The organism is Pseudogemmobacter faecipullorum (assembly GCF_020539525.1).
GTDB lineage: Bacteria > Pseudomonadota > Alphaproteobacteria > Rhodobacterales > Rhodobacteraceae > Pseudogemmobacter > Pseudogemmobacter faecipullorum.
In genome coordinates, this window is sequence record NZ_JACDXX010000002.1 from 1 (window position 1) to 359540 (window position 359540).

At 63.6% G+C, this 359540-nt stretch carries 350 protein-coding genes, 4 tRNA genes, 3 pseudogenes and 1 riboswitch; of the genes and pseudogenes, 173 read left to right on the forward strand and 184 right to left on the reverse strand.

Going from position 1 to position 359540, the window contains the following annotated elements:
* Positions 1-212 precede the first annotated feature (212 nt).
* Positions 213-512 (reverse strand): hypothetical protein, encoded by a 300-nt coding sequence (locus tag H0485_RS01800; RefSeq protein WP_226933654.1) that lies wholly within the window; start codon positions 510-512, stop codon positions 213-215.
* A 409-nt stretch (positions 513-921) separates the two neighbouring features.
* Here H0485_RS01800 and H0485_RS01805 point away from each other — a divergent pair, with 409 nt between their 5' ends.
* The gene (locus H0485_RS01805) at positions 922-1557 is read left to right on the forward strand and encodes a sugar transferase (protein ID WP_226933655.1); all 636 of its coding nucleotides are present in this window, start codon (positions 922-924) and stop codon (positions 1555-1557) included.
* 499 nt (positions 1558-2056) lie between these two features.
* On the opposite strand, the gene H0485_RS01810 is transcribed toward H0485_RS01805, so the two are convergent.
* The 9 genes from H0485_RS01810 to leuC form a co-directional block, all read right to left on the reverse strand.
* Positions 2057-2401 (reverse strand): hypothetical protein, encoded by a 345-nt coding sequence (locus H0485_RS01810; protein WP_226933656.1) that lies wholly within the window; start codon positions 2399-2401, stop codon positions 2057-2059.
* A gap of 40 nt (positions 2402-2441) precedes the next feature.
* Positions 2442-2759, reverse strand: a complete 318-nt coding sequence (locus H0485_RS01815) for a hypothetical protein (protein ID WP_226933657.1) — start codon at positions 2757-2759, stop codon at positions 2442-2444.
* Between the two features lie 68 nt (positions 2760-2827).
* Entirely contained in the window at positions 2828-3586 is a 759-nt protein-coding gene (locus H0485_RS01820) for an acyl-homoserine-lactone synthase (protein WP_226933658.1), read from the reverse strand.
* A gap of 228 nt (positions 3587-3814) precedes the next feature.
* Positions 3815-4516, reverse strand: coding sequence for a LuxR family transcriptional regulator (locus H0485_RS01825; RefSeq protein ID WP_226933659.1), 702 nt, complete (start codon positions 4514-4516; stop codon positions 3815-3817).
* Positions 4517-4960: 444 nt separating this feature from the next.
* Positions 4961-6001, reverse strand: a complete 1041-nt coding sequence (locus H0485_RS01830) for an endonuclease/exonuclease/phosphatase family protein (protein WP_354002432.1) — start codon at positions 5999-6001, stop codon at positions 4961-4963.
* 47 nt (positions 6002-6048) lie between these two features.
* Positions 6049-6843, reverse strand: coding sequence for a hypothetical protein (locus H0485_RS01835; protein ID WP_226933984.1), 795 nt, complete (start codon positions 6841-6843; stop codon positions 6049-6051).
* Between the two features lie 428 nt (positions 6844-7271).
* Entirely contained in the window at positions 7272-7877 is a 606-nt protein-coding gene (gene leuD, locus H0485_RS01840; protein WP_226933660.1) for a 3-isopropylmalate dehydratase small subunit, read from the reverse strand.
* A 9-nt stretch (positions 7878-7886) separates the two neighbouring features.
* Positions 7887-8408 carry an HdeD family acid-resistance protein gene (locus H0485_RS01845; RefSeq protein ID WP_226933661.1) on the reverse strand — a complete coding sequence of 174 codons (522 nt, stop codon included), beginning with the start codon at positions 8406-8408 and terminating at the stop codon, positions 7887-7889.
* A 38-nt stretch (positions 8409-8446) separates the two neighbouring features.
* Positions 8447-9865, reverse strand: a complete 1419-nt coding sequence (gene leuC / locus H0485_RS01850) for a 3-isopropylmalate dehydratase large subunit (protein WP_226933662.1) — start codon at positions 9863-9865, stop codon at positions 8447-8449.
* A gap of 188 nt (positions 9866-10053) precedes the next feature.
* Here leuC and rsfS point away from each other — a divergent pair, with 188 nt between their 5' ends.
* Both rsfS and rlmH read left to right on the forward strand, forming a co-directional pair.
* Positions 10054-10683: a ribosome silencing factor gene (gene rsfS, locus H0485_RS22110; RefSeq protein ID WP_494338137.1), complete on the forward strand. Its 630-nt coding sequence runs from the start codon at positions 10054-10056 to the stop codon at positions 10681-10683.
* Between the two features lies 1 nt (position 10684).
* The gene (rlmH, locus tag H0485_RS01860) at positions 10685-11155 is read left to right on the forward strand and encodes a 23S rRNA (pseudouridine(1915)-N(3))-methyltransferase RlmH (protein ID WP_226933664.1); all 471 of its coding nucleotides are present in this window, start codon (positions 10685-10687) and stop codon (positions 11153-11155) included.
* A 69-nt stretch (positions 11156-11224) separates the two neighbouring features.
* Here rlmH and secB read toward each other — a convergent pair whose 3' ends face one another.
* Together secB and H0485_RS01870 are read right to left on the reverse strand one after the other, a co-directional pair.
* Complete coding sequence (secB, locus tag H0485_RS01865) at positions 11225-11749, reverse strand: protein-export chaperone SecB (protein WP_226933665.1); 525 nt, start codon at positions 11747-11749, stop codon at positions 11225-11227.
* Between the two features lie 185 nt (positions 11750-11934).
* Entirely contained in the window at positions 11935-12450 is a 516-nt protein-coding gene (locus H0485_RS01870) for an FxsA family protein (protein ID WP_226933666.1), read from the reverse strand.
* A 152-nt stretch (positions 12451-12602) separates the two neighbouring features.
* On the opposite strand from H0485_RS01870, the gene H0485_RS01875 reads away from it, so the two are divergent.
* From H0485_RS01875 to H0485_RS01885, 3 genes are read left to right on the forward strand one after another with little or no spacing between them, the layout of a single operon-like run.
* Positions 12603-13262 carry a Tim44/TimA family putative adaptor protein gene (locus H0485_RS01875; protein WP_226933667.1) on the forward strand — a complete coding sequence of 220 codons (660 nt, stop codon included), beginning with the start codon at positions 12603-12605 and terminating at the stop codon, positions 13260-13262.
* 6 nt (positions 13263-13268) lie between these two features.
* Complete coding sequence (mltA, locus tag H0485_RS01880) at positions 13269-14300, forward strand: murein transglycosylase A (RefSeq protein ID WP_226933668.1); 1032 nt, start codon at positions 13269-13271, stop codon at positions 14298-14300.
* Between the two features lie 3 nt (positions 14301-14303).
* Positions 14304-15002 carry a Smr/MutS family protein gene (locus tag H0485_RS01885; RefSeq protein ID WP_354002429.1) on the forward strand — a complete coding sequence of 233 codons (699 nt, stop codon included), beginning with the start codon at positions 14304-14306 and terminating at the stop codon, positions 15000-15002.
* Positions 15003-15281: 279 nt separating this feature from the next.
* Here H0485_RS01885 and H0485_RS21790 read toward each other — a convergent pair.
* Both H0485_RS21790 and regB read right to left on the reverse strand, forming a co-directional pair.
* A pseudogene (locus H0485_RS21790) lies at positions 15282-16706 on the reverse strand (PAS domain-containing protein); the annotation flags it as partial.
* A gap of 106 nt (positions 16707-16812) precedes the next feature.
* Positions 16813-18204, reverse strand: coding sequence for a sensor histidine kinase RegB (gene regB, locus H0485_RS01895; RefSeq protein WP_226933669.1), 1392 nt, complete (start codon positions 18202-18204; stop codon positions 16813-16815).
* Between the two features lie 122 nt (positions 18205-18326).
* On the opposite strand from regB, the gene H0485_RS01900 reads away from it, so the two are divergent.
* The 3 genes from H0485_RS01900 (at position 18327) to H0485_RS01910 (ending at position 20021) form a co-directional block, all read left to right on the forward strand.
* Positions 18327-18956 (forward strand): SCO family protein, encoded by a 630-nt coding sequence (locus H0485_RS01900; protein WP_226933670.1) that lies wholly within the window; start codon positions 18327-18329, stop codon positions 18954-18956.
* Between the two features lie 81 nt (positions 18957-19037).
* Positions 19038-19592, forward strand: a complete 555-nt coding sequence (locus H0485_RS01905) for an ActR/PrrA/RegA family redox response regulator transcription factor (protein WP_226933671.1) — start codon at positions 19038-19040, stop codon at positions 19590-19592.
* A 111-nt stretch (positions 19593-19703) separates the two neighbouring features.
* Positions 19704-20021 carry an H-NS histone family protein gene (locus tag H0485_RS01910; protein WP_226933672.1) on the forward strand — a complete coding sequence of 106 codons (318 nt, stop codon included), beginning with the start codon at positions 19704-19706 and terminating at the stop codon, positions 20019-20021.
* An 86-nt stretch (positions 20022-20107) separates the two neighbouring features.
* Here H0485_RS01910 and H0485_RS01915 read toward each other — a convergent pair whose 3' ends face one another.
* Positions 20108-20995, reverse strand: coding sequence for an N-formylglutamate amidohydrolase (locus tag H0485_RS01915; protein ID WP_226933986.1), 888 nt, complete (start codon positions 20993-20995; stop codon positions 20108-20110).
* Positions 20996-21270: 275 nt separating this feature from the next.
* Between H0485_RS01915 and H0485_RS01920 the strand changes: the two genes are divergently transcribed.
* From H0485_RS01920 to H0485_RS01945, 6 genes are all read left to right on the forward strand, one after another.
* A tRNA-Val gene (locus H0485_RS01920) sits at positions 21271-21345 on the forward strand.
* A gap of 77 nt (positions 21346-21422) precedes the next feature.
* Positions 21423-21548 carry a type B 50S ribosomal protein L36 gene (gene ykgO, locus H0485_RS01925; protein WP_226933673.1) on the forward strand — a complete coding sequence of 42 codons (126 nt, stop codon included), beginning with the start codon at positions 21423-21425 and terminating at the stop codon, positions 21546-21548.
* A 214-nt stretch (positions 21549-21762) separates the two neighbouring features.
* Positions 21763-22077 (forward strand): hypothetical protein, encoded by a 315-nt coding sequence (locus H0485_RS01930; protein ID WP_226933674.1) that lies wholly within the window; start codon positions 21763-21765, stop codon positions 22075-22077.
* Between the two features lie 771 nt (positions 22078-22848).
* The gene (gene petA / locus H0485_RS01935) at positions 22849-23415 is read left to right on the forward strand and encodes a ubiquinol-cytochrome c reductase iron-sulfur subunit (protein ID WP_226933675.1); all 567 of its coding nucleotides are present in this window, start codon (positions 22849-22851) and stop codon (positions 23413-23415) included.
* A gap of 11 nt (positions 23416-23426) precedes the next feature.
* Positions 23427-24740: a cytochrome b gene (petB, locus tag H0485_RS01940; protein WP_226933676.1), complete on the forward strand. Its 1314-nt coding sequence runs from the start codon at positions 23427-23429 to the stop codon at positions 24738-24740.
* 19 nt (positions 24741-24759) lie between these two features.
* The gene (locus tag H0485_RS01945) at positions 24760-25551 is read left to right on the forward strand and encodes a cytochrome c1 (RefSeq protein ID WP_226933677.1); all 792 of its coding nucleotides are present in this window, start codon (positions 24760-24762) and stop codon (positions 25549-25551) included.
* A gap of 51 nt (positions 25552-25602) precedes the next feature.
* On the opposite strand, the gene H0485_RS01950 is transcribed toward H0485_RS01945, so the two are convergent.
* The 4 genes from H0485_RS01950 to H0485_RS01965 form a co-directional block, all read right to left on the reverse strand.
* The gene (locus H0485_RS01950) at positions 25603-26307 is read right to left on the reverse strand and encodes a thiamine ABC transporter ATP-binding protein (RefSeq protein WP_226933678.1); all 705 of its coding nucleotides are present in this window, start codon (positions 26305-26307) and stop codon (positions 25603-25605) included.
* On the reverse strand, positions 26291-27817 hold the full coding sequence (locus H0485_RS01955; protein WP_226933679.1) for an ABC transporter permease family protein: 1527 nt from the start codon (positions 27815-27817) through the stop codon (positions 26291-26293). Before H0485_RS01955 ends, H0485_RS01950 begins: the two co-directional genes overlap by 17 nt.
* Entirely contained in the window at positions 27793-28767 is a 975-nt protein-coding gene (gene thiB, locus H0485_RS01960; protein WP_226933680.1) for a thiamine ABC transporter substrate binding subunit, read from the reverse strand. Before thiB ends, H0485_RS01955 begins: the two co-directional genes overlap by 25 nt.
* 41 nt (positions 28768-28808) lie before the next feature.
* Positions 28809-28913: riboswitch (TPP riboswitch) on the reverse strand.
* 70 nt (positions 28914-28983) lie between these two features.
* A complete protein-coding gene (locus H0485_RS01965) occupies positions 28984-30006 on the reverse strand; it encodes a TerC family protein (RefSeq protein WP_226933681.1) in 1023 nt (340 codons plus the stop codon).
* A 346-nt stretch (positions 30007-30352) separates the two neighbouring features.
* On the opposite strand from H0485_RS01965, the gene aroC reads away from it, so the two are divergent.
* The 7 genes from aroC (at position 30353) to trxA (ending at position 40263) form a co-directional block, all read left to right on the forward strand.
* The gene (gene aroC / locus H0485_RS01970; RefSeq protein ID WP_226933682.1) at positions 30353-31453 is read left to right on the forward strand and encodes a chorismate synthase; all 1101 of its coding nucleotides are present in this window, start codon (positions 30353-30355) and stop codon (positions 31451-31453) included.
* A 39-nt stretch (positions 31454-31492) separates the two neighbouring features.
* Positions 31493-31951, forward strand: coding sequence for a tRNA (adenosine(37)-N6)-threonylcarbamoyltransferase complex ATPase subunit type 1 TsaE (gene tsaE, locus H0485_RS01975; RefSeq protein WP_226933683.1), 459 nt, complete (start codon positions 31493-31495; stop codon positions 31949-31951).
* Positions 31948-32952 (forward strand): aminoglycoside phosphotransferase family protein, encoded by a 1005-nt coding sequence (locus tag H0485_RS01980; RefSeq protein ID WP_226933684.1) that lies wholly within the window; start codon positions 31948-31950, stop codon positions 32950-32952. The genes tsaE and H0485_RS01980 overlap by 4 nt, the downstream gene beginning before the upstream one ends.
* On the forward strand, positions 32931-33617 hold the full coding sequence (locus H0485_RS01985) for a nucleotidyltransferase family protein (protein WP_226933685.1): 687 nt from the start codon (positions 32931-32933) through the stop codon (positions 33615-33617). Before H0485_RS01980 ends, H0485_RS01985 begins: the two co-directional genes overlap by 22 nt.
* Entirely contained in the window at positions 33614-36547 is a 2934-nt protein-coding gene (gene addB / locus H0485_RS01990; RefSeq protein ID WP_354002430.1) for a double-strand break repair protein AddB, read from the forward strand. The genes H0485_RS01985 and addB overlap by 4 nt, the downstream gene beginning before the upstream one ends.
* Positions 36544-39864: a double-strand break repair helicase AddA gene (gene addA / locus H0485_RS01995; RefSeq protein ID WP_226933686.1), complete on the forward strand. Its 3321-nt coding sequence runs from the start codon at positions 36544-36546 to the stop codon at positions 39862-39864. Before addB ends, addA begins: the two co-directional genes overlap by 4 nt.
* A 72-nt stretch (positions 39865-39936) precedes the next feature.
* Positions 39937-40263, forward strand: a complete 327-nt coding sequence (trxA, locus tag H0485_RS02000; RefSeq protein WP_226933687.1) for a thioredoxin — start codon at positions 39937-39939, stop codon at positions 40261-40263.
* Positions 40264-40312: 49 nt separating this feature from the next.
* Here trxA and H0485_RS02005 read toward each other — a convergent pair whose 3' ends face one another.
* Positions 40313-41020, reverse strand: a complete 708-nt coding sequence (locus H0485_RS02005) for a spermidine synthase family protein (protein WP_226933688.1) — start codon at positions 41018-41020, stop codon at positions 40313-40315.
* A 348-nt stretch (positions 41021-41368) separates the two neighbouring features.
* Between H0485_RS02005 and hslV the strand changes: the two genes are divergently transcribed.
* The 9 genes from hslV (at position 41369) to holA (ending at position 51416) form a co-directional block, all read left to right on the forward strand.
* On the forward strand, positions 41369-41926 hold the full coding sequence (hslV, locus tag H0485_RS02010) for an ATP-dependent protease subunit HslV (protein WP_226933689.1): 558 nt from the start codon (positions 41369-41371) through the stop codon (positions 41924-41926).
* The gene (locus tag H0485_RS02015) at positions 41923-43002 is read left to right on the forward strand and encodes a hypothetical protein (RefSeq protein WP_226933690.1); all 1080 of its coding nucleotides are present in this window, start codon (positions 41923-41925) and stop codon (positions 43000-43002) included. The genes hslV and H0485_RS02015 overlap by 4 nt, the downstream gene beginning before the upstream one ends.
* A gap of 3 nt (positions 43003-43005) precedes the next feature.
* A complete protein-coding gene (gene hslU, locus H0485_RS02020) occupies positions 43006-44307 on the forward strand; it encodes an ATP-dependent protease ATPase subunit HslU (protein ID WP_226933691.1) in 1302 nt (433 codons plus the stop codon).
* 153 nt (positions 44308-44460) lie between these two features.
* Entirely contained in the window at positions 44461-45654 is a 1194-nt protein-coding gene (locus tag H0485_RS02025) for an alpha/beta hydrolase (protein WP_226933692.1), read from the forward strand.
* A gap of 32 nt (positions 45655-45686) precedes the next feature.
* The gene (gene dapE, locus H0485_RS02030) at positions 45687-46841 is read left to right on the forward strand and encodes a succinyl-diaminopimelate desuccinylase (RefSeq protein ID WP_226933693.1); all 1155 of its coding nucleotides are present in this window, start codon (positions 45687-45689) and stop codon (positions 46839-46841) included.
* Positions 46841-47257, forward strand: coding sequence for a GNAT family N-acetyltransferase (locus tag H0485_RS02035; RefSeq protein ID WP_226933988.1), 417 nt, complete (start codon positions 46841-46843; stop codon positions 47255-47257). Before dapE ends, H0485_RS02035 begins: the two co-directional genes overlap by 1 nt.
* A 63-nt stretch (positions 47258-47320) precedes the next feature.
* Positions 47321-49879: a leucine--tRNA ligase gene (leuS, locus tag H0485_RS02040; RefSeq protein ID WP_226933694.1), complete on the forward strand. Its 2559-nt coding sequence runs from the start codon at positions 47321-47323 to the stop codon at positions 49877-49879.
* Entirely contained in the window at positions 49866-50399 is a 534-nt protein-coding gene (lptE, locus tag H0485_RS02045) for an LPS assembly lipoprotein LptE (RefSeq protein WP_226933695.1), read from the forward strand. Before leuS ends, lptE begins: the two co-directional genes overlap by 14 nt.
* 3 nt (positions 50400-50402) lie before the next feature.
* Positions 50403-51416, forward strand: a complete 1014-nt coding sequence (gene holA, locus H0485_RS02050) for a DNA polymerase III subunit delta (RefSeq protein WP_226933696.1) — start codon at positions 50403-50405, stop codon at positions 51414-51416.
* A 91-nt stretch (positions 51417-51507) separates the two neighbouring features.
* On the opposite strand, the gene H0485_RS02055 is transcribed toward holA, so the two are convergent.
* Entirely contained in the window at positions 51508-52038 is a 531-nt protein-coding gene (locus H0485_RS02055; RefSeq protein ID WP_226933697.1) for a DUF3576 domain-containing protein, read from the reverse strand.
* Positions 52039-52321: 283 nt separating this feature from the next.
* Here H0485_RS02055 and H0485_RS02060 point away from each other — a divergent pair, with 283 nt between their 5' ends.
* Together H0485_RS02060 and H0485_RS02065 are read left to right on the forward strand one after the other, a co-directional pair.
* Entirely contained in the window at positions 52322-53242 is a 921-nt protein-coding gene (locus tag H0485_RS02060) for a porin (RefSeq protein ID WP_226933698.1), read from the forward strand.
* Positions 53243-53396: 154 nt separating this feature from the next.
* The gene (locus H0485_RS02065; protein WP_226933699.1) at positions 53397-54053 is read left to right on the forward strand and encodes a YggS family pyridoxal phosphate-dependent enzyme; all 657 of its coding nucleotides are present in this window, start codon (positions 53397-53399) and stop codon (positions 54051-54053) included.
* On the opposite strand, the gene H0485_RS02070 is transcribed toward H0485_RS02065, so the two are convergent.
* Together H0485_RS02070 and ribA are read right to left on the reverse strand one after the other, a co-directional pair.
* Positions 54044-54568: a L,D-transpeptidase family protein gene (locus tag H0485_RS02070; RefSeq protein ID WP_226933700.1), complete on the reverse strand. Its 525-nt coding sequence runs from the start codon at positions 54566-54568 to the stop codon at positions 54044-54046. The two genes, H0485_RS02065 and H0485_RS02070, sit on opposite strands and share 10 nt — an antisense overlap.
* Positions 54565-55689 (reverse strand): GTP cyclohydrolase II, encoded by a 1125-nt coding sequence (gene ribA, locus H0485_RS02075; protein ID WP_226933701.1) that lies wholly within the window; start codon positions 55687-55689, stop codon positions 54565-54567. The genes H0485_RS02070 and ribA overlap by 4 nt, the downstream gene beginning before the upstream one ends.
* 186 nt (positions 55690-55875) lie before the next feature.
* On the opposite strand from ribA, the gene H0485_RS02080 reads away from it, so the two are divergent.
* Both H0485_RS02080 and H0485_RS02085 read left to right on the forward strand, forming a co-directional pair.
* Positions 55876-56562 carry a response regulator transcription factor gene (locus tag H0485_RS02080; protein WP_226933702.1) on the forward strand — a complete coding sequence of 229 codons (687 nt, stop codon included), beginning with the start codon at positions 55876-55878 and terminating at the stop codon, positions 56560-56562.
* 451 nt (positions 56563-57013) lie between these two features.
* The gene (locus tag H0485_RS02085) at positions 57014-57802 is read left to right on the forward strand and encodes an exodeoxyribonuclease III (RefSeq protein WP_226933703.1); all 789 of its coding nucleotides are present in this window, start codon (positions 57014-57016) and stop codon (positions 57800-57802) included.
* 30 nt (positions 57803-57832) lie between these two features.
* On the opposite strand, the gene H0485_RS02090 is transcribed toward H0485_RS02085, so the two are convergent.
* Positions 57833-58372, reverse strand: coding sequence for a TlpA family protein disulfide reductase (locus tag H0485_RS02090; protein WP_226933704.1), 540 nt, complete (start codon positions 58370-58372; stop codon positions 57833-57835).
* Between the two features lie 29 nt (positions 58373-58401).
* On the opposite strand from H0485_RS02090, the gene argH reads away from it, so the two are divergent.
* The 5 genes from argH to H0485_RS02115 all read left to right on the forward strand — a co-directional run bounded on the left by argH (position 58402) and on the right by H0485_RS02115 (position 64113).
* Positions 58402-59805 (forward strand): argininosuccinate lyase, encoded by a 1404-nt coding sequence (argH, locus tag H0485_RS02095; RefSeq protein ID WP_226933705.1) that lies wholly within the window; start codon positions 58402-58404, stop codon positions 59803-59805.
* 44 nt (positions 59806-59849) lie between these two features.
* Complete coding sequence (locus tag H0485_RS02100) at positions 59850-59981, forward strand: argininosuccinate lyase (protein ID WP_226933706.1); 132 nt, start codon at positions 59850-59852, stop codon at positions 59979-59981.
* A gap of 1 nt (position 59982) precedes the next feature.
* A complete protein-coding gene (locus tag H0485_RS02105) occupies positions 59983-60204 on the forward strand; it encodes a hypothetical protein (RefSeq protein ID WP_226933707.1) in 222 nt (73 codons plus the stop codon).
* A gap of 72 nt (positions 60205-60276) precedes the next feature.
* Positions 60277-61542, forward strand: coding sequence for a diaminopimelate decarboxylase (gene lysA, locus H0485_RS02110; protein WP_226933708.1), 1266 nt, complete (start codon positions 60277-60279; stop codon positions 61540-61542).
* Positions 61543-61587: 45 nt separating this feature from the next.
* The gene (locus H0485_RS02115) at positions 61588-64113 is read left to right on the forward strand and encodes a TIGR02302 family protein (RefSeq protein WP_226933709.1); all 2526 of its coding nucleotides are present in this window, start codon (positions 61588-61590) and stop codon (positions 64111-64113) included.
* A gap of 78 nt (positions 64114-64191) precedes the next feature.
* Here the strand turns inward: H0485_RS02115 and H0485_RS02120 are convergent, their stop codons facing one another.
* The gene (locus H0485_RS02120; RefSeq protein WP_226934002.1) at positions 64192-65172 is read right to left on the reverse strand and encodes a hypothetical protein; all 981 of its coding nucleotides are present in this window, start codon (positions 65170-65172) and stop codon (positions 64192-64194) included.
* A 51-nt stretch (positions 65173-65223) separates the two neighbouring features.
* Positions 65224-65319 (reverse strand): annotated as a pseudogene (locus tag H0485_RS21795) (zinc-ribbon domain-containing protein); the annotation flags it as partial.
* 187 nt (positions 65320-65506) lie between these two features.
* Between H0485_RS21795 and H0485_RS02130 the strand changes: the two are divergent.
* From H0485_RS02130 to H0485_RS02140, 3 genes are read left to right on the forward strand one after another with little or no spacing between them, the layout of a single operon-like run.
* Positions 65507-66178 carry a cell division ATP-binding protein FtsE gene (locus H0485_RS02130; protein ID WP_226933710.1) on the forward strand — a complete coding sequence of 224 codons (672 nt, stop codon included), beginning with the start codon at positions 65507-65509 and terminating at the stop codon, positions 66176-66178.
* Entirely contained in the window at positions 66175-67086 is a 912-nt protein-coding gene (locus H0485_RS02135; protein WP_226933711.1) for a cell division protein FtsX, read from the forward strand. The genes H0485_RS02130 and H0485_RS02135 overlap by 4 nt, the downstream gene beginning before the upstream one ends.
* Positions 67083-67823, forward strand: a complete 741-nt coding sequence (locus H0485_RS02140) for a lysophospholipid acyltransferase family protein (protein WP_226933712.1) — start codon at positions 67083-67085, stop codon at positions 67821-67823. Before H0485_RS02135 ends, H0485_RS02140 begins: the two co-directional genes overlap by 4 nt.
* A 74-nt stretch (positions 67824-67897) precedes the next feature.
* On the opposite strand, the gene H0485_RS02145 is transcribed toward H0485_RS02140, so the two are convergent.
* Positions 67898-68857 carry an acetyl-CoA carboxylase carboxyltransferase subunit alpha gene (locus H0485_RS02145; protein ID WP_226933713.1) on the reverse strand — a complete coding sequence of 320 codons (960 nt, stop codon included), beginning with the start codon at positions 68855-68857 and terminating at the stop codon, positions 67898-67900.
* Positions 68858-69221: 364 nt separating this feature from the next.
* Positions 69222-70181 carry an L-malyl-CoA/beta-methylmalyl-CoA lyase gene (locus tag H0485_RS02150; RefSeq protein ID WP_226933714.1) on the reverse strand — a complete coding sequence of 320 codons (960 nt, stop codon included), beginning with the start codon at positions 70179-70181 and terminating at the stop codon, positions 69222-69224.
* 223 nt (positions 70182-70404) lie between these two features.
* Between H0485_RS02150 and dgcA the strand changes: the two genes are divergently transcribed.
* Together dgcA and H0485_RS02160 are read left to right on the forward strand one after the other, a co-directional pair.
* On the forward strand, positions 70405-71367 hold the full coding sequence (gene dgcA / locus H0485_RS02155) for an N-acetyl-D-Glu racemase DgcA (protein WP_226933715.1): 963 nt from the start codon (positions 70405-70407) through the stop codon (positions 71365-71367).
* A gap of 1 nt (position 71368) precedes the next feature.
* Positions 71369-72226: a D-amino-acid transaminase gene (locus H0485_RS02160; protein WP_226933716.1), complete on the forward strand. Its 858-nt coding sequence runs from the start codon at positions 71369-71371 to the stop codon at positions 72224-72226.
* A 77-nt stretch (positions 72227-72303) separates the two neighbouring features.
* Here the strand turns inward: H0485_RS02160 and H0485_RS02165 are convergent, their stop codons facing one another.
* The 3 genes from H0485_RS02165 to H0485_RS02175 form a co-directional block, all read right to left on the reverse strand.
* The gene (locus H0485_RS02165) at positions 72304-73302 is read right to left on the reverse strand and encodes a calcium-binding protein (protein WP_226933717.1); all 999 of its coding nucleotides are present in this window, start codon (positions 73300-73302) and stop codon (positions 72304-72306) included.
* Between the two features lie 294 nt (positions 73303-73596).
* A complete protein-coding gene (locus H0485_RS02170; protein WP_226933718.1) occupies positions 73597-73917 on the reverse strand; it encodes a DUF1244 domain-containing protein in 321 nt (106 codons plus the stop codon).
* Positions 73910-74656, reverse strand: a complete 747-nt coding sequence (locus tag H0485_RS02175; protein WP_226933719.1) for an N-formylglutamate amidohydrolase — start codon at positions 74654-74656, stop codon at positions 73910-73912. The genes H0485_RS02170 and H0485_RS02175 overlap by 8 nt, the downstream gene beginning before the upstream one ends.
* A gap of 203 nt (positions 74657-74859) precedes the next feature.
* Here H0485_RS02175 and H0485_RS02180 point away from each other — a divergent pair, with 203 nt between their 5' ends.
* The gene (locus tag H0485_RS02180) at positions 74860-76410 is read left to right on the forward strand and encodes a phospholipase D family protein (protein WP_226933720.1); all 1551 of its coding nucleotides are present in this window, start codon (positions 74860-74862) and stop codon (positions 76408-76410) included.
* A gap of 33 nt (positions 76411-76443) precedes the next feature.
* Here H0485_RS02180 and H0485_RS02185 read toward each other — a convergent pair whose 3' ends face one another.
* Both H0485_RS02185 and H0485_RS02190 read right to left on the reverse strand, forming a co-directional pair.
* Positions 76444-78951 carry an ABC transporter permease gene (locus H0485_RS02185; RefSeq protein WP_226933721.1) on the reverse strand — a complete coding sequence of 836 codons (2508 nt, stop codon included), beginning with the start codon at positions 78949-78951 and terminating at the stop codon, positions 76444-76446.
* The gene (locus H0485_RS02190) at positions 78948-79616 is read right to left on the reverse strand and encodes an ABC transporter ATP-binding protein (protein WP_435531466.1); all 669 of its coding nucleotides are present in this window, start codon (positions 79614-79616) and stop codon (positions 78948-78950) included. The genes H0485_RS02185 and H0485_RS02190 overlap by 4 nt, the downstream gene beginning before the upstream one ends.
* A gap of 55 nt (positions 79617-79671) precedes the next feature.
* Here H0485_RS02190 and H0485_RS02195 point away from each other — a divergent pair, with 55 nt between their 5' ends.
* Positions 79672-80400 carry an arylesterase gene (locus H0485_RS02195; RefSeq protein WP_226933723.1) on the forward strand — a complete coding sequence of 243 codons (729 nt, stop codon included), beginning with the start codon at positions 79672-79674 and terminating at the stop codon, positions 80398-80400.
* Between the two features lie 17 nt (positions 80401-80417).
* On the opposite strand, the gene H0485_RS02200 is transcribed toward H0485_RS02195, so the two are convergent.
* Complete coding sequence (locus tag H0485_RS02200) at positions 80418-81038, reverse strand: enoyl-CoA hydratase/isomerase family protein (protein WP_226933724.1); 621 nt, start codon at positions 81036-81038, stop codon at positions 80418-80420.
* Between the two features lie 141 nt (positions 81039-81179).
* Here H0485_RS02200 and H0485_RS02205 point away from each other — a divergent pair, with 141 nt between their 5' ends.
* The 4 genes from H0485_RS02205 (at position 81180) to H0485_RS02220 (ending at position 86651) form a co-directional block, all read left to right on the forward strand.
* Positions 81180-82694, forward strand: a complete 1515-nt coding sequence (locus H0485_RS02205) for a DUF2125 domain-containing protein (RefSeq protein ID WP_226933725.1) — start codon at positions 81180-81182, stop codon at positions 82692-82694.
* Positions 82695-82785: 91 nt separating this feature from the next.
* Positions 82786-84363 carry a DUF2125 domain-containing protein gene (locus H0485_RS02210; protein WP_226933726.1) on the forward strand — a complete coding sequence of 526 codons (1578 nt, stop codon included), beginning with the start codon at positions 82786-82788 and terminating at the stop codon, positions 84361-84363.
* A gap of 118 nt (positions 84364-84481) precedes the next feature.
* A complete protein-coding gene (locus H0485_RS02215; protein WP_435531464.1) occupies positions 84482-85843 on the forward strand; it encodes a TldD/PmbA family protein in 1362 nt (453 codons plus the stop codon).
* Between the two features lie 16 nt (positions 85844-85859).
* Positions 85860-86651 (forward strand): 3'(2'),5'-bisphosphate nucleotidase CysQ, encoded by a 792-nt coding sequence (locus tag H0485_RS02220; protein WP_226933990.1) that lies wholly within the window; start codon positions 85860-85862, stop codon positions 86649-86651.
* Here H0485_RS02220 and H0485_RS02225 read toward each other — a convergent pair.
* The 3 genes from H0485_RS02225 to H0485_RS02235 are packed head-to-tail and all read right to left on the reverse strand — an operon-like array spanning position 86615 to position 88228.
* Complete coding sequence (locus H0485_RS02225) at positions 86615-87070, reverse strand: NUDIX hydrolase (protein ID WP_226933727.1); 456 nt, start codon at positions 87068-87070, stop codon at positions 86615-86617. The two genes, H0485_RS02220 and H0485_RS02225, sit on opposite strands and share 37 nt — an antisense overlap.
* Positions 87067-87345, reverse strand: coding sequence for an NfeD family protein (locus H0485_RS02230; RefSeq protein ID WP_226933728.1), 279 nt, complete (start codon positions 87343-87345; stop codon positions 87067-87069). The genes H0485_RS02225 and H0485_RS02230 overlap by 4 nt, the downstream gene beginning before the upstream one ends.
* A 1-nt stretch (position 87346) precedes the next feature.
* Positions 87347-88228 carry an SPFH domain-containing protein gene (locus tag H0485_RS02235; protein WP_226933729.1) on the reverse strand — a complete coding sequence of 294 codons (882 nt, stop codon included), beginning with the start codon at positions 88226-88228 and terminating at the stop codon, positions 87347-87349.
* A gap of 234 nt (positions 88229-88462) precedes the next feature.
* Between H0485_RS02235 and H0485_RS02240 the strand changes: the two genes are divergently transcribed.
* Together H0485_RS02240 and lpxK are read left to right on the forward strand one after the other, a co-directional pair.
* Positions 88463-89677, forward strand: coding sequence for a 3-deoxy-D-manno-octulosonic acid transferase (locus H0485_RS02240; RefSeq protein WP_226933991.1), 1215 nt, complete (start codon positions 88463-88465; stop codon positions 89675-89677).
* A complete protein-coding gene (gene lpxK / locus H0485_RS02245) occupies positions 89677-90669 on the forward strand; it encodes a tetraacyldisaccharide 4'-kinase (RefSeq protein ID WP_226933730.1) in 993 nt (330 codons plus the stop codon). The genes H0485_RS02240 and lpxK overlap by 1 nt, the downstream gene beginning before the upstream one ends.
* A gap of 20 nt (positions 90670-90689) precedes the next feature.
* On the opposite strand, the gene dxs is transcribed toward lpxK, so the two are convergent.
* The 6 genes from dxs to H0485_RS02275 form a co-directional block, all read right to left on the reverse strand.
* On the reverse strand, positions 90690-92606 hold the full coding sequence (gene dxs, locus H0485_RS02250; RefSeq protein ID WP_226933731.1) for a 1-deoxy-D-xylulose-5-phosphate synthase: 1917 nt from the start codon (positions 92604-92606) through the stop codon (positions 90690-90692).
* A gap of 12 nt (positions 92607-92618) precedes the next feature.
* On the reverse strand, positions 92619-93488 hold the full coding sequence (locus tag H0485_RS02255) for a polyprenyl synthetase family protein (RefSeq protein WP_226933732.1): 870 nt from the start codon (positions 93486-93488) through the stop codon (positions 92619-92621).
* Positions 93485-93724 carry an exodeoxyribonuclease VII small subunit gene (locus H0485_RS02260; RefSeq protein ID WP_226933733.1) on the reverse strand — a complete coding sequence of 80 codons (240 nt, stop codon included), beginning with the start codon at positions 93722-93724 and terminating at the stop codon, positions 93485-93487. Before H0485_RS02260 ends, H0485_RS02255 begins: the two co-directional genes overlap by 4 nt.
* 9 nt (positions 93725-93733) lie before the next feature.
* On the reverse strand, positions 93734-94642 hold the full coding sequence (locus H0485_RS02265) for a histone deacetylase family protein (protein ID WP_226933734.1): 909 nt from the start codon (positions 94640-94642) through the stop codon (positions 93734-93736).
* A gap of 73 nt (positions 94643-94715) precedes the next feature.
* Positions 94716-95411, reverse strand: a complete 696-nt coding sequence (locus tag H0485_RS02270; RefSeq protein WP_226933735.1) for a response regulator — start codon at positions 95409-95411, stop codon at positions 94716-94718.
* Positions 95411-95905 carry a MarR family winged helix-turn-helix transcriptional regulator gene (locus H0485_RS02275; RefSeq protein WP_226933736.1) on the reverse strand — a complete coding sequence of 165 codons (495 nt, stop codon included), beginning with the start codon at positions 95903-95905 and terminating at the stop codon, positions 95411-95413. Before H0485_RS02275 ends, H0485_RS02270 begins: the two co-directional genes overlap by 1 nt.
* Positions 95906-96046: 141 nt before the next feature.
* Here H0485_RS02275 and H0485_RS02280 point away from each other — a divergent pair, with 141 nt between their 5' ends.
* On the forward strand, positions 96047-96913 hold the full coding sequence (locus tag H0485_RS02280) for a branched-chain amino acid aminotransferase (RefSeq protein ID WP_226933737.1): 867 nt from the start codon (positions 96047-96049) through the stop codon (positions 96911-96913).
* 44 nt (positions 96914-96957) lie between these two features.
* Here H0485_RS02280 and H0485_RS02285 read toward each other — a convergent pair whose 3' ends face one another.
* From H0485_RS02285 to H0485_RS02310, 6 genes are all read right to left on the reverse strand, one after another.
* Positions 96958-97386 carry an organic hydroperoxide resistance protein gene (locus H0485_RS02285; RefSeq protein ID WP_226933738.1) on the reverse strand — a complete coding sequence of 143 codons (429 nt, stop codon included), beginning with the start codon at positions 97384-97386 and terminating at the stop codon, positions 96958-96960.
* A gap of 111 nt (positions 97387-97497) precedes the next feature.
* Positions 97498-97665: a hypothetical protein gene (locus H0485_RS02290; RefSeq protein ID WP_226933739.1), complete on the reverse strand. Its 168-nt coding sequence runs from the start codon at positions 97663-97665 to the stop codon at positions 97498-97500.
* Between the two features lie 51 nt (positions 97666-97716).
* On the reverse strand, positions 97717-98757 hold the full coding sequence (queG, locus tag H0485_RS02295; protein ID WP_226933740.1) for a tRNA epoxyqueuosine(34) reductase QueG: 1041 nt from the start codon (positions 98755-98757) through the stop codon (positions 97717-97719).
* Positions 98758-98827: 70 nt separating this feature from the next.
* Positions 98828-99493 carry an FtsZ-binding protein FzlA gene (fzlA, locus tag H0485_RS02300; protein WP_226933741.1) on the reverse strand — a complete coding sequence of 222 codons (666 nt, stop codon included), beginning with the start codon at positions 99491-99493 and terminating at the stop codon, positions 98828-98830.
* Positions 99494-99583: 90 nt separating this feature from the next.
* Complete coding sequence (mtgA, locus tag H0485_RS02305; RefSeq protein ID WP_435531467.1) at positions 99584-100342, reverse strand: monofunctional biosynthetic peptidoglycan transglycosylase; 759 nt, start codon at positions 100340-100342, stop codon at positions 99584-99586.
* Positions 100343-100466: 124 nt separating this feature from the next.
* Positions 100467-101009 carry a DUF1269 domain-containing protein gene (locus H0485_RS02310; RefSeq protein ID WP_226933743.1) on the reverse strand — a complete coding sequence of 181 codons (543 nt, stop codon included), beginning with the start codon at positions 101007-101009 and terminating at the stop codon, positions 100467-100469.
* 192 nt (positions 101010-101201) lie between these two features.
* Between H0485_RS02310 and H0485_RS02315 the strand changes: the two genes are divergently transcribed.
* Positions 101202-101612 (forward strand): hypothetical protein, encoded by a 411-nt coding sequence (locus tag H0485_RS02315; RefSeq protein WP_226933744.1) that lies wholly within the window; start codon positions 101202-101204, stop codon positions 101610-101612.
* 773 nt (positions 101613-102385) lie between these two features.
* Here the strand turns inward: H0485_RS02315 and mnhG (H0485_RS02320) are convergent.
* From mnhG (H0485_RS02320) to cysQ, 19 genes are all read right to left on the reverse strand, one after another.
* Positions 102386-102838 (reverse strand): monovalent cation/H(+) antiporter subunit G, encoded by a 453-nt coding sequence (mnhG, locus tag H0485_RS02320; RefSeq protein ID WP_226933745.1) that lies wholly within the window; start codon positions 102836-102838, stop codon positions 102386-102388.
* Positions 102835-103116 carry a K+/H+ antiporter subunit F gene (locus H0485_RS02325; protein WP_226933746.1) on the reverse strand — a complete coding sequence of 94 codons (282 nt, stop codon included), beginning with the start codon at positions 103114-103116 and terminating at the stop codon, positions 102835-102837. The genes mnhG (H0485_RS02320) and H0485_RS02325 overlap by 4 nt, the downstream gene beginning before the upstream one ends.
* Entirely contained in the window at positions 103113-103604 is a 492-nt protein-coding gene (locus H0485_RS02330) for a Na+/H+ antiporter subunit E (RefSeq protein ID WP_226933747.1), read from the reverse strand. Before H0485_RS02330 ends, H0485_RS02325 begins: the two co-directional genes overlap by 4 nt.
* Positions 103601-105244 (reverse strand): monovalent cation/H+ antiporter subunit D, encoded by a 1644-nt coding sequence (locus H0485_RS02335; protein WP_226933748.1) that lies wholly within the window; start codon positions 105242-105244, stop codon positions 103601-103603. Before H0485_RS02335 ends, H0485_RS02330 begins: the two co-directional genes overlap by 4 nt.
* Positions 105241-105585, reverse strand: coding sequence for a Na+/H+ antiporter subunit C (locus H0485_RS02340; RefSeq protein WP_226933749.1), 345 nt, complete (start codon positions 105583-105585; stop codon positions 105241-105243). The genes H0485_RS02335 and H0485_RS02340 overlap by 4 nt, the downstream gene beginning before the upstream one ends.
* A complete protein-coding gene (locus H0485_RS02345) occupies positions 105585-108488 on the reverse strand; it encodes a monovalent cation/H+ antiporter subunit A (protein WP_226933750.1) in 2904 nt (967 codons plus the stop codon). Before H0485_RS02345 ends, H0485_RS02340 begins: the two co-directional genes overlap by 1 nt.
* 341 nt (positions 108489-108829) lie before the next feature.
* Positions 108830-109294, reverse strand: a complete 465-nt coding sequence (locus H0485_RS02350; protein ID WP_226933751.1) for a PTS sugar transporter subunit IIA — start codon at positions 109292-109294, stop codon at positions 108830-108832.
* 44 nt (positions 109295-109338) lie between these two features.
* Complete coding sequence (gene hpf, locus H0485_RS02355; RefSeq protein ID WP_226933752.1) at positions 109339-109914, reverse strand: ribosome hibernation-promoting factor, HPF/YfiA family; 576 nt, start codon at positions 109912-109914, stop codon at positions 109339-109341.
* Positions 109915-110138: 224 nt separating this feature from the next.
* Positions 110139-110921 (reverse strand): LPS export ABC transporter ATP-binding protein, encoded by a 783-nt coding sequence (lptB, locus tag H0485_RS02360; protein WP_226933753.1) that lies wholly within the window; start codon positions 110919-110921, stop codon positions 110139-110141.
* Positions 110921-111418: an LptA/OstA family protein gene (locus tag H0485_RS02365; protein WP_226933754.1), complete on the reverse strand. Its 498-nt coding sequence runs from the start codon at positions 111416-111418 to the stop codon at positions 110921-110923. Before H0485_RS02365 ends, lptB begins: the two co-directional genes overlap by 1 nt.
* Before the next feature lie 20 nt (positions 111419-111438).
* On the reverse strand, positions 111439-112140 hold the full coding sequence (lptC, locus tag H0485_RS02370; protein WP_226933755.1) for an LPS export ABC transporter periplasmic protein LptC: 702 nt from the start codon (positions 112138-112140) through the stop codon (positions 111439-111441).
* A 20-nt stretch (positions 112141-112160) separates the two neighbouring features.
* Complete coding sequence (locus H0485_RS02375; protein WP_226933756.1) at positions 112161-113135, reverse strand: KpsF/GutQ family sugar-phosphate isomerase; 975 nt, start codon at positions 113133-113135, stop codon at positions 112161-112163.
* The gene (locus tag H0485_RS02380; RefSeq protein WP_226933757.1) at positions 113116-113730 is read right to left on the reverse strand and encodes a ribonuclease D; all 615 of its coding nucleotides are present in this window, start codon (positions 113728-113730) and stop codon (positions 113116-113118) included. Before H0485_RS02380 ends, H0485_RS02375 begins: the two co-directional genes overlap by 20 nt.
* Before the next feature lie 109 nt (positions 113731-113839).
* Positions 113840-115249 (reverse strand): nodulation protein NodH, encoded by a 1410-nt coding sequence (locus tag H0485_RS02385; RefSeq protein WP_226933758.1) that lies wholly within the window; start codon positions 115247-115249, stop codon positions 113840-113842.
* 11 nt (positions 115250-115260) lie between these two features.
* Positions 115261-116958 (reverse strand): DUF5927 domain-containing protein, encoded by a 1698-nt coding sequence (locus H0485_RS02390; protein WP_226933759.1) that lies wholly within the window; start codon positions 116956-116958, stop codon positions 115261-115263.
* A complete protein-coding gene (locus H0485_RS02395) occupies positions 116955-117965 on the reverse strand; it encodes a glycosyltransferase family 2 protein (protein WP_226933760.1) in 1011 nt (336 codons plus the stop codon). The genes H0485_RS02390 and H0485_RS02395 overlap by 4 nt, the downstream gene beginning before the upstream one ends.
* Positions 117966-118231: 266 nt before the next feature.
* Positions 118232-119314 carry a glycosyltransferase family 2 protein gene (locus H0485_RS02400; protein WP_226933761.1) on the reverse strand — a complete coding sequence of 361 codons (1083 nt, stop codon included), beginning with the start codon at positions 119312-119314 and terminating at the stop codon, positions 118232-118234.
* A gap of 5 nt (positions 119315-119319) precedes the next feature.
* On the reverse strand, positions 119320-120216 hold the full coding sequence (gene galU / locus H0485_RS02405) for a UTP--glucose-1-phosphate uridylyltransferase GalU (RefSeq protein ID WP_226933762.1): 897 nt from the start codon (positions 120214-120216) through the stop codon (positions 119320-119322).
* A 285-nt stretch (positions 120217-120501) separates the two neighbouring features.
* On the reverse strand, positions 120502-121308 hold the full coding sequence (gene cysQ, locus H0485_RS02410; protein ID WP_226933763.1) for a 3'(2'),5'-bisphosphate nucleotidase CysQ: 807 nt from the start codon (positions 121306-121308) through the stop codon (positions 120502-120504).
* Positions 121309-121486: 178 nt separating this feature from the next.
* Between cysQ and H0485_RS02415 the strand changes: the two genes are divergently transcribed.
* The 5 genes from H0485_RS02415 (at position 121487) to radC (ending at position 127266) form a co-directional block, all read left to right on the forward strand.
* On the forward strand, positions 121487-122317 hold the full coding sequence (locus H0485_RS02415) for an ABC transporter permease (protein WP_226933764.1): 831 nt from the start codon (positions 121487-121489) through the stop codon (positions 122315-122317).
* On the forward strand, positions 122314-122928 hold the full coding sequence (locus H0485_RS02420; RefSeq protein ID WP_226933765.1) for a COG3650 family protein: 615 nt from the start codon (positions 122314-122316) through the stop codon (positions 122926-122928). Before H0485_RS02415 ends, H0485_RS02420 begins: the two co-directional genes overlap by 4 nt.
* Positions 122929-123178: 250 nt before the next feature.
* Entirely contained in the window at positions 123179-125092 is a 1914-nt protein-coding gene (gene dnaK / locus H0485_RS02425; RefSeq protein WP_226933766.1) for a molecular chaperone DnaK, read from the forward strand.
* Positions 125093-125164: 72 nt separating this feature from the next.
* Positions 125165-126325 carry a molecular chaperone DnaJ gene (dnaJ, locus tag H0485_RS02430; RefSeq protein WP_226933767.1) on the forward strand — a complete coding sequence of 387 codons (1161 nt, stop codon included), beginning with the start codon at positions 125165-125167 and terminating at the stop codon, positions 126323-126325.
* A gap of 161 nt (positions 126326-126486) precedes the next feature.
* A complete protein-coding gene (gene radC / locus H0485_RS02435; protein WP_226933768.1) occupies positions 126487-127266 on the forward strand; it encodes a RadC family protein in 780 nt (259 codons plus the stop codon).
* A gap of 5 nt (positions 127267-127271) precedes the next feature.
* On the opposite strand, the gene H0485_RS02440 is transcribed toward radC, so the two are convergent.
* The 3 genes from H0485_RS02440 to secA form a co-directional block, all read right to left on the reverse strand.
* The gene (locus tag H0485_RS02440) at positions 127272-128846 is read right to left on the reverse strand and encodes a phosphate ABC transporter substrate-binding/OmpA family protein (protein ID WP_226933769.1); all 1575 of its coding nucleotides are present in this window, start codon (positions 128844-128846) and stop codon (positions 127272-127274) included.
* Between the two features lie 16 nt (positions 128847-128862).
* Positions 128863-129711 carry a hypothetical protein gene (locus H0485_RS02445; RefSeq protein ID WP_226933770.1) on the reverse strand — a complete coding sequence of 283 codons (849 nt, stop codon included), beginning with the start codon at positions 129709-129711 and terminating at the stop codon, positions 128863-128865.
* 156 nt (positions 129712-129867) lie between these two features.
* Positions 129868-132603: a preprotein translocase subunit SecA gene (gene secA / locus H0485_RS02450; protein ID WP_226933771.1), complete on the reverse strand. Its 2736-nt coding sequence runs from the start codon at positions 132601-132603 to the stop codon at positions 129868-129870.
* 187 nt (positions 132604-132790) lie between these two features.
* Between secA and H0485_RS02455 the strand changes: the two genes are divergently transcribed.
* The 4 genes from H0485_RS02455 (at position 132791) to H0485_RS02470 (ending at position 135815) form a co-directional block, all read left to right on the forward strand.
* Positions 132791-133636 carry a peptidylprolyl isomerase gene (locus tag H0485_RS02455; protein ID WP_226933772.1) on the forward strand — a complete coding sequence of 282 codons (846 nt, stop codon included), beginning with the start codon at positions 132791-132793 and terminating at the stop codon, positions 133634-133636.
* 14 nt (positions 133637-133650) lie between these two features.
* Positions 133651-135048: a bifunctional glutamate N-acetyltransferase/amino-acid acetyltransferase ArgJ gene (gene argJ, locus H0485_RS02460; protein ID WP_226933773.1), complete on the forward strand. Its 1398-nt coding sequence runs from the start codon at positions 133651-133653 to the stop codon at positions 135046-135048.
* A gap of 98 nt (positions 135049-135146) precedes the next feature.
* Entirely contained in the window at positions 135147-135545 is a 399-nt protein-coding gene (gene mutT / locus H0485_RS02465; protein WP_226933774.1) for an 8-oxo-dGTP diphosphatase MutT, read from the forward strand.
* A 120-nt stretch (positions 135546-135665) separates the two neighbouring features.
* Complete coding sequence (locus H0485_RS02470; RefSeq protein WP_226933775.1) at positions 135666-135815, forward strand: hypothetical protein; 150 nt, start codon at positions 135666-135668, stop codon at positions 135813-135815.
* A gap of 171 nt (positions 135816-135986) precedes the next feature.
* Here the strand turns inward: H0485_RS02470 and infB are convergent, their stop codons facing one another.
* From infB to rimP, 4 genes are read right to left on the reverse strand one after another with little or no spacing between them, the layout of a single operon-like run.
* Positions 135987-138581, reverse strand: coding sequence for a translation initiation factor IF-2 (infB, locus tag H0485_RS02475; RefSeq protein ID WP_226933776.1), 2595 nt, complete (start codon positions 138579-138581; stop codon positions 135987-135989).
* 5 nt (positions 138582-138586) lie between these two features.
* Positions 138587-139237, reverse strand: coding sequence for an RNA-binding protein (locus H0485_RS02480; RefSeq protein ID WP_226933777.1), 651 nt, complete (start codon positions 139235-139237; stop codon positions 138587-138589).
* Positions 139238-139261: 24 nt separating this feature from the next.
* Positions 139262-140896 (reverse strand): transcription termination factor NusA, encoded by a 1635-nt coding sequence (gene nusA, locus H0485_RS02485; RefSeq protein ID WP_226933778.1) that lies wholly within the window; start codon positions 140894-140896, stop codon positions 139262-139264.
* A 20-nt stretch (positions 140897-140916) separates the two neighbouring features.
* Positions 140917-141546 carry a ribosome maturation factor RimP gene (gene rimP, locus H0485_RS02490; protein ID WP_226933779.1) on the reverse strand — a complete coding sequence of 210 codons (630 nt, stop codon included), beginning with the start codon at positions 141544-141546 and terminating at the stop codon, positions 140917-140919.
* Positions 141547-141883: 337 nt separating this feature from the next.
* Between rimP and H0485_RS02495 the strand changes: the two genes are divergently transcribed.
* Together H0485_RS02495 and H0485_RS02500 are read left to right on the forward strand one after the other, a co-directional pair.
* Positions 141884-143761: an autotransporter assembly complex protein TamA gene (locus tag H0485_RS02495; protein WP_226933780.1), complete on the forward strand. Its 1878-nt coding sequence runs from the start codon at positions 141884-141886 to the stop codon at positions 143759-143761.
* Positions 143761-147297, forward strand: coding sequence for a translocation/assembly module TamB domain-containing protein (locus H0485_RS02500; RefSeq protein ID WP_226933781.1), 3537 nt, complete (start codon positions 143761-143763; stop codon positions 147295-147297). The genes H0485_RS02495 and H0485_RS02500 overlap by 1 nt, the downstream gene beginning before the upstream one ends.
* Before the next feature lie 234 nt (positions 147298-147531).
* Here the strand turns inward: H0485_RS02500 and H0485_RS02505 are convergent, their stop codons facing one another.
* From H0485_RS02505 to H0485_RS02535, 7 genes are all read right to left on the reverse strand, one after another.
* Positions 147532-147732 (reverse strand): hypothetical protein, encoded by a 201-nt coding sequence (locus H0485_RS02505; RefSeq protein WP_226933782.1) that lies wholly within the window; start codon positions 147730-147732, stop codon positions 147532-147534.
* A gap of 276 nt (positions 147733-148008) precedes the next feature.
* On the reverse strand, positions 148009-148626 hold the full coding sequence (locus H0485_RS02510) for a YjbF family lipoprotein (protein WP_226933783.1): 618 nt from the start codon (positions 148624-148626) through the stop codon (positions 148009-148011).
* Complete coding sequence (locus H0485_RS02515) at positions 148617-150719, reverse strand: YjbH domain-containing protein (RefSeq protein WP_226933784.1); 2103 nt, start codon at positions 150717-150719, stop codon at positions 148617-148619. The genes H0485_RS02510 and H0485_RS02515 overlap by 10 nt, the downstream gene beginning before the upstream one ends.
* 241 nt (positions 150720-150960) lie before the next feature.
* A complete protein-coding gene (locus H0485_RS02520) occupies positions 150961-151404 on the reverse strand; it encodes a MarR family winged helix-turn-helix transcriptional regulator (protein ID WP_226933785.1) in 444 nt (147 codons plus the stop codon).
* The gene (locus H0485_RS02525; RefSeq protein ID WP_226933786.1) at positions 151401-152261 is read right to left on the reverse strand and encodes a carbon-nitrogen hydrolase family protein; all 861 of its coding nucleotides are present in this window, start codon (positions 152259-152261) and stop codon (positions 151401-151403) included. Before H0485_RS02525 ends, H0485_RS02520 begins: the two co-directional genes overlap by 4 nt.
* Positions 152261-152518, reverse strand: a complete 258-nt coding sequence (gene grxC / locus H0485_RS02530; RefSeq protein ID WP_226933787.1) for a glutaredoxin 3 — start codon at positions 152516-152518, stop codon at positions 152261-152263. The genes H0485_RS02525 and grxC overlap by 1 nt, the downstream gene beginning before the upstream one ends.
* A 32-nt stretch (positions 152519-152550) precedes the next feature.
* On the reverse strand, positions 152551-153330 hold the full coding sequence (locus H0485_RS02535; protein ID WP_226933992.1) for a ComF family protein: 780 nt from the start codon (positions 153328-153330) through the stop codon (positions 152551-152553).
* A gap of 42 nt (positions 153331-153372) precedes the next feature.
* Between H0485_RS02535 and H0485_RS02540 the strand changes: the two genes are divergently transcribed.
* Both H0485_RS02540 and hemH read left to right on the forward strand, forming a co-directional pair.
* Positions 153373-154203 (forward strand): methyltransferase domain-containing protein, encoded by an 831-nt coding sequence (locus H0485_RS02540; RefSeq protein WP_226933788.1) that lies wholly within the window; start codon positions 153373-153375, stop codon positions 154201-154203.
* 68 nt (positions 154204-154271) lie between these two features.
* On the forward strand, positions 154272-155342 hold the full coding sequence (hemH, locus tag H0485_RS02545; protein WP_226933789.1) for a ferrochelatase: 1071 nt from the start codon (positions 154272-154274) through the stop codon (positions 155340-155342).
* 164 nt (positions 155343-155506) lie between these two features.
* Here hemH and H0485_RS02550 read toward each other — a convergent pair whose 3' ends face one another.
* Positions 155507-155683 (reverse strand): hypothetical protein, encoded by a 177-nt coding sequence (locus H0485_RS02550; protein ID WP_226933790.1) that lies wholly within the window; start codon positions 155681-155683, stop codon positions 155507-155509.
* A 146-nt stretch (positions 155684-155829) separates the two neighbouring features.
* Positions 155830-156393: a L,D-transpeptidase gene (locus tag H0485_RS02555; RefSeq protein WP_226933791.1), complete on the reverse strand. Its 564-nt coding sequence runs from the start codon at positions 156391-156393 to the stop codon at positions 155830-155832.
* Between the two features lie 276 nt (positions 156394-156669).
* Between H0485_RS02555 and dalA the strand changes: the two genes are divergently transcribed.
* The gene (dalA, locus tag H0485_RS02560; RefSeq protein WP_226933792.1) at positions 156670-157185 is read left to right on the forward strand and encodes a divisome-associated lipoprotein DalA; all 516 of its coding nucleotides are present in this window, start codon (positions 156670-156672) and stop codon (positions 157183-157185) included.
* 79 nt (positions 157186-157264) lie between these two features.
* Here the strand turns inward: dalA and H0485_RS02565 are convergent, their stop codons facing one another.
* The 7 genes from H0485_RS02565 to hslO all read right to left on the reverse strand — a co-directional run bounded on the left by H0485_RS02565 (position 157265) and on the right by hslO (position 165763).
* Positions 157265-157762: a L,D-transpeptidase family protein gene (locus H0485_RS02565; protein WP_226933793.1), complete on the reverse strand. Its 498-nt coding sequence runs from the start codon at positions 157760-157762 to the stop codon at positions 157265-157267.
* A gap of 122 nt (positions 157763-157884) precedes the next feature.
* On the reverse strand, positions 157885-159114 hold the full coding sequence (locus H0485_RS02570; protein ID WP_226933993.1) for a class I SAM-dependent RNA methyltransferase: 1230 nt from the start codon (positions 159112-159114) through the stop codon (positions 157885-157887).
* Positions 159115-159153: 39 nt separating this feature from the next.
* The gene (locus H0485_RS02575; RefSeq protein WP_226933794.1) at positions 159154-161031 is read right to left on the reverse strand and encodes an ABC transporter ATP-binding protein; all 1878 of its coding nucleotides are present in this window, start codon (positions 161029-161031) and stop codon (positions 159154-159156) included.
* Positions 161028-162878: an ABC transporter ATP-binding protein gene (locus H0485_RS02580; protein ID WP_226933795.1), complete on the reverse strand. Its 1851-nt coding sequence runs from the start codon at positions 162876-162878 to the stop codon at positions 161028-161030. The genes H0485_RS02575 and H0485_RS02580 overlap by 4 nt, the downstream gene beginning before the upstream one ends.
* Before the next feature lie 86 nt (positions 162879-162964).
* Positions 162965-164149 carry a CCA tRNA nucleotidyltransferase gene (locus H0485_RS02585; RefSeq protein ID WP_226933796.1) on the reverse strand — a complete coding sequence of 395 codons (1185 nt, stop codon included), beginning with the start codon at positions 164147-164149 and terminating at the stop codon, positions 162965-162967.
* Positions 164146-164754 carry a CoA pyrophosphatase gene (locus H0485_RS02590; protein ID WP_226933797.1) on the reverse strand — a complete coding sequence of 203 codons (609 nt, stop codon included), beginning with the start codon at positions 164752-164754 and terminating at the stop codon, positions 164146-164148. The genes H0485_RS02585 and H0485_RS02590 overlap by 4 nt, the downstream gene beginning before the upstream one ends.
* Positions 164744-165763, reverse strand: a complete 1020-nt coding sequence (gene hslO, locus H0485_RS02595; RefSeq protein ID WP_226933798.1) for an Hsp33 family molecular chaperone HslO — start codon at positions 165761-165763, stop codon at positions 164744-164746. Before hslO ends, H0485_RS02590 begins: the two co-directional genes overlap by 11 nt.
* Positions 165764-165900: 137 nt before the next feature.
* Here hslO and H0485_RS02600 point away from each other — a divergent pair, with 137 nt between their 5' ends.
* Positions 165901-166344: an NUDIX domain-containing protein gene (locus H0485_RS02600; RefSeq protein ID WP_226933799.1), complete on the forward strand. Its 444-nt coding sequence runs from the start codon at positions 165901-165903 to the stop codon at positions 166342-166344.
* A gap of 209 nt (positions 166345-166553) precedes the next feature.
* Here the strand turns inward: H0485_RS02600 and H0485_RS02605 are convergent, their stop codons facing one another.
* The 3 genes from H0485_RS02605 to fghA form a co-directional block, all read right to left on the reverse strand.
* Positions 166554-167519 (reverse strand): DMT family transporter, encoded by a 966-nt coding sequence (locus H0485_RS02605; RefSeq protein WP_226933800.1) that lies wholly within the window; start codon positions 167517-167519, stop codon positions 166554-166556.
* Positions 167520-167531: 12 nt separating this feature from the next.
* Positions 167532-168011, reverse strand: a complete 480-nt coding sequence (locus H0485_RS02610) for a YaiI/YqxD family protein (RefSeq protein WP_226933801.1) — start codon at positions 168009-168011, stop codon at positions 167532-167534.
* A gap of 115 nt (positions 168012-168126) precedes the next feature.
* Complete coding sequence (fghA, locus tag H0485_RS02615) at positions 168127-168957, reverse strand: S-formylglutathione hydrolase (protein ID WP_226933802.1); 831 nt, start codon at positions 168955-168957, stop codon at positions 168127-168129.
* A 222-nt stretch (positions 168958-169179) separates the two neighbouring features.
* Here fghA and H0485_RS02620 point away from each other — a divergent pair, with 222 nt between their 5' ends.
* On the forward strand, positions 169180-169809 hold the full coding sequence (locus tag H0485_RS02620; RefSeq protein ID WP_226933803.1) for a TetR/AcrR family transcriptional regulator: 630 nt from the start codon (positions 169180-169182) through the stop codon (positions 169807-169809).
* A gap of 39 nt (positions 169810-169848) precedes the next feature.
* Here the strand turns inward: H0485_RS02620 and H0485_RS02625 are convergent, their stop codons facing one another.
* The 3 genes from H0485_RS02625 to H0485_RS02635 form a co-directional block, all read right to left on the reverse strand.
* Positions 169849-171087 carry a bifunctional folylpolyglutamate synthase/dihydrofolate synthase gene (locus H0485_RS02625; protein WP_226933994.1) on the reverse strand — a complete coding sequence of 413 codons (1239 nt, stop codon included), beginning with the start codon at positions 171085-171087 and terminating at the stop codon, positions 169849-169851.
* A gap of 51 nt (positions 171088-171138) precedes the next feature.
* A complete protein-coding gene (gene accD, locus H0485_RS02630) occupies positions 171139-172047 on the reverse strand; it encodes an acetyl-CoA carboxylase, carboxyltransferase subunit beta (protein ID WP_226933804.1) in 909 nt (302 codons plus the stop codon).
* 216 nt (positions 172048-172263) lie between these two features.
* Entirely contained in the window at positions 172264-173961 is a 1698-nt protein-coding gene (locus H0485_RS02635; protein ID WP_226933805.1) for an acyl-CoA dehydrogenase family protein, read from the reverse strand.
* A 153-nt stretch (positions 173962-174114) separates the two neighbouring features.
* Here H0485_RS02635 and H0485_RS02640 point away from each other — a divergent pair, with 153 nt between their 5' ends.
* The 10 genes from H0485_RS02640 (at position 174115) to H0485_RS02685 (ending at position 181921) form a co-directional block, all read left to right on the forward strand.
* The gene (locus H0485_RS02640; protein WP_226933806.1) at positions 174115-175080 is read left to right on the forward strand and encodes an L-threonylcarbamoyladenylate synthase; all 966 of its coding nucleotides are present in this window, start codon (positions 174115-174117) and stop codon (positions 175078-175080) included.
* Between the two features lie 64 nt (positions 175081-175144).
* The gene (locus tag H0485_RS02645) at positions 175145-176917 is read left to right on the forward strand and encodes a DNA polymerase III subunit gamma/tau (RefSeq protein WP_226933807.1); all 1773 of its coding nucleotides are present in this window, start codon (positions 175145-175147) and stop codon (positions 176915-176917) included.
* A gap of 86 nt (positions 176918-177003) precedes the next feature.
* Positions 177004-177357, forward strand: a complete 354-nt coding sequence (locus H0485_RS02650) for a YbaB/EbfC family nucleoid-associated protein (RefSeq protein ID WP_226933808.1) — start codon at positions 177004-177006, stop codon at positions 177355-177357.
* Between the two features lie 7 nt (positions 177358-177364).
* Complete coding sequence (gene recR / locus H0485_RS02655) at positions 177365-177976, forward strand: recombination mediator RecR (protein ID WP_226933809.1); 612 nt, start codon at positions 177365-177367, stop codon at positions 177974-177976.
* A 166-nt stretch (positions 177977-178142) separates the two neighbouring features.
* On the forward strand, positions 178143-179195 hold the full coding sequence (locus H0485_RS02660) for an MBL fold metallo-hydrolase (protein ID WP_226933995.1): 1053 nt from the start codon (positions 178143-178145) through the stop codon (positions 179193-179195).
* A 116-nt stretch (positions 179196-179311) separates the two neighbouring features.
* Positions 179312-179461, forward strand: coding sequence for an aa3-type cytochrome c oxidase subunit IV (locus tag H0485_RS02665; protein WP_226933810.1), 150 nt, complete (start codon positions 179312-179314; stop codon positions 179459-179461).
* Between the two features lie 46 nt (positions 179462-179507).
* The gene (locus H0485_RS02670) at positions 179508-180131 is read left to right on the forward strand and encodes a hypothetical protein (RefSeq protein ID WP_226933811.1); all 624 of its coding nucleotides are present in this window, start codon (positions 179508-179510) and stop codon (positions 180129-180131) included.
* A gap of 98 nt (positions 180132-180229) precedes the next feature.
* The gene (gene mobA, locus H0485_RS02675; RefSeq protein WP_226933812.1) at positions 180230-180811 is read left to right on the forward strand and encodes a molybdenum cofactor guanylyltransferase MobA; all 582 of its coding nucleotides are present in this window, start codon (positions 180230-180232) and stop codon (positions 180809-180811) included.
* The gene (gene mobB / locus H0485_RS02680) at positions 180808-181323 is read left to right on the forward strand and encodes a molybdopterin-guanine dinucleotide biosynthesis protein B (RefSeq protein WP_226933813.1); all 516 of its coding nucleotides are present in this window, start codon (positions 180808-180810) and stop codon (positions 181321-181323) included. Before mobA ends, mobB begins: the two co-directional genes overlap by 4 nt.
* Positions 181313-181921: a GNAT family N-acetyltransferase gene (locus H0485_RS02685; RefSeq protein WP_226933814.1), complete on the forward strand. Its 609-nt coding sequence runs from the start codon at positions 181313-181315 to the stop codon at positions 181919-181921. The genes mobB and H0485_RS02685 overlap by 11 nt, the downstream gene beginning before the upstream one ends.
* Positions 181922-181944: 23 nt before the next feature.
* On the opposite strand, the gene H0485_RS02690 is transcribed toward H0485_RS02685, so the two are convergent.
* Together H0485_RS02690 and greA are read right to left on the reverse strand one after the other, a co-directional pair.
* Positions 181945-182901, reverse strand: coding sequence for a hypothetical protein (locus tag H0485_RS02690; RefSeq protein ID WP_226933815.1), 957 nt, complete (start codon positions 182899-182901; stop codon positions 181945-181947).
* Positions 182902-182975: 74 nt separating this feature from the next.
* Positions 182976-183446, reverse strand: coding sequence for a transcription elongation factor GreA (greA, locus tag H0485_RS02695; protein ID WP_226933816.1), 471 nt, complete (start codon positions 183444-183446; stop codon positions 182976-182978).
* 304 nt (positions 183447-183750) lie between these two features.
* Between greA and H0485_RS02700 the strand changes: the two genes are divergently transcribed.
* The 3 genes from H0485_RS02700 (at position 183751) to H0485_RS02710 (ending at position 188178) form a co-directional block, all read left to right on the forward strand.
* Entirely contained in the window at positions 183751-185397 is a 1647-nt protein-coding gene (locus tag H0485_RS02700) for an electron transfer flavoprotein-ubiquinone oxidoreductase (protein WP_226933817.1), read from the forward strand.
* A gap of 155 nt (positions 185398-185552) precedes the next feature.
* Positions 185553-187319, forward strand: a complete 1767-nt coding sequence (locus tag H0485_RS02705) for a tetratricopeptide repeat protein (RefSeq protein ID WP_226933818.1) — start codon at positions 185553-185555, stop codon at positions 187317-187319.
* Positions 187320-187335: 16 nt separating this feature from the next.
* On the forward strand, positions 187336-188178 hold the full coding sequence (locus tag H0485_RS02710) for a 4-(cytidine 5'-diphospho)-2-C-methyl-D-erythritol kinase (protein WP_435531468.1): 843 nt from the start codon (positions 187336-187338) through the stop codon (positions 188176-188178).
* A gap of 65 nt (positions 188179-188243) precedes the next feature.
* Here H0485_RS02710 and H0485_RS02715 read toward each other — a convergent pair whose 3' ends face one another.
* Positions 188244-189272: a polyprenyl synthetase family protein gene (locus tag H0485_RS02715; RefSeq protein ID WP_226933820.1), complete on the reverse strand. Its 1029-nt coding sequence runs from the start codon at positions 189270-189272 to the stop codon at positions 188244-188246.
* A gap of 62 nt (positions 189273-189334) precedes the next feature.
* On the opposite strand from H0485_RS02715, the gene H0485_RS02720 reads away from it, so the two are divergent.
* The 3 genes from H0485_RS02720 (at position 189335) to H0485_RS02730 (ending at position 190617) form a co-directional block, all read left to right on the forward strand.
* A complete protein-coding gene (locus tag H0485_RS02720) occupies positions 189335-189550 on the forward strand; it encodes a putative signal transducing protein (protein ID WP_226933821.1) in 216 nt (71 codons plus the stop codon).
* An 8-nt stretch (positions 189551-189558) separates the two neighbouring features.
* On the forward strand, positions 189559-190329 hold the full coding sequence (locus H0485_RS02725) for a tRNA1(Val) (adenine(37)-N6)-methyltransferase (RefSeq protein ID WP_226933996.1): 771 nt from the start codon (positions 189559-189561) through the stop codon (positions 190327-190329).
* Between the two features lie 120 nt (positions 190330-190449).
* Positions 190450-190617 carry a YdcH family protein gene (locus H0485_RS02730; protein ID WP_226933822.1) on the forward strand — a complete coding sequence of 56 codons (168 nt, stop codon included), beginning with the start codon at positions 190450-190452 and terminating at the stop codon, positions 190615-190617.
* A 21-nt stretch (positions 190618-190638) separates the two neighbouring features.
* Here the strand turns inward: H0485_RS02730 and yddG are convergent, their stop codons facing one another.
* From yddG to H0485_RS02745, 3 genes are all read right to left on the reverse strand, one after another.
* Entirely contained in the window at positions 190639-191496 is an 858-nt protein-coding gene (yddG, locus tag H0485_RS02735) for an aromatic amino acid exporter YddG (RefSeq protein ID WP_226933823.1), read from the reverse strand.
* Between the two features lie 145 nt (positions 191497-191641).
* The gene (locus H0485_RS02740; protein ID WP_226933824.1) at positions 191642-192367 is read right to left on the reverse strand and encodes a beta-ketoacyl-ACP reductase; all 726 of its coding nucleotides are present in this window, start codon (positions 192365-192367) and stop codon (positions 191642-191644) included.
* Positions 192368-192639: 272 nt separating this feature from the next.
* Positions 192640-193815 carry an acetyl-CoA C-acetyltransferase gene (locus H0485_RS02745; RefSeq protein WP_226933825.1) on the reverse strand — a complete coding sequence of 392 codons (1176 nt, stop codon included), beginning with the start codon at positions 193813-193815 and terminating at the stop codon, positions 192640-192642.
* Positions 193816-194121: 306 nt separating this feature from the next.
* Between H0485_RS02745 and H0485_RS02750 the strand changes: the two genes are divergently transcribed.
* Genes H0485_RS02750 through H0485_RS02765 form a run of 4 tightly spaced genes read left to right on the forward strand, consistent with a single transcriptional unit; the run spans position 194122 to position 196546 of the window.
* Positions 194122-194772, forward strand: a complete 651-nt coding sequence (locus H0485_RS02750) for a DNA-3-methyladenine glycosylase I (protein ID WP_226933826.1) — start codon at positions 194122-194124, stop codon at positions 194770-194772.
* A 27-nt stretch (positions 194773-194799) separates the two neighbouring features.
* The gene (locus H0485_RS02755) at positions 194800-195702 is read left to right on the forward strand and encodes a thioredoxin family protein (protein ID WP_226933827.1); all 903 of its coding nucleotides are present in this window, start codon (positions 194800-194802) and stop codon (positions 195700-195702) included.
* The gene (locus H0485_RS02760; protein ID WP_226933828.1) at positions 195702-196352 is read left to right on the forward strand and encodes an LON peptidase substrate-binding domain-containing protein; all 651 of its coding nucleotides are present in this window, start codon (positions 195702-195704) and stop codon (positions 196350-196352) included. The genes H0485_RS02755 and H0485_RS02760 overlap by 1 nt, the downstream gene beginning before the upstream one ends.
* 8 nt (positions 196353-196360) lie before the next feature.
* Positions 196361-196546, forward strand: coding sequence for a Trm112 family protein (locus H0485_RS02765; RefSeq protein ID WP_226933829.1), 186 nt, complete (start codon positions 196361-196363; stop codon positions 196544-196546).
* Between the two features lie 50 nt (positions 196547-196596).
* On the opposite strand, the gene H0485_RS02770 is transcribed toward H0485_RS02765, so the two are convergent.
* Positions 196597-197829, reverse strand: coding sequence for an RsmB/NOP family class I SAM-dependent RNA methyltransferase (locus H0485_RS02770; protein ID WP_226933830.1), 1233 nt, complete (start codon positions 197827-197829; stop codon positions 196597-196599).
* Between the two features lie 70 nt (positions 197830-197899).
* Here H0485_RS02770 and H0485_RS02775 point away from each other — a divergent pair, with 70 nt between their 5' ends.
* Entirely contained in the window at positions 197900-198091 is a 192-nt protein-coding gene (locus tag H0485_RS02775) for a DUF1674 domain-containing protein (protein ID WP_226933831.1), read from the forward strand.
* Positions 198092-198235: 144 nt separating this feature from the next.
* On the opposite strand, the gene dapB is transcribed toward H0485_RS02775, so the two are convergent.
* A complete protein-coding gene (dapB, locus tag H0485_RS02780; RefSeq protein ID WP_226933832.1) occupies positions 198236-199057 on the reverse strand; it encodes a 4-hydroxy-tetrahydrodipicolinate reductase in 822 nt (273 codons plus the stop codon).
* Positions 199058-199155: 98 nt separating this feature from the next.
* Between dapB and rbfA the strand changes: the two genes are divergently transcribed.
* The 4 genes from rbfA (at position 199156) to rpsO (ending at position 201678) form a co-directional block, all read left to right on the forward strand.
* Positions 199156-199596, forward strand: coding sequence for a 30S ribosome-binding factor RbfA (rbfA, locus tag H0485_RS02785; protein ID WP_226933833.1), 441 nt, complete (start codon positions 199156-199158; stop codon positions 199594-199596).
* On the forward strand, positions 199596-200345 hold the full coding sequence (locus H0485_RS02790; protein ID WP_226933834.1) for a phosphodiester glycosidase family protein: 750 nt from the start codon (positions 199596-199598) through the stop codon (positions 200343-200345). Before rbfA ends, H0485_RS02790 begins: the two co-directional genes overlap by 1 nt.
* Before the next feature lie 3 nt (positions 200346-200348).
* Positions 200349-201251, forward strand: coding sequence for a tRNA pseudouridine(55) synthase TruB (gene truB / locus H0485_RS02795; protein ID WP_226933835.1), 903 nt, complete (start codon positions 200349-200351; stop codon positions 201249-201251).
* Positions 201252-201408: 157 nt separating this feature from the next.
* Complete coding sequence (gene rpsO, locus H0485_RS02800; protein WP_226933836.1) at positions 201409-201678, forward strand: 30S ribosomal protein S15; 270 nt, start codon at positions 201409-201411, stop codon at positions 201676-201678.
* A 74-nt stretch (positions 201679-201752) separates the two neighbouring features.
* Here rpsO and H0485_RS02805 read toward each other — a convergent pair whose 3' ends face one another.
* Positions 201753-202859: a hypothetical protein gene (locus H0485_RS02805; RefSeq protein WP_226933837.1), complete on the reverse strand. Its 1107-nt coding sequence runs from the start codon at positions 202857-202859 to the stop codon at positions 201753-201755.
* A 340-nt stretch (positions 202860-203199) separates the two neighbouring features.
* Here H0485_RS02805 and pnp point away from each other — a divergent pair, with 340 nt between their 5' ends.
* Together pnp and H0485_RS02815 are read left to right on the forward strand one after the other, a co-directional pair.
* Positions 203200-205344 (forward strand): polyribonucleotide nucleotidyltransferase, encoded by a 2145-nt coding sequence (pnp, locus tag H0485_RS02810; RefSeq protein WP_226933838.1) that lies wholly within the window; start codon positions 203200-203202, stop codon positions 205342-205344.
* Between the two features lie 321 nt (positions 205345-205665).
* The gene (locus tag H0485_RS02815) at positions 205666-206211 is read left to right on the forward strand and encodes a CHAP domain-containing protein (protein WP_226933839.1); all 546 of its coding nucleotides are present in this window, start codon (positions 205666-205668) and stop codon (positions 206209-206211) included.
* 77 nt (positions 206212-206288) lie between these two features.
* Here the strand turns inward: H0485_RS02815 and H0485_RS02820 are convergent, their stop codons facing one another.
* Complete coding sequence (locus tag H0485_RS02820; RefSeq protein ID WP_226933840.1) at positions 206289-206942, reverse strand: peroxiredoxin; 654 nt, start codon at positions 206940-206942, stop codon at positions 206289-206291.
* A gap of 255 nt (positions 206943-207197) precedes the next feature.
* On the opposite strand from H0485_RS02820, the gene H0485_RS02825 reads away from it, so the two are divergent.
* The gene (locus tag H0485_RS02825) at positions 207198-208637 is read left to right on the forward strand and encodes an aldehyde dehydrogenase family protein (RefSeq protein WP_226933841.1); all 1440 of its coding nucleotides are present in this window, start codon (positions 207198-207200) and stop codon (positions 208635-208637) included.
* Between the two features lie 117 nt (positions 208638-208754).
* On the opposite strand, the gene H0485_RS02830 is transcribed toward H0485_RS02825, so the two are convergent.
* Positions 208755-209300: a gamma-glutamylcyclotransferase gene (locus tag H0485_RS02830; RefSeq protein ID WP_226933842.1), complete on the reverse strand. Its 546-nt coding sequence runs from the start codon at positions 209298-209300 to the stop codon at positions 208755-208757.
* A gap of 78 nt (positions 209301-209378) precedes the next feature.
* Here H0485_RS02830 and H0485_RS02835 point away from each other — a divergent pair, with 78 nt between their 5' ends.
* Positions 209379-210425, forward strand: coding sequence for a DUF2125 domain-containing protein (locus H0485_RS02835; RefSeq protein ID WP_226933843.1), 1047 nt, complete (start codon positions 209379-209381; stop codon positions 210423-210425).
* Here H0485_RS02835 and H0485_RS02840 read toward each other — a convergent pair whose 3' ends face one another.
* The 4 genes from H0485_RS02840 to H0485_RS02855 all read right to left on the reverse strand — a co-directional run bounded on the left by H0485_RS02840 (position 210426) and on the right by H0485_RS02855 (position 214115).
* A complete protein-coding gene (locus tag H0485_RS02840) occupies positions 210426-211472 on the reverse strand; it encodes an extensin-like domain-containing protein (RefSeq protein WP_226933844.1) in 1047 nt (348 codons plus the stop codon).
* Between the two features lie 37 nt (positions 211473-211509).
* Positions 211510-212433: a prephenate/arogenate dehydrogenase family protein gene (locus tag H0485_RS02845; protein WP_226933845.1), complete on the reverse strand. Its 924-nt coding sequence runs from the start codon at positions 212431-212433 to the stop codon at positions 211510-211512.
* Entirely contained in the window at positions 212430-213515 is a 1086-nt protein-coding gene (gene hisC, locus H0485_RS02850) for a histidinol-phosphate transaminase (RefSeq protein ID WP_226933846.1), read from the reverse strand. Before hisC ends, H0485_RS02845 begins: the two co-directional genes overlap by 4 nt.
* 69 nt (positions 213516-213584) lie before the next feature.
* Complete coding sequence (locus H0485_RS02855; RefSeq protein WP_226933847.1) at positions 213585-214115, reverse strand: TIGR00645 family protein; 531 nt, start codon at positions 214113-214115, stop codon at positions 213585-213587.
* A gap of 225 nt (positions 214116-214340) precedes the next feature.
* Between H0485_RS02855 and H0485_RS02860 the strand changes: the two genes are divergently transcribed.
* The 3 genes from H0485_RS02860 (at position 214341) to H0485_RS02870 (ending at position 218287) form a co-directional block, all read left to right on the forward strand.
* Positions 214341-215546: a biopolymer transporter ExbB gene (locus H0485_RS02860; RefSeq protein WP_226933848.1), complete on the forward strand. Its 1206-nt coding sequence runs from the start codon at positions 214341-214343 to the stop codon at positions 215544-215546.
* Positions 215547-215549: 3 nt separating this feature from the next.
* Positions 215550-217199: a peptidoglycan -binding protein gene (locus tag H0485_RS02865; RefSeq protein ID WP_226933849.1), complete on the forward strand. Its 1650-nt coding sequence runs from the start codon at positions 215550-215552 to the stop codon at positions 217197-217199.
* Positions 217200-217363: 164 nt separating this feature from the next.
* Positions 217364-218287, forward strand: a complete 924-nt coding sequence (locus tag H0485_RS02870) for a bile acid:sodium symporter family protein (protein WP_226933850.1) — start codon at positions 217364-217366, stop codon at positions 218285-218287.
* A 58-nt stretch (positions 218288-218345) separates the two neighbouring features.
* On the opposite strand, the gene H0485_RS02875 is transcribed toward H0485_RS02870, so the two are convergent.
* The 3 genes from H0485_RS02875 to gloB all read right to left on the reverse strand — a co-directional run bounded on the left by H0485_RS02875 (position 218346) and on the right by gloB (position 222772).
* Positions 218346-219218 (reverse strand): transporter, encoded by an 873-nt coding sequence (locus H0485_RS02875; RefSeq protein ID WP_226933851.1) that lies wholly within the window; start codon positions 219216-219218, stop codon positions 218346-218348.
* A 300-nt stretch (positions 219219-219518) separates the two neighbouring features.
* A complete protein-coding gene (clpA, locus tag H0485_RS02880) occupies positions 219519-221837 on the reverse strand; it encodes an ATP-dependent Clp protease ATP-binding subunit ClpA (protein WP_226933852.1) in 2319 nt (772 codons plus the stop codon).
* 167 nt (positions 221838-222004) lie between these two features.
* Complete coding sequence (gloB, locus tag H0485_RS02885) at positions 222005-222772, reverse strand: hydroxyacylglutathione hydrolase (protein ID WP_226933853.1); 768 nt, start codon at positions 222770-222772, stop codon at positions 222005-222007.
* Between the two features lie 60 nt (positions 222773-222832).
* Between gloB and H0485_RS02890 the strand changes: the two genes are divergently transcribed.
* From H0485_RS02890 to H0485_RS02920, 7 genes are all read left to right on the forward strand, one after another.
* Positions 222833-223642 (forward strand): class I SAM-dependent methyltransferase, encoded by an 810-nt coding sequence (locus tag H0485_RS02890; RefSeq protein ID WP_226933854.1) that lies wholly within the window; start codon positions 222833-222835, stop codon positions 223640-223642.
* Between the two features lie 363 nt (positions 223643-224005).
* Positions 224006-224566 (forward strand): F0F1 ATP synthase subunit delta, encoded by a 561-nt coding sequence (locus H0485_RS02895; RefSeq protein WP_226933855.1) that lies wholly within the window; start codon positions 224006-224008, stop codon positions 224564-224566.
* Complete coding sequence (gene atpA, locus H0485_RS02900; RefSeq protein WP_226933856.1) at positions 224566-226104, forward strand: F0F1 ATP synthase subunit alpha; 1539 nt, start codon at positions 224566-224568, stop codon at positions 226102-226104. Before H0485_RS02895 ends, atpA begins: the two co-directional genes overlap by 1 nt.
* 21 nt (positions 226105-226125) lie before the next feature.
* On the forward strand, positions 226126-226998 hold the full coding sequence (locus H0485_RS02905; RefSeq protein WP_226933857.1) for a F0F1 ATP synthase subunit gamma: 873 nt from the start codon (positions 226126-226128) through the stop codon (positions 226996-226998).
* 20 nt (positions 226999-227018) lie between these two features.
* On the forward strand, positions 227019-228458 hold the full coding sequence (gene atpD / locus H0485_RS02910; protein WP_226933858.1) for a F0F1 ATP synthase subunit beta: 1440 nt from the start codon (positions 227019-227021) through the stop codon (positions 228456-228458).
* Positions 228459-228468: 10 nt separating this feature from the next.
* On the forward strand, positions 228469-228870 hold the full coding sequence (locus tag H0485_RS02915; RefSeq protein WP_226933859.1) for a F0F1 ATP synthase subunit epsilon: 402 nt from the start codon (positions 228469-228471) through the stop codon (positions 228868-228870).
* Between the two features lie 149 nt (positions 228871-229019).
* The gene (locus H0485_RS02920) at positions 229020-229367 is read left to right on the forward strand and encodes an H-type lectin domain-containing protein (protein ID WP_226933860.1); all 348 of its coding nucleotides are present in this window, start codon (positions 229020-229022) and stop codon (positions 229365-229367) included.
* 120 nt (positions 229368-229487) lie between these two features.
* Here H0485_RS02920 and H0485_RS02925 read toward each other — a convergent pair whose 3' ends face one another.
* Positions 229488-230507 carry a ribose-phosphate pyrophosphokinase gene (locus tag H0485_RS02925; RefSeq protein WP_226933861.1) on the reverse strand — a complete coding sequence of 340 codons (1020 nt, stop codon included), beginning with the start codon at positions 230505-230507 and terminating at the stop codon, positions 229488-229490.
* A gap of 274 nt (positions 230508-230781) precedes the next feature.
* On the opposite strand from H0485_RS02925, the gene H0485_RS02930 reads away from it, so the two are divergent.
* On the forward strand, positions 230782-231612 hold the full coding sequence (locus H0485_RS02930; protein ID WP_226933862.1) for an alpha/beta fold hydrolase: 831 nt from the start codon (positions 230782-230784) through the stop codon (positions 231610-231612).
* Here H0485_RS02930 and H0485_RS02935 read toward each other — a convergent pair.
* The 5 genes from H0485_RS02935 to H0485_RS02955 all read right to left on the reverse strand — a co-directional run bounded on the left by H0485_RS02935 (position 231601) and on the right by H0485_RS02955 (position 235651).
* Entirely contained in the window at positions 231601-232632 is a 1032-nt protein-coding gene (locus tag H0485_RS02935) for a threonine aldolase family protein (protein ID WP_226933863.1), read from the reverse strand. The two genes, H0485_RS02930 and H0485_RS02935, sit on opposite strands and share 12 nt — an antisense overlap.
* Positions 232632-233096, reverse strand: coding sequence for a YcgN family cysteine cluster protein (locus H0485_RS02940; protein ID WP_226933864.1), 465 nt, complete (start codon positions 233094-233096; stop codon positions 232632-232634). Before H0485_RS02940 ends, H0485_RS02935 begins: the two co-directional genes overlap by 1 nt.
* 46 nt (positions 233097-233142) lie before the next feature.
* Entirely contained in the window at positions 233143-234066 is a 924-nt protein-coding gene (locus tag H0485_RS02945; RefSeq protein WP_226933865.1) for a bifunctional riboflavin kinase/FAD synthetase, read from the reverse strand.
* A 55-nt stretch (positions 234067-234121) separates the two neighbouring features.
* Positions 234122-234574 (reverse strand): MaoC family dehydratase, encoded by a 453-nt coding sequence (locus H0485_RS02950; protein WP_435531469.1) that lies wholly within the window; start codon positions 234572-234574, stop codon positions 234122-234124.
* A 171-nt stretch (positions 234575-234745) separates the two neighbouring features.
* Positions 234746-235651, reverse strand: coding sequence for a TIGR01459 family HAD-type hydrolase (locus H0485_RS02955; protein ID WP_226933867.1), 906 nt, complete (start codon positions 235649-235651; stop codon positions 234746-234748).
* A gap of 160 nt (positions 235652-235811) precedes the next feature.
* On the opposite strand from H0485_RS02955, the gene purE reads away from it, so the two are divergent.
* On the forward strand, positions 235812-236297 hold the full coding sequence (gene purE, locus H0485_RS02960) for a 5-(carboxyamino)imidazole ribonucleotide mutase (RefSeq protein WP_226933868.1): 486 nt from the start codon (positions 235812-235814) through the stop codon (positions 236295-236297).
* Entirely contained in the window at positions 236290-237360 is a 1071-nt protein-coding gene (locus H0485_RS02965) for a 5-(carboxyamino)imidazole ribonucleotide synthase (protein WP_226933869.1), read from the forward strand. Before purE ends, H0485_RS02965 begins: the two co-directional genes overlap by 8 nt.
* Before the next feature lie 56 nt (positions 237361-237416).
* Here H0485_RS02965 and H0485_RS02970 read toward each other — a convergent pair whose 3' ends face one another.
* A complete protein-coding gene (locus H0485_RS02970; RefSeq protein ID WP_226933870.1) occupies positions 237417-238151 on the reverse strand; it encodes an alpha/beta hydrolase in 735 nt (244 codons plus the stop codon).
* A gap of 10 nt (positions 238152-238161) precedes the next feature.
* Complete coding sequence (locus H0485_RS02975; RefSeq protein ID WP_226933871.1) at positions 238162-238560, reverse strand: low affinity iron permease family protein; 399 nt, start codon at positions 238558-238560, stop codon at positions 238162-238164.
* Between the two features lie 113 nt (positions 238561-238673).
* On the opposite strand from H0485_RS02975, the gene H0485_RS02980 reads away from it, so the two are divergent.
* A complete protein-coding gene (locus H0485_RS02980; RefSeq protein WP_226933872.1) occupies positions 238674-239168 on the forward strand; it encodes a GreA/GreB family elongation factor in 495 nt (164 codons plus the stop codon).
* A gap of 20 nt (positions 239169-239188) precedes the next feature.
* On the opposite strand, the gene H0485_RS02985 is transcribed toward H0485_RS02980, so the two are convergent.
* The 3 genes from H0485_RS02985 to H0485_RS02995 form a co-directional block, all read right to left on the reverse strand.
* Positions 239189-240409 (reverse strand): glycosyltransferase, encoded by a 1221-nt coding sequence (locus tag H0485_RS02985; protein ID WP_226933873.1) that lies wholly within the window; start codon positions 240407-240409, stop codon positions 239189-239191.
* A gap of 273 nt (positions 240410-240682) precedes the next feature.
* The gene (gene groL / locus H0485_RS02990; RefSeq protein ID WP_226933874.1) at positions 240683-242320 is read right to left on the reverse strand and encodes a chaperonin GroEL; all 1638 of its coding nucleotides are present in this window, start codon (positions 242318-242320) and stop codon (positions 240683-240685) included.
* A gap of 79 nt (positions 242321-242399) precedes the next feature.
* On the reverse strand, positions 242400-242687 hold the full coding sequence (locus tag H0485_RS02995) for a co-chaperone GroES (RefSeq protein ID WP_226933875.1): 288 nt from the start codon (positions 242685-242687) through the stop codon (positions 242400-242402).
* A 310-nt stretch (positions 242688-242997) separates the two neighbouring features.
* Here H0485_RS02995 and H0485_RS03000 point away from each other — a divergent pair, with 310 nt between their 5' ends.
* The 3 genes from H0485_RS03000 (at position 242998) to H0485_RS03010 (ending at position 246878) form a co-directional block, all read left to right on the forward strand.
* Positions 242998-244107: a TraB/GumN family protein gene (locus tag H0485_RS03000; protein ID WP_226933876.1), complete on the forward strand. Its 1110-nt coding sequence runs from the start codon at positions 242998-243000 to the stop codon at positions 244105-244107.
* Positions 244108-244280: 173 nt separating this feature from the next.
* On the forward strand, positions 244281-245717 hold the full coding sequence (locus H0485_RS03005; protein WP_226933877.1) for an NAD-dependent succinate-semialdehyde dehydrogenase: 1437 nt from the start codon (positions 244281-244283) through the stop codon (positions 245715-245717).
* A 240-nt stretch (positions 245718-245957) separates the two neighbouring features.
* Positions 245958-246878, forward strand: a complete 921-nt coding sequence (locus H0485_RS03010) for a manganese-dependent inorganic pyrophosphatase (protein WP_226933878.1) — start codon at positions 245958-245960, stop codon at positions 246876-246878.
* Positions 246879-246977: 99 nt separating this feature from the next.
* Here H0485_RS03010 and H0485_RS03015 read toward each other — a convergent pair whose 3' ends face one another.
* Together H0485_RS03015 and H0485_RS03020 are read right to left on the reverse strand one after the other, a co-directional pair.
* On the reverse strand, positions 246978-248222 hold the full coding sequence (locus H0485_RS03015) for an Hsp70 family protein (protein ID WP_226933879.1): 1245 nt from the start codon (positions 248220-248222) through the stop codon (positions 246978-246980).
* A gap of 242 nt (positions 248223-248464) precedes the next feature.
* Positions 248465-248683, reverse strand: coding sequence for a YdcH family protein (locus H0485_RS03020; protein ID WP_226933880.1), 219 nt, complete (start codon positions 248681-248683; stop codon positions 248465-248467).
* Positions 248684-249009: 326 nt separating this feature from the next.
* Between H0485_RS03020 and H0485_RS03025 the strand changes: the two genes are divergently transcribed.
* On the forward strand, positions 249010-249444 hold the full coding sequence (locus H0485_RS03025; protein ID WP_226933881.1) for an Hsp20 family protein: 435 nt from the start codon (positions 249010-249012) through the stop codon (positions 249442-249444).
* Entirely contained in the window at positions 249444-249683 is a 240-nt protein-coding gene (locus H0485_RS03030; protein ID WP_226933882.1) for a DUF1150 family protein, read from the forward strand. The genes H0485_RS03025 and H0485_RS03030 overlap by 1 nt, the downstream gene beginning before the upstream one ends.
* A 126-nt stretch (positions 249684-249809) precedes the next feature.
* Here the strand turns inward: H0485_RS03030 and trxB are convergent, their stop codons facing one another.
* Positions 249810-250748 (reverse strand): thioredoxin-disulfide reductase, encoded by a 939-nt coding sequence (trxB, locus tag H0485_RS03035; RefSeq protein WP_226933883.1) that lies wholly within the window; start codon positions 250746-250748, stop codon positions 249810-249812.
* A 292-nt stretch (positions 250749-251040) separates the two neighbouring features.
* On the opposite strand from trxB, the gene H0485_RS03040 reads away from it, so the two are divergent.
* A complete protein-coding gene (locus H0485_RS03040; protein WP_226933884.1) occupies positions 251041-251541 on the forward strand; it encodes an Lrp/AsnC family transcriptional regulator in 501 nt (166 codons plus the stop codon).
* Between the two features lie 439 nt (positions 251542-251980).
* Here the strand turns inward: H0485_RS03040 and pgeF are convergent, their stop codons facing one another.
* Genes pgeF through lgt form a run of 3 tightly spaced genes read right to left on the reverse strand, consistent with a single transcriptional unit; the run spans position 251981 to position 254713 of the window.
* A complete protein-coding gene (pgeF, locus tag H0485_RS03045) occupies positions 251981-252730 on the reverse strand; it encodes a peptidoglycan editing factor PgeF (RefSeq protein ID WP_226933885.1) in 750 nt (249 codons plus the stop codon).
* On the reverse strand, positions 252723-253811 hold the full coding sequence (locus tag H0485_RS03050) for a class I SAM-dependent methyltransferase (RefSeq protein ID WP_226933886.1): 1089 nt from the start codon (positions 253809-253811) through the stop codon (positions 252723-252725). The genes pgeF and H0485_RS03050 overlap by 8 nt, the downstream gene beginning before the upstream one ends.
* Positions 253808-254713, reverse strand: a complete 906-nt coding sequence (gene lgt, locus H0485_RS03055) for a prolipoprotein diacylglyceryl transferase (protein WP_226933887.1) — start codon at positions 254711-254713, stop codon at positions 253808-253810. The genes H0485_RS03050 and lgt overlap by 4 nt, the downstream gene beginning before the upstream one ends.
* A 153-nt stretch (positions 254714-254866) precedes the next feature.
* Between lgt and H0485_RS03060 the strand changes: the two genes are divergently transcribed.
* Complete coding sequence (locus H0485_RS03060) at positions 254867-255124, forward strand: accessory factor UbiK family protein (RefSeq protein WP_226933888.1); 258 nt, start codon at positions 254867-254869, stop codon at positions 255122-255124.
* A 98-nt stretch (positions 255125-255222) separates the two neighbouring features.
* Here the strand turns inward: H0485_RS03060 and H0485_RS03065 are convergent, their stop codons facing one another.
* Entirely contained in the window at positions 255223-255678 is a 456-nt protein-coding gene (locus H0485_RS03065) for a hypothetical protein (RefSeq protein WP_226933889.1), read from the reverse strand.
* A gap of 202 nt (positions 255679-255880) precedes the next feature.
* On the opposite strand from H0485_RS03065, the gene H0485_RS03070 reads away from it, so the two are divergent.
* A complete protein-coding gene (locus tag H0485_RS03070; RefSeq protein WP_226933890.1) occupies positions 255881-256360 on the forward strand; it encodes a VOC family protein in 480 nt (159 codons plus the stop codon).
* A 26-nt stretch (positions 256361-256386) separates the two neighbouring features.
* Here H0485_RS03070 and H0485_RS03075 read toward each other — a convergent pair whose 3' ends face one another.
* The 11 genes from H0485_RS03075 to H0485_RS03125 all read right to left on the reverse strand — a co-directional run bounded on the left by H0485_RS03075 (position 256387) and on the right by H0485_RS03125 (position 264862).
* On the reverse strand, positions 256387-257238 hold the full coding sequence (locus H0485_RS03075; protein WP_226933891.1) for a TIGR02186 family protein: 852 nt from the start codon (positions 257236-257238) through the stop codon (positions 256387-256389).
* On the reverse strand, positions 257235-258155 hold the full coding sequence (locus H0485_RS03080) for a sulfite exporter TauE/SafE family protein (protein ID WP_226933892.1): 921 nt from the start codon (positions 258153-258155) through the stop codon (positions 257235-257237). The genes H0485_RS03075 and H0485_RS03080 overlap by 4 nt, the downstream gene beginning before the upstream one ends.
* Positions 258156-258288: 133 nt before the next feature.
* A complete protein-coding gene (locus H0485_RS03085) occupies positions 258289-259092 on the reverse strand; it encodes a purine-nucleoside phosphorylase (RefSeq protein ID WP_226933893.1) in 804 nt (267 codons plus the stop codon).
* Positions 259093-259156: 64 nt separating this feature from the next.
* Positions 259157-259636: a GNAT family N-acetyltransferase gene (locus tag H0485_RS03090; RefSeq protein WP_226933894.1), complete on the reverse strand. Its 480-nt coding sequence runs from the start codon at positions 259634-259636 to the stop codon at positions 259157-259159.
* Complete coding sequence (gene tsaB / locus H0485_RS03095; protein WP_226933895.1) at positions 259629-260282, reverse strand: tRNA (adenosine(37)-N6)-threonylcarbamoyltransferase complex dimerization subunit type 1 TsaB; 654 nt, start codon at positions 260280-260282, stop codon at positions 259629-259631. The genes H0485_RS03090 and tsaB overlap by 8 nt, the downstream gene beginning before the upstream one ends.
* On the reverse strand, positions 260272-260838 hold the full coding sequence (locus tag H0485_RS03100; protein WP_226933896.1) for a NifU family protein: 567 nt from the start codon (positions 260836-260838) through the stop codon (positions 260272-260274). Before H0485_RS03100 ends, tsaB begins: the two co-directional genes overlap by 11 nt.
* Positions 260839-260957: 119 nt before the next feature.
* Positions 260958-261116: a hypothetical protein gene (locus H0485_RS03105; protein ID WP_226933897.1), complete on the reverse strand. Its 159-nt coding sequence runs from the start codon at positions 261114-261116 to the stop codon at positions 260958-260960.
* Positions 261117-261317: 201 nt separating this feature from the next.
* Positions 261318-263162 carry a S1C family serine protease gene (locus H0485_RS03110; protein ID WP_226933898.1) on the reverse strand — a complete coding sequence of 615 codons (1845 nt, stop codon included), beginning with the start codon at positions 263160-263162 and terminating at the stop codon, positions 261318-261320.
* 151 nt (positions 263163-263313) lie between these two features.
* Positions 263314-263769 (reverse strand): universal stress protein, encoded by a 456-nt coding sequence (locus H0485_RS03115; protein WP_226933899.1) that lies wholly within the window; start codon positions 263767-263769, stop codon positions 263314-263316.
* Between the two features lie 146 nt (positions 263770-263915).
* Entirely contained in the window at positions 263916-264365 is a 450-nt protein-coding gene (locus tag H0485_RS03120; protein ID WP_226933900.1) for a PaaI family thioesterase, read from the reverse strand.
* On the reverse strand, positions 264362-264862 hold the full coding sequence (locus H0485_RS03125; RefSeq protein ID WP_226933901.1) for a PaaI family thioesterase: 501 nt from the start codon (positions 264860-264862) through the stop codon (positions 264362-264364). Before H0485_RS03125 ends, H0485_RS03120 begins: the two co-directional genes overlap by 4 nt.
* A 171-nt stretch (positions 264863-265033) precedes the next feature.
* On the opposite strand from H0485_RS03125, the gene H0485_RS03130 reads away from it, so the two are divergent.
* Entirely contained in the window at positions 265034-265435 is a 402-nt protein-coding gene (locus H0485_RS03130; RefSeq protein ID WP_226933902.1) for a MerR family transcriptional regulator, read from the forward strand.
* A 38-nt stretch (positions 265436-265473) separates the two neighbouring features.
* Here the strand turns inward: H0485_RS03130 and H0485_RS03135 are convergent, their stop codons facing one another.
* Complete coding sequence (locus tag H0485_RS03135; protein ID WP_226933997.1) at positions 265474-267702, reverse strand: heavy metal translocating P-type ATPase; 2229 nt, start codon at positions 267700-267702, stop codon at positions 265474-265476.
* A gap of 174 nt (positions 267703-267876) precedes the next feature.
* On the opposite strand from H0485_RS03135, the gene H0485_RS03140 reads away from it, so the two are divergent.
* The 8 genes from H0485_RS03140 to H0485_RS03175 all read left to right on the forward strand — a co-directional run bounded on the left by H0485_RS03140 (position 267877) and on the right by H0485_RS03175 (position 275615).
* Positions 267877-268308 carry a MerR family transcriptional regulator gene (locus H0485_RS03140; RefSeq protein WP_226933903.1) on the forward strand — a complete coding sequence of 144 codons (432 nt, stop codon included), beginning with the start codon at positions 267877-267879 and terminating at the stop codon, positions 268306-268308.
* A 216-nt stretch (positions 268309-268524) separates the two neighbouring features.
* Positions 268525-268917, forward strand: a complete 393-nt coding sequence (locus tag H0485_RS03145; protein WP_226933998.1) for a MerR family transcriptional regulator — start codon at positions 268525-268527, stop codon at positions 268915-268917.
* A 44-nt stretch (positions 268918-268961) separates the two neighbouring features.
* Complete coding sequence (locus H0485_RS03150) at positions 268962-270737, forward strand: acyl-CoA dehydrogenase C-terminal domain-containing protein (protein ID WP_226933904.1); 1776 nt, start codon at positions 268962-268964, stop codon at positions 270735-270737.
* A gap of 33 nt (positions 270738-270770) precedes the next feature.
* Complete coding sequence (locus H0485_RS03155) at positions 270771-270983, forward strand: hypothetical protein (protein ID WP_226933905.1); 213 nt, start codon at positions 270771-270773, stop codon at positions 270981-270983.
* A gap of 107 nt (positions 270984-271090) precedes the next feature.
* On the forward strand, positions 271091-271744 hold the full coding sequence (locus H0485_RS03160; RefSeq protein WP_226933906.1) for a glutathione S-transferase family protein: 654 nt from the start codon (positions 271091-271093) through the stop codon (positions 271742-271744).
* Entirely contained in the window at positions 271737-272948 is a 1212-nt protein-coding gene (locus H0485_RS03165; RefSeq protein ID WP_226933907.1) for an acetyl-CoA C-acetyltransferase, read from the forward strand. The genes H0485_RS03160 and H0485_RS03165 overlap by 8 nt, the downstream gene beginning before the upstream one ends.
* Positions 272948-273430: a cupin domain-containing protein gene (locus H0485_RS03170; RefSeq protein ID WP_226933908.1), complete on the forward strand. Its 483-nt coding sequence runs from the start codon at positions 272948-272950 to the stop codon at positions 273428-273430. The genes H0485_RS03165 and H0485_RS03170 overlap by 1 nt, the downstream gene beginning before the upstream one ends.
* Positions 273423-275615: a 3-hydroxyacyl-CoA dehydrogenase NAD-binding domain-containing protein gene (locus tag H0485_RS03175; RefSeq protein WP_226933909.1), complete on the forward strand. Its 2193-nt coding sequence runs from the start codon at positions 273423-273425 to the stop codon at positions 275613-275615. Before H0485_RS03170 ends, H0485_RS03175 begins: the two co-directional genes overlap by 8 nt.
* Positions 275616-275752: 137 nt before the next feature.
* Here H0485_RS03175 and H0485_RS03180 read toward each other — a convergent pair whose 3' ends face one another.
* From H0485_RS03180 to trpS, 5 genes are all read right to left on the reverse strand, one after another.
* The gene (locus H0485_RS03180; RefSeq protein ID WP_226933910.1) at positions 275753-276094 is read right to left on the reverse strand and encodes a tRNA-binding protein; all 342 of its coding nucleotides are present in this window, start codon (positions 276092-276094) and stop codon (positions 275753-275755) included.
* A complete protein-coding gene (gene proC / locus H0485_RS03185) occupies positions 276091-276903 on the reverse strand; it encodes a pyrroline-5-carboxylate reductase (protein ID WP_226933911.1) in 813 nt (270 codons plus the stop codon). The genes H0485_RS03180 and proC overlap by 4 nt, the downstream gene beginning before the upstream one ends.
* 39 nt (positions 276904-276942) lie before the next feature.
* Positions 276943-277446, reverse strand: a complete 504-nt coding sequence (locus H0485_RS03190; RefSeq protein WP_226933912.1) for a type III secretion system chaperone family protein — start codon at positions 277444-277446, stop codon at positions 276943-276945.
* Between the two features lie 306 nt (positions 277447-277752).
* The gene (locus H0485_RS03195; protein WP_226933913.1) at positions 277753-278844 is read right to left on the reverse strand and encodes a hypothetical protein; all 1092 of its coding nucleotides are present in this window, start codon (positions 278842-278844) and stop codon (positions 277753-277755) included.
* The gene (gene trpS / locus H0485_RS03200; RefSeq protein WP_226933914.1) at positions 278841-279896 is read right to left on the reverse strand and encodes a tryptophan--tRNA ligase; all 1056 of its coding nucleotides are present in this window, start codon (positions 279894-279896) and stop codon (positions 278841-278843) included. Before trpS ends, H0485_RS03195 begins: the two co-directional genes overlap by 4 nt.
* Before the next feature lie 90 nt (positions 279897-279986).
* Between trpS and H0485_RS03205 the strand changes: the two genes are divergently transcribed.
* Complete coding sequence (locus H0485_RS03205; protein ID WP_226933915.1) at positions 279987-280676, forward strand: rhomboid family intramembrane serine protease; 690 nt, start codon at positions 279987-279989, stop codon at positions 280674-280676.
* A 27-nt stretch (positions 280677-280703) separates the two neighbouring features.
* Here the strand turns inward: H0485_RS03205 and murJ are convergent, their stop codons facing one another.
* From murJ to H0485_RS03220, 3 genes are read right to left on the reverse strand one after another with little or no spacing between them, the layout of a single operon-like run.
* Positions 280704-282254, reverse strand: a complete 1551-nt coding sequence (murJ, locus tag H0485_RS03210; protein ID WP_226933916.1) for a murein biosynthesis integral membrane protein MurJ — start codon at positions 282252-282254, stop codon at positions 280704-280706.
* Between the two features lie 21 nt (positions 282255-282275).
* Positions 282276-285119, reverse strand: coding sequence for a [protein-PII] uridylyltransferase (locus H0485_RS03215; protein ID WP_226933917.1), 2844 nt, complete (start codon positions 285117-285119; stop codon positions 282276-282278).
* Positions 285079-286251: a penicillin-binding protein activator gene (locus tag H0485_RS03220; RefSeq protein ID WP_226933918.1), complete on the reverse strand. Its 1173-nt coding sequence runs from the start codon at positions 286249-286251 to the stop codon at positions 285079-285081. Before H0485_RS03220 ends, H0485_RS03215 begins: the two co-directional genes overlap by 41 nt.
* A gap of 99 nt (positions 286252-286350) precedes the next feature.
* On the opposite strand from H0485_RS03220, the gene rsmI reads away from it, so the two are divergent.
* Genes rsmI through gshB form a run of 3 tightly spaced genes read left to right on the forward strand, consistent with a single transcriptional unit; the run spans position 286351 to position 288696 of the window.
* Positions 286351-287241, forward strand: a complete 891-nt coding sequence (rsmI, locus tag H0485_RS03225) for a 16S rRNA (cytidine(1402)-2'-O)-methyltransferase (RefSeq protein WP_226933919.1) — start codon at positions 286351-286353, stop codon at positions 287239-287241.
* A gap of 19 nt (positions 287242-287260) precedes the next feature.
* Positions 287261-287692 carry a YraN family protein gene (locus tag H0485_RS03230; RefSeq protein ID WP_226933920.1) on the forward strand — a complete coding sequence of 144 codons (432 nt, stop codon included), beginning with the start codon at positions 287261-287263 and terminating at the stop codon, positions 287690-287692.
* Positions 287693-287751: 59 nt separating this feature from the next.
* On the forward strand, positions 287752-288696 hold the full coding sequence (gshB, locus tag H0485_RS03235) for a glutathione synthase (protein ID WP_226933921.1): 945 nt from the start codon (positions 287752-287754) through the stop codon (positions 288694-288696).
* Between the two features lie 14 nt (positions 288697-288710).
* On the opposite strand, the gene H0485_RS03240 is transcribed toward gshB, so the two are convergent.
* The 4 genes from H0485_RS03240 to cobU form a co-directional block, all read right to left on the reverse strand.
* Positions 288711-290219 carry a YifB family Mg chelatase-like AAA ATPase gene (locus tag H0485_RS03240; RefSeq protein WP_226933999.1) on the reverse strand — a complete coding sequence of 503 codons (1509 nt, stop codon included), beginning with the start codon at positions 290217-290219 and terminating at the stop codon, positions 288711-288713.
* Between the two features lie 103 nt (positions 290220-290322).
* Entirely contained in the window at positions 290323-291207 is an 885-nt protein-coding gene (locus tag H0485_RS03245) for a glutathione S-transferase (RefSeq protein WP_226933922.1), read from the reverse strand.
* A gap of 78 nt (positions 291208-291285) precedes the next feature.
* Complete coding sequence (locus H0485_RS03250) at positions 291286-291867, reverse strand: histidine phosphatase family protein (RefSeq protein ID WP_226933923.1); 582 nt, start codon at positions 291865-291867, stop codon at positions 291286-291288.
* Complete coding sequence (gene cobU / locus H0485_RS03255; RefSeq protein WP_226933924.1) at positions 291864-292448, reverse strand: bifunctional adenosylcobinamide kinase/adenosylcobinamide-phosphate guanylyltransferase; 585 nt, start codon at positions 292446-292448, stop codon at positions 291864-291866. The genes H0485_RS03250 and cobU overlap by 4 nt, the downstream gene beginning before the upstream one ends.
* A gap of 179 nt (positions 292449-292627) precedes the next feature.
* Between cobU and coaBC the strand changes: the two genes are divergently transcribed.
* The 7 genes from coaBC to H0485_RS03290 all read left to right on the forward strand — a co-directional run bounded on the left by coaBC (position 292628) and on the right by H0485_RS03290 (position 299405).
* Positions 292628-293821, forward strand: coding sequence for a bifunctional phosphopantothenoylcysteine decarboxylase/phosphopantothenate--cysteine ligase CoaBC (coaBC, locus tag H0485_RS03260; protein ID WP_226933925.1), 1194 nt, complete (start codon positions 292628-292630; stop codon positions 293819-293821).
* A 73-nt stretch (positions 293822-293894) separates the two neighbouring features.
* On the forward strand, positions 293895-294359 hold the full coding sequence (dut, locus tag H0485_RS03265; RefSeq protein ID WP_226933926.1) for a dUTP diphosphatase: 465 nt from the start codon (positions 293895-293897) through the stop codon (positions 294357-294359).
* Between the two features lie 8 nt (positions 294360-294367).
* On the forward strand, positions 294368-295414 hold the full coding sequence (locus H0485_RS03270; protein WP_226933927.1) for a HesA/MoeB/ThiF family protein: 1047 nt from the start codon (positions 294368-294370) through the stop codon (positions 295412-295414).
* 123 nt (positions 295415-295537) lie between these two features.
* On the forward strand, positions 295538-296335 hold the full coding sequence (locus H0485_RS03275) for a transporter substrate-binding domain-containing protein (RefSeq protein WP_226933928.1): 798 nt from the start codon (positions 295538-295540) through the stop codon (positions 296333-296335).
* Positions 296336-296360: 25 nt separating this feature from the next.
* A complete protein-coding gene (locus H0485_RS03280; protein ID WP_226933929.1) occupies positions 296361-297203 on the forward strand; it encodes an amino acid ABC transporter permease in 843 nt (280 codons plus the stop codon).
* Positions 297204-297235: 32 nt separating this feature from the next.
* Positions 297236-299248 carry a M3 family metallopeptidase gene (locus H0485_RS03285; protein ID WP_435531465.1) on the forward strand — a complete coding sequence of 671 codons (2013 nt, stop codon included), beginning with the start codon at positions 297236-297238 and terminating at the stop codon, positions 299246-299248.
* 80 nt (positions 299249-299328) lie between these two features.
* Positions 299329-299405, forward strand: a tRNA-Arg gene (locus tag H0485_RS03290).
* Positions 299406-299639: 234 nt separating this feature from the next.
* Here H0485_RS03290 and H0485_RS21620 read toward each other — a convergent pair.
* On the reverse strand, positions 299640-299771 hold the full coding sequence (locus H0485_RS21620; protein WP_255613275.1) for a hypothetical protein: 132 nt from the start codon (positions 299769-299771) through the stop codon (positions 299640-299642).
* A gap of 294 nt (positions 299772-300065) precedes the next feature.
* The gene (locus tag H0485_RS03295; RefSeq protein ID WP_226933931.1) at positions 300066-300296 is read right to left on the reverse strand and encodes a hypothetical protein; all 231 of its coding nucleotides are present in this window, start codon (positions 300294-300296) and stop codon (positions 300066-300068) included.
* A 409-nt stretch (positions 300297-300705) separates the two neighbouring features.
* Here H0485_RS03295 and H0485_RS03300 point away from each other — a divergent pair, with 409 nt between their 5' ends.
* Positions 300706-301590 carry a porin family protein gene (locus H0485_RS03300; protein ID WP_226933932.1) on the forward strand — a complete coding sequence of 295 codons (885 nt, stop codon included), beginning with the start codon at positions 300706-300708 and terminating at the stop codon, positions 301588-301590.
* A 524-nt stretch (positions 301591-302114) separates the two neighbouring features.
* Positions 302115-303194, forward strand: coding sequence for a helix-turn-helix transcriptional regulator (locus H0485_RS03305; RefSeq protein WP_226933933.1), 1080 nt, complete (start codon positions 302115-302117; stop codon positions 303192-303194).
* Positions 303195-303568: 374 nt separating this feature from the next.
* Here the strand turns inward: H0485_RS03305 and H0485_RS03310 are convergent, their stop codons facing one another.
* The gene (locus H0485_RS03310; RefSeq protein ID WP_226933934.1) at positions 303569-304579 is read right to left on the reverse strand and encodes a GlxA family transcriptional regulator; all 1011 of its coding nucleotides are present in this window, start codon (positions 304577-304579) and stop codon (positions 303569-303571) included.
* Between the two features lie 71 nt (positions 304580-304650).
* Here H0485_RS03310 and bcoG point away from each other — a divergent pair, with 71 nt between their 5' ends.
* The 6 genes from bcoG to H0485_RS03340 all read left to right on the forward strand — a co-directional run bounded on the left by bcoG (position 304651) and on the right by H0485_RS03340 (position 311884).
* Positions 304651-305565 carry a 3-dehydrocarnitine:acetyl-CoA trimethylamine transferase BcoG gene (gene bcoG, locus H0485_RS03315; protein ID WP_226933935.1) on the forward strand — a complete coding sequence of 305 codons (915 nt, stop codon included), beginning with the start codon at positions 304651-304653 and terminating at the stop codon, positions 305563-305565.
* A gap of 118 nt (positions 305566-305683) precedes the next feature.
* Entirely contained in the window at positions 305684-307150 is a 1467-nt protein-coding gene (locus tag H0485_RS03320; protein ID WP_226933936.1) for a carnitine 3-dehydrogenase, read from the forward strand.
* A 4-nt stretch (positions 307151-307154) separates the two neighbouring features.
* Positions 307155-308318, forward strand: a complete 1164-nt coding sequence (locus H0485_RS03325; RefSeq protein WP_226933937.1) for an acyl-CoA dehydrogenase family protein — start codon at positions 307155-307157, stop codon at positions 308316-308318.
* A 256-nt stretch (positions 308319-308574) separates the two neighbouring features.
* Positions 308575-310566: an acetate--CoA ligase family protein gene (locus H0485_RS03330; RefSeq protein ID WP_226933938.1), complete on the forward strand. Its 1992-nt coding sequence runs from the start codon at positions 308575-308577 to the stop codon at positions 310564-310566.
* A 1-nt stretch (position 310567) separates the two neighbouring features.
* Positions 310568-311371 carry a carnitinyl-CoA dehydratase gene (locus H0485_RS03335; RefSeq protein WP_226933939.1) on the forward strand — a complete coding sequence of 268 codons (804 nt, stop codon included), beginning with the start codon at positions 310568-310570 and terminating at the stop codon, positions 311369-311371.
* Positions 311372-311413: 42 nt separating this feature from the next.
* The gene (locus H0485_RS03340) at positions 311414-311884 is read left to right on the forward strand and encodes an OsmC family protein (protein WP_226933940.1); all 471 of its coding nucleotides are present in this window, start codon (positions 311414-311416) and stop codon (positions 311882-311884) included.
* Here H0485_RS03340 and H0485_RS03345 read toward each other — a convergent pair.
* Positions 311881-312486 carry a nicotinate-nucleotide adenylyltransferase gene (locus tag H0485_RS03345; protein WP_226933941.1) on the reverse strand — a complete coding sequence of 202 codons (606 nt, stop codon included), beginning with the start codon at positions 312484-312486 and terminating at the stop codon, positions 311881-311883. The two genes, H0485_RS03340 and H0485_RS03345, sit on opposite strands and share 4 nt — an antisense overlap.
* A 157-nt stretch (positions 312487-312643) precedes the next feature.
* Between H0485_RS03345 and H0485_RS03350 the strand changes: the two genes are divergently transcribed.
* The 7 genes from H0485_RS03350 to H0485_RS03380 all read left to right on the forward strand — a co-directional run bounded on the left by H0485_RS03350 (position 312644) and on the right by H0485_RS03380 (position 318908).
* On the forward strand, positions 312644-312913 hold the full coding sequence (locus tag H0485_RS03350; RefSeq protein WP_226933942.1) for a hypothetical protein: 270 nt from the start codon (positions 312644-312646) through the stop codon (positions 312911-312913).
* A 310-nt stretch (positions 312914-313223) separates the two neighbouring features.
* Positions 313224-314879 (forward strand): energy-dependent translational throttle protein EttA, encoded by a 1656-nt coding sequence (gene ettA, locus H0485_RS03355; protein WP_226933943.1) that lies wholly within the window; start codon positions 313224-313226, stop codon positions 314877-314879.
* Positions 314880-314976: 97 nt separating this feature from the next.
* On the forward strand, positions 314977-315981 hold the full coding sequence (locus tag H0485_RS03360) for an alpha/beta fold hydrolase (RefSeq protein WP_226933944.1): 1005 nt from the start codon (positions 314977-314979) through the stop codon (positions 315979-315981).
* Between the two features lie 353 nt (positions 315982-316334).
* Positions 316335-316520: a hypothetical protein gene (locus H0485_RS03365; RefSeq protein ID WP_226933945.1), complete on the forward strand. Its 186-nt coding sequence runs from the start codon at positions 316335-316337 to the stop codon at positions 316518-316520.
* Positions 316521-316826: 306 nt separating this feature from the next.
* Positions 316827-317033 carry a cold-shock protein gene (locus tag H0485_RS03370; protein ID WP_226933946.1) on the forward strand — a complete coding sequence of 69 codons (207 nt, stop codon included), beginning with the start codon at positions 316827-316829 and terminating at the stop codon, positions 317031-317033.
* Between the two features lie 191 nt (positions 317034-317224).
* Positions 317225-318190 (forward strand): alpha/beta hydrolase, encoded by a 966-nt coding sequence (locus H0485_RS03375; protein ID WP_226933947.1) that lies wholly within the window; start codon positions 317225-317227, stop codon positions 318188-318190.
* Positions 318162-318908, forward strand: coding sequence for a class II aldolase and adducin N-terminal domain-containing protein (locus tag H0485_RS03380; protein ID WP_226933948.1), 747 nt, complete (start codon positions 318162-318164; stop codon positions 318906-318908). Before H0485_RS03375 ends, H0485_RS03380 begins: the two co-directional genes overlap by 29 nt.
* A gap of 254 nt (positions 318909-319162) precedes the next feature.
* Here H0485_RS03380 and H0485_RS03385 read toward each other — a convergent pair whose 3' ends face one another.
* Genes H0485_RS03385 through H0485_RS03400 form a run of 4 tightly spaced genes read right to left on the reverse strand, consistent with a single transcriptional unit; the run spans position 319163 to position 324167 of the window.
* Entirely contained in the window at positions 319163-320806 is a 1644-nt protein-coding gene (locus tag H0485_RS03385; protein ID WP_226933949.1) for an ABC transporter ATP-binding protein, read from the reverse strand.
* Positions 320799-321617 (reverse strand): ABC transporter permease, encoded by an 819-nt coding sequence (locus H0485_RS03390; RefSeq protein ID WP_226933950.1) that lies wholly within the window; start codon positions 321615-321617, stop codon positions 320799-320801. Before H0485_RS03390 ends, H0485_RS03385 begins: the two co-directional genes overlap by 8 nt.
* Positions 321614-322570 (reverse strand): ABC transporter permease, encoded by a 957-nt coding sequence (locus H0485_RS03395; RefSeq protein ID WP_226933951.1) that lies wholly within the window; start codon positions 322568-322570, stop codon positions 321614-321616. The genes H0485_RS03390 and H0485_RS03395 overlap by 4 nt, the downstream gene beginning before the upstream one ends.
* Before the next feature lie 10 nt (positions 322571-322580).
* The gene (locus H0485_RS03400) at positions 322581-324167 is read right to left on the reverse strand and encodes an ABC transporter substrate-binding protein (RefSeq protein WP_226933952.1); all 1587 of its coding nucleotides are present in this window, start codon (positions 324165-324167) and stop codon (positions 322581-322583) included.
* 654 nt (positions 324168-324821) lie between these two features.
* On the opposite strand from H0485_RS03400, the gene betC reads away from it, so the two are divergent.
* Positions 324822-326354, forward strand: a complete 1533-nt coding sequence (betC, locus tag H0485_RS03405; protein ID WP_226933953.1) for a choline-sulfatase — start codon at positions 324822-324824, stop codon at positions 326352-326354.
* 139 nt (positions 326355-326493) lie between these two features.
* Positions 326494-327924: a D-alanyl-D-alanine carboxypeptidase/D-alanyl-D-alanine endopeptidase gene (gene dacB, locus H0485_RS03410; protein WP_226933954.1), complete on the forward strand. Its 1431-nt coding sequence runs from the start codon at positions 326494-326496 to the stop codon at positions 327922-327924.
* Here the strand turns inward: dacB and H0485_RS03415 are convergent.
* Both H0485_RS03415 and H0485_RS03420 read right to left on the reverse strand, forming a co-directional pair.
* Positions 327896-328306 (reverse strand): hypothetical protein, encoded by a 411-nt coding sequence (locus H0485_RS03415; protein ID WP_226933955.1) that lies wholly within the window; start codon positions 328304-328306, stop codon positions 327896-327898. The two genes, dacB and H0485_RS03415, sit on opposite strands and share 29 nt — an antisense overlap.
* Positions 328307-328478: 172 nt before the next feature.
* On the reverse strand, positions 328479-329351 hold the full coding sequence (locus H0485_RS03420; protein WP_226933956.1) for an MBL fold metallo-hydrolase: 873 nt from the start codon (positions 329349-329351) through the stop codon (positions 328479-328481).
* Positions 329352-329748: 397 nt separating this feature from the next.
* Between H0485_RS03420 and H0485_RS03425 the strand changes: the two genes are divergently transcribed.
* Genes H0485_RS03425 through H0485_RS03435 form a run of 3 tightly spaced genes read left to right on the forward strand, consistent with a single transcriptional unit; the run spans position 329749 to position 332345 of the window.
* Entirely contained in the window at positions 329749-330909 is a 1161-nt protein-coding gene (locus H0485_RS03425) for an isochorismate synthase (protein ID WP_226933957.1), read from the forward strand.
* Between the two features lie 23 nt (positions 330910-330932).
* Positions 330933-331571: an isochorismatase family protein gene (locus H0485_RS03430; protein WP_226933958.1), complete on the forward strand. Its 639-nt coding sequence runs from the start codon at positions 330933-330935 to the stop codon at positions 331569-331571.
* A 12-nt stretch (positions 331572-331583) separates the two neighbouring features.
* Positions 331584-332345 (forward strand): 2,3-dihydro-2,3-dihydroxybenzoate dehydrogenase, encoded by a 762-nt coding sequence (locus H0485_RS03435; protein ID WP_226933959.1) that lies wholly within the window; start codon positions 331584-331586, stop codon positions 332343-332345.
* A gap of 63 nt (positions 332346-332408) precedes the next feature.
* On the opposite strand, the gene H0485_RS03440 is transcribed toward H0485_RS03435, so the two are convergent.
* Positions 332409-333326, reverse strand: a complete 918-nt coding sequence (locus tag H0485_RS03440; RefSeq protein ID WP_226933960.1) for a hydrogen peroxide-inducible genes activator — start codon at positions 333324-333326, stop codon at positions 332409-332411.
* Between the two features lie 135 nt (positions 333327-333461).
* On the opposite strand from H0485_RS03440, the gene mbhE reads away from it, so the two are divergent.
* Genes mbhE through mnhG (H0485_RS03475) form a run of 7 tightly spaced genes read left to right on the forward strand, consistent with a single transcriptional unit; the run spans position 333462 to position 338908 of the window.
* Positions 333462-335738: a hydrogen gas-evolving membrane-bound hydrogenase subunit E gene (gene mbhE / locus H0485_RS03445; RefSeq protein ID WP_226933961.1), complete on the forward strand. Its 2277-nt coding sequence runs from the start codon at positions 333462-333464 to the stop codon at positions 335736-335738.
* Complete coding sequence (locus H0485_RS03450; RefSeq protein WP_226933962.1) at positions 335735-336127, forward strand: MnhB domain-containing protein; 393 nt, start codon at positions 335735-335737, stop codon at positions 336125-336127. The genes mbhE and H0485_RS03450 overlap by 4 nt, the downstream gene beginning before the upstream one ends.
* Positions 336127-336489 (forward strand): NADH-quinone oxidoreductase subunit K, encoded by a 363-nt coding sequence (locus H0485_RS03455; RefSeq protein WP_226933963.1) that lies wholly within the window; start codon positions 336127-336129, stop codon positions 336487-336489. Before H0485_RS03450 ends, H0485_RS03455 begins: the two co-directional genes overlap by 1 nt.
* Entirely contained in the window at positions 336486-337985 is a 1500-nt protein-coding gene (locus H0485_RS03460; protein ID WP_226933964.1) for a Na+/H+ antiporter subunit D, read from the forward strand. Before H0485_RS03455 ends, H0485_RS03460 begins: the two co-directional genes overlap by 4 nt.
* Positions 337982-338317 carry a Na+/H+ antiporter subunit E gene (locus H0485_RS03465; protein WP_226933965.1) on the forward strand — a complete coding sequence of 112 codons (336 nt, stop codon included), beginning with the start codon at positions 337982-337984 and terminating at the stop codon, positions 338315-338317. The genes H0485_RS03460 and H0485_RS03465 overlap by 4 nt, the downstream gene beginning before the upstream one ends.
* Positions 338317-338622, forward strand: coding sequence for an MrpF/PhaF family protein (locus tag H0485_RS03470; protein ID WP_226933966.1), 306 nt, complete (start codon positions 338317-338319; stop codon positions 338620-338622). Before H0485_RS03465 ends, H0485_RS03470 begins: the two co-directional genes overlap by 1 nt.
* Positions 338615-338908: a monovalent cation/H(+) antiporter subunit G gene (gene mnhG, locus H0485_RS03475; protein ID WP_226933967.1), complete on the forward strand. Its 294-nt coding sequence runs from the start codon at positions 338615-338617 to the stop codon at positions 338906-338908. Before H0485_RS03470 ends, mnhG (H0485_RS03475) begins: the two co-directional genes overlap by 8 nt.
* Before the next feature lie 162 nt (positions 338909-339070).
* Here mnhG (H0485_RS03475) and H0485_RS03480 read toward each other — a convergent pair whose 3' ends face one another.
* The 5 genes from H0485_RS03480 to H0485_RS03500 all read right to left on the reverse strand — a co-directional run bounded on the left by H0485_RS03480 (position 339071) and on the right by H0485_RS03500 (position 344333).
* Positions 339071-339934 (reverse strand): ABC transporter permease, encoded by an 864-nt coding sequence (locus H0485_RS03480; RefSeq protein ID WP_226933968.1) that lies wholly within the window; start codon positions 339932-339934, stop codon positions 339071-339073.
* A 4-nt stretch (positions 339935-339938) separates the two neighbouring features.
* On the reverse strand, positions 339939-340808 hold the full coding sequence (locus H0485_RS03485) for an ABC transporter permease (RefSeq protein ID WP_226933969.1): 870 nt from the start codon (positions 340806-340808) through the stop codon (positions 339939-339941).
* A 3-nt stretch (positions 340809-340811) separates the two neighbouring features.
* Positions 340812-341882: an ABC transporter ATP-binding protein gene (locus H0485_RS03490; protein ID WP_226933970.1), complete on the reverse strand. Its 1071-nt coding sequence runs from the start codon at positions 341880-341882 to the stop codon at positions 340812-340814.
* A gap of 88 nt (positions 341883-341970) precedes the next feature.
* Positions 341971-343038: an extracellular solute-binding protein gene (locus tag H0485_RS03495; protein ID WP_226933971.1), complete on the reverse strand. Its 1068-nt coding sequence runs from the start codon at positions 343036-343038 to the stop codon at positions 341971-341973.
* Positions 343039-343193: 155 nt separating this feature from the next.
* Positions 343194-344333 carry a mandelate racemase/muconate lactonizing enzyme family protein gene (locus tag H0485_RS03500; RefSeq protein ID WP_226933972.1) on the reverse strand — a complete coding sequence of 380 codons (1140 nt, stop codon included), beginning with the start codon at positions 344331-344333 and terminating at the stop codon, positions 343194-343196.
* A 157-nt stretch (positions 344334-344490) separates the two neighbouring features.
* Here H0485_RS03500 and pdxR point away from each other — a divergent pair, with 157 nt between their 5' ends.
* On the forward strand, positions 344491-346011 hold the full coding sequence (gene pdxR, locus H0485_RS03505) for a MocR-like pyridoxine biosynthesis transcription factor PdxR (protein ID WP_226933973.1): 1521 nt from the start codon (positions 344491-344493) through the stop codon (positions 346009-346011).
* On the opposite strand, the gene H0485_RS03510 is transcribed toward pdxR, so the two are convergent.
* From H0485_RS03510 to rpmH, 11 genes and pseudogenes are all read right to left on the reverse strand, one after another.
* A complete protein-coding gene (locus H0485_RS03510) occupies positions 346002-347624 on the reverse strand; it encodes a GMC family oxidoreductase (protein ID WP_226933974.1) in 1623 nt (540 codons plus the stop codon). The two genes, pdxR and H0485_RS03510, sit on opposite strands and share 10 nt — an antisense overlap.
* 164 nt (positions 347625-347788) lie before the next feature.
* On the reverse strand, positions 347789-348538 hold the full coding sequence (locus H0485_RS03515) for an amino acid ABC transporter ATP-binding protein (protein ID WP_226934000.1): 750 nt from the start codon (positions 348536-348538) through the stop codon (positions 347789-347791).
* A 50-nt stretch (positions 348539-348588) separates the two neighbouring features.
* Positions 348589-349605 (reverse strand): annotated as a pseudogene (locus H0485_RS03520) (amino acid ABC transporter permease); the annotation flags it as partial.
* Between the two features lie 808 nt (positions 349606-350413).
* The gene (locus tag H0485_RS03525) at positions 350414-352021 is read right to left on the reverse strand and encodes an amino acid ABC transporter permease (RefSeq protein WP_226933975.1); all 1608 of its coding nucleotides are present in this window, start codon (positions 352019-352021) and stop codon (positions 350414-350416) included.
* A 166-nt stretch (positions 352022-352187) separates the two neighbouring features.
* Complete coding sequence (locus tag H0485_RS03530; protein WP_226933976.1) at positions 352188-353204, reverse strand: amino acid ABC transporter substrate-binding protein; 1017 nt, start codon at positions 353202-353204, stop codon at positions 352188-352190.
* A 265-nt stretch (positions 353205-353469) separates the two neighbouring features.
* A complete protein-coding gene (locus H0485_RS03535) occupies positions 353470-354177 on the reverse strand; it encodes an ATP12 family chaperone protein (protein ID WP_226933977.1) in 708 nt (235 codons plus the stop codon).
* A gap of 1 nt (position 354178) precedes the next feature.
* Positions 354179-355231: an RluA family pseudouridine synthase gene (locus H0485_RS03540; RefSeq protein ID WP_226933978.1), complete on the reverse strand. Its 1053-nt coding sequence runs from the start codon at positions 355229-355231 to the stop codon at positions 354179-354181.
* Entirely contained in the window at positions 355228-355584 is a 357-nt protein-coding gene (locus H0485_RS03545) for a fluoride efflux transporter FluC (protein ID WP_354002431.1), read from the reverse strand. The genes H0485_RS03540 and H0485_RS03545 overlap by 4 nt, the downstream gene beginning before the upstream one ends.
* Positions 355581-355877, reverse strand: coding sequence for a membrane protein insertion efficiency factor YidD (gene yidD / locus H0485_RS03550; protein ID WP_226933979.1), 297 nt, complete (start codon positions 355875-355877; stop codon positions 355581-355583). Before yidD ends, H0485_RS03545 begins: the two co-directional genes overlap by 4 nt.
* Positions 355874-356416, reverse strand: coding sequence for a ribonuclease P protein component (gene rnpA / locus H0485_RS03555; RefSeq protein WP_226933980.1), 543 nt, complete (start codon positions 356414-356416; stop codon positions 355874-355876). The genes yidD and rnpA overlap by 4 nt, the downstream gene beginning before the upstream one ends.
* Before the next feature lie 53 nt (positions 356417-356469).
* The gene (gene rpmH / locus H0485_RS03560) at positions 356470-356604 is read right to left on the reverse strand and encodes a 50S ribosomal protein L34 (protein WP_226933981.1); all 135 of its coding nucleotides are present in this window, start codon (positions 356602-356604) and stop codon (positions 356470-356472) included.
* Between the two features lie 464 nt (positions 356605-357068).
* Between rpmH and H0485_RS03565 the strand changes: the two genes are divergently transcribed.
* The 3 genes from H0485_RS03565 to H0485_RS03575 all read left to right on the forward strand — a co-directional run bounded on the left by H0485_RS03565 (position 357069) and on the right by H0485_RS03575 (position 358799).
* Positions 357069-358499 carry a sensor histidine kinase gene (locus H0485_RS03565; protein ID WP_226933982.1) on the forward strand — a complete coding sequence of 477 codons (1431 nt, stop codon included), beginning with the start codon at positions 357069-357071 and terminating at the stop codon, positions 358497-358499.
* 58 nt (positions 358500-358557) lie between these two features.
* A tRNA-Arg gene (locus tag H0485_RS03570) sits at positions 358558-358634 on the forward strand.
* Positions 358635-358722: 88 nt separating this feature from the next.
* A tRNA-Arg gene (locus H0485_RS03575) sits at positions 358723-358799 on the forward strand.
* Positions 358800-359540 lie beyond the last annotated feature (741 nt).

Genomic DNA, 359540 nt, shown 5'->3' on the forward strand with positions numbered 1-359540 from the left:
TAGCCCCGCTCCGTGATCTGAGCGACCGCATCGCGCTTGAAGTCGTCGCAGAAAGTCCCTGTGCCCATCATGGCCTCCTTGCCTCAAAATTAGCAAAGAAGGCGTCCACGAAACATGGGGCTATTCAGAACCTCCCCGGCTTACGCTACGAGAAAATTCTAGCTCTGAGCCCCGCTGATTTCGGGGATGATTATCCGGCACATGGCGGGAGATCAGCTGCGGCTGCGCAGTTCCGGGAAGGCCGAGCGCAGGCGGTCGGGCGAGAGGCGCTGCGAGGATTCGGGGCCGCTTTCGATAATGGCCTGCAGATCTGCGACGATTTCGCGATCGAGGCCGGCCTGACGTGGTTCGGCTTCGGTTTTCCCCAGAAGCAGACAGATCGCGGTGAAGCCAAGATTTCCCGCAATCGCATAGGTCAGCACCGCAACAAACCAGCCGCCGCCCAGCCAGAGTGCGACAGAGGCCGCAGCGAGGCCCGCAATGCCACTGCCGATCAGGTAAATCGCCGCCATAGCAGGACTCCCTTCTTTGGTTGTGCCGTGAAAACGGCGGGTGGGCCTGTGCAATTCCACGCGCGATACTCTCTTTAGTGAAGCGAATTTCAACAGAGTTTTCTGGCAGCGTAATGGTCAGTTTGCGGCGATAATCTGGCTAAGTCGTTAACGCAATCAGTAATTTCGGGTAGTTTTCCCAGAAAACGCGAAAATTCTGCCTGATTGCTGCCGGAATTGTGTAACATACAGTTTCCTCAGAAACCGGCGGGATTATCCCTGACCTGTGCTTGTGCTGAAGGCCCTTTGAACGCTCTGTTTCCATCTCGCGCATTTTTCGGATTTGAAATTACGCAAGTGAACAACTATTAGAGCCATAATTTATAGCTTCCCTGACTTAATCCTTTTTTATTTTTTGCAGGAATTTTGCATGACCGCACCCGGTTTGCACCCGGCACAAAGCAACGATGGCTCTGCCAGAATGTTGCTTGCGCTCAAGCGTGTGTCTGATCTTGTCCTCGTGGCGCTGGCTTTGCCGATTGTCGCGCCTGCTTTTCTTGTGATCGCTTTGCTGGTCCGGCTCTCCGGTCCAGGTCCCGTGCTGCTGCGGCTCAGCTGCGTTGGCCAGAATGGCAGAGTTTTCGGAAAATACCGCTTCCGTATTGTATATATGGATGCAGAGCGGCGCCTGCGTGCGGCAGAACGCGACCCGCAGGGGGACTCGGGACGTGATCCGCGGGTCACGCCGATCGGGGCCTGGCTCGCGCGTAATGGCCTGAACCGGCTGCCGCAGCTGCTGAATGTGCTGCGCGGTGATATGTCGGTGGTGGGGCCGCGCCCGATCACTCTGGCATGTCAGCGCGACAGCTACCCCTTCCAGGAGCATCTGCTGCAGGTCCGGCCGGGGATTTTTACCCCGGAAAGCCTGGTCGATGAGCAGTTCGCCCGCTCTGAAACAGACCGGCGCGCGCTGGATCTGGCCTATGCTGCGAATCCCGCTCTGTCGACCGACACGCGGATCCTGGTGACGGCTTTTGCACGCATGATCGGGCTGCGCTCGGTCTGAAACAGGCAGGGCAAGGTGGCGCCCTGTCTTTCCGGTTTGCGGATGGTGGCCCGAAGCAGGGCTGCCGGAGCTCGTTTGTCTGGCAGGATGTATTTCTGTGGACAGGGCGCAAGGCACAGTTTTGGCAAGGACAGTTTTGCCGCAACCGGCAGACGTCGCCTGATGATCTGTGGCTGCCGCAGTTTCAGATCAAGGCGAGCAGGGTGTCGCAGCGCTCAGAGACCGACTGTCGTTCTTGTGCTTTGCCCGCCAGGGCTGCGGCATTGTCTCAGGTCTGCTGGTGCGCAGGGTTTATCTTTAGCCAGGGCAGACACGGCGATGCCGGGGCGTAAATCTTGCGGGTAAGGATCAGGCCTGAGGCGGCGCCGTCGTAATGCCTGATCGCCAAGGGGCATCAGGGCAGACCTGCGGACGATGAGCCTGACACATGCAAAGCGAAACCCCGACTCACTTGGGTGACTCAGGGTTGCGGGTCAGAGACTATAATGCTGGGAGCGGATCACTGCGCCATGCGACGGGCGGCGCGGGCCGTTGCCCGTGAACGGTCACGGTCGGCGGTCATACGCAGCAGGCGAAAAAGTGAGCTGCCGTCGCTTGCTGCCAGTTCATGGCTGCGTTCTTCCGCTTCGCGCAGTGCCTGAAGATCGGCCCGGATTTCATCTTCGGTCAGGCGCAGGCGCATTTCCGGCTGCTCAGCGGCATCGAAACGCCAGAACAGCCACATGCTCAGAGCATGAGCCGCGGCTCCATAGATCAGGACCGAGGTGAGCAGGCCGTAGCCCAGCAAGAAGCTTGCAACACCGAAGAGCAGACCGAACAGCCCTCCGAACAGCATGATTACCAAAGCCATTGGCCTTCCTTCCGTAATTGTCCGCCCCCGGAGTTCACAGAAGAGAAACGTTTCTCTGGGACTGATTAAAAGCACACAGGTCGCTGTCGATTTCGTCCTGCTGTCGCTGTGATTGTCCGACGGGATATATCCGTAAGAATCGCAGGCAACACAGTCCGAAGATTACCTGACCCGAAATAAAATAGACAACTGCGGCCCAAAAAAGGCCAAATCCGGACAGATAGGCAAAAAACCCGAAAGTCAGGCCTGCAAGGCCGGAGGCGATGAGTGCCACCACAGCGCGCGGGCTGACGCCCGGACCTGAACTGCTCGCCGGGCAGCCGTATGGTGAGGAATCTTCGTAATGGGTCATGGCTGTCTTCTGTTGTCTGGGTTTACGCGGTCACCCGGTGCGAGCTGAACCAGGTGACCGCGCGTCGGTCAACCTGCGCTGAGCTGCAGGCTGGCCGGAGCATGGGCGGCGGCAAGCACGGCGGCCGGCTCAGGGAGCGAAGCCTTCCTGTCGTGATTGCCCTGCCCATTTCGCATGCGCGCTGCCGCGCGTAGCGCAAGGACCTCTTCTTCTGTGGCGAGGACCCGGCCGGAGATACCGGCAAAGGCCCGCACGCGCTCAATCCGTTCGTCGGTGCAGTCGAGCAGCGCGGCCAGGGCCGAAACCTTGCCCATCGGCGTGACCGAGCCGACATAGTCGTAAGGCGCATTATCCGAGCGCTTGAGAACCCGGTTCATCACCGGATCAATCACGGTGATAATATCGGTGATACCGGCATCCCGGCTGGTCTCGAGCGTGGCGATCATCAGCTCGCTGGTAGCACGGGCAATAGCACTGGCCGAGCCGTCGCGCGTCAGCCGGGCCGTATCGACGCAGAACCGGGTCGATTCCCAGATCCTGGAGGAGCGGATCGGCGGCTCGCCATCGAGAATGGAGCTGAACACATCCGAGAGCATATGCGGACCGGTGGTCTGCAGGGTGCGGACGCAGGAGATCACTTCGCCATCCTCGTCGAGGCCGAGCAAATAGAGCGGATCCATCGCGTCGAACTGGTCGATTTCGCGTCCATTCTCAATCGTTACTTCCCAGCCGAGACGCTCGCCGAACACGCGGCCTCTCAGCAAAAACATTTCGTCCAACAGATCACTGAACAGGTGTTTATTAATGGCGTCGATAACGATGATCATGGCAGCCCCCGATTTCTCATCTGTAAGGTGAGAATATTCGCAGGGTCACAATCGTCCTATTGGGTGAATCCCGTAGTTGAGTAAAAAATATATCTTTCGCGCCTGGGGGTGAGTGCTCAGTGGTAATCTGTTGATATTGGATAAAATAATAATCGCTCCTGAAGCCGCTGCACAGAGGGTTTCAGGGGATTTCAGCCCGGGAGACGCTTTGCCGCGGGTAAGAGCCGCCTAAAGCGGATAGATCAGATGCAAAGCGATGGCCCGGGCCACGGCCTGGGGCGTGGTCAGCGAGTAAAGCTTTTCGCGGGCCGAGCGCAGATGCACCTCAACCGTGCGGATCGAGATCCCGAGAATATCTGCCACATCCTGCTGCGACTTTCCGGCAGCAATCCACTGCAAAATCTCGGTCTCGCGCGAGGACAGCTGGGTGCGGCGCAGAATGCCCGAGAGCGCGTCCGAATTCATCACCGCATCATGCATATGCACTGCGACGGACTGCAGCTCACCGATGGAACTGCTGATGCGCTTGCGCCATTCGGTGGCATCGGCATCCAGGGTAACGCTGAGCAGGCCGGTGTCACCAAATGGGCCGCGCACCGGAATTGTCATGCCCTGGCTGGTAATATCGTACTCCCGCGCCTTGCTGAAAACCTTCCGGAAATTCTCGTTATGCTCCAGCCGTTCCCAGGAGACCGGCGCAATAGAGCGCTGCGCCATGGTCAGGGTCGGATCAATCAGGTGAAAATCGCAGGCGATATAGAGCTGCTTCCACTCTTCGGGATAGGTGACATAGCCATGCATGATGCCGGCAACGGGATTAGCCCCCAGATAAGCAACGTGATCGAAGCCAAACCGGTCGCGTACCTGGTGCAAAAAGCCGTCAAAGGTTGCCTTCTGGTCGGTAACACGGCTGAGGTCGATAAGGTCCATTGGTCTTGTCCGACGGGAGTAACTGGTGCGCGACAGCGGCTACAGGTTGAAAGTGACCCTGGGGTCGGGAATGCGGCAAACGGGCCAATGCCTGTGCGAAAGCAGAGCGGCGCGACAAGTAACCTTACGTAAAAGCGGACTTTTGCATAAATATCTGCTTCGGGGCTGGGGATGTCTATAGCTTTTACTTGTTGTGGGGATGTATTTGCAAAGATGTGAGCTAAATGCATGATTTCCCCGGGTCAGGGCGCTATGCGCCGCTTTCGCAGGCATTCATGGGTTTTGATGTGACGCGCGCAGCTGCGCGCTTTTGAGCGAATTCAGGCCTGGCGGTCAGGTTGTACCCGGTCTGTGCGCAATAAACCGCAAAGTGATTCGAGCCCTCAGAAGGCAGTGCAGATCGTGGCTGATCCCAGCCTGTGCTGCGCGGCACCAGCTCAGCGCTCAGTCGGGCAGCTGGAGGTCAACCCAGATAGGAAAATGCCGTGAGGCAAGCGCGCTGGCCCGGGCCAGCGGATCCTCTGGCCGGGGCCGGAAAACACCGGAGCCTGTGACCTTCAGGCTACGGTCCGGCAGGATCATCGCGAGGCGCAGCCCTCCCGGAGCTGCAAGCCGGACGGTGTCGAGGGCGGGATCGCCTTTCTGCCCCGGATCCGCCTCGCTCCAGAGCGCGCGCGGCGCGGGATCCTGCAGCGCCGGATGCGCCAGCAGCGCGCGGATCGCCGCTCTTCGCCCTTCGCCATCCTCAGGGTCGAGATTGGGGGTGCCGATCAGCACAAAGGGCGTAGCGGGCCGGGGCAGGCCGAGCTGACCCGACAGCAGCGCCAGCCAGAACGCGGTTTCATCATGATTGCGCCTCCCGTTCAGATCATCGGCGCCGTCAAAGACCGGCGGGCTGGCATGCCAGGCCAGCAGAGTGAGCGAGCGCTGGCCTGGCAGAAGCAGCGGAATCTGCCAGTGCGCGGTGGTGGAAAGCCGCAGGATTGCCCGCGCCGCGGGGCTGAGGCTGTCGGGCAACAGCGCATCCGGCAGATCGCGCCAGAGGAAGGTGCTGTAATCCTGCACGCCCGCGCTCTGAACCGGGTAGCGTGACAGCAAGAGCATGCCGGACTGGCCTGCGAACCAGCCAAAGCCCTGGGCATCGCCCGGGCCGCCCTTCCGGCCGTCGCCATCGAGATCAAGGCCGGTCTGCATCCCGCGATTGGGGCGCAGGGCATAAAGCCATGGGTAGTCGAGTCCCTGCAGCCTCAGCCCGGCGGCGAAAGCCCGGGCGGCCATCAGATCATGGTCATAATCAAAACCGCTCAGCAGCAGCACATCGGCCTGCAGCGCCGCCAGCAGATGCAGCGCGGCCCCGATCTGCGGGTCTTTGCCCGAGCTGATGTCCCGGAGCAAAAGTCCGGGGCCTTTGCGCTCAAAATCGCTGTTCCAGGTGGCAAGGCGCAGGCTCTCGGCCCGGAGCGGCGCGAATGTAAGCAGCAGCAGACAGGCGGCCGACCATAGCAGGCTCAGGCCCGGGGTCAGGTCGTGGTTCAGGCCGTGGCGAAGCTTGCGCTGGCCGGGGCCATGCCGCCCGCAGCGCGTTTGGAGCGGATCATCGCCGCCACCCGGCCCATGGCGATACCGCGCATCAGCAGACTTGCCGGCAGAAATGCCCATGCTGCCATCACCCAGATCAGGGTCTGTGGCGAGGTCAGCGTATGGGGATCCATGCCGCCGGTCAGAAGATTGACCATCGCCGGCAGAATGAATGGCAGCAAAAAGCCTAAGGACAGGTTAACACGGGCATCACGCTCAAGGCGGTCGACCACGTCTCCGCCGCCGGTCGGCTCAAAGGTTGGCAGATTGACCCAGACATTGAAGGCCTGATGGCGCGAGGGCCAGACCTTCAGCCGGAAAATCACCACATAGAACGACAGGCCGATCAGCGAGATGATATAGGCGGTGCCGGCCGCGCTGCGCAGCATGGCCAGCTCGGCCGCGCTTGCCCCCTCTCCGATCATCAGCGCGGCAAGGCGCACCGGCGAATAGGGGAAATCCATGCCATGGCCGAGCAGATAGCCCACCGCCTCAAACAAACGGGTGAAAGGCGTGGGCTGCAGGGCGGCTGCCTGAATGGCCGAAAGGCTGAAGACCAGGGCAAACAGCATGACAAAGCGGATGCGGTTGAAAGGCGGGGCATCGCGGAACTCCAGCAGGCTGGGATAGACCGCATTATATTCGATAAAGGTCAGCGCGCCGCCGAAGAGCGCAATCAGCGCCACCATCTGCTGGGTATCAGTTCCCGTCCCCGGCAGAATGACCGAGGGCGTGACAATCAGGATCATCACCAGAAAAGCACGCACAAGCGCACCGGTCAGCCGGTTCACCACTGCCCTGACATCCTCAATATGGACGGAGGCGATACGATGCCGCCTCCTTGCTCCGAGGAGACCGCCGATATTATGGCGAATTGCCCCAAATTTGCCCAACTTTTGCCTGCTTTCATGTGAGGTCGCAACAGCTATCACTGTTAAAACAAAGCCCTGTGGCCTCAATGCGGCAAATGTGTTGCAGGATTGAAGCAAAAAATCGCGACATCCTACCGCTTCCAGGAGGAAATCCGGCATCAACTACAGGATGTGGGATTTCCGGGTATTTATCAGACAAAAAGGCGCGCAGGCATCTGACCTGCGCGCCTTTTTTCATCTTTGGGCTGAAGCGACGATTCTGCCGCGCGCTATGCGGCGGCAGAAAGATCACAGATCCAGCCGGTTCAGGCCCAGGGGCGGGCGGCAGCGTTCTGCTTTTCAAAGGCATCAATCGATTCTGCCTTTTCCATGGTCAGACCGATGTCATCGAGCCCATTGATCAGGCAGTGCTTTTTGAAAGCGTCGACCTCAAAGGCAAAGCTGGTGCCATCCGAAGCGGTGACCGTCTGATCTTCGAGATTGACAGTGATGCGGGCATTGGCGCCTTTGCGGGCATCCTCCATCAGCACCGCAACCGCCGCTTCCGGCAGCACGACCGGCAGAATGCCGTTCTTGAAGCAGTTATTATAGAAAATATCGGCAAAGCTGGTCGAGATCACGCAGCGGATGCCGAAATCGAGCAGCGCCCAGGGCGCATGTTCGCGCGACGAGCCGCAGCCGAAATTCTCACCGGCGACGATGATCTGACTCTCACGCCAGGCCGGCTGGTTCAGCACGAAATCCGGGATTTCCTCGCCTTCCGGGGTGTAGCGCATCTCATCAAACAGGTTCACGCCGAGGCCCGAACGCTTGATGGTTTTCAGGAATTGCTTCGGGATGATCATATCGGTGTCGATATTGACCAGCGGCATGGGCGCCGCGATCCCGGTGACAGTGGTGAATTTATCCATGGGTTTTGCCTATTGGGTTTTCTTCAGCGCCAGGCCCAGGGCGATCAGGGCCGCGCCAGCAGAGAGAAGTTCGATCGCGATCAGCGTGCCAAGCAGGACCGGGGCGGTCTGAGCCGGAAACAGCAGCACCCAGAGCCCGAGCCCGGCCGAGACGAGGCCGGAGAGAAGCAGGATCCAGAAGCCGCGGCCGGTGCCCTGACCGAGCCGGAAGGCCCAGATCAGGCGCAAAATGCCGGTGACGAGGAACAAAATCCCCAGCATTACCGTCAGGGAGATCAGGCCCGCCAGCGGATTGGCGAGGATCCAGATCCCCAGCACCAGCTGCAGCAGCGCGAACAGACCCAGCCAGAGACGATCTCTCAGGCCGGAATCTGCAAAGGCTGCATAAAGCCCGATCACGCCCAGAAACAGGAAGGTCGCGCCTACCGTCCCGGTCGCCGCCAGCGAGGCGAAAAACGGGAAGATCAGGGCGATCAGGCCGCCCAGAAGTGCAAGTGCCCCGATGGTGAGGCAGGTGGTCGAGCCTTTCATAATTCCCTCCTGTTAACGGGCCTGTTGGCAGATGCTGATCAGACGTTCTCTTTCACGAATTCGCGGATATCGGTCAGATGTCCGGTGACTGCCGCTGCGGCAGCCATGACCGGCGACATCAGATGCGTGCGCCCGCCACGGCCCATACGGCCCTCAAAGTTGCGGTTCGAGGTTGCAGCGCAGCGCTCACCCGGGGCCAGCTGGTCGGGGTTCATGCCAAGGCACATCGAGCAGCCCGCCAGACGCCATTCGAAACCGGCATCCATGAAGATCTGGGCCAGACCCTCTTCCTCGGCCTGCAGCCGCACGAGGCCCGAACCCGGGACCACCATGCCGCGCACGCCCGGTGCCAGCTTTTTGCCCTTCAGGATCCCGGCTGCAGCCCGCAGATCCTCGATCCGGCCATTGGTGCAGGAGCCGATGAAGACCGCATCGATTTTCACATCGGTCAGCTTCATGCCCGGGGTCAGGCCCATATAGTCGAGCGAACGCTGGGCCGCCTGTACCTTGCCGCCTTCGAAATCATCGGCCGAGGGGACATTGGCCGAGATCGGCAGCACGTCCTCGGGCGAGGTGCCCCAGGTCACGACCGGTGCAATCTCTTCCCCTTTGATGATGATGACCTTGTCGAAATGCGCGCCCTCATCGGTGAAGAGCGTTTTCCAATAGGCGAGCGCCGCTTCCCATTTCGCGCCTTTCGGCGCATGGGGGCGGCCCATCACATAGGCAAAAGTCTTTTCATCCGGTGCGATCAGGCCAGCGCGGGCGCCGCCTTCGATCGCCATATTGCAGACCGTCATCCGGCCTTCCATCGACAGATCGCGGATCGCCTCGCCGCAATATTCGATGACATAGCCATTGCCGCCGGCGGTGCCGGTTTTGCCGATCACCGCGAGGGTGATGTCTTTCGCCGTCACACCGGGCAGCAGTTTGCCGGTGATTTCGACCTTCATGTTTTTCGATTTCTTCTGGATCAGCGTCTGGGTGGCCAGAACGTGTTCCACTTCCGAGGTGCCGATGCCATGCGCCAGCGCGCCGAAAGCGCCATGGGTGGCGGTATGGCTGTCGCCGCAGACCACGGTCATGCCCGGCAGGGTCCAGCCCTGTTCCGGGCCGACAATATGCACGATGCCCTGACGCACATCCGAGACCGGATAATAGACAACACCGAATTCACGGGCGTTCTTATCGAGCGCCTCCACCTGGATACGGCTCTCTTCATTGTCGATCTTCACATCGCGGCCTTCGGTGGTCGGCACGTTGTGATCGGGAACCGCAATGGTCTTTTCCGGCGCGCGCACTTTGCGCCCGCTCATGCGCAGGCCCTCAAAGGCCTGGGGGCTGGTCACTTCATGGACGAGGTGCCGGTCAATATAGAGCAGGCAGGTGCCGTCTTCAGAGGTATGGACGACGTGGTCGTCCCAGATCTTATCGTAAATAGTTCTCGGAGCAGTCATGGCTCTCACCTTTGGGGATAGCTTGGAAGGCAGAAATGCAGGCACGAAGCAGAAGCGGCATCATGGCAGAGTGCCTAAAAGCACCCGGCCGGCCGCATCAAAGCCGTGCGAGAACGTTGCGGGTCGAGCCGAAGAAACGCGCCGGAAGGCGCGCATGATCGGTGATGTTGAAATAGATGAACCCGTCCATGGCCGAGATCATTACGCCCGAATCCCTGGTGAGACAAGATGAAGCGCATCCGGGGTGCAGCCGTTTCGGCCTTGCGCAGAGGCAACAAAACCGAATATCCGCCGCATTCGTTCCGGCTTTATTGAGAATCCCGGGATTGAGCGCTATTTATAGGCGTGAAAGCCCTGCGCCCGGGCCGTGGCGGCGCTTTATCCGGAGGACAATTTCTTTGTCTCATACTGACCCTGCGACCGGCCTGCCGGTCGCCCCGCGCGCCGGCCGTCCCTCGCAATCGGAATTCAGCGCCGAACAGATCCGCGATGCGGTGCTGGATTCGCTGGAAGATGACAAAGCCGAAGAGATCGTCGAGATCGAACTGCGTGGTCGTTCGGATGTTGCTGATTACATGGTGATCTGCTCGGGCCGCTCGTCGCGACAGGTGGCTGCCATTGCGGAAAAGCTGGCAGATCGTCTCAAGCAGAAGTTTGGCATTCATGCCAGGATGGAAGGCAAGGAAACCGGCGACTGGGTGCTGATTGATTCGGGCGATGTCATCGTTCATGTCTTCCGCCCGGAAGTGCGTGAATTCTATCAGCTCGAAAAAATGTGGCTGCCTGCCGGTCAGGTCGGGGCCGCGCGCACGCTCTGAAATGCGGGTGCAGCTTTGCACGGTGGGGCGATTGCGCGCCTCGCCCGAGCGCGATCTGATCCGCGATTATCTGGACCGTTTCGCCAAACAGGGCCGGGCGCTGGCGCTTGGCCCCGCCAGCGAGATCGAAGTCGAGGATAAAAAGAACCTCGGCATGGAGGCAGAGGCGCAGCTTTTGTCGCGGGCCATCCCCCCCGGGGCGCTGATCTGCACCCTGGATGAGCGTGGTCAGGTGATGTCCTCACCGGAATTCGCCGCCCAGCTGGGCAGATGGCGCGACAGCGGCCGCCAGGATCTGGCCTTTGTGATCGGTGGCGCGGATGGCATCCATCCGGATCTGCGCGCCAAGGCCGATTTCTCGATCAGCTTCGGGCGGATGGTCTGGCCGCATATGCTGGTGCGGGTGATGCTGGCAGAACAGCTTTACCGCGCTGCAACCATTCTGGCGGGCGGGCCCTATCACCGGCTGTGATCTGCCTCTGGCGCAAAGAAAAAAGGCGAGGAAAATTCCCTCGCCTTTGCTTTTTCGGGGCCAGGCGGATCAGTTGACCGCAGCGCCTGCGGCCGGAGCCTGAGCGGCTGCCTGACGGCGGGCGATTTCCTGACGGTAGAGTGCGAGGAAATCGACATTGTCGATGTTGAGCGGCGGGAAGCCACCGTCGCGGGTCACATCCGAGACGATGCGGCGCACGAAGGGGAACAGCAGGCGCGGGCATTCGATCAGCAGGAACGGGTGCAGCTGCTCTTCTGCCACGCCTTCGACATGGAAGGTGCCGCCATATTCCAGCTCGAGCAGGAACAGGGTTTCGCTGGTGGTTTTATTGCTCGAGGTGATTTTGAACTTCAGGATCACGTCATACTGGTGCTCAACCGTACGCTTGCGCGCGTCGAGGCTGACCGCGACCTGAACATCGGGCTGGACTTCGCTGCCGGCGAGGCCCTTGCGCACGACTTCATTCTCAAAGCTCATGTCGCGGATATATTGCGCCAGAACCTGCATACGCAGCTGCGGTGCCGCGGCGGCTGCGCCGTTTGCTGCGGCCTCGGCCAGATTTTCTTCGGACATAGAATCCTCCATGGAGGCACGGAGCACCGGCCGATTCCGGCCCGGTTTCCTGCGCCCGCTGAAATAAGAACGTCGGATCGTCCCTAGCAGAGGCCCGGCGCAGGCTCAACTGTCGCCGGGGTGGTTTGAGGGCGGTTCCGGGCTCGGATCAGCCGCAGATCCGCCCCGGCCTGAGCCAGGGCGTGTTACTCAATTTCGGTCCAGCGCGAGGGGCGGTTGCGGTTTGCTTCCGGCGGCACCTCAACCCATTCCCCGTCCAGGATATCATCGCCGCCCTGGGGGCTGCGCGGACCGGGGCCCTGGCCGAAGGCGGTGCCAAAGCCCATTCCGGCCGCCCCGGCCGGAACCACCCGGCGCATCACCGAGGCCTGCAGCTTCTGGCGCAGCGGAGGCACAGCGGTCAGCAGCAAAAGCACCAGGCCGAGCGTATCGGTCAGAAAGCCCGGCAGGATCAGCAACAGGGCGGCAAGACCGCGCAAGAGGCCGGTGACCGGCGCGCCATCGCGCAGGGCGGCCGGATCCATGCCGCCGCGCAGCAGCATCATGCCGCGCGCTGCGGTGAATTTCAGCAGCAGCACTCCCGCCACCGCCGTGAGCAGAACCCAGGCAAGCGTTGGCCAGAGCCCGATTTCCCCGCCAATCACAACAAAAAGGCCAATTTCAATCAGGGGCCAGGCCAGGATAATAAGTGCGCGCCGCATCTGCAGGCTCTCCGGTGGTAAAGGATTCGTGCCGCAAGGTTTACTTGCGGGCGGTGAAAACCTACATAGGAAGGAAGGCGAGCCAGCCCAAGCCCTGCGCCCCGCAAGGGGCTGTGGCCAGGCGGCATAAGCACTCTGTCATGGGATATTCAATGAACTCTGCTCTGATCCAGCTGCTGGTCCTTGCCGGGATCGCTGTTTTCCTGATCCTGAAGCTGCGGTCGCTCCTCGGGACGCGCGACGGATTTGAAAAAAAGCCCCTGCCACCTGAGGCTCCCCGGGCTGAGTCCCGTCGTGAGTTTGAGGTGATCGAAGGCGGTCCCGACCGCGATATCACGGATCATGTTGCCGAAAATTCGGCCTCGGCCAAAGCCCTTGCGGCAATGAAAGCGGCCGAGCCCTCATTCGCGTTGACCCCCTTCCTGTCCGGCGCACGCCAGGCCTATGAGATGATCCTCATGGCCTTTGAGCGCGGCGAGATGGACCAGATCCGCAGTTTCCTCTCGGATGATGTGGAAGCCGGATTTGAAGAGGTGATCCGCGCCCGCAAAGAGCGTGGTCTGGTGGTCGAGGCCAATTTCGTGGGCCTGAAAGAAATGGCGCTGCAGGAAGCGGTATATGACAAGGCCTCGGGCTTTGCCGAGCTGACGGTGCGTTTCATCGGCGAGCTGACCTCGGTCGTGCGCGATCAGAACGGCGAAATCGTCGAGGGCGACAGCAAGACGGTCAAGCGGCAGCGCGATGTCTGGACCTTTGCCCGCAAGATGGGGGATGCCGATCCGAACTGGCAGCTTGTCGCAACCGGCGAGTGAGATGCGATGGGGCGCCGCTTTGGCCGTGTTCTGGCTCTCTTGCTGGCACCGCTGATGGCGGACGGCGCGGCGCGGGCTGAGATCCTGCCCTTTGAGACTTTGGCGGGATGGCGCGAAGGCGGTCAGGCAGAGGCTCTGGCCGCTTTTCTTGTGACCTGCGACCAGCTCGCAGCGCCCTATTGGCAGCCTTTATGCAGGCTGGCACAGGATGTCCCCGCCGACGATGCCTCGGCCCGGGCGTTTTTTGAACTGCTGTTCCGCCCGGTGCTGGTCGGCAGCCCTCCGGCTTTGTTCACCGGATATTATGAGCCGGAGCTGAACGGCTCGGCGGTGCAGACCCCGCGCTTTGCCTGGCCGCTTTACCGAATGCCGCCGGAACTGCAGGAGGGGATGGTCTATCGCAGCCGGGCCGAGATTGAGGCCGGGGCTCTGCGCGGCCGCGGCCTTGAGATTGCCTGGATCGATGATCCGGTCGAGGTGTTCTTTCTGCATATCCAGGGCTCGGGCCGGGTGAAAATGACGGATGGTTCGGTGATCCGGCTGGGCTATGCCGGGCGCAATGGCCATGCCTATCGCTCGGTCGGCCAGGAGCTGGTCCGGCGCGGGCTGTTCCAGCCGCATCAGGTCTCGGCCCAGGTGATCAAGGCCTTCGTGCGGCGCAATCCGGCGCTTGGGGCCGAGCTGCTGAATCACAATCCTTCCTATGTCTTTTTTCGCAAGCTGAAGAAGCTCGCCCCCGAGCTGGGGCCGATCGGGGCGATGGGCCGCTCGATCACCCCGCTGCGCTCGGTGGCGGTCGATCCGGCCTATGTGCCGCTGGGCGCGCCGGTCTGGATCGAAAAGGGCGGCGCGCAACCGCTGAACCGGCTGATGGTGGCGCAGGACACCGGTGGCGCGATCAAGGGCGCACAGCGGGCGGATATTTTCTTTGGCTATGGACCTGCTGCGGGCGAAGCGGCGGGCGTGGTGCGCGATGGTGGCAGGCTGGTGCAGCTGCTGCCGATTGACCGCGCCTATGCGATGGTCGCGGAGCAGTAACCTATGGCACGGCGGCGGTCCCTTACCGAAGAAGAACAGGCGCTCTGGAAGGCTGTGGCGAAAACGCTGCGGCCGATGCATGGCACCGGCAGCTTCCCCGCTGAGGCGGGAGCGGGCGATGCGACCGGGGCTTTGCGTCCGGCGGCGGGTCGCAGCAGGCGGGCTTTACGGGCAAAGGCAGTCGGGGCGGCAGAGGCGCTGACCAGCGCGGTGGCCCTGCCCGAAAATGAGAGCCCGGGCGAGGTGTTCCGTAAAGCGCTGGAACAGGCTGCGGCCCCTGCGAGCCTCCTGCGGCCGTTCCGGCTGGGAGAGCGTGCGGTGGCGCCGCCGAAAACCACTTTGCCGACCCCGGTGGCCGAGCCGGTCAGGATGGATCCGCGCAGCTGGCAAAAGCTGCTGCGCGGCAAAATGGCGCCGGAGGCGCGGATCGACCTGCATGGTATGACGCTGTCTGAGGCGCATCCCGAGCTGATCAGCTTCCTGTTATCGGCGCAGACGCGGGGCCTGCGGCTGGTGCTTGTGATCACCGGCAAAGGTAAGGCGGTGACCGAGCCGGTGCCGCGCCCGGTCGGCGCGCTGCGCCATCAGGTTCCGCACTGGCTGCGGCTGCCACCGCTGGGGATGATCGTGCAGCAGGTCAGCGAGGCGCATCTGAAACATGGCGGTGCCGGGGCGTTTTACGTCTGGCTGCGGCGGCGCTGAGCCGGTTCGGCCGGTTTGCACTGCGCGCGGACCTGAAGGCAGCGCTGCGGCTTCTGCCGGGCCCGGGGTGAAGGTGACGAGCGTCGCGCCATGGGGCATCGGGGCAACCCGGCAGCCATAGGCCCTGCCATCTTTCAGACGCAGCGCCGCCTCCCAGGGGGTGCGGGGGCCGAACTGGCCGATATAGGCCTCAAGCTCGTTCCACAGCGGGCCGGGCGTGCAGAGGCTGCGCCAGCTGCTGACCGGGCGCGGCCTTTCGACACCGGGCAGGGGCTGCTGGCGGATTTCCTCGCCCCAGAGCAGGGCGGCGGCGGCATTGGCCATGGCGAGCGTGCCGTCCTGGGCGAAGACCACCACCGCATCTGCCATGGCGTCGATCACCGCCTGACCCAGCTCGAGATCGGCGCGAAACCGGCGGGTACGGGTCATTTCGGTGGAAATATCCTCGATCATGAAAGCGAGGGCACCATTTGGATGCGGCCGCCCCGTCACCCGCCAGGTCTGGCCCGAGGCCAGCATCCATGTGTCCTGAAACAGCCCCTCGGCGGCGGCCTTCTCCATATCTGCCATCTGCGATCGCCAGGAGCGGTAATCCTTTGGCTCGGGCAGCATCGAGCTTTCGCGCATGGCATCGAGCAGCGCGGGCAGGGTTGGCCGGGCGATCAGGAAATCGACCGCCAGCCCGGTCAGATCGGTCAGGGCCGGGTTGAACATCTGCAGCCGCCGCGCATGGTCAAAGATCGCAAGACCGATCGGCAGCTGGGCGAAGGTTTTTGACAGGGTCTGGGTGAAGTCGCGCAGGCTGTTTTCTGCACTGATCAGCTCATCAGCCGGCAGGGCATAGCGGATCACACCTGCCGGATGGCCGCCGCGGCTCATCGGGCGGCTGACCAGCTGAAACCAGTGTTTCTGCCCCTCATGGGCCAGAAAGACCGGGCGGTCGGCCGGCGCGCCCGGCGGGTGCCTTGCCCGGCCACCGGGCGTGTCCTCTGTGCTGCTTTGCTCCTCAGCCGTGCGGGGGGATGTCTCCCCGCGGGGGCTGGCGGCAGGAAACAGGGCAGGTGGCGGCCAGGATAATTCGAGGCCAGGGTCCAGCCGCTCGGCAACCAGGGCCAGATAGGGGCCATTGGCCCAGATCACCGCCCCTTCCGGGGTTTCGTGCCAGACCGGTAGCGGCGCGCCTGAAAGCGTATCGCGCAGCAGGCTCAGCTCATCACGCAGCGCCAGCTCTGCCAGCCCCTCCTGTCCGGCACTGGCGGCGGCACTGGTCTCGCTGCCGTCGCTGAGCGTCATCCGGGTCAGCCCGCCGAGAAATTCGGCCCGCAGCAGCAGAGGGGGGCGCAGATCCTCACGCGAGCACAGCACGAAGCGGCCTTCGCGCTGCAGCCCCTCCAGCCGGGTGCCAAGCCCGGGAAACATCGGCTCGAGCCGGGCGAGGGTGCGAAACCAGGGGCTGGTCTCCTCGCTCCAGGGCGCGATCAGGGCGCGGGCGGGCGGGGTGGCGTCGAGCAGCCGGTCCTCGTCAAAGATAAACACCGTCTCGGCAGGCGAGACGCCGAAGATCGTGGCCGGTCTGCGGCTGCGGATCTGCAGGGCCGAGATGAGCAGCAGGCAGGCCAGGGTGATCAGCGTGGCTGTCACGACCAGCCCAAGCGCGAAGGTCCAGTCCGCCTGCATATCCCCACCCTGCGAAACCCGTCGCATCCGCCTGAACCGGCCGGCCTTTGCGGCCTGTCAGGGCCGAGAGTGCAGTGGGGAGTGTTAACGGATCGTTAAGCGGATTACGGGGGGCAGGCTTCCGGGGAAAACATCAGGTGTTGATCAGCTGATTGGGCGCGCCGGTGGCACCGGGCGGGGCGAGGATATCGGCATTCTCCCAGACCAGCTCGACCAGAGCGCCGCCCCGATCAGGTCGCAGCCCCTCGGTTTCGAACGGGTCACTGGCATTGGTAAAGGTCAGTTGCGCGCCGGTCCGCTCGAGCAGGGTTTTGGCGATGAAAAGGCCGAGCCCCATCCCCTCATATTCCGGGCGCTGGCTGTCGTGCTGCTCGGGGCGGCGCGCGCGCATGAAGGGCGAGCCGATCCGGCTGAGCACATGCTGGGGATAACCCTCACCGTCATCCACCACGCGGATGGTCAGGCTGTCCTCATCCCATTCGCAATCGACCCAGACCCGGGAACGGGCGAAATCGACGGCATTCTGCACCAGATTGCGCAGGCCATGGATGATCTCGGGGCTGCGCCGGATCACCGGCTCGGGCAGATCACCGCCCTCATCGGGAAACAGGCCGATGAACACCTCCTTGCCCCGCGCCATATGCGGCTCGGCCGCCTCGCGCACCACGGTGGAGACCGGGGCCTGGCGCAGCTGCAGATCGTCTTTCCCGGCCCGCCCCATGCTGCGCAGGATATCGCGGCAGCGGTCCGCCTGTTCGCGGATCAGCTGCGCATCCTCGAGCAGATCCGGATTATCCTTCAGCTCGCGCATCATCTCAGAGGAGACCAGCTTGATCGTGGCCAGCGGCGTGCCCAGCTCATGCGCCGCAGCCGCCACCACGCCACCCAGATCGGTCAGCTTCTGCTCGCGGGCGAGCGCCATCTGCGTTGCCAGAAGCGCATCAGAGGTAGAGCGGGCGTCGCGGGCAATGCGGCCATTATACACCCCGAGAAACAGCAGTCCCACCACAATGGCCATCCAGAACCCGAAGGTGAAGAGCGGCGGCACATCCAGCAGTCTGCCGTCCTCAAGCCGGATCGGCAGGCTGCAGAAGGCGAGGAAGGTTACGATCAGAATCGCCGCTGCGCCCAGAATCAGCGTCGGGCGCAGCCCGAGCGCACTGGCCGAAATCGTCACCGGCGCCAGCACCAGCAAGGCAAAGGGATTGGTCAGCCCGCCGGTGACAAACAGCAGCAGCCCGAGCTGCGCCAGGTCGAAGGTCAGCGAGGCCAGTGCTTCATAGGGGCTGAGGCGATGATTGGGCGGGGCGATCAGCGAGGCCCCGAGATTGACCACCACCGATGCCGAAACCGCTGCGAGACAGGGGGCGAGTGGCAGGTCGATCATGAACCAGACATAGCCGGTTGCGAGGGCGATCAGCTGACCGCCGATGGCGAGCCAGCGCAGCAGGATGAGGCTGCGCAGCCAGATGCGCTGGTCAGCGGCAATCGCCTGGTTTTCTGCCGCTTTCGCGATTTGTCGCATTGTAAATGCGCCTTTCCTGAGGGTTGCTGGTTTGTTAGTCACTGTGCCCGCTCTGATCAATGTGCCAGCCGGGCGCAGTGCGGAGGGGCGCCACTGTTCTGGTGGGTTACGAGGAGAACGGAATGAGCAGATTTTTAGCCTTCGGTGCTGCGGCGGTCGTAGCGGCATTTCTGGGGGGGACTGCCGGGTATCTGTACTGGAAACAAGGCGATCAGGCCGCAGATCCGCTGGCGAAATGCCGTGAGGGCCAGGTGGGCGGGGCCACGATTGGCGGGCCGTTCACTTTGCTCGATAAGGCCGGTCAGGCGATTACCGATAAAGAGGTGATCACCAGGCCGACCCTGGTCTATTTCGGCTATACTTTCTGCCCGGATGTCTGCCCCTTCGATATGTCACGAAATGTTGAAGCGATTTCTTTGCTTGAAGAACAGGGCCATGATGTGGGCCTTGTCTTCGTGACCATCGACCCCGAACGCGATACACCTGAGGTTGTAGGAGACTATGCCTCTAATCTTGATACGCGTGTTATCGGGCTCAGCGGATCGAAAGAGCAGATTAAAGCTGCAGCAGATGCATACCGGGTATACTATAAAGCCCAGGCTGCAGAGGATGGCTATTACCTTGTCGATCACACTGCTTTCACTTATCTGATGTTGCCTGGAATTGGCTTCGCAGATTTCTACAAGCGTGAGGCGAGTCCCGAGCAGATCGCAAATGGTGCCGCCTGTATGATCGATGCGGCGGCGGGCTGAAGCACGTATAATTGTCCCGGATCTGGAGACCGCCAGATCCGGAACTTAAGTCAGTCGCCGGGTATCGGTCGGAGAAATCGAATGTCAGAAGAACTCAGTCCGGAGCTCGGGCGTGATCGCAGCCTCCTGCTGGTGGATGATGATGAGCCTTTCGTGAAGCGTCTTGCACGCGCCATGGAAAAACGGGGCTTTATCCCCGAAACGGCCGAGAGTGTGGCGGCCGGTAAGCAGATTGCTGAGATCCGCCCTCCGGCCTATGCCGTGGTCGATCTCCGTCTGGGGGATGGCAATGGTCTTGATGTGGTGGAATTGCTGCGCGAACGCCGCCCCGATTGCCGGATTGTGGTGCTGACGGGTTATGGTGCGATTGCCACTGCAGTGGCTGCGGTGAAAATCGGCGCTATTGATTATCTGTCCAAACCGGCTGATGCCGATGATGTGACCCGGGCTTTGCTGGCCAATGGGGAAGTCATGCCAGCGCCGCCTGAGAATCCGATGTCGGCCGACCGGGTACGCTGGGAACATATCCAGCGTGTATATGAAATGTGTGAGCGCAATGTCTCGGAAACCGCACGTCGTCTGAATATGCATCGCCGGACGCTGCAGCGGATTCTTGCCAAACGCAGCCCGAAATAAAAATAATCCGGGATCCGCCTCACGATTTAATGTATTTCAGAATCGTACGAATTGAAGAGTATGTTTTTCTCGGCTACTCCACCGCCAGAATTGAATATCCGGAGCGTATTAATGGACATTGACCTCAACAGCCTTGACCTCAAAGAACTGAAGTCGCTGCAGGTGCGCGTGGCGAAAGCCGTGGCAACTTACGAGGACCGCCGAAAGCGCGAAGCTCTGGCTCAGCTTGAGGAAAAGGCCCGTGAACTCGGCTTCACCTCGCTCTCCGAGCTGACTGGCGCCGGCCCGGTGCGCAAGCGCGCTGCTCTGGAGGCAAAATATGCCAATCCGGCGAATGCTGATGACACCTGGTCAGGCCGTGGCCGCAAGCCGCGCTGGTTCATCGAGGCGATTGCTGCCGGTAAAACCGAAGCCGATCTGGCAATCTGAGCCCCGGGTTTTCAGCTGCAGCCAGGGATCTAGCCCCTTGGTTCGCTGCTCTGTACGAAATAGCAGACCTTAAACCCGTCCCTGGCCTATTCTGCGGCAAGGGGCGGGTTTTCGTTTTTCGGGCCGGTGATGGCGGCGGCGCTGGCGCTACTGGTCAGGCTGGCAATGATGCCGGTGATCAGTTTCGCGAAATCGGCAAAGCCCGCATGTGGGGTGACGGTTTTCTCATCCATATAGAGAGAACGGTCGATCTCGACCTGGATTGCGTGAATATTACGCACGGGGCGGCCATAGGCCTGGGTGATATAGGCGCCGGCAAAGGGGCTGTTGCGGCTGACCCGCAGCCCGGCCGTGGTGAAGGCGGTTTCGACCAGAGCCATAGCCTCCGGCCCGGCCGCTGCGCCGTAGCGGTCGCCGAGCACGATCTGCGGCAGCTGGCTGCCAGGGCGCGCGCCACCCTCAATCGCTTCATGCGGCATCGAATGGCAGTCAATCAGCACCGCGGTCCCCGTGCTGGCACGGGTCTCGGCGATCAGCTGCTGCAGCCTTTCGTGCCAGGGCTGCCAGTAGCGGCGGATCCGCTCCGCCGCCGTGCTCTGGCTCAGCTTGCCGCGGTAGATCAGCCTGCCGCCCGCGACCACGCGGGGAATGACCCCCAGCCCCGAGGAGATTCGCGGATTATGCGCTGCGCGCTCCAGCCCCTCGATCACCGCCGGATCGAGCTCCTCGCAGGAGCGGTTCAGGTCGATATAGGCGCGGGGCAGGCGGGCAGACAGCAAAGGGGCGCCCAGAATCGGGGCCTGTTCAAACAGCCGATTCACAAAAGCATCCTCAGAGGAGCGGATGCTGAGCGAATCGAGCGGGCTTTCAGCCAGAAATTCGGCCGGATATTCGCTGCCGGAATGCGGAGAAGAGAACAGAAACGGACTTTTGCTCTGCAGAGGCCGGCACAGGTGATAGCTTTCGGTGATCAGGGTCCGGGTCAGCGCTGGCACGGGCAGAATGCTTTCAGGCTAAGGGAAACAGGATGTATGCGCAGAAGCTAACTGATTTTCCCCATCTCTGCGCCAGTGAAATGCGGGCCGCCCCGCAGGCTGGCAGAGCTTTTTTATCTAACGCCTTAATCTTGTGTTTCAAAACCCCTTGCGGCCCCCGGAAGGGTTAGCTATAGACCCGCCAAGCCGACGCGGTGAGCCCCGCGTCCTGACTGTTTCGGCAGAAAGGGCGCAGGAAATCGTAAGGTCAGAGTGGGCGGTTAGCTCAGCGGTAGAGCACTACGTTGACATCGTAGTGGCCACTGGTTCGATCCCAGTACCGCCCACCATTTCACCGCTTTTAGGGGTATCCCTTGGGCACGGGTTAATCGGCGCGTGATGCGCCGCGACAGGACAGGAGACAGCCATGAAGGTTGCAAACTCGCTCCGCTCGCTGAAGTCGCGTCACCGCGATTGCCAGGTCGTGCGCCGTAAGGGCCGGATCTACGTGATCAACAAGACGCAAAAGCGCTATAAAGCTCGTCAGGGCTGATAGCACTGCTTCTCGGCAAGAGATTTTAAAAAACCGCACAGGGCAACCTGCGCGGTTTTTCTCTGTCCGGACTTGCGGAGCTCTGCCTTATCCGGCGGTTGTGCGGGCAGAGCAGGGGAATTTCGCCACCCGCGGAGCCGGGGCCGGGCCTTGCGCATTTACAGGCTGAGTCGGCGGCAATAGCATCAGGCTGATCCGCGACCAGGAGGTCAGAATGCCCCTTCCGCTTGCCCCGATCCTGGTGCGACTCGGTGTCGCGGCCCTTGCCGGCTATGCGGCGGGGCGGATCAGCCGCCGCGCCGCGGGGCTGCATCCCGGACGAACGGATCAGCGCGCCGAGGATGCGCTGGACGAGCTCGACGAAGGCCTCTCGTTCCACAGCCCGGCTGACCGCTGCCGGAGCGAGCCGGAAACCCGCCAGAGTAATGCGGCCTTCCGGCTGCGCCGGACTTTTGGTTTTCGCGGCAGACAATGGGATGTCGATGCCGGGCTGATCGCCCGGCTGCGCCTGAAACAGCGCCTGCCCTAGGGGGCGGGCGGGCAAAACGGGCCTGGTCTCACCTTGCTCGGTCGTCGTAAAGTCATTGTCCTGCAGGCTGGGCCTGGCGGTGCGCGGGCCGGACGACGATGGACCGATCCGGCTGCGACCTCAGCCGGGCGCTGCCATTTCTCTCAGAAAATTCACTGTTTTTCCGTGACCGGCGGGTGAAGCGCGGAGGAGCAGCGGCTGCGCGGTGCCGCTGCTCCGGGGCCGGATCGGGGGCGACAGGCTTTTGTAGGCCGCCCTCGCAACCGGGCCCTGCGGGACGAGGCGACGAATCGCGGCGGTGCTTCGGGGCAGTGGTGCCAGGCCCTCGCCTGGAGGGTGCCCGGGGAAATCTTCTGCGGCCAGAGCAGGGTCGGAACGCCGCCGGGGAACTGCCGGGACCGGTGCGGCGGGCAGACCGTCCGGTGCAGCTGCAAAAGGGGTCGGATCACCCGGGAGCTTGCGCCGGGAGATCCCTGCCTGCGTCATTCAGGCCGGGCAGCGGCGGCCAGGACACCGGCTTTTGCCGCTCTGGCGTGCCGGATCTGGCAAAGACCACAGCAGGCCGAAACCCCCTTCGCAAGCCCGCGACTGTCGCTTAAATTCAGGCAGAATATGCGTTTTAGCACGATCTGAGGGCTTTGAGGGAGAATGCCTGCTGGACGATCTGTCGCAGCCTGGCTAAAACCGCGCCGATCAGGGCAGCTGGGCGACCCTCTGCCTAAATAAGATTTCCAGGCCGCAGGCCCGCGGCCGTGCCAGGGAGAGGAACTCGTGTCCCAAGCAGACGATCACGCAGGCAGCCGCCGCGATTTCCTGTATTACGCTACCGCCGGGGCAGGCGCTGTTGCCGCCGGCGCAGCGGTCTGGCCTCTGGTCAATCAGATGAATCCCTCGGCTGACACCCGCGCGCTGGCCTCGATTTACGTCGATGTCTCGAATGTGCAGCCCGGCACTCAGCTCACGGTGAAGTGGCGTGGTAAGCCTGTCTTCATCCGTCGCCGCACCCAGGCCGAGATCGACGCAGCCCGCGCCGTCTCGCTGGATGACCCGACGCTGATCGACCGTGGTTCAGAGAATCACAACAAGCCGGGCACCGATGCCTCGGACGCGAACCGCACCCTTGATGAAGCCGGCGAATGGCTGGTCATGATGGGCGTGTGTACCCATCTGGGATGCGTTCCGCTGGGCAATGGCTCGGGCGATTTCGGTGGCTGGTTCTGCCCCTGCCACGGTTCGCATTACGACACCGCTGGCCGCATTCGCAAAGGGCCCGCGCCGCGGAACCTTGAGATTCCGGTGGCTCAATTCACCGACGAAACCACGATTTTGCTGGGCTGAGGTAACGCAACATGGCCGGTATTCCCCACGACCATTACGAACCCAAGACCGCTCCCGAGAAGTGGCTGCATAAGCGGCTGCCGATCGTTGGCCTGGTCTATGACACATTGATGATCCCCACCCCCCGCAACCTGAACTGGATGTGGATCTGGGGCATCGTCCTTGCTTTCTGCCTCGCGCTGCAGATCGTGACCGGTATCATCCTCGCGATGCATTACACGCCGCATGTCAGCCTGGCTTTCTCCAGCGTTGAGCATATCATGCGCAACGTGAACGGCGGGCATATGATCCGCTATCTGCATGCCAATGGCGCATCGCTGTTCTTCTTTGCCGTCTATCTGCACATCTTCCGCGGTCTCTATTACGGCAGCTACAAAGCCCCGCGTGAGATCACCTGGATTGTCGGCATGCTGATCTATCTGCTGATGATGGGCACCGCCTTCATGGGCTATGTGCTGCCCTGGGGTCAGATGTCCTTCTGGGGCGCGACCGTGATCACCGGTCTGTTCGGTGCGATCCCGGGCATCGGCGAGCCGATCCAGACCCTGCTGCTCGGCGGCCCGGCGGTGGATAATGCCACGCTGAACCGCTTCTTCTCGCTGCACTACCTGCTGCCCTTCGTGATTGCGGGCCTGGTGATCGTCCATATCTGGGCCTTCCACCACACCGGCAATAACAACCCGACCGGCGTCGAAGTGCGTCGCGACTCGAAAGAGAATGCCCAGAAAGACACTCTGCCCTTCTGGCCCTATTTCGTGATCAAAGACCTCTTTGCACTGGCTGTTGTGCTGCTGGTCTTCTTCGCGATCGTTGGCTTCATGCCGAACTATCTCGGCCACCCCGATAACTATATCGAGGCGAACCCGCTGGTCACCCCGGCCCATATCGTTCCGGAATGGTACTTCCTGCCGTTCTACGCCATTCTGCGTGCCTTCACGGCTGACGTCTGGGTGGTGATCGCGGCGGAATGGATCACCTTCGGCATCGTCGACGCCAAGTTCTTTGGTGTGCTGGCAATGTTCGGTGCGATCGCTGTGATGGCGCTGGTGCCCTGGCTGGATACCTCCTCGGTGCGTTCGGGCCGCTACCGTCCGAAATTCAAATGGTGGTTCGCTCTGCTTTGCGTCGACTTCATCGTTCTGATGTGGGCGGGTGCAATGCCGGCGGAAGAGCCCTATGCGACGATCTCGCTGATCGGTGCTGCCTATTGGTTCGCCTATTTCCTCGTCATCCTGCCGCTGCTGGGAGTGATGGAAAAGCCGTCGGCTCAGCCCGCGACCATCGAGGACGATTTCAAGGCCCACTACCCTAAAGCGCCTGAGTGAGGACAAGGATCTGATGCAAATGTTCCGCAAGATCATTCTCTCCGTTGCCACCTCTGTCGCGCTTTCGGGCGCGGCCCTGGCAGCCGGTGCAGAAGGCCATATCGAAGATGTGGACTTCAGCTTTGAGGGGCCGTTCGGCAAATATGACCAGCTGCAGCTGCAACGCGGCCTGCAGGTCTACACCGAGGTCTGCTCGGCCTGCCACGGTCTGAAATTCGTCCCGATCCGTACCCTGGCGGATGAGGGCGGCCCGAATCTGCCCGCAGACCAGGCCCGGGCCTATGCCGGCAACCTCGATGAGGTTGAGGTGCCTGGCGCCGATGCCCGTCCGCGGGAATGGACCGATAATTTCCCGGCCCGTTCGGGGGATGGCACTGGTCCGGACCTGTCGCTGATGACCAAGGCCCGCGCTGGCTTCCACGGGCCGGAAGGCACCGGGATCAACCAGTTCGTCAAAGGCATCGGTGGCCCGGAATACCTCTACTCGATCCTGACCGGCTATACCGGTGAGACCAAGGAAGAAGCCGGTTCGACCTTCTATGAGAACAAGGCTTTCCCGGGTGGCTGGATCGCTATGGCTCCGCCCTTGTCGGATGACCAGGTCAGCTTCGCGGATGGCAGCCCGACCACTCTGGATGCGATGGCGAAAGACGTCACCGCTTTCCTGATGTGGACGGCTGAGCCGAAGATGATGGATCGCAAATCGGCGGGCTTCATCGCGGTGGCCTTCCTCGCGCTGCTGTCGGTCCTGCTCTATCTGACCAATAAAAAGCTCTGGGCCCGCGTTAAAGGCAAAGAGTTCAACGCCTGATCCGCAGCCGCTCTGAAACAGAAAAACCCCGCCACTGGCGGGGTTTTTTATTTATGGGGTGCTGCTGCCGAGATAGGCGCGCAGCTCTGGGGGCGGATCAGCGAGCAGCGCCGCGCTTGGCATCGGCGCGGCGGCCTCGCCCCCGGCCACCAGCACCGTCAGCGGCGCGAATTCCAGCGCATCACGCGGCTCATGGGTGACCATCAGCACCGTGGTATTATGTTCGGCCGAAAGCTCCGAGAGCAGCGTCAGCATTTCGGATTTCAGCGCCGGACCGAGGGCGGCGAAAGGCTCATCGAGCAGCAATATCGGCCGGGCGCGCAGCAGCACCCGGGCCAGGGCGGCGCGGCTGGCCTGGCCGCCCGAAATCTCGCCAGGCTTTCTGGTGCCCATGCCACCCAGCCCGACCCGCTCCAGCGCCGCCTCGGCCCGGGCCCAGCCGGCGCGATCGAGCCGCAGATCCGGGCGCAGGCCGAGGCCGGTATTCTGTGCCAGCGTCAGATGCGGAAACAGATTCTGATCCTGAAACAGAATAGACAGCGGGCGCTGGCCGGGGGGCATGGCGGTCAGATCCTGGCCCTGCCAAAGCACCCGGCCTGCGGCGGGGGCATAGAAACCGGCAATGGCCGAGAGCAGCGAGCTTTTCCCGGCGCCCGAGGGGCCGATCAGCGCCAGCCTTTCGCCAGCCCGGGCCTGCCAGCTGGCGCGAAGGCTAAACCCTTCCTGGCGGAGAATGAGATTATCGAGCGTCAGCACGCCGGCCCCCTGCGTCAAAAATACGAAACAGCGCGAAGCTCAGCCCCACCAGAACCAGAGCGGCGCCGCTGGCGGCTTCGGTGCGATAGGCCGAGGTCAGCTGCTGCACCAGCAGCGGCAGCGTCACGGCGCGGTCGGTGGCGAACAGGGCGATGACCCCGAGATCCCCCATGGCAAAGGCCGAGGCGAGCCCGGCAGAAAAACCGAGGGGCCGGGCCAGGCGCGGCAGGGTCAGCAGCCGCAGCCGGGCGAAACCGCGCAGATCCAGCGCGGCGGCAAGGCGGCCGTAATCCGCCTCCAGCGCCCGGGCTTCAGGCAGCAGCAGCCGGTAGATGAAGGGCAGGGCCATCAGCGCATTGACCAGAAGTGTCAGCGGCAGGGCGAGGCTGGTGGGGGCGGTGAGCGGGCGCAGCAGCAGGAAAAGCCCGGTGCCGAGCACAAGGCCCGAGGTGGCTAGGGGCAGCACAGCGGCCAGTTCGATCCAGCGCGGCCCGCCTCTGGCAACGCTGAGCGCGAGGCTCAGGCCGATGCTGACCGCCAGCAGGGCCGAGAGCAGTGCCATGATCAGTGAGCGCAGGCTCGCCTGCCAGACCGAGGCAGGAAGTTCGGTCAGGCCAGGCGCGGCGCGGAGGACAAGGGCACAGAGCGGCAGCAGCAGGAAGGCTGACGCGAGGCCAAGCACAGCCGCATCGGCCGCTTTGCGCCAGCCCTGCGGCGGGCTGAGCGCGATCCGGCGGTCCAGCCCTGCACCAAAGCCGGTGCTGCGGGTCAGCCGCCAGGCGAGAAGCGCGGCAGCCGCGCCGAGGCCGGTCTGCACCAGCGCCAGTCCGGCGGCGCGGCCAAGGTCAAATTCGAACCGCAAAGCCTGATAGATCGCCAGTTCCAGCGTGGTGGCCCGCGGCCCGCCGCCAAGGGTCAGGGCGACCGCGAAAGAGGTCAGACAGATGGCAAAGATGGTCGCCAGCGCGCCGGGCAGGGTCTCGCGCAGCAGCGGTGCCTCGATATGGCGGCGGATGTCGCGGGGTGCGAAGCCCAGGCTTTCGGCCAGGCGGAACCTTTCGGCGGGCACAGCCGCCCAGGCCTGAAGGATCATCCGCACCGCCAGCGGCAGGTTCAGAAACACATGCGCCAGCACCACGCCCTGCAGCCCGTAGATCTGCAGCGGCGGCAGGCCCAGCAGGGCAAGCCCGCTGTTGAGCGTGCCTGAACGGCCGAACAGGGTGATCAGCGCCATCACGGCGACGATCGCAGGCAGTAAAAACGGCGCGCCCATCAGGCTGATCAGCAGATCCCGGCCGGGAAAACGCCGCCGCGCGAGGGCGCGCGCCACCGGAACCGCCAGCAGGACCGAGATCAGGGCCGAAAGCGCGGCCTGGGTAAGGGTGAAGCGCAGTGCCGCAAGATCCGGGCCGGAGAGCGACAGCCCCCCGGCCCGCAGCGCCACTGCCAGAATCGGCAGCAGCGTCAGAAGCGCGACCAGCAGCCCTATCGCGCGAGCGCCGATTGCCATTCGCTCAGCGCCTCTTGCCGCAGGCTGCGGGCCTCATTCTCGTCGAGCAGCAGCGATTTTTCGGGCCGCCTGGTCTCAAAGCCCTCGGGCAAAGCAATCTCTGAGGCCGGATACATCCAGTTGGTCTCGGGGATCACCGACTGGAAGGCGGGCGAGCGGGTGAAGGCAAGAAAGTCCTGCGCCAGCCCGGGCTGTTTTGACGCGGCGAGGATCGCTGCCAGCTCAATCTGCAGGTAATGCCCCTCGCTGAAACTGGCCCATTCCTTGCTGTCATCCTGCTCGGCCAGGCGATGATAGGCGGGCGAGGAAGTATAGGAGAGGACCATATCGGCCTCGCCCTCAAGGAACAGCCCATAGGCCTCGGACCAGCCGGGGGTGACGGTCAGGATATTATCGGCAAGCCCGCTCCAGATTTGCGGCGCTTCGGCGCCAAAAGCCGCCTTGACCCACATCAGCAGGCCAAGGCCCGGGGTCGAGGAGCGCGGATCCTGGATCACGATTTTCAGATCGGAGGCCGCCAGAGCGGCAAAATCGCCCGGCGGTGAGGCGAGACGGTTTTTGTCATAGACGAAGGCGAACCAGCTCCAGTCATAGGGCAGGAAAATCTCATCCCTATAGGCGACCGGCAGGCCGGTTGCGGCGGGCTGATCATGCGGGGCAAACAGGCCGGTGTCCCGGGCATCTGCCGTCAGATTGGTGTCGAGACCAAGCAGGACATCGGCTTCGCTCGCCGCACCCTCAAGGCGCAGACGGGCCAGCATGGCGGCACCGTCACCGCCGGTAATAAAGCGCAGATCGCAGCCGCAGACCTCTTCAAAGGCTTTCTCGACCTGCGGGCCTGGCCCCCATTCCGAGGCAAAGCTGTCATAGGTCATCACGGTAAGGACGGGCGTTTCAGCCGCTGCCAGAGCTGGCAGGCAGGTGAAAAGCGCCGCAAGGAAGGGTCTCATCTTAGCCTCCGTTTGCGACGGATGGCCGGGCGCGGATAAGAATTTACCCGCTGCACCTTCCCTCCGCCGGTATAAGCCGGTTCAGGTTCAACGGGTCCGCAGTATCGCATCTCAGCCCTGATATCAGGGCACCCCGAGGTGGGGCGGAGCATAGTGCAGGAAATCCCTGAGGCAAGGGGCAGAAAGGGGCCCGTGCCGGGGCCCCTTTCCCTTGGATCAGTGACGGGCGGGATGCGCGTCGCCCGGCTCTCCGGGCAGGGTGTCATGGGCAGGCTCGCCCCTGGTTTTCCACAGCGAGACCACCACGCCGGTGCCGAGGATCAGGAAGGTCACGCCCAGCGAGACCGAAGCCGGGAATTTCCCCAGATCCAGCAGATCGGTGATGAAGACTTTCGAGCCGATAAAGATCAGCAGGATCGCCAGCGCATATTTCAGATAGGCGAAGCGGTGCAAAATCGCGGCCAGAGCGAAATAGAGCGCCCGCAGGCCGAGGATTGCGAAAATATTCGAGGTGAAGACGATGTAGGGGTCGGAGGTGATGGCAAACACCGCCGGCACCGAATCGACGGCAAAGATCACATCGGCAATCTCAACCATGATCAGCGCCATCAGCAGCGGCGTGGCAAAACGTTTTATCTTGCCGGTTTTCGGATCGGGCAGTTTCACGGTGAAAGCATGGCCATGCAGCTGATCGGTGACATTCAGCCGCTTGCGCAGGAATTTCAGCAGCGGGTTATTGGCGATATCGGGGTCATGATCATCGCCGGCGAACAGCATTTTAAAGCCGGTGAAGACCAGGAAGGCCGCGAAGATATACAGAACCCAGTGGTAGTTCTGCACCAGAGCCGCGCCAAAGCCGATCATCAGGCCGCGCAGCAGGATCACGCCGAGAATGCCCCAGAACAAAGCCCGGTGCTGATATTTGCGCGGAATGGCAAAGAAGCCGAAGATCATGGCAATGACGAAGACATTGTCCATCGCCAGCGATTTCTCGACCACGAAGGCGGTCAGGTAGAGGCCTGCCGCCTCAGCCGAGATCTGCCACCAGATAAAACCGGCAAAGAGCAGGCCGAGCGTGATGTAAAAGGCCGAAAGCTTCAGGCTTTTCGCCACGCCGATTTCTTCGTCACCGGCGTTGAACAGGCCCAGGTCCAGCACCAGCAGCACAATGACAACCGAAAGGAAGGTCAGCCACAGCCAGAGCGGCTGACCTAAGAATAAAGTAAACAACAGTTCCATCGAACCTGTGCCCTTTGTGTACAGGCGCCAGAAGGAACGGCCGTCCGAAACGGAGGAAACGAGAGCCGGGCGTTCCATCGGGCGCGATTTCCCGATGCGGTCCGACATCACGTCAGGCTGCTCAGAATTCCCGGTTCAGCGCCCAACTCTCGCCGGGGCATCGGGTTCCGTCTGAAACAGCGCCTGACGCCAGAGGGGCCCGGTCCGCCGGTGAAAACTGGGGGGCTGACGGAAAGCTTTCAACCCCCGGCCTCACTTTTTTGTGGATTTCGGTTGAAGCCCGGGGCAGGGCGCGGCTATCTCGGCCCTGACGCGACAGGCGCGGGATCAGCACGGGAGACCTCACATGAGCCTCAACACCTTCGGCCATCTCTTCCGTATGACCACGTGGGGTGAAAGCCATGGCCCGGCGCTTGGCTGCACGGTGGATGGCTGCCCGCCCGGTGTGGCGCTGAGCGAGGCAGATCTGCAGCCCTGGCTCGATCTGCGTAAACCCGGCACCTCGAAATTCACCACTCAGCGGCGCGAGGCCGATGCGGTGAAAATCCTTTCCGGTGTGTTTGAGGGCAAAACCACCGGCACCTCAATCCAGCTGATGATTGAGAATACCGACCAGCGCTCGAAAGATTACGGCGATATCGCGAAAGCCTTCCGCCCCGGTCATGCCGATATTGCCTATCATCTGAAATATGGTCACCGCGACTATCGTGGTGGCGGGCGTTCCTCGGCGCGCGAAACCGCGGCCCGGGTGGCGGCAGGCGGCGTGGCGCGTCAGGTACTGGCGGCACTGGTGCCGGATCTGAAGATCACCGGCTATATGGTGCAGATGGGCGTGAAGCATATCGACCGCAGCCGCTTTGACGCAGGCCAGATCCGCGAGAATCCCTTCTTCTGCCCGGATGCGGTGGCGGCGGGGGAATGGGCGGATTATCTCGACGAACTGCGGCTGGCGCATAATTCCGTCGGCGCGGTGATTGAAGTCGTGGCCGAACAGGTTCCGGCGGGCCTTGGTGCGCCGCTTTATGGCAAGCTCGACAGCGATCTGGCCTCGGCGATGATGTCGATCAATGCGGTCAAAGCGGTGGAGATCGGCGAGGGCATGGCCTCGGCGGCGCTGACCGGGGTTGAAAATGCCGATGAGATGCGGATGGGGCCGGATGGGGTTGAGTTCCTGTCGAACCATGCCGGTGGCATTCTCGGCGGCATCTCGACCGGCCAGCCAGTGGTCTGCCGTTTTGCCGTCAAGCCGACCTCCTCGATCCTGACGCCGCGCCAGGCGGTAAATGCGGCAGGCGAAGAGATCGACCTGATCACCAAAGGCCGTCACGACCCCTGCGTCGGCATCCGCGCCGTGCCGGTGGGCGAGGCGATGATGGCGCTGGTGCTGCTCGATCACCTGCTGCTTGACCGGGCGCAGACCGGCGGTGTCCGGGGCCGTATCGGCTGAGGCTTCCCTTGGCTCCCGGGCCTGACGTAAGACTGCGCTATGGCTGAGATCAGAGAATTCCCCCTGGCGGATGAAGAGACGGCGCGCGCCTTTGGCACGCGGTTCGGTCTTGCTTTGCGCCCGGGGATGACCGTGCTTCTGGAGGGCCCGGTCGGGGCCGGAAAATCGCATCTGGCGCGGGCGGCGATCCGCGCTTTATCGGGGGCTGAAGTCGATGTGCCCTCGCCGACCTTCACGCTGGTCCAGACCTATGAGACCCTTGGGGGCGAGGTCTGGCATGCCGATCTGTACCGGCTGACCGATGTAGGCGAGGTCGAGGAGCTGGGCCTGACCGAAGCGATGGGCCAGGATATCCTGCTGATCGAATGGCCTGACCGCCTGGGGGATTATGCGCCCCGGGATGCGATCCGGGTTGAAATTTCCTATGCGGGTGAGGGGCGGCTGCTGCGCCTGAGCGCGCCTGCGGCCTTTATCGCGGCGCTGGAGGGTGAGGCATGAGGCAAGCTGAAAGCGCGGCCTTCCTGGCCAGGATCGGCTGGGCCGGGGCCGGGCGCCGCTTTCTTGCCGGGGACGCCTCGGCCCGGGAATATGAACGGGTGCAGCTGGGAGCGAAAAAGGCCGTGCTGATGGATGCGCCGCCGGGCTGCGGTGATGATGTCGGCGCCTTCCACCGCATCGCTGCGCATCTCCTTTCGCTCGGCCTGTCCGCGCCCCGGATCTATGCGTTGGATGAAGCGGCAGGCTTCATGCTGATCGAGGATCTGGGCGATAGGATCTTTGCCCGGCTGATCGGGGATGATCCGGTGCTGGAACTGCCGCTCTGCCTTGCGGCGGCAGAGGCGCTTATGGTGCTGCAATCCGCCCCTGCGCCGCGGGGACTGCCCGATCTGACGGCGGAAGACTGGGCGGCGTCAGCGCTTTTCGCCCCGGAATTCTATGCCAGGGGCGCGACGGGCGTGGTGCCGGATGCCCGGGGGTTTGAGGAGGCGCTGAGGGCGGCGCTTCAGACCCATGCCGATGGGCCGCGCGTGCTGATCCTGCGCGATTTCCATGCCGAAAATCTGCTCTGGCTGCCAGCAAGGGAAGGCGTGGCCCGGGTCGGCCTGCTCGATTTCCAGCTCGGCCAGCTCGGCCAGCCCGAATATGATCTGGTCTCGTTGTTGCAGGATGCCCGGCGCGATGTGTCCGGGGCGACCGAGGCGGCGGTGCTGGAGGCTTTCGCGCGCGCGCGGGGCCGCCAGGTCGCGGATATTGCCCCGGCCTATGCCACGCTCGGCGCGCTCAGGGCCCTGCGCATCCTTGGCATTTTTGCCCGGCTGAATATGCTTGCGGGCAAAGACCGTTATCTGGCTTTCCTGCCCCGGGTCTGGGGCCAGCTGATGCGCAACCTCGCCCATCCGGTGCTGGCGGATCTGCGCGCCGAAGTGCAGGCGATCCTGCCCGGGCCGGATGAAGATGTGATCGAAAGGATCAGGGCATGCCGCCTTCCCTCCCCCTGATGCTGTTTGCCGCCGGTTTTGGCACCCGCATGCGGGCGCTGACCGCTGACCGGCCAAAGCCTCTTATCCCTGTTGGCGGACGGACGCTGCTGGACCGTGCGCTTGATCTGGCGCGCGAGGCCGGGGCCGGGCCGATTGTGGTCAATACCCATTACCTCGGCACACAGATCCTGGATCATCTCGCGGGCAGCGAGGTGCGGATCAGCGATGAGGCGGATCAGATCCTGGAAACCGGCGGTGGGCTGCGCAAGGCCCTGCCGCTTCTCGGCACCGCGCCGGTGCTGACGCTGAACCCCGATGTGGTCTGGACCGGCGGCAATCCGCTTCTGGCCCTGGCCCGGGCCTGGGAGCCGGCGCGGATGGATGCGCTTCTCCTTGTAAAGCCCCGCGCCGGTCTGCCCGGCCGACAGGGCAATGCCGATTTCACCCTTGATGCCGAAGGCCGGATCGCCCGTGCTACCGGCATGGAGGGGCATGTCTATCTCGGGGCGCAGATCCTCAGGACCGAAGGCCTGGCCGCGATCCCGGATCAGGTCTTTTCGCTGAACAAACTCTGGGACCGGATGATCGCCTCGGGTCGCGCCTTTGCGCTGGAATGGCCGGGCGGCTGGTGCGATGTCGGCAGCCCCGAGGGCCTGGCCGGGGCCGAGGCCCTGCTTTCATGATGTTCCGGGATCCCGGCCCGCGGCTTTACGGCCTTGCCCCCGGCGTCGATTTTCCGGCGCGGCTGGTCGAAGGCGTGATCCGGCGACTTGAGGGGCAGCCGCCCGAGGCGCTGGCGAGGGTCACGATCTGGCTGAACACCCAGAGAATGCGCCGCCATGTGCGCGAGGCTTTCCTGAAACGCGGCGCCGGGTTTCTGCCCCGGCTACGGGTGGTCACCGATCCGGGCCAGGATCCGCTGCTGACCGGCGAGCTGCCCTCGGTCTCGAAACTGGGGCGGCGGCTCGAACTGGCGGTGCTGATCGACCATCTGCTGCAGGCCGAGCCCGATCTCGCGCCGCGCCAGGCGCTGTATGACCTTTCGGACAGTCTCGCCAATCTGATGGATGAGATGCGGGCCGAGGATGTCGCGCCCGATGCCCTCAACCATCTCGATATTGAGGGCCATGCGGCGCATTGGGCGCGCACCCGCCGCTTCGTCTCGCTGGTCGGCCAGTTCTTCGGTGATGAGGTTCCGCCCGATTCCGAGGCGCGGCTGCGCCTTGCCACGCTGACCCTGCTGCGCGCCTGGGCTGAAAACCCGGTGCCGGATCCGGTGATCGTGGCCGGCTCTACCGGCTCTCGCGGGACCACGGCGCTTCTGATGCGGGCGGTGGCGCGCCTGCCCCAGGGCGCGCTTTTGCTGCCGGGCTTTGATTTCGACCAGCCCGAAGCGGTCTGGCAGGAGCTGGGCGTGGGCGCCGAAGGGATCCAGGAGGATCATCCGCAATATCGCTATGATCATCTGTGCCGCAGCCTTGATCTGCGGCCGGTGGATGTGCGCCGCTGGGATCAGGACGGTGCCCCGGATCCGGCGCGCGGGCGGCTGGTCTCGCTGGCTTTGCGCCCGGCCCCGGTCACCGATCAGTGGATCAGTGAAGGCCCGGAGCTCGGTGATCTTGGCGCAGCGACCCGCAACCTGACCCTGATCGAGGCACCGCATCCCCGGGCCGAGGCCGAGGCGATTGCCCTGCGCCTGCGCCAGGCGGTGGCGGAGGGAAAATCAGCCGCGCTGCTGACCCCCGACCGTGATCTGACCCGCCGCGTCACCGCCGCGCTCGACCGCTGGGCGCTGAAGCCTGATGATTCCGCCGGTCAGCCTTTGCTGCATTCGCCGCCTGGGCGTCTGCTGCGGCTGATCGCGCGTGCCATGGGGCGGCGGCTGTCGGCGGATCAGTGTCTGACGCTGCTGAAACATCCGCTGACTTTCTCGGGCAGCGAGCGCGGCCCGCATCTGCGGCTGTCGCTGGAGTTGGAGCTGGAGCTGCGCCGCAAGGGACCGGCTTTCCCGGATTCCGTCTCGCTGCGCGACTGGGCCAATCGCAGCAAAGATCCCTTTGCCGTGCTCTGGGCCGAACGCCTCGGTGCGGTGCTCGATGCGCTGGCCGCCGTGACGCCCGCCCCCCTGACCGAACTGATCGCCACCCATCGCCGGCTGACCGAGATGCTGGCGCGCGGCACGGGCGATGAGGGCGAAGGACAGCTTTGGGCCAAAGAGGCGGGGCAGGCGGCGATTGCGGCGATGGAAGAGCTGGCGAAAGAGGCGCCCGCGGGCCTGATGCTCACGCCCTCGGATTACAGCGCGCTGAGCGATTCCGTCTTGTCGCGCGGCCAGGTGCGCAGCCTGATCCCGGCGGATGAGCGGATCGTCATCCTTGGCGCCCAGGAGGCCCGGGTGGTCGGCGCCGATCTGGTAATCCTCGCCGGATTGTCCGAGGGGATCTGGCCTGCCAAAGTGCCGCCCGATCCCTGGCTGAACCGCAAAATGCGGATGGAGCTGGGGCTTTTGCTGCCCGAGCGCCGGGTCGGCCTCTCGGCGCATGACTTCCAGATGGCGGTCGGGGCGAAAGAGGTGGTGCTCAGCCGCGCGCGCCGCGATGCCGAGGCGGAAACCGTGCCCTCGCGCTGGCTGAACCGGCTGACCAACCTGCTCGACGGCCTGCCCGAAACCGGCGGGCGGGCGGCGCTGGCGGCGATGCGGGCGCGGGGTGAGCAGCTGATCCGCGAGGGCGAGGCGGTTTCGGCCCCGATCGTGACACCGCGCTCCGGCCGGCCTTCGCCGCGTCCGCCGGTCGCGGTGCGGCCCAATCGCCTGTCGCTGACCGAGATTGAAAAGCTGATCCGTGATCCCTACGCCATCTATGCCCGCCATGTGCTGAAGCTGAACCCCCTGATGCCATTACGCCCCAGTGCCGATGCCCGGCTGCGCGGCGAGATTTTGCATAAAGTCCCCGAGACCCTGCTGAAACGTGGCCTGCCCGAAACCGTCGAGGCGGCCGAGGCGGCCTTGCTGGCGGTGACCGATGAAGTGCTGGAACGCGATGTCGCCTGGCCCGCGATGCGCGCCATCTGGCGGATGCGGATGGAGGATCTGGCGCGCCCCTTCGTCGAGGGGCTGCTGACTGCCGGAGGCCAGACCGTGTCGATGGAAAAAAAATATGCCATCGAGATGAAGGATCTGGGCTTTACCCTGGTCGGTAAACCCGACCGGATGGATATTCTGCCCGACGGGCGGCTGAAGATTATTGACTATAAGACCGGCAGCCCGCCCAGCCCGGCGCAGCAGGAAGCCTTTGCCAAACAGCTGCATCTGGCGGCGCTGATGGCAAATTTAGGCGCCTTCCCTGAACTGGGGCCGCATGATGATATCGAGATTGCCTATATCCGCCTCGCCCGCGATCTGAAGACGGTCGAGACCCGGCTGGGGCCGGAGGAGCTGGAGAAGGTGCTGAACGGTTTCCGCAGGCTGATCCTTGCCTACCGCGAACCAGGGCGGGGCTATAGCTCGCGCCGCGCTATGGTCGAGACCCGCGACCGTGGCGATTACGATGATCTGGCGCGCTACGGCGAATGGGAGATCACCGATCCGGCCAGACCAGAGGACGTGCCATGACCGCGCTTAATTCCGCCTCGGCAGCGCAGATTTCGGCCGCCGATCCCTCCTCCAATGTCTGGCTGGTGGCCAATGCCGGTTCGGGCAAGACCAAGGTGCTGACCGACCGGGTGGCGCGGCTTTTGCTGCGCGGCACCGATCCGCAGAATATCCTTTGCCTGACCTATACCAAAGCCGCCGCCGCCGAGATGCAGAACCGGCTGTTCCGGCGTCTGGGCGAATGGGCGATGGCAAGGAATGACGAGCTGCTCGGCAATCTGCGCGAGCTGGGCGAGGCGGCCGCGCTCTCTGATGCTGGCCTGCGTCGCGCCCGCCAGCTCTTTGCCCGCGCCATTGAGACCCCGGGCGGCATCCGCATTCAGACCATCCATTCGTTCTGTGCCGGGCTCTTGCGCCGCTTTCCGCTGGAGGCGGGGGTCAGCCCCTCTTTCACCGAACTTGATGACCGCTCAGCCGGGCTTTTGCGCGCCGAAATCCTTGAGCATATGGCCGGGGATGAGGCCCAGCCTTTGTTCGAGGCGATCCTCGGCGATGCGGGGGAGCGGATTGACGATCTCTTGCTGCAGATCACCGGGCAGCGCGCTGATCTGGCGGTGATGCCCGATGAGGGCACGTTGCGCGTGGCTTTTGGCCTGCCCGGGGGGCTCGATCACAAAAGCCTGCTGGATCAGACCTTCGGGCCGGCCGATCTGGAGCTGCTGGGCCGGATAGGCCAGGTGCTGATGGCGGCAAAGGGCAAAACCGATCCGGTTGCCGGGGCCGATCTGGCAGCGATCCGCGATCTGAACCTTGCCACCCTGGCGCAGCTGGAGGGGATGTTCCTCTATAAAACCGGCGAGCGCGCCGGTGAGGCGAAATGCGATAAATTCCCCACCAAGGACAGCCGCGCGGCTTTGGGTGCGGATCTGGATCTGTTGCAGGGGCTGATGCTGCGGGTAGCGGATGCAAGGCCGTTGCGGCTTGGCCTCTCGGCGCTGAAAAAAGCCCTCGATCTGCATGCTTTTGCCGCCGAATTCCTGCGCCGCTATGCGGCAGCCAAGGCCCGGCGCGGCTGGCTGGATTTTGATGATTTTATCACCCGTGCCACGGCGCTGCTGACCGATCCGGCGGTCGCGCCCTGGGTGCTGTACCGTCTTGATGGCTCGATCGATCATGTGCTGGTCGATGAGGCCCAGGATACCAGCCCGGCGCAATGGAAGATCATTGCCGCGCTGACCGAAGAATTTATGGCGGGCGAGGGGGCGCGGCAAACCGAGCGCTCGCTCTTTGTCGTCGGCGATAAGAAACAGTCGATCTATTCCTTCCAGGGCGCGGATGTCTCGGGTTTCGATCAGGTGAAAACCCGCTTTGCCGAAGGCTTTGCGGGTGCGGGCGTACCGGTCACCGAGCATAGCCTTGTGCATAGTTTCCGCTCCTCACAAGCGATCCTCGCGCTGGTCGATCTGTGTTTCCAGGGCGAGATGCAGGCGGCGCTGGGCGGGGATTTCCGCCATCAGCCCTTTCATGAGGCTTTGCCGGGCCGGGTCGATCTCTGGCCGGTGGTGCCAAAGCCGGAAAAGCCCGAGCCGCGCGAATGGTTCGATCCGGTGGATCTGACCGGCGAGACCGATGCCCCTGTGGTGCTGGCGGGGCAGGTCGCGGCGGAGATTGCGCTGATGATCCGCGAGGGGCGGCAGATCCCCGATCATAAAGCCCCGGGCGGCTTTCGCCCCCTGCGGGCCGGGGATTTTCTGATCCTGGTGCAAAGGCGCGGCGAGATTTTCAAAGCCATCATCCGTGCCTGCAAGGCCGAGGGGCTGCCGATTGCCGGGCCGGACCGGCTGCTGCTGACGGGTGAGCTGGCGGTGCGCGATCTGCTGGCGCTTCTGTCTTTCCTCAACACTCCCGAGGATGACCTGTCGCTGGCCACGGCGCTGCGCTCGCCTTTGTTCGGCTGGTCCGAGGCGCAGCTCTACCGTCTGGCGCAGGGGCGGAAATACTACCTCTGGGAGGCGCTGCGCCATTCCGGCGAGCAGGAAACCCTCGCCGTGCTGCAGGAGCTGCGCGATGGCGCGGAATTCCTGCGCCCCTATGAGCTGCTCGACCGCATTCTGACCCGACACCAGGGCCGCGCGCGGCTCCTGGGCCGGATGGGCGAGGAGGCGGCGGATGCGATTGATGAGCTCAGCCAGCAGGCCCTGGCCTATGAACGCGCCGAAGTGCCCAGCCTCACCGGCTTTCTGGTCTGGATGCAGGCCGGGGATCTGGAGGTCAAACGCCAGGCCGAGGGCGAGGGCGGGCTGATCCGGGTGATGACGGTGCATGGTTCAAAGGGCCTCGAGGCCCCGGTGGTGATCCTGCCCGATACCGGCGACCGCAAGCTGCAGGACCGTGATCAGATTCTGGCCCTCGACCCCGGGCTGATGACCTGGTCGGGCAGAAAGGCCGATGATCCCGATGCCCTGGCCGCCACCAAAGCGCAGCGCGCTGCGGCGCGTGAGGCCGAGAACCTGCGTCTGCTCTATGTGGCGATCACCCGGGCGAAGCACTGGCTGATCGTCGCCGCAGCGGGCGAGGCGGGCGAGACATCCTGGTATGGGATTATTGCGAAAGGCCTGGCGGAAATGGGCCCGCAGCAGGGGCTGCGCGGGCGGCTGCAATATGAATTCGGCACCTGGGCCCCGGATGCTCCTGCGCCGCTGGAAGCCCTGGCACATGTGCCCGCGCCGGGCTTTGCCTTGCTTCCCGCCGCGCCCGCGACGCCGGCGCCCCGGCTCTGGTCGCCCTCGGGCCTTGGCGGTGGCGAGGCGGTCGTGGTGGCGGGGGAGCGTCTGCCGGTCCCGGATTTTGAGGAGGATGATCCGCTCGAGCGCGGCACCAAACTGCACCTGCTGCTGCAGCATCTGGCGGACCGGCCGCAACCGGCCTGGGCCGGGCTGGCACAGACGCTTGGCGCGGGAGAGGTGCTGCTGGCAGAAGCAGCGACGATCCTGACCGCGCCGGATCTGGCCTGGGCCTTCAGCGGCAATTCTCTGGCCGAGGTCGAGGTGGCCGCGCCCTGGAACCGGGGCAATCTTGCGGGCTCAATCGACCGGCTGGTCATCAGCCCCGACAAGGTGACGATCATCGATTTCAAATCGAACAGCACCCTGCCGCGCCGCCCTGAAGAGGTGCCCGAACCCTATCTGCGCCAGCTCGGAGCCTATGCCCATGCGGTGGGGGCGATCTATCCGGGGCGGGAGGTTGCGACGGCGATCCTCTGGACCCGGGCGCCGCGGCTGATGCTTTTGCCTCTCGCTCTGTGCCAGGCGGCCTTGCACCGGGCGCAGAGCGAATAGGCCCCGCCTCCCTTGACCTTGGCAGGGGGCAAACCTAGCTTCTTTGCAACAAGAGATTTCAGGAGAACAGCCATGGGTGCTGGAACCGTTGCCGTTACCGATGCCACTTTTGACCAGGAAGTCCTTAAATCGGATATTCCGGTTGTGGTGGATTTCTGGGCCGAATGGTGCGGTCCCTGCCGGATGATCGGCCCGGCTCTGGAAGAGCTGGCCGCTGAATATGCCGGCAAGGTGAAGATCGTGAAGGTCAATGTCGACGAAAATCCCGACAGCCCGGCGCAGCTGGGTGTGCGCGGTATTCCGGCATTGTTCCTGTTCAAAAACGGCCATGTCCATTCGAATAAGGTGGGCGCAGCGCCGAAAGCCGCGCTCGACACCTGGATTAAAGCTGCGCTCTGAACCGGCGCGGATGCTGTGAAAACGGGCCCCTCGCGGGGCCCCTATGCATTCAGGCGGCCAGTTTTCGCGGCGCGGCCGTTGCCGCAATCGGCTCGGCACTGGCGAAATAGATATGATGCATGGCATCGACCCGGCCCGGCACCAGGGCAATATCCTCGCGCCGCCAGTGCCACTGCCCGGCGAGGAGCCGGGCCTCAAATCCCTCTGAGACCTCGGCCGACCAGAAGGCCACCAGCCCGCCCGGCGCGAGGGCCCGGCGCGCCCGTTCCAGCCCCGGATCGCCATAGATGCGGCCATTGTCATCACGCACCAGATTATCGGGGCCATTATCCGTATCCAGCAGGATCAGATCATAGCGGCCGGGGTTGTCTTCCAGCAGCTCGCTGACATCGCGGACCTGGGTCTCCACCCGCGGATCGCGCAGGGCATGACCGGTCAGCCCGGCCAGCGGCCCGTGATTCCAGCTGACAATGGCAGGGATCAGCTCGCAGACCGTTACCCGCGCCTCCGGGCGCAGCAGATCCAGCGCCGCGCGCAGGGTAAAGCCCAGTCCCAGCCCACCGATCAGCACCTCGCCGGGGCTGTACTGCATCAGCCTGAGGCTGCGCTCGGCCAGCACCGCTTCGGAATGATGGTTGAGGTTCGACATCAGCTCGATGCCGTTATAGCGGATTTCAAACAGAGTGCCGCGCTGGCGCAGCAGAATTTCGTCTCCGGCCAGGGTTGTGGCGCGGTCAAGTACAGTCCAGACAGACATGGCATTCCCCAATCAGCGTCCGGAGGGTGCCCTGGCACCGCTGGACGGATTTGTGACAGATCAGCGCGAGGAGACCGGGTTGCCGCAGCTGTAAGCGCGATGCTCAGCTCTGCCGCAACCCCGTGCCATGCCGGGCCCTGGTTCCGATCAGGACCGGATAGAGCGCAGAAGTATTCGAATGCTTCCGGTCAGACATTACAGGCCTCTTGCAGGGGCAGGGGAAAGCGCCCCTCAGGAAAAGACCGCCCGAACATGCCCCCCGGGGGGCAGGAAGTCCAGTCGGAGGCCTTACTTGTACGCCCGGCCGCTGCGTTCCATATAGGAACAAAGAGAAAGACGAGGCTTTTTATGGCGGATGATAAATTCCCCGGCTGGCATGGCACGACGATCCTTGCGGTACGCCGGGGCGGCGAGGTTGTGGTCGCGGGTGATGGCCAGGTATCGCTGGGCCAGACCGTGATCAAGGGCTCGGCCCGCAAAGTGCGCCGCCTCTCGCCGGGCGGGCATGATGTGGTGGTGGGCTTTGCCGGCTCGACTGCCGATGCCTTCACCCTGCTGGAACGGCTGGAGAAAAAACTTGAGGCCGCCCCCGGTCAGCTGGCCCGCGCCTGTGTTGATCTGGCCAAAGACTGGCGGATGGATAAATATCTGCGCAATCTTGAGGCGATGCTGATCGTCACCGATGGCGACCAGCTCTATGTGATCACCGGTGCCGGTGACGTGCTCGAGCCGGAATATGACATTGCCGCCATCGGCTCAGGCGGGAATTTTGCCGCTGCCGCCGCGCGTGGCCTGATGGAAACCGATTTTGACGCCGAGACCCTGGCCCGCAAAGCCATGGCCATCGCCGCCTCGATCTGCGTCTACACCAACGGCAATCTCACCGTTGAAAAGGTTCGCAAATGAAGGCTGAGGATCTGCGCGCCGGGGTTCAGGCCGGTATTCTGACCGAAGCCCAGGCCGCAAGCCTGGCGGCTCTGGGCGAGAAACGCGCAGGTCATCGCGCGGCCATGGCGGCCGAGGATGAGCCTTTTGAGTTTTTCAAAGGCTTTGCCGAGATTTTTGTCACCATCGGCCTGTCGATCCTGCTGACCGGGGTCTTTGGCGTGCTGACCCTGTTTGCCGGGGCGACGGCGCTGATCCTGTTGCCGCTGAGCGTCGCCGGGGTGGCCTGGTGGTGGGCGGGCTATTTCACGCTGAAACGGCGCATGACCCTGCCCTCGATGCTGCTGGCCGCCACCTTCGGGGCCGGGGTCTATTTCTCGGTCATGTCGATCATGTGGCAATATGGGCCGGTGATCCCGGGGCGCAGCACTTTCGTTCTGCCCCCGCTGGTCTCGGCGCTTGCCATGGGCTTGTGGTATCACCGTTTCCGGCTGCCCTTCTCGGCCTTCATCCTGGGCCTCTTTGCCCTTGCCACGCTTTATACGCTGACGCTTTCGCTCGAGAATATTGCGAATTTTGCGATTGCGGGGCGCAGTTCGGCCTGGAGTGCTTTCTTTGATCTGAATGAGAGCCCGGTCTTTGCCTTTGCCACCCTGGCCTTTGGCCTCGTGGCTTTCCTGGCCGGGATGTGGTTCGATATGAAAGATCCGCACCGGCTCGGGCGACATTCGGCGACGGCCTTCTGGCTGCATCTGCTGGCGGCACCGGCTCTGGTCAATACCGTGGCGCTGACGCTTTATAATTCCGGCGGGGCAACGGCGATGCCCCTGCTGATCCTGGCGCTGGCGGTGATCACCTTGCTGGCGCTGGTGATTGACCGCCGCTCTTTCCTCTCTGCCGCCATTGCCTATATCGCCATTGTTATCACCTGGATGACCGGCGAGGGCTTTGGCTCCTGGGTTGGCACGATGCTGATCCTTGGCGGGCTGATCACGGCCATCGGCACCTGGTGGGTGCAGTTGCGTGGCTTTGTTATGGCCCGGCTTCCCGACTTTCCCGGCAAAGACCGGCTTCCCCCCTATTCACGACCCGAGTGAGTTATGACTGACCTGACCCCCCGCGAGATCGTATCCGAGCTGGACCGTTTCATTATTGGCCAGCGCGAGGCCAAACGTGCCGTGGCGGTTGCCCTGCGCAACCGCTGGCGGCGCAACCGCCTGCCGGCGGAGCTGATCGAAGAGGTCTATCCGAAGAATATTCTGATGATCGGCCCGACCGGCGTCGGCAAAACCGAAATCTCCCGCCGTCTGGCAAAGCTCGCCAGGGCACCCTTCCTGAAGGTTGAGGCCACCAAATTCACCGAAGTGGGCTATGTCGGGCGCGATGTCGAAAGCATCATCCGCGATCTGGTAGATGTCGCCATTGTCGATACCCGCGCCTATATGCGCGATGAGGTGAAGGAAAAGGCCCGCCGCGCTGCCGAGGAGCGGGTGATTGACGCCATCGCCGGGAAAGACTCACGCGAGCAGACCCGCGAGATGTTTCGCAAGAAATTGCGCGCCGGCGAGCTGGACGAGACCGTGATCGAGATCGAGGTCGCCGAGCCCGGCCCCTCGATGCCGATGATGGGTGGCGGCGGCAATGGGATGGAGATGCAACTGCAGGGCCTGCAGGAAATGTTCGGCAAAGCCTTCCAGCGCACCAGCCGTAAGAAGGTCACAGTGATGGACAGCTATGATCTGCTGATCGGCCAGGAGGCGGATAAGCTTCTGGATGATGAGGCGGTAAAACAGGCAGCGCTGCAGGCGGTGCAGTCCTCGGGCATCGTCTTCCTCGATGAGATCGACAAGATCTGCGCTAAATCGGAGGCGCGCGGGGCTGAGGTCTCGCGCGAGGGGGTGCAGCGTGATCTGCTGCCGCTGATCGAGGGCACGACCGTCTCGACCAAGCACGGCCCGGTGAAAACCGACCATATCCTCTTCATCGCATCGGGCGCTTTCCATGTGGCCAAACCCTCGGATCTGCTGCCCGAGCTGCAGGGCCGTCTGCCGATCCGGGTCGAGCTTGAGGCCCTGTCTGAGGCAGATTTCATCCGCATCCTGACCGAGACCGAAAATGCGCTGACCCGGCAATATGCCGGGCTGATGCTGACCGAAGGGGTGAAGGTCAGCTTCACTGCCGATGGTATCGCGGCCATTGCCCGCCTCGCTGCCGAGGTGAACCGTTCGGTCGAGAATATCGGTGCGCGCCGTCTTTATACGGTGATGGAGCGGGTGTTTGAGGAACTGTCCTTTACCGCCCCCGACCGTGGCGGCGATGAGATCACCATTGATGAGGCTTTCGTCGAGAAAAACGTCGGCGCTCTGGCCCGTTCGGCCGATATCTCGCGCTACGTTCTGTAAGCGAAAACCGGGGCTGCAGGAGGATGCAGCCCCGGTCTTTTCAGGCGCCTTGTGCGGCGTAATACCAATTGTTACAGCCCTGACCGGTTCTCAGCCTGGCGGGAGCACGCGCGGGGGTTGACGCAAATGCATCCGGCGCGCGATGAAGTGCAGATGAAAGCTCTTATCGCCCTTGTGCTGATGTTCACCCTGGCCGCCTGCGGCCAGCGCGGTACCTTCACCCTGGTGGAGGAGTTGCCGCCCGAAAAAGCAGCTATTGCCGAGCAGAGTGCAACGCGGATGGCAATTTACGTCGGCACTTCGCGGCTTGAGGAAAACGGCGAATTTGGCTTTGGCCGCGCGGCTGTGGCGAGCTTCCTGCGCTATGATATTCTGGTGCCGGCCAATCATAAGGCGGGTGAGGTGACCTGGCCGCGCAATCTGCGCCGGGCGGATCCGGCGACGGATTTCCTGACCCTGGCCGACCGCAAATTCCCCGATGCAAAAGCCTTCCAGAGCGATCTGCGCGGTGCGCTGGGGCGGCGCGGGCAGCGCGATGTCGTGATCTATGTGCATGGTTTCAACAATACTATGGCCGAGAGCGTCTACCGTGTCGCGCAGATGCATCATGATCTGAAAGTCCCGGGTGTGGCGGTGCATTACGCCTGGCCCTCGCGCGGCTCGGCGCTGGGCTATGTCTATGACCGTGATTCCTCGCTCTATGGCCGTGACGGGCTGGAAGAGCTGATGAATCAGGTGGTCTCGGCCGGGGCCGAGCGGATCGTGATTGTGGCCCATTCCATGGGCGGGGCGCTGACGATGGAGACCCTGCGTCAGGCCTCGCTGCGTGGCGACAGCAAGGTGATGAGCCGGGTCGGCGGGGTGATCCTGATTTCTCCGGATCTTGATGTCGATCTGTTCCGCGCTCAGGCGCGGGCGATGAAAACCCTGCCGCAGCCCTTCCTGATCTTTGGCAGCAACCGCGATTCCATCCTGAATCTTTCTTCGCGGCTGGCAGGCGCGCCCGACCGTCTGGGCAATCTGAAAGATCTGAGCGTGATAGCGGATCTGAAGGTCACCTATTACGACACCGCTGCCTATAGTTCGGGTTCGGGGCATAATAACCTCGGCACCTCGCCGGCGTTGCTGCAGCTGCTGGGCGGGATCTCAAACCTTGATGCCGCCTTCCGGGCCGAGGCCGATTCACGGGTGGGGCTGCTGCCCGGAGTGGTGCTGACGCTGCGCAATGCGACCGGTATCGTGCTCTCGCCGGTTGAGGCAGTCGCCTCGGGCACAGAGCGGGCGCGACAGCGATATCGCAGCGACAGCACCAGCACAGAGATTGCCCCGCGCTCTGTGGCGAATTAGACCAAGGGCATCACGCCTGAGGATGATTTGCCATGACCGCTCGCCCGCCTGTCGATCCCGTTGCTCTGACCGCTGCCCTGATCCGCTGCAATTCGGTTACCCCGGCTGAGGGGGGGGCGCTGGTCCTGCTCGAAGAGCGGCTGAGTGCTGCGGGGTTCAGCTGCACCAGAGTGGATCGCGGCGGGATCTCCAATCTCTTTGCCCGCTGGGGGCTGAAAGGGGCGAACCGCTCTTTTGGCTTTAACGGCCATACCGATGTGGTGCCGGTGGGCGACCGCAATGCCTGGACGGTGGATCCTTTCGGTGCCGAAGAGAAAGACGGCTGGCTTTATGGCCGGGGGGCAGCCGATATGAAATCGGGGGTGGCGGCCTATGTCGCGGCGGCGATTGATCTCGTGCAGAATAATCCTCCCGATGGCGCGCTGGTTCTGACCATCACCGGCGATGAGGAGGACGTGGCCGAAGACGGCACCGTCGCGCTGCTCGACTGGATGGCGGCCAATGGCGAGCGGATGACGCATTGCCTCGTCGGCGAGCCGACCTGCCCGGACACAATGGGCCAGATGATGAAAATCGGCCGCCGTGGCTCGCTGACCGCCTGGTTCACCGCCGAAGGGGTGCAGGGCCATTCCGCCTATCCGCATCGCGCGAAAAACCCGATGACGGCGCTGGTAAAGCTGATGGCACGGCTGGAGGAAAAGCCGCTGGATGAAGGATCGGATCATTTCGATGCCTCGACGCTGGCGATCACCACCATCGACTGCGGCAATCCGGCCACCAATGTGATCCCGGCACGCGGCCAGGCGACGGTGAATATTCGCTATAATGATCTTCATACCGGCGAGAGTCTTGCCGCCTGGATCGGGGGCCATGTCCGTGCGACTGAGGCTGAAACCGGGGTGAAGATCACCGCGACAGTTAAATCCTCGGGCGAAAGTTTTGTGACCCCGCCCGGAGATTTCTCGGAGCTGATCCGTAAATCGGTGCTGGCCGAGACCGGCGTCAGCCCGGAATATTCCACTTCCGGCGGCACGTCGGATGCGCGTTTCGTCAAGGATCATTGCCCGGTGGTCGAGTTCGGCCTGGTGGGCAAAACCATGCATCAGGTGGATGAACGGGTTGAGATAGCGCAGATCCACCAGCTCAAGGCGATTTATGCCCGGATCCTGAAAGATTACTTCGCGTGATCCGCATTGCGCTGACCGATGACCTCGCCGCCTGTCGCCTGATCCGGCGGCGGGTGTTCATCGAAGAGCAGAATGTCTCCGAAGCCGATGAGCTCGACGATCTGGACGGGGTGGCACTGCATCTGCTGGCCAGGGATCAGACCGGGCCGCTCGGCACGGCGCGGCTGCTGATCGGGGGGGAAACCGGCAAGATCGGCCGGGTGGCGGTGCTGCAGCAGGCTCGGGGCAGGGGCCTGGGCCAGGCGCTGATGCGCGAGGCCATCGCCGTGCTGCGTGCCCGTCCGGGGGTGAAAAAGGCAAAGCTCGGGGCGCAGCTGCATGCGCTGGGATTTTATGAGGCCCTCGGCTTTGTGGCCTTTGGTCCCGAGTACGATGATGCCGGTATTGCGCATCGTGATATGGAACTGACGCTCTGATCCTTTACCTCTGGCCTTTGCGGGGGTAATCCCTCCTCGTCCCGCTCTCGAGAGGCTTTTTCCATGTCGCGCTACGAACCTTCGGTCATCGAACAGAAATGGCAAACCGCCTGGAAAGAGGCCGGGGTCTTTACCGCGAAAGCTGATGCGTCAAAGCCGAAATATTACGTGCTTGAGATGTTCCCCTATCCGTCGGGGCGCATCCATATGGGCCATGTGCGCAATTACACCATGGGCGATGTGGTGGCGCGCTTTAAATCCTCCTGCGGCTTCTCGGTTCTGCATCCGATGGGCTGGGACGCTTTCGGCATGCCTGCCGAGAATGCGGCGATGGAGCGGGGCGGTCATCCCAAAGACTGGACATATGATAATATCGCGGTGATGAAGGGGCAGATGAAGCCGCTTGGCCTGTCGATTGACTGGAGCCGCGAATTCGCCACCTGTGACCCGGAATATTACGGCCAGCAGCAGGCAATGTTCCTCGATATGCTGGAAGCGGGCCTCGTCTATCGCAAGGCCGCCGTGGTGAACTGGGATCCGGTCGATATGACGGTTCTGGCCAATGAGCAGGTCGAGAATGGTCGTGGCTGGCGCTCGGGCGCGCTGGTCGAGCGCAAAGAGCTGACCCAGTGGTTCTTCAAAATCTCGGATATGGCCGATGACCTTCTGGCATCGCTGGAGGGGCTGGAAAACTGGCCCGAGAAAGTCCGGCTGATGCAGGCGAACTGGATCGGCAAGAGCCAGGGGCTGCAATTTGCCTTCGACCTCGTCGATGCGCCTGCCGGCCATGAAAAACTCGAGGTCTATACCACCCGTCCCGACACGCTCTGGGGCGCAAGCTTTGCCGGGATCTCGGTCGATCACCCGCTGGCGAAGCTGCTGGCCGGGAAAAACCCGGCGATTGCTGATTTTGCCGCTGAATGCCGCAAGGGCGGCACCACCGCCGAAGAGATCGAGACCGCCGAGAAAGTCGGCTTTGACACCGGGCTGCGGGTGAAACATCCGCTTGACCCTGCGGTCGAGCTGCCGGTCTGGATCGCCAATTTCATCCTGATGGATTACGGCACCGGCGCTATCTTCGGCTGCCCGGCGCATGACCAGCGCGATTTCGAATTCGCCAGCAAATATGGCCTGTCGATCACCCCGGTCTTCGTGGCTGAGGGCGGTGAAGAGGCCGTCCTGAGCGAGCCCTTCGTGCCCGCCAAATCTGAGCGCGTAGAGTTCATCCGTAATGTCGCGGGCGAGGCGGTGAAAACCGGCGAGCAGGCGATTGTCGATGCCATCGCTCTGGCCGAGGAAAAAGGCTTTGGCAAAGGCGTGACCAAGTTCCGCCTGCGCGACTGGGGCCTGTCGCGTCAGCGCTACTGGGGCTGCCCGATTCCGGTCGTGCATTGCCCGGATTGCGGCGTGGTGCCCGAGAAGAAAGCAAATCTGCCGGTTGAGCTGCCCTATGATGTGACTTTCGATCGTCCGGGCAATCCGCTCGATCGTCACCCGAGCTGGCGCGATACTTCCTGCCCGGCCTGTGGCCAGGCGGCGAAACGTGAAACCGATACGATGGACACGTTTGTGGACAGCTCGTGGTATTATGCCCGCTTCACCAGCCCGCGTGCCACCACGCCGACCGAGGCGGGCGAGGCGGAGTACTGGATGAATGTCGACCAGTATATCGGCGGCATCGAACATGCGATTCTGCACCTGCTCTATTCGCGCTATTTTGCCCGGGCGATGAATGTCACCGGCCATCTGCCTGCGAAATCGCGTGAGCCTTTCAGCGCCCTGTTCACGCAAGGCATGGTGACGCATGAAATTTATAAGACCAAAGATGCCAATGGCCGCCCGGTCTATCACCTGCCCGAAGATGTGATCCGTACGGAAAACGGCGTGACCCTGGCCGATGGCACGGTGGTTGAGGTCATCCCCTCGGCCAAGATGTCGAAATCCAAGAAAAACGTCGTCGATCCGATGTCGATCATCGCCTCTTACGGGGCCGATACGGCACGCTGGTTCGTGATGTCGGACAGCCCGCCCGAGCGTGACATTGAATGGACGGCTTCGGGGGCCGAGGGCAGCAATAAGCACCTCAGCCGGGTCTGGACGCTTTCGGACCGGGTGGCTGGCATGCCGGCGGATCACCAGGGCAGCGCGGATCTCGAGCTGCGCAAGGCGGCGGCCCGCGCGGTGGGTGAGGTGACGAAATCGATTGAGGGCTTTGCCTTCAATAAGGCCATCGCGGCGCTTTACGGCTTTACCAATTTCATCGCCCGCGCCGATGCCTCGGCCCCGGTGATGCGCGAGGCTTTGCGCATACTGGCGCAGCTGATGCAGCCCATGACCCCGCATCTCGCCGAAGAGGTCTGGGCGATGCAGGGCGGCGAGGGGCTTTGCGCCCTGGCCCCCTGGCCGAAGGCCGATCCGGCGCTCCTCGTCGATGATACCGTTACCCTGCCGATCCAGATCAATGGCAAACGCCGGGCGGAAATCAGCGTGCCGAAAGATATGGACAAGGCCGAGGTTGAAAAACTGGCGCTGGCCCATGAGGATGTGGTGAAATTCCTTGCCGGCGAGCCGGTCAGGAAAATCATCGTAGTCCCGGGGCGTATCATCAATGTCGTCGTCTGATCTGACCAGGCTGAAACGTCGTTCACTGCTTGCATTGCCGCTGGCGCTGGCCGCCTGCGGCTTTGCGCCGGCCTATGAAAAGGGCGGGCTGACTGAAGGCCTGTTCGGGACTGTGCGTGCCGCAGATCCCGACAGCAAAGAGGCCTTTGCCTATGTGCAGCGCATTGAAGAGCGGCTCGGGCGGCCTGAGCGGCGGCTCTATGATCTGGATTACACCATCACCACCAACAGCATCGGCGTTGGCATCACCTCGGATAACCGCACCACGCGCTATAATCTTGAGGGGCGGATTTCCTATACGCTTCGCAATGCGGCGGGAGAGCATCTGGTGACCGGCACGGTGCAGAGCTTTACCGCCTTCTCGGCCACCGGCTCGACCGTGGCGATGCTGGCGGCGGAAGAGGATGCCCGGGTGCGGCTGATGCGGATCCTTGCCGATCAGACCGTCTCGCGGCTGATGGCTGAGCTGGCGGTGCTCTATAAACAGGGCCGGATCACCGCCCCCGTTTCCGCGCGCTGAGCCATGCTGCTGCGCGGGGTCGAGGCCCGGAATTATTTCGCAAAGCCGGATCCGAACCGGGCCGGGCTGCTGATCTTTGGCGCTGATGCCATGCGGGTGGCGATGAAGCGCCAGGAGGTGATCCTGGCGCTGATCGGCCGCGAGGGCGAGGGCGAGATGCGGCTCTCACGGCTCTCGGGCGGCGACCTGCGCCGCGACGGGGCGGCGCTTTCCGATGCGATGCGGGCCTCGGGGTTTTTCCCCGGTCAGCGCGTGGCCTTTGTCGAGGATGCCACCGATGGCCTGTCAGATGCGATCGGCGCGGCGCTGAAGGAATGGCGCGCGGGCGATGCGGTGATCGTGGTCACTGCGGGCGAGCTGAAAGGCAAATCGGCGCTGAAAACGCTGTTTGAGAAACATCCCCATGCGGTCTGCATCGGTCTTTATGATGATCCGCCGGGCCGCGATGAGATTGAGGCCGAGCTGAAGAAAGCCGGGCTGACGCAGATCAGCCCCGAGGCGATGAATGATCTGAATACGCTGGCCCGGGCGCTCGATCCCGGCGATTTCCGCCAGACGCTTGAAAAGATTTCGCTTTATAAATGGCGCGATGCCACACCGCTGAGTCCGGCAGAGGTGGCCGCGCTGGCCCCCGCCACGATTGAGACCGAGGTGGATGAGCTGTTGAATGCGGTGGCCGAGGGTCAGGGACGCCAGGTCGGGCTGCTGATGCAGCGCATTTCCGGCCAGGGGGTTTTGCCGGTGACGCTCTGCATTCAGGCGCTCCGGCATTTTCGCAGCCTTTATATCGCCGCCTGTGATCCCGGCGGGGCCTCGTCAGGGCTGATGAAAGCGCGGGTCTTCGGGCCGCGCCGCGACCGGATGCAGAATCAGCTGCGTCAATGGGGGGTGCGGACGCTGGAACCGGCGATTGCCGATCTGGTCGAGGCCGATCTCACTTTGCGCTCCAGCGCCGGGGTGCCGGGTCTGGCGCTGATGGAGCGGGTGCTTTTGCGCATCGCGATGATGCGGCGCTGAGACCGCAGCCGATTCGGATGCTGAAACCAGCGGGCCGGACAGAAAAGGGCGGGGAATTCCCCGCCCTGAATTATTCTTGCCAGAGAAAGGGTCAGAGCCGGCTGTCGCGGATCCGCAGCTGGCGGGCCCGGGTCAGAATCGCATCCTCAACCGCCCGCACCGTATCGGGCGAAACCGCGCCGCCACCCTGGCTTTGCAGCGACAGGCGCAGGCTGCGCGCTTCCAGTGCCGGATCCTGGACATAGATCGTGGCACGATAGGCGCGGCCACCGCCCGGTGGGCGGCCATAGCCGGTGACGATCACGCCGGTGAAGGGATCGACGGTCTCAATCGGCAGGAAGTTCAGCACCTCAAGCGAGGCCTGCCAGAGGTATTTGTTCACCTCGACGGTCACATTGGGCTCGCGTGAGCTGAAAAGACCCCAGATCGTGCCGCTTTTCTGCCGGGCCTCGGCTTCACGCCGTGACATAGTGACCGGCGCTTTCTGCGTCTGGGCGAAGCGGGTCTCTGCGGCGCCGGACTGATCCTGGCGGGTCTCGCCATTTCCGAAGGTGCCGCAGGAGGCGAGACTAAGAAGCATCGCCCCGCTGAGCGCGAGACGCGCGGCCTTTGCCTGGAACATCGGGATCTCCTGCTCAATATAGAAGGCTGTCTAACTGAGCGCCCTTAAGCGAACAAGGCTTTTTGCCTTGCTGTGGCGCCGGGGTGGCGCCCGGCAGCACAGAGAGGCGGGAGTGTGGCCGGAGAAGGGCACTGTGTCTTTGCTGCACCATCGCCTCGCCGTTTCATCCCTTTGACCGGCATGAAGATTGCAATCTGGCCCGCCGGGGCAGAAATACGATGCATACCCAGATCGGATTCCCCTGATCTGGGCGACATCCTTAGAAGATAATCGAGGGAAAACGATGAAAAAGCTTCTTATCGCGACCACCGCTCTGGTTGCTGGCGCTTCGGCAGCCGCTGCAGACGTGACCATCTCGGGCTACGGCCGTTTCGGTCTGGAATATGTTGAAGACCGCGGCGTTGGCCTGGAAGACACCCAGATCGCTTCGCGTCTGCGTCTGAACATCGACGCCACCACCGAAACCGATGTCGGCGTGACCTTCGGCGCTCGCCTGCGTTTCCAGAACAGCGACTCGGCTGGCGAAACCACCGGCAACCAGGCTCGTTTCTCGGTTGGCTATGAAGGCCTGAACGTTCAGGTCGGCAACGTCGACACCCCGTGGGACTCGGTTGGCCTGACCTATGACTCGGAAATGGGCTTCCAGGATTCGTCCTTCGGCGACGCACAGGCTCCGTTCTTTGCATACAATTCGACTGGCGACGCAGCGCTTGACGGTTATACCGGCATTGCAGCAACCTATTCGATCTCGGGTGTGAACCTGTATTTCGCATATGTTGATCCGGACCAGACCATCGACAACCCGCTGGGCTTCGAAGAAGAAATCAGCATCGCGGCTGACTGGACCAATGGCCAGATCTCGGTTGCTGCTGCCATCCTGAAGGACGGTGCTGGTATCGCAGACAACGACCAGTTCTTCCTCGGCGGTGCATATTCGTTCGGCGACGCAAAAGTCGGCCTGAACTACTATGACTACGACCTGGCTGACTCGAACCAGGTTACCCTCTACGGTAACTATGCATTCGGCGCGACCACCCTGCGTGCATACGTTTCGGAAATGGACATCCCGGGCGTTGACACCGACACCGCATACGGCATCGGCGCTGACTACTCGCTCGGCGAAGGCGCTCGTCTGTCGGGCTCGATCCAGTCGGGCTTCGCTGGCGAAAACGTTGCTGACGTTGGCGTCCGCTTCGACTTCTGATCTGCAAAGATCCTGAGGTTAAGGAAAGAGCAGGCTTCGGCCTGCTCTTTTCTTTTGTCGCCCTGGCCTGACGCAAGCCTGGCTTTCGGGCGGGCTTGCTTTCCTTTGCCGGGCCGGCTCATTACTCTCAGCCGCAAGCAGAAGGAGAGGGCCGATGTCACTGGCAGAGATCACCGCAAGGATCCGCGATTCCGAGGCAGAGGCAGGGCGCGCGCCCGGATCGGTCACGCTGATCGCCGTCTCAAAAGTGCAGCCTCCCGAACGGGTTGAGGCGGTTCTGGCCGAGGGGCAGCGGGTGTTCGGTGAGAATTATGTCCAGGAGGCCGGGTTTAAATGGCCAGGCTGGCGTCAGGAGTATCCCGGGGTTCAGCTGCATATGATCGGGCCGTTGCAGACCAATAAGGTCAAGGTCGCGGTCGAGCTGTTTGACGTGATCCATACCCTCGACCGGCCCTCTCTGGCCGAGAAGCTGGCCCGGCTGGCCGAAACCCGTGGCAGCTCGCCCGATCTCTTCATTCAGGTCAATACCGGCGAAGAGGCGCAGAAAGCGGGAATTCTGCCCGGCCAGGCCGATGACTTCATCGCGGCCTGCCGGATGATGGGCCTGCCGGTGGTCGGGCTGATGTGTATCCCGCCCGAGGATGAGCATCCGGCGCCGCATTTCTCGATGCTGGCGGGGATTGCCGAACGCAACGGGCTGACCGGCCTGTCGATGGGGATGAGCAGCGATTTTCAGACCGCGATTGCCCATGGTGCCACCCATGTGCGGGTTGGCAGCGCCCTTTTCGGATCGCGCGCCTATCAGAAATAGGGCACGATCAGCCGGGTCTGGCCGGGGATAATGGCCCTGGCAATCCGCAGCAGATCACGGCGGGCAAAAGCGATGCAGCCCGCCGTCGGCGCAACCCGCCGCCGCCATGTATGCAGAAAGATTGCCGAGCCCTTGCCGGGCCGGGCCTCGGGCCAGTTCCAGTCGGTCACCAGCACCAGATCATAAAGCGGATCGGCCCGGCGCAAAGCCTCATGCGAAAACGCATAGGGGGCGCGGACATGCTGATTATAGGCCGTATCGCGGCTGTCATCGGACCAGAGATCCCCCGGCAAAATCGGCTGGGCCCAGGCCGGTACGGCGGTGCGGGGCAGGCGGTCGGGGCGGAAAAGCGCGCCCATGATCCGGTGCAGCCCGGCCGGAGTTGCGCCATCCCCCTCACGTTTATCACGCGTAATGCCGCTGCGGCCGATGGTGCAGGGGTAGCGGCGGCCCTGGAACCGCAGCCCGGTCGGGCTCAGCACCAGATCGGCGGGGCTCTGGCCGGGAAGGATCACAGCAGATGGCCGGATTTGGCGGCTTTGGTCGCCAGATAGGCCGCATTCTCGCGGGTTTTGCCGACCTGCAGCGGCACGCGCTCGACCACTTTCAGCCCGCAGCTGTCGAGCATCGCCACTTTGCGCGGATTATTGGTCAGGAGCCGCACCTGCGAGAAGCCCAGACCGCGCAGCAGTTCGGCGCCGATGCGGAAATCGCGCTCATCATCCTCAAAGCCGAGGCGGTGATTGGCCTCGACCGTGTCAAAGCCCTGATCCTGCAGCGAATAGGCGCGCATCTTATTGGCGAGGCCGATGCCGCGCCCCTCCTGGTTGAGATAGAGCAGCACCCCGCCGCCGGCCTCGCCCATCTGGGACAGGGCAGCATGAAGCTGCGGGCCGCAATCGCATTTCAGCGAGCCCAGCACATCGCCAGTGAAACAGGCTGAATGCAGCCGCGTCAGCACCGGCAGGTCGCGGGAAGGCTGGCCGATCTCAATTGCGTAATGCTCATCCCCGCCGTCATCGGGGCGGAAAATATGCAGCCGCCCCGCCCCGGCCAGTGCCATCGGCAGGCGGGCGGCAACCACATCATCGAGCGGTACAAGGCGCGACATTGCGGGCAGGGTCTCGTCGAGGCGCAGGAAGGTAAGGCCATATTCCCCGGCCAGGGCCAGCGGATCCGGGATTTTAACCAGCAAAGCGGCGGGCAGCAGCCGCGCTGATTTCGCCAGCAGAACGGCGGCACGGTGCAGGGCGCCCGAGCCACCGTAAAGACCGCGCACCGGGCCTTTCATCGGCACCCTGAGGTCATCCTGGGGATCGGCAATGGCGCGCAGCCAGGCGGTATCGGCGCTGGCAGGCACCGCGATCCGCGCGATGTCACCATCGCAGGCAAAGGCCTTCAGCGTCTCGGCCCGGTGCCCGGTCAGCGCCAGTTCCGGCGTTCCAAGCGCGCGCAGCCCCGCCAGCCGGGCCGGGTCCAGCGCCTCGATTGCCACGGCGAGGGCGGCCTCCCCATCCCCGGCCAGCACCACCGGCACCCCCATACGCAGGTCGCCACGGGCACGCGCCAGGCGCTCGGTCACACCAGGGCCAAGCGCCGCAAGGGCAGGGGAGGGGGCAGAAGGGCTGAGGGTCATCGCGGATACTCCTGACCAAGGTCTACCCAATGCGCAGGGGGGGGGGAAGCCGCGAGGCCCGGAAAGCATGACAGGATTGAAATATTTACCGGCAAAGCGACACGAGGCCGTGAGCGAATTGTTGCAAAGCTTGTGGGAACCAGCACCGCGCCGCATGTGTTGATCACGCAATTGAAAGGACCAGCCATGGCCCAGCTTCGTAAGATTTTACTTGTTGATGATGATGACGATCTGCGCGAAGCGCTGTCGGAACAGCTTGTCATGACCGAAGATTTTGACGTCTTCGAGGCCCGCAGCGGTGCGGAAGGCATGGAGAAGGCGAAAGCCGCGATCTACGATCTGGTCATTCTGGATGTGGGCCTGCCTGATACTGACGGGCGCGAGCTCTGCCGCCGGATGCGCAAATCGGGGGTGAAATGCCCGATCATGATGCTGACCGGCCATGATACCGATTCGGATACCATTCTTGGCCTTGATTCCGGTGCCAATGATTATGTGACCAAGCCGTTCAAATTCCCGGTGCTTCTGGCGCGGATCCGGGCCCAGCTGCGCACCCATGAGCAGTCGGAAGATGCGATCTTCCAGCTTGGCCCCTATTCCTTCCGCCCGGCGCAGAAGCTGCTGGTGGATGAGAAGGACCGCAAAGTCCGGCTTACGGAAAAAGAGACCAATATCCTCAAGTTCCTCTATCGCGCTCAGTCGGGTGTGGTGGCGCGTGATGTGCTTCTGCATGAGGTCTGGGGCTATAATGCCGGGGTCACCACCCATACGCTCGAAACCCATATCTACCGCCTGCGGCAGAAGATTGAGCCTGATCCCTCGAATGCGCGGCTGCTGGTTACCGAGAGCGGCGGCTACCGCCTCGTTGCCTGAAAATCGCCTGATTCATCTGATATCAGGGTCTTTGGCCGAGTCTGTGTCCCGAAGATCAGAGCAGCGGTGCCGAGATCACACCGAGATCCCCTTGTCATGTCGGGGTTATGACATGACGACCTCCCTGTTGGACTGGCCGGGCCACTTGCCCGGCCATTTTTTGTATCCGGACCCGCGGGGATGGCGCCGGTCAGGTTAACCATGTTGCGAAGGCGGCACGGAGGGGTGGCAAAAATGCTGCATTCCGCCCGTCTCGCGCTTTGGTAGAAACTAAACTTATCAGTTCGGATTGGGAATCGTGCTATAAACAGTTTCCTCCCTGTTGGACCTTGCCCGGTGCATTGCGTGTGTAAACGCAGCTCCGGGCTTTCTTTTGACGCCCCCCCGGCCTAGTGTCGCGCCGCTGTCCGGTTTGCCCTGGTCAGCAGATCTGCATGACAGGAGAGACCGGATGCCCTTCACCCTTGCCACCTGGAACATCAATTCCGTGCGGCTGCGCGAAGCTCTGGTCAGTCGTCTGCTGACGGAATCGGCCCCCGATATTCTGTGCCTGCAGGAGATCAAGACGCCCCTGGAGCTGTTCCCCTATGAGGGCTTTGCCGCGCTTGGCTATCGCCATGTCGTGGCGCGGGGCCAGAAGGGCTATAACGGCGTGGCAATCCTGTCAAAACTGCCGCTCGAAGATGCCGGAGACCGCGATTATGCCGCGCTCGGCCATGCCCGGCATGTGGCGGCCAAGCTGGAAAATGGCGTCACCATTCATAATTTCTACGTTCCCGCCGGTGGCGATATTCCGGACCGCGAAAAGAATGTGAAATTCGGCCAGAAGCTCGATTTCCTGACCGAAATGCGCGACGCTTTCCACGCCGATAATCCGGCGAAATCCATCATGGTGGGCGATCTGAACATCGCCCCGCGTGAGGATGATGTCTGGAACCACAAGCAGCTGCTGAAAATCGTCAGCCATACCCCGATTGAGGTCGAGCATCTGGGCGCAGCCCAGGAGGCCGGGAAATGGGTCGACATTACCCGCCAGGACATTCCGACCGGTAAGCTTTATTCTTGGTGGAGCTATCGCTCGCCCGACTGGAATGCCGCCGATAAGGGCCGCCGTCTCGATCATATCTGGGCGACGCCCGATATTTCCAATGCGGCGCATGGCTCGCGCATTCTGCGTGATGTGCGTGGCTGGGAGCAGCCCTCGGATCACGTGCCGGTTCTGGCCACATTCGATCTGTGAGGGCGGGGCTCAGCCGGGCGGAACCTGTGCTTATCCGCCCGCGACCAGCGCTTTCAGGATGGCTTTGGCGTTATCGCTGTCCCAGACCGCATCACCGATCAGCCGGGCGACCTCTTCGCCTTCGGGGTTCACGATCACCGTGACCGGCATCGCCATCACCCCCATCTGCCGCCCCAGCGCCGCGCGCGGGTCGCGCAGGATCGGCAGATTTTTCAGCCCGGCCTGGTCGTAGAAACGACGGATCGCCGCAGGTTCATTGGCCCCGGTGGCGAGCGGCACCACGGCGATTTCAGGCATATCGGCCTGCAGCTGATCGAGCGAGGGCATTTCCTCGCGGCAGGGCACACACCATGTGGCCCAGAAATTCAGCACCATCCATTTGCCGGCATAGGCCCCGAGCGAGGCGGGCTGATCGTCAATGGTCAGCAGTTCGGCCGCCGGAATCGCCACAGGTGCCTCATGAAAGGCCAGTTTGCGCATATCCCCCTCGCGCAAAGCGGCCGGATCTGCCAGGACCGCATTTGCACCAAGCGCGAGGCCGGTATAAAGCACCGCCAGTAGTTTTCGCACGCCCTTCTCCTATTCCGAGGCCCAATCGCATGTCTGACCAGGACCAGTCCAAAGCCGCAAACCAGATGTGGGGCGGTCGTTTCGCCGAAGGGCCGGATGCGATCATGACGGCAATCAATGCCTCGATCGGCTTCGACAAACGGCTCTATGCCCAGGACATTCGTGGCTCGCGCGCCCATGCTGCGATGCTCGCAGCCCAGGGCATCATCACCGATAACGATGCACAGGCGATCGGGGAAGGCCTGCTCACCGTCTTGTCAGAAATCGAGCGCGGCGCGTTTGAATTTAAGACCGAGCTGGAAGACATCCACCTGAACGTTGAATCGCGCCTGACCGATATGATCGGCGAGGCTGGCAAGCGTCTGCATACCGGGCGTTCGCGCAATGACCAGGTGGCGGTCGATTTCCGCCTTTGGGTCCGCGATCAGTGTGATGCTGCGATCTCGGGCCTGACGGCGCTGATGCAGGCCTTTATCTCACAGGCCGAGGCTGGCGCCGATATGGTGATGCCGGGCTTTACCCATCTGCAGACCGCGCAGCCGGTGACCTGGGGTCATCATATGATGGCCTATGTCGAGATGTTCGCCCGCGACCGCTCGCGGTTTGAGGATGCGCGCAGGCGGATGAACGAATGCCCGCTCGGCGCGGCGGCCCTTGCCGGCACCTCCTTCCCGATTGACCGCCATGCCACGGCAGCAGCACTCGGCTTTGACCGCCCGACCGCGAACAGCCTCGATTCGGTGTCGGACCGTGACTTCGCGCTGGAATTCCTTGCCGCGGCCTCGATCTGCGCCATGCATCTGTCGCGCTTTGCCGAAGAGCTGGTGATCTGGTCCTCGGCCCAGTTCCGCTTCGTGCGCCTGTCGGACAAATGGACCACCGGCTCGTCGATCATGCCGCAGAAGAAAAACCCTGATGCGGCTGAACTCCTGCGCGCCAAGCTGGGGCGGATTCTGGGGGCAACGGTGGCGCTCTTTACCATTATGAAGGGTCTGGCGCTGACCTATTCCAAGGATATGCAGGAAGACAAAGAACAAGTCTTTGACGCGGCTGACAATCTGATGCTGGGCCTGGCAGCGATGACCGGCATGGTCTCGGATATGGCGGCGCAGACCGAAAATCTGCGTATTGCTGCCGCAAGCGGCTTCTCGACCGCGACCGATCTGGCCGACTGGCTGGTGCGTCGCCTCGGCATGCCGTTCCGCGAAGCGCATCACGTCACCGGCGCGCTGGTGGCGCTGGCCGAGAAAGCCGGGATCGACCTGCCGGATCTGAGCCTCGCGCAGATGCAGAGCGTGCATGCTGAGATCACCGATGAGGTGTTCACCGTGCTGGGCGTCGAGAATTCGGTCAATTCGCGCCTCTCTTATGGCGGGACCGCGCCGGTCCGGGTGCGTGAACAGATCGCACGCTGGAAAGCCTCTCTGGCCTGAGACAAGCTGCCCCGGTCCCGCACCGGGGCCGAAAGGAAAAGATCATGCGACCTCTCCTGCTGATCGTGACACTTGCCTCGCTCGCCGGTTGTGGCGTGGCGGGGCAGCCCTCGCATCCGGCGCAGAAAAACACCTTTGAGCACCGGCTGAGCATCGGCGCTGCGACCGGGTTCTGAGATGAGACCCCGGCGCGCCGTGCTGCTGCTGCTGCTTTGCCTTGCCGCCTGCGCGCAGCCGCAGCAGGTGGTTGATCCGACCATCGGTATGCATATCGGCTCTGACGGCAGGGTTTACCCTTCGGTTGCCGGATCGGCAGGCGGGGTTACGCTGGGTGCGGGCAGCGGCGGCGGATTTGTCGGCACCCGTTTCGGCCCGCTGCGCCTCTCGGCCGGGTTCTGAGCGCGCCGAATTGCTTATACGCTGCCCTCTGCTATAGCAGGCGGGAAATTCAGACGAAAAGGCGCAGCCGCAATGGATCACTTCCTCTATCGTGACGGGCTTCTTCATGCCGAGGATGTGGCAATCCCCGAGATCGCAGCAGCGGTCGGAACGCCGTTTTACGTCTATTCCGCAGCCACTCTGACCCGGCATTATCAGCTGTTCACCGATGCTTTGTCGCCGCTGCCGCATCTGGTCTGCTTTGCGATCAAATCTTTGTCGAATGTTGCGGTGCTGAAGCTGCTCGGCGATCTTGGCGCCGGAATGGATGTGGTTTCGATCGGGGAATATCTGCGTGCCAGGGCGGCGGGCGTGCCGGGCGAGCGTATCGTTTTCTCGGGCGTGGGCAAAACCCGCGCCGAGATCCGGGCGGCGCTGGAAGGCGGGATCCGTCAGTTCAATGTCGAATCTGAGCCGGAGATGCGGGCGATTTCAGAAGCGGCTGTAAGTCTTGGTAAAATCGCGCCGATCACCGTGCGGGTGAACCCCGATGTCGATGCAAAGACCCATGCGAAAATTGCCACCGGAAAATCCGAGAATAAATTCGGCATCCCGATTGCCAGAGCCCGCGCGGTCTATGCCGAGGCGGCAAAGCTGCCGGGTCTGAAGATCGTGGGCATTGATGTGCATATCGGCAGCCAGCTGACCGATCTTGCGCCCTTTGAGGCGGCTTTTACCAAGGTTGCGGAACTGACCGCACAGCTGCGTGCCGACGGGCATGAGATCTCGCGTCTTGATCTCGGCGGCGGACTCGGCATTCCCTATGAGCGCTCGAATGAGGCACCGCCGCTGCCGGTGGAATATGGTCAGATGATCCAGCGCACGCTGGGCCATCTGGGCTGCGAGATCGAGATTGAGCCGGGCCGGCTGATCTCCGGCAATGCCGGTATCCTCGTCTCTTCGGTGATCTGGGTGAAAGAGGGCGAGGGCCGCGATTTTCTGATCCTTGATGCGGCGATGAATGATCTGGTGCGCCCGGCAATGTATGAGGCGCATCACGACATTATTCCGGTGGTGGAGGCGGCGCCGGGGACGGAAAACCACCCCATCGATGTGGTCGGCCCGGTCTGTGAGACCGGCGATACCTTCGCCAAACAGCGCAATCTGCCGGCACTGGCCCCCGATGATCTGGTCGCTTTCCGCTCGGCCGGGGCCTATGGCGCGGTGATGGCCAGCGAATATAACACCCGTCCGCTGGTGCCTGAGGTGCTGGTGAAGGGGGATCAATTCGCTGTCATTCGGGAACGCCCTACCTTTGACGAAATTCTGGCGCGCGATAAGGTTCCGGCATGGCTTTAAGGGCCGGGCCGGGTTTTTGGCCTGGCAATCCGGATCGGAGAATGGATGGCGGAGCAGCGGCATAGGCCAGAGACAGAGGGCGGTATCGGGAGCAAAGCGCTGAGGCAGCTGGCCTGGCCGCTGCGACTGACGCATCTCGGGCTCTGGGCCGAGCGGCTGAGCCGGGCGTTCTGGCCGCTCTGGACCCTGGTGCTGCTGGCCCTGTCGGCAGCGGCTTTCGGGCTGCAGGATCTGGGCACGCATCTGCAGGTTCAGACCGGCCTGGCGCTGACGGGCCTGCTGGCGCTGCTCGCCCTTGTGCTGGGCTTGCGCCAGTTCCGCCGCCCGACCCGGGCCGAGGCGCTGAACCGGCTTGATGCCAGCCTGCCGGGCCGTCCGATCAGCGCTTTGCAGGATCAGCAGCTGATCGGGGCCAGGGATCCCTTGTCCGAAGGGGTCTGGCGGGTGCACCAGGCGCGGATGGCAGCCCGGCTGGCCGAAGCAAAACCCGTCGCACCGGATCTGCAGCTCTCATCGCGCGACCCCTATAGCCTGCGCTATGTCGCCCTTACGGCGGCGGTGATGGCGGCCTGTTTTGGCTCATTCTGGCGCGCGGCAGAAGTGACCGGGGTGACCCCCGGCCCGGCGCTGGCCGCTGCTGGCGGGCCGGCCTGGGAGGGCTGGGCCCGCCCGCCGGCCTATACCGGTCAGCCGACGCTTTATCTCAATGATATCCAGGCAGGCGAGGTGCAGATCCCGGTCGGCAGCCGTATTCAGATCCGCCTTTATGGCGAGGCGGGCGGGCTGAGGGTTGAGCAGAGTATTGCTCAGGTCGCGCCGCCCGAAGCCGCAACCGGAGCCGGGGATGCTGTGCCGCAAGGCCTTGGCGGGCTGAGTGAACTGCTGGTCAGCCAGTCCGGACGGCTGGAGATTGCAGGGGCTGGCGGGCGGGAATGGCAGGTCATCGCCACCCCGGATCTCGCGCCGGAAATCACCTTATCGGGCGAGATGAAGCGCGAGGCCGCTGGCCGGTTTAAGCAGGAATTTACCGCCTCAGATGATTATGGCGTGACCGCCGGACAGGTGACGATCAGCCTTGATCTGGCGAAGGTTACCCGGCGCTACGGCCTTGAGCCGGAGCCGGAACCCTTTGCCCCGGTGGTACTGGATCTGCCGATGCCGGTAAAAGGCAATCGCAGCGAGATCAGCCAGACCATTATCGATGACCTCTCGGAACATGTTTTCGCCAATCTGCCGGTGGTGATGCAGTTTGAGGTCACCGATGCGGCGGGCAATCACGGCGCGGCCGCGCCCTATGCGGTGACGCTGCCCGGCAAACGCTTCTTCGATCCGACGGCGGCGGCGGTGGCCGAGATGCGGCGCGATCTGCTGTGGAACCGCGAAAACCTGCCGCGCCTGTCGCAGCTGCTGAAGGCGATTGGCTATCGCCCTGAAGAGCTGCGCGCGCAGGAAGCTGCCAAACGCCTGCGGGTCGCGGTGCGCGCTATGGACAGGCTGCCGCAGCCGCTGAGCGATGCTGATCGTGACCAGGTGGCGGCAGAGCTCTGGGCGATCGCCTATCTGTTTGAGGAGGGCGATCTGGGCTCGGCGGCTGAACGGCTGGAGCGCGCCCAGCAGCGGCTGGAAGAGGCGATGAAAAACGGCGCCTCGCCGGAAGAAATTGACGAGCTGATGAAAGAGCTGCAGCAGGCCATGCGCGATTATATGCGTGAGCTGGGCCAGCAGCCCCGGGACCCTTCGCAGCAGGGCGGCGGCGAATCGCGTGAGGTCACCCAGGACCAGATCCAGCAGCTGCTCGATGAGATCGAGCGGCTGATGAAAGAGGGCAAGACCGCCGAAGCCATGGAGAAGATGGAGCAGCTGCGCGCGCTGATGGAGAACCTGCAGATGCAGCAGGGGCAGGGCGAGGGCGAAGGCGAGGGACAGGGTGGCCAGGGCGCGATGCGCGATCTGGGCGAGACGCTGAAAAATCAGCAGGGCCTCTCGGATGAGGCCTATCGCGGCATGCAGCGCGGTCGAAATGGTGGCCAGGGCGGCGAGGGCCAGAGCGGCGAAGGTCAGGATCCGGGCGAGCTGGCCGACCGCCAGCGCGAGCTGCGCGACAAGCTGAACGAATTGCAGAATGGCCAGCTGCCCGGCGATGGTTCTGAGAAAGGCGAGGCCGGGCGTGACCGGCTGGGCGAGGCCGAACGCGCGATGCGTGAGGCCGAGGAGGCTTTGCGCGAAGGCGATCTTTCCGGCGCGCTGGATAAACAGGCCGAGGCCATGCAGGGGCTGCGCGAGGGGATGAAAGACCTTGGCGAGGCGATGAATGACCGCGAGCGCCAGCCGGGAGGCGAAGGCGGTGATCAGCCACCCCGCGATGCCCGGCGCGTCGATCCGAATGCCACCGATCCGCTTGGGCGCGAGCCGGGCGATTCGGCGCGGATCGGCTCGGACCGCAATATGGTCGAGAATAACCCTGATCAGCGCGCCCGGCAGCTGCTCGATGAAATCCGCCGCCGCTCGGGCGAGGCTGAACGCCCGGATGCAGAGCTGAACTATCTGAAGCGCCTGCTGGAGCTGTTCTGAGGCGGGCCCCGGAAGAGTGAACTGAAAAAGCCCGGGCGCGCTGCAGGCGGCCCGGGCTTTCCTGTCAGTTCAGCATAGTCAGCCGCCGGAACCGGGCCTGAGCGCCTCAGAGGCGCGGTCCATCACCCCGTTCAGCCAGAGCCGCAGCCCGTCGATCAGGCTGACATAGCTGTCGAGTGGCGCCTTTGCCGAGGGCAGCGCCGCCCCGATCCGGTCGGACAGCACATAGGCGATGGTGCCGAGGCCGAGCACGACCAGCGCCAGCACAAAGCCGGAGCGGAAACCGCTGCTGCGCGTCAGATCGGGCAGGGCTTCCACCTCGGCATCGGCGTCAAAGCCGTTTTCCTCGGGCTTCAGCGTCGAATTGATCTCTTCGACATCGGGCAGAAGGTCACGGCGCGGCTGCGCGGGGCGGGGGCTTTCCCCGGCCGGAACCGGCGTGGGCGGGTCGTCTTCCAGATCCTCACCGCGCAGCATGGCAAGGCGCTTTTGGGCCGCGCTCAGCACCGGGGCGGGCGCAACCGCCTGATCAAGCCCCAGATCGGGCTGGGTCTGCATTTCGGCTTCGGCGGCAAGGCGGCGATTGGCAAGCCGCTGCGCCTCAAGGCGCCGCGCTTCGGCCTCAAGCTCGGCCTCTTCGCGCAAAATTGCCAGCACGCTGTCTTCCAGATCGCGGCGCGAGGCGGGCGCAGGCGGGGCGGGCGGCACCGGCGGTGGCGCGGGGCGGGCGGCCCTGGTCTCGCGCAGAGCTGGCGCCAGGGGCTCATCCTCATAGCCAGCATCGCCCGCGTCATCCCCGGAGGCTTCATGCGCCGCGAGCAGATCCGCGAGGCGCGTGTCAGCCGGATCAGACCCTGGCGATGGCGCGCTGAGCGGTGCAGCAGGCCTTGCTGTACTCAGTGGCGGCGCGGGAGGGAATGAGGGCAGGGGCGGCTGGGCCGCCTCATGCGGCGGGTTTTCTTCCTCCCAGTCCTGGCTGCCACCGGGGAAGCTGTCATAGCTGCGGCGTTCGGAAGTATAGGCCGCATCCTCAGCTGCCGTCAGGGCAGGGGGCTGCATCCCGGAGAGCGGGTCCGGTCCGGCAGTGGCGGGATGCTGAAACCACGCATGGCCGCAACCGGAACACTGAACGTCACGGCCTGCCTCAGGGATTGCATCATCCGGCACTTCATACTTGGCATCACAATTTGGACATGCCAGCTGCATCCGGCCCTCACCCGATAATAGCGCTTTAATATTTCTAACTATTATACGTGCGACGTCCAGGACAATGTGAGCCCGGGCCTTGTCTAATCCTTTGCGCTTGTGCGATTTATGCGCAATTACGTCCCAGAGGCCCCGAAAAGGCCCGGGCAGCCATGGGTGCGGAGATGTCACGAGGGGGCGGGGCGCGGTGATTGCCTTTGAGAATGCGGCCTATAATTACGGCGGGGGCGAGCTGCTCTCCGAGGTCTCGCTGCGGCTGGCACCGGGGTCATTTCACTTTCTGACCGGCCCCTCAGGTGCCGGCAAGACCACTTTCCTGAAAATGGCCTATGCCGAGCTGTTGCCGACCGCCGGTCATGTCACGATTTTCGATCGTGAGGTGAAAGGCCTGTCGCGCGATAATGTGTCGGTCATCCGTCAGCGCATTGGTGTGGTGCATCAGGATGTGCAGTTCCTCGACCATCTGCCGCTTGCCGCCAATGTGGCGCTGCCGCTGACGGTCTCGGGGCGCAAAAATGACCCGCGAGATCTGCAGGATCTGCTCGACTGGGTGGGGCTTGGTCATCTCTCGGATGCCTTGCCCGCCTCGCTTTCGGGGGGCGAGCGGCAGCGCGCGGCGCTGGCACGCTCTATCATCATGGGGCCGGATGTGATCCTGGCGGATGAGCCGACCGGCAATGTCGACTGGGAAATGTCGCTGCGGCTGCTGCATCTGCTGCTGGAGCTGAACCGGATGGGCAAAACCATTGTGGTCGCCACTCATGATATGAACCTGATCCGTCAGGCCAAGGGACAGATCGCGGCCCGGGTGCTGCGGATCTCCAGGCGGCGCATTCAGCTGGCGGGGGCGGATCTGTGAAACTGCCCAATCCGCTCGCGCCGCTTGCCGCGCTTTTGCTGCCCGATGCCCGTTCAGACCGGGTGGTCCCGCCTTCGGGTCATACCTCCTGGCTGACGCTGTTCACCGCCGGGGCCATGACATTCCTTTGCGTTTTCGCGCTGGCTTTGTCGCTGGCTTCGGGGCGTCTGGCGCATCGCTGGTCGGATGCGCTGGCCCGCACCGCCACGATCCGCCTCTCGGCTCCGCCCGAGCAGATGCAGGTACAGACCGATGCGGTGCTGGCGCTGCTGGCCACCACCCCCGGCATCGAAAGCGCCCGCGCGCTGAGCGATGCGGAAAACCGGGCCCTGCTCGCGCCCTGGTTCGGACCGGATCTGCCCATTGAGGAACTGCCGCTGCCGCGCCTTATCGAGGTGATCGAGGCTGATCCGGGCTATGATGGCGAGGGTTTGCGACAGCGGCTCAGCGCCGAGGCCCCGGGCGCGGTGCTCGATGACCATACCCGCTGGCGCCGCCCGCTGGCCGAGGCTGCGGCGCGGCTGCGGCTGCTGGGCTGGATGTCGATCCTGCTGATCGGCACCGCCATGGCGGCAATGGTTACCCTGGCCGCCAGCGCCTCGCTCGAGGCCAATGCCCAGGTGGTGCGGGTGCTGCGCCTGGTCGGCGCCAATGATACTTTCATCGCCCGGGCCTTTGTCCGCCGCTTTACCCTTCGCGCCCTGACCGGGGCAGGGGTGGGGGCGCTGGCCGGGATGATCGGCATCCTGATGCTGCCACGCGCCGATGCCGCCGGGGGGTTCCTGACCGGGCTCGGCTTTACCGGCGCGGGCTGGATTTTGCCGCTGTTGCTGCCGCCCGCGGCCGGAGCGGTGGCCTTTTTTGCCACAAGACGCGCTGCATTGCGCAAGCTGAGAGAATTCCGATGATTGTGATCCGCTGGCTGATGTCGCTGCTGTTCATCATCCAGATGTATCTGATGATGGCAGTGGTCGGCCTGCTCTTCCTGCCCTGGGCTTTGTTCTCTTCGCGGGGCGCGCGTACCGCCTGCCGCTTTTATGCGCGCTGGGTGATCACCAGCGCCCGCCTTCTGTGCGGGCTGCGCACCGAAATCCGGGGCGAGGTGCCGCAGGGCGAGGTGCTGGTCGCCGCCAAACATCAGAGTTTCTTTGACATTCTGGTGATCTTTGCCGCGCTGCCGAAGGCGAAATTCATAATGAAACGCGAGCTGATCTATGCGCCGGTCCTTGGCCAGTATGCGCTGCGTCTGGGCTGTATCCCGGTTGACCGCGGCAAGCGCGGTGCGGCGGTGGCCAAAATGAAAGCCGATGTGGAAAAGGGCCTGGCCGAGCCTGGACAGCTGGTGATCTATCCCCAGGGCACCCGCGTCGCCCCGGGGGTTGTTATGCCCTATAAAGCCGGGATCGGTTTGCTTTATCAGCAGCTTGAGCAGCCCTGCGTGCCGGTTGCCACCAATATTGGCCTGTTCTGGCCAAAACGCGGCATTCTGCGCAGGCCAGGGCTCGCCGTGGTGGAATTCCTGCCCCCGATCGCGCCCGGGAAAAGCGTCTCTGAGGTGATGAAGAGGCTTGAGACGGAGATCGAGAGCAATTCGAACCGGCTGATGGCCGAGGCTGGGTTTGTCTCAGCACCGCCTCAGGCCTGAGAACCGCTTCAGCCAAATAAAGGAAAGGCCCCGCTGATCGCTCAGAGGGGCCTTTCCATATTGGGGGGAGATATTCAGGCCGCGAGGCCTTTGGATCCCATTTCGAGGAATTTCTGGCGGCGGTCTTTGATCAGCGCAGCCGGTTTTTTATCGGCCAGCTCGGCCAGCATGGCCTCAATCGCCTTGCCGACGGCATCGACAGCCTCGGAAGGGGCACGCTGCGCGCCACCAACCGGTTCTTTGATGATGCGGTCGATCACGCCCAGTTTCTGCAGATCCTGCGAGGTCAGACGCAGGGCCTCGGCGGCCTCGCGCATCTTGTCCGAATCTTTCCACAGGATCGAGGCGCAGCCTTCCGGCGAGATCACCGAATAGACCGAATGCTCCAGCATGGCGACGCGGTTGGCCGTGGCAAAAGCCACCGCCCCGCCCGAGCCACCCTCACCGATCACCACCGAGATCAGCGGCACGCCGAGCGAAAGGCATTTCTCGGTCGAACGGGCAATGGCCTCGGACTGGCCGCGCTCTTCAGCGCCCTTACCGGGATAGGCACCGGGGGTATCGACCAGGGTGATCACCGGCAGGCGGAAGCGGTCGGCCATATCCATCAGGCGGATCGCCTTGCGATAGCCCTCCGGGCGGGCCATGCCGAAATTATGCTCGATCCGCGATTTGGTATCATGGCCCTTTTCATGGCCGATCACCATCACGGGACGATCGTTGAACCGGGCGATCCCGCCGAGAATCGCGTGATCGTCCGCAAAGGCGCGGTCGCCCGCAAGCGGGGTATATTCGGTGAAGAGCGTGTCGATATAGGACTGGCAATGCGGCCGGTCCGGATGACGCGCGACCTGACATTTCTGCCAGGCGCTGAGATTCTTATAAAGATCGCGAAGCGCGGTCTCGGCCTTACGGTCGAGGGCTTCTGCCTCTTTTGAGACATCCATGCCGGAATTCTTGCGGGCAAGTGCCCGCAATTCTTCGGCTTTGCCTTCGATCTCGGCCAATGGCTTTTCGAAATCGAGATAGATCATGCGCAGGACCCTCGTTCTGATCGCCCCTATATGGCGACAGTGACACCAAAGTGCAACTAAGCCGCGCAGGCTCATGTCAGGAAGCGGCGAAAGTGGCGGGCCTTCGCCGCCAGATGTCTCAAAGAAAGGGGAAAAGGCGGCAGATTCTGCGTCGCAGGATGCAGCAGGGATCGCCTGAGACAGCAACACCCCGCAGTTTTCACTGCGGGGTGCGCAACTCCCGTCTGCCGCGTGGGGCCTCCCCTCCCCATGGGTCGCGGTGCGGGTATTTCAGAACTGCTGTCTCAGCAGGCTTGGTTGAGGGCAGCTTGCACAATGAAACAGCAATGTGTCAACGGATTCCCTTGCCGGGCGTAGATGATTTTTACCCGGCGTTAATGATTTCAGCCTGACGGACGATCACCTCGGCCTGGCGCATCGAGGCAATGTCGATCAGCCGCCCCTTATAGGTGGCCGCGCCCTGACCGGCAGCCTTGGCCTGTTCCATCGCGGCGAGTATCTCGCGGGCCTCGGTCACGGCGTTTTGTGAAGGGGTAAAGACCTCATTCGCCAGCGCGATCTGCTTTGGATGGATTGCCCATTTACCGACCATGCCAAGCGTGGCCGAGCGCAGCGCCTGGGCACGGAAGCCCTCTTCATCGGAAAAATCGCCAAAAGGCCCGTCGACCGGCAGCACGCCATGGGTGCGGCAGGCGGCAACGATTGCGGCCTGGGCCCAGTGCCAGGGGTCGGACCAGTATTTCGCGCCCTCGCGGTGCATATAGTAATTTTCCTGGGTGCCGCCGATGCCGGTGGTCTGCATCCCCATCGAGGCGGCAAAATCAGCCGCGCCAAGGCTCATCGCGGCGAGGCGCGGCGATGAGGCGGCAATTTCCTCGACATGGGCAATGCCCGCTGCGGTTTCGATGATCACCTCAAGGGTGATGGCCTTCTGCCGGCCCCTGGCCCGCTCGACCGCCGTCACCAGAGCATCGACCGCATAGACATCGGCCGCGCAGCCGACTTTGGGGATCATGATCTGGTCCAGCCGCTCGCCCGCCTGTTCCAGCAGATCGACCACATCGCGGTACCAGTAAGGCGTGTCGAGGCCGTTGATCCGCACCGAAAGGGTCTTCTTGCCCCAGTCGATCTCATTGATCGCCTGGATGATATTCTGCCTTGCGCTGTCCTTGTCGCCGGGAGCGACCGAATCCTCGAGATCGAGATTGATCACATCCGCCGCAGAAGCCGCCATTTTCTCAAACAAGGCCGGACGCGAACCGGGGCCGAACAGCTGGCAGCGGTTCGGGCGGGCGAGGGGGCTGGGCTGGATGCGAAAACTCATGCTGGCAGTCCTGTTGTAATCATGTTTCTTATCATTCACAAAAATCGGTATAATATTGCGCTGCGGCTTGCAAGGAAATGCTGCAGTTGCAGCGTGAATGTTGCGGTCCTTTGTCGGCAGGCCCTGTGCATCCCCTTGCCGGGGCGCGGCATTCTTGCGACAGCTTTCCCGCCCGCAGGCTCCCGGATGGCGCGGCAGGCTCTCACGGGTGATCGGAGGATCGATGATTTCTGTCAGTGCTGAACGCTTCCGCCTCGCGCAGGTCTTTACCATTTCGCGTGGCTCCAAGACCGAGGCCGAGGTGCTGTGCGTGACCGTGTCGCGCGGCGGGGTGCAGGGGCGCGGCGAATGCGTGCCCTATGGGCGTTACGGCGAAAGCCTCGCCAGCGTCACGGCGCAGATCGCGGCGCTGCCCGCCGGTATCAGCCGTGCGGATCTGCAGCAGGCGCTGCCACCGGGGGCGGCGCGCAATGCGGTTGACTGCGCGCTCTGGGATCTGGAGGCGAAGGCCAGCGGCTGCCCGGTCTGGCAACTGGCCGGACTGGTGGCGCCCGGGCCACTGATCACCGCCTTTACCCTGTCTCTCGACACGCCCGGACGGATGGAGGAGCAGGCCCGGCGCAATGCCAGCCGGCCGGTGCTGAAAATCAAGCTGGGCACGCCCGATGATATGCCGAGGCTGGAGGCGGTACGCAGGGGGGCGCCCCGCGCGCGGCTGATTCTGGATGCGAATGAAGGCTGGACGCCCGAGGTCTACCGCGATCTTGCGCCGCGGCTGGTGGCGATGGGTGTGGCGCTGGTCGAGCAGCCGCTGCCGGTCGGCCAGGATGAGGCTCTGGGCGAGATGGAGCGCCCCTTGCCGGTCTGTGCCGATGAAAGCTGCCACGACCGGGCCAGCCTTGCAGCTTTGCATGGCCGCTATGACGTGGTGAATATCAAGCTCGACAAAACCGGCGGGCTGAGTGAGGCTCTGGCCCTGCGCGAGGAAGCTGTAAAACAAGGCTTTGGCCTGATGGTGGGCTGCATGGTCGGCACCTCTCTGGCCATGGCTCCGGCGGTTTTGCTCGCGGGCGGGGCCTCTTTTGTAGATCTTGACGGACCGCTTCTGCTGGCAGAAGACCGAAAACATCCGCTGCGTTATGACCTTTCAACGCTGCATCCGCCCGAAACCACGCTCTGGGGATAAAATGACTCGTACCGTCTATCTGAATGGCACTTACCTGCCGGAAACCGAGGCCAGGGTTTCCATCTTTGACCGTGGGTTCCTGATGGCGGATGGCGTCTATGAGGTGACCTCGGTGCTCGGCGGCAGGCTGATCGATTTCAGCGGCCATCTGATCCGCCTGCAGCGCTCGCTTGATGAGCTGGGGATCAGCAATCCGCTGACATCTGATGAATGGCTGGCCGCGCATCGCGAGCTGGTCGCGGTCAATAAGATCACCGATGGCATGGTCTATCTGCAGGTGACTCGCGGCAATCCGGGCGACCGTGATTTTGCCTGGGGCGAGGGCGTGGCGCCGACCGTGGTGCTCTTCACCCAGGACAAGCCGGGTCTGGCCGATAACCCCCAGGCCCTGACCGGCCTGCGCGTGATCTCGATCCCCGATATCCGCTGGGGCCGCCGCGATATCAAAACCGTGCAGCTGCTCTACCCGTCGATGGCTAAGATGATGGCGAAAAAGGCCGGGGTTGATGACGCCTGGTTCGTTGAGGACGGCAATGTCACCGAAGGGACGTCGAATAACGTCTATATCGTGAAGGGCAATAAGATCATCACCCGCCCGCTGTCGAATGACATTCTGCATGGCATCACCCGGGCCGCCGTGCTGCGCTTTGCCAAAGAAGCCCAGTTCGAGATTGAGGAGCGGCTGTTCACCGTTGAGGAAGCCAAAGCCGCAGATGAGGCTTTCACCACCTCGGCCTCGGCCTTTGTGATGCCGGTGGTTGAGATCGACGGCGCGGCCATTGGCACTGGTAAACCGGGCAGGGTCGCCCCGCGTCTGCGCGAGATCTATCTCGATGAGATGCGTAAAGCCGCGATCTGAGATTGCAGCGGATCTGACAGACCGGAAAGCCGCCTGCCCGCAAAGGGCAGGCGGCTTTTAAAACGCTCAAAATGCGCTTACAGCCCGGCGCGGTTTGCCTGCAGCATCTCAAGGCCGGGGGCCCCGGTCTGGTTCGAGAACCAGAAGTTATTGCTGTCGACCTGTTCAGGGCGGATGCCCTGCAGCAGGATCCTGTCTACCCCGTTGATTGTTACGATCGAATTGCCGCCATCGGCGCGGATCAGCAGTTCAACATCATCGGGTTCCATATCGATATTCACCGCCAGCTCATCCACGCGCGGGTTGAAATCGGTGATGGTCATCATCCCCTCACCCCGGCCGAGCGTATCAAAGACAAACATATCATGGCCCGTGCCCCCGGTCAGGCTGTCGCCGCCATCGCCGATCAGCTCATCATCGCCAGCGCCCCCGAACAGCTGATCGGGATCCGTGCCGGACTGGGTGTCGACCGCGTAAAGCAGGTCATTGCCGAGGCCGCCATAGAGGCTGTCGCGGCCGGCATGAGACAGCAGCGCATCATCGCCCTCATCGCCGTAAAGCGTGTCATCGCCGCTGCCGCTGATCAGGATATCGTCCCCGGTGCCGCCATGCGCCAGCAGATCACCATCGGCCCCGCCGGCATTCAGCAGATCCTGGCCACCGCCAAGGAAGATCTGATCATTGCCATCTCCGGCCCCGACCTGCGCGCGGTCATCGCCCTCGCCGCCATAGACGATATCATCGCCCCTGCCGCCGCTGAGAAAGTCATTGCCGATGCCGCCCATCAGCGAATCTGTACCGGCCCCGCCATAGAGCTGATCCGGCCCGGCCCCGCCATGCAGAGAATCATCGCCCTCGCCGCCGTAAAGCGTATCCGCCCCGTTATTGCCCAGCAGCGTGTCATTGCCGGCATAGCCATGGAGCTGCTCGGCATCACCATCGCCCTGCAACAGGTCACCTTCGGGGCTGCCCTCGCTCTGCGTAGGGGAGGAGGTGTCTTCTTCTTCGTCATCATCTTTCAGCGCGACGACGGCACCAGCAGCAAGCAAAAATGGCAGAAAAAACAGTAATTCCATCAGGCGGCCTCCCAAAGGCACAAGTCTCGTGAAATATCTCAGTGCAATACGGTGACACTTTGCGGAGGGAGGTTGCCTCTGTCAAATTCCCGGGCCAAAACCGGGGAGATTTCAGTGGTTTCCCTGGAAATTCTGCGTTTATCCCGGGTTTTGTCGCCAAAGTGGAAACCTGGTCGCAGGGGCTGCAGGAGGGCAGCTCCGACAATAGCAGTAAGGCGCAACCCCGGGCGGGGTCGCGCCTCTGATCGGGTAATCAGGGGGTGCCTGACTGATTCGCAAAAGCGCCTCAGCGCCTCAGCCCCTCGGCGCCTCGGTGACATTGCGGCGAAACGCTTCCTGAAAGGCCTCATGTTTGCCGGCATCGGCCTCGGTCTGATGTTTTTCCAGCCAGTCGGCATAGGGCATGCCATAGACGATCTCGCGCGCCTCGTCCTTGGAGAGGGGGATATCGCGCCCGGCCGCCGCCTCCTGATACCAGCGGCTCAGGCAGTTGCGGCAAAAGCCTGCGAGAGTCATCAGATCGATATTCTGCACATCCGGCCGGGCCTCCAGCAGATGCCGCATCAGGGCGCGGAAGGTTGCGGCCTCCAGTTCGATACGGGTCTGGTCATCCATGTTCGGCCTCCTTCAGGGCTGCTTCAATCACCGGCGCAAGACGCGCCGCCCAGGCCGCACAGGCCGCAGGCGTGGTGATCAGGTCATTGCGGACCTCAATCAATGTGTTCTGGCGGCCGGGGACAAGGGCATGGCGCTCAATCGCATCGCCGGGCAGATGGCCGGAATAGGGTTCGTTATCGCCGATAGAGAGCGCTGGATCGGCGCGCAGGTGCCGGATCAGCGGCAAAGACAGCCGGCTGTCGAGATGCGAATGCAGCACGCCGATCTGCCAGGGCCGCTCAGCGCCGCCGCGCAGGCGCGGGGTGAAGCTGTGAATGGCGATGATCACCGTATCGGCCCGCCGGGCCGCCAGCTGCGCCAGCGCCGCGTGATAGGGCCGCCAGAGCCGGGCCAGACGCTCTTCAATCCCGGCTTCGCTGATCCGGCGATTGGCGGGAATGACCGAGCCGTCATACAGGCGCATCACCAGGGTCGGATCCTCCTCGCCGCGATTGGGATCGATCACCAGACGCGAGAAATCTGAGCAGATGACCGGGCTGTCCAGAAGCCGCCCCAGCGCCGAGGCCACCCCCGCCGCGCCCGGATCCCAGGCAATATGGCGCTGCATATCCTCGGAGGGCAGGCCCAGATCCCCGCCATTCACCCAGTCCGGCACCCGGTTGCTGGCATGGTCACAGGTGATCAGCCAGCGCCCCGGGCGGGCCTCGCCCTCAATGTGAAAGGCCTCATCCTGCATGAACCTGATCCCGTCTCTGCCTGTGCCAAAGCCCATTCTCGTGTCGCATGCAGGCAAAGGGGTCAAGAGGCGAGAGCGGGATCAGGGCCGGGCCTGCGGCCGCCGGGCGCTCCGAAGTTCAGGCCCATAGTGGCCGGGCCGGAGCGGGATTGACGGCGACTGCCCTGCGGGTGTCTGTTTGGCGCGACAGGGACAGGCCGTTAATGCCACATTGGGTTATCATGCTGCTGATTGCCGGGGCGGGTTTTAGCCTCGCTTCGCTGCTGGCGATTTCTGCCTGGGGCCGCTTTGCCCGGCTTGCGCGGGGCGAGCCCTCCTATAGCCTGGAGGCGGGCAGCGGCAGCGCATTGGATCAGCGCCTCGCCGCGCTCAGCGCCGCGCATCCCGATCACACTGGACTGGTGCTGCTCGAGGAAAATATGCCCTCCTTTGCCGCTCGGGTGGCCATGGCGCGTGAGGCCGCCCGTTCGCTCGATCTGATGTATTACATCTGGAAAGAGGATCTGACCGGCAGTCTGCTGCTGCGCGAAGTGATTGCAGCTGCCGACCGGGGCGTGCGGGTGCGGCTTTTGCTCGATGATATCGGGGTGGAGGCCGATGACCGCACCTTCCGTGCCCTGAGCAGCCATCCGCAGATTGAGCTGCGGCTGTTCAACCCGACAAGGGCGCGCAAGGGCGGGCTGAGGCGTGGGCTGGAGATGATGCTGCGCGCCTTCAGCGTGACGCGGCGCATGCATAATAAGGCGATGATTGCCGATGGGCGGCTGGTTATCCTCGGCGGCCGCAATATTGCCGATGCCTATTTCGATGCCTCCGAGGTTTCTTACTTCCGCGATATGGACCTGCTGGCGCTGGGCCCGGTGGTGGCACAGACCGCGCAGATGTTTGATGAGTACTGGAACAGCGAGGTGGCGCTGCCGGCGCGCAATCTGCTGCCCCGGGACGAGCGCGAGGACTGGCTTGGCCGGTTGCGGGACCGGCTTGAGGCCCTGGCCGGTTCCGCGATCAGCGCCCGGTTTCGCGAGGCGGTTGCAGGCGAAACCGCTCTGCCCGGCCGGGAGGGGCCGGAGATCTACTGGTGCGACGGGGTTGAGCTGGTGGCCGATCCGCCGGAAAAAACCCTGGGCCGTAAGGGCGAGAACTGGATGATGCAGAGCCTCTATCCGCTGCTGCGCGGGGCAAAGCAGAGCATCACCATCACCTCGCCCTATTTCGTGCCGGGCAAGGCCGGTGCGGCTGAGATGGAGGCTATGGTTGCCGGGGGCATCCGTTTGCGGGTGCTGACCAATTCGCTGGCGGCGACCGATGTGGCGATGGTGCATGGCGGCTATGCCCGCTACCGGCGCCGGCTGGTTCAGGGCGGGGTGCAGCTTTATGAGATGCGCCCGGCTTTGCGGCGCGGGCGCAAGCGCATGTCGTTTCGTGGCAAGGCCCGGGCCAGCCTGCATACCAAGGCTTTCACCATTGATGGCGAGACCGGCTTTATCGGCTCGCTGAATTTCGACCCGCGTTCCAGCTCGCTCAACACCGAAATGGGGCTTTTGTTTCGCCATCAGGCGCTGATCACCCGGATGGAGCAGATCTTCACCGAAGAGATCAGCGGGCTTTATTCCTATGAGCTGGGGCTGAACGCCCGGGGCGGGCTGCGCTGGCAGGCCGCTGGCCGGGATTTCCCGCGCGAGCCGGAGGCCGGGATCTGGCGCCGCGCTGTGGCGCTGGCCTGCCGTTATCTGCCGCTGGAATCGCAGATGTGATCCGGGCGGGGCCAGACCCCGCCCAAGGGGGCATCAGCCCTCAGATCGCAGCACCCGCGCCGGGCGCACCCGCAGCGAGCGCAAAGCAAAGAACAGACCCGCCAGCAGCGTGGCAAGGATGCCGCCGAGGATGATCGCCATGGCCGAGACCGGCTCGAAGCGGAAGCTGGCCTCCATCACGAAACGCATCACCGCCCAGGCCGAAGCCGCCCCGGCAAAGACCGCGACCAGCCCGGCTGCGCCGCCGAGCAGCACCGAGCGCAGGGTGAAACTGGCAAGGATCCTCGCCCGGCTGGCCCCCAGCACTTTCAGCAGCGCCGCCTCATAGACCCGGGCGCGCTCGCCCGCCGCAGCGGTGCCGATCAGCACGGCAAAGCCGGTCAGGATGGTGCCCGCCGCCGCCCAGGCGGTGGCCCGGGCAATCGCGCCGAGCGCATCGCTCACCTGGTCCACCGCCTCGCGGATGCGGATCGCGGTGACATTGGGCCAAGTGCTGGTCACCGCGCGCAGGATCGGCGCCTCAGCCTCGGGCGGGGCGTAGAGCGTGGCAATATGCGAATGCGGTGCGCCTTGCAGCGCTGCCTCATTCATCACGATGACAAAGCCCATGCCCGCCGAAGAGAAATCCACCTCGCGCAGTGAGGTGATGGTGCCGGTGATATCGCGGCCCAGTACATTGACCGTCAGCTGATCGCCTAAGGTCAGGCCCAGCTCGCCTGCCTCTTTCGCGGCCATGCTGATCTGCGGATCGCCGCTGTAATCCGGAGCCCACCAGCTGCCGGCGGTCAGGGTTGTGCCCTCGGGCAAAGCCCCGGCATAGGAAATGCCCCGGTCGCCGCGCACCACCCAGTGCTCGCCCGCCACCTCACGCGCCGGGCGGCCATTGATCTGCGAGACCACGCCGCGCAGCATCGGCGCGGTCTGGTAAGCGCTGACCGCAGGGGCAGATTTCGCCATATCGATAAAGCCGCCGATCTGATCGGGCTGAATATCGACAAAGAAAAAGGCAGGGGCGCGCTCGGGCAGGTCGCGGTCGATTGCCATGCGCAGATTGGCCTCGATCTGACCAATCGCCGCCAGAACCGAGAGGCCAAGGCCAAGCGACAGAACCACCGGCAGCGCCTCGCTGCCCGGCCCGCCGATAGCGGCGAGGGCGGCGCGCAGGGCCGGGCGGCCCCGCACCAGCCTGGCGCGGGCAAGACGACGGGCAAAGCGGCGGATCGCCCAGGCGGTCAGCGCCAGCAGCGCCAGCGCCGCGAGGATGCCGCCTGCGGTGCCAAGTGCCAGTTCGGGGATGCCCGAGCGCAGGACTGCGGTTGCGAGGAGCAGCAGGACCAGCCCCGCCAGCACCGCCAGCCAGCGTTTGCGCGGCCAGCCGCGCGACCCGCCCCGGTACAGTGCAGCAGCGCGGATTTTCTCGGCCTGGGCCAGCGGCAGCAGGGTGAAGATTAGCGCGGTCAGCAATCCGTAGAACGCCGCTTCGGCCAGAGCGGGCGCGGAAAGGGTGATGCGGGCCGGGAAGGGCAGCGAGGCCTCAATCCAAGGGGCGGCGATCAGCGGCAGCCCGGCGCCCAGCACCAGGCCGAGCACTGTGCCGGTCAGGGCAATGGCGGCGATCTGGATCAGATAGCTGCGGAAAATCAGCGAGGAGGGCGCGCCCAGGGTCTTCAGCGTGGCGATGGTTTTTTCCTTGCCCTCAAGCCAGGCGCGCACCGCTGCCGAAATGCCAACCCCGCCGACCGCCAGCCCGGCGAGGCCAACGAGCACGAGGAAAGACCCCATCCGGTCGATAAAGCGCTCAATCCCCGGCGCAGGGCGGCGCTTGTCGCTCCAGCGCAGACCTTTGTCGAGGAAACCGGCTTTCGCCTCCTGCTCCAGCGCCTGCAGATCGGCGGCGGGCGGCAGAGCGAGGCGGTATTTGGTCTCAAACAAACTGCCGGGCGAGAGCAGGCCCGAATCCCGCAGGCTGTCGGTTGCCACCAGGGTGCGCGGGCCGAGCGAGAAACCTTCGGCGCCACTGTCGGGCTCGGCGGTCAGGGCAGCCATCAGGATGAAGCTCTGCGTGCCAAGCCGGAAGCTTGCGCCGGGGGCCAGCCCCAGCCGCTCGATCAGCAAAGGATGCATCACTGCGCCGGGCAGGCCCTCTTTGCCGGCCAGGGCTTCGGCGAGCGGCATGGCAGGCTCCAGCAGCGCCTCGCCATAGAGCGGCCAGTTGCCATCGACGGCTTTCAGCTGGGTCAGCGCCTGATCGCCTTCGGTCAGCACCATCGAACGGAAATCGACGATCTCGGACACCCGGTCAGCATGCGCGGCCATGAAGGCGCGTTCCTCGTCCGAGGCAAAGCGATAGGTGAAGCGCATCTCGGCATCCCCGCCGAGGATCACGCTGCCCTGATCGGTCAGCCCCTGCTGGATCGAGGCGCGCAGCGTGGCTACCCCGGCAATCGCCGCCACGCCAAGCGCGAGACAGATCAGAAAAACGCTGAGGCCACGCAGGCCGCCCCTCAGCTCGCGCCGGGCAATCCGGAAGGCAAGGCTCATGCGCGGACCTCAGAGGCCAGCTGCCCGTCCTGAAGACGTATCACCCGGTCACAGCGCGCCGCCAGTTCCGGCGCATGGGTCACCATGATCAGGGTGGCGCCGTCGCGGTCGCGCAGCGAGAACAGCAAATCCATGATCGCCTGACCATTCACCCCGTCGAGATTGCCGGTCGGCTCATCGGCCAGCAGGATCGGCGGGCGTGGCGCGATGGCGCGGGCCAGCGCCACGCGCTGCTGCTCGCCGCCCGAAAGCTGCGCCGGATAGTGATCGCCGCGATGGCCGAGGCCGACGGCAGCCAGCTCGGCCGCGGCGCGCTCAAAGGCATGTTTCTCGCCGCCAAGCTCCAGCGGCAAAGCCACGTTTTCCAGCGCCGTCATATTCGGGATCAGGTGGAAGGACTGGAACACCACCCCCATATGTCGGCGGCGAAAGGCGGCCAGGGCATCCTCATCCAGCGTGCTCAGATCATGGCCGAGCGCCTCAATCCGGCCGCCCGAGACGGTTTCCAGCCCGCCCATCAGCATAAGCAGCGAAGATTTGCCCGAACCCGAAGGGCCGGTCAGGGCGAGGGTTTCGCCCTGGTTGACCTTCAGCGTGATGCCTTTCAGGATCGCCACCGGTCCCGCATTGCCCTGCAAGGTCAGCGCAACATCGCTCAGCGACATCACGGGTGCTGCGGTGAGAGCCGGAGCAGGCACAGACGAGAGGGTTTGAACGGTCATGCGGTACTTTCTGCGGCAGCTGGGTTTCTTCGGATATGGCCTGGCCCGGGCTTTGCGCAACCTCACGTTTGCGTCAGGCCTGGTGTTTCTGGGCTCTGTGGCCGCGCGCGCCGAGACCGGGGCTGAGAGGGGGGCCGAAACCGGGCCGGTGGTGCTGCTCGCCTTTGGCGACAGCCTTACCGCCGGATATGGGCTGAATGAGGGCGAGGGGCTGGTGCCGCAGCTGCAGGCCTGGCTGACCACGGCGGGGGTCGGGGTCACGCTGCAGAATGCCGGGGTTTCGGGCGATACCACGGCGGGCGGGCTGTCGCGGATCGACTGGGCGCTGGGGCCGGAAGTTGATGCGCTGATGGTGACGCTGGGCGGCAATGACATGCTGCGCGGCCTGCCGGTCGCCGGGGTGCGCAGCAATCTTGCAGGTATCCTGAAAGCGGCAAAGGCACGCGGCCTGCCGGTGCTGCTGGTTGGCATGAAAGCGCCGCTGAACTGGGGGCCGGAGTATAAGGCTGGTTTCGATGCGCTTTATCCCGAGCTGGCGGCGGAATATGGCGCAGCACTTTACCCCGATTTCTTCACCGGCCTGCTGGCCAGCGGGGCCGATCCTGCCGATCCGGCCTCGATGGCGCGTTATATGCAGGGCGATGGCATTCACCCCAATAAAGCGGGGGTAAAGCTGATCGTTGAGGGCCTCGGCCCGGCGGTACAGGATTTTCTGGCCGCGAACTGAGCAGGATCAGAGCAGGATCAGAGCGGTGGCAATATCGCCTTGATCGCCGCCACATGGGCCGGACTGGCCTGTATCACATCGCCTGCGAAGCTGAGGGCGGCATCGGTCAGGCCTTCGCGTGGGGCGATATGATCGATCAGCACCATGGCAAGGGCCTCTCCGGCGCTGAAGCGTTCGCCGCATAGCAGCAGCCGGCGGCAGCGTGCCGGGCCGATCAGCGCCGTCAGCCTTTGTGCATCGGCGGCCTGTGGCAGATAACCGCGCTGCATCACCGGATAGAAAAACTGCGCCTCTGCCACTGTAAGGCGGATATCGCAGGCAAGCGCCATGCCAAAGGCCCCGCCTGCCAGCGTGCCGTTCAGCGCGGTAATGGTCAGCCCCGGAAAGGCCGCGAGGGCCGAGGAGGCCTGTTCCCAGATCCTTTCAGAAGCGAGGCCCTGTGCCACTTCGCCAAGATCGGCCCCTGCTGAGAAAACCTTGCCCGTGCCGGTCAGGATCAGCAGCTTTGCCCCTGCCTCGCGGGCTGCGCCGACCGCAGCGATCACCGCCTCCAGCATCGCCCGGTTCAGCGCATTGGCCTTTTCCGGGCGGTTCAGGGTGATGATATGACAGGCCCCGCGCGTTTCGACAGCAATCATCGGTCAGGTTTTCCTTATGCGACACCAGGGCAGAACGGGCTTGCGTGATCGGTGCTTTGTGATCAGAGCGCTGTCAACCGCACTTGACGCCCGCCGGATGGCGAAGGACGATGCGGCGATTGATTTTATGTGAGGCCGGTTATGAAACACTGGACGCTTTCTGCTTCCACTGCAGTTATTTTACTGTTCCAGGCGGGCGCTGCTTTCTCGATCACCCCTGAGGAGGTCTGGGAAAGCTGGAAAGCGCAGACAGTCGGAACCGGCGTCACTCTCACGGTGGAATCGGAAGACCGCAACGGCAGCTCGGTTGAGATAAAAGGCCTGCGCTCGACCTTTGCCGATGGCTCGGGCGGTCAGCTCATCACCGAGGTTGACAGCCTGGTGCTGTCAGATCGCGGCGATGGTACGGTTGAGGTGAAAACCTCCGAGACCTGGCCGCTCTACTGGGTAGAGCCGGGCGAGCCTGCCGATAAACCGAAAGTCGAGATGAAGATCAGCCAGCCCGGCGCGGTGGTGATTGCCTCGGGTACGGCAGAGGCAACGAAATACGATTTCACCCTGCCAAAGCTGCAGCTCGAGCTGGTCCGTTCGCTTGACGCGCAGGGCCAGCCCGAAACGGTGCAGCTCAGCGCCACGGTGGCCGATCTGGCCGGTGACTACCTGGTCTCGGCCCGGCCCGATGGCGGCTTCGGGCTGGAAAGCACCATCCGCTCGGGGGCGATTGCTCTGCGCGGCAGCGGCACTGAGAATGACGAGCGGTTTAACGTGGTGTTTGATCTGGCCGGGATCAGCGGGAAATCCTCGGGGGTCTTCATCGACCCGGCGCTGATGAGCGATATGGCCCAGGCCATTGCCGCAGGGTTTGAGGTCGCCAGCACCAGCGAAGCCGGGGCGATGAGCTTTGCCGTGGAACTGGAAAAAGCGGGGGAAATCTCGACCCTCAGCGGCAAAATGGAAGCGGGCCGGTTCCATACCAATATCAACAAAGAGCGCCTCGATTACGGCCTGTCGCTGCTGGCCGGTGAATTTGCCGGGACGTTGCCGGAAACCGGCATTGCCTCGGGCGATGTTTCATTCAGCGAGATCGCTTTTGGCTTTGATCTGCCGGTGGGGGTCTCGGAAACGGCCTCGGATTTTGCCGCCCTCGTGCGGCTTGCCGAGCTGAAATTCTCGGATGAGATCTGGCAGAGTTTTGATCCGGCCGGGCAGCTCGGGCGTGATCCGATCACTGCGGTGCTGGATCTGACCGGCAAAGGTGCCTGGCTGACCGATATTTTCGCCGGGCAGTCGCTGGATGATCTGACCGAAACCCCGGAGCTGCCGATGCGGCTCGAAGCGCTGAACCTGGCGCAGCTTTTGCTGAAGCTGACCGGGGCCGAGGTGAAAGCCAATGGCGCGCTGACCTTTGATAACAGTGATACAGTCACCTTTGGCGGCATCCCGGCCCCAAGCGGCACGATCACCGTAAATCTCTCGGGTATTTCGGCATTGCTCGATAAGCTGGTGGCCTTCGGAGTGATCGATGCCAGCGATCTGACCGGCGTGCGCATGGGCCTGGCGATGTTCACCCGTCCGGGTGCCGGCCCCGATCAGCTGATCAGCGAGATCGAATTCCGCAATAAGGGCCTGTTCGTGAATGGCCAGCAGATCATGTGAGATCTGAACGCGCGACGGGGCTGTGCCAGCCCGGGCCCCGTCGCGCTTCCTTGCTGTCCGGGCTGGCCGACAGAACTTTGTAAAGCATATAATGCGTTCTTCCCTCCTTTCCGCAGGCCTGCTCTCGCTGGGCCTTTCGTTCTTTCCCGGCCTCAGCCTGGCCCAGGGGCTGGTGGCAAATGAGCTCTGGCAGGCCTGGCAGGAGGAGGCGCACGATGCCGGTGCCGTGCTGAGTGCCAAGGAGAGCCGCGAGGGCAATAAGCTGGTGCTGCGTGATCTGCGCCTCGATACCGGTGAGGATGGCGGGGTGCTGCAGGTTGAGGTGGTGACCCTGACCAATCAGGCCGATGGTTCGGTTGCGGTGGTGCTGCCCGAGACCTTCCCGCTGATCATCGAGACCCCGGCAGCCGCCGGAGCCGCGCCGGGAACCGGCGAGAAAGTTGTGCTCAGCGTCGCGGCCCCGGATCTGCATCTGATCGTGCGCGGCATTCATGACCGGGCTGATTTTGAGGCCTCTGCCCCCGAGCTGAAAGTCAGTTTTGACCGCTTCATCCCGGCCCGGCCGCCCGAAGAGGGCGAAGGCCATCTCGCGGTCACGCTGCAGAACCCGGCTTTGCGCTATTCGCGTGACTTTGCCCAGCAGCTGCGCAGCATCGATGCGGCGCTGAGTTTTGATGCGCTGGAGGCGGCGGCGGCGGTGTCAGGCCGGGCGCAGGGCGATATCGTTCTGTCGCTGCTGCTGGCAAAAACCGAAGCCACTTTCGCCGGCGCCTTCCCGCCCTCGCTGACGGCTGATGCGCCTGACGGGGCGCAGGCTGCGCCCGGGGTGACAGAGCGCGCCCCGGCCGATCTGCTGAAGATCCTGGCCGATGGGTTCCGGGTGAAATCCTCGCTGCAGCTGGGTGGGCTCGAGCTGAAGACCACCCAGCCGGGCACTGAGGGTGAGGCTCCGGTTGAAATCGACTTTGCCCTGGCTGGCACCAGGCTTGCCTTTGATGCCGATCAGACGGCTGCCGGGTTTGAACTGCTGGCAAACGGCCTCAGCCTGACCGGCAACGGCGGGCTGGCGGATCTGCCGCAGACCGAGACGGCGCTGCAGATCGGGGAATATCGCACAGCTTTCCGTCTGGGCCTGAACGGGCTGCGCGGCCCGCAGGACTGGAGCGCGGCCTTTGCCCTGCGCGGCTTCGATATCTCTGCTGGCATGTGGCAAGAGCTTGACCCCCAGGGTGCTTTCCCGCGCGAGCAGCTGACGGCGGCGGTGACGCTTGAGGGGCGTTATGCGGTGCTCCCGGAACTGCTGGCGCCGGAAGGGTTCAGCTTTGACAAATCCCCGCTGGCCGAGCTCAGCTTTGAGATCCGCGAACTGGCGCTGGAGGGGGTCGGGCTGCAGTTCGGCGGCGAGGGTGGACTGGGCTTTGACATGGCAGATCTGGAGAGCTGGGGCGGTATCCCCGCGCCGCTGGGGAAGCTGCGCTTCATGGCCTCGGGGGTTTATGGTTTCCTGGACAAGCTTTCAGCCCTGGGCCGGATTTCGGCGGAAGAGCTGCAGGGGATCCGCGCCGCTCTGCTGGTGATCGGCAAGGCGGGTGACAAGCCCGATACCCTGCGCTCGGAGCTGGAGTTCCAGGATGGGGGCCTGGTGCTGAACGGGATGAAAATTCGCTGAGTGCTGGCGGTGCCACATACCGCTTCTGCGCCGGATGAAAGGCGCAGAGGCGGCGGGTGCTTGCACCTGGGCAATGCGCAGACTACCTCATCAGGCAGCGACAGAACGGAGAGATATTATGGCCGCTGACACGCCTGCCAATCCGGCGCTTGCAGATCTTGCCGCCGCCCTGATGCAGGCGGGCCTGCAGGCCGGGGCCGATCAGGCCGATGCTCTGGCCGTCAGTGGTACGGCTTTGTCGATTGATATCCGCCAGGGGCGGCTGGAACAGGCCGAGCGGGCCGAAGGCACTGATATTGGCCTGCGGGTGATGATCGGCCAGCGCCAGGCCTGCGTCTCGGCTTCGGATATCTCGCCTGCCACCCTGCGCGCTCTGGCCGAGCGGGCGGTGGCAATGGCGCGCGAGGCGCCGGAAGATCCTTCGACCGGCCTTGCGGACAGCGCCGAGCTGGCATCGCTGCGCAATGCGGATTTCCTCGATCTGGAAGACCGGGCTGAAGATCCGGGGGCCGCGGCGCTTGAGCGCTCGGCCCGGGAGCTGGAGGCGGCAGCTTTGTCGGTTCAGGGCATCACCCAGGCCGAGGTTTCCGCCAGTTTCTCGCGTCGTGCCATCGCGCTGGCGCAGTCGAATGGCTTTTGCGGCGCCTATGGCCGCACCAGCCACAGCCGGGCCGCCGTGGCTTTCTGCGGCTCGGGCACGGCCATGGAGCGCGATTACGCGGGCGAGGGGCGCAGCCATCTGAGTGATATGCCCGATGCCGCAGGCATCGGCCGTCTTGCCTCCGAGCGCGCCCTGGCGCGGCTTGGCGGCGTCAAGCCGCCGACCGGCACTTTCCCTGTGCTCTATGATGAGCGCATCGCCTCTTCGCTGATTGGCCATCTGATGGGGGCGATCAATGGCGAGTCGATTGCCCGCGGCGCCTCCTGGGCCCGCGATCTGATGGGCAAGGCGGTGCTGCCCGAGGGCTTCAGCCTGCATGAAGACCCGCTGCGGCGGCGCGGCGCTGCCTCGCGCCCCTTCGATGCCGAAGGCCTGGCAACGCGGGCCAAGGATTTTGTCAGTGATGGTGTGCTGCAAAGCTGGGTGCTTGATCTGGCAACCGCGCGGCGGCTGGGGCTGAAATCCACCGCCAATGCGATGCGCGGGCCATCGGCCCCGCCTTCGCCCGGCGCGACCAATCTGGAGCTGAGCCCGGGCCAGGCCTCGCGTCAGGATCTGCTGGCGCAGATGGGAACCGGGCTGCTGGTCACCTCGCTGATCGGCTCGACCATCAATCCGACCACCGGCGATTACTCGCGCGGCGCTTCGGGCTGGTGGGTCGAAAACGGCCAGCTGTCGCATCCGGTGCATGAATGCACCATCGCCGGCAATCTGCGCGATATGCTGCGCCGCATTGTCCCGGCCAATGACGCGCGCCAGCATTTGTCAATCCGCGTGCCCTCAATCCTGATCGACGGGATGACCCTTGCCGGGGCCTGATCGCAATCTCGCGGATATGGCGCTGCTTGAGCGGGCAGCCCGGGCCGCCGGGCCGATTGCGCTGCTTTACTGGCGCCGCTCGCCCCAGGCCTGGGATAAGCCCGGCGATGCCGGTCCGGTTTCTGAGGCCGATCTGGCGGTGGACCGGGCTCTGCGCGAGACGCTGACCGCGGCGCGCCCCGGTTACGGCTGGCTGTCCGAGGAAACCCCGGATGATCTGGCGCGCCTCGGTCATGAGGATCTGTTCATCGTCGATCCTATTGACGGCACCCGCGCCTATCTGGCGGGCGAGAAGGAATTTGCCCTGTCGCTCGCCGTGGTGCGGAGCGGCAGGGTGAGCGCAGGTGTGGTGCATCTGCCGGCCCGCGATCTGACCTATCGCGCCGCGCTTGGCGGCCCGGCCTGGTGCAATGACCGGGTGATCCGTGCCAGTGAGCGCACCAGCCTCAGCGGTGCGAAACTGATGACCAACCGCGCCAATCTCGAGCCCGGCGACTGGCCAGGCGGCGTGCCACAGATCGAGCGGGTGTTTCGCTCCTCGCTGGCCTACCGGCTTTGCCTTGCGGCTGAGGGGCAGGCCGATGCCATGCTGACCCTGCGTCCGACCTGGGAATGGGATTCGGCGGCAGGCTCGCTGATTGCCGGGGCGGCGGGCTGTGAGATCTGTGACCGTTTCGGTCAGACCCTGCAGTTCAATCGGGAAGATCCGCGCAGCGCCGGGCTGATTGCTGCCCCGCCCGGGCTGATGCAGGGGCTGCTCCGGGGTCTTGGTCAGAGCCGAGCCTGCATCAGCCCCGGCGGCGGGTAATTGCGCAGCGCCAGCCGCAGCCGGTCCTGCAGGGCCGGGATTGCCCGAGGATGGCTCAGGAAACGGCTGATATCCATCATCTGCCAGCCCTGACCCTCCTCGCCAAAGCGGATCTGCGCGATCTCAGCGGCGGTGATCTCACCGGCGAAAAACCATGAGGGCAGGGCGGCGCCATTCATCGAGGGCCAGCTCTGGCGATAGCGCAGCCGTCCGGGCGGCAGGCGCAGGCCGAATTCCTCTTCCAGCTCGCGCAGAAGACAGGCTTCCGGCGCCTCATCGCCCTCACGCCCGCCGCCGGGAAGATCGTGATAGCCGGGCCAGGGCAGGGCTGGCAGGTCATCGCGCTGCAGCGTCAGCACCCGGCTGCCGTTCAGGAAAGCGGCCTTCGCGCCGTGAAAGGCTGCAGCGGCGGAGATCACGGATTATCGTTGATATCGCGGTCCCAGATTTTCACCTGGCCCTCGCGTTTGCCCGCAAGGCGGCGCACGAGGCCCCAGGCGATCAGCGACAGCAGGGCAAAGACCAGCAGCAGGACCGGCAGGCCGGGTGTCAGGCCGATCAGCAGCAACAGCCCGGTCAGCAGGGCGCCGATGGCAAAGCCGAGGAAGAAAAAGCCCGGGGCGATGACCTCGATAATCCCCAGCACCACCCCGCCCGCCATCCAGATCCAGCCATTGCCCCAGAGCGGATCCATCTCAGACCCGCCCTTTGAACATGGCGAAAGCATTGGAGAAGGCTTCCAGCGCATTGGCCGGAACCAGAATGGTCTGTTTGCCGCCGCCCTTTGCCATGCTTTCCAAGGCCCCGACCTGCGCGAGGGCCACCTGGTATTGCGCCGCCTCAAGGCCGTTCCTTGAAATCGCTTCGGCGATCACCCCGGTGGCATAGGCCTCGGCATCGGCGGTGACGCGCTTCGCCTTGGCCTGCTGTTCGGCCTGGTAGAGCTCGGCATCGGCCTGCAGCTCGACCGCGCGCTTTTTGCCTTCGGCCTCGGTCACCTGGGCGCGGCGGGCGCGCTCAGCATTAAGCTGCTGCAGCATGGCCGAACGGGTGGCATCATCAAGATTGACGTCCAGGATTTCGGCCCGTGTCACCTCGACCCCCCAGTCATCGACCATGGCCGCGACCTGTTCGCGCACCCGCTCGATCAGCTGGCTGCGGTTGGACTGCACCTGGTCAAGCTCCAGTTTGCCAATTTCTGAGCGCACAATGCCGGCGACCGTGGTGGCAATCGCGCCATCAATATCGCGGATCCGGTAGACGGTCTTTTCCGGCTCGGTCACGCGGTAGAAGACCGAGGTCTCAACCTTGACCAGCACGTTATCGGCGGTGATCGCATCCTGCGAGGCGGTGGGCAGCTGACGCTCGAGCACCGAAACCTTATGGGCAATCCGGTCGAGGAAGGGGATGACGAAATTGATCCCCGGCCCGAGCACCGCGCGCAGCCGGCCAAAACGCTCGACCACATGTTTTTCGGATTGCGGCACAATCCTGACGCCGAGGAAGATGCAAAGGATGACAAACAGGGCGAGGGCGATGAGAAGAATATTCCCGCCGCTCAGATCGTTAATATCCATTTCATTCCCCTTGATGCGCAATTCACCTGCCCGGCACTTTGCCCGGCGTGCCGTTGCGTCGCAAGGTCTGACTTCCCTCTCCGGGAGCATCGGCTTTCCTCGGCGGCGCGGGCAGGATAATCTGGGGCACAGGCAGAAGTGGCGGGGTTCAGTCATGGCAGGGCGGCATGTTCAGACCGGGGCGGCAGGTGATGGCCTGACCATGACCCTGGCTCAGGCTGTGTGCGCGTGACCATGCGGGCTCCGGCAGGACGCAGCTGGTGGGCGCTTGGCGGACGGCGCGAGCCGGTCCCGGCCGGGCAGCATCCGGCCCGGCCCGAGGGGTCGCTGGTCTGGCTGCATGTCGCGGGTCCGGCTTCGGCCTCGGGGCTGCGCGAGCTGGCCGCGCGGCTGCGCGAGGAGCAGGGGGTCGCGGTGCTGATGACCGGCGCGCGCGAGCTGCTGCCCGATCAGGGCGTGCTGCGCGATCAGATGCCCGAGGAGAGCCTCGGCGATCTGCGCAGCTTTCTGACCCATTGGTCACCCGATGCGGTGGTGTTGTCCGAGGGCGAGATCCGTCCGACCCTGCTCGGCGAGCTGGCCGAGCGGGAGATCCCGGTTCTGATCGCGGATGCGCGTGAGCCTTGGCTTGCCAAAGGCAGTGAGAGCTGGATCCCGGGGGTGATGCGGCGCTCGCTGGTCAATGTGCACCGGGTCTTTGCCATTGATGCCGCGGCAGGCCGGGCCTTTCAGAAAGCCGGTGCCCAGGCGCGGCGGATCAGCGTGAGCGGGCGGCTGGAGGAAAGCTCGCAGGCGCTCCCCTGTCTTGAGGCCGAGCGGGAATATCTGGCCGATCTGACCGTGGCGCGTCCGGTCTGGTTCGCCGGCGGCGTGCCGCAGGCGGAGGAAGACGCGGTCATGGCGGCGCATCGCCATGCCCTGCAGCTGGCGCACCGGCTTTTGCTGGTGCTGATGCCCGAAGACCCGGCCCGGGCCGGGCCTCTGGCGCGCGAGCTGGAGGAACAGGGTTTTTCGGTCTCGGTCCGCAGCGATGAACAGGAGCCGGATCCCGAGATCGAGGTCTATATCGTTGCCGAACCGGCCGAGCTCGGGCTCTGGTACCGGCTGGCGCCGATCACCTATATCGGCGGCGGTCTGTCGGGCACGGGGCTGACCCTCAACCCCTTTGCCCCGGCGGCCCTTGGCTCGGCGCTGCTGCACGGACCGCGACCGGGCAGCTTCGGGGCGCCACTGGGGCGGCTGGGGGCGGCACGCGCGGCGCGGGCCGTGGCCTCGATCCGTGATCTGAGCGAGGCTCTGGCGGATCTTCTGTCGCCCGAGCGTTCGGCCAGGCTGGCGGGCGCCGCCTGGGGCGTGGTCTCGGAAGGGGCGGAAGTGACGGAAGATATGCTGAAAACCCTGGCGCAGCTGATCGCAGAGCGTCAGGCCGCAACCGGGGGAGGGCGCTGATGCGACCACCGGCTTTCTGGGATAACCCGCCGCAGGCCCCGGGGCTGAAGGCACGGCTGTTGCAGCCCCTGGGTGCGCTCTATGCCCGTGCCACGGCGCGGCGGCTGACACAGCCGGGCTATAAAGCTTCGGTGCCGGTGATCTGTATCGGCAATCTGAATGCGGGCGGCACCGGCAAGACACCGACCGTGATCGCGCTGATCGCCCGGCTCCAGGCCCGTGGCCATCAGGTCCATATCGTCTCGCGCGGCTATGGCGGCTCGGCCGAGGGGCCGGTGCAGGTTGATGTCCTGCGCCACAAAGCGGCTGAGGTCGGGGATGAGCCTTTGCTGATCGCGGCTTTCGCGCCGGTCTGGGTGGCCAAAGACCGCGCTGCCGGGGTGCGGGCGGCCGAGGCGGCGGGGGCCGGGGTGATCTTGCTCGATGACGGCCATCAGAACCCTTCGGTGGTCAAGGATCTGTCGCTGATCGTGGTCGATGCAAACAAGGGCTTTGGCAACGGGCTTTGCCTGCCGGCCGGGCCGCTGCGTGAGCCGGTGGGGCCAGGCCTTGCCCGGGCTGATCTGCTCCTCTCGATCGGCGATCAGGCGGCCCAGGCGCGGTTTCGCCAGAGCTGGGGGGCAAAGCTGGGGCAGCTGCCGCATCTGACCGGGCATCTGCAGCCGCTGCAGATGGGGATGGACTGGCAGGGCGAGCGGGTTCTGGCTTTCGCCGGGATCGGCAATCCCGAAAAATTCTTCGCCACTTTGCGCGGCGAGGGGGCGGTGATCCTGCGGGCTGAGGCTCTGGATGATCACCAGAGGCTCTCGCCCGCGCTGCTGGCCCGGCTCGAGGCCGAGGCCTTTGCGCTGGGTGCGCAGCTGGTCACCACCGAGAAAGACGCGGCGCGTCTGCCCGCGGCCTTCCGCTCAAAAGTGCTGACCCTGGTGGTGCGGCTGGAGATTGCCGACTGGTCGGCCTTTGACGCGAAACTGGAAAGCCTGGGGCTGTAACACGCCCCAGGGGGTAAGCCTCAGGCGCGCTGCGGGATCGAGGCGATCCCCAGCACATTGAGCACTTTCGCCTCAATCTGCGGCGCATCCATTCCGGCGATGCTGTACATCGCCTCCGGGCTGGCCTGATCGATGAAAGTATCGGGCAGAACCATCGAGCGGAATTTAAAGCCGCGGTCGAACACGCCCTCATCGGCCAGCAGCTGGGCGACATGGCTGCCGAAACCGCCGACCGCGCCCTCTTCAACGCAGATCAGCGCCTCATGCTCGCGGCAAAGCCGCAGGATCAGATCGCGGTCGAGCGGCTTGGCAAAGCGCGCATCGGCCACGGTCGGAGCAAGGCCACGCGCGCTCAGCGATTCAGCGGCCTTCAGCACCTCGGCCATCCGCGTGCCGAAGGAAAGGATGGCCACCCGCGCGCCTTCGCGCAGGATCCGGCCCTTGCCGATCTGCAGCGGTGTGCCATCGGCGGGCAGTTCGACCCCCATGCCCTCACCCCGCGGGAAGCGGAAGGCAATCGGCCCCTCATCATGGGCCACGGCGGTTGCCACCATATGGCGCAGCTCGGCCTCATCGGCGGCGGCCATCACCACCATGCCCGGCAGATTGGCGAGAAAGCCGATATCGAAAGATCCGGCATGGGTTGCGCCATCAGCGCCCACCAGCCCGGCCCGGTCGATGGCGAAACGCACCGGCAGGCGCTGAATCGCCACATCATGCACCACCTGGTCATAGCCACGCTGCAGGAAGGTCGAGTAAAGCGCGCAGAAAGGCTTCATCCCGCCCGCCGCCAGACCGGCGGCAAAGGTCACCGCATGTTGTTCGGCAATGCCGACGTCAAAGGTGCGGCGCGGGAAATGCCTGGCAAAGAGATCCAGCCCGGTGCCATCGGGCATGGCGGCGGTGATGCCGACGATCTTATCGTCACGCTCGGCCTCGCGGATCAGGCTTTCGGCGAAGACCTTTGTATAGGAGGGCGCGTTCGAGGGCGTCTTTTTCTGCTCGCCGGTGATCACATCAAATTTTGCCCGGGCATGGCCCCGGTCGGGCGAGTTTTCGGCCGGGCCATAGCCCTTGCCCTTTTTGGTCAGCACATGGATCAGCACCGGCCCGGTGGCCCGGGCTTTAAGCGTGCGCAGGATCGGCAGGAGCTGGTCGAGATCATGGCCGTCAATCGGCCCGATATAGGTAAAGCCAAGCGCCTCAAACAAAGTGCCGCCGATGGCCATGCCCTTGAGCATGTCTTTCGCGCGTTTCGCGCCTTCCTGCAGTGCCGAGGGCAGCAGCGAGACAAAGCCCTTGGCGACCTCTTTCAGATCCTGAACCGGGGTCTCGGCATAGAGGCGGCTGAGATAGCTCGACAAAGCGCCGACCGGCGGCGCGATCGACATTTCATTATCGTTCAGCACCACGAACAGCCGCTTTTTCAGCGCGCCGGCATTGTTCATCGCCTCAAAGGCCATGCCCGCCGACATCGAACCATCGCCGATCACCGCAATGCCGTCACCCGGATCGCCGCCCAGATCAGCGGCCATGGCAAAGCCAAGCGCGGCTGAGATCGAGGTCGAGCTATGCGCCGCGCCGAAAGGGTCAAACGGGCTTTCCGAGCGTTTGGTAAAGCCCGACAGCCCGCCCTCCATCCGCAAAGTGCGGATACGGTCGCGGCGTCCGGTCAGGATTTTATGCGGATAACACTGATGGCTCACATCCCAGATCAGCTTATCGCGCGGCGTGTCAAACACCGCATGCAAAGCCACGGTCAGCTCGACCACGCCAAGGCCGGCGCCGAGATGGCCGCCGGTGACCGAGACGGCCGAGATGGTTTCCGCCCGCAGCTCATCCGCCAGCTGATGCAGCTCACGATCCGAGAGCCCCTTCAGATCTGAGGGGGAATGCACCCGGTCAAGCAGCGGGGTGGCAGGGCGGGTCTCGGCCATCACGGCCTCCTCTCAGGCGTTGCGCGTGATGGTAAAACGCGCGGCTTCAATCAGGTTCCCGGCGCGGGCGCCGTAGGGGGCAAGGGCGGCCTCGGCCTCGTCAATCAGAGCGCGAGCGCGGGCCTGCGCCCCCTCCAGCCCCAAAAGCGAGACAAAGGTCGCCTTACCGGCATCCTTATCCTTGCCGACGCGCTTGCCCGTCAGGGCCGCGTCGCCGGTCACATCCAGCACATCATCATGGATCTGGAAGGCAAGGCCAAGCGCATTGGCATAGGCGCGCAAAGGCGCGGGATCCTCACCGGCGATCAGCGCCCCGGCCTCGGCCGAAAAGCGGATCAGCGCCCCGGTCTTGCCATTCTGCAAGGCGGTAATCTCGGCCAGGGTCAGCGGCGTGGCAGTTGTCTCGGCCGCAATATCCAGCGCCTGGCCCAGCACCATCCCCTCGGCCCCCGCCGCGAGGGCCAGGCCGCGCACCAGAGCAAGGCGGCGCTCTGCCGGGCCAAGGGCGGGATCGGTCAGCAGCTCAAAGGCCAGGGTCTGCAGAGCATCCCCGGCGAGAATCGCGGTCGCCTCATCCCATTTCACATGAACCGTCGGGCGGCCACGGCGCAGATCATCATCATCCATCGCCGGCAGATCATCATGGACGAGGCTATAGGCATGCAAGGCCTCGACCGCTGCCGCCGCGGCCAGGGCCTGGTCAGCGGCAATGCCAAACAAAGCCGCGGATTCCAGCACCAGATAGCCGCGCAGGCGTTTGCCGCCCACCAGCGCATAGCGCATGGCCTCAATCACCGGCAGGGGCTGATGCCCCTCCAGTGCCTGTTGCAGCCGGGCCGCGATCCGCGTGGCGGCTGCGGCCGAGGTTGCCGGAAAACTCACAGCCCTTCTGCCGGAGCGGTGCCGACCGCTTTGCCTTCCTGGGCCCGGATCACTTCCACCCGGGCCTCAGCCTCGGCCAGTTTGGCGGCGCAATGCGCCTTCAGCGCGGCGCCGCGCTCATAGAGGCTGATCGACTGCTCCAGCGCCACTTCGCCCCGTTCCAGCTGACTGACCACGCTTTCCAGCGCTGCCATTGCTTCCTCAAAGCTCATTTCCGCTACGGTTTTCCCGGTCATGGCCATGCCTCATTTCGCAAGAGCGCTGATCGCGCCGATATAAGCTGCGGTCGAAGCCGCCAGCGCGGGAAGATCATAACCGCCCTCTAAAGTCGAGACCATCCGGCCGCCCGAAAGCTCAAACAGCCGCGATCCCAGCCAGGCGAAATCCTCGCTCTGCCATTCGAGCTGCGCCAGCGGATCGCGTGCATGGGCGTCGAACCCGGCCGAGACGATCAGCAGCTCCGGGCGGTAATCGCTGAGGGCGGGCAGAATGCGCTGCTCATAGAGGCGGCGCATATGTGCGCCATCGGTGCTGGGGCGCAAAGCGAGGTTCAGGATCTGGTTATGCGCGCCGCGCTCCTCTGCGCTGCCGGTGCCGGGAAACAGCGGCATCTGCTGCGATCCGGCCAGAAAACAGCGCGCTTCGTCCCAGAGCAGATCCTGGCTGCCATTGCCGTGATGCACGTCGAAATCAATCAGCGCGACGCGGGCAAGACCGTGGTGGTCGAGCGCGCGTTTCACCCCGATGGCGGCAGTGCCATAAAGACAAAAGCCCATGGCCCTCGCGGTTTCGGCGTGATGGCCCGGGGGGCGGGCGGCGACAAAGGCCGTGGCATCCTCACCGGCAAGCACCGCATCCACGGCGGCCGTGATCCCGCCCACCGCCCGCATTGCGGCGCGGTGCGAGCCCGGGGAAAGCCAGGTGTCGCCGTCGAGCGCGATACAATCCTGCGGCGCCACCGGGGTTTTCATCCGGTCGAGATAGCTTTGCGGATGGCAGCGCAGAACCTCGGCCTCCTCGCCAGGGGGCGCCTCGCGTCGCTCGAGGCTGAGGCCCTCAAGCCCCTGTCCGACCGCCTGCATCCGTGCGGCGCATTCTGGATGGCCCCCGGGTGGCTGGTGATCAAGACAGTCAGAATGCGAATAGACGATCAAGGCGCTTCCCCTTCCGGAACTATCCTCGGGGGTCCGGGGGGCATGGAGCCCCCGGCAACGGGCCGGGACAACTTCAGTCCGGGACGAGCATATAGCCCTCACCCCGGACCGTCTGCAGATATCGCGGTGTTTTCGGATCATCCTCAATTTTTCGCCGAAGCCGGGTGATCTGCACATCGACCGCGCGTTCCTGGGCCTCTTCCTCGCGCCCGGTGTCGAGCACAAGCCGCTCGCGGGTGATCGGCTCATGCGGGCTGACGGCGAAAAGACGCATCAGCGCCGCCTCGGTCGCGGTCAGCCGGATCAGCTCGTCGCCGCGCCAGAGCTCGCCGCGGTCCATATCATAGCGCACCTTGCCCATATGCAGAGCGCGCGGCGCTGGCGCGACCTCTGAGACCTGGGGCACCCGGCGCAGGATCGCGCCGACCCGCAACAGCAGCTCTTTGGGTTCAAAGGGCTTGGCGAGGTAATCATCCGCCCCCGCTTCCAGTCCCTCGATGCGGTTCTGGGTCTCGCCTTTCGCGGTCAGCAGCAGGATAGGTGTCTGCAGCTTTTGCCGCAAAGCCCGGGTCAGGCTGACGCCATCCTCGCCCGGCATCATGACGTCGAGGATGATCAGATCAAATTCCAGCCCGGCCAGCAGGCGTCGCCCCTGGGCGGCATCGCGCGCCGTGGTGACCATATAGCCGCTGCGCAGCAGGAATTTCTGCAGCAGATTGCGGATCCGCTCATCATCGTCGATCACCAGAAGATGCAGATCCGCCGCCATCAGGGTCCCTCCTTCAGGCGGTTGTAATGATCGCGCAGCTCGGGGTCCATCATGGCTTCGAGCACGGTGCGAAAGCCCTGCACCGCCTGGGGCCCTGCGGCGCGATAGGCGGCGCGCATCCTGGCGCGTTGAGCCTCGGAAAGCTGCTTTTCCAGCGCCTCGCCCCCGGCGGTCAGGAAAAGATGGCGTTCCCGCCCGTCTTTGCGGCCTTTTTCGCTGCGCACATGCCCCTCATCGATCAGCGTCCGCAAGACCCGGTTCAGGCTTTGCTTGGTGACGCCGAGCACGGTCAGCAGATTTGATACCGTGGTGCCGGGGTTGCGCTGCACGAAATGCAAAGCGCGGTGATGGGCGCGGCCGAAATCCATGGTTTCCAGGATGCGGTCCGGATCCGCAGTAAAGCCGCGATAGGCGAAGAACATCGCCTCAATGCCTTTGCGCAGCTGTTCGTCGGTCAGGAAGAGAAGCGATTCTCCTCCGGGGATATCTGCCATTTTTGCCTCCGCTTCCTGAAGAATTTACGTCAGCCTTGTTGACTTTCCAAGGGCTAAGATTTACCCCGAAAAAGTGCATTGGGTAATTAATGCAAAGATTGAACGCTTGATATGGCAACTAATGATAAGTGAGTCCCGGATATGGCGGCATATGATGATCGCGACGGAAAAATCTGGATGGATGGGGTCCTAGTCGACTGGCGTGCGGCCAATGTCCATATTCTCAGCCATGCGCTTCACTATGCCTCTTCGGTCTTTGAGGGCGAGCGGGCCTATAACGGCCGGATCTTCCGCTCGACCGACCATTCTGAGCGGCTGCTGAATTCGGGCAGGCTGCTGGAGATGGATATCCCCTGGTCCGCGGCCGAGATCGACCGGGCGAAAGAACAGGTGCTGGCGGCCAATGGCCTGAGCGATGCCTATATCCGTGCCATCGCCTTTCGCGGCGTGGGTGAAGAGATGGGTGTGGCTTCGCTGGGCAATCCGGTCCGTCTGGCCATCGCGGCCTGGGAATGGGGCGCTTATTACGGCGCTGCCCGCGAGGAGGGGGCGCGGCTTGATATGGCAAAATGGCGCCGCCCCTCGCCCGAGACCATCCCTTCCGAGGCCAAGGCCGCCGGGCTTTATATGATCTGCACCATGTCGAAGCACGCGGCCCTGGCGCGTGGCTGTTCAGATGCGCTGATGCTGGATTATCGGGGCTATGTAGCCGAGGCGACCGGGGCGAATATCTTCTTCGTCCGCGAGGGCGAGGTGCATACGCCGCTGGCCGACTGCTTCCTGAATGGCATCACCCGCCAGACCGTGCTGCAGCTCCTGCGGGATATGCAGGTCCGGGTGCATGAGCGTCATATCCTGCCCGATGAGCTGGACAGTTTTGAACAATGCTGGCTGACCGGCACCGCTGCCGAAGTGACCCCGGTGCGCCAGATCGGGCGCTGGCATTTTGAGCCGGGCGAGATGAGCAGGCGGGTGGCGGCGGAATATCACCGTCTGGTGCGCGCCTGAGCCGCGCAGCGGTCTTGCCGCCCGGGGCACGGGCGGCAAGGTGATCACAAAAGCTCGGTCTTCACCTCGATATTGCCCCGCGTCGCATTGGAATAGGGGCAGATGAAATGGCCGCGCTCGATAATTTTCTCCGCAACCGGGCGTTCCACCCCCGGCAGGCTGACCTTCAGCGTGACCGCAAGGCCAAAGCCGCCGTCGGAACGCGGGCCAATTCCCACCGTGGCTGTGACCGTGGCGTCATCGGGCACGCTCCCCAGCTTTTCGGCCCCGGCAGCGAAGCGCATCGCCCCGAGATAGCAGGCGGCATAGCCAATTGCGAAAAACTCTTCGGGATTATGGCCGAGACCTGAACCGCCGAGATCTTTCGGGCTGGCCATGGTCGCGCTCAGCTGGCCATTTTCCAGCCCGGCAAAGCCATTGCGGCCGCTGCCGGTGGCTTTGGCGCTGGTCTGGTATTTTACATCAACCGACATCGGATCCTCCGGGCGCCTGTGGGCGCGGGATATAAGGGGAAGCCGGGCCAGGCGATCTCTGGCCGGGGTCAGCTTCGCAGGCGCAGCCTGAGGTCTGGGCCTGAGTCGCGCTCAGAAGGTGCGGCCGCGCGCGATGCGCAGAAACTGCAGCAGACGGCTGGGGCCGGCACTCTCACGCGGTTTGTGGAAGGTCTCGCGCGCCGAGCGGGCGATCTGCATGAAGGCGCGGGTGCGCCCGCCGGTGGTTGGTTTGCGTTTATCCGCCAGGTGTTTGGTCATTGCTCCATCCTCCTCTGGACAGCTCAGTCTGGCACGCGACCCCGGTTTTGCCTAGCCTTGATCCAGCCGCGCCAGGGCCCAGGCGGCGGCTTCGGCCACCACAGGATCGGGATCCGCCAGCAGTGCCGCTGCGGATGGGGCAAGGGCGGGCAGCCCGGAATTGCCGATTGCATAGAGCACATTGCGCACGAAACGGTCGCGTCCGATGCGCTTCACCGGGCTGCCGGCAAAGCGCGCGCGGAAGGCCGCATCATCCAGCGCTGCCAGCTCGCGCAGCTCCGGCGCGCCGATTTTGGGCTGATAGCCCATATCCCGCGCCGCGACGGCGAATTTATTCCAGGGGCAGGCGGCGAGGCAGTCATCGCAGCCGTAGATCCGGTTGCCCATTCTCGCCCGCAGCTCGGGAGCGACCGGGCCTTTATGCTCGATCGTCAGATAGGAAATGCAGCGCCGCGCATCGAGCTGATAGGGGGCCGGGAAGGCATCGGTGGGGCAGGCGGTCAGGCAGGCTCTGCACGAGCCGCAATGCGAAATTTCGGGCGGATCCTTCGGCAGATCCACCGTGGTGAACAGTGCGCCGAGGAAAAACCAGCTGCCCAGATCACGGGCCAGAAGATTGGTATGCTTACCCTGCCAGCCCAGCCCCGCCGCCTGGGCCAGCGGCTTTTCCATCACCGGGGCGGTATCGACAAAGACCTTGATCTCTGCGCCCGGGGCCTGATCCAGCAGCCAGCGCCCCAGCCGCTTCAGACGGCGTTTGACCAGATCATGATAATCCTTGTTCTGGGCATAGGCCGAGACCCCGGCCAGATCGGGCTTTTGCAGCACCGCCAGCGGATCGGCCTCAGGGGTATAGACCTCGGCCAGCATGATCACCGAACGTGCCTCGGGCCAGAGCGCGGCGGCATTGCCGCGCCAGTGCTCGCGCTCGGCCATCCAGCCCATCGAGCCATGCTGCCCCGCCTCAAGGAAAGCGCGCAGGCGTTCAGCGGTCTCTGGCGCCGCATCCGGCGCGCAGATCCCCATTTTGGAGAAACCCTCCTCCAGCGCTTGCGCCCGCAGCCGCTCTTTCAGAAGCTCTGGCCCCTGCATGATCCCTTTGATCCCTCCTCCCCGGCGGCAGGGCATTGCCCTGCCCGGTCCGGTGGTCAGCCTTCAGCGCTCAGAAATCGAGATCGGCGTAATGCGGCGGCGGCGGGAAGCCCGGTACCTGATCGGCCAGCAAGGCGCGGAACGAGGGGCGCGATTTGATCTTGGCATACCAGTCCTTGATCACCGCATGGCGGTTCCAGTCGACATCCGAGATGTAATCGAGGCAGGACAGATGCGCCGCGGCGGTGATATCGGCGAGGGTCATCATATCCCCGGCCAGCCAGCGCCGCTGATCGAGCAGCCAGGCCAGATAATCGAGGTGATATTTGATCCGGCTCGAGCCCGATTTCACATTCCTGGAATCCGGATAGCCCGCTTTGGTGATCTTCTTGTTCACCCGCTCATAGAGCAGTTTTGAGGTCACCTCATGGTGGAACTTATCGTCAAACCAGGCGCAGAGCCGGCGGACCTCATAGCGCTTTTCGATATCGCGCGGGATCAGCTGCGGCTGCGGATGGGTCTCGTCGAGATATTCGCAGATCGCCTGGCTTTCGCTCAGAAGTTTATTGTCGAGGCGCAGCACCGGAACCTTCCCGGCCGGGTTGCGGCGCAGAAATTCCGGGCTTTGTTCCCAGAAGCGTTCCTCGACCAGCTCAACCTCAATGCGCTTTTCAGAAAGCGTGAGGCGGACCTTCCGGCAAAATGGAGAGAGGGGGACGTGGTAAAGACGGTTCATAGCGATCCCGGGAGGTTTTCCCTGTCCTAACCCCTGGGCGGGGTCCGATCAATCCCGCCCGCCCTGGTTGAGCGGGCGGGCACCAGGGGTTCAGTTGAAGCAGGCCGCGCGGCCATCGGCCTTGATTGTGGCGGCGCCAGAAATAATTGCACGGGTCCGTTTGCGCACAAAATCAGAGGGTTTTGAGGCAGATCGCCCTTTCGGATCGGGCAGGACGGCTGCCAGCCGTGCCGCCTGCAACTCGGTCAGCTCCCGTGCGCTGACGCCGAAGTAATGCCGGGCTGCGGCCTCGACGCCAAACACGCCCTCATCAAATTCGGCGACATTGAGATAAACCTCAAGGATGCGCTGTTTTGACCAGAGCAGCTCAATCACCGGGGTCAGGCTGGCCTCCATGGCTTTGCGCAGCCAGCTGCGGCCCTGCCACAGGAAAACATTCTTCGCCACCTGCTGCGAAATGGTCGAGGCGCCGCGGTTTGAGCCGGAGTTAATCGCCCTGCGGATCTCGGTCATGTCAAAGCCCCAGTGGTTGCAGAAATTCGCATCCTCTGCCGCCACGGCGGCGCGGCCCATGACCGGGGCGATTTCCTCCCAGGAGACCCAGTCCCGCTCTATGCCGCCAAGTCGCCAGCTTTCCTGGATCTGGTAGATATTGGTGACAGGGGGCACGCAGCTGAACAGCAAAACCGCGAGAAGGAAAAAGCCTATCACGCCAGTGACCCCACGCAGCAGCCAGCGCCGCAGGCTTTTCAGCGGCGAGCGGCGGGCAGGGGCTGCCTTTTGGGGCGCGGCCTTGCGGCCGGAAGAGGAACTCGCGCGTGATCTGCGCCGCGCGGCAGGGGCCGGCATCGCTTCCTCTTCCGTCAGGCTGATATCGCTTGGATCTGGGCTGGGCTCGGGCATGATCTGTCATAGGCCTGATCAGGCGCTATGCGTCAAGCCTCTGTCCGTCCTCAGCCCGAAGCGCGGTCGGTCAGCCCTGGTGCGGCGGTGGCTGATCGGGTGCTGCTGCGCCTGCCGGGGCAGTGGAGGTTGCAAGCGCGGCGCGCAGCCGCGCCTCGGTCTCATCGGTGAGCGAGGTCTGCAGCACCCGCGCTTTCGCGTGGAATTCCGACATCCGGGCCAGCACCTTATCGCCGGTCATCTTCCGCACCAGCACGGCTAGCGCCGACTGGCCATTTTCCAGGCTGGTGCCCACCTCTTTGAGGAACCTGTCCTCGATCCCGACATCGGTCAATGCGCCGGAAATCGCTCCGGCCCCGGCCCCTGCGGCCGCGCCGATCAGCGGGTTCAGGAACAAAAGCCCGATTAATGCGCCCCAGAATGTGCCGCCGACGGCCCCGGCCGCGGTCATATTGACCGCCTGATGCAGCTTCACATTTCCGTCATGGTCGCGGGTGATCACGACCGCATCCTCCATTTCAATCAGATATTCTTTCTGCAGCCGCACCAGCCCGGCACGGGCCTCGAAAGCGGTCGATTCATCAGGAAAAGCAACGATAATCAGATCTGACATCGGAAACTCCGGTTCTGAAAACATGCAGTTGTGCCGGTGAGGCAATCTCCCGGTCAGGGTTAACGCTGTCAGCGCGACCGCAGTTCCGCCCCTCATGGCCGGGCCTGTCCGGGCACGAGGGGGCTCGCAGGGCGACGGAAAGCCGCAGCGGTGGCGTGCAAGAAGAGCAGTCCCATGAAAGGAGAGTGTCCCATGGCGAAATACAGGATCCTTCCCAAAGCCCTTCCGGCAGCGCTGATGGCCGCGTTGGCCCTGGCCCCGTTCGCGGCCCCGGCCCAGGAGGCTGGCGCTCCGCCCGCTCCGGGCGCGGTTCAGGTCGCAAAAATGCCGCGCGTGAAACCGGCGATGATCCGGCTCGATTTCGGCGCGGGTCGCAAGGTTGAGGTGAATTGCGGCGACAGCAGCCTGGCGGCCTGTGTTGAGACCATCGCGCCGCTGGTTGAGAAAGTGTCCTCGATGCCCGCCGAGCGCGGTGGCAAAGGTGGCTGGCGTGACGGCTGGCGCGGTGCCAAAGGGCCGGGCGGCAAGGGCCATCCGGGCAAGGATCATCCGCCGCGGCAGGAAGATCAGCCGCAGCCTCCGCCCCCGCCGCCGGCAGAGTAACCCCTTTGCATTGCGGGGCGCGCGCGGGCATCAGCCACTGCGCCCCGCAGATTTTTATCATTACCGCTTTGCATCCGGAGCGGCGCCGGGGAAGTGCCCGTGCCCCGTGCCCCGTGCCCCGTGCCCGGCGCTGGCAGGCAAAGCCTCGCGCCAGTCTTCCTGCCAGTGCGACACCGCCTTTCCGGCAGATCCCCCTGATATCGTCCCGCCCCCCTCTGCAGCTCTCCGGAGCCAGACCCGCCCGGGTTTGGCCGGTGATAGAAAAGCTGGAGAGATTCGTTTTTGCCAGAGAGAACGGAATGCCAGGGCAGGCAATAACGCCCTGTTTGCAGAATATTTTTTCGGGAAAATGATGGGCTATCTGACTGATTTAAAAAGGTTCTAAATACCAGGTAATTTAGTCAACTAATTGAAATCACTGAAGATTATTGACATCCTTGGGCGGCAGGCCTATCTCTTGCCTCAGGTAAGCAAGCCAGCCCTGAGGGCAAGCCAGCAACCTGAACTCCAGCCCGCCAGATCTGACACAGCGCCCCCAGCCCGCCGCTTTATGCCGCTCGCCAGGAAGATTTGCCGCTGCTGCTCATCCCGCCAGGCCAGAGAAAGCGAAATCTGCCATCCCGCAAGCCAGCCCCGTTCCGGGGTCAGCCAGGCCAGACAGTTACCAGTGTTTCCCGGATTATTAAAAGCCCTGCTCCGCCTGGCGGCGCAGGGCTTTTCTGTCCCTGTCCGGGGCCAGCCCGGGATCTGGCCTCAGATGATCTGGCCTCACATCAGGTCTCGCCCGGGGCATCTGCGGGATCGGCAAAACCCTCGGGCGCGGGCTTTGCCGGCTCATCTGTGGCCTTACCGGGTTTCGGCGGCGCGGGGATATCGCTGCGCTCGACCGCGCCTGGAATGCCGGGCGTGCCCTCGATCCGGTCGCGGTGCAGCGCGGCCCGGCCCAGGAACATCAGCGTAACCGGGGTGGTGATCATCAGGAAAATGCCGATCACCAGCTCGTGCAGCACGAGGCGGCTGTCTGCCCAGGACACGAGAAGCATCGAGGCCAGCAGAATGCCGGCCGCCCCCCAGGAGGTGCCCAGCGTTGGCGCATGCAGCCGGTCATAAAAGCTGCGGATCTGTACGAGGCCGATTGCCCCCAGCAGGGTGAGCGTTGCCCCGAGAATCAGAAAGGCAGCAACCGGAAGGGCGATCCACAGCGGCAGGCTCTCCATCAGGCTCATTCGATCACCTCGCCGCGGATCAGGAATTTCGCCAGCGAGACCGTGGCCACAAAGCCGAGAATGCCGATCACCATCGCCGCCTCAAAGAAGAAGGGCGAGCCAACCCGGATCCCGGTGACCACAAACTGCAGCATGGCGCAGACATAGAATGTATCGAGACCCAGCACCCGGTCCTGGGCACGCGGGCCTTTCAGCAGCCGCCAGCCCGCCAGACAGGCGGCCAGGGCCAGGGCAATCTGGGCATAGGCGAGGGCAATCGACATGATTGTGGCGCTCATCCCGGGAAGGCCTCCATCAGCAGGGATTCATAGCGGGTGCCGATCAGCGCAATCCAGTCCTGGTTCTCGACCAGATCAAAGACATGCAGCAGCAGCACGCCGGTTTCCTCGTCATATTCCAGCCAGGCGGTGCCGGGGGTGGCGGTGACGATCATCGCCAGCAGCGCCAGCGGCGCGGGATTGCGCATCCGCAGCGGGATTTCCACGAAATCCGAATGCCGCCGGCCATGACGCCCGCCGCTGATGATCAGCCGGGCCACGGCAATATTCGAGCGGATGATGTCATAGCCGACGATGAAGAACAGCCGCACCAGCGCCATCGGCCGGCGCAATACGACCCGGTCCGGCTCGATCAGGGCGAAGGCCCGGGCTGCCAGCGTCGCCACCACCGCGCCAAGGACCAGATGTCCGAATGAGAAGCTGTTGAGCAGCAGCCAGAGCAGCAGCAGCGCGAGGCTCAGCAGCGGATGCGGAAATAACCGGCTCATTCGCTCTCCCCCCCGGCAGTGCCCGCGCCACCGGTAACGCGGCGGGTGGCGAAAACCCCGTCCGAATAGATCAGCGGATCATGCAGGGCCCGCGCCGTGGCATCCATATAGCGCAGCACATCATCGCCGCGCACCGTCATCAGCCCGATCATCGCGACCAGCAGCAGCACCGGGGCAATTTCCATCGCCATGACCTTGGGGGGCGCGGAATCCGAGGCCCAGAAGGTCTGGATCCCGATCCGTACCAGGCCGATCACCGTGGCAAAACCGGCCAGCATCAGCACGGTCAGGAAGGTCCAGTTCTGCAGCGGGCTGAGATCGCCATTGCCAAACATACCGGTCAGCATAGCGACTTTGCCGATAAAGCCCGAGAGCGGCGGCAGCCCGCCCAGCACCAGCAGGCAGGCCCCGAAGCTGAGACCAAGCACGGTCATCGTGCCGGGAATTGCGGTGCCGACCTCAACCTCCTCATCATCGTCCGGATCCAGACCATAGGCATCCGAGGTCAGGGCCAGCATGGCGGCAATGCCGCCTTCCTCGCGGCTCATCGGTTCAAGCAGCAAAAACAGCGTGCCGGTCGCCAGGGTCGAGGAAATCATATAGTAAAGCGCGCCCGAGAGCATGGCCGCACCGCCCCCCTCCAGCGCGAGGCCGGTCACGGCAAGGATGGTGCCCGAGGAAATCAGCACCAGATGCGCCGCCATCCGGCCCAGCCCCTGGGCCGAGAGCACCCCGAGGAAGCCATAGACCATCGTCGCCATGCCGCCCCAGATCAGCACCGTCGAGCCAAAGCCCGCGCTCTCCCCCGCCCCTTGCGCAAATAGCAGCATCGAGAGGCGCAGGATCACATAGACCCCGACCTTGGTCATAATGGCAAACATCGCCGCCACCGGCGCGGCGCTGGCCATATAGGTGGTGGGCAGCCAGAAGCTGAGCGGCCAGAGCCCGGCCTTGGTCAGGAAGGCAATGCCCATAATCGCGGCCCCGGCATGAAACAGCGCGCGCTCGCTCTCGGGGATGTTCATTACCATCTGGGACAGATGCGCCATCGACAGCGTGCCGGTGACGCCATAGATCAGCGAGACCCCGATCAGGAAGAACAGCGAGGCGGCGAGGTTCATCGCGATGTAATGCAGCCCGGCCCGCACCTTCAGCTGGCCCGATCCATGCAGCAGCAGGCCGTAAGACGCCGCGAGCAAAACTTCGAAAAAGACGAAAAGATTGAACAGATCGCCGGTCAGGAAGGCACCGTTCAGCCCCACCAGCAGGAACTGGAACAGCGACTGGAAATGCTGGCCCTGCTTATGCCAGTTCGCCCCGGCATAGATCAGGGTCGGGATGGCCAGCAAAGCCACCAGCACCAGCATCATCGCCGAAAGCCGGTCGAGCACCAGGATGATGCCAAAGGGCACCGCCCAGTTGCCCAGCAGATAGAAGCTGATCTCATTGCCGCCCGAAAGCGCATTGCCCTTGGAGCGGTTCAGCAGCTCGAAGGCCACGAACAGCAGGGCAATCGCTGCGCCGATCGAGATCGTCAGCTTGGCTTTGCGCTGGCGGTCATCATAGAGCAGCATCAGCGCGCCCGCGATCAGCGGGATCAGAATGGGCGCGATGATCAGATGTTCGGTCGCTGGCATCATTTCGTTGGCTCCCGGCCGTCAACATGGTCGGTGCCGGTCAGGCCTTTCGAGGCAATCATCACCACAAGGAAAAGCGCCGTGGTGGCGAAGCTGATCACGATTGCGGTCAGCACCAGGGCCTGGGGCAGGGGATCGGCGTAATTCGCGGCATTGACCCAGCCGCCCTTTGGCATGATCGGCGGCTTGCCCACGGTCAGCCGGCCCATCGAGAAGATGAAGATATTGACCGCATAGGACAGCAGGCACAGGCCGGTGATGACCTGAAAGGTCCGCGGCCGCAGCAGCAGCCAGATCCCCGAGGCGGCAAAAACCCCGATCGCGGCGGAAAGTACCAGCTCCATCAGACGGGCTCCTTCTGCTGCTCGGCCTGCTCAAGGGCCTTTTCTTCTTCCAGCTCGCGCAGACGTGCGGCGCGCAGCGACTGGTGGGCAATGGCGATCAGCAAAAGCACGGTGGCGCCGACCACGGTGAGGAAGACCCCGAGGTCAAACAGCATCGCGGTGGCAAAGGGCGTTTTGCCGATCAGCGGGATCTCGATATAGCGCGCATGGGCGGTCAGGAAGGGATAGCCGAACAGCCAGGCCCCGATACCGGTGGCAGCGGCAATCAGCAGGCCAAAGCCCATCCAGCGGATCGGCAGGATCACGATCCGCGCCTCGATCCAGCGCACATTCGAGGCGATATATTGCAGCAGCAGGCCAATCGCGACCGTGACCCCGGCCGAGAAACCGCCGCCGGGCAGATCATGGCCGCGGAAGAACAGATAGGCTGCGATCACCAGGGTAACCGGGAACATCCAGCGCATGATGACCGCCGGGATCAGCATGTAATTGCCCAGATGGTCGGCGGCATAGCCGAGCTGTTGTTCGGGGGCGCTGATGCTTTCCTGGCCGGGCCGGAACCGGCGCAGCAGCGCATAGACCGTCAGCGCCACAATGGCGAGAACCGTGATCTCACCGAAAGTGTCAAAGGCGCGGAAATCGACAAGGATCACATTCACCGTATTGGTGCCGCCGCCTTCGTAATAGGCATTGCGCAGGAACCAGTCGCCGATCTTGGGGATCAGCGGGCGGGTCATTACCATATAGGCGAGAGTGGCCAGGCCCAGCCCGCCAAACACCGCGATCACCAGGTCACGGCTGCGGCGCAGCCGGTCGCTGGTATTCTCGTCATAGGCAATTTCTTCGCGGCGCTTGGGCAGCCAGCGCAGGCCGAGCAGCAGCAGAACCGTGGTGACGATCTCGACCACCAGCTGGGTCACCGCGAGGTCAGGGGCCGAGAACCAGGCGAAGGTCACGCAGGTGATCAGACCGGCGCCGCCGAGCAGCACCAGAGCAGCAAAGCGGTGATATTTGGCCTGCCAGGCCGCGCCAATGCCGCAGGCCGCACCGACCAGCCACATCACGGCAAAAGCCGGGTTCAGATCATTGCTGTAGCGGGTCTCGGACAGGCCGGCATTGCCCCAGACCGTCAGCAGCGCCGCGCCGATGCCAAGCAGCATCATCATGCGCAGCTGAGGCTGCAGCCGCTCGGTGCCGAAGAATTTATGCAGGGCGCGGGGCCAGACCCAGCTGAGCCGCAACAGCAGCCATTCATAAATTTTCTGCGCGCGGATTTTATAAAGCAGCGGCGGCCCCTCCGGCCCGGCGCTGATTTTATCGGTGCAGAGCAGGTAGAGCAGGATGCCCGCCGCCATTGCGATCAGGCTCATGATCAGCGGCGTGTTGAAACCATGCCAGATGGCGATATGGATCTCATCGAGCCCGGGGCCGAGCACCGAGCGGGCGGCGATATTGAGCACCGGCTCCAGGGTCAGGGCCGGGAAGATGCCGACGGCGAGGCAGAGCAGCACCAGAAACTCAACCGGGCGGCGCATCCAGGCCGGCGGCTCATGCGGTGCTTTCGGCAGATCGCGGGCCTCGGGGCCAAAGAAGACCTGCATGATGAAACGCAGCGAATAGGCAACCGAGAAGACCGAGGCAAAGACCGCGATCCAGGGCAGAGCATTGTCGAGCACATTGCCATTATGCCAGCCGACGGCCTCGGCGAAGAACATTTCTTTCGACAGGAAGCCGTTCAGCAGCGGCACGCCCGCCATCGCGGCCGAGGCAACAATCGCCAGAGCGCCGGTAAAGGGCATGGCTTTCCACAGGCCCGAGAGGCGGCGCATGTCGCGGGTGCCGGTCTCATGGTCGATGATCCCCGCCGCCATGAACAGCGAGGCTTTGAAGATCGCATGGTTACAGATGTGGAAAATCGCGGCGATGATCGCCCCGCTGGAGCCCATCCCGGCCAGAGCGGTGATCAGCCCCAGATGCGAGATGGTGGAATAGGCCAGAAGCCCCTTCAGATCATGGCGGAACAGCGCGAAAACGGCGCCGACGGTCAGGGTGATCATTCCGGTGCCGGTCACCACCCAGAACCACAGATCGGTGCCGCCAATCGCCGGCTCGAACCGGATCAGCAGGAAGACCCCCATTTTCACCATTGTTGCGGAATGGAGATAGGCCGAGACCGGGGTGGGCGCGGCCATCGCGCCGGGCAGCCAGAAATGGAAGGGAAATTGCGCCGATTTGGTGAAGGCGCCGAGCAGGAACAGCCCCAGCACCAGCGGGTAGAGCGGATGGGCGCGGATCAGATCGCCCGAGCGCAGCACAAGATCGAGATCATAGCCGCCGACGATCTGTCCCAGCAGCACCATGGCCACGGTCAGCGCCACGCCGCCGCCGGCGGTAACGATCAGCGCCATCCTTGCACCATCGCGTGCCGCCTGGTTCTGATGCCAGTAGCCGATCAGCAGGAAGGAGATGATCGAGGTCAGCTCCCAGAAGACGATCAGCATCAGGATATTGCCCGACAGCAATGTGCCGAGCATCGCGCCGGTAAAGGCCATCAGGAAGGAATAGAACCGCGGCACCGGGTCGGATTTCGACAGGTAATAGCGCGCATAGATGACAATCATCACCCCGATCGCCAGCACCAGCGCCGAAAACAGCCAGGCAAAGCCATCCATCCTGAAGTTCAGATTCAGCGAGAGAATCGGCAGCCAGCGCACCAGGGAGCGCACCACCTCATCCTCGCCGATCCGCGGGTAAAGGACGAAGAGAATCAGCAGCCCTGCACCAAGGCTCAGCCCCGACAGCCAGGCGGCTGCATTATGGGCATTCACCGGCAGGGTCGCTGCCAGAAGCGCCGCGATAAAAGGCAGCAGCACAAGAATGAGGATCAGGTTCTCTTCGATCATCCGGCTGCTGTCTCTCCTGTCTGTGTTTCATCAGGTTCACCCGCGTGAAACCACAACGGCTGACAGCAGCTGATCGGCCACGCGCGATCAGGGCGGGCAAAGTCGGGAGTGAACCTTTTTCAAAATGCGGGATAACCCTCCGGGAATACAAGCCCTTATCGCCCCCTTGTGGGCCGAAAGCGTGATCCTTTGGAATGACATTCCCGTCAGAGCTGTATCCGCGGGCAATGCAGGCTTTGCCGGACAGAAAAAACCGCCGCCCGGGCGGGAGCGGCGGGTAACAGCCAGGGCCCTGATGGCGCGCGCGGGTCAGGCGCGGCCCGGGGCGCGCGGCAGCGGGCTCAGCCCTCCTGAGTGCTGCGCGCCTCGATCAGAATGGCATGCAGCTTGGCCGGATCGGTATTCGAGCGCAGTTTCGAGACCACCGAGGGGTCACGCATGGTGCGGCTGACCAGGGCCAGTGCTTTCAGGTGATCCACGCCGGAATCTTTTGGCGCCAGCAGGCAGAAGATCAGATCAACCGGCTGACGGTCGACGCTGTCATAATCGAGCGGCTTTTCAAGGCGGATGAAAATCCCGGCGATGCGCTCGAGATCTTCCAGCCGCGCGTGGGGCAAAGCAATGCCATGCCCCACACCGGTCGGACCAAGGGTCTCACGTTCCTGAAGCCCGTCTACCGCCGGGTCAGAAGCGATCCCGTAAGCGGATTGTGCGATTTCGCCCAATTCCTGGAAGAGGCGTTTCTTCGAAGTGAACTGGCCGACGACACGGACAGCCGCGGGCACGAGAAGGCTGGAAAGTTCCATGAGAGTGCAGTGATCCTGTGGTCAGGCAGGTGGGTGGCAGCCCGTTACCTGCTGTTGCGGGGGTCGATCCAGCCGATATTTCCATCGTCGCGGCGGTACACCACGTTCACGCCCCCATGGCCTTCGTTACGGAAAACGAGCATTTTCTGCCCTGCCAGCTCCATCTGCATCACAGCCTCACCGACAGTTACCGAAGGAATTCGGGTCTCCATCTCGGCGACAACGACCGGCGCAAGCGTTTCAGGCTCAGGCTCTTCGCTCTCCTCGAATGGGGCGAGGATATAGGACGGAGCGGCGTCGAATTCAACCGGGCCCTTGCGATCTGAGTGATAGCTGCGCAGACGGCGTTTATACCGGCGCACCTGCTTGTCGAGGCGCTCGCGCGCGCTCTCGAAACAGGCGTAGATTTCAGCGGCATTCCCCCGGGATTGCATGCTCAGCCCGGTAGAGAGGCGGATATCGATCTCGCAGACGAATTCATGGGCATTACGCGAAAAGACCGTAACGCATTCCGTGGCCCGCTGGGCGTATTTCTCGACCAGCTCGCCAATTTCGGATTTCACATGGGTAGACAAAGCTTCGCCGACATCGATTTGTTTTCCGCTGATCTGGTAGCGCATGATATCTCCTCTGCGGTCTGGGCCGGGCGGGGCACCATTGTCACTGAGCCCGGGTCGTAAAACTCAACTGGGAATGGAGGATCAGAAGGCAAGGCCATAAGGGGTCCGGGCCTTGAATGGCCGCCCTGACCTTATCGCGTTGGGCATGGTGTGCGCGCATATGACCATTTGGTGACAGGCAGCGCTGCCTGTCAACTGAATCGGTCAAACTGAGAGGAAGTTATTCAGACCATACGAAAATTTTCGCCGAGATAGACCCGGCGAACGGTTTCGTCCTGGACAATTTCTGCCGTCGTGCCGGACATCAGCACCTTGCCGTCATGCAGAATATAGGCCCGGTCTACGATGCCGAGCGTTTCGCGCACATTGTGATCGGTGATCAGCACGCCAATGCCGCGCGCCTTCAGATCATGGACCAGATGGCGGATTTCGCCCACGGCAATCGGGTCGACCCCGGCAAAGGGCTCATCGAGCAGCAGATAATGCGGATCGGCGGCCAGGCAGCGGGCAATCTCAACCCGGCGCCGCTCGCCGCCCGAAAGGGCGAGCGCAGGCGCCTGGCGCAGATGGGTGATCGAAAATTCCGACAGCAGCTCTTCCAGCCTTTCGCGCCGCTTATGGCGGTCAGGCCGGGCAATCTCGAGCACTGCCAGAATATTATCCTCGACCGAAAGCCCCCGGAAGATCGAGACCTCCTGCGGCAGATAGCCGATGCCCAGTCTGGCGCGGCGGTACATCGGCAAGGGCGTCACATCGCGGCCATCGATCAGGACCTGGCCCCCCTCAGGGGTCACCAGGCCGGCGATCGAGTAAAAGCAGGTGGTCTTGCCCGAGCCATTCGGACCAAGCAGCGCCACCACCTCGCCGCGGCGCAGGTCCATGGTCACATCGCGGATCACCGGCCGCTTTTTATAGCTTTTGCGCAGATTGCGGATTTGCAGCCCTGCGCCTTCCGTTCCGGCAGGCGCGGGGCCGGTGCTTTCGGTTTTCAGATCGCTGTGCTGCATCAGTTGCCGCCCGGCACGAAGGTGGTCGAGACCCCGCCCGACATCACGCCGCTGCCGTTTTTCAGATTGATGGTCAGCTTGTCGCCGCTCAGCACCGAAGGCCCCTGTGACAGCAGGACATCCCCCTTCATCACCACAAGGCCGCTGTCGATCGTGTAATCGGCTTCATGCGATTCGGCGGCATCCTTGCCGCTGGCGAGGGTGACGCCGCCGGTGGCGATCAGCTTGCGGATGGCCCGGCTGTCGGGTGCATATTCCACCCGCAATTCTGAGGTGGCGAGACGCATTGGCCCCTGGCCCACCAGCACATTGCCGCTGAACTGCGCCGAGCCATCGGCATTGTTCACGCTGAAGCTGTCGGCTTTGATATTGACCGGCAGGCTGGTGTCCTGTGACAGCAGCCCGAAACTGATACTGGCCTCCTGCGCGGCCGCCGGGGCAAGCGGGGCAACAGCCAGGGTCAGGGCAAGAATCCAGGCGCGGGGCAAATCGGTCATGTCACATCCGTTCAGCGGTATCATCCGCCGGGTTGATATACCATCTGCACCCCCCCGGAGAAAACCAGAAGATAGGGGGTTGCGGGCTGGGTGGCGGTTTTTCCCGGCGCGGCGGCGCCGGGTTCTGCCGCTGTCCCGGTTTCAGTCTCAGTCTCAGACCCGGTTGTGGCGGGCGGGGCCGGAGGCGGGGCGCCATGGCTTAGGCTGAAGCGCCCGGCGTCGATGCTTACCCCGGGCGCGGTGGCATGGACCTTGCCGGGACTTTCGGCGCCGGTCCGGTCGAGCAGAGCGCTCAACGCATCGGTTTCAACCTGATAGCCCGAGGATGTGTCGATTTTCACATTGCCGGCCAGGCGCAGCTCACCCGCTGCGGTATCGATAACCGCCTCATCCGCCCGCATCCTCGCATTGCCGCCGCCTGGCATGTCGAGGCGCAGGGTCACGTCTTCGGCTGCCGCGGATTGCGAGGCGCTGGCCGGACGGGCTGCGCTTGCGGTCAGGGTCAGGGCGGATCCGTCGGTGGTGGTGCCGGCATAGGTCGGTGCGGTCATGCGCGGATCGCGGGCCAGGGCCTCAACATCGACATCCGCATAGCGGATTGCATCGGTGGGATCGATGCGGTCGGCCAGCAAAAACAGCGTGGATAACAGGGCCAGCGCGGTCAGCGGCAGGGCCACTTTCAGCCAGCCGACGATCCTTGAATGGCGGTCGCTTCGCGACATTGCGGCCTCGCTTCCCGGGATCAGGCCACGCCTGCACGCAGGCAGTCGTGGATGTGGAGGATGCCCTGCACCTGACCGGAGCCGGGTTCCGAGGTGACCAGAAGGCAGGTGATCTTTTTCTCATTCATCAGCGCCAGGGCCTCAACGGCCAGCGCCCCGGGGGTGGTGGTCATCGGCGCGCGGGTCATTACCTCGCCGGCAGTATGCGAGAGCAGCCCCTCCATATGGCGGCGCAGGTCGCCGTCGGTGACGATGCCCTGCAGGGTCAGATCCGCGCCCGCCACGCCCACCACACCGAATCCGGCGCGGGTCATGGTGATCAGCGCCTCAGACATCGGGGTCGCGGCTGCGACCAGCGGGGCCTCGGCATGCATCAGATCGCCGACCCGCAGCAGCCGTGCCCCCAGCTTGCCGCCGGGATGGAAGACGCGGAAATGTTCGGGGGTGAAGCGGCGATGCTCCATCAGCGCAATCGCCAGAGCATCCCCCAGCGCCAGGGTCATGGTGGTAGAGCTGGTCGGCACAATGCCGGTGCCGCAGGCTTCGGGAACCGCGGGCAGCAGGATTGCCACATCAGCCTCGCGCAGCAGGGTCGAGCCCTCGCGCCCGGCCACGCCGATCAGCGGGATGCCAAAGCGACGGCTATGCGCCAGCATATCGGCCAGCTCCGGCGTTTCGCCGGAATTGGACAGCATCACGATCACATCGCCCTCGGCGATCATACCGAGATCACCATGGCTGGCCTCAGCCGGGTGTACGAATTGGGCGGGGGTGCCGGTCGAGGCGAAAGTGGCAGCGATTTTCTTACCGATATGGCCGGATTTACCCATGCCCGAGATCACCACCCTGCCGGTGGCGCCAAGGATCAGCGAGACGGCTTCGGCAAAAGAGGGGCCGAGCGCCTCGGTTAGCCTGTCCAGCGCATCGGCCTCCTGGCGGATCACCCGGCGGCCGGTGGCGAGAAAGGCCTGATGCTCAGTGGTTGAAGATGTCATTCGGTTCCCCCCAGCCCATCAGATCAAGTTCGGCCCGGACGGGCAGGAAGGCAAAGAGTTTCTCGGCAAAGGCCAGGCGGTCCTCACGGATCAGCCGCTCTTCCAGCGCCGCTTTCAGCCGGTGCAGATAGAGCACATCGGAGGCCGCATAGTCTTTCTGGGCCTCGGTCAGCTCGGCCGCGCCCCAGTCAGAGGTCTGCTGCTGTTTCGAGACATCGACGCCGATCATTTCCGCGAGCAGATATTTCAGCCCATGCCGGTCGGTATAGGTCCGGATCAGCCTTGAAGCGATCTTGGTGCACCAGACCGGGGCAGTGGTGACGCCAAAGGCCTGTTTCATCACGGCAATATCGAACCGGCCATAATGGAACAGTTTCATCACAGCCGGATCGGTGAGGAGACGCTCGAGATTGGGGGCCGATTTCTGGCCGCGCGCGATCTGCACCAGCCAGGCATCGCCCTTCCCATCCGAGAGCTGCACCACGCAAAGCCGGTCACGGCGCGGGTCAAGGCCCATGGTCTCGGTGTCGATGGCGACAACGGGGCCGAGGTCCAGCCCGTCGGGCAGATCATTGCGGTAAAGATGGATGGCCAAGGGGGGGACTTTCCGGCTGGGGACATTCCGGAATTAGTCGCCCCCCGGGCCAGGGTCAACCGCGGCGGCTCAGAATGCGGGCTTTCCGGCCTGGGCCCGCAGGCCCCTCTCAGCCCCTGCGCCAGCGCCCATAGCCAAAGCCCATATAATCGCGCGGCCAGGCCTCTTCGGCGGCCTGTTCCAGCTCCGGCGACCAGATCGCATTCAGCGCAGCGGCGGGTTCCGGATCGGGGTTAAGCGCCGGGGCGCTGATCCCGAGCCCGGCGCAAAGCCAGCCGAGGCCCTCGGGCAGCTGCTCTTCGCGCAAGATCAGATCGGGGGGCTGGAAGGTGGCAAAGCCCTGGATTACCGCGCTCTGGCTGGCCCAGTGGCCATCAATCCTGCCGCCGGTCTGGCCCGCCGCCGCATGCCGGGCAAAGCGCAGGAAAGCAAGGAAAGCCGCCTGGTGCTGGCCTTTATCGGCGAAATCGCGGCCGGGCGGCGGCAGGCTGGCACCATAGCTGCGGCTGATCAGCTGCCGGATCTCGCTTTGTTTGCCGCTGACCAGCTGGGAGAGAAAGGCCTGATGGGCGCGCAGCAGCGGGTGGCGGATCACGGTAAAGCTGCGATGCCCGGGGTGATCGCTTTTCCATTGCCGCAGGGTTTTCTGGACAAAATCGCTGTGCAGCCCGCCGCGCCCCAGCGCGCCGAGCCAGGTGCTGACCTGCCCGACCGGGCCGCCGCGTAGCGGCAGATATAAAAGCGGCGCATCCGCCGCGGCAAGGAAAGAGGGGATCATCGGCGCGCGGCGCGGCTCAAAATTCGGGCTGCGGCCGAGGTTGAAGCGATCGAGCCGGGCAAGGGCGGCCGGGATCGCTTCGGGGTTTTCAACCTTATCTTCCAGCCGGCCCGGGTTTTGCTTTTTCAGCGTCTGATCCACCGCCTCGAGCCGGGCGGGCACCCCCAGCCAGGCGGCCAGACCATTCAGCACCGCGAGATCGCTGATATCCTCATAATCAATGTAAAATGCCGTCTGGCCTGAGCTTTGCAGCGCCTGCATCAGCCGCAGCTGAAAGTCCTGGGCCCGCTCGACATGGCGCAGGAATTCATCGCCCTCAAACCGCGCTTTCGCGGTTTTCAGGTTTTTCAGATTGGTCAGCTTCCACTGGCCGGTGGCCTGGGCGATCTTCAGGCTGACATAGCTTTCCAGCGGGTTGCGGGTCAGGATGACCTTGGCGCAGCCCGGATCGCTCAGCAGATCCTCAAGGATCTTCGGCTCGTGATCATGGAAATAGCGAAATCCGGCGAGGCCGGGGGTTTCGGCCCTGAGCTTGCGCAGCAGTTTTTTCGGATTCTGCGCCCGCGCCTCAAGATCGATGCCAAAAGCCTCGCTCCGGTCCTTCTTGCCGATGAAATGCGGATTGAACATCTCGCCGAGGCAGCTGACGCCCTCCAGCGCATTCAGATTGGCCTCGAGGAAATTCGAGCCGGTCCGCATTGCGGCGAACATGACGAATGAGGTGAAACGGGGCGCGGTCATGGATCAGGATCTCACTGGATCGTGTAGGAGCGGGCGCGGGGCCGGGCATGGCTGCCGGGGGTGGGATCGGTGCTGTAATCGCCCATCAGCTCGGGCTTCATGCCCTGATTGCGCAGATTTTGCAGGAAAGCGCCAAAGCCGGTCATATCCACCAGCTGCGGCACTTCGCTCAGCCGCCTGAGCGAGCGCGGGCTGACCTCATCAAGGATGCTCTGCAGCGCATCCTCGGGGTTCTCAACCAGCTCGGCAAGGTTCCAGATCCGGACTTTCGCCTTTACATCCGCTGCGCGCAACCGGGTGAGAAAAGCGGACTCGATGCGCTGCAGCCGGGCGGCTTCGGCGCGGATCTCGCTGAAATCACGGCCTGAGCGGAACAAAGGCACGGCAAAGGCGCCGGTGATCATCCAGATCTGGGCATTGGGATCGCCGGCGAGGAAGGGGGTGATCTCCTGGTTGTCGGCGGGGCTGAACTGGAAGCACTGCCGCTCGCCCCTGGTGTTCCAGATCAGCGAGGTCAGGAAGCTGCGCGGATTGTAATCGCGCAGCGCCGCGCTGTCGGACAGCGAGCCATTATAGACCCTGGCCCCGCCGGCGAATTCGACCCGCTCCGGCGCGAAGAGATGGCCATGTGCCCGGGTGCCCGCGACTTTCGACAGCCAGGTCCCGAAATCCTCAAAGATCTCGGCAAAGCCCTCAAACACCGCAAAAGGCGCGGCGGTCCGGCCCTTCAGCCAGTCGCTGTTGGGAAAACGCGACTGCATATAAAGGCCGGGCCGGCCCGAGATCCGCCGCTCGACTGCCTTGGCAAACAGCCTGTCGATCTTGCCGGGATTGGGCTCGGCCCGGGCCTGGGCGGCCGCTTCGGGGTCGAGGAAGCTGCGGTAAAGCTTATCTGCCCGGGGCCAGATTTTGCGGGCGACGAAACAGTCTGAACGGCGCAGCAGCTGCAGGTGATCGTCGTAAAATACATGTGGTTTGCCCTGATAGTCGAATTTCGACAGGGTCAGAGAACGGCTTTCAATCCTGGGCGAGACCAGCCGGACCAGCGACTGGAAATAGCTTTCATCAGGGATCCAGGCGCGGCGGAACCAGCGGTCATATGCGGCGCGGTCGGGATGGGCGATCAGCGCCGACAGGGTCTCGCGGGTCAGGCACCACCACTGGCTGCCCAGATGCGGCACCAGATTGCGCGGCAGTTTGCGGCGCATTCTCAGCCGGCGCTGCAGCTGCACATAGCTGTCAAACAGCCAGCGGTTTTTGCGCCAGGAGAAGGGGAAGCGCAGGGTGAAACGCTCGGCATTCAGCCCGCCCACGGTCCAGCCGACATCGGAGGTGGTGACGCTTTCGATGAAATCGGTGCCCGGGTGCAGGGCGAGATAGGCCTGCAGCTCTTCCACCGGGCGCAAAGGCAGGCAGGAACCGGACACCAGGTAGATATGACTGGCCTCGGGGAAATCGCGCAACAGGATGGCGCTGGCCTCGATCGTGGCCGCGACAATGCCCCAGGTGCCCCACTCGCAGCTGTGACGCGGCGAGAAGCGGATCGTGTCCAGATCGGCCAGCAGGGCCTGCATGGCGCTCACCTCGCGCTCCGGTGTCGCGCGGTCGATATGGATCACCACCGGGCAGCCCCTCTCGGCCCAGTGACGCGCCACTTCGGCGGCGCGCTCCAGCGCAGTGTGACACAGCATGACAAAGCCAAGGCTCATGCCCAGTTCCCCTTCGACATCAGGCCGAGAATTTCGAGCTGGCGCCAGTTGATGTATTTCTCGCTCCATTTGCACCAGAGATCGGGCTGTTCCCGCAGCCCCTCAAGATAGGCCTTATATTCTCGGCCCGCTGCATAATGCTGCCCGCGAGCGGCCTCTTCCTCGGCCTTAAAGCTGAATGTATCGAGGAACTTGGCGTGAAGAAGGCAACCTGAGGCCTTTTCTCCGCCCCAGTCATCAAAGGTCAGGTTCAGCCCGCGCGGCAGCAGCATATGGGTCGAGCTGACATAGGCATAGCTGCGATGCCATTTCACCAGCGGCACTTTGTTCAGCGCAGGCGCGGCCTGGGGGCGGTCGGCAAAGAACATCCGGGCGCGCGGTCCGCCCTGGATCCACAGATTGCCATAGGCCCAGTTGCGGCTGATCTGATAATTGCCGCTGTCAAACCATTCCGCGATCTCAAACGGGTTCTGTCCCTCGCGGCAGGGCCGGGCCGAGATCGGGCCTTTGGGATACATGTCGAGCAGCATGGCCGGGAAGGTGCGGATGCCGCCGTTATCGAGAAAATCGGTCAGCGCCCGGATCGGCCGGCTTTCGCAGAAAGGGTAGACCAGAAACTCATCCACATCGACGGTAAGGCACCAGCGGCCATGGCCATAGCGGCGCAGCAGAGCACTGATCCAGTCCATGCCAAAGCGACTGTCTTTATAGCTGGCCCGGGTGGTCCAGAGCGAGACATCGGGCTGGGCCGCGAGGTAATCGCGGCTGCCATCCTCACTGCCATTATCGACGATCAGAAAGTGATCAATGCCGAGATTGCGGTAATATTTCAGGAAATAGGGCAGGCGCAGCCGCTCATTGCGCAGGGTGGTGAACAGGAGAACCGGCTGGCCTTTCAGTTGCTCCGCCCGGAGATTGACCGCTGTCAGCTCGCGCTGGCGTAAAACCGCGCGGGTGATCAGGCCCCGGCGGCGCATGCGCAGCCGGTAGGAGCGGGCAAGCCTCATCCAGCCCCCTCGCAGCATGACAGGCCGGGGAAGGAAAGGTCGCAGTCCGGTCGGGCGGTGATGCGCCCGGGGCTGCAGAGAATGGGCCGGTAGCGGAAAATCACCTGCGGGCCTGCAAAATCTAAATCCGGCAGATTATACCGTAGCATGGCTGAAAAACTCAGAAGATTAAGATAAAAACAGTAAAAGTGGCAATTACAGCCCGATGCCACATTGCGAAAGACGCCGGGCCGCTGGCCGGTGAGGGGAGACGACCTGAGTGCAGATCATAGCCATCCGCCACGCGACAGCAAGCCAAGCGCTTCCAGCTGACGCCAGCCCTGATAGCGGCGCGACTGCGGTGATTTCAGCACCGGATCGGCGATCACCGCGTCGTAATAGCCTCCAAACTGCTGCGGCGCACCGAAATGCTGTGCACGCTCTTTTTCTTCGGCGGATTTCTCTATGATTTCGGGCAGGAATTTCGTGTGCAGCAAGACGCCTGACAGGCTTTCGCCCCCGGTCTCATCATAAACCTGGTTCAGCTTCGGCGGCAGCAGCGAATGGGTTGAATTCAGCAAGGCATAGCGCCAGTGCCAGCGGATCAGCGGAATTTTATTCAGCGTCGGCGCGCGGCGCGGCTCTTGCGCAAAGAACTGTCGCGCCCGGACCCCGCCCTGGATCCACAGATTGCGCAGCGCCGGCTGGATCTGCGTGCTGTAATTGCCGCTGTCAAACCAGGCCAGGCTCTGCAGCGGATCATCTCCGGGCTGATAACTCACCGCGCTGATCGGGCCATCGGGATAAAGATCAAGCATCATTGCGGGCATGGCGGGCAGATGGTGCAGGTCGAGCCATTCGGTCAGCGCCGCCAGCGGTCGGGTCTCGCTATGTGGATAGACCAGCAGCTCATCGGCATCGAGCACCAGGCACCAGTGGCCATGGCCATGGCGCAGCAGCACCCAGTTCAGCCAGTCGAGGCCGAAACGGCTTTGCTTATAGCTGGCAGTGGTTGCCCAGAGGGTGACATCGGGCGCGGCTTCGAGCAGGGCACGGCTGCCATCGCTGCTGCCATTGTCGATTATCAGGAAATGCCCGACACCGAGGCGGCGGTGATACTCCAGAAACCACGGCAGGCGCGTCGCCTCATTGCGCAGCACCATGGCGCAAAGCACAGTCTCTGTGCCGATGGCGGCGCTGCGGTCGCAGATCAGGCGCAGCTCGCGTCTTTTGCGAATGGCACGGGCCAGCAGCTTTTGCCGCCGCCAGCGTTGCCGCCAGGCCTGCCAGAGGGCGGCGGGGCCGGAGGCGGGGGGCGGCAGCTCGCCCGGAGCCCAGGCTTTCGCCCGGGCAGAGCGCGCTGCCGCCATCGCGGTTACTGGGCCGCTTTTTGCTGCGCCATCATATCCTGCAGATAAGAGGAGAATTCCTCCTGCAGTTCGGGGCGCGACAGGCCGAAGGCCACGGTGGCCTGCAGGAATCCGGCTTTCGAGCCGCAGTCATAGCGCATGCCGCGGAAGCGGAAGCCGTAAACCCCGGTGCCGCCTTCGCCTGCTTCCTGCGCAATGGCATCGGTCAGCTGGATCTCACCGCCGGCACCTTCCTTGATGGTATCGAGGTTGTGCAGCACTTTGGGGTCAAGAATATAGCGGCCGATCACGGCGAGGTTCGAGGGCGCATCCTCGGCCTTAGGCTTTTCGACCATGCCACGGGCCCGCACGATCGAGCCCATATCCTCGGCAATATCGAGCACACCGTAAGACGAGGCTTTGGCGGGTGCGACTTCCATGGCGGCAACCATATTGCCGCCGGTCTGCTCATAGGCCTCAACCATCTGCGCCAGGCAGGAGCGCTCGGCGGCGATCACGTCATCGGGCAGCAGAACCGCAAAAGGCTCATCGCCGATCAGACGCCGCGCGCACCAGACCGCATGGCCGAGGCCGCGGGGACGGTTCTGGCGGACATAGGCGATGGCGCCCGAATCCATATTGGTATCTTCCAGAACGTCGAGCAGCTCGGTTTTATTCTTCCGCTTCAGCTCGGCTTCCAGCTCGGGCGCGCGGTCGAAATAATCCTCAAGCGCGCCTTTGCCGCGCGAGGTGACGAAGATGAACTCTTTAATGCCGGCGGCGCGCGCCTCATCGATCGCATATTGGATCAGAGGGCGGTCGACCAGGGTCATAATTTCTTTGGGAATAGATTTTGTGGCCGGGAGGAACCGCGTGCCGAGCCCGGCGACGGGGAATACGGCTTTCGTGACTTTCCTTGGCATGGTGCTACTTCTCGTTAAAGATGGCCAAACGCCAGTAATTGGCGTGTTTATTCTATATTCGGATCAATGTGTCCGGATTCGGGCGCGTTGATGTCATATCGGGAATAATCCAGGACCGTGCCGGGCTAAATGGGCGAAATCGCTGCCACCAGGCGATGAGCGGCTTTCCGCAGCCGCCGCCGTCTGATTGTCAGGCCTGGCTGTCCTGCCTCGATTCGGCTTTTTATCCGGGCTGGCCGGAACAGACCCCGGGCGCGGTTTTGCCCGGGGCGCGGGTGTGGGGGATTACTTCAGCTCAACCGCCGGCGCTCTGGCAATGAAGAACGGATTGCCAAAGCCGGGCTTGCCATAAAGCAGCGCGGCATGGCTTTCAAAATCCAGAACCTCGCCACCGGCGCCGCGCAGCAAGGCATCGCCCGCCGCCGTATCCCATTCCATGGTGCGGCCAAGACGCGGGTAGAGATCGGCTTCACCGGTGGCAACAAGGCAGAATTTCAGGCTGGAGCCCGCACTTTTCGCGTCTTTCACCTGATAGCGGCTGATATAATCATCTGTGGCGGCATCGCGGTGCGATTTGGAGGCGACGACCAGCAAAGCCGCATTATCCGGCGCGTTGTTGACAGAGAGCAGCCTTTGCGCGCCCGGAAGGGTGAGGTCAAAGCCGCCATCCTCGCCCGGCTCCTCTTCCACCGCCTGGCCATCGGCAAGGGTGTAGAACAGCCGCCCCTTTGCCGGGGCATAGACCACGCCGCGCAGTGGCACGCCGGCCTCGACATAGGCAATATTCACGGTGAAATCGCCGCGGCGCTGCACGAATTCTTTCGTGCCGTCGAGCGGGTCGACGATCAGGAAGCTCGAAGCCGAAAGGGCGTGGCTGTCGGCCTGTTCTTCGGTGATCAGCGTCACATCGGGGAAAGCCGCGCGCAGACCGGCCGAGATCAGCGCATCAGCGGCCTCGTCGGCTTCGGTTACCGGGCTGGCATCGCTTTTGGCTTTCACCGCGAAATCCGGCCCGTCATAGACCTCCATGATCCGTGCTCCCGCCTCGAGGGAAAGCTGGCGGATGGTCGAAATAAGCCGGTCGAAATCCATCAGAAACTCCCTCGCGGCCCGATGCGGGCGACAGTTGCTATAAAATCTTCGGGGCTTTATCTTCTGCCGGGACGCAAACGGCAAGTTTTGCTGAGGCTGCAGGCTGTCCGCAGGCATATTTCCTGCAAGAGCCCGGGGGCTGACGGATGCCGGGGCCAGCAGGGGTGGCGGGGGAAAGATGTTCCGACCAGAGGTGAAACGCCGGCCGTCGCGGATGCGCTCGGGCATCGAACTGATTGAGATTATTTATCACACCACCGTCTGGCAGCTGCGCGGCACGCATTCGAGCGCGGTGAAAGGCCTGGTGATGAATGTTATTCAGGCCGCGCTGGTGCTGACGATTTTCGTGGTGATGTTCGATATGCTCGGCATGCGCCGGGTGAAGATCAGCGGTGGCGATTTTGTGCTCTATGTGATGTCAGGCGTCTTTATGTTCCTGACGCATGTGAAGGCGCTCGGGGCGGTTTCAGGCGCCAGCTCGCCGACCTCTGCGATGATGATGCATGCGCCGATGAACCCGCTGGTGGCAGTGGTCTCGGCGGCCTTTGCGGCGCTTTACAGCCAGACCTTTGCCGCAGGGGTTATTCTGTTTCTCTATCACGCGGTGCTGGCCCCGGTTTACATCCCCGATCCGGTTGGGATGGTGGGCATGTTCATCCTGTCCTGGGGATCAGGGGCGGCGATTGGCCTGATCTTTTATGCGGCAAAGCCATGGAACCCTGACCTCGTGGGGATCCTGACCACGGTCTATCAGCGTGCCAATATGATCGCCTCGGGCAAGATGCTGGTGGCGAATTCGACCCCGGCCTGGCTGCGGGGCTGGTTTGACTGGAACCCGCTGTTCCATACGATCGACCAGGCGCGGGGCGACATGTTTGTGAATTACCTGCCCAGGCATACTTCGGTAGAATATCCGGTGATCGTCACCCTGGTCTGTCTCATGCTCGGGCTGATGGGTCAGTTTTTTACGCGTAAATATGCATCCGCCTCCTGGGGAAAACGTCGATGAAATACACCCGAGTCCTTCTGCTCTCTCTCTCCCTCGGTCTTGCGGCCTTCCCCGCCCTGGCGCAGCGCCTGCCGGGGCAATATGATGTTGCCCGTGTCGCCTCGACCGATGTGCTGAATATCCGCGCTGAACCCTCTGCCAAAGCACGGGTGATCAGTGAGATTGCCCCCTACACCACACGGATCGAAGTGCTGAAACTGTCTGATGATCAGAAATGGGGCCTGGTTTCGGCCGGAGAGGTCTCGGGCTGGGCCTCGCTGGCCTATCTTCAGGCCTCGGCCCCCGGGGCAAAGGGGGATGTGCCGCGCCCGCTGTCCTGCAGGGGCACTGAACCGTTCTGGAGCCTGAAACTGCCTCTGACCGGCGGGGCGGAATGGTCGACCCCTGATACGCCTGAGGTCGCGCTGAAAATCGTAAAGCAGGAGGTCACCGGCACCGGCTATGCGGGCAGCTATACGGCGGATGCCGGCCGCAGATTTGAGCTGGTGGTGACGCGGGAGCAGTGCAGCGACGGCATGTCTGACCGCATCTACGGCTTCAGTGCCCGCCTTCGTACCTCCGGCCCGGATCAGCAGAGCCTGACGGGATGCTGCACGCTGGACGCGCGCTGAGGCGAGGGGCCTTTGGGAACAAGGAAAGACAGCCGGGGCACACGCTTCGGCTGTCTTTCTGTTCATGGAAGGAGAAAGGGCGAAAAATCGCACCGGACTCGGCTCCGCAAGAGTTGCAGGCGGATTTTGCCCTGCCTATATACGCTCAGTCACAGGATGGTTCTTGCAGCCATCCGCTTTACCAGACCCGTCCGGGTGCCGAAGTTTCCGGGCCAGAACGGGATGATCGCCTGTAGAAAGGGATACAAACATGGCCAAAGTCATTGGTATCGACCTCGGCACTACCAACTCCTGCGTCGCCATCATGGATGGTTCGCAGCCGCGCGTTATCGAAAACGCCGAAGGTGCCCGCACCACGCCCTCGATCGTTGGCTTCACCGAAGGTGAGCGTCTGGTCGGCCAGGCTGCCAAGCGCCAGGCTGTCACCAATGCGACCAACACCGTCTTTGCGGTGAAGCGCCTTGTCGGCCGCCGTGTGGGCGATGCCGAAGTCGAAAAAGACCGCAAACTCGTGCCCTATAACATTGTCGACAGCGGTAATGGCGATGCATGGGTCGAAGTGCGCGGCGAGAAATATTCGCCCTCGCAGATCTCGGCTTTCATCCTGCAGAAGATGAAAGAAACTGCAGAATCCTACCTCGGTGAGACCGTCACCCAGGCCGTGATCACGGTTCCGGCCTATTTCAACGACGCTCAGCGTCAGGCTACCAAAGACGCTGGCAAAATCGCCGGCCTCGAAGTGCTGCGCATCATCAACGAGCCGACCGCAGCCGCTCTGGCTTACGGCCTCGACAAAAAAGAATCGAAAACCATCGCGGTCTATGACCTTGGTGGCGGTACTTTCGATATCACCATCCTCGAAATCGATGATGGTCTGTTCGAAGTGAAATCGACCAATGGCGACACCTTCCTCGGTGGCGAAGATTTCGACATGCGCATCGTCCAGTATCTGGCCGATGAGTTCAAAAAAGAGCATGGCGTCGACCTGACCCTCGACAAAATGGCGCTGCAGCGTCTGAAAGAGGCTGCGGAAAAAGCCAAGATCGAGCTGTCCTCGTCGCAGGCCACCGATATCAACCAGCCGTTCATCTCGATGGACAAAACCACCGGCCAGCCGCTGCACCTCGTGGTGAAGCTGACCCGTGCCAAGCTGGAAAGCCTGGTTGGCGATCTGATCGTCAAATCGATGAAGCCCTGTGCGGCTGCGCTGAAAGATGCGGGTCTCGCCAAAGGCGATATCGATGAAGTGGTTCTGGTCGGCGGTATGACCCGGATGCCGAAAGTCATCGAGGAAGTGACCAAGTTCTTCGGTAAAGAGCCGCATAAGGGTGTGAACCCGGATGAGGTTGTCGCCATGGGCGCCGCCGTTCAGGCCGGGGTTCTGCAGGGCGATGTGAAGGATGTGGTTCTGCTCGACGTGACCCCGCTGTCGCTGGGCATCGAGACCCTCGGCGGTGTGTTCACCCGTCTGATCGACCGCAACACCACCATCCCGACCAAAAAGTCCCAGGTCTTCTCGACCGCTGAGGATAATCAGAACGCTGTGACCATCCGCGTCTTCCAGGGAGAACGGGAAATGGCGGCTGATAACAAGATCCTCGGCCAGTTCAACCTGGAGCAGATCCCGCCGGCCCCGCGTGGCGTGCCGCAGATTGAGGTGACCTTCGACATCGACGCAAACGGCATCGTCTCCGTTTCGGCGAAGGACAAAGGCACCAATAAAGAGCAGCGCATCACCATTCAGGCCTCGGGTGGTCTGTCGGATGACGATATCGAGAAAATGGTCCGTGACGCAGAGGCGAATGCCGATGCCGATAAGGCCCGCCGTGAGCTGGTCGAAGCCCGCAACCAGGGGGAAAGCCTGCTCGACTCGACGAAGAAGTCGCTGAAAGAACATTCGGACAAGGTTGACCCCTCGACCGTTGAGGCGATTGAATTCGCGATGAGCCCGCTGGAAGACGCGCTGAAAGGCGAGGATGCCGGCAAGATCAAATCGGGGATCCAGAATCTGACCGAAGCAGCGATGAAGCTGGGTGAGGCGATCTACAAAGCCCAGGCTGCGGAAGCCGGTGGCGAGGATGAGGACGCACCCCGTCCGGTGGATGGCGATGATGATATCGTCGATGCCGATTTCGAGGATCTTGGCGACAACAAGCGGAAGTAATTCCGTTTTGGCCGAAAAGGGGGGCGGTCCGGATGCGGGCCGCCCTTCTCCGGTCAGGAGAGGGCTTTTGCTATGGCAAAACGCGATTTTTACGACGTGCTGGGAATTTCCCGCGGCGCTAGTCCCGAGGAAATTAAAAAGGCCTATCGCCAGAAGGCGAAAGAGCTGCATCCCGACCGCAATGCCGATAATCCCAATGCGGAAGCGCAGTTCAAAGAGGTGAACGAGGCCAATGACGTTCTGAAGGATGCCGATAAAAAGGCAGCCTATGACCGTTTCGGCCATGCAGCCTTTGAAGGTGGCATGGGTGGCGGCGGCGGTGGTGGCCGCGGCGGCTTTGGTGGCCAGGGCGATTTCGGATCGGCTTTCTCGGATGTGTTCGAGGATCTGTTCGGCGATTTCATGGGCGGGCGTGGCCAGGGCGGCGGTGGCGGGCGTTCGCGCGCGCAGCGCGGCTCGGATCTGCGCTATAACCTGCGGGTGACGCTGGAAGAGGCCTGGAGCGGCGTTCAGAAAACGATCAATGTGCCAACCTCGGTCGGCTGTGACACCTGCCACGGCTCAGGTGCCGAGGGCGGGGCGGAACCCCAGACCTGCGGCACCTGTGCAGGCATGGGTAAGGTCCGGGCGCAGCAGGGCTTTTTCACGGTCGAGCGCACCTGCCCGACCTGTTCGGGCACCGGCCAGATCATCAAGAATCCCTGCAAATCCTGTCACGGGGCAGGCCGGGTTGAGAAGGAGCGTCAGCTCTCGGTCAATATTCCGGCAGGTGTCGAGACCGGCACCCGCATCCGCCTTGCAGGCGAGGGCGAGGCCGGGCTGCGCGGCGGGCCGCAGGGCGATCTCTATATCTTCATCGAAGTGCGCGATCACGCCATCTTCCAGCGCGACGGCGTACATCTGTTCTGCCGGATCCCGATCTCGATGCCTTCGGCTGCACTCGGCGGCGAGGTTGAGGTGCCGACCATCGACGGTGGCCGGGCACGGGTGAAAGTGCCGGTGGGGGCCCAGTCGGGCAAACAGATGCGGCTGCGCGGCAAGGGCATGCCGGCGCTGCGCGGCGGCGGCACCGGCGATATGGTGATCGAGCTGGCGGTGGAAACCCCGGTCAATCTGACCTCGCGGCAGAAAGAACTGCTGCGCGAATTCGAAAAACTGTCCGAGGAAAACAACCCGGAAGGCTCAAACTTCTTTTCGAAGGTTAAAGGCTTCTGGGATGGGATGAAGGGCTGATCGCCCCCGGTCTTTTCGGATGTGGTTTACAGGGGGCCAGTGGCCCCCTGTTGCTTTTCAGCCCGCCCAGGCCCGGCTCCAGGTCTGGCTCTGGCCCGATGACGCGGCGGGACGGCCGCATATTAGCGAAAAATTATCATTTCCCGGCCTAGGCTGCGCGCATGGCAAAGCAGCAGGGTTTTTCTGACATGGCGCTTCCGCTCTTTTGTGCCCCTGGCGCAGAGGATGAGGCCCCGCCTGCGCCGCTGCCCGGGCGGGGGACGAAGCTGCCCTCTTATATTCAGGATCACCGCAAACGCCTGCGCAGCCGCTTCCAGGAGGGCGGGGCTCAGGCCATGCCGGATTATGAGCTGCTGGAAATGCTGCTGTTTCGCACCATCCCGCGCCAGGATGTCAAACCCCTGGTGCGGCAGTTGCTGGAGGCGTTTGGCGATATCAGCGGCGTGATCACCGCCGCTCCGGCCCGGCTTGCCGGGATCCCCGGGGTGGGGGAGGCGGTGGTTCAGGATCTGAAACTGCTGGAGGCAACGGCGCAGCGCCTGATGCGGGCGCGGGTGATGAACCGGCCCGTGCTCTCCTCCTGGGATGCTTTGCTCGATTACTGCCGCAGCCTGATGGCGCATCGCGAGACCGAACAGTTCCGCATTCTGTTTCTTGACCGTAAGAATGTGCTGATCGCCGATGAGGAACAGGCGCGCGGCACGGTGGATCATGTGCCGGTCTATCCACGCGAGGTGGTCCGGCGCGCGCTGGAGCTGAATGCCTCAGCGCTGATCCTGGTCCACAATCACCCTTCCGGCGATCCGACCCCTTCAGAGGCGGATCTGGCGATGACCGATCAGATCCGCGAGGCCTGTCAGGTGCTGAACATCACTTTGCATGATCACCTGGTGATCGGGCGCGGCCGTGAGATCAGCTTTCGCGCCAGTGGCTGGCTCTGAAGGGGTTAAAGCGGTTCGGGCCTGAAATCCGGCACCAGCCACAGCTCAACCCTTCGGTTCAGGCGCCGTCCGATCACCGTCTCATCACAGGCCATGGGCAGAGCCTCGCCAAAGCCCTCAATGCGCGGCAGCTCTTCCGGGCGCAGATCCGGCGCCAGTGCCGCCAGATCCTGCACCACCCGCGCCGCCCGGTCGCGCGACAAAGCGCGGTTGGCCCCGGCATCCCCGGCCCCGTCCGAAAATCCGGCAAGGATCAGCGCCTTGGCGGGGAATTGCTGTGCGGCGATCATCCGCGCCAGATGGCGCAGGTTCTCCTGGCCAGAGGCGGTCAGGATCGAGGTGCCCTCTTCAAAGCGGAAGGTCAGCGACAGCCGGTCCGCCCCCTCCATCACCTCGGCGAGGCGCTTCAGATCCTCGAGCGTGACATCTTCGCCCGCGCCGCGAATGGCATTGAGCAGCCGCAGCCCGTCGGCCGTCATTGGCGCGGCCTCGACCGCCCGGTCGATATAGCCCGCCTGTGCCACGGCCTGATTGGCGGCGGGTGTGGCCAGGAACTCAAGGAATTCACGCGCAAAAAGCGGCAGACGCCGGGGCGGGGTGACGAGGTATAGCGGCAGCGCCAGCGGATAATCCCCGGCCTTGACCGAAACCGGGCTGGGCAGCAGCGGAAAGCCACAGCTGTCGCTGAGCGGGGCAATCATCGCCGGGGCGACGCCGGTCTTGCCGGTGATGGCCAACGCCCAGGGGTCTTTGGCCACCGCCGCGGCAAGGCTGGCCATATCCTCATGCAGGACATCTGCCTTGACCGGCGCGCCCAGCCGTTCGGCCAGGGCGCGGCCCATATCGGTTTCGGGGGCAAGCGCATGCAGCACCACCGGCATATCCGGCCCGCCGAACTCGGACCAGTTGCGCGCGGTTCCGGCGAGAGCCGCGGCGAGAGCCGGGGTTGAAAGCCGGGGGGTGGGATTGCCCGGCGCCATGACCGGCACCATGGCATCGAGCGCAATCGGCCGGGCATCGGCGCCGCGCGAGGGCAAAGCGCTGAGCTCAAATTCAGCCGCCCCGGAATCGAGTGCGGCCCGCGCGGCTTCCGGGCTGGCGGCGGTGAAAGCAATATCGGCCAGAACCTCATCCCCGGCGGGGCTGGTGATCTGTGCCGCCCAGGCCTCGCCCGCGCCAGGCTCCAGGTCGCGGAAGGTCAGACCACGGGCGGTGGCAAAGCTGCGCAGCAGCCCGGGCATCAGGCTCAGCCCCGGATCCTCGGCCCCGATGATACGCAGCATGGCGCGGGGCGCGACCAGATCGGGGCAGGCCGGGCCTTCGCACATCACCCCCGAGCCATCGATGGTCAGCGGCCCCCAGGCGGTCTCGATCCGGTAAAATTCGCCATCATAGCCCTGCAGCCGGCCCGGGAGGACAATATTGCCCTCAAGCGAGCGCAGGGTGATGTCTTCGGCCCGGGCCAGGCCCGGTGTCACCAGGCCGGTCAGCAGCGCGGCCATAAGGATGCGCCGCATGGCCGGGAACAGCGGGGCGAGGCGCGCAGAGAAACCCGTCGCGTGACCGCGTATCAGCGACATATTCCCCCACAGGCCCTTAGTGCACGGCAGCCAGTGTCCTCTCCGGCACAAGATTCTTCAACACAAGAATATCGCCAATGGCATCGCAGCCGGGCATCGGCAGATGCAGATCGGCGCGGGTGATATCACCATGGCTGAGGATCACGACCTCGCCCAGCATCTCACGCCCGCAGGTGGCCAGGGTAACCTCGGCCTCTATCACCACTTCGGCCTGCAGGCCGGGGGTGGTGGGAAAGCTGTAGATCTCGGCCCGCATCGGCAGATCGGCTTTGGGATGGCCGAGCGAGGTCAGCTGGCCGGAAGTCGCGGCAAAGGGCAGGCCATAGGCCGCACCATTTTCAAGCGCGCGCAGCTGAAAGGCGTCATCACCGACGAACTGCACCACAAAGCGGCGCTCCTGCTCCAGCCCGCTCACCCCGGCGCTGGCACTGGCATAGGCTGCATCCGGGAACAGGGCAGAGACCCTGCCCTGGCTTTCCAGCGCCGGCAGGGTCAGGCTGATCCGGCCCTGATCATCGAGGCGCTCGGCAAAGACCAGCGGGCCATGGCGCAGGGTAACGCTCGCTCCGGCATGGCAGGGTGCATAGAGCTTCAGCCCGAGCAGAGCCCCGGGCCGGGGGCTGAGGCTGAGCAGTGGCTGGCAATCGCGGGCAGCTGTTGCGGGTGCCGCCAGGGGCGCTGGCGCCGCCGGGCTTTCTGCCGCTGGTCTCTCCCGCGCCGCGACCAGTTCGATCTGTTTCAGCACCGGCACCGCCGTTTCCGCCCCGGTCAGCCGAGCGGGCGGGCGGCTCTGCGCCCAGTGACCTGTCGCCAGAGCCAGGATCAGCAGGGCACCGGCGCGGCTGGCGCTGCGTTTAATCTGCATTGAAAATCCCCCGAGCGGTTCAATATGCCAGCTTAGGCGGCTGATCCGGGCAGGGGCATGGCAGAGCTGTGACCTCTTTCCCGAAGCGGCTTCGGAAAAATGCGAAAGGGCGGCCAGAGCCGCCCCATTCTGGTCTTATCTGTTAACAAACGCGGCTCAGCTGAGGCGGCCGTGGCAATGTTTGAATTTTTCGCCCGAGCCACAGGGGCAGGGGTCATTGCGGCCCGGCTCGCCCCAGCTGGTGGGATCTTCGGCGTTGAAACCGGGACGTGCAGCCGGGGCCGGTGCGGCAGCGGCAACCGGGGCGGCCTCAGCTCCGGCATCGGCGGCGCTTGCCTCGATCTGCGCCCCGGCCAGGGCCTGCTGCTGTGCCAGATATTGCGCCATCATGGTTTCCTGCTCTTCTTTCGAGAGCGGGCGGACGCGGGACAGCTGTTCCGTCACCTGCAGGCGCAGGCTTTCCAGCATCGATTCGAACAGCTGGAAGGCTTCGGTCTTATATTCGTTCAGCGGGTCGCGCTGCGCATATTGCCGGAAGTGAATCACCGAGCGCAGATGCTCAAGGCGCAGCAGATGCTCGCGCCATTTGCCATCGATCGCCTGCAAGAGAACCTGCTTTTCGATCTGCACCATCGTGGCCTGGCCGAAGGCTTCGGCTTTCTCGGCCATATACTGGTCGGATTTCTCAATCAGACGCTCAGCCATCACGCTCTGATCGACGCCTTCCTCTGCGGCCCAGTCGCTGACCGGCAGATCGAGGTTCAGCCGGTTGCGGCCAGCCTCGCGCAGACCATCGAGATTCCACGAATCGGCATAGGTTTTCGGCGGCATGAATTCATCGACCATATCGTCGATGACGTGATGGCGCATATCTTCGGCCACTTCCGAGACATGCTCGGCCTTCAGAATATCCAGACGCTGGGCAAAGACGGCCTTGCGCTGATCATTCATCACATCGTCAAAGCGCAGGAGCGATTTGCGCACGTCGAAGTTGCGGCCCTCAACCTTGGCCTGGGCCTTTTCGAGCGATTTATTCACCCAGGGGTGAACGATGGCCTCGCCCTCTTTCATGCCAAGCGTCGACAGGATCTTGTCGAGCCGGTCCGAGCCGAAGATCCGCATCAGATCGTCTTCCAGCGACAGGAAGAAGGCCGAGCGGCCGGCATCGCCCTGACGGCCCGAACGACCGCGCAGCTGGTTGTCGATACGGCGGCTTTCATGGCGCTCAGTGCCGAGCACAAAAAGCCCGCCAGCTGCCAGAACGGCGGCTTTCTCATCGGCATGCTGCGCCTCGATCTGCGCGCGGAGCGCGGCAGGATCAGCTTCAGGATTGGCGGCCAGCTCTTCGAGCACCTTCAGCTCGACATTGCCGCCGAGCTGAATATCGGTGCCACGGCCAGCCATATTGGTGGCGATGGTCACTGCGCCGGTGCGGCCCGCCTCGGCGACGATCTTCGCTTCCTGCTCATGCTGGCGCGCGTTCAGAACATTATGGGCAATGCCCTCTTTCTGCAGCAGCTCCGAGAGCATTTCGGATTTTTCAATCGAAGTGGTGCCGACCAGGATCGGCTGACCTTTTTCATGCGCCTCTTTGATGGTGGCGACGATACCGTCGAATTTCTCGCGCGCGGTGCGGTAAACCTGGTCGTGATCGTCCTTACGGGCGACCGGGCGGTTGGTCGGGATCTCGACCACACCCAGGCCATAGATCTGCATGAATTCTTCGGCCTCAGTCGCCGCGGTGCCGGTCATGCCGGCCAGTTTGCTGTAGAGGCGGAAGTAATTCTGGAAGGTTACCGAAGCGAGGGTGACGTTCTCGGGCTGGATCTGCACGCCCTCTTTCGCCTCAATCGCCTGATGCAGGCCATCCGAGAGGCGGCGGCCTTTCATCATCCGGCCGGTGAATTCGTCGATCAGGACGATCTCACCATCGCGCACGATATATTGCTGATCGCGCAGGAACAGCCGGTGCGCCCGCAGGGCCTGGTTGATGTGGTGCACAATTGTGGTGCTTTCGGGGGCGAAGAGGTGCTGCCCTTCCGGCAGGACCCCGGCGGCCAGAAGCAGCGCCTCGATATGATCATTGCCGGTTTCGGTGAAGGTCACATTGCGCGCCTTCTCATCGATGGTGAAATCTTCCTCGACCAGCGAGGGGATCAGCTTATCGATGGCGACATAAAGTTCGCTGCGGTCCTGGCTGGGGCCAGAGATGATCAGCGGCGTGCGGGCCTCGTCGATCAGGATGGAGTCGACCTCGTCAACGATGGCAAAGAAATGCCCGCGCTGCATCATCTCTTCGATTGAGCCCTTCATATTGTCGCGAAGGTAGTCGAAGCCCAGCTCGTTATTGGTCGCATAGGTGACATCAGCGAGATAGGCGGCACGCTTCTCGGCATCGCCCTGATAGGGATAGACCACGCCGGTGCTCAGGCCCAGTTTGGCATGGACCTTGCCGATCGTATCGGCGTCACGTTTTGCCAGATAGTCGTTGACGGTAACGACATGCACGCCCTTGCCGGCGAGCGCATTCAGATAGGAGGGGAAAGCGGCGACGAGGGTTTTGCCCTCACCGGTGCGCATTTCGGCAATATTTCCCTGATGCAGGAAAATACCGCCCATCAGCTGGACATCAAAGGCGCGCAGCCCGAGCGCGCGGCGTGCACCCTCACGGCAATTGGCGAAAGCCTCTGGCAGGATCGCGTCGAGGCTTTCGCCGCCCTCCTGCACACGCTTCTGATATTCGCGGGTTTTGGCCACCAGGCCCTCATCGCTGAGAGCGGCGAATTCAGCCTCAAGCGCATTGATCTTTGCCACCAGCGGGCGCGCCGCTTTGACTTTGCGGTCATTGGGCGAACCAAAGACCTTTTTAGCGAGCGTTCCCAGACCGAGCATGATCATTCCCTATGCGGCGGTTCTTGCAAAATCGTGTGCGGCTGTGACTTGCCCGCCCCTCGCGCCTTCCATAGAAAAGCCGGGAATAATCCGGTAAAGCCCGCCACATGCAACTGTCGCGATGTAAGGGCTTGAGCCGTTATAGTCAACGTTGCGCATCCCGCGCGATTGGTCAGGAGCTGGTGAAATGATCTATGGAATGCGTTCCGCTGCGGCGGTTCTGGCCCTTACCACGGTGCTGGGCTCTCCGGCCCTTGCCGAGGGCGAAACCGCTGATACCGTTATGGCAACGGTGAATGGAGTGGATATCACCCTTGGTCAGATGATTGCAGTGCGCGAGGGTCTGCCGCAGCAATATCTGGCTTTGCCCGATGACGCGCTTTTTACCGGCATTCTGGATCAGCTGGTCCAGCAGGAGGTGCTGGCGCAGTCGGTGACAGAGCAGAGCCGCCGCGATAAGGCCAATATCACCAATAATCTGCGCGGCTATCTGTCGGGCGTGGTGATTGCGGCGGCCTCGGAAGGGGTGGTGACCGACGAGGCTTTGCAGAAAGCCTATGACGAGAAATACGCTCAGGCCGAAGCGACGAAAGAATTCAGCGCGGCGCATATCCTGCTCCCGACCCGTGAGCTGGCGCTTTCGGTGAAAGAGCAGCTCGACGGCGGCGCAGATTTCGCCGAAATTGCAAAGGCCCAGTCGATGGATACCGGCTCGGGCGCTCAGGGCGGTGCGCTTGGCTGGTTCGGTCCGGGCATGATGGTCAAGCCTTTCGAGGATGCGGTGACTGCCGCTGAAATCGGCAAGGTCACCGATCCGGTCGAGACCCAGTTCGGCTGGCACCTGATCCTGGTCCAGGAAGTGCGCGATGCGGCCAAGCCGACGATTGATGATGTCCGCGATGAGCTGGCCTTTGAGATCGAGGATGCGGCGGTGCGGGCAAAACTTGAGGCACTGACCGCAGCGGCTAAGGTTGAGAAACCGGGCGCAGAGCTGGATCCGGCGCTGCTGAAAAACAGTGCGCTGATCGACTGAGCGGAGACAGGAATATGGCAAAGTCAGACTGGAAAGCCGAAGCCAAGGATCTGAAGAAAAAGATCCGCAAGCTGAAGGATCAGGTGACCGAAGCGCTCGGCCCGGTCAGCGAGGCGGTCAGTGATGCCGTGACTCAGGGGGTCAGCGGTGTCCGTGAGGCGGTAAAAAAGGCGGCTTCGGCAAAGCAGGTCTCGCCGCTGGCTCCGGCTCAGTTCCCCGATCTTCCAAAGATTGCCGGTGTCGAATTCGCCGCGGTCGAGGCGGGGATCAAATATCAGAACCGCAAGGATGTGATGCTGGTTCGCCTCGCGCCGGGCACGGCTGTGGCCGGGGCTTTCACCCGCTCTTCGACCCGTTCGGGCTGCGTGCGTGACTGCGAGAGCAAGCTTGCCATGAAGGTTCCGGTCGATGCCGGGGCGGCGATCATTGTGAACTCGGGCAATTCCAACGCCTTCACCGGCGCGGTTGGCGATAAGGCCGTGGCCGCTGTCACCGGCGGTGTGGCGAAAGCGCTGGGTCTGCCGGCAAGCCGGGTCTATTCCTCCTCGACCGGGGTGATCGGCGAGCCACTGCCGCATGAGAAAATCACCGCGGTGATCGATCAGCTGGCAGCTGGCCTCTCGGAAGAGGGCATCTCCTGGGCGGCTGAAGCCATCATGACCACCGATACTTTCCCCAAAGGTGCTGCGGCGGTGATCGAGGGCGAGGGCGGTCAGGTCAGAATCTCGGGCATTGCCAAAGGCTCGGGGATGATCGCGCCGGATATGGCGACGATGCTGGTCTATATCTTCACCGATGCCAGGATCAGCCAGGCCAGCCTGCAGAAACTGGTCTCGCGCAATCTGAACGGCAGCTTCAATTCGATCACCGTCGACAGCGATACCTCGACCTCGGATACGCTGCTGGTGGCGGCCACCGGCCTGTCTGAGGCGGCCGAGCTGAAAGGCGCGGCGCTGAAGGCTTTTGAGACCGCTCTTGCCGAAGTCATGCAGAACCTGGCTCTGCAGGTGGTGCGCGATGGTGAAGGCGCGACCAAGCTGATCGAAGTGCGGGTCTCGGGCGCGGCTTCCGATGAGGATGCAGCAAAGGTTGCCTTTGCCATCGCCAATTCGCCCCTGGTGAAAACCGCCGTGGCGGGCGAGGACCCGAACTGGGGCCGTATCGTTATGGCGGTGGGCAAATCCGGTGCTGCGGCCGAGCGCGATAAGCTCAATATCCGCTTTGGCGATATCCTCGTGGCCGAGAAGGGCTGGAAGAGCCCGGGTTATACCGAAGAGGATGGCGCGGCCTATATGAAGGGCCAGGAGCTGGTGATTGATGTCTCGCTGGGCATGGGCCGTGCAAAGCGCACGGTCTGGACCTGTGACCTGACCAATCGCTATATCGAGATCAACGCCGATTACCGCTCATAAAGTCAGGGCTCCGGCCCTGTCTTTCATCTGTCTGAAAATATCCCGGGGGTCCGGGGGCAGCGCCCCCGGCCTTCGGCTTTTGTGAAAGCCCTTTGCCGATGCGCACCCTGCTTGTCTCCGCTGTCGCCCTGATTGATGCCGATGGCCGTATCCTGCTGGCACAGCGCCCGGAGGGGAAATCTCTGGCGGGGCTCTGGGAATTCCCTGGTGGCAAGGTTGAGCCGGGCGAGACGCCGGAGGCCTGCCTGATCCGCGAGCTGAAGGAAGAGCTGGGCATCGACACCTGGAAAAGCTGCCTCGCGCCCTTGACCTTTGCCAGCCACAGCTATGAGGATTTTCACCTGCTGATGCCTTTGTTCGCCTGCCGCCGCTGGGAGGGGATCCCGAGCGGTCAGGAGGGGCAGAAGCTTGCCTGGGTGGCACCGGAAAAGCTGCGCGATTATCCGATGCCGCCCGCCGATCTGCCGCTGATCCCGATCCTGCGCGACTGGCTCTGAGCGGCAGCAGCGCCACAGGCGGAAATAATCGTATAAAAATGACAATCAATGCGCAGTAACATTTGAAATTGTGTCCAGACCCTGGCATCTTTTGGGAAAGAGAATCCGGGAGGGAACATAATGTTGCGCACAATTTCTATCGGCAGCTGTATCTCGGTGCAGGGATTGCAGATTGCCCAGAACACGGATGGCACGGTGGTGATCCGGGTTGATGACAAAACCTTCACCGGCCGCCCCGTGATGCCGAGCCAGGGCCACAGCGCCGCCTGAGCCCGGGGCCAAAAACCGATGACATGCAATGAATGGGCCGGGGCGCGTATCCCCGGCCTTTCTTTTTATCTGGCCCGATCCCTAGCGTGGGGGAGCAGAGCGGCAGCGATGCAATAGAAAAAGGCCGGAGATTGCTCTCCGGCCTTTATCGGTCTGTTGGGGTCAGGCAGCTCAGTCGAGCGTGCGCTGGATCTCTTCACGCTCGAAGATCTCGATCACGTCGTTCTGACGGATATCTTCGTAACGCTCGAAGGCCATGCCACATTCCTGGCCAGAGATGACCTCTTTGACCTCGTCTTTGTAGCGCTTCAGCGTCTTCAGCGTGCCCTCGTGGATCACCACGTTGTCGCGCAGCAGGCGCACGCCAGCCGAACGACGGGCCACACCCTCGGTGACAAGGCAGCCTGCGATATTGCCGACGCCGGTGATGCGGAAGACCTCGAGGACCTTGGCATAACCGATGAAATGCTCGCGCACTTCTGCTTTCAAGAGGCCCGAAGCGGCCTTCTTAATATCGTCAAGCAGATCGTAGATGATCGAGTAATAGCGGATCTCGACACCCTTCTGCGAGGAATTCGCCCGCGCGGTCGCATTGGCCCGCACGTTGAACGCCAGGATCGGGGCTTTCGAGGCATCGGCCAGACCCACATCGGAATCGGTGATTGCACCAACGCCGTAATGCAGGATCCGCACGCGGACCTCATCATTGCCGATCTTCTCAAGCGCCTGAACGATGGCTTCTGCCGAACCCTGCACGTCAGCTTTGACGATGACCGGCAGTTCCGTGACCGATTTATCGGCCTTGGCCTTGGCCATCAGCTGTTCCAGCGTGGTCGCGGCACCTGCCGCAGCGCGCTTATCCTTGCTCGCTTTTTCGCGATAGGTCGCGATTTCGCGGGCCTGGGCTTCCGAGCTGACCACGTCAAGCACGTCACCGGCCGAAGGCGTTCCGTCAAGGCCGAGCACCTCAACCGGCACCGAAGGTCCGGCCTCGGTTACGGTCTCGCCCTTGTCATTCACCAGCGCACGAACTTTACCCCATTTCTCGCCGACGACGAAGATATCGCCTTTGCGCAGGGTTCCGTTCTGGACTAGCACGGTCGCAACCGGGCCGCGGCCAACGTCAAGCTTGGCCTCGATCACTGCGGCACGGGCCGCACGATTCGGGTTCGCCGTCAGCTCGAGAACCTCAGCCTGGATGCTGATTGCCTCCAGCAGCTCGTCGATGCCCTGGCCGGTATGGGCCGAGACCTCAACATCCTGCACATCGCCCGACATCGCCTCGACGACGATTTCGTGCTGCAGCAGATCGGTGCGGACCTTGGTCGGATTGGCCGAGGGTTTGTCGATCTTGTTGATCGCCACGATGATCGGCACGCCGGCTGCTTTCGCATGGCTGATCGCTTCGACGGTCTGCGGCATCACCGCATCATCGGCAGCCACAACCAGCACGACGATATCCGTCACCTGAGCCCCACGCGAGCGCATCGAGGTGAAGGCAGCGTGGCCGGGGGTGTCGAGGAACGAGATCAGCTGACCATTCGGCGCTTTGACCTGATAGGCCCCGATATGCTGGGTGATGCCACCGGCTTCGCCCGTTGCCACCTGGGCCTTGCGGATGCGGTCAAGCAGCGAGGTTTTGCCGTGGTCAACGTGACCCATGATCGTCACCACCGGCGGCCGGGTGATCAGATCTTCAGCCTTGTCCTCGACGCTGTCGATGACCTGCTCAACATCTGCATCCGAAACGCGGACGGCTTTATGGCCGAATTCGCCGATCACCAGCTCTGCCGTATCGGCATCGATCGTCTGGTTCATGGTGACCATCATGCCCATTTTCATGAGCGATTTCACCACGTCAGCCGCACGTTCTGCCATACGGTTTGCCAGTTCCGAAACCACGATGGTCTCGGGCAGCTGCACATCGCGCACCTGCTTTTCCGACTTCTGGCCGAAGCCCATTGCCTTCTGGCGGGCTTTTTCCTGCTTACGCTTCATAGCGGCCAGCGAGCGCTGACGGCCACCTTCTTCACTGGTGGCAGCCGAAAGGGTCAGCTTGCCCGAGCGGCGACCTTCGTCGCCACGGCGGGCTGCACCCCGGTCGGTCTCACGGTTTTCACGCTCGCGATCAGTTTTGCGCGGGGTCGCAGTGGCCGGACGGGCGGCACCGGCCTCTTCCGTGCCGGGGCGCGGACGGCTCTGGCCTGCACCACGATCAGCGGGGACAGCCGGATCTGCCTCTTTGGCAGCCGGAGCCGCCGAAGCGGGCTGGCGACGCTGCGTGCCAAGAATATCAGCCTTACGGGCCGCGGCCCGGTTTTTGGCTTCTTCCTCGGCTTCACGCTTGAGGCGCTCTTCCTCTTCGGCCTTGGCACGCAGAGCGGCGACGCGCTGGCGGTCCTCACGCTCTTTGGCCTCGATTTCCTCGCGGCGACGCTGGCGCTCTTCCTCGCGCTCTTTCTCTTCTGCGGCGCGCTTCGCTGCATCTTCCTGCTCGCGGGCTTTCGCCGCGCGCAATGCATCGAGGCGGCGCTGCATCTCAGCGTCGGTGATCCCGGCGGGGCGCTTGGAGGGGTCGCCCAGATGGGACGAACCTGATCCGCTGCCGCCTGCACCCGGTTTGGCCGGGTTGGGCACCACAACGCGCTTGCGCTTGGTCTCAACAACCACCGCATGGGTCCGTCCGTGCGAGAAGCTCTGCTTCACCGAACCGGAACGGGGGCCAGCACCAAGCCCGAGGGGTTTTTTGCCGTCAGTATCGCTCATCCGTCCTACATATCCTTCCCGGCGGTTTCCCCGCCGAACTGCCTGTCGGTTTCGCGGGCCCCCTGGCCCTGGCGCATTCCGGCAAGCCTTGCCGCTTCCTCTGCAACGCGGGTCGTGAGTCCACCAGCGGCAAGCGCCGCGTGTATGGCACGTTCACGACCGAATGCCAAACCCAATTCCCCCGCTGTCAGCCAGGAAATCAGGCGGTTTTCGCCCGCAGGAGGTCTGAGCTTGGCTTTGCCGCGCTCGGAACCATCTTCAGCCTGGATCAGCAGCTTGGCGCGTCCTGATACAAGCCATTCCTTCACCTTCTCATAGCCGGTAACGGCATCGCCGGCCTTGCGGGCGAGGGCGATCAGATCGATCACCCGGCGCGCGAGAAGCTCCGCTACCAGATCGGCCAGCCCGTCAGGGGCTTTGACCGCCTGTCTGGCTGCACGGGAAAACAGCCCCTTCTGTGCAGCCTTTTCGATCAGCGCCCGGTCTGCGCTGACCCAGATCCCCCGGCCCGGCAGCCGCTCGAGTATATCGGGCACTACCTCACCAGAGGGACCAATAACAAAACGGACGAGGCCGCCTTTCGGCCCCGTCTCGCCGGAAACGATACATTTCCGTTCCGGCTCGTCCTGCAATTTAACCCGGCCGCCGCGCGTCATCGCGGAATCTCCCGAGGCCTGAGATCAGGCCCCGGCCTCCTCGGTGTCTGCGGCGTCCTCGCCATCCTCATCCCCGGCCTCTTCTTCTGCCGCGGCCATCTCCGTCGGGTCCACCCAGCCCAGCATGACACGTGCGGTCATCACCATGGTCTGGGCTTCTTCGAGGGTCATTTCGAACTTCTCGAGGATGCCTTCGTCTTTCTTGCGCTGGCCATTTTCGGTGGTCCAGCCGCCCGCCAGCTCCCAGTCGGCGCAGGTGGCGAAATCTTCCAGCGTTTTCACGCCATCTTTGCCAAGGGCCTCCAACATCTGGGGGGTGAGGCCCTCAAATTCAATAAGGCTTTCCTCAACACCCATAGCGCGGGCCGCTTCCAGGGCTTTTCTGGCCTGTTCTTCGAGGTAATCGCGGGCCCGGGCCTGCAGCTCGCCTGCGGTGGCCTCATCAAAACCATCGATCGACAGCAGCTCGTCGAGATCGACATAGGCGACTTCTTCGAGATTGGTGAAGCCTTCGGCCACCAGCAGCTGCGCCATCATCTCGTCAACGTCGAGCGTTTCCATGAACAGCGCGGTGCGGGCGGCAAACTCGGCCTGGCGACGGCTCGATTCCTCGGCCTCGGTCAGGATGTCGATGTCGAGCGCCGTCAGCTGCGAGGCCAGACGCACGTTCTGGCCACGGCGGCCAATCGCCAGCGACAGCTGTTCATCGGGGACCACGACCTCGATCTTGCCGGCATCCTCATCGAACACGACTTTGGAGACCTGGGCCGGCTGCAGCGCGTTCACGAGGAAAGTCGCCGGGTCCTGGTTCCACGGAATGATGTCGATCTTCTCGCCCTGCAGCTCGTTGACCACCGCCTGAACGCGCGAGCCGCGCATACCGACGCAGGCGCCGACCGGGTCGATCGAATTGTCATAGGAGATCACAGCGATCTTGGCGCGCGAGCCCGGATCACGGGCCACGGCCTTGATCTCGATGATGCCGTCATAGATTTCCGGCACTTCCATCTTGAACAGCTCGGCCATGAACTGCGGATCGGTGCGCGACAGGAAGACCTGTGGACCACGCACTTCGCGGCGCACGTCTTTGATGTAGCAGCGGATCCGGTCGCCGATGCGGTAGGCTTCACGGCCGATTTTTTCATTGCGGCGCAGGATGCCTTCGCCACGGCCGATGTCGACGATGACATTGCCATATTCTTCGCGCTTGACCGCGCCGTTGATGATCGTGCCCTTGCGATCCTTGAATTCGTCATACTGACGGTCACGCTCGGCTTCGCGCACCTTCTGCAAGATGACCTGCTTGGCGGATTGCGCGGCGATGCGGCCCAGATCAACCGGCGGCACCTCATCAACAATCTCATCGCCGATCTGCGGATCAGAGAGATATTGCTTTGCCTGTTTGACGGTCAGCTGGGCGTGGTAATTCTCAACCGCCTCATCCTCGACCACGGTGCGGACGCGGGTGAAAGAGGCGCGACCGGTTTTGCGGTCGATCAGCACGCGGATGTCCATATCGGCGCCGTAGCGCGATTTGGCAGCACGGGCGAGGCTGTCTTCCATCGCCTGGATCACCAGATCCGGGTCGATCATCTTCTCGCGGGCGACCGCCTCGGCGGTCTGGAGAAGTTCAAGCTGGTTGGCCGAAGTGATCGCCATGGGTTACTTTCTCCCGGTGCTTAATGTCTGGTCGAGGGGGTGTCGTCGCCGTCTGCGGCCTCATCCCCATCGGTTTCGTCAGTCTCTTCGATCTCGTCGAAACCACCCTCTTCGGGCAGCTGCACTTTGCGCTGGCGCAGCATTTCGGCGATCAGCTCGTCGGTCAGGATCAGCTTGGCATCCGAGAGCCAGTCGAACTGCAGGCCGATAATGATGGTCTGGCCCGATTGTTCGATTTCGATCAGGATCTCGCCATCCTCGACGCCTTTCAGCTCGCCCTTAAAGCGGCGCTGGCCTTCGATCAGCTCGGAGGTCTCGATCCGGGCTTCCCAGCCCGCCCAGGTCTCAAAATCCTTCAGCCGGGTCAGCGGGCGGTCGATGCCGGGTGACGAGACCTCAAGGGTGTAGAGCTCTTCAATCGGATCCTCGACATCGAGCAGCGCCGAAAGCGCCACCGAGATTTTCGCGCAATCCTCGACGCCGATCCCGCCTTCGGGGCGGTCGGCCATGATCTGCAGGGTGCGCTGTACCTTGCCATGGCCACCGGCCAGGCGGATACGGACCAGCTCATAGCCCAGGTCTTCGATCACCGGAGCGGTCAGCTCGGCGAGGCGGCGGTCAATGGCAGTCTTTGCGATCAGATCGGTCATCCGGGTTCCAAAACGAAAAAGCGGGCTCAGCGGCCCGCTTGCTTTTCCGGTTAGCCTCGGGAGTGGACCCCGAAGCCGCTGTTGAGGATCATATAGGCTGATCCTCAGGGATTCGCAAGCACTGAAGCCCCTGCTCGCGGTTTCCCACCGCCGGACCTGTGCCAGTGGTGGCTGGTCCGGGCAGGGGCAGCTCCCCCGGAGGGCTGCCGGGTCGATGACGGGAATGATGCGCTGCTGCCTGGAAAATGCGGTTGCGCCCGGGCTCTGCGGTTGCTCCCGCGGAAAGCGATTGCCATAGTGGCCCGAGTTTCGGAGGTCAGGTGATTTGGGTCAGTTTTTGCAGAAAAAACTCCGGAAGTCGGGGTCAGGGACCGCAGGGCAGGAAAAACCGGCGCAGCTGGCCAGGGGGCGTCGCCGCAATCAGCTGCGCCTTGCCGTGGCGGGGCTTGCGACAGCGGCCAGCATCGGCGCCTTTGCTTCCGGCACGCTGGCTTTTGACGGGCCGGAATTTCAGGTGGTTGGTGAGGATAAAACCCTGACCCAGCTGGTGCGCCGCAGCTCGCTGCTGCTGGCGCAGAGCGATGAGAAGGTCACCAATCCGGAAGATCTGTTCACCGCCGCCCGGGCCGATTACGCCAGGCTGCTCGCCGCGCTCTATGCCGAGGGCTATTATGCCCCGGTGATCCGCATCACCCTTGATGGCCGCGAGGCTGCGTCGATCGCGCCGCTGGATGCCCCGGCCCGGGTGGGCGCGGCGCTGATTTTTGTTGATCCGGGGCCGCGTTTTGCCTTTTCGCGCACCTCAGTAGCGCCGCTGGCGCCGCGCACCACGCTGCCTGTCGATTTCCGTGCCGGTGCGCCGGCACGCGCCGGGGTGATCAGCGAGGCGGTTTCGGCGGCAACCCTCGCCTGGCGCGAGGAGGGCCATGCGAAGGTGCGCGTTTCACGTGAAGACATCCTCGCCAATCATCCCGAACGCACACTTTCGGCGGTGGTCGGGCTTGCGCCGGGCCCCAGCCTGCGCTTTGGCCCGGTCAGCGTGAAGGGGGCGGACCGGATGGATCTGCGCCGGGTGCTGAAAATCGCCGGGCTGAATGAGGGGACGAAGTTCAGCCAGACCGAGCTGGACCGGGCGGCAAACCGTCTGCGCCGCTCCGGGGTGTTCTCTTCGGTAAGTCTGACCGAAAGCGAGCAGGTGCTGCCCGGCGGGCTGCTGCCGATCGAAATCACCGTCGCTGAGCATAAGACCCGGCGCTATTCGGTCGGTGCCGAACTGTCCTCGGTCGATGGCGCGGCGCTGAGCGGCTACTGGCTGCACCGCAATCTGCTTGGCGGCGGCGAGCGGCTGCGGGTGGATGCCTCGATCAGCAATATCGGCGCGGGCGACAGCGGCGTGGATTATGAGCTGGGCGTCACGCTTGACCGACCGGCCACGCTTACCCCCGATACCACGGCCGGCATTCTGGCAAAGATCGGCCATCTCGATGAGGTGGATTATGATGCCGATTATGCCGAGCTGGGCCTGACGTTTACCCAGTATTTCTCGGAACAGCTGACCCTGCGCGGCGGCCTGTCCTATGAGCAGGTGCAGGGCAGGGATCCGACCGGGACCTTCCGCTACCGCAACCTCTCGCTGCCCTTTGGCGCGACCTGGGACCGGCGCGACAGCACCACCGATGCGAAAAAAGGCTTCTATATCGATGGCACGGCCAAGCCGTTCCTCGGTTTCAGCGACACCGGCTCGGGCCTGCGCATGACGCTGGACGCGCGCGGCTACCGCAGCTTCTCGGATCAGCGCTTTACCGTGGCGGCCAGGCTGCAGGGCGGGGCCGTGCTCGGCTCGGATCTGCTCGATACGCCGCGCGATGATCTGTTCTTCTCGGGCGGCGGCGGCAGCGTGCGAGGCCAGACCTACCGCTCGCTTGGCATTGAAACGCCCGATGGTCTGGGCGGCACCTATCTGATCGGTGGCACCGAATATGCGGCCGGCTCGCTGGAGCTGCGCGCCCGTTTTGGCGAGAGCTGGGGTGGGGTGGCCTTTATCGATGCCGGTTTTGTCGGGGCGGATGGCGAAAGCGAAAGCCATGCCGGGGCCGGGATCGGTGTGCGCTATGAGACCGGCTTCGGCCCGATCCGCTTCGATGTGGCGGCGCCGATCAGCGGCCCGAATGATGATGGTGTGCAGATCTATATCGGTCTGGGACAGGCGTTCTGATGCGACATTCAAATCTTCTTCTCAGCGTCGCCACCTCGGCCCTGCTGATCACCCAGCCCTTTGCCGCCCGGGCAGATGACCGCAGCTATCTGACCGCTTTTCTTGAGGACAGCCTCTCGGGCGCCGGGCGGAAGGTGACGATCACCGGCTTTGCCGGGGCCCTGTCCTCGCGCGCCACCATGCAGCAACTGACCATTGCCGATGACCAGGGGGTCTGGCTCACGCTTGATGATGTGGCGCTGGACTGGAGCCGCACGGCGCTGCTCTCGGGCCAGGTCATCGTGAATGAGCTTTCCGCCGGGGCGATCCGGCTGGAGCGGATCCCGGAGGGCGATCCGGAGACCACCACACCCGAGGCGGGCAGTTTCGAATTTGCTTTGCCCGATCTGCCGGTCTCGATCGATATCGGCATGCTGAAAGCCGGAAAAATTGCGCTGGGTGAGGCGGTTCTGGGCCAGCCGGTCGAAGGGACGCTGAGCTCGGAAGTGCATCTGAACGGCGGCGAGGGCACGGCAGAGCTGTTGCTGACGCGCACCGATGACGGGCCGGAGGGTGAGATCAGCCTGAATGCCAGCTATTCCAACGAGACCCGGCATCTGGCGCTGGATCTGACCGCGCGCGAGGGTGCGGGCGGGATCGTGGCCGATAAGCTGGATCTGCCGGGCGATCCGGCGGCGGCGCTCTCGCTGAAAGGCGAGGGCACGTTTGATGATTTCGCCGCCGTTTTCCGTCTGGAAAGCGACGGGGCCGAGCGCCTTGCCGGGCCGATCACCCTTAAAACGGATGCGGCTGGCGCGCGGGGCTTTACCGCGCAGCTGGAAGGCAATCCCGCGCCGCTGTTCATGCCCGATTATGCCGAATTCCTCGGCGAGAGACTGGCGCTGGATGTGGCCGGGGCGCTGGCGCCTTCGGGGGCGCTGACCCTTGAGCAGCTGGATCTGCAGGCGCGCTCGGTCAATCTGCAGGGGCAGTTGCGGCTGGCGGCGGATGGTCTGCCTCAACTGATTGACCTGCAGGCAAAAATTGCCGACCCGGCGGGCGGGCTGGTGATCCTGCCGGTCTCGGGGCCCGAGTCGATGCAGGTGAAATCTGCCGATCTGGCGCTGGTCTTTGACGCGGCGCAGAGCGCGGGCTGGACACTGGATCTGACGGCGCTTGGCTTTGAGCAGGGGGCGACGAAAGCGGAGCGCATGGCGCTGACCGGCGCGGGCCGTATTGACCGCCAGGCAGGCGCGCGGGGCCTTGATGGCAAACTGAATTTTGCTCTGAGCGGGCTTTCGGGTCTGGAGCCGGGGCTTCAGGCGGCGCTGGGAGCGCGCTTTGATGGCGAGGCGCAGTTCGTGCTGCGCGAGGGCGATACGGGCGGGCTGAAACTGCCGCAGATCACGCTCAATGGCGCTGATTACGGCCTGACCGGCAGCGCCGGGGTGCAGGGGATCGGCGAGGCGCTGAACACCAGTCTCGATCTGCAGGTCAGGGCCAGCGATCTGGCGCGGTTCTCGGCCCTGGCCGGGCGCCCGCTCGGCGGCCAGGCAGAGGTGGCCCTGAAGGGGGATGTCACACCGCTGACCGGTGCATTTGATCTGGATATGACGGTTGCGGGCCGTGGCCTGACCACCGGTATTGCCGAGGCTGACCGGCTGCTGGCCGGCGGCTCGGTGATCACTGCCGCGATGCTGCGCGATACCAGCGGAACCACTTTGCGCAGTTTCAGTGCAAAGGCCGCGAGCCTCGCTGTGACGGGGCAGGGTAAACTGCAGTCGTCCGGGCTCAGCCTGACTGCCGATATCGACTGGGCCAATCTGGCCGATCTCGGCCCGAATTACGGCGGTGCGCTGAAAATCAGCGGCGGCTTTGAGGGCACGGCTGAGAATGGTCTCGCGAGTTTCAGCGGCGGGGGGGAGGGGCTGCGCATTGGCCAGGCTGAGGTCGACCGGCTGATCGCGGGACGTTCCGATCTGGCGCTGAGCGTGGCGCTGACCGAGGGCGCGCCGGTGCTGCGCAGCCTTGATCTGAAATCGCCCAATCTGACCGCCGAAGTGAAGGGCGAGGGTAACAGCGGGGCAATGGCGGTCAGCGGCCGGCTGAGAGATCTGGCGCTGCTGGCCCCCGAATTCCCGGGGCCGGTGACGCTGAGTGGCCGCCTTGTGCCCGAAGGGGCCGGGGTGCAGACCAATCTGCGGCTCCAGGGACCGGCAGGAATTGATGCAAGGGTAACCGGCTTTGCCGGCGCTGTCCCGGATCTGACGGTGACCGGCACCGGCCAGGCGGCGGTGGCCAACGGGCTGAGCGATCCGGTCACGCTCGATGGCCAGCTGCGCTATGACATCCGGATGGCAGGGGGCTGGGCTCCGGCAAATGCCTCGGGCCGCTTGACGCTGGCCAATGGGCAGATTGCCATTCCGGCGCGTGGCCTGTCGCTCGAGCGGGTGGCGGCTTCGGTTGATCTGAACGGCGGCACTGCCCGGCTGAGTGCAACCGGCGAGGCCACACGCGGCGGGCAGTTACGGCTCGATGGCGGACTGGGGCTTGCCGCACCCTATGCAGCGGATCTCAATCTGATGGTCTCGCGCCTGGTGCTGCGCGACCCCGAGCTGTTTGCCACGGCGATTGATGCCAGTCTGGCGCTGAACGGCCCGCTGCTGGGGGCGGCGCAGCTGAGCGGTCGTGTCACCCTGGGCGAGACCGAGCTGCGCGTCCCCTCGACAGGTTTTGCTTCGGCTGCAGATCTCGAGGCGGTGCGCCATACCGGCGATACCGCCGAGGTGCGCGCCACCCGCGCCCGCGCCGGGGTGGGCGCAGCAGGGGCCAGCGCCGCGCAGGATACAGGCGGGTTGCCGCCCTGGGGGCTGAATGTCACCCTTGGCGCCCCGAACCGGGTCTTTGTGCGGGGCCGTGGTCTGGATGCCGAGCTAGGTGGCCAGCTGCAGGTCAATGGCACGCTGAGCAATATCGTGCCTTCGGGGGCGCTGGAACTGGTGCGCGGCCGGCTCGATATTCTCGGCAAGCGCCTGGTTCTCGATACCGCCAGCCTGGTGATGGAGGGCAGCTTCATCCCCTATATCACCTTTATCGCCACCAATGTGTCAGATGAGGTGACCTCGATTGTGACGATCGAGGGGCCGGCGAATGATCCGGTGGTGAGCTTCAGCTCTGATCCCGCTCTGCCGCAGGAAGAGGTGCTGGCCTGGCTGCTGTTCGGACGGGGCCTCGATACGATCTCGGCCTTCCAGGCGCTGCAGCTTGCCAATGCTGTGGCCACTCTGGCCGGGCGCGGCGGAGAGGGAATTGTCAGCAAATTGCGCAAAGGCACTGGTTTTGACGACCTTGATGTCAGCACCGCGGCGGATGGCACCACTTCGGTCAATGCCGGGAAATATATTGCGAAGAATGTTTATACCGAGCTGGGGGTGGATCAGGACGGCAATACGCGAATCAACCTGAACCTCGATCTGCGCCCCGGCGTCACGGTGAAGGGCAGGGTGGATACCGATGGCAGCAGCGGCCTGGGGCTTTTCCTGGAGCGCGACTACTAAGGTTAACCGAAGATATTAACCATAAACCCCGGGTTGCGCCCAGGGCGACGGAGAGGGGTGCTGCGGCGCTCCTCTTTTGTTTTGCGCCCCCTGGGTGGCGCAACCCCGAACCGGGCGCAGGCGGTGGCTCCTGTGGCGCATGCGCTGTGATCCTGCCGGGCTAAGGCCCTGGAGAAAAAAGAAAAGGGCCAGCATGCGCCAGCCCTTTCTTCTTCCGTCTATGCAGTGTGACGATTACGAATCGTCGCCGCCGCAAGCGATTGCGCAGAGCGCTGCCGCACCGAGAAGCAGCGGAACCCAGACGCCACCGGTGCTCGAGGTGCGCTCGGTCACAACAACCGGCTCCACTTCGTCAACGATGACAACCGGACCGCCAGCGAAAGCGGTCGAGGCAACGAGGGACAGCGCAAGCGCCGAAGTCAGTACTTTTTTCATGATAACCTCCAAAACGACTCCAACTTCCGCATAGCATTATTCGGGGCGTATCCAAAGTGAATCTCCCCAAAACAAGGGGAAATGTGGCTTTCTGGCCATGGTAAAGGCTGTGAACCAGGCGAAATGCTGCGCATGCGAAGGGGGCAGGCCGCCCGGACGTAGAGCCGGGGTGAAGCCTGTCTGCCGATGGTTGTCAGGGGGCAAAAAAAGAAAAAGCGGGCGCAGCCATTTTGGCCCGCCCGCTCTCTGGTGCCAGGGTCGGCTCCGGACAGATTCTCAGTCGATCACGCGCTCAAACTCAACCCGGCCGATGCCGGGGCTGACCCATTCCTGGGATTTGCGGATCCGGCCGCCCTCGACCCAGTAATGATTGGTGATGCGCCCGACATCACGCTCGCAGGTTTCGGCAAGTTTGCTGGCAGTATAGGCGCGGCCATAGATCACCAGCGACTCGCTTCCGGTCCGGCTCATCTGACACTGATAGTCCCGCCGCCCGGTCTGGTCATCGTCATCGACATAGAAATAGGCGCGGCGATGCGCCTGGCCGCTGAGGATCTGCCCGGCGGAGGGCGCGGCCGAGGACATCAGATCGGCGCCAAGGCCGCGGGTCTCGATCAGCACATCATTGCGGAAGCTGAACAAAGTGCCATCGGCCGCCATCCAGTTCACCACATCGCCGCGCCGGTCACGAATGGTCAGGAAGGTTTCGATGCCACGCGAGGGCACTGTGAGCTTCATCACCGGCTGGCCGGATTTCGCAATATCGGCGCGGCTGACCTTGCCGATCGGGGCCAGGGTACCAGGGCCTGCCTCGGGCAGGATTTTGCTGATCGTGCCACAGCCGGTGAGGGCCAGAGCAGCGGCACAGGCCGCGAGGATGTTTTTCACCGCCATACCCGATCCCACTGGTCGTCAACCCGTTCCTGGTGATAGTCGCGCAGGCTCTGATAGAGGCGGCCCTCGACATCGACGCGCGCGCCGCCATCGCGCTGCAGCGGACGGATGGTTTCGCTGAACTGTTGCCGGCTTGGCCGGCTCAGCAGCCAGTTCATCGGAATGGTCAGGCGCAGGCCCTTGTCAAACGACCCCTCGCCGAACTCTTCCTTGCTGGCATCGGTGAAAGTGGCAAAAGCGCCGACTTTCCAGCCATTGGCAAATTCGCGGTCGAGGGTAAGGGTCGCGCCGACATCACCGGCAAGATAGCGGCCGACATCAAGCTGGCCGAGATAGCCATTGCCGAAATCATAATAGGCCGAGACATGGCCGGTGACGGTCTCACGCTCGTAAAACACCTCGCCCAGCGGGCCGCTGTCATCGGGGTCACGCATATAGCCAAAGCCGAACAGGCCGTCGGTGTCGCGCTGGCGGGTGAAATTCACCTCGGCGCCAAGCGCCAGCCGGCCATTGACCGGCTTCCACAGCACCTCGCCTGAAATGCCGCCATGCATCCGCTCGAGGTAGCCGAAAGTCACCCGGCTGTAGATATTCTCGGCGGGATGGGCGTACCAGGCGAGGGTCAGGCGCTCAACCGCGAAGCCGCCATCCTCATAATATTTGCGGCTGTCGCTGCGAACCGGGTCGAGCGTGCCGCCCTTATCGCGAAAGGTAATCTTGTCGAAATTCTCGGCCAGGCGCTGATAGGCGGTGCCCGAAACGATCCAGCCCGGGGCGATATCATAGCTGGCAGTGCCGCGCAGGCCGATATCGCCGCGCGCCGGGGCCGAGATCCGGTAGGCGGGAATGGCGCGCCAGCGGAATTTTGGATAGAGGCCGGCATCCGGTCCCAGACCGCCGGGGATCATCGCACCGGCATCGGCGAAAGTGATCCGCTCGCGCAGCACCTGACCATTGTTGGGGGTGTGTTCAAGCCGCTCCAGATCCGAACGCCGGAGTGTGACCTTTGAGGCCGCCATGCCCCGCACCACCGGAACAATCTCAAAGGTCTCAACCGAAGCCGGCATCACGATCGACAGGGCGCGCGCCGTACGGCCGATCGCCTGGGAGGGCGCGTCGATTTTTGAATTGCGGATCCGGATCTGCACCCGGTCGGCAGTATAGGCGAAATCCTCGATCGAGATGCCATCGGGGCCAAGGTAGCGCGCGAGATTCTTGCGCAGCAGCGGATTGGCATCGCCCTGGGTGACCCAGCCCTTATCCCAGGCCTCGGGGTCTGCCGCAGGAGAGGGCCGCGCCACCACCGGCACCGGGCCCGAGCCAAGAATGCCGATGCTGCCGGGGCGGCGCTTCGGATCCATGACCATATTAAAGCTCAGACCGATTTCGCTGCCATAGAGCGAATAGAGCCCGATGGTGGTGAAATCGCCCCAGCGGTATTCAGCGCCGAAGTTAAAAGGCGTCCTGCGCTCGAAAGTCTGGCGCAGTCCGGCTTCGGTCGCATAGGCGTCGGTCGAATATTCCGCCTTCACGCTCCAGCGGTCGTTGATCTGGTATTCCAGGCCGCCGAAGACGGCCATATCGCCTTTGAACCAGTTGCCCGCATTCAGTTCGCTGCCGCGGTCGCGGATCGAATCAAAGCCCGGGCCGCGCTCGCCAAATGGTGTGGCGACCGGATTATAGCTGGCCAGGCGCCCCCAGCCGAGGCCGCCGGTGACCTTAAGCCGCTCGCCGAAGGTTTTGGTGGCGACCAGATATTCTGCCGCATTCAGTCCGGTGCCCAGCACATCCTGCAGGCCAAGCGTGATGGCCGGGGTCCAGGCACCCTCCTCCAGCAGCCGCAGCCGCAGATCGAAACTGCGGTCATTATACGAGGTATAGCCGCTGGGATCGGGCAGGACATCATCCCATTTGGAGGTGTTCTGCAGCCGGTAGCTGGCAGAGAGCCAGGGCGTGATCTGGAAATGGATCGTGCCGCGCGAGATCGGCCCGAAGCGGCTTGCGCTGATGACAAAATTCCCGTCAGGCAGCGCCTCGCCTGAGGGCATATCTATGAGACCGGGCACACCGCTGAAGCTCAGCGAGGGTTTCATTTCAGCGAGGGCAACAGGCGCACCAGAAACAAGTAAAACCGATGCGCAGACTGCCGTAAGTACAGGGCTGCGTCTGCTTTCGAGCAAGAGAATTCCTCCATAGACCGAAGTTTATGCGGCTCGCTGTGTTAAAGGGCAAGTCTTCTCACCAGAGCCCCGCGATGGCCTGGCGAATTATCGGCATTTTCGACGCAGCAGGGGGGATTTTTGGCGATGCAGGCCGGAAAAGCCGGGGGCGTGGTCAGCCCTGTTCCAGCCGGGCGCGCAATTCGCGCAAAACCGGCAGAACGGCGCGCACCCGGTCGGGGCCGAGCGCCTCGACCACTTCACCGATGAGCGGCGCAACCGATTGCACCGCCGCATCGCGCGCGGCGCGGCCCGAGGGGCTGATGGCCACGAATTTGCGCCGCGCATCATCCCAGTCGGGGCGGATATGCACATGTCCGGCCCATTCCAGCCGGTTCAGTGTATTGGTCATGGCACCACGTGTCACGTGAAACGCCCGGGCCAGCTGGGCGGGCGTACGTTCCTCGCCGAGGCCCGCCAGATGGTTCAGCACCGAGAAATGCGACAGCTCCATCCCGCGCGGCAGCACTTTTGAGATGCGGTTGCGGGCCAGCTGATCGGCCATGAACAATTCGCTGAACAATGCGATGGCCATGTCATCGCTGCGACTTTCGCTCATGCCCCGGTTCCGGCCAGGGAAAGGCCCGCCGGTCCGGCAAACGCCCGGTCATGTGCAATCGAAGGCACGCGGCTCCGGGCACGGCTGACTGCCCCGGGGTCGATTTCAACGAAGGTCACGCCCGGGGCCTCGCCGCCATCGGCCAGCACCTCACCCCAGGGGGCAATGGCCAGAGAATGGCCCCAGGTCCTGCGACCCCTGCCATGCGCTTCCGGATGATAGCCGCATTGCGCCGGTGCGAGCACGAAAGCGCCGTTCTCAATCGCCCGGGCGCGCAGCAGCACTTCCCAATGGGCGCGGCCGGTGGTGTCATTGAAAGCAGCGGGTACGGTGAGGATCGTGGCACCGGCCTGGGTCAGGCGGCGGAACAGCTGCGGGAAGCGCAGGTCATAGCAGACCGCCATCCCGAGCGTGCCAAAGGGGGTCTGCGCCGTTACCGCGCGCTCGCCTGGGCGGTAGCCCGCGCTTTCGCGGTAGACCTCGGTCTCCGAGACATTCACGTCGAACATGTGAATCTTGTCATAGCGCGCCAGCACCGCGCCATCGGGCCCGATCAGGAAAGAGCGGTTGGCAAAGCGGCCATCCGCATCATGGGTCAGCAGGCCCAGCGAGCCGATCAGCAGATATTTCCCAGCCTTTGCTGCCGCATCGCGCAGAGCGGCGAGCGTCGGATCCTCTGCCTCATGATGATAGACCGAGGCCTGATGCGCCCGGCTCGACGAGAGGCAATTCGTCATTTCAGGCGTCAGAATGAAATCCGCGCCGCCGCTGACGGCTTCGTTGAAATACTGAAGCACCGCCGCCAGATTGGCGGGGGGGTCATCGCTGACCGTCAGCTGAATCAGCGCGGCACGCATCAGTCAGCCAGCAGGCTGTCAAGCCGCCCCTCATGTTCCAGCGCATGCAGATCATCGCTGCCACCGACATGGGTCTCGCCGATAAAGATCTGCGGCACGGTCCGGCGGCCTGCGGCGCGATTGGTCATCGCGAGGCGCAGATCGGGGTCACGGCTGACGTCGATCTCGGTGAAAGTCACGCCTTTTTTGCTCAGCAGCCGCTTGGCGGCGAGGCAATAGGGGCAGGTAGGGGTGGTGTAGATTTCGACTTGGCGCATGATAATCCCTCAATCCTGGCGACTATAGGGATTTAGGTCTCTTTCGCAACGCGTGCGAGGGGCAGAACAGAAACCCGTTCTGCGCCTGCGGCATAACAGGCGAGGCTGGCGGCGCTCAGGGTGGCGCCCGAGGTCATCACATCATCCACGATCAGCACCGGCCGCCCCCGGATCAGCTCTGCGCCCCGGCGTGAGGCGAGGATACTGCCGCTGAGCCTGGCGAAACGGGCAGCGCGGGACTGGCCCTCAAGCGGGGCGGTGTAACGCGGGCGGATCAGCGCATCGGGGCAGCAGGGGTGTCCGGTGGCTGCGGCAAGTGCCCTGGCGAGCAGCGCTGCCTGATTATAGGGGCGGCGCAGCAGCCGCCAGCGATGCATGGGCACCGCGAGAATCAGCGTCTCCGGCAGCAAAAGCGGCGTGGCGGCCCGGGCAAGCCAGCGCCCCATCGGCCGCGCCAGATCGAGCCGGTCCCCGTGTTTCAGCGCCAGCACCAGCCTGCGCCCGGTGCCGCTGTAGAGCATCGCCGCGCGCCCGGAATGCCAGGGCGGCGGGGCGCTGTGGCAGTCCTCACAGCTGAGATGCGCCTGCATCTCCGGCCCGGCGGTACGGACCGGCAGACCGCAAAACTGACAGCAGGCCCCGGAGATAAAGGGCATATCGCGCCAGCAGGGGCCACAAAGCGCGAAATCCTGATCGGTCAGCGTGCCGCAGGACAGGCATTGCGGCGGATAGACCAGCCGGGTGCCGGCGCGGATTGCCGCTGCCGCGAATCGCAGCAGTGGCAGGCCCTGATGACCGGCCAGGCGGGTCATCTCTTGCATCCGCGCCCGCCGGGCCTATTTTCCCCCCCTATCATGGCCGCACCTCTTCTGACTGACCCCAAAGCCCTCGCCCTGCATCGTGCCCGCGCGCTGCGCGCCGCCGATCCCGCCTTCTTTTTGCTTGAGGAGGCGGCTGACGAAATTCAGGAAAGGCTGGCTTCGGTTAACAGAAGCTTTACGGCCCCGGTTCTGGTCGGTGGCTCCCAGGATTTCTGGGCGCGGGCTCTGCGCGGGATCAGCGGCCTGACCCAGGTGCCGGATCAGCCGATGCTGGGCCTCGCGCCTGGTGCACATGATGCGGTGATCCATGCCATGGCGCTGCACTGGGCCGATGATCCGGTGGGCCAGATGGTGCAGAGCTTCCGGGCGCTGAAGCCGGACGGGCTGTTTCTGGGGCTGATGTTTGGCGGCCAGACCCTGGCCGAGCTGCGGGCCTGCCTTGCCGAGGCCGAGGCGGAAGTGACCGGGGGCCTGTCGCCACGGATCCTGCCGATGGCCGAAATCCGCGATCTGGGCGCTTTGCTGCAGCGGGCGGGCTTTGCTTTACCGGTTGCCGACAGCTTTGTCCGCCAGGTGGCCTACCGCGATATTTTCCATCTGATGCGCGATCTGCGCGCCATGGGGGAGACCAATGCCCTGGCCGCCAGGCTGCGCCGTCCGACCCGGCGAGCGGTCTTCCTGCGTGCGGCCGAGCTTTATCAGCAGAATTTCCCGGCCGAAAACGGGCGCATTCTCGCGAGTTTTGAAGTGATCTGTCTCACCGGCTGGACCCCGCATGAAAGCCAGCAGAAGCCGCTGCGGCCCGGCTCTGCCGCGGCCAGACTTGCCGATGCGCTGAATGCGACAGAACACCGCCTGAAATAAGGGGGACATCGCTTGACCCCGCAGTTTCAGGCTATATCTCAGCCGGATGTGAACAAAAGGGGCAAGATATGAGCGTCGCAGCGACGGAAAACGCGGCAGGCAAGCACCTGCCCGCGGGGCATCCGAAGGTGCCGCCGGCGAAAGTTGGTGTGCTGATTGCCAATCTCGGTACACCGGATGGCTATGATTACTGGTCGATGCGCCGGTATCTGAGCGAATTTCTCTCGGATAAACGGGTGATCGATTATCCGTCGTGGAAATGGCAGCCGCTGCTTCAGGGCATTATCCTGACGAAGCGGCCTTTCAGCTCGGGCGCGAATTATAAGCTGATCTGGAACAATGAGCTGAATGAATCGCCGCTGATGACCATCACCCGGGCACAGACCGAAGCGCTGCGGGCTTCGCTGGCGGCGCGCTATGGTGATCAGGTCGTGGTTGATTTCTGCATGCGTTACGGCAATCCCTCCACCGAATCGAAGGTGAAGGCGCTGATCGCTCAGGGCTGCACCAAAATCGTCTTCCTGCCGCTTTACCCGCAATATGCCGGAGCGACCTCGGCAACGGCGAATGATCAGTTCTTCCGGGCGCTGATGGCCGAGAAGCGTCAGCCCGCTGCGCGCATCGTGCCGGAATATTTTGAGCATCCGCTATATATCGAGGCGCTGGCGGCTTCGGTTGAGCGTGCCTATGCCGGGCTGGAGCAGCGTCCTGATGTGCTGGTGACCAGCTATCACGGCATGCCGAAGCGCTATCTGGAAGAGGGCGATCCCTACCATTGCCAGTGCAGAAAAAACACACGTCTGCTGCGCGAACGGCTGGGCTGGCCCGAGACCGAGCTGCATGTGACCTTCCAGTCGGTCTTCGGACCCGAGGAATGGCTGCGCCCCTATACGGTTGAGCATGTGGCGGAGCTGGCGAAGCAGGGCAAGAAGCGCATCGCGGTGATTGCGCCGGCCTTCTCGGCTGATTGCATCGAGACGCTTGAAGAGATTCAGGGCGAAATCCAGGAGGCTTTCATACACGCAGGGGGCGAGAGCTTTACCTATATCCCCTGTCTCAATGATGATGCGGCGCATATTGCAGCGCTGACAGAGATCCTGGCTGAAAACCTTGCAGGCTGGGTCAGCGGGCAGAGCTGAGAGGGAAGCATTCCCTCTGCTCCGATACAGAAAACGGCGCCTGATCAGGCGCCGTTTTTCTTTTGAACCTGCTGGTTTAGTTTGGCCCGCTCACTTGGCTCAGCTCATAAAAAAAGGACGGCAGGGATCTGCCGTCCTTTTCTGAAGTGCTGTCTTTCGACGGCTCAGCTTGCAGCAGCAGCAGCCAGAACGACGAGCAGCAGCAGCGGAACCAGAACGCCGCCCGACGACGAGGTGGTTTGCTTCACAACTTCCGGTTCCATTTGCGGCTCAACGAAGCCACCAGCGAAAGCGGACGAAGCGGCGACCGAGAGAGCGGCTGCAAGCGCGATTTTCTTCATTTTAAATCTCCAATTATCGCACACCGTCAAATTGCAGAGGTAACGGTGTGCACCCAAGTTCTGTCCTCGTGACCCCCTGTTAAGCCTGGGGCGGAGGAAATTGCAATTCTCGCAATATGCCTCTTACATCCTGCGGTGATCTGTCGTCAAATTAGCAACACCTGTGTGCCTACTTTGGCGAGCTCGAACAGTTCCTCGACATGCTCATTATACAGGCCGATGCAGCCATTCGACGATTTGCGCCCGATTTTACGCGTATCATGGGTGCCGTGGATCCGGTAATAGGTCCAGCTGAGATAAAGCGCGCGGGTGCCGAGCGGATTGTCAGGGGCGCCGCCCTCGACCACATCCGGCCATTCCGGATTGCGTTCTTTCATCGAGGGAGTCGGGCGCCAGCTCGGGTTCACCACTTTTTGAACGACCTCGGTTTTGCCCTTACGGGTCAGCTCGTCCGAGAGCGGCACCGAAGTCGGGTAGAGCCGGTAGATCGACTGATCCTCTGACCAGTAATGCAGCGCGCGTGAGGTGAGGTCGACAAGGATCGCGCCATTGCGGGTGCTGTCAAAATAGCTGCGCCAGTCCAGCATACGGAAGCTGGAGGCATTGTTGCGGGCGGGAGCCTCCTGGGCGAGCGCCGGCAGGGCGAGAGCCCCCATCGACGCAGCCGTCAGGCCCATTAGCGCGCGGCGGTTAAGCCGGTCGGCGGTCATCTCAGTCACTCCTGAAAGGCACTGGTTCGGGCTCGTTTATACTGGTTTCATCGTGCCGCCGCAAATCAAAGCCCTTCCGCTCCGCCGGCTGTATCCGTCGTGCCCGAATCGCCGGATCCTGCCGGTTTGTCAGCGGGTTCCCTGCCGCACCTGGCCGGGTCTGATCACGAGGACTTGCCCCGATTCCGGCGCCGCTGAATGAGAGATGTATTTGCCAGTTTCCGCTGCTTTGGCTAAGAAGGCGAAACATTTGACAGGCAGTGTACAGTGAGCGAAATGAACAGACGCGGTTTTCTTCTGCTTGGGTCGGGGCTTTTGCTGGCAGGCTGTGTCTCCGGCGGGTCCGCCGTTCAGCTCGGCCCGGATGGCAAGCCCCTGCCGCGGGTCTACCGGATCACCCCGGCGGTTGCCGGACAGATCCAGTACCGGCTGCTTGATTCGGTGAACACTCTGCGTCAGGCCAAAGGCGCGCAGCCGCTGGTGTTCAACGCCTCGCTGAACGCCGCCGCCGAGACTCATTCGCGCGATATGTCGGTGCAGAACCGGCCCTGGCATTTTGGCTCGGACGGCTCGTCGCCGCTCAGCCGGGTGCAGCGTGCAGGCTATACCGGGCGGTTGCTCGGCGAGAATATTTCCGAAACCTATCAGACCGAACTCGAGACCCTCTCCGTCTGGATGGAAAGCCCCGATCAGCGCAATGTCGTGCTGGATCCTGCCGCGCGTGAGCTGGGCTTTGCCTGGTATCAGGAAGAGGGTGGCAAGATCTGGTGGACCATGGTCACCGGGGGCTGAGGCCTTACAGAAACGCGCTTTTGGTTTTTAAAAAAGGCGGCCCCGGGGGCCGCCTTTTTCTTTTCCGGGCAGGCCCGGTTCAGGGCAGGATGTGAACCGGGGTGCCGACATTGACCATCGAATAGATCACTTCGATTTCTTTATCGGTCACGGCAATGCAGCCCTCGGTCCAGTCCCGGACCGATACCGGTCGTACGGGGCCGCCATGGATGAAGATCTCGCCACCGGGCGGGCGGTTGTGCGAGGCGGCGAATTCGCGGTCCACCACATTGGGATAGTTGATGTAGAGCGAGAGGTGGTATCTCGAATTCGGGTTTTTGAAGTTCATGTAATAGGTGCCTTCGGGGGTCTTGCCGTCACCCTCGAACTGCTTGTGCCCGATGGCATTGGGACCGAGCCCGATGTCATAGCTCTTCAGCACTTTCTGATTGTTCAGCAGATACATTTTCCGCTGTGATTTGTGGATCTGCACTGAGGTCACCTCAGGGCCTTTATATTTCAGAAATTTCGTCTTGGGAGCACAGGCGGCAATGCCGAATGCGATCACCAGGAGAAACAGGATTTTGAGAACCCGCATGGAAACTGCCTGTGTTTGGTTTTTTGATTATGATCCGGGATAGCGAAAAACGGCGTCTCCGGCCAGTCAAACCAGGAGGCGCCGCGCACACGGAGTCGTTATTCAACCGCGGGAAGAAGGCGTCAGGCGCTGCGTGAGAATCGCGCGACCAGTTCAATATGGACCGACCAGCGGAACTGATCGACCACCTGCACAGCCTCGAGCCGGTAGCCGCCTGCGGTCAGAATCCGGGCATCGCGGGCAAAAGTTACCGGGTTGCATGAGACCATGGCGATGACCGGCACTTTCGAGGCGGCGAGCCGCTCGCATTGCGCCTCGGCCCCGGCGCGCGGCGGGTCGATCACCACCGCGTCAATGCCTTTGAACTCATCCACTTCCAGCGGGCGGCGGAACAGATCGCGGGTTTCCACGCTCAGCTTTTTCAGACCGGGGGTATTGCGGGCGGCTTTTTCCAGGGTCGAGGTCAGGGCGCGGTGGCCCTCAACCGCGTGAACCTCGGCATCCGAGGCCAGCGGCAGCGCGAATGTGCCCATGCCGCAGAACAGATCGAGCACCCGTTTCGCGCCCGAGACTGCGGTCCTCACCGCCCCGACCAGAGCGGCTTCGCCCTCGGCCGTGGCCTGAAGGAAAGCGCCGGGCGGAATATCCACCCGGGCTGCGCCCAGATCGATGCGCGGCGCATTGCGCTGCGCCACCATCTCGCCCTCCCAGGACAGGCGGGCGAGGCCAAAGCGCTCGGCAAGCCGGGCCAGCTCCATCTGCTGAGCGGCATCGGCGGGCTTGCCGCCGGTCACCACCACATCCGGCCCGGTCAGGCTGGTGGTGACCGCCAGCGACAATTCGGTCGTGCGCGAGCCGCCAAGCGTCACCAGGGCCTCGAGCGCGGGCAGGGTGGCCATCAGATCGGGATGCAGCAGTCTGCAGCCGGGAACGGCGACGATCATAGCCTGGCCTTTGGCATGAAAGCCCAGCAGAACCCCGCTTTTGGTACGCCGCCCCGACAGGGTGGCCCGGCGGCGCGAGGCGGGGGGAGAGGTCAGGGTCCGGGGCGCAATCGCGGCCTCAACCCCCTGGAAGGACAGAGCCTCGCGCACCACCTGCTGTTTCCAGGCAGCGGTGAACGCTTCTGAGGCATGCTGCAGCTGGCAGCCGCCACAGGTTTTTGCATGCGGGCAGGGTGGTTTTACCCGCGCCGCTGAAGGGGTGACGATCCGGGCGTTTGTAAGCTTATCGCCGTTCAGCTCGCCCGTGACCTCTTCGCCCGGCAGCATGCCGGGTACGAAGACCGCGCCTTCGGGGCCGCGGGCAATGCCATCGCCCAGATGGCCCAGACGGTCGATCATCAGGGTCACGGTCTCGGTCATGGCGGCTCTCCGGGCGGTTGGCTGGGGTCAGAGGCTGCTGCTATCCTCATCTGCGGTGATGATAAAGCCACCTGATTGCCGCTGCCAGTAACGGGCATAGCGTCCGCCCATGGCCAGCAGCTCATCATGGCGGCCCATTTCGGCAATCTCGCCCGCCTCCATAACGATGATCCGGTCCATGGCGGCGATGGTCGAGAGGCGGTGCGCAATGGCCAGCACCGTCTTGCCCTGCATCACCCGCTCGAGCGCCTGCTGGATCGCGGCCTCGACCTCGCTGTCGAGCGCTGAGGTCGCCTCATCAAGGATCAGAACCGGCGCGTTCTTCAGGAAGGCGCGGGCCAGAGCGATACGCTGGCGCTGGCCGCCGGAAAGCTTCACCCCGCGTTCACCAAGGAAGGCATCATAGCCGCGCCGTCCCTGATGGTCGGACATAGCGCTGATAAAGTCATGCGCCTCGGCGGCGCGGGCGGCGGCCTCTATCCCGGCCTGGCTGGCCTCGGGGCGGCCATAGGCGATATTGTCGCGCGCGGTGCGGTTGAACATCGCCGTTTCCTGGGTGACCATGCCGATCTGGCGGCGCAGGCTCTCCTGGGTCACCTGGCGCAGATCATGGCCATCAAGGGTGACGCTGCCGGTCTCGGGATCGTAAAGCCGCAGCAAGAGCGAGACGAGGGTGGATTTCCCCGCGCCCGAAGCGCCGACAATGCCGATCTTCTCGCCGGCGGCGATGGTCAGGCGGATATTGCGCACCCCGCCATGGCCTTTTTCATCGCGCCGGCCATAGGCAAAGGTCACATCGTTAAAGCCGATCTCGCCGGCAATCGGTGGCAGCGGCCGGGCATCGGGGGCATCGCCGAGGCTATGCGGCACCGACAGCGTCTTCATCCCGTCCTCCACCTCACCGACCGAGGTATAGATCGCCATCAGGGTGAAGGAGACCCAGCCCGACATCTGCGCGATGCGCAGCGACACCGCCCCGGCGGCGGCTATATCGCCCGCGCTGGCCGCGCCCGCCTGCCATTGCCAGAGCGTGCCACCGATCAGCATCACCGGCAGCACGCCCGCGAGGGTCATCAGCGCGAGCCGGAACCAGGTTGAGATCTCCCCATATTCCAGCGAGGCCTCGCGGAAGCTTTCCATCGCCTTCAGCGCCACCTCATCCTCAAAGCGGTGATGCGCAAACAGCTTCACGGTTTTGATATTGGTGATCGTATCGACCACCTGACCCGAAACCATGGCCCGGGTCGAGGCGCGGGCCGCCGAGTTTTTGCGGATCCTTGGCAGGAAAAAGCGGATCATGAACACATAGCCCACCAGCCAGACCAGCAAAGCCAAAGCGATCAGCGGGTCGATGACCATGAGAAACAGTGCCGAGCCGATCACCGAGGCCAGTGCGAAACAGACGGTGTTGATCACCTCGGTCGCGGTATCGGTAACGGCGCGGGCAGCCTGCATCTGCTTTTGCGCGATACGCCCGGCAAAATCATTGTCAAAGAAGGTGACCGCCTGGCCCAGCGTCCAGCGGTGCAGGCGCGACAGCACAAGCGGCAGCACATTCGGCCCGATCACCACCGCATTCGAGGCCGAGGACAGGCCAAAGGCCAGCGGCCGAAGGACGAGATAGAACAGCACAAAGCCGAAAATCAGGCCGAGATGATCCGAGAAAAACCCTTCCGGCCCGGCCCCGACCGCGGTGTCGATCACCCAGCCCAGGATGATGGCGCTGACCACTTCGGTTACGCCCGCAACTGAGGAGATGATCCCGGCCAGCACCAGCCAGGGCCAGGAGCCGGAGAGGCACCAGCGCATGAAAGCACCGATGCTCTGCGGCGGCGGGCCCTCGGCCGGGCGGAAGGCGTCGATCCGGCTGCCAAGCCAGGCGAAGCTGCGTCCGGTCAGGCTCATACCGCATCCTCAGGATCATCAAGGCCGATGAAACCGCCCGATTGCCGCGCCCAGAACCGGGCGTAAAGCCCCTTCGCCGCCAGCAGCTCAGCATGGCTGCCCGCTTCGGCAATGCGCCCGTCATCAAGGACGACGATGCGGTCCATCGCGGCGATGGTCGAGAGCCGGTGCGCAATGGCGATCACCGTTTTGCCTTGCATCACGCCGTAAAGCGCATCCTGGATCGTGGCCTCAGCCTCGGAATCCAGCGCCGAGGTCGCCTCATCCAGGATCAGGACCGGTGCATCTTTCAGGATCACCCGGGCCAGGGCGACGCGCTGGCGCTGGCCACCCGACAGCTTCACCCCACGCTCACCGACATGGGCATCATAGCCCCTGCGGCCGTCTTTATCCTCCAGCGTCAGAATGAAGTCATGCGCATCGGCGCGCTTTGCTGCGCCGATCATTTCGGCCTCAGTCGCATCCGGGCGGCCGTAGAGGATATTATCGCGCACCGAGCGGTGCATGAGCGAGCTGTCCTGCTGCACCATACCGATCAGCCGGCGCAGGCTGTCCTGGGTGACCCTTGTCACATCCTGGCCGTCGATCAGCACCCGGCCGCCCTCGGGGTCGTAAAAGCGCAGGATCAGCTTGACCAGCGAGCTTTTCCCCGCGCCCGAGCGCCCGACCACCCCCAGCTTTTCGCCGGGTCGGATGGTCAGCGAAATGCCCTGGATGCCGCCTTTTTCACGGCCATAGTGATGGCGCAGATCCTGCAGCTCGATCAGCCCCTCGCGGTACTCCAGCGGCTTTGCGCCTTTGGCATCGGTCAGCTGGATCGGCTGGGTGATGGTCTCCATCCCCTCCTGGACCACGCCAAGCGCCTGAACGAGGCCCGAGAATGCCCACATGATCCAATAGGTCATATTGGTCAGCCGCAGGACCAGCGCCGAGGCGGCGGCGACAGTGCCGGTGCTGGCCTGGCCTTCGCTCCAGAGCCAGACCGACCAGGCGATGATCGCCACAATCATCATCCCGTTCAGCACGGTCAGGGTGAAGTCCATCACCGTGATGATGCGCATCTCACGCTGGAAGGTGGCGCGGGCATGTTCGATCGCTTCTTTTGCGTAAAGGATTTCACTCTCGTGATGGGCGAAAAGCTTGACCGAATGGATATTGGAATAGGCATCGACCACCCGGGCGGTCACCGCCGAGCGCGCGTCTGAACTGGCAACAGCCGCCGGCCCGGCGCGGCGGATCGTCCAGCGCACCAGTAGCATGTAGAGCGCAAACCAGACCACCAGTGGCAGCAGCAGGCGCGGATCCGCCTCGGCCAGCATCAGCCCGGCCCCGACAATGGTCACGCTCGAGAAAGCCACCGCGTCGAAGGTCTGGAACACCGCATCCCCGGCGGCGGGGGGCGTCTGCATGATGCGATTGGCGATGCGCCCGGCGAAATCGCTTTCAAACCAGCCGACCGGCTGGCGAATGACATGGCGATGCGCGCGCCAGCGGATCATCGTGCCGAAATTGGGCAGGATGGTGTTGTGCAAAAGCGCGACCGAGCAGAATTCGATCAGCGGGCGCATAATCATCAGCGCCAGCGCCACGGCTCCGGCCTCCCAGCCATGCGTGCTGAGGAAGCTGGCGGGGCCGGTGGCGACCATCAGATCGATCAGCCGCCCCAGATACCAGATCAGCGCCACCTCGGTGAAAGCGGTGATGACGGAGAGGGTGCCGGTGATTGCAAAGACTTTGCGGAAGGGGCGGATGAACTCTTTCAGCCAGGGCCAGAGGCGGCGGGGAGGGATGTCGGTCTCCTCATAGGCGGCATAGGGATCGACCAGACCTTCGAAGAAACGAAACATCAGTGCCTCCGTAAATACCCGGTGGTTCTAGCGGAAATTCGCTGAAAGGGAAATCCGGTGCGGGAAATTCGCGGCAGAAGCTGCGTCTATCCGCCCGGGCCAGGTACGCTCAGCGCGAGCAGCTCGGCGCGGCTCAGCCGCAGATCCGAGCTGAGCCAGGCCTGCTCCAGGGCTTTCAGCCGCGCCCCGAGTGCCGGGCCGCTCAGCCCGGGCAGGTCGGTTGAGCGCACGGGAAACTGCGCCTGAGCGCCCCGGACCAGCCCGGCCTCAGCCTCCCCGGGCGGCGGGGTCTCAAATAAAGCCGCCCGGGCCAGCAGAACAGAGGCCCCGGCCGAGGCCCCGATTTTAACGGCCAGCGCAGCCGGGCTGAGCTGGCTGCCGATATGGTCGCGGATCAGCGCATATTCGCGCGCCTCCTGGCGCGACAGGCGCAGGCCTGTTGCCGGGTCAGCCCCGCCCAGCACCGCCAGACGGCGCAAAGCATCCGGCCTGCGCCCGGCCTCAAAATGCACCAGCAGCGCCATGGCCTTTGCATCCGCCCCCGGCAGAGCGTGGGCCAGCACGCCCGAGGCCTGCATCGCGGCCAGAGCCGGGGCAGGGTCGGGGGCGGCGAGCAGCTTTTTCATCTCAGAGCCGATCCGCTCGCGGGCCAGCAGCTCAATGCCACCGGCCAGTTCCGCACAGGCGGCAAGGCCTTCCGGGTCGGGGCCTTCTGCGGGGTCGCCGTAATGCGCATAGAAGCGGAAGAAGCGCAGGATACGCAGGTAATCCTCGCGGATCCGTTCCGAGGGCTCACCGACAAAGCGGATATGGCGGGCCCGGGCATCGGCAATGCCGCAGCCAAGCGGGTCGATGATCTGTCCCCGGGCATCGGCATAGAGCGCGTTCATGGTGAAATCGCGCCGCATCGCATCTTCTTCGATCCGCTCCGAAAAGGCGACTACGGCGCGGCGGCCATCGGTTTCGACATCGCGCCGCCAGGTGGTGATCTCATAGCCGGTGCCGCCGATCACCAGGGTCAGCGTGCCATGCTCAATCCCGGTGGGCACGGCTTTCACCCCGGCGGCCCGGGCCAGGGCGAGCACCCTGTCGGGGCGGGCGCTGGTCGAGAGGTCGATGTCCGAAACCGCCGTGCCGAGGATGGCATTGCGCACGCAGCCGCCGACGGCATAGATCTGATGCCCGGCCTGTTCCAGCAAAGCGAAGATCTGCTGTGTCGCGGGGGCCTCGAGCCAGGGGCCGCTGACTGAGAGCGGGAGCGGGTGGTTCATTCGCTATATCTTCCGGCAAGGCCGCGCAGGATCCGCGCAGTGGCACCCCAGATATACCAGGGCCCCCAGGGGACAGTGTAATAGCGCCGCCAGCTGCCGCGCCACATCCGCCGCTCGATCGAATAGCGCGGGATCGACAGCAGATGCGCCAGCGGCACCTCAAAAACCTCATCAACCTCACCGGCTTCGGGGATCGGGGTGAAGGGGCCGCGCACAAAGCCCAGAACCGGGGTGATCTGAAAGCCGGTCACCGTCTCATGCTGCGGCAATGATCCGAGAATTTCCACCTGCGAGGGGGGCAGGCCGACCTCTTCATGGGATTCGCGTAAAGCCGCGCCGGTCGGCCCGTCGTCACCGGGATCAACCTTGCCGCCCGGGAAAGCGATCTGGCCCGGATGGTGACGCAGCTGCGACGAGCGTTTGGTGAGGATGACCTTCGGGCAGGGGCTATCGCTGCCGGTCACCGCGATCAGCACTGCTGCCGGACGCAGGATCCGGTCGGGGCTGAGCACCAGCCCGGGGTTCAGGTCGAAATCCGAAGAGGCACCGCCCGGTCTTGCGGCCAGGCGGTGCAGATCAAAGGGGGGCTTTGGCTCAGTGAACATCCTTTTGCGCAGCACCCGCGGCTTCGGCCGCGAGACTGCCCTCAAAGCCGAGGGTTTCCGGCTCCAGCTCATAATGCGCGCCGCAGAACTGACAATCGGCGGTGACCATGCCCATATCGTCGATCATCTGCGCAATATCTTTCTGCGAATAGATCGACAGGGTATTGCGCACCTTATCGGCCGAGCAGGAGCAGCCAAAGTGCAGAGGCTGCGCCTCGAAGACCCGTGGCTCTTCTTCATGGAACAGGCGCACCAGAAGATCCGAGGGCGAGAGGGTGGGGCCGATCAGCTCCAGCTCCTCAACCGTGTCGAGCAGCATATTGGCGCGGTTCCAGTCCTCGGCCGGCTCGCCCGAGAGGATATCGGCATGGTTCAGCAGCCCGGCATCCCCCGAGCCACTGGCCGCTGCCACGCCGCCGGTCTGCGGCATATGCTGCAGCATCACGCCGCCCGCGCGCCAATGTGCGGCCCGGCCCGGCTCCTGGCTTTTGCCAAAAGACAGCTGGAAACGGGTCGGCAGCTGTTCGGACTGGGCGAAATAGGCTTCGGCGCAGGCAGAAAGGCTGCCACCGGCAATCGGGGTAAAGCCCTGATAGGGCAGCATACCCTCACCCTGGTCCAGCATCACCGCAAAGAATCCCTCGCCGATCAGCGAGAAGGGATCATCGGTTTCGGTAAGCTTATCAGCGTCAAAGCTGGCATAGCAGCGCACGCGGGCGGGCTCGCCCTCTTCAGAGGGGCCGTAGTAATCGGTGGCGATCAGCCGGGCCGCGCCTTTGCCGCGCACCTGCAGCGACAGTTTCCAGCGCAGCTTGATCGACTGGCCGATCAGGGCCGTCAGGGTTGCAGCCTCGGCCACCAGCGCCTCAATGGCGGGCGGGTAATTATGCTGGGCCAGCACCTGATCGAGGGTTCCGTCGAGCCGCGCCACGCGGCCGCGGATCCCGGAACGGTCCAGCTGGAAAGGAAGGACGGTATCGTCCCAGGCGATCTGTGCACTCTTGGCCATCGGAAATCCTTCAGCATGCCAGGGCGGCATGCCTGTCAAAGTCGGTCTCAGCCTTGCCTTGCGCCGGGCGCTCTGGCAAGCCTTCGCTGTTCGGCGCCCTATATAGGGTCGCAAAACGGGCGGACCAAGGGGGGCTGATGATCCGGCGATATGGCGAAGCGGTGAAAACGGGGCAGAGCTATCGCAGACGTCCCGGGGTTTATGCGATTTTGCCACTGAACGGCCAGCTGCTGACCACCTTTCAGGCCGTGCCTTCGCCCGAGTTTCAGCTGCCAGGCGGGGGTGTCGATCTGGGCGAGCATCCGATCGCAGCCCTGCACCGCGAGGTCTTTGAGGAAACCGGCTGGAAGATCGCGCCGCCGCGCCGCATCGGCGCCTATCGCCGGTTTACCTATATGGCGGAATATGAATTCTGGGCGGAAAAGCTCTGCACTCTCTATGTTGCCCGCCCGGTCTATCGGCTCGGCCCGCCCTCTGAACCGGGTCATTCTGCGGTCTGGCTCGGCTATGGCGAGGCGCTGGATCTGCTGGGCAATCAGGGCGACCGTGCAATGCTGGCCGGGGTGCTGCGCGATCTGTGAGCGGTGCAGGCCTCAGCGCTGAAGCCGCTCCGCGACCAGAGGCCGCGCCCGGAGGCGCTGGCAGCGCTTAAACGGATGCCGCGCGGCTGGGGCAAGGGTACCGGCCCGGGGGATTGGCGAGCGCAAAGGCAGGGCGCGGGGTCGTAAAAAACCTTGAGGATGTCAGCGCGGCAGCCCGGTGACGGTCTCAAAACCCACGGCCCCGGGCTTCATGTCTTTGCCCTGCGTGCCAGCACGGCCTCGCGCCAGATCACATAGATGCCGGCGCCGCAGATCAGCGCAATCCCGGCGAATGAGGTCAGATCGGGCAGAGTGTCAAAAATGATCACGCCCCAGAGAATGGCCATGGGCATGCCGACATATTCAAAGGGCGCAACCATACCGGCTTCGGTGGTGCGATAGGCCTGGGTGACCATCAGCCCGCCCAGAGTGACCGAGGTTCCGGTCAGCAAGAACCAGGGCCAGTCCTGCATCGGGGGCCAGACCCAGGGGCGGAACAGAAACTGCCAGACCCCCTCGGCGCTGGCCATATGGCCGCCACCAAAGCTGAAGCCCATCACAAGCGACAGAACCACGAAACCGATGATCGAGTAGAACGAACAGGTCATCGCGCTTTCGGTCTCGCGCATCGAGCGCGCCATCAGATTACTGGAGGCATAGAGCACCGAGGACAGCAGGACGAGCAGCGCCGCGCCCTGCAGCACACCGCTGCCCGGGCGCAGAATCAGCAAGGTGCCGAGCAGGCCAAGCGCCACCGCAAGCCAGCGCCTGGGCCCGGCGCGCTCGCCGAGCGCCAGAACGGATAAAGCCGTGACAAACAGCGGGCTGGTATAGGAAACGGCGGCGGCATCCGCCATCGGCAGCGCGGCGAGGCCAAGATAAAATGCCGAATTTGACAGCAGGATCGTGACCACGCGGATCAGATGGCGCAGCGGGCGGCGGGTACGAAGCTGGGCAAAGCCCGCGCGTGAGCGCGCGATCAGCGGCAGAAGCACTGAAAGGCCGATCAGGGCACGGATCAGGATGACCTGATGCAGCGCATAGCCCCCGGACAGATGTTTGATCGCCATGTCATTGACGGAATAGAGCGCCGTCCCCGCGGCGCAGAACAGCACGCCGATGAGATAGGGGCTGGCAGAGGAGGCGGGGCCCGGGCGGGTCAGGGTGCGGAACATGATAACCGCGACCTAGCCGATTGCGCCGCTCTGGTCTGTCCCTGCTGCGACATGCACACGGCGCAGAATGCGGTCGAGCTGGTCGAGGAAGCGCGAGCGGTCGCTCTTGCTGAAGCTTTTGCCGCTGCCCTGACGAAACGGATCGGCGGCGCGCAGATCTGCCATCAGGTCGCGGGTCGCCAGCACCTGGCCGATATTGCGGCTGTTGAGCTCGGTGCCATCGGGTTTGACCACGGCGCCGCCGCCCTCGATCACCCGCGCCGCCAGCGGAATGTCACTGGTCACCACCACATCGCCGGGACCGGCCTGATCGGCGATCCAGCGGTCGGCCTCATCCAGGCCCGCGCCGACATAGACCGAGGAGACCAGTGGATTGGGTGAGGGGCGGATGCCGCCGTTTGACACCAGCACCATCGCCACCCGCAGCCGGCTTGCCACGCGTTCGGCCTCGGCTTTGACCGGGCAGGCATCGGCATCAATGTAAAGCGTCACCCGGGCGCACTCCTGCAATAAGGGGCAGGGCAAGATGACCCCGCCCTCCCCCCTTCCCAGATATCGGGAGGCGGGGCCAGAGGCAGAGGGACGCGCCCCCCTGCCTCAGCGATTTTCAGCCGCGCAGGGCATCGACATGGAAGGCGATGTGATCCTCGATGAAGGAAGAGACGAAGAAATAGCTGTGGTCATAGCCTTTCTGCATCCGGAAGCTGCCGCCCTGACGCCGCTCGGCCATGGCCCCGGCCAGAGCTTCGGGCTTCAGCAGATCAAGGAACTGGTCCGAGCCCCCCTGGTCGATCAGCACCGGCCCGTCAAAACCGCGCCGCTTCATCAGCAGTGAGCTGTCATGCTGGGCCCAGGTGCTTTCATCCTCGCCAAGATAGGCGGTGAATTGTTTGCGGCCCCAGTCCGAGCTGGTCGGGCTGGCAATCGGCGCAAAGGCCGAGACCGAGGAGAAACGGCCCGGGAAGCTCATGGCAATGGTCAGCGCGCCATGGCCGCCCATGGAATGACCGGTGATTGCCTGCAGCCCCTCTTCGAGCGGGAAGGCCTTGAAGACCAGCTCCGGCAGATCGCGGGTGATGTAATCCCACATCCGGAAATGCGGCGCCCAGGGGTTTTCGGTGGCATTGACATAAAAGCCCGCGCCTTTGCCGAGATCATAAGCCGCATCATCGGCCACCTCTTCGCCGCGAGGGCTGGTATCGGGGAAGATCAGAGCGATTCCCGCCTCGGCCGCCCAGCGCTGGGCCCCGGCTTTGACCATGGCATTTTCATGGGTGCAGGTCAGACCCGAGAGATACCAGAGCAGCGGCACCGGCCCGTCCTCGGCGCCTGCAGGCAGAAAAAGCCCAAAGGTCATATCGGTTCCCGTGGCCTGCGAGGCATGCGAATAGACGCCCTGAACGCCTCCGAAACAGCGGTTTTCCGAAATCGTTTTCATCTTATTTCCATTCCCTGACCGGCCGTGGCAGCCCCGGAGCATTCTGCTGCCCGGAGCGGGAACAGCATGGGCTGGCTGACAGGCAGCGGCAAGGGTGTCAAAGGTGTTTCCTGACCATGCGATAAAAATCAATACAATCGGCAGCTGATATGGCAAAAGATGGTTAACGTCGAATTTATCAACGTGGCTGATCAGCTTCAGCTCAAGTAAGTTAGCTTTAATATGACACAAGAAACGATTTATGAGATCCGCAGGGGGCGCAAATTCGAGCAGGTCGTCGCTGGCGCGCTGCGGGTTTTTCTGCGCGATGGATTCGAAGGCGCATCGGTGGACGAGATTGCACGGGAAGCAGGCGTCTCGAAAGCGACCCTCTACAGCTACTTCCCCGATAAAAGAGTGATGTTTCTCGAGGTCTTCAGCTCAGAATTCAGCCGCCTGGCGGCCCAGGCGGCAAAGGATCACGGCCATGATCAGTCCGCCGAGGATTTTCTGCTGACCGCCGGGCACCGGGTGATTGATCTGACCGTCTCGGAATTCGGACGCAATCTGTTCCGGCTGGTGGTGGCCGAAGTGCCGCGCTTTCCCGAGCTGGCGCAACAATTTTACGAACAGGGATCGGGGCAGCTGCGCCGGCGTCTTGTGGTCCGGCTTGAACAGTTCTGCGCGCGTGGCGAGCTGATGATCGATGATTGCGAACTGGCTGCGGATCAGTTTGTACAGCTGTGCCGCGCCGGGGTGCATGAGCCGCTGCTGCTTGACCTCAACAGCGATATTGCACCCTGCACCACCCGCCGGGCGGTGCAAGGGGCGGTTGAGATGTTTCTGGCGCGCTACCGGCCAGCCGGGGGCTGACCAGAGGTGGCGAAGGGGGAGGGCTATCCCCCCCGGGGATCAGCCATTGTCGCGCAGAATCTGCCCGGCAAGATAGAGCGAGCCGCAGATCAGCACGCGCGCTGCCGGTTCTTTTGCCGCGATCTCAGCCAGGGCTGCCTCAACCGACAGCGCGGCCTCAGCCTCGATTCCGGCGCTGCGGGCCGCGTCACGGGTAGCTTCGGGCGGCAGGGTATTGGCCTCGCCGGGAATGCCGACGGCATAAAGCGCGCGCAGTTGCGGCGCCATCGGGCGCATATAGCCGGTGACATCTTTGGTATTGAGCATGCCGCAGACCGCATAGGTCGGACGCGGTCCCATCCGGGCCAGGGTTGCGGCAACTGCCTCGCCCCCGGCCGGATTATGCCCGCCATCGAGCCAGAGCTCGACCCCGGGCGCGCTCTCCGTCAGCGGGCCGCGGGCCAGGCGCTGCATCCGGGCGGGCCAGAGGGCGCGGCTCACGGCGGCCTCGCAGGCGGCCTCATCCTTGCCAAGCTGGCGCAGAGCGGCAATCGCCGCCCCGGCATTCTGCACCTGATGCGGTCCCGGCAGATTGGGCAGGGGCAGATCCATAAGCCCGGCCTCATCCTGATAGATCAGACGGCCGCGCTCTTCCGAGACCTGCCAGTGCTGGCCGTGAACAAACAAAGGCGCGCCAAGACGGGCGGCTTTCGCCTCAATCACCGCAAGACCGGCTTCGGCCTGGGGGCCGACCACGCAGGGCACGCCGCGTTTGATGATTCCGGCTTTTTCCCCGGCAATCTCGGCCAGGGTCTCGCCCAGATATTGCTGATGATCAACCGAGACCGGGGTGATGATGGTGAGGCGGGGCTGTGCGACGACATTGGTCGCATCGAGCCGGCCGCCCAGGCCAACCTCAAGCAGCGTGTAATCGGCAGGCATGCGCGAGAAGGCCAGCAGCGCGGCAACCGTGGTCGCTTCAAAGAAGGTGATCGCCTCGCCGCCATTCGCCGCCATGCATTCATCAAGCAGCGCGGTCAGGGCCGGTTCCGAGATCAGCTCGCCCGCGAGCCGGATCCGCTCATGGAACCGCGCCAGATGCGGCGAGGTATAGGCATGAACTTTCGCGCCCGAAGCCTCCAGCCCGGCGCGAATCATCGCCTGGGTCGAACCTTTGCCATTGGTCCCGGCCAGATGAATGACCGGAGGCAGGCGGGTTTCGGGGTGGTCCAGCGCCGCCAGCAGGCGGTGCACGCGGTCAAGAGTAAGATCAATAATCTTCGGATGAAGGGTCATCATCCGCTCAAGCAGGGCATCCGAGCCATAGGCGCTGGTCAATTTGGTCCTCGTTTACGACGGATCAGCGACCGGCCCGGCCAGGGGGGCCGAAAGATCGCCGCGAATGGCCGGGGGCTGACTGGTCAGCATCCGCAGAATGGTGATCAGCTCTTCGCGCATGTCCTTTCGATGGGTCACGCGGTCGAGCATACCGTGATCGAGCAGATATTCGGCGCGCTGGAAGCCTTCGGGCAGCTTCTCGCGGATGGTCTGCTCAATCACCCGCGGTCCTGCAAAGCAGATCAGCGCATTGGGTTCGGCAATCTGCACGTCGCCCAGCATCGCATAGGAGGCGGTAACGCCGCCCGTGGTCGGATGGGTCAGTACGACGATATAGGGCAGGCCTGCCTCTTTCAGCATCTGGATCGCCACCGTGGTGCGCGGCATCTGCATCAGGGCCAGAATGCCCTCCTGCATCCGGGCGCCACCGGCGGCGGAGAAGACGACGAAGGGGCGCTTCATCTCGACCGCACGCTGTGCGCCGGCGATGAAGGCATTGCCGACATACATCGACAGAGAGCCGCCGATGAAGGCGAAATCCTGGGCGGCAGCGACGATCGGCGTGCGGCCAATCTCGCCTTCGGCCACCAGCATGGCCTCTTTCTCGCCGGTCGATTTCTGCGCCGCTTTCAGGCGCTCGGGATATTTCTTCTGATCGCGGAAATGCAGCGGATCGGCAATGGGTTCGGGAACCTTGACCTCAACGAAAATACCGCCGTCGAACAAGGCACCAAAGCGGTCGCGCGGGCTGATCGCCATATGGTGATCGCAGTTCGAGCAGACGTTGAGATTGGCCTCAAGTTCGCGGTGGAACAGCATGGTCCCGCATTCGGGGCATTTGGTCCACAGATTTTCAGGCACCTCACGCCGCGAGAAGAGCGAGTTGATCTTCGGGCGAACGTAATTGGTGATCCAGTTCATGCGATGCCTCTCCGGCCGGGTCTATATCGTAACGGTCCCCCGAGATAAGGCGGCAGGGCGCTGAATGCAATGCGCAGTGGCAGTGAGCGGCGATCTGCGGCAGAATGGGGCGCTGCCCCAGGCTGCGCTGCAGCCTTCTCCGGGATAGTTTCAGACAGAGGAAAAGACGGAGGAATTCCCCCGTCTTCACTCTCTGTGGCATGGACCGGCGGCGGTTCAGGCCGGCAGGGCGGCGTAAAGAACTGCAGCCGGCTCGCCTGCGGCGGCAAGCAGCGCCTCATGCTGTGGCAGCAGGCGGCGGATCATCACCCGCGCCAGCGCCAGCCGTGAGGGATCGGCCAGGGCTGCGCGCAGATGGGCATCGCCGCCCAGCACCAGAGCAAAGGCGCGCAGATAGGCGCTGGCTCCGGCGAAGCGGTCGTTCATCTCTGCCGCCAGCATTGCCTCGGTCGCCTCGCGCAAAGCCTCGGCCGCCTGCCAGAGCGGGTCGGCCAGTTCGGGCAGGCTGGTGCGGGCTTCGCGCGCATCGGTCTGGATCTCATGGATCATCCGCAGGGCCGCTTCGCCGCTGTCGACCAGTTTGCGCCCGACCAGATCCATGGCCTGAATGCCGTTGGTGCCTTCGTAAATCGCGGTGATACGGATATCGCGCAGATACTGGGCCGCGCCGGTCTCCTCAATATAGCCCATGCCGCCATGGATCTGCAGAGCCGCATCGGCAATGGCGATGCCGGTATCGGTGCCATAGGATTTGGCAATCGGGGTCAGCAGCGCCGCGCGTGCCTTCCAGTGCGCATCGCCGGTGGCGCGGGCCATATCAATGGCTTTGGCACAGCCGAGCCCGATCACCCGGGCTGAGAACAGTTCGGCCCGGGCCTCGGCCAGAATGCGGCGCACATCGGCATGGCCGATGATGCCGGGGCTGCCATCGGGGGTCTTGCCCTGGATGCGGTCACGCGCATAGGCGGTGGCGGCCTGGAGCGCGGTCTCGGCCAGGCCCACCCCCTGCATACCAACGCCAAGCCGGGCATTGTTCATCATGGTAAACATCGCCGCCATGCCCTTGCCGGGCGCATCGACCAGCCAGCCCGTCGCGTCCGAGAATTCCATCACACAGGTCGGGCTGCCATGGATGCCGAGCTTATGTTCAAGGCTGACCACGCGCAGGCTGTTGGCTGTACCGGGATTGCCATCGGCATCGGGCAGATATTTCGGCACCAGGAAAAGCGAAATGCCTTTGGTGCCTGCAGGGGCATCGGGCAGGCGGGCCAGCACCAGATGGCAGACATTCGAGACCAGGTCCGAATCGCCCCAGGTGATAAAGATCTTCTGGCCGGTGATGGCATAGCTGCCATCCGCATTGGCCAGCGCTTTGGTGCGCAAAGCGCCGACATCGGTTCCGGCCTGAGGCTCGGTCAGATTCATCGTGCCGGACCATTCGCCGGAATTCAGCTTTGGCAGATACAGCGCCTTCAGCTCAGCTGAGGCGTGATGCTCCAGCGCCTCGACCTGGCCCTGGGTCAGCAAAGGGTTGAGCTGCAGCGCGAGGCAGGCCCCGGCCAGCATTTCATTGACGCAGGTCGCCAGGGTATGCGGCAGGCCCATGCCGCCAAATTCAGCACTGGCGGAAAGGCCGATCAGCCCGCCTTCGGCAATTGCGCGAAAGGCGGTGTCAAAGCCGGGTGAGCTGCGCAGCACGCCATTCTCCAGCCGGGCCGGGAACAGATCGCCATTGCGGTTGACCGGGGCCACGACCTCGTCACAGATCCGCGCCGCCGCCCCGAGCATCGCCTCGGTGATCTCTGGCCCGGCCTCGCTGAAAGCGGGGGTCGCGGCGATCTCACTATAGCCGATAATATGATCGAGAATGAATTTCTGATCGTCTGAAGGCGCACGGGGGGTAAATGAGCTCATTAAAGTCTCCGTCGGGCCGCGCTGGCGGTGAAAGTCTGACGTACCCATGGCCTGAGGCCCAGGGTACGGGGGCTTGTCGCCAGGCCCCGTCTTTTATATGCGCAACAGGCTAATTCATCCCGATCCTCCCGCAAGCCGGACGCTGCGTCAGACATGGAACAGACCGAATGCCTCGCCGCAGATGATGCGGGAATTGCCCGTGCCGCCGAAATTCTGGCGGCAGGCGGATTGGTCGCATTTCCGACCGAGACCGTCTACGGCCTTGGTGGCGATGCGCGAAAAGACGCAACCACAGCGCGTATTTTCGACGCCAAAGGGCGGCCCAGGTTTAACCCGCTGATCTCGCATCTGCCCGATCTGGAAGCGGCTGAGCGCTATGCTTTGTTTGATGCCCGCGCCCGTGCCGTGGCTGAGAAATTCTGGCCCGGGCCGCTGACTCTCGTCCTGCCGCAGCGCGAAGGTGCGGGGCTTTCGCCCCTTGCAACGGCGGGGCTGGCGACGGTTGCCCTGCGGGTGCCGGCCCATCCGGTGGCGCGGGCCCTGCTGCAGGCCTTTGGCGGGCCGCTCGCGGCGCCCTCGGCCAATCCTTCGGGGCGGGTTTCGCCGACCCGGGCCGGGCATGTTCTGGCCGGGCTCTCGGGCCGGATCGCGGCGGTGCTGGATGGCGGCGCCTGCGCGGTCGGGGTGGAATCGACCATTCTTGGTCTTGATGGCGATCAGCCCCGGCTGTTGCGCCCGGGCGGTGTGCCGCTCGAGGCTTTGCAGGAGGCTCTGGGCCAGGAGGTGCTGATCGGGCCGGGTGCCGGGGCGGATGACAAACGCCCCAATGCGCCGGGTCAGCTCAGCTCACATTATGCGCCGGGCGCTATGGTGCGGCTCGGCGCGCGCGGCGCAGAGACCGGTGAGATCCTCATCGGCTTTGGTCCGGTCAAAGGCGATCTGACGCTTTCGGCCGCGGGCGATCTGGTCGAGGCGGCGGCGCAGCTGTTCCACATTCTGCGCGAGGCGGATCTGCTGGCCGGACCCGGGGGGCGAATCGCCTTTGCCCCGGTGCCGGAAACCGGTCTTGGCCGGGCGATCAATGACCGGCTCAGCCGTGCTGCCGCGCCGCGCGGCTGAAGCACTGCCGGTTGCCCCTTTCGGGCTTCGCGCCTAGATTGGGGCCCGAATGCCAGGAGGCCCGATGTCCGAGACCGCTGAAAAGGCCTATCAGGTCCTTGCCCGCAAATACCGCCCCGAGACCTTCGCCGATCTGGTGGGGCAGGAAGCGATGGTGCGGACGCTGAAAAACGCCTTTGAGGCGGACCGGATTGCCCATGCTTTCGTGATGACCGGGATCCGGGGCACCGGGAAAACCACCACCGCGCGGATCATTGCCAAAGGGCTGAACTGCATCGGTGCGGATGGCAAGGGCGGCCCGACCACCGAGCCTTGCGTCAAATGTGAACATTGCCGCGCCATTGCCGAAGGCCGCCATGTCGATGTGATGGAAATGGACGCCGCCTCGCGCACCGGGGTGGGCGATATCCGCGAAATCATCGATTCGGTGCATTACCGCGCCGCCTCGGCCCGGTTCAAAGTCTATATCATCGATGAAGTGCATATGCTCTCGACGGCGGCTTTCAACGCGCTGCTGAAAACGCTGGAAGAGCCACCCGAACATGTGAAATTCATTTTCGCCACCACCGAGATCCGCAAAGTGCCGGTGACGGTGCTGTCGCGCTGCCAGCGTTTTGATCTCAAGCGGATCGAACCCGAGGTCATGCTGGCGCTTTTGCGCAAAATCGCCTCGGGCGAGGGCGCAGAGATCACCGATGAGGCTCTCGCGCTGATCACCCGCGCCGCCGAGGGCTCGGCCCGGGATGCGACCTCGATCCTTGATCAGGCGATCAGCCATGGCCAGGGCGAAACCAGTGCCACCCAGGTGCGCGCCATGCTGGGCCTTGCCGACCGGGGCCGCACGCTTGATCTCTTTGATATGGTGATGAAGGGGCAGGCGGCCGAGGCGCTGACCGAGCTTTCCGGCCAATATGCCGATGGTGCCGATCCGATGGCGGTTCTGCGCGATCTGGCTGAGATTACCCATTGGATCTCGGTGATCAAAATCACGCCGGAAGCGGCGGATGATCCGACCGTGCCGCCCGATGAGCGCGCGCGCGGCCTGGAGATGTCGCAAAAGCTGCCGATGCGGGCGCTGACCCGGATGTGGCAGATGCTGCTGAAAGCGCTGGAAGAGGTGGGGGTAGCGCCGAATGCGATGATGGCCGCCGAAATGGCGGTGATCCGGCTGACCCATGTGGCTGAGCTTCCCGATCCGGCGCAGCTGGTGAAGCGGCTGAGCGAAGGCCCGCGTCCGCCTGCCGGTCCCGGTGGTGGCGGTGGCGGCGCGGTGGCGGGCGGTGCCCCGGCTGGCGGCGGTGGCATGGTGCATGGCGCGCGTTTCGCACCGATGAGCCCGATGCGTGGCCCGATGATGTCGGCCGCGCCGCAGCTGGCGGCTGAACAGCACGAGATTGTCTATGCGCAATGGGAACAAGTGATCGGCCTGATCCGCGACAAGCGCGATATGCTCTTGCTGAAAGAGGTCGAGGACGGGATCCGCCTTGCGCGTTATACGCCCGGCCGGGTTGAGTTTGAGCTGGCACCGGGGGCAAAGCCTGATCTGCCCGCCCGCCTCGCCCAGCGTCTGCAGGGCTGGACCGGCAGCCGCTGGGGGGTCTCGGTCGTCGGATCGGGCGGGGCGGCGACCATCACCGAGCTGCGCGAGGCCGAACTGCGCAAGGCCGAGGAAGCCGCGATGCAAAGCCCGCTGGTTCAGGCGGTTCTGACGGCTTTCCCCGGCGCGAAAATCGCCGCGATCCGCACTGCCGAGGAAATGGCGGCTGAGGCGGCGGCCGAGGCTCTGCCGGTGGCCGATCCGGAGATGGATGAGGACTGGGATCCTTTCGAGGAATGACGCCAGCCCTTGCGGGGCGCCAGTGCGGTTCGTATCTCGCGCGGTAACAGGCCCCTGCGGGGGTGGGATGCAGGAAAGGATAGCTGATGTTTAAAGGGCTTGGTGGCCTCGGCGGTCTTGGCGATATGGCCAAAATGATGAAAACCGCACAGGAAATGCAGTCGAAAATGGCTGAGCTGCAGGACAGCCTCGCCAGTTCGGTGGTGCAGGGCGAAAGCGGCGCGGGCCTCGTCAAGGTGCGTGCGACCTGCAAGGGCGAAGTGACCGGGCTCGATATTGATGCCTCGATCCTGGTGCCGAGCGAGAAAGAAGTGCTTGAGGATCTGATTCTCGCCGCGATCCGCGATGCGCAGGAAAAGGGCCAGGCAAAATCGGGTGATGAAATGCGCCGCCTGACCGAAGGCCTCGGTCTGCCCGCTGATTTCAAACTGCCGTTCTGATCCGCCGGTGCAAAGAGCAGGGGCCCAGGATGAAACCGGGATCGATCAGCTGATCGAGCTGCTGTCGCGTCTGCCGGGGCTTGGCCCCCGTTCGGCGCGGCGCGCGGTGCTGATGATGCTGAAGCGGCGCGGCCAGGTGATGGCCCCGCTGGCCCAGGCCATGGCGCGCGTCGCTCTTGATGCGCGCGACTGCCATCATTGCGGCAATATCTCGACCGAAGAGATCTGCCCGATCTGCCAGGACCCTGTGCGGGCCAATGGCGAGATCTGTGTGGTCGAGGATGTGGCCGATCTCTGGGCGCTGGAACGCGCCGGGGTGTTCGCGGGGCGCTATCATGTGCTGGGCGGCACGCTTTCGGCGCTCGATGGCATGGGGCCGGAAGAGCTGGGCATTCCGCGGCTGGAAAAGCGCATCGGCGCCGAGGCGATCAGCGAGGTGATCCTCGCGCTGCCAGCCACGGTCGATGGCCAGACCACGGCGCATTACATTGCCGATGCCCTGGCCGCGACCCCGGCACAGATCACTACCCTGGCCCAGGGGGTGCCGATCGGAGGTGAGCTGGATTATCTTGACGACGGCACTCTGGGGGCGGCGCTGCGGGCCAGGCGCAAACTGTAACCCTGCACCCGGGGCGCGGCTGCGGCTGCGGCCTCTGGCGGGGATGATGGCAGAAGGGAAAGCGCGCCGCCTGCGCCCGGATCTCCCCGTCCTGAGATATCCTCGGTGAGGCTGCTTTGCAGCCGGGGGCCAGCGCCCCCTCTGACCCTCTTGCAATGCCAGGCTGCTGATGACCGAAATCCGCTATCCTTTCCCCGAACCTCCGGCTCCGGGCGCGGCCATTGAGATCAGACCCGGCCTGCTCTGGCTGCGGCTGCCGCTGCCGATGGCGCTCGACCACGTCAATGTCTATGCGCTCGCCGATCCCGAGGGCTGGACCCTGATTGATTGCGGTTTTTACAGCCCGGCGATGGTGGCAGAATGGGACAAGCTGCTGGCCGGGCCGCTGGCCGCACGTCCGGTGCGCCGGGTGCTGATCACCCATCACCATCCTGATCACATCGGCATGGCGGGCTGGTTTGTGGCACGCGGGGCTGAGCTGATGATCAGCCGCACCGCCTGGCTGACGGCGCGGATGCTGGTGCTGGATGAGGAAGCGCGGCCGACGCCCGAGGCCCTGGCCTTCTGGCACCGCGCCGGGCTGAGCGGGGCAGAAATCGCGCGGCGCGCGGGCGAGCGGCCCTTCAACTTTGCCGATTGCGTGCACCCTTTGCCGCCGGGCTTTACCCGGCTGAGCGAGGGCCAGGGGCTGCATCTGGGCGGGCGGGACTGGCAGATCCGGCTGGGACAGGGCCATGCGCCGGATCAGGTGACGCTGTGGAGCGGCGATCTGGTGTTGGGTGCGGATCAGCTTCTGCCCTCGATCTCGCCCAATATCGGCGTCTCTGTGCTTGAGCCTGAGGCCGATCCGCTGGCGGAATGGCTGGCAAGCTGCACCCGGCTCAGCGGCTTTGCCAGCCCCGGGCAGCTGGTTCTGCCGGGCCATAAACTGCCTTTCACCGGCCTCGGACTGCGGCTGGCACAGCTGATCGAAAACCATCATTCCGCGCTCGGGCGGCTGAGCGACTGGCTGACAGAACCGCGCCGCGCCATCGAGTGCTTCCAGCCGCTGTTTCGCCGCAGCATCGGCCCGCGTGAGCAGGGGCTGGCCCTGGCCGAGACTTTGGCACATCTGAATTATCTGTATCTTCGCGGCCAGATCACCCGGGCGGCTGATCCGGAGGGGGTGATGCTGTGGCAAAGATCAGCGCCCTGCGACAGAGCTGCATCAGAGAGGTGAGGCCCTGGCGCATCTGACGCAGGGGCTTTGCGGGGCAAAGGCGGCTGCGGGTGGTGACAGCCGGGAATGAATCGGCTAACACCCGAAAAAGCGATTTTTCGAAGGATGCGAAAGCAATGGCGCAGCACGATCACAGCGAACATCAGCACGGTTCGATGGATATCCGCGAGCACGAAAAAACCTTCGCCGGTTTTATCAAATTTGCCAACTGGACGATTGTGCTCATCGTGCTGGTGCTGATCTTCCTCGCTATCGCGCGGACCTGATTTTTCAGCCCGGGCTGTATACCGGCCAGGGGACAGGAGTGACGTGATGTTGCGTGGAATTACGGCCTTTGCGGTCGTGCTGATGCTGGCGGGCTGTGCTCAGTCAATCCGGGCTCCTGAAGAAGAGGTGGCGCGCGCGGCCTATGTCGGCGGGCCACCTTCGGTGACACTCTTTACCGTCATCAATGACCGCAATGGCAGCGGGGCCCATTCGGGCCTGCTGATCAATGGCTCGCAGCGCGTGCTGTTTGATCCGGCCGGGACCTGGAGCCATCCGCGCGTTCCTGAGCGCGATGATGTGCATTTCGGCATTTCCGAGCCGGTGCTGAACTTCTATCGCGACTATCATGCCCGCGACAGCGATACCGAAACCTTCCATATCGTTGAGACCACGATCAATCTCTCGCCCGACGTGGCAGAGCTGATCCTGCAGCGGGCGCTGGCCAATGGGGCAGTGGCAAAAGCCAATTGCGCACGCTCGATCTCGGCCTTGCTGAAAGATGTGCCGGGCTTTGAGAATCTGCAGGGCAGCTGGTTCCCCAAGCGGCTGGGCAAGAGCTTCGAACAGCTGCCGGGCGCAACCAGCCGCATCGTAACCGAAGAGAACGACAATCCTGGTCAGGGCCATGGTGTGGTTCTGGTCGATAAGAAAGGCAACCGGGTCAATTAAGACCCGGCGTGCCGAACCGCTCTCCGCCTGGTTGTGCGGCTGGCTTATCCTGAAGAGAAATGCTCTTCTGACCGGGGTATAGTCAGAGGGGCGCTCGCTTGATCATCTTTGCAATCGTGCTGGCAGGGGGCGAGGGCTCCCGTATGGGCGGGGCCGATAAGGCGCTGCTGGAGCTGGAGGGGCGCCCGCTGATCAGCCATGTGACCGCCCGGCTCGCGCCCCAGGTGGCGAGGGTGCTGATCTCGGCCAATGGCGATGCCGCCCGTTTTGCTGCGACCGGATTGCAGGTGCTCGCGGATGAGCAGCCGATGGGGCCTTTGTCCGGTATCCTGAGCGGCTTGCGCGCCGCCCGCGCCGCTGGTGCGGCGGCGCTGCTCTCGGTGCCGGTGGATGCGCCCTTCCCGCCGGCCGATCTGGCTGAAAAACTGCAAACTCCCTGGCCGGAACCGGCTTTTGCCCGGGCCGGGGGGCGCGATCATCCGGCCACTGCGCTCTGGCCCGTCTCGCTTGCCGATCCGCTCGCCGCATTTCTTGCCTCCGGGGCCAAAGCGAAAATTGCGGATTTTGCCGCCCTGCACGCGGCCCGGCCGGTGGAGTTTCCGCGCGCAGAGGATTTTCTGAACCTGAACCGCCCCGGCGATCTGGCGGCGGCTGAGGCGTTGCTGCGGGGCGGGCGATGAAGGTTTTCGGGATCATCGGCTGGCAGAACAGCGGCAAGACCACGCTGACCGAGCGCCTTGTGGCCGAGATGCTGGCGCGCGGCTATAGGGTCTCGACCGTCAAACATGTGCATCATGATGTCGATCTCGACCGGCCAGGCAAAGACACCTGGCGCCACCGCGAGGCCGGGGCCTCGGAGGTGGTGATGGCCTCGGCAAAGCGCTTTGCGCTGATGCGCGAATATCGCGGGCCGGAACCGGCGCTGAGCGAAATTCTCGCCCGGCTGGCGCCGGTAGATCTGGTGCTGGTCGAGGGCTATAAGCGCGACAGCCACCGCCGTCTGGAGGTCTGGCGCGAGGGGGTGGCGGACCGGCCGATGATTGCGCTGGAGGATCCGCTGGTCGCCGCTGTGGCCAGTGACAAGCCGCTGCCCGGGCTACATCTGCCGGTGTTTGATCTGAACGATATTGCCGCAATCGCCAGCTTTATCCTGCGCGATCTCGGGCTGGCGGAGCAGCGCCGTGCGGGCTGAGCGGCAGCTGCGGGATGTAACGATCCGGCACGGCTTTCCCCCGGAACAGCGCGCGCTTGCGGCCAGGATCTACTGGCAGGCCTTTGGCAGCAAGCTGATGCGTGTCATGGGGCCGGATGCGCGGGCGCTGGCCTTTCTGGAGCGCGGGCTGAAACCCGATCACTGCTGGTCGGCGCTGGATCAGCAGGGGCGGCTGATCGGGCTGGCAGGGTATAAAACGCCCTATGGCTCCTTCTCGGGCGGCAGCCGGCGCGATCTGACCCGGGTTTACGGCCGCTTTGGTGCAGCCTGGCGCGCCGGGCTTTTGCGGCTGCTGGCCAGCGAGATCGATAATCACCGCTTCCTGATCGACGGCATTGCCGTTGCCTGCCATGCCCGCGGCCAGGGGGTGGGCCAGGCCCTGCTGGCGGCGCTTTATGAAGAGGCACGCGGCCGGGGCTATACGGCGATCCGGCTGGAGGTGGTCGATACCAACAGCCGCGCCCGCGCGCTCTATGAGCGTGAGGGCTTTGCGGCAATTGCCACCGACCGGCTCGGCCTGCTGCGCTATGCCTTCGGATTTTCTGCGGCGACCACGATGGTGCGGGTCCTGGGCTGAGGCCGTGATGGCCTCAGGCCTTGCTACTCAAAAACACCGGCCACCCGGCTGACCACCATGAAGGCGCGCGCGGTGCGGGTATCGGCCAGGGCAGCCAGCTCGGCATCGCTGGCGTTTTTCTCGAAAGCCTGGAAGACCTTGTCGAAAGTGCGCAGGAAATGATGCGCCGCATCGCGGAAGATCGTATCCTCGCGCATTCTGGCCGCTGTCAGCGCCAGCGACGAGCGGTCGCGGATCCCGCCGACCACGGTCACGCCCCGGCCCCGCTCGCCCGCGGCAAAGCGCCGCCAGAAATCAGGATGGCAGAGCTCGGGCCTGAGGTCATCCATATAGATGCCCTCCTGGCTGAGCAGGGTCAGCACATCCTGGGCCGAGCGAATCAGCTTTGCCACTTCGCGGTCTTCGAGCGCCAGACGCAGGGCGCGGAACCCGGCTTTATCCTCGGGGCTTTCCGGGAATTGCAGCGCCTGGATGAAATCCGTAACCGAAAGCGGCGGGCGCAGGCTCTCGGCCGGGGTGCCAAGCGCAAGGCCCGGCTGTTCGGCTTCGGGCTCGGGCTTCGGCGCGGCCAGCGCTGCTTTGCGGTCTGCCGAGGGCTGGCTCAGCGCCGTATCGCGGCGGCTGGCAAAACCGGGCTGTGCCGTTCCGGCCTCGGGCGGTGCGGCGGCGGCATTGTCCCCGGCCGGTCTGCGCTCGCCTGCGGCGGGGAGGGTGGCACTCTGGGCGTGCTGTGCCCGGAGATAGGAATTGCGCATTGCCTCGACCGAGGCCTGCAGACGCTGCGCCTCAGCGCGCAGCTCGCCCAGCGAACGCAGCGTGATGGCCGCCACCCAGATCAGCACCAGCGGCAGGAACAGCACCAGCAGTGTCAGCACAAGGCTGAGCGAGCCGCTGTCCTCTCCGGGTGATGCGGTGAAGAAATAGGAGAGGACAGCAACGATCCAGATGCCCGAGACCAGCCCTGCGGCGATCTCGGTCATACGGTTGCGCGATCTGCCTCCCGCTGCGGGGAAGAGGGCTTTGCCTTCCTCTGGTTCAGAGGGTCCGGCCATGATCAGAGATAGCGGACCGAAAGGATTTCATAGCTCTTGCGGCCGCCCGGAGTGACGACATCAACGCTGTCGCCCTCATCCTTGCCGATCAGCGCCCGGGCAATGGGCGAGCGGATATTGAGCAGACCCTGTTCGATATTGGCCTCAACCTCGCCAACGATCTGCCAGGTCTTTTCTTCGTCAGTGGCCTCATCGACCACGGTAACCGTGGCCCCGAATTTAACTGAACCCTGGAACTGGGTCGGGTCGATCACCTCGGCCAGCGAGAGGATCCCCTCGAGTTCCTTGATCCGGCCTTCGATAAAGCCCTGCTTCTCACGCGCGGCGTGATATTCGGCATTTTCCGACAGATCGCCAAGCGCACGGGCCTCGGCAATTTCGACAATGATCGCAGGCCGCGCCTCGGTTTTGAGTTGCTTAAGCTCTGCGTCGAGCGCGTCAAAGCCGCGCCGGGTAACCGGGATCTTGTCCATATCGTCGTCACTTTAAAAAACAGAAGCCACGATCCGGGGGGGCCGGATCATGACTTCGCGCCTGTGTTGTCCCTATCCTCACCCCATGGGCCTGGAAAAAGCAAGGGGCTAGGAAGGAGGCTGCGCAGCGGGTCGCCGGATTGTCGGTCAGGGTAAGAATATTGCCGCAATGCTGCGGCTGCGAGAATTAATGTGGCGTAACTGTTGACGAGAACAGGGCCTTGGGGCAAGCACAAATCCAAATACAGGGATCCCAGCCTGAAAAGGGCGCAACAAGCCCCGGCAAGGAGTAAAGGAAGCACGAATGACCGAGATCATCCGCGAGTCGATGGACTATGATGTTGTGATCGTCGGGGCCGGTCCATCCGGCCTGTCGGCGGCGATCCGTCTGAAACAGCTCGATCCCGATCTCTCGGTGGTTGTGCTGGAAAAGGGCTCCGAAGTCGGGGCGCATATCCTTTCGGGCGCGGTGCTTGATCCTTCGGGCCTTGATGCGCTTCTGCCCGACTGGCGCAATATGGATGCGCCGGTCAGGACCGAGGTGAAGGAGGATAACTTCTACCTGCTCGGCCCGGCCGGTAAGATCCGCATCCCGAATTTCCCGATGCCGCCGCTGATGAACAATCATGGCAATTACATCGTCTCGATGGCCAATGTCTGCCGCTGGATGGCGGGTGTGGCCGAGGGGCTCGGGGTGGAGATCTTCCCGGGCATGGCCGCCAGCCAGCTGGTCTATGAGGGTGATCGTGTCGCGGGTGTTGTCGCCGGTGAATTCGGCCTTGATCCGATCACCGCTCTGCCGGGCGACAGCTACGAGCCGGGGATGGAACTGCGTGGCAAATATGTCTTCCTCTCGGAAGGGGTGCGCGGCTCGCTCGGCAAGGAAGTGATCGCGAAATACAATCTCTCGAAAGATCACTGCCCGCAGAAATTCGGTCTGGGCATGAAAGAGATCTGGGAGATCGATCCCGAGAAACACCATGAAGGCAGGGTCTCGCATACGATGGGCTGGCCGCTCGGCTCAAATGCCGGGGGCGGTTCCTTCATCTATCACCTTGAGAATAATCAGGTTTATATCGGTTTCGTGGTTCACCTGAACTATAAGAACCCCCATCTCTATCCCTATATGGAATTCCAGCGCTTCAAGCATCACCCGATGGTGGCCGAGCTGCTGAAGGGCGGCAAGCGCGTGGCTTACGGGGCGCGGGCGATCTCGGAAGGCGGCTATCAGTCGATCCCGAAAATGGTCGCGCCGGGTGTGGCGCTGCTGGGCTGCAATGCAGGCCTGGTGAACGTGCCGCGCATCAAGGGCAATCATAATGCCATGCTCTCGGGCAAGGCTGCGGCAGAGGCGGCCTTTGCCGCGATCAAAGCCGGGCGTTCGGGCGATGAGCTGTCAGATTACGAGACCGAAGTGCGCAATGGCGCGATTGGCCGCGATCTGAAAAAGGTGCGCAACGTCAAACCGATGTGGTCGAAATGGGGCCTCAGCGCCTCGCTGGCCTTCGGCGGCTTTGACATGTGGACCAATACGCTCGGCTTCTCGCTGTTCGGCACGCTGAAACATGGCAAAAACGATGCGAAATCGACCGGCAAGGCGAAAGATTATAAGAAGATCGACTATCCGCGTCCGGATGGCGTGCTGTCTTTCGATCGTCTGACCAATGTCGCCTATAGCTTCACCAACCATGACGAGCAGCAGCCGGCGCATCTGCGGCTGAAAGATCCCTCGATCCCGATTTCGGTCAATCTGCCCGAATATGATGAACCGGCGCAGCGCTATTGCCCGGCCGGGGTCTATGAGGTTCTGGGCGAGGGCAAGGAGGCAAGTTTCCGGATCAACTTCCAGAACTGCGTCCATTGCAAGACCTGCGATATCAAGGATCCTTCGGAAAATATCACCTGGACCACCCCGATGGGCGGCGGCGGGCCGAACTATCCGAATATGTAACTTTCTCACGCGAAAGTCAGACAGCCGATGCGGGCCGGATGCGATCAGCGCTCCGGCCCGCATTGCGCCTGAAAGGGCGGGCCTGTAGCTTTGCCGCGTTCAGGCCCCGCAGGTTACGGGGCCGGGCATTCGCGCCGCCGAGGAGACCGCTGCCGATGATCCGTTCGCTTTTGTGCATGACGACTGCGCTTGGCCTGAGCCTTGCCACCGCGCTGCCCCTGCTGGCAGAGGAGGCCGCCCCGGCGCAGGATCAGGCTGCGGTCACAACCGATGCCGTCGCGGTGGATTCGGGCGCTTATCTGGCGGGGCGCAATGCCGAGGCCCGCGGCGATTTCCGCGCTGCACTGGGCTGGTTTACCCAGGCGCTGAGCCTCGACCCGGGCAATGATCAGATCATCGATGGCGCGACTTTCGCCAGCCTCGTTCTGGGCCATATCTCCGAGGCGGCCGGGCTGGCCGCGACGCGCAGCAGCGAGGGCGCGGCCGAGGGCGATCTGCAGATCTCGCAATATGCCCGGCTCGCCGATGCGGCGCTGCGTGAGGATTATCCGGCGCTGACCGCCCAGCTGGAAAGCGGCCCGAATATCGGCCCGCTGGTCGATGGCCTGGCGCTCGCCTGGTCCCGGCTCGGCGAGGGCGATATGAGTGCGGCGGTGAAGCAGTTCGAGACCGTCGGCAAAATGCGCGGCCTCGAACCCTATGGTGTCTATCATAAGGCGCTGGCCCTGGCGCTTGCCGGTGATTTTGAGGGCTCAGAAAAGATCTTTTCCGGCCTTTCCGGGCTGGATCCGCGCGGTGTGCTGATCCGGGCCCAGGTGCTGTCGCAGATCGGCCAGCCGGGCGAGGCAAAGGCGGTGCTGGATGCCACCTGGCCGCCGGGCAGCGAGCCTGTGGCCGATGCGATGCGCGAACAGCTTGCCGCAGGCGAGCCGCTGCCCTTTGATCTGATCACCTCGCCCCGTGAAGGGCTGGCCGAGGTATTCTACTCGCTGGCCACATTGCTGGCGAATGAGGCCGATCCGGCCTATACTTTGCTGAACACCCGCATCGCCGAGGCGCTGAACCCGCGCCATGATCATGCTGTGCTGCTCGGCGCGGCCATGCTTGAGGGGCTGGGGGAATATGATCTGGCCGAGGAGGCCTATGCGAAATTCCCGCCAGACCATCCGGCCTATTACAATGCCCAGCTGGGCCGCGCTGCAGCCCTTTATGCGGCGGGCCGCAAAGAGGCGGCGATTGAGGCTCTGAAAGCGCTGACCCGCAGCCATGGCGATCTGATCGTGGTGCAGGCCGCGCTGGGTGATACCCTGCGCCGCGAGGAACGCTGGGCCGAGGCGGCTGCCGCCTATGATGCTGCGGCCGCGCTTTTGCCGGAAAAGCCGAACAGCGGCGTCTGGGTGCTCTATTTCAGCCGCGCCATCACTAAGGAACGCCGCGGGCTCTATGAGGAGGCCGATCTTGATTTCCGCCGGGCGATGGAGCTGAACCCGCGTCAGCCCGAAGTGCTGAACTATCTGGGCTATAGTCTGATTGAGCGCGGCACAAATCTTGATGAGGCGCTGGAGCTGATCAATAAGGCGGTCGCGATCGAGCCGGAATCGGGCTATATCGTCGACAGTCTGGCCTGGGCCTATTTCACCCTCGGCCGCTACAGCGATGCGCTGGAGCCGATGGAACGCGCCTCGGTGCTGGAGCCGGTCGATCCGGTGGTCACCGATCACCTCGGCGATGTCTATTGGATGAACGGGCGCAAACGCGAGGCCGAGTTCCAGTGGCACCGCGCTTTGTCCTATGGGCCGGAAGAGAAAGAGGCTTTGCGGATCCGTAAGAAGCTGGAGATTGGCCTTGATGCTGTCCTGGCAGCAGAGGGCGCGACTCCGGCTCCGGCTTCGGAAAGCAATGCCGCTCCGGTCAGTGAGTGAGCCTGTCTTGCAGGATCTGACACTGAGCGAGTTTGCCCCGGCCAAGGTTAATCTCTCACTGCATATCACCGGGCAGCGCCAGGATGGCTATCATCTGCTCGACAGCCTGGTCTGCTTTGCCGGTATCGGCGACCGGCTGACCGCCCGGCGGGCAGAGGCGTTTTCGCTGGAGATCAGCGGGCCGTTTGGCCGGGGGCTGACGGCGGGGCCGGATAACCTCATCCTGCGGGCGGCGCGGATCATCGCGCCTGATCTGCCGCTGGCCTTCACGCTGGAAAAAAACCTGCCGCTGGCCTCGGGCATTGGCGGCGGCTCGTCAGATGCGGCGGCGGCGGTGCGGCTGGCATGGGCTTTGCGTGGCAGCGGAGAGCAGGCGGGCGAGGTCGCAGCGCTGGCGGCGCTTGGCGCCGATATTCCGGCCTGCCTTCAGCCCCGCGCCGCGCGGATGCGTGGCATTGGCGAGCAGCTTGAGCCTCTGAGCCCGCTGCCACCGGGCTGGATCCTGCTGGTCAATCCCAGGGTTGAGGTGGCAACGCCTGGGGTGTTTCGCGCCCTGCGCCGGAAACAGAACCCGGCTTTGCCCGAGGTTTTGCCGCTCTGGGCGGATATGGCTGAGCTGGCCGGCTGGCTCAGCCGGCAGCGCAATGATCTGGAGGCCCCGGCCCGGCAGCTGGCGCCGGTGATTGCTGAGGTGATCGCGGCGCTGGAGGATCTGCCCGGCCAGCTGCTGGCCCGCATGTCAGGCTCGGGTGCCAGCTGTTTCGCCCTATTCGCCGAAGCGGCGGCAGCTGATGCGGCGGCGGCTGCGCTGCAGGCGGCCCGCCCCGGCTGGTGGGTTGCTGCCGCGCCGCTCAGCTGAGCCGCGCATGAAAAAAGGGGGCCTCAGGCCCCCTTTCACGATCTTTTCCGCCGCAGGATGCGGGCTCAGTTCAGCCGCGATACGACATATTCGGCCAGGGCCGAGAGCGTCGCTTTCAGCGGATGATCCGGCAGGAGGCTCAGGGCCTCGCGGGCGCGGTCCGACCAGGCCAGGGCATCGCTGCGGGCAGCATCAAGCGCGCCATGTGCCTGCATGATCCGCAGCGCCTCCTCAAGATCGCCCTCCTGCTGCTGGCCCTTTTCAATCACCCGGATCCAGAAGGCGCGTTCGGCCTCATCAGCCTGCGAGATCGCCTTGATCAGCGGCAGGGTCAGCTTGCGTTCGCGGAAATCATCGCCGGTATTCTTGCCGATTGCCGCCGAGGTGCCGCCGTAATCGAGCAGGTCATCGGCGATCTGAAAGGCAATCCCCAGGGCATCGCCATAGGTGTAAAGTGCACGGATCTGCTCCGGGCTGGCCCCGGCGATCAGCGCGCCGGATTCGGTGGCGGCCGAGAACAGAGCCGCGGTCTTGCCGCGCACCACTTTCAGATAGGTCTCTTCGCTGGTGGTGATGTCCTGGGCTGCCGTCAGCTGCAGCACCTCGCCCTCGGCAATGGTGGCCGAGGCATTGGCGAGGATGTTCAGCGCCTGGAGATTTCCAGGCTCAACCATCAGCTGGAAAGCGCGGGCGAAGAGATAATCCCCGACCAGCACCGAGGATTTGTTATCCCAGAGCAGATTGGCGGTCGGGCGGCCGCGGCGCTGCGCGCTTTCATCAACCACATCATCATGGAGCAGCGTGGCGGTATGGATGAATTCGACAGTTGCGGCCAGTTTGATGTGATCCTGGCCCTGGGGCGCGCGGCTCGGGTAGCCGCAGATATGGGCCGCCGCCAGCACCAGCATCGGGCGGATCCGTTTGCCACCGGCTTCGATCAGATGGGCGGTCACTTCGGGAATGCGCGGCGCATGTTCACTGTTCATACGTTCGCGGATCAGCGCATTCACCGCGGCCATATCTGCGCTCAGCCAGGCTGACAACTGATCCTGAGGGCTAAGCCGGGCCTGTTCGTTCACGCCGTCCATCTTCATTCCTGTGTGTGTGGCAGCGGTTGGCCCTTGCTCGTTTGCCTGGTCATCGCTACCCAAAAAACATGAAAGAGCTCCTGCGCACAACCGACCCCACGGTGATCGCCTTCGCGACGGCCCTTCTTGAGGGCGAGGGAATAACAGCCTTCGATCTTGACGTCCACATGAGCATACTGGACGGCAGTCTGGGCATCTTGCCGCGCCGCCTTATGGTGGCCGACCGCGATCTGTTCATGGCCCGGGTCATTTTGCGCGATAATGGCCTGGAGGTCAGCAGGTGAGTGACCGGATGCCTGGGGCGACCTTCCCGGATGAGGCGCTGAGTGACGATAAGTTTCTCTGCGGCAAGCTGCGGCTTTTGCAGCCGGTAAAGGGCTACAGGGCCGCGACAGATGCGGTGCTGCTGGCTGCGGCCTGCCCGGCGGTGCCGGGGCAGACGGTGCTTGATCTGGGCTGCGGCGCGGGGGCGGCGTCTTTCTGCCTTGCCTCACGCGTGCCGGGGCTGATCCAGTCCGGGTTGGAACTGCAGCCCGAATATGCCGATCTTGCGCGGCGCAATGCCGCGCGGAACGGCATCGCTTTTGAGGTGGCCGAGGGCGATCTGACCCGGATGCCGCCCAGCCTGCGCCGCGATTTTGACCATGTGATCGCCAATCCGCCCTGGTATCCGCCGGGCGGCACTGCCTCTCCGGTGCGCCAGCGCGCCACCGCGATGCAGGTGCGTCTGCCGGTCGGGGAATGGGTGGCAGCGGGGGCAAGGCGGCTGGCGCCGGGCGGCTGGCTGACGGTGATTGCCGGGGCGGATTCGGTGCCTGAACTTCTGGCCGCGCTTTCGCCCAAACTGGGTTCGGCCACCATCCTGCCGCTGGCCGCGCGCGAGGGGCGCGAGGCTCTGCGGGTGATCCTGCGCGCACGCAAGGGCGGGCGGGCGGCCTTCCGCCTCCTGCCGCCGCTGGTCATCCATGCCGGAGAGGCCCATACCGGGGACCGCGAGCATTACAGCCCGCTTGCCCGTGAAATTCTGCGTGAGGGCGCGGCGCTGCCGGCAGCTTTCAGCTGAAGCGGCCTGGGCTGAGAGCGTTTCCGCTGCCGCGCCCCGCAGCGGCGGAAGATCAAAGGTGACACGACTCGAAATCCGTGCTGCAATCGTCATACGGCTGTAACAGAACGGAGGAAGATTATGTCAATTGCCTCGCATGTGGCAGAGCTTCGCAGGAAGCACGAAGCCCTTTCTGACATGGTTGAAAAAGAGCAGCGCAGTCCGGGCACCGATGACCTGAAGATTGCCGAGCTCAAGCGCCAGAAAATGAAAATCAAAGAGGAAATAAACCGCCTCGGCCCCCATTAAGGCAGCCGGTCTGCCCGGGGGTTACCCCCGGGCGCTTTTGCGGGCCGCCAGCGCGGCCCCTCCCGTGATCAGCAGTGCTGCCAGAGCAATGGTCCAGCCCGGTTGTGTGATCCCGGCCACCACCAGCGCAAGGGTGGAGAGCAGCGGCGCAGCATAGGAGGCGACACCCAGCAGCTGGATGTCGCCTTTTTTCATGCCGATATCCCAGGTGAAAAAGGCTGCGCCGACCGGGCCAAGCCCGAGCAGCAGCACCGAAAGCCAGCCGGAAGGGCCCACCGGCCAGAGCGTTTCCTCCAGCGCCAGATGCGCCAGGCCCGAGAGCAGCGCGGTCAGCAGGCAGAACACCGTGACACTTTCGGTCGGCACATCGCCCAGACGGCGCGAGAGTACCGAATAGGCCGACCAGGTCAGGGCGCAGCCAAAGGCGAGAGCCATGCCGGTGGCATTGAAGGCGCCGCTTTCGGTGCGGGCGAAGATGATCAGCGCCGCCCCGGCAAAGGCGATGGCCGCGCCGGTCAGATGCTGCGGCAGCAGCTTTTCTCCCGGCAGCAGCCCCGAGAACAGCACGATGAACAGGGGCCAGAGATAGGCGATCAGCCCGGTCTCGGCCGTGGGCGAGACCCGGAAGGCGGTGAAATAGAGCAGGTGATAGCCAAACAGGCCGATGGTGCCGAAAGCATAGACCTTCCAGGAGACGGTTTTCAGCAGGCCAAAGCCTTTGCGGGCGGTCCAGACCAGGCCGATCACGCCACCTATGGCGAAGCAGATCGTATTCAGCAGCAGCGGCGGCACCGGGCTGGATCCGATGGTCAGAAGCGCCAGAAGCGCCCACATCATGACAGCGGTAAAGCCGATGGCCGTAGCCCTGGTTCTGGTCATAGTGCTTCCCTGCAGGCTGCCATGGCCGGCCCCCGCCCCTGTTGGATGGTGTTTTGCCTCAGCTCTAAACAGGGAAGGGGCAAAGGGAAAGGCCCGCCGCAGGATGCGACGGGCCTTCTCTGCAAAGGCCAGGCGCCCCTGCGGCTCAGACCACGAACTGGCCGCCATTGGCCGAGAGGGTCGAGCCGGTGATGAAGCCCGCATCATCCGAGGCGAGGAAGGCAACGCAGCGCGCGATCTCTTCGGGCTCGCCCAGGCGTCCGACCGGGATCAGCGGGATGATGCGCTCATTGAGGACTTTTTCGTCAATCGCGCGCACCATTTCGGTGCCGATATAGCCCGGGCAGATCGCGTTCACGGTGATACCGGCGCGCGCGCCCTCCTGGGCCAGGGCTTTGGTAAAGCCCAGATCGCCGGATTTCGCGGCGGAGTAATTGGCCTGGCCAGCCTGGCCCTTCTGGCCATTGATCGAGGAAATATTGATCACCCGGCCGAATTTGCGGTCCCGCATGCCTGACCACAGCGGATGGGTCATATTGAACAGGCCGGTGAGATTGGTATCGATCACCTCTTTCCACTGACCGGGGGTCATTTTGTGGAACATCGCATCGCGGGTGATGCCGGCGTTGTTCACCAGCACATCGACCGGGCCCAGATCGGCCTCGACCCGGGCAATGCCTTCGACGCAGGCATCGTAATCCGCGACCGACCATTTATAGGCCGGGATGCCGGTCTCGGCGGTAAAGGCCCGGGCGGCCTCGTCATTGCCGGCATAATTGGCGGCAACTTTATAGCCGGCGGCCTTCAGGGCGACCGAGATCGCGGCACCGATGCCGCGTGACCCACCGGTGACGAGTGCAACTCTGGACATGATTCCTCCTCAGATCAGTTCACGGATATTGCTAACCAGACTTTTTCTGCGGCGCAACAAAATTACCGTATATATTTTTCATATGCAGTAAAATTGCGTGACCGATTTCTGGTCGGCGGATGGAACGGAATGCCGCCCCCGGCTGGAGCCCGGGGCGGATGGTGCCTGGTGCAGGGCTGATCGCGATGCAAAAAGGGATGCCGCAAAGCGGCACCCCTGCAAGGTGAGGCGCTGCCTCACCACTGTCAATCCTCGCCCGGGCGAAGCGGGGCTTATGCGCCCTCAAGGCACATAGCGACGCCCATTCCGCCGCCGATGCACAAGGTGGCGAGGCCTTTTTTCGCACCCGAGCGGCCCATTTCAAAGATCAGGGTGTTGAGGATCCGCGCCCCCGAAGCCCCGATCGGATGGCCGATGGCGATGGCGCCGCCGTTCACATTGACCCGGGCCGGATCCCAGCCCATGTCTTTATTGACGGCGCAGGCCTGGGCGGCGAAGGCCTCATTGGCCTCGACGAGATCGAGATCCGCCGCCTTCCAGCCTGCCTTATCCAGCGCCTTGCGCGAGGCATAAACCGGCCCGACGCCCATGATCGCAGGGTCAAGCCCGGCGGTGGCATAAGAGGCGATCCGTGCCAGGATTTTCAGCCCGCGTTTATTGGCATCTGCCTCGCTCATCAGCAGCACGCCCGCGGCGCCATCATTCAGCCCGCTGGCATTGGCCGCAGTGACCGAGCCCTCTTTGGTGAAGGCGGGTTTCAGCTTCTGCATCGCCTCGATGGTGGCGCCGTGGCGGATATATTCATCGCTGTCGACGATAATATCGCCTTTGCGGGTCTTTACCGTGAAGGGGGTGATTTCATCTTTGAACTTACCCGCCTTCTGTGCCGCTTCGGCCTTGTTCTGCGATGCGACGGCGAAAGCATCCTGCTCCTCGCGCGAGATCTGCCATTGCGCGGCGACATTCTCGGCAGTCTGGCCCATATGATAGCCGTTGAACGCGTCCCAGAGCCCGTCTTTGATCATCGAATCGATCATCTTCATATCGCCCATCTTCGTCCCGGCGCGCAGATGCGCGACATGGGGCGAGAGCGACATCGATTCCTGGCCCCCGGCGACGACGATCCGGGCATCGCCCAGCTGTACATTCTGTGCCGCCAGAGCCACGGTGCGCAGCCCCGAGCCGCAGACCTGGTTGATGCTCCAGGCCGAGGCCTCTTTCGCAAGACCGGCGAGAATATGGGCCTGGCGCGCCGGGTTCTGGCCCTGACCGGCGGTCAGCACCTGGCCCAGAATGGTTTCCTCAACCTCGGCTTTTTCGATTCCGGCGCGGCTTACCAGTGCTTCGATCACCGCAGCGCCCAGCTCATGTGCGGGGGTATTGGCGAAAGAGCCGTTGAACGAGCCCACGGCCGTCCGCGCAGCCGCTACGATCACAACATTGGTCATGCGAATCCTCTCCTTGCAGATCCGGCCGGTGGGCAATCAGGGGAATGCCGGGGCCATTTTGGCTGAAGAGGGGCATAATCGTGAGAATTACGCAAGAATATTACGCAGTAATTTTCTGCAGCTGCATCATCTTTGGTCAGAAACCCGTACCGGAGGGGCCGGATCAGCTGTCCCGTCCGGCCCCTCGCGGCAGCGGATAAGCGTGGTTCCGGCGGCTTCCGGGCCGGGAGAGAGCAGGTGACAAGGAGCGGCGGCTTCGGTAACTGTTCTGTATTTGTTTCACTCGCATCAGAAGAGGGGGCGCGGATGACAGTGCTTGCGGCAACCGCAGAGGATCAGGGGCAGGCCGGACGCTGCCCCTGGTGCGGCAGTGATCCGTTCTATGTTGACTATCACGATCGCGAATGGGGCAGGCCGATCCGCGACCCGCGCGCGCTGTGGGAAATGCTGGTGCTCGAAAGCTTTCAGGCCGGCCTCTCCTGGATCACCATCCTGCGCAAGCGCGAGGGGTTTCGCGCCGCCTTCCAGGGTTTTGACCCCACAGTGATTGCCAGCTGGGGCGAGGCAGAAATCGCCCGCCTGCTGCTCGATCCGGGCATCATCCGCCATCGTGGCAAGATTGAGAGTACGATCCGGGCCGCCCGGGCCTGGGCCGAGGTCGAGGCGGCTGAGGGCTTCTCGGCCTGGATCTGGTCTTTCACCGGCGGCCAGCCCCTGCAGAACCGGCCCCTCGCGATCTTGGATGTCCCGGCGCAGACCGAAGTCAGCGTGGCGCTTTCCAAGGCGCTGAAAAAGCGTGGTTTTAACTACTGTGGCCCGACTGTCGCTTATGCTTTCATGCAGGCCGCAGGGCTGGTGAATGATCACCTCGCCAGCTGTCCGGCCGGGGATGCCTGTGCCGCAGCGCAGGAAGCGCCGCCTTTGCCCTTGGCGAAGCCCATTCCTGCGCGCATATAGGGGGAAACCCGCGAAAGTGAGGACATGATGTTTGGTCTTGCAGAGACAGCCCCGCCCGCTACCGATCTGGTGATCGACGGCACTGATGCCAATTTTATGACCGAAGTGGTCGAGGCCTCGCGCCAGATCCCGGTGATCGTTGATTTCTGGGCCACCTGGTGCGGTCCCTGCAAACAGCTGATCCCGGCGCTGGAGGCGGCGGTGATCGCGGCCAAAGGTAAGGTCAAGCTGGTCAAGATCGATGTCGATCAGAACCAGATGGTGGCTGGACAGCTGCGCGTGCAGTCGGTGCCGACGGTCTATGCCTTCTGGCAGGGCCAGCCGGTCGATGGCTTCCAGGGGGCATTGCCGGGCTCCGAGATCAAAAAATTCATCGATAAGCTGACGGCTCTGGCCGGCGATGGCGGTCTGGGCGAGGCGATTGCCGCCGCCGAGGAGATGCTTGCCCAGGGGGCGGTGGAAGATGCCGCCGAGACCTTTGCCGCGATCCTTGAGGAAGAGCCTGAGAATGCCGCCGCCTATGGCGGGCTGGTGCGGGCCCGTCTGGCGGCGGGTGCCCTCGATGAGGCGGCAGCTTTGCTGGATGCAGCCCCGGCTGCGCTGAGTAAGACACAGGAAGTCGAGGCGGCCCGGGCCCAGCTGGAACTGGCAAAACAGGCCGCGACTGCCGGGCCTGAGGCCGAGCTGCGCGCGGCGGTCGAGGCGAATGCCGGGGATCACCAGGCCCGTTTTGATCTGGCGGTGGCGCTGAATGCGGCGGGCAAGGTCGAAGAGGCAGTGGATGAGCTGCTGGAGCTGTTCCGCCGGGATCGCGAATGGAATGACGGCGCGGCCCGTACGCAGCTGTTTACCATTTTCGACGCGCTGAAACCGCAGGATCCGATCGTGCTGAAGGGCCGGCGCCGCCTGTCCTCGATGATCTTCGTCTGATGGTGCCGCTGCGCCCGGCCTTTGCTGATCTGCCTGGCACCCTGCCGGTTTTTCCTCTGCCGGGTGCATTGCTTCTGCCGCGGGCCCGGCTGCCACTGCATATCTTTGAGCCACGCTATCTGGCGATGATCGAGGATTGCCTGAAACATCCGATGCGGATGATCGGCATGGTCTGCCCGATTGGCCCGGAAACTGAGGGGCGGCTGTCGAGCATCGGCTGCGCCGGTCGCCTCGTGCAGTTTTCGGAAACCGAAGACGGGCGCTATATGATCACCCTTGCCGGGATCTCGCGGTTCCGGCTGGGGGCCGAGGTGGAGGGTTTCACCCCCTACCGGCGGTTCAATGTCGACTGGGGGTCGTTCCAGGGCGATATCGGGCCGTCGGAGGCCGATCCCGGGCTGGACCGTAAGGCTTTGCTGGGGCTGGTAACGCGCTATCTCGCCTCGCGCGATCTGGCGAGTGACTGGCAGGGGCTGTCCGAGGCGCCCGATGAGGTGCTGATCAACGCTTTGTCGATGCTTTGCCCGCTTTCGCCCGAGGACCGGCAGGCCCTGCTGGAAAGCCCCGATCTGACCACCCGGCGTGAGACGCTGGTGGTGCTGATCGAATTCGCCCTGCGGGGTGGCTCTGGAGATGAGATTTTACAATGACGGATACAATGCAAGCGAGCGCACAGAGCTTTGACCGGCGGATGCTCGAAGCCCTGGTCTGCCCGCTGACCCATGGCACCCTGACCTGGGATGCCGAGCGCCAGGAGCTGGTCTCGAAAGGCGCGAAACTGGCCTTTCCGGTGCGTGATGGCATTCCGGTGATGCTGGTCTCCGAGGCGCGCAGCCTCGACTGACAGCAAAAGGGGGCCGCCGGCCCCCTTTTTTAATCGCGGTGGCTGGTGGCTCAGCCCCGGCGCAGTCGCATGATGAAAAAGCCGTCCATCCCACCAGCCGCTGCCAGATAATCCGGGCGCAGCCGCAGCCCGCCCTCAGCCGTGATCCATTCGGGCTGCAGGCCGGGCAGATCGGGGCGCTCAACCTGCAGAGCCGGGTGGCGTTCGAGCACCGCCTTCAGCTGATGCTCCCCTTCTTCGGGCAGCAGTGAGCAGGTGGCAAAGACGAGGCGCCCGCCCGGTTTCAGCCAGCCAAGGGCGCGGTCCAGCAGCTGCGCCTGCAAAGCGGCGAGGCCCTCGGTTTCCGAGCCGTCTTTGACGAAGGGAAGGTCAGGATGGCGGCGGATGGTACCGGTGGCCGAGCAGGGCGCGTCGAGCAGAATGGCGTCGAATAGTTCGGCAGGCTGCCAGGCCAGGGCATCCGCGGTGACAAGTCCGGCCTTCAGCCCGGCGCGGGCGAGGTTTTCCTCAATGCGCTGCATCCGCGGCCCGGAAATATCCAGCGCCGTGACATCGGCCCCGGTCGCGGCGAGCTGCAGGGTCTTGCCACCAGGCGCCGCGCAGAGATCGAGCACTTTTTCGCCGGGCTGTGCCGCCAGCAGGCGCGCGGCCAGGGCTGCGGCAGCATCCTGAACCCACCAGCCGCCCTCGGCATAGCCGGGCAGGGCCGAGACCTGACCCGGATCCTGCAGCCGCAGGCTGCCGGTCGCCAGAAACTCGCCCTCGGGCAGGGTGGCACCGTCGCGGTGGCTGAGATCAAGCGGCGGGCTCTGGGTGAAGACCTCTTCCATCGCGGCAACAGCCTCGCGGCCATAGAAATGCACCATCGGCTGGCGCAGCCATCGCGGCAGTTTCTGCACCGGAGCAGTGGTCAGGGCCGAGGCATCGATATTGCGCAGAACCGCATTCACAAGCCCCGCCATATGCTGGGTTTTGCGGTCCCTTCGCGCCAGCGTAACGGCGGCATTGACCACGCCATGCGGCGCGGCGCCAAGCGCCAGTTCGACCAGCGCGAGGCGCAGGATATTGCGTAAAGCCAGTGGCGGATTTTTGCGCAGCGCCTTGTCGAGCAGTTTATCGGCAGGTTCGATCCGGCGCAGCACCTCTTCGGTCAGGCGGCGCGCCCGGGCGCGTTCGCCCGGTGGCAGCTCTGGCTCGGGGATCTGCGCCAGCATCCGGCCTTCGCCCAGCACTTCATTCAGCGCCTGCACCGCCGCGGCCCTCGGCCCGATACCTTCCGCCATTCCACGTCCCTTTGCACATAAGTCAGGCCGGGCCTATATCATGGCGAGTGATTGAGAAGGAACCGCCGATATGGCTGATAAGATGCCGGATGAGGAAAAGCGTGAACTGCCCGCGGCGGCCCTGCGCGCCCTGGCCGAGGCGGAAGAGCGGCGCAAGGCGGCCGGAGAGGCGGCGCTGCCGAAAGAATATGGCGGGCGCGACGGGCTTGAGCCGGTGCGCTATGGCGACTGGGAGAAGAAGGGCCTCGCGGTCGATTTCTGAACCGCGCCATGGCCTGGCGGCGCTGCCTGCCTGTGGCGGGGCTATAGGTTCAGGCTGTTGAGAGGATTTGTCTGAAGTCAGAGCTTCCGGGGGGCTAGCTGCCGGAGGGAGGCGGGCGGTGCCCCGCCCCGCCCTTGATCGCTCTCAGAGGCCGAGCACGTCGATCATATCATATTGCCCGGGCTTTTTGCCCTGGCCCCAGAGCACAGCGCGCAGCGCGCCGCGGGCAAAGACCCGGCGGTCGGTGGCGATATGGCGCAGGATTACGCGCTCGCCATCGGCGGCGAAGATCACATCATGCTCGCCGACGATATCGCCGCCGCGAATGGCCGAGAAGCCGATCGCGCCGCGCTCACGCGCGCCGGTGATGCCTTCGCGCGCCGGGGTGCGAAGATCTTTCAGCGGCAGGCCCCGACCCTCAGCCGCGGCCTCGCCCAGCATCAGCGCGGTGCCGGAAGGGGCATCGACCTTCATGCGGTGATGCGCCTCGACCACCTCAATATCCCAGTCTTCGTCCAGCGCCTCGGCCACTTTGCGGGTCAGCCGGGTCAGCAGGTTGACGCCGAGGCTCATATTGCCGGCCCGCACCAGCACGGCATGACGCGAGGCAGCCTCAAGCTTTGCCAGATCGCTGTCCTCAAAGCCGGTGGTGCCGATCACATGGACGCAGCGCGCCTGAGCGGCGAGGCCGGCAAAGGCGACGGTGGCGGCAGGGGCGGTGAAATCAATCACGCCCTGGGCTCTGGCAAAGGCCTCAACCGGATCATCGGTGACCAGCGCGCCAAGCGCCGGGCCGCCCATGGCGGTGCCGATATCCTGGCCGATCCAGGCATGGCCCTCGCGTTCGACCCCGGCGATCAGCCGGGCGCGGCCGCTTTCCACCACGGTCCTGGCCAGCATCTGGCCCATCCGGCCGGAGATTCCGGTGATGACAATGCCGGGCAGGTCACTTGCTGGCTGGCTCATGGCAGATCTCCTGTTTTTCCGGCTCTGGTTTAGCCTTCGATTGCCGGCAGTGAAACCCCGCCGTTGCAGGCAAAGCGATTCGCGCTTAGATGCAGGTCATGGCCAAACGTTCCTCTTCCGGACAGGGCCCGTCGCAGCGTCAGCTGCGGGTGGGCGAACTGATCCGACGCACCCTTTCCGATGTTCTGAACCGTGGCGAAATCCACGATCCCGAACTCAATGCCATTCCGATGACCGTAGGCGAGGTATCCCTCTCCAACGATCTGAAGGTCGCGACCGTTTATGTCATGCCCCTGATGGGCACGGTGCCGGTCGCAGAGGCGGTGAAACTGCTGGCAAAACACCGGGGCGAGCTGCGCCACCGGGTGGCTGGCGAGCTGACGCTGAAATATGCGCCGGATCTGCGGTTCCGCCCCGATGAGACCTTTGACCGTCTGGATGAGACCCGCCGTCTCTTCGCCGATCCGAAAGTCGCCCGCGACATCGCTGCGTCAGACGAGGGCGAGGCACCGGGCAAAGGCGAAGACGGAGCAGAGTGATGCGCGGCTGGCTGCGGCTTCTGGCCTGGCTCTCTCCGCTCACACTCTCGCTGGCACCGGTCCCGGCTCTGGCCAACAGCTGTCAGCGTCAGGAGTTTGAAGGCGTGCCCTTCACCCTGTGCGAGGTGACGGCTGCAGATGATCTGCGGCTGTTTCTGGCGGGAGAGAAGGGCGTTTACGGCAGCTTCCGCGCCATTGACCAGGCGCTAGCCGCCGAGGGCAAGCAGCTTGGCTTTGCCATGAATGCCGGCATGTATCACCGCGACCGCTCGCCTGTTGGTCTCTATATTGAGGACGGTACTGAGCTGGCCCCCATCGTAACCCGCGAGGGGCCGGGCAATTTCGGCCTGCTGCCCAATGGCGTCTTTTGCTGGAGCGAGGGTGGTTTCACCATCAGCGACAGCCGGAAATTCGCGCCGCAGCAGGGCAGCTGCCGCTATGCGACACAATCGGGGCCGATGCTGCTGATTGATGGCGAGCTGCATCCGCGCTTCCTCGAGAACAGCGATTCGACCTATATCCGCAATGGCGTCGGCATTGATGCTGCCGGGACCAGGGCGGTCTTTGCCATTTCGGACCGGGCGGTAAATTTTCATTTCTTCGCGCGCTTCTTCCGCGACCATCTGGGTCTGCGCGATGCGCTTTACTTTGACGGCAATATCTCGCGCCTCTATGCGCCGGGCCTCGGTCGCCATGATGGCGGCTTTGCCATGGGGCCGGTTGTCGGCACCGTGATCGACAAGGAATAAGACGTGGCGAAAACGCGCAAGGGCCGCCCGGTGCATGGCTGGGTGATTATCGACAAGCCTGCGGGCATTGGCTCGACCGATGTGGTCAATAAGGTGCGCTGGGCGTTTCAGGCCCAGAAGGCCGGCCATGCCGGTACGCTTGATCCCGATGCGACCGGGGTGCTTGCCGTCGCGCTGGGCGAGGCGACCAAATGCGTGCCGGTGATTTCGGATGCACTGAAATGCTACCGGTTCCGCGTCACTTTCGGGGCCGAGACCGCAAGCGATGATGCCTCGGGCAGCGTGCTGCGCCAGAGTGATATCCGCCCCACTGATGCGGCGATCCTGGCGGCGCTGGCGCAGTTTCGCGGCAATATCATGCAGGTGCCGCCAAAGGTTTCGGCGGTGAAGGTCGATGGCGAGCGCGCCTATGATCTGGCCCGCGAAGGTGAAGATTTTGAGCTGGCCGCCCGGCCGCTGTTTGTCGAGCGGCTGGAAATGCTGGAACGCGTCGATGCTGATCATGTCGATCTGGAGATGGTCTGCGGCAAGGGCGGCTATGTCCGCTCGATTGCGCGCGATCTGGGCCGGGCGCTTGGCACGCTGGCCCATGTCGAATGGCTGCGCCGGGAATGGTCGGGGCCTTTCGAGGCCAGCCAGGGCGTCAGCATGGAGGAAATCGAGGCTCTGGCGCGCGATCTGGCGATTGACCGCTATCTGCAGCCGCTGGAGCTGTCGCTGCGCGATCTGCCGGAAGTCAAATGCACGCCCGAGGGCGCGATCCGGCTGCGCAATGGCAATCCGGGCCAGGTCCTGGGCCATCTGCCCTATGGCGAAGAGGCCTGGGCCAGTTTCGAGGGCCGCGCCATCGCGCTTGGCAGCTATATGGGCGGTGAACTGCATCCGAACCGGGTGTTCAACCGCTGAGCGCCAGGAGGCGGGGCCGTTTCGCCGGGAATCCGCTTTCCTTCCACGCCGGTTTCTCTTATATGCGCGCATCCCCTGGGGCTTTGTTCCGGGGGAAGGGCCCTGCTGGACGACATCCCGGCTTGTGCCGTCACCCTCAACCGTAAAGGAGATCCCGATGTCGATCACCGTTGAAGAAAAAGCCCGCCTGATCAAAGAATATGCAACCAAAGCCGGTGATACCGGTTCGCCCGAAGTGCAGGTTGCTATCCTTTCGTCGCGCATTGCGACCCTGACCGAGCACTTCAAATCGCATAAAAAAGACAACCACTCGCGTCGCGGTCTGCTGATGCTGGTGGCTCAGCGTCGTAAGCTGCTCGACTATCTGAAGGCCAAAGACGAGGGCCGTTACACCTCGCTGATCGGCCGTCTGGGCCTGCGTCGCTAAGGCGACCAGGGCGTCAGCCCGGTTCAGGACGCCCGTCTCCCCAGCGGAGGCGGGCGTTTTCCTTTCCGGAGAGCTTAAAGATCGGGCGCGGCATTGTTCATGCCAGCCTGCAGCTCATAACGCTGCTGCAGCGCTTTTTCCTCGGCCTGCGACCAGGACTTCCAGAAGCCCTCATAGGCGATATCGCCTTTATGCAGCGAGATCCTCAGCATGCTGGCCCGGCCGGGGGCGCTGTAATCTTCCAGGGTCATGATATCGACCTTTGCCCCACAGGCAGTCTCAAGCTGAACCTCGGCGCTTTCGCCATAGAAGCTGTAGCCGGAACTGACCGACTGCAGATGTACGCTGTCACTGCAGACATACTGGAAGGCATTGGGTTCGAGGCTGCCGGCATGGTCAGAATACCGGGCCTCGAAACCGCTGGCGGTCTGGCCGTGTTTTTCTTCCAGCGACTTTTTCAAGGCGCTGAGCGCGAGGTTGTCAGCGGCGGGAATATTCCAGTTGCGGGCCAGCAGCTCGACTTTTTCCTCGCTGCTGCCATCGGCGAAGACCGGGCTATAGGCCAGCGAGATCTCATCTGTGGGGCGTGAGGCATCATGCACATATTCGCCCTTGCCCCAGAGCTCGGAGGCCTTGGTATGGCCCGCCTCATAGCTGGTGACATTGGTATAGGCATCGATTTTGCTATAGCCCTTGGCCGTGAGGATCGCTTCGGCTTCGGCCCTGGTATGGCCAATGGTGATGCCGAGAATGTCGAAACCTGCCGGGGTTTTCGGGCGCAGCGCATCACTGATCGGCAGCAGCACCGGGAAGAGATCAAACGTCTCACCGGCCAGATCGCCACCGCTCTCAAAAGTGATTTTTGCCAGCCCCTTGTCGCCGGACCCGAGTTTGAACGTCATGGTCTCGGGGCATTTTGCCGAATTGCCCTGAACCACCGGCGCCATTTCTTTGATCGCGCCGGTTTCGTCGCGGGTGAAATTCAGCGTGCAGCTGCCATAGGCCATTGAGCCAAAGCCATTGGGGCTGACCACCAGCTCGCCATAGCCGCCGATCTGGGTCAGGCTGAAGCTGATGTTGTCATAATTGACATTATAAAAGCCGTCCTCAGCGAGCGCGCTGCTGGCAAGCGCAAGGCTGAAGGCAGCCGAGAGCCGGAACATGCCGGAAACAGAAGCCAAAATATAATCCTCATGATTGAATTATCAGGGCAATTTTAGCCCAGGGCTGAGTAATGAGCGCGCGGCGGGAGGAGGTCAATTCCTGACGCATTGCCTCGCGCGGGCTGCTGCCAGGCAGGGCAGGGGGGTAAAGTGGCGGGGCCGGGCCGGCCTGAGCGGGCCTGCGGTACCGAAATCAACAGATTGCTTTGCAAATCACCACTTTTCCTGTATGTCCCGCCCCCATCTGAGACGTGACGCCCCTGGCCCCGGGCACACACACAGGATTTGGGGCGGCGGCAATGGGGCCGCCAGACACGCGAGACCGGCAGGGGCCGGATCACTCGCAAGAGGAAAACAGATGTTCAAGATTTCCCAGAAGTCGATCCAGTGGGGCAATGAAACCCTTACCCTGGAAACCGGTAAAGTTGCGCGTCAGGCAGATGGTTCGGTGATCGCGACGCTCGGCGAAACCCAGGTCATGGCCAATGTGACCTTCGCCAAAACCGCGAAAGAAGGCCAGGACTTCTTCCCGCTGACTGTGCACTACCAGGAAAAATACTACGCTGCCGGCAAAGTGCCGGGTGGCTTCTTCAAACGTGAGGCGCGGCCTTCGGAAAAAGAGACCCTGGTCTCGCGTCTGATCGACCGTCCCTGCCGCCCGCTGTTCGTTGACGGTTTCCGCAACGAAGTGCTGGTCATGGCGACCGTGCTGTCCTGCGACCTGGTGAACGATCCCGATATCGTGGCAATGATCGCGGCTTCGGCTGCGCTGACCATCTCGGGCGTGCCCTTCATGGGGCCGATCGGTGCAGCACGCGTTGGCTTCTCGAATGGCCAATATGTGCTGAACCCCTCCATGGATGACATGACCCAGCTCAAGAATAATCCTGAGCAGCGTCTGGATCTGGTCATCGCCGGCACCAAAGACGCCGTTATGATGGTTGAATCCGAGGCTTACGAGCTGACCGAAGAGGAAATGCTCGGCGCGGTCAAATTCGGCCATGAGGCCATGCAGCCGGTGATCGACCTGATCATCGACCTTGCAGAAGAAGCCGCAAACGAGCCCTTCGACTTCACCCCGCCGGATTACGCGGCGCTTTATGCCAAAGTTGCAGCCGCTGGTGAAACCCAGATGCGCGCCGCTTTCGCCATCCGCGACAAGCAGGAGCGCACCAATGCCATCAAGGCAGCGGTGGATGCGATCAAGGCTGGTCTCTCGGATGAGGACCGCGCTGACAAGAACCTCGGTTCGGCGATCAAGAAGCTGGAATCGGGCATTCTGCGCGGCGACATCATCAATGGTGGCGCCCGTATTGACGGCCGCGACAATAAAACCGTGCGTCCGATCTTCTGCGAAAACGGCATCCTGCCGCGGGCGCATGGCTCGGCTCTGTTCACCCGCGGTGAAACCCAGGGCCTGGTTGTCACCACGCTGGGCACCGGCGAGGATGAGCAGATCATCGACGCGCTGAACGGCAACTACCGTTCGAACTTCCTGCTGCATTACAACTTCCCCCCTTATTCAGTGGGCGAGGTTGGCCGCGTGGGTTCGCCGGGCCGTCGTGAGATCGGTCACGGCAAGCTGGCATGGCGCGCGCTGCAGGCAGTTCTGCCGGCGGCAACCGACTTCCCCTACACCATCCGTGTGGTGTCGGAGATCACCGAATCGAACGGCTCCTCGTCGATGGCTTCGGTCTGCGGTGGTTCGCTGTCGATGATGGATGCGGGCGTGCCGCTGAAATCGCCGGTGGCTGGCGTTGCTATGGGTCTGATCCTGGAAGAAGACGGCCGCTACGCCGTTCTGACCGATATCCTCGGGGACGAGGATCACCTCGGCGATATGGACTTCAAGGTTGCGGGCACCGCGGCTGGCATCACCACGATGCAGATGGACATCAAAGTCGCAGGCATCACCCCGGCGATCATGGAGCAGGCTCTGGCTCAGGCCAAAGACGGCCGTATCCATATCCTGAACGAGATGAATGCTGCGCTGTCGGCGCCGCAGGGCTTCTCGGCCTATGCTCCGAAGATCGAAACCATGTCGATCCCGACCGACAAGATCCGTGAAGTGATCGGTTCGGGCGGTAAGGTCATCCGCGAAATCGTGGAAGTCTCGGGCGCCAAAGTCGATATCAATGATGATGGCATGATCAAAATCGCGTCGAATGACGCGGCTGCGATCAAAAAGGCCTATGACATGATCTGGTCGATCGTGGCAGAGCCGGAAGAAGGCCAGGTCTATACCGGTAAAGTGGTGAAACTGGTCGATTTCGGTGCCTTCGTGAACTTCTTCGGCAAGCGCGATGGTCTGGTGCATGTGTCGCAGATTGCGAACAAGCGCCTGAACCACCCGAATGAGCTGCTGAAAGAAGGCCAGGAAGTGAAGGTCAAGCTGCTCGGCTTCGACGATCGCGGCAAGGTTCGCCTCGGCATGAAGATGGTCGATCAGGAAACCGGTGCCGAAATCGCTCCGGAGAAGAAAGACGAATCGAACGAGGGCTGAGCCTTACCGTTCTGATCTGAGCAAAGGCCCCGGAGCGATCCGGGGCCTTTCGTTTTGCCGGGGCCACCGGGGCGCCCACCGGGCGCGACAGGCGCGGCCCCCCCTCTGGCGGCTGCAGGAAGCTTCGGGCCTTATTTTGAAGCACATTCCGCAGCAAAATATCTGCAGATCACGGATATCTTTCAGATCATAACAATCGGGTGGCGAAAAATCGCTGATCCGTGATCGTGATGATTGCCCCGAATCCCTTTCCCATGGTTTGTGACGCCAAAGCTCCGGCGCTGATCGGGGCAGAGCAGAAACGACATCGGAACGAGCCTCATGACAGCTACTCCAGCGCGTGCCCTTTTCCGGCGCCTTGGCCTGCTTTGTGCCGCCCTTGCTCTCAGCGCCTGTATGGGCCGTGGTCCGGAACTGGATGCGGTGCCCTATTCCTCTCTTGATCAGAGCCGCCAGCAGATGGCCCTGCTCGAAGCGAAAGAGAAACAATCCTCCGGCCAGCGTGTCTGGTGTGTGCCCTTTGCCCGCACTGCGAGCGGCGTTCAGATCAGTGGCGATGCCAAAACCTGGTGGAAATCGGCCAAGGGCAGCTATGCCCGTGGTAACCAGCCCCGTCCGGGTGCGGTTATGGCGTTTTCTGCCACCCGGGGCATGTCGCGTGGTCACGTCGCAGTGGTGTCGGAAGTGGTCTCCGAGCGCGAGATCCGCGTCAATCACGCCAATTGGGTGCGCAATAAAGTTCAGCTCGATATGAAGGTGATCGATATTTCGCGCCGTGGGGACTGGTCCGAGGTCAAGGTCGAGCGCGTTGCCGGTGAAATGGGCGTCTCCAGCTATCCGGTTTCGGGCTTTATCTACCCGAACTGAGACCGCTCTGCCTGAATGGCCAGAATTAAAAAAGGGGAGGCTTCGCAGCCTCCCCTTTCGCTGTTTCAGCTCTGGCCTCAGGCCGGATCTTTGGCAAAGCGCAGATAGGGCAGCTTTACGTCAAGCTTGCCGAAACGGGCCTCGGCCTCTTCATTGTTCAGCGACAGAGCGACGATGACATCCTGACCGGGCTCCCAGTTGGCCGGGGTGGCCAGCGGCACACCATCGGTCTTCAGGATCGCATCCAGCGCGCGCAGGATCTCGGCAAAGTTGCGGCCGACCGACATCGGATAGGTCAGGGTCAGGCGGACTTTTTTATCAGGGCCGATGATATAGACCGAACGCACGGTGGCGGTATTTGCCGGGGTGCGGCCCTCGGAGGGCAGATAGTAATCGGCCGGCAGCATGTCATAGGCCTTGGCCACGGTCAGCGAAGTGTCGTCGATGATCGGGAAATCTGCAGCCGAACCGCCGAAGGCCTCGATGTCGCGCTTCCATTTTTCATGTTCAGCTTTGCCGTCAACCGAGACGCCGATCACTTTGGTGCCGCGCTTTTTCCATTCTTCGGCCAGCTGGGCCACAGCGGCGAATTCAGTGGTGCAGACCGGGGTAAAGTCGCGCGGATGGCTGAAGATAATGCCATAGCTGTCGCCCAGCCATTCGTGGAAACGGATCTCTCCGGCGGTCGAATCGACGGTGAAATCGGGGGCGGTGTCGTTAATGCGAACCATCTGTCTGCTCCTGAGCAATTCTGAGACTGAACTTAGACCCTGCGGAAGAAAACTGCATCCCCCCCGGGCTGTAATGGCTGAAATTGGAACGCTCTCCCGGCCGGGCTGGTTCCGGGGGGATGAAATCAGCGGGTGAGCCTGTGCTTGCGCAGCAGAATTTCTGCGAAGCGGCAGGCTATGGGGTTGTAGTCCCTTGCACAGCCGGGCGGCGCATGCTCAGCTTTGATCAAAACAGTTCCAAGACCGGAGGCTTCTATGCTGACCAGACGCGAATTTTATATCAATGGTGCCTGGACTGCGCCTGCGGTGGCGCGTGATTATCATGTGATCAACCCCTCGAACGAAGAGCCCTGCGCGGTAATCTCGCTGGGTGATCAGGCCGATACCGATGCTGCGGTGGCGGCGGCAAAAGCCGCATTGCCGGGCTGGCGTGCCACGCCTCCGGCCGAGCGGGCCCGGCTGGTGGCGAAAATCCTCGAGGCCTATGAGGCCCGGGTCGAGGAATTCGCCGAAGTCATCTCGATGGAAATGGGCGCGCCGATTGATTTCGCCCGGGCCGAGCATGCGCCCTGCCTGCCCTGGCATACCAGCAATTTCCTTAAGGCCTTTGAGCATATCGAATGGATCCGCCCGTTGGGGGATCACGCCCCGGGATCCGCCGTGGCGCTGGAGCCGATCGGGGTGGTCGGGCTGATCACGCCCTGGAACTGGCCGGTCAATCAGGTGGCGCTGAAAGCGGTTCCGGCGATGCTGGCGGGTTGCACCTGTGTGCTGAAACCCTCGGAAGAAGCGCCGCTGGATGCGATGATGTTTGCAGAATTCTGCCATGAGGCCGGAATTCCGCCCGGCGTCTTCAACCTCGTCAATGGCGATGGGGCAGGGGTCGGCGCGCAGCTTTCTACCCATCCGGATGTGGAGATGATCTCTTTCACCGGCTCGACCCGCGCCGGTCGCGCGATCTCGAAAGCCGCAGCTGAGACGCTGAAGCGGGTGACGCTGGAACTGGGCGGCAAGGGGGCGAACCTGCTGTTCGCCGATGCCCGCCCGGATGCGGTGCGCTGGTCGGTGGCGCGGATGATGGAGAATACCGGCCAGAGCTGTAACGCGCCCTCGCGTCTGCTGGTCGAGCGCAAGGTCTATGACAAAGTGGTGCAGGAGGCAGCAGGCATCGCGGCCGCGATCAAAGTCGGTCCGGCGGATCAGCCCGGTAATCACATCGGCCCGGTGGTAAACAAGCGCCAGTGGGAGCAGATTCAGGGCTTTATCCAGAAGGGTATTGACGAGGGCGCGCGTCTGGTGGCCGGCGGCCCGGGCCTGCCCGAGGGCTTTAACCGTGGCTTCTATATCCAGCCCACGGTCTTTGCCGATGTAAAGCTTGGCATGACGATCGAGCGCGAAGAGATCTTTGGCCCGGTGCTGTCGATCATCCCGTTTGACAGCGAGGAAGAGGCCCTCGCCATCGCCAATGACACCCCCTATGGCCTGACCAATTATGTGCAGACCGAGGATCAGGCCCGCGCCAATCGTCTTGGCCGCAGCCTCGTCGCCGGTATGGTCGAGATGAACGGCAAGTCGCGTGGCGCCGGTTCCTTCTTTGGCGGCGTCAAGCAATCGGGCCGGGCCCGTGAGGGCGGGGTCTGGGGGCTGGAGGAATTCCTCGAGCCGAAAGCGATCTCGGGTTACGATTTCAGCTGAAATGACGGATCTGCGGCGCTTTCGGGCGCCGCAACCGCTCAGCTAACCGGAAAAATGTCCGGAAATGACAAGCACTCAGCCCGCTGTCAGCTGGCTGGAGGAGAGGTCAGCCCCGTTTCAGCGCGCCAGATCGCGCACCCGGGCGGCCAGCCAGTCCAGTTCGGGATCGGCAATGCCGAGACTGTGCAGATGGGTGCTGGTTGACCAGAGGTAATCGCGGTTCGGCCCGCGCCCGCCGCTTGCCTTCAGGATGATCCTGGCCTGGTCCTCAAGACTGAGCCTGCCGGAATATTGCACATGCCCGGGATCCACCACATAGGCCAGGGCATGGATCACCCCGGCACTGGTCTCGACCTCGGTCGTCACCTCCAGATAGGCCGATGAGACCAGTTCACGCTCGCGCAGCGCGGCAAGGGTTTCCGCCTCTGCCCCGGTGGCAACGCGGAACACCACGCCGTCGCAGCAGGCATCCGCCGCACGGTCCAGCGCCAGCACCAGGCCCGGCTCGGTCTCGCTGCCGCGATGGTGGATCGACCACATGCAGAAACTGCGCCGCCAGCCCCTTGCCCGGGCCAGCCGCTGCTCGGCGACCGGAAAGCCCGGATTCCAGATCAGCGAGCCATAGCCAAAAACCCAGAGCGGCTTGGGCGCAGTTTGCGACAAGGCTGGTTCTCCTTTCGGTGGGACTGTAACCTGGCCCTGATAAACACCGATTGTCGGACGGGTAAAAGGGGGTGCGATATGCGCCGGTTGATGGGCTTCTTTGTCGTGCTGGTTGTGCTGTGGTGCGGCTGGTGGTTCCTGGGCCGCGCGCTCATCCTGCGCGAGGCCAAGGCCCTGATCGCCGATCAGCGCAATGCCGGGGCCGAGATCAGCTATTCCGATCTTGGCCTGAGGGGCTTTGCCAGCCGCTTTGACCTGACGGCCCGCGATCTGCGCTACCGTGATCCGGGCGGGCGTTTTGGCTTTGAGGGGCCGGTGGTCTGGCTCTATGCGATGAGCTGGAAGCCCTGGCATATCATCCTTGGCCTGCCCGAGCGTCAGAAGCTGTTCATTGCGGGTCAGATGCTGGAGCTGGAGGGGCGCGCCCTGCAGGCCAGCCTGCGCGCGGCACCGGCGCTGGATCTGCCGCTGGCAGAATTGCGGCTGAGCGGCGAGGCGATCACGCTGCGCGGCGCCGGCATGGGCGAATTCACGGCAGGCGGCGTCAGCCTCGGGCTGCGCGACGCCAGCGCCTTGCCCGATGCGGGACTGACCGGGGGGGCGCTCTACCAGCTGGGCCTGAATGCCGGTGAGCTGCGGCCCGATGCGGCAATCGCGGCAAAAATTGCCGCTGTCACCCTGGCAGCCGCTCCGGCTGAGCCGCTGCCCGAGGTAATCAGCGCGCTGCATCTTGATCTGATCCTCAGCCTGACCGCGCCTCTTGACCGTCATGCCGGTCAGAGCCAGCCGGGGGTGACGGCGCTGAACCTGCGCGATCTGAGCCTGACCTGGGGCGCGCTGGAGCTTTCGGCCAGTGGCATGCTGCTGCCGGATGCTCAGGGCTATGCCAGCGGTCGCATCACCGTTACGGCGAAGAACTGGCAATATCTGCCAGTGCTGATGGTGGCCAGCGGCAAGGTCGAGCCGCGCATGGCGCCTTTGCTGCAGAATATGCTGGCGGCTCTGGCGCAGGATGCGGGTACGCCGGATCAGATCAGCCTGCCGCTGGTGCTGAAAGACGGCTGGATGAATTTCGGCCCGCTGCCGCTGGCGGCGGCCCCAAATCTGGCACAGCCCGGCCTCTGATCAGCGGCAATAGGGGCCATTGCGCTGGCTGGCGGTGTCGAAATGCAGGTGATCTTCGTGATAGCCGTCCGATCCCGGACCCAAGGTTGTCCCGAAGATCCCGCAGGCGCCGCGATGGGCCTTGCGCATCTTTGCATCAAAGCCTTTCAGCACTGGCAGCACCTTGCCAGAGGACAGTCTGAAGCCTGAAATATCAACGGCTTTGCCCCTGCCATGCTCGCTGACCTTGGCGCCTTTTTTATTGTTGCGCGGGCGGCAGACGTAATGGCCTGCAATCTTCAGCTCGACAATCTGATTGCCATATGCGGGCTGGGCCGCGCTTTCGACCCAGCGGTTCAGTGCTTTGGCGGTGGCGCAGTCAATGGTGACTGCCATCGACAGCCGCACGCCCGAGACCGAGGTGACCCGCACCCCGTCCTGCAGACCGCAGCCCTGAACCTTTGAGGTGATCGGCGCGATCGGCTCGCCTTTAATCGCGGCCACACCGCAGACCGAGCCACGCGAGGAGGCTTTCTCTTTTGGCTTTTTGCCGGCCTTATCTTTGCCGCGCGGCGTATTGGCTGAGGCGGTTTTCAGATCTTCGGACCGGTCTTTCGGGCGCGAAAAAGAGGTGGGGCCATCTGATTTTTTCGCCTCAGGCGCGGCGGCGAGGCTGGCGTTTTCGGCCTCGCGCCTTGGCGCTGCAATTTCGGATGGGCTTTCCATTGCTGCGGCTGCGCGGGCCTCAACCGAAGCGGGCCGGGCGCGCGGGCGCAGCATGGCCTGCCCTGTCGGGAGGGGAGGAGTAACGGCCGGAGCCAGCGCTGCGACCTGTTCCAGTGCGGCAGGGCGGGGCCTTGGACGCAGGCCGCTAGCCGGGGCGGCAGAGGCAGAGGCGGGGGCGGCAATGGCCCCGGCCGCTCCGGGGCTGGCCGGCGCGGCATCGGAATGGGACAGGGTCACGGCGGACAGTCTGGGGTTGCCGCCGGGTCGCGGTGATTTCCCGAGCGGTTCGGCAAAACCCGGGGTGGCGAGACAGAGCAGCAATACCGTCAGCCTGGTGATCATGCGTCTTGTCCTGTGCAGCTGGGCAGGGGGGCCGTAGTCAGGCCTTGGGCTGACCCGCCGCGCGCCCGAAATCCGGAGCCGAAGTATCCTGACCCGCATCAATGATGCCACGCCGGATGGCGCGGGTGCGCGAGAAATAGGCGTGAAGCTGCTCACCCTCGCCCATGCGGATCTGGCGCTGCAGCATGAACAGCTCTTCGGTGAACCGGCCCAGAATATCGAGCACTGCATCTTTATTGGTCAGGAAAACATCGCGCCACATCGTCGGATCTGAAGCGGCAATCCGGGTGAAATCGCGAAAACCCGAGGCGGAATATTTGATCACCTCTTCATGGGTGACGCGGCGGAGATGGTCGGCAACGCCGACCATCGTATAGGCGATCAGATGCGGCGTATGCGAGACCACGGCCAGCACCAGATCATGGCGCTTTGCCTCCATCTCATCGACATTGGCGCCGATGGCTTCGAGCAGGGCACGCAGCCGGGCGAGGGCGGCAGGATCCTGGCCCTCAAGCGGGGTCAGCAGCCACCAGCGGTTCTCAAACAAAGTGGCAAAGCCCGAGCGCGGGCCGGAATATTCCGTGCCGGCCAGCGGATGACCGGGGATGAAATGCACGCCTTGCGGGATATGCGGGCTGACCGCCTCGATCACCGCCCCCTTGACCGAGCCGACATCAGTGACAATGGCGCCGGGTTTCAGATGCGGGGCGATCTCGGCGGTGATCTCGCCCATTACCCCTACCGGCACCGCCAGCACGATCAGATCGGCCTCTTTAACCGCCTCGGCCGCGCTTTCGGTGACGCGGTCGCAGAACAATTCCAGCGCCACCGCACGGGTTTCGGCCGAGCGGGCATAGCCGGTGATGTCCCGGACAAGACCTTTGGCGCGCAGGGCATGGGCCATGGAGGAAGCGATCAGCCCCAGGCCGATCAGCGCGACGCGGGGCAGGGCTTCGCTCATTGCTGGGCCTTAAACTGGGTGATGGCATGGGCCACACGGCGGCAGCCCGCCTCGTCGCCGATGGTGATGCGCAGGCAGTCCGGCAGCTTGTAGCCGGTGACCCGGCGCACGATCAGCCCTTCTTTCTGCAGCCAGAGATCACAGGCCTCGGCCTCGGCCGGGCTGGTGAAGCGGGCCAGGATGAAATTGGCATGCGAGATGTCAGAGGGCACGCCGACCTCGGCGAGAGCCCCGGCCAGCCAGGAGCGCATCCGGGCGTTCTCACTGCGCGAGCGGGTCACCCAGTCCTGATCGCGGACGGCGGCCTCGGCGGCCTCGAGCTGCGCGGTCGAGAGGTTAAAGGGCTGACGGATGCGGTTCAGCACATCGATCACGGCTTTCGGGCCATAGGCCCAGCCCACCCGCAGCCCGCCCAGACCATAGATTTTTGAGAAGGTGCGGGTCATCACGACATTGCTGCGGGCTTCAATCAGGGCAAGGCCGCCGTCGAAATCCTCGACATATTCGGCATAGGCGCCGTCGAGCACCAGCAGCGCCTGGCGCGGCAGATTTGCCGCCAGCCGCTCAATCTCGGAAGCGGGTAGCATAGTGCCGGTCGGATTGTTCGGATTAGCAATGAAGACCAGCCTGGTGCGCGGCCCGCAGGCGCGCAGGATCGCATCCACATCGGTGACGCGCTCGCGCTCGGGCACTTCGACCGGGGTTGCGCCCGCCGCGAGTGCACCAATCTTATACATCAGGAAGCCATGTTCGGTGAACACCACCTCATCGCGCGGCCCGGCATAGGCCATGCACAACAGGTGGATGATCTCATCCGAACCGACGCCGCAGATCACCCGCGCCGGGTCAAGGCCATGTACCTCACCAATCGCCTGCCGCAGCGAGGCATGATCGGTCGAAGGATAGCGGTGCAGCGCATGTACCGCACGCTGAAAGGCATCTTTGGCCCGGTCTGAAGGGCCAAAGGGGTTTTCATTCGAGGAGAGTTTGACAACATTCGAAACGCCGGCAACCGTCGCCTTGCCGCCCTCATAGAGGGCGATCTCCATAATCCCGGGCTGCGGCACAATCGCTTCGGACATCTTCAACTCCTGCTGTCGACCGGCGTTCTAGCTGCAGCCCCGCTGCAAAGCCAGTGGTCAGATCGGCTATTATTTCCGGCTGGTATAGGATTTTGCCTGAAACCAGTCCATCAGCGCCATCAGCACACCCGAGGCAACGAAGGTCAGGTGGATCAGCACCATCCAGTACATCTCGGTCTCATTGATCGGTCTGGCATCGCCGATTGCCATGAAGCGTTTGAGCAGGGAAATGCCTGAGATCGCCACGATCGAGGCGATCAGCTTCATTTTCAGCCCGCCGAAATCAACCTTGCCCATCCAGCCGGGCCGGTCTGCGCTGTCCACCTCCAGCTTCGAAACGAAATTTTCATAGCCCGAGAACATCACGATCAGCACGAGATTTGCGGCAAGGGTCAGATCGATCAGGGTCAGCGCGACGAGGATCACATCCTCGGAATTCATCGTCATCAGCTTGGGGAAGTAATAGGCGATATCGCGGCAGAAAATGACCACCAGCATGATCAGGCTGATGACCAGGCCAAGATACATTGGCGCCATCAGCCAGCGGCTGGCAAAGAGCGTTTTCTCAAAGGCTTTTTCGACTGGATTTGTCCCAGACATAATGGCTGACTCCGGTTGCGGTTGCGCTTTCCATATCGGTTGCCGGGCCGGAGGAAAACGTAAAATACCATTCCCCGGCACGCGGCTGCAGTGCCGTGCCGGCAGGGCTGAAAGGGGGCAGCGGCAGAGGTGCGGCGGCGCCTCGCGGCGGATTTGATTTGGCAGCCCCGGCTAACCCGGTTAGGCTCCGGACAAAATTCGGTTTACGGGGCAGGCATCCTTCTCATGCAGCGATCAGATGCTGTGCACGGCACGACATTCAGTCAGCCGATCCGCGCCATTACCACCATGCTTATTGTCAGTCTGCTGATCGGGGCGGTGGTCTGGTTCCTGCATGGCAGTATCGCCCGGATGCTGGCCGGATCGCATCTGGCGCTGAGCGGGCTGATCCTTTTTGTCTTCGGCCTCGGGGTCATCACCTGTTTCTGGCAGGTCTTCACCCTGGCCAAATCGGTCAGCTGGATTGAAAATTACGTCCGGCGCAGCCCGGGCTCGGAAGAGGCGGTTGCACCGGTGCTGCTGGCGCCGCTGGCGGCGCTGCTGAAATCGCGTGGCAGTCATAATGTCGCAATCTCGGCCTCATCCGGGCGCACCATTCTGGAATCGGTGGCGCAGCGCATTGATGAGGCGCGTGATATCACCCGCTACCTGAGCAATCTTCTGGTCTTTCTTGGTCTGCTCGGCACTTTCTGGGGCCTTGCCACCACGGTGCCCGCAGTGGTCGAGACCATCCGCAGCCTTGCGCCCTCAGATAACGAATCCGGTATGGCGGTATTCGGGCGGCTGATGAACGGGCTGGAGGGTCAGCTCGGCGGTATGGGCACGGCTTTTACCACCTCGCTGCTGGGGCTTGGCGGATCTCTGGTGGTGGGGTTGCTTGAGCTTTTTGCCGGCCATGGCCAGAACCGTTTTTACCGCGAGCTTGAGGAATGGTTGTCCTCGATCACCCGGATCGGGCTGAGTGAGGGCGAGGGTGGCTCTGCCGATCAGAGCGCCATCGTCCAGGTGCTGGATCATGTGGTCAGCCAGATGGAAAGTCTGCAGGGCCTTTATACCCAGGCCGATCAGGCGCGCTCGGTGATGGAAGAGCGCATGGCTGATCTGGCAAAAGCCGTCGACCGTCTGGGCGAGCGGCTGCAGGCCGGGGCGGCAGCCAGTGAGGAAAGCCTTGCCGCCATGACCCGTATGGCGGATGGCCAGGATCAGCTGCTGGCCCATCTGGCCGAGCAGGCCCGCGAAGGCCCGGATGCCGAAAGCCGGATGCGGCTGCGCTCGATTGATGTGCAGATGCTGCGCATTCTCGAAGAGCTTTCCGCCGGTCGCCAGGAGATGGTGGCCGATCTGCGCCATGATCTGGCGCAGCTGACCATGGGTATGCGGCAGATTTCACGCCAGCTGCCGGGTGCCGGCACCAGCCAGGACCGGGGCTGAGCCATGGCGCTCTCGCGCAATCGCCGCGATTCCAGCCTGATCTGGCCAGGCTTTGTCGATGCGGTGACGACATTGCTGATGGTGATGATTTTTGTGCTGACGATCTTTACCGTCATGCAATCGGTGCTGCGCGAGCAGATCACCCATCAGGATAATGAGCTGACGGCGCTGAATGAGCAGCTGACGGCGCTGTCTCAGGCACTGGGGCTGGAGCGGCGCCGGGTCTCGGATCTGCAAAGTGAAGTGGGCGGGCTGCAATCCTCGCTGGCCAGTGCCCTGGCCGAGGGGCAGAGGCGCGACACGCTGATCGCCGGGCTGCAGGCCGATCTGACTGCCCGCGAGGCGGATCTGCAGGGCGCGCGCGCGCGGCTGAGCGATTTTGAAGCCCAGGTGGCAGCGCTGATTGCCGATCGTGACCGGGTGGCAGCTGATCTGGCGCTGATCACCGGCGAGCGCGACACTGCGCGCGATGAGGCGAAAGGCCTTGCCGCTTCGCTGGCGGATCTGGAGGCGGCGAAAGCGCGGCTGATCACCGATGCCGAAGCGGCTTCGCTGGCGCTGGCGGCGGCGCGCAAAGAGATTGATGCCAGTGCTGAAGCCGCGCGGCTGGCCGCAGCACAGCGCGAGGCGCTTGAGGCCCTGCTCGCCGATCTGCGCGCGAAAGGCGAGGCCGATCAGGGGGCGCTGGCGGCGGCAAAATCTGAACTGAGCGCGGCCGAGACTGCCGCGCTGGCCGATGCCGCGGCGCTGCAGGCCTTGCGCGAGCGGCTGGCGGGCTCGGAGACGGAGCTGAGCGCGATGACGCTGCGCCTCGAGGCCGAGCGTAAACGCGCCGAAGAGACGCTGACCCTGCTGGCGGCTGAACGGCTGGCAGCCCGGCAGAGCGAGGGCGGCAAAAGTGCGGCTCTGGCCATGGCTGAGGCCAGCCTGCTGGCTGAGCAGGAAAAAACCCTTGCGGCAGCGCGGGATCTGGAACTGGTCAACCGTCAGCTGGCCGAGCTGCGCAGCCAGCTCAATGCGCTGCAGCAGATCCTTGGCGAGGCCGAAACCTCGCGCGATGCGGCCAATATGCAGCTGGAATCGCTGGGCGAGGATCTCAATGCCGCTCTGGCCCAGGTCGCTGCCGAGCAGCGCGCCCGCGCCGAGCTGGAAGCGGCCGAACGGGCGCGGATCGAGGCCGAGAAGCAGGATCTGGAGCGGTTCAGATCCGAATTCTTCGGCCAGCTCTCGACCCTTCTTGCCGGACGCGAAGGCGTCAGAGTGGTCGGAGACCGCTTTGTATTCTCTTCTGAGGTGCTGTTCAGCGCCGGGGCCGCCGATCTGGCCCCGGAGGGTCGGGCTCAGATCGCCAGTGTGGTGTCGATCCTGAACGAGGTGCGCCAGCAGATCCCCGAGGGGATCGACTGGATCATCCGGGTCGATGGCCATACCGATAACCAGCCGCTCTCGGGCACCGGCGCCTTCCGCGATAACTGGGAGCTGAGCCAGGCCCGGGCCCTGTCGGTGGTGCGCTATATGCAGAGCGAGCTGGGCTTCCCGCCCGAGCGGCTGGCGGCGACCGGCTTTGGCGAATATCGCCCGGTGGCGCCAGGCAACAGCGAGGCGGCGCGCAGCCAGAACAGGCGCATCGAGCTGAAGCTGACCGAGAGATAAGTCACCCGCCGGGGCCGGTCGCCTTACGGGGCTTTCAGTGCCGGGCTGAGGCCTGGCGTGCAGCGGCCTGTGGCATCACCGGGCTTGTATTTCCCGCATCTGGCGCTTAGGCCCGCAGCCAAAACAGGGAAACGCGCAACTTTCTACCGTTTTGTGGGGTCTATGTGAAGCAATTATCAGTGTTTTCCGGTTTCGTTGGCAAGACCTTTGCCCTCTGGGTGGTTGTCTTTGCTGTTCTGGGCTTTGTTCTGCCCGATGTGTTCCGCGCGGTCGCGCCCTGGATTGTGACCCTTCTGGGTATCATCATGTTCGGCATGGGGCTGACGCTCAGCCTTGATGATTTCCGCGAAGTGGCGCGTCGCCCCTTTGAGGTGCTGATCGGGGCGGTGTCGCAGTTTACCATCATGCCGCTGCTGGCGGTGGCGCTGACCATGATCATTCCGATGCCGGCCGAAGTGGCGGCGGGGGTGATCCTTGTCGGCTGCTGCCCGGGGGGCACCTCGTCAAATGTGATGACCTATCTGGCCAAAGGCGATGTGGCTCTCTCGGTGGCCTGTACCAGCGTCACCACGCTGCTGGCGCCGCTGGTCACCCCCTGGCTGGTTCTGGCCTTTGCCTCGCAATATCTGCCGGTTGATGCCACCGCGATGTTCCTGTCGATCGTGAAGGTCGTGCTGGTGCCGCTGGCACTTGGGGTGCTGGCGCAAAAGCTGCTGCCCTCGGCGGTCAAAGCCGCGGTTCCGGTGCTGCCGCTGGTCTCGGTGACCGGGATCGTGCTGATCGTGGCGGCGGTGGTCGCGGTCTCGAAGGCGCAGATTGCCACCTCGGGCCTGCTGATTTTCCTGGTGGTGGTGCTGCATAACGGGCTGGGCTATCTGATCGGCGGCCTGTTCGCCCGGATCTTTGGTCTGAATATCGCCAAACAAAAAGCCATTGCCATTGAGGTGGGGATGCAGAATTCGGGTCTGGGCGCGGCGCTGGCCTCGGCGCATTTCTCGCCGCTCGCCGCCGTGCCGAGCGCGATTTTCTCGGTCTGGCACAATATCTCGGGGGCGCTCTTTGCGAATTTCGCCTCGCGCTTCCGCTGAAGCGTCATCCCTGACTGACAAGCAAAACCCCCGCCGTGAGGCGGGGGTTTTTTTCGTCTCAGAACACTTTCATCAGGCGGATCTGGGCCAGAGGCTCGCTGCGGAAGCCGCCTTTGACGTCGATATCATGGCCATACATGCCCTGGATCTGGAAGTCCGGGGTGACCATTTTGCTGGCGACAAGGCGCAGCTGGTCATTGTTGGTTTCCTGGCCCGTTGCCGCGCCATTCACCCAGAGCTCGCCACCGCTACGGCTGACATAGCCCAGCGAGAAGGCGGTCGCGTCATCCCACTGGTAGCGCAGATAGAGCGAAGCCTGGGTGGTGTCCTCGCGCTCGTAAGAGACGCCGGCCTCCTCGAAATCGCGGGTCACGGTCATTTCAGCCGAGGCATCGATGAAAAAACCATTGCCGAGGCCCTGAACCATGCCGATCTGCGGCGTCAGCGACCAGGTGCCGGCACCGAAGGAGACGTGATCATTCCTGAACACGCCGGTCGGGGCGGTGGCGAAGAGCGACAGGCCAAGCGTGGTGCCGGTCGGCTCGGCCGAAGTGACCGGGAACCAGGTGGTGCCCAGCGTCAGATCGCCAATCCCGTCTTTGGCCGGCTGACCGGCGCCGCCGATGCGGATATTGTCAAACTGACCAATCGGCAGAATGGCGTGGAAAGCCAGCTTCTGGCCTGCAATCTCACGGTAATGCACCATTCGCGCGATCACGATATCGGCGTCGAGACTGGAATTGCCAATGGTGCTGCCATCGGCGCCATAGAAGCTGTCCGAGGTCTGATGCTGAAAATAGGCAATCGCCAGGGTCCGGCCATCACCAGCCCAGGCGTAATCACCGGGCTGAACCTCAAGCGCCATGGCCGGAGCGGCCAGCGGCAGGAGGAGAGCTGCGAGGGCAGCTTTGCTAAAGTTCACAGGTTTCATCTTCTCTGTCCCACGCCCGGTCACCCTCTGCTGGCGGATTGCCGGCAGATCAATCGGTCACCGTGGCGAGGGCGCGGTAGCAACAGCGTTACCTGGTCGCAATAAATCGCAGGCAGGGCTCTGCAGTAGGGGCTTAATTCGCGACAATCTGTCGCATATTTTGCGCTCTGCCGCCCGAAAATGATCAAAATATGGGGTAGAAGTTATGGTTTCACCGGGAATCAATTAGCCCTGTGGTTAACAGTAGAGGGGCCACCTGATGGCGGCCCCTCTGTCATGTCTTGCCGGTTTTCCGGCCCGTTACCCGGCGGTCAGCAGGGGTGGTTTCGAGCCAGCGATCCGCGGCTTTGCCGGTTCCTGGATCTTCAGAACGATTGCATCATCCTTCACCTCGACCCGGACCAGACCGCCTTTCTGCAGCTGGCCGAACAAGAGTTCTTCGGCGAGGGGCTTTTTGATATGCTCCTGGATCACACGCGCCAGCGGCCGTGCCCCCATCTTATCATCATAGCCCTTCTCCCCCAGCCAGGCGGCGGCTTCCGCGCTCAGCTCGATATGCACGCCCCGGTCGATCAGCTGCGCCTCCAGCTGAAGCACAAATTTCTCGACCACCTGCAGGATCACCTCTTTCGGCAGGGCGCCGAAGGAAACCACCGCATCCAGACGGTTGCGGAATTCCGGGGTAAAGGTGCGCTCGACCGCGGCAGTATCCTCTCCGGTGCGCTTTTCGCGCCCGAAGCCGATCGCGGCTTTTTGCATATCCGAAGCCCCGGCATTCGAGGTCATGATCAGGATCACATTGCGGAAATCGACGGCCCGGCCATTATGGTCGGTCAGCTTGCCGTGATCCATCACCTGCAAGAGGATGTTGAACACATCTGGATGGGCCTTCTCGATCTCATCGAGCAGCAGCACGCAATGCGGATGCTGGTCGACGCCATCGGTCAGCATCCCGCCCTGGTCAAAGCCGACATAGCCCGGAGGCGCGCCGATCAGACGCGAGACCGCGTGTTTCTCCATATATTCCGACATGTCGAAGCGCAGCAGTTCCACGCCAAGCGTATTTGCCAGCTGTTTTGCCACTTCGGTTTTGCCGACGCCGGTCGGGCCGGTGAAGAGGTAATTGCCGATCGGCTTCTCCGGCTCGCGCAAGCCTGCCCGGGCCAGTTTGATCGAGGCCGAAAGCGCCTCAATCGCCTTGTCCTGACCAAAGACCAGACGTTTGAGCGTCTTTTCCATATCGCGCAGCACTTCGGCATCGTCTTTCGAGACGTTTTTCGGCGGGATGCGGGCGATTTTCGCCACCACATTCTCGATCTCGCGGGTGCCGATGGTTTTGCGCCGCTTTGACTCGCTGACCAGATGCTGCGCCGCGCCAGCCTCATCGATCACATCAATCGCGCTGTCGGGCAGTTTGCGGTCATTGATATAGCGCGCCGCCAGTTCGACCGCGGTTTTGATCGCCTCATTGGTATAGCGCAGATCGTGATGCTCTTCGAAATGCGGCTTCAGCCCCATCAGGATCTTGATCGCATCCGGCACCGAAGGCTCATTCACGTCAATTTTCTGGAAGCGCCGCGACAAGGCACGGTCTTTCTCGAAATGCTGACGGAATTCCTTATAGGTGGTCGAGCCCATGCAGCGCAGCTTGCCGCCCTGAAGCGCGGGTTTCAGCAGGTTCGAGGCATCCATGGCCCCGCCCGAAGTCGCCCCGGCCCCGATCACGGTATGGATCTCATCGATGAACAGGATCGCATCGGGGTGATCCTCCATCTCTTTGACCACCGCTTTCAGGCGCTCCTCGAAATCACCGCGGTAGCGGGTGCCCGCCAGCAAGGCGCCCATGTCGAGCGAATAGATCGTCGCGCCCGAGAGCACCTCCGGCACTTCCTTGCGGACGATTTTCCAGGCCAGGCCCTCGGCAATCGCGGTCTTGCCCACGCCGGGATCGCCCACCAGCAGCGGGTTGTTCTTGCGGCGGCGGCAGAGCACCTGGATCGCGCGCTCGACCTCCTGGTCGCGGCCGATCAGCGGATCCACCTCGCCCTTGCGGGCTTTGACGTTGAGATCGACGCAATATTTCGACAGCGCCGATTCCTTGGCCTCTCCGGCCTCGGCCTTCGGGGTTTCCTGGGCCTCATCGGCGCCCTGGATCGGGCGGGCCTCGCCGAAGGCGGGGTTTTTGGCCACGCCATGGGCGATGAAATTCACCGCATCATAGCGGGTCATATCCTGCTCCTGCAGGAAATAGGCCGCATTCGATTCGCGTTCGGCAAAGATCGCGACCAGCACATTGGCGCCGGTCACTTCGGTGCGGCCCGAAGACTGCACATGGATTGCCGCGCGCTGAATCACGCGCTGGAAAGCGGCGGTCGGGACCGCCTCCGAGCCTTCTACGCTGGTGACCAGCGTCGACAGGTCTTCGTCGATGAAATCGTTCAGGGTCTTGCGCAGATCGTCGAGATCCACCGAGCAGGCCTTCATAACGCGGGCAGCATCGGGCTCGTCGATCAGAGCCAGCAAGAGATGTTCGAGGGTTGCAAGTTCATGGCGACGGGCATTGGCCAGGGCCAGCGCGCCGTGAATGGCTTGTTCGAGCGTTGACGAGAATGACGGCACTTGCGCCTGCTCCTGTTCCTCGGGGCCGGGGGCGGTGACGCCCGTTCCGACCGTGGCCTCATAGAGTTAAAGATCGGTGTTATTCAGCGCACTTCAAGCGCAATCTGATGTTGGGTGGTAAATCGGCATCCTGATTGCAGGATTGTGATAATCGGGCAGGCCTTGCATCAGAACCGGTCCTTGCGGGCGCGGATTTCGCTGAAAACCTGCACCTCACCGGCACCGGGCAGGCCCGCAGCGGCTTTCATCTGCGGCAGAGCTGCGCGCAGAAACGGATTGGTAGCCAGTTCTTCGGCAAGGGTTGAGGGCATGGGCAGGCGGCCTTCGCGGCGCATCCCGGCCAGAGCTTCAATACGGGAGATAAGGGCAGGATTATCCGGTTCAAGAGCGCGGGCAAAGCGCAGATTGCCATCAAGGTAATCATGGCCCGAGCAGATCAGGGTTTGCGGCGGCAGCCGCATCAGTTTTGACAGGCTGTGCCACATCTGCGCCGGGCTCCCCTCGAACAGCCGCCCGCATCCTGCCGCCATCAGGCTGTCGGCGGTGAAGGCAAGGCCTGAGATGGGAAAGTAAAAGGCGATATGGCCGATTGTATGGCCATCGACGGCGATCACCTCGCCCTGTTCCGCGCCGATCTGAATCCGGTCGCCTTCGTGCAGCGCCCGGGCCAGCGGCGGCAGGCGGTGCTGATCCGCTGCCGCGCCCAGAACCTTTGCCCCGGTGGCCGCAACTAGTTCGGGGACCGCCTGAATATGGTCATCATGATGATGCGTCAGCAGGATCTGAGACAGGCCCCAGCCGCGCGCCTCCAGGGTCGCGAGGACCGGCGCCGCTTCGGGCGCGTCGATAAGCGCGGTTTCACCCGAATCTGCATCATGCAGCAGAAAGGCGAAATTATCGGTGAGGCAGGGAATGGTTACCAGTTCGAGGGCCATGGTCTTTCCTTCCTGCGCCGCTAAGATGACACAGCATCTCCGAAGGAGGCCCGGGCTGCAATGCACCTCGATGTGCAGGATCTGCGAGATTTCTATTATCGCACCCAGCTTGGCCGGGTGGCGCAGCGCGCCATCCGTGAGCAGCTGCTGCGGCTCTGGCAGCCGGGGCCGGCGCAGACCGTCGTCGGCTTTGGTTTTGCGGTGCCGCTGCTGCGTCCCTGGCTTTCCGGGGCGCGGCGGGTGATCGGACTGATGCCCGGGCCCCAGGGGGTGATGCCCTGGCCCGCCGGAGAGCCCAATGTCTCGGTTCTGTGCGAGGAGGCCAGCTGGCCGATGGCCACCGGCCATGCCGACCGGCTGGTGCTGATGCACGGGCTTGAGACCTCGGAACAGCCTGCCGCGGTGCTTGATGAGGCGCACCGGGTTCTGGGGCCAGGGGGGCGGGCGGTTTTTGTGGTGCCGAACCGGGCCGGGCTCTGGGCGCGGCGCGATGCGACGCCTTTCGGGACGGGCCGGTCCTGGTCCGGGGCCCAGCTTGAGGCGCAGCTGCGCCATCACGGCTTTACGCCCGAGCGCTCGGTTACGGTGCTGCATACCCCGCCGTCACAGGCGCCGTTCTGGCTGCGCACCGCTGATCTGTGGGAGCGGGCCGGGCGCAGGCTGCCCTGGCTGGCGGGCGGGGTGCTGATGGTCGAGGCCTCAAAGCAGGTCTATGCCCCGACCAGGGGCGGGCTGAAAGCGGTGGTGGCCCGGCCTTTGCGCGCGCTGGAGGGGGTGCGGAGCGGCGGCGCGCCGGAACCGGCGCTGAAGTCCTTCCCGCCACGCCATGCGCACGGCCAGGACGCCGCTCTGCGGCGCGCCGGAGCCTGAACCCCGCGCGGTCAGGGGCGGGTGTCCTGTCCTGGCAGAATGCCGCTGGCGGCAGCGAATCCTGGTTTCTCGCTCGATTCTGCGCTTTGGCCTTATCTGCCTGATAAACAGGCTTGCAGGCGCGGCAAAACAGCACAGGGCAGGGTGTCGCCGGGCCCGGGCGGGCCAGCGGGCCGCCGCAGGGGGCAGAGGGGGCCGAAACCATCACGAATCCGCGAATGGCCAGGTTGCGGGGTTGCCCGCCCTCTGCTAAGGGGACCGCCAACAGCGGGATACAGAGGGGCCTCCTTTGTCCATGGCGCACGCGAGAGGGCGACGCCGGTGGATGATGAGGGTGAGGCCCGAAATATGGGAAGGACGACCGTGGCGGAATCAGCTTCGATCTCTCAGGGCATTGCGGCGCGTTACGCTTCCGCGCTTTTCGATCTTGCAAAAGAAGGGGGAGCGCTGTCGGCCATCGAAGCCGATGCTGCTCAGCTGAAAGATGCTCTCGCCGCCTCGCCCGAACTGAATGCGATGATTGCCTCGCCGGTGGTTGTCCGTGCAGACCAGGCCAATGCCATCCAGGCACTGGCCTCGGCCATGAAACTCAGTGACCTGACTGCAAATACCCTGGCCCTGATGGCAGCCAAGCGCCGCCTGTTCGTCCTGCCGCAGCTTCTCGCAGCGCTGGCGGATCTGATCGCCGAAGAAAAAGGCGAAATCAGTGTCGAGGTGGTTGCGGCCAGCGCATTGAGCCCGGCTCAGGCCAAAGCCCTTTCCGACAAGCTGAAAGCTTCGGTCGGCAAAGAGGTCAAACTGAACACCACCGTTGATGAAAGCCTCATCGGCGGACTTATCGTCAAGCTGGGCTCGATCCAGATCGATACTTCGGTCAAATCGAAGCTCGCTTCCCTGCAGAATGCTATGAAAGAGGTTGGGTGATGGGAATTCAGGCTGCTGAGATCTCTGCGATCCTGAAAGAGCAGATCAAGAATTTCGGCAAAGATGCCGAAGTCGCTGAAATCGGCCGCGTGCTGTCGGTTGGCGACGGTATCGCCCGCGTGCATGGTCTGGACAATGTCCAGGCCGGCGAGATGGTCGAATTCCCCGGCGGTATCCGCGGGATGGCGCTGAACCTCGAAGTCGATAACGTCGGTATCGTTATCTTCGGTTCGGACAAGGACATCAAAGAAGGCGACACCGTCAAGCGCACCAAGTCGATCGTGGACGTGCCGGCCGGCGACGCTCTGCTCGGTCGCGTGGTTGACGGTCTCGGCAACCCGATCGACGGCAAAGGCCCGATCGAAGCCACCGAGCGTCGCGTTGCTGACGTCAAAGCGCCGGGCATCATTCCGCGTAAATCGGTTCACGAACCGATGGCGACCGGCATCAAGGCCATCGACGCGATGATCCCGGTTGGCCGTGGCCAGCGCGAGCTGATCATCGGCGACCGTCAGACCGGCAAGACCGCTGTCGCGCTCGACACCATTCTGAACCAGAAGTCCTATAACGAAGCTGCCGGCGACGACGAGTCGAAGAAGCTGTACTGCATCTATGTGGCAATCGGTCAGAAGCGTTCGACCGTTGCTCAGCTGGTGAAGAAGCTCGAGGAAACCGGCGCGCTGGCTTATACCATCGTTGTCGCGGCAACCGCTTCGGACCCGGCACCGCTGCAGTACCTCGCCCCCTATTCGGCAACCGCTATCGCAGAATATTTCCGCGACAACGGCCGCCACGCCCTGATCGTCTATGATGATCTGTCGAAACAGGCCGTGTCCTACCGTCAGATGTCGCTGCTGCTGCGTCGTCCGCCGGGCCGCGAAGCTTACCCGGGCGACGTTTTCTATCTGCACTCCCGCCTGCTCGAGCGTTCGGCAAAGCTGGGCGACGATTTCGGCAATGGCTCGCTGACCGCACTTCCGGTTATCGAAACCCAGGGCGGCGACGTTTCGGCTTTCATCCCGACCAACGTGATCTCGATCACCGACGGCCAGATCTTCCTCGAAACCGAACTGTTCTACCAGGGCATCCGCCCGGCAGTGAACACCGGTCTCTCGGTGTCGCGCGTCGGCTCGTCGGCTCAGACCAATTCGATGAAAACCGTGGCTGGCCCGGTGAAACTGTCGCTCGCTCAGTACCGCGAGATGGCTGCTTTCGCTCAGTTCGGCTCGGACCTCGACGCCGCTACCCAGCAGCTGCTGAACCGTGGTGCCCGTCTGACTGAGCTGATGAAACAGCCGCAGTACTCGCCGCTCACCAACGCTGAAATCGTTGCGGTGATCTATGCCGGTACCGCTGGTTTCCTCGACAAGGTCGCGGTGAAGGATGTTGGTCGTTTTGAAGCGGCTCTGCTGGCTTACCTGCGTGGCCCGCGCAAGGATATCCTTGAGTGGCTCACCACGGCTGACCCGAAGATCAAGGGCGCTGACGAGCAGAAGCTGAAAGACGCTATCGCTGAATTCGCCAAAGATTTCGCATAAGAGCCCTGAAGGAGAAGGCAGATGCCCAGCCTTAAGGACCTTAAAAACAGGATCGGAAGCGTAAAAAATACGCGGAAGATCACCAAGGCGATGCAAATGGTCGCTGCTGCGAAACTGCGCCGTGCGCAGGAAGCGGCAGAGGCTGCACGCCCCTATGCCGAGCGTATGAGCGGGGTTATGTCCTCGCTCGCCGCCGGTATCGCCGGTTCGGCAGAGGCCCCGCGCCTGCTCGCCGGTTCCGGGAAGGATCAGACCCATCTTCTGGTGGTGATGACCTCTGAACGCGGACTTTGCGGTGGCTTCAATGCTTCGATCGCCAAGCTTGCCCGGGCGAAAGCCCAGGAGCTGATCGCAGCGGGGAAGACCGTGAAGATCCTCACCGTCGGCAAAAAAGGCCGTGAGCAGCTGAAGCGTGACCTTGGTCATCTGTCAGTTGGTCACGTCGACCTGAGCGATGTCAAACGGATTGGCTATGCCAATGCGGCGGATATTGCGCGTAAGGTCACGGCCATGTTCGATGGTGGTGAAGCTGATGTGGTGACGATCTTCTACTCGCGCTTCCAGTCGGTGATCAGCCAGATCCCGACCGCGCAGCAGATCATTCCGGCTAAGTTCGAGGAATCGGCAGGCGGCGCAAGCTCGCTTTACGATTACGAACCGTCGGAAGAGGCGATCCTCGCCGAGCTGCTGCCGCGCAATGTCGCGACCCAGATCTTCACTGCCTTGCTGGAAAACGGCGCCTCGGAACAGGGCGCGCGGATGTCCGCTATGGACAACGCAACCCGCAACGCCGGTGATATGATCAATAAGCTGACCGTTCAGTACAACCGGAGCCGTCAGGCAGCGATCACCACCGAACTCATCGAAATCATTGCGGGCGCTGAGGCGCTCTGACGAACCCGGAGATTTACACAATGGCAAAAGCACCCAAAGCTGCTGCCGCCGCGGGCAAGGTTACCCAGGTCATCGGCGCAGTTGTGGACGTCCAGTTCGAAGGATCGCTTCCCGCGATTCTGAACGCACTGGAAACCGAAAATAACGGCAAGCGTCTGGTCCTCGAAGTGGCCCAGCACCTTGGCGAAAACACCGTGCGGACCATCGCTATGGACGCAACCGAGGGCCTCGTTCGCGGCGCTCCGGTGTCCGATCTCGGCGCTCCGATCTCGGTTCCGGTCGGTGACGCAACCCTCGGCCGCATCCTGAACGTCATCGGCGAGCCGATTGACGAAAAGGGCCCGGTCGAAGCTGCTGAGCGTCGCGCGATTCACCAGCCGGCGCCTGAGTTCATCGCTCAGTCGACCGAGTCGAAAGTTCTGGTGACCGGTATCAAGGTTATCGACCTTCTCGCCCCCTATGCGAAGGGCGGTAAGATCGGTCTCTTCGGCGGCGCAGGCGTCGGCAAAACCGTTCTGATCATGGAACTGATCAACAACATCGCCAAAGTGCACTCGGGTTACTCGGTGTTCGCAGGTGTTGGTGAGCGGACCCGTGAGGGCAACGACCTTTACCACGAGATGATCGAATCCGGCGTTATCAAGCTTGATAACCTGGCGGAATCGAAAGTGGCTCTGGTCTATGGCCAGATGAACGAACCGCCGGGCGCACGTGCGCGTATCGCTCTGACCGGTCTGACCCTGGCCGAGCAGTTCCGCGATGCCACCGGGACCGACGTTCTGTTCTTCGTCGACAATATCTTCCGCTTCACCCAAGCGGGTTCGGAAGTGTCGGCGCTGCTCGGCCGTATTCCTTCGGCAGTGGGCTATCAGCCGACGCTCGCGACCGACATGGGCGCGATGCAGGAGCGCATCACCTCGACCAAAGCAGGCTCGATCACCTCGATCCAGGCTGTTTACGTTCCGGCCGACGACCTTACCGACCCGGCTCCGGCAACCACCTTCGCCCACCTCGACGCAACCACCGTTCTGTCGCGTGCGATCTCGGAACTGGGCATCTACCCGGCCGTTGACCCGCTCGATTCGAACTCGCGTCTGCTTGACCCGTCGGTGATCGGCGAAGAGCATTACAACGTGGCGCGTTCGGTCCAGGGTATCTTGCAGAAGTACAAGTCGCTGCAGGACATCATCGCCATCCTCGGCATGGACGAGTTGTCGGAAGAAGATAAGCTGACCGTGACGCGCGCCCGTAAGATCCAGCGCTTCCTGTCGCAGCCCTTCGACGTGGCAAAAGTCTTCACCGGTTCGGATGGTGTTCAGGTTCCGCTGGACGTCACCATTGCTTCGTTCAAAGCCGTTGTGGCCGGTGAATATGACCACCTGCCGGAAGCAGCCTTCTACATGGTTGGCGGCATCGAAGACGTGAAAGCCAAAGCTGCCAAACTCGCAGCAGCGGCATAAGGGGGCTTAAATGGCAGGCAATCTGCAATTTGACCTCGTGAGCCCCGAGCGGAAACTGGCATCGGTCGCTGCGACCGAGGTTCAGCTTCCGGCAAGCGCGGGTGACATGACGGCGATGGCGGGGCATACCCCCACCATCACCACTTTGCGTCCGGGTCTGCTGCGTGCGACCACGGCGGAAGGTGTCAAAAGCTTCGTCGTGATCGGTGGCTTTGCTGATATTTCGGCGGCTTCGGTGACGGTGCTGGCCGAGCTTGCCATCCCGGCAGCAGAGGCTGACAGCGCTGTCTTTGACACCCTGATCGCCGAGGCCCGTGCCCGGGCGGAAGCGGCTTCGGGTGCGGATAAGGCCGAGGCTGAGAAAGCGCTTTCGGATGTGATCGCTTTGCGCGACCAGGTCCAGAAGCACTGAGGCCCAGCCCTCATAACGTATAACAAAAGGCCCTGTGCAGATCCTGCATGGGGCCTTTTGACATTCTGCGATCTGTGCAATTTTGTCTCAGGCCGCAGCGGGACAGCCCGGCTGAAGGCAGAAACCCTGTCAGGCGGATTTTCCTTCCTATGCTTCAGCTCAATGCGCCGGTTGGCATTCTTCAGGGCAGTGAGATCCTGTTCGCGGATTTCGCCACGGGAGGCCCGATGTGGGTCGGTGAGGGCCCGCGTGAGGTGCGCAGCCGTGTGAGCTTCCCACAGCCCTTCCAGGCTCCGCCCGCGGTCATGGCGGGGCTGTCGATGTGGGATCTCGACCATCGCACCAATTCCCGCATTGACCTGAGCACCGCGGCGGTGACGGCCGAGGGCTTTGACCTTGTGTTCCGCACCTGGGGCGACAGCCGCATCGCCCGCATCCGCGCCAGCTGGACCGCAATCGGCCAGCTGCGCGATGCCGAGCAGTGGCAGGTGGATTAGGCGGTGCCTGGCCAGCGGGACTGAGCGCAGGCGCCAGGGGGAGGGCAGGGCAGATGAAAAAGGCGGCAGGATCCGGGGATCCTGCCGCCTTTTTATCATGCGCTTTGAGCGGGCCTGTGATCAGGCGCGCGGGTAGAGGCTTTCGTAGATCGGCACCAGGGTCTCGGTTTCGAACAGCGACGAGACCGACATGCCGCCCCAGATATTGAGCACAGCCTGGGCGAACATCGGTGCGGTCGGGACGACGCGGATCTTCGGGCAGCTGGTCACGGCCTCGGTCGGGGCGATGGAATCGGTGATCACCAGCGATTTCATCACCGAATTGGTCACCCGCTCGACCGCCGGACCCGAGAGCACGCCATGGGTGATATAGGCATGGACCTCGGTCGCACCGGCCTCAAGGATGGTTTCAGCGGCTTTGCAGAGCGTGCCTGCCGTGTCGCAGATGTCATCGACGATGATACATTTTTTGCCTTCGACATTGCCGATCACCGTCATGCCGGCAATTTCACCTGCCTTTTCGCGACGCTTGTCGACGATGGCGAGGGGGGCATTGATGCGTTTGGCAATTTCGCGGGCGCGGGCCACACCGCCGACGTCGGGCGAGATGATCATCACATCGTCGAGCTGGCCGCGGAAGTGATGCTCGATGTCGAGCGAGAAGATCGGCGAGGCATAGAGGTTATCGACCGGGATGTCGAAGAAGCCCTGGATCTGGGCCGCATGCAGATCGAGGGTCAGAACCCGGTCAACTCCGGCGGTCTGGATCAGGTTCGCCACCAGCTTGGCCGAGATCGGCGTGCGGGCCTTGGTGCGGCGGTCCTGGCGGGCATAGCCGAAATAGGGGATCACGGCGGTGATGCGGGCGGCCGAGGAGCGGCGCAGCGCGTCAACCATGATGAGCAGTTCCATCAGATTGTCATTCGACGGGTTCGAGGTCGGCTGGATAATATACATATCCTCGCCGCGCACATTCTCGAAGACCTCGACGAAGACCTCCTGATCGTTGAACCGCTCGATGCGCGCATCCACGAGGTTGATCGACATGCCGCGATGCATAGACATGCGGCGGGCGATGGATTTGGCAAGCGGCAGATTAGCGTTGCCGGAAATCAGCTTCGGCTCGGTGATAGCGGCCATGGCAGGGGCTCCGTATGGGCAGCGGAATCAGGGGATGGCGCCCCTTAGCACCGCTGGCCGCCCGGGCAAAGGCCCTGCCGGTCCGTGGCGGTGCAGAGAAGCGGTTAATTTATGGAAAACTGGCAGCCATGCGCCAGGCGGGACACAAAGGTGCAGACTGGATGCGACTTTGTGCAGATCCCCGCCAGGGCCTGCCGGTCTTGCAGCCCGGAGGGTGCAGGGCTACCAGATCACCAGTCCCGGCCTGCCGGGCCCAGGTGAAGGGATGCGGCTGATGGCGCAGGAAGAGATTGCCGGACATAGGGTCGCGGTGCGGCACTATGGAGCGGAGGGCGCGGCTTCAGGCCCCCGGCTGCTGGCTCTTCATTGTGCGCTGGGTCACAGCGGCGCCTGGTCGCCGCTCGCCACCGAGCTGCCCGGCTGGCAGATCACCGCCCCTGATCTGCCAGGCCATGGTGGCAGCGCTGATCCCGGGCCGGGAAATTACCACGAACTCTGCACGGCGATTGCCCGCAGCCTGGCTGAGCGGCTGGCGGGCGAGGGGCCGCTGCATCTGCTCGGGCACAGCCTTGGCGGCACCATCGCCCTGCGTCTCGCGCTGGAGGCGCCGGAACTGTTCCGGAGTGTCACCCTCGCCGAGCCGGTGCTGTTCAAAGCTGCCGAGGGCGGGGCGGGTCACGCCGAGAATGACCGGCAGCAGGCAAGCGTGGCGGCGCTGATCGCGGAGCAGCCTGAGACCGCGGCGGCACTGTTCCATGGGGTCTGGGGCGCGGGCCTGCCCTATGCGGCGCTGCCCGAGCGCAGCCGTAAGACCATGGCCGCGCAGATGTATCTGATCACCGCTCCGGCGGATGTGCTGGTCCATGATGCGCCGGGGCTGCTGGCCCCGGGGCGCCTTGAGGGGCTAAAGATGCCTGTCCTGCTGGCCGAGGGGGACCGTTCCCCGCCGGTTGTCGCCGAAATTCTCGACCGGCTCGCAGCGCGGCTTGCCCGGGCCGGGCGGCTGAGCGTGCCGGGGGCGGGGCATATGGTGCCGATCACCCATCCGGCCCCGCTGGCAGCGGCGATGCGCCAGCTTGTCGCCGCCTCCCGCTCAGAAGGCTGAGAGGAAGGCCTCAATCTCGGCATCGCTGGTCGCCCAGGAGGTGACCAGCCGGGCACCCTCGCTCTCGGGGCTGTCCGCATCGTAATAGACCGCACCCTCCGCCAGCAGCCGCGCATGGGTGCCGCGCGGCCATGTCGGGAACATCAGATTGGCCTCGACCGGATGGCGCTGGCTGACGCCGGGCTTTCTGGCCAGGCCCGCCGCCAGCTTTGCCGCCGCTCGATTGGCATGGGTGGCGAGGTCGAGCCAGAGGCCATCGGTCAGCGCCGCCTCAAACTGCGCCGAGAGATAGCGGTGTTTCGAGAAGAGATGCCCGCCCCGTTTGCGGCGCAGCTCAAATTCCGGACCACGCTGCGGCGCTTTGGCCGGATCAAAAATCACCACTGCCTCGACCCCCATCAGCCCGTTCTTGGTGCCGCCGAAGGACAGCACATCCACCCCGGCGCGCCAGGTCAGATCGGCAGGCGAGGCCCCGCTTGCCACCACCGCATTGGCAAAGCGCGCGCCGTCGAGATGGACCGGCAGGTCAAACTCGCGCGCCACAGCGCAGAGCGCAGCGGTCTCGGCAGCGGTGTAAACCGTGCCGGGCTCGGTCACATTGGTCAGCGAGACCGCGCCGCGCTGGGTGTTATGCAGGCTCTGGCCACGCTCCGCGATCCGGGCCCGCAAAGCCGCGGGCGTCATTTTGCCATGCGTTCCGGCAACCAGCGTCAGCTTGCCGCCCTGCATGTAGAATTCAGGGGCGCTGCATTCGTCTTCCTCGATATGCGCGGTTTCATGGCAGAAGACCGCCGCCCAGGGTGGGCAGAGCGTGGCCAGCGACAAGGCATTGGCCGCGGTGCCTGTGGCCACCAGATGCACCAGCGCCTCGGGCGCCTCAAAGATCGTGCGGATCTGGGTCGTGACCCGGGCCATGGCCTCATCGGCGCCATAGCCCCGGGCATAGCCCTCATTGGCGCGGGCCAGGGCGCTCATGATCTGTGGCGCGACACCGGCGGAATTGTCAGAGGCAAAATACATCACAGTTCCTCATCAAACACATAATCTTCCCAGTCTTCCTCGGGCACTGTCAGCTCTGAGACGGTCTTGCCACGGATCGAGGGGCCCATCGTATGCGTGCTTTCGGGATCTCCGGTGAGCAGCGGATGCCAGTCCGGCAGCGGCTCTTTATAGTAAAGCAGCTTATAGGCGCAGGTGGCGGGCATCCAATAGGCGGATTTCGCAATGGTCTTCGGAGTAAGGAAGACGCATTCCGGCACATGTTTCTTACGGTTCGCATAATCCGAACAGCGGCAGGTCTCGCCATCGAAGAGCCGGCAGGAGACTGCGGTGAACAAAAGCTCACCCGTATCCTCAAACTCCAGCTTGTTCAGACAGCATTTGCCACAGCCATCACAAAGCGCCTCCCATTCAGCGGGGGTCATTTTGTTCAGGGGCACGGTTTCCCAGAAGCGGGGGCGCAGATCAGATTTGGGCTCAGACATGGGCCAGATCTGCGCTTTCCGGGCGCGAAAGAAAAGGGGGCGCAGCTCAGCCGGCGCTGAGTATTTCGCGCGCCTGCAGGCAATCAGCGTTCATCTGCTCAATCAGCGCCGGCAAACCGCTGAACTTCAGCTCGGGGCGCAGATATTCGACCATAGCAACCGAGAGCTGGCGGCCATAGAGATCGCCCTTGAAATCGAGCAGATGGGTCTCAAGGTTCGGCGTCAGGCCATTGAACATCGGCCTGACGCCGAGGCTGGCCGCGCCAAGATAGCTGCCCGCCTGCGGCCCGTTCAGCACATCAACCCGCACCGCATAGACGCCGAAAGCCGGCAGATGCAGCCCGGCCAGATCCATATTGGCGGTGGGGAAGCCCAGTTCACGGCCACGCTTCTCGCCATGGATCACCGCACCTTCGATGCGGTGCAGATGGCCCAGCATGGCAGCGGCATCGCGCGGGCGGCCTTCGCTCAGCGCGGTGCGGATCGCGGTCGAGGAGATCGAGGTTCCGGCGGTCTTCACCAGCGGCGCGACCGTGGTGCTGAAGCCATATTGCGCCCCGAGCCGGACCAGATCGGCGGCGCTGCCGGCGCGGCCCTTGCCGAAGCAGAAATCCTCGCCAATCACCACATGGCGGATGCCGAGGCCCCTGGCCAGAACATCGCGGACGAATTCCTCGGGAGAGAGGGCGGCAAGCCCGGCATTGAACGGCAGCTGGAACAGGTGCTCAACGCCAAGTTTCGCCAGGCGGCTGGCGCGGGCTTCGGCATTCATCAGCCGGAAGGGGGCGGCGTCAGGCTGGAAAAACTCACGCGGATGCGGCTCGAAGGTAATGACCCCGAGCGGCCCCTGGCCCCTTGCGAGATCGATCACCGCCTGATGGCCGAGATGCACGCCGTCAAAATTACCAAGCGCACAGGACGCTCCACGGGCGGCGGCATCAAGCCATTGCCAGTCCTGATGAATCTGCATCGTCGCGCCGGTCCTTGTCCCGGGGCCGGCCAGAGGTAACCGCCGCCGGACCCTGTCAGTCGAATTTGCGGCTTGGCGCCAGAACGACGGCCTCGCCTTTCAGGACCGTTGTTTTACCTACCGAGGCGAGGGTTTCAAGGGTCACCCGGCGTTTTGCGTGGTCAATCGCCAGAACCGTGACTTCAGCTGTCACCCGGTCGCCGGGGCGCACGGGGGCCATGAATTTAAGCGTCTGGCCCAGATAGACCGTGCCATGGCCCGGCAGCTGCTCACCGATCACTGCCGAAATCAGTCCGGCGGTCAGCATACCATGCGCGATCCGCCCCTGAAAAATCGTGTCCTGCGCATAGGATTCGTCAATATGCACCGGGTTCCGGTCGGTCGAGACCTCAGCGAAAAGTTCGATATCGCGGTCGGTGACCACTTTGGTCAGCGAGCGGGTCATGCCGATCTCGAGATCTTCAATGCAGATCGTGCCACGCGGCTGATTGTGACCGGAATCGAACATCATGGCTTTCCCTGTCCTCAGGCGAATCCCTTTCGCCATTCAGGAAATTAACAGATGCCGCATTGCAGCGCAATCGATGCCGCAACAAATATGCATAAAGCGTGCATTAATCGGAATATTGTTACCACCCGATCTCCTGCCCGCAGCCTGGGGCAGGAGATCGGTCCGGCCTCAGGCGAGGAAAGGAATCGACCAGCGCGGTGCGCGGCCCATCTGGCCGAGCCAGCTCTGCAGCCGGGCTTCTTCCGGCTGAGCGGGATCAGTGCCGAATTCCTCGGTATGCAGCCCGCCGGTGATGAACAGCGCATCCAGACCTTCGCCCGCCGCGCCGAGGATATCGGTGTTGATGCCATCGCCAATGCAGAGCACCGACAGATTTTCGCGCCCGTCAGCTGCGGCCAGGCGGCGGCGGGCGAGGTCATAGATCGGCGGATGCGGCTTGCCGAAATACAGCGCTTCGGCCCCGTCCTGCTCATAGGCCTCGGCAAGAGCCCCGGCGCAGAAGATGCGCTTATCGCCCCAGTCGACCATGATATCGGGATTGGCGCAGAGCATCTTCAGCCCCATGGTTTTGCCAAGCAGCAGTTCGGCGCGGTAATCCGCCGGGGTCTCGCTCATATCATCGCGCAGCCCGGTGCAGACGATGCCCTCGGCCTCGGCCAGCGGCACGCGGCTGATCGCGGGCTGGCTGGCGGCAAGGGCGGCAAGATCATCGGCAAAAGTGTCAAAGAAGGCCAGATCTTTCTCGGCGCCGATGTGATAGACCTTGCGGCCAACCGCCCCCGAGAGCAGGCCGAACTGCGCCGCATCGCCCGAGGTCACCACCAGATCCCAGGCGTCCCGTGGCACCTCGAGCTTGTCGAGCTGAGCAATGACCGAGGCCTGGGGCCGCGGCGAATTGGTCAGAAGCACCACGGTGACCCCGCGCCTGCGGGCCGATTGCAGCGCTTTGACCGCAGCCGGGAAAGCAAAGACGCCATTATGCAGACAGCCCCAGAGATCGCAGAACACCGCGTCATACTGGCCGGCGATCTCATCCAGTGCGGAAATCAGCCGGGTGTTCGGAATGGCAGTCATCTCAGGCTCCCTCATATCATCACTGCCTGCGGTCTAGGCTAAGGCGGGCGAAAGCGCAAAGCCGGAAGCGCGGATCAGGCCTATCGCGCTTGCCCGTATGGCCGCTGCGGTATAGAGCCTGGGCCAAACCGGCACAGGGCCGGCAAGCCGGAGGCCGGACATGACCGTATCCGTTGGCATTATCATGGGGTCGCAGTCTGACTGGGCCACGATGAAAGAAGCCGCTCTGATCCTGGATGAACTCGGGATCGCTTATGAGGCGAAGATCGTCTCGGCCCATCGCACGCCCGACCGGCTGTGGGATTATGGCAGGACCGCCGCAGAGCGCGGGCTGAAAGTGATCATTGCAGGCGCGGGCGGTGCGGCGCATCTGCCGGGCATGATGGCCTCGAAAACCCGGGTGCCGGTGATCGGCGTGCCGGTGCTGACCAAAGCGCTTTCGGGTGTCGACAGCCTCTATTCGATCCTGCAGATGCCGAAGGGCTTTCCGGTTGCCACTATGGCGATCGGAGCACCGGGCGCGGCGAATGCCGGTCTGATGGCGGCGGGCATTCTGGGGGCCTTTGACGCCGGGATTGCCGCAAGGCTTGATGCCTGGCGCGAGGCCCTTTCGGCCTCGATCCCTGAGGAGCCGAAGGATGAGTGAGCCCCTCGCCCCCGGATCGGTGATCGGTATTCTCGGCGGTGGTCAGCTGGGGCGGATGCTCTCGGTTGCGGCCAGCCGTCTGGGCTATATCTGCCATATCTATGAGCCCTCAGCCGCTGCCCCTGCAGGCCATGTGGCTGAGAAGCTGTATACCGCGCCCTATGAGGATGAGGCGGCATTGCGCGCCTTTGCCGGGGGCGTCGATGTCATCACCTATGAGTTCGAGAATGTGCCGACCTCGGCGCTGGATCTGCTCGAAAGCCTGAAGCCGATCCGCCCGAACCGCCGCGCGCTGGCGATCAGCCAGGACCGGATCACCGAGAAGACCTTCCTGAACGGGCTGGGTCTGACCACTGCCCCCTGGGCCGAGGTGAATTCCGAGGCTGATCTGCGTGCTGCGGTCGAAAAGATCGGCCTGCCGGCGATTCTGAAGACCACTCGTCTGGGCTATGACGGCAAGGGCCAGGCGCGGCTGAATACACCGGATGATATTGCAGCAGCCTGGGTTGCCATGGCGGGCGCGCCTGCGGTGCTCGAGGGTTTCGTCGCCTTTGAGCGCGAGGTCTCGATCATCGGCGGGCGCGGCGCCGACGGCTCGGTCGCGGCCTATGATCCGGGCGAGAATGTGCATCGCGAGGGCATTCTGCGCACCACCACGGTTCCGGCGAAGCTGAGCCCGGCGCAGCGCTCGGATGCGGTGCTGCTGGCGGCAAAGATCCTCAATGCGCTGGAATATATCGGCGTGATGGGGGTTGAGCTTTTCGTCACCCGTGCCGGTCTGGTGGTCAATGAGATCGCACCGCGTGTGCATAATTCGGGTCACTGGACCCAGGCCGGCTGCACCGTTGATCAGTTCGAGCAGCATATCCGCGCCGTTGCGGGCCTGCCTCTGGGCGATGGCGGCCGCTATGCTGATGTGGTGATGGAAAACCTGATCGGCGAGGATGTCGAACAGGTTCCGGCGATCCTGAAAGAGCGTGCCGCCCAGCTGCATCTTTACGGCAAAGGCGCCTGGCGTCCGGGCCGCAAGATGGGCCATGTGAACCGGATCGTGAAGGGCTGAGGCCTTTTGTCCTGGCAGCGGGTGGTGGTCTCTGCCCTCGCGCGCCGGATTGTCTCTCAGGAGGAAGCCGCAGCCGCGGCTTCCTTTTTTTCATGATCAAAGTGGCCGGTTTCGAGGAAAATCAGGGTCTGACGGATCACCTCGGGTGAGAACATCATCCAGGTATGGCTGACCGGCAGAGTGATGTGATCGCTCATGCCTGCCAGCCTGGTGCTGGCGACGCTGACCTTGCCATCATCCTCGCCCTCGATCAGCGAGGAAAACCAGGGGCTGTACGAGCGGTTCCCGGCGATAATGCCAAGCGGAAAACTGGCCGGAGGCAGGCGGTTCGGCCAGCTTTCCGGCCCGGTACCAAGGCTGAGGCCAGCCGGACCATTGATCCAGCGAAACGGCGCCAGATCGCCCAGCCGGTCGACAATCTCCGAGCCGTGATTGGGCGGTGCCAGCATCACAGCGCGGCCAAAACCCATGAGCTTTGCCGCCTCGGGATTGCGGGCATGCCAGTCGCGCAGCAGGATGCCACCCATGGAATGGGTGACGGCATGCACCGGCTGCCCGGTTTGCAGTGCCTCGGAAAACGCCGCGTCCAGCCAGCCGGACAGGCTGAATACGGCCTGACGGGTAGAGGGATAGCCGGCATTGATCACGCCGTAGCCCGCAGCCTTCAGCGCCAGGGCCATCGGCAGAAGCGAGCGCTGTGAGCGGGCGAGACCATGGATCAGCACCACTGTCTCGCCCTTTGCCGGGGCAGGGGGCTGGCGCAGCAATTCAGCGAGAAAGGGATCGGGCATCGTTATCGGCTCAGGCCTCGGGGGAATCGGTGTCGCTCAGACCCTGCTGCTGACCCTCGCGGGCCGCGCAGGCGAGATGGATATAGCGTGCCCGAAAGGCGCGGATCGCCTCTTCATCCAGCTCCTCCAGGTCAAGCAGCGCATTATGTGCCCCCCTGGTGGCGCGGATCAGCTCGTCCAGCTTCAGCTGGATCGCCGCCGTATCATGGTCCTGGCTGTTCTGGATCAGAAATACCATCAGAAAGGTGATGATGCTGGTCGCGGTATTGGCCACCAGCTGCCAGGTATCGGACCAGCCGAACAAAGGTCCGGTTATGCCCCAGATGAGGATGAAAGCAGCGGCAGCGAACAGGCTGGCGGGATGGCCGCAGATCCTGGCGCAGCGTCGCGCGAGACGGGCATAGGACATTCTGCACTCCTGAGCGAAGCAGACCGGAAGGTCACTCTGCCTTTCTGCGCCGGGCTGGACAAGGCCCGGATTGGCGCTAGCCTGAGGCTTGGACAAACGGGGGGGAGGAAACGATGAGCCGGGCCTTTGTTAACGAAGACGCAGGGATTGACCGGCCGGATCTGCCGGAGCTGCCCCTGTCGCGCCATCCGAATTATGTGACCCTGCGTGGGCTGGAGACGCTGAAAGCGCGGCTGGCGCAGCGGCTGGAAGAGCTGGAGGCCTTGCGGGCCCGCGAAGATCGTCTCGATAAACTGCCCGAGGCGGCGGCAGAGCGCGATATCCGCTGGCTCGAGGCGCGCCTCGCCATGGCGATTCCGGTCGATCCGGCAGAGCAGCCGCTTGACGCTGTGGCTTTTGGCCTCGCGGTGCTGGTCGCCGATGCCGGGGGGCGCGAGATCCGCTATGAAATTACCGGCGAGGATGAGGCCGATGCTGCCCAGGGCCGGATCGCGCCGCAATCGCCGCTGGCCCGGGCGCTGATCGGCGCAGCGCCCGGCGATACGGTGGTGGTGCAGCGCCCGGCCGGAGCGCTGGAGCTGGAGGTGCTGGAGATCAGCCGGCCCTGACCTCAGCCGGGGCTCTGACCTCAGCCAGGGCTCTGGCCGGTGCGGCCAAAGCGCGGCAGATGGGTCAGGATCAGCCCGGCGCGATGCGCGAAAACCGCATCATCCGAGAAGGGCGCGCCATCCCCGGCCGCATGGGCGATCAGCGCGCCGAGCCGGGCGCGGTCCCGGGCCAGCCCCGCCAGCGCCGCCGCAAGGGCGGCAGGCGACTGGCCCGGCACCAGCAGCCCGCCGCCATGCCCGGCGATCAGATCGCGCGGATAGGCGCTGTCATAGCCAATGATCGGGGTGCCGGAGATCAGCGCCTCGATCAGGCAGCGCGGTGATTCCGGGGTTTTATGGCAAAAGGCCATCACATCGGCCTCGCGCAGCAAAGCGAGGATGGTTTCGCGCCCGGTGATAAAGCCAGGCAAAGCGATTTTATCGCTCAGCCCTGCGGCGCTGATCCTGGCCTGCATCTGCGGCAAGGCGCTGCCCTCTCCGGCCCAGGTGGCGCGGAAGTCGACGCCCTGCTCTGCCAGCAGCACCAGCGCCTCGACCCAGTCCATCGCACCTTTCATCGGCTCGGCCCGGCCGGTGTAGATGATGCGCAGCGGCCCGGAGCCAGCCTCTGTGATTTTGCGCTTCAGCGCGGCGGGCGGCAGGTGATCCTCGCGGTTGATGTGAATATCATGGACCAGCTGCGGATTGGGCGAGAGCGGGGCATAATGCGACCAGGTGTCCCGGCCATGGAACAGGCCAAGGCTGGCATGGCGCACCAGATCACGCTCCATCGCGGCCATCGGGCGATGATAGAGCCGCGCCAGCAGGCGGTGGCGCCATTTTCCGGCGCTTTTCGCCCGCTCGCGGGTCACCGCGCTTTCGACCCGGTCGGCCCAGATGTAATGCATGCGCCCCTGACGCCGGGCTTCATAGGCGGCCACCGCGCCCCAGTCACCGAACAGCCCGCCGATGGCAAAACCCAGCCAGTCGGCGCGCGGGATCAGTGCCCGGATCTGCCGGCGGACCCGGGGCAGCCGGCGCAGGAACTGATCCGGGCGCCAGGCCCAGGGCAGTGGCACAATCTCGATGCGCTCCAGCGCCGGGCCAATCCGGCTGAGCCCGACCCAGGCCGGAGGCGGCAGGCCCGGCCTCAGCGGGGCGATGACGATCAGCTTTTCGAAATGACGCGCCCAGAGCCGCAGGCCGTTACAGGCCTGATCCTCCAGCAGCCAGCTGCCATCATCAGCCTGATGAAAGGCCACGGGAAGATACAGCAGGATCGTCCCCGCTGCCGGGGCCGGGGGTAGGCTCGCGTCTGCTGTGGCGCTGTGGGGCAAGGATCACTCTCAAAAATTTACAGATCATGAAGAGCAGAAAAGCGGTGAGACAGCAGCAGGCAAAGCGGGAGGGGAGTGGTCTGAGGATAGGCGAAGCCGCAGGGGGCAGGCTACTGAATTCGTGACCGGGCGGCGGGCCGGCGCAATGAAAAAGGGCGGCCCGAAGGCCGCCCTTTCCGCAGATGCAGGGGGGGTGGATCAGAAGTCCATGCCGCCCATGCCGCCGCCCGGCATTGCCGGAGCCGCGGCTTTATCAGCCGGCTTGTCAGCGATCATCGCTTCGGTGGTGATCAGCAGCGAAGCAACCGATGCCGCATTTTCCAGCGCGGTACGGGTCACTTTGGCCGGGTCGATCACGCCGAAGGAGAACATGTCGCCATATTCTTCGGTCTGAGCGTTGAAGCCGAAGGTGTTCGATGCCGATTCACGGATCTTGCCGGCAACAACTGCACCGTCAACGCCCGAGTTTTCAGCGATCTGACGCAGCGGAGCTTCCAGAGCGCGGCGGATGATGCCGATGCCGACATCCTGGTCGCCATTCGCGCCTTTCAGGCCTTCGAGCGCCTTGGTTGCCTGGACCAGAGCCACGCCACCGCCGACGATCACGCCTTCCTGCACCGCAGCGCGGGTTGCGTTCAGAGCGTCGTCAACGCGGTCTTTGCGCTCTTTGACTTCGACTTCGGTCATGCCGCCAACGCGGATGACTGCAACGCCGCCTGCCAGTTTGGCAACGCGTTCCTGCAGCTTCTCTTTGTCGTAATCCGAGGTGGTTTCCTCGATCTGGGTGCGGATCTGCGAAACGCGGGCCTCGATCTCAGCTTTTTCACCCGAACCATCGACGATGGTGGTGTTGTCTTTGTTGATCGAGACTTTCTTGGCGCGGCCGAGCATGTCGATGCCGACATTCTCCAGCTTCATGCCGAGATCGTCCGAGATCACCTGGCCGCCGGTCAGGATAGCGATATCCTGCAGCATGGCCTTACGGCGATCGCCGAAGCCCGGAGCTTTGACAGCAGCGATTTTCAGACCGCCGCGCAGTTTGTTGACGACGAGGGTTGCGAGCGCTTCGCCTTCCACGTCCTCAGCGATGATGACCAGCGGACGCTGCGACTGGATGACAGCTTCCAGCAGCGGCACCATCGGCTGCAGCGACGAGAGCTTTTTCTCGTGCAGCAGGATGTAGGCGTCTTCGAGATCTGCAACCATCTTGTCAGCATTGGTGACGAAGTAGGGCGACAGGTAGCCACGGTCGAACTGCATGCCTTCGACAACCTCAACCGAGGTTTCCAGGCCTTTGTTTTCCTCGACGGTGATCACACCCTCATTGCCGACTTTCTGCATCGCGTCAGCGATGAAGCGGCCGATGGTGGCTTCGCCATTGGCCGAGATGGTGCCGACCTGAGCAACTTCGTCCGAATCCTTGACCGGGCGCGAAGCAGCGCGCAGCGCTTCGACGACTTTGCCGGTTGCGAGGTCGATGCCGCGCTTCAGATCCATCGGGTTCAGGCCAGCTGCAACCGACTTCAGACCTTCTTTGATGATGGCCTGGGCCAGAACGGTCGCGGTGGTGGTGCCGTCGCCCGCTTCGTCATTGGTGCGCGAGGCAACTTCTTTGACGAGCTGAGCGCCCATGTTTTCGAACTTGTCTGCCAGTTCGATCTCTTTAGCGACCGAAACGCCGTCCTTGGTGATGCGCGGCGCGCCGAACGACTTTTCGATGACCACGTTACGGCCTTTCGGGCCGAGGGTCACTTTGACAGCATTGGCGAGGGTGTTGACACCAGCCAGCATACGGTCGCGTGCATCGGTGGTGAATTTTACGTCCTTGGCAGCCATTGGCTAAACTCCTTGGAAATCAGATTGAAGGGAAAAGCGGGCCCACATCCGGCCAGAGCCGGCAGGGCCACCGCGGTCATCAGGCGAGGATGCCGAGGATGTCGCTTTCTTTCATGATCAGCAGCTCTTCGCCGTCGACGGTCACTTCAGTGCCCGACCATTTGCCGAAGAGAACGCGGTCGCCAGCTTTGACCGAGGGTGCGATGAGCTCGCCCGAATCCTTGCGTGCGCCAGCGCCGACGGAGACCACTTCGCCTTCAGCGGGCTTTTCTTTTGCGGTGTCCGGAATGATCAGACCGCCCTTGGTCTTTTCTTCGGACTGAACACGACGGACCAGAACGCGGTCATGCAGCGGGGTGAAAGCCATCTGGTAAACTCCCGTGGGTAATCCAGGTTGAATTGGATCAGCACTCGCCTTGGGTGAGTGCTAACGGTGAAAGAGGTAGGCAACCGGTTATGCTCTGTCAACACCGGCAGGCGCTTTTCCGCAGTTGAATTTCATCGCCGCTGTCTGGCCCGGTCCTGGCCCGGCCGCGCGGCCCCGTTCCGGCCTGTCGCGGACAGAGAAACTTTGCCTGGGGCTGATGCCGGGGCTTGGTCGGCGAGCGCTGAAATGCGATCCTGCGGCAGCTCCTGCCCCCGGACTGACCGGGCAGGCCATGCTGAAGGATCTCTCCATGTGCGCCTGGCTGTCTTCTCGTCCGATTCGCGGGCTCGCCGCTCTTGCGCTCGGCTGGCTCGGGTTCAGCGGCCTGGCGCTTGCCGAATGTGCAGGGGTCAATCTGACCAGCCAGATGATGCCGGCCGAGCTGGCCCTGGTGCAGGCAAAGGCCGATGCCGTGCCTTTCCCCGAGGGCAATTTCTGGACCGCGACCCGCGACGGCCAGCAGGTGACCCTGGTTGGCACCTATCACCTCGATGATCCGCGCCATGAGGCGATCCTGAAAGCGCTTGGCCCGAAGCTGGCCGGGGCCGGGGTGTTGCTGGTCGAGGCGGGGCCGAAAGAAGAGGCGGCGCTGCTGAAGGCCATGGAAGATGATCCTTCGCTGATGTTCATCACCGAGGGGCCGACCCTGATCGAGCGGCTGCCGCGCGATACCTGGCGGCGGCTGTCGCAGGCGCTGGAGGTGCGGGGCATTCCGGTCTTCATGGCCTCGAAACTGCAGCCCTGGTATGCGACGGTGGTGCTGGCCATTCCGCCTTGCCATATCGAGGCAGGGGAGGGACAGCCCGACGCCCCTCAGGGGCTCGACGGGCAGCTGATCCGCCGCGCCGAGGCGATCGGCCTGCCGGTCGGGGCGCTGGAATCGCATGAGGCCATTTTTCGCATTTTCGACGCGCTGAGTGACGAGCAGTCGCTGGCGATGATCGAATCCACCCTCGCCATGGAGGGCCAGTCTGAAGATTTCGCGGTCACGCTGAGTGATCTCTATTTCGCCGGAGAATCGCGGCTGATCTGGGAGCTGAACCGGTTTTTCGCCTATAAACAGCCGGGCTACAGCCGCGAACAGGTCGATCAGGAAATGGCGGTGATGGAAGAGCTGATGATGGTGCGGCGCAACCGCGCCTGGATCCCGGTGATCGAGCGTTTCGCGGCGGGGGAAAAGCCGGTCATTGCCGCTTTCGGCGCGCTGCATCTTTCGGGCGAGGCGGGCGTGCTCAATCTGCTGCAGCAGGCGGGCTGGGAAATCACCGCATTCACACCTCTGGCTGAAGCGGGCATACCCGCAGAGGTTCCGGACTCACTGCCCGCTCAGAAGGCGCCAGTGGAAGAGCTTATTCCTTGATTTTTAATCATAAAATCACGCATGTGACTTTGTATGCAAGAAAAATGCAAAATAGGATCGACCTGGGGCAGAGCGCAGGTTATCTCTGTCGCAAGGCGCGGCCTGGCCGCGACAGCTGACTGAAACCGCAGCCTCCTGCCTGATCTCCGGGGCTGAAACCGAGGATTTTTGTGATGACCGCCTATCCCGATACCCTGCTCTTCATCGATGGCAGCTGGAAAGAAGCCGTCGGAGGCCGCAGCATTGCGGTGATCAACCCGGCCACCGGGGCGCAGATCGGCAGCGTGGCCCATGCCTCGCGCGAAGATCTCGATGCGGCGCTGGCGGCGGTCGAAAAGGGGTTTGCGGTCTGGAAAAACACCCCGGCCTATGAGCGCGGCAAGCTGATGCGCAAAGCCGCGGATCTCTTGCGCGCGCGCGCCGATGAGATCGCGGTGATGATGACACTGGAGAACGGCAAGCCTCTGGCCCAGTCGAAAATGGAGATCGGCGGCGCGGCCGATGTGATCGACTGGTTCGCGGCTGAGGGCCAGCGCAGCTACGGCCAGATGATCCCCTCGCGCGCGCCGGATGTGCTGCAGATCACCGTCAAACAGCCGGTCGGCCCGGTGGCGGCTTTCACCCCCTGGAACTTCCCGATCAACCAGGTGGTGCGCAAGCTCTCGGCGGCACTGGCGGCCGGCTGCTCGATCATCGTTAAAGCCCCGGAGGAAACACCGGCCAGCCCGGCGGCGCTGATCCGGGCCTTTGCCGATGCCGGGATCCCGGCAGGCGTGGTCAACCTTGTTTACGGCATTCCGGCCGAAATCTCGGAATATCTGATCCCGCATCCGGTGATCCGCAAAATCTCCTTCACCGGCTCGACCCCGGTCGGCAAGCAGCTGGCCGCGCTGGCCGGTCTGCATATGAAGCGTGCGACGATGGAGCTTGGTGGTCATGCGCCGGTGATCGTGGCCGGTGATGCTGATATCGCCGCTGCCGCCTCGCAGATTGCCATGCATAAATTCCGCAATGCCGGTCAGGTCTGCGTCTCGCCGACCCGTTTCCTGGTGCAGGAAGAAAAGCATGAGGAGTTTACCGCCCGCTTCACCGAATATGCCGCCGCGCTGAAAGTTGGTGACGGGATGGATCCGGAAACCGCGATGGGGCCCTTGTCGAATGAGCGTCGCATCCCGGCGCTGGAGGCTCTGGTGCAGGATGCGGTCGATAAAGGCGCGCGTCTGACCACCGGCGGGCGCCGCCTTGGCAATGAGGGCTGGTTCTTCGCGCCGACCGTGCTGGCCGATGTGCCGCTGAATGCGCGGATCATGAATGAAGAGCCCTTTGGCCCGGTGGCGGTGATCAATAAATTCAGCACGCTCGATGAGGCGATCACCGAGGCCAACCGTCTGCCCTTCGGCCTCGCCGCCTATGCCTATACCACCGACACCGCCACTGCGACGCGTCTGGGCTATGAGATTGAGGCCGGCATGCTGACCATCAACCATCTCGGTCTTGCCCTGCCGGAAGTGCCCTTCGGCGGCATGAAGGATTCGGGCTATGGCACCGAAGGCGGCTCGGAGGCGATTGAGGCCTATCTCGAAACCCGTTTCGTGACCCGCAAGGGCTGAGGACGAAAGCCGGGGGGCTTCCCCCCGGATCCCCCCGGGATATTTCCCGGACAGATGAGGGCGGGGCGGGCGGCGCTCGCGCTTTCAGCTGTCTAAAAATATCCCCGCCGGAGGCACCGGGCCGCCGCCGCGGCCCGGGCGCTTTTAACCGCAGGCAGATCGCGTCGTGCTCAGGTGACAAAAGCCGCTGATCTGCCTATAAGCGCCGCGAATTTGCTCTTCCCCGCAAGGATACGCGCTATGACGATTAAGGTTTTTGGCCATAAATCCCCCGATACCGACTCGACCGGCTCACCGATCATCTGGGCCTGGTATCTGACGGAAATCAAAGGCACCCCGGCGGTTCCTGTCCTGCTGGGCGAGCCGAATACCGAAGCCGCTTTCATGCTGAAACACTGGGATCTGGCCAGGCCGGAGATCATCGCCGATGTGACGGCCGGTGATAAAGTGGTGATCGTGGATACCAATAATCCGGCCGAGCTGGTGCCTTCGGTCAATGAGGCCGAGATCATCGGCATCATCGATCACCATATGCTGGTCGGCGGTCTGAAGACCCGGGCCCCGATCGAGATCACCATCCGCCCGCTGGCCTGCACCGCGACGCTGATGCATGATCTGATCGGTGCGGATCTGGCGAAAGCCCCGCGCGGTATCAAAGGCGCAATGCTGTCTTGCATCCTCTCGGACACGCTGGAGTTCCGCTCGCCCACCACCACCGCGCATGACCGCGCCGTGGCCGAGCAGCTGGCAGCGGATCTGGGGGTCTCGATCCCGGAATTTGCCGCCGCGCTGTTTGAGGCCAAATCGGATGTCTCGGCCTATTCCGACGAGGCCCTGCTGCGGATGGACAGCAAAGAATATAATATCGGCGGCAAAGAGCTGCGGGTCTCGGTGCTGGAAACCACCGCGCCGAAACTGCTGCTCGACCGCAAAGCCAGCCTGATGGCGGCGATGCCGGGCGTGGCTGCGGCCGATCAGGCCGATCAGGTGCTTTTGTTCATCATCGACATCCTGCGCGAGGAAGCGACGCTTCTGGTGCCGAATGATCTGGTGAAGACCATTGCCGAAGCCTCGTTCGGGGCGGTTGTGAGCGGCGACAGCGTTGTGCTGCCGGGCATTATGAGCCGCAAAAAGCAGATCCTGCCGATGCTGAAGGTCTGAACGCGCTTCAGCCGCTGAAATCAGAAAAGGCGGCCCTTCGCGGGGCCGCCTTTTTCATGCGTGAAAGCCTGGCCGGCCGGGTTGTGCTCACTGCCGTGCTTACTGCGCCGCAATGGCCAGCGCCAGACCATCGGCCACGGCGGTAAAGGCCTCGGCGCGGTGCAGACCGGCGCCGGGCAGCATTTCCGTGCTCAGATCACTGACCAGCTGCATCAGGCTCGAGCCGCCGACCAGCACCACTGTCCCGATCTGCCCGGGCGCTATGCCAGCCAGGCGCAGGGTTTCGCTGATCGCGGCGCGCAGCGCATGGCGGTAATTCTGCAGCGCCAGATCGAGCGAGCCGTAGGAAATCGGTGCCGAAAGGCCCGGCTCGATGAAACTCATATCAATCCGGCATTTCGCCAGGCCGGTATTGGCCTCGATCTTGCCGCGCTCGACCGAGAAGGCCAGCTCATGTCCCAGCTCTTCCTCAAGCAGGGTGACAAGGCGCGACAGGCGCTTTGCATCCACCGCAACGCGCAGCATCGAGCGGATCTCGCGGATCGTCTCGGGTGTATAGAGGAAGGGGATCCGCGCCCAGGTCGCCAGATCCGAGAAAATGGCATTCGGCACCGGCAGCAGGCCCTCGCCCATTTCACGGCGCAGAACCCCGCCCTGGCCGAGCCGGGGCATGCTATGGGTCAGCGAAATCGCATGGTCGAAATCGGTGCCGCCCAGCCGGATGCCATGACTGGCCAGGATCGTGACCTGGCCCTCGTGGGCGCGGAACACCGAGAAATCGGAAGTGCCGCCGCCGATATCGATCACCAGCCCGGTTTTATCCTCTGGCGCGCTTTGCGCCGCCCAGGCCGCGGCCTCCGGCTCGGCCATGAAGCTGATATCGGTGAAACCCGCCGCCGCGTAGCAGGCCCGCAGATCGGTCTCGGCCTGGGCGTCACGCTCGGGAAAGCCGGAGTGGAAATGCACCGGGCGACCCGAGAGCACCGCATCGGGGCAAAAGCCCTTTGCTTTTGTCACCCTGGCGCGCAGCTCGGTCAGGAAGGCGGTGATGATATCGGCGATGCTCTGGCGTTTGCCGCCGACCAGCCGGGTCTCATGGAGCAGCGGCGTGCCGAGCACCGATTTCAGCGCCCGCATATAGCGGCCCTCTTCGCCGGCAATCAGCGCCTCGCCTGCGGCGCGGCCGATCCGCATGGCGCCGCTGCGCGGCGGGAAGAAGACGGCCGTCGGCAGGGTATCGGCATCCGCCTCTATCCGGATCCGCTCGACACCGCCCCCGGCGCGCGGCAGAGCCACGGCGCTGTTGGACGTGCCAAAATCAATTGCGAGACATGCCCGGGTCATCTTACTGCCAGTCTTTCCAGAGGGAGAGGCCGGGCGGGCTACAGGAAAGAATGCGGAAGAACAAGGCGGCCTGCGACTATCTTTGAGAGTGAGAGCCCGCATCGGCAGAAGCTCTGAAAATGCGGTGTTGAAAAGGGGTTATGAGGCGCCGACAGACGAAACCCCACCTCATCAGCTTTCCGGCAGAAAGGGCGCGCGGCAGCGGGCCCGGGCCGGGCTGCCTGGCCCGCGTCCCGGCTGGCTCAGGCGATAATATCGGGGATCAGCCTGTCCTCGAGCGAAGCGATCTGATCTTTCAGCGACAGCTTCTGCTTTTTCAGCCGCCGCAGGGTCAGCGCATCGAACCGGCCACTTTCGCTGAGGGCGGCAATAGCCTCATCCAGATCACGATGCTCGCGCCGCAGCACTCCGAGCTTCACGCGCAGCATCTCTTCAAAGCTCATCTCGGGGGGGGCATTCATGGCCAGGCGCGCGTCTTCACTGAAGTTTCAGGATAAAACATAGTCGAGAAGAGTGATTCGGAGAAGCGTCCCGCCCGGATCTGCGCCGGCAAATTTGTCGCGGGGCGAGGGCGAAGCCGGGATGGGGCCAGACCAGCGGCCGTAAAGCCGCTTTGACAGTGCTGCGGCGTACCGCCCACCTCGGCTCTGCCGCGCTCGCCTCGCTTGCTGCGCTGCAGCTTGCCCTTGCAGGCGGGTCTGGCTGATCCCATATTCAGCTCAGGTGGCGGTGCCCGAATACGGGGCCGGATACCGGAATTGTCGCTTTACGCAAGGACAGTCCGACGATGACAAAACTCAGCTTCGGGTCGCACCCGTTCCTGCTCGGCTTTGAACAGCTTGAGCGCCTGGTTGAACGCACGGCGAAAACCGGTGGCGAGGGCTATCCGCCCTATAATATCGAGGCCGTGGCCGAAAATGCCTATCGCATCACCCTCGCCGTGGCAGGGTTCCGCGAGGAGGATCTGGCCATCACCATCGAGGACCGCCAGCTGGTGATCCGTGGCAGGGTCTCGGACCAGGGCGAGAATGGTGAAACCCGGGTCTTCCTGCATCGCGGCATTGCTTCGCGCGCCTTCCAGCGCAGCTTCGTGCTGGCCGATGGGGTCGAGGTTGCCGGCGCGCATATGGAACATGGGCTGCTGCATATCGACCTGCACCGCCAGGTGCCTGAGGCGGTGGTACAGACCATCAGAATTGGACAGAAGGAAAGGGGTAAGTAATGAACACGCCATATCGCGGCCTCCCCGAAAACAAGAGCCGGATCGTCTATGTGCGCCCGGTCCTGGTGGCTGATCTGCCCGATGAGCTGCGCGAGCAGATGAGCGGAGAAATGGGTGAGGATGGGGTGATCTATTCGGTCAATGACCCCGATGGCAAACAGCTGGCCCTGGTTGCCGACCGGACCCTCGCCTTCCATCTGGCCAAGGCCAATGATTTCGCCCCGGTCAGCGTCCACTGACAGAAATTACGGCGGGGGCAGTCACAGCTCTGCCCCCGGATCTGCCCCCGAAAGATTTTGCACAAAGGGAGGCAGAATTTCTGCCCCCATAAATAAAAAGCCCCGCATTGCTGCGGGGCTTTTTATTTACTGACCGGCGAGCCAGCGCTCGGCATCAAGCGCCGCCATACAGCCCATACCGGCCGAGGTGACGGCCTGACGGTAGACATGGTCGGTCAGATCGCCCGCCGCAAACACCCCCTCAACCGAGGTGCGGGTGGTGCCGGGCTCAACTTTCACATAGCCGCCATTATGCAGCTCCAGCTGATCCTTCACCAGTTCCGAGGCCGGGGCATGGCCGATCGCCACGAAGAAACCCGCAACCGGCAGGTCATGGCTCGCGCCGGTTTTCAGATTGCGCACCCGTACCGCCTCAACCCCGAGCGGGCTGTCGGCCCCCAGAACCTCGCTCACCTCGCTGTCCCAGATCACCGTGACTTTCGGATGCTTAAACAGGCGATCCTGCAGGATCTTCTCGGCGCGCAAAGAATCGCGGCGGTGAATCAGCGTCACTTTCGAGGCGAAATTGGTCAGGAACAAAGCCTCCTCGACCGCGGTATTGCCACCGCCGATCACCGCCACCTCTTTGCCGCGATAGAAGAAACCATCGCAGGTGGCGCAGGCCGAAACGCCAAAGCCCTTGAACTTTTCCTCCGAATCCAGGCCCAGCCATTTTGCCTGGGCGCCGGTGGCGAGGATGACCGCATCGGCCGTATAGGTGGTGCCGCTGTCTGCCGTGGCGGTGAAGGGGCGTTTCGAGAGATCGAGCGCGGTGATGTAATCTGCGATTATTTCGGCCCCGGTCTCGCGGGCATGCTCTTCCATCTCTGCCATCAGATCCGGGCCCTGCACGGTTTTATGGCCGGGCCAGTTCTCGACCTCGGTGGTGATGGTCAGCTGACCACCCGGCTGCAGCCCCTGAATCAGAATCGGTTCCAGCATGGCGCGCGCCGCGTAAACCGCAGCCGTATAGCCCGCCGGGCCCGAGCCGATGATCAGAACCTTGGTGTGACGCGTCTCGCTCATGGTCTTCAGCCTCTGGACTATGCGCGGCCGGGCGGCTTGTGCCCGCTGGCCGCAGATCAATGACGAATGCCCCTTTTGAAGGGCCTGATGTTGATATAGAGAAGCTGCCTCATAGCTGGAACCCCTGCGAGGGGCTGTTTTCGCTATGGGTAGCGCGCCGGGCGCGCCGCAAATTTCTGAGAGACAGTCGTCGCTGTGACGCAATGTCACACCCGTTTTGCGGGTGCCTTTGAAACTTTGTTGCGTGCTGCGGACCAAAAGCCTATTCAGACGGCAGAGACAGGAGCATGCAATGCCGAGCCATAAGCTTGACGAGACCGACCGGCATATTCTTGCCGAGCTGCAATCTGATGGCAGGATGACCAATGTGGAGCTTGCCAGCCGGGTAGGGATTTCAGCGCCTCCCTGCCTTCGCCGGGTGCGGACCCTGGAGGAACAGGGTTTCATTGCGGGCTATCACGCCGATATCAATGCCCGCTCGCTGGGGTTTGAGGTGTCAGTTTTTGCCATGGTGCGGCTGAACTCTCAGGCTGAAAGCGATCTGGCCGCCTTTGAGGAACGCTGCCGCGGCTGGTCGCTGGTGCGCGAATGTCACATGCTGAACGGCGAGATCGATTTCATCCTGAAATGCGTCTCGCCGGACCTGTCGACCTTCCAGACCTTCCTGACCTCTGAGCTGCTGACCGCCGCCAATGTGGCCAATGTGAAAACCAGCCTGGTGATCCGCAATGCCAAGGATGAGCCGGGGGTGCCTTTTGACATTCTCGAAGACCGGCTGGCGCGCAACGCCTGAGGCGTCAGATCCGGAGCCGGGTTCAGACAGGGGCCTGGCGTAAGCCGGGCCCCTCTGTGCTTTGCAGCTCAGGCGCGCGGCCGGGCTGCAACAAAAAACGGCCCCGTTAACGTGCCAGAGGAGCACCGGGACCGCTTTGCGCGTGTTTTCCGCATCCTCGTGAGCGCGAGGCGGGGACTGCAGCAGGTCAGAACCGGAGCAGACCACTTTACGGGATATGAAGCAGGGACATGCTTCTTCAAAACAGCCTGTGCGAAAGACAGGGATCTGTCAAACATTTGCCTTGTTCCGCCCTGAACCTGGCAACAATCCGGCGCAATCACAGCATTTGTTCGCGCCAGCGGGTATAATCGCAGGGCCAGCCAGGAAGACCGGGGCAGGGGAAGCGGGGGAACGATTCGTCGCCGGCGCGGAAGCGGGCTGCCCGGTACACAGCGGGTCAGAGCCGGATCGTGGCGATCAGCCGGCCGTAATCGGCTTCGCCTGCATGGGTGGTGCGGCGATAGGAGAAGAAGCGCGCCGGATCGGCATAGGTGCAATGCCCGGTCCAGGAGGCCTCGCCCACCCCGGCCTCACGCAGCCGGTACAGGCCGTAAGAGGGCAGGTCGAACTGATAGCGTCCGGCGCGGCCATTGGCGAAGAAACGGGCATTCTGCGGATCTTCGGTCAGGAAGGTCTGCAAAAACTCCTCGCTGACCTCATAGGCGGCCTGGCTGATACAGGGCCCGATCACCGCACAGATCCGGTCCGGCCTCGCACCCAGCCCGGCCATGGCGCTGACGGTGGCTTCAAGCACGCCGTCAAAAGCCCCGCGCCAGCCCGCATGGGCGGCGCCGATCACCCCGGCTTCGGGATCGGCAAACAGCACCGGCTGGCAATCGGCGGTCAGGATTGACAGGGCAATGCCGGGCTGGCGCGTCACCAGGCCATCCGCACGGGGGCGGGCCTCGCCGGGGGCGGTGATGGTGACCACATCGGCCGAATGCACCTGATGCACTGCCGCCAGGGCATCCGGGGCAACGCCCATCGCCTCGGCCACCCTGCCACGATTGATCGCCACGATCTCGGCCTGATCGCTTGACCCGCTGCCGCAGTTCAGCCCGGCGAAAACACCCGATGAGGCGCCGCCTTTGCGGGTGAAAAAGCCGTGACGGAAAGGGATGGCATCAGAGGTGATGATTTCAAGCATGTTGGTGACTGCGCTGGTTCTCAGAGACGGCGAAACCGGGAGGCACTGCGGCCCCGGGCGGAAAGATCGCCAGAGCTTTGAACAGATTCCCCATTTCTGCGGGATCGGTCAAGCGTGCTGTGGCGGCGAGGGGATCGGCGCTGCCCGGCGGGGCATGGGCGGCCAGTTGCCTGGCCCGGGCCTCAATCCCGAGCTCGCGGAGCAGTGCCCCCTGGCTGGTATAGGCGCAGCGCGCGGGCTGGGCGGCCCGGGCCAGGGCCTCAAAATCGACATGGGCGGTCAGATCGGCTTCGCCAGGCGCGAGGAAGGGGTTAGTATAGCTCTGGGCGCGCAGGGCCTGGAAAGTATCGCCAAGGCTGCGCCAGCCGCCGTAATCCATGATCAGCGCCAGGCCGCCATGGCGGATGATGCGGCCCGAAATCTCGGAGATGACCGGGGCGGCGGCCGGGCAGATCTCGACCACATCGCCCTCGGTTACATCCTGGCGATGCGCCAGCGCAGCGATGTCAAAGCCAGGTCCGCGCCCCGGGCAAAGCCCGCCTTCGGCCGAGAGGCCTACCAGGGTTTCCGACCAGAGCCCGTTCTGGCGGGTAAACTGGCGGATCGGCAAAGCGTCGAAAAACTCATTCGCCAGCAGAAACAGCGGCGCCTCTGGCAGGCTTTCGACCCTTTCGCTCCAGTGGATCGCATAGCCCTGCAGCCGGGCGCGCTGCACAGCCTGCAGCCGGGGCGAGGCCTCGATCAGGCTGATCCTTGCTGCGGCATGAAAGCCCGGCACCCGGGCGGTGGCGCGCAGCACATCGGCCATCAGCGTGCCACGGCCCGGGCCGGTCTCGGCGAGGGTAAAGGGCGCGGGGCAGCCCAGATCCAGCCAGTATTGCGCCAGCGCAAGGCCGAGAAGTTCGCCGAACATCTGGCTGATTTCGGGCGCGGTGATGAAATCACCGGCGCCGCCAAAGGGCTCGCGCGTGGTGTAATAGCCAAACTGCGGATGCAGCAGGCAATCCGCCATATAATCCGCGAGGGTGATCGGGCCAGAGGCGGCGATCCGCTCGGCGATCAGGCGGGCCAGCGGCGTCATCTGGCAGCGGCGGGGGCAGGGCTGGCGGGCGCGATTTCACGGGCGCGCAGCATGAACCAGAGCCCGACAAAGATCATCGGCAGCGACAGGGCCTGGCCCATGGTGATGCCATAGCCGTTCACATGGAAAGCGAGGCCCAGCGGATTGCCGGGGCTGACAAACTGCATATCGGGCTGGCGGAAAAACTCGACGAAGAACCGCGCCGCGCCATAGCCGGTGATGAACAGCCCCATGGTGCGGCCCGGGAAGCGCAGCCAGCCGGCGCGCAGCACGAGGAAGAAGATCAGCGCGCCCAGCAGCACACCCTCTAGCGCCGCCTCATAGAGCTGGCTCGGATGGCGGGCGCAGAGCGTCACCAGATCGCCACAGGCCTGGGCGGCCTCGCCCGGGAAGGCCACGCCCCAGGGCAGATCGGTGGGGCGGCCCCAGAGCTCGGCATTGACGAAATTGGCCAGGCGGCCAAACAGCAGGCCTGGCGTTACCGCGAAAGCGAAGAGATCACCCAGCGACAAGGCCGGGATCTGGTAGCGCGCTGCGAAAATCAGCCCGGCGATCACCACCCCGGCAAAGCCGCCATGGAAGGACATGCCCCCCTCCCAGACCTTCACGACCGAGAAGGGATCGGCGAGGAAACCGGCAGGCTGATAGAACAGAACATAGCCCATCCGCCCGCCCAGAATGACGCCGATCACCACCCAGGTCAGCAGGTTCTCGACCTGAGGCGGGCTCATCGGCGCCTGTCCCGGCTGCCAGAGCCGGGGGGTTTTCACCGCTTTCACAATGAGGCCCCAGCCCAGCAGCAACCCGGCGATATAGGCGAGGGCATACCAGCGCAGAGCGAAGCTCATGCCGAACAGCTCGATGCTGAAAATTTCAGGCGAAAGATCCGGGAAAGCGATCATGGGTCTGGCCTCGGTTGGCGGCGGAGTCGGATGCTTGTCATTTGCGCCGGGGGTGAAGTCAACTGCAGCGGCCAGGCCGGGGCAGGGGCTTGCGCACTTGTGAAGGACACGCGCCTCGCCCATATAGAAGAAAAGCGAAAGGGAAGGCGCCCCATGCAAAGCCGTAACAAGTTTTTCGATGATATGTCGCAGCTGATGACCAATGCCATGGGCGTGGCCCAGGGGGCACGGACCGAGGCAGAGACGGCGATGAAAAGCGTGATGGACCGCTGGCTGGCGGGACGTGACTTCGTCACCCGCGAAGAATTCGACGCCGTACGGCTGATGGCGCAGAAAGCCCGCGAAGAGAATGAGGCCCTGTCGGCCCGCCTCGCCGCACTCGAAGCTGCCGCCGCCGCGAAACAGGGCTGATCCCCTGGCGCATAGCCAGATGAATTGAGAAAAGGCACCGGATATCCGGTGCCTTTTGCATTGAGCCCGGGAAAAACCCGCCTCAGGAGCTGACCGTCTCAGGGGGTGATCTGATCCATCAGAGCCCGCCAGTTCTGATAGCCGCGCTCCTGGTCGGGCAGGGCTGTCAGCGAGCCCCCGGCCTGCTGCAGGACAGGCAGTACACCGGCTTTCAGCACGGCCTCATTGTCACAGACCCCGGGCTGATCCATGAGGTCAAAGGCCGGCTTCTCATAGCGGCTGATGATCACATCGGTGCTGAGCTTCAGCTCGCCATAGGCCAGCAGGTCAAAGCTGTCGCTGATCAGCGAATGCGCCTCGCCTGTGAGGCTGGCACCGGGGCAGTTCTGGCTGAGCACCAGCGCGCTGTAGAGATCGCGCAGCAGCCGGTCTGCGGCGACCGGATCGCGGCCAATGGCAGACATATCGGGAAGCGGAACATAGATTTTGCCATCCGCCAGCACCGGTGCGGTAAGGTTCAGGCTGAACAGCAGCGCAAGCAGAGAGTGACGCATCACAGGGGCCTCATGGTTTACCCAGGCTTTTTGCGACATTGCCCTGTGGCGGTCAGGTGGGGAATTCCTTTCCGGGCGTTTGCAGCGTGGTCTTGCGGTGGATCGGCGCGATTTCGCACAGAATCTGCGCATGGATCTGCGTTTTATTGCACAGAACATCCCCTTATTTACCTGTCAGATCCATTCAGCAGGGAGAGTTGAAATGACCCTTCATTCCGCCACCCGTGTCGGCCATGTCCATCTGAAAGTCTCAGATCTCGAGCAGGCGATTGCCTTTTACTCGGGCATTCTCGGCTTTGAGATTACCCAGCGATACGGGCCGCAGGCTGCCTTCCTCTCGGCAGGCGGATATCACCATCATATCGGCCTCAACACCTGGGACTCCAAAGGGGGCAAAGCGCCACCGCCCGGCACCACTGGCCTCTATCACACCGCCTTTCTGTTCCCCGACCGCAAGGCGCTGGCCAATGTGCTCAAACGCATCGTTGAGGCGGGCTGGCCGCTGACCGGCGCAGCCGATCACGGCGTCAGTGAGGCAATCTATCTCGATGATCCCGATGGCAACGGGGTTGAGCTTTACTGGGACCGCGACGCGGCGCTCTGGCCGCGCGATGGGGCGGGCAATCTGATGATGGGCAATGCCGCTCTGGATCTGGGTAAGCTGCTCTCTGAGGCCGGTTGAGGCCCCAGAGCCAGATCAGAGCCAGATCAGGGGCGGATCAGACGGAAGGCGGCCGAGGCACCCCAGCCCGCCGCCGCCGCAATCGCCAGCGACAACAGGCCATAGAACAGCGGCTGTTCCTGCGACAGGTTGAAGATCATTCGCTCCAGCCCCTCTTTGCGAACCCGGATCCAGCGTTCGTGGTTCGCAATCACCTTGCCGTCGCGCAACAGGAACATCCGCACCCGGTAGGTGCCCTCGGTCAGATTGGAGGGCAGGGTGAGATCGGCGCGAAACAGCGTCTGCTCGTTCAGCTGCACGCGGTTTTCCAGCAGCCGGTAGCGCCCCTCACTGGTGCGCACCCGGACCATTGCCCGGATAAACTCGCTTTCATTCAGCATCAGGGCATAATCGGGTGTCGCATCGGGATCGCCGCCCTGTTCGACCCAGGCCGTGGCGGCGGCCTCTGCCGCCTCCAGCCGGACCAGCTGATCGACCGAGATCGCATGCAGGCGGTTTTCCTCGGGGCTGAGAATATCCTCGAGCCGCCCTGTCGTGGCCACGGCGTAAAAAGCCGGGGCCTTTGCGACATTGACCGAATCGCGATTGATCCAGATCCCGGCGGTCCGTTCCTTGCGGCGGATGGTGACCGGGCCCGAGGGGCCTTCGGCGGTCACGATGACATCCAGCCGGCCTTCGGGGGCGGGCCCCTCACGTTTCACCGCGCCGTAAACCAGGATCTCATCGCCGTCGAAATTAGCGGTGATGGAGACCCGGTTCTGGCTTAGGCCGGAAACGATGGTTTCGGCGACCGGATTGGCGGCGGTGTCAGCCTCCTGTGCGCCTGCCCCCTGGGGGGCGAGGCTGAGCAGGACCAGAGAGAGCAGGATCTTTCTCATGGCAGCAGGCCCGGGGTGACCGAATAGAGTTCATCCGGGGTCAGCAGCAGATCAAAGGCGATCCGCAGTGCCACCGCGACCACCAGCAGCGACAGCAGTACCCTGAGCTGCTCGGCCCGGAGCCGGATGCCCACGCGTGAGCCGATCTGTGCCCCGATCACCCCGCCAAAGATCAGCACCAGCGCCAGCATCATATCGACGGTCTGGCTGGTGACGGCATGCATGATGGTGGTGAAGGCTGTCACGAAAATGATCTGGAACAGCGAGGTGCCGATCACCACTTTGGTCGGCATGCCGAGCAGATAGATCATCGCCGGAACCAGGATGAAGCCACCGCCCACTCCCATGATCGCGGCGAGGAAACCGACAAAAGCGCCGATCGCTGCCGGGGGGATCACACTGATATAAAGGCCCGAGGCGCGGAATTTCATCTTGAACGGCAGGCCATGTGCCCAGGAATGGGTATGGGCGCGCCGGATCGGCACATTGGCATTGCGCGAGCGCATCAGGGCGCGCAGGCTCTCTTGCAGCATGGTTGCGCCGACAAAGCCCAGAAACAGCACATAGGACAGCTGCACGAACAGATCGATCTGGCCGAGTGACTGCATCCAGGCAAAGACCACAATGCCGATGGCCGAGCCAAAGACACCCCCGACCAGCAGTACCGTGCCCATGCGGAAATCGACCGCCTTGCGCTTCATCTGCGCCAGAACGCCCGAGATTGATGAGGCCACCACCTGATTGGCGCCCGTTGCCACCGCCACTGCCGGTGAGACGCCGATGAAGAACAGCAAGGGCGTGATCAGAAAACCACCGCCGACGCCGAACATACCGGACAGAAAGCCGACAACCCCGCCAATACCAAGCAGCAGGAACAGATTGACCGAGACCTCGGCGATGGGGAGGTAGAGCTGCATGGGATCCTGAGGGGCGCGAATGCGCAGGCGATCGGTACGGGAGGTAAAGGGCGAAGCGGGAAGCCGGGCGCTGCACAGGCTCCGGTGGCTCTAGCTTGCCCGGCTTTGGGCGGATGTCAAAGGGGGTTTGACATCAATAGTTATTGTTCAGGTAATGACGCAGGATCCGTTCCAGTTTTGCAGCACCCAGGGGTGCCATGGCTTTGGTATGTTCATGGCTGATCGCCTCATCCGACAGGCCCGCGGCCATATTGGTGATGGTTGAGATTGCCGCGACGTTCAGGCCCAGAAAGCGCGCCAGGATCACCTCTGGCACTGTCGACATGCCAACCGCATCTGCGCCGAGGGTTTTCAGCATGCGGATCTCGGCCGGGGTCTCGAATGAGGGGCCGGAATACCAGGCATAGACCCCCTCGCTCAGGGCAAGGCCAGCGGCCCGGGCCGAGGCCTGCAGCGCGGCGCGGATCCGCGGGGAATGCGCCGCGCCCATCGGCACGAAACGGGCATCGGTGGCTTCGCCGATCAGCGGGTTGTGGCCGTTGAAACTGATGTGATCCGAGAGCAGCATCAGATCGCCGGGCGGGATATCGGCGCGCAGACTGCCGGCGGCATTGGTCAGGATCAGATCCTGACAGCCAAGCGCCTTCAGGGTTTCGAGCGCAATGCGCATCGCAGCCGGATTGCCGTTTTCATAGTAATGCTCGCGCGCGCCGAGGATGGCGACCTCAGCCCCCTCGAGCCGGCCGAGATAGAGATGCGGATTATGGCCCGAGACCGAGATCTGCGGAAAGCCCGGCAGATCCTGATAGGGGATCGCGACGCCTTCGACCGCATCGGCCAGATGCCCCAGCCCCGATCCCAGCACCAGGCCGAGACGCGGGCTGAATGCTCCGGCCCGGGCGCGGATCAGGCCGGCAAGGGTTGCACCATCGGGCATCAGAACCTCCGCTGCGACAGCTCTCAGGGGACAGCATAGCCACAAGCCCTGTAATGAAAAGGGCTTAGGCCCCGGGCATAAGCGTGCGGCTCATCACCAGCGCGTCGATTTTCGCGCCGCTGTCGCTTTCGTAATAGCCGCGCCGCAGCCCGGCCCTGGTAAAGCCTGTGGCCAGATAAAGCGCGATTGCGGCGGGGTTCTCGGCCGAGACCTCGAGAAAGGCCTGCTCTGCGCCACGCGCGCGGGCACTGGTCAGGAAATCCGCGACGAGGCGGCGGGCAAGCCCCTGACGCCGCGCCTCGGGGGCGACGGCGAGGGTGAGGATTTCGGCCTCGCCTGCAATGGCCTGGCCGAGCAGAAAGCCCGCGGGCTGGCTGAGCAGGAAGACATGCGGCAGGCGCAGCAGCCCGGCGATCTCAGCCTCGGGCCAGGGGCGCGGCGTGGTGGTGAAACAGGCTGCATGGATATGCGCCAGTGCGGCCGGATCCGACGCTGCGGGGCCGGGTAAAGCAGTTTCCGGGCCGCTCCGGGCTGGCTCAGGCATCAAGGATCACCGGCGGCGGGTCAGAGGGTGGGGCGGCATCAGCGCCGCGCAGGTAAAAGGGCGCGGGGCGCGGATGGGTCGCGCTTTTGCGAGCCAGAGCAAGGCGGGCGATGGCCTCGACCAGAGGGCAGGCGGGTTCGGTGGCGAGCAGGCCATGGCTGCTGGCATAATCTGCGGCCAGATCGCCCAAAACTCTGGTGCCGGGGGCAGGGGTAAAGCCCTCCGGCAAGGCCCCGGCGCTGACGAGCCCGGCCTCGCCCTCAGGCCCGAAGGCCTGCAGATAGGCGCTGCCACGCCGTGCATCCTGTGCCACCAGCAGCGGTCCCTCGCTGCCAAAGGCCAGAGCCTCCAGCGCGGTGATGCCAATGGCGGGAATGCCAAGCGCCAGGGCCAGGCCCCGCGCGGCGGCGACAGAGATCCGCACCCCGGTGAAATTGCCCGGGCCGGTGCCGACCGCGATCAGCGTCAGCGCCTGCCAGCCGAGGCCCGCCTCTGCCAGCAGCTCTTCGAGCAGCGGGATCAGCCGTTCGGCCTGGCCCTTGCTCATCTCTTCGCGGCGGATCAGCACTTTGCCTGAGGGCAAAAGCAAAGCGGCGGCGCAATGCGCCGCCGATGTATCGAATGCGAGGACCGTGTCAGGCAGCAACAGGACGAACCTCGGTCACTTCGGGGATGTAATGGCGCAAGAGGTTCTCGATGCCCATTTTCAGCGTCAGGGTCGAGGAGGGGCAGCCCGCACAGGCGCCCTGCATATGCAGATAGACCACACCGCGCTCAAAGCCGTGGAAGGTGATATCGCCGCCATCCTGGGCCACGGCCGGGCGCACGCGGGTGTCGAGCAGCTCTTTGATCTGCCTGACGATATCAGCATCCTCACCGTCGAAATGCGCGGCATGGCCACCGGTCGCCCCGCCTTCGCCGTCAATCACCGGCTGGCCGGACTGGAAATGCTCCATGATCGCGCCGAGGATCTGCGGCTTGATATGGGGCCAGTCAACGCTTTCAGCCTTGGTGACCGTGACGAAATCCGAGCCGAGGAAAACCCCGGTTACACCGCCTGCGGCAAAGATGCGGCGCGCCAGCGGCGAAGCCTTTGCGGCCTCTGCATTCGGGAAGTCTGCCGTGCCAAGTTCAAGCACCGCCTGGCCGGGCAGAAACTTCAGCGTGGCCGGATTGGGGGTGGATTCGGTCTGAATGAACATGGTGCTGCTCCCGCTGGGTCATCCGGATATGGAGCGCAGGGGGCCTCAAGTCAAGGCTGGGGCCCCGGCGCTGGCGGGCCAGGCTGGCGCAGCCTGGACGGGGCTCACCTGGACGGGGCTCAGGCGCGGTCCGAACCGTAATAGGCGTACATTTCCTCGATGGCCGATTGCTGGCTCAGCGGCTGCGGTGCGGGCGCTTTTGCCGAAGGGGCGTAATAGATCAGATCCGGCGTCGCGAGGACTTTGCTCGACTGGCTCAGATCCACGGGGCGTTGCATCGACATCTTCTTCGTCCTTCGTCTGATCACATAAGATTACGGCGTCGATATAGGGGCGTGCTGCAGTGCAGAAAAGGTCCGTTGCTGCAGGGCAGCGATGCGGTGGTGTCATGTCTGACGCCGGGGAAGCGCCGCGCGGCAAATAAAAAGGCACCCCGGTCAAGGGTGCCTCTGTCAGGGACTGCCGGGCGTAAGCCCCGGTTAACGGTAGCAGTTTACCGGGACCACCGCTTCGCTATAGCCGGCGGGCAGCTCGGCCCCCAGCTCACCGCCAACGCCATTGCCCTGCATTGGCGGGATGCGCTTTTGCCGCAGGAAGGTCAGCAGCGGGCCCGAGGGCACGGCGAAGTTCATATTCTGCGGCAGGGTGCCGGTTTCCTGCAATATGGCGATATCGTCGACCCGGCTGACCACGACGCCGATCACCGCGCCCTTTTTGTTCAGAAGCGGCCCGCCGGAATTTCCGGGCTGGACCGGAGCGGTGATCATCACCCGGTTCGATGAGCCGTCGACCCCGCGCAAGGCGCTGACATTGCCGGAGGTTACGGTCAGCCCCTGATCAAGGCTGGTGGAATAGGGATAGCCCAGCACCGTCACCGCCTCGCCCAGCTTTGGCACTTCCAGTGCCGAAAGCTTCAGCCAGGCATTGCCCGCATCGGCGGCCCCGCCCAGCACCGCCACATCAAGCGAGGGGTCGGCGGCAAGGATTTCCAGCGCCGTGCCATCGGCCATGCCCACTGCCGAACAGCCCTCGATCACATGGGCTGCGGTGACGAGTGTGGTGGGGGCGATGTAGAAGCCGGTGCCACTGCCCATCAGGGTGCCGGTCACTTTCGGGCGCGGCAGCCCGGCGGCCGGGGCCGTTCCGGGCTGTTCCGGCGTGGCGGGGTTGGCGCCATCGGGGCTGCGGATCGGCGCCGGGCCCGAGGCAATCCCAAGCCCGCCGGGCGCAGGTGCCGTCACGGCATTGCCGCCGCCGCCGCCATTTCCGGCATCGGCGACGCTGGGCAAAGCTGGCGCGGCCCCTGCGGCAGGGACGCCGAGGATTGGCCCGGCAGGCTTTTCACCGGCATTCGGGCCGGGGACGACCTCAACCAGCTCGCCTGGCGGCTCGGGCAGGGTTTCGGGCACCGGCTCGTCGGGTGCGAAAGGCGTGCCGGGGTCGGTTCCGGCCGGGGCTTTTGGCGCAAAAGGCGAGGCCGGGGCCTCGGCGGCGGGCAGCGAGGGTTTGCCGGGGCGCGACACCTGGTCCTCGGCCCGGGGCAGGGCCGAGGCCACTGCAACCGGCGCTGCGGATCCGGCGCCGTTGATCACCTGATCAATCACGCCGCCCTCGGTCCAGATCAGCGAGAGCGGGCTGTCCTGGCCGGTCAGGGTCGAGCTGGCCAGCAGATTGAGCCGGAAATAGCCGTCATTCGTGCTGACGAAATTCATCGAGGTCCATTTGCCCTGATTGAAATCCGAGCGGACATAGGCGGTCATCTTATTCTCGAGTTCGACCCAGCTGACCCACATCCCCTCCGAGCGATAGGTGAAGGGGGTCTTGCCCGCCGCGGCTTTGCCAAGGAACCAGTCATGATCCTCCTGCATCGCGCTGGCATCGCCTTCGCGGATGATCAGCGAGAGCGCCTGATCCTTTGAGATATATTCTTCCTGATTCTTACCCTCGACCGGGTCCATATAGGCGAAGGGGTAGAGATAAGAGGTATTGGCGATGGCGGAATAATTGATCTGCCAGTTCTGGGCGACCCTTTCGTCCTCAAGAAAGATCACCAGATCCTTAATATCGCTGAACAGGGGCTGGCTGCTGCCGCGGATGCGCTGGGTATAGCTGGCGAAAGCCTTCTGGCTGTCCTCGCCCCAGACCGCATTGGCAGAGCCGGAGAAATCACCGCTCCAGGAAAGCGCGGCCTGAATGGTTGCGGTATCCTCGCGGCTGAGGGTCCTGGCGTCGAAAGGGCTGTTCAGCCAGGATTGTGCGGCGGCGGCGAAAGGCACGAACACCAGCAAGAGGCTGAGGCGGACCATAAGCAGCACAGAGCGCATCAGATTTTACTCCAGAATAAAAAGTCCCGCAGATCCGCGGCAGCTGCCGCCCGTCGCGGTCATGCTGCCTCGCTTCGGGCAGAAAGCAAAGCCTTTCCAGCCTTGCCGGGGGTTATGAGAACCATAGGCAAAGTGGTCAACAGGCCTCAGTTCAGGTAATTTTCTCAAGCTTTTCTTTTGAAATATCGCCCGGCACGATGGTGATCGGCGTTGGCAGGCTGCCCGAATTGCGGCTCATCGCCGAGACCAGCGGCCCCGGGCCGGCCTTATCGGTTCCGGCTCCCAGCACCAGCACGCCGATCTCAGGATCCTCGTTGATCTGCGCCAGAATTTCGGTCACGGCATCGCCTTCGCGGATCACCAGCTGCGGATCCACGCCCTGTTTGTCGCGCATCCATTTGGCGAAAACCTCGAAATGCGCTTCGATCCGCTCGCGTGCCTCGGCCCGCATCAGATCGGCCACGCCCATCCAGTGCTGGTATTCTTCGGGCGGGATGATCGAGATGATCGTCACCCCCGCGCCGGTATGCGAGGCGCGTAATGCCGCATAGCGCATCGCATTGAGGCATTCTCGGCTGTCATCCAGGACCACCAGGAATTTCCGCATCAAGGCTCTCCGTCGCTGTGCCTCTCCGGTGGTTCTGCGCCGGAGTTCCGCGCAATTCTGAAACGGCAGAGGGGTAAAAGGCAAGAAGATCTGTCGTGATTAACGCGCTTTCCTGCATCCTCCCGGCTTCAGACCGGCGAAAAAGCCTATTCGCTCCGGGTCAGAAAATGCCCGGTTGCCTGGGCAAACAGCCGCGCGGGATCATCCTGCCAGGTCTCGACATGAACCGAGGCATAGCGCCGGCCTGAGCGGTTGATCCGGGCCCGGGCAAAGGCATCGCGCGGCTGGCCGGGGCGTAGATAATCAATCGTAAGATCAATGGTTTTGGGCAAAATCAGCGGGCTGCGCGCCGGAATTCTGCCCTGACGCAAGCCCGACCACAGCAGGCCGGTGATCGCCGTGACCTCGAGAAAAGCCGCCGTCACGCCGCCATGCAGCGCCGGCAGCATCGGATTGCCGATCAGCTCGGGACGGTAGGGCAGAACCCCGGTCAGCTCATCACCCGCAGTTTCAAACCGGATGCCGAGAAAAGCCAGATAGGGGACCGAGGCAGCCATTTCCTGCAGCAAAGCGGCAGGGGACAGGATCTCACTCATGGCGAGCCTCCGCCTGCGGCGGCGGGGCCGGGATCAATGGTGAAAGCGCCGGTTCCCATGGCCACCGGGCGCGCGGTATCCTCATCACTGGCGGTGACGCGCACGAAGGCGACCGAGCGGGTGATATGGTAGCATTCGGCCCGGGCGCGGATGGTCTGTCCCGGAGTGGCCGCACGCATGTAATCGATGCGCAGATCCAGGGTTGCGGTGATGGGCGAGCTGGCCGGATGGCTGAGCACCGCCGCGCCGGAGGCCGTGTCCATCAGGGTTGAGACCGCGCCGCCATGAATGACCCCGGTCGCCGGATCGCCGATCAGCTTCGGGTCATAGGGCATGGCAATCACCGCCACACCGCCGTCAATGGATTCGAGCTGCAGTCCGAGGGCGGCGGCATGGGGAATCGCCGTGATAAAGGCCCGGGCCCCGGTCAGGGCTTCGTGCTGCTCCGCGCCGGAAGGGGCAGCAGGGGGCGGGCTTGGCAGGGCTGGATCAGGCATATCTCTGGCTCGGACTTTTCGCTTCCTGCTATCATCCTTGCTGGCCGGGCGAGGTGCAAGCCCCGGCGAAGGCCGCTCCTTGCGCAGCGCGCGCCCGGCCTGGGGCCGCAAAGCCGCCTTGCCTTGCCACCCGGCGAGGCCCTACCATTGGCGGGTGGAGGAATAGGCTCTATGTCTGAAAACACCCGGCTGAGTTTCAAAGAGATGTGCGCCCGCTTCGAGGTGACGCCACGAACTCTGCGCTATTATGAATATGTCGAGCTGCTGGCGCCCGAAAAAGAGGGGCGCTCGCGCTTTTATGGCCCGCGCGAAGTGGCGCGGATGAAGCTGATTCTGCGCGGCCGGCGCTTTGGCTTCAGCCTTGAGGAGATCCGGCAATGGCTGCTGATCTATGGCCAGACCGGCGAAGGCGAGCAGCTCCAGGCCTGGCTGCAGCTGGCGGACCGGCAGATGATTGAGCTGGAGCGGCAGCGCGCCGAGCTGGAGAATACCATCGGCGATCTGCGCAATCTGCGCGAAACTGCCAGCTCCGAGCTGGAAAGGCTGGCCGGGAAAGGCTCAGACCGGCCCTGAGGCCGGGCCGGCCTGAAACAGTGGATGGAGAGGGCGGCTCAGCGCGGGCTGGCCGAAGGATCATAACGCAAGAGGCGCAAAGCGTTCAGCGTCACCAGAACGGTCGCGCCGGTATCGGCGAGGATCGCGATCCACAGGCCGGTCAGACCCAGCACCGAGGTCACAAGGAAAACCACCTTAAGCCCAAGCGCCAGGGTGACGTTCTGGCGGATATTGGCCATGGTGGCGCGCGACAGCCGGATCAGCGCCGGGACATCGCGCACCCGGTCGCGCAGGATCGCGGCATCGGCGGTCTCGAGCGCCACATCGGTGCCCGAACCCATGGCCACGCCGAGACTGGCCTGTTTCAGCGCCGGGGCATCATTGATCCCGTCGCCGATCATCATCACCGGCCCTTCGGCGGACAGGCTGCGGATTGCCTCCAGCTTATCGGCGGGCAGCATCCCGGCCCGGAACTCCATGCCCAGAGCTCCGGCAATGGCGGCGGCGGTGCGCGGATTGTCTCCGGTCAGCATCACATTGCGGATGCCCATATCGCCCAGCTCGCGCATGGCGGCAGCGGCATCGGCGCGCGGCTCATCGCGCATGGCGATCAGGCCAAGCGCCTGGCTGCCATGGCTGACCAGCACCACGGTCTTGCCCGAGGCCTCCAGCACTGCCGCCGCCTCTTTTGCCCCGGCGCTGAGCAGGCCGGTGCTTTCGGCATATCCTGGCGACAGCACCTGGGCCTGCGCCGCCCCGACCCGGGCGGTGACGCCCTGACCGGGCATGGCGCGGGCTTCGCTGGCGGCGGGGGCGGTTATGCCATCGCTCGCCAGTCTGGCGGTGATGGCGCGGGCCAGCGGGTGGCTCGACCCGGCCTCAACCGCACCGGCAATGGCCAGCAGATCGCCCGGGCTGACACCAGGGGCGGGCAGAAGATCGGTGACCACCGGACGCCCCTCGGTCAGGGTGCCGGTCTTGTCGAAAGCGATGCGGGTGACGCCCGCCGCCGCCTCGATCACCGCGCCGCCCTTGAGCAGCAGCCCGCGTTTCGCCCCCGAGGACAAAGCCGAGGCGACCGAAGCCGGGACCGAGATCACCAGCGCACAGGGGCAGCCGATCAGCAAAAGCGCGAGACCACGGTAGATCCAGGTATCCCAGTCACCGCCAAAGATCAGTGGCGGCAGCAGCACCACCAGCGCCGAGACCAGCACGATGGCGGGCATATACCAGCGCGAGAAGCGGTCGATAAAGCGCTCGACCGGGGCGCGGGCCTCCTCGGCCTCCTCAACAAGGCGGATGATGCGCGAAATGGTATTGTCGGCGGCAGGGCGGGTCACGCGCAGGCGCAGCACGGCTTCGGTATTGATCGAACCGGCAAAGACCTGGTCGCCCTCGCCTTTGCTGACCGGCAGGCTTTCGCCGGTGACCGGGCTTTCATCAATGCCCGAGCGCCCTTCGGTTATTTCGCCATCGGCGGCGATGCGGTCGCCCGGGCGCACCAGCAGGATCTGGCCCGGGGTCAGGCTGGCGGCGGCAACCTCGCGCAGCTGGCCTGCCTCTTCCAGCCAGGCGGTCTTTGGCACCAGATCGGCCAGCGCCCGGATGCCCTGGCGGGCCTTGCCCGCTGCCACACCCTCCAGAACCTCGCCAACGGCAAAGAGAAAGACCACCAGCGCCGCTTCTTCGGCGGCACCGATGACCAGAGCGCCGATGGCGGCAATGGTCATCAGGCTTTCAATGGTAAAGGGCTGGCCGAGGCGCAGCGCGGCAAAGGCCCGGCGCGCCACCGGGGCAACGCCGATCAGACAGGCGGCGAGAAAGGCTGCATAGCCGATCTGTTCTGAAAACAGCAGCTCTGCGCCCCAGGCGACTGCCAGCAGAATGCCGGTCAGAAGTACGAGGCGGCCCTTGCCGGTCTGATACCAGGCCTTGCCGCGATCTGCCGGGTCATCATGGACATGGCCGGGCGCGCCATGCCCGGCATCCGCCCGGGCACTGGCAGCGGGCGTGTCATGATCGTGATCTTTATCGTGAGCGTGATCTTTATGGTCATGGCCGCCGCAGCAGCTGGCAGCGGGCTGTGTCCGGTCCGTCGCAGCTGCCGGGGCGCTGATCTGATAGCCAAGGCTGCGCACCGTGGCCTCGATCTTTTCTGAAGATGAGCCGCCCGGATCCAGTTGCAGTGACAGCTTCTCTGCCATCAGAGCGACCTTAACCTCGCTGACCCCGGGCAGGCGCTCGACCGCGCGGGTCACTTTCAGACTGCATGCGGCACAATCCATGCCGCCAATACGCCATTCCAGCCGCTGAGCCTCAGCGAGGCTCCGGGTCTCGGGGGATTTCGGGTTACTCTCAGTCACATCAGCACTCCCAGGCCTGACAGAATCACCGGGCCTCTTGTTTCAGCGACTTCGGACCCTAATTCCTCCAGTGACTATAGGTTCAAGAGGTATTTCATGCTCCCGATCGGAAAACTCAGTGCGGCAACCGGCGTGAAAGTGCCGACGATCCGGTATTATGAGCAGATTGGTCTGCTGCCCGAACCTGGCCGCAGTGAAGGCAATCAGCGGCTTTACGACCGCGCGGCCCGCGACCGGCTGGCCTTCATCCGCCATGCCCGCGACCTTGGCTTTCCGCTGGAAGCGATCCGCGAGCTGCTGAGCCTGACCGATGTGCCAACCCATAGCTGCGCGGCGGCGGATGCAATCGCGCGGCGTCAGCTGGCCGAGGTTGAGGCGCGGATTGCCCGGCTGGACTCGCTGCGCGGTGAGCTGCAGCGGATGATCAGCCATCACAAAGGCGGCACGATTGCCGAATGCCGTGTCATTGAGGTGCTGGGCAATCATGCGCTTTGTCAGCACGATCACGCCGGGGAAACCGGCTTCTGATCTGCGGCGCCCGCCTGCAATTTCCGGGGTCGCAAGGCCGGTTTCGCCCCCACGTCACAGCTCCGGTCTGTGACGTGACGTTACGCTGACGTTAACGTCAACCCCTCTGCTAGTCTGTCTCAGAAGTTCCCCTCTGCCATGCGGTGCGCCGGGCCATGCCTGGCTGCGAAGCCGCCGCAGCCAGGGGTCAATGGAGAAGAAAGACGAGATATGAGCGTGACTGCCGGGCTGCTGACCATCCGCGAAATGTGTGACGCCTTTGAGGTCACGCCGCGCACCCTGCGCTTTTACGAGGCGAAAGAGCTGCTCAGCCCGCTGCGCCAGGGCGCGAAGCGCCTCTATGACCGCAAGGACCGCGCCCGGCTGAAGCTGATTCTGCGCGGCAAACGCTTTGGCTTTTCGCTCGAGGAGATTCGCCAGGTCCTGAACCTCTATGAGCGGGACGGCTCAAATCTGGCGCAGATGGAGCGGACCTATGATCTGGCTCTGGATCGTCTGCGGGTGATGGAGGCACAGCGCGACGAGCTGGAAATCGCGATCCGTGAGCTGAAGGCCGAGCTTGAGGCCGGGGCGGGGATGATCGCGGGCACCCGCAAAGCCGCCGAATAAAATCCTGCGCCCCGATGCGCGGACCGGAAGTAAGGGAGAGAGAGATGACCAGCTATATCGCACCGCGTAAGGATATGCAGTTCCTGCTGCAGGAGGTGCTGCAGGCGCCGCGATCTGATATTCCGGGCTATGGCGATCTGGATGAGGGCTTTACCGCGGCGGTGCTGGATGAGGCGGGCAAAGTGGCCGAAGAGGTGCTGGCACCGCTGAATGCCCTGGGCGACAGCGAGGGCTGTGTGCTGGAAAACGGCGTGGTCCGCACCCCGAAGGGCTTTGATGCCGCCTTCAGGGCGATGAAAGAGGGCGGCTGGACCGCGCTGGACTGTGATCCCGAATATGGCGGCCAGGGCCTGCCCTATCTGATGCAATCGGCGGTGGGTGAGATTTTCGTTTCGGCCAATATGGCTTTCAATATGTATCAGGGCCTGACCCATGGCGCCTATTCGGCGATCCATACCCATGGCACCGATGCGCTGAAGGCGAAATATCTGCCGAAAATGGTCTCCTGCGACTGGACCGGCACGATGAACCTGACCGAGCCGCATTGCGGCACGGATCTGGGGCTTTTGCGCACAAAAGCCGAACCTCAGGAGGATGGCTCCTATCTGATCACCGGCCAGAAGATTTTCATCTCGGCGGGCGATCACGATCTGGCGGAAAACATCATTCATCTGGTGCTGGCCAAAGCCCCGGGCGGCGGCGAGGGCACGAAGGGGATCTCGCTTTTCCTGGTGCCAAAGATCCTGGTGAATGAGGATGGCACCCTTGGCGCGCCGAATAATGTCTCGGTCGGCAAGATCGAGGAAAAGATGGGCATCCACGGCAATGCCACCTGCGTGATGAATTACGACGGCTCGAAAGGCTGGCTTCTGGGTGAGCTGCATAAGGGTATGCGCGCCATGTTCACCATGATGAACGAGGCCCGGCTCGGCGTCGGCCTTCAGGGCTATGCTGTGGCCGAGGCCGCCTATCAGAATGCGGTGATCTACGCCAGGGACCGGCTTCAGGGCCGGGCGGTGACCGGGGTTGAGAATCCCTCGGGCCCGGCAGATCCGCTGATCGTCCATCCCGATATCCGCCGTATGCTGATGGATCAGAAAAGCTTTATCGAAGGCGCGCGGGCCCTGACCTTCTGGGGCGCCTCGCTGATCGACCGGGTGCATCGCCTCGGCGATCAGGAGGCCGATGGCCTGATCGGCCTCCTGACCCCGGTGATCAAGGGCTTCCAGACCGATAAAGGCTTTGAAAGCGCGGTCCAGGCGCAGCAGATCTTTGGCGGCCATGGCTATATCGAAGAGCAGGGCATGTCCCAGTTCGCCCGCGATGCCAGGATTGCCATGATCTATGAGGGCGCGAATGGCGTCCAGGCACTGGATCTGGTCGGCCGCAAGCTGGCGGCCGATGGCGGTAAGCATGTCATGGCCTTCTTTGAACTGGTGAAGGCTGAATGCAAAGCCCATGATGGCGATGAGCGGATGAAACCCTTTACCGAGGCGCTGAAGGCCGGCTCGAAACAGCTGCAGGCGGCGGCGATGTATTTCATGCAGAATGGTATGAAAAACCCCAATGCGGCGCTGGCCGGTTCCACCGACTTCCTGCATCTGACCGGCCATGTCTGCCTTGGTCTGATGTGGACGAAAATGGCGAAAGCGGCCTATGCGGCGCTCGATGCCGGTGCGGGGGATCAGGCCTTCTATGAGACCAAGATCGCGACCGGGCGCTATTACATGGCGCGGCAGATGCCCGCCTGTGCCATGCATCTGGCCCGGATTGAAAGCGGGGCCGATCCGGTGATGGCGCTGGCGGCGGAGGCGTTCTAACCTCTCGCCCTGAGGCCATCAGAGGAACCCGCTATGCCGAAACGCTTTCGCCTGACCCGCCGTTTTCCGGTCGCCATGACCGAGGAGGGCTATCGTCGTCTGAAGCGTTTTGCCGGTGAGGCGGGGCTGGATGAGGGGGAGGCTTTGTCGTTCCTGTTCGAGCATTTCGACAGCGTCACCCATCACGACAATCTCGCGCATCGGCTGCGGCTGTTTAACGCCGATCTCGAGGCGCGCAAAAAATGAGGCGGAAGGGCTGATCCTGGCTTTTCCCCTCGGCAGCAGAAAGTCCACGGGGCGTGGGCGCGGCGCTGTGAGGCCGCGCCGCACCTGTCAGCCAGGGGAGGGCCGGGATGAGCGCGAGACTGCATTGCTTTGGCGAAAGTGGCCATTCCTATAAGGTGGCGCTGTTTCTGACCCTGACCGGCCAGGACTGGCAGCCGGTCCGGGTTGATTTCTTCGGTGGCGAAACCCGCAGCGAGGCGTTCCGGGCGCTGAACCCGATGGCAGAATGCCCGGTGCTGGAATGGCGGGGCGAGGTGCTGAGCCAGTCCGGCGCCATCCTGACCCGGCTGGCGCGCGATACCGGGCAGATGGGCGGCACGACGCCGGGCGAAAGCGAGGCGATCCTGCGCTGGATCCTCTGGGATAATCACAAATTCTCGTCCCAGATCGGCGCGACCCGGTTTTTGCTGAATTTTCTGCCAGAGGCAAAGCGCCCGGCAGAGGTGATCGCTTTTCAGCAGGCGCGCCTGAAACCGGCATACCGGCTGCTCAATGATCACCTGGACGGCCGCGACTGGGTGGCGGCTGAGGCGGTCTCAATCGCCGATCTCTCGCTCTGCTCCTATCTCTGGTACCCCGAGCCCTTTGGTTTCACGCGGGCCGACTGGCCGCATATCGACGCCTGGTTGAGCCGCATCGCGGCGCTGCCGGGCTGGAAACACCCTTACGAACTGATGCCTGGCAGTCCCGCTGACCGGGCCGGAGGAGGAAAACATGTCTGAAGCCTATATCTATGACGCATTGCGCAGCCCGCGTGGGCGTGGCCGCGCCGATGGCGCGCTGCATGAGGTGACCTCGGTTTCGCTTTCGGCGCAGATGCTGAATGCGGTGAAACAGCGTAACGGGCTTGAGGGTCATGCGGTCGAGGATGTGATCTGGGGCAATGTCACCCAGGTGGGCGAGCAGGGCGGCTGTCTGGCACGGTCGGCGGTGCTGCTCTCGGATCTCGATGAGCGTATCCCGGGCCTGTCGATCAACCGTTTCTGTGCTTCGGGGATGGAGGCGGTGAACCTCGCCGCCAATCAGGTGAAAGCGGGGGCGGGCCAGGCCTATATCGCCGGTGGCGTCGAGATGATGAGCCGGGTCGCCATGGGCTCGGACGGGGCGGCGATTGCGGTCGATCCGGCGCTGACCTTCAAGACCCTTTTCGTGCCCCAGGGCATCTCGGCCGATATCATCGCCACCAAATTCGGCTTCTCGCGTGAACAGGCCGATCAGCTGGCCGCTGAAAGCCAGCGCCGCGCGGCAGAGGCCTGGGCCGGGGGGCGTTTTGCGAAAAGCATCGTGCCGGTGAAGGATATCAACGGTCTGACCATTCTCGACCATGATGAATATATGCGCCCCGGCACCACCGCCGAGACGCTGGGTGCGCTGAAGGCCAGCTTTAAGGAGCAGGGCGAGGTGATGCCCGGTTTCGACAAGCTGGCGCTGATGAAATATCCTGAGCTGGAGCGGATCAATCATATCCACCATGCCGGAAACTCCTCGGGTATCGTCGATGGCGCCGCTGCCATGCTGATCGGCTCGAAAGAGTTTGGCGAGGCGCATGGGCTGAAGCCGCGCGCCCGCATCCGCGCCACCGCCAAGATCGGCACCGACCCGACCATCATGCTGACCGGCCCGGTGCCGGTCACCGAAAAGATCCTGCGCGATCATGGCATGTCGATCAGTGATATCGACCTTTTCGAGGTGAATGAGGCCTTTGCCGCCGTGGTTCTGCGCTTCATGCAGGCCTTTGATGTCTCGCCCGACAGAGTGAACGTCAATGGCGGCGCGATTGCCATGGGCCATCCTCTCGGGGCCTCGGGCGCGATCATCATCGGCACCCTGCTTGATGAGCTGGAACGGCGCGATCTGACGACCGGCCTCGCCACGCTTTGCATCGCTTCCGGCATGGGCGTGGCCACGATTATCGAGCGGCTCTGATGAAAAAGCTCGATCTGGCAAAGGTGCCGCTGAAGGCCGGCTCGATCTATCCGCCGCCCTATGCAGAGCAGATGGAGGGGCGTTCGAGCCTGCGCTTAGGCCAGGCGGCGGGGCTGACGCAGTTCGGCGTTAATCTTGTGACGCTGAAACCCGGCGCTCTGTCGAGCCTGCGTCACTGGCATCAGGCCGAGGATGAGTTCGTTCTGATGATCTCGGGTGAATGCGTCATGGTCACCGATGACGGCGAAGAGATCATGCGTCAGGGCGATTGCGCGGGCTTTCCCGCAAATACGCCCGACGGCCATCACTTTATCAACCGGGGCGATACCCCGGCTGTCTTTCTCGTGGTTGGCGCAAAAGCCCGCGAGGAGGTCGTGACCTGTTCCGATGTGGATCTGGTCCTGACCCTGAAAGACGGCATTGCAACTTACACCCATAAAGACGGGCGGCCCTACGCGCCCGAGGGAGAGGATCATGGCTGATTTTACCTGTGCAGTAGATGCCGAGGGCGTCGCCACCATCACCTGGGACACCCAGGGCAAATCGATGAATGTGATGTCGATGGAGGGGTTCGAACTGCTCGACAGCCTCATCGGCAAGGCATTGGCGGATGCGGCGGTGAAGGGCATTATCATCACCTCTGGCAAAAAGGATTTCGCCGCGGGGATGGATCTGAATGTCATCGCGAAAATGCGCGAGGGCGGGGCCCAGGCGATCTTTGACGGCGTGATGAAAATGCATGGCGTGCTGCGCCGGATCGAGCGCGCCGGAATGGATCCGAAGACGCTGAAAGGCGGCAAGCCGGTGGTGGCTGCACTTCCCGGCACCGCGCTTGGCATCGGGTTTGAGATCCCGCTGGCCTGCCACCGCATCATCGCGGCGGAGAATCCCAGGGCAAAGATCGGCCTGCCGGAGATTATGGTCGGCATCTTCCCGGGTGCAGGCGGCACGACGCGGCTGGTGCGCAAGCTCGGCGCGATGATGGCCGCACCTTTCCTGCTCGAGGGCAAGCTCTCGGATCCGAAAGCGGCGAAGAACAACGGCCTGATCGACGAGGTGGTCGCCCCGGATCAGCTGCTGGCCCGGGCGAAGGAATGGATCCTTGCTGCGAAAGAGGCCGATCTGGTCAAACCCTGGGATGCCAAGGGCTATAAGATGCCCGGGGGTGCCCCCTATCACCCCGCCGGTTTCATGACCTATGTCGGGGCCAGCGCTATGGTGAATGGTAAGACCATGGGGGTCTATCCGGCCGCCAAAGCCCTGCTCTCGGCGGCCTATGAGGGCGCGCAGGTGCCCTTTGACACCGCGCTGAAAATCGAGGCGCGCCAGTTCACCAATGTGCTGATGAACCCCTCTTCCTCGGCGATGATCCGTTCGCTCTTCATCAATAAAGAGGCGCTGGAGAAGGGCGCGAACCGCCCGGCAGTGGCCGATCAGGGGGTGAAGAAGGTTGGCATTCTTGGTGCGGGCATGATGGGGGCGGGGATTGCCTATGTCTCGGCCAGCGCGGGGATTGAGGTGGTGCTGATCGATGCCGTCCAGGAGGCGGCTGAACGCGGCAAGGCCCATAGCGAGGCGCTGCTCGATAAGGGCATGAAACGCGGTAAGGTGAGCGAGGCGAAAAAGGCCGAAGTTCTGGGCCGGATCACCGCAACCACCGATTATGCCGCCCTCGCCGGCGTCGATCTGATCGTCGAGGCGGTGTTTGAGGATCCGAAGATCAAGGCAGAAGTGACGCAAAAGGCCGAGGCGGCGGCGGGTGCGGGCGCGATCTTCGCCACCAATACCTCGACCCTGCCGATCACTGCGCTTGCAGCCGCAAGTGTGCGGCCCGAACAATATATCGGCATCCATTTCTTCTCGCCGGTCGATAAGATGATGCTGGTCGAGATCATTCGCGGCAAAGCGACCGGCGATCTGGCGGTGGCAAGGGCGCTCGATTTCGTGCGCCAGATCCGCAAGACGCCGATCGTCGTCAATGATGCGCGTTTCTTCTACGCCAATCGCTGCATCATCCCCTATATCAACGAAGGCATCCGTATGCTGGCCGAAGGGGTGGAACCGGCGCTGATCGAGAATGCAGCAAAGCTGGTCGGCATGCCGCTCGGCCCGCTGCAGCTGGTTGATGAGACCTCGATTGAGCTGGGCGTGAAGATCGCGAAGGCGACCAAAGCGGCGATGGGCGCGGATTATCCCGATGGCGCGGTGGATGAGGTGCTGTTCCGCATGCAGGGCCAGGGACGTCTGGGGCGCAAGAATAATGCCGGTTTCTACGCCTATTCTGAAAAGGGCGAGCGGCTCGGTCTCTGGGAGGGGCTTGAGACAGATTATCCGGTCCGTGATGATCAGCCCGCACTGAGCGAAGTGCAGCACCGGCTGCTGATGGCCCAGGTGCTGGAAGCGGTGCGCGCTTTGGAAGAGGGGGTGCTGAGCGATATCCGCGAAGGCGATGTCGGGGCGATCCTTGGCTGGGGCTTTGCGCCCTGGTCGGGCGGGCCTTTCTCCTGGCTCGATATCATCGGCCCGGGCCGGGCGGTGCAGATCTGCGAGGCGCTGAGCGCCGGATATGGCAAGCGGTTCGAAGCTCCGGCTTTGCTGCGTGAGCTGGCAGGGAAAGGCGAGACCTTCTATGGCCGCTTTGGCGAGGGGGCCAGAAAAGCCGCATAAAAAGAAGAAGGGGGGAGGCCAGGGCCTCCCCCCTTTTGCCTCCGGCGGGGATATTTAGGGACAGATGAAGCCGGGCTTTTCATCTGTCTGAAAATATCCCCTGGGGGCCGGGGGGGCATGGCCCCCTCGTCGCTGGTTCAGAACATCCGGCCTGCGAGCGGCACCTCCTGGCCCGGGGCCAGCAGCACCACTTCGCCGCTCGCATCGGGCACGCCCAGCACCAGAACCTCGCTGCGCACCGGGCCGATCTGGCGCGGCGGGAAGTTCACCACCGCCATCACCTGGCGGCCGATCAGCCCCTCTGGCGTATAATGCCTGGTGATCTGGGCCGAAGAGCGTTTGATGCCAATCTCCGGGCCGAAATCAATCTTCAGCTTAAAGGCCGGTTTGCGTGCCTCGGGGAAGGGTTCGGCCTCGAGAATGCGGCCAACGCGGATATCGATTTTGGTGAAATCGTCATAGCTGATCTGATCGCTCATTTCGCCAGCTCCCGGCCGCGATCCGCCGCCGCCTGCATGGCGCGTTTCAGCAGTGGCTCCATGCCGGTCTCTGCATCCATCAGCACCGCCAGCGCCGCCGCGGTGGTGCCGCCGGGTGAGGTGACGTTGATGCGCAGCTGTGCCGCACTGTCCTCGCTCTGATGCGCCAGCTCGCCCGAGCCGCTGACGGTGGCACGCGCCAGTTTCATCGCCACCTCCGGTGACAGACCCTGCGCTACTCCGCCCGCAGCCATCGCCTCAATCAGGTGAAAGACATAGGCCGGGCCCGAGCCGGAAACCGCGATCACCGCATCGATCTGGGCCTCATTCTCCAGATCCACCACCTCGCCGACCGCTGCCATCAGGGCGCGGGCGGTCACCAGATCGGCGGCGCTGGCGTGAGCATTGCCGACCAGCCCGGAGATGCCACGTCCGACCATGGCCGGGGTATTCGGCATCACCCGCACCACCGGGGTCTGTGCGCCAAGTGCCGTTTCCAGCGCTGCAATCGTGGTGCCCGCGGCGATTGAGATGAACAGGGTCCTGCCATTCCCCAGCGCCTGGAGCGAGGGCAGGGCCGCGCCCATCATCTGCGGCTTGACCGCGAGCAGGGCGACGGCAGGGGCGGCGGGCAGGCCTTGATTGAGATGCACGCCCGAGGCTTTCAGCCAGTCCGAAGGGTTCGGCTCCATCACCCAGGCCGAACTGGCGGGCAGACCGGCCGCCAGCCAGCCCGAGAGCAGAGCCGAGCCCATCTTGCCGCAGCCCAGAAGGACGATGCCGTCCTTCGCTATGATATCCATGGACATTTGCCGGCCTTCTCTTCCCAGTGGCAGTCGGCAAAGAGGTTAGGCGCGGCCGTAGGCCTCTGCAATGGCGACTTTCATCGCCTCAACCGGCGGGCGCTCGGCCCAGAGCGTCAGCTGGAAGGCCGGATAGAAGCGCTCGGCCGAGGTGATGGCGGAAGAGATCAGCCGGTCGATCTGTTCGCTCACCGCATGCTGGCCCCCGGCGAGGCAGAGGCCATAGCGCCAGACCATCAGCTTCTGCTCATCCCACCAGTTGAAACCGCCGGTCCAGACCTCGTCATTGCAGCGGTTGATCAGCTCATAAAGCGCGCCCATGCGATGTTCGGGCGGCTCCATTTCAAAGGTGCAGATCAGTCGCAGCGTTTCGTCATGGCCGGACCAGGCGAGGGTGATCGAGTAATTGCGCCACTGCCCCTCGACCGCCATGGCGATCTGGTCATCGGTCACGCGGTCGAATTCCCAGTCGTGATATTCGGCCAGTGTTTCGGCCAGATCGATCGGGTGGACTTCATCCGAGAGAGAATAGTCTTCGGAAAGCGACATGTCCGAAACCCTTTTTATTGCGTGTGCCTCAGTGCGAACCACCAGAAGCTGTCATTTGGGCGAGAAAATGCGGAATGGAAGCTGTTACCCACCAGATGTTGAGGCTTATCCTGCGGTCCGCACCCATTTCTGTAAAGCCGTTTCTTGTGGAGAGGGCTGTGGACAAGGGGGTTTTCCACGGAAAACTCGCAGCCATGTGGGCGAAATGTGGTTAACATTGCCCCGCTGCGGTGAATCCTTCGCGCATCGGCGCAGCCCCAGGACCCTGGGGATGAGGCGGGATGGCTCTACTATATAGCCGGGGGTTCAGCGGCTGATGGCGCGCAGAGCCTGACGCAGGCTTCGCGCCAGAACCGATTGCAGCCCGGCGCCGATGGCGCTGGCGAGGCTCACCAGCAGTCCGGCCAGCCCGGCGGCCAGGGCGAGGGCCTCATCGCCGAAGCGTAAGGCCGCGCGCATGAAGCGGGATTTGCCGATCACCTCCAGCGTGCCGAGCGCCTTGCGCCCCAGCGTCTCACTGGCGTTGGCGAGGCGGCGGGCATCGCCCGGGCCGTCGATATAGCGCAGCAGATGCAGCGTCTCGGAGGGGGCGAGGCGGCCCGAGATCCGGCCAAGGTCCGAGGCCAGATCAGCGGCCGGACGGATCACCTCGGGGCGCAGCAACCGGGCCGGATCGGTGAGGCTGTCAATGCGGGCCAGCTCGTCCCAGCGCAGCCCCCGGCGCGCGGTATCGGTCAGGAAATTCAGCAGACGTGGCGGGATCAGCGCCATTTTACGGGCCATTTTCAGCAGCCCCGCTCCGGCCTTCACGCTCAGTGATGTGCCGCCCGTGCTCAGGGCAGCCGCCGTGGCGCCAAGGCCAATGGCGGAAAGCGCGAGGTCAAGCTGGTCGATCTCTGCGCCGCTGACATAGCTGATCCCGGCTTTCGACAGCCCGGCCAGATCCCCGATCGGCGTCATCTGCACCGGCGCATTGCACAAAAGCGCCTGGGAAAGACTGCAGGAGGAGGCGTCCCAGAAGCACATCACACAGGCGCCGGCAGTGGCGAGATAGCCCGAATCCTCTTCCCGCGCGGTTTCAAGGCCGAGGTTAAGCTCCGGGGAAAGCGCGATATTCTGCAGCCCGGCAAGCTCGGTCACGGCATCAATCGCGATCCAGTTGCGCGGATCCTCAGCGAGCAGCACCGCGAGGCGGGCCTCCAGCCCGGGCCCGGTTTCAGATTTCGCCAGTTCGCGCTCAAGCGCGGCTGCGAATTCATCCGAGCTGCGTTCGATCAGCGGGCGCAGCAGAGGATCCTGGCGGATCCGCTCTGCCGCCCACCAGAAGGAGGCGGCAGAGAAAAGCATCAGGCTCAGGAGCAGCAGGCGGGCGATCCAGCGGCTGCCCCGGCGGATCATCCGCGGCTGCCGATCATGCCGACGATCTCTTTGGTCTTCTTCAGGATCGGTGCGGCAATGGCATCGGCGCGATCCGCGCCTTTGCCAAGGATGCGGTCGATCTCGGAGGGGTCGGCCATATAGCGGTTCATCTCGGCGGTGATCGGCGAGAGTTTGGCCACGGCGAGATCGGCCAGCTTCGGCTTGAAGGTGCCAAACTGCGCCCCGGCGAATTCCGCGATCACCGCTTCGGTCGGAACTCCGGCGAGCGCGGCGTAGATATTGACCAGATTGCGCGCCTCGGGCCGGTCTTTCAGCCCCTCGACCGTCTCGGGCAGGGGATGGGCATCCGAAGTGGCCTTGCGGATCTTTTTCGCAATCGTATCGGCATCATCGGTCAGGTTGATCCGGCTGGCATCCGAAGGATCGGATTTCGACATTTTTTTCGTGCCATCGCGCAAAGACATGACGCGGGTGGCGGCGCCCTCGATCAGCGGCTCGGTGATCGGGAAGAAATCGACGCCGTAATCATGGTTAAACTTGGCGGCGATATCGCGGGTCAGCTCAAGATGCTGCTTCTGATCCTCGCCCACCGGCACCTGGGTGGCATGGTAAAGCAGGATGTCTGCCGCCATCAGCGAGGGATAGGCCAAGAGGCCCAGCGAGGAATTTTCGGCATTCTTGCCGGCGGTCTTATCCTTGAACTGGGTCATGCGGTACATCCAGCCGATGCGCGCCACGCAGTTCAGGATCCAGGCCAGTTCGGCATGGCCGGTCACCTGGCTCTGATTAAACAGAACCGAACGGTCGGGATCAATGCCCGAAGCCAGATAAGCGGCAGCAATCTCGCGCGTCTGGTGGCGCAGTTTGGCCGGATCCTGCCAGACGGTGATCGCATGCAGATCGACGACGCAATAGATCGTCTCGATGCCCTCATTCTGCTTTTCCGCGAAACGCTTCAGCGCGCCGAGGTAATTGCCGAGCGTCATCCCGCCCGAGGGTTGAATGCCCGAGAAAATCCGCTGGCTGAAGCCCGGGTTTACATTGCTCTGCGGCGCTGCTGGCGAGCTCATTTCGCGCTCCGTCTGGAAATAGGGACGCGCCCGGCGTAAGCCTTTCAGCGCGAGGCGTCAACTTGCCCGCGCCTGAGAGCGGAGAGCCTGATGCACGATACCGACCCCACTGCCTCGCCTTTTAACAGCCTGCCCTGGGTGGTCTGGGCGCTGGCGCTGCCGATCATCGCCATGGAGGTGGTGCTGAACCTCGCGGCGCGGGAGATCATCGGCGGTCCCGCCGGGCCGGGCTGGCGGCTGATGGCGGTGCAGGATTACGCCGTGGCGCGAAATGTCATGGAGTTTCTCTATGCCAACCGGCTCTGGGAAGAGCTGGCGCTGCGCGCCTTTGCCTATCCCTTTGTGCACAGCGGTTTCACCCATGCGCTTTTCGCGGTGGTGATCCTGCTGGCGCTTGGCAAAATGGTGGGAGAGGTGTTTCGCTGGTGGGCGGTGCTGGTCATCTTCTTTGGCGCGGCGCTGATGGGGGCGCTGGTCTATTGCCTTGCGGTGCCGGAGCCGGCCTGGCCGCTGATCGGCGCCTATCCGGCGGTCTATGGCATGATCGGTGGCTTTACCTTCCTGCTCTGGACCCGTCTCGTCGGCACCGGCAATCAGCGCTACCGGGCTTTCTCGCTGATCGGCATGCTGATGGGCATTCAGCTGTTGTTTGGTGTGCTGTTCGGCGGTGGCTATGAATGGATCGCCGATCTCGCAGGTTTTGCCACCGGCTTTGTTCTGTCCTTCTTCGTCAGCCCTGGCGGCTGGGCGCGGCTGCGCGAACAGATGCGCAGCCGCTGAAGGTGTTTGTCAGACCGGGCGGGGGCTTTATGCCCGCCGCCCGCGCCGCAGCGAGGCTTTCAGATCGCTCAGGCTCATCGCGCCGGTGGCGATTGCGGTGGCGAAATAGCTGCCCATGCCGGCCAGCACCATCAGCCCCAGCAGCGGCGTGCGGCTGCCCTTTTCGATGCTTGCCGCGCCAAAGCCAATGAGCATGGCGTAAAGCACCGCGCCCATCACCGCCGAGGCGAGAAGGATGCGCGGCAGGCGGTGCCAGAACCGCGCGTCGAGCTGCGCTGTCAGCCCCATATTGCGCGAGCCGAGCCAGAGCTGCAGCACCATAATCCAGCCGGCAGTGGTGGTGGCAATTGCCGCCGCGAGGAAGCCGATCAGCGGCATCAGTGCCACCGCGACCAGCGCATTCACCGCCATCGAGACCAGCGCAAAGTTGAAGGGGCGGCGGGTGTCGTGACGCGCATAATAGAGCGGCTGCAGCACTTTATGCAGCACGAAAGCGGGCAGGCCCGCGCCATAGACCGCAAGCGCAAGCGCCGTGTTCTGCGCCGCATGGGCGTCATAGGCGCCCCGCTCGAAGATCACGCCAATGATCGGGCGGGCGATCACGACCAGCGCCACGGCGGCGGGCAGGGTCAGCAGCAAAGCAAATTCGGCCCCGCGTGAGAAGGAATGCTGCGCGCCCGAATCGTCTTTGGCGCGCAGGCGGCGCGACAGCTCGGGCAGAAGCACCACGCCGATCGCAATTCCCACCACGCCAAGCGGCAGCTGATAGAGCCGGTCGGCATTATAGAGCCAGGTGATCGCGCCATCGGTATAGGAGGCGACCTGTCGGCCGACGATCAGATTGACCTGCACCACGCCCCCCGCGAGGGCGGCAGGGGCGGCGATAATGGCAAGGCGCTTCAGCTCGGGGGTCCATTTCGGCAGCTGGAAGGGCAGAGAAAAGCCCAGCCGTTTCAGCGCCCACCAGGTGGTCCCGAGCTGCAGGATGCCGGAGACCGAGACCGACCAGGCCAGAGCGCTGCCCATATCCCAGCCAAACTGCCGCGCCAGCAGCATGCCGGCAATCATCGAGAGCGAGAGCAGGATCGACACGGCTGAGGTGGCGAGGAACCGCCCCATTGAATTCAGCACGCCCGAGAGCAGCGCCGTCAGCGAGATGAACAGAATATAGGGGAAAGCCACCCGGCCCATATCCACCGCCAGATCAAAGCGCGCATCGCCCCCAAAGCCCGAAGCCATGGCCCAGACCAGCAGGGGCATCAGCAGGATGGCGAGGGCCGAGAACAGCGCAAGGAAGGCCGCGAGGCTCCAGAAAGCGTCGCGGGCAAAGCCATTGGCATCCTCTCCGCCCTCCAGCTTTTTGGAATACATCGGCACAAAGGCCATATTGAACGCGCCTTCAGCGAAGAGGCGGCGGAACATATTGGGCAGGCTCTGCGCCACGACAAAGGCCTGGGCGACCGCGCCATCGCCGAGATAGGCACTCATGACCATATCCCGCACAAGGCCTGCTACCCGTGAGATCAGAGTCCAGAAGCCCACGGTCAGAAAGCCTGCCATCAGCCGGATTGGTTTCATGCTCAGATTTACCCCCGACCCTCAGCCTTGCGCCTGGGCCCGCTCTGCACCATCGGCAATCGCCTGGCGCAATTTCTTCTCCAGCGCCTCCTGGCGCCGTTTTTCATGCATTTTCAGGCCGAACATGTCTTTGACATAGAAGCTGTCAACCACCTGGGCCCCATAGGTGGCGATCACCGCCGAAACGATAGAGATATTGTTATTCGCCAGCGTCCGGGTCAGGTCATAGAGCAGGCCGGGCCGGTCCCGGGTGTCGACCTCGATGATGGTATAGATATCCGAGCCTTCATTATCGAAGGTGATATGGGTCGGGAAGCGGAACTCGCGCTCGCGCTTTTTCACTTTATCGCGTCCGGCCAGGGCCTCGCGCGCCACCACCTCGCCGCGCAGGGTCTTTTCGATCATCTGCCGCAGCCGGGGCAGGCGCGACATTTCATAGGGATGGCCCTCGGCATCCTGAACCCAGAACACCGCCGTGGCATAGCCGTCTTTCGAGGTATAGGTCCGCGCATCCACGACATTGGCCCCGACCAGCGCCAGAGCACCGGAGAGACGCGAGAAAATGCCGGGGTGATCGGCCAGCGCAAAAGCGGCGCGGGTGGCGTCACGGCTGACATCAGGCTCCAGATCCATGCGGATCTCATCATCACCCAGATTGCGCAAAAGCCTGGCAAAGACCAGCTGGGTCGCGGTTTCGAGACCCTGCCAGTATTGCGGATAATGCCGCGCGGTTTCGGCGCGCAGCTCTTTGCTGTCCCAGTCCGCGAGGGCGTCGCGCAGCGCCTTTTTGGCCTCGGCCTCGCGGTTTTCTCTGTTGACGGTTTCAAGCCCGCCTTCCAGCGCCGCGGCTGTGGCCTGATGCAGCGCCCGCACCAGCATCGCCTTCCAGTTGTTCCAGGTGCCGGGGCCGACGCCGCGGATATCGCAGACCGTCAGCACCGTCAGCAGATCGAGCCTTTTGCGGGTCTTCACCGCCTTGGCGAAATCGCGCACGGTGCGCGGGTCGGAAATATCGCGTTTCTGCGCCATATCCGACATCAGCAGATGCCAGCGCACCAGCCATTCGACGGTTTCGCTTTCCTCATCGGACAGGCCGAGCCGGGGCGCGACGCGCCGGGCGATCCTTGCGCCCAGAATAGAGTGATCCTCGGCGCGGCCCTTGCCGATATCATGCAGCAGCAAAGCCACATAGATCACTTTGCGGTTCACCCCGACCTCAAGGATCGATGAGGACAGCGGCAGATCCTCGATCAGCTCGCCGCGCTCGATCTGGGCCAGGGTCGAGATGCATTGGATGGTATGCTCATCGACGGTATAGTGATGATAGACGTTGAACTGCATCATCGCGACGATGTGTTCAAATTCCGGAATGAAGGCAGCCAGCACCCCCAGCTCATTCATCCGTCGCAGCGAGCGTTCGGGATTGCCGTGCTTTAAGAGCAGATCGAGAAAAATCTGCTGTGCCTCAGGGTCTTCGCGCATTCCGGCATCAATCAGATGCAGGTTCGCAGTCACCAGCCGCATGATATTGGGATGCAGCAGATAGGTGGTGCGCAGCGCCTCCTCAAAGACCCGCAGCAGGTTCAGCTTATCGGCGAGGAAGGCCTCGGGATCGAGCGCGTCAATCCGGCCCTGGACCAGTTTATAGCCGGGGCGCACCCGCTTCCCCAGCCGGAATGCGCCCTGCAGCGAGGCCTCGCTTTTGGCGTGGCGGGCCTCCAGCCCGGTGAGGAAGATCCGCGTCAGCTCACCGACGCGGGTGGCATGGCGGAAGTAATCCTGCATGAACACCTCGACGGCACGGCGCCCGGCCAGATCGCGGTAGCCCATGCGCTGGGCCACTTCGGGCTGCAGATCAAAGGTCAGCTGATCGCTGGCGCGGCTGGTGATGTAATGCAGATGGCAGCGCACCACCCAGAGGAAATCCTCGGCGGTGCGGAAGGTCTCATATTCCTCCTGGCTGAACAGCCCGGCCCGGACGAGGCCGGCGGCTTTTTCAACCCGGTGCAGATATTTGCCGATCCAGTAGAGGGTCTGCAGATCGCGCAATCCGCCCTTGCCCTCTTTGACATTGGGCTCAAGCACATAGCGCTGGCTGCCCTGGCGTTTGTGGCGCTCGGCGCGTTCCTGCAGCTTGGCCTCGATGAATTCCGCACCGCTGTTATGGAACAGCTCGTTCCAGAGCGCCTCGCCCAGCTCATGGGACAGCGCGCGATCGCCGGTGATGAAACGCTTCTCCAGCAAAGCCGTGCGGATGGTGATGTCTTCACGGGCGAGGCGAATGCAGTCGCGCAGCGTGCGCGAGGCATGGCCGACCTTCAGCTTCAGATCCCACAGGATGTAGAGCATGGTCTCGACCACGCTTTCCGACCAGGCCGTGGTTTTCCTGGGCGTGAGGAACAGCAGGTCAATATCCGAATGCGGTGCCATTTCGGCCCGGCCATAGCCGCCGACCGCCAGCACTGCGAGCTTGTCGCCGCCCGGGCCCGCCGGCGCGGGATGGAGATGCAGCGCGACCCGCAAACAGGTCTCGATCATGGCATCGGTGAGCAGGGCCTGGGCCGAAATCAGCGGCCGCGCCTCATTCGGGGCGGCGAGGAAGGCGGCGGCAAGGGCCTTGTTCGCTTCGGTCTTCGCCTCTCTGATATGGCGCACCGCGATGGCCCGGGCGGTCTTGCCATCGGCGGTCTGCCCGGCGCGGATCTCAGCGAGAATTGCTGCGCTCAAAGCCTCGCGGTCGATCAGCGCGCTTTCGGGAAGCAGAACAGGAACCGCAGCCGACCCGAGGCCGGCTGCGGTGGTGAGAGCGGGGCCCGGCTCGGCGTCAGAGACCGGCACCGGAGAAACTGCGCGGGGCGGCGTCAATCACGACCACCTGATTGTTCCGGATTTCCGCGACAGCAAGGCCACGTTCATTGCTGCCGTTGGCGCGCAGGCGGAAAATGCCCGAAACACCGACGAAACCGGCATTCTGGGTCAGCGAACCGGCCGAAAGATCGCGCTTTTGCCGCGACAGGGCACCGATGGCGGCAATGCCGTCATAGGCCAGGCTGGCAATCGGATGCGGGGCCGCGCCATAGCTGCCCTGATAGCGCGACTGGAACTGTGCATAAAGATTGGGATCGGGCAGAGTGAACCAGCCGCCCTGAATGCCAGGCATCGACAGGGTCTGCGCCGGAACATCCCAGCGGGTCAGGCCGAGGTATCTGGCGGCATTGCGGTCGAGACCATTATCGGCGAGCAGCTGGCTCAGCAGCGGCAGGGCCCCGGCGGTATCGGCGGTCAGGAACAAAGCCGAGGCGCTGGTGTCACGTGCGGTCTGCACGATGCCCGGCGCGGCAGAGGTGACACCCTGCTGGCTGAATTCATAGCCATTGACCGCGACAACCGTGCCTCCGGCTGCGGCAACGCCGCGCTGGATCGCCGCCTTGCCGGCCTCACCTGCGGTATTGCGCTCATGCACGATCATGATGCGGTTGCGGCCCTGGCGCACGGCATAGCCGGCCATGCGGCGTGCCGCATTGTCAAAGGTCGGCCCAAGCACGAAGACATTGCCGCCCGCGATATCGGTATTATTCGAGAAGGCGAGAACATTGATGCCCTGGCCTTTGACCGCATGGCCGACCGCATTGGCCTCCTGGGCGAAGACCGGGCCGAGAATGACATCGGCGCCTTCGGCCACGGCCTGGCTGGCGAGGGCCGCGGCCTGAGCCGGATTGCCGCCGGTCTGATAGACCTTCAGATCAATTTTCACACCGGAGAGATCGGCCACGGCGAGGCGGGCGGCATTCACCAGATTATTGGCCAGCACCTGATCGCTGGCCGAGCCACCGCCACCGGGCACCAGAAGCGCCACCTGAACCGGGTCCGAACCCGAGGTTTTCCCGCCGCCCTGACCGCTTTCTCCGGTCGGCACGCAGGCTGCGGCGACCAGCGCCAGGGGGGCAAAAAGGACGCGGCGCAAGCACTTGCGGGCGGACTGGAATAAAGACAACATAAAACTCCTTCACCGGATGGCTGGCGCGGGACGCAGGGAGATAGCATTGTTCAGGTTAAATCGTTCCGCATCCGAAGTAAACTTCGCGGCAGGTCTGTGATGGAGCAATCCACCATATCTGAGGGCGTTTTCCGGCCGCGTCCCGGCGCTGTTGCGCCAGGGCTGCATCTGGTCTCGACCCCGATCGGTGCGGCCCGCGATATTACCTTGCGCGCGCTCGATGTGCTGGCGGGGGCAGATGTGCTGGCGGCTGAGGATACCCGCACCCTGCGCCATCTGATGGAAATCCACGGCATCGCGCTGAATGGCCGCCCGCTGGTGGCGGTGCATGATCATAATGAGGCCGGGGTGGCCGGGCGGATTGTCGCCGCGCTGCGCGAGGGAAAATCGGTGGCCTATGCTTCCGAGGCGGGCACGCCGCTGATCTCGGATCCGGGCTTCGTGCTGGCGCGGGCCGCTGTGGCGGCGGGGCAGCCGGTGCTGGCGGCGCCAGGTGCCTCGGCGCTGCTCGCGGCCCTTGCCGTGGCCGGACTTCCGGCCGACCGCTTCCTTTTCGCAGGCTTCCCGCCCTCGGCCCGCGGCGAGCGGCAGCGTTTTCTTCAGGAACTGGCATCGACCGGGGCGACGCTGGTGCTTTACGAATCACCGCGCAGATTGCGCGGCTGCCTGGCCGAGATGGCGGTTTCTTTCGGTGCCATGCGTCAGGTCGCGGTCTGCCGCGAGCTGACCAAGCGCCATGAAGAGGTTTTGCGCGGCACGATCACCGAAGTGATTGAAATGATTGGTGAAGAAGACCCAAAGGGCGAGATCGTGCTGGTGGTCGACCGCGCCCCGCCGAAAATTGTGGGCGAGGCCGAGATCCTTGCCGCGCTACAGCAGGCCTTGCTGACGATGCGCGTTAAGGATGCGGCAAGCTTTGTCGCCGATACTCTGCAGGTGCCGCGGCGTGAGGTCTATCAGCTGGCCCTCGCACAGCGACAGGAAGAATAGCCGCGAAAGGGGCAGGCTGATGGCACTTGATTTTCACAGTGAAGACCTCTTTGCCGATCCTGCTCCCTCAGCCTGTCAGGTGGCACGCGGGTTGCGCAATTATCTGAGCGGTCATGCCGCCGAAGAGGCGGTGGCCAGGGATTATCTCTCGCGGGGCTATCAGATCCTGGCCCGGCGCTGGCGTCAGGCCGGGGGTGAGATTGACCTGATCGTGGCGCGCGGTGCCGATCTCGCCATTGTCGAGGTGAAAAGCGGCTATAGCCATGCGGCGGCGGCGCAGCATCTCACCCGGTCTCAGATCCGGCGGCTGGTGGCTGCGGCCGAGCGTTTTTTGTTCGGGACATGGCTGCCGCAGCTGGCCCCGGGGGCCAGGCCTGAACTGCGGTTCGACCTCGCCCTGGTGGACCGTGTCGGGCGGATCGATATCTGCGAGGCGGCGTTTTTCGCCTGACGGGTTTACATTGCGCAGCCGCTTACGGCATCAAGGCTGTGCAACGCCCGGAGAGAGACATGGCCCTGAAAGTCGCATTGCAGATGGATCCGATTGCCTCGGTGAATATCGATGCCGATTCCACCTTCCGCATCGCGCTTGAGGCGCAGAACCGCGGGCACAGCCTTTTCTTCTATACCCCCGACCGGCTGTCCTTTGTGGAAGGCAGGGTGATCGCGCGGGGCCATGCGATTGAGCTGCGCCGCGAGAAGGGCAATCACGTTACTTTCGGCCCCGAGACCGAGGTTGATCTGGCCGGTTTCGACGTGGTCTGGCTGCGCCAGGATCCGCCTTTTGACATGGGCTATATCACCTCGACCCATCTGCTCGAACTGCTGCAGCCCAAAGTGCTGGTGGTCAATGACCCGTTCTGGGTGCGTAACTTCCCGGAAAAGCTGCTGGTTCTGCGGTTCCCGGATCTGACGCCGCCGACCGCCATCGCCCGCGATCTGGAAACGATCCGTGCCTTCAAAGCGCGGCATGGCGATATCATTCTCAAACCGCTCTACGGCAATGGCGGTGCAGGGGTGTTCCGGCTTGATGAGAATGACCGCAATCTTTCCTCGCTTTATGAGCTGTTCACCTCGATGTCGCGCGAGCCGATGATCGTGCAGAAATTCCTGCCGGCGGTGGCGCAGGGCGATAAAAGGGTGATCCTCGTCAATGGTGAACCGGTCGGCGCGATCAACCGCGTGCCCCAGGCGGGCGAGACCCGGTCGAATATGCATGCCGGGGGGCGGCCTGAGCAGGTCGGTCTGACGCCGCGCGATCTGGAAATCTGTGCCCGGATCGGGCCGACTTTGCGTGACAATGGTCAGATTTTCGTCGGCATCGATGTGATCGGCGACTGGCTGACCGAGATTAATGTCACCTCGCCCACCGGCATTCAGGAGCTGGAGCGGTTTGACGGAACCAATACCGCCGAAAAGATCTGGCAGGTGATTGAGGCCAAGCGCGCCGGCTGAGCCGCTGACCGGCCTCAGCTGATCACCGATCCGCTGAGGCGGTAGCCTGCCGCCTCGGCCAGATGGTTTCGGCTGATCGTGTCGCAGCCCTCGAGATCGGCAATGGTACGCGCCACCCGCAGCAGCCGGTGATAGCCGCGCGCGGTCAGCCCCAGCTGTTCGGCCAGCCGCGCGATCAGCGCCTTGCCCTCGCGGTCCGGGCTGGCATAGCGCTCGAGCGCGCTGCCCTGCAGATCTGCATTGGTCAGCCCCTCGCGCCCCAGCCGCCCGGCCTGGATCTGCCTTGCCTGGGCCACCCGCGCCGCGACCCGGGCCGAGCTTTCGCCCAAAGGCGGTAAATCCAGCTCGCTGATGCTCACGGGCGGCAATTCAAGGCGCAGATCGATCCGGTCGAGAAGCGGGCCCGAGAGCCGGGCGAGGTAATCCCGGCCGCAATGCGGGGCTTTGGAACAGGCCCGGGCCGGATCGCTCAGCCAGCCGCACCGGCAGGGATTGGCTGCGGCGATCAGCTGGAACCGGCAGGGATAATCGACATGGGCATTGGCCCGCGCGACGCTGACCACGCCGCTTTCAATCGGCTGACGCAGCACTTCCAGCACCGGGCGGGCGAATTCCGGCAGTTCATCCAGGAAGAGCACACCATTATGCGCGAGGCTGATCTCGCCCGGTTTCGCCCCCCGGCCCCCGCCCGCCATCGCCGCCATCGAGGCGCTGTGATGCGGGGCGCGGAACGGCGCATGGCGCGGGATGGTCCCGTTCAGCTGCCCGGCAAGCGAGTGGATCATGGCACTTTCCAGCGCCTCTGCGGCGGAAAGCGGCGGCAGCAGGCCTGGCAGCCGCAGCGCCAGCATGCTTTTGCCCGCACCGGGGCTGCCGGTCATCAGCAGATGGTGGCGGCCGGCGGCGGCAATCTCCAGCGCCCGTTTGGCACGTTCCTGACCGCGGACCTCGCGCAGATCGGGGCCAGGTCCCTGAAGGGCGGCGGGTGGCAGCGGCTCGGTGGCGGGCAGCACCGCCTGGCCCGAGAAATGCTGCAGCACCTCGTGCAAGGTTGCTGCGCTGATCACCTCAGCCGCGCCGACCCAGGCCGCCTCGCGCCCTGGGATCAGCGGGCAGAGAAGGGTGCAGTTTTCCGCCGCCGCCGTCAGGGCGGCGGGCAGCGCGCCCGCCACTGCGATCAGCTTGCCATCGAGCGACAGCTCACCAAGCGCCAGGGTGCGGGCAACCTCATCCTCGGGCAGCAGGCCAATGGCGGCCAGCAGCGCCAGGGCAATCGCCAGATCATAATGGCTGCCCTCTTTCGGCAGATCCGCGGGCGAGAGGTTGATGGTGATGCGCCGGTTCGGCAAGGCAATCGACAAAGCCTCCAGCGCCGCGCGCACCCGTTCTTTCGCTTCGCTGACCGATCTTTCTGCCATGCCGACGAGGCTGAACCCCGCCGCACCATGGGCCAGGGCGCATTGCACCTCGACGAGGCGGGCCTCGATGCCTTCGAAGGCGACGGTATAGGACCGTGCCACCATCCAGAGCCCCCCATGCAGCGCGCCGGTTTCCGGGCTGCCCGGTCCGGGGCCGAGCATTGCGCGCCGGGGTTAATGCCTGGTTAATGCCTGATGCACGCCTGATTCACGCCTCCGGCAGTCTGGCCCCGACCAGGGCCATGAAGGCGGGCCAGGCGGCGGCATCGGCAAGGGTTTTGTCGCGGCAGAAGGCAGAGCAGAATCCGTAACGATGCCCGGCAAGTTCCAGCACATGGCTGACCGGGCCTCCCGAACAGGGGCAGCTCTGGTTCACGGCATCCTGGCCGTCAACCGCCCGGGCGGCGAGCGGGGCCGGGCCGGGCCAGTCGCGGCGCGGCCAGTCGCGGCGATAGACCGGCTGATCGGCCCCATCCACCATGCCCATGGCGCGCCAGCGCCGGAACGAGGGATGCGAAAGCGCGGCCGTGACCCAGGCCATGGCCTCAGGCCCGACCGGCAGATTATAGCCTGCGATCCGGGCCGCCAGCGGGGTAAAAAACACATCGGCCGCGCAATAGGCGCCCAGCAGCCATGGGCCTGCTGCGGCGCGGCTGCGGGCATGGGTGAGCAGCTGCCCGAACCGGGCCAGATCGGCCAAAACCGCCGGTGGCGGGCTGCAATCCTGATAGGAGACCCGCAGATTCATCGGGCAATAATCGCGCAGGGCCTGAAACCCCACATGCATTTCAGCGGCAAGCATCCGGGCGGTGGCGCGGCGGGCCGGATCAGCGGGCCAGATCCCGGCTTCGGGATGGCGGCTGGCCAGCTCCTCGGCAATGGCGATGCTTTCGCTGATCACCGTGCCCTCGGGCAGGCGCAGAGCCGGAACAGTGCGGGCGGGCGGGAAAGCGGCAAGCATCTCCTGCAGCTGCGGGTCATAAAGCCGGGCATGGCTGACCCGGACCGGCAGGTCAAAAGCATCAAACAGCAGCCAGCCGCGCAGCGACCAGCTCGACCAGGCGCGGTCACCAATAAGCAGATGATAGTCCAATTCAGCCCTCCGGATATAGCGGGCGCAGCCTAGGGCCGGAGCGGCCGGGAGAAAAATTCCGATTTGTGCGCTGTGGCATCACGGGCTGTGATTGATCCGGTGCAGGCGGCCCGGTGTGGCGCTATCGCCCAGTTCGAGACAGGTCAGTGAGAGGTTGCCGATCCGGTGCGACAGGACCTCTTTCGCCGGGATCTGCAGCGCGTGCTGCACGGCGGCAAGAATGGCGCCGAAATGCGCGACGATGATCACCTCGCTGTGCTGGCCTTGCAGCCGGGCCAGGGCCTTGCTGACCCGGCCTGCCATCAGGTCCCAGCTCTCGCCGCCCGGGGCGGAAAGGCTGCCGGGCTCCTCCCAGAAACGGCGGGCAAGCAGCGGGTCCCCGGCCTCGCATTCGGCATAGCTGCGCAGCTCCCAGGCGCCAAAATGGATTTCACGCAGCGCCCGGTCATGGGGCAGACGGCGGCGGCCGGGCTGGCTCAGTGCATCGGCGGTTGTCACCGCCCGGCTGAGATCAGAGGAGATCAGCAGCGCCTCAGCGGGCAGGGCGGCGTTCAGCCGGGCCAGCGCCGGGGCATCGGAGAGATCGGCGGGCAGATCGCTCCAGCCGACCATGGTCCGGGCATGGGTCGGGCCGTGCCGGACCAGCCAGAACCGGGTCATCTGCCGCTCTCCGCCAGCCCCGGCAATTCCGGCAGCACAGGCAACTCTGGAAGCACAGGCAGCGGGCCTTTCAGCGCCAGTGGCAGGCCGCACATTACCGCAATCACCAGACCGGCGGCCTGGCCGAGGCGCTGGTTCAGCCTGCCCTGTTCATCGCGAAACTGCCGCGACAGCGCATCCCCGGGCACAATCCCCTGACCAAGCTCATTGGTGACAAGGATCACCGGACCGGGCGAGGCCGCCAGTGCCCCGATCAGTGCGCCGGCCTCATGCGCCAGATCGCGCCCGGCAAAGAGCTGATTGCTGAGCCAGAGCGTGGCGCAGTCAAACAGGGTCACGCTGTCAGGCGCGGCGCTGGCCAGAGCGGGGGCGACATCGAGCGGCGTCTCAAGGAGCTGCCAGCCCTCGCCGCGATCGCGCCGGTGCTGTTCGATCCGGGTCGCCATCTCGCTGTCAAAGGCCTGACCGGTGGCCAGATAGCGCCGCTGCAGGCCTGAGGCCCGGGCGAGCCTTTCAGCATAGGCGGATTTTCCGGAGCGGGCACCGCCGGTGATCAGGGTAAGGGGGGGCAGGGTGATCATCGCTCAGGCTCATTTTCGCGGGCTGGCAACAGGCTAGCGCGGCTGGCCGCGCCGCGCCAGTCGTCGCTGCGGCTGCAGACCTGGCTGCATGGGCCCGGTTGCATGGGCCCGGTTGCATGGGCCCGGTTGCATGGGAAGGCGCGCGGTGAATATATGGGGCCGCAGCCAGAGGAGCGCCCATGCTGATCGGGAAACGGATATTGCTGATCACCGGCGGCGGGATCGCTGCCTATAAATCGCTGGAGCTGATCCGGCTGCTGCGCAAGGCCGGTGCTGCAGTAACGCCGGTGCTGACCCGGGCCGGGGCCGAGTTTGTGACGCCGCTGTCGCTCTCGGCGCTGGCCGGGGAAAGGGTCTATCAGGAGTTGTTTGACCTGACCGATGAGGCCGAGATGGGCCATATCCAGCTGTCGCGTTCGGCGGATCTGCTGGTTGTGGCCCCGGCGACGGCGGATCTGATGGCCAAAATGGCCACGGGGCGGGCCGATGACCTGGCCTCGACCCTGCTTCTGGCGACGGATAAACGGGTGCTGATAGCCCCGGCGATGAATTTGCGCATGTGGACCCATCCGGCAACGCAGCGCAATCTGGCGCAGCTCCGGCAGGATGGTGTGCTGATCTCGGGCCCCGATGCGGGGGAGATGGCCTGTGGCGAATTCGGCCCGGGGCGGCTGGCTGAACCGGCAGAAATTTTCCGTGCGATTGAGGCGGCGCTGACTGACGGCCCGCTGAAGGGGCGGCATGTCCTTGTCACCTCGGGCCCGACGCATGAGCCGATTGATCCGGTGCGCTATATTGCCAACCGCTCTTCCGGGGCGCAGGGCACGGCAATTGCGGCGGCTCTGCGCGATCTGGGGGCAAGGGTGACTTTCGTTACCGGCCCGGCCAGCCTGGCCCCGCCCGAAGGGGTGGATGTGGTCCGGGTTGAGACCGCGGCTGAAATGGCCGATGCGGTTCAGGCGGCTTTGCCTGCCGATGCGGCGGTGATGGCGGCGGCCGTGGCTGACTGGCGCGTCGCCAATGCGGGCGCGCAGAAGATGAAGAAAGACGGCTCGGGTCAGGCTCCGGCGCTGCTGTTTGCCGAGAATCCCGATATTCTTGCCAGGGTCTCAAAGGGCGCAAACCGGCCGCAGCTGGTGGTGGGCTTTGCTGCCGAGACCGAGACCGTGGTCGCCCATGCCACCGCCAAGCGGCTGCGCAAGGGCTGTGACTGGATCCTCGCCAATGATGTCTCGCCCGCGACCGGGATCATGGGCGGAACTGAGAATGCGGTGGTGCTGATCAGCGAAGCCGGGGCCGAGACCTGGCCGCGCATGGCCAAGGCCGAGGTGGCGCGCCAGCTTGCGGCACGGATCGCGGCGGCGCTGGGCTGAAGCCGCACGAGATAAAAGAGATAATGCCACCCGGTCAGAGGCCGGGGGCGAAGAGGAAAGACCGGAGTAACCCATGCTGGTGATTAAAGTTCTGCGTGAGACCTGGGCCGATGCGGCGCTCGCGCTGCCTGCCTATCAGACCGCAGGGGCGGCAGGCGCAGATCTCTGCGCCAATCTGCAGCCCGCTGATCGTGCCGGGGGCATCACCCTCGCGCCGATGCAGCGCGCGATCATTCCGACCGGGCTGCGGGTTGAGATCCCCGAAGGCTATGAGATGCAGATCCGGCCGCGCTCGGGCCTCGCGACCAGATCCGGCATCACTTTGCCGAATACGCCGGGCACGATCGACAGCGATTATCGTGGCCCGCTGGGCGTGCCGCTGATCAATCTGGGGAGCGAGCCTTTCGTGGTGAGACATGGCGAGCGCATCGCCCAGGCAGTGATCGCCCCGGTGCTGCAGGCCAGCTATGAAATCGTCGACAGCCTTTCCGAGACCGGACGCGGTCAGGGTGGCTTCGGCTCGACCGGCAGGGGCTGAACCGGATCATGCTGGGCACGATTGGCCTTTTCGCTTTATGGCTGCTGGCCTGGGGGCTGTCCTGGCCGCAGCGCCGGGTCTGGCTGGCAAGTGTGCTTTGGTGGCTGCTGGTGCTGGTGATCAGCGCCCCGGCACTGCGTGCGGTGATGGGGCTGAGCCCGCGCCCGGCCTCGGAATTCCGCTTCTGGCTGATCTTTGGCATCGTGCTGGCGGTGGTGCTGGGCTACCGGCACTGGCTGTTGCAGCTGCGCCACAAGGCGGTTGCCGCCGCGCCTGTTGCGCCTGCAACCGCCCGTGATGGCAGTTTCAGCGAGGCCGAGCGCAACCGCTATGCCCGCCATATCATGCTGCGCGAGATCGGCGGCCAGGGGCAGCAGCGTCTGGCCCGGGCAAAGGTGCTGGTGGTGGGGGCAGGCGGGCTGGGCTCGCCGGTGCTTCTCACGCTTGCCGGGGCCGGGGTGGGGGTGATCGGCGTGATCGATGATGATCTGGTCGAGGCCTCTAATCTGCAGCGTCAGTTCATCCATCGCGATGACAGTATCGGCATGGCCAAAGTGTTTTCGGCCGAACAGGCGATGAAGGCGCTGAACCCCTTTATCGAGGTGCGGCCCTATCAGCGCCGCCTGGATGAGCTGGTCGCGGCAGCGCTGATCGCCGATTATGATCTGGTGCTGGATGGCACCGATAATTTCGAGACCCGGCTGCTGGTCAACCGTATCTGCGCCGAACTGGGCAAGCCGCTGATCTCGGGCGCGATCAGCCAGTGGGAGGGGCAGCTCTCGCTCTATGATCCGGCGCGGGGCGCGCCCTGCTTTGAATGCCTGTTCCCGGAAAAGCCAGCGCCAGGGCTGGTGCCCAATTGCGCCGAGGCCGGGGTGGCTGCCCCCCTGCCGGCGGTGATCGGGGCGATGATGGCCAGTGAGGCGGTGAAAGAGATCACCGGCGCCGGCGAGGGGCTGCGCGGGCGGCTGATGCTTCATGATGCGCTTTACGCCGAGACCCGGGTGATCCGGGTGAAACCGCGGGCGGATTGCCCGGTCTGCGGCCGTCGCTGATCACCGGCTTGTGCAGCGAGAGGCGCGGGCAGGCCCGGGGCTTTGCTTGCACAGCGGCCTGGGCGCGGGCATAGTCCGCGCATCCGGCAGAGAGCCGGGCCATGACAGGAGAGTCCTCGCGTGATGAAACTGAGCCTGGCGATCCCTGCCCTGAGCCTGAGCCTGTCCATGGCCCTGAGCCTGCCCGCAACTGCCGGAGGCCTGCCTGATCTCGCGGGGCGCGAAGTGGTGGTGGTGACCGAAAACACCTATCCGCCGCTGCAGTTTCTCGATGCCGGGGGCAAGGCGGTGGGCTGGGAATATGATGCCATCAGCGAAATCGCCAGCCGGCTGAACCTGGTGGTGAAATATGAAAACACCTCCTGGGATGCGATGATTCCGGCGATTGCCGCGGGGCAGTATGATCTGGCGATGAACGGCATCACCATCCGCGACGACCGCCGCGAGCAGGTGGATTTTTCTTCCCCCTATATGCTTTCCGAAATGCTGATGGTGGTGCGCGGCGATGAAAGCCGCTTTGCTGATGCCGAGGCATTTCGCTCCGATGACAGGCTGCTGCTGGCCGCCCAGCCCGGCACCACGCCGTTCTATGTGGCGCTGGATGCGCTGCTCGATGGCAATCCCGATAATCAGCGCATCGTGAAATTTGAGACTTTCGGCGCCGGCCTCGCGGCTTTGCAGGCCGGGGATGTCGATCTGGCGCTGTCGGATTCCACCGCCGCGCGCGGCCATGTCGGCGCCTCAGAAGGGGCGCTGAAAATCATCGGCAGCCCGCTCGGGGCCGAGGAATTTGGCTTTATTTTCCCCAAAGGCTCAGACCTCGTGGCGCCGGTTGATGCGGCCCTGGCAGCGATGGCTGAGGATGGCACGCTGGAGGCGCTGAACCGTAAATGGTTCTATGAGGCGACCCGGGCCGAGTGAGGATTCTGGTGACCGGGGTGAGCGGGTGAGCGGGCGGCACGGCCAAAGGCAGGATTTCCCCTGGTGGCTTTGCGGCCTTGGCATGATCGGGCTGTTCCTGTTGTGGAATATCCTGGCAGAGCCGCATTACCGCGCGGCGCTGCTCATGCTGTCAAAGGGCATTGGCATCACGCTGATGGTCACATTGGTGGCTTTCAGTGCGGCTGTTGTTCTCGGGCTGGGGCTGGCGATGCTGCTGATGTCGCGCCAGCTCTGGGCGCGCCAGATCGCGCGGGCCTGGGTCGAGGTGATGCGCGGTATTCCGATCATGGTGCTGCTGCTCTGGGTGGCCTTTGCCATGGTGCCCGCTTTGGTGGCAGGGCTGAACTGGCTGCTGGCCCCCTTTGGCGCCGGGCCTTTGCTGACCCGGGATTTCCCGCTGATCTGGCGGGCCATTCTGGCGCTGGTCCTGGCCTATTCCGCCTTTCTGGCCGAGATCTTCCGCGCCGGGATCGAGGGGGTCGATCAGGGCCAGTCCGAGGCGGCGCTGGCCCTGGGGCTGAGCCCGTTTCAGCGGTTTCGCCTGGTGGTGCTGCCCCAGGCGCTGCGGCTGATCCTGCCGCCGCTCGGCAATGATTTCATCGCCATGCTGAAGGACAGCTCGCTGGTGGCCGTGCTGGGCGTGACCGATATCGCCCAGCTGGCCAAGGTCGCGGCCTCGACGAATTTTCGCTATATCGAAACCTATAATGTCGCGGCGCTGCTCTATCTGAGCATGACCATCGGCCTGTCGTTGCTGCTCGGGCGGCTGGAACGGCGGCTGAAACAGGGCAGGCGAGGCGGCGCTGCCCCCGCCGGTCTTGCAGACCGCCTCCCCCGGGACATTTAGAGACAGATGAATGATCTGCAGCAGAAAGGGTCGTGATGAACCTGCTTTTAGAAAAATGGGAGGGGCCCTTTGGTCTGCCCCCCTTCGCGCAGATCCGCGATGAGGATTTCGCCCCGGCCTTTGATGAGGCGCTGACCCTGGCGCGCGGCCGCATTGCCGCGATTGGTGCTGGCGAGGGCGCTGATTTTGAGGCGGTGATTGGCGCGCTGGAAGATGCCGAGGCCGAGCTGGACCGGATTGCCGGGCTGTTTTACGGCATTGCGGGCGCGGATTCCAATGCGGCGCGCGAGGCTTTGATGCGTGACCTGGCGCCGAAGCTCAGCGCCTTTTCCAGCGAAGTGACGAATAACAAAGCGCTGTTTGCGAAGATTGACGCGCTCTGGCAGCGCCGTGAGACCGAGGCACTGCAATCCGAGGAGCTGCGGGTGCTGGAGCTGTATCACCGCATGTTCCTGCGCTCGGGCGCACAGCTCGGCGGGGAGGAGGCGGCGCGGCTGACGGCGGTAAAGTCGCGCCTCGCCAGCCTCGGGACGCAGTTCAGCCAGAACCTGCTGGCCGATGAGCGCAGCTGGTTTATGGAACTGACGGAGCAGGATCTGCAGGGCCTGCCCGATTTCGTGGTGGCAGCGGCCCGGGGGGCGGGCGAAGAGCGCGGGCTTGGCCCGGTGGTGACGCTGAACCGCTCGCTGATCGTGCCCTTCCTGCAATTCTCGCCGCGCCGGGCCCTGCGTCAGAAAGCCTGGGAGGCCTGGGCGGCGCGCGGTGCCAATGGCGGTGAGACCGACAATCGTGGCATCGCGGCCGAAACGCTCGCTTTGCGCGAAGAACGGGCGAAACTGCTCGGCTATGCGGATTTCGCGCAGTTCAAGCTGGAACCGGAAATGGCGAAAACGCCGCAGGCGGTGCGCGATCTTCTGCTGCGGGTCTGGGCGCCAGCGCGGAAAAAAGCCCTGGCTGATCAGGCGGTTCTGGAAGAACTGCTGCGCAAAGACGGCATAGAGGGCCGGTTTGAACCCTGGGACTGGCGCTATTATTCCGAGAAGCGCCGCAAGGCCGAGCATGATCTCGATGAGGCGGCGATCAAGCCCTATCTCTCCCTCGAAGCGATGCTGGCGGCGATGTTTGGCTGCGCCACCCGGCTGTTCGGCCTTGAGTTTCGCGAGATCGAAGGGCGGTTCTGGCATCAGGATGTGCGTGGCTGGGAGGTGACCCGCGATGGCAGGCATATCGCGGTCTTCCTTGGCGACTATTTCGCGCGTGGCTCGAAACGCTCGGGGGCCTGGTGCACGGCGATGCGCAGCCAGAAAAAACGCGGCGGCGATATCCGCCCGATCGTGCTGAATGTCTGCAATTTCGCCAAAGGCGAGCCCTGCCTTTTGTCTTATGATGATGCGCGCACCCTGTTCCATGAATTCGGCCATGCGCTGCATCAGATGCTTTCGGATGTGAGCTTTGGCTTCATCTCGGGCACCTCGGTGGCGCGTGATTTCGTGGAACTGCCGAGCCAGCTCTATGAACACTGGCTGGAAGTGCCTGAAGTGCTGGAGCGCTATGCGCTGCATCATGCGACCGGCGAGGGGATGCCTGCCGATCTGCGCGCGCGGCTCCTGGGGGCGGGCAGCTATGACCAGGGCTTTGCGACCATTGAATTCATTGCTTCGGCCATGGTGGATCTGGAATTTCATTCCGGGCCCGCGCCGCAGGATCCGATGCAGAAGCAGCAGCAGGTGCTCGAGGCACTCGGGCTGCCACATGCGATCCGCATGCGCCACGCCACGCCGCATTTCGCGCATGTCTTCTCGGGCGACGGCTATTCCTCGGGCTATTACAGCTACATGTGGTCTGAGGTGATGGATGCCGATGCCTTTGCCGCCTTTGAGGAAACCGGCGATGTCTTTGATCCGGAAATGGCGAGGAAGCTGGAAAAATTCATCCTTTCGGCCGGCGGATCGGAAGAGGCAGAAACGCTTTACCGCAAATTCCGTGGTGCGATGCCCGGGGTCGAGGCCTTGCTGAAAGGCCGCGGCCTGCTGGAAACCGCCTGAAATCTGTTCCCGCTCCGCCGCCTGGAAAACTGGCGGCGGAGGTTGCCAAAGCCCGGGCTTTTGTGCATTTAAGGCACAGTGGTCCCGTGGCTCAACTGGATAGAGCAGCCCCCTCCTAAGGGGCAGGTTACAGGTTCAAGTCCTGTCGGGATCACCATGAAATCAATATTTTGCGATTATTTTGGAGTTTGCCTTCCGGTTCAGTGAACCCGTTTCGCCCCGCCGAATTCCAAAGAATCTGCCGCGCGGCGCAAATATCCGGGTGAAAACCTGCTGTAGGTGCTGCGGGTGATGTTCGGGTTTTTTGTGCCCGAGATGCTGGGCAATTTCGACAATCGTGACCCTACTCTCAGCCATCAGCCATCAGCCATCAGCCATCAGCCATCAGCCATCAGGCGGCCAGCGGTCCGGCGCAGATCGTGCGGGGGCAGTGCTCGATCCCGGCGCGATTCACGGCGGCATTGAACCCGGTTTTGATCGAGCCGATCTGACGGCCTGCCCATTCCACGACAAACCCGGACATGGCGGCGGCGTGTGTGCATTCATCGGGACCCTGGCGCGGCCCTTGTGCAGTCCGACCTCACTGGTCGCGAGACGAATGGTGCGCCTGTTGAAGTCCATCCGACCCCAGGTCAGTTCGAGGATGGCCCCGATCCGCCCGGTCGTGGTCAGTATCAGGAGGATCGCAGGGCGGATATGGGATCGATGGCTTCGGCCAGAAACGCGGCAACATCGTCGCGGGTCAGGTCGCGGTCGCAGTGTGGGGGAAGGGTGGGGCAGGACGATGCGCGGGGCATGGCCGATCACTCTGAATTTCTCAACCCGTTTCACTACAATGCGCAGGTAAGACACCCGGTCCGGATCGTCGCATCCCTACGTCCGGCCGCCCGGGCTTGCCAATATAGTCTCGGCGATCCTCGGGCGTGATCTGCTCGGGGGGCAGGTCCCCGAAGACCGGCAGCAGCACGTTGAGGCCGACCTGCGCGAGCTTCCGCGCTTGCCTCAGCGCCGCGATACCGGCCTGACAGGCTTCCGCGATCTGGGCCATAGTGACCCCCTGAGATGGGGCCATTTGCCGGATGCTCAGGTCACGGGTCTCACGCCCGCTTCCCTGGTTGTGTGTGCTTTAAAATAGAACCGTCTCCGGGTGGACGCCGGTCTGTCTGCCGGTGACGATGGTCGATGACAATCTCAGGATTGGCGATGTTGCGCGGGTCAGGACCAGGCTGAACACAGCCTGATCGACCCGAAGCAAGCCCGGCACACATTGTCTCAGGCCTGCCAGCGTAAGCAGCACCTGAAAGTGCGATTTCTGCTTATGATTGAAATGAAGGCTTATGTTTCAACCGTGCAACGCAGTGGTTGCGGCATGGATCCGCCATATAACGAATCGTTGATTTTAGGGAATCCCGGGTCGAGGAAACCTCATAGGTTAAAAAAATATTAAAGGAATTGTCATGAAAATTAGGACACTCGCTGCCACGGTTGCACTCATGCTTCCGGTTCCTGCTCTCGCGCAAAATTTTTCAGGAGCGGTGACCCTTGGCTATGGGCTTGGGGAGATTTCCGACTTGAGCCAGGACATTAACTCCCTGACATTCAACGGCTCGGTGAATGTGCAGCTTGGTAGTGGGTTTTCTCTGGGTGTGCGGGCAGATTATGGCGCGATTGACGTGAAGGGGCTGGGCGTCGATATCGGTGCCAATCTTCTTGGGGCCAATGTTGCCTATCAGTTCGACAATGGTGGCTGGGTCGGAGCCTATACCGAAAATGCCGAAATCAGTGTTGATCTTCTTCCGATCAACTTTGGTGTGACAGACTTTGGTGTCGAAGGCGGCTATCGTTTCAGTGGCGTCGACCTGTCCGGTTTTGTTGGGAAATCGACCGATATCACCAGCTTTGGTATCGCTGGGAAATATGAAGCTGATGGAGCCTTGCTTGGCGCCTCGGCAATGCGCAGCAATGTCAAATTCGGTGGCGCTGATCTGGGGGTCACTGCTGCTGGCCTCGCCGGGGCCTATAATTTCAGCCAGGGCTGGGGTGTGTTCGCTGGCGCAGGGCGGACCAGCCTCAGTGAGGTGGATGCGGATCTGACAACGGTTGGGCTTGGCGGCAGCTACGCTTTCGAGGCGGCTGCCACCCCCGTCGTGGTTTCGCTGGAACTGGCGCGTACCAAGCTTGAAGTCGGCGGGCTCGGGTCGACAGATCTTGATACCGTGCGTCTTGGCGTAACCGTTCCCTTCGGGAATAAAGGCTCTGTGCTTCCGAAGAACAGCGTTGCAGATGCAATTCTCAATCCAGGCCACACAGCAATCAGCCAGACTGTCCTGATGGCGTTCTGATCTGAAACTAAGCGTCGGGTAAGAAGCAAACTGGCGGAGCGCCTGCTCCGCCTTTTTTGTCCGGATCGCCAGATGGCTGTAATCGGTGGCAGGTGTGACCGGCAGCGCGACCCATGCAGGCCTCGGCTGTCGGGAACCATCCGCACCGCAGGCTCGCGGCCTCAGGGGAAAACCTGTTCGTTTTCATGTTCATGATACTCCATCCGTCTCAAGAGATGGAGCCTCCGGCAAGCCCGGTGCGGATCAGCGCGTCCATGGTCACACACATGGCTACCTTATCCTTTGTAGCATGAGCAGGTTTGCACCGGGCAATAGGGATCACCATTTTAACCTTTTCCCCTCGCGGTGGTCGCTGGCCTGAGCCTCTGGGCCCGGTACGGCCCGGCCTGGAATGAGGGGGCGCCACTGCCGGCCCGGGCTTCGCTCTGGCGGGGCTATCTGTTTTCGGGAAAACCGGTTATTCTGACTGCGGTATCCCGCCGTGGTGTCTGACCAAGCAATGATTGACAGGGCGAAACCCGCCAATGCCTGATCTGGAAGCCGCACTGGCCGATAGCCTGCTTTCGGTCCTGATGGCCGAAGCAGACTGGCATCAGTTTCTTGAACTGCTGATCTCGGATCAGAGCCATGCCGCGGCTATGTTCATGATACAGAATGACCGGTTGTCGGGCAGCGGGGGTGAGATTTCAATTGTCACCGGCCTCGAGGAAAGTGCGATCCGTGATTATTCGGAGCATTACTCGCGGGTGAACCCCTGGCTGCCGGACTTTATCCTGCATACTACCCTCATGAATCCCTGGTGTGATCAGGATGTGCTGCCCCGGGCGCAGCTGCATCGCAGCGAATATTATAATGATTACCTGCGCCTGCTTGGCCTTGAGGGGGCGGCGGGGCTTGCCCTGACTCGGCGCGATGGCACGGCGGTCTTGCTTGGAGTGGTGCTGGGCGATGCCGACCCCGAGGCCCCGGCGCTGATCATGCGGCGCATTGGCGGGCTTATGCCGCTGATGTCACGGGTGCTCGACTATTACCGTCGGCCCGATGCCGGGATGCTGGCAGCGGATCAGGTGGTGGAGGTGCTGGGCTCGGGGCTGTGTCTGTTTGGCTGGGACGGGCGCTTCCTGCATCTTTCGCGAAGTGCCGAGGCCCTTGGTCAGGCGCTGGATCTGTTTGTGGCCGAGCCGCTGGGACGGGTGCGCCTGAAACCCGATCTTCTGCAGGAGGCGCGCCAGGAGATGCTGCGCTGGGATTATACCGGCCCGGTGCAGCGCGTGATCCGGCTGAAAGACTGCCGGCTGACCCTGTTCCGCAGCAGCCGCAGCAGCATGAGCGAGCTGCTCTGCGGGCCGGTGGTGGGCCTGATCATCGAACCGATGCGCAGCTGGCTGGATCCGCATCATGAACATGAGCTGGTGAGGCGCTACAGGCTGACCGGTGCCGAGCTGCGGGCTTTGCGTGGCATTGCCGCAGGCGCTTCGATCCAGGATATGGCCGAAAGCAGCGCGCGCTCGGTTGAAACTCTGCGCAGCCAGGTGAAAAGCCTGCTTTATAAAACCGGATGTGCAACACAGCTTCAGCTGCTGCATCTGCTGCGTTCCCTGTGAGGGCGGCTGTGCTCCTGTGAGAGGGCAGGCATTGCAGGTTCTGACTGCGTGCAAGCCTGGCGGTCCGGGCGTCCGGCATGGCGGCGCAAATAGGCCATCAACACCCGGCAGGACATTGATGGCCTTAGGCTCGCATAAAATGACGTATGAAATTATTTGCTTGAATGGTTAAGTTTTATGGTGAAGCCCGAGGGCCGTAATCACCCTGAAGGGTGAAGTGACGTGGGATACTTTCCCGATTGGACAAAATTTGATCATTTTATGCCCCGAGGCACGCGCGGATCATCACCGCCGGGCCGTGGGCGGTGTTGCTGCCCCCGGCCAGCAGCCTGCCGGGTCGAATCACTCCGGATAGCGGCAGAGGTTTTTGCCCCTTACTCCCGGGCTTTGCGCCGTCGTAAGGCGCCGGGCGGCTCGCCAAAGGCGCGGCGAAAGGCGCGCGACAGGGTGGCGGGGCCGGAAAACCCGGTGCGCAGGGCGACTTCTGCCAGCGGATGGCTGGTGTCTGTCAGCATGCGCTGCGCGGCCTTCAGCCGCAGATCCAGCGCCATGGCCGCCGGGGTGGTGGCAAAAGCAATGCGAAACAGGCTCTCAAGCCTGCGGCTGGACAGGCCGACGGCGCGGGCGGTTTCTGCGGCTGCCTCGGGCTGATCAATCCGTGCCTCCATCCGGGCCAGGGCTGCTGCCACCCGCGGATCGAGCCCCGGATCGCGGCGCAAAGGCGCCAGCTGAGGCTCGGCCCCGGCGCGGGCGCGGGTCAGGAATGAATTCTCGACCTGACGCGCCAGGGCAGCGCCGTAGCGGGCACGGATCAGATAGAGCGCGAAATCCTGGGCCGGGACCGCCCCGCCGATCGTGACCCGGTTGCGGTCGATGACAAAACGGTCGGGCAGAACCTCGACCCGGGGGTGGCGGGTGGCAAGATCCTCCAGATCCTCCCAATGCGCGGTGGCGCGATAGCCGTTCAGCAGGCCCGCCCGGGCCAGCACCCAGGGGCCGGAATCAATGCCGCCCACCAGGGCAAAACGGGGTGCGATTCGCTGTACCTCGCGGATCAGCGGCCGGGTGGCCACCTCATCCAGCCGGTAGCCCGCAATCACCAGCAGCACATCTGCGCCCACGGCATGGGCTGGCGGCCCTGCGGCGGGCAGAGACAGCCCGCAGGTCAGCGCCACCGGCGCCCCGTCGGGCGAGACCACGCGCCAGCGGAATCCCTCATAGCCCAGCTGGCGGTTGGCATTACGCAGCGGGTCAAGTGCCGAGGCCACCTCAAGAATAGAGGCCTGGGGCAGGACCAGAAAGGCAATGGTCAGCGGCGCCCGGGCGGGGGCGAAGACCGGCAGAGCCGAGGCGCTTTCCGTGGGATGAATTGCATTTTTCGACATGATAATTTCGTAAACTGCAACTCCTTGCCCGGCAAGACGGTTAATCTCGCCACAACCATAAGGAGGATCCCATGCCGCTGACCATGAACCGCGAGGTTTTCATCACCTGTGCTGTGACCGGATCGGGCGGCACCCAGGACCGCAGCCCGCATGTGCCGCGCTCGCCCGAACAGATTGCCAATTCCGCCATCGATGCGGCGAAAGCCGGGGCGGCGATTGTCCATTGCCATGTGCGCGACCCCGAAAGCGGCAAGCCTTCGCGTGATCCGGCTCTCTACCGCGAAGTGACCGAGCGCATCCGCGACAGCGGCACTGATGTAGTGCTGAATCTGACCGCTGGCATGGGCGGCGATCTGATGTTTGACGGCACCGAGAATATGGGCCGGATGGCAGCGCATTCGGATATGGCGGGGGCTGCCGAGCGGGTGGCCCATGTCGTCGAATGCCGGCCCGAAATCTGCACCCTCGACTGCGGCACGATGAATTTCAACGAAGCCGATTATGTGATGGTCAATACGCCCGGCATGCTGCGCGATATGGCAAAGCGCATGGTGGCATCGGGCACCAGGATCGAGATCGAGGCCTTTGACACCGGCCATCTCTGGCTGGCAAAAGCCCTTGCTGATGAGGGCATTATCCCCGATCCGGTGCTGGTGCAGCTTTGCATGGGCGTGCCATGGGGCGCGCCCGATGATCTGAACACCTTCATGGCGATGGTCAATAATGTGCCCTCGCACTGGCACTGGTCGGCCTTTGCGCTGGGCCGCCATCAGATGGCCTATGTCGCGGCGGCGGTACTGGGCGGGGGCAATGTCCGTGTCGGTCTTGAGGACAATCTCTGGCTCGACAAGGGCGTGCTGGCCACCAATGCCCAGCTGGTCGAGCGCGCAGTGACCATCATTGAGAATATGGGCGCAAGGGTCATCACGCCGGCCGAGGTGCGGACCCGGCTCAAGCTGGAGAAACGCGCGCCGCTGCCGAAGTGAGGGGACCGCGCGCGTGAGCCGCGCGCGATGCCTCCGGCGGGGATATTTAAGGACAGATGAGACGGCAGGGCCCCCGCGTGAGGGCCCGGCTTGCATCACGAGAAGAGGGAGTGCCTGAATGGCGCGTAAGGCAACGATTGTAGGCGGTGGCGTGATCGGGGGCGGCTGGGCTGCGCGGTTCCTGCTCAATGGCTGGGATGTGGCGGTTTTTGATCCCGATCCTGAAGCCGCGCGCAAGATCAATGCGGTGCTGGCCAATGCCCGTCTGGCGCTGCCGGCGCTTTCGGATGTGCCGATGCCGCCTGAGGGCCGGCTGAGCTTTGCCGATACTATGGCCGAAGCGGTTGAGGGTTCGGAATATGTGCAGGAAAGCGTCTCAGAGCGGATCGAGCTGAAGCATAAGGTCTATGCCCAGCTGCAGCAGGCCAATCCGGGCGTGCTGATCGGTTCCTCGACCTCGGGCTTTAAGGCCTCGGATCTGCAGATCGGCAGCCCGGCGCCGCAGAATATCATCGTCGCCCATCCCTTTAACCCGGTCTATCTGCTGCCGCTTTCCGAGATTTCAGGCTCGGAGAAAAACACCGAAGCGACGGTGCAGCGCACGGCGCAGATCATGAAAGACATCGGGATGTTCCCGCTGGTGATCCGCAAGGAGATCGATGCTTTCATCGGCAACCGTTTCCTCGAGGCGGTCTGGCGCGAGGCTTTGTGGATGCTGAAAGATGGTGTCGCCACCACCGAAGAGATCGACGAGGCGATCCGCATGGGCTTTGGTCTGCGCTGGGGACAGATGGGGCTGTTCGAGACCTATCGCATCGCGGGCGGCGAGGCCGGGATGCGTCATTTCATGGCGCAGTTCGGCCCGGCGCTGAAATGGCCCTGGACCAAGCTGATGGATGTGCCCGAATTCAACGATGAGCTGGTCGATCTGGTGGCAAACCAGTCCGATGCGCAATCGGGCATGTATGGCATCCGCGAGCTGGAACGGATCCGCGATCAGAACCTCGTCGGCTTCCTGCGCGCGCTGAAAGAGCGCAACTGGGGCGCGGGCAAGGTGCTGCGCGAACATGATGAGGCGCGCGCGGCGCTGTTCCATGAAGGACTCGATCAGGGGCCGAAGGCGGAGCCGCTGACCCTTGCCCATCTGCAGGTTCTGCCGGGCTGGATTGATTACAACGGCCATATGACCGAGAGCCGTTACTATTTCTGCAATTCCGAAGTGGCCGATGCCTTCCTGCGCCTGATCGGGGCGGGGATGGATTATGTCGAGGCGGGGCACAGCTATTATTCGGCGGAAACCCATATCCGCCATCTGGGCGAGGCAAAGCTGGGTGACCGGCTCACCGGCACGCTGCAGATCATCTCGGCCGATGAGAAACGCTTCCGCTCCTTCGTGCGGATCATGAAGGGCGAAGAGCTGGTCGCCACCATCGAACAGCTCTGCCTGCATGTCGATATGAAAGCGGGCCGCACCGTTGCGGCAGCGCCCGGGGTTTATGCAAAGCTGAAGGCGATTGCCGATGCCCATGCAGAGCTGCCGCTGCCCCAGGGGGCCGGTCGCGCCATTGGTCAGAAGAAAGGGTGAGGCCATGGATTTCGGTCTGAATGACGAACAAAGGATGATTGTCGAAACCACCCGCGCCTTTGTGGAAGCAGAACTCTACCCACATGAGCTGGAGGTGGAGCGTACCGGCCATCTGCCGATTGAGCTGATCCGCGAATTGCAGCAAAAAGCCATCGCCGCTGGCCTTTATGCCGCGAATATGCCGGTTGAGGTCGGCGGGGCAGGCCTCGATACCCTGTCCTGGCTGCTTTATGAAAAAGAACTTGGCCGGGCAAATTATGCCCTGCACTGGACCTGTGTCGCGCGTCCTTCGAACATTTTGCTGGCAGGCAATGAAGAGCAGCGCGAAAAATATCTGCTGCCCTGCATCCGGGGCGAGACCTGGGATTGCCTAGCCATGACCGAGCCCGGCGCAGGCTCGGATCTGCGCGGCATGAAGGCCTCGGCCAGGCCCGATGGCGATGACTGGATCCTGAACGGCACCAAACATTTCATCTCGCATGGCGATCTGGCCGGTTTCACCATCGCTTTCATGGCGACGGGAGAGGAAGAGACGCCGCGCGGCCCGAAAAAGCTGATCACCGCGTTTCTGGTCGATAAGGGCACGCCGGGCTTCAGCGTGCGCGATGGCTATCGCAATGTCTCGCATCGTGGCTATACCAATTCGGTGCTCGAATTCGACGAATGCCGGGTGAACAAACGCCAGATCCTTGGCGAGGTGCATAAAGGCTTTGATGTGGCCAATTCCTGGCTGGGTGCAACCCGGCTTCAGGTCGCCTCAACCTGCCTTGGCCGGGCCGAGCGGGCGCTGGATCTGGCGGTTTCCTACGCGGCCGAGCGCAAACAATTCGGCCAGCAAATCGGCAAATATCAGGGCATCAGCTTCAAACTGGCCGATATGGCGATGGAGCTGAAGGCGGCAGAGCTGCTGACCCGTGAGGCGGCGTGGAAATATGATCAGGGCATGGTGACCGAGGCCGATATGTCGATGGCCAAGCTGAAAGCCACCGAAGTGCTGGCGATGATCGCCGATGAGGCAATTCAGATCCATGGCGGTATGGGGCTGATGGATGAGCTGCCGCTGGAGCGGATCTGGCGCGACGCAAGGGTCGAGCGGATCTGGGAGGGCACCTCCGAGATCCAGCGCCATATCATCTCGCGCGAGATGCTGCGCGCGGTCGGCGGCTGAGCCTTGCCCCGCGCACCGGGGGCGATCTGCCCCCGGACCCCCGAGAATATTTCAGGACAGATGATAACCAGATGCCAGGACTTTTTTGCGATTCTGTAGTGGAGGAACAGGCAGGGATGCCGATGGCCGTGACAGGTGAAACCCTGCCTCACCTTCCCGGGGCAGGGCGCCGCCCTGCTTTCATCTGTCTGCAAATATCCTCGGGGGTCCGGGGGCAGACAGCCCCCGGTCTGACGCTGGCTGAGGGGGCGGCGGCATGAGCCGGCTCGACCGTCTGCTGCGGCCGCGCCATATTGCCGTGCTCGGCGCCGGCTGGGCGCTGAACGTGATTGAACAATGCCGCAAGATGGGCTTTGCCGGGCCGGTCTGGCCGGTACACCCGACAAAAGGCGAAATTGGCGGGCTGAAAGCCTATGCCAGCCTTGCCGATCTGCCCGAACCGCCCGATGCGGTCTTCATCGGGGTGAACCGTTTCGCGACGGTCGAAGTGGTGGCGGAACTGGCGGCGATGGGCGCGGGCGGCGCGATCTGCTTTGCCGCGGGCTGGACCGAGGCAGGCGAGGCCGGGCTGCAGGCAAAGCTGGTCGAGGCGGCGGGCGCGATGCCGATCCTCGGGCCCAATTGCTATGGGGTGATCAATTATCTCGACGGGGCTTTGCTCTGGCCCGATCAGCATGGCGGGGTGCGGGTTGAGGGGGGCGTCGCGCTGCTCAGCCAGTCCTCGAATGTGATCGTCAATCTTGGTATGCAGCAGCGGGGCCTGCCGGTCGGCTATGTGGCCTGCCTGGGCAATGCGGCGGTGGTTGGCCTGGCCGAGCTGGCAGGTGCCTTGCTGGAAGATCCGCGCATCACCGCAATCGGCATGTATATTGAGGGGATTGACGATGCCCCGGCCTTTGCCCGTTTTGCTCATGCGGCGCGAGCGATGGGTAAGGGGATTGTGGTGATCAAAGCCGGCAAGACCGAGCTGTCGCAGATCGCGGCCGCCTCGCATACCGCCTCGCTGGCCGGGGGCGGCGCGGCCTCTTCGGCCTTCCTGCGCCAGCTCGGTATTGCCGAGGTGAACACGCCGTCAGAGCTGCTGGAAACGCTGAAAATCTTCCATATCCATGGCACAGGCCTTGGCGAGAATATCTGCTCGCTCTCCTGTTCGGGCGGAGAGGCGGGGCTTGCGGCCGATCTGGGCCAGGCGCGCGGGCTGAGTTTCCCGCCGGTCCCGCCAGGGGTCGAGGCCGAGCTGGCCGGGGTGCTGGGCCCGATTGTCACTATCGCCAACCCGCTGGATTACAATACTTTTATCTGGGGCGATCTGGAGAAAACCACCCAGGTTTTCGCGGGTATGCTCAAGGGCTATGACGCGGGCCTCTATATTCTCGACATCCCGCGCGGGGATCGCTGTGACCCGTCGAGCTATTTCCCGGCGCTGGAGGCGATCCTTGCAGCCCAGGAACTGACCGGTAAACCCGCCTTCCCGCTGGCCTCGATGGAGGAGAATTTCGGCGAGGCGCGGGTCAGCGAACTGATGGCACGGGGCATTTGCCCACTGCTGGGGTTTGAGACCGGGCTGGCAGCGCTGCGGGCGGCGCAGACCCGCGCAGGCCTGCCCGGCTGGGAGCCTTTGCCCGCGCAGCCGCCGCGCGAGACCCGGCTTCTGAGCGAGGCCGAGGGCAAGGCGCTGCTCGCGGCTGCCGGGGTGCCGGTGCCGCGCGCAGTTTCCGCTACGACGCTTGCCGAACTCGGCGCAGCGGCAGAGGGGCTGACACCGCCCCTTGCGCTGAAAGGGCTGGGCTTCGCGCATAAGACCGAGGCCGGTGCGGTGCGGCTGAATCTGCCCTCGCTGGAGGGGCAGGCGGAAATGCCCGGTGCCAGCGGCTATCTGGCCGAAGAAATGGTCACCGGCACCCTGGCCGAGGCTCTGCTCGGCCTGCGCCGCGATCCGGTCTATGGGCTGACGCTCACCCTCGGCATGGGCGGGGTCACCGCCGAGCTGCTGGCCGATACCGTCACCCTGATCTGGCCGGTCCGGCAGGAAGAGGTTCTGGCCGCCCTGCAGGGCTTGCGGCTCTGGCCGCTGCTCGATGGCTACCGGGGCAGGCCAAGGGCCGATGTTGCCGCGCTGGCCGGGATTGCAACCGCGCTTGGCGCGCTGATGGCCGGGGATGACAGCCTCGAAGAAATTGAAATCAATCCGGTCCTGCTGCGCGAAACCGGCGCGGTGGCGGTCGATGCTCTGATCAGGAAGGTGTGACATGGCTGAGATGGTGATGCGCGAGGAAGGCCCGATCCGCACGCGGCGCGAGGGCGGCATTCTTGAGGTGACGCTGGATGCGCCCAAGGCCAATGCGATCAGCCTGAAAACCAGCAAAATCATGGGGCTGGTGTTTCGCGACTTCCGCGATGATGACAGCCTGCGGATCTGCATCCTGCGCGCGGCGGGCGAGAAGTTCTTCTGCCCCGGCTGGGATCTGAAAGCCGCGGCCGAGGGCGATGCGGTGGATGGCGATTACGGCGTCGGCGGCTTTGGCGGGCTGCAGGAACTGCCCAATCTGAACAAGCCGGTGATTGCCGCCGTCCAGGGCATCTGCTGCGGTGGCGGGCTCGAGCTGGCGCTTTCGGCAGATCTGATCCTGTGCTCGACCAGTGCCACTTTTGCACTGCCCGAGATCCGCTCGGGAACGGTGGCCGATGCTGCCTCGATCAAACTGCCCAAGCGCATTCCCTATCACGTGGCGATGGATCTTTTGCTGACCGGGCGCTGGTTTGACGCCGAAGAGGCCTTCCGCTGGGGGCTGATCAAGGAAATCTGCGAAGCGGATCAGCTGCTGGATAAAGCATGGGAGCTGGCGCGTATGCTCGAGGCCGGGCCGCCGCTGGTCTTTGCCGCGATCAAGGAAGTGGTGCGCGAGGCCGAGAATATGCGCTTCCAGGACGCGCTGAACCGGATCACCAAACGGCTGATGCCGACGGTGGACCGGCTTTATTCCTCAGAGGATCAGCTCGAAGGCGCGCGCGCTTTCGCGGAAAAACGCGATCCGGTCTGGAAGGGGCGCTGAACCCGTTCTAGCCTCACCCCTGCGGCAAAGCGGGGGTGGGGCATGACGCAGGATTATACCAGCCGGGTGATCTGGACCGGAAATCTGGGCACAGGCACTTCGGGCTACCGCGCCTATGCCCGCAGCTGGGATGTGGCCGTGCCGGGCAAGCCGGTGATCCATTGCTCAAACGATCCGCTGCTTGGCGGCGATCCCACGAAGATGAATCCCGAGGATCTGCTGCTCTCGGCGCTATCAGCCTGTCATATGCTGTGGTTTCTGCATTACGCTGCGGAGAATGGCCTGGTGGTCAGCAGCTATGAGGACAGGCCGCTGGGCCTGGCCAGGCATGGCAAAGGCGGCGCGGGGCAGTTTCTCAGTGCCAGATTGCGCACGGTCATCACCCTGCAGCCCGGCGCAGATACCGCTCTGGCCGATCAGCTGCACCAGCGGATCGGTGAGGTCTGCTTTATCGCCCGTTCGGTGAATTTCCCGGTGCATCACGACCCGCGCTACCTCAGCGCCGAAGCTTAACCTGCCGCGCCGGTCCAGTGGCCCTTTGCCCGGATCTCGGTTGAAGAGGCGTCATGCATCGGCAGGGTGACAAAGACCCAGGCAGGGGCTCTGGCCCTGGCAAGGGTCTCGCCGCGTGCAAGGCTTTTTTCGGAATAGATCTGCGCCGCCGGCGACAGCCGGGCGCGCAGCCCCGCCCCGGGCCGGGCCAGGATGCCGACCGGCACCTGTTCCATAATGCCGCGCCAGCGGTCCCATTTGTGGAAGCTGGCGAGGTTATCGGCGCCCATCAGCCAGACGAAATGCACGCCGGGATAAAGCGCGCGCAGCCGGGTGATGGTATCGGCGGTAAACCGGGTGCCAAGCCGGGCCTCCAGATCCGTGACCTCGACCCTTGGATCCTGCATCAGCTGCCGCGCCCGGGCGAGGCGGGCCTGCAGAGGGGCAGGCTGGCGCGCCTTCAGCGGATTGCCGGGCGAAACCAGCCACCAGACCCGGTCAAGCCCGATCCGTTTCAGCGCCTCACGGGTGATATGCACATGGCCCTCATGCGCCGGATCAAAGGATCCGCCGAGCAGCCCAATGGTCATGCCGCGCGTGGCGAGAGGAAAACCCTGTCTCATAGCTTTCGCGCTTAGCTTGTTCTGCGGCAAAGCGGAACGGGGGAGGGGCAGGGCGGGTCAGATTTTTACCTGAACGGGGCGGGACGGCCCGGAATAAGGCCCGGATGCAGCATAAAGGCCGGGCAAAGCGCTTTGCCGCGTCCCTTGCCCGGGGAACATGATCGCAGCACGCAGCACGCAGCACGCAGCACGCAGCACGCAGCACGCAGCACGCAGCACGCAGCACGCAGCACGCAGCACGCAGCCGGGCAGGGGGCTTTCCAGCCTGTTGCTGCTGGCTGTGACCCTGTGCTGTACCTGCCCGGTGATTTTATCTTTTTCGGTCTTTATTATGAAATATATACTACGGCGCTTTTACGTATATTTTTGCCATATTATGGCTGTCATCCTGGAAGCGGACATCCCTATGATGGCTGCTGCCCGGTAAGGCCGGCCTCGCTTCGCCAGCCTGATCCGGGTAGCGCAGCCCCCTGATGCGCTGATCACTGGCCGCCCAGAGCGGCGGATCTCAGCCCGCCAGCGCTGCAAAGTGATGCAAGCCCGCGAGAAGTGGCAAGGCCAGCGGCCCGTTCTGGTGTTCGCACCGGCCTGGCGAACAGAGGCGAAAGACAGGCCGGGGGTTCGCTGCGGGGCAAAGCCCTCAGCCTTCGGCAAAGCTGCGCCAGTCTTGCCCCCGGGCCTGCGGATCGCTACATGAAGGCCAATCCCTCAAGGAAAACGCATTTTCGGAGCGCCCCATGGCAAGCTATCAATATGTCTATCACATGGACGGCGTGTCCAAGACCTACCCGGGCGGGAAGAAGGTCTTTGAGAACATCCATCTGAACTTCCTGCCGGGCGTCAAAATCGGCGTCGTCGGTGTGAATGGCGCCGGTAAATCGACGCTGCTGAAGGTCATGGCCGGGATGGACAAGGACTTCCAGGGCGAAGCCTGGGCTGCCAAGGGCGCCAAAGTTGGCTATCTGGCCCAGGAGCCGCAGCTCGATGACAGTCTGAGCGTGCGCGAAAACGTCAAACTGGGCGTGGCAGAGAAACAGGCCAAGCTCGATCGCTATAATGAAGTGGCGATGAATTATTCCGACGAGACCGCCGATGAGATGGCGCGTCTTCAGGATGAGATCGATGCCGAGGGCCTGTGGGAACTCGAGACCAAGATCGATATCGCGATGGAAGCTTTGCGCTGCCCGCCCGATGACGCCAATGTCGCCACCCTCTCGGGCGGTGAGCGTCGCCGTGTCGCCCTGTGCCAGCTGCTGCTGGCCGAGCCGGATATGCTGCTCCTGGACGAACCGACCAACCACCTCGACGCCGAGACTATCGCCTGGCTGCAGCAGCATCTGATCGATTACAAAGGCACGATCCTGACCGTCACCCACGACCGCTACTTCCTCGATGAGATCACCAGCTGGATCCTCGAGCTGGAGCGTGGCCGTGGCCTGCCGCATGAGGGCAATTACTCCTCCTGGCTGGAAGCCAAGGCCAAGCGCGTCGCCCAGGAAGCGCGTGAGGATAAATCCAAGCAAAAGGCGATGGAGAAGGAACTCGAATGGATCCGTGCCGGTGCGAAAGCCCGTCAGGCCAAGTCGAAGGCCCGTATCGCGGCCTATGATAAAATGGTCGAGGGTTCGGTCAAGGAACGCTCGGGCGAGGCCAGGATCGTCATCCCGAACGGCCCGCGTCTGGGGGGCAAGGTCTTTGAGGTTGAGGGCCTGAAGAAAGCCATGGGCGACAAGCTTCTGGTCGAGGATCTGAGCTTCTCGCTGCCGCCGGGCGGCATCATCGGCGTGATCGGCCCGAACGGTGCTGGTAAAACCACGCTTTTCAAGATGCTTGCCGGTCTGGAAGAGCCCGATGAGGGCACGATCAAACGCGGTGAGACGGTGAAGCTGTCTTATGTCGACCAGTCGCGTGATGCGCTCGACCCGGAGAAGAACGTCTGGGAAGAAATCTCGGGCGGCGCCGAGATCATCCATCTCGGTGACAGCCAGACCTCGTCGCGCAACTATGTCGGTGCCTTTAACTTTAAAGGTGCGGATCAGCAGAAGAAAGTCGGCCTGCTGTCGGGCGGTGAGCGCAACCGCGTTCACATGGCGAAACTGCTGAAATCGGGCGGCAACGTGCTGCTGCTTGACGAACCGACCAACGATCTCGACGTCGAGACCCTGCAGGCGCTGGAAGCGGCGATCGAAGATTTCGCCGGTTCGGCGGTGATCATCTCGCACGACCGCTTCTTCCTCGACCGCCTCTGCACCCATATCCTCGCTTTTGAGGGCGATGCGCACTGGGAATTCTTCGAAGGCAACTTTGAGGAATATGAGGCCGATAAGATCCGTCGCCTTGGGCCGGAAGCGGCACGCCCCTCACGCGTGAAGCACAAAAAATTCACCCGCTGATCCTGATATCGCGGTGAAGACCAGACCCCCGGGCCTTGCCCGGGGGTTTTTCTTTGCCCAGGATCGGCAGGGGCAGAGGGTTTGGGCAGGAGGGCAGATGCGGCTGCAGGGGCTGGTTGCAGGGCTGCTGATCGTGCTCGCGGGCTGTGGCCGCGCCCCGCCTTCGCTGTCCCCGCCTTCCTTGTTGTCGCCCCCGGGGCCAGAGGAGAGGGTTGTATCGGCAAAGCCGGTTCAGCTGCTCTGGGCGCTGGCGGGGCCGCCAGCGGCAAAGCCGGTGCGCCGGATCACCTATCTGCTGCCGGGCGCACTTTCGACCTCGGCGATCTTTGGTCCGCTGCGCCAGCCGGTCAGCCCGGACCATCTGGTGATGGAATACCGCTTCCCGGGGATGCAGGGGCAGCCGCTCGTGCCCGCGATGCGGATCCATCAGGTCGCGGCGACAATCGCCGCCCATGCGGCGCGATATCCCGATGCGCGGATCGATATGCTGGCCTTCTCGACCGGCGGTGCCATCGCGCTTGAGGCTGCGGGCAGGCTCGGCCCCGGGCGCCCGGCAAGGCTGGTGATCCTGTCGGGAGCTACACCCTTCCCGGGGGCCTATGATTCGGCGCTTCGCGGCTCGGTGGCGCTGCTCAGGGCGGCAATCAGCAGCGGCCCGACCAGTATGCGGGCGGTCTGGACCGAATATTATAAGACCCTGCTTTACGGTTATGGCTGGCGGAATAATCCCGAGATCCGCCGCAAGGCAGAGCAAAGGGCCGAGGCGGATCGGAACCAACTCACTTTGCCGGTCCGGGGCCGGGGCCGGGCGCAGACCCGTGATCTGCTCGGCTGGCGGCTCTCGGAGGCGGCGCTGGCATCGGGGGCGGATATTCTGTTCCTGCATGGCGGGGTGGATCCGGTCTTCCCGCTCGCGCGCGCCCGGCGGCTGGCGGACCGGCTCGGCGCAGGGCTCTGCCTTGTGCCGGGCGGGGGGCATCTTCTGATGACCACCCATCCCGGGATCCTGCGGCGGGCGGGCGATTATCTCGAGGGGCGCTGGCAGGCCGGGGAATGCGCCACCGGGCCGCTGCCGGGCCGGGCCGGTGCGCCGGGGAACTGATTGGCCCGCCCCCGCGTTCGCTATGTGACAACAGCGTGAAAGGAGAGGTTATGAAAGGCATTCTGGCCTGGCTGATCGGCATCCCGATCCCGATTATTATCATTCTGTATTTTCTGGACGTTTTCTGACGAGACGCGGGCGGAGAGGGGGCTTCTGGTGGTAAGCACCGGCCCTGCGCCCTTGTCCGATCAGGCCGGGCCGCTGACAGCTGTCCGGGCGCAGTATCTGCGCTGATATGACGCCTTGTGATGCTGTGTTGCATCTGACTGCGGGTTTCGCTGCGTGACCCTGAAACGGCCTTATTTCAGCCCAATTGCGCCTCAACTCTGGGGCGAAGAAACGGAGGGCGGCATATGGCGGTGATCACGGTTCTGCTTGGCGGAATTTTTGGCATGCTCGCGGGGCTGGTGTCCCTGGTCATTGGACAAGGGCTGCTTTTCGCCTTGCTGATCTGGTTCGCAGCCGGGATGGCATTGCCGCTGATGGTGGTTCTGGTCAGCTTTATACCGCGCCGCGCCCTGGTTAAGCTCCGCGCCTGACGCCGTTGCAGCTGTCGCATTCAGCGGTTGTGCCGGCACTTCGGGACATAACCTGATGCGGTTGCAAGGGGCTGACGCAGGGGAAGCCATACCCGGTTTCCCTGTGAATAAGCTAAGTTTCTGATGCGGAAAACCCTTGTTTCATTGGTGAATACTTGCCAGAACGCGATTTTTGCGGCATATAACCAAATGCGAGTTATCTTCTTTCGACCTGTCTCCGTGTCCCGGCCGCAGTTCTCGACCAAAAGCTGACGAGCCAGTCCGTCGCATATCGCGGGCGGAAAACACGATCAGGAGTTCCTCACGATGGCTAAGGGCACCGTGAAATGGTTCAACGAAACCAAAGGCTACGGCTTCATCGCCCCGGAAGGCGGCAAGAAAGACGTTTTCGTGCACATCACCGCGCTTGAGCGCGCTGGCCTGCGCAGCCTGAAAGATGGCCAGCCGGTCACTTTCGATATCGAAGCTGGTCGTGACGGCCGCGAATCGGCAACCAATCTTTCGCTGGCCTGAGCTGACAGAGCCTAGCAGTTGCTATGCCTTTCTGAAGGGCGGTCCTGACAGGGGGCCGCCCTTTGCTTTTTGCCGGATGCCGCCGGTACCATATAAGCTTTGGCTCAGCGGCGTTTTGCGACCTCGGGTGTCGGGGCTGGCGCTTGTGCGGTAAGGTGAGCCCGCTATCCTTTCCCGAGTTGCGACGGAGAATGGATCTGGACCGGCCCGATTATACTCAGTGGCTCGACCCTGCCGTGCGGGCTTTCATCGCCCGGACCGGGCGCTTTTATCCGCCGGAAACTGCAGATTTTCCGATCCCGGAACAGCGCCGTATCTATGATGCGATGTGTGCCGGTTTTGAGCATCCGCATCCGCCCGGGCTGCAGGTCAGTGATCATACCCTCGCGGCTGTGCCCTGCCGCAGTTACCGCCCGGCAGAGCCGGGGGCGGATGTGCAGCTGGTCTATGCGCATGGCGGCGGTTTTGTTGTCGGCGGGCTGCAGTCACATGACGGGATCTGTGCCGAGATTGCGGCACAGAGCGGCTGCGCGCTGACCTCGGTCGATTACCGCCTTTCGCCTGAACATCCGCATCCGGCGGCGCTGGAGGATCTGCTGGCGGTGATTGCGGCGCTGCCGGGCGATCTGGTGCTGATCGGCGACAGTGCCGGGGGCAATCTGGTGGCTGCGGCCTGCCACCGGCTGCGCGACCCCAGGCTGCGCGGCCAGGTGCTGATCTACCCGTCTTTGGGCCGCGACCGGGGCGAGGGCAGCTATATCCGCCATGCCCATGCGCCGATGCTGACCCGGGCCGATCTGCAGTTCTACGCCGCGATCCGCCATGGCGGCCAGCGACCCGACAGGGGGCATCCGGATTTTGAGCCCTTGTCGGACCGCGATTTCAGCGGCCTGCCAAAGACCCTGGCCTTTGCCGCTGAATGCGACCCGCTGGCCGATGATCCCTTTCTCTATGCAGCGGCGATCCGGGCGGCAGGCGGGCAGGCGCTGGCGCTCTGCGACCGGGGGCTGGTGCATGGCTGGCTGCGCGCGCGCCATGACGCGCCACGCGCGGCTGCGGCATTTCACAGAATAATCAAGGGCATCGCCGCGCTGGCGCGCGACGAATGGCCAGACATGGAGGGTGAATATGAACAAATACAGCAATCTGACCCATGAGGCCGAGCGCTGCGATCTGGCGGCGATTTTCCGCGAGGCCGCCCGGCTGAAGATGAATGAGGCGGTGGCCAATCACTTCTCGCTGGCGGTGAATGAAAGCGGCACGCGGTTTCTGATCAATCCGAATGGCCGGCATTTCTCGCGCATCACCGCCAGTTCGCTGATCGAGATCGACGCCAATGATGCCGAAACGATGAACCGCCCCGATGCGCCGGACCCGACCGCCTGGGGGTTGCATGGCTCGATCCATCGCGCGGTGCCACATGCGCGCTGCATCCTGCATGTGCATTCGACCTTTGCCACCGTACTGGCGGCGCTTGAGGACAGCCGTCTGCCGGCCATCGATCAGAATTCGGCGATGTTTTACAATCGCCAGGTGGTGGATGGCCATTACGGCGGCATGGCCTTTGAGGAAGAGGGGGCGCGCTGCGCCTCGATGCTGTCGGATCCGAAGATCCATACCATGATCATGGGCAATCACGGCGTGCTGGTGATCGGTGCCAGCGTGGCCGAGGCCTTTAACCGGCTCTATTATTTCGAACGCGCCGCCGAGACCTATATCCGGGCTTTGTCGACCGGGATGAAGCTGCGGCATATGTCGGATGCGGTGGCCGAGAAAACCGCGCGTGAATGGGAGGAATATCCCGGCGGCGCGATCTGCTATCTGCGCGAGATCCGGGCGATCCTCGATGTCGAAGAGCCTGATTACGCCCATTAAGGCTGAAACGCCCGCGCGCCGGACCTGCTTCGGCGCGCGGGCCGCTTTCTCACATGCTCAGGAAGCTTTCGTTTTCCTCATTCCGGACTGATCCCCCTATCCGCTGGGTCTCAGGGTCGAGAGGGCGCAGCCCAGCCGGTCCCCGGCCGCGCCCGCCCGTCAGGCTATGCGAGGCCAGCAAGCGGCCTCCGCCAAAGCCCTGGTCACAGCCGGGGCCTTTTTTGAAATTTCAGGCGGAGAAAAGCGAGGGCGGGTTAATTCCCCGCCCCCTCCATCCGGCGCCCTGCCAGCACCTGTTCCAGCCAGCCCAGCCGCATCTCGGGCACCGAGGAGAGCAAGAGATCGGTATAATCATCATAGGGCGGTTCCAGCACATCGGCTTTCTGGCCGTAGCGCACCACCCCGCCCCGGTACATGACCGCGATCTTATCCGAAATCGCGCGCACCGTCGCCAGATCATGGGTGATGAACAGATAGGCCATCTGGGTTTCGGCCTGCAGGTTCAGCAGCAGTTTCAGAATGCCATCAGCCACCAGCGGGTCGAGCGCCGAGGTGACTTCATCGCAGATGATCAGCTTTGGCCTGGCCGCCAGCGCCCGGGCGATGCAGACCCGCTGTTTTTGCCCGCCCGAAAGTTCGGCCGGATAGCGATCGGCAAAGCCTTTGCCCATTTCGATCTGATCGAGCAATTCCTGGATGCGCTGATCGCGCGCTTTGCCCTTCAGGCCGAAATAGAATTCCAGCGGCCGTCCGATGATGGTTGCCACGGTCTGGCGCGGGTTCATCGCCGTATCGGCCATCTGATAGATCATCTGGATCTCGCGCAGATCCTGGGGTTTGCGGCTTTTGAAATCGGTGGAAAGCACCCGCCCGTCAAAGCTGATCCGCCCCTTTGAGGGCGGCAAAAGCCCGGTAATGGCGCGGGCGAGGGTGGATTTGCCCGAGCCGCTTTCGCCCACCACCGCCAGCGTCTGCCCGGCAGGCAGATCGATACAGATGTTCTTCAGCACGTCAAAACTCGTGCCACGATAGCGTGCGGTGACATTCTCGATTTTCAGAACCGGGGGTGCCGGATCTTTGCCCGCATGTTCAAGGCCGCGCACCGAGACCAGCGCCCTGGTATATTCCTCACGCGGATGATTGATGATCTGATCGGTGCTGCCCAGCTCGACCTGGCGGCCATGGCGCAGAACCATGATCTGATCCGCGACCTGTGCCACCACGGCAAGATCATGGGTGATATAGAGCGCGGCCACGCCGGTATCGCGGATTGCCTCTTTGATCGCTGCCAGCACCTCGATCTGGGTGGTCACGTCGAGGGCGGTGGTCGGCTCGTCAAACACCACCAGATCGGGTTTCGGACAAAGCGCCATTGCCGTCATCGCGCGCTGCAGCTGCCCGCCCGAGACCTGATGCGGATAGCGCTGGCCGAAGGTCTCGGGGCTGGGCAGGCCCAGCTTGCGAAACAGCGAGACAGCGCGGGCCTCTGCCTCGGCGCGCGACATAAGCCTATGCGACAGCGCCGTCTCGATCACCTGATCCATCAGCCGTTTCGACGGGTTGAACGAGGCAGCCGCCGACTGGCTGACATAGGTCACCTCGCGGCCGCGGATCCGGCGCAGGCTGGCGGCAGAGGCTTTGCGGATCTCGCGGCCGTTCAGCACGATCTCACCGCCGCTCAGCCGCACACCGCCACGGCCATAAGACATAGAGGACAGGCCGATGGTCGATTTTCCGGCGCCGGATTCGCCGATCAGCCCCATGACCTGGCCCTTTTCCAGCACCAGATCGACGCCATGCACCAGGGTGATGTCTCTGGGCTTTTCGCCCGGCGGGTAGGATGTGGCCTCAATCACCAGGCCACGGATCTCCAGCAGGGGGTTTGTTTTCTCAGCCACCACGGCCTCCTTTCAGGCTCGAGGTGCGCGAAAGCACCCAGTCGGCCACCAGGTTCACCGAAATCGCCAGCAGCGCGATGGCGGCGGCCGGCACCAGCGCCGCGGCCTTGCCATAGGTGAGCCCGTCCTTGTTTTCCTTCACCATGCCGCCCCAGTCCGCCAGCGGCGGCTGTACGCCCAGCCCGAGGAAGGACAGGGTCGAGATGAAGAGCACGGCAAAGATGAAACGCAGGCCGAACTCAGCGACCAGAGGTGACAGGGAGTTGGGCAGGATCTCGCGGAAGATCACCCAGCCCTGCTTTTCACCGCGCAGCTTTGCGGCCTCGACATATTCCATCACCGCAATATCCATCGCCACGGCGCGGGCGAGACGGAAGACGCGGGTGGAATCGAGCACCCCCATCACCACGATCAGCACGCCGAGGTTAAGCGGCAGCACCGACAGCATGACCAGAGCCACGATCAGCGAGGGGATCGCCATCATCAGATCGCAGATCCGGCTGAGGATCTGATCGGCCCAGCCCCCCTGCACTGCGGCAAGAAAACCAAAGAAGGCCCCCATTGAGAAGGACAGGACCGAGGCGGCGAGGGCCACGAAAATGGTGATCTGCCCGCCATAGATCAGCCGCGAGAAGATGTCGCGGCCAATGGAATCGGTGCCCAGCCAGTGGCTGGCCGAGGGGCTTTCCCAGACCCCGCCGAGAATGGCGTCGAGGGGATAGGGCGCGATGACATCGGCCAGGGCGGCGGCAAGGATGAAGCCTGCGGTCAGCACCATGCCGAACAGGGCGGAAAACGGGATCCTGCTCATTTCGGATGCCTCAGCCGCGGATTGGCCAGGATGGCGGTGATATCGGCGATGATATTGAGGCTGATATAGACAGCAGCAAAGATCAGCCCCACGGCCTGCACCACCGGCAGATCGCGTTTGGTCACATGGTCGACCAGATACTGGCCAAGGGCGTTATAGGAGAAGACCACCTCCACCACGACCACACCGACCACCAGATAGGCAAGGTTGATGGCAACGACGGAAATCACCGGCGCGATGGCATTCGGGAAGGCATGTTTCCAGATGATGGTCATCGGCGACAGGCCCTTCAGCTCGGCGGTCTCAATATAGGCAGATTGCATCACATTCAGAATGGCGGCCCGGGTCATGCGCATCATATGCGCCAGCACCACCATCACGAGGACGATGACCGGCAGAGCCACAGCCTGCAGCTTCGCCCAGAAGCTCATGCCCGGAAAGACCATGGCGACGGGCTGGAAGACCGGGAAGACGATGGTCAGCAGATAGATCACGAAATAGGCGGCGACGAATTCCGGCAGGCTGATCGTGGTCAGGGTGATGCCCGAGATCAGCTTATCGGGCCAGCGCCCGGCATAGCGGGCCGCCACCGCGCCCAGCACCAGGGCCAGCGGCACGGCAATCATCGCGGCGCAGCCGGCGAGGAACAGCGTATTGCCCAGCCTCTGGCCGATTGCCTGGGTGATATCGACGCCATTGGTCAGCGCCTTGCCCAGATCGCCGGTCATCACGCCGCCTAGCCAGTTGAAATATCGCGTCAGGGCCGGCTGATCGAGCCCCATCTGGGCGCGCAGATTTTCCAGCGCCTGAGGGGTGGCACTCTGGCCGAGGATGGCCTGGGCGGTATCGCCCGGCAAAGCCTCAACCCCGAGAAAGATCACCGCTGAAACCGCCAACAGTAACAGCAGGCCCAGCGCGATGCGCTGGACCAGAAGAAAGATTACAGGATGCACGTTGCTGACCTCAGACCAGCCAGCATTTCGCCAGAGCGCGATAGGTCATCATCTCGGCATTGGGATCATCGACCCAGCCCGCGATCTGATCGCTGCGGATACCGGCGACGAATTCGTTGAACATCGGCAGGATCAGGCCACCTTCCTCGCGCAGAATATCCGACATTTCCCGGTAATCGGATTTGCGCTTCACGGTGTCGAGTTCCGCGCGGGCTGCCAGCAGAAGCTCATCGAATTTCGCGTTTTTAAAGCGGGTGTCATTCCATTCCGCCGTCGAGAGATAGGCGGTCGAGAACATCAGATCCTGGGTCGGGCGACCGCCCCAGTAGCTGGCGCAGAAGGGTTCGACATTCCAGACATCGGCCCAGTAGCCGTCATCGGGATCAAGCTGGATCTGCAGCGGAATGCCGGCCTCTTTGGCCGAAGCGGCAAAGAGATTGGCGGCATCGACGGCCCCCGGGAAGGCGACAGCGGCGGTGCGCAGGATGATCGGGCTGCCGTCATGACCGGATTTTTTGTAGAATTCCTGGGCTTTGGCCGCATCGAATTCACGCTGCGGCATCGTGTCATCGAACAAAGGATAGGCGGCATTGATCGGCGTGTCATTGCCGGCCGAGCCGAGGCCCCCGAGGATCTTATCGACCATCTCACCGCGCTTGACCGCCAGTTTCAGCGCCATGCGCAGGTCTTTATTATCAAAGGGCGGCTTGTCGACATGCATGATGAAGACATAGTGCCCGCGACCAACCGCACGACGCACCTCTACCCCGGAGGCCCCGGCCAGCAGCGCCGCGATCTTCGGGTCAACGCGGTTGATCATATGCACCTGGCCCGATTGCAGAGCGGCGGTGCGGGCGGTGTTATCATTGATCGAGAGGATCTCGATCGTATCGGCATGGCCGATGCGGTCGTCCCAGTAATTGGGGTTTTTCTGCATCACATAGCGCACGCCCGGCTCGAAGGTCTCAAGCACATAGGGGCCAGCGCCGATCCCGGCGGTCGGGTTATCGATGCCGCCGCCTGGCTGGATCACCAGGTGATAATCGGTCAGCAGATAGGGCAGGTCGGCCGAGGCATTGGCGAGGGTCAGTGTCAGCTTATCGCCCTCGGCCTTCATCTCGCTGATGTCTTTGACCACGCCGAGTGCGCCCGATTGCGAGGCCTCGTCGGTATGGCGCTTCAGGGTTGCCATCACATCTTCGGCGGTAACGGCCTGGCCGTTCGAGAAGGTGACGCCCTGGCGGATCTTGAAGGTCCAGGTCTTGGAATCGGCTGAGGAAGAGACCTCTTCGCCGATGCGGAAATCAACCGTGCCATCGGGATTGAGGTCGACAAGCTGCTCGCCCCAATGGGCATTGGCAACCTGCGGCATGACCGAGGCGGCAAGCGCCGGATCAAGCGTATTGGTGCTTTCGCCACCGGTCAGACCGGCGCGGATCACACCGCCTTTTTTCGGCTCGGCATGGGCCGCTTTGGTGTAAAGCGCCGAAGCCAGAGCGGCAGAGACGCCCATTGCGGTGGTGCGGCCGATGAATTCGCGGCGGTTCATTTTGCCCGCTTTGGCGCGGGCCACCAGCCAGTCAAGTTTCTCAGACATCCGTATCTCCCTGTTATTAAGCCCGCCGGTTGCTGGAGGGTCATTGTTAATTCTGAAAACCGTCTGAAGACGTTTGGGCCTCTCCGCAGTCAGGACCGGGCAGTAAGCAGGCACATATTCATAAGGCCGGCCGCACGGGCTGGCAGCGCGAAATACAGATCTCAGCTTCCGGCGACGGGCTGGGGCCGCACCGGCGGGACATGGGGCTTTTGCGCCCTTCTGCGGTTGAGCCTGGAGGAAAACAGGCCATTGTGGCAACGATTCTCTGCCCTTGCAGTGCTCATCCCCCTGGGGCTCATCCCGGACCTGGCCCTGCGGGCAGAGCGCGGCCGGGGTCCGGCGGCGCACCCCCGGGGCAGGGCAGGCGCCCGGGCGGGGCGGGCTGGCGGCATCGGGGCCGCGGTGTTGAACAGAGGGGCAGCTGGCGCAGAAGTCATGATATCCCTTTGCTGTGCCTCTCCAGATGAACGCCAGATTTTTCTGAATCCGGGTCAGATTGCGACCAGAGCGGGTGCCGGACCGACCCGGGGCGGCCTGGCTGCGGAATAAAGCTTGCGGCACGCAGGCCGGCAGGTCACCGATAGCTGCAAAGGCGCCGCCTTCTGAAGCCTCAGCCTGGCGCCTGCGCTGTCCCTGCTTTGCCTGGAGTGTGAGATGTCATTGAAGACGACGGCCGGGGTCAGCCCCCCTGGACCGAATATTCTGATCCTGATGGTCGACCAGCTGAACGGGTTGTTCTTCCCTGATGGTCCGGCTGATTTCCTGCATGCCCCAAATCTGAAACGGCTGGCGGCGCGTTCGGTCCGTTTCAGAAATGCCTATACCGGAAGTCCGCTCTGTGCGCCGGGGCGTGCCTCTTTCATGTCGGGCCAGCTGCCGCGCCGGACCCGGGTCTATGACAATGCCGCCGAATTCACCTCGGATATTCCGACCTATGCGCATCACCTGCGCCGGGCGGGCTGGCAGACCAGCCTTTCAGGCAAGATGCATTTTGTCGGCCCCGATCAGCTGCATGGTTTTGAGGAACGGCTGACCACCGATATCTACCCCGCCGATTTCGGCTGGACCCCGGATTACCGCAAACCGGGTGAGCGTATCGACTGGTGGTATCATAATCTTGGCTCGGTCACCGGGGCCGGGGTGGCCGAGATCACCAATCAGCTGGAATATGACGATGATGTCTGCTTCCAGGCGGTGCAGAAGCTTTACGATCTGTCGCGCGGCGAGGGCAGCAGGCCCTGGTGCCTGACCGTCAGCTTTACCCATCCGCATGATCCCTATGTGGCGCGGCGTAAATACTGGGATCTCTACGAGGGCGCGCCCGAGCTGGAGCCGCCCCGGGCCATCGCTTTTGAGGCGCAGGATCCGCATGCGCAGCGTCTGATGCAGGCCTGCGATTTTAGCGCCTTTGACATCACGCCCGATCAGATCCGCCGTGCGCGTCAGGGCTATTTCGCCAATATCTCCTATATCGACGATAAGATCGGCGAGATCCTCGATGTGCTGGAGGCAACCCGCCAGGAGGCGGTGATCCTGTTCCTGTCCGATCATGGCGATATGCTGGGCGAGCGCGGCCTGTGGTTCAAGATGAGCTTCTTTGAGGGCTCGGCCCGGGTGCCGCTGATGATTGCGGCGCCAGGCCTTGATCCTGCAGGGATTGATACGCCGGTCTCGACTATCGATGTGACCCCGACCCTCGCCGATCTGGCCGGAATTGATCTGAGCGAGGTGATGCCCTGGACCGATGGCACCAGCCTCCTTCCGGTGGCGGCGGGGGCGGCGCGCGGCCCGGTGCCAATGGAATATGCCGCTGAAGGCTCGGTCACGCCGCTGGTGGCTCTGCGCGACGGGATGTGGAAATACATCCGCTGCAATGCCGATCCCGAGCAGCTCTATAACCTCAGCGAGGATCCGGGAGAGCGGGTGAACCGGGCCGGGGATCCGGCGGCTTCCGGGGTGTTGGAGCATTTGCGGGCCGAGGCGGCACGGCGCTGGGATCTGGCGGCTTATGACAGCGAGGTGCGCCAGAGCCAGGCCCGGCGCTGGGTGGTTTATGAGGCGCTTCGCAACGGCGCCTGGTTCCCCTGGGATCACCAGCCGCTGCGCGCCGCCTCTGAACGCTATATGCGCAATCACATGGATCTGAACGTGCTGGAGGAAAGCAAACGCTTCCCCCGCGGCGAGTGATCGCTGCGCCGCCGCCCCGGCGCAGCGTCTGGGAGCGCGGCTGCAGATCGTGTAAGGCCAGTACAAACGGTTAGGGAATCGACGGATGATCTCGAGACGGGGAATGCTGGCAGGGCTTCTGGCGGGGGGCGCGCTGCCTATGGCCGGTCCCCTCCGGGCCGAAGCGATCAACAGCTCGCCCCGGCCCCGGCCCCGTCCGCGCGGCGAGGGCGGGGCTGCCCCGGCGAAAATTCCCGATGCTGAGGGCCTGGTGGCGGCGGCAAAGCTGACCGGCGCGATCGGTTATATGGTGGCAGATGCCGCCACCGGCACGGTGCTCGAGGCGCGTGGCGCCGATCAGATGCTGCCCCCGGCCTCGGTCACCAAGGCCGTGACCGCGCTTTATGCGCTGGAAAAACTGGGGGCGGGGCGGCGGCTCAGCACCCGGCTTCTGGCCACCGGCCCGGTGCAGGGCGGCGTGCTGCAGGGCGATCTGATCCTCGCCGGAGGCGGTGATCCGACGCTGCAGACCGATCAGCTGGGCGATCTGGCGGTAAAACTGGCGCAGCGCGGGGTGAAAGCGGTGAGCGGGCGCTTCCTCTACTGGGAGGGCGCGCTGCCGCTGATGCCGCGCATTGCCGGCGATCAGCCCGATCAGGTCGGCTATAATCCGGCGGTGGGCGGGCTGAACCTGAATTTCAACCGCGTGCATTTTGAATGGAAGAAGGCGGGGGCGGACTGGCAGCTCGCCATGGATGCCCGCGGCGAGCGCTTTGTGCCTCAGGTCTCGATGGTGGGGATGAAAGTGGCGCAGCGCGAAAGCCCGGTCTTTACCTATAAGGGCGGTGCGGTGCGCGAGGACTGGACCGTCGCCGCCTCGGCTTTGGGCAAAGGCGGCTCGCGCTGGCTGCCGGTGCGGCTGCCCGGCCTCTACAGCGCCGAGGTGTTTCGCACCCTGGCCCGGGCCCAGGGCATTGCCCTGCCCGGACCGGCCGCGCAGGTCTCGGCCCCCTCAGGCCAGGAGCTGGCCCGGGCTGAGAGCGAAATGCTGCCCGAAGTGCTGCGCGGCATGTTGCGCTTCTCGACCAATCTTACCGCCGAATGTTCGGGACTTCTGTCCTCGGGGCTGCGCGATCTGGGGGAGTCCGGCGCGGCCATGACCACCTGGGCCAGTGAGAGTTTTGGCATCAGCCCGCATTTTGTCGATCACTCGGGCCTTGGCGGCGCCTCGCGGATTTCGGCGGCACAGATGGTCAGCCTGCTCAGGCTCGCGCATCGCCAGAACCGCGGGCTGAAGCCGATCCTGCGCGATGTCGGGATGAAAGACGGCGAGGGCAAGGTGATCAAAGGTCATCCGGTCAAAGTCATGGCCAAAAGCGGCACGCTGAATTTCGTCTCGGCGCTCGCGGGGCATATCACCCCGCCGGGCGGGCGCGAGATGGTGTTTGCCATTTTCACCGGTGATCCGGCCCGGCGCGATGCGGTTCCGGTTGCCGATCGCGAATCCCCGCCCGGTGCCGAAAGCTGGATCCGCCGCTCGCGCCTGTTGCAGGGCCAGCTGGTCAGTCGCTGGGCGGGGCTCTACGCATAAGTCCGGCTCCGGCCGGTGACAGGGGGGGCTCTGCTGACAGGGGCGGCTCTGCGACCAGGCCGCCGCTGCCGTCGTCCTGACGCAGGCTGTGAAAGACCGGCGCATTGCTGTCTGCGGGCAGGCTGCATTCGCCGCTGATCAGCGCATAGGCCATTTCCGAGATTTCATGCAGCTCGTCTGACAGCGCCAGTTCCAGCGCCAGCCCGTCATTGGAAGTGGAACAGGGATCGGCCTGGCCGCCGGTCAGGCTTTCGCGGGCCGCGAGCCAGGCGCCGACGGTCAGCCGGGTTTCGCGGGAACTTGCGGCCAGCAGGCGGGCCAGGAGTTTACGATGCGCGATCAGGCGCCCCTCAAATCCGCGCGCGAGCCGGTCTTGCGCCATACAATTCTCCCTCTGCAGCTCCGGACCCTGACAAAACGACCGGGCGTGGCACCAGCTCAAACGTCGCTTGCAGCGCCGGGTTCCGGAGCCTGAGCACCATTGCCTGCCTGCTGAGCAGGTTTCAGCCACCGGCGGCGCCAGCCATGGGATCGCCGGATCGGCGCTCAGCCCCTCACCACGGCGCTTTCAGCAGGTCGAGCGGGATTTTGAGATAGCGCCTGCCGTCAGCTTCAGGCTCGGGCAGCTGCCCGGCATTGATATTGACCTGCAGGGCATGCAGGATCAGCTTCGGCATCGGCAGGGTGGCATCCCGGGCCTCGCGTGCGGCGACGAAAGCCTCTTCGGTCAGCAGTTTCGACATATGAATATTGTGACTGCGCTGCTCGGCGACCGAGGATTGCCAGGCTTCGGCCCTGCCGCCCTGGCGGTAATCATGGCCGGTGAAAATCCGGGTCTCATCGGGCAGGGCGAGGATCGCCTGGATCGAGGACCAGAGCGCTTGCGCCGAACCGCCGGGGAAATCGGCGCGTGCCGTGCCGCTGTCGGGCATGAACAGGGTGTCATGCACAAAGGCGGCATCACCGATCACATAGGTGACCGAGGCCAGGGTATGGCCCGGTGAAAACATCACCCTGGCCGGGATGTCGCCGAGCAGAAAGCTGTCACCATCGTGATATAGCTGATCCCATTGCGAGCCATCGGCGGGAAAATCGGGCAGGTTGTAAAAGCGCTTCCACAGCTCCTGCACGCTGGTCACCTTGGCCCCGATACCGGTCGGCGCGCCGGTCTCCTGCTTCAGCCAGGCTGCGGCGGAAAGGTGGTCTGCATGGGGATGGGTGTCCAGAATCCGGGTCAGCCGATAGCCTTTATCGGCGATGAATTTCAGCAGCCGCCGGGCCTCGATCTGCGCTGTCGCGCCGGATTTTTCATCATAATCCAGCACCGGATCGATGATCAGGCAGTCACCGCTCGCCGGATCTGCCACTACATATTGTACCGAGCCGCTGCGCTCTTCATAAAAGCCGGTTACTTCGGGTTTTTTCATCGGGGGCGGGCCTGTGGCTGAGGGGGGGATTGCGACCCAGCTTAACCGCGCAATGCCGGCGGCGAAAAGGGGCGAAGCGGTCACAATCCGGGCCTTTTCGGGCGGTATATACTTCTGTCATCCTCGCTGGAGGGAACATTTCAGCACCCGTTGCGTTACTTCGGTGTGGCCTCTGCCTGTAGGCCGCAGACTGTCCCTCGTTCCACTTTCAGGGCGTTCGCCTGGTGCGGACGCCCCTTTTTCTGACAGCTTTCTGCCAGCCCGCTGCGCGCCCGCCCGCTTGACTTTCTCTGCAAACGGCGCGACGGAAAGCAATCCGGACCTCATGTCCCGCTCTCAGCCAGGCTGTTTTCCAGCCCAGCCGCAATCCCCCTTCCGCGCCGAAGCGGATGCCGCTGTGAGACTGTCAATGACATTGCATCATACTGCCGCCGCCCGTGACGGGTTTTACCTCTCTGGACCGGGGCATCAGCTGGAGCTTGCCCGCTCTGTCCAGGCCCTGCCCCGGGGCGGGCTCGACAGTCTCGCCACACGGGCCGCGGCTTTCTTCGCCGGATATGGCACAGAAGGGCTGCGGCTGGCAGGGGCTTTGCCCTATGACCGCCAGGCCGGGGATTACCTCTTTGCCGCCCGCCCGGAAGATGGCGCGCAGGCGGTCAGCCCGGCGCCGCGCGGTGATGGTTCCGGTGCGGTTTCGCAGCAGGTGCTGCTGCGCGAGGATCCTCCGGCCGCGCAATACCGCGCCGCAGTGGCCGAGGCCTTGCGCCGTATCGCTGCCGGAGCCTTTGACAAGATCGTTTTGTCGCGCAGCCTGCGGCTGAGTGCCGGGCTGGCGTTTGATCCGGGGGCTTTGCTGGCGGCACTGGCGGTGGACCCGCTGATCACCCGCTTTTCGGTGCCGCTGCCGCCCCGGCAGGCCGGGGTGCCACGCCGGCTGATCGGGGCGACGCCCGAACTGCTGCTTGCCAAACAGGGGGCGGCCATCACCTCGCATCCTCTGGCCGGATCGGCCCCGCGCGGCAGGGAGGCGGCACCCGACAAAGCGGCGGGGGCGGCGCTGCTGCACTCGGGCAAAGACCTGCGCGAACATGCGCTGGTGGCCGAGATGGTGCTCGACAGCCTCGCGCCCTGGTGCGCCAGCCTTGCCCGCCCCGAGGGGGTGAGCCTCGCGCAGACCGCGCGGCTCTGGCATCTGGGCACCCGGATTACGGGGGTGCTGAAGGATCCTGACACCCCCTGTGCCGAGCTGTTGCGGGTGCTACATCCGACACCGGCGGTCTCGGGCTATCCCCTGGCTGCCGCCGAGGCGGCTTTGCCCGGGCTGGAGGGTTATGACCGGGATTTCTACGCCGGGGCGGTTGGCTGGCTGGAAGCGAATGGCGACGGCGCCTGGTATCTGGCGCTGCGCTGTGCCGAGCTTGAGGGCAGCGAAGCCCGCCTCTATGCCGGGGCCGGGGTGGTGGCAGGCTCGGATCCGGCGCTGGAAGAGGCCGAGACGCATGCGAAATTTCAGGCTATGCTGGCGGGCTTTGGCCTCGCCACCGGTGCTGTACTCTGAGCTGAAGACGGAAAGGATCTGCAATGGCTGGCCTGCCACATATCGCCCCCTATGCCCTGCCACAGGCGGCAGAGATCCCCGGCGCGCGCGGCCCCTGGCGGCTGGAGCCGGGGCGGGCGGCGCTGCTGATCCATGATATGCAGAATTACTTTCTGCGGCCCTATGACCGCTCTGCCGCCCCTCTGGCCCCGGTGATCCGCCATATTGCAGCTCTCGCGGCTTCAGCGCGGGTCAGGGGCATTCCGGTGTTCTACACCGCGCAGCAGGGCAATCAGGACCGGCGCGACCGTGGGTTGCAGGCCGATCTCTGGGGGCCAGGCATGACTGCCGATCCGGCGCATCAGGCGATCACTGCTGAGCTGACGCCCGAGCCGGGCGATCATATGCTGGTCAAGCACCGCTACTCGGCCTTTCAGCGCTCTAATCTTGAAACGCTGATGCGGGTGCGCGGGCGTGATCAGCTGATGATCTGCGGTGTCTATGCCCATATCGGCTGCCTGATGACGGCGGCCGAGGCATTCCAGCGCGATATAGAGGCCTTTATGATTGCCGATGCTCTGGCTGATTTTTCGCGCGAAGAGCATGATATGGCGCTGAAATGGGCGGCGGGGCGCTGTGGTATCGTGCTGGGCACGGCCGCTGCGCTGCAGGCCCTGGGCTGAGGAAGAACGGCGATGCAGCTGAACGGATTTACGGGCGCGCTGACCCTGGTGACCGGGGCCGGGGGCGGGATTGGCCGGGCGCTGGTGCAGCTTTTGCTGGCCGCAGGCGCGCGGGTGGTGGCGACGGATCTGCAGGCGCCCGATCTGCCTGCTGCGGAGGGGCTGAGCTGCCATGCCCTTGATGTCAGTGATCCGGCGGCGGTCGGGGCGCTGGTGGCTGATCTCGAGCGCGATCTCGGCCCGATCCGCTTTGGCGTTTCTGTTGCCGGCACGCTGACCACCGGCCTTGTGACCGAGACCAGTGACGCCGAATGGCGCCGGGTCTTTGCGGTGAATACCGATGGCGTCTTCCATCTGACCCGGGCGCTGGCGCGGGTGATGGGGCCGCGCCGGGCCGGGGTGATGGTCGCGGTCAGTTCGAATGCGGCGGGCGTGCCGCGCTATGGCATGGCGGCCTATTGTGCCTCGAAAGCGGCCGCTACCATGTATATGCGCGCGCTCGGGCTGGAACTGGCCCCCCAGGGCATCCGCTGCAATATCATCGCCCCCGGCTCAACCCGCACGCCGATGCAGACCGGCATGTGGGCCGATGCAGGTGGCGAGGCGCGGGTGATCCGGGGCATTCCCGAAGAGTTCAAGCCTGGCATCCCGCTCGGCAAGATCGGTGAGCCCGAAGATGTGGCGCGGGCGGTGATGTTCCTGCTCTCGGATGAGGCCGGGCATATCACCATGGCCGATCTCTATATTGATGGCGGCGCAACCCAGCAGGCCTGATCCAGGTCTGGTCTGGTCTGGTCTGGTCAGGTCAGGTCAGGGGGGAGCAATCACGAGCAGCGGTCAGGCCTCTTTTCGCGCCCCCCAGGGGGCCAGGCTTTCCTGCAGGCTGGCCGCGAGTGCCAGACAGGTCGCGGCGCGGGGCGCATCGCGGCGCCAGAGCAGCGAGACGCGCCGCACCGGGGCTGCGCTGCTCAGCGGGCGGGCCACCACCAGCTGTTCGCGCAGCACCTCCGAGCGGACATAGAGCGCGGGCAGAAGCGACAGCCCCATGCCGAGCGCCACCATCTGGCGCAGGGTATCGAGCGTTGTCCCCTCATAATCGCTGACCGGCTTCAGCCCGGAGGCCTGGCACAGTGCCAGGATCTGCTGGCGCAGCTGCGGCGCGGTTTCCTGCAAAAGCAGCGTCTCGCCTGCGAGCTCTTGCGGCGTAATGCTGCTTTTCGCCGCCAGAGGGTGATCGGCGGGCAGGATCAGATGCAGCGGCTCGGCCAGCAACAGCCGGTGATCAAGATCGGGCCGCCCCGGCTCTTCCGCCAGCAGCAGCGCATCATGGCTGCCCTCGGAAAGCTGGCGCAGCAGGGTGTCGCGATGTTCTTCGCGCACCTGCAGGCGCAGCTGCGGGAAGCGGGCCCGCAGCCCGGGCATGGCCACCGACAGCACATAGGCCCCGACCGAGGGCACAACACCGAGCTGCAAGGTTCCCTGGCTGGCCGAAGGATCATAGCCGCGCGCAATGTCGCGGATATCCTCAACCCCTGCCAGCAGGCTGCGGGCGCGCCGCGCCACCTCCTGGCCCAGCGGCGTCAGCAGCACCCTGGCGCGGGTCCGCTCGACAAGGCGCGCGCCCAGTTTGGCCTCCAGCTCTTTCAGCTGGGCGCTGAGCGTCGGCTGCGCCACGCGGCAAAGCTCGGCCGCCCGCGAAAACGAGAGTGTATCGGCAACCGTGGTCAGATAGCGCAGTTGTTGCAATGTTGGCATAGGGCAGGCTTATAGTTTTTATCTATAAGAGGAAAGGGGACTTTCTATTTCTCTTTCGCGAAACGCCTCGGTATCGAGGCCCGATGCGCCGGGGCAGGAGCCTGCGGCAGCGGTTAAACAGAAGGGCAGGGGCGAGTGACAGCATCCGGCAGCGTAACAGAAACCGACGACGGGCCATCCGGGGCGCTTTCAGGGCGCAGGGTGATCCCGACCAGCCTTGCGCTGATTGCGGCGGCGGTGGCGGCGGGGCTGTTTATCTGGTTTGCCACTTTCCTGCCCGCGATCAGCGCCGGGGGAACGGCCAGGTTCAGTGCCGCCTGGGCGCCCTCGATGGGGGTTTCCTTCACGCTCTATCTCGACGGGCTGTCGCTGATCTTCGCTTTGCTGATCTCAGGCATCGGCGCGACGATTTTTCTTTATTGCATCGGCTATATGGGGGATCACCCGGATTTCCACCGGCTGATCCTCAGCCTGTTTGCCTTCATGCTGGCCATGCTGGGCCTGGTGCTCGCCGCCGATCTGATCTCGCTTTTCGTGTTCTGGGAGCTGACGGCGCTGACCTCTTATCTGCTGATCGGTTTCGGGCATGAGACCGAAAAGGCCCGGCGCAATGCTTTGCAGGCGCTGCTGGTCACCGGCGCGGGCGGTCTGGCGCTGCTGGCCGGGCTGGTGCTGATCGGTATCGCTTCGGGCAGCCAGGATCTGACCAGGATCCTCGCGGGTGAGGGGCTGCAGGGCCATGCGCTCTACCCGGCGATCCTGGTGCTGGTGCTGCTCGGCGCTTTCACCAAATCGGCGCAGTTCCCCTTCCATTTCTGGCTGCCGGGCGCCATGGCCGCGCCGACCCCGGTTTCGGCCTGGCTGCATTCAGCCACGATGGTGAAAGCCGGTGTCTATCTCATGGCGCGGCTGCATCCGGTGCTTTCGGGCACGGCGGGCTGGGAGATCAGCCTGACCGCCGCCGGTCTGACCACGGCGGTGCTGGGCGGCTATCTCGCTCTGCGCCAGAGCGATCTGAAACAGAGCCTCGCCTATACCACGCTGATGGCGCTTGGCACGATCACCCTGATGCTGGCGGGCGAGGGCGGGGCGGCGCTTTCTGCCGCCATGGTCTTCCTGATCGCCCATGCGCTTTACAAGGCGGCGCTGTTCATGCTGGTCGGCAATATCGATCATGCGACCGGCACCCGCGATGTCGCCCGTCTTTCGGGACTTGCCCGTTTCATGCCGCTGACCGCTCTGGCCGCGCTGCTCGCCGGGGCCTCGATGGCGGGCCTGCCGCCGCTGACCGGCTGGATTGCCAAGGAACTGCTCTATATCGCCGGGCTTGAAACCTCGTCACTGGTGACGGGCGGTGCGCTTCTGGCCAATGCGCTGGTCTTTGGCGTGGCGGGCATGGTGGCGATCAAGCCCTTTATCGGCGCAGCCCCGGCGGTGACCCGTACCCCGCATGAGGCGAGCCCGCTGATGCTGATCGGGCCGCTGCTTCTGGGCCTGACCGGGCTTGGCTTTGGCCTTTTCCCCGGGCTGCTGCAGGATATGCTGGCAGTGACGGTCGCGGGCAGCCTGCAGGGCGGCGCGGCGCTGAAGCTGCATCTCTGGCCCGGTTTTGGCCTGCCGCTGGCGCTGAGCGCTGCGACTTTCGCCCTTGGCGGGCTCTTCCTTGCCCTGCGTTTGCGCCATATGAAGGCCATTCGCGGCGAAGCAGGCCCCTTTGATCGCGGCTGGGACCATCTGATCGAGGGTTTCAAAAGCTTTGCCGCCGGGCTGACGCAGATGATCCAGACCGGCCGTCTGGGCTTTTACATGTTCGCTACGGTGCTGAGCCTGGTCATGGTGCTGGGCCTGGTGCTGATCACCAGGCGCCCGGTGATCAGCCTCAGCCTTGAGGCCCCCTGGTCGCTCTGGCTGATTGCGCTGATCGTGGCGCTTGGCGCCGCGCTGGCTTTGCGCACCGGCTCGCGCATCCTCAATATCGTCGGGCTTGGCACTTCGGGCCTGGGCGTGGCGCTGATCTTCATCCTGTTCGGCGCGCCGGATGTGGCGCTGACCCAGCTGATGGTCGAGACCCTCTCGGCGGTGCTCTTCGCCGCCGCGCTGCTGCGGCTGCCGCAGCTCACCGAGCGGCGTCCGCGCCGCCGTCAGATCCTGCATGGCTTGCTGGCCGGGGCCTTTGGCCTGATCATGACGCTGATCGTTCTGGCGATCACCTCGCATCCGCTCGACCGGCGTCTGACCGACTGGTTCGAGGTGAATTCGGTTCCGGCGGCGCATGGCCATAACATCGTCAACGTGATCCTCGTCGACTTCCGCGCCTTTGATACTTTCGGAGAACTGACCGTGGTCCTGCTTGCCGCGATCGGCGCCTATGCGCTGTTGCGCCGCCCGGTCGGAAAGGGGGCGAAATCATGAGGTCGCCCATTCTCGGGATCGGGGCAAAGATCCTGCTGCCGGTCTTTCTGCTCTTCTCGCTGTTCATCCTGTTTCGTGGCCATAACGTGCCGGGCGGCGGCTTTATCGGCGGGCTGATCTTTGCCGCAGGCTTTGCGCTTTACGGCTTTGCCTTTGGCTTTGGCGCGGCGCAGCAGCGCCTCAGGATCGATCCCCGGACCCTGGGCGTCATCGGGCTGATCGCGGCGGTCTGTGCCGGGCTGATGCCGGCGCTGAGCGGTGACCAGCCCTTCACCGGGCTCTGGGCCACCGCCCTGCCGGTCTCCTCGGTGATGTTGTTTGACATCGGCGTCTATCTTGCGGTGGCAGGGGCCATCCTCACCCTTATTTTCGCGCTGGAGGAGGGCTGATGGAACTGCCGCTTGCACTGCTGACCGGACTTCTGAGTGCCTTTGCCCTCTGGCTGATGCTTTCGGGCAATCTGCTGCGGTTCCTGTTCGGGCTTTTGCTGCTGTCAAATGCGGTGAATCTGGCGATCTTCGCCAGCGGACGGCTGACTTATGGCCTGCCGCCGCTGCTGGGGGCCTCGGGCCAGCCGGGAGAGGCGGTGATGGCCAATGCCCTGCCCCAGGCGCTGCTTCTGACCGCGATCGTCATCGGCTTTGGCTTTTTCGCCTTTGTCCTTGCCCTGACCATCCGCGCCTATCGCAGCTTCGGCCATCTGGAGCCGGACCGGATGCGGCTGGCCGAGCCGGAGGAGGCGCATAAATGAGCTGGCTTCTTGCTTTGCCGGTGATGCTGCCCTTTGCAGCCGCCGCTCTCGCCTTCCTGACGCGGCGCAGCCGGGCCAGCGCTTATGCCTCGCTGGCCGGTGCCCTGATCTCGCTGATCCTTGCCCTGATGCTGCTGCAAGCGGTGATTGAAAACGGCGTGGTGGCGGTGCAGATGTCGGCCTGGCCCGCGCCTTTCGGCATCACCCTCGTTGCCGATTACCTGGCGGCGGCCATGGTGCTGATCACCGCGATCATCAGCCTCGGCGTAACGATCTGGTCGATGGCCGAGATTGGCCGCAAGAGCCGGGCCTATGGCTGGTATGGTCTGTTTCAGACCCTGATCGGCGGGGTGACCGGGGCGTTTCTGACCGGTGATCTGTTTAACCTCTATGTCTGGTTTGAGGTGATGCTGATCTCCTCCTTCGGGCTGCTGGTGATTTCCGGGCGGCGCGAGGCCACCGACGGTGCGGTGAAATATGTGACGCTGAACCTGATCTCGACCGTGCTCTTCCTCTGCGCGGCCGGGCTGCTTTATGGCGCGACCGGCACGCTGAATATGGCCGATCTGCGCGCCGCTGTGGCCGCCCATCCTGATCAGGGGCTGATGACCGTCATCGGTATGATGCTGATGCTGGCCTTCGGGCTGAAGGCGGCGGTCTTCCCGCTGTTCTTCTGGCTGCCCGCCTCGTACCATACGCCGCATTATGCCACTTCGGCGGTCTTTGCCGGGCTGCTGACCAAGGTAGGCGTCTACGCGCTGATCCGCACTTTTACTCTGATTTTCGTCGGTGATCAGGGCCTGACCCATGAAATCCTGTTGTGGTGCGCCTGTCTGACCATGCTTACCGGCGTGCTGGGCGCGGCAGCCCAGAGCGATTTCCGCCGCGTGCTGTCGTTCCATATCGTCAGCCAGATCGGCTATATGGTTCTGGGCCTGGCGCTGATGACGCCGCTGGCGCTGGCGGGGGCGGTCTTCTACCTGCTGCACCATATCGTGGTGAAGGCGAACCTGTTCCTGATCGCCGGGCTGGCGCGGCGCCTGACCGGCAGTTCGGACCTCTACCGCATTGGCGGGCTCTGGCGCTATGCGCCGCTGCTCGGCATCCTGTTCCTGATCCCGGCCTTCTCGCTGGCGGGCTTCCCGCCGCTTTCCGGCTTCTGGGCGAAATATCTGCTGATCCGCGCCTCGCTGGAACTGCAGCACTGGCTGGTTGCCGGGATCGCTTTGCTGGTCGGGCTGCTCACGGTCTATTCGATGACCAAGATCATGGCTGAGGCCTTCTGGAAGGCCCATCCCAAAGGCATCGAGCCGCGGTTGTCGCGGCTGTCGGGTGCTGCGCTGGGGCTGATGCTGGGGCCGGTGATGGCGCTGACGCTGATGACGCTGATCATCGGCTTTTATCCGGCGCCCTTCATCGCCTTTGCCGAGACGGCGGCGGCGCAGCTGCTGGATCCGGGCGCCTATATCACCACTGTTCTGGGGGCGCGGCCATGAAAGCACTGAACCGCATCCTCCAGGCGCTGATCCTGTTTTTGTATTTCGTGAAGGAATTCGTGAAATCCTGCCTGCTGGTGGCGCGTGACTGCCTGCGGGCACAGCCGCGCCTCGCGCCGGTGATCGTCACCATGCCGCTGGAAAGCCGCAACCCTGGCGAGATTTTCCTTCTTGCCAATATGATCACCCTGACCCCCGGCACCATGACGCTGGATGTGGCTGAGGATCTGTCCTCGCTGACCATCCACACCATCTATGGTGAGGATCCCGAGGCGGTGGTCGCCGATCTGAAATCGGGGATGGAAGCCATGGTGCGAAAGGTATTCCGCTGATGAGCGCGGCAGATTTTCTCGACTATTCGCTGCAAGCCGGCATGGCGCTGGCGCTGATCGCGCTTGTCCTTGGCTTTATCCGGCTCTGGCGCGGCCCGGTGCTGGCCGACCGGCTGGTGGCGCTGGAGATGATGACCAATGTGGCTATCGGCTTTTGCGGCCTGTTCGCGCTGCAGACCGGGGTCGCGGCCTGGCTGGATATTGCACTGGCGCTGGCCCTGGTCAGCTTTGTCTCAACCGTGGCCTTCGCCCGTTATGCCGGGGCTCAGGCGGTGAAATCCGGAGGGAAACCCGGCCATGACTGAGATCCTGACTGCGCTTTTCGTGCTGGCCGGCGGCTTTTTTGCTCTGATGGCGGCGCTGGGTGTGCTGCGTTTCCCCGATGCGCTGAGCCGGATGCATGCCGCCTCAAAGGTTGGCACCATGGCCGGATCGCTGGCGCTGATCGCGGCTGCGATCTGGTTTGGCGAGACCGGGATCAGCGTGAAAGTCGTTATCGCGGTGGTGTTTTTGTTCTTCACCGCGCCGATTGGTGCGCATCTGCTCGGCCGGGCCGCCGCCCGGCGCGATGCGGGCCGTGATCAGGGCTGAGAGCTGATCACGGCAGAGCGCCGGGCGCTCGCCCCGCCTGGTGGCTGCTCAGCCCTGCCTGGTGCAAGCGCCCTGGTGCCGTGAACAAAGCAGTGGCCACAGAATGACAAAAGGCGGGTCAGAGCGACCCGCCTTTTGCTTTTGCCGTTTCGTTTTCCCGGATCAGCTGCCCTTTTTCTCGCGCTGGACCAGGACCGAGAGCAGCGCCAGCAGACCCGAGCCGACCATCAGGAAGACCGAGACCGCGTTCAGCACCGGGGTCGAACCGGATTTGACCATGCGGTCATACATGGTGATGGTCAGCGGCGCATCCGAGCCGACCAGCATCAGCGTGGTGTTGAAATTCTCAAACGAGACCAGGAAGGCCACCACAAAGGCCGAGAACAGCGCCGGCATCAGATAGGGCAGGGTGACCGTCATCAGCACCCGCAGCCGCGAGGCCCCGAGATTCAGCGCCGCCTCTTCCAGGGCCAGGTCAAATTTGCGCAGCCGCGCCGCGATCACCAGGGTGGTGATGGTGACGAGGAAAGAGAACTGACCAAAGATCACCAGCAATGTGCCCGGGCGCAGGAAGCCCCAGTCCATGCCGGTCGTGGCGGAAACACCATTGGCGACCATCGAGGCAAACACCAGGATCGAGATGCCGACGATCACGCCCGGGATCACCAGCGGCAGGATCATCAGCACATAGAGCAGGCTCTTAAAGGGGAAGTTTTTACGCTCAAACAGGAAGGCGTTGCAGGTGCCGACAAAGACCGACAGCGCCGAGACGATCACGCCGATATAGGCCGAGTTCATCAGCCCGCGCATCAGGCGGCGGTCATTGAACATGCCGATCACCGGCTTTTCATCGCCAAAGAACCAGCCAAGGGTAAAGCCTTTCCACGGCAGGGCCGGGAACTGGCTGTCATTGAAGGCAAAGATCCCGGCCGCGATCAGCGGCGCCACGAGATAGAAGAAGAACATCAGCATATAGCCGGTATAGACACCGCGCATCAGCGCCGAGCGGGGGGCAGCGACGTTCATGGGCTCACTCCTTCGCTACAGTGGAGGCAAGGCTCTGCCCGGTCAGGCGCAGCCCCAGCCAGACGGCGGCCGAGGTGAAGACCAGCAGCAGGACCCCGAAGGTTGCGCCGGATTCCCAGTTAAACCGGGTCACGAACTGCTCATAGATCTGTTCGGTGAACCACATAGAGTTTTTGCCCCCGAGCAGGATCGGCGTCAGATAGGAGCCTGCGGCCAGCATGAAGGTGATGATACAGCCGGCGACAATGCCGGGCATGGCATAGGGGATGACGATGCGGCGGAAGACGGTGATCCGGCTGCCGCCAAGATTATAGCCCGCCTCCAGCATGGAATTATCCATGCCGTCGAGGGTCGAGACCAGCGGCACGATCATGAACAGCACCACGGTATAGACCATGCCAATGACCACGGTAACGTCGTTATAGAGCAGCTCAACCGGGCCGGAGGTCAGGCCCGCCGATTGCAGCAGGCCCGAGACCAGACCGGTTTCCCGCAGGAGCAGGATCCAGCCGAAGGCGCGCACCAGGTCCGAGACCCACAGCGGGATCAGGCACATCAGGAACAAAGCCGCGCGCGAGCGTTTCTGCGCGATTTTCGCGATGTAATAGGCCACCGGAAACCCAAGCAGCAAAGCCAGCACCGTGACCAGAACCGAGATCCAGGCGGTGCGCAGCAGCGTGTTCCAGTAGATCGGCTCGCGGAAGAAATCGAGATAGTTCTTAAAGCCGAATGTATAGTTATTCGGCCCGTGTTTTTCCTGCAGCGACAGATAGCCGATGCCGATCTGCGGCAGGATGATCAGCAGAAGGATCCAGAGCGCAAAAGGCGCGAAAAGCAGGATCAGCGACAGTTTACCGGCGTCGGATTTCGCCATGGCTTACACCGATGCCGGGAAGGCCAGCGCATGTTCGCGCCGCCAGTAAAGCGTGACATGATCCCCGGCCTTAATCGGGTTGGTGGCATCCATCACCCCTTGGGTGACCTCAATGCGCCGCGCGCCGGCACGCACCAGCACCCGGCTGTTGGCGCCGTTGAACAACAGGCTGTCCACCTGGCCCGAGATCTGGTTCGCGCCCTCAATCGGGGACAGGGAAATGGCTTCGGGACGCAGGAAAAGCTCAATCCGGTCGCCCTCATTCAGCGGATGGCCCTGGGTGGCGAGGCTCTCGGTACCGTCCTCAAGCGCAACCATGGCCTCGCGCCCGGCAGCGCGCGTTACCCGGCCCGGCCAGCGATTGGCATCGCCGACAAAGCCCGCGACAAAGCCGGTGGCGGGTGCATTATACAGATCCTGCGGGCTGCCGATCTGTTCGAACCTTCCCGCATTCATCACCGCGACATTATCCGACATGATCAGCGCTTCGGACTGATCATGGGTGATATAGAGGAAAGTGGTGTTGAACTGGTTCTGCAGCAGCTTCAGCTCAATTTTCATCTGCTCGCGCAGCTTCAGATCCAGCGCGCCAAGCGGCTCATCGAGCAGCAGCACATCCGGCTCCAGCACCATGCAGCGCGCGATGGCGATGCGCTGTTTCTGGCCGCCCGAAAGCTGGGAAACCTCTTTTTCGGCGACGCCAGGCAGACCGACCCGCGCCAGCACATCCTTCACCTTGCGCTCAATATCGGTGCGGTTCTCGCCCTGGCATTTCAGCCCATAGGCAATATTCTCGCCGACATTCATCATCGGGAACAAGGCCAGATGCTGGAACACCATCTTCACCGAGCGCTTGTTCGGCGCCACATCCAGCACCGATCTGCCCTTGATCCGGATATCGCCCGAAGAGGGCTGCTCAAATCCGGCAATCATCCGCATCAGCGTGGTCTTGCCGCAGCCTGAGGGGCCGAGGATCGAGAAGAATGAGCCGCGAGGCACTGAGAAAGACACGTCATTGACGGCCGTGTGGCTGCCAAAGCGTTTGGTGAGATTGACGCATTCTAGATCATGCATGGCGCAGGCTTCCGGCAAGGAGAGGGCAGAAAGGAACTGCCCGCCAGAGGTCAGAGCGACCCCTCGCGGGCAGCCGGGTCAGGCGGGGTTACTGAGCAGCTTTGATCCGCTCGAGCACTTTGCCTTCGATATCTTCCAGACCTGCCGGAATATTGGCGAAGAACTTCATATTGGCGATCGCCGCATCGTCGAAGGCGAGTTTCACCGCGGCCTTTTTCTCTTCCGGCAGCAGATCAATCCCGCCTTCAACCGCCGCAATCGCGCCGGTCGAATCCGACATGATGGTGACGATTTCCGGACGCAGAACGAAGTTGATCCACTTATAGGCCGCATCATCGGCCTCGCCCTTGGCCGGGATGACGAAAGTGTCGATCCAGGTCAGCGCGCCGGTGGCCGGGGGGACGTAAACGAGGTTGTTATTCTCGGCGTACAGTTTGAACGCGGTCGAATCCCAGCTTTCCGACGCCACAACCTCGCCCGAGAGCATCATCGCCGAAAGCTCATCGCCACCGGCCCAGAAGGTTTTCAGATTGGCTTTGCACTCAATCATCTTCTCGGCGACTTTTTCCAGCATCGCGGTATAGGCCGGAACATCCGCATAGAGGGCGAAGGGGTCATAGCCGAGCGAATAGCCCATGCCGAGCAGGATGGTGCGGCGCAGGCGCATCGAGGTGCGGCCTTTATATTCCTCTTTGCACAGGTCGGCCCAGTCTTTCACATCCGGCGCTGCGGTCTTGTCGACCACGAGGCCGGTGGTGCCCCACTGATGCGGCACGGCGTAAACATTGCCGTCAATCGAGGTATTGGCCTTGACCGCCTCGAGCAGATTGGCCTGCATTTTGCCGGTTTCGATCTGGCTCAGGTCAAGCGGCTTATAGATGCCGAATTCCTGCTGGGCCGAGAAGATCCGGTCATGGCTGGGCTGGGCGAGGTCGAAGCCTGCACCACCGGTGGCGCGCAGTTTCGAGATCATTTCCTCATTGTTCGAGAGGGTGACCTCGACATCAATATCGGGATATTCCGCCTCGAAGAGGTCGATCACCTCTTCCGGGGCATAGCCGCCCCAGGTCAGCAGGCGCAGGGTTTCGGCCTGTGCCCCGCCCGCAAACAGCGCGGCGGCGCAGAGGGTTGCCGTCAGAATGCCTTTTACAGCCATGGTCTTCTCCCTATGAATGGCCGGGCTGTCGCCGCCCGGCTCGCTCAGTCTATGAAAGTCTTATATGACGCCAGACGTTGGTATCGTAACAGATTTATTTTGATCAAACGCTCTTTTTATTCTTTTCTTGCGTGGCGTTAGAGTCCCTGGCCGGTTTACCCCGGCAGCTCGGAGAGCTGGTATTCGCTTTTCGCCAGCCATTCCGGGCAGATCTCGACACCCCAGCCCGGCGCATCGGTGACGGTGACCTCGCCGCCCTCAACCCGGTAGGGATCCTCGCGGTAGAGCCCGTATTGCCAGGGGTAGTAATCCGCCTCTTCAATCGAGAATTCGAGATATTTCCCGGCGCTGCCCGGTGTGCCTGTCACCGGCCCGCCAAGCGCGCGCAGAAGATGCATGGTGAACAAGGTGACCAGGCCCTGATTGGCGGCATGGGGGGTGATCGGCAGGCCCGCGGCCGCGGCCAGATGGCAGACGCGCAGGGTGCGGGAGATACCGCCGAGATAAAGGATATCGGGCTGGACCACATCGACCGCGCGCATATCGATCATATGCCGCCAGGTCGGAATTTCGCAGTCCTGCTCGCCGCCGGTCACGGCAATCGGCTTACCTTCCAGCGCCTCGCGCACTTCGCGGGTCTGCTCCAGCTCCCAGTAGAGGCAGGGCTCCTCAAAATGCTCAATGCCATGTTCCAGCAGCAGATCCGCGACCTGGATGGCGCGTTTCGGCGAGAAGCCGCTATTGGCATCGACCAGCAAAGCGGCATCGGCGCCAAGGGCGCGGCGGATCGTCGGAATGATTTCTTCGGTGCGGCCCGGCCATTCATCGGTATCATGGCCATATTCGGCGGCGATGCGGAATTTAAAGGCATCATAGCCAAATTCGCCCTGCAGGCGGCGGAATCTTTCGGCCTCGGCTGCGGGGGTGATCTCGCGTTTCATCGACGAGGCATAGGCCCGCAATTTGCCCGGCGTGCCGCCGATCAGCGAACAGACCGGCAGGCCGGCGATCTTGCCGCGCAGATCCCAGATCGCGGTATCCAGGCCGCCAATGGCGCGTTTCATATAGGAGCCGGGGAATTTATGCTCGCGCTCGATCACCTTATCGGTCAGCGCGTCGAGATCCTCAAACTCCACCCCCAGCACATGCGGTGCGATCTGCCGGTGCAGCACCTGCGAGGTGATATCGGAATTATAGGTCGAGACCTGGCCCCAGCCCTGCCGCCCCTCCGCATCTGTGACGCGGGTGAAGCCGATATAGCGATTGGTAAAGGTTTCAATACGGGTGATTTTCACGGCAGGTCCTGGGCTTGCCCTGGTCAGGGCGGTATGTCTTCGCAAAGATTGTAACAGCCGGGCGGCTCTCATAAGGTCCACTTTCGAAAAACACAGGATCCGGTTTAACGGTATCCGGAGATCCTGCGCCCCGGGCTGCAGGAACGGGGAGGGCAGAATGGTCAAACGCTCATCGGGCGAGCTGTTATTCGGATTGCGCGTTGACCGTGCTCTGCCGGTCTCGGTCACCACCCAGCTTTATGGCGCGATCCGTGATCTGATCGCCGAAGGGGCGCTGAGCCCGGGGCGACGCCTGCCCTCGAGCCGGACCCTTGCCACCGAACTGGGGGTGTCGCGCACCACGGCGATTGCGGTTTATGAGCGGCTGCTCTCAGAAGGGCTGATCGAGGCCAGGACCGGCTCGGGCTCTTATGTGTCAGACCAGGCGGCCAGTCAGCGCCCGCAGGCCAGCCTGCGCGCGGCAGAGAGCGGCGATGCAAGTGATACAGAACCGGCCGGTGCCAGCGTCTCGCAGGCGATTCTGGCGGCCTCGGGGCGCTTTGTGCCCCGGCTGCCCCATCCGCAAAAGCCCCGGGCTTTCGTGACTGGCATGCCCGATTATGACAGTTTTCCGCTGGCCATCTGGGCCCGGCTGACGGCACGGCACTGGCGCGGCACCCGCGAGGTGGTGCTGGGCTATGGCGATCCCGAGGGCGATGCGCGGCTGCGCCGGGCCATTGCCGGTCATCTGCGCGCCAATCGCGGCATCAGCTGTGACGAGGATCAGATTTTCATCACCGCCGGGGCGCAGCAGGCTTTTGATCTGATCGGGCGGGTGCTGCTGAACCCTGGCGATAAAGTCTGGTTTGAGGATCCCGGCGCAATCGGGGCGCGCAACAGTCTGACCGCCACCGGGGCGCGGCTGGTGCCGGTGCCGGTGGATGGCGAGGGGCTGAATGTGGCGCAGGCTCTGGCGCGCGCGCCGGATTTCCGCCTCGCCTTTGTCACCCCCTCGCATCAGCATCCGACCGGGGCCGAGATGAGCCTGGCGCGGCGCGAGGCTTTGCTGGCCGCGGCAGGCCAGGCCGGGGCCTGGATCATCGAGGATGATTACGACGGCGAGTTTCGCTATGACGGCCGGCCGCTGCCGACGCTGGTCAGTGGCGACCGGGCGGGCCGGGTGATCTATGTCGGAACCTTCTCAAAAAGCCTGTTTCCGGCTTTGCGGCTGGGGTTCTACATTGCGCCGCGCCCGCTGGTGCCGGTTTTTGCCGCGATCAGCCGCGCCTTTTTGCAAGGCGTCTCGACCGAGGTTCAGGCGGTGCTGGCCGCCTTTATCGAAGAGGGGCATTTCGCCACCCATCTGCGCCGGATGCGCGAGATCTACGCCCTGCGCCATGCGGCTTTCCACCGGGCGGCAGCCGAACATCTGACGGGATTGCTCGATTGCAGCCGCAGCCAGGCCGGGTTCCATATCCTCGGCCGCTTTGCCGATACCAGGCTGCGCGAGACTGAGGTGCTGAAGGCCGCCCGCGCGGCGGGGCTGGTGGTCTCGGGCCTTGGCTCTTTCAGCAGCGCCGGGCCGGATCCGCAGAATGGCGGCGGCCTCGTGCTGGGGGTGACGGCGATCCCGCCCGCCGCCATTGAGCGCGGCGTGGCCGATCTTGCCCGGGTGCTGCGCTCCTGCCTTCAGCCCTGATCCTCAAGGATCATCTGCGCCGCGCGATGCGCCAGCATGATCACCGGGGCATTGATATTGCCGGAGGTGACATTGGGGAAGGCCGAGGCATCGGCCACCCGCAGCCCCCGCAGCCCATGCAGCCGCAGCCGGTGGTCGACCACATTCGCCCCGTCATCGGGACCCATGCGGCAGGTGCCGCAGGCATGGAACACGCTGCCCGAGCGCGCCCGGATATCGGCGATCAGCGCCTCGGTATCGTGATCTTCCAGCGCCGCCCCGGGTGCCATTTCGGTCTCGATATAGCGCGCAATCGCGGGCTGGCGGGAGATGTGGCGGATCAGCCGCACCGCATCGAGCATCTCCTCCATATCGCGGGGATGCGAGAAATAATTCGGCTCGATCAGCGGCGCGGCCTCGGGATCGGGCGAGGCGATGGCGATGCGGCCCCGGCTTTCCGGGCGGCAGGGCTGTACCCCGATGAAAAAGCCGGGGAAAGGGTCGGGCAGGGTGAGGCGGCGCTTGCCGGGCGTGGGTTTCGAATAGGAAACCGGCGAGAAATACAGCTGCTGATCGACGCGCGACAGCCCCTCGCGTGAGCGGACAAAGCCCCCGGCCTGATTGACCGAAAGCGACAAAGGCCCGTCACGGCGCAGCACATAGCGCAGCCCCAGCATCATCCGCCCGAGCCAGGGGCGCAGCTGGCTGTTCAGCGTCGGCACCCGCGAGCGGAACAGATAGTCGATGCCGAGATGATCCTGGAGGTTTTCCCCGACAGCGGGCATGTGGTGCAGGACCGTTTTGCCCTGGGCCTGCAGCAATGCGCCGGGGCCGATGCCCGAATGCTGCAGCAGGACCGGCGAGAGCACGGCGCCTGCGGCAAGCACCACCTCGGCCCGGGCGCGGGCAGTTTTCATCTGGCCATGCTGGCGGTATTCAACGCCGACAGCGCGGCCTTCCTCGATCAGCAGGCGATGGGCGAAGGCATGGGTTTCGACCCGCAGATTGGCGCGTTTCATCGCCGGATGCAGGAAAGCCGTGGCCGAGGAAGAGCGCTGCCCCTTATCGGCCGAGATCTGATAGATCGAGACGCCCTCGCGGTTTTCGCCATTATAATCGGGGGTGCGGGCAAAGCCGGCCTGCTCTGCCGCGCTGAGCCAGTCATGCGACAAAGGATGCACGCCTCTGGCCATATCGCTGACCCTGACCGGCCCTTTGGTGCCCCGCCCGGGTTCGGCGCCGCGGGTAAAGGTCTCGATGGCCTCGAAATGCGGCGCGACATCCTCCGGGCCCCAGCCCGGATTGCCATGCGCGCGCCAGTCCTCAAAATCATTGTCCTGGCCGCGCACCCAGACCATGGCATTGATCGAGGAGGAGCCGCCCAGCACCTTACCGCGCGGCCAGTAGCTCTCGCGTCCCGCCAGGGCCTCTTGCGGGCCGGTCATGAAGCGCCAGTTGACCTTTGGGTTCCAGAAGCTGTGGCCATAGCCGATCGGCATGCGGATCATGAAGCGCCGGTCCGAGCCGCCCGCTTCGAGCAGCAGGACTTTATAGCGGCCCGAGGCGCTGAGCTGATCGGCCAGCACGCAGCCCGCCGAGCCTGCGCCGATGATGATGAAATCGTATTCTGCCACGCCTGCCTCCGGCCCCTGTTCTGCTGCTTCTAGCCGAGCCGGGGCCGGGGACAAAAGGCCATTGCGATGAGAGCAGGCGACCACTCAGGCGCGCCAGGGCCCGGAACAGGAGCTTCTGGCCGGGGTGGCCCTTCCGGCACCGCCCGGCCGGGAGGGCGAAACCCTCAATGGCCGAGGATCTGGCTCAGGAACAGCCGGGTGCGTTCGGATTGCGGATTGCTGAAGAATTCCTTCGGCTCATTCTGCTCGACGATCTGGCCCTGATCCATGAAGATGACGCGGTTGGCCACCGCCTGGGCAAAGCCCATCTCATGGGTGACGCAGAGCATGGTCATGCCCTCTTCGGCCAGTTCGATCATCGTATCGAGCACCTCCTTGATCATCTCGGGGTCGAGCGCCGAGGTCGGCTCGTCAAACAACATGATGCGCGGGCGCATGCAAAGCGAGCGGGCAATGGCAACGCGCTGCTGCTGACCGCCCGAAAGCTGGCCGGGATATTTCAGCGCCTGATCCGGGATCTTCACCTTGGTCAGGAAATGCATCGCGGTTTCCTCGGCCTGTTTTTTCGGGATTTTGCGGACCCAGATCGGCGCGAGAGTGCAGTTTTCCAGAATGGTCAGATGCGGAAACAGGTTGAAATGCTGAAACACCATCCCCACTTCCGAGCGTACTTTATCGATGTTTTTGAGATCATTGGTAAGCTCGGTGCCATCGATGATGATCTGGCCGGACTGATGCTCCTCGAGCCGGTTGATACAGCGGATCAGCGTTGATTTGCCCGAGCCGGAGGGGCCGCAGATCACGATCCGCTCGCCGCGCATCACTGTCATATTGACATCGCGCAGCACATGAAACGAGCCGTACCATTTGTTCATATTGCGGATGTCGATCGCGACCTCATCCGAGACCTGCATCTTTGCCTGAGCCCCGGCTTTTGTCTGTACCTCAGTCATCGGAATACTCCTCAGCGGTGATCGGTTTTCAGCCTGCGCTCAAGCCAGATCGAATAACGGGACATGCCGAAGCATATGACGAAGAAAATGGCGCCGACGAAGATATAGGGCTCCCAGTAGATGCCCTTCCAGTTGATATCGGCCCGCACTGAGGTGGTGACGCCGCGCAGCGGGTCGAGCAGGCCGACGAAGCTGACGAGGGTGGTGTCTTTGAACAGGCCGATGAAGGTCGAGACGATGCCGGGGATCGAGATCTTCAGCGCCTGGGGCATGACAATCAGCCGCTGCGCCTGCCAGTAGGTCAGCCCGAGACTGTCTCCGGCCTCAAACTGGCCGCGCGGCAAAGCGGCAAGCCCGCCCCGGATCACCTCGGCCAGATAGGCGGCGGCAAAGAGCGAGGCGAGGATGATCACCCGCAGGATCAGATCGAAACTGGTCTGCGGCGGCAGGAAATACTGCAGCAGCAGCGAGGCGGTGAACAGGAGAGTGATCAGCGGCACGCCGCGGATAAATTCGATAAAACCGACCGAGAGTATCCGCATCAGGAACATATCCGAGCGCCGCCCGAGCGCGAGCATGATCCCGAGCGGCAGCGAGGAGGCGATGGCGGTAACGCCGATGATGATCGCCAGCAGAAAGCCCCCGATCTGATCCGAGGCCACCGCCGGAATGGCCAGCGGCAGGGCTGCGGCGAGGAGGGGCACCAGTTTTGGCGCCAGATAGAGCAGGCAGAAACCGCCGCCGATCAGCCCGCCGATCAGCCCGATCACCGCCGAACGGTTGCGCGCTGCAATATAGACCAAAGCGAAAATGGCAATCGCGCCGAGGCTGAGCCGGTCGGCATAGGCAAAGGGCGTGGCACCGGCCATGGTGAACAGGCTGGCGAGGCTGAAGTTCAGCACCGCACTGATCACATGCATCAGCCCGAGCAGGGCCCAGATCAGGATCAGCGCCAGCCAGAGCAGCGCCGAAAGGATCCAGCCGATCAGTTGCCCGATCAGCCCGCTGCCGGCGAGAAAGCCCGGCCAGAGGCTTCCGGTGTTCATCCGGGCGAAGAAATCACCGGAAATACTGTCGGAATAGCTGATGATACCGGCGGCAAGCCAGGCTGTGGCGAGGGCGATGATCAGGGCAAAGACCTCATTCAGCGCCTTGGCCTGGTTGCGATAGTAAAGCCCGGCCAGGCCATAGCCGAGCAGAACCGCCAGCAGCTGCGTCACCGGCTGCCAGAACGAGCCGCCCCAGATCAGCCAGATGCTGATGAAGGGGAAAAGCCCGGTGGTGATCCATAAAAGACCAGGGCGGAGGCTGGCGGCCAGCAGCAGCAGCGCAAAGATCGCCAGGGTTGCCAGCAGCACGATGCCAGGAGAGCCAACGGCGTAAAGCGCGGCGAGGGTGAAGATCAGGGTCAGCCCCAGCAGCCAGCGCGCCTTGCCGTCATGGTTAAACAGCACCGGCGCCAGGGCTGCGAGCAGCAGTCCGCCGGTCAGCACCGGCCGCCAGTAATGCGCCTGGGGGTAGAAGCCGAACATATACTGATGCCAGCGCGCCTTAATCATCGCCCAGCAGGCCCCGCTCTCGCCGCCCATGGCAGCGATAATCTCGCGGCATTCCCCCAGTGAATTCGCGTTCCAGACCGAGTGCAGCCACCAGGGCAGGGCCTGCGAGGCCAGCGCCAGCACGATCACCAGACCGGCGACTGAAAGGAGCGTGTTCAGCGGACCCGAGAACAGGTTCAGCCGCAGCCAGCGCAACAGGCCGCTATCGCGCCGGGGCGGGGCCTGGGGCGGCAGCATGCTGGCGCGGGTGAAGGGGTCGGAATGGCTCTGTGTCATCTCAGCGCTCCTTCAGCCGGACGGCCCGGTTGAACAGGTTCATCCCCGCCGAAATGATCAGGCTGATGGTCAGATAGATCAGCATCATCAGCAGCATACATTCCAGCTCGCGCCCGGTCTGATTGAGGGTGATGCCCCCCAGAGTGCCGCGCAGATCAAGATAGCTGACCGCAATCCCCAGCGAGGTGTTCTTGGTCAGGTTCAGCCATTGCGAGATCAGCGGCGGGATGATGACGCGCAGGGCCTGGGGCAGGATCACCAGTTTCATCGTCCGGCCCGGGCGCAGGCCAAGGGCTGCAGCCGCCTCGCTCTGCCCGCCCGAGACGGCCTGAATGCCCGCCCGCACGATCTCGGCGATGAAGGCCGAGGTATAGAGCGAGAGCGCGATCAGCAAAGCGGTGAAGGAATGCATCACCTGGATGCCGCCCTTCAGGTTGAAGCCCTGGCTGACGCCTTGCTCATTGACCGGGAAATGCGGCAATTCCCAGGAAAGACCAAGCGCCCAGAGCAGCATGATCACCGGCAGAAACAGGATGGCCAAGCTGGCCCACCAGGTGGCGGGGCGCTTGCCGGTTTCTTCCTGTATCGCTCTGGCACGGCGGCGCAGGCGGCGGTCGGCGGCAATGGAAAGGGCCAGAACCGCCAGAACCGCGACCAGCGACCAGTTGACAGGCAGGGCGGCAAAGGCGCTGTCGGCGAAAAGCGTGCTCTCGCCCAGCGGGCGGGCGAGCAGCGGCGCGGGGATATTGGTGCCGCGATTGGTCAGGGCGATGGTGTCAAACAACAAAAGTGAGGCGGCGGGTTCGGTCGGGCCGATGGCCTCCAGCGCCGCATCGGGCACAGGCGGGGCGATCAGATAGGGGCGAAACAGCGTCGCGCCCAGCATCAGCCAGAGCAGGGCGGGCAGCAGCAGCCCGGCGATCGCTATGCCGGTGTTATGGCTGCGGGCGCGGGCAAACTGCCAGCCGGCAAGGCAAAGCCCGGCCAGTCCGATCAGCCAGAACAGAAAGGGCATTGAGAAAATCTGCACCGAGGCGAGGCTCTGGAAAAAACCGGTCCCGGCCCGCGCTTCCAGCCCCTCCAGCGCCAGGCGACTGTCGAGCATGGCCTGGGTGACCTTGAACTCATTCGGCGCGGGCATGGTTTCCGAAATCACCACAAAGACCAGCAGGATCCACAGCAGCACCGGAATATTGCGGAACATCTCGACATAGACCGTCATCAGCCGCGCGATCAGCCAGTTGTTCGACAGCCGCAGCACGCCGACGATAATGCCCAGCAGCGTAGCGAGGATACAGCCAAGGAAGGCGATCACCAGCGTGTTCAGCAGGCCGATGATCACCGCCCGGCCATGCGGGCTGTCATTGGTATAGGGGATCAGCGTCTGCTCGATATCATAGCCGGCGCGCACCCAGAGAAAGCCGAAATTGATGTCTTTGCCTTTGGCGGCGAGGTTGGAGATGACATTATCGGCCAGCCAGCCCAGCAGCAGCAAAAACAGCACCAGCGCCACCACCTGGAGGGTGACCGAGCGGAACCGGGTGTCATAGATCAGCATCGAAGGGCGGAAACCGCCGCCAGGCTCTGCTGGTGTTGTGGCAAATGCCATTATATCCCCCCCCGGTCAGATCCGCTGTGAAAAGGCTAAACCTTTCCAGGCCCATGGCGCGGCAGGTGAAGCGCGGCCACAGGAGACGATGGTCGGTCTGACATGTCGGATTGAAAACTGAGAACGAAGAAGGCGCGCCCGGTTTCCCGGACGCGCCTGTTGCAGATCAGCGCATCGGCCAGGCGTATTGCAGCCCGCCCTGGGTCCAGAGCGCGTTCAGGCCGCGCGCCAGACCAATCGGGGTGGCCGAGCCGATATTGGCCTCAAAGATCTCGCTATAATTCCCGCCCGCTGCGATAGCGGCTTTGGCAAAGCCGGTGTCGAGGCCGAACATCGGCCCCAGCTCGCCCTCAAGTCCGAGCAGACGGCGCACTTCCGGATCGGTCGAGGAAGAGGCAACCTCTTCGATATTGGCTTTGGTGATGCCTTTTTCCTCGGCGATCAGCAGGGCATTGAAGGTCCAGCGCACGATATCGCCCCAGACGTTATCGCCATGACGGACTGCCGGCCCGAGCGGCTCTTTCGAGATGATTTCGGGCAGGATGATATGGTTCTCGGCATCGGCCATGGTGGCACGGCCCGAGGCCAGACCCGAGGCATCGGTGGTATAGGCATCACAGGCCCCGGCCAGATACTGGCGCTGCGCCTCGCTGTCATCCTGCACGGTGACGGGCGTGTAGGACATGTTATTGGCTTTGAAGAAATCGGCGAGGTTCAGCTCGGTCGTGGTGCCGGTCTGGATGCAGACCGTGGCGCCGTCGAGCTCTTTGGCCGAAGAAACCCCCAGCTCTTTTTTGACCATGAAGCCCTGGCCATCATAATAATTGATGGCGACGAAATCGAACTTCAGGTCGACATCGCGCGAGAAGGTGGCGGTCGAGTTGCGCACCAGCAGGTCAACCTCCCCCGAAGCAAGGGCGGTGAAGCGGGTCTCGCCGGTGGTGGGGACAAATTTCACCTTTGTCGGATCGCCGAGCACCGCAGCGGCCACCGCGCGGCACAGATCGACATCAAAGCCGACCCAGGTGCCATTGGCATCGGCCATGCCGAAGCCGGTCAGCCCCACATTGACGCCGCAGATCAGTTCGCCGCGCGCTTTCACATCCTCAAGCGTTGCGGCAAAGGCGGTGCCGGCCAGAAATGTGCTGGCCGCCAATGCCCCGACGAATACGGATTTTTTCATAATGACCTCTTCCTGAGCTGTGTCCCGCCGGAGGGGCCGGTCGGGTCTTGTTGTCAGCCTCGGGGCTGGTCAGTCCCTAACGCGGCGGGCCATCAGCCTCAGGCATTTGCCGGTTCATTCGGGTGCCCGGTCACCTCAGTTTCAGAGCAAGATTATATTTCGGTCAATAGGCTCACCAGAAAAGCAGGAAAAACGCTTTTTTTCAGGGCGTTAAAAAGCGGTTCTGCTGCACGGGCAGCCAAAAAGAGAAAAAGGACGGGAATTGTTACCGGCACAATCCGTAGAATCGGTAGGCATGTTCAAAGTCGCGGCGTTTTCCGGCCTCGATCCTTGCGGCATCCTCATCCTCGCCCCATTGCTCATTCTGCCAGGTTTCATCGACACGCGAGGCCTCCCAGGCTGCCGCGACGTCAATTTCCCCCTCGATCAGGGCGAGGGCGAGCAGCAGCGAGCCGGAGATCGCCACCAGGTCATGAAATGCTGCCAGCTCGAATGTATCGAGGCGCATAACCCTGGCCTTCAGCGCCGCAAGGCTGGCGGCGGGCTGATCCACCGGCAGGACACCGGCGGTCACGACCAGCGGCGCCTTCCAGGTCCTGGCGGCCCAGTCGAGCACCGGATCCCAGGCCGCGGCCTGGCGCTGCACCAGGGCCAGGGGGCGCTCGGCCCGGTAGCACAGCAGATCGGTGCCGCCGTAGGCCGCCAGCATTTCGGCAACCTCGGTCTGCTGCAGGCTCAGCTTATCAATCGCCGAATTGGCGCTGCGGGTGGCGGGCATGGTTTCGGGATTGATCTTCCCTTGCTGGGCCTCCCATTCCTCGGCCAGCAGCTCTGCCATGGCCCTTGTCGGCACCACGAGCGGCGCTTTCAGCGGCGTGCGGACCGGGCGCCCGTCGAGATGGAGGGTGAAGCCCTCGCCTGCCTCGGTGACGATGGTTTCTTTCCAGAACCGTTTCGGGGCCCAGTCCGACATATCAGCGCCCCCCGAAGGTTTTGAAGGGATCGGCCGGCACGTCGTCTTCTTTCCAGTCCAGCGATTTCCAGGTGCGCTTCATATGGTCGGGCAGCGGCGCGGTGAAGGTCATCTCTTTTTTGGTGATCGGATGTTCGAAACCGATCGAACGGGCATGCAGATGCAGTTTGCGCGACAGATCGCCGCCCATCCCCGCACCCCAGCCATCGCCCTGGTTCTCGGCATCGCTGCCGCCATATTTGCCGTCACCGATGATCGGATGGCCGATCTCGGCCATATGGGCACGCAGCTGATGGGTACGACCGGTCACCGGCTCCAGCGCCATCCAGGAGAGGCGGGTGCCGAGGAACCACAAGGTGAAGTAATCCGACTGGCTGCGCTTGGCATCGGGATAGTCTGCAGCTTTGGCGGGATGCACACAGATCATCTTCTCGCCCTCGCCGCCACGGCCACGGCCCGGGGCTTTCATCAGATGGAATTTGATCGAGCCCTGGCGCGGGTTAGGCACACCGGCCACCACGGCCCAGTAGATCTTACGGGTCAGGCGGTGACGCAGGGCTTCGGACAAAGCGCGTGCCACCCGGTCGGTGCGGGCCAGCAGCAGGATGCCGGAGGTATCCTTATCAAGGCGGTGCACCAGTTTCGGGCGGTCTTTATAGCCAAATTTCAGCGCCTCGGTCAGGCCGTCGACATGGCGGTCGCCCTGGCCCGATCCGCCCTGCGAGGGCAGGCCCGGCGGCTTGTTCAAAACGATGATATGCTCATCTTTCCACAGCACGCAGCTCTGGATCATTGCCGCATCGGCAGGAGAGATGCCACGGGTGGTTTCGCGCACCGGCGGCGCGCCTTCGGTGATCGGCGGCACGCGTACGGTTTCACCCGGGGCGATCCGGTCGGCCGCTTTGGCGCGGCCGCCATCGATGCGGATCTGGCCGGTGCGGCAGAGCTTTTCGATCTGGCCCTGGGTCAGTTGCGGGAAATGTTTTTTCAGCCAGCGGTCAAGGCGCATTTCGCCTTCGTCTTCGGTGACCTGGATCAGCTGCACAGCGCTCATGCGAGGCTCCTTGCGATTGTGGTGCCGAGGGCGACGGCAGCGAGAGAGAGGAAAACCGAGACCAGCACATAGAGGGCGGCCTCGGCGAGGCGGCCCGCCCCGATCAGTTTCACTGTATCGAGCGAGAAGGCCGAGAAGGTGGTGAAACCGCCGAGCAGGCCGGTGATCAGCAGAGCACTGGTCATATCGCGCCCGGCAAGGGCCACCCAGGCCAGCCCGATCAGGAAAGAGCCCAGCACGTTTACCGCTGCCACTGCCCAGGGGCCGCCGAGTGCCATCACGGCAAGATGGCGCAGGACCGCACCACAGGCCCCGCCGAGAGCGACGGGTACGAGCATAGAAAATTGCATCATTCGCCCCCTTTCTTCAGCGGCTTTTCTGCGGGTTGCTTTCCCTTTTGCAACATTGCGTCATGTTCCGGGTCAGCGCCCGGCACCGGATCATAGCCCTCTCCGCCCCAGGGATGGCAGCGGCAGAGCCGGTGGGTGGTCAGATAAAATCCTTTCAGCCCGCCATGGCGTGACAGGGCCTCAAGCGCATAGGCCGAGCAGCTGGGCTGAAAGCGGCAGCCATGGCCAATCCAGGGGCTGAGCAGCAGCCGGTAGGCATGGACCGGCAAAGCGATCAGCCTGGCAAGCGGGCTCACTTTTCGCCCTCCTGCCGCTCCTCGGATGGTCTGGCCTCCCGGGGCTTTTCTGCCCGTGGCGGCCTTTCGCGGTGCACCGAGGCAAAGGCCTGGGTCAGATCGGCCAGCAGATCCTGGTAATCACGGCTGATGGTCGCGCCGGGGCGCGCCACCAGAACATAATCCCAGCCCGGGCGTCCCAGCCCGGGCAGAATGGCCCGCGCCACTTCGCGCATCCGGCGTCTGGCCCGGTTGCGGGCCACCGAATTGCCGATTTTCTTCGAGGCGGTAAAGCCGATCCGGGTCTGGCTGTCGCCATCGCGCCGGTCGCGCGCCTGCAGCAGGAAAGAGCCGGTGCCCTGGCGTCTGGCCGAGGCGGCACGCAGAAAATCGGCGCGCAGCGGGATCACGACCATCCTGTAACCGCGCGGGGCGGTGGCGGGCGTCTCAGTTGCAGAGATCTCGGTCACGTCAGTCTGGCCCGGCAAAACGGAAACCGCCGGAGGCGCAGCGGGCGTTCCGGCGATCTGCCTCATGCCCTGTGCCTCCGGCGGTGTCATCGCATCATCCTCCGGCCGCTGCATCTCAGCAGGGGCGGTTGATCAGACCAAAATCAAGCCGAGAGCGACTTGCGGCCCTTGGCGCGGCGGGCTGCCAGAACCAGACGGCCGCCTTTGGTGGCCATGCGGGCGCGGAAGCCGTGACGGCGGGCGCGGACGAGTTTGGACGGCTGGTACGTGCGCTTCATGGCGACACTCCTTCTATTCGTTTCACAAAGGGCCGGTTGGCCTTCACTTTTTGTCCGGCCCGAAGGCCGCTTTCTTATTATGGTGAATCACCCCCGCGAGGGAGCGCCCGAAAGCCAGAGGATTCGCCATATCGGGGGCGTGAGGCCTGCCCTATAGGGGGGCAGCCTGTCCAAGTCAACGGATGGCGCGGGGCTTGCGAAAACTTCCCCCGCCGGATGGTATCGCGGGCGGGGCAGCGCCGGCACAGATTTACCAGCCTGTCCGGCCTTCAGGGAACGGACGGAAACTTCTGTGTCATACTGTCATTCAGAGGCCAGCTTTGCTAAATCTGTCGCAAAGCGGGTGAAGTGTAAATGTGCAGGCCGGGCTGATGGCGCGCGGTACATTGGGACAAAGGACGGCAGGGGTGAGCGAGGCTCGGGGGCGCAGGCGGTTTGTGCGGAGTTTATCCGGCCGCTTCCTCATGCTTATCATCGGCTTCGTGCTGCTGGCCGAGGCGCTGGTCATCATCCCCTCAATGGCGCGCTACCGTGCCGATTACCTGATCGAACGGCTGAGCCAGGCGCAGATCGCGGCGCTGACCCAGCTGGCCTCGGACACCGGGGTCAGCCCGGAGCTGGAGCGCGAGCTTCTGGCCAATGCCGGGGTCTATAACGTGGTTCTGCGGCGCGATGAGATGCGCCAGCTGGTGCTGTCCTCGCCGGTGCCGACGCCGGTGGCGGTGGATTACGATCTGCGTCTGGCCGGGCCCTGGCAGCTGATCCGCGATGCCGTTGGCACCCTCAGCCACAGCGGGCACCGGGTGGTGCGGGTGATCGGCAATCCGGTGCAGGAGGGCGGGCAGCTGATCGAGATCACCATGCCCGAGGCCCCGCTGCGCGAGGCGATGCTCACCTATCTCTGGCGGCTGTTCAGCCTCGCCACGTTGATGGCGGCGGTGATGGCGGTTTTGCTGTTTCTTGCCGCGCGGCGGCTGATCCTGACGCCGATCCGCCGGGTAATCGTGCATATGAAGGCCTATGCCGAGGCCCCCGAGGATGCGCGCACCGTGATCGAGCCCTCGGCCAGGGTAGAGGAATTGCGCGAGGCCGAAGAGATGATGGCGGCCATGCAGCGCCAGCTGACCGGGGCACTGCGCCAGAAAGAGCGCCTGGCGCAGCTGGGCGGGGCCGTGGCGAAGATCAGCCATGATCTGCGCAATATCCTGACGACGGCACAGCTGTTTGCCGACCGAATTGAGGGCAGTGCCGATCCGGCGGTGGCGCGTTCGGTGCCGAAGCTGGTGAATTCGATCAGCCGCGCCGTCAGTCTTTGTGAGGCGACCCTGGCCTTTGGCAAGGCCGAGGAGGCGCCGCCGCAGCTGACCCGCTTCGCGCTGGCGGCGCTGGTGGCCGAGGTGGCCGAGGGCGAGGGGCTGGCCCTGAATGCCATCCGTGCCGCCTCTGGCCGCGAGCCACAAGAGAACCCGGATACGGCTGCGGATGCGCTGGTTTCGGTTCTCTCGGACATTGCGCCCAATCTGATGATCCGGGCCGATCGCGAGCAGCTCTACCGTGTGCTGTCGAATCTGGTGCGTAATGCCGTGCAGGCGATCACCGCCACCGCCCAGCCCGGCGTGGTTGAGCTTTCGGCCGGAGAAACCGAGCAGGACTGGTGGATTCGCGTCGGCGATACCGGGCCGGGGCTGCCGCCGCGCGCGCGCGAACATCTCTTCGCGGCTTTCCAGGGCGGGGTGCGCAAAGGGGGCACGGGTCTGGGCCTTGCAATCTCGGCCGAGCTGATCCGCGGCCATGGCGGGAAACTTGAACTTTTACGTTCAGATCCTGAGGGAACCGAGTTTATGCTTCACCTTCCGAAGCTTGGCCTGAATGCTGATCTGCAATTGATTGAATGAGATTGCATTTTTCCTCTTGCAACTCCCCCCCACCATCTCTAGATACCCCGCTCACAGTGGACCCATAGCTCAGCTGGATAGAGCATCAGACTACGAATCTGAGGGTCGGGCGTTCGAATCGCTCTGGGTCCGCCATTAAATCTTTTGCGAGATTTAAGCATATTGATAGAAGTGACAGGCTAAGCCGTGACACCCTGCCGATATGAATTTGCTCGCAGATTGCGGACCCATAGCTCAGCTGGATAGAGCATCAGACTACGAATCTGAGGGTCGGGCGTTCGAATCGCTCTGGGTCCGCCACTTTCCCCCTTGTAAACTTCAAGCAAAACTGCCTTTTGCGTCACGAAATTGCCTCGTGGCGTGGTTTGGCATGTCTGGCCTTCTGTTCAGCCGCGATCAGGCTGCGGGCCTCTGGGTTTCATTCTGACGGCTCGGGTTTTCGCCTTTACCGCCTCTCGGGCAGCGCCTCCGGCAATCTGATCTGACCGAATACGCATGTATTCGGACGGAACAGAGTGGGCGGAGGGCGAAGCCCGACCCACGGCCCTGACGATGACTGTCAATGGTGATGGGTGGCCTTGGCGCGGTCCGCAGGCGCAGCCGAGGACACGGGGCCTCCCATCACGCCGCCTTGGCGGCGCTTGCCGATTGACCGGCATCGGCAGGGATGTTGGGCGGTCCTAAGAGTATGAAAAGTCGTCAGACGCGGTGTGAGCCGGGCAAGGCCCGGTCGAGTGCGGCGGCTGTCAATTACTAACCTTGATCCACGCCTGTGCGTGGGTTTCCGACTGTCCCCACCCGGTTTCAGGCAGTGCGCCGCTGTTTCCTGATTGGGAGGCCGTGACAGGCGCGCCGCCAGGTTTCATTCGCCAGCAGAATCGTGAGGCCAATGAACAGCAAAAGCGCGATCCCTAGGAGAGTGTCAGGTCTTCTGTGTATGGCTGATTGGGTCCATGCTTCCTGAGAGGAGCAAGGACGATGACGATTTCCAACGAACTGCTGGACGAGTTGCTGAAGGACTGTAAGCGGCCTGAAGATCTG

Bases quoted from the DNA above. Each gene is read 5' to 3' on its own strand.
- H0485_RS01800 (WP_226933654.1), bottom strand. From the start codon at position 512: ATGGCGGCGATTTACCTGATCGGCAGTGGCATTGCGGGCCTCGCTGCG.
- H0485_RS01805 (WP_226933655.1), top strand. From the start codon at position 922: ATGACCGCACCCGGTTTGCACCCGGCACAAAGCAACGATGGCTCTGCC.
- H0485_RS01815 (WP_226933657.1), bottom strand. From the start codon at position 2,759: ATGACCCATTACGAAGATTCCTCACCATACGGCTGCCCGGCGAGCAGT.
- H0485_RS01820 (WP_226933658.1), bottom strand. From the start codon at position 3,586: ATGATCATCGTTATCGACGCCATTAATAAACACCTGTTCAGTGATCTG.
- H0485_RS01825 (WP_226933659.1), bottom strand. From the start codon at position 4,516: ATGGACCTTATCGACCTCAGCCGTGTTACCGACCAGAAGGCAACCTTT.
- H0485_RS01835 (WP_226933984.1), bottom strand. From the start codon at position 6,843: ATGATCCTGATTGTCACGCCCTCGGTCATTCTGCCGGGGACGGGAACT.
- leuD (WP_226933660.1), bottom strand. From the start codon at position 7,877: ATGGATAAATTCACCACTGTCACCGGGATCGCGGCGCCCATGCCGCTG.
- H0485_RS01845 (WP_226933661.1), bottom strand. From the start codon at position 8,408: ATGAAAGGCTCGACCACCTGCCTCACCATCGGGGCACTTGCACTTCTG.
- leuC (WP_226933662.1), bottom strand. From the start codon at position 9,865: ATGACTGCTCCGAGAACTATTTACGATAAGATCTGGGACGACCACGTC.
- rsfS (WP_494338137.1), top strand. From the start codon at position 10,054: ATGGCCGAGATCATTACGCCCGAATCCCTGGTGAGACAAGATGAAGCG.
- rlmH (WP_226933664.1), top strand. From the start codon at position 10,685: ATGCGGGTGCAGCTTTGCACGGTGGGGCGATTGCGCGCCTCGCCCGAG.
- secB (WP_226933665.1), bottom strand. From the start codon at position 11,749: ATGTCCGAAGAAAATCTGGCCGAGGCCGCAGCAAACGGCGCAGCCGCC.
- H0485_RS01870 (WP_226933666.1), bottom strand. From the start codon at position 12,450: ATGCGGCGCGCACTTATTATCCTGGCCTGGCCCCTGATTGAAATTGGC.
- H0485_RS01875 (WP_226933667.1), top strand. From the start codon at position 12,603: ATGAACTCTGCTCTGATCCAGCTGCTGGTCCTTGCCGGGATCGCTGTT.
- mltA (WP_226933668.1), top strand. From the start codon at position 13,269: ATGGGGCGCCGCTTTGGCCGTGTTCTGGCTCTCTTGCTGGCACCGCTG.
- H0485_RS01885 (WP_354002429.1), top strand. From the start codon at position 14,304: ATGGCACGGCGGCGGTCCCTTACCGAAGAAGAACAGGCGCTCTGGAAG.
- regB (WP_226933669.1), bottom strand. From the start codon at position 18,204: ATGCGACAAATCGCGAAAGCGGCAGAAAACCAGGCGATTGCCGCTGAC.
- H0485_RS01900 (WP_226933670.1), top strand. From the start codon at position 18,327: ATGAGCAGATTTTTAGCCTTCGGTGCTGCGGCGGTCGTAGCGGCATTT.
- H0485_RS01905 (WP_226933671.1), top strand. From the start codon at position 19,038: ATGTCAGAAGAACTCAGTCCGGAGCTCGGGCGTGATCGCAGCCTCCTG.
- H0485_RS01910 (WP_226933672.1), top strand. From the start codon at position 19,704: ATGGACATTGACCTCAACAGCCTTGACCTCAAAGAACTGAAGTCGCTG.
- ykgO (WP_226933673.1), top strand. From the start codon at position 21,423: ATGAAGGTTGCAAACTCGCTCCGCTCGCTGAAGTCGCGTCACCGCGAT.
- H0485_RS01930 (WP_226933674.1), top strand. From the start codon at position 21,763: ATGCCCCTTCCGCTTGCCCCGATCCTGGTGCGACTCGGTGTCGCGGCC.
- petB (WP_226933676.1), top strand. From the start codon at position 23,427: ATGGCCGGTATTCCCCACGACCATTACGAACCCAAGACCGCTCCCGAG.
- H0485_RS01945 (WP_226933677.1), top strand. From the start codon at position 24,760: ATGTTCCGCAAGATCATTCTCTCCGTTGCCACCTCTGTCGCGCTTTCG.
- H0485_RS01955 (WP_226933679.1), bottom strand. From the start codon at position 27,817: ATGGCAATCGGCGCTCGCGCGATAGGGCTGCTGGTCGCGCTTCTGACG.
- thiB (WP_226933680.1), bottom strand. From the start codon at position 28,767: ATGAGACCCTTCCTTGCGGCGCTTTTCACCTGCCTGCCAGCTCTGGCA.
- H0485_RS01965 (WP_226933681.1), bottom strand. From the start codon at position 30,006: ATGGAACTGTTGTTTACTTTATTCTTAGGTCAGCCGCTCTGGCTGTGG.
- aroC (WP_226933682.1), top strand. From the start codon at position 30,353: ATGAGCCTCAACACCTTCGGCCATCTCTTCCGTATGACCACGTGGGGT.
- tsaE (WP_226933683.1), top strand. From the start codon at position 31,493: ATGGCTGAGATCAGAGAATTCCCCCTGGCGGATGAAGAGACGGCGCGC.
- H0485_RS01980 (WP_226933684.1), top strand. From the start codon at position 31,948: ATGAGGCAAGCTGAAAGCGCGGCCTTCCTGGCCAGGATCGGCTGGGCC.
- H0485_RS01985 (WP_226933685.1), top strand. From the start codon at position 32,931: ATGCCGCCTTCCCTCCCCCTGATGCTGTTTGCCGCCGGTTTTGGCACC.
- addB (WP_354002430.1), top strand. From the start codon at position 33,614: ATGATGTTCCGGGATCCCGGCCCGCGGCTTTACGGCCTTGCCCCCGGC.
- addA (WP_226933686.1), top strand. From the start codon at position 36,544: ATGACCGCGCTTAATTCCGCCTCGGCAGCGCAGATTTCGGCCGCCGAT.
- trxA (WP_226933687.1), top strand. From the start codon at position 39,937: ATGGGTGCTGGAACCGTTGCCGTTACCGATGCCACTTTTGACCAGGAA.
- H0485_RS02005 (WP_226933688.1), bottom strand. From the start codon at position 41,020: ATGTCTGTCTGGACTGTACTTGACCGCGCCACAACCCTGGCCGGAGAC.
- hslV (WP_226933689.1), top strand. From the start codon at position 41,369: ATGGCGGATGATAAATTCCCCGGCTGGCATGGCACGACGATCCTTGCG.
- H0485_RS02015 (WP_226933690.1), top strand. From the start codon at position 41,923: ATGAAGGCTGAGGATCTGCGCGCCGGGGTTCAGGCCGGTATTCTGACC.
- hslU (WP_226933691.1), top strand. From the start codon at position 43,006: ATGACTGACCTGACCCCCCGCGAGATCGTATCCGAGCTGGACCGTTTC.
- H0485_RS02025 (WP_226933692.1), top strand. From the start codon at position 44,461: ATGAAAGCTCTTATCGCCCTTGTGCTGATGTTCACCCTGGCCGCCTGC.
- dapE (WP_226933693.1), top strand. From the start codon at position 45,687: ATGACCGCTCGCCCGCCTGTCGATCCCGTTGCTCTGACCGCTGCCCTG.
- leuS (WP_226933694.1), top strand. From the start codon at position 47,321: ATGTCGCGCTACGAACCTTCGGTCATCGAACAGAAATGGCAAACCGCC.
- lptE (WP_226933695.1), top strand. From the start codon at position 49,866: ATGTCGTCGTCTGATCTGACCAGGCTGAAACGTCGTTCACTGCTTGCA.
- holA (WP_226933696.1), top strand. From the start codon at position 50,403: ATGCTGCTGCGCGGGGTCGAGGCCCGGAATTATTTCGCAAAGCCGGAT.
- H0485_RS02055 (WP_226933697.1), bottom strand. From the start codon at position 52,038: ATGTTCCAGGCAAAGGCCGCGCGTCTCGCGCTCAGCGGGGCGATGCTT.
- H0485_RS02060 (WP_226933698.1), top strand. From the start codon at position 52,322: ATGAAAAAGCTTCTTATCGCGACCACCGCTCTGGTTGCTGGCGCTTCG.
- H0485_RS02065 (WP_226933699.1), top strand. From the start codon at position 53,397: ATGTCACTGGCAGAGATCACCGCAAGGATCCGCGATTCCGAGGCAGAG.
- ribA (WP_226933701.1), bottom strand. From the start codon at position 55,689: ATGACCCTCAGCCCTTCTGCCCCCTCCCCTGCCCTTGCGGCGCTTGGC.
- H0485_RS02080 (WP_226933702.1), top strand. From the start codon at position 55,876: ATGGCCCAGCTTCGTAAGATTTTACTTGTTGATGATGATGACGATCTG.
- H0485_RS02085 (WP_226933703.1), top strand. From the start codon at position 57,014: ATGCCCTTCACCCTTGCCACCTGGAACATCAATTCCGTGCGGCTGCGC.
- argH (WP_226933705.1), top strand. From the start codon at position 58,402: ATGTCTGACCAGGACCAGTCCAAAGCCGCAAACCAGATGTGGGGCGGT.
- H0485_RS02100 (WP_226933706.1), top strand. From the start codon at position 59,850: ATGCGACCTCTCCTGCTGATCGTGACACTTGCCTCGCTCGCCGGTTGT.
- H0485_RS02105 (WP_226933707.1), top strand. From the start codon at position 59,983: ATGAGACCCCGGCGCGCCGTGCTGCTGCTGCTGCTTTGCCTTGCCGCC.
- lysA (WP_226933708.1), top strand. From the start codon at position 60,277: ATGGATCACTTCCTCTATCGTGACGGGCTTCTTCATGCCGAGGATGTG.
- H0485_RS02115 (WP_226933709.1), top strand. From the start codon at position 61,588: ATGGCGGAGCAGCGGCATAGGCCAGAGACAGAGGGCGGTATCGGGAGC.
- H0485_RS02120 (WP_226934002.1), bottom strand. From the start codon at position 65,172: ATGCAGCCCCCTGCCCTGACGGCAGCTGAGGATGCGGCCTATACTTCC.
- H0485_RS02140 (WP_226933712.1), top strand. From the start codon at position 67,083: ATGATTGTGATCCGCTGGCTGATGTCGCTGCTGTTCATCATCCAGATG.
- H0485_RS02145 (WP_226933713.1), bottom strand. From the start codon at position 68,857: ATGATCTATCTCGATTTCGAAAAGCCATTGGCCGAGATCGAAGGCAAA.
- H0485_RS02150 (WP_226933714.1), bottom strand. From the start codon at position 70,181: ATGAGTTTTCGCATCCAGCCCAGCCCCCTCGCCCGCCCGAACCGCTGC.
- dgcA (WP_226933715.1), top strand. From the start codon at position 70,405: ATGATTTCTGTCAGTGCTGAACGCTTCCGCCTCGCGCAGGTCTTTACC.
- H0485_RS02160 (WP_226933716.1), top strand. From the start codon at position 71,369: ATGACTCGTACCGTCTATCTGAATGGCACTTACCTGCCGGAAACCGAG.
- H0485_RS02165 (WP_226933717.1), bottom strand. From the start codon at position 73,302: ATGGAATTACTGTTTTTTCTGCCATTTTTGCTTGCTGCTGGTGCCGTC.
- H0485_RS02170 (WP_226933718.1), bottom strand. From the start codon at position 73,917: ATGGATGACCAGACCCGTATCGAACTGGAGGCCGCAACCTTCCGCGCC.
- H0485_RS02175 (WP_226933719.1), bottom strand. From the start codon at position 74,656: ATGCAGGATGAGGCCTTTCACATTGAGGGCGAGGCCCGCCCGGGGCGC.
- H0485_RS02180 (WP_226933720.1), top strand. From the start codon at position 74,860: ATGCCACATTGGGTTATCATGCTGCTGATTGCCGGGGCGGGTTTTAGC.
- H0485_RS02185 (WP_226933721.1), bottom strand. From the start codon at position 78,951: ATGAGCCTTGCCTTCCGGATTGCCCGGCGCGAGCTGAGGGGCGGCCTG.
- H0485_RS02190 (WP_435531466.1), bottom strand. From the start codon at position 79,616: ATGTCGCTGAGCGATGTTGCGCTGACCTTGCAGGGCAATGCGGGACCG.
- H0485_RS02195 (WP_226933723.1), top strand. From the start codon at position 79,672: ATGCGGTACTTTCTGCGGCAGCTGGGTTTCTTCGGATATGGCCTGGCC.
- H0485_RS02200 (WP_226933724.1), bottom strand. From the start codon at position 81,038: ATGATTGCTGTCGAAACGCGCGGGGCCTGTCATATCATCACCCTGAAC.
- H0485_RS02205 (WP_226933725.1), top strand. From the start codon at position 81,180: ATGAAACACTGGACGCTTTCTGCTTCCACTGCAGTTATTTTACTGTTC.
- H0485_RS02210 (WP_226933726.1), top strand. From the start codon at position 82,786: ATGCGTTCTTCCCTCCTTTCCGCAGGCCTGCTCTCGCTGGGCCTTTCG.
- H0485_RS02215 (WP_435531464.1), top strand. From the start codon at position 84,482: ATGGCCGCTGACACGCCTGCCAATCCGGCGCTTGCAGATCTTGCCGCC.
- H0485_RS02220 (WP_226933990.1), top strand. From the start codon at position 85,860: ATGGCGCTGCTTGAGCGGGCAGCCCGGGCCGCCGGGCCGATTGCGCTG.
- H0485_RS02230 (WP_226933728.1), bottom strand. From the start codon at position 87,345: ATGGATCCGCTCTGGGGCAATGGCTGGATCTGGATGGCGGGCGGGGTG.
- H0485_RS02235 (WP_226933729.1), bottom strand. From the start codon at position 88,228: ATGGATATTAACGATCTGAGCGGCGGGAATATTCTTCTCATCGCCCTC.
- H0485_RS02240 (WP_226933991.1), top strand. From the start codon at position 88,463: ATGCGGGCTCCGGCAGGACGCAGCTGGTGGGCGCTTGGCGGACGGCGC.
- lpxK (WP_226933730.1), top strand. From the start codon at position 89,677: ATGCGACCACCGGCTTTCTGGGATAACCCGCCGCAGGCCCCGGGGCTG.
- dxs (WP_226933731.1), bottom strand. From the start codon at position 92,606: ATGGCCGAGACCCGCCCTGCCACCCCGCTGCTTGACCGGGTGCATTCC.
- H0485_RS02260 (WP_226933733.1), bottom strand. From the start codon at position 93,724: ATGACCGGGAAAACCGTAGCGGAAATGAGCTTTGAGGAAGCAATGGCA.
- H0485_RS02270 (WP_226933735.1), bottom strand. From the start codon at position 95,411: ATGGCGGCGGATCTGCATCTTCTGGTGATCGACGATGATGAGCGGATC.
- H0485_RS02275 (WP_226933736.1), bottom strand. From the start codon at position 95,905: ATGGCAGATATCCCCGGAGGAGAATCGCTTCTCTTCCTGACCGACGAA.
- H0485_RS02280 (WP_226933737.1), top strand. From the start codon at position 96,047: ATGGCGGCATATGATGATCGCGACGGAAAAATCTGGATGGATGGGGTC.
- H0485_RS02285 (WP_226933738.1), bottom strand. From the start codon at position 97,386: ATGTCGGTTGATGTAAAATACCAGACCAGCGCCAAAGCCACCGGCAGC.
- H0485_RS02290 (WP_226933739.1), bottom strand. From the start codon at position 97,665: ATGACCAAACACCTGGCGGATAAACGCAAACCAACCACCGGCGGGCGC.
- queG (WP_226933740.1), bottom strand. From the start codon at position 98,757: ATGCAGGGGCCAGAGCTTCTGAAAGAGCGGCTGCGGGCGCAAGCGCTG.
- fzlA (WP_226933741.1), bottom strand. From the start codon at position 99,493: ATGAACCGTCTTTACCACGTCCCCCTCTCTCCATTTTGCCGGAAGGTC.
- mtgA (WP_435531467.1), bottom strand. From the start codon at position 100,342: ATGCCGGCCCCTGCCGCGCGGCGCAGATCACGCGCGAGTTCCTCTTCC.
- H0485_RS02310 (WP_226933743.1), bottom strand. From the start codon at position 101,009: ATGTCAGATCTGATTATCGTTGCTTTTCCTGATGAATCGACCGCTTTC.
- H0485_RS02315 (WP_226933744.1), top strand. From the start codon at position 101,202: ATGGCGAAATACAGGATCCTTCCCAAAGCCCTTCCGGCAGCGCTGATG.
- mnhG (WP_226933745.1), bottom strand. From the start codon at position 102,838: ATGAGCCTGATGGAGAGCCTGCCGCTGTGGATCGCCCTTCCGGTTGCT.
- H0485_RS02325 (WP_226933746.1), bottom strand. From the start codon at position 103,116: ATGAGCGCCACAATCATGTCGATTGCCCTCGCCTATGCCCAGATTGCC.
- H0485_RS02330 (WP_226933747.1), bottom strand. From the start codon at position 103,604: ATGAGCCGGTTATTTCCGCATCCGCTGCTGAGCCTCGCGCTGCTGCTG.
- H0485_RS02335 (WP_226933748.1), bottom strand. From the start codon at position 105,244: ATGATGCCAGCGACCGAACATCTGATCATCGCGCCCATTCTGATCCCG.
- H0485_RS02340 (WP_226933749.1), bottom strand. From the start codon at position 105,585: ATGGAGCTGGTACTTTCCGCCGCGATCGGGGTTTTTGCCGCCTCGGGG.
- H0485_RS02345 (WP_226933750.1), bottom strand. From the start codon at position 108,488: ATGATCGAAGAGAACCTGATCCTCATTCTTGTGCTGCTGCCTTTTATC.
- H0485_RS02350 (WP_226933751.1), bottom strand. From the start codon at position 109,294: ATGGAACTTTCCAGCCTTCTCGTGCCCGCGGCTGTCCGTGTCGTCGGC.
- hpf (WP_226933752.1), bottom strand. From the start codon at position 109,914: ATGCGCTACCAGATCAGCGGAAAACAAATCGATGTCGGCGAAGCTTTG.
- lptB (WP_226933753.1), bottom strand. From the start codon at position 110,921: ATGCAGCACAGCGATCTGAAAACCGAAAGCACCGGCCCCGCGCCTGCC.
- H0485_RS02365 (WP_226933754.1), bottom strand. From the start codon at position 111,418: ATGACCGATTTGCCCCGCGCCTGGATTCTTGCCCTGACCCTGGCTGTT.
- lptC (WP_226933755.1), bottom strand. From the start codon at position 112,140: ATGTCGCGAAGCGACCGCCATTCAAGGATCGTCGGCTGGCTGAAAGTG.
- H0485_RS02375 (WP_226933756.1), bottom strand. From the start codon at position 113,135: ATGACATCTTCAACCACTGAGCATCAGGCCTTTCTCGCCACCGGCCGC.
- H0485_RS02385 (WP_226933758.1), bottom strand. From the start codon at position 115,249: ATGACCGCGCCCCGTTTCACCTCATTCGTCATGTTCGCCGCAATGCGG.
- H0485_RS02390 (WP_226933759.1), bottom strand. From the start codon at position 116,958: ATGAGCCTTGGCTTTGTCATGCTGTGTCACACTGCGCTGGAGCGCGCC.
- H0485_RS02395 (WP_226933760.1), bottom strand. From the start codon at position 117,965: ATGAGGCTTGCCCGCTCCTACCGGCTGCGCATGCGCCGCCGGGGCCTG.
- H0485_RS02400 (WP_226933761.1), bottom strand. From the start codon at position 119,314: ATGGCGGCAGCGCGCTCTGCCCGGGCGAAAGCCTGGGCTCCGGGCGAG.
- galU (WP_226933762.1), bottom strand. From the start codon at position 120,216: ATGCCAAGGAAAGTCACGAAAGCCGTATTCCCCGTCGCCGGGCTCGGC.
- cysQ (WP_226933763.1), bottom strand. From the start codon at position 121,308: ATGGATTTCGACCGGCTTATTTCGACCATCCGCCAGCTTTCCCTCGAG.
- H0485_RS02415 (WP_226933764.1), top strand. From the start codon at position 121,487: ATGTTCCGACCAGAGGTGAAACGCCGGCCGTCGCGGATGCGCTCGGGC.
- H0485_RS02420 (WP_226933765.1), top strand. From the start codon at position 122,314: ATGAAATACACCCGAGTCCTTCTGCTCTCTCTCTCCCTCGGTCTTGCG.
- dnaK (WP_226933766.1), top strand. From the start codon at position 123,179: ATGGCCAAAGTCATTGGTATCGACCTCGGCACTACCAACTCCTGCGTC.
- dnaJ (WP_226933767.1), top strand. From the start codon at position 125,165: ATGGCAAAACGCGATTTTTACGACGTGCTGGGAATTTCCCGCGGCGCT.
- radC (WP_226933768.1), top strand. From the start codon at position 126,487: ATGGCAAAGCAGCAGGGTTTTTCTGACATGGCGCTTCCGCTCTTTTGT.
- H0485_RS02440 (WP_226933769.1), bottom strand. From the start codon at position 128,846: ATGTCGCTGATACGCGGTCACGCGACGGGTTTCTCTGCGCGCCTCGCC.
- H0485_RS02445 (WP_226933770.1), bottom strand. From the start codon at position 129,711: ATGCAGATTAAACGCAGCGCCAGCCGCGCCGGTGCCCTGCTGATCCTG.
- secA (WP_226933771.1), bottom strand. From the start codon at position 132,603: ATGCTCGGTCTGGGAACGCTCGCTAAAAAGGTCTTTGGTTCGCCCAAT.
- H0485_RS02455 (WP_226933772.1), top strand. From the start codon at position 132,791: ATGATCTATGGAATGCGTTCCGCTGCGGCGGTTCTGGCCCTTACCACG.
- argJ (WP_226933773.1), top strand. From the start codon at position 133,651: ATGGCAAAGTCAGACTGGAAAGCCGAAGCCAAGGATCTGAAGAAAAAG.
- mutT (WP_226933774.1), top strand. From the start codon at position 135,147: ATGCGCACCCTGCTTGTCTCCGCTGTCGCCCTGATTGATGCCGATGGC.
- H0485_RS02470 (WP_226933775.1), top strand. From the start codon at position 135,666: ATGTTGCGCACAATTTCTATCGGCAGCTGTATCTCGGTGCAGGGATTG.
- infB (WP_226933776.1), bottom strand. From the start codon at position 138,581: ATGAGCGATACTGACGGCAAAAAACCCCTCGGGCTTGGTGCTGGCCCC.
- H0485_RS02480 (WP_226933777.1), bottom strand. From the start codon at position 139,237: ATGACGCGCGGCGGCCGGGTTAAATTGCAGGACGAGCCGGAACGGAAA.
- nusA (WP_226933778.1), bottom strand. From the start codon at position 140,896: ATGGCGATCACTTCGGCCAACCAGCTTGAACTTCTCCAGACCGCCGAG.
- rimP (WP_226933779.1), bottom strand. From the start codon at position 141,546: ATGACCGATCTGATCGCAAAGACTGCCATTGACCGCCGCCTCGCCGAG.
- H0485_RS02500 (WP_226933781.1), top strand. From the start codon at position 143,761: ATGCGACATTCAAATCTTCTTCTCAGCGTCGCCACCTCGGCCCTGCTG.
- H0485_RS02505 (WP_226933782.1), bottom strand. From the start codon at position 147,732: ATGAAAAAAGTACTGACTTCGGCGCTTGCGCTGTCCCTCGTTGCCTCG.
- H0485_RS02510 (WP_226933783.1), bottom strand. From the start codon at position 148,626: ATGGCGGTGAAAAACATCCTCGCGGCCTGTGCCGCTGCTCTGGCCCTC.
- H0485_RS02515 (WP_226933784.1), bottom strand. From the start codon at position 150,719: ATGAAACCCTCGCTGAGCTTCAGCGGTGTGCCCGGTCTCATAGATATG.
- H0485_RS02520 (WP_226933785.1), bottom strand. From the start codon at position 151,404: ATGAGCGAAAGTCGCAGCGATGACATGGCCATCGCATTGTTCAGCGAA.
- H0485_RS02525 (WP_226933786.1), bottom strand. From the start codon at position 152,261: ATGCGTGCCGCGCTGATTCAGCTGACGGTCAGCGATGACCCCCCCGCC.
- grxC (WP_226933787.1), bottom strand. From the start codon at position 152,518: ATGCGCCAAGTCGAAATCTACACCACCCCTACCTGCCCCTATTGCCTC.
- H0485_RS02535 (WP_226933992.1), bottom strand. From the start codon at position 153,330: ATGACCCGCCTGGCCGGTCATCAGGGCCTGCCACTGCTGCGATTCGCG.
- H0485_RS02540 (WP_226933788.1), top strand. From the start codon at position 153,373: ATGGCCGCACCTCTTCTGACTGACCCCAAAGCCCTCGCCCTGCATCGT.
- hemH (WP_226933789.1), top strand. From the start codon at position 154,272: ATGAGCGTCGCAGCGACGGAAAACGCGGCAGGCAAGCACCTGCCCGCG.
- H0485_RS02550 (WP_226933790.1), bottom strand. From the start codon at position 155,683: ATGAAGAAAATCGCGCTTGCAGCCGCTCTCTCGGTCGCCGCTTCGTCC.
- H0485_RS02555 (WP_226933791.1), bottom strand. From the start codon at position 156,393: ATGACCGCCGACCGGCTTAACCGCCGCGCGCTAATGGGCCTGACGGCT.
- dalA (WP_226933792.1), top strand. From the start codon at position 156,670: ATGAACAGACGCGGTTTTCTTCTGCTTGGGTCGGGGCTTTTGCTGGCA.
- H0485_RS02565 (WP_226933793.1), bottom strand. From the start codon at position 157,762: ATGCGGGTTCTCAAAATCCTGTTTCTCCTGGTGATCGCATTCGGCATT.
- H0485_RS02575 (WP_226933794.1), bottom strand. From the start codon at position 161,031: ATGAGCCTGACCGGACGCAGCTTCGCCTGGCTTGGCAGCCGGATCGAC.
- H0485_RS02580 (WP_226933795.1), bottom strand. From the start codon at position 162,878: ATGTTTCGTTTCTTCGAAGGTCTGGTCGATCCCTATGCCGCCTATGAG.
- H0485_RS02585 (WP_226933796.1), bottom strand. From the start codon at position 164,149: ATGAACCACCCGCTCCCGCTCTCAGTCAGCGGCCCCTGGCTCGAGGCC.
- H0485_RS02590 (WP_226933797.1), bottom strand. From the start codon at position 164,754: ATGTTCACTGAGCCAAAGCCCCCCTTTGATCTGCACCGCCTGGCCGCA.
- hslO (WP_226933798.1), bottom strand. From the start codon at position 165,763: ATGGCCAAGAGTGCACAGATCGCCTGGGACGATACCGTCCTTCCTTTC.
- H0485_RS02600 (WP_226933799.1), top strand. From the start codon at position 165,901: ATGATCCGGCGATATGGCGAAGCGGTGAAAACGGGGCAGAGCTATCGC.
- H0485_RS02605 (WP_226933800.1), bottom strand. From the start codon at position 167,519: ATGTTCCGCACCCTGACCCGCCCGGGCCCCGCCTCCTCTGCCAGCCCC.
- fghA (WP_226933802.1), bottom strand. From the start codon at position 168,957: ATGAAAACGATTTCGGAAAACCGCTGTTTCGGAGGCGTTCAGGGCGTC.
- H0485_RS02620 (WP_226933803.1), top strand. From the start codon at position 169,180: ATGACACAAGAAACGATTTATGAGATCCGCAGGGGGCGCAAATTCGAG.
- H0485_RS02625 (WP_226933994.1), bottom strand. From the start codon at position 171,087: ATGATGACCCTTCATCCGAAGATTATTGATCTTACTCTTGACCGCGTG.
- accD (WP_226933804.1), bottom strand. From the start codon at position 172,047: ATGAACTGGATCACCAATTACGTTCGCCCGAAGATCAACTCGCTCTTC.
- H0485_RS02635 (WP_226933805.1), bottom strand. From the start codon at position 173,961: ATGAGCTCATTTACCCCCCGTGCGCCTTCAGACGATCAGAAATTCATT.
- H0485_RS02640 (WP_226933806.1), top strand. From the start codon at position 174,115: ATGGAACAGACCGAATGCCTCGCCGCAGATGATGCGGGAATTGCCCGT.
- H0485_RS02645 (WP_226933807.1), top strand. From the start codon at position 175,145: ATGTCCGAGACCGCTGAAAAGGCCTATCAGGTCCTTGCCCGCAAATAC.
- H0485_RS02650 (WP_226933808.1), top strand. From the start codon at position 177,004: ATGTTTAAAGGGCTTGGTGGCCTCGGCGGTCTTGGCGATATGGCCAAA.
- H0485_RS02665 (WP_226933810.1), top strand. From the start codon at position 179,312: ATGGCGCAGCACGATCACAGCGAACATCAGCACGGTTCGATGGATATC.
- H0485_RS02670 (WP_226933811.1), top strand. From the start codon at position 179,508: ATGTTGCGTGGAATTACGGCCTTTGCGGTCGTGCTGATGCTGGCGGGC.
- mobB (WP_226933813.1), top strand. From the start codon at position 180,808: ATGAAGGTTTTCGGGATCATCGGCTGGCAGAACAGCGGCAAGACCACG.
- H0485_RS02690 (WP_226933815.1), bottom strand. From the start codon at position 182,901: ATGACCGAGATCGCCGCAGGGCTGGTCTCGGGCATCTGGATCGTTGCT.
- greA (WP_226933816.1), bottom strand. From the start codon at position 183,446: ATGGACAAGATCCCGGTTACCCGGCGCGGCTTTGACGCGCTCGACGCA.
- H0485_RS02700 (WP_226933817.1), top strand. From the start codon at position 183,751: ATGACCGAGATCATCCGCGAGTCGATGGACTATGATGTTGTGATCGTC.
- H0485_RS02705 (WP_226933818.1), top strand. From the start codon at position 185,553: ATGATCCGTTCGCTTTTGTGCATGACGACTGCGCTTGGCCTGAGCCTT.
- H0485_RS02715 (WP_226933820.1), bottom strand. From the start codon at position 189,272: ATGAAGATGGACGGCGTGAACGAACAGGCCCGGCTTAGCCCTCAGGAT.
- H0485_RS02720 (WP_226933821.1), top strand. From the start codon at position 189,335: ATGAAAGAGCTCCTGCGCACAACCGACCCCACGGTGATCGCCTTCGCG.
- H0485_RS02725 (WP_226933996.1), top strand. From the start codon at position 189,559: ATGCCTGGGGCGACCTTCCCGGATGAGGCGCTGAGTGACGATAAGTTT.
- H0485_RS02730 (WP_226933822.1), top strand. From the start codon at position 190,450: ATGTCAATTGCCTCGCATGTGGCAGAGCTTCGCAGGAAGCACGAAGCC.
- yddG (WP_226933823.1), bottom strand. From the start codon at position 191,496: ATGACCAGAACCAGGGCTACGGCCATCGGCTTTACCGCTGTCATGATG.
- H0485_RS02740 (WP_226933824.1), bottom strand. From the start codon at position 192,367: ATGTCCAGAGTTGCACTCGTCACCGGTGGGTCACGCGGCATCGGTGCC.
- H0485_RS02745 (WP_226933825.1), bottom strand. From the start codon at position 193,815: ATGACCAATGTTGTGATCGTAGCGGCTGCGCGGACGGCCGTGGGCTCG.
- H0485_RS02750 (WP_226933826.1), top strand. From the start codon at position 194,122: ATGACAGTGCTTGCGGCAACCGCAGAGGATCAGGGGCAGGCCGGACGC.
- H0485_RS02755 (WP_226933827.1), top strand. From the start codon at position 194,800: ATGTTTGGTCTTGCAGAGACAGCCCCGCCCGCTACCGATCTGGTGATC.
- H0485_RS02760 (WP_226933828.1), top strand. From the start codon at position 195,702: ATGGTGCCGCTGCGCCCGGCCTTTGCTGATCTGCCTGGCACCCTGCCG.
- H0485_RS02765 (WP_226933829.1), top strand. From the start codon at position 196,361: ATGCAAGCGAGCGCACAGAGCTTTGACCGGCGGATGCTCGAAGCCCTG.
- H0485_RS02770 (WP_226933830.1), bottom strand. From the start codon at position 197,829: ATGGCGGAAGGTATCGGGCCGAGGGCCGCGGCGGTGCAGGCGCTGAAT.
- H0485_RS02775 (WP_226933831.1), top strand. From the start codon at position 197,900: ATGGCTGATAAGATGCCGGATGAGGAAAAGCGTGAACTGCCCGCGGCG.
- dapB (WP_226933832.1), bottom strand. From the start codon at position 199,057: ATGAGCCAGCCAGCAAGTGACCTGCCCGGCATTGTCATCACCGGAATC.
- rbfA (WP_226933833.1), top strand. From the start codon at position 199,156: ATGGCCAAACGTTCCTCTTCCGGACAGGGCCCGTCGCAGCGTCAGCTG.
- H0485_RS02790 (WP_226933834.1), top strand. From the start codon at position 199,596: ATGCGCGGCTGGCTGCGGCTTCTGGCCTGGCTCTCTCCGCTCACACTC.
- rpsO (WP_226933836.1), top strand. From the start codon at position 201,409: ATGTCGATCACCGTTGAAGAAAAAGCCCGCCTGATCAAAGAATATGCA.
- pnp (WP_226933838.1), top strand. From the start codon at position 203,200: ATGTTCAAGATTTCCCAGAAGTCGATCCAGTGGGGCAATGAAACCCTT.
- H0485_RS02815 (WP_226933839.1), top strand. From the start codon at position 205,666: ATGACAGCTACTCCAGCGCGTGCCCTTTTCCGGCGCCTTGGCCTGCTT.
- H0485_RS02820 (WP_226933840.1), bottom strand. From the start codon at position 206,942: ATGGTTCGCATTAACGACACCGCCCCCGATTTCACCGTCGATTCGACC.
- H0485_RS02825 (WP_226933841.1), top strand. From the start codon at position 207,198: ATGCTGACCAGACGCGAATTTTATATCAATGGTGCCTGGACTGCGCCT.
- H0485_RS02835 (WP_226933843.1), top strand. From the start codon at position 209,379: ATGCGCCGGTTGATGGGCTTCTTTGTCGTGCTGGTTGTGCTGTGGTGC.
- H0485_RS02840 (WP_226933844.1), bottom strand. From the start codon at position 211,472: ATGATCACCAGGCTGACGGTATTGCTGCTCTGTCTCGCCACCCCGGGT.
- H0485_RS02845 (WP_226933845.1), bottom strand. From the start codon at position 212,433: ATGAGCGAAGCCCTGCCCCGCGTCGCGCTGATCGGCCTGGGGCTGATC.
- hisC (WP_226933846.1), bottom strand. From the start codon at position 213,515: ATGTCCGAAGCGATTGTGCCGCAGCCCGGGATTATGGAGATCGCCCTC.
- H0485_RS02855 (WP_226933847.1), bottom strand. From the start codon at position 214,115: ATGTCTGGGACAAATCCAGTCGAAAAAGCCTTTGAGAAAACGCTCTTT.
- H0485_RS02860 (WP_226933848.1), top strand. From the start codon at position 214,341: ATGCAGCGATCAGATGCTGTGCACGGCACGACATTCAGTCAGCCGATC.
- H0485_RS02865 (WP_226933849.1), top strand. From the start codon at position 215,550: ATGGCGCTCTCGCGCAATCGCCGCGATTCCAGCCTGATCTGGCCAGGC.
- H0485_RS02875 (WP_226933851.1), bottom strand. From the start codon at position 219,218: ATGAAACCTGTGAACTTTAGCAAAGCTGCCCTCGCAGCTCTCCTCCTG.
- gloB (WP_226933853.1), bottom strand. From the start codon at position 222,772: ATGGCCCTCGAACTGGTAACCATTCCCTGCCTCACCGATAATTTCGCC.
- H0485_RS02890 (WP_226933854.1), top strand. From the start codon at position 222,833: ATGCACCTCGATGTGCAGGATCTGCGAGATTTCTATTATCGCACCCAG.
- atpA (WP_226933856.1), top strand. From the start codon at position 224,566: ATGGGAATTCAGGCTGCTGAGATCTCTGCGATCCTGAAAGAGCAGATC.
- H0485_RS02905 (WP_226933857.1), top strand. From the start codon at position 226,126: ATGCCCAGCCTTAAGGACCTTAAAAACAGGATCGGAAGCGTAAAAAAT.
- atpD (WP_226933858.1), top strand. From the start codon at position 227,019: ATGGCAAAAGCACCCAAAGCTGCTGCCGCCGCGGGCAAGGTTACCCAG.
- H0485_RS02915 (WP_226933859.1), top strand. From the start codon at position 228,469: ATGGCAGGCAATCTGCAATTTGACCTCGTGAGCCCCGAGCGGAAACTG.
- H0485_RS02920 (WP_226933860.1), top strand. From the start codon at position 229,020: ATGCTTCAGCTCAATGCGCCGGTTGGCATTCTTCAGGGCAGTGAGATC.
- H0485_RS02925 (WP_226933861.1), bottom strand. From the start codon at position 230,507: ATGGCCGCTATCACCGAGCCGAAGCTGATTTCCGGCAACGCTAATCTG.
- H0485_RS02930 (WP_226933862.1), top strand. From the start codon at position 230,782: ATGGCGCAGGAAGAGATTGCCGGACATAGGGTCGCGGTGCGGCACTAT.
- H0485_RS02935 (WP_226933863.1), bottom strand. From the start codon at position 232,632: ATGTATTTTGCCTCTGACAATTCCGCCGGTGTCGCGCCACAGATCATG.
- H0485_RS02940 (WP_226933864.1), bottom strand. From the start codon at position 233,096: ATGTCTGAGCCCAAATCTGATCTGCGCCCCCGCTTCTGGGAAACCGTG.
- H0485_RS02945 (WP_226933865.1), bottom strand. From the start codon at position 234,066: ATGCAGATTCATCAGGACTGGCAATGGCTTGATGCCGCCGCCCGTGGA.
- H0485_RS02950 (WP_435531469.1), bottom strand. From the start codon at position 234,574: ATGTTCGATTCCGGTCACAATCAGCCGCGTGGCACGATCTGCATTGAA.
- H0485_RS02955 (WP_226933867.1), bottom strand. From the start codon at position 235,651: ATGACTGCCATTCCGAACACCCGGCTGATTTCCGCACTGGATGAGATC.
- purE (WP_226933868.1), top strand. From the start codon at position 235,812: ATGACCGTATCCGTTGGCATTATCATGGGGTCGCAGTCTGACTGGGCC.
- H0485_RS02965 (WP_226933869.1), top strand. From the start codon at position 236,290: ATGAGTGAGCCCCTCGCCCCCGGATCGGTGATCGGTATTCTCGGCGGT.
- H0485_RS02970 (WP_226933870.1), bottom strand. From the start codon at position 238,151: ATGCCCGATCCCTTTCTCGCTGAATTGCTGCGCCAGCCCCCTGCCCCG.
- H0485_RS02975 (WP_226933871.1), bottom strand. From the start codon at position 238,560: ATGTCCTATGCCCGTCTCGCGCGACGCTGCGCCAGGATCTGCGGCCAT.
- H0485_RS02980 (WP_226933872.1), top strand. From the start codon at position 238,674: ATGAGCCGGGCCTTTGTTAACGAAGACGCAGGGATTGACCGGCCGGAT.
- groL (WP_226933874.1), bottom strand. From the start codon at position 242,320: ATGGCTGCCAAGGACGTAAAATTCACCACCGATGCACGCGACCGTATG.
- H0485_RS02995 (WP_226933875.1), bottom strand. From the start codon at position 242,687: ATGGCTTTCACCCCGCTGCATGACCGCGTTCTGGTCCGTCGTGTTCAG.
- H0485_RS03000 (WP_226933876.1), top strand. From the start codon at position 242,998: ATGTGCGCCTGGCTGTCTTCTCGTCCGATTCGCGGGCTCGCCGCTCTT.
- H0485_RS03005 (WP_226933877.1), top strand. From the start codon at position 244,281: ATGACCGCCTATCCCGATACCCTGCTCTTCATCGATGGCAGCTGGAAA.
- H0485_RS03010 (WP_226933878.1), top strand. From the start codon at position 245,958: ATGACGATTAAGGTTTTTGGCCATAAATCCCCCGATACCGACTCGACC.
- H0485_RS03015 (WP_226933879.1), bottom strand. From the start codon at position 248,222: ATGACCCGGGCATGTCTCGCAATTGATTTTGGCACGTCCAACAGCGCC.
- H0485_RS03020 (WP_226933880.1), bottom strand. From the start codon at position 248,683: ATGAATGCCCCCCCCGAGATGAGCTTTGAAGAGATGCTGCGCGTGAAG.
- H0485_RS03025 (WP_226933881.1), top strand. From the start codon at position 249,010: ATGACAAAACTCAGCTTCGGGTCGCACCCGTTCCTGCTCGGCTTTGAA.
- H0485_RS03030 (WP_226933882.1), top strand. From the start codon at position 249,444: ATGAACACGCCATATCGCGGCCTCCCCGAAAACAAGAGCCGGATCGTC.
- trxB (WP_226933883.1), bottom strand. From the start codon at position 250,748: ATGAGCGAGACGCGTCACACCAAGGTTCTGATCATCGGCTCGGGCCCG.
- H0485_RS03040 (WP_226933884.1), top strand. From the start codon at position 251,041: ATGCCGAGCCATAAGCTTGACGAGACCGACCGGCATATTCTTGCCGAG.
- pgeF (WP_226933885.1), bottom strand. From the start codon at position 252,730: ATGCTTGAAATCATCACCTCTGATGCCATCCCTTTCCGTCACGGCTTT.
- H0485_RS03050 (WP_226933886.1), bottom strand. From the start codon at position 253,811: ATGACGCCGCTGGCCCGCCTGATCGCCGAGCGGATCGCCGCCTCTGGC.
- lgt (WP_226933887.1), bottom strand. From the start codon at position 254,713: ATGATCGCTTTCCCGGATCTTTCGCCTGAAATTTTCAGCATCGAGCTG.
- H0485_RS03060 (WP_226933888.1), top strand. From the start codon at position 254,867: ATGCAAAGCCGTAACAAGTTTTTCGATGATATGTCGCAGCTGATGACC.
- H0485_RS03065 (WP_226933889.1), bottom strand. From the start codon at position 255,678: ATGCGTCACTCTCTGCTTGCGCTGCTGTTCAGCCTGAACCTTACCGCA.
- H0485_RS03070 (WP_226933890.1), top strand. From the start codon at position 255,881: ATGACCCTTCATTCCGCCACCCGTGTCGGCCATGTCCATCTGAAAGTC.
- H0485_RS03075 (WP_226933891.1), bottom strand. From the start codon at position 257,238: ATGAGAAAGATCCTGCTCTCTCTGGTCCTGCTCAGCCTCGCCCCCCAG.
- H0485_RS03080 (WP_226933892.1), bottom strand. From the start codon at position 258,155: ATGCAGCTCTACCTCCCCATCGCCGAGGTCTCGGTCAATCTGTTCCTG.
- H0485_RS03085 (WP_226933893.1), bottom strand. From the start codon at position 259,092: ATGCCCGATGGTGCAACCCTTGCCGGCCTGATCCGCGCCCGGGCCGGA.
- H0485_RS03090 (WP_226933894.1), bottom strand. From the start codon at position 259,636: ATGCCTGAGCCAGCCCGGAGCGGCCCGGAAACTGCTTTACCCGGCCCC.
- H0485_RS03100 (WP_226933896.1), bottom strand. From the start codon at position 260,838: ATGTTCATTCAGACCGAATCCACCCCCAATCCGGCCACGCTGAAGTTT.
- H0485_RS03105 (WP_226933897.1), bottom strand. From the start codon at position 261,116: ATGCAACGCCCCGTGGATCTGAGCCAGTCGAGCAAAGTCCTCGCGACG.
- H0485_RS03110 (WP_226933898.1), bottom strand. From the start codon at position 263,162: ATGCGCTCTGTGCTGCTTATGGTCCGCCTCAGCCTCTTGCTGGTGTTC.
- H0485_RS03115 (WP_226933899.1), bottom strand. From the start codon at position 263,769: ATGCGGAAATTCCTGGTGGTCCTGGATGACAGCCGAGAATGCCTCAAT.
- H0485_RS03120 (WP_226933900.1), bottom strand. From the start codon at position 264,365: ATGAGTGAGATCCTGTCCCCTGCCGCTTTGCTGCAGGAAATGGCTGCC.
- H0485_RS03125 (WP_226933901.1), bottom strand. From the start codon at position 264,862: ATGCCTGATCCAGCCCTGCCAAGCCCGCCCCCTGCTGCCCCTTCCGGC.
- H0485_RS03130 (WP_226933902.1), top strand. From the start codon at position 265,034: ATGTCTGAAAACACCCGGCTGAGTTTCAAAGAGATGTGCGCCCGCTTC.
- H0485_RS03135 (WP_226933997.1), bottom strand. From the start codon at position 267,702: ATGGATTGTGCCGCATGCAGTCTGAAAGTGACCCGCGCGGTCGAGCGC.
- H0485_RS03140 (WP_226933903.1), top strand. From the start codon at position 267,877: ATGCTCCCGATCGGAAAACTCAGTGCGGCAACCGGCGTGAAAGTGCCG.
- H0485_RS03150 (WP_226933904.1), top strand. From the start codon at position 268,962: ATGACCAGCTATATCGCACCGCGTAAGGATATGCAGTTCCTGCTGCAG.
- H0485_RS03155 (WP_226933905.1), top strand. From the start codon at position 270,771: ATGCCGAAACGCTTTCGCCTGACCCGCCGTTTTCCGGTCGCCATGACC.
- H0485_RS03160 (WP_226933906.1), top strand. From the start codon at position 271,091: ATGAGCGCGAGACTGCATTGCTTTGGCGAAAGTGGCCATTCCTATAAG.
- H0485_RS03165 (WP_226933907.1), top strand. From the start codon at position 271,737: ATGTCTGAAGCCTATATCTATGACGCATTGCGCAGCCCGCGTGGGCGT.
- H0485_RS03170 (WP_226933908.1), top strand. From the start codon at position 272,948: ATGAAAAAGCTCGATCTGGCAAAGGTGCCGCTGAAGGCCGGCTCGATC.
- H0485_RS03175 (WP_226933909.1), top strand. From the start codon at position 273,423: ATGGCTGATTTTACCTGTGCAGTAGATGCCGAGGGCGTCGCCACCATC.
- H0485_RS03180 (WP_226933910.1), bottom strand. From the start codon at position 276,094: ATGAGCGATCAGATCAGCTATGACGATTTCACCAAAATCGATATCCGC.
- proC (WP_226933911.1), bottom strand. From the start codon at position 276,903: ATGTCCATGGATATCATAGCGAAGGACGGCATCGTCCTTCTGGGCTGC.
- H0485_RS03190 (WP_226933912.1), bottom strand. From the start codon at position 277,446: ATGTCGCTTTCCGAAGACTATTCTCTCTCGGATGAAGTCCACCCGATC.
- H0485_RS03195 (WP_226933913.1), bottom strand. From the start codon at position 278,844: ATGATCCGCCGGGGCAGCCGCTGGATCGCCCGCCTGCTGCTCCTGAGC.
- trpS (WP_226933914.1), bottom strand. From the start codon at position 279,896: ATGAGCTCGCCAGCAGCGCCGCAGAGCAATGTAAACCCGGGCTTCAGC.
- H0485_RS03205 (WP_226933915.1), top strand. From the start codon at position 279,987: ATGCACGATACCGACCCCACTGCCTCGCCTTTTAACAGCCTGCCCTGG.
- murJ (WP_226933916.1), bottom strand. From the start codon at position 282,254: ATGAAACCAATCCGGCTGATGGCAGGCTTTCTGACCGTGGGCTTCTGG.
- H0485_RS03220 (WP_226933918.1), bottom strand. From the start codon at position 286,251: ATGTTGTCTTTATTCCAGTCCGCCCGCAAGTGCTTGCGCCGCGTCCTT.
- rsmI (WP_226933919.1), top strand. From the start codon at position 286,351: ATGGAGCAATCCACCATATCTGAGGGCGTTTTCCGGCCGCGTCCCGGC.
- H0485_RS03230 (WP_226933920.1), top strand. From the start codon at position 287,261: ATGGCACTTGATTTTCACAGTGAAGACCTCTTTGCCGATCCTGCTCCC.
- gshB (WP_226933921.1), top strand. From the start codon at position 287,752: ATGGCCCTGAAAGTCGCATTGCAGATGGATCCGATTGCCTCGGTGAAT.
- H0485_RS03240 (WP_226933999.1), bottom strand. From the start codon at position 290,219: ATGGTGGCACGGTCCTATACCGTCGCCTTCGAAGGCATCGAGGCCCGC.
- H0485_RS03250 (WP_226933923.1), bottom strand. From the start codon at position 291,867: ATGACCCGGTTCTGGCTGGTCCGGCACGGCCCGACCCATGCCCGGACC.
- cobU (WP_226933924.1), bottom strand. From the start codon at position 292,448: ATGATCACCCTGCCCCCCCTTACCCTGATCACCGGCGGTGCCCGCTCC.
- coaBC (WP_226933925.1), top strand. From the start codon at position 292,628: ATGCTGATCGGGAAACGGATATTGCTGATCACCGGCGGCGGGATCGCT.
- dut (WP_226933926.1), top strand. From the start codon at position 293,895: ATGCTGGTGATTAAAGTTCTGCGTGAGACCTGGGCCGATGCGGCGCTC.
- H0485_RS03270 (WP_226933927.1), top strand. From the start codon at position 294,368: ATGCTGGGCACGATTGGCCTTTTCGCTTTATGGCTGCTGGCCTGGGGG.
- H0485_RS03275 (WP_226933928.1), top strand. From the start codon at position 295,538: ATGAAACTGAGCCTGGCGATCCCTGCCCTGAGCCTGAGCCTGTCCATG.
- H0485_RS21620 (WP_255613275.1), bottom strand. From the start codon at position 299,771: ATGTCCGGGTTTGTCGTGGAATGGGCAGGCCGTCAGATCGGCTCGATC.
- H0485_RS03295 (WP_226933931.1), bottom strand. From the start codon at position 300,296: ATGGCCCAGATCGCGGAAGCCTGTCAGGCCGGTATCGCGGCGCTGAGG.
- H0485_RS03300 (WP_226933932.1), top strand. From the start codon at position 300,706: ATGAAAATTAGGACACTCGCTGCCACGGTTGCACTCATGCTTCCGGTT.
- H0485_RS03305 (WP_226933933.1), top strand. From the start codon at position 302,115: ATGCCTGATCTGGAAGCCGCACTGGCCGATAGCCTGCTTTCGGTCCTG.
- H0485_RS03310 (WP_226933934.1), bottom strand. From the start codon at position 304,579: ATGTCGAAAAATGCAATTCATCCCACGGAAAGCGCCTCGGCTCTGCCG.
- bcoG (WP_226933935.1), top strand. From the start codon at position 304,651: ATGCCGCTGACCATGAACCGCGAGGTTTTCATCACCTGTGCTGTGACC.
- H0485_RS03320 (WP_226933936.1), top strand. From the start codon at position 305,684: ATGGCGCGTAAGGCAACGATTGTAGGCGGTGGCGTGATCGGGGGCGGC.
- H0485_RS03325 (WP_226933937.1), top strand. From the start codon at position 307,155: ATGGATTTCGGTCTGAATGACGAACAAAGGATGATTGTCGAAACCACC.
- H0485_RS03330 (WP_226933938.1), top strand. From the start codon at position 308,575: ATGAGCCGGCTCGACCGTCTGCTGCGGCCGCGCCATATTGCCGTGCTC.
- H0485_RS03335 (WP_226933939.1), top strand. From the start codon at position 310,568: ATGGCTGAGATGGTGATGCGCGAGGAAGGCCCGATCCGCACGCGGCGC.
- H0485_RS03340 (WP_226933940.1), top strand. From the start codon at position 311,414: ATGACGCAGGATTATACCAGCCGGGTGATCTGGACCGGAAATCTGGGC.
- H0485_RS03345 (WP_226933941.1), bottom strand. From the start codon at position 312,486: ATGAGACAGGGTTTTCCTCTCGCCACGCGCGGCATGACCATTGGGCTG.
- H0485_RS03350 (WP_226933942.1), top strand. From the start codon at position 312,644: ATGATCGCAGCACGCAGCACGCAGCACGCAGCACGCAGCACGCAGCAC.
- ettA (WP_226933943.1), top strand. From the start codon at position 313,224: ATGGCAAGCTATCAATATGTCTATCACATGGACGGCGTGTCCAAGACC.
- H0485_RS03360 (WP_226933944.1), top strand. From the start codon at position 314,977: ATGCGGCTGCAGGGGCTGGTTGCAGGGCTGCTGATCGTGCTCGCGGGC.
- H0485_RS03365 (WP_226933945.1), top strand. From the start codon at position 316,335: ATGGCGGTGATCACGGTTCTGCTTGGCGGAATTTTTGGCATGCTCGCG.
- H0485_RS03370 (WP_226933946.1), top strand. From the start codon at position 316,827: ATGGCTAAGGGCACCGTGAAATGGTTCAACGAAACCAAAGGCTACGGC.
- H0485_RS03375 (WP_226933947.1), top strand. From the start codon at position 317,225: ATGGATCTGGACCGGCCCGATTATACTCAGTGGCTCGACCCTGCCGTG.
- H0485_RS03380 (WP_226933948.1), top strand. From the start codon at position 318,162: ATGAACAAATACAGCAATCTGACCCATGAGGCCGAGCGCTGCGATCTG.
- H0485_RS03390 (WP_226933950.1), bottom strand. From the start codon at position 321,617: ATGAGCAGGATCCCGTTTTCCGCCCTGTTCGGCATGGTGCTGACCGCA.
- H0485_RS03400 (WP_226933952.1), bottom strand. From the start codon at position 324,167: ATGTCTGAGAAACTTGACTGGCTGGTGGCCCGCGCCAAAGCGGGCAAA.
- betC (WP_226933953.1), top strand. From the start codon at position 324,822: ATGTCATTGAAGACGACGGCCGGGGTCAGCCCCCCTGGACCGAATATT.
- dacB (WP_226933954.1), top strand. From the start codon at position 326,494: ATGGCCGGTCCCCTCCGGGCCGAAGCGATCAACAGCTCGCCCCGGCCC.
- H0485_RS03415 (WP_226933955.1), bottom strand. From the start codon at position 328,306: ATGGCGCAAGACCGGCTCGCGCGCGGATTTGAGGGGCGCCTGATCGCG.
- H0485_RS03420 (WP_226933956.1), bottom strand. From the start codon at position 329,351: ATGAAAAAACCCGAAGTAACCGGCTTTTATGAAGAGCGCAGCGGCTCG.
- H0485_RS03430 (WP_226933958.1), top strand. From the start codon at position 330,933: ATGGCTGGCCTGCCACATATCGCCCCCTATGCCCTGCCACAGGCGGCA.
- H0485_RS03435 (WP_226933959.1), top strand. From the start codon at position 331,584: ATGCAGCTGAACGGATTTACGGGCGCGCTGACCCTGGTGACCGGGGCC.
- H0485_RS03440 (WP_226933960.1), bottom strand. From the start codon at position 333,326: ATGCCAACATTGCAACAACTGCGCTATCTGACCACGGTTGCCGATACA.
- H0485_RS03450 (WP_226933962.1), top strand. From the start codon at position 335,735: ATGAGGTCGCCCATTCTCGGGATCGGGGCAAAGATCCTGCTGCCGGTC.
- H0485_RS03455 (WP_226933963.1), top strand. From the start codon at position 336,127: ATGGAACTGCCGCTTGCACTGCTGACCGGACTTCTGAGTGCCTTTGCC.
- H0485_RS03460 (WP_226933964.1), top strand. From the start codon at position 336,486: ATGAGCTGGCTTCTTGCTTTGCCGGTGATGCTGCCCTTTGCAGCCGCC.
- H0485_RS03465 (WP_226933965.1), top strand. From the start codon at position 337,982: ATGAAAGCACTGAACCGCATCCTCCAGGCGCTGATCCTGTTTTTGTAT.
- H0485_RS03470 (WP_226933966.1), top strand. From the start codon at position 338,317: ATGAGCGCGGCAGATTTTCTCGACTATTCGCTGCAAGCCGGCATGGCG.
- mnhG (WP_226933967.1), top strand. From the start codon at position 338,615: ATGACTGAGATCCTGACTGCGCTTTTCGTGCTGGCCGGCGGCTTTTTT.
- H0485_RS03480 (WP_226933968.1), bottom strand. From the start codon at position 339,934: ATGAACGTCGCTGCCCCCCGCTCGGCGCTGATGCGCGGTGTCTATACC.
- H0485_RS03485 (WP_226933969.1), bottom strand. From the start codon at position 340,808: ATGGCGAAATCCGACGCCGGTAAACTGTCGCTGATCCTGCTTTTCGCG.
- H0485_RS03490 (WP_226933970.1), bottom strand. From the start codon at position 341,882: ATGCATGATCTAGAATGCGTCAATCTCACCAAACGCTTTGGCAGCCAC.
- H0485_RS03495 (WP_226933971.1), bottom strand. From the start codon at position 343,038: ATGGCTGTAAAAGGCATTCTGACGGCAACCCTCTGCGCCGCCGCGCTG.
- pdxR (WP_226933973.1), top strand. From the start codon at position 344,491: ATGGTCAAACGCTCATCGGGCGAGCTGTTATTCGGATTGCGCGTTGAC.
- H0485_RS03515 (WP_226934000.1), bottom strand. From the start codon at position 348,538: ATGCAGGTCTCGGATGAGGTCGCGATCGACATCCGCAATATGAACAAA.
- H0485_RS03525 (WP_226933975.1), bottom strand. From the start codon at position 352,021: ATGGCATTTGCCACAACACCAGCAGAGCCTGGCGGCGGTTTCCGCCCT.
- H0485_RS03530 (WP_226933976.1), bottom strand. From the start codon at position 353,204: ATGAAAAAATCCGTATTCGTCGGGGCATTGGCGGCCAGCACATTTCTG.
- H0485_RS03535 (WP_226933977.1), bottom strand. From the start codon at position 354,177: ATGTCGGACTGGGCCCCGAAACGGTTCTGGAAAGAAACCATCGTCACC.
- H0485_RS03540 (WP_226933978.1), bottom strand. From the start codon at position 355,231: ATGAGCGCTGTGCAGCTGATCCAGGTCACCGAAGACGAAGGCGAAATG.
- H0485_RS03545 (WP_354002431.1), bottom strand. From the start codon at position 355,584: ATGATGCAATTTTCTATGCTCGTACCCGTCGCTCTCGGCGGGGCCTGT.
- rnpA (WP_226933980.1), bottom strand. From the start codon at position 356,416: ATGACACCGCCGGAGGCACAGGGCATGAGGCAGATCGCCGGAACGCCC.
- rpmH (WP_226933981.1), bottom strand. From the start codon at position 356,604: ATGAAGCGCACGTACCAGCCGTCCAAACTCGTCCGCGCCCGCCGTCAC.
- H0485_RS03565 (WP_226933982.1), top strand. From the start codon at position 357,069: ATGCTTATCATCGGCTTCGTGCTGCTGGCCGAGGCGCTGGTCATCATC.